The 453,206-nt window shown below is 68.4% G+C and carries 447 protein-coding genes, 2 pseudogenes and 1 riboswitch (2 of these 450 only partly in view); of the genes and pseudogenes, 199 read left to right on the top strand and 250 right to left on the bottom strand.

Going from position 1 to position 453,206, the window contains the following annotated elements; translation table 11 throughout:
- From EV649_RS09100 to EV649_RS09120, 5 genes are all read right to left on the bottom strand, one after another.
- Positions 1–472 carry the start of a glycosyltransferase 87 family protein gene (locus EV649_RS09100; protein ID WP_241997898.1) on the bottom strand. 773 nt of this gene lie to the left of the window's left edge, so 472 of the gene's 1,245 nt are visible here — the first part of the coding sequence; its start codon is at positions 470–472; its stop codon lies off the left edge, out of view.
- Complete coding sequence (locus EV649_RS09105; protein ID WP_130382377.1) at positions 469–1,125, bottom strand: HAD family phosphatase; 657 nt, start codon at positions 1,123–1,125, stop codon at positions 469–471. Before EV649_RS09105 ends, EV649_RS09100 begins: the two co-directional genes overlap by 4 nt.
- A 76-nt stretch (positions 1,126–1,201) precedes the next feature.
- Complete coding sequence (locus tag EV649_RS09110) at positions 1,202–1,996, bottom strand: DUF4097 family beta strand repeat-containing protein (protein WP_130382379.1); 795 nt, start codon at positions 1,994–1,996, stop codon at positions 1,202–1,204.
- A gap of 111 nt (positions 1,997–2,107) precedes the next feature.
- Positions 2,108–3,385 carry a hypothetical protein gene (locus tag EV649_RS09115; protein ID WP_130382381.1) on the bottom strand — a complete coding sequence of 426 codons (1,278 nt, stop codon included), beginning with the start codon at positions 3,383–3,385 and terminating at the stop codon, positions 2,108–2,110.
- Positions 3,385–4,044, bottom strand: coding sequence for an SAF domain-containing protein (locus EV649_RS09120; protein WP_130382383.1), 660 nt, complete (start codon positions 4,042–4,044; stop codon positions 3,385–3,387). The genes EV649_RS09115 and EV649_RS09120 overlap by 1 nt, the downstream gene beginning before the upstream one ends.
- A 166-nt stretch (positions 4,045–4,210) precedes the next feature.
- Between EV649_RS09120 and EV649_RS09125 the strand changes: the two genes are divergently transcribed.
- The gene (locus EV649_RS09125; protein WP_130382385.1) at positions 4,211–4,459 is read left to right on the top strand and encodes a helix-turn-helix domain-containing protein; all 249 of its coding nucleotides are present in this window, start codon (positions 4,211–4,213) and stop codon (positions 4,457–4,459) included.
- 121 nt (positions 4,460–4,580) lie between these two features.
- Here the strand turns inward: EV649_RS09125 and EV649_RS09130 are convergent, their stop codons facing one another.
- On the bottom strand, positions 4,581–5,129 hold the full coding sequence (locus EV649_RS09130) for a hypothetical protein (RefSeq protein ID WP_130382387.1): 549 nt from the start codon (positions 5,127–5,129) through the stop codon (positions 4,581–4,583).
- Between the two features lie 169 nt (positions 5,130–5,298).
- Between EV649_RS09130 and EV649_RS41085 the strand changes: the two genes are divergently transcribed.
- From EV649_RS41085 to EV649_RS09145, 3 genes are all read left to right on the top strand, one after another.
- The gene (locus EV649_RS41085; protein ID WP_198682367.1) at positions 5,299–6,336 is read left to right on the top strand and encodes a LysM peptidoglycan-binding domain-containing protein; all 1,038 of its coding nucleotides are present in this window, start codon (positions 5,299–5,301) and stop codon (positions 6,334–6,336) included.
- Between the two features lie 361 nt (positions 6,337–6,697).
- Complete coding sequence (locus EV649_RS09140) at positions 6,698–7,429, top strand: Rv3235 family protein (protein WP_130382389.1); 732 nt, start codon at positions 6,698–6,700, stop codon at positions 7,427–7,429.
- A 234-nt stretch (positions 7,430–7,663) separates the two neighbouring features.
- Positions 7,664–8,467 carry a VanW family protein gene (locus EV649_RS09145; RefSeq protein WP_241997900.1) on the top strand — a complete coding sequence of 268 codons (804 nt, stop codon included), beginning with the start codon at positions 7,664–7,666 and terminating at the stop codon, positions 8,465–8,467.
- On the opposite strand, the gene EV649_RS40780 is transcribed toward EV649_RS09145, so the two are convergent.
- Positions 8,468–8,875, bottom strand: a complete 408-nt coding sequence (locus tag EV649_RS40780; protein WP_157996211.1) for a cupin domain-containing protein — start codon at positions 8,873–8,875, stop codon at positions 8,468–8,470.
- A gap of 127 nt (positions 8,876–9,002) precedes the next feature.
- Between EV649_RS40780 and EV649_RS09155 the strand changes: the two genes are divergently transcribed.
- Positions 9,003–9,713: a helix-turn-helix domain-containing protein gene (locus EV649_RS09155; RefSeq protein WP_241997902.1), complete on the top strand. Its 711-nt coding sequence runs from the start codon at positions 9,003–9,005 to the stop codon at positions 9,711–9,713.
- 13 nt (positions 9,714–9,726) lie between these two features.
- Entirely contained in the window at positions 9,727–10,752 is a 1,026-nt protein-coding gene (locus EV649_RS09160) for an aminoglycoside phosphotransferase (RefSeq protein WP_130382397.1), read from the top strand.
- Here EV649_RS09160 and EV649_RS09165 read toward each other — a convergent pair.
- Genes EV649_RS09165 through EV649_RS09190 form a run of 6 tightly spaced genes read right to left on the bottom strand, consistent with a single transcriptional unit; the run spans position 10,733 to position 17,712 of the window.
- Positions 10,733–12,625, bottom strand: coding sequence for a hypothetical protein (locus tag EV649_RS09165; RefSeq protein ID WP_130382399.1), 1,893 nt, complete (start codon positions 12,623–12,625; stop codon positions 10,733–10,735). The two genes, EV649_RS09160 and EV649_RS09165, sit on opposite strands and share 20 nt — an antisense overlap.
- Positions 12,622–13,680: a glycosidase gene (locus EV649_RS09170; protein ID WP_241997904.1), complete on the bottom strand. Its 1,059-nt coding sequence runs from the start codon at positions 13,678–13,680 to the stop codon at positions 12,622–12,624. Before EV649_RS09170 ends, EV649_RS09165 begins: the two co-directional genes overlap by 4 nt.
- Before the next feature lie 18 nt (positions 13,681–13,698).
- On the bottom strand, positions 13,699–14,517 hold the full coding sequence (locus tag EV649_RS09175) for a carbohydrate ABC transporter permease (RefSeq protein ID WP_130382401.1): 819 nt from the start codon (positions 14,515–14,517) through the stop codon (positions 13,699–13,701).
- Positions 14,514–15,413, bottom strand: coding sequence for a sugar ABC transporter permease (locus tag EV649_RS09180; protein ID WP_130382403.1), 900 nt, complete (start codon positions 15,411–15,413; stop codon positions 14,514–14,516). Before EV649_RS09180 ends, EV649_RS09175 begins: the two co-directional genes overlap by 4 nt.
- Entirely contained in the window at positions 15,410–16,678 is a 1,269-nt protein-coding gene (locus EV649_RS09185) for an extracellular solute-binding protein (RefSeq protein ID WP_130382405.1), read from the bottom strand. The genes EV649_RS09180 and EV649_RS09185 overlap by 4 nt, the downstream gene beginning before the upstream one ends.
- An 11-nt stretch (positions 16,679–16,689) precedes the next feature.
- Positions 16,690–17,712, bottom strand: coding sequence for a LacI family DNA-binding transcriptional regulator (locus tag EV649_RS09190; protein ID WP_130382407.1), 1,023 nt, complete (start codon positions 17,710–17,712; stop codon positions 16,690–16,692).
- 274 nt (positions 17,713–17,986) lie between these two features.
- Here EV649_RS09190 and EV649_RS09195 point away from each other — a divergent pair, with 274 nt between their 5' ends.
- From EV649_RS09195 to EV649_RS09220, 6 genes are read left to right on the top strand one after another with little or no spacing between them, the layout of a single operon-like run.
- Entirely contained in the window at positions 17,987–18,790 is an 804-nt protein-coding gene (locus EV649_RS09195) for an endo alpha-1,4 polygalactosaminidase (RefSeq protein WP_241997906.1), read from the top strand.
- 33 nt (positions 18,791–18,823) lie between these two features.
- Positions 18,824–20,125, top strand: coding sequence for an ABC transporter substrate-binding protein (locus EV649_RS09200; protein WP_130382409.1), 1,302 nt, complete (start codon positions 18,824–18,826; stop codon positions 20,123–20,125).
- Positions 20,125–21,048: a sugar ABC transporter permease gene (locus EV649_RS09205; RefSeq protein ID WP_130382411.1), complete on the top strand. Its 924-nt coding sequence runs from the start codon at positions 20,125–20,127 to the stop codon at positions 21,046–21,048. The genes EV649_RS09200 and EV649_RS09205 overlap by 1 nt, the downstream gene beginning before the upstream one ends.
- On the top strand, positions 21,045–21,863 hold the full coding sequence (locus tag EV649_RS09210; RefSeq protein WP_130382413.1) for a carbohydrate ABC transporter permease: 819 nt from the start codon (positions 21,045–21,047) through the stop codon (positions 21,861–21,863). The genes EV649_RS09205 and EV649_RS09210 overlap by 4 nt, the downstream gene beginning before the upstream one ends.
- Before the next feature lie 2 nt (positions 21,864–21,865).
- Positions 21,866–22,786: a carbohydrate kinase family protein gene (locus EV649_RS09215; RefSeq protein ID WP_130382415.1), complete on the top strand. Its 921-nt coding sequence runs from the start codon at positions 21,866–21,868 to the stop codon at positions 22,784–22,786.
- Positions 22,783–24,078, top strand: coding sequence for an alpha-glucosidase/alpha-galactosidase (locus EV649_RS09220; RefSeq protein WP_130382417.1), 1,296 nt, complete (start codon positions 22,783–22,785; stop codon positions 24,076–24,078). Before EV649_RS09215 ends, EV649_RS09220 begins: the two co-directional genes overlap by 4 nt.
- Here the strand turns inward: EV649_RS09220 and EV649_RS09225 are convergent.
- The 3 genes from EV649_RS09225 to EV649_RS09235 all read right to left on the bottom strand — a co-directional run bounded on the left by EV649_RS09225 (position 24,042) and on the right by EV649_RS09235 (position 29,652).
- Positions 24,042–24,947: a nitronate monooxygenase gene (locus tag EV649_RS09225; protein WP_241997908.1), complete on the bottom strand. Its 906-nt coding sequence runs from the start codon at positions 24,945–24,947 to the stop codon at positions 24,042–24,044. The genes EV649_RS09220 and EV649_RS09225 overlap by 37 nt on opposite strands.
- Positions 24,948–25,362: 415 nt before the next feature.
- Positions 25,363–28,335, bottom strand: coding sequence for a preprotein translocase subunit SecA (gene secA / locus EV649_RS09230; protein ID WP_130382419.1), 2,973 nt, complete (start codon positions 28,333–28,335; stop codon positions 25,363–25,365).
- Between the two features lie 198 nt (positions 28,336–28,533).
- Positions 28,534–29,652, bottom strand: coding sequence for a crosslink repair DNA glycosylase YcaQ family protein (locus tag EV649_RS09235; protein WP_130382421.1), 1,119 nt, complete (start codon positions 29,650–29,652; stop codon positions 28,534–28,536).
- A 313-nt stretch (positions 29,653–29,965) separates the two neighbouring features.
- On the opposite strand from EV649_RS09235, the gene EV649_RS09240 reads away from it, so the two are divergent.
- A complete protein-coding gene (locus EV649_RS09240; protein WP_130382423.1) occupies positions 29,966–30,781 on the top strand; it encodes a serine protease in 816 nt (271 codons plus the stop codon).
- Between the two features lie 67 nt (positions 30,782–30,848).
- Here the strand turns inward: EV649_RS09240 and raiA are convergent, their stop codons facing one another.
- The 5 genes from raiA to mtrA form a co-directional block, all read right to left on the bottom strand.
- Entirely contained in the window at positions 30,849–31,475 is a 627-nt protein-coding gene (gene raiA, locus EV649_RS09245; protein WP_198682368.1) for a ribosome-associated translation inhibitor RaiA, read from the bottom strand.
- Between the two features lie 215 nt (positions 31,476–31,690).
- Positions 31,691–32,380, bottom strand: coding sequence for a phosphoribosyltransferase family protein (locus tag EV649_RS09250; protein ID WP_130382427.1), 690 nt, complete (start codon positions 32,378–32,380; stop codon positions 31,691–31,693).
- Positions 32,381–32,447: 67 nt separating this feature from the next.
- Positions 32,448–34,202, bottom strand: a complete 1,755-nt coding sequence (locus tag EV649_RS09255; protein WP_130382429.1) for an LpqB family beta-propeller domain-containing protein — start codon at positions 34,200–34,202, stop codon at positions 32,448–32,450.
- Positions 34,199–35,956 carry an MtrAB system histidine kinase MtrB gene (mtrB, locus tag EV649_RS09260; RefSeq protein WP_241997918.1) on the bottom strand — a complete coding sequence of 586 codons (1,758 nt, stop codon included), beginning with the start codon at positions 35,954–35,956 and terminating at the stop codon, positions 34,199–34,201. Before mtrB ends, EV649_RS09255 begins: the two co-directional genes overlap by 4 nt.
- A gap of 50 nt (positions 35,957–36,006) precedes the next feature.
- Positions 36,007–36,684 carry an MtrAB system response regulator MtrA gene (gene mtrA, locus EV649_RS09265; RefSeq protein WP_130383624.1) on the bottom strand — a complete coding sequence of 226 codons (678 nt, stop codon included), beginning with the start codon at positions 36,682–36,684 and terminating at the stop codon, positions 36,007–36,009.
- A gap of 256 nt (positions 36,685–36,940) precedes the next feature.
- Between mtrA and EV649_RS09270 the strand changes: the two genes are divergently transcribed.
- From EV649_RS09270 to EV649_RS09290, 5 genes are read left to right on the top strand one after another with little or no spacing between them, the layout of a single operon-like run.
- Positions 36,941–37,960, top strand: coding sequence for a hypothetical protein (locus EV649_RS09270; protein ID WP_241997919.1), 1,020 nt, complete (start codon positions 36,941–36,943; stop codon positions 37,958–37,960).
- Positions 37,957–38,586 (top strand): DUF4129 domain-containing protein, encoded by a 630-nt coding sequence (locus EV649_RS09275; RefSeq protein ID WP_130382431.1) that lies wholly within the window; start codon positions 37,957–37,959, stop codon positions 38,584–38,586. The genes EV649_RS09270 and EV649_RS09275 overlap by 4 nt, the downstream gene beginning before the upstream one ends.
- The gene (locus EV649_RS09280; RefSeq protein ID WP_130382433.1) at positions 38,583–39,725 is read left to right on the top strand and encodes a DUF4350 domain-containing protein; all 1,143 of its coding nucleotides are present in this window, start codon (positions 38,583–38,585) and stop codon (positions 39,723–39,725) included. The genes EV649_RS09275 and EV649_RS09280 overlap by 4 nt, the downstream gene beginning before the upstream one ends.
- A complete protein-coding gene (locus EV649_RS09285) occupies positions 39,722–40,693 on the top strand; it encodes a MoxR family ATPase (protein ID WP_130382435.1) in 972 nt (323 codons plus the stop codon). Before EV649_RS09280 ends, EV649_RS09285 begins: the two co-directional genes overlap by 4 nt.
- A complete protein-coding gene (locus EV649_RS09290; protein WP_130382437.1) occupies positions 40,693–41,985 on the top strand; it encodes a DUF58 domain-containing protein in 1,293 nt (430 codons plus the stop codon). Before EV649_RS09285 ends, EV649_RS09290 begins: the two co-directional genes overlap by 1 nt.
- Here EV649_RS09290 and EV649_RS09295 read toward each other — a convergent pair.
- From EV649_RS09295 to EV649_RS09305, 3 genes are read right to left on the bottom strand one after another with little or no spacing between them, the layout of a single operon-like run.
- Positions 41,982–42,677, bottom strand: coding sequence for a phosphotransferase (locus EV649_RS09295; RefSeq protein WP_198682369.1), 696 nt, complete (start codon positions 42,675–42,677; stop codon positions 41,982–41,984). The two genes, EV649_RS09290 and EV649_RS09295, sit on opposite strands and share 4 nt — an antisense overlap.
- Positions 42,674–43,477, bottom strand: coding sequence for a VOC family protein (locus tag EV649_RS09300; protein WP_130382439.1), 804 nt, complete (start codon positions 43,475–43,477; stop codon positions 42,674–42,676). The genes EV649_RS09295 and EV649_RS09300 overlap by 4 nt, the downstream gene beginning before the upstream one ends.
- A complete protein-coding gene (locus EV649_RS09305; protein ID WP_130382441.1) occupies positions 43,470–43,811 on the bottom strand; it encodes a metalloregulator ArsR/SmtB family transcription factor in 342 nt (113 codons plus the stop codon). The genes EV649_RS09300 and EV649_RS09305 overlap by 8 nt, the downstream gene beginning before the upstream one ends.
- Before the next feature lie 73 nt (positions 43,812–43,884).
- Here EV649_RS09305 and EV649_RS09310 point away from each other — a divergent pair, with 73 nt between their 5' ends.
- Positions 43,885–44,136 carry an amphi-Trp domain-containing protein gene (locus EV649_RS09310; protein WP_130382443.1) on the top strand — a complete coding sequence of 84 codons (252 nt, stop codon included), beginning with the start codon at positions 43,885–43,887 and terminating at the stop codon, positions 44,134–44,136.
- Between the two features lie 6 nt (positions 44,137–44,142).
- On the opposite strand, the gene EV649_RS09315 is transcribed toward EV649_RS09310, so the two are convergent.
- Genes EV649_RS09315 through EV649_RS09335 form a run of 5 tightly spaced genes read right to left on the bottom strand, consistent with a single transcriptional unit; the run spans position 44,143 to position 49,718 of the window.
- Entirely contained in the window at positions 44,143–45,078 is a 936-nt protein-coding gene (locus EV649_RS09315; protein ID WP_130382445.1) for an ABC transporter ATP-binding protein, read from the bottom strand.
- A gap of 3 nt (positions 45,079–45,081) precedes the next feature.
- On the bottom strand, positions 45,082–46,026 hold the full coding sequence (locus EV649_RS09320) for an ABC transporter ATP-binding protein (RefSeq protein WP_241997920.1): 945 nt from the start codon (positions 46,024–46,026) through the stop codon (positions 45,082–45,084).
- Positions 46,019–46,906, bottom strand: coding sequence for an ABC transporter permease (locus EV649_RS09325; RefSeq protein WP_130382449.1), 888 nt, complete (start codon positions 46,904–46,906; stop codon positions 46,019–46,021). The genes EV649_RS09320 and EV649_RS09325 overlap by 8 nt, the downstream gene beginning before the upstream one ends.
- The gene (locus EV649_RS09330) at positions 46,903–47,925 is read right to left on the bottom strand and encodes an ABC transporter permease (RefSeq protein WP_130382451.1); all 1,023 of its coding nucleotides are present in this window, start codon (positions 47,923–47,925) and stop codon (positions 46,903–46,905) included. Before EV649_RS09330 ends, EV649_RS09325 begins: the two co-directional genes overlap by 4 nt.
- On the bottom strand, positions 47,922–49,718 hold the full coding sequence (locus tag EV649_RS09335; RefSeq protein ID WP_130382453.1) for an ABC transporter substrate-binding protein: 1,797 nt from the start codon (positions 49,716–49,718) through the stop codon (positions 47,922–47,924). The genes EV649_RS09330 and EV649_RS09335 overlap by 4 nt, the downstream gene beginning before the upstream one ends.
- Before the next feature lie 170 nt (positions 49,719–49,888).
- On the opposite strand from EV649_RS09335, the gene EV649_RS09340 reads away from it, so the two are divergent.
- The 4 genes from EV649_RS09340 (at position 49,889) to EV649_RS09355 (ending at position 53,942) form a co-directional block, all read left to right on the top strand.
- Positions 49,889–50,755 carry an aminoglycoside phosphotransferase family protein gene (locus EV649_RS09340; RefSeq protein WP_130382455.1) on the top strand — a complete coding sequence of 289 codons (867 nt, stop codon included), beginning with the start codon at positions 49,889–49,891 and terminating at the stop codon, positions 50,753–50,755.
- Positions 50,756–50,857: 102 nt separating this feature from the next.
- Positions 50,858–51,460, top strand: coding sequence for a helix-turn-helix domain-containing protein (locus EV649_RS09345; RefSeq protein WP_130382457.1), 603 nt, complete (start codon positions 50,858–50,860; stop codon positions 51,458–51,460).
- A 2-nt stretch (positions 51,461–51,462) separates the two neighbouring features.
- Positions 51,463–52,359: an ABC transporter ATP-binding protein gene (locus tag EV649_RS09350; protein ID WP_130382459.1), complete on the top strand. Its 897-nt coding sequence runs from the start codon at positions 51,463–51,465 to the stop codon at positions 52,357–52,359.
- On the top strand, positions 52,356–53,942 hold the full coding sequence (locus EV649_RS09355; RefSeq protein ID WP_130382461.1) for an ABC transporter permease: 1,587 nt from the start codon (positions 52,356–52,358) through the stop codon (positions 53,940–53,942). The genes EV649_RS09350 and EV649_RS09355 overlap by 4 nt, the downstream gene beginning before the upstream one ends.
- A gap of 3 nt (positions 53,943–53,945) precedes the next feature.
- Here EV649_RS09355 and EV649_RS09360 read toward each other — a convergent pair whose 3' ends face one another.
- Positions 53,946–54,713: a DUF1206 domain-containing protein gene (locus EV649_RS09360; RefSeq protein ID WP_130382463.1), complete on the bottom strand. Its 768-nt coding sequence runs from the start codon at positions 54,711–54,713 to the stop codon at positions 53,946–53,948.
- A 29-nt stretch (positions 54,714–54,742) separates the two neighbouring features.
- Complete coding sequence (locus EV649_RS09365) at positions 54,743–55,738, bottom strand: stage II sporulation protein M (protein ID WP_130382465.1); 996 nt, start codon at positions 55,736–55,738, stop codon at positions 54,743–54,745.
- Between the two features lie 70 nt (positions 55,739–55,808).
- On the opposite strand from EV649_RS09365, the gene EV649_RS09370 reads away from it, so the two are divergent.
- Positions 55,809–56,804: an RDD family protein gene (locus tag EV649_RS09370; protein WP_241997921.1), complete on the top strand. Its 996-nt coding sequence runs from the start codon at positions 55,809–55,811 to the stop codon at positions 56,802–56,804.
- Between the two features lie 72 nt (positions 56,805–56,876).
- Here the strand turns inward: EV649_RS09370 and ahcY are convergent, their stop codons facing one another.
- Positions 56,877–58,313: an adenosylhomocysteinase gene (gene ahcY, locus EV649_RS09375; protein ID WP_130382467.1), complete on the bottom strand. Its 1,437-nt coding sequence runs from the start codon at positions 58,311–58,313 to the stop codon at positions 56,877–56,879.
- A 109-nt stretch (positions 58,314–58,422) separates the two neighbouring features.
- On the opposite strand from ahcY, the gene EV649_RS09380 reads away from it, so the two are divergent.
- Positions 58,423–58,782: a MerR family transcriptional regulator gene (locus EV649_RS09380; RefSeq protein WP_130382469.1), complete on the top strand. Its 360-nt coding sequence runs from the start codon at positions 58,423–58,425 to the stop codon at positions 58,780–58,782.
- Here the strand turns inward: EV649_RS09380 and EV649_RS09385 are convergent.
- The gene (locus tag EV649_RS09385) at positions 58,779–60,161 is read right to left on the bottom strand and encodes an MFS transporter (protein WP_130382471.1); all 1,383 of its coding nucleotides are present in this window, start codon (positions 60,159–60,161) and stop codon (positions 58,779–58,781) included. The two genes, EV649_RS09380 and EV649_RS09385, sit on opposite strands and share 4 nt — an antisense overlap.
- Positions 60,162–60,248: 87 nt before the next feature.
- Here EV649_RS09385 and EV649_RS09390 point away from each other — a divergent pair, with 87 nt between their 5' ends.
- Complete coding sequence (locus EV649_RS09390; protein ID WP_130382473.1) at positions 60,249–60,887, top strand: TetR/AcrR family transcriptional regulator; 639 nt, start codon at positions 60,249–60,251, stop codon at positions 60,885–60,887.
- On the opposite strand, the gene EV649_RS09395 is transcribed toward EV649_RS09390, so the two are convergent.
- Genes EV649_RS09395 through EV649_RS09415 form a run of 5 tightly spaced genes read right to left on the bottom strand, consistent with a single transcriptional unit; the run spans position 60,884 to position 65,731 of the window.
- Positions 60,884–61,843 (bottom strand): cation diffusion facilitator family transporter, encoded by a 960-nt coding sequence (locus EV649_RS09395; protein ID WP_130382475.1) that lies wholly within the window; start codon positions 61,841–61,843, stop codon positions 60,884–60,886. The genes EV649_RS09390 and EV649_RS09395 overlap by 4 nt on opposite strands.
- A 27-nt stretch (positions 61,844–61,870) precedes the next feature.
- The gene (gene manA, locus EV649_RS09400) at positions 61,871–63,061 is read right to left on the bottom strand and encodes a mannose-6-phosphate isomerase, class I (protein ID WP_130382477.1); all 1,191 of its coding nucleotides are present in this window, start codon (positions 63,059–63,061) and stop codon (positions 61,871–61,873) included.
- Positions 63,055–64,131, bottom strand: coding sequence for an SIS domain-containing protein (locus EV649_RS09405; protein ID WP_130382479.1), 1,077 nt, complete (start codon positions 64,129–64,131; stop codon positions 63,055–63,057). The genes manA and EV649_RS09405 overlap by 7 nt, the downstream gene beginning before the upstream one ends.
- A gap of 10 nt (positions 64,132–64,141) precedes the next feature.
- Positions 64,142–64,345 carry a Trm112 family protein gene (locus EV649_RS09410; protein ID WP_130382481.1) on the bottom strand — a complete coding sequence of 68 codons (204 nt, stop codon included), beginning with the start codon at positions 64,343–64,345 and terminating at the stop codon, positions 64,142–64,144.
- Positions 64,346–65,731, bottom strand: coding sequence for a phosphomannomutase/phosphoglucomutase (locus EV649_RS09415; protein WP_130382483.1), 1,386 nt, complete (start codon positions 65,729–65,731; stop codon positions 64,346–64,348).
- 170 nt (positions 65,732–65,901) lie between these two features.
- Here EV649_RS09415 and EV649_RS09420 point away from each other — a divergent pair, with 170 nt between their 5' ends.
- The 3 genes from EV649_RS09420 to EV649_RS09430 are packed head-to-tail and all read left to right on the top strand — an operon-like array spanning position 65,902 to position 70,486.
- Complete coding sequence (locus tag EV649_RS09420; RefSeq protein ID WP_130382485.1) at positions 65,902–69,006, top strand: FtsX-like permease family protein; 3,105 nt, start codon at positions 65,902–65,904, stop codon at positions 69,004–69,006.
- On the top strand, positions 69,003–69,842 hold the full coding sequence (locus EV649_RS09425) for an ATP-binding cassette domain-containing protein (protein WP_130382487.1): 840 nt from the start codon (positions 69,003–69,005) through the stop codon (positions 69,840–69,842). The genes EV649_RS09420 and EV649_RS09425 overlap by 4 nt, the downstream gene beginning before the upstream one ends.
- Entirely contained in the window at positions 69,839–70,486 is a 648-nt protein-coding gene (locus EV649_RS09430; RefSeq protein WP_130382489.1) for an ATP-binding cassette domain-containing protein, read from the top strand. Before EV649_RS09425 ends, EV649_RS09430 begins: the two co-directional genes overlap by 4 nt.
- A 4-nt stretch (positions 70,487–70,490) precedes the next feature.
- On the opposite strand, the gene EV649_RS09435 is transcribed toward EV649_RS09430, so the two are convergent.
- The 3 genes from EV649_RS09435 to EV649_RS09445 all read right to left on the bottom strand — a co-directional run bounded on the left by EV649_RS09435 (position 70,491) and on the right by EV649_RS09445 (position 72,855).
- Positions 70,491–71,246: a ThuA domain-containing protein gene (locus tag EV649_RS09435; RefSeq protein ID WP_130382491.1), complete on the bottom strand. Its 756-nt coding sequence runs from the start codon at positions 71,244–71,246 to the stop codon at positions 70,491–70,493.
- A complete protein-coding gene (locus EV649_RS09440) occupies positions 71,239–72,315 on the bottom strand; it encodes a Gfo/Idh/MocA family oxidoreductase (RefSeq protein ID WP_130382493.1) in 1,077 nt (358 codons plus the stop codon). Before EV649_RS09440 ends, EV649_RS09435 begins: the two co-directional genes overlap by 8 nt.
- Before the next feature lie 93 nt (positions 72,316–72,408).
- Entirely contained in the window at positions 72,409–72,855 is a 447-nt protein-coding gene (locus EV649_RS09445) for a metallopeptidase family protein (protein ID WP_241997922.1), read from the bottom strand.
- Between the two features lie 31 nt (positions 72,856–72,886).
- Here EV649_RS09445 and EV649_RS09450 point away from each other — a divergent pair, with 31 nt between their 5' ends.
- The gene (locus tag EV649_RS09450; protein ID WP_130382495.1) at positions 72,887–73,270 is read left to right on the top strand and encodes a DUF3499 domain-containing protein; all 384 of its coding nucleotides are present in this window, start codon (positions 72,887–72,889) and stop codon (positions 73,268–73,270) included.
- Here the strand turns inward: EV649_RS09450 and EV649_RS09455 are convergent, their stop codons facing one another.
- The 4 genes from EV649_RS09455 to EV649_RS09470 all read right to left on the bottom strand — a co-directional run bounded on the left by EV649_RS09455 (position 73,271) and on the right by EV649_RS09470 (position 79,662).
- Positions 73,271–74,752: a DUF5719 family protein gene (locus tag EV649_RS09455; protein WP_130382497.1), complete on the bottom strand. Its 1,482-nt coding sequence runs from the start codon at positions 74,750–74,752 to the stop codon at positions 73,271–73,273.
- Positions 74,749–77,661 (bottom strand): glycosyltransferase family 2 protein, encoded by a 2,913-nt coding sequence (locus EV649_RS09460; RefSeq protein ID WP_130382500.1) that lies wholly within the window; start codon positions 77,659–77,661, stop codon positions 74,749–74,751. Before EV649_RS09460 ends, EV649_RS09455 begins: the two co-directional genes overlap by 4 nt.
- A gap of 169 nt (positions 77,662–77,830) precedes the next feature.
- Positions 77,831–78,094 carry a WhiB family transcriptional regulator gene (locus tag EV649_RS09465; protein WP_130382502.1) on the bottom strand — a complete coding sequence of 88 codons (264 nt, stop codon included), beginning with the start codon at positions 78,092–78,094 and terminating at the stop codon, positions 77,831–77,833.
- Positions 78,095–78,420: 326 nt separating this feature from the next.
- Entirely contained in the window at positions 78,421–79,662 is a 1,242-nt protein-coding gene (locus tag EV649_RS09470; RefSeq protein ID WP_130382504.1) for a hypothetical protein, read from the bottom strand.
- A gap of 114 nt (positions 79,663–79,776) precedes the next feature.
- Between EV649_RS09470 and cofD the strand changes: the two genes are divergently transcribed.
- The 3 genes from cofD (at position 79,777) to EV649_RS09485 (ending at position 82,528) form a co-directional block, all read left to right on the top strand.
- On the top strand, positions 79,777–80,754 hold the full coding sequence (cofD, locus tag EV649_RS09475; protein WP_130382506.1) for a 2-phospho-L-lactate transferase: 978 nt from the start codon (positions 79,777–79,779) through the stop codon (positions 80,752–80,754).
- Entirely contained in the window at positions 80,751–81,725 is a 975-nt protein-coding gene (locus tag EV649_RS09480; protein WP_130382508.1) for a coenzyme F420-0:L-glutamate ligase, read from the top strand. The genes cofD and EV649_RS09480 overlap by 4 nt, the downstream gene beginning before the upstream one ends.
- A gap of 86 nt (positions 81,726–81,811) precedes the next feature.
- Positions 81,812–82,528, top strand: a complete 717-nt coding sequence (locus EV649_RS09485; protein WP_130382510.1) for a DUF3105 domain-containing protein — start codon at positions 81,812–81,814, stop codon at positions 82,526–82,528.
- 56 nt (positions 82,529–82,584) lie between these two features.
- Here the strand turns inward: EV649_RS09485 and EV649_RS09490 are convergent, their stop codons facing one another.
- From EV649_RS09490 to EV649_RS41985, 5 genes are all read right to left on the bottom strand, one after another.
- Positions 82,585–83,679, bottom strand: a complete 1,095-nt coding sequence (locus tag EV649_RS09490) for a sugar phosphate nucleotidyltransferase (protein WP_130382512.1) — start codon at positions 83,677–83,679, stop codon at positions 82,585–82,587.
- Positions 83,680–83,690: 11 nt separating this feature from the next.
- On the bottom strand, positions 83,691–84,713 hold the full coding sequence (locus tag EV649_RS09495; RefSeq protein WP_241997924.1) for an NAD(+)/NADH kinase: 1,023 nt from the start codon (positions 84,711–84,713) through the stop codon (positions 83,691–83,693).
- A 193-nt stretch (positions 84,714–84,906) separates the two neighbouring features.
- Positions 84,907–85,986 (bottom strand): hemolysin family protein, encoded by a 1,080-nt coding sequence (locus EV649_RS09500; RefSeq protein ID WP_130382516.1) that lies wholly within the window; start codon positions 85,984–85,986, stop codon positions 84,907–84,909.
- The gene (locus tag EV649_RS09505) at positions 85,983–87,320 is read right to left on the bottom strand and encodes a hemolysin family protein (protein ID WP_130382518.1); all 1,338 of its coding nucleotides are present in this window, start codon (positions 87,318–87,320) and stop codon (positions 85,983–85,985) included. Before EV649_RS09505 ends, EV649_RS09500 begins: the two co-directional genes overlap by 4 nt.
- A gap of 64 nt (positions 87,321–87,384) precedes the next feature.
- Positions 87,385–88,218, bottom strand: coding sequence for an SDR family NAD(P)-dependent oxidoreductase (locus tag EV649_RS41985; protein WP_130382520.1), 834 nt, complete (start codon positions 88,216–88,218; stop codon positions 87,385–87,387).
- Positions 88,219–88,288: 70 nt separating this feature from the next.
- Between EV649_RS41985 and EV649_RS09515 the strand changes: the two genes are divergently transcribed.
- Entirely contained in the window at positions 88,289–89,212 is a 924-nt protein-coding gene (locus tag EV649_RS09515) for a LysR family transcriptional regulator (protein ID WP_130382522.1), read from the top strand.
- Here EV649_RS09515 and EV649_RS09520 read toward each other — a convergent pair.
- Entirely contained in the window at positions 89,159–89,416 is a 258-nt protein-coding gene (locus tag EV649_RS09520) for a twin-arginine translocase TatA/TatE family subunit (RefSeq protein WP_130382524.1), read from the bottom strand. The two genes, EV649_RS09515 and EV649_RS09520, sit on opposite strands and share 54 nt — an antisense overlap.
- A 67-nt stretch (positions 89,417–89,483) precedes the next feature.
- Between EV649_RS09520 and EV649_RS09525 the strand changes: the two genes are divergently transcribed.
- Together EV649_RS09525 and EV649_RS09530 are read left to right on the top strand one after the other, a co-directional pair.
- The gene (locus EV649_RS09525; protein ID WP_130382526.1) at positions 89,484–90,164 is read left to right on the top strand and encodes a TIGR03089 family protein; all 681 of its coding nucleotides are present in this window, start codon (positions 89,484–89,486) and stop codon (positions 90,162–90,164) included.
- A gap of 1 nt (position 90,165) precedes the next feature.
- Positions 90,166–90,954 (top strand): SDR family NAD(P)-dependent oxidoreductase, encoded by a 789-nt coding sequence (locus EV649_RS09530; RefSeq protein ID WP_130382528.1) that lies wholly within the window; start codon positions 90,166–90,168, stop codon positions 90,952–90,954.
- Here the strand turns inward: EV649_RS09530 and EV649_RS09535 are convergent.
- The 7 genes from EV649_RS09535 to EV649_RS09565 all read right to left on the bottom strand — a co-directional run bounded on the left by EV649_RS09535 (position 90,929) and on the right by EV649_RS09565 (position 99,687).
- On the bottom strand, positions 90,929–94,141 hold the full coding sequence (locus EV649_RS09535) for an adenylate/guanylate cyclase domain-containing protein (protein ID WP_130382530.1): 3,213 nt from the start codon (positions 94,139–94,141) through the stop codon (positions 90,929–90,931). The two genes, EV649_RS09530 and EV649_RS09535, sit on opposite strands and share 26 nt — an antisense overlap.
- A 25-nt stretch (positions 94,142–94,166) precedes the next feature.
- The gene (locus EV649_RS09540; RefSeq protein WP_130382532.1) at positions 94,167–94,586 is read right to left on the bottom strand and encodes a cyclic nucleotide-binding domain-containing protein; all 420 of its coding nucleotides are present in this window, start codon (positions 94,584–94,586) and stop codon (positions 94,167–94,169) included.
- A gap of 102 nt (positions 94,587–94,688) precedes the next feature.
- On the bottom strand, positions 94,689–95,012 hold the full coding sequence (locus EV649_RS09545) for a hypothetical protein (RefSeq protein WP_130382534.1): 324 nt from the start codon (positions 95,010–95,012) through the stop codon (positions 94,689–94,691).
- A gap of 25 nt (positions 95,013–95,037) precedes the next feature.
- Positions 95,038–95,991, bottom strand: coding sequence for a UDP-glucose 4-epimerase GalE (galE, locus tag EV649_RS09550; protein WP_130382536.1), 954 nt, complete (start codon positions 95,989–95,991; stop codon positions 95,038–95,040).
- A 61-nt stretch (positions 95,992–96,052) separates the two neighbouring features.
- Complete coding sequence (locus tag EV649_RS09555) at positions 96,053–96,685, bottom strand: class I SAM-dependent methyltransferase (RefSeq protein WP_157996212.1); 633 nt, start codon at positions 96,683–96,685, stop codon at positions 96,053–96,055.
- Positions 96,682–98,778 (bottom strand): spermidine synthase, encoded by a 2,097-nt coding sequence (locus EV649_RS09560; protein ID WP_130382540.1) that lies wholly within the window; start codon positions 98,776–98,778, stop codon positions 96,682–96,684. Before EV649_RS09560 ends, EV649_RS09555 begins: the two co-directional genes overlap by 4 nt.
- Before the next feature lie 75 nt (positions 98,779–98,853).
- Entirely contained in the window at positions 98,854–99,687 is an 834-nt protein-coding gene (locus EV649_RS09565) for a serine protease (RefSeq protein ID WP_130382542.1), read from the bottom strand.
- A 262-nt stretch (positions 99,688–99,949) separates the two neighbouring features.
- Between EV649_RS09565 and EV649_RS09570 the strand changes: the two genes are divergently transcribed.
- Complete coding sequence (locus EV649_RS09570; RefSeq protein WP_130382544.1) at positions 99,950–101,443, top strand: LCP family protein; 1,494 nt, start codon at positions 99,950–99,952, stop codon at positions 101,441–101,443.
- Between the two features lie 12 nt (positions 101,444–101,455).
- Entirely contained in the window at positions 101,456–102,454 is a 999-nt protein-coding gene (locus tag EV649_RS09575; RefSeq protein ID WP_198682468.1) for a glycosyltransferase family 2 protein, read from the top strand.
- Here EV649_RS09575 and EV649_RS09580 read toward each other — a convergent pair.
- Genes EV649_RS09580 through EV649_RS09605 form a run of 6 tightly spaced genes read right to left on the bottom strand, consistent with a single transcriptional unit; the run spans position 102,451 to position 106,545 of the window.
- Complete coding sequence (locus tag EV649_RS09580; RefSeq protein ID WP_198682370.1) at positions 102,451–103,212, bottom strand: ABC transporter ATP-binding protein; 762 nt, start codon at positions 103,210–103,212, stop codon at positions 102,451–102,453. The two genes, EV649_RS09575 and EV649_RS09580, sit on opposite strands and share 4 nt — an antisense overlap.
- Entirely contained in the window at positions 103,205–104,080 is an 876-nt protein-coding gene (locus EV649_RS09585) for an ABC transporter permease (protein WP_130382550.1), read from the bottom strand. The genes EV649_RS09580 and EV649_RS09585 overlap by 8 nt, the downstream gene beginning before the upstream one ends.
- A gap of 42 nt (positions 104,081–104,122) precedes the next feature.
- Entirely contained in the window at positions 104,123–104,824 is a 702-nt protein-coding gene (locus EV649_RS09590; protein WP_130382552.1) for a tyrosine-protein phosphatase, read from the bottom strand.
- Between the two features lie 3 nt (positions 104,825–104,827).
- Positions 104,828–105,505, bottom strand: coding sequence for a hypothetical protein (locus EV649_RS09595; protein ID WP_130382554.1), 678 nt, complete (start codon positions 105,503–105,505; stop codon positions 104,828–104,830).
- Between the two features lie 31 nt (positions 105,506–105,536).
- Positions 105,537–105,860 carry an AzlD domain-containing protein gene (locus EV649_RS09600; protein ID WP_130382556.1) on the bottom strand — a complete coding sequence of 108 codons (324 nt, stop codon included), beginning with the start codon at positions 105,858–105,860 and terminating at the stop codon, positions 105,537–105,539.
- Positions 105,853–106,545: an AzlC family ABC transporter permease gene (locus tag EV649_RS09605; RefSeq protein WP_130382558.1), complete on the bottom strand. Its 693-nt coding sequence runs from the start codon at positions 106,543–106,545 to the stop codon at positions 105,853–105,855. The genes EV649_RS09600 and EV649_RS09605 overlap by 8 nt, the downstream gene beginning before the upstream one ends.
- A gap of 54 nt (positions 106,546–106,599) precedes the next feature.
- On the opposite strand from EV649_RS09605, the gene EV649_RS09610 reads away from it, so the two are divergent.
- Positions 106,600–107,169: an XRE family transcriptional regulator gene (locus EV649_RS09610; protein WP_241997925.1), complete on the top strand. Its 570-nt coding sequence runs from the start codon at positions 106,600–106,602 to the stop codon at positions 107,167–107,169.
- Here the strand turns inward: EV649_RS09610 and EV649_RS09615 are convergent.
- Positions 107,166–108,350, bottom strand: coding sequence for an MFS transporter (locus EV649_RS09615; protein ID WP_130382560.1), 1,185 nt, complete (start codon positions 108,348–108,350; stop codon positions 107,166–107,168). The genes EV649_RS09610 and EV649_RS09615 overlap by 4 nt on opposite strands.
- A 165-nt stretch (positions 108,351–108,515) precedes the next feature.
- On the opposite strand from EV649_RS09615, the gene EV649_RS09620 reads away from it, so the two are divergent.
- Complete coding sequence (locus EV649_RS09620; protein WP_130382562.1) at positions 108,516–109,592, top strand: ricin-type beta-trefoil lectin domain protein; 1,077 nt, start codon at positions 108,516–108,518, stop codon at positions 109,590–109,592.
- Positions 109,593–109,655: 63 nt separating this feature from the next.
- Here the strand turns inward: EV649_RS09620 and EV649_RS09625 are convergent, their stop codons facing one another.
- Complete coding sequence (locus EV649_RS09625; RefSeq protein WP_130382564.1) at positions 109,656–110,486, bottom strand: SAM-dependent methyltransferase; 831 nt, start codon at positions 110,484–110,486, stop codon at positions 109,656–109,658.
- 162 nt (positions 110,487–110,648) lie between these two features.
- On the opposite strand from EV649_RS09625, the gene EV649_RS09630 reads away from it, so the two are divergent.
- Positions 110,649–111,527 carry a helix-turn-helix transcriptional regulator gene (locus tag EV649_RS09630; protein WP_241997926.1) on the top strand — a complete coding sequence of 293 codons (879 nt, stop codon included), beginning with the start codon at positions 110,649–110,651 and terminating at the stop codon, positions 111,525–111,527.
- On the opposite strand, the gene EV649_RS09635 is transcribed toward EV649_RS09630, so the two are convergent.
- The gene (locus tag EV649_RS09635) at positions 111,524–112,015 is read right to left on the bottom strand and encodes a helix-turn-helix domain-containing protein (RefSeq protein ID WP_130382566.1); all 492 of its coding nucleotides are present in this window, start codon (positions 112,013–112,015) and stop codon (positions 111,524–111,526) included. The genes EV649_RS09630 and EV649_RS09635 overlap by 4 nt on opposite strands.
- Positions 112,016–112,230: 215 nt before the next feature.
- Between EV649_RS09635 and EV649_RS41990 the strand changes: the two are divergent.
- Positions 112,231–112,467, top strand: a pseudogene (locus EV649_RS41990) (GNAT family N-acetyltransferase); the annotation flags it as partial.
- Between the two features lie 78 nt (positions 112,468–112,545).
- Here the strand turns inward: EV649_RS41990 and EV649_RS09645 are convergent.
- Positions 112,546–113,670, bottom strand: coding sequence for an epoxide hydrolase family protein (locus tag EV649_RS09645; RefSeq protein WP_130382568.1), 1,125 nt, complete (start codon positions 113,668–113,670; stop codon positions 112,546–112,548).
- The gene (locus EV649_RS09650; RefSeq protein WP_130382570.1) at positions 113,660–114,007 is read right to left on the bottom strand and encodes a VOC family protein; all 348 of its coding nucleotides are present in this window, start codon (positions 114,005–114,007) and stop codon (positions 113,660–113,662) included. Before EV649_RS09650 ends, EV649_RS09645 begins: the two co-directional genes overlap by 11 nt.
- A gap of 53 nt (positions 114,008–114,060) precedes the next feature.
- Between EV649_RS09650 and EV649_RS09655 the strand changes: the two genes are divergently transcribed.
- Complete coding sequence (locus tag EV649_RS09655) at positions 114,061–114,837, top strand: nucleoside-diphosphate sugar epimerase (RefSeq protein ID WP_241997927.1); 777 nt, start codon at positions 114,061–114,063, stop codon at positions 114,835–114,837.
- On the opposite strand, the gene EV649_RS09660 is transcribed toward EV649_RS09655, so the two are convergent.
- The 4 genes from EV649_RS09660 to EV649_RS09675 are packed head-to-tail and all read right to left on the bottom strand — an operon-like array spanning position 114,838 to position 118,035.
- Positions 114,838–115,032, bottom strand: a complete 195-nt coding sequence (locus EV649_RS09660; protein WP_130382574.1) for a ferredoxin — start codon at positions 115,030–115,032, stop codon at positions 114,838–114,840.
- A gap of 11 nt (positions 115,033–115,043) precedes the next feature.
- Positions 115,044–116,240: a cytochrome P450 gene (locus EV649_RS09665; protein WP_130382576.1), complete on the bottom strand. Its 1,197-nt coding sequence runs from the start codon at positions 116,238–116,240 to the stop codon at positions 115,044–115,046.
- A 23-nt stretch (positions 116,241–116,263) separates the two neighbouring features.
- Entirely contained in the window at positions 116,264–117,382 is a 1,119-nt protein-coding gene (locus tag EV649_RS09670) for an FAD-dependent oxidoreductase (RefSeq protein WP_198682371.1), read from the bottom strand.
- An 11-nt stretch (positions 117,383–117,393) separates the two neighbouring features.
- Complete coding sequence (locus tag EV649_RS09675) at positions 117,394–118,035, bottom strand: TetR/AcrR family transcriptional regulator (protein WP_241997928.1); 642 nt, start codon at positions 118,033–118,035, stop codon at positions 117,394–117,396.
- Between the two features lie 165 nt (positions 118,036–118,200).
- Here EV649_RS09675 and EV649_RS09680 point away from each other — a divergent pair, with 165 nt between their 5' ends.
- Positions 118,201–119,664 carry an MFS transporter gene (locus tag EV649_RS09680; protein ID WP_130382578.1) on the top strand — a complete coding sequence of 488 codons (1,464 nt, stop codon included), beginning with the start codon at positions 118,201–118,203 and terminating at the stop codon, positions 119,662–119,664.
- Here the strand turns inward: EV649_RS09680 and EV649_RS09685 are convergent.
- Positions 119,593–120,162, bottom strand: a complete 570-nt coding sequence (locus EV649_RS09685) for a dienelactone hydrolase family protein (protein ID WP_130382580.1) — start codon at positions 120,160–120,162, stop codon at positions 119,593–119,595. The two genes, EV649_RS09680 and EV649_RS09685, sit on opposite strands and share 72 nt — an antisense overlap.
- A 188-nt stretch (positions 120,163–120,350) precedes the next feature.
- Between EV649_RS09685 and EV649_RS09690 the strand changes: the two genes are divergently transcribed.
- Both EV649_RS09690 and EV649_RS09695 read left to right on the top strand, forming a co-directional pair.
- Positions 120,351–120,920 (top strand): winged helix-turn-helix domain-containing protein, encoded by a 570-nt coding sequence (locus EV649_RS09690; protein WP_130382582.1) that lies wholly within the window; start codon positions 120,351–120,353, stop codon positions 120,918–120,920.
- Between the two features lie 74 nt (positions 120,921–120,994).
- Positions 120,995–121,774, top strand: coding sequence for a GAF and ANTAR domain-containing protein (locus EV649_RS09695; protein ID WP_241997929.1), 780 nt, complete (start codon positions 120,995–120,997; stop codon positions 121,772–121,774).
- Between the two features lie 11 nt (positions 121,775–121,785).
- Here EV649_RS09695 and EV649_RS09700 read toward each other — a convergent pair whose 3' ends face one another.
- Together EV649_RS09700 and EV649_RS09705 are read right to left on the bottom strand one after the other, a co-directional pair.
- Complete coding sequence (locus tag EV649_RS09700) at positions 121,786–122,103, bottom strand: hypothetical protein (RefSeq protein WP_130382584.1); 318 nt, start codon at positions 122,101–122,103, stop codon at positions 121,786–121,788.
- Between the two features lie 228 nt (positions 122,104–122,331).
- Complete coding sequence (locus EV649_RS09705; protein ID WP_130382586.1) at positions 122,332–122,817, bottom strand: MarR family winged helix-turn-helix transcriptional regulator; 486 nt, start codon at positions 122,815–122,817, stop codon at positions 122,332–122,334.
- A gap of 58 nt (positions 122,818–122,875) precedes the next feature.
- Between EV649_RS09705 and EV649_RS09710 the strand changes: the two genes are divergently transcribed.
- Complete coding sequence (locus tag EV649_RS09710) at positions 122,876–123,763, top strand: glutamate-cysteine ligase family protein (protein ID WP_130382588.1); 888 nt, start codon at positions 122,876–122,878, stop codon at positions 123,761–123,763.
- Positions 123,760–124,719 (top strand): glutathione synthase, encoded by a 960-nt coding sequence (locus EV649_RS09715; protein ID WP_130382590.1) that lies wholly within the window; start codon positions 123,760–123,762, stop codon positions 124,717–124,719. Before EV649_RS09710 ends, EV649_RS09715 begins: the two co-directional genes overlap by 4 nt.
- Positions 124,720–124,757: 38 nt before the next feature.
- On the opposite strand, the pseudogene EV649_RS41510 reads toward EV649_RS09715, so the two are convergent.
- Both EV649_RS41510 and EV649_RS41515 read right to left on the bottom strand, forming a co-directional pair.
- Positions 124,758–124,949, bottom strand: a pseudogene (locus EV649_RS41510) (zinc ribbon domain-containing protein); the annotation flags it as partial.
- A 12-nt stretch (positions 124,950–124,961) separates the two neighbouring features.
- Positions 124,962–125,282: a helix-turn-helix domain-containing protein gene (locus tag EV649_RS41515; protein ID WP_241997930.1), complete on the bottom strand. Its 321-nt coding sequence runs from the start codon at positions 125,280–125,282 to the stop codon at positions 124,962–124,964.
- Between the two features lie 101 nt (positions 125,283–125,383).
- Between EV649_RS41515 and EV649_RS09725 the strand changes: the two genes are divergently transcribed.
- Positions 125,384–125,776 (top strand): MAPEG family protein, encoded by a 393-nt coding sequence (locus EV649_RS09725; RefSeq protein ID WP_157996213.1) that lies wholly within the window; start codon positions 125,384–125,386, stop codon positions 125,774–125,776.
- Here the strand turns inward: EV649_RS09725 and EV649_RS09730 are convergent.
- On the bottom strand, positions 125,754–126,584 hold the full coding sequence (locus EV649_RS09730; protein WP_198682373.1) for an AraC family transcriptional regulator: 831 nt from the start codon (positions 126,582–126,584) through the stop codon (positions 125,754–125,756). The two genes, EV649_RS09725 and EV649_RS09730, sit on opposite strands and share 23 nt — an antisense overlap.
- A gap of 70 nt (positions 126,585–126,654) precedes the next feature.
- On the opposite strand from EV649_RS09730, the gene EV649_RS09735 reads away from it, so the two are divergent.
- Genes EV649_RS09735 through EV649_RS09745 form a run of 3 tightly spaced genes read left to right on the top strand, consistent with a single transcriptional unit; the run spans position 126,655 to position 128,634 of the window.
- Complete coding sequence (locus EV649_RS09735) at positions 126,655–127,446, top strand: phytanoyl-CoA dioxygenase family protein (protein ID WP_241997931.1); 792 nt, start codon at positions 126,655–126,657, stop codon at positions 127,444–127,446.
- A gap of 31 nt (positions 127,447–127,477) precedes the next feature.
- Complete coding sequence (locus EV649_RS09740) at positions 127,478–127,957, top strand: pyridoxamine 5'-phosphate oxidase (protein WP_130382598.1); 480 nt, start codon at positions 127,478–127,480, stop codon at positions 127,955–127,957.
- A complete protein-coding gene (locus EV649_RS09745) occupies positions 127,954–128,634 on the top strand; it encodes a DsbA family protein (protein ID WP_130382600.1) in 681 nt (226 codons plus the stop codon). Before EV649_RS09740 ends, EV649_RS09745 begins: the two co-directional genes overlap by 4 nt.
- 134 nt (positions 128,635–128,768) lie before the next feature.
- Here the strand turns inward: EV649_RS09745 and EV649_RS09750 are convergent, their stop codons facing one another.
- Both EV649_RS09750 and EV649_RS09755 read right to left on the bottom strand, forming a co-directional pair.
- On the bottom strand, positions 128,769–129,308 hold the full coding sequence (locus EV649_RS09750) for a GNAT family protein (RefSeq protein WP_157996214.1): 540 nt from the start codon (positions 129,306–129,308) through the stop codon (positions 128,769–128,771).
- A complete protein-coding gene (locus tag EV649_RS09755; RefSeq protein WP_198682374.1) occupies positions 129,305–130,015 on the bottom strand; it encodes a hypothetical protein in 711 nt (236 codons plus the stop codon). The genes EV649_RS09750 and EV649_RS09755 overlap by 4 nt, the downstream gene beginning before the upstream one ends.
- 41 nt (positions 130,016–130,056) lie before the next feature.
- On the opposite strand from EV649_RS09755, the gene EV649_RS09760 reads away from it, so the two are divergent.
- Positions 130,057–130,686 (top strand): TetR/AcrR family transcriptional regulator, encoded by a 630-nt coding sequence (locus tag EV649_RS09760; RefSeq protein WP_130382604.1) that lies wholly within the window; start codon positions 130,057–130,059, stop codon positions 130,684–130,686.
- A gap of 19 nt (positions 130,687–130,705) precedes the next feature.
- On the opposite strand, the gene EV649_RS09765 is transcribed toward EV649_RS09760, so the two are convergent.
- Entirely contained in the window at positions 130,706–131,221 is a 516-nt protein-coding gene (locus tag EV649_RS09765) for a hypothetical protein (protein WP_206751580.1), read from the bottom strand.
- Between the two features lie 141 nt (positions 131,222–131,362).
- Here EV649_RS09765 and EV649_RS09770 point away from each other — a divergent pair, with 141 nt between their 5' ends.
- Complete coding sequence (locus EV649_RS09770; RefSeq protein ID WP_130382608.1) at positions 131,363–132,835, top strand: PQQ-binding-like beta-propeller repeat protein; 1,473 nt, start codon at positions 131,363–131,365, stop codon at positions 132,833–132,835.
- A gap of 135 nt (positions 132,836–132,970) precedes the next feature.
- Entirely contained in the window at positions 132,971–135,706 is a 2,736-nt protein-coding gene (locus EV649_RS09775) for a heparinase II/III family protein (protein WP_130382609.1), read from the top strand.
- Positions 135,707–135,712: 6 nt separating this feature from the next.
- Here the strand turns inward: EV649_RS09775 and EV649_RS09780 are convergent, their stop codons facing one another.
- Positions 135,713–136,876 carry an acyl-CoA dehydrogenase family protein gene (locus tag EV649_RS09780; protein WP_130382611.1) on the bottom strand — a complete coding sequence of 388 codons (1,164 nt, stop codon included), beginning with the start codon at positions 136,874–136,876 and terminating at the stop codon, positions 135,713–135,715.
- A 124-nt stretch (positions 136,877–137,000) separates the two neighbouring features.
- On the opposite strand from EV649_RS09780, the gene EV649_RS09785 reads away from it, so the two are divergent.
- Positions 137,001–138,338, top strand: a complete 1,338-nt coding sequence (locus tag EV649_RS09785) for a UDP-glucose/GDP-mannose dehydrogenase family protein (protein WP_198682375.1) — start codon at positions 137,001–137,003, stop codon at positions 138,336–138,338.
- Here the strand turns inward: EV649_RS09785 and EV649_RS09790 are convergent.
- From EV649_RS09790 to EV649_RS09800, 3 genes are all read right to left on the bottom strand, one after another.
- Positions 138,335–139,555 carry an MFS transporter gene (locus tag EV649_RS09790; RefSeq protein ID WP_130382612.1) on the bottom strand — a complete coding sequence of 407 codons (1,221 nt, stop codon included), beginning with the start codon at positions 139,553–139,555 and terminating at the stop codon, positions 138,335–138,337. The two genes, EV649_RS09785 and EV649_RS09790, sit on opposite strands and share 4 nt — an antisense overlap.
- A gap of 75 nt (positions 139,556–139,630) precedes the next feature.
- Positions 139,631–140,116, bottom strand: coding sequence for a 5-(carboxyamino)imidazole ribonucleotide mutase (gene purE / locus EV649_RS09795; protein ID WP_130383637.1), 486 nt, complete (start codon positions 140,114–140,116; stop codon positions 139,631–139,633).
- Between the two features lie 24 nt (positions 140,117–140,140).
- Positions 140,141–141,313, bottom strand: a complete 1,173-nt coding sequence (locus tag EV649_RS09800) for a 5-(carboxyamino)imidazole ribonucleotide synthase (protein WP_241997932.1) — start codon at positions 141,311–141,313, stop codon at positions 140,141–140,143.
- A 144-nt stretch (positions 141,314–141,457) separates the two neighbouring features.
- On the opposite strand from EV649_RS09800, the gene EV649_RS09805 reads away from it, so the two are divergent.
- Positions 141,458–142,018 carry a GtrA family protein gene (locus EV649_RS09805; protein WP_130382616.1) on the top strand — a complete coding sequence of 187 codons (561 nt, stop codon included), beginning with the start codon at positions 141,458–141,460 and terminating at the stop codon, positions 142,016–142,018.
- Positions 142,019–142,059: 41 nt separating this feature from the next.
- Positions 142,060–142,557, top strand: coding sequence for a hypothetical protein (locus EV649_RS09810; RefSeq protein ID WP_130382618.1), 498 nt, complete (start codon positions 142,060–142,062; stop codon positions 142,555–142,557).
- A 5-nt stretch (positions 142,558–142,562) separates the two neighbouring features.
- Here EV649_RS09810 and EV649_RS09815 read toward each other — a convergent pair whose 3' ends face one another.
- Together EV649_RS09815 and EV649_RS09820 are read right to left on the bottom strand one after the other, a co-directional pair.
- Positions 142,563–143,360 (bottom strand): hypothetical protein, encoded by a 798-nt coding sequence (locus EV649_RS09815; RefSeq protein ID WP_241997940.1) that lies wholly within the window; start codon positions 143,358–143,360, stop codon positions 142,563–142,565.
- A gap of 140 nt (positions 143,361–143,500) precedes the next feature.
- A complete protein-coding gene (locus tag EV649_RS09820; protein WP_130382620.1) occupies positions 143,501–144,424 on the bottom strand; it encodes a hypothetical protein in 924 nt (307 codons plus the stop codon).
- A gap of 77 nt (positions 144,425–144,501) precedes the next feature.
- On the opposite strand from EV649_RS09820, the gene EV649_RS09825 reads away from it, so the two are divergent.
- Positions 144,502–145,713, top strand: coding sequence for a GNAT family N-acetyltransferase (locus EV649_RS09825; protein ID WP_130382622.1), 1,212 nt, complete (start codon positions 144,502–144,504; stop codon positions 145,711–145,713).
- A 90-nt stretch (positions 145,714–145,803) separates the two neighbouring features.
- Complete coding sequence (locus tag EV649_RS09830) at positions 145,804–146,172, top strand: hypothetical protein (protein ID WP_130382624.1); 369 nt, start codon at positions 145,804–145,806, stop codon at positions 146,170–146,172.
- Here EV649_RS09830 and EV649_RS09835 read toward each other — a convergent pair.
- Positions 146,169–146,789 (bottom strand): PH domain-containing protein, encoded by a 621-nt coding sequence (locus EV649_RS09835; protein WP_130382626.1) that lies wholly within the window; start codon positions 146,787–146,789, stop codon positions 146,169–146,171. The two genes, EV649_RS09830 and EV649_RS09835, sit on opposite strands and share 4 nt — an antisense overlap.
- 163 nt (positions 146,790–146,952) lie before the next feature.
- Between EV649_RS09835 and EV649_RS09840 the strand changes: the two genes are divergently transcribed.
- Positions 146,953–148,347, top strand: a complete 1,395-nt coding sequence (locus EV649_RS09840) for an OFA family MFS transporter (RefSeq protein WP_130382628.1) — start codon at positions 146,953–146,955, stop codon at positions 148,345–148,347.
- 93 nt (positions 148,348–148,440) lie between these two features.
- Here EV649_RS09840 and EV649_RS09845 read toward each other — a convergent pair whose 3' ends face one another.
- From EV649_RS09845 to EV649_RS09855, 3 genes are all read right to left on the bottom strand, one after another.
- Positions 148,441–149,253 (bottom strand): biotin--[acetyl-CoA-carboxylase] ligase, encoded by an 813-nt coding sequence (locus tag EV649_RS09845; RefSeq protein ID WP_130382630.1) that lies wholly within the window; start codon positions 149,251–149,253, stop codon positions 148,441–148,443.
- Entirely contained in the window at positions 149,250–151,877 is a 2,628-nt protein-coding gene (locus EV649_RS09850) for a phosphoenolpyruvate carboxylase (RefSeq protein WP_130382632.1), read from the bottom strand. Before EV649_RS09850 ends, EV649_RS09845 begins: the two co-directional genes overlap by 4 nt.
- Before the next feature lie 119 nt (positions 151,878–151,996).
- Positions 151,997–152,623, bottom strand: coding sequence for a TetR/AcrR family transcriptional regulator (locus tag EV649_RS09855; protein WP_130382634.1), 627 nt, complete (start codon positions 152,621–152,623; stop codon positions 151,997–151,999).
- 65 nt (positions 152,624–152,688) lie between these two features.
- Here EV649_RS09855 and EV649_RS09860 point away from each other — a divergent pair, with 65 nt between their 5' ends.
- Positions 152,689–153,171, top strand: a complete 483-nt coding sequence (locus EV649_RS09860) for an SCP2 sterol-binding domain-containing protein (RefSeq protein WP_130382635.1) — start codon at positions 152,689–152,691, stop codon at positions 153,169–153,171.
- Positions 153,172–153,174: 3 nt separating this feature from the next.
- On the opposite strand, the gene EV649_RS09865 is transcribed toward EV649_RS09860, so the two are convergent.
- Positions 153,175–153,705, bottom strand: coding sequence for a hypothetical protein (locus EV649_RS09865; RefSeq protein ID WP_130382637.1), 531 nt, complete (start codon positions 153,703–153,705; stop codon positions 153,175–153,177).
- A gap of 90 nt (positions 153,706–153,795) precedes the next feature.
- Here EV649_RS09865 and EV649_RS09870 point away from each other — a divergent pair, with 90 nt between their 5' ends.
- From EV649_RS09870 to EV649_RS09880, 3 genes are read left to right on the top strand one after another with little or no spacing between them, the layout of a single operon-like run.
- Positions 153,796–155,373, top strand: coding sequence for an acyl-CoA carboxylase subunit beta (locus tag EV649_RS09870; RefSeq protein ID WP_130382639.1), 1,578 nt, complete (start codon positions 153,796–153,798; stop codon positions 155,371–155,373).
- Positions 155,370–155,570 carry an acyl-CoA carboxylase subunit epsilon gene (locus EV649_RS09875; protein WP_131344254.1) on the top strand — a complete coding sequence of 67 codons (201 nt, stop codon included), beginning with the start codon at positions 155,370–155,372 and terminating at the stop codon, positions 155,568–155,570. Before EV649_RS09870 ends, EV649_RS09875 begins: the two co-directional genes overlap by 4 nt.
- A gap of 11 nt (positions 155,571–155,581) precedes the next feature.
- A complete protein-coding gene (locus EV649_RS09880; RefSeq protein WP_130382641.1) occupies positions 155,582–155,941 on the top strand; it encodes a hypothetical protein in 360 nt (119 codons plus the stop codon).
- A 13-nt stretch (positions 155,942–155,954) separates the two neighbouring features.
- Here EV649_RS09880 and EV649_RS42125 read toward each other — a convergent pair whose 3' ends face one another.
- Positions 155,955–157,145: a Maf family nucleotide pyrophosphatase gene (locus tag EV649_RS42125; protein WP_347233124.1), complete on the bottom strand. Its 1,191-nt coding sequence runs from the start codon at positions 157,143–157,145 to the stop codon at positions 155,955–155,957.
- The gene (locus tag EV649_RS41530; protein WP_130382645.1) at positions 157,142–158,833 is read right to left on the bottom strand and encodes a DUF885 domain-containing protein; all 1,692 of its coding nucleotides are present in this window, start codon (positions 158,831–158,833) and stop codon (positions 157,142–157,144) included. The genes EV649_RS42125 and EV649_RS41530 overlap by 4 nt, the downstream gene beginning before the upstream one ends.
- Positions 158,834–158,933: 100 nt before the next feature.
- Here EV649_RS41530 and EV649_RS09900 point away from each other — a divergent pair, with 100 nt between their 5' ends.
- A complete protein-coding gene (locus tag EV649_RS09900) occupies positions 158,934–160,256 on the top strand; it encodes a neutral zinc metallopeptidase (protein WP_157996215.1) in 1,323 nt (440 codons plus the stop codon).
- On the opposite strand, the gene EV649_RS09905 is transcribed toward EV649_RS09900, so the two are convergent.
- Both EV649_RS09905 and EV649_RS09910 read right to left on the bottom strand, forming a co-directional pair.
- Positions 160,236–160,574, bottom strand: coding sequence for an MmcQ/YjbR family DNA-binding protein (locus tag EV649_RS09905; protein WP_130382651.1), 339 nt, complete (start codon positions 160,572–160,574; stop codon positions 160,236–160,238). The two genes, EV649_RS09900 and EV649_RS09905, sit on opposite strands and share 21 nt — an antisense overlap.
- A 2-nt stretch (positions 160,575–160,576) precedes the next feature.
- Positions 160,577–161,989, bottom strand: a complete 1,413-nt coding sequence (locus EV649_RS09910; RefSeq protein WP_130382653.1) for an MFS transporter — start codon at positions 161,987–161,989, stop codon at positions 160,577–160,579.
- A 92-nt stretch (positions 161,990–162,081) separates the two neighbouring features.
- Here EV649_RS09910 and EV649_RS09915 point away from each other — a divergent pair, with 92 nt between their 5' ends.
- The 3 genes from EV649_RS09915 (at position 162,082) to EV649_RS09925 (ending at position 163,335) form a co-directional block, all read left to right on the top strand.
- Positions 162,082–162,627 (top strand): TetR/AcrR family transcriptional regulator, encoded by a 546-nt coding sequence (locus EV649_RS09915; protein WP_130382655.1) that lies wholly within the window; start codon positions 162,082–162,084, stop codon positions 162,625–162,627.
- Between the two features lie 109 nt (positions 162,628–162,736).
- Positions 162,737–162,922 (top strand): hypothetical protein, encoded by a 186-nt coding sequence (locus tag EV649_RS09920; protein ID WP_130382657.1) that lies wholly within the window; start codon positions 162,737–162,739, stop codon positions 162,920–162,922.
- Positions 162,923–162,924: 2 nt separating this feature from the next.
- Positions 162,925–163,335, top strand: a complete 411-nt coding sequence (locus EV649_RS09925; protein ID WP_130382659.1) for a type II toxin-antitoxin system VapC family toxin — start codon at positions 162,925–162,927, stop codon at positions 163,333–163,335.
- Positions 163,336–163,376: 41 nt separating this feature from the next.
- Here EV649_RS09925 and EV649_RS09930 read toward each other — a convergent pair whose 3' ends face one another.
- The 8 genes from EV649_RS09930 to EV649_RS09965 form a co-directional block, all read right to left on the bottom strand.
- The gene (locus EV649_RS09930; protein ID WP_130382661.1) at positions 163,377–163,925 is read right to left on the bottom strand and encodes a hypothetical protein; all 549 of its coding nucleotides are present in this window, start codon (positions 163,923–163,925) and stop codon (positions 163,377–163,379) included.
- Positions 163,922–165,223: a DUF58 domain-containing protein gene (locus EV649_RS09935; protein ID WP_130382663.1), complete on the bottom strand. Its 1,302-nt coding sequence runs from the start codon at positions 165,221–165,223 to the stop codon at positions 163,922–163,924. Before EV649_RS09935 ends, EV649_RS09930 begins: the two co-directional genes overlap by 4 nt.
- Positions 165,220–166,224 carry a MoxR family ATPase gene (locus tag EV649_RS09940; protein WP_198682376.1) on the bottom strand — a complete coding sequence of 335 codons (1,005 nt, stop codon included), beginning with the start codon at positions 166,222–166,224 and terminating at the stop codon, positions 165,220–165,222. Before EV649_RS09940 ends, EV649_RS09935 begins: the two co-directional genes overlap by 4 nt.
- A 9-nt stretch (positions 166,225–166,233) precedes the next feature.
- Entirely contained in the window at positions 166,234–166,818 is a 585-nt protein-coding gene (locus EV649_RS09945) for a hypothetical protein (protein ID WP_130382665.1), read from the bottom strand.
- Complete coding sequence (locus EV649_RS09950) at positions 166,815–167,528, bottom strand: DUF4129 domain-containing protein (protein ID WP_130382667.1); 714 nt, start codon at positions 167,526–167,528, stop codon at positions 166,815–166,817. Before EV649_RS09950 ends, EV649_RS09945 begins: the two co-directional genes overlap by 4 nt.
- A gap of 17 nt (positions 167,529–167,545) precedes the next feature.
- The gene (locus EV649_RS09955) at positions 167,546–168,757 is read right to left on the bottom strand and encodes a GNAT family N-acetyltransferase (RefSeq protein ID WP_130382669.1); all 1,212 of its coding nucleotides are present in this window, start codon (positions 168,755–168,757) and stop codon (positions 167,546–167,548) included.
- A 97-nt stretch (positions 168,758–168,854) separates the two neighbouring features.
- Positions 168,855–170,273: a proprotein convertase P-domain-containing protein gene (locus EV649_RS09960; RefSeq protein ID WP_130382671.1), complete on the bottom strand. Its 1,419-nt coding sequence runs from the start codon at positions 170,271–170,273 to the stop codon at positions 168,855–168,857.
- Positions 170,274–170,393: 120 nt separating this feature from the next.
- Entirely contained in the window at positions 170,394–171,281 is an 888-nt protein-coding gene (locus EV649_RS09965; protein ID WP_241997942.1) for an XRE family transcriptional regulator, read from the bottom strand.
- Positions 171,282–171,384: 103 nt separating this feature from the next.
- Here EV649_RS09965 and EV649_RS09970 point away from each other — a divergent pair, with 103 nt between their 5' ends.
- Complete coding sequence (locus tag EV649_RS09970) at positions 171,385–172,458, top strand: GTP-binding protein (RefSeq protein WP_130382673.1); 1,074 nt, start codon at positions 171,385–171,387, stop codon at positions 172,456–172,458.
- A 140-nt stretch (positions 172,459–172,598) separates the two neighbouring features.
- Here the strand turns inward: EV649_RS09970 and EV649_RS09975 are convergent, their stop codons facing one another.
- A complete protein-coding gene (locus tag EV649_RS09975) occupies positions 172,599–173,294 on the bottom strand; it encodes a maleylpyruvate isomerase N-terminal domain-containing protein (RefSeq protein WP_130382675.1) in 696 nt (231 codons plus the stop codon).
- 63 nt (positions 173,295–173,357) lie between these two features.
- The gene (locus EV649_RS09980) at positions 173,358–174,134 is read right to left on the bottom strand and encodes an aldolase/citrate lyase family protein (RefSeq protein WP_130382677.1); all 777 of its coding nucleotides are present in this window, start codon (positions 174,132–174,134) and stop codon (positions 173,358–173,360) included.
- On the opposite strand from EV649_RS09980, the gene EV649_RS09985 reads away from it, so the two are divergent.
- Positions 174,125–174,943, top strand: a complete 819-nt coding sequence (locus tag EV649_RS09985; RefSeq protein WP_130382679.1) for a phosphotransferase — start codon at positions 174,125–174,127, stop codon at positions 174,941–174,943. The genes EV649_RS09980 and EV649_RS09985 overlap by 10 nt on opposite strands.
- On the opposite strand, the gene EV649_RS09990 is transcribed toward EV649_RS09985, so the two are convergent.
- Both EV649_RS09990 and EV649_RS09995 read right to left on the bottom strand, forming a co-directional pair.
- Positions 174,940–176,469 carry an acyl-CoA carboxylase subunit beta gene (locus EV649_RS09990; RefSeq protein ID WP_130382680.1) on the bottom strand — a complete coding sequence of 510 codons (1,530 nt, stop codon included), beginning with the start codon at positions 176,467–176,469 and terminating at the stop codon, positions 174,940–174,942. The two genes, EV649_RS09985 and EV649_RS09990, sit on opposite strands and share 4 nt — an antisense overlap.
- 7 nt (positions 176,470–176,476) lie before the next feature.
- Complete coding sequence (locus tag EV649_RS09995) at positions 176,477–177,640, bottom strand: acyl-CoA dehydrogenase family protein (protein WP_130382682.1); 1,164 nt, start codon at positions 177,638–177,640, stop codon at positions 176,477–176,479.
- 68 nt (positions 177,641–177,708) lie between these two features.
- On the opposite strand from EV649_RS09995, the gene EV649_RS10000 reads away from it, so the two are divergent.
- Positions 177,709–178,107 (top strand): MerR family DNA-binding transcriptional regulator, encoded by a 399-nt coding sequence (locus tag EV649_RS10000; RefSeq protein ID WP_241997943.1) that lies wholly within the window; start codon positions 177,709–177,711, stop codon positions 178,105–178,107.
- Between the two features lie 94 nt (positions 178,108–178,201).
- Here EV649_RS10000 and EV649_RS10005 read toward each other — a convergent pair whose 3' ends face one another.
- Genes EV649_RS10005 through EV649_RS10035 form a run of 7 tightly spaced genes read right to left on the bottom strand, consistent with a single transcriptional unit; the run spans position 178,202 to position 188,199 of the window.
- Positions 178,202–178,687 carry a hypothetical protein gene (locus tag EV649_RS10005; RefSeq protein WP_130382686.1) on the bottom strand — a complete coding sequence of 162 codons (486 nt, stop codon included), beginning with the start codon at positions 178,685–178,687 and terminating at the stop codon, positions 178,202–178,204.
- Positions 178,684–179,376 (bottom strand): sirohydrochlorin chelatase, encoded by a 693-nt coding sequence (locus EV649_RS10010; RefSeq protein WP_130382688.1) that lies wholly within the window; start codon positions 179,374–179,376, stop codon positions 178,684–178,686. Before EV649_RS10010 ends, EV649_RS10005 begins: the two co-directional genes overlap by 4 nt.
- Positions 179,373–180,500 (bottom strand): uroporphyrinogen-III synthase, encoded by a 1,128-nt coding sequence (locus EV649_RS10015; RefSeq protein WP_130382690.1) that lies wholly within the window; start codon positions 180,498–180,500, stop codon positions 179,373–179,375. Before EV649_RS10015 ends, EV649_RS10010 begins: the two co-directional genes overlap by 4 nt.
- Complete coding sequence (gene nirD, locus EV649_RS10020) at positions 180,490–180,834, bottom strand: nitrite reductase small subunit NirD (protein WP_130382692.1); 345 nt, start codon at positions 180,832–180,834, stop codon at positions 180,490–180,492. Before nirD ends, EV649_RS10015 begins: the two co-directional genes overlap by 11 nt.
- Positions 180,831–184,718, bottom strand: coding sequence for a nitrite reductase large subunit NirB (gene nirB / locus EV649_RS10025; protein WP_130382694.1), 3,888 nt, complete (start codon positions 184,716–184,718; stop codon positions 180,831–180,833). The genes nirD and nirB overlap by 4 nt, the downstream gene beginning before the upstream one ends.
- Positions 184,715–186,835, bottom strand: coding sequence for a molybdopterin oxidoreductase family protein (locus EV649_RS10030; RefSeq protein WP_130382696.1), 2,121 nt, complete (start codon positions 186,833–186,835; stop codon positions 184,715–184,717). The genes nirB and EV649_RS10030 overlap by 4 nt, the downstream gene beginning before the upstream one ends.
- Positions 186,832–188,199: an MFS transporter gene (locus EV649_RS10035; protein ID WP_130382698.1), complete on the bottom strand. Its 1,368-nt coding sequence runs from the start codon at positions 188,197–188,199 to the stop codon at positions 186,832–186,834. Before EV649_RS10035 ends, EV649_RS10030 begins: the two co-directional genes overlap by 4 nt.
- Positions 188,200–188,346: 147 nt before the next feature.
- On the opposite strand from EV649_RS10035, the gene EV649_RS10040 reads away from it, so the two are divergent.
- Positions 188,347–190,464, top strand: coding sequence for an MMPL family transporter (locus EV649_RS10040; RefSeq protein ID WP_241997945.1), 2,118 nt, complete (start codon positions 188,347–188,349; stop codon positions 190,462–190,464).
- A gap of 10 nt (positions 190,465–190,474) precedes the next feature.
- On the top strand, positions 190,475–190,915 hold the full coding sequence (locus EV649_RS10045; protein ID WP_130382701.1) for a YdeI/OmpD-associated family protein: 441 nt from the start codon (positions 190,475–190,477) through the stop codon (positions 190,913–190,915).
- Here EV649_RS10045 and EV649_RS10050 read toward each other — a convergent pair.
- Positions 190,902–193,907, bottom strand: coding sequence for a LuxR C-terminal-related transcriptional regulator (locus EV649_RS10050; RefSeq protein ID WP_198682377.1), 3,006 nt, complete (start codon positions 193,905–193,907; stop codon positions 190,902–190,904). The genes EV649_RS10045 and EV649_RS10050 overlap by 14 nt on opposite strands.
- A gap of 92 nt (positions 193,908–193,999) precedes the next feature.
- Between EV649_RS10050 and EV649_RS10055 the strand changes: the two genes are divergently transcribed.
- Positions 194,000–195,436 carry an Nramp family divalent metal transporter gene (locus EV649_RS10055; protein ID WP_130382705.1) on the top strand — a complete coding sequence of 479 codons (1,437 nt, stop codon included), beginning with the start codon at positions 194,000–194,002 and terminating at the stop codon, positions 195,434–195,436.
- A 7-nt stretch (positions 195,437–195,443) separates the two neighbouring features.
- On the opposite strand, the gene EV649_RS10060 is transcribed toward EV649_RS10055, so the two are convergent.
- The 3 genes from EV649_RS10060 to EV649_RS10070 all read right to left on the bottom strand — a co-directional run bounded on the left by EV649_RS10060 (position 195,444) and on the right by EV649_RS10070 (position 198,205).
- A complete protein-coding gene (locus EV649_RS10060; protein WP_157996216.1) occupies positions 195,444–196,232 on the bottom strand; it encodes an aminoglycoside 6-adenylyltransferase in 789 nt (262 codons plus the stop codon).
- 86 nt (positions 196,233–196,318) lie between these two features.
- The gene (locus EV649_RS10065) at positions 196,319–197,248 is read right to left on the bottom strand and encodes an SMP-30/gluconolactonase/LRE family protein (protein WP_130382709.1); all 930 of its coding nucleotides are present in this window, start codon (positions 197,246–197,248) and stop codon (positions 196,319–196,321) included.
- A 54-nt stretch (positions 197,249–197,302) separates the two neighbouring features.
- Positions 197,303–198,205 (bottom strand): SMP-30/gluconolactonase/LRE family protein, encoded by a 903-nt coding sequence (locus tag EV649_RS10070; RefSeq protein ID WP_130382711.1) that lies wholly within the window; start codon positions 198,203–198,205, stop codon positions 197,303–197,305.
- 61 nt (positions 198,206–198,266) lie between these two features.
- Between EV649_RS10070 and EV649_RS10075 the strand changes: the two genes are divergently transcribed.
- The 5 genes from EV649_RS10075 to EV649_RS10095 all read left to right on the top strand — a co-directional run bounded on the left by EV649_RS10075 (position 198,267) and on the right by EV649_RS10095 (position 202,663).
- Positions 198,267–198,716, top strand: a complete 450-nt coding sequence (locus EV649_RS10075) for an Lrp/AsnC family transcriptional regulator (RefSeq protein WP_130382713.1) — start codon at positions 198,267–198,269, stop codon at positions 198,714–198,716.
- Between the two features lie 74 nt (positions 198,717–198,790).
- Positions 198,791–200,566 (top strand): biotin carboxylase N-terminal domain-containing protein, encoded by a 1,776-nt coding sequence (locus EV649_RS10080; RefSeq protein WP_130382715.1) that lies wholly within the window; start codon positions 198,791–198,793, stop codon positions 200,564–200,566.
- The gene (locus EV649_RS10085) at positions 200,566–200,952 is read left to right on the top strand and encodes a VOC family protein (protein WP_130382717.1); all 387 of its coding nucleotides are present in this window, start codon (positions 200,566–200,568) and stop codon (positions 200,950–200,952) included. The genes EV649_RS10080 and EV649_RS10085 overlap by 1 nt, the downstream gene beginning before the upstream one ends.
- A gap of 148 nt (positions 200,953–201,100) precedes the next feature.
- A complete protein-coding gene (locus tag EV649_RS10090) occupies positions 201,101–201,751 on the top strand; it encodes an SMI1/KNR4 family protein (RefSeq protein ID WP_157996217.1) in 651 nt (216 codons plus the stop codon).
- A 63-nt stretch (positions 201,752–201,814) separates the two neighbouring features.
- Positions 201,815–202,663, top strand: coding sequence for a peptidylprolyl isomerase (locus tag EV649_RS10095; protein ID WP_130382721.1), 849 nt, complete (start codon positions 201,815–201,817; stop codon positions 202,661–202,663).
- 62 nt (positions 202,664–202,725) lie between these two features.
- On the opposite strand, the gene EV649_RS10100 is transcribed toward EV649_RS10095, so the two are convergent.
- The 3 genes from EV649_RS10100 to EV649_RS10110 form a co-directional block, all read right to left on the bottom strand.
- Positions 202,726–203,892, bottom strand: coding sequence for a glycoside hydrolase family 76 protein (locus EV649_RS10100; protein ID WP_130382723.1), 1,167 nt, complete (start codon positions 203,890–203,892; stop codon positions 202,726–202,728).
- A gap of 74 nt (positions 203,893–203,966) precedes the next feature.
- The gene (locus tag EV649_RS10105) at positions 203,967–205,202 is read right to left on the bottom strand and encodes a SpoIID/LytB domain-containing protein (protein ID WP_130382725.1); all 1,236 of its coding nucleotides are present in this window, start codon (positions 205,200–205,202) and stop codon (positions 203,967–203,969) included.
- On the bottom strand, positions 205,199–206,572 hold the full coding sequence (locus EV649_RS10110) for a peptidoglycan recognition protein (RefSeq protein WP_130382727.1): 1,374 nt from the start codon (positions 206,570–206,572) through the stop codon (positions 205,199–205,201). Before EV649_RS10110 ends, EV649_RS10105 begins: the two co-directional genes overlap by 4 nt.
- 159 nt (positions 206,573–206,731) lie before the next feature.
- Between EV649_RS10110 and EV649_RS41090 the strand changes: the two genes are divergently transcribed.
- A complete protein-coding gene (locus EV649_RS41090; RefSeq protein ID WP_198682378.1) occupies positions 206,732–207,571 on the top strand; it encodes a hypothetical protein in 840 nt (279 codons plus the stop codon).
- A 51-nt stretch (positions 207,572–207,622) separates the two neighbouring features.
- On the opposite strand, the gene EV649_RS10120 is transcribed toward EV649_RS41090, so the two are convergent.
- The 3 genes from EV649_RS10120 to EV649_RS10130 all read right to left on the bottom strand — a co-directional run bounded on the left by EV649_RS10120 (position 207,623) and on the right by EV649_RS10130 (position 211,059).
- Positions 207,623–208,519: a hypothetical protein gene (locus EV649_RS10120; RefSeq protein WP_241997947.1), complete on the bottom strand. Its 897-nt coding sequence runs from the start codon at positions 208,517–208,519 to the stop codon at positions 207,623–207,625.
- A gap of 21 nt (positions 208,520–208,540) precedes the next feature.
- The gene (locus EV649_RS10125; RefSeq protein ID WP_241997949.1) at positions 208,541–209,419 is read right to left on the bottom strand and encodes a hypothetical protein; all 879 of its coding nucleotides are present in this window, start codon (positions 209,417–209,419) and stop codon (positions 208,541–208,543) included.
- A gap of 260 nt (positions 209,420–209,679) precedes the next feature.
- Positions 209,680–211,059, bottom strand: a complete 1,380-nt coding sequence (locus EV649_RS10130) for an NAD(P)H-quinone dehydrogenase (protein ID WP_130382729.1) — start codon at positions 211,057–211,059, stop codon at positions 209,680–209,682.
- Between the two features lie 31 nt (positions 211,060–211,090).
- On the opposite strand from EV649_RS10130, the gene EV649_RS10135 reads away from it, so the two are divergent.
- Positions 211,091–211,552, top strand: a complete 462-nt coding sequence (locus EV649_RS10135; protein ID WP_130382731.1) for a gamma-glutamylcyclotransferase — start codon at positions 211,091–211,093, stop codon at positions 211,550–211,552.
- A 9-nt stretch (positions 211,553–211,561) separates the two neighbouring features.
- Positions 211,562–213,196, top strand: coding sequence for a phospho-sugar mutase (locus EV649_RS10140; protein WP_130382733.1), 1,635 nt, complete (start codon positions 211,562–211,564; stop codon positions 213,194–213,196).
- A 30-nt stretch (positions 213,197–213,226) separates the two neighbouring features.
- On the opposite strand, the gene EV649_RS10145 is transcribed toward EV649_RS10140, so the two are convergent.
- From EV649_RS10145 to EV649_RS10160, 4 genes are all read right to left on the bottom strand, one after another.
- Positions 213,227–213,676, bottom strand: coding sequence for a hypothetical protein (locus EV649_RS10145; protein WP_130382735.1), 450 nt, complete (start codon positions 213,674–213,676; stop codon positions 213,227–213,229).
- Between the two features lie 154 nt (positions 213,677–213,830).
- Positions 213,831–214,793 carry a neutral zinc metallopeptidase gene (locus EV649_RS10150; protein WP_130382737.1) on the bottom strand — a complete coding sequence of 321 codons (963 nt, stop codon included), beginning with the start codon at positions 214,791–214,793 and terminating at the stop codon, positions 213,831–213,833.
- 114 nt (positions 214,794–214,907) lie between these two features.
- Positions 214,908–215,804, bottom strand: a complete 897-nt coding sequence (locus EV649_RS10155) for an alpha/beta hydrolase-fold protein (RefSeq protein WP_241997951.1) — start codon at positions 215,802–215,804, stop codon at positions 214,908–214,910.
- A 7-nt stretch (positions 215,805–215,811) separates the two neighbouring features.
- The gene (locus EV649_RS10160) at positions 215,812–216,372 is read right to left on the bottom strand and encodes a PH domain-containing protein (RefSeq protein ID WP_130382739.1); all 561 of its coding nucleotides are present in this window, start codon (positions 216,370–216,372) and stop codon (positions 215,812–215,814) included.
- A 46-nt stretch (positions 216,373–216,418) separates the two neighbouring features.
- Here EV649_RS10160 and deoC point away from each other — a divergent pair, with 46 nt between their 5' ends.
- The 4 genes from deoC to EV649_RS10180 are packed head-to-tail and all read left to right on the top strand — an operon-like array spanning position 216,419 to position 220,696.
- Entirely contained in the window at positions 216,419–217,375 is a 957-nt protein-coding gene (gene deoC, locus EV649_RS10165; protein ID WP_130382741.1) for a deoxyribose-phosphate aldolase, read from the top strand.
- Between the two features lie 5 nt (positions 217,376–217,380).
- Positions 217,381–218,817, top strand: coding sequence for an aldehyde dehydrogenase family protein (locus tag EV649_RS10170; protein ID WP_130382743.1), 1,437 nt, complete (start codon positions 217,381–217,383; stop codon positions 218,815–218,817).
- Entirely contained in the window at positions 218,807–219,679 is an 873-nt protein-coding gene (locus EV649_RS10175) for an aldehyde dehydrogenase family protein (RefSeq protein WP_130382745.1), read from the top strand. The genes EV649_RS10170 and EV649_RS10175 overlap by 11 nt, the downstream gene beginning before the upstream one ends.
- A gap of 3 nt (positions 219,680–219,682) precedes the next feature.
- A complete protein-coding gene (locus tag EV649_RS10180) occupies positions 219,683–220,696 on the top strand; it encodes a S66 peptidase family protein (RefSeq protein WP_130382747.1) in 1,014 nt (337 codons plus the stop codon).
- Here EV649_RS10180 and EV649_RS10185 read toward each other — a convergent pair.
- Positions 220,686–221,294: a hypothetical protein gene (locus tag EV649_RS10185; RefSeq protein ID WP_130382749.1), complete on the bottom strand. Its 609-nt coding sequence runs from the start codon at positions 221,292–221,294 to the stop codon at positions 220,686–220,688. The two genes, EV649_RS10180 and EV649_RS10185, sit on opposite strands and share 11 nt — an antisense overlap.
- 17 nt (positions 221,295–221,311) lie before the next feature.
- Positions 221,312–222,337 (bottom strand): serine/threonine-protein kinase, encoded by a 1,026-nt coding sequence (locus EV649_RS10190; protein ID WP_130382751.1) that lies wholly within the window; start codon positions 222,335–222,337, stop codon positions 221,312–221,314.
- A 41-nt stretch (positions 222,338–222,378) separates the two neighbouring features.
- Here EV649_RS10190 and EV649_RS10195 point away from each other — a divergent pair, with 41 nt between their 5' ends.
- Complete coding sequence (locus EV649_RS10195) at positions 222,379–222,918, top strand: RNA polymerase sigma factor (protein ID WP_130382753.1); 540 nt, start codon at positions 222,379–222,381, stop codon at positions 222,916–222,918.
- Between the two features lies 1 nt (position 222,919).
- Here EV649_RS10195 and pepN read toward each other — a convergent pair whose 3' ends face one another.
- The 3 genes from pepN to EV649_RS10210 are packed head-to-tail and all read right to left on the bottom strand — an operon-like array spanning position 222,920 to position 226,872.
- Entirely contained in the window at positions 222,920–225,361 is a 2,442-nt protein-coding gene (gene pepN, locus EV649_RS10200) for an aminopeptidase N (protein ID WP_130382755.1), read from the bottom strand.
- A 10-nt stretch (positions 225,362–225,371) separates the two neighbouring features.
- Entirely contained in the window at positions 225,372–225,761 is a 390-nt protein-coding gene (locus EV649_RS10205) for a hypothetical protein (protein ID WP_130382757.1), read from the bottom strand.
- 10 nt (positions 225,762–225,771) lie between these two features.
- Positions 225,772–226,872: an NAD(P)/FAD-dependent oxidoreductase gene (locus EV649_RS10210; protein WP_130382759.1), complete on the bottom strand. Its 1,101-nt coding sequence runs from the start codon at positions 226,870–226,872 to the stop codon at positions 225,772–225,774.
- A gap of 71 nt (positions 226,873–226,943) precedes the next feature.
- Here EV649_RS10210 and EV649_RS10215 point away from each other — a divergent pair, with 71 nt between their 5' ends.
- Positions 226,944–227,648: a TetR/AcrR family transcriptional regulator gene (locus EV649_RS10215; RefSeq protein WP_198682379.1), complete on the top strand. Its 705-nt coding sequence runs from the start codon at positions 226,944–226,946 to the stop codon at positions 227,646–227,648.
- On the opposite strand, the gene EV649_RS10220 is transcribed toward EV649_RS10215, so the two are convergent.
- Positions 227,645–228,520 (bottom strand): LysR family transcriptional regulator, encoded by an 876-nt coding sequence (locus tag EV649_RS10220; RefSeq protein WP_130382761.1) that lies wholly within the window; start codon positions 228,518–228,520, stop codon positions 227,645–227,647. The genes EV649_RS10215 and EV649_RS10220 overlap by 4 nt on opposite strands.
- 82 nt (positions 228,521–228,602) lie before the next feature.
- Between EV649_RS10220 and EV649_RS10225 the strand changes: the two genes are divergently transcribed.
- Entirely contained in the window at positions 228,603–229,346 is a 744-nt protein-coding gene (locus EV649_RS10225) for a sulfite exporter TauE/SafE family protein (RefSeq protein WP_130382763.1), read from the top strand.
- Positions 229,343–229,636, top strand: coding sequence for a hypothetical protein (locus EV649_RS10230; protein WP_130382765.1), 294 nt, complete (start codon positions 229,343–229,345; stop codon positions 229,634–229,636). Before EV649_RS10225 ends, EV649_RS10230 begins: the two co-directional genes overlap by 4 nt.
- Before the next feature lie 132 nt (positions 229,637–229,768).
- On the opposite strand, the gene EV649_RS10235 is transcribed toward EV649_RS10230, so the two are convergent.
- The 6 genes from EV649_RS10235 to EV649_RS10260 all read right to left on the bottom strand — a co-directional run bounded on the left by EV649_RS10235 (position 229,769) and on the right by EV649_RS10260 (position 236,492).
- Entirely contained in the window at positions 229,769–230,263 is a 495-nt protein-coding gene (locus EV649_RS10235) for a DUF1232 domain-containing protein (RefSeq protein WP_130382767.1), read from the bottom strand.
- A 67-nt stretch (positions 230,264–230,330) separates the two neighbouring features.
- A complete protein-coding gene (gene xylB, locus EV649_RS10240; protein WP_198682380.1) occupies positions 230,331–231,749 on the bottom strand; it encodes a xylulokinase in 1,419 nt (472 codons plus the stop codon).
- Between the two features lie 10 nt (positions 231,750–231,759).
- Positions 231,760–233,226, bottom strand: coding sequence for a mannitol dehydrogenase family protein (locus EV649_RS10245; RefSeq protein ID WP_130382769.1), 1,467 nt, complete (start codon positions 233,224–233,226; stop codon positions 231,760–231,762).
- Positions 233,223–234,068, bottom strand: a complete 846-nt coding sequence (locus EV649_RS10250; RefSeq protein ID WP_130382771.1) for a carbohydrate ABC transporter permease — start codon at positions 234,066–234,068, stop codon at positions 233,223–233,225. The genes EV649_RS10245 and EV649_RS10250 overlap by 4 nt, the downstream gene beginning before the upstream one ends.
- Positions 234,065–235,030 (bottom strand): sugar ABC transporter permease, encoded by a 966-nt coding sequence (locus tag EV649_RS10255; RefSeq protein ID WP_130382773.1) that lies wholly within the window; start codon positions 235,028–235,030, stop codon positions 234,065–234,067. Before EV649_RS10255 ends, EV649_RS10250 begins: the two co-directional genes overlap by 4 nt.
- 91 nt (positions 235,031–235,121) lie before the next feature.
- Positions 235,122–236,492, bottom strand: coding sequence for a sugar ABC transporter substrate-binding protein (locus EV649_RS10260; RefSeq protein WP_241997952.1), 1,371 nt, complete (start codon positions 236,490–236,492; stop codon positions 235,122–235,124).
- Positions 236,493–236,661: 169 nt separating this feature from the next.
- Between EV649_RS10260 and EV649_RS10265 the strand changes: the two genes are divergently transcribed.
- Together EV649_RS10265 and EV649_RS10270 are read left to right on the top strand one after the other, a co-directional pair.
- Positions 236,662–237,621 (top strand): sugar-binding domain-containing protein, encoded by a 960-nt coding sequence (locus tag EV649_RS10265; RefSeq protein WP_130382777.1) that lies wholly within the window; start codon positions 236,662–236,664, stop codon positions 237,619–237,621.
- Positions 237,622–237,627: 6 nt separating this feature from the next.
- Positions 237,628–238,416 carry a phosphotransferase gene (locus EV649_RS10270; RefSeq protein WP_130382779.1) on the top strand — a complete coding sequence of 263 codons (789 nt, stop codon included), beginning with the start codon at positions 237,628–237,630 and terminating at the stop codon, positions 238,414–238,416.
- Here EV649_RS10270 and EV649_RS10275 read toward each other — a convergent pair.
- The gene (locus EV649_RS10275; RefSeq protein WP_130382781.1) at positions 238,373–238,804 is read right to left on the bottom strand and encodes a hypothetical protein; all 432 of its coding nucleotides are present in this window, start codon (positions 238,802–238,804) and stop codon (positions 238,373–238,375) included. The two genes, EV649_RS10270 and EV649_RS10275, sit on opposite strands and share 44 nt — an antisense overlap.
- Before the next feature lie 59 nt (positions 238,805–238,863).
- On the opposite strand from EV649_RS10275, the gene EV649_RS10280 reads away from it, so the two are divergent.
- Both EV649_RS10280 and EV649_RS10285 read left to right on the top strand, forming a co-directional pair.
- Positions 238,864–239,463 carry an ATP-binding protein gene (locus EV649_RS10280; protein ID WP_130382783.1) on the top strand — a complete coding sequence of 200 codons (600 nt, stop codon included), beginning with the start codon at positions 238,864–238,866 and terminating at the stop codon, positions 239,461–239,463.
- A gap of 96 nt (positions 239,464–239,559) precedes the next feature.
- Positions 239,560–240,168: a hypothetical protein gene (locus tag EV649_RS10285; RefSeq protein WP_130382785.1), complete on the top strand. Its 609-nt coding sequence runs from the start codon at positions 239,560–239,562 to the stop codon at positions 240,166–240,168.
- Between the two features lie 488 nt (positions 240,169–240,656).
- Here the strand turns inward: EV649_RS10285 and EV649_RS10290 are convergent, their stop codons facing one another.
- From EV649_RS10290 to EV649_RS10315, 6 genes are all read right to left on the bottom strand, one after another.
- The gene (locus EV649_RS10290) at positions 240,657–241,937 is read right to left on the bottom strand and encodes a thymidine phosphorylase (protein WP_198682381.1); all 1,281 of its coding nucleotides are present in this window, start codon (positions 241,935–241,937) and stop codon (positions 240,657–240,659) included.
- Complete coding sequence (locus EV649_RS10295; RefSeq protein WP_130382789.1) at positions 241,934–242,344, bottom strand: cytidine deaminase; 411 nt, start codon at positions 242,342–242,344, stop codon at positions 241,934–241,936. Before EV649_RS10295 ends, EV649_RS10290 begins: the two co-directional genes overlap by 4 nt.
- Positions 242,319–243,608 (bottom strand): ABC transporter permease, encoded by a 1,290-nt coding sequence (locus EV649_RS10300; RefSeq protein ID WP_130382791.1) that lies wholly within the window; start codon positions 243,606–243,608, stop codon positions 242,319–242,321. Before EV649_RS10300 ends, EV649_RS10295 begins: the two co-directional genes overlap by 26 nt.
- Entirely contained in the window at positions 243,605–244,807 is a 1,203-nt protein-coding gene (locus tag EV649_RS10305; protein WP_130382793.1) for an ABC transporter permease, read from the bottom strand. The genes EV649_RS10300 and EV649_RS10305 overlap by 4 nt, the downstream gene beginning before the upstream one ends.
- On the bottom strand, positions 244,807–246,357 hold the full coding sequence (locus EV649_RS10310) for an ABC transporter ATP-binding protein (RefSeq protein ID WP_130382795.1): 1,551 nt from the start codon (positions 246,355–246,357) through the stop codon (positions 244,807–244,809). Before EV649_RS10310 ends, EV649_RS10305 begins: the two co-directional genes overlap by 1 nt.
- 97 nt (positions 246,358–246,454) lie before the next feature.
- Positions 246,455–247,543, bottom strand: a complete 1,089-nt coding sequence (locus EV649_RS10315; protein ID WP_130382797.1) for a BMP family ABC transporter substrate-binding protein — start codon at positions 247,541–247,543, stop codon at positions 246,455–246,457.
- Between the two features lie 300 nt (positions 247,544–247,843).
- Here EV649_RS10315 and EV649_RS10320 point away from each other — a divergent pair, with 300 nt between their 5' ends.
- Positions 247,844–249,025, top strand: a complete 1,182-nt coding sequence (locus EV649_RS10320; protein ID WP_130382799.1) for an amidohydrolase — start codon at positions 247,844–247,846, stop codon at positions 249,023–249,025.
- A 132-nt stretch (positions 249,026–249,157) separates the two neighbouring features.
- Here EV649_RS10320 and EV649_RS10325 read toward each other — a convergent pair whose 3' ends face one another.
- Entirely contained in the window at positions 249,158–250,732 is a 1,575-nt protein-coding gene (locus EV649_RS10325; protein ID WP_130382801.1) for a methylmalonyl-CoA mutase family protein, read from the bottom strand.
- A gap of 154 nt (positions 250,733–250,886) precedes the next feature.
- On the opposite strand from EV649_RS10325, the gene EV649_RS10330 reads away from it, so the two are divergent.
- The 3 genes from EV649_RS10330 (at position 250,887) to EV649_RS10340 (ending at position 256,426) form a co-directional block, all read left to right on the top strand.
- On the top strand, positions 250,887–253,982 hold the full coding sequence (locus tag EV649_RS10330; RefSeq protein WP_130382803.1) for a M14 family metallopeptidase: 3,096 nt from the start codon (positions 250,887–250,889) through the stop codon (positions 253,980–253,982).
- 105 nt (positions 253,983–254,087) lie between these two features.
- Entirely contained in the window at positions 254,088–255,230 is a 1,143-nt protein-coding gene (locus tag EV649_RS10335; protein WP_241997954.1) for a glycosyltransferase family 1 protein, read from the top strand.
- Positions 255,227–256,426 carry a glycosyltransferase gene (locus EV649_RS10340; RefSeq protein ID WP_130382805.1) on the top strand — a complete coding sequence of 400 codons (1,200 nt, stop codon included), beginning with the start codon at positions 255,227–255,229 and terminating at the stop codon, positions 256,424–256,426. Before EV649_RS10335 ends, EV649_RS10340 begins: the two co-directional genes overlap by 4 nt.
- Before the next feature lie 88 nt (positions 256,427–256,514).
- On the opposite strand, the gene EV649_RS10345 is transcribed toward EV649_RS10340, so the two are convergent.
- Positions 256,515–257,330 (bottom strand): MBL fold metallo-hydrolase, encoded by an 816-nt coding sequence (locus EV649_RS10345; RefSeq protein WP_130382807.1) that lies wholly within the window; start codon positions 257,328–257,330, stop codon positions 256,515–256,517.
- A gap of 226 nt (positions 257,331–257,556) precedes the next feature.
- Here EV649_RS10345 and sdhC point away from each other — a divergent pair, with 226 nt between their 5' ends.
- The 5 genes from sdhC (at position 257,557) to EV649_RS10370 (ending at position 262,096) form a co-directional block, all read left to right on the top strand.
- Positions 257,557–257,934 (top strand): succinate dehydrogenase, cytochrome b556 subunit, encoded by a 378-nt coding sequence (gene sdhC, locus EV649_RS10350; protein WP_130382809.1) that lies wholly within the window; start codon positions 257,557–257,559, stop codon positions 257,932–257,934.
- Between the two features lies 1 nt (position 257,935).
- Positions 257,936–258,403, top strand: coding sequence for a succinate dehydrogenase hydrophobic membrane anchor subunit (locus EV649_RS10355; RefSeq protein WP_130382811.1), 468 nt, complete (start codon positions 257,936–257,938; stop codon positions 258,401–258,403).
- Positions 258,404–258,410: 7 nt separating this feature from the next.
- A complete protein-coding gene (sdhA, locus tag EV649_RS10360; RefSeq protein ID WP_130382813.1) occupies positions 258,411–260,153 on the top strand; it encodes a succinate dehydrogenase flavoprotein subunit in 1,743 nt (580 codons plus the stop codon).
- A complete protein-coding gene (locus EV649_RS10365) occupies positions 260,153–260,857 on the top strand; it encodes a succinate dehydrogenase iron-sulfur subunit (protein ID WP_130382815.1) in 705 nt (234 codons plus the stop codon). Before sdhA ends, EV649_RS10365 begins: the two co-directional genes overlap by 1 nt.
- A gap of 78 nt (positions 260,858–260,935) precedes the next feature.
- Positions 260,936–262,096, top strand: a complete 1,161-nt coding sequence (locus EV649_RS10370) for a sialidase family protein (protein WP_130382817.1) — start codon at positions 260,936–260,938, stop codon at positions 262,094–262,096.
- On the opposite strand, the gene EV649_RS10375 is transcribed toward EV649_RS10370, so the two are convergent.
- Together EV649_RS10375 and EV649_RS10380 are read right to left on the bottom strand one after the other, a co-directional pair.
- Complete coding sequence (locus EV649_RS10375; protein ID WP_130382819.1) at positions 262,093–262,506, bottom strand: DUF2000 domain-containing protein; 414 nt, start codon at positions 262,504–262,506, stop codon at positions 262,093–262,095. The two genes, EV649_RS10370 and EV649_RS10375, sit on opposite strands and share 4 nt — an antisense overlap.
- Positions 262,507–262,560: 54 nt before the next feature.
- A complete protein-coding gene (locus tag EV649_RS10380) occupies positions 262,561–263,388 on the bottom strand; it encodes a M55 family metallopeptidase (protein ID WP_130382821.1) in 828 nt (275 codons plus the stop codon).
- 23 nt (positions 263,389–263,411) lie between these two features.
- Here EV649_RS10380 and EV649_RS10385 point away from each other — a divergent pair, with 23 nt between their 5' ends.
- Positions 263,412–264,206: an AraC family transcriptional regulator gene (locus tag EV649_RS10385; protein ID WP_130382823.1), complete on the top strand. Its 795-nt coding sequence runs from the start codon at positions 263,412–263,414 to the stop codon at positions 264,204–264,206.
- Here EV649_RS10385 and EV649_RS10390 read toward each other — a convergent pair.
- The 3 genes from EV649_RS10390 to EV649_RS10400 form a co-directional block, all read right to left on the bottom strand.
- Positions 264,178–264,408 (bottom strand): hypothetical protein, encoded by a 231-nt coding sequence (locus EV649_RS10390; RefSeq protein ID WP_130382825.1) that lies wholly within the window; start codon positions 264,406–264,408, stop codon positions 264,178–264,180. The genes EV649_RS10385 and EV649_RS10390 overlap by 29 nt on opposite strands.
- 20 nt (positions 264,409–264,428) lie before the next feature.
- A complete protein-coding gene (locus tag EV649_RS10395; RefSeq protein ID WP_130382827.1) occupies positions 264,429–267,185 on the bottom strand; it encodes a LuxR family transcriptional regulator in 2,757 nt (918 codons plus the stop codon).
- A gap of 232 nt (positions 267,186–267,417) precedes the next feature.
- Entirely contained in the window at positions 267,418–268,947 is a 1,530-nt protein-coding gene (locus EV649_RS10400) for an amino acid permease (RefSeq protein ID WP_198682383.1), read from the bottom strand.
- A 175-nt stretch (positions 268,948–269,122) separates the two neighbouring features.
- Between EV649_RS10400 and EV649_RS10405 the strand changes: the two genes are divergently transcribed.
- The 7 genes from EV649_RS10405 to EV649_RS10435 all read left to right on the top strand — a co-directional run bounded on the left by EV649_RS10405 (position 269,123) and on the right by EV649_RS10435 (position 276,289).
- Positions 269,123–270,469 (top strand): glutamine synthetase family protein, encoded by a 1,347-nt coding sequence (locus tag EV649_RS10405; protein WP_130382829.1) that lies wholly within the window; start codon positions 269,123–269,125, stop codon positions 270,467–270,469.
- Positions 270,450–271,169, top strand: coding sequence for a gamma-glutamyl-gamma-aminobutyrate hydrolase family protein (locus EV649_RS10410; RefSeq protein WP_241997957.1), 720 nt, complete (start codon positions 270,450–270,452; stop codon positions 271,167–271,169). The genes EV649_RS10405 and EV649_RS10410 overlap by 20 nt, the downstream gene beginning before the upstream one ends.
- On the top strand, positions 271,166–272,512 hold the full coding sequence (locus EV649_RS10415; protein WP_130382833.1) for an aldehyde dehydrogenase family protein: 1,347 nt from the start codon (positions 271,166–271,168) through the stop codon (positions 272,510–272,512). Before EV649_RS10410 ends, EV649_RS10415 begins: the two co-directional genes overlap by 4 nt.
- Entirely contained in the window at positions 272,513–273,301 is a 789-nt protein-coding gene (locus EV649_RS10420) for a 3-oxoacyl-ACP reductase (protein WP_130382835.1), read from the top strand.
- Between the two features lie 9 nt (positions 273,302–273,310).
- On the top strand, positions 273,311–274,030 hold the full coding sequence (locus EV649_RS10425; RefSeq protein WP_130382837.1) for an FCD domain-containing protein: 720 nt from the start codon (positions 273,311–273,313) through the stop codon (positions 274,028–274,030).
- A gap of 125 nt (positions 274,031–274,155) precedes the next feature.
- Positions 274,156–275,100, top strand: a complete 945-nt coding sequence (locus EV649_RS10430; protein ID WP_130382839.1) for a zinc metalloprotease — start codon at positions 274,156–274,158, stop codon at positions 275,098–275,100.
- Positions 275,101–275,158: 58 nt separating this feature from the next.
- Positions 275,159–276,289, top strand: a complete 1,131-nt coding sequence (locus tag EV649_RS10435; RefSeq protein WP_130382841.1) for a D-alanyl-D-alanine carboxypeptidase family protein — start codon at positions 275,159–275,161, stop codon at positions 276,287–276,289.
- Here the strand turns inward: EV649_RS10435 and EV649_RS10440 are convergent.
- From EV649_RS10440 to EV649_RS10485, 10 genes are all read right to left on the bottom strand, one after another.
- Positions 276,283–277,356: a YihY/virulence factor BrkB family protein gene (locus EV649_RS10440; protein WP_130382843.1), complete on the bottom strand. Its 1,074-nt coding sequence runs from the start codon at positions 277,354–277,356 to the stop codon at positions 276,283–276,285. The genes EV649_RS10435 and EV649_RS10440 overlap by 7 nt on opposite strands.
- 28 nt (positions 277,357–277,384) lie before the next feature.
- Entirely contained in the window at positions 277,385–277,900 is a 516-nt protein-coding gene (locus tag EV649_RS10445; RefSeq protein ID WP_130382845.1) for a 2'-5' RNA ligase family protein, read from the bottom strand.
- A gap of 5 nt (positions 277,901–277,905) precedes the next feature.
- Positions 277,906–278,961 (bottom strand): tryptophan--tRNA ligase, encoded by a 1,056-nt coding sequence (trpS, locus tag EV649_RS10450; RefSeq protein ID WP_130382847.1) that lies wholly within the window; start codon positions 278,959–278,961, stop codon positions 277,906–277,908.
- Positions 278,962–279,036: 75 nt separating this feature from the next.
- Positions 279,037–279,441 (bottom strand): hypothetical protein, encoded by a 405-nt coding sequence (locus EV649_RS10455; protein ID WP_198682385.1) that lies wholly within the window; start codon positions 279,439–279,441, stop codon positions 279,037–279,039.
- A gap of 58 nt (positions 279,442–279,499) precedes the next feature.
- The gene (locus EV649_RS10460; RefSeq protein ID WP_130382849.1) at positions 279,500–280,507 is read right to left on the bottom strand and encodes an iron-siderophore ABC transporter substrate-binding protein; all 1,008 of its coding nucleotides are present in this window, start codon (positions 280,505–280,507) and stop codon (positions 279,500–279,502) included.
- A gap of 48 nt (positions 280,508–280,555) precedes the next feature.
- Entirely contained in the window at positions 280,556–281,899 is a 1,344-nt protein-coding gene (ngcE, locus tag EV649_RS10465) for an N-acetylglucosamine/diacetylchitobiose ABC transporter substrate-binding protein (RefSeq protein ID WP_130382851.1), read from the bottom strand.
- Positions 281,900–281,911: 12 nt separating this feature from the next.
- Positions 281,912–282,805 carry a carbohydrate ABC transporter permease gene (locus tag EV649_RS10470; protein ID WP_130382853.1) on the bottom strand — a complete coding sequence of 298 codons (894 nt, stop codon included), beginning with the start codon at positions 282,803–282,805 and terminating at the stop codon, positions 281,912–281,914.
- Positions 282,802–283,803: a sugar ABC transporter permease gene (locus EV649_RS10475; RefSeq protein ID WP_241997958.1), complete on the bottom strand. Its 1,002-nt coding sequence runs from the start codon at positions 283,801–283,803 to the stop codon at positions 282,802–282,804. The genes EV649_RS10470 and EV649_RS10475 overlap by 4 nt, the downstream gene beginning before the upstream one ends.
- The gene (ngcE, locus tag EV649_RS10480; RefSeq protein ID WP_130382855.1) at positions 283,800–285,218 is read right to left on the bottom strand and encodes an N-acetylglucosamine/diacetylchitobiose ABC transporter substrate-binding protein; all 1,419 of its coding nucleotides are present in this window, start codon (positions 285,216–285,218) and stop codon (positions 283,800–283,802) included. The genes EV649_RS10475 and ngcE (EV649_RS10480) overlap by 4 nt, the downstream gene beginning before the upstream one ends.
- A 24-nt stretch (positions 285,219–285,242) precedes the next feature.
- A complete protein-coding gene (locus EV649_RS10485) occupies positions 285,243–286,025 on the bottom strand; it encodes an SIS domain-containing protein (RefSeq protein ID WP_130382857.1) in 783 nt (260 codons plus the stop codon).
- Positions 286,026–286,234: 209 nt separating this feature from the next.
- Here EV649_RS10485 and EV649_RS10490 point away from each other — a divergent pair, with 209 nt between their 5' ends.
- Positions 286,235–287,275, top strand: a complete 1,041-nt coding sequence (locus tag EV649_RS10490; RefSeq protein WP_130382859.1) for a BadF/BadG/BcrA/BcrD ATPase family protein — start codon at positions 286,235–286,237, stop codon at positions 287,273–287,275.
- Here the strand turns inward: EV649_RS10490 and EV649_RS10495 are convergent.
- Positions 287,261–287,644, bottom strand: coding sequence for a YciI family protein (locus EV649_RS10495; RefSeq protein WP_130382861.1), 384 nt, complete (start codon positions 287,642–287,644; stop codon positions 287,261–287,263). The two genes, EV649_RS10490 and EV649_RS10495, sit on opposite strands and share 15 nt — an antisense overlap.
- Positions 287,645–287,793: 149 nt before the next feature.
- On the opposite strand from EV649_RS10495, the gene EV649_RS10500 reads away from it, so the two are divergent.
- Both EV649_RS10500 and EV649_RS10505 read left to right on the top strand, forming a co-directional pair.
- Positions 287,794–288,384: a helix-turn-helix domain-containing protein gene (locus EV649_RS10500; RefSeq protein WP_130382863.1), complete on the top strand. Its 591-nt coding sequence runs from the start codon at positions 287,794–287,796 to the stop codon at positions 288,382–288,384.
- 4 nt (positions 288,385–288,388) lie between these two features.
- Complete coding sequence (locus tag EV649_RS10505; protein WP_130382865.1) at positions 288,389–289,645, top strand: MFS transporter; 1,257 nt, start codon at positions 288,389–288,391, stop codon at positions 289,643–289,645.
- On the opposite strand, the gene EV649_RS10510 is transcribed toward EV649_RS10505, so the two are convergent.
- Positions 289,593–290,915: a hemolysin family protein gene (locus EV649_RS10510; protein ID WP_130382867.1), complete on the bottom strand. Its 1,323-nt coding sequence runs from the start codon at positions 290,913–290,915 to the stop codon at positions 289,593–289,595. The genes EV649_RS10505 and EV649_RS10510 overlap by 53 nt on opposite strands.
- 169 nt (positions 290,916–291,084) lie before the next feature.
- On the opposite strand from EV649_RS10510, the gene galT reads away from it, so the two are divergent.
- Entirely contained in the window at positions 291,085–292,131 is a 1,047-nt protein-coding gene (gene galT / locus EV649_RS10515; protein WP_130382869.1) for a galactose-1-phosphate uridylyltransferase, read from the top strand.
- Positions 292,128–293,255, top strand: a complete 1,128-nt coding sequence (gene galK, locus EV649_RS10520; protein WP_130382871.1) for a galactokinase — start codon at positions 292,128–292,130, stop codon at positions 293,253–293,255. The genes galT and galK overlap by 4 nt, the downstream gene beginning before the upstream one ends.
- Here galK and EV649_RS10525 read toward each other — a convergent pair.
- On the bottom strand, positions 293,252–294,064 hold the full coding sequence (locus EV649_RS10525; protein WP_130382873.1) for a DeoR/GlpR family DNA-binding transcription regulator: 813 nt from the start codon (positions 294,062–294,064) through the stop codon (positions 293,252–293,254). The two genes, galK and EV649_RS10525, sit on opposite strands and share 4 nt — an antisense overlap.
- A gap of 68 nt (positions 294,065–294,132) precedes the next feature.
- On the opposite strand from EV649_RS10525, the gene EV649_RS41535 reads away from it, so the two are divergent.
- The 3 genes from EV649_RS41535 (at position 294,133) to EV649_RS10535 (ending at position 296,036) form a co-directional block, all read left to right on the top strand.
- On the top strand, positions 294,133–294,780 hold the full coding sequence (locus EV649_RS41535; RefSeq protein WP_241997959.1) for a GNAT family N-acetyltransferase: 648 nt from the start codon (positions 294,133–294,135) through the stop codon (positions 294,778–294,780).
- Positions 294,764–295,264 (top strand): GNAT family protein, encoded by a 501-nt coding sequence (locus tag EV649_RS41540; RefSeq protein ID WP_241997961.1) that lies wholly within the window; start codon positions 294,764–294,766, stop codon positions 295,262–295,264. The genes EV649_RS41535 and EV649_RS41540 overlap by 17 nt, the downstream gene beginning before the upstream one ends.
- Positions 295,265–295,373: 109 nt before the next feature.
- On the top strand, positions 295,374–296,036 hold the full coding sequence (locus EV649_RS10535) for a GNAT family N-acetyltransferase (protein ID WP_130382875.1): 663 nt from the start codon (positions 295,374–295,376) through the stop codon (positions 296,034–296,036).
- A gap of 191 nt (positions 296,037–296,227) precedes the next feature.
- Here the strand turns inward: EV649_RS10535 and EV649_RS41545 are convergent, their stop codons facing one another.
- Positions 296,228–296,497, bottom strand: coding sequence for a hypothetical protein (locus tag EV649_RS41545; RefSeq protein WP_241997963.1), 270 nt, complete (start codon positions 296,495–296,497; stop codon positions 296,228–296,230).
- Positions 296,498–296,549: 52 nt separating this feature from the next.
- Between EV649_RS41545 and EV649_RS41550 the strand changes: the two genes are divergently transcribed.
- The 4 genes from EV649_RS41550 (at position 296,550) to EV649_RS10555 (ending at position 300,401) form a co-directional block, all read left to right on the top strand.
- Entirely contained in the window at positions 296,550–296,915 is a 366-nt protein-coding gene (locus EV649_RS41550; protein ID WP_277875653.1) for a CAP domain-containing protein, read from the top strand.
- 175 nt (positions 296,916–297,090) lie between these two features.
- On the top strand, positions 297,091–298,074 hold the full coding sequence (locus EV649_RS10545) for a CAP domain-containing protein (RefSeq protein ID WP_130382879.1): 984 nt from the start codon (positions 297,091–297,093) through the stop codon (positions 298,072–298,074).
- Positions 298,075–298,301: 227 nt separating this feature from the next.
- Positions 298,302–300,017, top strand: a complete 1,716-nt coding sequence (locus tag EV649_RS41555; RefSeq protein WP_241997967.1) for a hypothetical protein — start codon at positions 298,302–298,304, stop codon at positions 300,015–300,017.
- Between the two features lie 129 nt (positions 300,018–300,146).
- Positions 300,147–300,401 (top strand): hypothetical protein, encoded by a 255-nt coding sequence (locus tag EV649_RS10555; protein ID WP_130382881.1) that lies wholly within the window; start codon positions 300,147–300,149, stop codon positions 300,399–300,401.
- Here EV649_RS10555 and EV649_RS10560 read toward each other — a convergent pair.
- A complete protein-coding gene (locus tag EV649_RS10560) occupies positions 300,380–301,330 on the bottom strand; it encodes a helix-turn-helix domain-containing protein (RefSeq protein ID WP_130382883.1) in 951 nt (316 codons plus the stop codon). The genes EV649_RS10555 and EV649_RS10560 overlap by 22 nt on opposite strands.
- Positions 301,331–301,412: 82 nt before the next feature.
- Here EV649_RS10560 and EV649_RS10565 point away from each other — a divergent pair, with 82 nt between their 5' ends.
- Positions 301,413–302,174, top strand: a complete 762-nt coding sequence (locus EV649_RS10565; protein ID WP_130382885.1) for an MBL fold metallo-hydrolase — start codon at positions 301,413–301,415, stop codon at positions 302,172–302,174.
- Between the two features lie 112 nt (positions 302,175–302,286).
- Positions 302,287–302,757 (top strand): lamin tail domain-containing protein, encoded by a 471-nt coding sequence (locus EV649_RS10570; protein WP_130382887.1) that lies wholly within the window; start codon positions 302,287–302,289, stop codon positions 302,755–302,757.
- Here the strand turns inward: EV649_RS10570 and EV649_RS10575 are convergent.
- On the bottom strand, positions 302,754–303,611 hold the full coding sequence (locus tag EV649_RS10575) for an MOSC N-terminal beta barrel domain-containing protein (RefSeq protein WP_130382889.1): 858 nt from the start codon (positions 303,609–303,611) through the stop codon (positions 302,754–302,756). The genes EV649_RS10570 and EV649_RS10575 overlap by 4 nt on opposite strands.
- A 57-nt stretch (positions 303,612–303,668) precedes the next feature.
- On the opposite strand from EV649_RS10575, the gene EV649_RS10580 reads away from it, so the two are divergent.
- Positions 303,669–304,187 carry a helix-turn-helix transcriptional regulator gene (locus EV649_RS10580; RefSeq protein ID WP_157996218.1) on the top strand — a complete coding sequence of 173 codons (519 nt, stop codon included), beginning with the start codon at positions 303,669–303,671 and terminating at the stop codon, positions 304,185–304,187.
- On the opposite strand, the gene EV649_RS10585 is transcribed toward EV649_RS10580, so the two are convergent.
- Complete coding sequence (locus tag EV649_RS10585; protein WP_130382893.1) at positions 304,150–304,956, bottom strand: fused MFS/spermidine synthase; 807 nt, start codon at positions 304,954–304,956, stop codon at positions 304,150–304,152. The two genes, EV649_RS10580 and EV649_RS10585, sit on opposite strands and share 38 nt — an antisense overlap.
- A 174-nt stretch (positions 304,957–305,130) precedes the next feature.
- Between EV649_RS10585 and EV649_RS10590 the strand changes: the two genes are divergently transcribed.
- The gene (locus EV649_RS10590) at positions 305,131–306,123 is read left to right on the top strand and encodes a malate dehydrogenase (protein ID WP_130382895.1); all 993 of its coding nucleotides are present in this window, start codon (positions 305,131–305,133) and stop codon (positions 306,121–306,123) included.
- A 52-nt stretch (positions 306,124–306,175) separates the two neighbouring features.
- On the opposite strand, the gene EV649_RS10595 is transcribed toward EV649_RS10590, so the two are convergent.
- The 3 genes from EV649_RS10595 to EV649_RS10600 form a co-directional block, all read right to left on the bottom strand.
- A complete protein-coding gene (locus EV649_RS10595; RefSeq protein ID WP_130383652.1) occupies positions 306,176–309,385 on the bottom strand; it encodes a S8 family serine peptidase in 3,210 nt (1,069 codons plus the stop codon).
- Positions 309,386–309,482: 97 nt separating this feature from the next.
- Positions 309,483–309,608 (bottom strand): hypothetical protein, encoded by a 126-nt coding sequence (locus EV649_RS41995; protein WP_277875641.1) that lies wholly within the window; start codon positions 309,606–309,608, stop codon positions 309,483–309,485.
- Between the two features lie 33 nt (positions 309,609–309,641).
- Positions 309,642–310,352, bottom strand: coding sequence for a transporter substrate-binding domain-containing protein (locus EV649_RS10600; protein ID WP_130382897.1), 711 nt, complete (start codon positions 310,350–310,352; stop codon positions 309,642–309,644).
- A gap of 95 nt (positions 310,353–310,447) precedes the next feature.
- On the opposite strand from EV649_RS10600, the gene EV649_RS10605 reads away from it, so the two are divergent.
- Together EV649_RS10605 and EV649_RS10610 are read left to right on the top strand one after the other, a co-directional pair.
- Positions 310,448–311,710, top strand: a complete 1,263-nt coding sequence (locus EV649_RS10605; RefSeq protein WP_130382899.1) for a glycoside hydrolase family 18 protein — start codon at positions 310,448–310,450, stop codon at positions 311,708–311,710.
- A complete protein-coding gene (locus EV649_RS10610; protein WP_130382901.1) occupies positions 311,711–312,352 on the top strand; it encodes a phosphotransferase in 642 nt (213 codons plus the stop codon).
- On the opposite strand, the gene EV649_RS10615 is transcribed toward EV649_RS10610, so the two are convergent.
- Positions 312,340–313,260, bottom strand: coding sequence for a helix-turn-helix domain-containing protein (locus EV649_RS10615; RefSeq protein ID WP_130382903.1), 921 nt, complete (start codon positions 313,258–313,260; stop codon positions 312,340–312,342). The genes EV649_RS10610 and EV649_RS10615 overlap by 13 nt on opposite strands.
- A gap of 72 nt (positions 313,261–313,332) precedes the next feature.
- Between EV649_RS10615 and EV649_RS10620 the strand changes: the two genes are divergently transcribed.
- Positions 313,333–313,644 carry a cupin domain-containing protein gene (locus EV649_RS10620; protein WP_130382905.1) on the top strand — a complete coding sequence of 104 codons (312 nt, stop codon included), beginning with the start codon at positions 313,333–313,335 and terminating at the stop codon, positions 313,642–313,644.
- Here EV649_RS10620 and EV649_RS10625 read toward each other — a convergent pair whose 3' ends face one another.
- Positions 313,645–314,586: a PQQ-binding-like beta-propeller repeat protein gene (locus EV649_RS10625; protein ID WP_130382907.1), complete on the bottom strand. Its 942-nt coding sequence runs from the start codon at positions 314,584–314,586 to the stop codon at positions 313,645–313,647.
- Positions 314,587–314,649: 63 nt separating this feature from the next.
- Complete coding sequence (locus EV649_RS10630) at positions 314,650–315,630, bottom strand: pirin family protein (protein WP_130382909.1); 981 nt, start codon at positions 315,628–315,630, stop codon at positions 314,650–314,652.
- A gap of 140 nt (positions 315,631–315,770) precedes the next feature.
- On the opposite strand from EV649_RS10630, the gene EV649_RS10635 reads away from it, so the two are divergent.
- Together EV649_RS10635 and EV649_RS10640 are read left to right on the top strand one after the other, a co-directional pair.
- On the top strand, positions 315,771–316,628 hold the full coding sequence (locus EV649_RS10635; RefSeq protein ID WP_130382911.1) for a bifunctional methylenetetrahydrofolate dehydrogenase/methenyltetrahydrofolate cyclohydrolase: 858 nt from the start codon (positions 315,771–315,773) through the stop codon (positions 316,626–316,628).
- Between the two features lie 46 nt (positions 316,629–316,674).
- Positions 316,675–316,944 carry a DUF3017 domain-containing protein gene (locus EV649_RS10640; RefSeq protein WP_130382913.1) on the top strand — a complete coding sequence of 90 codons (270 nt, stop codon included), beginning with the start codon at positions 316,675–316,677 and terminating at the stop codon, positions 316,942–316,944.
- Positions 316,945–317,287: 343 nt separating this feature from the next.
- On the opposite strand, the gene EV649_RS10645 is transcribed toward EV649_RS10640, so the two are convergent.
- From EV649_RS10645 to EV649_RS10660, 4 genes are read right to left on the bottom strand one after another with little or no spacing between them, the layout of a single operon-like run.
- Entirely contained in the window at positions 317,288–317,965 is a 678-nt protein-coding gene (locus tag EV649_RS10645) for a hypothetical protein (protein WP_130382915.1), read from the bottom strand.
- A 31-nt stretch (positions 317,966–317,996) separates the two neighbouring features.
- Positions 317,997–319,556: a bifunctional phosphoribosylaminoimidazolecarboxamide formyltransferase/IMP cyclohydrolase gene (purH, locus tag EV649_RS10650; RefSeq protein ID WP_130382917.1), complete on the bottom strand. Its 1,560-nt coding sequence runs from the start codon at positions 319,554–319,556 to the stop codon at positions 317,997–317,999.
- Complete coding sequence (gene purN / locus EV649_RS10655) at positions 319,553–320,176, bottom strand: phosphoribosylglycinamide formyltransferase (RefSeq protein ID WP_130382919.1); 624 nt, start codon at positions 320,174–320,176, stop codon at positions 319,553–319,555. The genes purH and purN overlap by 4 nt, the downstream gene beginning before the upstream one ends.
- 10 nt (positions 320,177–320,186) lie before the next feature.
- Positions 320,187–321,437 carry a DUF6350 family protein gene (locus EV649_RS10660; protein WP_130382921.1) on the bottom strand — a complete coding sequence of 417 codons (1,251 nt, stop codon included), beginning with the start codon at positions 321,435–321,437 and terminating at the stop codon, positions 320,187–320,189.
- Positions 321,438–321,612: 175 nt separating this feature from the next.
- On the opposite strand from EV649_RS10660, the gene EV649_RS10665 reads away from it, so the two are divergent.
- A complete protein-coding gene (locus EV649_RS10665) occupies positions 321,613–322,947 on the top strand; it encodes a hypothetical protein (protein WP_130382923.1) in 1,335 nt (444 codons plus the stop codon).
- Between the two features lie 51 nt (positions 322,948–322,998).
- Here the strand turns inward: EV649_RS10665 and sucD are convergent, their stop codons facing one another.
- The gene (sucD, locus tag EV649_RS10670; protein ID WP_130382925.1) at positions 322,999–323,889 is read right to left on the bottom strand and encodes a succinate--CoA ligase subunit alpha; all 891 of its coding nucleotides are present in this window, start codon (positions 323,887–323,889) and stop codon (positions 322,999–323,001) included.
- Positions 323,890–323,903: 14 nt separating this feature from the next.
- Positions 323,904–325,076: an ADP-forming succinate--CoA ligase subunit beta gene (sucC, locus tag EV649_RS10675; RefSeq protein WP_130382927.1), complete on the bottom strand. Its 1,173-nt coding sequence runs from the start codon at positions 325,074–325,076 to the stop codon at positions 323,904–323,906.
- A 129-nt stretch (positions 325,077–325,205) separates the two neighbouring features.
- Here sucC and EV649_RS10680 point away from each other — a divergent pair, with 129 nt between their 5' ends.
- Complete coding sequence (locus EV649_RS10680) at positions 325,206–326,843, top strand: glycoside hydrolase family 13 protein (RefSeq protein WP_130382929.1); 1,638 nt, start codon at positions 325,206–325,208, stop codon at positions 326,841–326,843.
- A gap of 193 nt (positions 326,844–327,036) precedes the next feature.
- Here EV649_RS10680 and EV649_RS10685 read toward each other — a convergent pair whose 3' ends face one another.
- From EV649_RS10685 to EV649_RS10700, 4 genes are all read right to left on the bottom strand, one after another.
- Positions 327,037–327,783 carry a carbohydrate ABC transporter permease gene (locus EV649_RS10685; protein ID WP_241998109.1) on the bottom strand — a complete coding sequence of 249 codons (747 nt, stop codon included), beginning with the start codon at positions 327,781–327,783 and terminating at the stop codon, positions 327,037–327,039.
- 128 nt (positions 327,784–327,911) lie between these two features.
- Positions 327,912–328,967, bottom strand: a complete 1,056-nt coding sequence (locus EV649_RS10690) for a sugar ABC transporter permease (RefSeq protein WP_130382933.1) — start codon at positions 328,965–328,967, stop codon at positions 327,912–327,914.
- 96 nt (positions 328,968–329,063) lie between these two features.
- Positions 329,064–330,386 (bottom strand): ABC transporter substrate-binding protein, encoded by a 1,323-nt coding sequence (locus EV649_RS10695; RefSeq protein ID WP_130382935.1) that lies wholly within the window; start codon positions 330,384–330,386, stop codon positions 329,064–329,066.
- 347 nt (positions 330,387–330,733) lie between these two features.
- Positions 330,734–331,153, bottom strand: a complete 420-nt coding sequence (locus EV649_RS10700; RefSeq protein WP_130382937.1) for a cobalamin B12-binding domain-containing protein — start codon at positions 331,151–331,153, stop codon at positions 330,734–330,736.
- Between the two features lie 132 nt (positions 331,154–331,285).
- On the opposite strand from EV649_RS10700, the gene EV649_RS10705 reads away from it, so the two are divergent.
- From EV649_RS10705 to EV649_RS10720, 4 genes are all read left to right on the top strand, one after another.
- Positions 331,286–332,137, top strand: coding sequence for an alpha/beta fold hydrolase (locus EV649_RS10705; RefSeq protein ID WP_130382938.1), 852 nt, complete (start codon positions 331,286–331,288; stop codon positions 332,135–332,137).
- A 350-nt stretch (positions 332,138–332,487) separates the two neighbouring features.
- Positions 332,488–333,249, top strand: a complete 762-nt coding sequence (locus tag EV649_RS10710) for a M23 family metallopeptidase (RefSeq protein WP_130382941.1) — start codon at positions 332,488–332,490, stop codon at positions 333,247–333,249.
- Between the two features lie 42 nt (positions 333,250–333,291).
- Positions 333,292–333,810 (top strand): DUF6886 family protein, encoded by a 519-nt coding sequence (locus tag EV649_RS10715; RefSeq protein WP_130382943.1) that lies wholly within the window; start codon positions 333,292–333,294, stop codon positions 333,808–333,810.
- Positions 333,774–335,090, top strand: coding sequence for a lanthionine synthetase LanC family protein (locus tag EV649_RS10720; protein WP_198682386.1), 1,317 nt, complete (start codon positions 333,774–333,776; stop codon positions 335,088–335,090). Before EV649_RS10715 ends, EV649_RS10720 begins: the two co-directional genes overlap by 37 nt.
- On the opposite strand, the gene EV649_RS10725 is transcribed toward EV649_RS10720, so the two are convergent.
- The 3 genes from EV649_RS10725 to pcrA all read right to left on the bottom strand — a co-directional run bounded on the left by EV649_RS10725 (position 335,087) and on the right by pcrA (position 339,074).
- Positions 335,087–335,647 carry a hypothetical protein gene (locus EV649_RS10725; RefSeq protein ID WP_130382945.1) on the bottom strand — a complete coding sequence of 187 codons (561 nt, stop codon included), beginning with the start codon at positions 335,645–335,647 and terminating at the stop codon, positions 335,087–335,089. The two genes, EV649_RS10720 and EV649_RS10725, sit on opposite strands and share 4 nt — an antisense overlap.
- Positions 335,648–335,745: 98 nt before the next feature.
- A complete protein-coding gene (locus tag EV649_RS10730) occupies positions 335,746–336,648 on the bottom strand; it encodes a glycosyltransferase (protein ID WP_130382947.1) in 903 nt (300 codons plus the stop codon).
- A 107-nt stretch (positions 336,649–336,755) separates the two neighbouring features.
- Positions 336,756–339,074, bottom strand: coding sequence for a DNA helicase PcrA (gene pcrA, locus EV649_RS10735; protein ID WP_130382949.1), 2,319 nt, complete (start codon positions 339,072–339,074; stop codon positions 336,756–336,758).
- Between the two features lie 82 nt (positions 339,075–339,156).
- Here pcrA and EV649_RS10740 point away from each other — a divergent pair, with 82 nt between their 5' ends.
- Entirely contained in the window at positions 339,157–340,026 is an 870-nt protein-coding gene (locus tag EV649_RS10740) for a phospholipase (RefSeq protein ID WP_130382951.1), read from the top strand.
- On the opposite strand, the gene EV649_RS10745 is transcribed toward EV649_RS10740, so the two are convergent.
- The gene (locus EV649_RS10745; protein ID WP_130382953.1) at positions 340,023–340,379 is read right to left on the bottom strand and encodes a hypothetical protein; all 357 of its coding nucleotides are present in this window, start codon (positions 340,377–340,379) and stop codon (positions 340,023–340,025) included. The two genes, EV649_RS10740 and EV649_RS10745, sit on opposite strands and share 4 nt — an antisense overlap.
- A 97-nt stretch (positions 340,380–340,476) precedes the next feature.
- On the opposite strand from EV649_RS10745, the gene EV649_RS10750 reads away from it, so the two are divergent.
- Both EV649_RS10750 and EV649_RS10755 read left to right on the top strand, forming a co-directional pair.
- On the top strand, positions 340,477–341,073 hold the full coding sequence (locus tag EV649_RS10750; protein ID WP_130382955.1) for an ATP-dependent Clp protease proteolytic subunit: 597 nt from the start codon (positions 340,477–340,479) through the stop codon (positions 341,071–341,073).
- Positions 341,070–341,678: an ATP-dependent Clp protease proteolytic subunit gene (locus EV649_RS10755; RefSeq protein WP_130382957.1), complete on the top strand. Its 609-nt coding sequence runs from the start codon at positions 341,070–341,072 to the stop codon at positions 341,676–341,678. Before EV649_RS10750 ends, EV649_RS10755 begins: the two co-directional genes overlap by 4 nt.
- On the opposite strand, the gene EV649_RS10760 is transcribed toward EV649_RS10755, so the two are convergent.
- Positions 341,675–342,745: a serine hydrolase domain-containing protein gene (locus tag EV649_RS10760; RefSeq protein ID WP_130382959.1), complete on the bottom strand. Its 1,071-nt coding sequence runs from the start codon at positions 342,743–342,745 to the stop codon at positions 341,675–341,677. The genes EV649_RS10755 and EV649_RS10760 overlap by 4 nt on opposite strands.
- A gap of 43 nt (positions 342,746–342,788) precedes the next feature.
- Here EV649_RS10760 and EV649_RS10765 point away from each other — a divergent pair, with 43 nt between their 5' ends.
- Positions 342,789–343,514: a PIG-L deacetylase family protein gene (locus tag EV649_RS10765; RefSeq protein ID WP_241997968.1), complete on the top strand. Its 726-nt coding sequence runs from the start codon at positions 342,789–342,791 to the stop codon at positions 343,512–343,514.
- Positions 343,515–343,554: 40 nt separating this feature from the next.
- The gene (locus EV649_RS10770) at positions 343,555–344,289 is read left to right on the top strand and encodes an alpha/beta hydrolase (protein ID WP_130382963.1); all 735 of its coding nucleotides are present in this window, start codon (positions 343,555–343,557) and stop codon (positions 344,287–344,289) included.
- Here the strand turns inward: EV649_RS10770 and EV649_RS10775 are convergent.
- Positions 344,272–345,600 carry a C1 family peptidase gene (locus EV649_RS10775; protein ID WP_130382965.1) on the bottom strand — a complete coding sequence of 443 codons (1,329 nt, stop codon included), beginning with the start codon at positions 345,598–345,600 and terminating at the stop codon, positions 344,272–344,274. The two genes, EV649_RS10770 and EV649_RS10775, sit on opposite strands and share 18 nt — an antisense overlap.
- A gap of 136 nt (positions 345,601–345,736) precedes the next feature.
- On the opposite strand from EV649_RS10775, the gene rpsR reads away from it, so the two are divergent.
- Positions 345,737–345,979 carry a 30S ribosomal protein S18 gene (gene rpsR / locus EV649_RS10780; protein WP_130382967.1) on the top strand — a complete coding sequence of 81 codons (243 nt, stop codon included), beginning with the start codon at positions 345,737–345,739 and terminating at the stop codon, positions 345,977–345,979.
- A gap of 305 nt (positions 345,980–346,284) precedes the next feature.
- On the opposite strand, the gene EV649_RS10785 is transcribed toward rpsR, so the two are convergent.
- The 3 genes from EV649_RS10785 to EV649_RS10795 are packed head-to-tail and all read right to left on the bottom strand — an operon-like array spanning position 346,285 to position 348,923.
- Positions 346,285–346,773, bottom strand: a complete 489-nt coding sequence (locus EV649_RS10785; protein ID WP_130382969.1) for a GNAT family N-acetyltransferase — start codon at positions 346,771–346,773, stop codon at positions 346,285–346,287.
- A gap of 21 nt (positions 346,774–346,794) precedes the next feature.
- Positions 346,795–347,436, bottom strand: coding sequence for a response regulator transcription factor (locus EV649_RS10790; protein ID WP_130382971.1), 642 nt, complete (start codon positions 347,434–347,436; stop codon positions 346,795–346,797).
- Positions 347,433–348,923: an ATP-binding protein gene (locus EV649_RS10795; RefSeq protein ID WP_130382973.1), complete on the bottom strand. Its 1,491-nt coding sequence runs from the start codon at positions 348,921–348,923 to the stop codon at positions 347,433–347,435. Before EV649_RS10795 ends, EV649_RS10790 begins: the two co-directional genes overlap by 4 nt.
- A 182-nt stretch (positions 348,924–349,105) precedes the next feature.
- On the opposite strand from EV649_RS10795, the gene EV649_RS10800 reads away from it, so the two are divergent.
- From EV649_RS10800 to EV649_RS10810, 3 genes are all read left to right on the top strand, one after another.
- A complete protein-coding gene (locus EV649_RS10800; protein WP_130382975.1) occupies positions 349,106–350,398 on the top strand; it encodes a PspC domain-containing protein in 1,293 nt (430 codons plus the stop codon).
- Positions 350,395–350,583: a hypothetical protein gene (locus EV649_RS10805; RefSeq protein WP_130382977.1), complete on the top strand. Its 189-nt coding sequence runs from the start codon at positions 350,395–350,397 to the stop codon at positions 350,581–350,583. The genes EV649_RS10800 and EV649_RS10805 overlap by 4 nt, the downstream gene beginning before the upstream one ends.
- A 152-nt stretch (positions 350,584–350,735) precedes the next feature.
- Positions 350,736–351,881: a Cmx/CmrA family chloramphenicol efflux MFS transporter gene (locus EV649_RS10810; protein ID WP_130382979.1), complete on the top strand. Its 1,146-nt coding sequence runs from the start codon at positions 350,736–350,738 to the stop codon at positions 351,879–351,881.
- Here EV649_RS10810 and EV649_RS10815 read toward each other — a convergent pair.
- Positions 351,842–352,447: a CGNR zinc finger domain-containing protein gene (locus tag EV649_RS10815; protein WP_198682387.1), complete on the bottom strand. Its 606-nt coding sequence runs from the start codon at positions 352,445–352,447 to the stop codon at positions 351,842–351,844. The genes EV649_RS10810 and EV649_RS10815 overlap by 40 nt on opposite strands.
- Positions 352,448–352,499: 52 nt before the next feature.
- Between EV649_RS10815 and EV649_RS10820 the strand changes: the two genes are divergently transcribed.
- The 8 genes from EV649_RS10820 to EV649_RS10855 all read left to right on the top strand — a co-directional run bounded on the left by EV649_RS10820 (position 352,500) and on the right by EV649_RS10855 (position 361,214).
- A complete protein-coding gene (locus EV649_RS10820; RefSeq protein ID WP_198682388.1) occupies positions 352,500–353,882 on the top strand; it encodes an MFS transporter in 1,383 nt (460 codons plus the stop codon).
- A 64-nt stretch (positions 353,883–353,946) separates the two neighbouring features.
- Positions 353,947–354,147 carry a cold shock domain-containing protein gene (locus EV649_RS10825; RefSeq protein ID WP_130382983.1) on the top strand — a complete coding sequence of 67 codons (201 nt, stop codon included), beginning with the start codon at positions 353,947–353,949 and terminating at the stop codon, positions 354,145–354,147.
- A 57-nt stretch (positions 354,148–354,204) separates the two neighbouring features.
- Complete coding sequence (locus EV649_RS10830) at positions 354,205–355,356, top strand: L-histidine N(alpha)-methyltransferase (RefSeq protein WP_130382985.1); 1,152 nt, start codon at positions 354,205–354,207, stop codon at positions 355,354–355,356.
- Positions 355,353–355,910 carry a hypothetical protein gene (locus EV649_RS10835; protein WP_130382986.1) on the top strand — a complete coding sequence of 186 codons (558 nt, stop codon included), beginning with the start codon at positions 355,353–355,355 and terminating at the stop codon, positions 355,908–355,910. Before EV649_RS10830 ends, EV649_RS10835 begins: the two co-directional genes overlap by 4 nt.
- Positions 355,911–356,039: 129 nt before the next feature.
- Positions 356,040–358,055 (top strand): hypothetical protein, encoded by a 2,016-nt coding sequence (locus tag EV649_RS10840; RefSeq protein WP_130382988.1) that lies wholly within the window; start codon positions 356,040–356,042, stop codon positions 358,053–358,055.
- Positions 358,056–358,155: 100 nt separating this feature from the next.
- The gene (locus tag EV649_RS10845) at positions 358,156–359,421 is read left to right on the top strand and encodes an extracellular solute-binding protein (protein WP_130382990.1); all 1,266 of its coding nucleotides are present in this window, start codon (positions 358,156–358,158) and stop codon (positions 359,419–359,421) included.
- Positions 359,422–359,501: 80 nt separating this feature from the next.
- Positions 359,502–360,341: a sugar ABC transporter permease gene (locus EV649_RS10850; protein ID WP_241997970.1), complete on the top strand. Its 840-nt coding sequence runs from the start codon at positions 359,502–359,504 to the stop codon at positions 360,339–360,341.
- Positions 360,342–361,214, top strand: a complete 873-nt coding sequence (locus EV649_RS10855; protein WP_130382994.1) for a carbohydrate ABC transporter permease — start codon at positions 360,342–360,344, stop codon at positions 361,212–361,214.
- Positions 361,215–361,285: 71 nt separating this feature from the next.
- Here EV649_RS10855 and EV649_RS10860 read toward each other — a convergent pair whose 3' ends face one another.
- On the bottom strand, positions 361,286–362,248 hold the full coding sequence (locus tag EV649_RS10860; protein ID WP_130382996.1) for an LLM class flavin-dependent oxidoreductase: 963 nt from the start codon (positions 362,246–362,248) through the stop codon (positions 361,286–361,288).
- Between the two features lie 95 nt (positions 362,249–362,343).
- On the opposite strand from EV649_RS10860, the gene EV649_RS10865 reads away from it, so the two are divergent.
- The 3 genes from EV649_RS10865 (at position 362,344) to EV649_RS10875 (ending at position 365,892) form a co-directional block, all read left to right on the top strand.
- Positions 362,344–363,474: an enolase C-terminal domain-like protein gene (locus EV649_RS10865; protein WP_130382997.1), complete on the top strand. Its 1,131-nt coding sequence runs from the start codon at positions 362,344–362,346 to the stop codon at positions 363,472–363,474.
- A gap of 19 nt (positions 363,475–363,493) precedes the next feature.
- A complete protein-coding gene (locus tag EV649_RS10870; protein WP_130382999.1) occupies positions 363,494–364,444 on the top strand; it encodes a dihydrodipicolinate synthase family protein in 951 nt (316 codons plus the stop codon).
- A gap of 224 nt (positions 364,445–364,668) precedes the next feature.
- On the top strand, positions 364,669–365,892 hold the full coding sequence (locus EV649_RS10875) for a hypothetical protein (protein WP_130383001.1): 1,224 nt from the start codon (positions 364,669–364,671) through the stop codon (positions 365,890–365,892).
- A 30-nt stretch (positions 365,893–365,922) separates the two neighbouring features.
- Here EV649_RS10875 and EV649_RS10880 read toward each other — a convergent pair whose 3' ends face one another.
- From EV649_RS10880 to EV649_RS10910, 7 genes are all read right to left on the bottom strand, one after another.
- On the bottom strand, positions 365,923–366,714 hold the full coding sequence (locus EV649_RS10880) for a prolyl oligopeptidase family serine peptidase (protein ID WP_130383003.1): 792 nt from the start codon (positions 366,712–366,714) through the stop codon (positions 365,923–365,925).
- 70 nt (positions 366,715–366,784) lie between these two features.
- On the bottom strand, positions 366,785–367,801 hold the full coding sequence (locus tag EV649_RS10885) for a zinc-dependent alcohol dehydrogenase family protein (protein ID WP_130383005.1): 1,017 nt from the start codon (positions 367,799–367,801) through the stop codon (positions 366,785–366,787).
- Between the two features lie 13 nt (positions 367,802–367,814).
- Positions 367,815–368,090, bottom strand: coding sequence for a ubiquitin-like small modifier protein 1 (locus EV649_RS10890; RefSeq protein WP_130383007.1), 276 nt, complete (start codon positions 368,088–368,090; stop codon positions 367,815–367,817).
- Positions 368,087–369,349, bottom strand: coding sequence for a threonine synthase (gene thrC / locus EV649_RS10895; RefSeq protein WP_130383009.1), 1,263 nt, complete (start codon positions 369,347–369,349; stop codon positions 368,087–368,089). The genes EV649_RS10890 and thrC overlap by 4 nt, the downstream gene beginning before the upstream one ends.
- 13 nt (positions 369,350–369,362) lie before the next feature.
- A riboswitch (SAM riboswitch) is annotated at positions 369,363–369,506 on the bottom strand.
- Between the two features lie 65 nt (positions 369,507–369,571).
- Positions 369,572–370,537, bottom strand: a complete 966-nt coding sequence (locus EV649_RS10900; RefSeq protein ID WP_130383011.1) for a helix-turn-helix domain-containing protein — start codon at positions 370,535–370,537, stop codon at positions 369,572–369,574.
- Between the two features lie 155 nt (positions 370,538–370,692).
- The gene (locus EV649_RS10905) at positions 370,693–371,931 is read right to left on the bottom strand and encodes a cation:proton antiporter (protein ID WP_130383013.1); all 1,239 of its coding nucleotides are present in this window, start codon (positions 371,929–371,931) and stop codon (positions 370,693–370,695) included.
- A gap of 22 nt (positions 371,932–371,953) precedes the next feature.
- Complete coding sequence (locus tag EV649_RS10910; protein ID WP_241997972.1) at positions 371,954–372,901, bottom strand: DNA-3-methyladenine glycosylase 2 family protein; 948 nt, start codon at positions 372,899–372,901, stop codon at positions 371,954–371,956.
- A gap of 59 nt (positions 372,902–372,960) precedes the next feature.
- On the opposite strand from EV649_RS10910, the gene EV649_RS10915 reads away from it, so the two are divergent.
- Positions 372,961–373,428: a hypothetical protein gene (locus tag EV649_RS10915; RefSeq protein ID WP_130383016.1), complete on the top strand. Its 468-nt coding sequence runs from the start codon at positions 372,961–372,963 to the stop codon at positions 373,426–373,428.
- On the opposite strand, the gene otsB is transcribed toward EV649_RS10915, so the two are convergent.
- From otsB to EV649_RS10930, 3 genes are all read right to left on the bottom strand, one after another.
- Positions 373,394–374,227, bottom strand: coding sequence for a trehalose-phosphatase (gene otsB, locus EV649_RS10920; RefSeq protein ID WP_130383018.1), 834 nt, complete (start codon positions 374,225–374,227; stop codon positions 373,394–373,396). The genes EV649_RS10915 and otsB overlap by 35 nt on opposite strands.
- Positions 374,224–374,814 carry a LytR C-terminal domain-containing protein gene (locus EV649_RS10925; RefSeq protein ID WP_241997974.1) on the bottom strand — a complete coding sequence of 197 codons (591 nt, stop codon included), beginning with the start codon at positions 374,812–374,814 and terminating at the stop codon, positions 374,224–374,226. Before EV649_RS10925 ends, otsB begins: the two co-directional genes overlap by 4 nt.
- Positions 374,815–374,876: 62 nt before the next feature.
- Positions 374,877–375,185 carry a DUF3263 domain-containing protein gene (locus tag EV649_RS10930; protein WP_130383022.1) on the bottom strand — a complete coding sequence of 103 codons (309 nt, stop codon included), beginning with the start codon at positions 375,183–375,185 and terminating at the stop codon, positions 374,877–374,879.
- A 149-nt stretch (positions 375,186–375,334) separates the two neighbouring features.
- Between EV649_RS10930 and EV649_RS10935 the strand changes: the two genes are divergently transcribed.
- The 10 genes from EV649_RS10935 (at position 375,335) to EV649_RS10980 (ending at position 387,029) form a co-directional block, all read left to right on the top strand.
- Positions 375,335–376,738, top strand: coding sequence for an amidase (locus tag EV649_RS10935; RefSeq protein ID WP_241997976.1), 1,404 nt, complete (start codon positions 375,335–375,337; stop codon positions 376,736–376,738).
- On the top strand, positions 376,729–377,730 hold the full coding sequence (locus EV649_RS10940) for a Gfo/Idh/MocA family oxidoreductase (protein ID WP_130383026.1): 1,002 nt from the start codon (positions 376,729–376,731) through the stop codon (positions 377,728–377,730). The genes EV649_RS10935 and EV649_RS10940 overlap by 10 nt, the downstream gene beginning before the upstream one ends.
- A gap of 8 nt (positions 377,731–377,738) precedes the next feature.
- Positions 377,739–379,136 (top strand): trehalose-6-phosphate synthase, encoded by a 1,398-nt coding sequence (locus tag EV649_RS10945; protein ID WP_130383028.1) that lies wholly within the window; start codon positions 377,739–377,741, stop codon positions 379,134–379,136.
- Positions 379,123–380,550, top strand: coding sequence for an FGGY family carbohydrate kinase (locus EV649_RS10950; RefSeq protein ID WP_130383030.1), 1,428 nt, complete (start codon positions 379,123–379,125; stop codon positions 380,548–380,550). The genes EV649_RS10945 and EV649_RS10950 overlap by 14 nt, the downstream gene beginning before the upstream one ends.
- Positions 380,550–380,882 (top strand): hypothetical protein, encoded by a 333-nt coding sequence (locus EV649_RS10955; RefSeq protein WP_130383032.1) that lies wholly within the window; start codon positions 380,550–380,552, stop codon positions 380,880–380,882. Before EV649_RS10950 ends, EV649_RS10955 begins: the two co-directional genes overlap by 1 nt.
- An 89-nt stretch (positions 380,883–380,971) precedes the next feature.
- A complete protein-coding gene (locus tag EV649_RS41560) occupies positions 380,972–382,234 on the top strand; it encodes a histidine kinase (protein ID WP_130383034.1) in 1,263 nt (420 codons plus the stop codon).
- Positions 382,137–382,817: a response regulator transcription factor gene (locus EV649_RS10965; protein WP_130383036.1), complete on the top strand. Its 681-nt coding sequence runs from the start codon at positions 382,137–382,139 to the stop codon at positions 382,815–382,817. Before EV649_RS41560 ends, EV649_RS10965 begins: the two co-directional genes overlap by 98 nt.
- Before the next feature lie 81 nt (positions 382,818–382,898).
- Positions 382,899–385,073 (top strand): MMPL family transporter, encoded by a 2,175-nt coding sequence (locus EV649_RS10970; protein ID WP_130383038.1) that lies wholly within the window; start codon positions 382,899–382,901, stop codon positions 385,071–385,073.
- Between the two features lie 45 nt (positions 385,074–385,118).
- The gene (gene panD, locus EV649_RS10975; protein WP_130383040.1) at positions 385,119–385,535 is read left to right on the top strand and encodes an aspartate 1-decarboxylase; all 417 of its coding nucleotides are present in this window, start codon (positions 385,119–385,121) and stop codon (positions 385,533–385,535) included.
- A 48-nt stretch (positions 385,536–385,583) separates the two neighbouring features.
- Entirely contained in the window at positions 385,584–387,029 is a 1,446-nt protein-coding gene (locus tag EV649_RS10980) for an aminopeptidase P family protein (RefSeq protein WP_130383042.1), read from the top strand.
- Here the strand turns inward: EV649_RS10980 and EV649_RS10985 are convergent.
- The 4 genes from EV649_RS10985 to EV649_RS11000 form a co-directional block, all read right to left on the bottom strand.
- Positions 387,026–387,733: an aspartate/glutamate racemase family protein gene (locus EV649_RS10985; protein ID WP_130383044.1), complete on the bottom strand. Its 708-nt coding sequence runs from the start codon at positions 387,731–387,733 to the stop codon at positions 387,026–387,028. The genes EV649_RS10980 and EV649_RS10985 overlap by 4 nt on opposite strands.
- A 5-nt stretch (positions 387,734–387,738) precedes the next feature.
- Positions 387,739–389,250: an NCS1 family nucleobase:cation symporter-1 gene (locus EV649_RS10990; RefSeq protein ID WP_130383046.1), complete on the bottom strand. Its 1,512-nt coding sequence runs from the start codon at positions 389,248–389,250 to the stop codon at positions 387,739–387,741.
- A 148-nt stretch (positions 389,251–389,398) separates the two neighbouring features.
- Positions 389,399–390,103, bottom strand: coding sequence for a GntR family transcriptional regulator (locus tag EV649_RS10995; protein ID WP_130383048.1), 705 nt, complete (start codon positions 390,101–390,103; stop codon positions 389,399–389,401).
- Between the two features lie 109 nt (positions 390,104–390,212).
- On the bottom strand, positions 390,213–392,147 hold the full coding sequence (locus EV649_RS11000) for a M13-type metalloendopeptidase (protein WP_130383050.1): 1,935 nt from the start codon (positions 392,145–392,147) through the stop codon (positions 390,213–390,215).
- Between the two features lie 130 nt (positions 392,148–392,277).
- On the opposite strand from EV649_RS11000, the gene EV649_RS11005 reads away from it, so the two are divergent.
- A complete protein-coding gene (locus EV649_RS11005; protein ID WP_130383051.1) occupies positions 392,278–393,186 on the top strand; it encodes an SMP-30/gluconolactonase/LRE family protein in 909 nt (302 codons plus the stop codon).
- Positions 393,187–393,238: 52 nt separating this feature from the next.
- Positions 393,239–394,258 carry a superoxide dismutase gene (locus EV649_RS11010; RefSeq protein WP_130383053.1) on the top strand — a complete coding sequence of 340 codons (1,020 nt, stop codon included), beginning with the start codon at positions 393,239–393,241 and terminating at the stop codon, positions 394,256–394,258.
- Positions 394,259–394,261: 3 nt separating this feature from the next.
- Here the strand turns inward: EV649_RS11010 and EV649_RS11015 are convergent, their stop codons facing one another.
- Complete coding sequence (locus EV649_RS11015) at positions 394,262–394,555, bottom strand: HU family DNA-binding protein (protein ID WP_130383055.1); 294 nt, start codon at positions 394,553–394,555, stop codon at positions 394,262–394,264.
- A gap of 83 nt (positions 394,556–394,638) precedes the next feature.
- A complete protein-coding gene (locus EV649_RS11020; RefSeq protein ID WP_241997977.1) occupies positions 394,639–395,385 on the bottom strand; it encodes a phytanoyl-CoA dioxygenase family protein in 747 nt (248 codons plus the stop codon).
- A gap of 109 nt (positions 395,386–395,494) precedes the next feature.
- Between EV649_RS11020 and EV649_RS11025 the strand changes: the two genes are divergently transcribed.
- The 8 genes from EV649_RS11025 to EV649_RS11060 all read left to right on the top strand — a co-directional run bounded on the left by EV649_RS11025 (position 395,495) and on the right by EV649_RS11060 (position 402,357).
- Positions 395,495–396,298 (top strand): AraC family transcriptional regulator, encoded by an 804-nt coding sequence (locus tag EV649_RS11025; protein WP_130383059.1) that lies wholly within the window; start codon positions 395,495–395,497, stop codon positions 396,296–396,298.
- 84 nt (positions 396,299–396,382) lie between these two features.
- On the top strand, positions 396,383–397,399 hold the full coding sequence (locus tag EV649_RS11030) for an LCP family protein (protein WP_130383061.1): 1,017 nt from the start codon (positions 396,383–396,385) through the stop codon (positions 397,397–397,399).
- Entirely contained in the window at positions 397,396–398,175 is a 780-nt protein-coding gene (locus EV649_RS11035; RefSeq protein ID WP_130383063.1) for a YndJ family protein, read from the top strand. Before EV649_RS11030 ends, EV649_RS11035 begins: the two co-directional genes overlap by 4 nt.
- A complete protein-coding gene (locus tag EV649_RS11040; RefSeq protein WP_130383065.1) occupies positions 398,172–398,723 on the top strand; it encodes a DUF1990 domain-containing protein in 552 nt (183 codons plus the stop codon). Before EV649_RS11035 ends, EV649_RS11040 begins: the two co-directional genes overlap by 4 nt.
- A gap of 147 nt (positions 398,724–398,870) precedes the next feature.
- Entirely contained in the window at positions 398,871–399,548 is a 678-nt protein-coding gene (locus tag EV649_RS11045) for a uracil-DNA glycosylase (protein WP_130383067.1), read from the top strand.
- Positions 399,549–399,713: 165 nt separating this feature from the next.
- On the top strand, positions 399,714–400,415 hold the full coding sequence (locus tag EV649_RS11050) for a DUF969 domain-containing protein (RefSeq protein WP_130383069.1): 702 nt from the start codon (positions 399,714–399,716) through the stop codon (positions 400,413–400,415).
- Positions 400,412–401,383, top strand: coding sequence for a DUF979 domain-containing protein (locus EV649_RS11055; RefSeq protein ID WP_130383071.1), 972 nt, complete (start codon positions 400,412–400,414; stop codon positions 401,381–401,383). Before EV649_RS11050 ends, EV649_RS11055 begins: the two co-directional genes overlap by 4 nt.
- An 8-nt stretch (positions 401,384–401,391) precedes the next feature.
- The gene (locus tag EV649_RS11060; protein ID WP_130383073.1) at positions 401,392–402,357 is read left to right on the top strand and encodes a DUF2891 domain-containing protein; all 966 of its coding nucleotides are present in this window, start codon (positions 401,392–401,394) and stop codon (positions 402,355–402,357) included.
- Here EV649_RS11060 and EV649_RS11065 read toward each other — a convergent pair.
- Together EV649_RS11065 and EV649_RS11070 are read right to left on the bottom strand one after the other, a co-directional pair.
- On the bottom strand, positions 402,305–404,083 hold the full coding sequence (locus EV649_RS11065) for an ABC transporter ATP-binding protein (RefSeq protein WP_130383075.1): 1,779 nt from the start codon (positions 404,081–404,083) through the stop codon (positions 402,305–402,307). The genes EV649_RS11060 and EV649_RS11065 overlap by 53 nt on opposite strands.
- Entirely contained in the window at positions 404,080–405,732 is a 1,653-nt protein-coding gene (locus tag EV649_RS11070; RefSeq protein ID WP_130383077.1) for an ABC transporter ATP-binding protein, read from the bottom strand. Before EV649_RS11070 ends, EV649_RS11065 begins: the two co-directional genes overlap by 4 nt.
- A 145-nt stretch (positions 405,733–405,877) precedes the next feature.
- Here EV649_RS11070 and EV649_RS11075 point away from each other — a divergent pair, with 145 nt between their 5' ends.
- From EV649_RS11075 to EV649_RS11095, 5 genes are all read left to right on the top strand, one after another.
- Complete coding sequence (locus EV649_RS11075; protein WP_130383079.1) at positions 405,878–407,065, top strand: ROK family transcriptional regulator; 1,188 nt, start codon at positions 405,878–405,880, stop codon at positions 407,063–407,065.
- A 10-nt stretch (positions 407,066–407,075) separates the two neighbouring features.
- Entirely contained in the window at positions 407,076–408,332 is a 1,257-nt protein-coding gene (locus EV649_RS11080) for a 6-phospho-beta-glucosidase (RefSeq protein WP_130383081.1), read from the top strand.
- Positions 408,320–409,324: a BadF/BadG/BcrA/BcrD ATPase family protein gene (locus tag EV649_RS11085; protein WP_130383083.1), complete on the top strand. Its 1,005-nt coding sequence runs from the start codon at positions 408,320–408,322 to the stop codon at positions 409,322–409,324. The genes EV649_RS11080 and EV649_RS11085 overlap by 13 nt, the downstream gene beginning before the upstream one ends.
- 90 nt (positions 409,325–409,414) lie before the next feature.
- Complete coding sequence (locus EV649_RS11090) at positions 409,415–410,128, top strand: hypothetical protein (RefSeq protein WP_130383085.1); 714 nt, start codon at positions 409,415–409,417, stop codon at positions 410,126–410,128.
- Positions 410,129–410,167: 39 nt separating this feature from the next.
- Positions 410,168–410,692 carry a hypothetical protein gene (locus tag EV649_RS11095; RefSeq protein WP_130383087.1) on the top strand — a complete coding sequence of 175 codons (525 nt, stop codon included), beginning with the start codon at positions 410,168–410,170 and terminating at the stop codon, positions 410,690–410,692.
- A gap of 241 nt (positions 410,693–410,933) precedes the next feature.
- Here the strand turns inward: EV649_RS11095 and EV649_RS11100 are convergent, their stop codons facing one another.
- Positions 410,934–411,803 carry a hypothetical protein gene (locus tag EV649_RS11100; protein WP_130383089.1) on the bottom strand — a complete coding sequence of 290 codons (870 nt, stop codon included), beginning with the start codon at positions 411,801–411,803 and terminating at the stop codon, positions 410,934–410,936.
- A gap of 234 nt (positions 411,804–412,037) precedes the next feature.
- On the opposite strand from EV649_RS11100, the gene EV649_RS11105 reads away from it, so the two are divergent.
- Positions 412,038–412,493 carry a GNAT family N-acetyltransferase gene (locus EV649_RS11105; RefSeq protein ID WP_130383090.1) on the top strand — a complete coding sequence of 152 codons (456 nt, stop codon included), beginning with the start codon at positions 412,038–412,040 and terminating at the stop codon, positions 412,491–412,493.
- Positions 412,494–412,567: 74 nt separating this feature from the next.
- On the opposite strand, the gene EV649_RS11110 is transcribed toward EV649_RS11105, so the two are convergent.
- The 4 genes from EV649_RS11110 to EV649_RS11125 form a co-directional block, all read right to left on the bottom strand.
- On the bottom strand, positions 412,568–413,323 hold the full coding sequence (locus EV649_RS11110; protein WP_157996221.1) for a neutral zinc metallopeptidase: 756 nt from the start codon (positions 413,321–413,323) through the stop codon (positions 412,568–412,570).
- Between the two features lie 185 nt (positions 413,324–413,508).
- Positions 413,509–414,783 (bottom strand): neutral zinc metallopeptidase, encoded by a 1,275-nt coding sequence (locus EV649_RS11115; RefSeq protein WP_130383094.1) that lies wholly within the window; start codon positions 414,781–414,783, stop codon positions 413,509–413,511.
- A 16-nt stretch (positions 414,784–414,799) separates the two neighbouring features.
- Entirely contained in the window at positions 414,800–416,014 is a 1,215-nt protein-coding gene (locus EV649_RS11120) for a neutral zinc metallopeptidase (RefSeq protein ID WP_130383096.1), read from the bottom strand.
- Between the two features lie 181 nt (positions 416,015–416,195).
- Positions 416,196–416,987 (bottom strand): class I SAM-dependent methyltransferase, encoded by a 792-nt coding sequence (locus EV649_RS11125; RefSeq protein ID WP_130383098.1) that lies wholly within the window; start codon positions 416,985–416,987, stop codon positions 416,196–416,198.
- 72 nt (positions 416,988–417,059) lie between these two features.
- On the opposite strand from EV649_RS11125, the gene EV649_RS11130 reads away from it, so the two are divergent.
- Both EV649_RS11130 and EV649_RS11135 read left to right on the top strand, forming a co-directional pair.
- Positions 417,060–417,779, top strand: coding sequence for a methyltransferase domain-containing protein (locus tag EV649_RS11130; protein ID WP_130383654.1), 720 nt, complete (start codon positions 417,060–417,062; stop codon positions 417,777–417,779).
- Positions 417,780–417,800: 21 nt separating this feature from the next.
- Positions 417,801–418,223: a hypothetical protein gene (locus EV649_RS11135; RefSeq protein ID WP_130383100.1), complete on the top strand. Its 423-nt coding sequence runs from the start codon at positions 417,801–417,803 to the stop codon at positions 418,221–418,223.
- A 121-nt stretch (positions 418,224–418,344) separates the two neighbouring features.
- Here the strand turns inward: EV649_RS11135 and EV649_RS11140 are convergent, their stop codons facing one another.
- The 14 genes from EV649_RS11140 to EV649_RS11205 form a co-directional block, all read right to left on the bottom strand.
- A complete protein-coding gene (locus EV649_RS11140; RefSeq protein ID WP_241997979.1) occupies positions 418,345–419,046 on the bottom strand; it encodes a class E sortase in 702 nt (233 codons plus the stop codon).
- Positions 419,047–419,088: 42 nt separating this feature from the next.
- Positions 419,089–419,613 carry an MOSC domain-containing protein gene (locus EV649_RS11145; RefSeq protein ID WP_130383102.1) on the bottom strand — a complete coding sequence of 175 codons (525 nt, stop codon included), beginning with the start codon at positions 419,611–419,613 and terminating at the stop codon, positions 419,089–419,091.
- Positions 419,614–419,616: 3 nt separating this feature from the next.
- Positions 419,617–420,369 (bottom strand): aminoglycoside 3'-phosphotransferase, encoded by a 753-nt coding sequence (locus tag EV649_RS11150; RefSeq protein ID WP_130383104.1) that lies wholly within the window; start codon positions 420,367–420,369, stop codon positions 419,617–419,619.
- Entirely contained in the window at positions 420,350–421,822 is a 1,473-nt protein-coding gene (locus EV649_RS11155) for an arylsulfatase (RefSeq protein ID WP_130383106.1), read from the bottom strand. Before EV649_RS11155 ends, EV649_RS11150 begins: the two co-directional genes overlap by 20 nt.
- Entirely contained in the window at positions 421,819–422,811 is a 993-nt protein-coding gene (locus EV649_RS11160) for a LacI family DNA-binding transcriptional regulator (protein ID WP_198682391.1), read from the bottom strand. Before EV649_RS11160 ends, EV649_RS11155 begins: the two co-directional genes overlap by 4 nt.
- Before the next feature lie 17 nt (positions 422,812–422,828).
- Complete coding sequence (locus EV649_RS11165) at positions 422,829–423,704, bottom strand: carbohydrate ABC transporter permease (RefSeq protein ID WP_130383108.1); 876 nt, start codon at positions 423,702–423,704, stop codon at positions 422,829–422,831.
- Positions 423,701–424,654, bottom strand: coding sequence for an ABC transporter permease subunit (locus EV649_RS11170; RefSeq protein WP_130383110.1), 954 nt, complete (start codon positions 424,652–424,654; stop codon positions 423,701–423,703). Before EV649_RS11170 ends, EV649_RS11165 begins: the two co-directional genes overlap by 4 nt.
- Positions 424,655–424,657: 3 nt before the next feature.
- Positions 424,658–426,280 (bottom strand): extracellular solute-binding protein, encoded by a 1,623-nt coding sequence (locus EV649_RS11175; protein ID WP_130383112.1) that lies wholly within the window; start codon positions 426,278–426,280, stop codon positions 424,658–424,660.
- 176 nt (positions 426,281–426,456) lie between these two features.
- A complete protein-coding gene (locus tag EV649_RS11180; RefSeq protein WP_130383114.1) occupies positions 426,457–428,985 on the bottom strand; it encodes a tetratricopeptide repeat protein in 2,529 nt (842 codons plus the stop codon).
- A gap of 38 nt (positions 428,986–429,023) precedes the next feature.
- On the bottom strand, positions 429,024–430,022 hold the full coding sequence (locus EV649_RS11185; RefSeq protein WP_130383116.1) for a LacI family DNA-binding transcriptional regulator: 999 nt from the start codon (positions 430,020–430,022) through the stop codon (positions 429,024–429,026).
- Between the two features lie 13 nt (positions 430,023–430,035).
- Positions 430,036–430,854, bottom strand: coding sequence for a carbohydrate ABC transporter permease (locus tag EV649_RS11190; protein WP_130383118.1), 819 nt, complete (start codon positions 430,852–430,854; stop codon positions 430,036–430,038).
- Positions 430,851–431,747: a sugar ABC transporter permease gene (locus EV649_RS11195; RefSeq protein ID WP_130383120.1), complete on the bottom strand. Its 897-nt coding sequence runs from the start codon at positions 431,745–431,747 to the stop codon at positions 430,851–430,853. The genes EV649_RS11190 and EV649_RS11195 overlap by 4 nt, the downstream gene beginning before the upstream one ends.
- Positions 431,744–433,003, bottom strand: coding sequence for an extracellular solute-binding protein (locus EV649_RS11200; protein ID WP_130383122.1), 1,260 nt, complete (start codon positions 433,001–433,003; stop codon positions 431,744–431,746). Before EV649_RS11200 ends, EV649_RS11195 begins: the two co-directional genes overlap by 4 nt.
- Positions 433,000–434,466, bottom strand: coding sequence for a sulfatase-like hydrolase/transferase (locus EV649_RS11205; protein ID WP_130383124.1), 1,467 nt, complete (start codon positions 434,464–434,466; stop codon positions 433,000–433,002). The genes EV649_RS11200 and EV649_RS11205 overlap by 4 nt, the downstream gene beginning before the upstream one ends.
- A 112-nt stretch (positions 434,467–434,578) precedes the next feature.
- Between EV649_RS11205 and EV649_RS11210 the strand changes: the two genes are divergently transcribed.
- A complete protein-coding gene (locus tag EV649_RS11210) occupies positions 434,579–434,782 on the top strand; it encodes a hypothetical protein (protein WP_130383126.1) in 204 nt (67 codons plus the stop codon).
- A gap of 7 nt (positions 434,783–434,789) precedes the next feature.
- Here EV649_RS11210 and EV649_RS11215 read toward each other — a convergent pair whose 3' ends face one another.
- The 9 genes from EV649_RS11215 to EV649_RS11255 all read right to left on the bottom strand — a co-directional run bounded on the left by EV649_RS11215 (position 434,790) and on the right by EV649_RS11255 (position 440,138).
- Positions 434,790–435,428 (bottom strand): aspartate/glutamate racemase family protein, encoded by a 639-nt coding sequence (locus tag EV649_RS11215; RefSeq protein WP_130383128.1) that lies wholly within the window; start codon positions 435,426–435,428, stop codon positions 434,790–434,792.
- A 175-nt stretch (positions 435,429–435,603) separates the two neighbouring features.
- Complete coding sequence (locus tag EV649_RS11220; RefSeq protein WP_130383130.1) at positions 435,604–435,933, bottom strand: cupin domain-containing protein; 330 nt, start codon at positions 435,931–435,933, stop codon at positions 435,604–435,606.
- A gap of 90 nt (positions 435,934–436,023) precedes the next feature.
- Positions 436,024–436,266, bottom strand: a complete 243-nt coding sequence (locus tag EV649_RS11225) for a hypothetical protein (RefSeq protein ID WP_130383132.1) — start codon at positions 436,264–436,266, stop codon at positions 436,024–436,026.
- A gap of 18 nt (positions 436,267–436,284) precedes the next feature.
- Positions 436,285–436,761, bottom strand: coding sequence for a nuclear transport factor 2 family protein (locus EV649_RS11230; RefSeq protein ID WP_130383133.1), 477 nt, complete (start codon positions 436,759–436,761; stop codon positions 436,285–436,287).
- Positions 436,758–437,144, bottom strand: a complete 387-nt coding sequence (locus EV649_RS11235) for a hypothetical protein (RefSeq protein ID WP_130383134.1) — start codon at positions 437,142–437,144, stop codon at positions 436,758–436,760. The genes EV649_RS11230 and EV649_RS11235 overlap by 4 nt, the downstream gene beginning before the upstream one ends.
- Positions 437,141–437,872, bottom strand: coding sequence for an HD domain-containing protein (locus tag EV649_RS11240; RefSeq protein ID WP_130383135.1), 732 nt, complete (start codon positions 437,870–437,872; stop codon positions 437,141–437,143). Before EV649_RS11240 ends, EV649_RS11235 begins: the two co-directional genes overlap by 4 nt.
- On the bottom strand, positions 437,860–438,729 hold the full coding sequence (locus EV649_RS11245) for an alpha/beta hydrolase (protein ID WP_130383136.1): 870 nt from the start codon (positions 438,727–438,729) through the stop codon (positions 437,860–437,862). The genes EV649_RS11240 and EV649_RS11245 overlap by 13 nt, the downstream gene beginning before the upstream one ends.
- 76 nt (positions 438,730–438,805) lie before the next feature.
- Positions 438,806–439,423 (bottom strand): TetR/AcrR family transcriptional regulator, encoded by a 618-nt coding sequence (locus tag EV649_RS11250; RefSeq protein ID WP_198682392.1) that lies wholly within the window; start codon positions 439,421–439,423, stop codon positions 438,806–438,808.
- A gap of 34 nt (positions 439,424–439,457) precedes the next feature.
- On the bottom strand, positions 439,458–440,138 hold the full coding sequence (locus tag EV649_RS11255; RefSeq protein ID WP_198682393.1) for a GntR family transcriptional regulator: 681 nt from the start codon (positions 440,136–440,138) through the stop codon (positions 439,458–439,460).
- Positions 440,139–440,305: 167 nt separating this feature from the next.
- On the opposite strand from EV649_RS11255, the gene EV649_RS11260 reads away from it, so the two are divergent.
- From EV649_RS11260 to EV649_RS11285, 6 genes are read left to right on the top strand one after another with little or no spacing between them, the layout of a single operon-like run.
- A complete protein-coding gene (locus EV649_RS11260; protein ID WP_130383137.1) occupies positions 440,306–442,024 on the top strand; it encodes a glycoside hydrolase in 1,719 nt (572 codons plus the stop codon).
- Positions 442,025–442,029: 5 nt separating this feature from the next.
- Positions 442,030–442,854: an aldo/keto reductase gene (locus EV649_RS11265; RefSeq protein ID WP_130383138.1), complete on the top strand. Its 825-nt coding sequence runs from the start codon at positions 442,030–442,032 to the stop codon at positions 442,852–442,854.
- 22 nt (positions 442,855–442,876) lie between these two features.
- Complete coding sequence (locus tag EV649_RS11270) at positions 442,877–443,767, top strand: sugar ABC transporter permease (protein ID WP_198682394.1); 891 nt, start codon at positions 442,877–442,879, stop codon at positions 443,765–443,767.
- Positions 443,764–444,633 carry a carbohydrate ABC transporter permease gene (locus EV649_RS11275; RefSeq protein WP_130383140.1) on the top strand — a complete coding sequence of 290 codons (870 nt, stop codon included), beginning with the start codon at positions 443,764–443,766 and terminating at the stop codon, positions 444,631–444,633. Before EV649_RS11270 ends, EV649_RS11275 begins: the two co-directional genes overlap by 4 nt.
- A gap of 18 nt (positions 444,634–444,651) precedes the next feature.
- On the top strand, positions 444,652–446,085 hold the full coding sequence (locus EV649_RS11280; RefSeq protein ID WP_157996222.1) for an ABC transporter substrate-binding protein: 1,434 nt from the start codon (positions 444,652–444,654) through the stop codon (positions 446,083–446,085).
- On the top strand, positions 446,082–446,840 hold the full coding sequence (locus tag EV649_RS11285; RefSeq protein ID WP_130383142.1) for an SDR family NAD(P)-dependent oxidoreductase: 759 nt from the start codon (positions 446,082–446,084) through the stop codon (positions 446,838–446,840). Before EV649_RS11280 ends, EV649_RS11285 begins: the two co-directional genes overlap by 4 nt.
- 23 nt (positions 446,841–446,863) lie before the next feature.
- On the opposite strand, the gene EV649_RS11290 is transcribed toward EV649_RS11285, so the two are convergent.
- Positions 446,864–447,166, bottom strand: a complete 303-nt coding sequence (locus EV649_RS11290) for a BON domain-containing protein (protein WP_198682395.1) — start codon at positions 447,164–447,166, stop codon at positions 446,864–446,866.
- Between the two features lie 420 nt (positions 447,167–447,586).
- On the opposite strand from EV649_RS11290, the gene EV649_RS11295 reads away from it, so the two are divergent.
- Positions 447,587–448,162, top strand: coding sequence for a hemerythrin domain-containing protein (locus EV649_RS11295; RefSeq protein WP_130383143.1), 576 nt, complete (start codon positions 447,587–447,589; stop codon positions 448,160–448,162).
- Between the two features lie 89 nt (positions 448,163–448,251).
- Positions 448,252–449,109 carry a hypothetical protein gene (locus tag EV649_RS11300; RefSeq protein WP_130383144.1) on the top strand — a complete coding sequence of 286 codons (858 nt, stop codon included), beginning with the start codon at positions 448,252–448,254 and terminating at the stop codon, positions 449,107–449,109.
- Positions 449,110–449,173: 64 nt separating this feature from the next.
- Here the strand turns inward: EV649_RS11300 and EV649_RS11305 are convergent, their stop codons facing one another.
- Genes EV649_RS11305 through EV649_RS11315 form a run of 3 tightly spaced genes read right to left on the bottom strand, consistent with a single transcriptional unit; the run spans position 449,174 to position 451,694 of the window.
- Complete coding sequence (locus tag EV649_RS11305) at positions 449,174–449,461, bottom strand: YiaA/YiaB family inner membrane protein (protein ID WP_130383146.1); 288 nt, start codon at positions 449,459–449,461, stop codon at positions 449,174–449,176.
- 56 nt (positions 449,462–449,517) lie between these two features.
- Positions 449,518–450,516: a glutathione synthase gene (locus tag EV649_RS11310; RefSeq protein ID WP_130383148.1), complete on the bottom strand. Its 999-nt coding sequence runs from the start codon at positions 450,514–450,516 to the stop codon at positions 449,518–449,520.
- The gene (locus EV649_RS11315; RefSeq protein ID WP_198682396.1) at positions 450,513–451,694 is read right to left on the bottom strand and encodes a tyrosine/phenylalanine carboxypeptidase domain-containing protein; all 1,182 of its coding nucleotides are present in this window, start codon (positions 451,692–451,694) and stop codon (positions 450,513–450,515) included. The genes EV649_RS11310 and EV649_RS11315 overlap by 4 nt, the downstream gene beginning before the upstream one ends.
- Positions 451,695–451,909: 215 nt before the next feature.
- On the opposite strand from EV649_RS11315, the gene EV649_RS11320 reads away from it, so the two are divergent.
- Both EV649_RS11320 and EV649_RS11325 read left to right on the top strand, forming a co-directional pair.
- Positions 451,910–452,377, top strand: a complete 468-nt coding sequence (locus tag EV649_RS11320; protein WP_130383150.1) for a hypothetical protein — start codon at positions 451,910–451,912, stop codon at positions 452,375–452,377.
- A 71-nt stretch (positions 452,378–452,448) separates the two neighbouring features.
- A protein-coding gene (locus EV649_RS11325; protein ID WP_130383152.1) for a LacI family DNA-binding transcriptional regulator crosses the window boundary here: on the top strand, positions 452,449–453,206 show its 5' portion. The gene runs 232 nt beyond the window's last position; only the first 758 of its 990 coding nucleotides appear in the window; it begins with the start codon at positions 452,449–452,451; the stop codon falls past the right edge of the window.

A 453,206-nucleotide genomic window follows, 5' to 3' on the forward strand; every position in this document is an offset into this window, starting at 1 on the left:
ACAGGTTGATCTGGCCGAACTGGATCGTCTGCCAGACCGGCTCGAGCAGCAGCGACAGTACGGTCAGCGCGATCAGCACCGCCGTACGCTTCCGCTGGGTGACGAACGACCAGAACGTCTTTGTCAGGCTGGCCCGCCACAGCGCGGTGATGGACAGCACCGAGATCGTCGTCCAGACCACCAGCGCGACAGCCCACGGTACGGCGCCCAGCGGGACCATCGCGATCGCGGCGAACGGCGGGTAGGTGAACGGAAGGTTCGAGCCGCCGGGCAGTTTCGCGTCGTACAGCGAGTCGCCGTGCAGCAGGACCGAGCCGCCCATCCGGTAGACGCGCAGGTCGATCATGCCGCCGTACAGGTGGCCGATCCAGGCGCCGAGCGCCACGAGGACCGCGCATCCGGCGATCGCGATGACGACGCGACGACGACCGGCCGCACGAGTTGGGGAGGAGGGAGGGGTGGTCACGGTCACGTCAGGTCGGCTCCGAACAGGGTTTCCAGCGCTCGCCGGGTGTCGTCGTACTCGGTGTGAAGAATCGCGGTCATCCCGACCGCGCGGGCGCCGTCGACGTTGAGTTGCAGGTCGTCGACGAACACACATTCGGCCGGCTCGAGGCCGAGCCGCTCGGCGGCGAGCTTGAAGATCTCCGGCTCGGGTTTGCGCAGGCCCACCTCGCCGGAGATGACGATGTCGTCGAACATCCCGTCCCAGGTGTCCCGCGGGTAGGTGTTGCCCCAGGAGTTCGACAGCAGCGCGGTCCGGATCCCGCGCTCGTTGACGCGGCGGACCAGCGCGGACATCGCGGGCTGGTGCTCGAAGTGCGCGAACATCCGCTCGATCAGTCCCTCCGCGGGGACCGGCGTACCGTCGCGACGGACCAGGATCGAGGCGAGCTTGCGCTCGAAGTCAGGGACGGCGATCTGGCCGCGTTCGAGGGCGTGCACCGGGTTGAGCTCGGCGGTCACGCTCTCGGACGGGAGCCATTTCATGACTGCTTCGAGGTAGGAATCGAAGTCGAAATCGTCCAGTTCGGCCCAGCGCCGCAGCGCCGGTTCGAGGCCCGAGGTGAGCACGCCGCCCCAGTCCACCAGCAGACCACGCGGCACCGACCGCTCCTCAACCATGCGCGCAAGCCTACTCAGACGGCAGTCGCCCTAACCCTCCCGACCCTCACCCTCACACGCTGTGCGCACTCCACGATCAGTGGTTGTATTCGATGCTGACGTCACCCGAAGACGTCTTCGCGGTGATCGTCCGGCTGGCGTTCGGATCGATCTTCACGTTCGCCGACTCGTCGCCCGACGACGTGTCCGTGTCCACCTTGTACGCCTGGTCGCCGGACGGGATCCGGATCGAGACGTCGCCGGAGCTCGTCTTCGCCTCGATCGTCTGCGGGGCGACGCTGAAGTCCAGCGACGTACTCCCGGAGCTGCTGTGCGTCGTCACCGAGGTCGAGGCGAGCCCGTCCGCCTCGAGATCACCCGAGCTCGACTTGAGGTCCAGCGGTCCGCGGACGTCGTGCACCTCGATGTCGCCCGAGCTGCTCTTCAGCTCCGTCACACCCTCGACCCCGTTGACCGTCATATTGCCGCTGCTGGTCTCGACCGTGAGCTTCACGTCCCGCGGCACCGTCAGGACGTACGTCGTCTTGCACCCGAACGACAGGAATCCACAACCACCGCTTTCCAGCTCGAGCTTGCCTTCACCCTCGTCGTACTTCTCGTTCGGGTCCGAACCGAACACGTTCCGCTCGGACTGCCGGTCGACCTTGACCTCGGTCCCGTCGCCGGGCCGCACCTCGACCGTCGCGGAACCACCCTTCACGAGCAGCGAACTGCCCTGCACCGGGTAGCTGGTCTGGCTGTTCTTGGTGCCCTCGGTCAGTCCGGTGAGCGCCCAGTACGCCCCGCCGAGGATGAGGGCGACGGAGATCGCGATCCCGTACCGCCGCTCGACGCTCATCGAGCTCCGCGGCCGGCCTTGGACATCGGACATGACGCTCCCTCAAGTGCGGGTCGAAGTGCTTCCAACACTGGCACATCGCGGCCCTGCTGTCGGCGGGGATGTCCCCCAGATCCCCACCGACTCGACCCTGAGTGTCCGGGTTCAGGCAGGGACGGAATGGAGGTCGTTCGCGACCGCCGTGGCGAGCTGCTGGAACGCCTTGCGGAGCTTGCTCGACTTCGCGGCCTCGGCCAGACTGCGCCCGTGCGCGACCGCGGTGTCCGTCGCGCTCAGGTCGTACGGCAGCAGGGCGGCGTTGTCGATCCCGGCGTACTGACGCAGCGCATCCAGCGCCGCGTCACCCGGCGAACCGCCGAGCGACCCGGACCGCAGCCGGTTCACCACCACACGGGTGTTGACCGACGGTACGACGGCGCGCAGGTCGTGGACCGCACGGATCAGGCGGGTCAGACCGACCGGGTCCGCCGTACCGACGACAACCACTTCGTCGGCCTCCTCGAGCGTCACCACGGTCGCCCCGTTGCGCCGCGGCGCCAGCGAGTCGAACGAGATCTCCTCGTCGGTCTCGATACAGAACCCGGCGTCCACCACCGTGATCGGGGCCAGCGTCCGCGCGGTCGACCAGATCGCCTCGACCGCCGCGGGTCGCAGCTCCGTCCACCGATCGGCCCGGCTGAGTCCGGTCAGCACCAGCAGATGCGGGTTCATCTCGCGCGCATGCCGGGCGAGCATCACCATGTCGAGCGAGCCGTTCGAGGCCGATCGCGCCGCGGCGGCCAGCCCGGACGTCTCGTCGAGCATCCCGAGCATCTGCGCAACGGTCCCGCCGTACACGTCGACGTCCGCGAGTAGCGTCGGGACCCGTTTCGCCGCGAGTTCACAGGCGAGGTTGACCGCGACCGTCGTACGCCCGGGCGCGCCGGTGGGTCCCCAGACCGCGACCAGTCGGCCGGTGCCCTGCGGGAAGGCGGCCGGCTGCGGGTTGGCGGCATTCTCCGGCGAGAGCGGGACGAATCCGCCCGCGAAGTGCGAGCTCGTGACCGGCGGACCGGCGTCGACCGCATCGGAGATCGCCCGGCCGAGGTCCGCCGGGCTCACATCGGCGGGCAGGATCCGCTCGATCCCCATCCGGCTCAGCCGGTCCTCGGCGCCGAACGGGGCACCGGTCTCCAGAGGGTCGACCAGGGCGAGTACGGCGATACCGCGGGCATACAGCGCGGCGACCGCATCGGACGACAGCCGCGGCAACGCGTCGGCCAGCAACACCGCACGCGCTTGACCGCTCGCAGCCGCCGCCATCACGTCAGCGACGTCGACACAGCGCCGTACGATCCGGATCCCGGGAGCGCCCTCGGTCCGCCGTACGACGTCTGCTTCCCAGGGCGCTCCGGTAACGGCCAGCAGTACTGGGACCGTCATCAGCCGTCCTTCCGAACCAGGGTCGGCTCGCCGGTGCTGATCGCGGTGAGGGCGGCCGGGATACGAGGCAGATCGGCCGAGGCGAGAGCGATCGTCACCTGTCTGCGCGCCGAACCGCCGGCGACACCCTTCACCGAGTCGATCTGCAACACGCGGACACTGCTCCACAGCGACCGGGCGGACTGGCCCTCCTCCTTCGGCACCACCCACACGTCCACCACATCGCCGGGCGCGGTGTCGGACGGCAAGCGACCGGCCGCCACCGACAGCGGGAACTCGGTGCGGTCCTGGTCGGACTTGGGTACGGCGGCGTCCTTCGGCACGAACTCGCCCTGGCCGACCGTCCGCCCGACGACCAGGCCCTTCAGATCGGCGTCGGCCGACAGGTACCGCCCCGAGTCGTCACCACTGGTGAAACGGACGCGAACCGTGGTCAGGTCGTCGTCGGTCAGCGGGGTCCCGGCCTTGAGCTCGTGCTTGGCCGCCCAGATCGTGGTGGTGTCGTCGGCGGACGACAGCAGCTTGGCTCCAGCCAGCGCGGTGACGGCGACCAGCAGCACGCCGAGCACCAGACGACCGTCCTTCCAGCGCGCCTTCCGGTTGCGCTGGGCCGGTGCAGCCGGCGCCCCGAAGCCACTTCGCACTGCTGTCTCGACCACTTCGTCTCCCCAGTCGGTCCTTTTGATCCCGGGACATTCTGCCTGGTGACCGCTCGCAGGGTGAACGGTCATCCACAGGCTGTCATGGCCTGGGGACAAACTCGGTCATCCACTCGCCAACCGTGGCAAACTGAAGGAACCAGCCAATATCCGAAGGAGCACGACGATGCCGGGTCCCCGTTTCCTCCAGTTGGCCGACGTCGCCGAGGTCCTCAACATCTCCGCCAACCAGGTGTACGCACTGGTCCGCCGCGGCGACATCCCCGCCGTCAAGATCGGCGGCCGCGGCCAATGGCGAGTCGAGTCGACCGAGCTGGAGAAGTACATCGAACGCCTCTACACCGAAACCAAACAGTTCATCGACACCCACCCCTTCGGCGAAGAAGTCGACGCCACCGAAGACGCCAACCTCTAGCCCCACCTCCCTCGGCGGGCTGGCGCCAGAGGGCTGGACACAGGAAATGGGGACTGGGGACAGGTAATTGCCTGTTCCCACACACCGGGAGGGGTGCACTGCCGCGGTGGCTGGCCGGAAGCTAGCGGCGGCGGAGGGCGCGGAGGGCCTGGGTGGGGACCAGGCGGACGTTGTAGACCTCGCTGCGGCGGCGGGGTGCGTCCAGTGGGTGCTCGGCGAGTTCCAGGAAGTCGGCGCCGACCCGGTCGATCGTGCCGGTGACCGGACCGCCTCCACTGCAGAACAGGGTGACCGGTGAGCGATCCCGGGCGATCCCCCGCAGCAAATGCGCGAGGCCGAGTTTCCCCTCGACGGCTCCGACCGCCGGCTCCGCCCACGGTCCCAGCCGGTGTACGGCGACCAGCGCGTCGACCGGGATCAGCCACTCCTCGTAGCGCTCGGTCTCGAGCAGCAGGCAGTCCTTCCCGACCCGGCTGAGCAGCCCGCGGACCGGCTCCGCGTCGATCAGTTCGACGCGTACGACGGTGTTCACCGCCCCGCGCAGGCGATCCAGCACCGTGATCTTCCCGACCTCGGCGCGGATCCGATCGGCCACTTCGCCGTACAGATCACTCTCCTGGAGCGCCTCGAACTGCGACTCCAGGTCCGCGAACAACGCATCCCACCGCATGACCGTGAACCTACCGGTCCCGGGCATCACCGCGCCCTGCGACGGTCACCGTCCGCAGCGGAAACCGACGCAGCGTGCGTTAAGGACTTGCAAAGCTGCCGTAGAACCGGTCTATAGTGGTCAAGCCAAAGCAAACTAAAGCAAACTCATAGGTCGGGGGCGAAGCGGGATGAACGCGACGATCCGGGTGATCAAAGGCACGCTCGCGCTGGCCGGACTGGCCGGGCTCTACCTGCTGCTGCGGTGGATCACCGCGGGCTCGATCAGCGGCCTGCGGACGTACGACCTGGACTCGCTGACCGTTCTCGCCGTCGGCACGGTCGCGTGGATCGCGTACGGGTGGCTGGTGCTGGCCGTCGTACTCACGGCGCTCGAGCAGATCCCCGGTGCGGTCGGCGCACTCGCCGGAGCCGTCGCAGGCCGGATCACAACCAAGACCGCTCGCGCCCTTCTCCGCTCCGGCCTCGGAGTAGCCGCCGTCACTCCCCTGACCGTCGGCGCCGCCCACGCCACCCCCGGCGACACCGCCCACGTGAGCCAGTGGACCCAGCCGTCCTCGACCACCCAGTCCACCAACCACCGCGCCACCGAGCCCCACTCCACGGTCCAACTCCGCGGCACGGACACGTCGTACCGCCACACCGAGCCCCACTCCACGGTCGAGCTCGGCGGCACCGACACGTCGTACCGCTCCACCGAGCCCGCCTCGACCGTCGAGATCGGCAACACCGACTCCACGCCACAAACTCCTCAGGCTCACACCAACTACCGCGCCACCGAGCCGCCCTCCCAAGTCCGCCTGACCAACCCCACCACCCCGAGTCGGCCCAGCACGCCAGGCGCGCGCACGGCTGGGCAGGCGGATGGCGGGCGGGACGGCGGGAAGGACCTGCCCGAGGGTGGGCGCCCCCGGGTGGGTGTGCCGGATCGGCCCACCGCCGGTGCACCGACCCGGTACACGAACCTGCGACCATCCGTGCCGGTGAGGGTCGTCGTACGGAAAGGCGACTCGCTCTGGAGCATCGCCGCCCGCGAACTCGGCCCCAGCGCGACTGCCGATGCAATCGCCGCTCGCTGGCCGGACTGGTACGCCACGAACCGCCACGTGATCGGGAACGACCCTGACCTCATCCTCCCCGGGCAGGTACTCCGCATCCCGCCCGCGCCCACCGGCGACCACCTCCCGCCCCACCCCCAGGAGCAGTGACATGAGCCAGCCCCACAACCTCCAGCCGGAAGATCTCCCGCTGGAAGACGTCCAGCCCGCTGCTCCTCTCACCGCCGTCCCCACCCGTACGACGGACCGCACCGGAGCCTGCGCCGCTCAAGAAGACCCCGCCCCCACCCACCCGGACGCAACGGAGGCTCCCATGGCCATCCCAACCCCGACCTCACCGTCAACCAAGCCAGCCCTCCAGCCCGAGCCGAGCACTACGGCCGCAGAGACTGCGGTCGCTAGCACCGCGGTTGCTGACACTCCGGTTGCTGGAGCGGCGATTGCTGGGGCGGATGTGATGGGGATGCTGGCTGAGGTGGCTCGGCCTCGGTTGGCGTCGGTTGGTGGTGGGTTGGGCGAGCACACTGTGCCGGCCACCGCGCGGTACGCCGAGGAGCTGACGGATGGGGCGTTGGCCCTGCGGCTGCAGGCGATCACCCGGCTCGGCGTCGCGTCCGCGCCGCGGCACCTGTCGAGCATCAACGCATCCGCCGAAGACGTGCTTGGTGGCGCAGCTCGCTCGGAGGCTGCGGGCGGTGGGGCGGCGAAGGAGGGCCGGAAGCTCAGTGTGGTGCCGCCAGTTGCAGGCGCCACGGATGTGGTCGCGGCGCCTGGGCAACCTGACGGGGCCCGGGCGTCGCTCGAGACAGCCGACACAAACCCGGCCGACACCGCCGCCAGCACCGCGCCGGAGGTTGTCAAGCGGGTGGCTGGTGGGCGGGAGGGTCGGCCAGGCGCGGCTCCGGCGTTGCCGGAGGTTCGGGTTTGGGGGGCTCGGTTGGCGCAGGCGGTATCGGAGGTGCTGGCGGGGGATCGGCCGATCTCGCAGCTGGTGCGGTTCACCGATGACGTGGTGTTCATGGAACTGAACCGGCGGGTGCGGATGCTCGGGATGAACTCCACCGCAGGTATACGCGGGGCGAAGGAGAAGAGCATGGTGCGTTCGGTGCGGGTGTTCATGCCGGACCCGTGCATCGCCGAGGTCGCCGCGCACGTGCGGCACGGGCAGCGTTCGCGCGCGGTCGCGTTTCGCCTCGAGGTCCGCCGCAACCGCTGGGTCTGCACCGCGCTCGAACTCGGTTAGAGCGCGAACTCTCGGGTGGGATTCGGCGTCTCAAGAGGCGCAATTTGATTGTGCTGCTTCTGTCATGTGGTTGGGGACAACGCGGCGTACGGTGACCGAGATCGCCTGGTTCGGGGGAATGGGATGTTGGAGAGTGCAGCTGCCGCAGCGTGGCAGGTTGATGTTCGGGAGTTGACTGCGGCCGAGCGTGCGCGTGTCCTTCCTGCCGTACGTCGGCGACGGTGGAGTGAGCGCGTGCGCCTGCTGTATCCGTTGGCAGTGCGCTACCACCGGGCCGCCAAGCGGCTGGAGTGGATGAGGTCCAGCACGCCGTACGCCGGGACACGCGACGTGGACGACCTACCGGTGCGCATCAAGCGCCACAAGTCGTTACTACTAAGGCAGCTCGGTGAGACCGAGATGTGGATGCAGCACAACAAGGTGACGAACCTGAAGCTCGCCTGCGCGCAGGTCGACGGGCTGGTGATCCGGCCGGGTGAGACGTTCTCCTTCAACAAAGTCGTCGGCAATGCGACCCGTCGCAAGGGGTATGTGAAGGGCATGCGGCTGTCGAACGGGCAGGCCAAACCGGGCATCGGCGGCGGCATCTGCCAGCTGGCGAACCTGCTGCACTGGATGGTCCTGCACTCGCCGTTGACCGTGACGGAGCGATCCACGCACAGCTTCGACCCCTTCCCGGACAACGGGCGGGTGCTGCCGTGGGGCGTGGGCTGCAGCATCGTCTACAACTACGAGGATCTGCAGTTCCGCAACGACACCGATCAGACGTTCCAGCTGCATGCCGGCGTCGGCGATCGCTATCTCGAGGGCGAGATCCTGGCCGACGTCCCGGCCGAGTCGTCGTACCGGGTGTTCGCGAAGGAGGAGCGGTTCCTCCGGGTCGGCGCGGACTACTTCCGGCGTAACGAGATCTGGCGGACCGTGATCGATCGCCGCACGGGTACGGCGGTCCGCGACGAGTTGATCCGCGAGAACGTTGCCCTGGTCAAGTACCTGCCGGTCGACGTACCGGTGCTGGACGTCGTACTCCCGGGCTGATCACCCGAGCAGCGAGCACCCGTATCTCTCGAACAGCGCCGCCACGTCACCCGAGAACCCGCCGTGCAACTCGCGCAGCATCGCGTGGGTGGTGGACGACATCACCAGCACGTACCGCGCCGGTTCCTCGCCCGGGTTGCCGAACGTGTGCGGCACGCCGCGCGGACCGACGATCCCGGACCCGGCCGGTACGTCGTAGTCCTCGCCGTCGATCCGCATCCGCATCGTGCCGGACAGGACGTACCACGCCTCGTCGTCGGTGTGATGCACATGCAGCGGCGCCTGCCACGCCACGTCGTCCGATGTACGTCCCGCAGCCTCCCACTCGGCTAGGACGAGGCCGGATCCCTCCGGCGCAACTGTCCGCCCGAGCAGCGGAACCCCTGACAGGTCGTCGCGACGTGACACCAGATTCTCCTTCTCACCGGCGAAAATCCCCATCCTGGCCGCGCGAATCCAACGATGCAACAGGAAGCGATGCACCACGAGAAGCGATGCGACTGGAACTGTCGGCGGGGCGTAGCAGACTGGAGGGGTGACTGTGGTCCTCGTCGAGCCGTACCGGGAGCGCCCCGCGCGCATCGCCGGCGCCGACCTGTGGACACGTACGGCGGAGGGCGGTGAGTACCGGATCCTCCCCGACGGCTGCATGGATCTGCTGCTGATGGACGACGACCTGATCGTCGCCGGTCCGGACAGCCGCGCCTGGACGGGCAGCGCCCCGCGGGGCACGCGGTACGCCGGGATCCGGTTCGCGCCGGGCGCCGCGCCGGGCTTCCTCGGCGTACCGGCCCGCGAATTGCTGAACGAACGGGTCCGCCTCGCCGACCTGTGGTCGCCGAACCGGAGCAGACGCCTGCTGGATCGGATCCGGGCAGCGCCCGACCGCGCGACAGCGCTCGATCTCGAGGTCGCCAAACTCCTCGAAGAACCCACCGACCGCTTGACCGCGCACGTACTGCGCAGCGTCCGCGGCGGCCTGCTCCGCGGCACGGCCGGCGTCTCGCGCCTCGCGGCGACGATCGGCCTCAGCGAGCGGCAACTGCACCGGCGCTGCCTGGACGCGTTCGGCTACGGCCCGAAGACGCTCGACCGGGTCCTGTGGATGAACGTTGCCCTCGACCACGCGCGCACCGGCGTCCCGCTCGCCGACGTCGCCGTACTCACCGGGTACGCCGACCAGGCCCACTTCACCCGCGATGTGAAAGCTCTCACTGGTCTGCCACCGAAGATCCTCCTGGGCTGACAAACTGCTCCCCATGACCGAAGTCGGTACGACGACGTTGCGGCACAACCCGCTCAACGCGGTGACGGCGAGCGTCGAGCGGGTGACGTACGCCGACGGCCGGACCGCCGTACGCAAGGAACTGCGGCGACCGAGCGACACGTCCGGGCCGTGGGCCGCGTCGACCGACCCGCGGCACTGGAACTACTGGCGCCGCGAAGTCGAGGTCTATCGCGACGACGAGCTCCGCGAACAACTCGCCGATGCCGGACTGATCCTGCCCGCCGCGGAGGTCGACGAGCGACCCGACGGCGCCGTACTGCTGATGGACGACATCGCCGGTACGCCGGGAACACATTTCAGCCTCGCGGAACATGCAGCGCTCGCCCGCGCCTGCGGCCGCTGGCAGGCCCGCCCCGCATCCGAACGGCCGTGGACGTCGACGGGCTTCCTGCGCGACTACTCGACAACCCGCGACGTGCCCTGGCACCTGATGACCGACGACTCGGCCTGGCAGCAACCACTGATCCGCGCGACCTGGCCGGCCGAGCTGCGCGAGGCCTGGACCGGCCTGCTGGTCCATCGTGACGCACTGCTCGACCTCGTCGCGACTCTCCCCCGCGCCCGCTGTCACCTCGACTTCTGGGTGTCGAACGTGATCCAGCGGCCGACCGGCGAGCTCGCGCTGTTCGACTGGTCGTTCCTCGGTGACGGCGCGCTCGGCGAGGACATCGGCAACTACATCCCGGACGCGGTGTTCGACCTGTTCTGGCCGGCCGAGCGTATGCCCGAGCTGGCCGAGACCTGCATCGCCAACTACCTCGACGGCCTGCACGAGGCCAGCTGGCGCGGTGACCCGGACCAGGTACGCCTGGCGGTAATGGCGTCCGGTGTGAAGTACGCCTGGCTGCTGCCCGGCCTGCTGGGCAGGGCCTCGGACACGACGCACAACGCCTACCACCGCCAGGTCGACAGCAGATACCTGTTCCACCAGCGCGGCCAGGCTCTGCTGTTCGTTGCTGACTGGTGTGCCGAGGCGCTCAGCCGAGCACGACGGTGAAACCTCCCGGTACGACGAGTGGCTTGCCGCGGGCAACCAACTGGCCGCTGGAGTCGTACGTGTACGCGTGTCCGCTAGCGCTGACCACGCGCGGACGGGTGTCGACACTGACCAGCAACGTCGCCGCTCCGATCCGGAAGCTGCTGATGGTTGGGAGGAGCAGTAGGGCGTCCAGCTGAGCCGTGCCCGTCGACTGCGCGCCGAGCGTGGTCGCGTTGGCAGGAAGCGGATTGGCGAGTGTCAGCGGCTGAAGTGCGCCGGGTGCAGCCGAGATGCCCTGCGGGCCGCAGACGTGGACCAGCGTGCCAAGCGTGCGGCCGCCGCTCGTCCAAGTGGTCCGGGCCGGCGTGGGTGTGTCGACGAGGTTGACGACCGGGAGCACCAGCCGCGGCTGTGCTGACGGTGGCACGGTCCACGTCGCCGTACCGTCGACCGAGAGGTAGGAGCCGTTGCTCCATTGGGATTCGCCTGTCCACGCCGATGGCGGTGTGACGACCGCACCGCCGGCCGCCGTCTCCGCCTCGATGATCTGGAGCCCGTCGTACGCCGATGTGCCTGACAGGCGGGCGATGTCCGGGTGGGCGTCGAGGGCGAGCATCGAGAGTTGCCCGTGGATCGTCGACTCGGCGCCGGAGTTGCGGTTGATCACGCCGTCGCCGGAGATGCCGTCGTACGTGCGGCCGGTGGTGGCGTCGTACATGGGTTGACCGGCGCGGTTGGCGCCGAAGTACCAGGCGGCGACGAAGGCGGCGAGGTGTTTCTGGCCGGGGCGGTCGATGGCGAGGAGTGCCTGCAGGCGGGCGTCGACGCCGTACGCGATCTGGGAGCGGTCGATCGGCGTCGGGAGCCAGCCGTTGTCGGGGCCGCCTGCGGTGAGCAGGAGCGGGGTGAAGCCAGCGGTGTCACCGATCGCTGCGGTCAGGAATACGTTTTCGCTGAGCGTGGCCGTGGCGGCTGCGAGGGCCGAGGGCATCTGGGCACCCCAGGCGTGCCAGTCGGAGATCGACTCGCCCCAGGGCAAAAGCGCGCGGAACGGCCATTCCCGGGTCGAGCCGGCGTGCATCTGGGCAATGCCTTCGGCGAAACGCGTGAGGGCCCGACGGGCTCGGGGCGATGCGCCGGCGTTGACGTACGCCGAGAGGCCGAGGACCGCTTCGGAGGTGGCGTCGGCGCCATTAACGATCAGCCAGGCGGGGAGACGGCGGCCGTCGACGACGTTGTACTGGCCGTAGCGGATCAGGACCTGGCGTTCGAGGGCAGCGATCGCCAACTCGAGGCGATCGCGGAGGAACGCGGCGAAGGCGCCGTCGGTACGGCGGAAAACGCTGTACCCCTCCCCTAGCGCCCAGACAGTCCGGGCCAGCCAGTACGACGGCCCGGAGTCGGAGGGGTCCGGGAGCTCGACCGGCTCGGCGCTCGGGTTGAGCGTTCCGTCGGGCTGCATCCAGAGCACGACGTTTCCGTTGGGCGACTGCAGGAACGTGAGGGCTCGCAGCAGGTCGCGGGCCGTCTGCAGCGAGGTCGCCTGGTGGAAGAGTTTCCAGTGCCGCAGGTAGACGACGGCCGCCCGCGCGATGTCGTCCGCGTTGTAGGCGCCCTGCCCGTAGGTGTTCGTCGCCGGGTCGTAGGCCCCGCCACCGATTCGCCGGTACGAGCCGTCCGCCTGATGGTCGGCGTACGTCCACAGAACGCCCAACGGGCCGGAGTCGTAGGTGGTGTGGCCCGCGGCGGCCGGAGGTGAGACCGAAGCCCGGAGGAAATCGAGGTGGGCGAGATTGGTCAGGCGGGTGGAGGCAGCAGCGGGAAGGGTGACTGTGGAGGCGGCAGCCACCGCCAGTGCTCCGCCGAGGACGGTGCGGCGGGTCGGTTTCATGGCAGGCGGTCCAATCTGGCCACGCCGATAGCGGCGTCGGCCATGCCGTAGAAGACGTAGTGCACGCCTTCGACCTCTTCGATGGCGGTCGGGAAAACGACGTTTCCTACCGTTCCGACCTTTTCCTCCTCGGTTTCCGGGACCATCAGGGGTTCGGTGGTCCGGGCGATGACCCGGGTCACGTCGTCGGGGTCGAGGATCAGCGCGCCGGCCGCGTAGCAGACCTTCTGCGTGGTGGGGTCGAAGCCTTCCGGCTGCTCGCCGGTGACGCCGTGGTGGATGACGAGCCAGCCTTCGGGGACCCGCAGCGGCGCCGGACCAGCGCCGATCTTCAACTCCTCGAAGGGGTACTCCGACATCGCGACCAGCCGGTGCTGACGCAGGTGAACGAGGTTCCGCAGATCGTCCTCGACGGCCGCCACCGGGACGAACGACACCCAGATCCCCGGCCGGTCGTCGGTGACCCCGGCCGGCAGGTGAACGCCCTCTCCCTCACGGAACCATCCGAGATCCCACATCGGCCGGTGCAGCATCGCGTACGACGGTTCGCCGTCCGGACCCGGCACCGGCTCGGGGAAGAAAGCGGTGTCCTTGTTCGGGAACAGGTTGAGATCGGTGTCCAGGTCCGGCTGGTACTCGAAGTGCAACGGACCCAGTCGCCGCCACTCCCGAAGGTCCGACGACACCGCGAGCGCCGGCTTCGGACCGAGCGGACCGTACGCGACGTACGTCATCACGTGCAGCCCCAGCGAGGGAACGAACGTGACCCGTGGATCCTCCACACCTGCGTTGTTCTTGCCGCGCTCCCAGCCTTCGTCCGGTGCGAGCACGACACCTTCCCGCCGGACGCCGACCGGTACGCCGTCCGCCAGCTCGACGGCGGCCAAGCCGACCCGTGACACGTTGCCGTCAGCAACCAGCCGCGGCAGCAGGTACAGCTGCCCGTCGGGCGTGTGTCCGGTCGCCGGGTTCAGCACCCCCTCCGCCTCGAGTTCGTTGCCCGGCTCGGCAGTCATCAGGACGCCGACACGAGTAAGGGTGTAGGGAACAGTCACGGAAAAGCCTTTCAGAAATTAGCCTTTGACGCCGGACGACAGGTTCGTCGAGATGAAGCGGCGCTGGAAGACGATGAACAAGGTCACCGCGGGCGCAGCCAGCACACATGCGCCGGCGAGCACGGCACCGAACGGATTCGCGGCCCGCGCCGAGACAGTGGTGAGGTAGTTGGACAGCGAGACCGCGAGCGGCTGCAGATCCTGCTGCTTGGTGATCAGGAAAGGCCACAGAAACTCGTTCCACGGCCCGATGAACGTGAGCAGTACGCCGGTCAGCAGAGCCGGCCGCACCAGCGGTACGGCGACGCGCCAGAGGATGCTCAGCTCCGACGCCCCGTCGATCCGGGCCGCGTCGAACAACTCGGCCGGCAACTGCAGGAAATACTGCCGGAAAACGAAGACCGCGGTCGAGTTGATCAGGAACGGCAGGATCATCCCGAGGTAGCTGTCGGCGAGACCGTAACTGCGCACGATCAGCACGTACAGCGGGATCGTCAGCAACTGGAACGGCACGACCTGGATCAGCAGCATCAGGTTGAACACCAGCCCGCGCCCGCGGAACTGCAAGCGCGCCAGCGCGTACCCAGCGAGCACCCCGAACACGAGCGTCCCGAGGATCACGCCGCCGGTGAAGATCCCGGAGTTGAGCAACGACCGGCCGAGATGGATCGCCTGGTTGATCTCGGCGTAGTTGTGCCCGGTGAGATTCCCCGGCGACGGAAAGGCGCCGCCGACCGACGGATCCGGCTCCGCCTGTAGCGAACCGATCAGCATGTAGTAGAAGGGAAACAGGAAAACGAAGGCCCCGATCAGCAGGCCGACGAACTTGAGCTTCACGACTCCTCCTTCCCCACGAAACGCCGTTCGATCAAGGCGAGCAAGAGCACTCCGATGACGAGCAGCACGCCGATCGCCGAACCCACATCAGGGTTCCCCTGCTCGATCCCGCGCTGGTACATGATCAGAACCGGCGACGCGGACGCTCCGTCCGGCCCGCCGCCTCCGGTCAACAGATAGGGCTCGGTGAACAGATTCGCGCCGGTCACTGTGGCGAGCAGGACGACGAGCGTCGTCGCCGGCCGCACTCCAGGAACCGTCACGTTGAGAAACGATTTCCACCGCCCGGCACCGTCCATCGACGCAGCCTCGTAGAGATCCTTGGATACGTTCTGCAGCGCGGCCAGGTAGAGCAGGATGAAGAAGCCGAGCTGCTTCCAAGTGACGTAGATGGCAACCGTCGGCATGGCCAACGACGAGTTCACCAACCAGGACGGATCAGGCGCGAGCGGGCCCAGCACGGAGTTGACGAGCCCGTTGGAGTTGAACAGGAACAGCCAGACCCCGACGACCGCCACCGATGCGGTGACATACGGGACGTAGTACGAGACCCGGAAGAACGTCCGCCACCTGATCGCCGCGTTCAGCGCGTTCGCGAGCAGCAGCGACAGGACGACCGTCAACGGAACATTGATCACCAGAAACACCAGAACGTTTCCGAACGCCCGCCGTACTGCCGGATCCGACAGCACCGTCACGTAGTTGTCGAACCCGACGAACGGCCGCTCCACGATCGCCCCAGGCGCCGCGAAGAAGTAGTCGTGGAACGACATGTACACCGCGAACCCGAGCGGATACGCAAACACGGCGGCCAGGAAAACGACGTACGGCGTGACGAACGCGGTCCCGACCGGATGCTCACCGAGAATCCGGCCGAGCGGACCACGCGACCTCATGACTGCTTGGCGAGTTGGTCGACCTTCTGGGCGGCGCCGTCGAGGGCTGATCCGATGTCTTCCTGACCGAAGATCACGGACTTGGAGTAGGCGTCGCGGAACGTCTGCCAGATCGTGATCGAGTTCGGCACGTTCGGAACCTCGACGGTGCGGGACGCCTGGTCCGCGAACGTCTTGTAGTCAGGGTTCTTCGCGAAGTAGTCGGCGTACGTCGACGCGACGTCCTTGCGCAGCGGCATCTGTCCCGTCGCGGCCAGGAACTTTCCGTCCTGTTCCTTGCTGGTCGCGAACTTCAGCACGTCCCACGCGGTCCCGCGGTTCTTGCACGCGGAGTACATCGCGACGTTCTTCGCGTCCGAGAATGTGTGGATCTCGTCAGCCGATTTACCGGACGACGTCGGCACCGGTACGACGCCCCAGTCGACCTTGCCCTTGTACGTCGCGATCGCCCACGGACCGACCACGGCCATCGCCGCCGTGCCGTCCACGAACGCGTCCCCGGTGTACTTCTCTGGCGATGCGAGCTTGTCGGCGTACATCGTCCGCCAGAACTGCGCGACCTTCTTGCCCTCGTCGGACGCAAACGTTGCTTTGCCATCGGCAACCAACTGCTTGCCGCCGCTCTCGGCCGCGTACAACGGGTAGAAGTCGAACCAGGACTGGTAGAACTCGTTGCTCGGCGCCGGGTAGATCGCGAACTTCGCCGCCTTCGACGCCACCACCTTGCGCGACGCGGCCAGGAACTCGTCGTACGTCTTCAGCGAGGGATCGGTGATTCCGGCCTTCGCGAAGATCTTCTTGTTGTAGAAGATCATCACCGGGTTCGACTTCCACGGCAGCTGGTAGTACTTGCCGTCCGCCGACTTGTACTGCTGCGCGATGTCGCCGGACCGCTCCTCGATGTAGGACGCGTCCAGCGGCACCAGACCGCCCTGCTTCTGGAACTGCGAGACCGACGCCGGCGAGGTGTTGAAGATCAGGCAGGGCGCGTTCCCCGCGGTGATCGCCGCACCGATGACCTCCTCCGACGACTTCCCGGTCGGGATCTCCTGGGCGGTGACCTTCTGGTCGGCGTGCTCGGCGTTCCAGGCCGCGACCATCTGTTTGCCCCAGGCCACTTCCTCGGCGTTGTTCGAGTACCAGATCGTGATCGGTCCGCGGGCCTGCGCGGCGGCGTCGGCGTCACCAGCGCCGCCACCGCCGCTCCCACACGCGGCGAGCGAGCCGGCCAGAACCACGGCCAGCAAACCAGCTTGCAACTTCATCAGGGTTCCTCCTACAAAGGGGGTGCGGCGGTGGAGCGCCGTACGACGAGTTCTGCGGGCGGCAGCTCGACGTCGGGTACGTCGGTGTCGCCGTCGACGACCCGATTGAGGGTCTGGGCCGCCGCCTCGCCGAAGCGGAACGGGTCGGCGCGGACCGTGGTCAGACCGGGATGCACGTACTCGGCGAGCTCGCTGTCGTCGAAGCCGGCGATGCTCAGGTCGTCCGGCACGGTCAGGCCGGCGGCCTGGGCGGCGCCGAGACCCGCGATCGCCATCCGGTCGTTCGCATAGAAGATCGCGGTCGGCGGCTCCGGCAGCGCGAGCAGCCGCCGGGTGGTCTCGATCCCGCCGGCTGCAGTGAAGTCACCGGTCTCGACCGCGACCGGTTCCAGACCCGCGGCGGCCAGCGCCTCGGCGAAGGCCGTGGACCGCGCCGTGGCGTGCACGAACGCGGGCGGACCGGCGACCTGCGCGATCCGGGTGTGCCCGAGCCCGACCAGATGCTCGACGACCGCCCCCGTGCCCGGCCGGTCGTCGAGGATCACCGCCGGGAACGGCGACTCGCCGTCCGGACGGTTCAGGGTGACCGCGGGCAGGCCCAGCTCGACCAGCAGGCCGATCCGCGGATCGTCGTGCCGGAGGTCGGACAGGAACACCCCGTCGACCCGCGCGTCCTGCGCGAGCCGCCGGTACCCATCCTCCTCGGACTCGCCGGCTGTGACCACCTGCAGGACCAGCGCCTGCCCCCGCGTCGACAGCACGCTCTCGACCCCCGCGATGAACGCCGGGAAGAACGGGTCCGACGACAGGACGGCCGGATCCCGGGTGATCACCAGGCCGAGCGCGAACGCCTTCGAGACCGACAGCGACCGCGCGCGGTTGCTCGGCCGCCAGCCGAGCTCGTCGGCGGCCGCGAGGATCTTGTCCACGGTCGACTGCGCCAGCCCGGGGCGCCCGTTGAGCGCGAACGACACCGAGCCCTTGGACACGCCGGCCCGGCGCGCCACATCCGCGATCGTCGGCCGCTTCGTCACTCAAGCCTCCAGTTAAACCGGTTTAAAGAGCATCTAAACCGGTTAAAACCACCGCTGTCAAGATCCGACGCTTTGCGCAATACCGCAATCTGCGCGCGGTTCCGCGCACTCGTTTGCAGCCGATCGCTTGACGGAGCGGTTGTCCCGGCGCTTGACTGGTCGGCAGTGACGCACCCAGCCGGTACCAGGCCGACGGCCTGAAGTCCGGTTTCCCGGCGCCAGGGTCGTGAGAAGCCCGAGGCGGGGTAGCGTCCCCGGGACCGATGGAGCAATCGTGTCCAGACTCACCCGCCGCCTGCTGGTAGCAGCCGCGGCCACCGCCCTCGCAGTCACCGTCTCCACCCTCACCCGAAACCCCGCCGACGCGGCCGTCACGCTCCCGCCGGCACACGCGAAGTTCGACTACCAGATCGGCGGCGCGTATACCCCGCCCGCCGGCGTCCAAGTGGTCACCCGCGACCGGACCGCCGCTCCTGCTGCCGGTCTCTACAACATCTGCTACGTCAACGCCTTCCAGGTCCAGCCCGGCGAACAGGGCCAGTGGGACTCCGACCTGCTGCTCCGCGATGCCAAGGGCAAGCTTGTGATCGACGAGGACTGGGGCGAAGCGCTGCTCGACTTCCGGACGGCGGACAAGCGGACCAGGATCGCCGCGAAGGTCAACGGCTGGATCGACGGCTGCGCGACCAAGGGCTACAAGGCGATCGAGCCCGACAACTACGACAGCTACACCCGTTCGAAGAACCTCCTCACCGCCGGCCAGGCCAAGGCGTACCTGACCCTGCTGGCCACCCACGCACACAGCAAGAGCCTCGCCATCGGCCAGAAGAACACGGTCGAGCTGGCCGGCGACCGAGCCTCGATCGGCCTGGACTTCGCGGTCGCCGAGGAATGCGGCCAGTACGACGAGTGCGGTGACTACGTGGATGCCTTCGGCAACAACGTGATCGTGATCGAGTACACCGACAGTGGTCGGCGTACGGCGTGTTCGCAGTACGGCGGCACGCTCTCGATCGTGCAGCGCGATGTGGACGTCTCCGTCCCGGGCGACTCCGGGTACGTCCGCAAGACCTGCTGAAACTCCTTTCCTCCAACCTTTCCGGAGACCGCCATGTCTCAGCATGCTCGAAACCTGTCCCGTCGTGACATCCTCCGCGCGGCCGCCGCCGTCGCGGCCGCAGGCACCCTCGGCGCCTGCGGGAAGAACGACGACGCCGAAGGGGCCGACGCCAACGGTGTCGTGACGCTTGATCTCTGGCACGGCCAGGTGGATCTCGGCAAGGCCGCGATCGACTCCCTGATCACCGCCTTCAACCAGTCGCACCCGAAGATCAAGGTGGTCGGCGGCGGTGGCGGCGTGACCGCGGACAGCATGCTGCAGAAGGTCACCGCGGGTCTGGCGGCGGGGTCCTACCCGGATATCGCGTACATCTTCGGGTCGGACCTCGCCAGCCTGACCAAGAGTCCCAAGGTCGCCGATCTCACCGGCCAACTGAAGATCGACGACTACTGGCCTGCGGCGAAAGACGCGGTCAGCGTGAAGGGCAAGGTCCGCGCGGCTCCGGCGCTGCTCGACTCGCTCTGCGTGGTCTACAACAAGAAGCTGTTTGCGGCCGCCGGTATGGCCCCGCCGAAGGCCGGCTGGACCTGGGACGATTTCGTTGCCGCTTCCAAGCAACTGACCAACCCGGCCAAGGGCATCTTCGGCACCGGGTGGCCGGGCGTCGGCGACGAGGACACGGTCTGGCGGATCTGGCCGATGATCTGGGACCTCGGCGGCGACGTGATCAGCGGCGACGGCAAGAAGGTCGGGTTCGACTCGGTCGGCACGAAAGCCCTGGAAACGCTGGACCGGCTACGCACCGACAAGTCGCTGTACGTCGACCCGAAGCCGGGCAGCGAGCAGCTGTACCAGGTGTTCCTCGGCGGCCGGATGGGAATGGTTGCCACCGGCCCCTGGCAGCTCCCCGAGCTGAAGGACAACGGCATCGAGTACGGCGTGGTGCCGCTGCCGTCGTACTCCGGGAAGCCGATGACGATCTCGGGTCCCGACACCTGGACGATCTTCGACAACGGCAAGGCCAAGGTGAAGGCGGCCACCGAGTTCGTCACCTGGCTGGCCGACCCGGCGCAGGACATCCAGTGGGACATCAAGGGCGGCAGCCTGCCGATCACCAAGGCGACGGCCGAGTTGCCGCAGTGGAAGAAGCACTCGGCCGAGACGAACGGGCTCGAGGTCTTCGTCACGGCCCTCGACACCGCGAAGGTGCGGCCGACGATCTCGACGTACCCGCAGATCTCGGAGCACATGGGTCAGGCGATCGCCGCCGTACTGCTCGGGAAGCAGAGTCCCGCGGATGCGGTGAAGCAGGCCGTCGACCAGTGCAACCAGGTGCTGGCGGTGCCGAACTGATGGCCAGCGTGGTCGGTACGTTCACCGTCGATCCGCGGTCCCGGGGGGCCAAGCGGCGAGCGCGTGGTGAAGGTGCGACCGGGTGGGCCTTCGTCAGTCCGTCGGTGGTGATCATTCTCGGGCTGAGCGTCGTACCGGTGCTGTGGTCGCTGCTGTTGTCGTTCCAGGTGAACGATCTGGTGTCGCCCAGCGAGTGGGTCGGGCTGGCGAACTACAAGGCGCTGGTGAAGGACCCGGCGTTCGGGTCCGCGGTGTCGCATACTCTGATCTACACGGCGTTGTATGTGCCGTTGAGCGTGGTCGCCGGGTTGGGGATCGCGATCGCGCTGGACCGGAAGATCGCGCTGATCGGGCTGTACCGGACGTTGGTGTTCGTGCCGTTCGTGGTGTCGGCGGCGGCGCAGGGCGTGCTGTTCTCGTTCGTGCTGGACCCGGAGTTCGGTGTCGCGAACTCGTTGCTGCACAAGCTCGGGCTGCCGGCGCAGGGGTTCTTCAGCGATCCGGGTCAGGCGCTGTACCTGTTGGTCGCGATCTCCTTGTGGAGCGGCACCGGGTTCTGCGTGATCGTCTATCTCGCCGGTCTGCAAGGGGTTTCGAGCGAGCTGGTCGAGGCGGCGCGGATCGACGGCGCCGGTCGTTGGGGCGTGCTGCGGCACGTGACGCTGCCCGCGCTGGCACCGGTGACGATCTTCCTGTTGCTGTTCCAGACCATCAACGCGTTGCAGGTCTTCGACCTGGTGTTCGTCACCACGAAGGGCGGACCGCTCGGATCGACGACGGTGATCGTGTACTTCATCTGGGAGAAGGCGTTCAAGGCGTTCACGGCCGGCTACAGCGCAGCAGCGGCGTACACGTTGGCCGTCGCGTTGCTGGTGGTCGGTGGGGCCTTGCAGATCTACCGGCGGAGGGTGGCTGCTCGATGAAGAGGTTGCCTTTCAGCGGTTGGCATCTGGTGCTCGCTCCGCTGGCGTTGCTGTTCGCGTTGCCGTTGGTGTGGCTGCTGGTCAGTTCGGTGATGAGCAACGCAGAAATCAACCGTTTTCCGCCGGCGTTGTGGCCGCAGGGGATCAATCTCGGCGGCTACCGGTACGTGCTCGGGAACGCGTTGTTTCCGCGCTGGTTCCTGAATTCCTTCATCGTTTCCGCGGTGGCGGTGACGGCGAACCTGGTGCTCGGGTCGCTCGGCGGGTACGCGTTCGCGCGGATCCGGTTCGCCGGGTCGAAGCTCGTCCTCGGGCTGATGCTGGCGACGATGGTGATCCCGTTCCAGCTGACGATGATCCCGACGTTCCTGGTGATGAAGCAGCTCGGCCTGATCGACACCCTCGGTGCGCTGATCGTGCCGTCGCTGGTGACACCGCTTTCCGTGTTTCTGTTCCGGCAGTTCTTCGTCTCGCTGCCCCGCGAGCTCGAGGAGGCAGCCTGGATCGACGGCTGCGGGCGGCTCCGGATCCTGGTGTCGATCGTGCTGCCACTCGCGCGGCCGGCGTTGAGCACTGTCGCCGTACTGACGTTCCTCGCGACCTGGAACGACCTGACCTGGCCGTTGATCGCGATCAACAGCGACGCCACCTACACCCTCCAGCTGGGCCTCACCACGTTCCAGGGACAGCATCACACACAGTGGTCGGCCGTGATGGCCGGCAACGTCATCACCGTGCTGCCCGTTCTGTTGGGATTTCTCCTGGCCCAGAAGGCGTTCATCCGCTCCCTGGCCTCCACCGGACTCAAAGGCTGACTATGGACCTGCTTGTCATTGGCGACGCCAACCCTGATGTGGTGATCGGGCCGGTTGACCAACCGATCCTGTTCGGCCAGCGGGAGCGTCTGGTTCCGACCGGGTCGCTGGTGCTCGGCGGCTCCGCGTCGATCATGGCGTGCGGCGCGGCCCGGCTCGGGCTCAGCGTCGCGTTCGCCGGTCGCGTCGGCGACGACCCCGCGGGCGACTTCGTCCGTACGTCGCTTGCCGACCGGGGCGTGAACGTCGACGCGCTGGTGGTCGACTCCTCGCTGCCGACCCCGCTCACCACGATCCTCACCTCGGGCAACGATCGCGCGATCCTCACGTCTCCTGGGTGTCTGCCCAGTACGACCGCAGACGACGTACCGCTGGACCTGGTGCGGTCGGTGCGGCACGTGCATGCGGCGTCGTTCTACCTGTTGCCGGCGTTGGCGGCCGGGCTGGCCGGGATCTTCAAGGAGGCGAAGGCGGCGAAGGCAACCACGTCGCTGGATCCGAACGACGATCCCACCGGGCGCTGGGACCGGTCGATCCTCGACCCGGTCCTGCGGGTCACCGACTACTTCCTCCCCAACGCCGCCGAGGTCCTGGCCCTGACCGGCCACCACCAGGTCGAGGACGCCGCCGGTATCCTCGCCCGCCGCGGCCCGCTCGTCGTGGTCAAGAACGGCGTTGACGGCGCGATCGCCCACACCGGGTCGAAGGTCGTCACCGCACCGGCGCTCAAGGTGGACACGATCGACGCCGTCGGAGCCGGCGACAGCTTCGATGCCGGCTGGGTGGCCGCCGTACTCAACGGATCCCGCCCCGGCCGCGCCCTGGCCATCGCCGCCGCGTGCGGTTCGCTCTCAACCCGCGCTGCGGGCGGCACCGCCGCGCAACCCAACTGGAACGAGGCAATAGAAGGCATGACGCCATGACGAAGATCGCTTTTATCGGCGCCGGTAGCGTGGTTTTCACGCAGGGTCTGCTCGCCGACCTGTTCGCGCTCGAGCTCGGGCCGGTGCAGATCGCTCTGCACGACATCGACCCTGAGCGGCTCGAGACGGCTGCGGCCGCCGCGTCGTACATCGCTAGGGAGCGTGGCGCCGTACCGCAGATCAGCAAGCATCTCGAGCGGCGGGCAGCGTTGGACGGCGCCGACTTCGTCATCAACATCGTGCAGGTCGGGATGAACGCGGCGACCCACGTCGACTTCGAGATCCCGGCCCGGTACGGGATCCGGCAGACGATCGGCGACACCCTCGGCGTCGGCGGTGTGTTCCGGGCGCTGCGGACGTTCCCGGTACTGCGGGGGCTCGCGAAGGACATCGCCGACGTCTGCCCGGACGCGTGGCTGCTCAACTACACCAACCCGATGGTGATGAACGTCTGGTACCTCAAGGCGCTCGGGGTCCGGAACGTCGTCGGGCTCTGCCACTCGGTGTACTGGACGATGCAGGGCCTGTCCGAGCTGGTCGGCGTACCGTACGACGACGTCACGTACGTGGCCGCCGGGGTGAACCATCAGTCGTGGGTACTGCGGTTCGAGCGCGGAGCCGAGAACCTGTACGACCGGTTGGACGAGGCGATCGCGGCGGACCCGGAGCTGCTGCGCCGAGTCCGGGTGGACATGTACCGGCGACTCGGGTTCTACCCGACCGAGACGAGCGAGCACTCCTCGGAGTACGTGCCGTGGTACCTCGGGCACACGCGCGAGATCGAGCGGCTCCGGCTGCCGGTCGGGGCGTACCTCGACATCGTCGCCGAGAATCTCGCGTCCTACGAGCAGACCCGCAATGCGCTGAAGGCGAGCGAGCCGGTCGAGATCGACCCCACGATGGAGTACGCGCCACAGATCATCCACAGCATCGTCACCGGCACGCCCCGGACGGTCTACGGGAACGTACCGAACACCGGCCTGATCCCCAACCTGCAGGCCGGGGCTGTCGTCGAGGTCCCGTGTCTGGTGGACGCGTCCGGCGTCCAGCCGACCGCGGTCGGCCCACTCCCGGCGCAGTGCGCGGCGCTCAACCGCTCGTACCTGAACGTGGCCGAACTCGCCGTACAGGCAGCGATCGAGGAGGATCCGCGCGCGATCCGCCAGGCCGTCATGGTCGACCCGGCGACCGCGGCCGCGCTACCCGTCGAGCAGATCTGGGAACTGTGCAACGAGCTGGTGCTTGCTCACCGCAACTACTTGGACCCGTCGTTGAGAGCGGCGCTCAGATAGTCGCGGTACGTCGCGAAACCGGCGAGGACCTCGGCCGCGGTTGGCTGACCGGTCAGTGCGCCGACGCCCTGGCCCGCGTAGATCGACGCGCGGGCCGGGTCGACGGCCTTGGACCCTTCGACCCACAGGTCGTGGGCCGAGTCCTCGGTCTTCAGTTCCTCCTCGTGTCCTTCCCACGTGTCGAAGAAGGCGTTGCGGAGTGCTCGCCCGCCGAACTCGTCCGGCCAGCCTGCGCGCGACGCGGCGTCGAACACGGTGCCGTAGACGGTCTCGGTCTCGTCTGCCTCGATGATGCGCTGCCGGGCCGGTTCCTTCGTCTGTGCCTCGACGCAGGTGAGGAACGCCGTACCGATCCAACCGCCAACTGCGCCGGCGGCCATCACAGCAGCTAGGCCACGAGGGCCGGAGATCCCACCGCCCGCGAGTACAGGCAGGTCAGTCGCGTCGAGGATCGCCTGCAGTAGCGGGAGGGTGGCGACGGCATTCCGCCCGTGCCCGCCTGCCTCGGCGCCTCGGGCAACGATCACGTCGACGCCGGCGTCCACGGCCTCGCGGGCGTCCGCGACCGTGCCGGCCTGCGTCGCGACCACGATCCCGGCATCCTGCAGCGGGGCGACGTACGGCGTGTAATCCCCGAAGCTGAGCGACACCAGCGCGGGCCGCAGCTCCAGCACCGCTTTCAGGTGCTCAGGATGATCCTTCACCGACCACGCCATCAACCCGATCCCGTACGGCGTCCCACTCGCCGCCGCGATCGCTCCCTCGGTGCGAATCCAGTCAGCCGTGACGGCCGATCCCGCCCCCAGCATCCCCAACCCACCCGCGGCGGAGATCGCCGCAGTCAGCTCCCCACCACTGACGTTCGCCATCGGCGCCCCAACCACCGGCACCCCAACCCCAAACCTCTCCCGCAGCCACATACCCCAAGCGCACCACACCGCGCCCCGGCCCGCCATGGCCGACACCACACCCCCCTCGGCTGGGCAACGCAGAGCGGCCACGCCTCCGGCGCGGGTGCTTGGCGGGCGGATGTGCCGCTCGGCTCCGCGGTCCAGCGGGCTGTTTGCGGAACGAATGTTGCACCTGGTGGCAAAAATGTTCCGCAGTACCGGACCGGATCGCACTGGGCACAGGCGATGGTGTCTAGCGACAGGCTATTGCGTGTTCCCGGACCCCGCCGGGTGTCCCCGGCGGGCGGGCGGTGGTGTTGATGTAGATCGGTCACCCACCCCCACGCGAAACGGCCGGCTCCCCAGTGGGGAACCGGCCGTTGGTGGGTGTTGGTCAGAACTTGTAGACGTCCGACTGCGGGTCGCCGTGGCACCGCTTGTACTTTTTGCCGGAGCCGCAGGGGCAGGCGGCGTTGCGCGGGGTGCCGGCGTACTCCAGGGTGCCTTCCTCGACGGCGTCCTGGTGCATCGCGACCTCGTCGTCACCGTCGATCGTCGGCGCCGAGTACGTCAGCCGCTGCGGACGCGGCTCGTTGGTGAGGCCCTTGGCGCGCAGACGCGGCGTGTCCCGCGGCCGCGGAGCGTCCTGCGGTCGCTCCTCGTCGTCCGCCCCGGCGAGCTGCGCGGCAGCCGGGCCGGAGCTGAGGATGTCCTGGATCGAGCGACCCGCGAGGCTGTCCTCATCCGCGAGCGCGGCCTCATTGGCGAGCTCCATCTCGGCGCGCATCGCCTCCACGTCCACCTCGACGTTGAAGATGAAGCCGACCGACTCCTCCTTGATCGACTCCATCATCGAGGCGAACATGTCGTAGCCCTCGCGCTGGTACTCGACCAGCGGGTCGCGCTGCGCCATCGCCCGCAGGCCGATGCCCTCACGCAGGTAGTCCATCTCGTACAGGTGCTCGCGCCACTTGCGGTCCAGCACGCTCAGTACGACGCGACGCTCCAGCTCGCGCATCGCTTCCTCGCCGAGCAGTTCCTCACGCCGGTCGTACGCCGCGGTCGCGTCCTCGAGGAAGCGCTCGAGCAGGAAGTCCTGGGTCAGGCCGGCCTTCTCGCCGCCGGCCTCCTCGATCAGCTCTTCCTCGGTGAGCTCCGACTGGTACAGCGTCTTCATCGCGGTGAACAGCGCGTCCAGGTCCCAGTCCTCGGCGAACCCGTCCGCGGTCGCGCCCTGCACGTACCCGGTGACGGTCTCCTCGAGCATGTCCTGCACCTGATCGCGCAGGTCGGCGCCCTCGAGCACCCGGCGGCGCTCGTCGTACACGACGTGCCGCTGACGGTTCATCACGTCGTCGTACTTGAGGATGTTCTTCCGGGTCTCGAAGTTCTGCGCCTCGACCTGACCCTGCGCCGACGCGATCGCCTTCGTGACGACCTTGTTCTCCAGTGGCTGGCTGTCGTCGTTGTTCCGCGACATCGCCCAGTCGACCATCTCGCGCTTGAACAGCCGCATCAGGTCGTCCTCGAGCGACAGGTAGAACCGGGACTTGCCCGGGTCACCCTGCCGGCCGGCGCGACCGCGCAGCTGGTTGTCGATGCGGCGGGACTCGTGCCGCTCGGTGCCGAGGACGTAGAGGCCGCCGAGCTCGCGGACCTCTTCCTGCTCCTCCTTCACCTGCTTCTCGAACTGCTCCAGCATCGACGGGTACTCCGCCTCGTACTCCTCGATGGCCTCCGCCGGGTCGAGGCCGCGGGCGCGCAGCTCCTTGTCGGCGAGGAACTCCGGGTTCCCGCCGAGGATGATGTCCGTACCACGACCGGCCATGTTGGTGGCCACCGTGACCGCGCCCTTACGGCCGGCCTCGGCGACGATCGCCGCCTCACGCGCGTGCTGCTTCGCGTTCAGCACCTCGTGCTTGATGTTCTCCTTGAGCAGCTGCCGGGACAGCCGCTCCGACTTCTCCACCGACGTGGTGCCGACCAGGATCGGCTGCCCGGTCCCGTGGGCCTCGACGATGTCCTTGACCACCGCGTCGAACTTGGCGTCCTCGGTGCGGAAGATCAGGTCCCGCTCCTCGACCCGGATCATCGGCTTGTTGGTCGGGATCGGGACCACGCCAAGCTTGTAGACCTTGGAGAACTCGTTCGCCTCGGTCATCGCCGTACCGGTCATGCCGGCCAGCTTGGTATAGAGGCGGAAGTAGTTCTGCAGCGTGATCGTCGCGAGGGTCTGGTACTCCTCCTTGATCTCGACGCCTTCCTTGGCCTCGATCGCCTGGTGCAGACCCTCGTTGTAGCGGCGGCCGTGCAGCGTGCGGCCGGTGTGCTCGTCGACGATCAGGACCTCGCCGTCGTCGACCACCACGTAGTCCTTGTCCCGGTGGAACAGGTCCTTGGCCTTCAGCGCGTTGTTCAGGTAGCTGATCAGCGGGGTGTTGGCCGACTCGTACAGGTTGTCGATGCCGAGCCGGTCCTCGACCTTCTCGATCCCGCGCTCGAGGATCGCGACCGTGCGCTTCTTCTCGTCCACGTCGTAGTCGGCGACCCGGCGCTTGGTCTCGTCGATCTCGAGGTCGGTGATCCGCGGGTTCTTCCGCTTCAGCTCCGCCTCGTCGGCCAGCGTCCAGGCCTTCAGGTTGTTCGCGATCCGGGCCATCTCGACGTACCAGCGCTGGCTGTCCTCGGCCGGGCCGGAGATGATCAGCGGGGTCCGGGCCTCGTCGACCAGGATCGAGTCCACCTCGTCCACGATCGCGTAGTTGTGCTGACGCTGGACGCAGTCCTCGATGCTGCCCGCCATGTTGTCGCGCAGGTAGTCGAAGCCGAACTCGTTGTTGGTGCCGTAGGTGATGTCCTTGGCGTAGGCGATCCGGCGCTCGGCCGGGGTCATCTCCGGCAGGATCACGCCGTAGTCGAGGCCGAGGAAGTGGTACACCCGGCCCATCCACTCGGCCTGGTACTTGGCCAGGTAGTCGTTCACCGTCACCACGTGCACGCCCTTGCCGGACAGCGCGTTCAGGTACGTCGGGAGCGTGCCGACCAGGGTCTTGCCCTCACCGGTCTTCATCTCCGCGATGTTGCCCAGGTGCAGCGCGGCCCCACCCATGATCTGGACGTCGTAGTGCCGCTGGTGCAGCGTCCGCTTGGCGGCCTCCCGGACCACCGCGAAGGCCTCCGGGAGCAGCGCGTCCAGGGATTCCCCGTTCTCGTGACGCTCCTTGAACTCCGCGGTCTGCGCGCGCAGCTCCTCGTCGGTCATGTTGACGAAGTCGTCCTCGATGGAGTTGACCATCTTCGCGATGCCCTGCAACTGGCGGAGGATCTTGCCCTCGCCGATCCGCAGAACCTTGTCGACAACCTTCATGGTGGGGAGTTCACTCCTTGCTGCTGAAGCCTGGGTTGCGGCCGAACGCCGACAGGGCACGGCCGACCCACCGGGAAGGCGTGCGACCCCCATCGTACGGGGCCGGGTGTGCCAAGCCACGCGCGCAGCGTGCCCAAGACACCCTCTGGGCCCTACCTCACCCACGTCCGGGCGGGCTTGAAAGTTCCCAGCCGCTCCTCAGGAACCGCGCAGAGCGTCACTGAGCGCTGGCGACAGGTCACCGCCGCCGGCCACCCGGACCTGGTCCAGCCCGAGCCATCCGGCCAGCTGGACGAGCTCCGCGGCCAGCTCCTCGGCGGTCTCCACGGGCGCCTTCGGCTCCGCGTGCGCCGCCTGGACGAGCAGCACACCGCCGGGGCGGTCGGCCTTGAGGTCGACCCGGGCGACCAATCGGTCCCCGAGCAGGAAGGGCAGCACGTAGTACCCGTGGACGCGTTTCTCCGCCGGGACGTAGATCTCGATCCGGTACCGGAAGTCGAAGAGGACTTCGGTCCGGGTGCGCTCGTAGACCAGCGAGTCGAACGGGCTGACCAGGGCGCGCGCGTTCACCCGGCGCGGCAGCCGCGCGTCACGATGCAGGTACGCCGGGCGCTTCCAGCCGTCGATCTGGACCGGGAGCAGTTCGCCCTCCTCGACCAGCTCGGAGATCGCCAGCTGCGTCGGCGCGGGCGCGGTCCGGAAATAGTCGCGCAGGCACTGCGCGGTGGCGACCCCGTGGGCCCGGGCCGCGATGGACACCAGCCCGCGGTGCGCCTCGTCGAGCGTCGGGGTCGGCGTCTCGACGACCGCGCGGGGCAGCACCCGTTCGGGTACGTCGTACAGCCGCTCGAACTGCTGGTTGCGGCGGGCGACCGTGATCTCGCCGGCGAAGAACAGGAACTCGAGGGCACGTTTGACGTCGGACCAGTTCCAGCCCCAGTTGTCCCTGGCACGCTCGACGTCGTCGTCGATCTCGCGGGCGGTCAGCGGACCGTGGTTCCGGACGTCGGAGAGCACCTGCTTGATCAGGTCCGGCCGCTCCTTCGCGATCGACCGCGGCCCGCCCCACGCCTCGGTCGTCGCCCGGGCCATCCGCCAGCGCATCAGCGGGTGCGTCTCGACCGGGATCAAGGACGCCTCGTGCGCCCAGTACTCCACCAGGCGGCGCGGGGCCTTCCCGGACGCCCGGTCCAGCAGGTCGCGCGGGTACGGACCGAGGCGGGAGTAGAGCGGCAGGTACTGCGTCCTGCTCAGCACGTTGACCGAGTCGATCTGGATCAGCCCGATGCGCCCCAGCACCCGGGTCAGGGCCCGCATGTCGGGGACGCCCTTCGGCCGCGGGTCCGTAAACCCCTGAGCCGCGAGCGCCACCGGCGCGCCTGAGCCGTCGAGAGCTGAAGCTGCGTCGTCATACCCGAATTCTGCCCGCCCCCACCGACAATCCGCCCGTACGCCGTCTTTGAGCACCCATCAACCATTTCCACGGCCCGAAGTTGGTTGGTGGGTGCTCAAAGAAGGACGGGCATAACTCTGGTGTTACCCAAAGTGGGAGGTGCGCTACGGATGGTGTTCGGGGGAACCTGCGAGGAGGCCGTCCGCCCGTGCGGCCCCTATCACCCTGGAGTGAGGCATGACAGGAAAGAAGCATGCGGTCCGCGCTGCCCTCGCGGCCGGCGTACTGATCGCGGCGTCCCTCGGTGCGGTGGCCGTAGCAGGCTCCGCGTCGGCCGCGCAGTCGCCCGACGGACCCAAGACCCGGATCGTCGGCGGCACCATCGCCCACACCGCCGACACCCCCTGGGCCATCCAGCTCTCGAACAGCGGCTCCCCCGACCCGACCGGTGAGTGGTGCGGCTCGACGCTGGTGAAGGCGAACAAGATCGTCACCGCGGCGCACTGCGCGCAGGAGGCCGCGTCGACCTACACCGCGATCCAGGGTCGCGACGACCTGGCCGACAAGTCCACCGGCAAGGAATCCAAGATCAGCAGCATCTGGGTGGACCCGGAGTACGGCAAGTCGCCCGCTCACGACGTCGCGGTGATGACGCTGGCGACCCCGTTCGAGGGTGTCGACACGCTGGCGCTGGAGACCGACAAGGCGACCGACGCGGCCGGCGCGGCGTCGATCGTCTACGGCTGGGGCGAGACCGAGGGCACCGGCCCGGCGAACACCTTCCAGAAGGTCGACGTACCGGTGCTGGGTGACGCGTACTGCGAGAAGGCGTACGCGAGCGAGGGCTACACCGCGGACGGCGAGATCTGCGCCGGCTACGAGGAAGGCGGCAAGGACTCCTGCCAGGGTGACTCCGGTGGCCCGCTGGTCCTCAACGGCCGCCTGTTCGGCGTCGTCTCGTGGGGCATCGGCTGCGCGGACGCCGGCAACCCGGGCGTGTACGCCGAGGTCGCGACGTACGCCGCCGAACTGCAGCAGCAGATCGACAGCTGACGTACTGCGGGACAGCGAAGGGGCCGGGCAGTTCGCCCGGCCCCTTCGTCGTGTACCTCCTGAGGTCTTAGACGGCCAGCCGGATCACGCCGTAGTCGTAGCCGCGACGGCGGTAGACGACGCTGGGCTGGTTCTCGTCGGCATCGACGAACAGGTAGAAGTCGTGCCCGACCAGTTCGAGCTCGTAGAGCGCCTGGTCCAGGGTCATCGGCTTGGCGGTGTGGGTCTTCTCGCGCATCACCAGCGGTCCGTCGCCGGTGACCAGGAGAGATCCGTACTTGTGCGTCGCCACCTCGTCCTCGGCGACTGGTTCCTCCACTACAGGTGCGTTGCCGTTGAGCGGCTGCTTCGCGTTCACGTGCCGCAGGCCTTCCGGCGCACGCTCACCACGGTGCACACGACGCCGGTCGGCCGCCTTGCGGACCTGGGACCGGAGCCGGTCCAGGCAGACGTCGAACGCTGCCTGCTTGGTCTCCCCGCACGCCTCTGCGCGGACCACCGGACCCTTGGTGTACATGGTGAGCTCGACACGCATCGCCCGATCGTGCTGTCGCGGGTTCTTTTCCTGGCTGACTTCCACCTCGCACCGCAGTACCCGGTGATCGACCTTCTCGATCCGCTCGAGTTTTTCCTCGACGTACTGCCGGAAGCGGTCACTGACCTCGCAGTGATGACCCTTGACAACGACGTCCACGGAAACCTCCATCGATCGGCGACTCTTTTACGTGTTCGGACCCCCGTGCTCGTGGTGACGGTGCCCGAAACGAGAACACCCGCTGTCGAACCCGTCGGACCTCGTGGCGAGGAATCCGGCTGATCCGGTCCTCCACCACTCCACTGCCCGACAAGCCCTAGCGGGTGTCATAAGCCAACGCTAGTCGGCTTCGGCGAAAACCGGTAGAGAAGTTCTCATGAACCAGACGTCCGGTGTCGCGCGGTCGCCGCGAGCAGCGCACAGCCGAGGACCTGGATTCCCCGGGATTCCAAGGCGCGGCAGGCCTCGGTGAGCGTGGATCCGGTGGTGATCACGTCGTCCACCAGCAGGACCGGTTGATCGATCAGCGTTTCAGCCCAGCGCGAACGCAGCCCGAACACCCCGTCCAGGTTCGCGGTACGGCGTTCCGCGGACAGCCCGGCCTGGTCGTCGGGACGTCCGACGACCCGCAGTGCGGCGGCCGTCCGGGCGTCGATTCCCTGTCTGCGCAGGGATCTGACGGCAGCCTTCGTAATCCGCCCGAGCGGATCGTGCCCGCGCTTGCGGACCGTTGCCCGAGGCGACGGCACCGGGCAGATCCACGCCGCGCGCCGCTGGTCGAGGGCCGCCCGTACGACGTTCGCCAGCAGCTCACCGAGCGGCCTGGCAAGGGCGTACCGGGCGTGCTCCTTGTGCGCGAGGATCAGGTTCCGGAGCTCCCCGGCGTACGGCGCGGCGGCGGTCGGGGGCGCGAGACCGGGTGGACTCGGGTCGGGCCATGCACGGAACGGAGTCAGTTCGGTCAGTAGCCGACGGCAACCACCACAGAGAGTGACGCCAGGCCGCGTGCAGCCCGCGCACCGCCCGCCGAGCACCAGGTCCACGAACCCGTCCCACCCGCGCACCACCTCACGGTCCACGATCGGCCGCGGCCCCCGCAACCGCGGGAGCCCCAGCCTGTGGACAAACGGGTCAGCCGGGGTAGGTGGGGATGATGGTGGCCTGGCTGTTGTCGGCGTCCATGGAGACCCACGCGAGGTCCTTGCTGAGCCAGTGGATACGGCCGGCGTCGTCCTGGATCACCGGCAGGGTGTCCTTGTGCGTGTTCGAGGCGACGTGTTCGGGGACGAAGCCCGGTGCCGAGCCGGGCAGCAGCTGAAGGCTGGACCCGTCGGTGCTGACCAGCCAGGGCTGTGGCGCCGCGTTGGCGGACCCGATCACGATGATGCCCTGCTTGTCCCAGGCGGCGTCGGTGATGTTCGTCAGCTCCAGCATCAGCTGACGGAACGCCCCCAGCATCAGCTGCTTGCCGCCGTTCGTGGTCTGGACCGTCGCGGTCTGGACATAGTTCTGCTTGGTGGCCGCGCTCTTCATCACCAGCAGCGCCCTGACACCGTCCGGTGCCATCCGCAGGGCGACCGGGGTGTCTCCCTTGAAGTCGGTCTCGACCGAACGGAGGCGCCCGTCGCTGTCGCGGACACGCAGTCGCGGGTGGGCGCCGTTGGCCCTGTCCAGGAACCACAGGTTGTCCTGGCCGTCGAAGCTCGGCGGCAAGGTGTGCCCGTCGACCGGGATCTCGGTCGCTTTGGCGGCGTTGTCGGACGGGTCCAGCTTCCCGTAGACGACATCGCGCCCGTCGGCGGTGACGATCGCCCCGGCGTCACCCGCCAGTGTGACCGCGAAGGCCTGCGCCTTGTGGAGCGCCAACGGGCCCGAGTTCAGCGGCTGGGCGGAGATCTCCGACGCTCCGTCCAGTCCGACGATCCGCTGCGGTTTCTGGCCGAGCAGACCGTACAGCTTGGTCATCGCACCGGCAGACGCCTGCGGGTCGTACGCGCTGAAGTTGGAGAACGGCAGCACCTCCGGCTCGTCCGGAAGCAGCGGTGCACCGCCCACGGTGATCTTGGCCCGGAGGTTGAGCTGGTTCAGCGTCCAGACGATCTGCGCCGCCAGCAGCCGCCGGTCCTGGTCCCGGAGTGATGCGGCGGTGTCGTTCAGCGCCACGGTGGCGACGCCGAGGTCCACCGGGACCGACACCTGTACCTCGGTGCCGGGCGGCGCGATGGAGACGACACCGTTGCCGAGCCGGCTGGTCGGGCCCTTCAGCAGCTCCTGGATGAGCTGCGTCGCGGCCTGGCCGGACGGGAGGTTCTGCGACAGCCAGACCTGGTCCGGCACCAGCAGGTCCCGGGACTGGTTGAAGAAGTACAGGTCGCGGGGAGCGAGTTTCAGGTCGACCTGGTTGCTGCCCAGGTACGCACCCGGTGGCACCGTCGCGACGCGGAGCTGCCCGTCGACCTTCTTCAGCTTGAAGAAGAAGTCGGCCTTTTCGTTCGCGGCTGCCGGGGTCCACTCGCCGCGCGCGCCGATGGTGGCGATCTTCTGGGCGGTCAGCTGGATCCCGTCGTTCTTCCGGGTCAGTGATTCGGGACGCTGGTCGTACACCACGGTCTGCGACTCCGGCTTCCATTCCCCCGCGGCCTCCGGGGTCATGTACTGCCGGGCGACGTCGTACGCCTGCGAGTCCGACATGGCCTCGAGGAAGCCGCTGACGATGGCCATGTCGGGGATGTTCGCGCGCGGCGGCTTCGCCTCGACGCCGACGCCGCCCAGGTCCGGGGCGAGCCCCTGCCGCTCGCCGTTGCGGATGGTGCCCTTGGTCGGCACGGTCGCGCAGCCGCCGAGCAGCGCCACGGCCAGCAGGACCCCGAGCAGTCGGCGCCTCACCGCTCCTCACCGCCGCTCAGCTTCTGGTACGGCGCGCCGACGTCGACGAGCTCGGTGACGACCCGGGTCGCGTCGGGCGGGCGTGGCGGCAGCGGCGAGCCGGTGAGCGCCACGTCCGGTCGGCGCGGCAGCGTCAGCCGGAAGTACGCGCCGTCGCCGGGTGAGCCCCAGGCGTCCAGGCGGCCGCCGTGCAGCCTGGCGTCCTCGAGCGCGATCGACAGGCCGAGGCCGGTGCCACCCGTGGTCCGTGCCCGGGCCGGGTCGGCCCGCCAGAACCGGCTGAACACCATCTCCGCCTCCTCGGCCCGGAACCCGACCCCGTGGTCGCGGACGGCCACCGCGGCGGCATCGTCGTCGTACGCCGTGCTGATCCGGATCGGCAGGCCCTCGCTGTGCTCGATCGCGTTGCCGATCAGGTTGCGCAGGATCCGCTCGATCCGGCGGGAGTCGACCTTGGCCCTGCACGGCCTCGGCATGTCCAGCTCGACCGGGCAGCCCTTGCGGTTCAGCAGGGTCTCGTGGTTCTCCAGGACCCGGTTGACGATGTCGCGCAGGTCGACGTCCTCCAGGTCCAGGGCGGCCGCTCCGGCGTCGAACCGGCTGATCTCCAGCAGGTCGGCGAGCAGCTCCTCGAACCGGTTGAGCTCGTTCTGCAGCAGCTCCACCGAGCGGCGGCTGATCGGGTCGAACTGGTCACGGCTCTCGTGCAGCAGGTCGGCGGCCATCCGGACCGTGGTCAGAGGGGTCCGCAGCTCATGGGACACGTCGGACACGAACCGGCGCTGCAGCCGTGACAGCTCCTCCAGCCGGCGGATCTGCCGCTGCAGGTTGGAGGCCATCTTGTTGAACGACACCGCCAGCCGCGCCAGGTCGTCGGTGCCGCGGACCTGCATCCGCTCCTCGAGCTTGCCGGCCGCGAGCCGCTCAGCGATCCGCCGTGCCATTCGCACCGGGGTCACGACCTGCCGGGTGACCAGCCAGGCCACAGCACCGAGCAGGACGATCAGCAACAGACCTGCGGTGAAGAGCGCCCGCTGTACGACGTCCAGCGTCTCCTGCTGCGCGGTGAGCGGGAACAGGAAGTAGATCGCGTACTTGTCGCCCGTGGAGTCGATCCGGATCTGCGAACCGATCACCAGCCCTGGGACGCTCGGGCTCTCCCGGTAGTTGATCAGCGTGTACGTGTCCCACAGCTTGGAGCCGTCACTCACCACGGAGGAGGCCAGCGGCTGCGGGATCGAGTTGCTGTCGACCAGTCCGGTGTAGCGGATCGCGTTGGACGCCGCCTGGTCGGTCGGCACCAGCAGGACGTCGTACAGGCCTGGGCGGTTGGAGCCGAGGACCAGCTTGGACAGCTCCTGGTTGACGGTGTTGCGGTTGGCGGCGTCGATCGTCACGGACAGCTGCTGGAGCTGCGCGCGGACCTCGGCCTGTGCGCTCATCCGGCGGGACTCCAGGACACCGTCGGTGACCTGGCTCATCATCACCCAGCCGACCAGGATCAGGACCATCGTCGACATCAGCAGCGTGCCGGTGACGATCCGGGCCTGGATGGAGCGGCGCCAGATGTCCGGCCAGTGCTTGGGGTGCGTCCGCCACAGCGGCTGCGGCTGGGCAGACCAGTCCACCGCGGCGACGGTCAGTTCCAGTTCCGTCCCGCGGGACTCGGCCGCCTTCTGCTCGGGCGGTGCGGTCGGCTGCGCGCCCTGGTGGTCGGCGATCTGTCCGGTGTGTACCTCGGTGCCGGGGTCCACCACCACGTCGTCGGCGGCAGCCTGCGACTCTTGGCCGCGTCCGTACTCGATCAGTCCGCACCCGCCTTGTATCCGACACCGCGGACCGTGACCACGATCTCCGGGTGCTCAGGGTCCTTCTCGATCTTGGAGCGCAGTCGCTGGACGTGCACGTTCACCAGCCGGGTGTCGGCGGCGTGCCGGTAGCCCCAGACCTGCTCCAGCAGCACCTCGCGGGTGAACACCTGCCAGGGCTTCGACGCCAGGCAGACCAGCAGGTCGAACTCCAGCGGCGTCAGCTGGATCGTCTCGCCGGCCCGCTTCACCGAGTGGCCGGCGACGTCGATGGTGAGGTCGCCGATGGTCAGCGACTCCGGACCGGGCTCGTCCATCCGGCGCAGCCGGGCCCGGATCCGGGCCACCAGCTCCTTCGGCTTGAACGGCTTGACCACGTAGTAGTCGGCGCCGGACTCCAGCCCGAGCACCACGTCGACGGTGTCGCTCTTGGCGGTCAGCATCACGATCGGCACGCCTGACTCGGCCCGGATCGCCCGGCAGACGTCGATCCCGTCCATCCCGGGCAGCATCAGGTCGAGCAGCAGCAGATCGGGCTTGAACTCCCGGAACGCCGGTACCGCCTTGTCACCGGTTGCGACCAGATAGGTGTCGTAGCCCTCGTTGCGCAGCACGATGCTGAGCATCTCCGACAACGCCGTGTCGTCGTCGACGATGAGGATGCGGCCCCGCATCGTCCGGTTACCGTCTGCCACGCCCTTAGCTCCTTGCCGTCCGCTGCCGACCGATTCGACTGCTCGGGGTGCGCCCGGCGGGTGCCCAGGCCGTACGCACTACGGATAGTGTCCCATTCCCCCGGTACTGCACACGCCGGATCGCCGTGTGACCCCGAGTTGGGCTGTGATCATCCGGGATCATGGTGCACTTCGGGGGTTCACCACAACTCACGTGCCGGCTGGTACGACGGTTCACCGGGAGAGGAGGTACGCAGTGGCCGACCAGAGTATGCGCCTGCACGACGACGTGGCGACCGAGCCGCTGCGGCCGTGGCTGCCGGCGGATCTGCTCGACAACGCCGCCCGGACCATCTCCGACAACAAGACGATCATGCTGGGTCTGCCGGTGCTGGCCGGGGTCGCCCTGGTCGCGGTGCAGGCCGTTCTGACCGAAGTCGCCGTACCTGGTGGGCTCGGTGGGTTCTTCGGGACGGAGGATCCGTTCGGGCAGGCCGGTGCGGCTCTTTTGCTCACGTACGGCGTACAGGTCGTGCTGTTCTCGGTGGTGTCGAGCATGCTGGCCGGCATCATCGCTCTGGCCGCGGTGCGGAGTCAGTTGGCGCACCGGGCCGGTCCACGCGAGCTGATGCGGCTGGTGCGACCTGCGCTCCCCGCACTCGCTGCTGTCGGTCTAGTGCAGTCACTGTCGTTCATGCTGCTGATCGGCGGCTGGGGGCTCGCAGTGCTCGGTATCGGCGCCGGAGCGGACGCCGCGGTCTCCTCCGCGGCGGCCGGGGCTGCGGCGCTGGCGATGATGTTCGTCGGCGGCGTCCTGGTGCTGATCTTCGGCATCCGCCTGGTGCTCGCGGGGACCGTCGTACTGATGGAGGGCCGGCACGCACCGGACATCGGCCTCTACATCCCGGTCCGGGTGGGCGTCTGGGGTGCGCTGCGGCGGTCCTGGCAGCTCGTGAAGGGCAAGTTCTGGCGGGTGTTCGGGATCCTGCTGTTCGGCGGCCTGGTGGTGAACATCATCGGCTACGCGCTGCAGTTCGGGGTCAGCGCGCTGATCGTCACCGTCGGCTCGTGGGCCGATCTGAGTGACAGCACCGGGGCCGTGGTGGTGACGATCGTGCTGGCCGTGGCGGCGGGGATCGCGACGCTGATGACGCTGATCGCGAGCCTGGCGTTCATGTCCGCCGTACAGGCCCTGATCTACCTCGACCTCCGGGTCCGCCGGGAAGGGCTCGACCTGTGGATGCGTCCGGCCCTGCGGTTCGAGGAGACCGTGTGACCTTCTTCCCGCTGGAGCCGCCGGTCGACATCGACCGGGACCAGGCTGCCCAGGAGGCGGCCAAGGAGCTGTCCAAGTCCGCGTACCGGGACTCCGGCTCGCTGATCGAGAGAGCCATCGGCAAGGTGGTGGAGTGGATCGGGGACCTGCTGAACAGCCTCACCGGCTCGTCGCCCAACGGCCACGCCGGTCTGACCATGCTGATCGGCCTGCTGGTCCTTGTGGTGGTCGTGGTGCTCTGGCGGTCCGGCGTACTGCGGACCAGCCGTAGGGCGAAGGCTCAGGCGGTTTTCGACACCACCAGGCCGCAGAGCGCCGCGGAGTACCGCGCGCTGGCGGAGCGGGAGGCCGCGTCCGGGGACCTCGCGTTGGCGATCCGCAGCCGCTTCCGGGCGTGCGTAGCGGAGCTGACCGAGCGGACCGTGCTGGACGAGCGAGCCGGGCGTACGGCGTACGAAGTGGTAGCTGATGCATCGCGAGCGGCGCCCGTACTGCGGGAGCCGCTGCAGCCGGCTGCACTGGTGTTCACGGAGGTTGTCTACGGCAACCGCCCGGGAACGCCGGAGCGGTACGCCGTTGTCGTGGCTGCTGACGACGCTGCGCGGACTGCACGGGTGGCTGCATGAGCACGCCGGTCGGGCGAAGTGTCGGCGAGAGTTGGCGGGCGTTGCGGACGCCGCTGCTCGTCACTGGCTTCATTGTGCTGGCTGCGATCGTCGTCCTGATCGCTACTTCGGCACGGACGTCAGGGCAGTTCAGCCCGGACTCCACCGAGTCGACCGGGGCACGGGCGCTGGCAGCGTTGCTCGAGGACCACAACGTCGACGTACACGGCACCGAGTCGCTGAACGACGCCGTACGGACAGGAAGCGGCAGTGCGCTCCTCATCGGCCCAGGTGGCTCGCTGGACGACGGAGACTGGCGGCGGATCGCGCAGGCGCAGTGGAGCCACGTCATCCTGATCCGGCCCGGCAGCCGCGCTCTGGCGGCCCTGGCGCCCGGTGTGCGGCCGACCGGCAACTCGCTGGCCACCCGCAGCCGTCAGCCTGGGTGTGAGCTTCCTGCTGCGGTTAAGGCCGGCACAGTCACCGTCAACGGACCGACGTACTCCGCTCCCGAGGGAGCGACCACCTGTTACGGCGACGGCATCAACAACACCGTGGTCCGGCTGGAGGTCGGCGACCGACTCGTCGACGTGATCGGTACGCCGGGGTCGTTCATGAACGCCCGGCTCGCTGAGGACGGCAACGCGGCGCTGGCGCTCAACCTGCTCGGCACGCACCGGGATCTGACCTGGTACCTGCCGCAGTGGGAGTCGGACTACCCCGACTCCAACGGCGAGAGCAGCGCACAGCTGATCCCACCTGATGTCCGCTACATCGCCTGGGCGCTGGCGTTCGCCGTGCTGGTCGTAGCGATCTGGCGCGGGCGGCGGCTCGGCCCGGTGGTGGCAGAGCGGCTGCCGGTCATCGTGCACGCGGCTGAGACCACCGAGGGCAGGGCGCGGCTGTACCGACGCTCACGGGCCCGCGACCGCGCCGCGTCGGCCTTGCGCGAGTCGGCGCTCGGCCAGCTGCACGAAGCGCACGGCATCCCGCGGCGGGCCGATCCGTCGGCTGTCGTCGCGACTGTCGCAGCCCGGACCGGCCGGGATCCCGCCATGCTGTACGAGCTGCTCTACGGCCTGCCGCCGCTCACTGACGCCGCTCTGATGTCCTTGTCCCAGGAACTCGACGTACTGACGCAGGAGGTACGACACCCGTGACGACTACCGAGGTCACCGCGGACCAGGCCCGGCAGGCGCTGGTCGCGCTACGGACCGAGATCGGCAAGGCGGTGGTCGGCCAGGACACTGCTGTGACCGCACTGGTACTCGCCCTGCTCTGCCGCGGCCACGTGCTGCTGGAGGGCGTCCCGGGTACGGCGAAGACACTCATGGTGCGGGCGCTGTCGACGGCGATGCGGCTGGACACCAAGCGCGTGCAGTTCACCCCGGACCTGATGCCGGGTGACGTGACCGGGTCGCTGGTGTACGACGCGAAGACGAGCGAGTTCGAGTTCCGGCCGGGACCTGTGTTCACGAACATCCTGCTGGCGGACGAGATCAACCGGACGCCACCGAAGACGCAGGCGGCGTTGCTGGAGGCAATGGAGGAGCGGCAGGTCACTGTGGACGGCGAGCCGCGCAAGCTCCCGAATCCATTTGTCGTTGCCGCAACCCAGAACCCGATCGAGTACGAGGGCACGTACCCGCTGCCAGAGGCGCAGTTGGACCGGTTCCTGCTGAAGGTGACGCTGGACATCCCGCCACGCGACGCGGAGATCGCCGTACTCGCCCGGCACGCGCAGGGCTTCGATCCGCGGGATCTGGAGGCCGCTGGGTTGCGCCCGGTGGCCGGCCCGGAGGATCTGCTGGCCGGACAGAACGCCGTACGCCGGGTTGCGGTCCGGGAGGACGTGCTGGCCTACGTCGTGGACCTGTGCCGCGCCACGCGCCAGTCGCCGTCGCTGCAACTGGGTGTGTCCCCACGTGGCGCCACAGCGCTGCTGGCGGTCTCCCGGGCGTGGGCGTGGCTGTCGGGCCGCGACTACGTCATCCCGGACGATGTGAAGGCAATGGCGCGTCCTTGCCTTCGGCATCGAGTACAGGTGCGGCCGGAGGCTGAGCTGGAGGGTGTCAGCGCGGACGCGGTGCTGGAGAGCGTGCTCGCGACGGTGCCGGTGCCTCGCTGATGGTCCTGACTGGCCGAGCCGGCATCCTGGCTGCAGCTGGAGTGGTGTTCGTCGCTCTGGTGATGCCGTCGTGGGCCGGTGTCGGTGTGGTCGTCGCTGCGGTGCTGGTGGTGTGTCTGGTCGACATTCTGCTGGCTGGGTCGCCGCGTCGGCTGCAGTTCAGTCGGGAAGGCGACAACGCCGTACGGCTCGGTGAGCAGGCCGTGGTGAACCTGCTGATCACCAACCCGGGACGGCGAGTGCGCGGGTTGCTGCGGGACGCGTGGCCGCCGTCTGCCGGCGTACTGGATCCACCGCACAAGCTGGACCTGCCGTCGGGCGAGCGGCGTCGGCTGACCACACACCTGGTCCCGACGCGCAGGGGCGACCGGCACGCGTTCCGGGTGACTGTGCGGTCCATTGGCCCGTTGGGGTTCGCCGGGCGCCAGGGGTCGCATCAGGTCGCCTGGACGGTGCGGGCGCTGCCGCCGTTCAAGAGCCGGAAGCACCTCCCATCGCGGCTCGCGCGGTTGAGGGAGCTGGACGGACGTACGGCGTTGCTGGTGCGCGGGCAGGGCACGGAGTTCGACTCGCTGCGGGACTACGTGCCCGGTGACGACGTACGGAGCATCGACTGGCGGGCCACGGCGCGGCGCGGGAACGTCGTACTGCGGACCTGGCGGCCGGAGCGGGACCGGCAGGTCGTGATCGTGATCGACTCCGGACGGCTGTCCGCGGGCCGCGTCGGCGACGCACCACGGCTGGACCACGCGATGGACGCGGCGCTGCTGCTGGCCGCACTGGCCACTCGCGCCGGGGACCGGGTCTCCTTGCTGGCTTGCGATTCCGCAGTACGGGCTGACGTACGGCGTCCGGCGCCGCAAGACGTGCTGCCGTCCTTCGTGAATGCTCTGGCGAACGTCGAGGCCGAACTCGTGCAGACCGACTTCCGCATCGTCGTGTCACAGGTGCTGGAGCGGTTGGGTCAACGCTCCCTCGTCGTGCTCCTCACGGGCCTCGACCCGGCGGTGATCGAGGAATCCCTGCTCCCCGTCATCGGCCCGCTGCTGCGACGTCACGTCGTACTGCTGGCGTCCGTGGCCGACCCGCGACTCACCGAGCTCGAAGCCACCCGGGGCGACCTACTGGACGTGTACGGCGCTGCCTCGGCCGCTCGCACCCGCCTGGACCGGGACCGCCTGACCGCCACTCTCACCCGAGCCGGCGCCACCGTCGTCGACGAAACCCCGGACCACATCGCCCCCGCGCTCGCGGACACCTACCTCGCGTTGAAGAAGGCCGGCCGTCTCTAGGCCAGTGCCGCCTCGAAGATGTGGCGGTTGGCGGTTGTGAAGGCGTGCTCGCGGTGGGACCAGGCGATGCGCTCGGCGGCTTCCGGACAGGGTCTCTGGGTCCAGAAGTCGACGTTCTGGAGCAGGCGGGACAGGACGGCCGGGATCAGGCCGGGGCGATCTGTCGCGGGCAGGTCGTAGCCGTCGGCCAGGACGCGGACCTGGTCGGCCTGGCGGGCGGGGTCGTTGTGTTTGGACGCGATGCACCAGGTCCAGGCGGCGTACCCGAGGTCTTCCAGGGGATCGCCCGGGGCGGCCAGGTCGAAGTCGATCATGGCGGCCGGGAGGCCGTCGGTGAAGACGAAGTTGGTGGGTGCGGGGTCGTGGTGGCAGACGACCTGTTGGCCGACGGCCAGGTGACTGTCGCGGGTGGCGTCGTGGAAGGTGCGGAGCAGTGCACCGGCGGCGGCGATTTGTTGGTCGGACCAGCGTTCGTATCTGGGTGGAACCCAACCCTGCAGGTACGTGAGGATGTCACGGCCGGTCTCGTCCTGGCCCAGGTACTTCGGGGCGGCGGTGAAGCCCCGCTCGTCCAGGAGTCGCAGGAGGTTCGCGGTGAACGCGGAACTGTCCGACCCGGGGCGGCGTACCGTGTCGGCGACACGGACCACCCCGGGCGTCATACGGCCCCCGATGAGCGGCTGCTCGATCACGCCATCGTGGGACGGGCCTGGGCGAACGTCCACTGATGGCCCTCCAGGTCCTCGACTTCGTAGCAACGGTACCCGTGCTGGTGGATGTCCGAGAGGATCTTCGCGCCGTTCTCCTGACTGTGCGCGAAATGGGCGTCGAGATCGTCGACGTACACCCAGACGCTGTGGTCCAGCTGCGCGGTGCGCTTCTCCGTGAGCTTGAAGAGCAGGATCGCGCGGGTGCCGACCTGCAGTTCGATCCAGGACGGGTCTGTGCCCTCGGCCGGGATCTTGTCCCACGAGTCCAGGCCGAAGATCGTGTGCAACCAGCGGGCCGCGGCGGCGGGATCCTCGTAGTACAAGGCGATCGCGAGCCGGTCCAGCTCGCGCGGTGTCCGTGACGCGTGATCGCGCCGTTCGACCCAGGCCGGGAGCCAGTGGATGACGTTCGGCCAGAAGTAGAAGGCCTTCTCGCCACCGGGGACGAGCGACTGTACGACGGTCACCCGAGTGCCGCCGTCGTACGCCTCGAAGTCGATGCGGGTCTCGGTGTCGTCGACCGAACTGCGATAGGCGAACAGCGCGCCCGGCGTCCAGTCGGTGATCGTGCCGAGCTCGAGGACGTCGTCGGGCGGTGAGTACACCTCGAGGATGCGGCCGCCGACGCCGGGCTCGATCTGCATCGCGGTGGCGCGGGCGGCGTCGAAGAAGTTGATCGGGCCGCGCACCCACCACAGGTCGATCTCCTCGGTGAAGATCTCGAACGCAGTCGCCGGATCAACGCCAACCTCGACCGATGCGGTCGCGGACGGTTCAGTCATCGGACTTCCCTTTCTGCTCGACGTGGCGTTTGAAGGAGCCCAGTTGGTCACGCCAGTGCGCCTGGACCTGGTCGAGCCAGGCCTGGACTGCGACGACGGGCTCGGGGTTGAGGCGGAAGACGCGGACCCGGGCGTCGTCCGGGACGCGCTCGTCGGCGACCAGTCCGGCCTCGAGCAGGATCCGCAGGTGCCGGCTCATCGCGGGCGACGACGCCCCGGTCGCCGCGGCCAGCTGACCGGCCCGCTGCGGTCCTTCGCCCAGCAGTTGCACAACCTGCCGCCGCGTCGGATCAGCCAGCACCTCGAAGAACCGATCCACCTGATGTTCCGCCATGCCGCAATAGTTCTACCATTTGTTAACTATTGTCAAGCGGTGGAAGAATCCGTCGGCTGCTTGGATTGGAGGCATGAGTGAGAGAGATGTCGAGAAGGACTACTCGGTCGCCGACTTCGCAGCCAAGCTGCGGCGGCTCGCGGACGCGCTGGAGTCGGGCAAGCCGTTCCGGATCCAGGTCGCGGGCGAGCGGTTCACGGTGCCGAAGAACGCGCGGATCAGCGTCGAGCACGAGCGCGGTGCGGACGAGGAGGAGGTCGAGTTCCAGTTGAAGTGGGCGCTCGCCGACGCGGACCAGGAGCCCGAGAACGACGACGAGGTCTGAGCCGGATCAGGTCGTGGCCAGATAGCACGCGACCTGAGCAGCCGTGCCTGCGGGCAGGATCTGCAAGGGTTGCGTGCTGCACTCCGGTTTTCCCTCGCCGGCGGCGACGAGTTGGCAGCGGGGGTGGAAGCGGCAGCCGGCGGGGATACGGGTCGGGTCCGGGGGTTCGCCGGTGAGGACAATGCGGTTCGGGGACTCGGGGAGAACGCTCAGCAGCGCTTGCGTATAAGGGTGTTGAGGGTTCTTCAGCACGTCCCCGGTGGGCCCGGACTCGACGATGCGGCCGAGGTACATGACGGCGACCCGGTCGGCGATGTTCCAGGCCAGGCCGAGGTCGTGGGTGACGACGAGCGCGGACAGCCCGAGGTCGTCGCGCAGCCGGAGCAGGAGCGAGAGGATCTCGCCACGGACCGAGGCGTCGAGGGACGCGACGGGTTCGTCGGCGATCAGCACCTTGGGGTCGAGCGCCAGCGCGCCGGCGATCACGACGCGCTGGCGCTGGCCGCCGCTCAGCTCGTGCGGAAAACGCTGGAAGAAGCGTTCCGGCGGTCGCAGGCCGGCCCGCGCGAGGGCGTCGGCCACCACGGCCTCCTCGTCGGGCAGGCCGTGGATCCGAGGGCCCTCGGCAACCGCCTCATAGACGGTATGGCGAGGGTTCAGTGATCCCATCGGGTCCTGCAGCACCAGTTGGACCTCGCGGCGGAAGGCCCGCAGCGCGCGGCCGGAGTAGCTCAGCGGCGTTCCGTCGTACGAGATCCTGCCTGACGTGGGACGCTCCAGCCCGAGGAGCGTGCGCGCGAGCGTGGTCTTGCCGCAGCCGGACTCACCGACCAGCGCGACGATCTCGCCGGCGCCGACGGACAGGTTGACGCCGTCGACGGCCCGCGCCCGGCGGCCGCCGCGGCCGGAGAACTCGACGTGCAGCTCAGTTGCCTCTAGCAAGAGTCACTCCCCTACCAGGACGCAGGCGGCGGTCCGGTCGGCGCCGGACGCCCGCAGTTGTACGTCGGACGTCGCACAGGACTCGAGTGCGACCGGACAGCGAGGGTGGAATGCACAACCACCCGGCAACTGCTGTGGATCCGGCGGATCGCCGGCCAGCCCGCGCGGGGCGAGGCGCGACGCGGGATCGCCGACGGTCGGGAACGCGGCCGCCAACGCTTGGCTGTACGGGTGCCGGAACTCCCCGGACGAAGGGCCGACCTCGACCAGCCGCCCGGCGTACATCACCGCCAGCCGATCGCACACGTCCGCGAGCACCGAGAGGTCGTGCGAGATCATCAGCAGCGAGATGCCGTGGTCCGCGATCAACTTGCGGATCAGGGTCAGGACCTGCGCCTGCACCATCAGGTCGAGCGCGGTCGTCGGCTCGTCGGCGATGATCAACTGCGGCTCGCACGCCAGCGCCATGGCGATCATCACTCGTTGCCGTTGGCCACCACTCAGCTCATGCGGGTAGCTCCGTGCGCGCCAGGCCGGTAGCCCGACCTGTGCCAGTAATTCTCGTACCCGCTTGGACGCGTCCGCGCCCGACGCCTGCCGATGGACGAGCAGCGGTTCCGCGATCTGGTCGCCGATCCGCTGCACCGGGTTCAGCCCGTGTTGCGCGCCCTGGAACACGATCGACGCCGACGACCACCGGACAGCCCGCAGCCGACCCCATTTCATCGCCAGCACGTCCTCGCCGTCGAGCATCACCCGCCCACCGACCACGGCGGAGCGCGGCAGCAGCCGGAGCAGCGCGAGCGCGACCGAGGACTTCCCCGATCCCGACTCCCCCGCCAGCCCGAGCGCCTCGCCGGCCGCCAGCTCCAGCGAAACTCCCCGTACGGCGGGCACGTCGGACGACTCGAGCCGGTACGTCACGGACAACTCATCGAGCTCAAGCATGGGCACGCGTCCGCAGCCGGGGATTGAGCACAGTCTCCAAAGCCCTTCCACACAAGGTGAACGCCATCACCACAGTCACGATGCACAGACCGGGCACGAGGATGTACCACCACGCACCGGCCGTCGCCGCACCCCAGTCGTACGAGCCACGCAGCATCGTTCCCCACGAGGTCTTGTTCGCACTCACGCCGAGGAACGCCAGCGTCGACTCGGTGACAATCGCACTCGCCACCTCCAGCGTCGTACTTGCCAACAGCAACGGTGCGACGTTCGGCAGCACGTGCCGCGTCGTGATGTGCCAGTGGCCGGCGCCGAGCGCCAAAGAGCGTTCGATGTACGGGCGGGCCTCGACGGCCAACGTTTGCGCACGGATCAGCCGCGCAGTCGAAGGCCAGGATGTCACGCCGATCGCGACGATGATCGTCGCGGTGGAACCGCCGAGGATCGCCGCGAGTACGAGCGCGGTGACCAGAGACGGGAGGACCAGGAACCAGTCGGTCACGCGCAGGATGACCGCACCGATCCGGCCGCGGAAATGCCCGGCCGCGATCCCGAGCACTGTCCCGATCACCATGCTGAGCAGTGCCGCGAGGAAACCGATCAGCAGCGAGGTCCGGGATCCCCACCAGATCATCAGCAACACCGACCGCCCGGACTCGTCCGTGCCCAACGGATCGTCGAGACTCGGCGGCGCCATCTTCGCCCCGGTACCGCTCACCACGTTCGTCACGCTGGCGTCGATGAAGAGCGGCGCTAGCAGTGCTAGCACTACGGCAACGGCGAGAATCACCAATCCCACGACACCGGCTCGATGCGTGCGGAAATCCGCCCAGAACCTTCCGATGGCACGCCGTCGTCGTACCCAGGTCACGTTGCTCATGCGGACCTCACTCGCGGATCCAGCAGGTGGTAAACCACGTCCGCCAGCGTGTTCATCAGGATCACCGACACCGTGATCAGCAGGAACGTCCCCTGCATCAACGTGAAGTCCGGCACCCGGATCGCCTCGTAGAACAGCTGCCCGAGCCCCGGCCAGCTGAAGATCGCCTCGACCGTCACGGCGCCCCCGACCACGAACCCGATCCGCATGAACACCAACGTCACGGTCGGCAGCAGCGCGTTCGGTACGGCGTGTTTCCGCCGTATGTCGTCGTCGCGCAAGCCCTTCGCCCGCGCGGTCGTGATGTAGTCCTGCCCGACCTCGTCGATCACCGACGACCGCATCACCAGCAGGTACTGCGCGTAGACGACCGCGACCAGCGTCAAGCACGGCAGCACCATGTGCTGCCCGACGTCCAGTACGCCGGCGAACCCGTCCGGCTTGTCGACGCTCGAGCTCCCGCGGGTCGGGAAGATCCCCGGAATCGGGCCGATTCCGGCCGCGAACACCATCAACAGCAACAGCCCGAGCCAGAACGTCGGCACCGACCACAGCACCAGCGAGATGGCGGTCGACACCTTGTCGAACTTGCTGCCGGGCTTCCAGCCGGCCCGCGCTCCCTGCCAGAGACCGAGGCTCACCGCGAGCACCAACGCCGTACCGGTGAGCAGCAACGTCGACCCGATCCGCTCGCCGATCAGGTCGAGGACCGGCCGCTTGTACTCGTACGACGTCCCGAGGTCGAACCGCAGCGTCCGACCCACGAAATGCAGGAACTGCTCGGGAATCGACTTGTCCAGCCCGAGCCGCGCACGCTCCAGGTCCAACTGCTCCGGCGTCATGTTCCGGCCCTGCGCGAGCGCCCGGACCGGATCTCCCGGCAGCAACCGGAACAGGAAGAACGTCGCGACGATCACCATCGCGATGCTGAGCAACGCCCCGCCCGCCTTGGTCGCCCCGTACCGCAGCAACCCATGACGGACCGGCGTCTGCTCAAGCTCTTCTACAGCGGTCGTCATTCGCGCTCGTCGGCCGCACCGCTGCGGCGTCGCAGTACGAAGAAGCCGGCGAGTGCGAGTACGACGACACCGCCCGCGACGCCCGCGATCACGCCGGCGTTCGACCCACCTCCGTCGGCCGACGCGCCGTCCTTCGACACCGCCTCGAGCGTGTAGAACGGCCAGTACCCGGAACCGCCGTACAGCAGGCCCTTGTCCTCCGGGATCGGCGTGATGCTGGCGATCCGGTCCTTGCGGTAGCCCTCGAGGTCGTTCGGGTAGTAGAGCGCGATCACCGGAGCGTCGGTGTAGAGCCTTTCCTCCATTTTCTTGATCGTTTCCGCGCGCTTTCCGCGGTCGAGCTCTTTCTGCTGCTCGAGGTACAGGCTCTCGTATGTCGGGTCGCAGTAGAACGACTCGGTGCCGCCGCCGTCGCCGGACGCGGTCGGACGCCGGCTGCACAGGTGCGTGCCGAGCACCTCCTCCGGGTCCGGGTTCACCGACCAGCCGCTGATCGCGATGTCGAAGAGTGCCGTCGTACCGGTCTCCTCGCTGAACTTGCTGGAGTCCAGCCGCTTGGTGGTCAGCGTGACGCCGAGTTCCTTGAACCAGCCGGTCAGGTACTCGGCGAGCTTCTCCTCGACCGGGGTGTCGGTGTGGATGCTGAACCGGAACTGCAGTTTCCGCGACCCGTCCGGCATCGTCCGAACGCCGTCAGCGCCCTTCTTGTACCCCGCGTCGTCGAGGATCTTGTTCGCCTTCGCGAGGTCGAACGAGATCTTCTCGGCGCCGCTCGCCTCCCAGAAGAAGTCCTTGTACAGCGGCGGAATGATCGAGCCGTCAGCCGGTTTCGCCAGCCCGCCCTGGACCTCGTCGACCAGCTTCTGCTTGTCGATCGCGTAGTGCAGCGCGGTCCGCACCTTCGGATCCTTGAGCGCCGGATGCCCGTCACCGATCGGCTTGTTGTCGCTGGTCGTCGCGCCGTGGTTGATCTGCAGGTACGTCGCGCGCCGGCCCTGCGTGTTCCACTGGACGATGTTCTGGTCGCTCTTCAGGGACTCGAAGTCCGACGGGTTCAACCGGCCGATCAGGTCGATGTCACCCTTCTTCAGGCCGACGATCGAGGCCGCGGGGTTGTCGTAGAAGATGATCTGCAGCTCGTCGATCTTCGGGCGGCCGCGCCAGTAGTCCGGGTTCGCCTCCAGCCGGACGAACTGGTCCTTCTTGTGCTCCACCGCGACGTACGGCCCGCTGCCGACGGTCGGGTACACCTCGGCCTCGTAGTCGCCGATCTTCGGGATCTTCTCCCAGACGTGCTTGGGCATGATCGGCACCGGGTTGTCCAGCATCGACGCCTGCGGGGCCTTGAGCTTGATGGTCAGCTCCTGACCGTTCGCGGTGACGCTCGCGAAGTTCTCCACCGCCGGCCCGTTGCCGGTCTTGGCGTCGTCGTCGGTCATCATCTTGTTGAACGTCCAGGCCGCGTCGGCGGCGGTGATCGGCTGCCCGTCCGACCACTTCGCCTGGCGGATCTTGAACGTCCAGGTCAGCCCGTCCGGCGATGTCGTCCACGACTCGGCCAGGTCCGGGCTGGGCTGCAGTGTTTTCGAGTCCGGCACCGTGAGGAAGCCGTAGATCATCCGCTGGATCGAGCCCGTCACCAGCCGTACGGCGAGGAACGGGTTCATCGAGTCGACCGACTGGGTCACCCCGATCTTGATGACCTTCTTCGGCGCCGGCTCGGCCGCCATCGCCGTACCCGGCACCGCCGCCAGCACGCACAACGCCGCCAGCACCGCCAACAACTTCCTCATTGGGCCGCCCCACCTTCAGCTGGTGTTGGTGTTTGGGGACGAACCCACACCAGCAACCACCACCCTGTCAACAAGATACGAAACTTTGTCACCTCGAAGTAACCTTCTTACCGGCCGGGCCCGGCAAATGCGGCGACAGAACAAGCTGACGAAGGTAACCTCACCAAGTCATGGAGACATCCGAGGTCACACGTGCGATCGCGGCTGCGACTTCGATCGCGGCATCGCTCGACCTGCCGGCGAACGACGCGATCGTTCTCCACAACTCGAACAAGCTGGCGCTGCGGCTGACGCCGTACGACGTCTTTGCCCGCGTCGCCCCGGTGGGGCAAGAGGTTGCGCAGTTCGAGGTCGAGCTCGCTCAACGGCTCGCCGAGGTCGGATCTCCGGTGGCCGCCTTGGACCCTCGGGTTGAGCCGCTCGTGTACACGCGCGACGGCTTCGCAGTGACGCTGTGGACCTACTACGAGCCCGTGACACCTCACGTCTCACCTGTCGACTACGCCAAGGCGCTGGAGCAGTTGCACGCCGGCATGCGCAAGGTCGATGTGGCGAGCCCGCACTTCTCGGATCGAATCGCCGAGGCGGAAGAGATCGTCGCCAACCCGAGCCTCTCGCCGGAGCTCCCCGACGCAGACCGCGTGTTCCTCGGCAGCAGACTACGAAGCCTGCGACAGGCGATCGACGACCGCGGCGCCGAGGAGCAGTTGCTCCACGGCGAGCCGCATCCAGGCAATGTGCTCAGCACGACGTACGGCCCGTTGTTCATCGACTTCGAGACGTGCTGCCGTGGACCCGTCGAATTCGATCTCGCCCATGTCCCCGTGGCGGTCTGCGAGCAGTACCCGGGCGTCGACCAAGGACTGCTGGACGAGTGCCGGCAACTCGTTCTCGCGATGGTCGCAGCGTGGCGCTGGGACGCCGGCGACCAATTCCCGAACGGCCGGCAATGGGGAGAGGATTTCCTCCGCGTACTGCGCGCAGGCCCACCCTGGCCAACCCTCGACACCATGGCCACCCGACTGAACGGCCAGTAGAACTCTCTGACCACAGTCCAACGCCTGCGCACTACACCCATGGGCTTGACTACACGATCGTGTAGTAGTTTGCTTTTGTGTGTAGGGAGAGGAGGAGTTGGGATGGAGCGTCCGGCGGATGACTTGACGGCTCGGGCCCGGATTCGGGATGCGGCGATCCGGTTGTTCGGGGAGCGGGGGATCGAGGGAGCCTCGATCCGGGACATCGCGGCCGAGGCGGGGGTGTCGTCGGGGTTGGTGCGGCATCACTTCGGGTCGAAGGAGGCGTTGCGCGAGGCGTGTGACCGGTATGCGAAGGAGCGGATGCTTCAGATCGGCGCCGAGCTCACGCAGGATCACGACCTCACCGGGCTCGATCCGCTGGCGCTGCACCCGGTGGCGTTCCCGCTGCAGCTCTACATCGTGCGTTCGATGATGGACGGTTCGGAGACCGCGACCGCGCTCTTTCTCGAGGGCGTCGACGCGGTCGAGGAGTGGACGACCAGTTTCGGCATCAACCCCAAGGACCGGCGCGGGTACGCCGCTGCGCTGGCCGCGATCAAGCTGAGCGTGTTCGTGTTCCGCGACCAGGTCTCGAAGGCGCTCGGCGAGGACATCACCACCCCGGCGGGCTACAACCGGATCGGGCAGGCCTTGATGGAGGTCTTCACGATCCCGCTGCTCACTCAGGAACAAGTCGACAACATGCGGAAACAGGAGAAGTGATCATGCCGGCTGCGATCAGCACGGAAGGTCTGGTCAAGTCGTTCGGGCGGACCTACGCACTGGACGGTCTCGACCTCGCGGTGCGAACCGGTGAGGTGCACGGGTTCCTCGGCCCGAACGGCGCGGGGAAGACCACCACCATTCGCATTCTGCTCGGAATGACCCGCGCGGACGAAGGTACAGCGCGGGTCCTGGACGGCGACCCGTGGTCGGACGCGACCGAGCTGCACCGGCGGCTCGCGTACGTGCCGGGCGACGTGACGCTGTGGCCGAACCTGTCCGGCGGCGAGGCGATCGATCTGCTCGGCCGGATGCGCGGCGGCGTGGACAAGAAGCGAAAGGCCGAGCTGCTGGAGCGTTTCGATCTCGATCCGCGGAAGAAGGCCCGTGCGTACTCGAAGGGCAACCGGCAGAAGGTCGCCCTGGTCGCCGCGTTCGCGTCCGACGTCGAGCTGCTGCTCCTCGACGAGCCGACCTCCGGGCTGGATCCGTTGATGGAGGAGGTCTTCCGCGAGATCGTGCAGGAGATCAGCGACCGCGACGGCCGGACCGTACTGCTGTCCAGCCACATCCTGTCCGAGGTCGAGGCGCTGTGCGATCGCGTCACGATCATCCGGGCCGGCCGCGCCGTCGAGAGCGGCACGCTGAACGAGCTGCGCCACCTCACCCGTACGTCGATCCAGGCCGAGCTGGTCGGTCCGATGGACGGTCTGGCCCAGCTCAACGGCGTCCACGATCTGCAGGTGGACGACGACCGCGTCCGCTTCGACGTCGACACGGACGAGATCAACCCGGTACTGCGGCGTTTGACGGAGATCGGCGTACGGAGTCTCGTGAGCCAGCCGCCGTCGCTGGAGGAACTGTTCCTGCGCCTGTACGAACCCGAGGCCGTGAAATGAAGAGCCTGGCAGGAACCGGCGGCCTGATCCGGCTGATCCTGCGCCGCGACCGCGTCGTACTGCCGCTCTGGATCGTACTGCTCGTGGCGATCTCGGTGAGCTACGTACAGGAGTACGGCGACCTGTTCCCGACGCCAGAGGCGCGGGTCAAGTACGCGAGCAACGCCGGCTTCATCACCTTGTACGGCGAACTTTCCGGGCCGAGCCTGGGCGAGTTCGTCACCTGGCGACTCGGCTTCGTACCGGTGATGGTCGGTCTGATCAGCCTGCTCACGGTGATCCGGCACACCCGCGTCGACGAGGAGTCCGGCCGCCGTGAGTTGCTCGGGGCAACTGTCGTCGGCCGGCACGCGCAGCTCGCGGCAGCCCTCGCCACGGTCCTCGGTGCGAACCTCGTACTCGCCGTACTGCTTGCCCTCGGCATGCACAGCCAGGACCTGCCGCTGTCCGGATCGATTGCCATCGGCATCGTCTACGCCGGCACCGGCTGGCTCTTCGCGGCCGTCGGCGCCGTCGCGGCCCAGCTGACCGCGAGCGCCGGGACAGCGCGCGGCATCGCGATCGGCGTACTCGGTGGAGCCTATGTACTGCGGGCCGCCGGTGACACCAGTGCGCACACGGACGGCCCACTCGCGTGGTTGTCGTACCTGTCCCCGATCGCCTGGGCACAACGGATCCACCCGTACGCCGACAACCGTTGGTGGTTGGGCGTCGTGGTCCTCGCAGCAACCGTTGCACTCATCACGACCGCCTTCCAACTCGCCGTACGGCGGGACGTCGGCTCCGGCCTGCTCCCCGATCGGCTCGGCCCCGCGGACGGCACCATGGGCTCGCCGCTCGCGCTGGCGTGGCGCCTGCACCGCGGCCTGCTCGCCGCGTGGACGGTCGGATTCGCCTTGCTGGGCTTGCTTTTCGGCGGTGTCGCCGAGGGCGTCGGCGACATGATGCGCGACGACCCGAGCGTGCAGGAGATGTTCCGGCGGATGGGCGGCGCGGCCGGGTTGATCGACTCGTTCCTGGCCGGGGTGATGACGCTCGTCGGCCTGATCGCCTCGGCGTACGCCGTCCAGGCGACGTTGCGGATGCGGGTCGAGGAGAGCAGCGGACGGGCCGAGCCGGTGCTGGCGACCGCGACGAGTCGCTGGCAGTGGGCCGCGAGTCACCTCGTGTTCAGCCTGCTGGGGCCGGCCGTCGCGCTGCTCGCAGCGGGTGTCGCCGAAGGGCTGGCGTACGGCGTGGCGATCGGCGATGTGGGCGGACAACTGCCGCGACTGATCGGTGCGGCGCTCGCGCAGTTGCCGGCCGTCTGGGTACTGGCCGCGATCGCGATCGCGATCTTCGGGTTCTTCCCGCAGGCTTCGATGGCGTCCTGGGCCGGACCGACGGTGTGCATCTTGATCGGCCTGGTGAGCGCCGGTGTCAGCACCGCCGGCTGGATCCGCGACATCTCGCCGTTCACGCATCTGCCCTCGCTCCCCGGCGGGTCAGCACAAGCCGGTCCGTTCCTCGTCCTCCTCGGGATCGCGATCGTCGTAGGCCTCGCCGGTCTGGTCGGGCTACGCCGCAGGGACCTGCCGGCGTAGATCTCAGCGGCGGGCGTTCCGGGACCAGCCGAAGCAGTAGACGCCGAAGGCCGCGATCCCGACCGCCAGCACGGTCAGCAGCACCGAACCGAACGGCTGCTCCTTGATCGTGTGCAGCGCGGTATCGAGACCGCCGGCCTTCTGCGGGTCGTAGTCGATCGCCGCCCACCCGAACAGCACACCGACCACGACGAACGCGATCCCCTTCGCGAAGTACCCGATCCGGCCCAGCAGGATGGTCACCTCCGAGACACCGCCGACCAGGTCCTCGGTGAACTTCTTCGTGATCGCCTTGTACCCGTGGTAGCAGCCGATCCCGATGATCGCGACCCCGACGGCGACGATCAGGACCCGGCCCGCGCCGTGCGCCATCAGCCGGGCGGAAACCGTACGCTGCCCGCCGCTGCTCGAGGCGCCGGAGCCGACGGCGACCTTGACCGCGCTGACACCCAGCACGAGGTACACGATCGCGCGGCCGGCCGAGGACACCTTCTTGTGCAGGTCCAGGTTCCCCCAGCCGAGCTCGAGGACCCGCCAGATGACCAGCGTGAACAGGCCGATCGCGACGACCCACAACAGCACTCCACCGAGCGGCTTGCTGCCCAGCTCCTGCAGAGCGCCTTGCTGCGAGGCCTCCTGCGACGACTTGCCGAAGGCGAGTTGCAGCGCGATCCAGGCGACCAACAGATGTACGACGCCGTACGCGATGAGACCGACCGTGATCGCAAGGTCGTACGGTCGGCTGTGGCGGACTTCTTGGGCGGTACTCACATCAGCACCAGTGCCCAGAGCCGAAACGGTCAGGCCGAGACAGGTGCCGTGGCCTCGCGGTCCGATTCGTCGATATCGCCGTACTCGCCCTGGCGGTGGGCTCGACGGCCGAGGGTCCAGACGTAGGTGAAGAACGCCAGCTCGGCGAGGATGCCGATCGTGATGCGGACCGGGCCGGGCAGGAACGGTGTGACGAAGGCTTCGATCAGGCCGGTGACGAGGAGGACCGCGGCGAGGCCGATCGCCATCCCGACGGTGGCGCGGCCGGTTTGGGCGACCGACTGCATGCGGGTCCGCGGCCCCGGTACGACCCAGGACCAACCGAGCCGCAGGCCGGCCGCGGTCGCGACGAACACCGCGGTCAGCTCGAGCAGACCGTGCGGGGTGATCAGGCTGAAGAACAGACCGCCCTTGTCGTGGCTGATCATCAGCCCGGCGCTGAGGCCGAGGTTGAGCGCGTTGTCCCAGAGGATGAAGACGGACGGGATCAGCAGGATGCCGAGCGCGAGTACGGCGGCACTGATCGTGGCGTTGTTGATCCAGACACGGAGTGCGAAGTCCTGTGCGGGGTTCTCCGAGTAGTAGGACTCGAAGTCGTGCTCGACGAGCTGCTTGATCTGGTCCGGCGTACCGATCGAGTCCACCACCTCCGGGTGCGCCAGCACCCGCCACGCGGTCCAGGCCGCGACCAGGTAGAAGAGCAGACCGATGGTGACCCACCAGCGTCTGGAGGCGTAGAGCGCGGCCGGGAAGCTGACCAGGAAGTACTTCGAGATGTCACGCCAGACGGGTGCCTGCGCACCTGTCACGGCACCACGCGCGTCGGCGATCAGCCCGGACAGGCGACCGATCGAGACCGGATCCGCTCCGGCTGCTCGCAGCGCGGCCAGGTGCGTGCCGACGCGCTGGTAGAGCACTACGAGCTCTTCGGCCTCCGCACCGGACAGGCGGCGCTGGCGGCGGGTCAGGTAGGCCAGGCGGTCCCACTGCGGCTGGTGCACCGAGACAAACGCTTCTACGTCCACCGCCACCTCCTCCACCCGTGTGGTGGCAGACTAACCGGACCGAGTGTCTACCGAGGAGCGGGGCGGCGGAGTGTCTCAGCTGGTCACCGGCGAAGCGGTCGTCCTCCAGGTGCGGATCGCCCGGATGCCGACGCGGGCGCTGGCGTGTGCGATCGACATGGTGTTGCAGGGCATCGTGCTGACCGTGCTGATCGCGTTGCTGGCCGGTTTCCTGTTCGGGAGCGAGTCCAGTGAGGCGCTGGCGATCGCGCTGATCTTCATCGTCGTACTGCTCGTGGTGGTCGGCTACCGGGTCGTGATGGAGACGCTCACCCGGGGGCGGACGCTGGGCAAGATGGTGCTCGGGCTGAAGGTGGTGCGCGACGACGGCAGCTCGATCCGGTTCCGGCACGCGCTGGTGCGGACGCTGATGTGGTTCTTCGTCGACTTCGCGCCGTGGTTCGCGGCCAGCCCCGGGATCGTGGCGAGCCTGATGAACAAGCAGGGCAAGCGGATCGGGGACATGGTCGCCGGTACGGTCGTCATTCGCGAGCGGCACCAGTCGATGGCGTCGCCGCCGCTGTTCGTCCCCGGCCATCTGGTCCAGTGGGCGCAGTCGCTCGAACTGTCCCGGCTGTCCGACGAACTGGCCAACGCGGCCCGTGACTACCTGTCCCGGTACGCCGAGCTCCTCCCCGGCGCGCAACACGCCCTCGGCGAGGCACTGGCGGCTCGCGTAGCCGCTGTGATCGCACCCACACCGCCGACCCAGATCATCGCGCCCGCCTACCTCTCCGCCGTCCTCGCCGAACGCCGCCGCCGCGAACTCCAGCGCCTCTCCACCCAACGCCCCACCCAAACCGGCCCCTTCGCCCCCAACCCGTACGCCGCCCCGGCCGCCCCAGCCCCGTCGTACGCGATCCCCACCGGCCCGTTCACCCCACCAAGCCCGTACGGCGTCCTCCCACCGCCACCCGCCCCAGGCCCATTCGCCCCGCCCGCCCCACCGTCAGCAACCCGCCCCGCGACGGTGAACGCCCAAGGGTGGGCCGCTCCGGGCAGCAACGAGTCAGGTCGGTGGTCCTGAACGCAAGCAAAACCCCCTCCAAACGGCCATTTTCGACCGTTTGGAGGGGGTTGTGCCTGCGTGGCGGTTCGCTCAGTAGCGGTAAGCCTCAGCCTTGTACGGCCCCTCGACCGGAACGCCCAAGTACGCGGACTGCTCCTTGGTGAGTTCGGTGAGCTTGACGCCGAGGGCGTCGAGGTGGAGGCGGGCGACCATCTCGTCGAGGTGCTTCGGCAGCACGTACACCTCGGTCGGGTAGTCGGCGGTCTTCACGAACAGCTCGATCTGCGCCAGCACCTGGTTGGTGAACGAGTTCGACATCACGAACGACGGGTGCCCGGTGGCGTTGCCCAGGTTCAGCAGCCGGCCCTCGGACAGGACGATGATCGTGTGGCCGTCCGGGAACCGGAACTCGTCGACCTGTGGCTTGATGTTGACCCGCTCGACACCGGCAGTCTTGTACAGCCCGGCCATGTCGATCTCGTTGTCGAAGTGGCCGATGTTGCCGACGATCGCCTGGTGCTTCATCGCCGCCATGTGGTCGGCGGTGATGACGTCCTTGTTGCCGGTGGTGGTGACGAAGATGTCGGCGATCCCGACCACGTCGTCCACGGTCGTCACCTGGTACCCGTCCATCGCTGCCTGCAGCGCGCAGATCGGGTCGATCTCGGTGACGATCACCCGGGCGCCCTGGCCGCGCAGCGACTCGGCGCAGCCCTTGCCGACGTCGCCGTACCCGCAGACGACCGCGACCTTGCCGCCGATCAGTACGTCGGTGGCGCGGTTGATGCCGTCGATCAGCGAGTGCCGGCAGCCGTACTTGTTGTCGAACTTCGACTTGGTCACCGAGTCGTTGACGTTGATCGCCGGGAACAGCAGCGCGCCGGCCTTGTGCATCTCGTACAGCCGGTGCACGCCGGTCGTGGTCTCCTCGGTGACCCCCTTGATGCCCTGGCCGATGCCGGTCCACCGCTGCGGGTCCTCCTGCAGCGTGCGGGTCAGCAGCGTGAGGACGACGGCGTACTCCTCGGAGTCCGCGGTCGACGGGTCCGGTACGGCGCCCGCCTTCTCGAACTCGGTGCCCTTGTGCACGAGCATCGTGGCGTCGCCGCCGTCATCGAGAATCATGTTCGGACCCTCAGCGCCGGGCCAGTTCAGCGCCTGCTCGGTGCACCACCAGTACTCCTCCAGCGTCTCGCCCTTCCAAGCGAAGACGGGGACACCGGCGGGGGCTTCGGGCGTACCGTCGCGGCCGACGACGACCGCGGCTGCGGCGTGGTCCTGCGTGGAGAAGATGTTGCACGAGACCCAGCGCACCTCGGCACCGAGCGCCGTCAGCGTCTCGATCAGCACCGCGGTCTGGATCGTCATGTGCAGCGAGCCCATGATTCGCGCGCCGGCCAGCGGCTTGCTCTCGCCGTACTGCGCGCGCATCGCCATCAGGCCGGGCATCTCGTGCTCGGCCAGCCGGATCTCCTTGCGCCCGAACTCGGCCAGGCCGAGGTCCGCCACCTTGTAGTCGAAGGTCATGCCGCTCCCCTGAAGACAGTGATTGGTTCGTGCTGAGCCTAGAGCGCCGAGCCACGCGGTTTGATCGCTCCAGGCGCATTTTTGACACCGAAATGTCAAGATTGATGCTATGCGCATCACCGAGGCCGCTCGCCAGCTGGGTACCACTCCGCGCATGCTGCGCTACCGGGAGGCACTCGGGCTGCTCCCCCGCTCCCGTTCCGAACACACGGCGCAGCGCCAGTACGACGAACGCGACCTGGCCGCCGTCCAGCTGGCGCTCGATCTCGAACGCCGGTACGACGTGACGCCGGCCGCGCTCGCCTTCGCGCTGAGAGCCCTCGCCGAACCGTCCGTGGCCGCCGACATCCGCAACCTCGGCTACCGCACCGGCCGCCTCACCGCCCCACCCACCCAGGCGCAGATCGACCGCGACCGCGCACTCAGGTGGCTGGGACGTTCCGGCGTACTGCCCCCGAAACCGCGTTAACTGCAGACCGCTGCGGGTTTGCGAAGCCGCAGGGCGAACAGCAACGTCAAGAGGATCCCCGCACCGATCACGAACACGGTGGTACGGATCCCGTCCGCAGCCGCCAGCCGCAGCTCTTCACCAACAAGCCCCGACGTGTGCGCGTTGGCCACCAGCACCAGTACGGCGAGCCCCACCGACGCACCGATCCCTGAGCTGGTCGACACCAGGCCCGACGCGACCCCCTGCTTCCGGTCGGACACCCCGGTCGCCGCGGCGATGAACATCATCGTGAACACTGCGCCGTCCCCGATACTCACCAGCACCAGGCCCGGTACGAGCACGACGTACGACCCATCGGCCGACAGGCCGAGTCCCAGCACCACCGCTCCGGCAGCTCCGACCGCCAGCGCGGCGAGCAACGTACGACGCAACCCGAAACGCGTTACCGCCTGCCCAGCGATCGTCGACCCGGCCACGACCACCGCAGTGGGGAGCAGAAAGCCCAAACCGGTCTGCAACGGGTCGTACCCACGCACGTCCTGGAAGTAGACGGACAGGAAGTACAGCAGCGACCCGAACGTCGCCATGAACAGGAACGCGATCACCAGCGCCACCACGAGGACCCGGTTCCTCAGCAGGTTCGGTGGAACCAGTGGATCCGAACTGCGCCGTTCGATCCTGACGAAGGCCACCAGCAGGACAACCGCGACCGCGGTGGTCCCGACGAGGACGGTCCAGTCGAGCGCCGGACCTTGCACCAGCGTGAACACCAGCAAGGTGACCGCGCCGGTCGCTGTCAGCGCCCCTGGCAGGTCGAACAACCGACGTACCTCCGGACGCCCCCGATCGAGCAGCGGCACGGCCAGGAGCAGCGCCGCACCGACCAGAGGCAGGTTGACGAAGAACACCGCCTCCCAACCGAACAACCGAGTCAGTGCGCCACCGAGCAGTACGCCGATCACCAGACCGGCCGCCCCGGACCCACCCCAGATGCCCAGTGCGCGGTTCCGATCGCGGCCCTCCACGAACATGGTGTTGATGATCGCCAGCGTGCTCGGGAACACCAGTGCGCCCCCAAGTCCCTGGACCGCCCGCGCGCTCAACTGCCAGGCCGGTCCGGTCGCCAGACCACCGGCCAGCGACGCAACGCCGTACAGCGCGAGGCCGGTCATCAGCATCCGCCTCCGCCCGAGCACATCCGCAGCACGACCGCCGAACAGCAGGAAGCCGCTCGAGGCGATCGCGTAGGCGCTGATCACCGACTGCAGGGTGTGCGCGGAGTATCCGAGCTCGCGCCCGATCTCCGGGAGTGCGACCACGACGATGTACTGATCCAGCGACACGATCAGCATCGCGAACGACAGCAGCGCAAGCGCCGCGGACTTCTTCCGGTCCATGACTCCTCCTCTGGAATAATCCGAACTGTACGGGACAGTTCAGATGAACTCAACCGTTCAGTTCAGATATTTGCTAGACTCCTGGACATGGCGAAGTCAGCTCCGCGTGAGCTCACCGGTGACCGGGCGGCGCGCAAACGGGAGGCGATCATCCCGGCCGCGCGGGCCGCGTTCGTGCGGGACGGGTTCGATGCCGCGGTGGACTCGATCGCGGCCGAGGCAGGCGTGTCGAAGGTGACCGTCTACAACCACTACGGCACCAAGGAAACGCTGTTCATGGCCGTCATCGGCGACGCGCTCGAGGGTGCGCTGGCCGAGGTCATCGCCGGTACGGCGCAGCGCCTGGCGGAGTCCGACGACCTGCGCGCGGCGCTCAAGTGGACTGCGAGCGCCTGGGTCACCAGCATGACCCAGCCCGACATGCTGGCGCTCCGTCAGCTCGTCACCAGCGAGGTGCGGCGCTTCCCCGAACTCGGCACCGCGTGGCGCGAGCACGGGCCCGACAGAGCTCGCCCCACCCTCGCGGCTGCCTTCGAGCGCCTGATCGCGGCCGGCCGTCTGACCATGCCCGACGTGGACACCGCGATCCTCCAGTTGTACGCCCTGGTCCTCTACCCGCACCTGGTCCACAGCACGTACGGCGCCACCCTCGACGAGCGCACCACCGGCAAACTCATCGACACCGGTGTCGAGATGTTCCTGCAGTACTACGCGTACCGGGATTAGTGCGAGGGGGCCTCGGGTACGGCGGGGCGTTCGTCGGGGACGTGGTTCTCCACGTAGACGTCGGGCTCGAGGTAGATGTGCCGGCTCATCGGCTCGGCCTCGCGGATGGCGCGTTCGGCCGCGTCGATGATCTCCGCGACGACGGCCGCGTCGGTGGTCGGCTCGACGCCGAGCTTCGCGGCGACCAGGACCTCCTCGGGACCGAGGTGCAGGGTCTTGATGTGGATCAGGCGCTGCACACCCGCGGTGTTCTCGATCGCGGCGACGATCTTCTGCTGCGCCTCGCGGGTCGCGGACTCACCCAGCAGCAGCGACTTCATCTCGATCGCCAGGAAGATCGCCACGACGACCAGCAGCACGCCGATCGCCATCGAACCCAGGCCGTCGAACACACCGTTGCCGGTGACAAGCGTCAGCACGACGCCGATCAGCGCCAGCACCAGACCGGTGAGCGCCGCGAAGTCCTCCAGCAGGATGACCGGCAGCTCCGGAGCGCGCGCGTTCCGGACGAAACGCACCCACGGAACCGGCCCGCGGACCTTGTTCGCCTCGACGATCGCGGTCCGGAACGACAGGGTCTCCATCACGATCGCGGCCACCAGCACCGCGACCGGAACCCACTTCCAGTGGTCGATGCCGTGCGGGTCGTGCACCTTGTGGTAGCCCTCGTACAGCGCGAAGAGACCACCCACGCTGAACAGCACGATCGACACGATGAACGAGTAGACGTACCGCTCCCGGCCGAACCCGAACTGGTGCAACTCGTCGGCCGCCCGCTTGGCCCGCTGGCCGCCGACCAGCAGCAGCACCTGGTTGCCCGCGTCGGCGAGCGAGTGGATCGCCTCGGCCAGCATCGACGCCGACTGGGTCAGCGCCCAGGCGGCGAACTTGGTGACCGCGATCCCGGTGTTCGCCAGCAAAGCCGCGACAACGGCCTTGTTCCCGCCACCAGCCATGGTTGTTCGAGTCCTCCGGAAAAGAGTTCAGCGTGCGGACACGACGAACGCCGTGCCGGAACCACGCAGGGTACAGGGTCCTTCGGTTCCCGAGGCGAACGCCGACTGCCCTGCGGACAACGTCACAGCAGATTCTTTGCCGCCGGCATCGATCGCAGCATCGACTGTCCCGTCGACGCAGCAGACGATCCGCGGCCCGGCGCCGTCCAGCGTGCGCTCGCCTGGGTGCTCGTCCGGCGCCAGATCGACACGGTGCACAGCGAAGTACTCACAGCCCGTCTCGTACGTCGCGACGCCGTCGCCGGCCGTGGTCGCGGTGAGCACAGGATCGGCGAGCGGCTCGAAGTCCACCACCGAAACCAGCTCCGGTACGTCGACGTGCTTGCTCGTCAGCCCACCGCGCAGCACGTTGTCCGAGTTCGCCATCACCTCGAACCCGAGCCCCCGCAGGTACGCGTGCACGTTCCCGGCCGGCAGGTACACCGCGTCGAACCGCTGCAACCGCACCCGGTTCAGCAGCAGAGCCGCGAGTACGCCGGGGTCGTCCGGGAAATCCGCGCACAGCCGGGACATGGTCTCGCGCTCCAACGCGAACGCGTCACCGGTGTAGGTGTCGATCGCGAACCCCAGCGCGGCGACCAGCGGACGGATCGCGTCCCGGTCACGGCTCATGAAATCGGTGAACGCCTCGCGCAGCTTGCCGTTCCGCAGCAGGTCCGTCAGCTCGCCGAATCCAGCGGGTCCGAGGGCGTCGAGCAGCGCGACCGAGCTCTCCAGCGGCCGGAAACCGACCAGTGCGTCGAACGGCTCGAGCGCGATCAGGATCTCCGGTTTCGGCCAGGCGTCCTTGTAGTTCCGGTCCGCGGCATCCCGGGGGATCCCGTCCGCCTCGTCCCGCGCGTACCCGTCGATCGCCTGGTCCCGGGACGGGTGCGCCTGGATCGACAACGGCTGCGCGGCCGCGAGCAGCTTCGCGAGGAACGGGAACCTGCCCTCGAACCGCTCGGCCGTGTCCGCGCCCAGTACCGCGGCCGGGTCGGCGGACACCACGTCGTACAAGGTGTCGCCGTTCGGCAGCACCGACGGAGCGGACTCGTGTGCGCCCATCCACATCTCGGCCTGCGGCTCGCCGTCCGGCTGCACCCCGAGAAGCTCGGGGAGGGCGGTCAGCGAACCCCACGCGTAGTCGCGGATCGTGTTCTGGAGTGGGACTACCACGCTGGGTCCTCCGAAGGAATCCCTGGCTCGGTCGGGTCGTCGCCGGTCGCCGTACCGTAGCGGCCGAGGCCGATCCCGAGGTACGCCGCGGCGTACCGGCCGTGCTGGGTCAGGGCGGCGTACCGGGCGATGTCCGTGCCGTTGGCCTGCGTCACCGTATGGACGCGGACGTCGTGCGCCTGCGCCTTCTCCTCCAGCTTGCGGCGGTTCTCGGCGACACCCGGGTCGTCCACACCGTCGTCCAGGATGATCAGAGCCGGCCGCAGCTCCTCCGCCTTGTCGAACGGGTCCGCGAACAGGTCCCGCGGCGGCTGGTTGAGCACCGGCAGCAGGTGACCGGCGTCAGCGGCCAGAGCGGGACGACCGCTCGCCAGCCGCAGTGCCTCGACCACACGCCGTGCTGCCCGTGCTGCGAGCACCGAACCGCCCCACACCAGTGGCAACGCGTCCGCGAGCACCAGCGCGAGGTCCTTGGCCTGGTTCGCCGTGGCGTCCTTGTTGGGCGAGCACTCGATCGCTACCTCGTCCAGCATCGACGCGACCGACTTGTGGTCCACCTCCGGCCCCAGCTCCATCTGGTGCAGCGCCTGCAGTACGGCGACCGCGGACGCCAGCTGGTCGTCCGACTGGGACGGCAGCCGGATAGCGTGCCGCAGACCGGCCGAGGCGATCGCTACGGGTGAGTCCTCCGGCGCGGCCACCATCAACCCGCAACCACGTCGTACCGCTTCGCCTGCGGCCGAGACCGCGTCGAGGTCCTCGGAAGCACCGGCGAGTACGACGACCAGGTCGAGCGGACCTGCCCAGCCGGGCAGCCCCGGACCGGGCCAGGCGAGGAACGGAACCGGGCAGACCGGCTCCAGCACGGCCCGGACCAGCCGGGCGTCCAGTCCGGCCGCCACCACAGCGCGGGGGCGGAAGCCGTCGGACTCGACCTTGGCCAGCACGTCCTCGGACGCTTCCAGCTCGGCGCGGACCCGGGCCCCGGCCATCGCGAGCCGTCGCAGCAGGTGGTCCGCCGCCCGGAGTGCGGCCGGATCGTCCAGCCGGGTGTCGTCGAAGACGCTCATCGGCTCTCCGTCAGCTCTCGGTCGCAGCGGTTTCCCGGGTGTCCCGGGCCTCGTCGATCAGCAGCACCGGGATGTCGTCACGCACCGGGTACGCCAGCCCGCAGGCGGCGTTGGTGCAGATCAGCTCGTTCGCCTCGTCGTCCACGCGGAACTCCGAGCGGCACTTCGGGCAGACCAGGATGCTCAGCAGGTCCGGGTCCAGATTGACTGCCATTCAGTTCTCCTCCACCGATGCGCCGGTGATCAGGGCCAGTACTTCGTCGCGGACGCGTTCCATCTCCGGCCGGTCCGCCGCCTCGACGTTCAGCCGCAGCAACGGCTCCGTGTTCGACGCACGGACGTTGAACCACCACTGTCCCGCCGACACGGTCAACCCGTCCAGATGGTCGACGGTCACGCCCTCGACGCCAGAATACGTATCTTCGATCGCCGCGACGGTCGCCGCCGCGTCCTCGACCTTGTTGTTGATCTCGCCGGACGCGACGTACCGCTCGAACTCGGCGAACAGTTCGCTGGCCGGCCTGTCCTGCTCGCCCAGCGCGGCGAGGACGTGCAGCGCGGCCAGCATGCCGGTGTCGGCGCGCCAGAAGTCGCGGAAGTAGTAGTGCGCGGAGTGCTCGCCGCCGAACACCGCGTCGGTCTCGGCCATCTTCTGCTTGATGTACGAGTGGCCGACGCGTGCGCGGACCGGCGTACCGCCGTGCTCGGTGATCAGCTCCGGGACGGCCTTCGACGTGATCAGGTTGTGGATGACGGCCGAACCAGGATGCTTCGCGAGCTCCCGTACGGCGACCGCGCCGGTGATCGCGCTCGGTGAGATCGGGTCGCCCTTCTCGTCCACCACGAAGCAGCGGTCCGCGTCGCCGTCGAAGGCGAGGCCGAGGTCGGCGCCGGTCTCGCGGACCTTGGCCTGCAGGTCGACCAGGTTCTTCGGGTCGAGCGGGTTGGCCTCGTGGTTCGGGAAGCTGCCGTCGAGCTCGAAGTACATCGGGACGATCGTCACCGGGCCCTCGGAGAACACGGCCGGGACGGTGTGGCCGCCCATGCCGTTGCCGGCGTCGACGACCACGGTCAGCGGCCGGATACCGCTCAGGTCGACCAGGTGATGCAGGTGGTCGGCGTACGCGGTCAGAAGGTCCTTGTGGGTGACGTGGCCCGGGGCGGAGGCGGTCGCCGGGCCCTCGGTCAGGGCCTTGGCGACCAGGTCGGCGATGTCGCGCAGCCCCGAGTCGGAGCCGACCGGGGCAGCGCCCGCGCGGCACATCTTGATGCCGTTGTACTGCGCCGGGTTGTGGCTGGCGGTGAACATCGCGCCGGGCAGGTCGAGCCGCCCGGAAGCGAAGTACAGCTGGTCGGTGGACGCGAGGCCGATGTCGATCACGTCCGCGCCGGTGCTGGCCACGCCCTCGGCGAACGCGGCCGCCAGCGCCGGGCTGGACGGCCGCATGTCGTACCCGATGACGACCGCGCCAGGCCCGCCGAGCACGTCCAGGACCTCGACGAACGCAGCCCCGGTCGCCCGGGCCACCGACTCGTCCAACTGGTCCGGCACAACCCCCCGGACGTCATAAGCCTTGAAGATCCCCGCAACATCAACCATGCACGGACCCTATCCGGCCCACCGACCAACCCGTATCTCAGCCTCGATCCCCGCACCGCAGGCAACAACTGGGCATCGTTGTCAGCCGGCGTCCTGACGCTGCACCTCTGGTTTCGTATGTTCGGTCCTTGGTCACCGAGCGGCGTGGCCTGGCGGCTGGGGGGTGGCCAATGACGTTCTTGCGGCAGGCGCTGCGGTACCGGAGGGCCCAAGGCCTGGTCCTGGCCGGGATCAGCCTGTTGATCGGCACGTGCGCGGCGTTCGCGCCCTGGTTCGCCCGGGCGGTCGAACAGACCGTCACGACCGAGGCCTTGACGCACCAGTGGAACTCCGCGGCCTGGCAGCTCAAGACGACCCCGTCGACGGCCGTCGGCGGACCGGCCGAAGAGACACCACCGGAGGACCTCGCCCAGCTCGTCCCGGCCGACCTGAAGCCGCTGTTCACCCCACCGGTGTACGGACGGACCGCCGTAGTGATCTGGGGTCTCGGCAACGCCAGACCTACCGTCGAGGGCCGGGTGGTGTGGCGGGACGGCTACTGCGCCCAACTCGAACTGACCGCCGGCCGGTGCCCCCGCGCCCCCGGTGAGGTCGCCGCATCGTCAGCGGACGCGAAGAACTTCGGCCTGGCGGTCGGGGCGACGGTCAGGGCCCAGACCGCCAGCAACCCCGAGCGCAGCCCGCTCCGCGTGGTCGGGATCTACCAGGCGGACGCCGAAGCCACCTACTGGTTCGGCCGCAGACCGACCGGGAACTCGCGGCAGGCCAGCGACTCCCAGCCTCCGCTGGGCGACTTCCTGCTCGCCGAGCGTGGCACCCTGTCCGCAGGGCACTGGGACGCCTACTCGACGCTGGACACCCGCCCGCAGCCGGGAATCGCGCGAGCCGACGACCTGGATCGGATCCGGCAGGTGACCGATCAACTCGAAGCCCAGATCGCCGAACGCGGCATCGACGCGCGGAACGGCTCAGGACTGATCGGGGTCATCGACGGCATCCAGACGGAGCGACGGCAGGCCACGACGATCATCCCCCTGGTGATGGTGCAGGTAGCCCTGTTCGGAGTGGTCGTGCTGGCGCTGGCGCTGGCCACGGTGGTCGACCAGCGCCGACCGGAACTGGGGGTGTCGCGACTACGCGGGTCGGGCGCCAGCTCGACCGGCCGGGCGCTGGCCGCCGAGCTGAGTGTGCCCGTGCTGCTCGGTACGTTGGCCGGCGCGGCGGCCGGTTTCGCAATGCTCCTCGCCGTACGAGCGGCCTGGCTGGGCGGAGCAGCGCCGCTGGAGGTGCCGTGGACGGTTCCGGCAGCGGTCGCCGTGGCGGCTCTGGCCGGGCTGACGGTCGTCGCGCTGTCGGTCCGCACCGTCGTCCGCCGGCCGATCTCCAGCCTGCTCCGGCGGATTCCGCTCCGCGGACGCCACCGCACGATCGGCCTGATCGATCTCACCGTCATCGTCGTCGCATCGGCCGGACTGGTGACCGGACTGACCAGTGGTGGACGAGGCCCGCTCCCCATCCTGACCCCCACCTTGCTCGCTCTGGCAGCGGGACTCGCCTTCGCACACCTGCTCCTGCCGGCCGCGGGGCTAGTCAGCCGGTATGCGCTGCGCAGGGGGCGGCTCGGTCTCGCGCTCGGCGCTCTGCAGGTAGCCCGGCGCCCGGCCGTGACGCGGCTCGTCGCCGTGGTCGCCGTCGCGACCGGCCTGGCCTCGTTCGCCGGTCAGGCGGCGTCGGTCGCCGATCGCAACCGGGACACCCGGGCCGGCTACGAGACCGGCGCCGAGGCGGTACTGGCGATCGACCCCGCCAACCTCGGCGTCTTCACCGCGGCAGCCGACAAGGTCGATCCGGAGCGGCGGTGGCTGACCCCCGTCGTACTCACCAGTCCGCCGTCCGCGGAGAGCCTGCGCGCCGTGCTGATCGAGCCGGACAGCTATCGGCGGATCGCCTTCCGCGGCGATCGGCTCACCGATGCCGAGGGCTTCCGCAAGCTCCAAGCGCCCACGGAGCCGAAACCGATCGAGCTGACCGGTCAGCGGCTGACCGTGACCGCCGACGCCGGCGCGATGACGTCGTACGAGCCACCCGCCGGTGACAACGTGGTTCCTCCCCCCGAGGAGCCGGCCAAGTCGGTGGTCCTGCAGGCGACGGTGGTCAACCAGCGCAGCGGGGGGCGCTATCTGGTGGCTTTCCCGCCGATACCGCTGGGTCGCGGCGGCCCGGTCACGCTGAGTACGGCGCTCGGCTGCCTGCCGTCCTGTCAGCTGCTCCGGCTCGGGGTGTCCCGCGAAGTGGGTGACACTGCCGGTGTCAAAGGCGAGATCGCGATCAGCCGCCTGGCAACCGACACCCAGCAGTCGATCCCACTGGGCCGGATGCAGGACTGGACGAACGGCTCGCAGGCGGGAGCCGACCAGGGCAGCATCGCGGCCAGGAACGCGCCGAACGGGCTGGCGCTCGACGTGACCAGCCTCGGCGGCGAACTGAACGTCCAGTACGCCGCGATCCCCACGCCGGTGCCGGCGCTGGCGAGCCCGGACGCCGTCGGCGACGCTCTGACGGTGCCCGGCCTCGACGGGATCTCGATCCCGATCGCCAAGCTCGGCAACCCGCACATCCCGGTGCCGCGCCACACCGACCGGGTCGCCGTCCTCGACCTGGAGACCGCCCGCCGGGTCGGCGGGGGCGTCGACCGCGCTTCGACGGAGTTCGAGCTCTGGCTCAACGCCGACGGGCTCGCGAACGTCGGCAAGATCATGGACGGCCTGACCGCGGCCGGGGTCACCCCCACACTCGTCGACCGGCGGTCGGACCGGATCGACGGATACGGGCGCTCCGCCAGCGCACTCGCGCTCCGGCTCACTCCGGTCGTCGGACTCGCCAGCTGGGCCCTCGCGGTCGTCGTGCTGCTGCTGATGGGCGTCAGCTCCTGGCGATCCCGGGCCCAGGACTACGCGAGTCTGCGGATCAACGGCGTACCGGCGAGCACGACCGGAGGGGCCGCGCGCTGGGAACAAACCGGACCGGTCGCGCTGGCAGCGCTGCTCGGGTCGGCGTGCGGCATCGTCGGCGCCCACATCGCGCTACCGATGTTCCCCCTCTTCGCGGAAACCTCCGAACCGTCGCCGATTCCGCTCGACCTGGCGATCAACTGGCCCGGAGCGGTGATCCTCTGGCTGGCCGGCACCGTCGTGCTGACCGCGACAACGCTGGTGCTGGGCACCGGCGTGAACCGGCGGGCGGGCTACGGCCGGATCCGGGAGGAACTGTCATGACCGGACTGGCGATCAGCACCAGCGGCCTGGTCCACATCTACCGGAGCCAAGGCCATGATGTCGCCGCCCTGTCGGGTATCGGGATCACTGTTCGGCCCGGTGAGTTCGTCGGTCTGCTCGGCCCGTCCGGCGCCGGCAAATCCACACTGCTTCAGCTGTGTGGTGGTCTGCTGACGCCGAGCGCCGGGCGCCTGCAGATCGGCGAGCACAACCTGACCACGATGACCGAGCCCGAGCTCGACCGGATGCGCGCCCGTGACGTCGGCATCGTGTTGCAGGGAGCCGGGCGCAACCTCATCCCGTACCTGTCGCCCTTGGACAACGTCCGTTACGCACAGCGCGCCGCGTCTCACGACCGGTCCTTGCCGACGCCGGAGGACGTACTCGAACTGGTCGGTCTGACCGACCACGCCCGTACTCCGCTGCCCTCGCTGACCCCCGGGCAGATCCAGCTCTGCGCAGTGGCAGTGGGGATCGCGACGTTCCCCGGCCTGCTGCTGGCCGACGAACCCACGAGCCAACTGGATCACCGGGCCCGGGACGAGGTTCTTGCCGCGATCTCGACCGTCAACAGCAGCACCGGCATGACGGTCCTGCTGGTCACCCACGACCCCGAGGTCGCTGCGTCACTCCCCCGCACCGTCACCATCCGCGACGGGCGGATCGCGTCCGAAGGGCGCAGCGGCGAGGAGTTCGCGGTCGTCGCCACCGATGGATCGCTGCCGCTGCCGCCGCACGTCGCCGGGTTGCTGCCACCTGGAACCCTGCTCCGCGTCACCACCACCGAGGACGGCGACGTTCGCCTGAGCCCTGTACAGCAAGAAGGTCAGTCGTGATCACGGTCACCAACCTCACCGTCGCCTACGACGACCTGGTCGCGGTGGCGGACGTTTCCCTGCGGGTGCCGCCCGGGTTCGTCCTCGCGGTCAGCGGGCCGTCCGGGGCCGGCAAGAGCTCGCTGCTGTGGGCCATCGCCGGCGCGATCCGGGCGAGCTCCGGCCAGGTCGAGGTGGACGGTCTCACGATCAGCGACCGGCCCGCCGCCGCGGCGCACGGCGTCGTACTGATCCCGCAGGGCAACGGCCTGGCCCGGGTACTGACTGCCCGGGAGAATCTCGCCCTGCCGCTGCTCGCCCAGCGCACCGACCCGGAAGCGGTCGACCGGCATGTCGAGCAGGCACTGGCCGATGTCGGGCTCCAGGACAGCGGCGACCATCTGGTCGAGGAACTGTCCGGCGGCGAGCAGCAACGCGTCGCCGTCGCCCGTGGACTCGCCCAGCAGGGCCGCGTCATCCTCGCCGACGAGTCCACCAGCGAACTCGACGGCACGAACCGTGAACGAGTCCTCGACCTCCTCCGCCGGGAAGCCGGCCGCGGCGCCGCGGTGATCATGGCGACCCATGACCTCAACGTCGCAGCCGGCGCAGACGGCCACGCCACCATGGACGAAGGCCACCTGACCTGGCAGCGGAACCTCTGACAGGTCAGGCCTTCTCGAACCAGCCCGGGTTCTTGCGGTGGTGGACTGTCGGCAGCTGGCGGGGGCTGGTCGGTGCGGCCCACTTGGCGGCGTTGGCGAGGATCTGCTGGACCTCGGGCTGGTGGTACGTCGGGTACTCCTGGTCGCCGGGGCGGAAGTAGAAGACCCGGCCCTGGCCGCGGCGGTAGCAGCAGCCGGAGCGGAACACCTCGCCGCCGGAGAACGAGCTGACGAACACCAGCTCGTCGGGCTGCGGGATGTCGAACAGCTCGCCGTACATCTCCTCGCGCTCGATCACCAGCGGGTGCGGGACGCCCTGCGCGATCGGGTGCCCGGCGGCGACCGTCCAGATCAGCTCGCGGTCGTTCTCGGCCCGCCAGTCCAGCGAGCAGGTGGTGCCCATCAGCTTGATGAAGATCTTGCTGAAGTGCGCCGAGTGCAGCGCGATCAGGCCCATCCCGGACAGCACGTGCTGCTGCACCCGGTCGACGATCGCGTCGTCGACGTCACCGTGCGCGGCGTGCCCCCACCAGGTGAGTACGTCGGTGTCCGCGAGCACCTCCTCGGTCAGACCGTGCTCGTCCTGCTGCAGCCACGCCGTACGGACGACGACGTCCTGGCCGAGCTTGTCCCGCAGCGCCGCCGCGATCGTCTCGTGCATCGTGTCCGGGTAGACCTTGCGGACCGACTCGTCGCGGCCCTCGTGGACGTTCTCGCCCCAGACGGTGACGCGAATGGGTCCGTCATTTTGCTCAGTCATTGAGCACAACCTCTCGTCCCGCCTTCGCCGAGGCGTAGCAGGCGTCGATGATCTCGGTCCGCAGCAGTGCCTCGGACCCGTTCTGGCCTTCCCAATCACCGCTCTTGACGATCCGGACGAACTCCCGCACCACGGCGCGGTGGCCGAGCCCGGCGCCGGTCGCCGGCTTCACCTCGGCCGGTACGCCACCGACGTCGGTGAAGATCCGCAGGGTGTCCTCGTTGGTGTAGTTCTGGACCTCGATCTTGGCGCCGCCGTCGGTGCCGAACAGCTCGATCCCGAAGTTGTCGCCCGGCGCCCGGAACGTCGCCCAGCTGGTCTCCAGCTGCAGCGCGCCGCCACCCTTCAGGCGCAGGTACGCCGTGGCCAGGTCCTCCACCTCGAACGCCGATCCGAGCGTGTTCGCGTTCGGGTCGCGGCTGCCCTTGCCGCGCGGGCCGAGCTCGGCGAACGTGTCCGCCGACACCGTCGCGACCTGCGGCTCACCCATCAGGTGCAGCGCCATGTCGAGGATGTGGACGCCGAGGTCGATCAGCGGCCCGCCGCCGGACAGCTCCCGGTTGGTGAACCAGCCGCCCATCCCGGGGATGCCGTTGCGGCGCATCCAGTGCGCCTTCGCGTAGTAGATCCGGCCGAGCTGACCCTCGTCGATCTGGTGCTTGAGCGCCGCGACGTCACCGCGCTCGCGGTGGTTGAACACGACCTTCAGCACCCGGCCGGCCTGCTTCGAGGCCTCGACCATCGCGGTGCCCTCGGCCACGGTCCTGGCCAGCGGCTTCTCGGACAGGACGTGCAGACCCTTCTGCAGGGCCGCCAGCGCGATCGGGGCGTGCAGCTGCGTCGGCGTACCGATGCTGACCGCCTCCAGCCCCGGGGTCTCGAGCAGGTCCTCCCACTTCTCGTACAGATGCGGTACGCCGTGCTTCTCGCCCAGACTGGTCAGGGTGTCCTTCTCCAGGCCCGCCAGGCCGATCACCTCGACGTCCGGCAGCTCGGAGAACGCCTCCAGCGCCGTCCGCCCGGCAAAGCCCAGTCCTATGACACCGACCCGCAGTTTTTGATCGTTCACAGACACGATCCTCTCCCGATGACAACGAAGGTCACAAACCTCGATCCACAGTACGGAACAGGTTCGAACACCGCATCAGGGAGGGTGTGTGTGTCAGTCGTCGTCTGTGTCGAAGTCCGGGTCGATCTGTTCGGGGGACAGTGCCAGGACGTCGGCGAGCTCCAGGACCAGGGCGGAGCGGACCAGCCAGGCCAGGCCGGCGCCGGAGCGTTCGGCGCGGAGCTCGATCGGGCGCCGGAAGACCACGATCCGGTACGGCTCGTGCGACGTACCGCCGGTGGCATGCGTGAGCGGGATCTCGGTGGCGTCCAGGTCCAGGTTCGGCACGTCCTCGATCGCGAACTCGACCCTGGCGACCACCTGCGGCAACCGTTTCTCCAGCCGCGTCACCTCGATCGCGACCACCTCGTCGAACTGCGCGGCGGCGGACCGCTGCAGCGGCAGACCACGCGGCGCGAACTTGCTCGGCCGGCTGATCGGGCCGAGCATTCCGCGCCCATGGCGGTCGATGTGCCGTTGATGACGGCGAGCCTCGGTCACGCGCTCAGCCTAGTGGGCGTAATGTCTGGTCGTGAGCATCGCCAGGATCTGTTCGCGCGCCGGATGTCAGAAGCCTGCCGTATCGACGCTCACCTACGTGTACGCCGACTCGACCTGCGTCCTCGGTCCGCTCGCGACGTACGCCGAGCCGCACTGCTACGACCTGTGCGCCGACCACGCCGACCGCCTCACCGCTCCGAACGGCTGGGAGGTCATCCGGCTCGCTCCGGATCCCGCAGCAGCCGGTCCGTCCTCCGACGACCTCGAAGCCCTGGCGAACGCGGTCCGCGAGGCAGCACGTCCCCTCCCCCGCCGCGAACCTGGTGCCGGTACGCCGGGCGCCCCGGTCGAGGTAGCCCGCCGCGGCCACCTGCGGATGCTGCAGGACCCCGGCGCCAACACCAACGAGGGCTGACTACCTCAGTGCGGCGCTGACGTCCGGCTGGGCGCCCAGCTGGGCGCGGAACACCAGGGACGTCGTCAACGGCCATGCGGCCACCTGCGGCACGTCGTTCTCGGCCGGCTTGGCAGCCGGCATCAGCGTGACGCCCGCGACCACAGTCCCCCGCGTCTGCTGAACCATCAGGTACGTCGGCCGCGGCTGCGCCGGGAACGAGATCTGTGCCGTGGCGCCACCGACCACGTCCAGCGCCCGCGTGGTCAGCACCCGATCGACCGCGTCCCGCAACTCGAACTTCACGCTGCCGGTCTTCCCCGGCGCGGTCACCTGCAGCACAGCCGGCTGCTTGTGCGCCGGAATGACCAGGTACGCCGGTCCGGTCAGCGCCTCCGCCGACCCGATCGACGAGAACTCGGTCCGGCTCGCGTCCGTGGACCGCACCGACGCGGTCACCGGCTGGTCCGACGTCACGGTGATCGCGCTGGCGTCACCGTGCAGCACCGAGTCGAGCATGAACGTCTTCACCGATCCTGCCTCGATCTGCACGGTCTCCAGACCGGCCGGCTTGAACGGCCCGTTCGGCCCGTTCACCGTCAGGCTCGCGGTGGCCTGCAGGTCGGTGGGGTTCGCGACCGACAGGATCCGCAGACCGGCACCGGGCGCCACCGCGGGCACGAACACCTTGGTCGCGGGCGCCGCCGAGGTGTTCAGCCAGTCCACACCGGCCGGCTGACTGCCGTTCGACGCGTTGGACCGGACGGCGGCCGCTACCCGACCACCTGTCGATTCCACGTGCAGGGCGATGTCACGCAGGTTCGGAGCGATCTGCTTGAGGAACAGCTCGGTCGTGCCGAGTGCCGGGACTACGATGCCCCGGGCCGCGGGCAGGTCCTGCGCACCGGTCCGCGCGTACACACTGACGTTCACTTCCGCGTTGATGCTGTCCAGGTTGGTCAGCACCAGCACGTCACGCCGGTCGCTCGCACCGGAGGCTCCGACGAACCAGAAGTCCGAACCGGGCACCTGGCACGGCACGCTGGCCATGCCTCGGTTCACGCCGTCCTGCGCGGTCGTCGTACTCGTACCGACCGTCCCCGCGGCCAGCGGCCCGGTGCCCTTGATGGACAGCGGCTCCGGCTTGACGACCACCGCACTCGAACCGATCGTTCCGCGCTTCAACAGCGACCCGACCGGGTTCGACGTGGTCGGCAGCGGGGCGATCGTCAACGGGTCGGCAGTCCCCGGCGCAGTCGGCGTACCTTCGGGCAGCGTCGGTGCCACTCCGTTCACCACGCTGGTCATCTTGCCGCCGGGAGACAGCACCGGGCAGGACAGCGCCGTACGGTTCACCACTGTGCGGGCCGGCTCGGTGACGGCGGCCTGCGCTCGGGTGTCGGCCTTCTCGGGGTGGATGACCACTCCGATTCCGGCCAGTGCGGCCATGGCGACGACAACGGCTCCGATCCGGAGACGCGGGTCGGACAGCAACCGGGTCACCGGTCCCTCCTCGCGTGGGTGCCCTGCGGTACGGCGACGGTGCGGCGCACCGTCGGCAGACAGAAGATCAGTGCGAGGATCCAGCCGATCAGACCGAGGATGCGCCAGACCGTGTGGGTCTGGTCGACCAGTGGCGTCTCGCCCTTGATCTTCGACCGGTCGACCAGCCACGAGGCGTCGCCGTCGCTCGCACTCGCCCTGGTCAGGCCCGGCAGCGAGTCCAGCGTCGACTGCAGCGTCGGGTCCACCGGACCGGGCAGGTACACGTAGTCGATCGCGAGACCGGCCAGTTGCCGACCTTCCTCACCGCTACCGCCGCCACCGAGTGTTGCCAGGACGTCCGTGAGCGGTTTGGTCTGTGCCGCGGTCGGCGCCGCCTCGAGCGCCCCCATCCGCGGTCCGCCGTTCTTGACCAGCGAGAACCGCATCTGACCTTCCGGCGCCTTCCGCACCACCAGGATCGACTGGTTGTCCGGCGGGTCCTGCGAAGCGACCAGGTACGCCGGGAGGTCCTGAGCGGGACCACGCCACAACGGACCGTCGACCCCACGCACCAGCCAGAAGCCGGCCGTCACCACGGTCGTCAGCAACACAATCCCGAGCACGCCCTGGGCGATGATCTCGGTGGACTTGCCGACCGAGTCCCAGGCAACCGCGACGGTGATGATCCAGCCGGCAGTCATCAGGAACATCAACGGTCCGCTGCCACCACCGAGCCGGCTGGCAACCAGCGTCGCGGCCATACCGGCCAGTGCGGCGAACCAACCGAGCAGCTCGTACCGCTGCCGCGACTGACGCAGCAGACTGACCAGAGCCACCAGAATCAGCGGTACGGCGAACCACCACGGCGCCGGCGCACCGATCGGCGTACCGGTCAGCAGATGCGGCAGGCTGTCACCCGGACCGATCGCAGCGGTCGGCGGACCGCCCGCCTCCTGCCCCAGCTTCGAGGGGTGCTGCACCAAGTCAAGCGTCCACGGCAGCACGAGCAGCAGGCCCAGAACGACCGAGAACACCAACTGGCGTCCCTGCCGCCGCCATCCCAGCCCCAGCACCGCGCCGAGGACCAGGATGACGCTGACCAGCAGAGCCAATGCCGGCGTGAACGCGAACAGCACCGCCAGACAAATCCCCGCGAACCACGCTGCCCGCCAACTGCCCTGAACAACCACACGCCGCCGTCGAGCAACGGTGTGGACGGCCGCACCGAGCAGCGGCAGCACGATGGCCGCCACACACGTCCCGAGCCGCCCCTGCGTGATCGCACCGTTCGTGAAAACAGCCAGCCCGTACGCCGATGCGCCCCAGGCCCGCGCCACGCGGTCGACGACAAACGCCCGCAGCAACGCCCACGCGGCCAGACCGGCCAGTGGAACCGCGCCGAGCAGCAGAACGTTCGCCGCACCGGTCGGGCCGAACATGACCGTCGAGAACGCCCAGAACTGCGCTAACCAAGCAGGTGGTGTCACGCCCGGCGGAGCGGACGCTGCTGCATGCCACAACGCCGCAAGGTTCTCCTGCGCCGGCAGCAACAGGTTGGACCGGAGTACGCCGCCGCCGATCAGATCGCGGGCCGCAATTAGCGCACCAATCGCCAGTACGACCCACGCGATCAGGAACGGCCGCCGGATCAGCTGACGCCGCCACCTCGGCTGGTCGACCGCAACGCGCGCAGTGGACTTGGCTCGCCGGGCGGTCGTGACGACCTGTTCTTCCGGCTCGTCCGCCCAGGCTTCGCGGATCCGCTCGGAGATCGTGCTGGTCGTCTCCTCCAGGTTGTGCCGCAGTGCGTGCACGGACCGAGAGAACAGTCCCTTGATGTCGTCGTACGGGACCTGGTCGAGGCTTCGGCGGTTCTTGCGTGCCTGCGTCCAGCCACCGGCGAGGAGGGTGCCGAGCAACGCGGTCCACTCGTCGACGGCACCGGACGGTGTCTTACCGAGCAGGAACCAGATCGACCGCATCACGGTGCCGAGCAGGAACCGCAGGATCAGCAGCGGAAGCAGTTTGCCGGGAGCGTTCGCGAGAACGGTGTAGTACGCATGGGCGCGGTCGAGTTGGTACGCGTGCCGTCGGGTGCCGGCCAGCGCTCGCTCGCCGGTCGCCGCGGCCTGCGCGTGGTAGACGACCGCGTCGGGCGCGACCCCGACCTGGTAGCCGGCGCGGCTGGCGCGCCAGCCGAAGTCGATGTCGTCGCGGAACATCGGCAGGCGTGGGTCGAAACCGTGCAACGCCTCCCAGACGTCACGGCGTACGAGCATGCCGGCCGAGCTGACCGCGAGGACGTTCCGCGGCTGGTCGTGCTGGCCCTGGTCGAGCTCGCCGTTCTCGATGCCGGTGTCGCGGCGTCCGCCGAGCGAGGTGGTGACGCCGACCTCGAGCAGCTCCCGGTCGCGCGGCCAGAGCCGCAGCTTCGGGCCCCAGACGCCGGTGTTCGGCGCCATAGTGGCCTGGAGCAACAATTTCTCCAGGGCCTTCGGCGCCGGCGCGCAGTCGTCGTGCAGCAGCCAGAGCCACTCCACCACGGGCATGTGGCCGTCATCGCCGTACGGACCGACGGCACTCGGGATCGGCGCGAATCCGTGCGTCTCGAGACCGCGGGCGACCGCCATCCCGAACCCGGTGCGCGCGGAGACGCTGACGACCGGCTCCACGCCGGGCATGGCGGCGAGCAGTTCGGCGGTCTCGTCGGTGGATCCGGTGTCGACCGCGATCAGCCGGTCCGGGCGTGGGTTGAGCGCCCACAACGCCTCGGACAGCCGCGGCAGCCAGGCCGCGCCTTCATGCCCGACCACCACCGCGGTGACGACATGCCGGACCCGCTGACGACCCATCGGGTCGTCGATGTGATCGGTCGGGAAGTCGACGGAGTCGAAGAATTCCCAGCCGGCCGGGGCTTCTTGTTCCATGCGGAGCTGTGACACCTCGATGCTTGCGGACGGTCACCGTGACCGCAGGTCCCGGCGAGGACTCACCATACAGCCGCGCTCGCAGAGTCAGGAAAGCCGCGGGCCCCGGGGTGATCACCCCGGGGCCTCGCGGAAGTCCTACGTGAAGTTGTTCGCTGCGTTCGGGCCGTCAGACGGCCTTCTTCTTCAGCTTGCGGCGTTCCCGTTCCGACAGACCGCCCCAGATCCCGAAGCGCTCGTCGTTCTGCAGCGCGTACTCGAGGCACTCGCCCCGGACGTCGCAACCGAGGCACACTTTCTTGGCCTCGCGGGTGGAACCGCCCTTCTCCGGGAAGAAAGCCTCTGGATCGGTCTGGGCGCACAACGCCCTTTCCTGCCAGTTCGGCTCCTCCTCGATCGCCTCACCGTCGACAATCGCCATCAGCTCTGTCACGGTACGACCTCCTCGACCCTGTTCGTTCCCCTGTACATGTGGGTTTGCGGTCCACATGCCTGACCTCGTCCGTCCTGCGCTCTGCAACGGTCCCCGATACCGAGTGTCCTAACGAACGACACGGTTGAAATTACATTCCTGCAATCCACGAAAGTCAAGCCGTGCTCTGCTATTGGGATCATCCGCAACACGGCCGCAAAAGAACGAGAGGCCTGTAGATACAGGCCTCTCGCGCTGTGTACCCGGGCTCAAACCTCGTGCTACCGGGATTTTCCTGCAGGTTCGGTAAGGGCTTGCTGTCGCAGAGCGCCCTTGCTGTTGCCTGATCAGGAAGGTTGCGACCACCAACCCTGCTGGCCCTGGCCCTGCTGGTTCGGGTCGTTCTTCTCCGCCTCGGTCCGCGGGTCGATCCGGGTTTCGTCGGCGGCCTCGGCCTGCGGTGCCGGGTCGGCAGCACTCGGCTGCTGCTCGGCGGCCGGGGTCTCCTCGGCCTGCCAGGCCTGCTCCTGCTGCCATGCCTGCTGAGCCTGCTGGGCCTCCGCCGGCTCCTGGGTACCCTCGGCAGCGCCGTGCTCCTGCTGGCCCCACTCCTGGCCGGCCGGAGTCTGCTGGCCGTACTCCTGGCCGCCCCACTGCTGCTGGCCGGCTTCAGCACCGCCCCACTGCTGCTCCTGCGGCCACTGCTGCGCCGGCTGGGCCTGGTCCTGGCCGCCCCACTGCTGCTGGCCTTCGGAGTTCCACGGCTGCGTCGGCTCGGCGCTCTGGCCCTCGGCGGGCCACGCCTGCTCGGCGGGCTGACCGGCGGCGTGCTGCGCGGAGTGCTGACCGGCCTGCTGGGCCTCGGCGTCGCCGGCCGACCAGTTCTGCTGCTCGCCCTGGTTCCAGCCCTGCTCCTGCGGCCACTGCTGGCCCTGGTCCTGGCCCGCGGCGTAGCCACCAGCGGCGCCGGCAGCACCAGCCGCGTAACCGCCGTACTGCTGACCCTGGTCGTACTGGCCGCCGAACTGAGCCTGCTGGCCCTGGTCGTAACCCTGCTGACCGTAGCCCGGCTGCTGGCCGTACGGCGCCGTCTGGCCGTACTGCTGGCCCGGCTGCCCCTGCTGGAACTGGCCCGGCTTCGGCGCACGCACCGGCGCCGGCAGCGCCTGGAAGGTCTTCAGGGCGTACAGACCGATGCCGCCGTACAGCGCGAGACCACCGAGGGAAGCGATGAAACCGACGATCTTCTCGCCGGCCGTGCCGCTGCCGTTGAACTGCGCGAACGTGGCGACCAGGCCGAGCAGCAGGAAGAGACCGGTGACGATGAGCGCGCCCAACACGACAATGCGTGCGTTCGGCGTCCGCTCACCTTCGTTGACCAGCCAGACCGCACCGACCAGCGCAGGAAGCAGCGCCAGCGTGGTGATGGACGGCGGGACAATGACGGAGTGCACGCCGCCGGAAGCGGCGACGAAGCCGATCCCGCCGACGAACAACTGGAACAGCGAGGCCAGTGCGAGCAGGCCGGCGAATGCGAGCAAGGTGTACGCGACCGGCTCTCTGAGCTTCTTGGTTGCGTCGGTGACCACGAGGGCTCCTCGGATGTTGGGGGGCCGTACAACTGAGCTGTGCGGACGTGATGACCCTCCGCAGCATAGTCGTGCGGTGGTCCGACGCATTGACGACTCGGGCAGACTCTTCCCATGCGATTGACAGTGCTGGCCGGCGGCATCGGCGGCTCCACCTTCCTGCTCGGGCTCCTGAAGGCCCGTCCGGACGCCGAGATCACCGTCGTGGGGAACACCGCGGACGACATCACCCTGTTCGGGCTGCGGGTCTGTCCCGACCTCGACACCGTGATGTACACGCTCGGCGGTGGCATCTCGGAGGAGCGTAAGTGGGGCCGCGAGGACGAGACCTGGGTGATCAAGGAGGAGCTCGCGGCGTACGGCGTCGAGCCCACCTGGTTCGGGCTCGGCGACAAGGACGTGGCGACGCACCTGGTGCGCACCCAGATGCTGGACGCCGGTTACACGCTCAGTGCGGTCACCGAGGCGCTGTCCACGCGCTGGAAGCTGCCTGTCCGGCTCCTGCCGATGAGTGACGACCGGATCGAGACGCACGTGGTGGTGGACGACCCGGAACAGCCTGGGAAGCGCAAGGCCATTCATTTCCAGGAGTACTGGGTCCGCTACCAGGCCGGGATCCCCGCGCACCAGATCGTTGCTGTCGGCCAGGACAAGGCCAAACCCGCGCCCGGCGTCCTCGAGGCGATCGCGGACTGCGACGTACTGATCGTGCCGCCGTCGAACCCGGTGGTCTCGGTCGGCACGATCCTCGGCGTCCCCGGGATCCGGGACGCGGTCCGGGAGACGAAGGCCCCGGTCATCGGGCTGTCGCCGATCATCGGCACCGGTCCGGTCCGTGGAATGGCGGACAAGGTGCTCGCCACCGTCGGTGTTGCGTCCACGGCGTCGGCCGTGGCCCGGTACTACGGGTCCCGCACGTCCGGCGGCGTACTGGACGGCTGGCTGATCGACTCCTCCGACGCGATCCAGGCGGATTCGATCGCCGGGGCCGGAATTCACGTGCAGGCGGTGCCGTTGTGGATGACGGACGAGACCAAAACCGCCGCGATGGCTGACGCGGCACTGACCCTCGCGGAGGCCGTACGGCGATGAGGAAGCACCTGGAGATCTTCCCGGTGACCGGACTGCCCGAGGTGGCGGCCGGCCACGACCTGGCCGCGCTGATCGCCGAAGGCACCGACCTGCGCGACGGCGACGTCGTCTCGGTGACGTCGAAGATCGTCAGCAAGGCAGAAGGCCGGCTGACGTACGGCACCCGCCAGGAAGCGATCGACGCCGAGCTCGTGCGAGTCGTCGCGCAGCGCGGTGAGACGCGGATCGTGCAGACCCGGCACGGCCTGGTGATGGCCGCGGCCGGGACGGACACGTCCAACACGGCGCCCGGCACGGTTTTGCTGCTCCCGGTCGACCCGGACGCGTCGGCCCGCGACCTGCGGACCGCCTTGAAGGAGCGGTACGACGTCAACGTCGGCATCGTCGTGACGGACACGCTCGGCCGCCCGTGGCGCAACGGTCAGACCGACCTGGCGATCGGCGCCGCCGGCGTCCGCGTGGTGGAGGACCTGCGCGGTACGACGGACAGTCACGGCAACGTCCTCGCGGTGACCGAGCCAGCGCTGGCCGACGAGATCGCGGGTGCCAGCGAACTGGTCAAGGGCAAGGCGGACGGCGTGCCGGTCGCCGTACTGCGTGGACTGGACGACGCCGTACTGCCGGTCGATGAGCACGGGCCGGGTGCGCGGGCGCTGGTGCGGGACGCCGAGCTCGACATGTTCAGCCTGGGAACGCGGGAGGCCGCGCGGGCCGCCGTACTCGACCGGCAGCCGCCGACCGGACCGCGTTCAGTCGATCCGATGCTGTGGTCCGGTCTGCTCGCGGACGTCGACGGGGTCCGGCTCGAGGCGGCTGACAACGCTGTCACGGTGTTCGGCGACGAGCCGGTGACCGTGGGAATGGTCGCGGAGCGGCTGGCCGTCCTGCTGCACGCCGAGGGGTACGGCGTCGCGGTGCGTCCCGGACCGGGCAGCGAGGCGACGGTCACGTTCGGCTCACGGTCCCGATAGTTTTCTAGGCAACTTCTCAGGGGCACCTCGTACACTGCCTTCGCACGGCGGCGCGGTGGCCGCCCCGATCCGGGAAGACCAACACTGTGGGTAAAGCGTCGTCGCAGAAACAGTCGCGCCGCGAGATGATCGAGAAGATGCAGCGCGAGCAGGTCCGCTCGGACCGCCGCCGCACGATCCTCATCGTGGTGTGCTCCATCGTGGTCGGCCTGGCCATCATCGCCTACCCGGCGATCAAGCTGATCCAGGACTCCCGGACCAAGAACCAGGCGCTGACCGACTTCGGTGTCGCCGCGAGCGCGGCCTCCTGCGACGCGGCCACCAACGACGTGGCCGGCGGTACCCAGGATCACCGGCCCGACGGCGAGAAGATCCTGTACGCGGTCTCCCCGCCCTCCTCGGGCCCGCACTACGCGGTCTGGGCGCCGTTCGACAAGAAGTTCTACTCCGAGGGCGACCGTCCGCCGGTGGAGAACCTGGTGCACAACCTCGAGCACGGCTACACGATCCTCTGGTACCGCGACACGCTGCCGAAGGACCAGATCGACCAGATCGAGAAGATCGCCAAGTCGAAGCTGCCCGACAGCTCGCTCAGCAAGTTCATCGCCGCGCCGTTCAAGCACACCGACGGCAAGGAGTGGCCGGACGGCAAGAACCTCGCCTTCGCCCACTGGAGCGGCCCCGACGCCGCCCAGAAGTCCTTCGGCCACCGCCAGTTCTGCGGCTCGGTCAGCGGCGAGGCGCTCAAGCAGTTCATGGAGAAGTACCCAGCCACCGACGCCCAGGAGCCCAACGGCGGCTGACCCACAGCAAGCAGCAGAACGCCCCCGAGAAACAACTCCTCGGGGGCGTTCTGCTGTCAGATGTAGTTCGCGTGGTCGGACTGGACGCGGGCTACCAGGTCTTTTACGCGTTCGCCGTCCGAGAGGGGGCAGACCATGGTGACGTCCTGGGTGTGGACGATGATGTGGCTGCGGAGGCCTACGGTGGCGACCAGGTGGTTCGGGTCGTCGGTGACGATGATGTTGTCGTGGGAGTCGAGCAGGCAGCTCAGGGTGACGCTGTCGGTGCGGTTGCCGTTCGGGTCGGCGTCGTACGTGTCGGCCAGCGCGGCCCACGAACCCACGTCCAGCCAGTGCACGGGCATCGGTACGACGACCACGTCCGCGTCGACCTTGCCCTGGGACGCCGGCTCCATGACCGCGTAGTCGACGCTGATCTTGCGCAGGTTCGGGTAGATCTCGGCCAGCGTCGCCTCCCGCTCCGGGGTGTCCCAGACCGCGGCGACCTCGCGCAGCCGCGCGGCCGACTCCGGCAGCAGTGTGTCGAGAACGTTCAGCACTGTGGAGGCCCGCCAGACGAACATCCCGGAGTTCCACCAGAACCGCCCGGTGGCCAGGTACTCCTCGGCGGTCGCCCGGTCGGGCTTCTCCCGGAAGCGGTCCACGACGTACGCCGACGTACCCTCGATCGGCGCCCCGCGCTCGATGTACCCGAGCCCGGTGTGCGGATGGGTCGGCTCGATCCCGAATGTCACCAGCGACCGGCCACGTGCCTCGACCACCTCGAACCCGTGCTCGATCGCCGCCCGGAACTCGTCCTCGGGGCTGATCAGATGGTCCGACCCGACGAACGCGACCACCGCGTCCGGATCGTTCCGCGAAACCACAGCGGACGCGAGACCGACGGCGTTCGCGGTGTCCCGTCGCGCGGGCTCACCGATGATGTTGTGCTCGCCCAGCTCCGGCAGTTCCTTGCGTACAACGTCCGTGTACGCGCCGACCGTGCACACGTAGATGTTCTCCGGCTCGACCAGTCCGCGAAGCCGGTTGTACGCCACCCGCAGCAGCGAATGCCCGGCCGCCAGCGGCAGCACCTGCTTCGGCCTGTCGTCTCTGGACATCGGCCACAACCGCGTCCCTGAACCACCCGCCAGGATCACCACGTTTCGCATGAGGAGAGACCCTACCGGTCACCACTGGGCGGTTGCGGTATACGAAGGTGCTTGAGGTCTGGCGGTACGGGCGTGTCCGAGGGCTGCCAGAAGAGCTCGGACTGCCCGTCGAGGGCTGTCGCGGGTGCGTCCGTGAGGTGGAAGCGGTCGCGCAGCCGGCCGTAGAAGTCCGTCGGACGCAGTCGTACCAACCGCAACCGCTGCGGCGACCCGTACACCCCGATCCAGTCCCCCGGATCGAGTACGCCGCGCAACTGCCCGTCGATGCTGACCGCGGCCTGCCCCGAGTGCGGCAGCACCCGCAGCGCGATCGGCTCGTCCGGCGCCGCGATGACCGTGCGGTTGAAGGTCATGTGCGGTGCGACCGGAGTGAACACGATCGCCTCGGTGTTCGGCGACAGGATCGGCCCACCGGCGGCGAAGCTGTACGCCGTCGACCCGGTCGGCGTCGCGACGATCACCGCGTCGGCGGAGTACGACGCCAGCAGCCGGCCGGACAGATACACGCCGAGCGCCACCTGATGATCCCGCGCGAGCTTCTCCACCACGACGTCGTTCAACGCGGTCACGTCGAGCGCCATCCCCCACCCGTCGCCCTCGGCCATCTCGTGCCGTACCGGCGGCGGAGGCAACGACGGCCCGTGCCCGTACCGCAGCAGCGACTCGATCCCGCTCGGGATCTCCAACGGCCGCGACGCCCGCATCGTCAGCGTCATCCGTTCCTCGTACGTCGCCCCGCCGTGATGCACCGCCTCGAGCGCCTCCTCGACGTCCTTGCACGCGACCTCGGTGAGAAAACCGACCTTCCCGAGATCCACCCCGAGGACGGCGGCGTTGTTCTTCGCCGCGATCCGCGCACCGCGCAGGAACGTCCCGTCACCCCCGAGCGTGACCACGAGATCGGGATCCCCGGCGTGATGCAGCTCGTCGGTCCCGGTACGCCGTTCCTGGTCCGTCCACACGTCGATATCCGTGCACCCGATGCCATGAGCCGTCGCCCACCGACGTACCGTCTCCGCGGTCTGAACCGCCACCGGCCGCCCCTGATGCACCACAAGCCCAAGCCGCCTAACCGCCACAACCCCTCCTCCGCACTCGCCACCCCCACCGTAACCCGGCAACTTTGAGCACCCACCAACCATTCTGAGCCCACCAAAACGGTTGGTGGGTGCCCAAAGACGCCGGGACGGGGGTGGGTACGGCGGGGTGCGCGGGGTGGGGTGGGGGTTAGGTCGGTGGGGTGGGGCGGGTGGCGGTGATGATGGGGTCGGTTTCGTCGTCGAACTCGCCGATGACCTCTTCGAGGAGGTCCTCCAGGGCGACCACGCCGATCGCGGTGTTGCCGCCGCAGACGACTGCCAGTTGGGCGCGTTCGTCGCGCATGGTGCGGATCGCCTTGGCCACCGGGGTGTTGTCGCCTAGTTCGAGGGCCTCCGTCATCAGGTCCGACGCGCGGCTCGTGGTGTCGCCGGCGGTGGTCACGCGGGCCGCGTCGCGGACGTGCACGATGCCGCAGATCCCGGTGGACCCGTCGGAACGCGGCCCGACCACCGCGAGGCGGGAGTGCCCCTCGCGGCGGCTGGTCAGCTCAACCTCGCGCGCGGGCGCGGTTGCCAGGACCGTGGACAGCTGGGCGATCGGCGTCATCACCTGGCCGACCGTGGTGTTCTGCAGCGCGAGCATCGCGGTCAGCAGTTCGTGCTCGGGTTGGTCGAGAGTCCCGTGTTCTCGCGAGGACTCGATCAGCAGCCGCAGCTCGTCCGGGCCGTGCGCGTTGGCGATCTCGTTCTGCGGCGTGACGCCGACGAGCCGGACGCACAGGTTCGCGATCCAGTTGAGGACGCTCAACAGCGGGCGGAAGACGTACGTGAAAGCGCGGAACGGCATCGCCAGCACGAGCGCCGCCCGCTCGGGGTTGCTGATCGCCCACGACTTCGGCGCCATCTCGCCGAGCAGGACGTGCAGCAGGCCGATCCCGGCGACCGCGATGATCAGCGCGATCACGTGCCCTACGCCTTCCGGGATGTGCGCCAGTTCGAAGAGCGGATGCAGCAGGTGCGCGACGGCCGGTTCGCTCAGCGAGCCGAGGCCCAGCGTGCACAACGTGATCCCGAGCTGTGCGCCCGCGAGCATCAGCGAGAGCTCGCTGACGCCGGCGATGGCGGCCCGGGCCGAGCGGCTTCCGGACGCCGCCGCCTCCTCGAGCCGGTGCCGTTTGGATGCGACCAACGCGAACTCGGCGGCGACGAAGAACCCGTTCAACGCCAGGAGTACGGCGGAGATGATCAGCGCAAGCGTCGTACTCATGCCGTCCGCTCCATCACGACGATGCCCGGCACCCGGCGCTCGATGGTCTGCACCGTGAGCCGCACGTACTCAGGCGGAACCGGCCGCCCGTCATGGTCGATCCGGTGCGGAAGCTCGATGATGAGCGAATCACCGACGTCCGGGATCCGGCCGAGCCGTGCCATCACCAGCCCGGACACCGTCTCGTAGTCGTCGCTCTCCGGCAGTTGTACGCCGGTCACCTCAGCGACCTCGTCGACCCGCCGGCGAGCAGGCACCACCCACGACCCGTCACCGCCCTGCACCAGCCCGGTCTCCGGCAGATCGTCCTCGTCGCGGATCTCGCCGACCAGTTCCTCGGCGATGTCCTCCAGCGACACGATGCCCGCGAACCCGCCGTACTCGTCGACGACGATCGCGAGCTGCCGGCGCGCGACCCGGAGCCGGTCGAGGACCGCGGGCAGCGGGAGGGTTGTCGGTACGGCGACCGGCTGCGACGCCAACGAGCCGACGGCGATCGTCGCGCGATCGGCCGGTTCGAGCTCGACGACCTCGCCGATCGCGACCACACCGATCACCTCGTCGACCGAGGCCCCGATCACCGGGAATCTGCTGTGCCCGGTGTCCTGCAACTCGACGACCCGGGTCAGCGGCTCCTCGCGGTGCACGGTGATCACGTCGACCCGCGGGACCATCGCCTCGCCAGCGGTCCGGCCGCGGAAGTCGAGCCCGCGGTCCAGCAGCCGCATCGTGTCCTGGTCCAGCAGGCCCTGCTCGTACGACGTCTCGATGATCCGGTCGAGCTCCTTCGCGGTCGCGCCCTGCGGCAGTTCCTCGACCGGCTCGATGCCGACGCGGCGGAGGATCCGGTTCGACGCCGAGTCGAACAGGTGGATCAGCGGCCCCGCGATGGTCAGGTACAGCAGGGTCGAGCGGGCCAGCCGGAGCGCGATCGCCTCGGCCTTCGCGATCGCCAGGTTCTTCGGCGCCAGCTCGCCGAGCACCATCTGGATGATCGTTGCCAGCAGCAACGCGAGGATCACCGAGACCGACCTGCTCACCGCGTCCGGTACGTCGGCCGCGCCGAGCAGGTTCTCCAGCCCCTGACCGAGGTACGGCTCGGCGAAGTATCCGGCGAGCAGCGCGGTGATGGTGATGCCGACCTGTGCGCCGGACAGGACGAACGACAGTCGAGCGGTGACTCTCAGCGCTCGCGCCGCGGCCGCGTCACCGTCCGCGGCCAGCGTCCGCAGGCGGCTCCGGTCGACAGCGACGTACGAGAACTCCTGGGCGACGAAGTAGCCAGTCGCAACGGTCAGCGCCAGGATCAGGCCCAGGCCGGCCAGGATCAGCATGGGACGACCTTATGAGAACTCCAGCGACCGCAGCACCGCGGGGTCGGACCGCGCGGAGTAGGGCCTACCGAGAGGTTGACGGCTTCCAGGCGACCACTGCGCCGTCGCGGATCAGCTCGCCGTAGAGGCCCGGATCGACGTCGGCCAGGATCAGGTCGGCGATAGGTACGACGGCATCGGCCGGCGACTTCGCCTGGCTGAAGTCCTCGAACCACGGGCGGGACGCGCGGGTGTCGACGAGCCCCGGGCAGACGGACGCGACCAGGGTGTTCTCGGCGAGGTCGCGCTCCCGTCGCTCAGCCGCGACCGCGCGCACGGCGGCGACCTGCGCCACCTTCGACGGCAGGTTGATCCACTCCGGCCAGCCCTGCGCCTGCGCCGTACCGTCGTGGACCGCCGTACGCCACTCCTCCACGACCTTCTCGACGTCCTCCAGCGAGACCTGATCGAGCCGGCCCCACAGGTGCTCCGGCAGTTGCTCCAGCGTCCCCAGCGAGCTGGCCACCACGATCAGCCGTCCCCCGGGCCGCAGGATCGGCCCGAACGCCCGCAGCATGTACTGCGCCCCGAGGTTCGCCACATCGACGAACTCGTCAACCTGCTCCACGGGTGCCACCCCGGGCTCCAGCGGCCCGACCGCGTTGGACACCACGATGTCCACGGCCCCGAGTTCGGCTGCCAACCGCCGAACGGCGTCCCCGTCGGTCACATCCAGCACGCGCCCTTCGACCCGCGCCTTTCCTTCCACTCGGGCTGCCGCGGCGGCGACTCGTTCCGGGTTCCTGCCGGTGAGCAGGACCAGGTCCTCGGGGTTCATCCGCTGTGCCAACTCTTCTACCAATGCATATCCGATGCCTTGATTGGCGCCGGTGACCAAGGCGATGCGTTGTTCTGTCATGTCTTCAACGTAGGTCCGCAACTGGTATGACTCCAACGAAAGTTCCGCACACGTGGTATGCGTAGATGTCATGGACTTCACCGACGTCTCGCTGGTCGCCCTGCGCGTGTTCCGGGAGGTCGCCGAACGCGGCACGTTCACGGCAGCCGCCGCGGCGCTCGGCTACACGCAGTCGGCCGTCTCCCGCCAGATCGCCACTCTCGAACGCGCCGCCGGCAACCAGCTCCTCGAGCGCCGCCGCGAAGGTGTGGCTCTCACCGACGCAGGACAGGTCGTACTGCGGAACGCCGCCGCCGTCCTCGACCGGATCGACGCGACCGCCCGCGAGCTGGCCGGCCTCCCGGTCGCGGGTGGAACCGTGCGGCTGGGCTGGTTCCCGAGTGCCGGCGCGGTCTTGTTGCCACGGGCAATCAGCGCGGTACGTCGTACGCACCCGGCGATCACCGTGACGACGCGGGAAGGATCCACGCCCGCGCTGGTCCGGGCGCTCCGGGCCGGGACGATCGATCTCGCGGTGATCGCGTCGGCTCCACCGTTCCGGCCGCCGGACGCCGAGTCGCCGGCGTTGAAGCTGGAGACGCTCGCGGAGCGGAGCCTGCGGCTGGCGGTGCCGACCGGGCATCCGCTCGCGGCGTCCGACTCGGTCGAGGTCGCGGACCTGCGCGGTCAGCGGTGGATCGCCGGGCCGGCGTCGAGCAGCGAGCTGTGGATGGGGGTCTGGCCAGGGCTGGACGAACGCCCGGTGCTCGCGCACACGGTCCGCGACTGGCTCGCGAAACTTCAGCTGGTCGCGGCCGGGGCGGGGCTCACCACGATCTCCGCGTCGATGGCATCCGCGGTGCCACCAGGTGTCCGGGTGGTCACGGTCCGGGGCGGACCTCAGGAGTTGCGCCGTACGATCCTCGCCCGGCTGCCCGGCCGGATGACGGAGCCGACAGCGCTACTGGCCGCTGCGCTGCGTGCCGCCGCCCTCGAGGTCAACCCGCCGCTCTGAGCCGTCCGCCGGCGGCTGAGCAGCCTGGGTGACCTGGGCGGGGGTTTCGTCGTCGTCGCCGTGCCGGGCCTTGTCGAACTCCTTCATCGCGCGGGCCGCGTTCCGGGTCAGCTCGGGGAGTTTCTTGGCGCCGAACAGCAGCACGACGATGACCAGGATGACGATCCATTCGCCGCCTTCGGGCAGCGCGAGCTCTGGCACCATGACAAGCCTTCTTTCCGGTCAATCCCCGTCCAACGTACGTCGGTCCGCGGACCGTAGGCTGGGCCATATGTCACGAGTCCTGCCCGAGTTGTTCGCGGCCGCGGTCCGCCGGGACGGCGGCGCCCCGTTCCTCACCTACTACGACGACACGACCGGCGAGCGGATCGAGCTCAGCGCGGTCACGACCGCGAACTGGGTGGCGAAGACCGCCAACCTGCTCGTCGACGAGTACGACCTGGAGGCCGGCGAAACCGTCGCGATCGGCCTGCCGCCGCACTGGCTCGGCGTGGTCTGGGCGCTGTCCACCTGGTCGGTCGGCGCATCCCTGACCAGCGGCACCGGCACCCTCGCGATCACCGGGCCGGACTTCGCGATCCGCGGCGAGCGCGAGACCGTCGCCTCCGCGCTGCTCCCGCTCGGCGGCCGCTTCCGCGAGCCGCTCCCGGACGGCATCCAGGACTACGGCGCCGAGGTCTACAACCATCCGGACGTGTTCGTCCCGTTCGACCCGCCGACGCCGGCCTCCTCGGCGTACGACGACCTCACCCACGAGGACCTGATCGGTACGGCGGAACCTGTGAGCGACCGGATCCTCGTGACGCGCACGCTGACGGACCGCGACGGGCTGGCCCTGCTGACCGGCGTGATCTCCGGAGGTGGTTCGATCGTGCTCTGCCGCAACCTGGACGCCGCCAAGCTGGAGCGCCGGGTGACGGACGAGAAGGTCGACCGAGTTCTGGAGGGATAGCGTGCGGCGGTTCGAGGGCAAGGTTGCGCTGGTCACGGCGGCGGCGCAGGGCATCGGTTCGGCGGTCGCGCGGCGGCTGGCCGACGAAGGCGCGTCGGTGGTGGTGACCGATCTCCAGGAGGAGAAGGTCGCCGAAGTCGCGAAGGAGATCGGCTCGAACGCGCTCGGGATGCGGGTCGACGTGACGAGCCGGGACGACGTCGACGCGGCGGTCGCGGCCGCGATCGAGCGGTTCGGTCGCCTGGACGTCGTGGTGAACAACGCCGGTGGCTGCATCGTGCGCTCCGTGCCCGAGGACGCCACCGCCGAGGAGTTCCACGCGCAACTCGACCTCACGCTGGTCGGCGCCTCGCGCTGCATCCAGGCCGCGCTGCCGGAGCTGGTGAAGAACCGCGGCAACGTGGTCACGATCAGCTCGGTGAACGGAGTCGCCGCCTTCGGCAACATCGAGTACGCCGCCGCCAAGGCCGGACAGATCGCGATGACGGTCAACTACGCCGCCCGCTACGGCAATCTCGGCGTCCGGTTCAATGTGGTTGCCCCCGGCACCATTCGGACACCGAACTGGGACAACCAGCCGGACACCCTGGAGAAGTTCGGCAAGATGTACCCACTCGGCCGCATCGGCGAGCCCGAGGACATTGCCGCCGCGGTCGCCTTCCTCGCCTCCGACGACGCCTCCTGGATCACCGGCCACACCCTCCCCGTAGAAGGCGGCGTACTCACCGGCCCCGGCGTCCTCGACCTGTCGACCTCCGGCCCTTTCAAGAAGGAGTACCCAGGACTCTGAACAGCTGCTCGGCCTGTGCCAGGGCGCCGGGATCGCCCGAAGTGCGGTGCAGGCCCCGGAGCGCGTGAGCCTGTTCGAGTTTGTTGCCGAAGGCCCCCCAGTCCGCGGCGGCGTGCGCGAAGCCGGCGGCCGCGGTCTCCGTGTCGCCGCGGTATTCGGCGAGCAGCGCCTGAGCCGTCGCCGCCGAGTACTCGCGCATCGGCAGCACCGGCTCCACGAAGTCCACGAGGACGGCCGCGGCGTCGGCGTGGCCGGCGGCGAGTGCCGCGCGCACCAAGGACGGCAGGCGGACATCGAATTCGATGCTGCCGTGCAGATCGGCCAGTGAGGTGAGCAACTGCAGGATCTCCAGGACGCCGTCCCGGTCGCCGTCGCGCGCACGCGTCGTCGCCGCGGGCGAGGCCGCGACGGCGATCATGTCCGGCCAGCCCGCCTCCACCGCCACCCGGTACGCCTCCTCGGCGTGATCGCGAGCGCCCGACAGGCCGGACTCGACCTCCGCCACCGCCAGCGCGCCGAGGACCTCGATGCGCCGCAACAGGGTGAACGCCGGGGACGGGTGCTCGAGCTGGGCCCGGCACGCAGCGATCACCTCGGCCGCCCGGCCGGTCTCGATCATCAACTGCAGGACGGTACAGCCGATCTGCTCCATCATCTCGGCCAACCGGCGCCGGGCGGAGAACTCGCGAGCCGCTTCCAGTTCGCCCAGAGCAACCACCGGTCCCTCGATCTGCCACAGCACCCAGCCGTAGTTCAGCCACGTCACCGCCGCATCGCGCCCCTGACCGCCCTCGAGCAGCGCGGTCAGCGCCTCCTTGACGTCGACCAGCCCACCGGTGTCCCCCAGACCGACCCGGGCGAGTCCCCGCGACTCCAGGGCCCGGAGCGGTACGGCGTACCCCTGCTCGGTCGCGATCCGCAGGGCAGAGTTCGCCGAGTCGATCGCATCCTGATAGCGGCTCGCGACCACCCGGATGCTCGCCTGGCCGGACAGCAACAGCGCCAGATCCTCGCTCGGCCCGAGCTCCTCGAGCATCCCGACCGCCCGGTCGACCGTCGCCAGGCTCTCCTCCATGCTGCTCAGCGAGTACGTCGAGGCTCGTAGGGCGAGCGCGACTCCGCGGATGTCCCCGATCGCCTCGAATCCGGCGATCGCCTCGAGGTACGCGGCCTGGGCGTCGTCGAGGCGGCCCGCCTGGAAAGCCGCCCAGCCCCAGCGCAGCAGGACCGTGGGACGTTCGGGATCGCCGGCCGGGCTCAGGGCCAGCGCGCGGTCGAGCAGGGCGAGCGCCTCGTTGGTGTCGAGGTTCATCGCCAGTTCCGCGGCCATCAGCTGGTACTTACGCGCCCGGGGAGCGATCGCCGCGGCCGCCTCCGGGTCGCCCAGTGCTGCGGCAAGGTCCAGTGCCGTGCTGAGGTGATAGGCGATCAGGTTCGGCGTCTCGGCCTGACAGGCGGCGCAACGCAGCTCGAGCCAGTCGGCGGCGGCGAGGTGCCGTGCCGATCGAGCCGCGCGCGGCACCTGGCTGTAGGCGACGTCGCGGGTCAGGGCATGCCAGAAGGTGTATTCGTGCTGGCCCAGCATCGACGACCGCCGGACCGGACGCACCAGCTCCTTGCGGGCCAGCTCCTGCAGCTCCTGGACCACCTGGCCCGGATCACGGTCGGACAGCGCCGCGACGGCTTCGGCCCAGAACACCGGACCGATCACGGCGGCGTCCGCGAGCAAGGCCTTGCGATCCGGCTCCAGGGTGTCCAAGCGGGCCGCGATCAGAGCCGCGATGCCGATCGGCAGGTCGGCCGAGCCGGCCTGGTCCGTCCCGCAATCGGTCACGACCCGGGCGAGTTCTTCGGCATACAAGGGGTTGCCGTCGGCACGGCGTACCAGGCGCAGGCGGATCTCTGCCGGCACGTCCTGACCGGCGAACATCCCGGTCAGGAGTTGATCGGTCTCGTTCGCCGTCAGCGGCGAGAGGCCGACGGTGAGGGCGTTCTGGACCCCGCGGGTCCACTGCGGTCCGCGTTCGAGCAGCTCGGGGCGGGCGGTGACGACGACCAGCAAGGGCAGGTCCGTCAACCACTCGGCCAGGTGATCGACGAAGGCGAGCATCGCGTCCGTCGCCCAGTGCAGATCCTCGAACACCAGGACCACGGGCGACTGCTCGGCGAACGACTCCAGCAGTTGCCGCCAGGCCGCGAACGATTCCTCCTGCGTCGCCGACCCCGGCTGAGCGGACTGATCGGCGCCGATCAGAGGCCCGACCCGGGCTCGCAGCCAGGCCCGGTCCGCGCCGTCCGGCACGATCGCGTCGAGCTTGGCCACGGCCTGCGCCGGTGGGTCGGTGTCCAGGATCCCGGCCTGGACCTTGAAGATCTCCGCGATCGGGCCGAACGGCGACTCGCCGTACGGCAGGGATCGGCCCTCGCGCCAGGTGACGAGCTCGTCGTGCTGATCCAGCCAGGCGCCGAACTCCGCGACGAGGCGCGACTTGCCGATGCCCGGCTCGCCGAGCAGCGTGACGAACTGCGGCACCCGCTCCGCGAGGGCCTTCTCGAACGCCGTGCACAGCAAGGTCAGATCGCGCTGCCGGCCGACCATCGGCGTACTGAGGTCGCGGATGACGTCCGTACCGAAGCGTGCTCGCGGCGAGCCGGCCTGCCAGCGTTCGACCGGACGGCTGATTCCCTTGGCCGCAACGGGTTCCAGCGCCTCGTAGCCGAAGACGCGACTTGTCGCCTCGTGGGTGCCGCGCCCGACGACGACCGCGCCGATCGGCGCGGAGGACTGCAGGCGGGCCGCGAGGTTGACCACCATGCCGGTGACGAACGGCTCGCCGAGCTCCGGTCGCGCAGTCAGCTGGACCAGCGCCTCACCGGTCTCGATGCCGATCCGGACCTCCAGCGGACCGTCCGGGAGCATCCGCACCGCATCGAGGATCGCCAAGCCGGCCCGGACTGCCCGTTCCGCGTCGTCCTCCCGGGACCGCGGTGCGCCGAAGACGGCCAGGATGGCGTCCCCGGCGAATTTCTCGACCGTCCCGCCGTACCGCTCGACCGTCTGCCGCAGGGTCGAGTGGTACGGCGCCAGCCACCGGCGAACGTCCTCGGGGTCGGCGGACTCGGACGCGGTGGTGAAGCCGACGAGGTCGCAGAACAGCACCGTGACGACCTTGCGTTCCTCACTCATCGCGCGCCCGTTCTCCCAGATCGGCTCAGCTCTGGGACTCGAGCGAGCGGATCCGGGCGGTCAGGGCCTTGAGCAGGGCCTGGGCGACCTCCGGGTTCTCCTTCACGACCGGCTCGAACGCGAGCGCGGACAGCGCGAATGTGGTCAGCCCGTCCGGCCCGGCCACCACCGTCGCGGACCGCGGCAGGCCGTCGATCAGCGAGACCTCGCCGAAGTAGCCCCCGACTTCCAGCGGCTCACGGACGACGCCGTTGACCTCCACGGCGGCCGAGCCTTCGAGCACGACCTGCAGGCCGGCGTCGTGGGCGCCCTGCTCGACCACATGGCTGCCGGCCGGAACCTTCAACGTGGTGCCACGCTCGATCAGGTCGGACAGCGTGTCCTTGGACAGTCCTTCGAAGAGGTCGATCTTCGCCAGGAACTGCGGCAGGCTCTCGTGACTCATGGATCGCACCCCTCGATCGGTGCCCGGCACACGGGCAACTAGTGAACTGCGCCACAGGCTACAGCCGGTCCGGGATCCTCGACCACGATTTAGCCCTGAGGCTCAGAAGCCAAACGCGCCGACAACCCGCAAGGGCAACCCGGCCACCGCGATACCGAACCACAGGCCGCGGGCGAGCCAGCACCTTCCACGATGCCCACGCACGCCCTGTAGCACCAGGCTGCCGAGGATCAACGCGCCCAGCACCGCGAGCAGCACAACACCGAACATCGTCCAGCCGCAGAGCACCGAGCCGACCCCGAGTAGGACCCAGAGCGGCCAGCCCACCACCGAAGCGGGGCTCCACAACGTGTCCCGACTCCGCCAGGGCTGCTTCCCGGGCCGCCCGCATCCGCACGCGACGGGCGGCTCCGGCGTCACGCTCATGGATGGAGTGTGACGGTCGGCCGGGTCAGTTCTTCGGCCAGGCCTCCCAGGCCGTTGCGAACATTTCGTCGACGGAAAACGTGTTCTGCCAGGCGAGGTCGCGGGTGGCCAGGTCGCCGTTGGCTACGACGCGGGACGGGTCGCCGGGGCGGCGGGGGCCTTCGGCGGGGGTGAAGTCGATTCCGGTGACCCGGCGGGCGGCGTCCATGATCTCGCGGACCGACGTACCGGTGCCGCTGCCCAGGTTGTAGACGGGTTCGAGGGTCTTGCCGGACTCGAGGGCGCGGGCGGCCGCGACATGGGCACGGGCCAGGTCGGCGACGTGGACGTAGTCCTTGACCGACGTACCGTCCGGGGTCGGGTGGTCGGTGCCGTAGATCTGCGGCACCTTCCCCTGCGTGAGCAGGTCGCAGACGATCGGGAACAGGTTGTACGGCGACGCGTCGTACACCGTCGGATCACCGGACCCCACGACGTTGAAGTAGCGCAGCGAGGTGTGGTGCAGTTCCGCCGCGGCCGCCTGGTCGCGGAGCAGCCACTCGCCGATCAGCTTCGACTCGCCGTACGGCGACTGCGGGTCGGGCGCGGTGTCCTCGGTGACGACCTCGTCCTTCGGCGTCCCGTAGACGCCGGCGCTGGACGAGAACACGAGGTTGCGGATCTCCTTGTCCGCCATCGCTTCGAGCAGCGACACCATCGCCGTCACGTTCTGCGTGTACGTGTGCAGCGGCCGCTGCACCGAAACCCCGGCGTACTTGAATCCCGCGAGATGTACGACGCCCACGACGCCCTCCAGCGCCTTGCGGACCGCCGTACCGTCGAGCAGGTTCGCCTGCACGAACGGCACCCCGTCCGGGACGAACTCCGCCTTCCCGCTCGACAGGTCGTCGATCACGACCACGTCGATCCCGTCGTTGCGGAAGGCGCGCACCACATGCGCCCCGATGTATCCGGCACCACCAGTCACGAGCCACGTCATGTCTCAGATCCTGCCACCAGAATCTGGCCGGGACCCCGTAAACGGGCCGAACCTGTACCAACTAGCAGACAGTTGCCAGCCAGAAATAAGTCAAGTCGGTCCACTCCACCTCGGCCGGGGCGACCTGCGTTGCGAGCTCCTCCCGCGACGGGAAGTTCTTCAGCACCTCGAACGTGCGCCCGTCCGACAACTGCCGGGTCTGGTAGGTATCGCCGTCGTCCGTCGTCCGGGTGATCGGATAGTTGCTGCCCTCCACGTACCGGTTGTCCGCGAGGATCACCACACCACCCGGCTCCACCCGCTCCAGCAGGCCCTCGGCGAACCGGCGTACGTCGGCGCGCAGGACATGGGACCAGAAGAACCCCGCGAAGATCGCGTCGAAGCGCCCCGGGACCGCGCCCAGGTCGTACGCATCCGCGGTCTCGAAACGTACGTCGGCCGGACCGTAGGACCGTGTCCGCGCAACGGCGAGCGTCTCGTCGTTCAGATCCGTCGCGACGATCGACTCCGCGGTGGTCGCCAGCGCGGTCGTCCAGTAACCGGTGCCAGCGGCAACTTCCAGGACCGAGCGACCTGCGACGAGCGGCGGCAGGAGGGCCCGCAGGCGAGCCAGGTCCTCCTGCCGTTCCGGCTTCTCGTACACCGCGTCGTACTCACCGGCACGCTTGCGGTAGTAGCTACCCAGGTCACTCACTTCGCGAGCGCTTTGACCTTCGGCGTGAGCAGGAACGCTCCGACGTACAGCAGGGCGGCGATGATCAGCAGGCCGTGGAAGCCGATGATCAGGGCCGCGTACTCGAGGCAGCCGCCGAGCATCGCGCCGAGCAGGTTCGCGCCGAACGACGCCGTACCGTCGGCGGTGTCGGTGAACCGCTTCGCGAAGATCACGTTCGCCGCGAAGATCGGCAGGAACGCGATCAGCACCGCGACCAGCGCCCGCAACCCGACCGGCATCCCCAGCAGCCAACTGTCCGGGAACACCCACGACAACGCGAGCCCACCGAACAGCACGGCGAACATCACCTTGATCGGTGGTGTCTTGAACCGCCTCGTCACTTCGACCGCCGCGAGCACCGCCACCAGCACGCCGGCGAAGACGATCGCGTTCACGACCCACGTCGTACCGAACAGCAACGCGAACCCGGTGATGCTCTTCGTCTCCAGCAGCATGAACCCGGCCCCGAGCAGGAACAGGTCCGCGTACGGGCGCATCCGCCTGTACGACGCACCGCCGCCGGCGATCCCGACGCCGACGAGACCGGCGACGAGGACCAGTCCGAGCGTGATCAGGTAGAGCGAAGGGATCCGGTCCGTGAACAGGTAGAGGAACGGCCGGTTGTCCGTGGCCGGCGGCGGCGTCTCCGCGGTCGCACCGGGCCACTCGGCGGAACACGCCTGGTCCTGCTCGGTCAGACCGACCGTCACGACCGCCTGCTGCAGACCGTCGCCGATCTTGTCCACGCAGGGCTTGTGCCCGAACGCGGCCTGCGCCGTCGACGCGAGCCGATCGATCAGCCACGTCTCGCGGTAGTAGTTGTACATCGCGAACGCGCCACCCGGGTTCAGGTGGTCACGCGCCGACTCGAACGCCTGCTGCGTGAACAGGTAGCTCTCCAGCCGCAGCGAGCTCGCGCCGTTGACCAGCGTCAGGGAGTCCGGCAGCGCCAGCAGGATCAGGTCGTACTTCTTGTCCGTCCGGGACAGGAACGCCCGCCCGTCGTCGATGTGCGAGCTCACCCGCGGGTCCTGGTACGGCCGGTCCGGGTGCAGCGCCTTGCCGAGGTCCCGGATCCGCGGGTCGATCTCGACCGCGTCGACGTGCTGCGCGCCCTTCTTCAGCGCGATCGCCACGTCCGAGCCCGAGCCGGCACCGATGATCAGCACGTTCTTCGGCGCCTTACCGGCGTTCGCCCGCTCGTACGGCAGCCCGTACTGCGGCTCCCACTGCAGGCGCGCGTCGGCCGGGATCGCCTGCTGGTGCGGTACGCCGTTGACCGTGATGGTCAGCAGCGGCACACCCTCCCAGGTGGTCTTCTTCGTCTGCACCTTGTAGTACGGCGACCAACTGTTGTCGGACTTGGTCGACTCCTTGAACAGCACGCCGAGCATCACCAGCAGCGGCGCCAGCACCATCGCGGCACTCAGCCCGGTAGCGACCGCCCGCCGGCCGGACAGCCCGGAGATTCCGGCAGACCGTGGGATCATCAGCACCGCGAACACGACCGTGACGATGAGCCCCCACCAGATCGGCGGCGCGCCCAGGAAGGACAGCCCGGTGAACGTGACGATCCCGATCAGCGATCCGACCAGGTCGAAGCGGTACGCCGTCAGTCGCGGAAGCTCCGCGAAACAACGGCCGACCAGCTCGGCGGGACCGGCCAGCACCACGGCGGCCGCGACGAAGATGATCGGCAGGATCACCCAGACCGGCGGGCCGGTGGTGTTCAGGCTCGTGAAGTAGATGACGCTCGACGAGCTGCCGCGGTTGACCGTGACCGGCTTCCACGCGATCACCAGGACCAGCAGGCCCAGCATGATCGGTGAGTAGTACGGCAGCCGTTTCGCCCGGCCGGAGCGCAGTACGCCGATCCCGATCCCGAGGAACGAGCCGAGCAGCACGAAGTTCGAGAAGTAACTGAGATGGACGACGTTGGACCCGGTCCAGCGGATCAGCGCGAGCTCGACGAACAGCATCAGCGCGCTGGACGCGACCAACCGTGTCCGAACACCGAACGGGCTCGGCCAACCGGTCGTGACGACGGGATCAGTAGCGGAGTCGACTGCCATGCGGGGCGACGTTACCGGATATCGAAGTGCACTGCGTCACCCCGCAGGCATCGTTACTTTCTGTTCAAATTGCGGTCAGTGACGGCGGGCCGGCTTCGGGAGCTCGCAGCCGGACTTGTTCAGGTCGATGGTCCGGTTCGCGGTCAGGCAGGTGTACAGCCACCAGGTCTGCTGGCCGTACGCCGCGCCTTGCTCGACGGTGACGTTGCCGTCGGCGTCCACCTCGCACGGGTTGTTGACCGTGCACTGCTCGCCGTCCTCGTTCCCGGTGTTGTTGATGCCGATCACCTCACCGGTCGAGGTGCTGACCACCGGCGATCCCGACGTACCGCCGATCGTCTCGCAGCCGGGCTGCTGGTACTTGATCGAGTTCTGCCAGGTCCAGTCGCCCTCGCGGAGCTGCGGGATCGTCGCCTGCACCGAGCAGGTGTAGATCCGCTTCCAGTACCCGGACACCACGGCCATGCCGGCGCCGTCCGCGGGACCCTGCTTGGCCAGCGTCAACGGGGACACGTTCAGGCGGCTCTTGATCGACGCGTAGGACTCGTTGACCTCGTACACGATCATGTCGGTCTTGGTCATCGTGCCGAACAGGATCTTCGCGGCGCGGACCGTCCCGGCCCGGCTGGAGTCCGGGTTGAGCAGCGTGATCGAGCGCGTCGACGTCTTGTTCACCAGGACCTGGCCGGGCTGCAGGAACCCGCCCTCGTAGCAGTGCCCGTTGGTGAGGACGAGCGCCTTGTCGGTGGCAACCGATTCGGCGTACCGGACGAGCGACGCGGAGCAGTTGCTGAGCGCGGCGATGCCGGTGAAGTCGGCGCCGGGTGCCGCCGCTTGGGCGGAGCTGGTGCCGAGCAGGGATGTCGTCGCGACCGCTGTGGCGGCCAGGAGCGTACGGAACAGTTTCATGGGGGCGGTTTCCTCACTGTTTGTGCTTGCAGCACTTCGTAACCCATCCCCCGGCCGGTCACCATCACAGTTGCGTGAAACCGGCTGTCCACAGGGTCATCGCAGGGGTTTTCCTGCGCTCCGTGTCAGGACTGCTACTCTTCGTTTCCGGATCCGCCCGGTCTCGAACCATCGCCGACCCCGGCACGTCGTACCTGGTGACGAGGAACGACAAGGTACGGTCGGCAGCAGCCCGCCGCCCGGATGAGAACGGAAGGACGTCATGCCGCAGGAGACACCAGACCTGCGCAACCTCCGCGAGCCGGTCCGGTTCAAGCGGGCGCTGACGCTGTTGCTGATGACGCTGGTCCTGCCCGGATCGGCGCAGATCGTCGCGGGCTCCCGGAAGGCCGGCCGCTGGGTCTGGCGGGTGGTCGCCGGCCTGGTCGCGATCGTGATCTTCTTCGTGATTCTGGGCCTGATCTGGCGGTCCGGCACGATCAACATCCTGGCCCGCCCGGGCACGCTGCGGATCGTCCAGGTGCTGCTGATCCTGCTCGCGATCGGCTGGGCGGCGCTGTTCGTGGACGCGTACCGGCTCGGTCAGCCGCTGACGCTGGAGCGGAACCACCGCCTGATGACCAGCATCATGGACGGCGTCCTGATCGTCGTCGTCGTCGGCGCCCTGATCTACGCCAGCGTGATCGTGAACACCCAGCGCGACTTCGTCGCCAGCGTGTTCGGCAACGGGCAGAAGTCGAAGGCCGACAAGGGCCGCTACAACGTGCTGCTGATGGGCGGCGACTCCGGTTCGGACCGGATCGGCACCCGGCCGGACAGCATGACGGTGGCGAGTATCGACGCGGACACCGGCCGGACGGTCCTGATCGGCCTCCCGCGGAACCTGGCCAAGGTTCCGTTCCCGGCCGGTACGGCGATGGCGAAACAGTTCCCCGAGGGCTTCAAGTGGAACAAATGCGCCGCCGAGTGCCTGCTGAACGCGGTCTACACGTACGCCGCCAACCACAAGAACCTGTTCCCCGGCGACGCGAACCCCGGTGAGACCGCGACCATGCAGGCCATCGAGGCCGTCACCGGGCTGAAGCTCAACTACTACGTGCTGATCGACCTGGCCGGCTTCCGCGACCTGCTGAACGCGGTCGGCGGTATCACCCTGGACATCGGCAAGCGGGTCCCGATCGGCGGCGGCAGCTCGCCGATCAAGGGCTACATCGAGGCCGGCAAGAACCAGCACCTGGACGGGTACCACGCGCTCTGGTTCGCCCGCTCCCGAGCCGAGTCGTCGGACTACGAGCGGATGGCGCGGCAGAAGTGCGTGATGTCCGCGATGCTGAACCAGCTGTCACCGCAGACGGTGCTGACCAAGTTCCAGGGCATCGCCTCGGCCAGCAAACAGGTGGTCAAGACCAACATTCCGGCGGGTGAACTGGGCACTTTCACGGATCTCGCGCTGGACGCGAAGAAGCTGCCGGTGTCAAGCTTCTCCGCGGTCCCGCCGTTGATCCACACCGGCGACCCGGACTTCGCACTGATCCGGACCAAGGTCGCGGAGACGATCGCGAAGTCCGAATCGCTGGACAAGGACGGCTCGGGAGGAGACGGTAAGACTTCGAGCACTCCGCGTAGCAGCACCAGCAAGTCCAGTCCGGCCCCGACCACCAGCACCACGAAGAAGCCGAGTACGAAGAAGCCGAGCACCTCACCGACCACACCCGCCGCTGGCGTCGACGACGTCGCATCGATCTGTAAGGCCTGACCTGATATGCCGCTGTCCCACTGGCCACCCGTGTCCGTCGTGATGCCCGTGCTGAACGAGGAACGCCATCTCGAGGAGGCGGTCGGCCGCGTCCTCGAGCAGGACTACCCCGGCAACCTGGAGGTCGTCCTCGCGATCGGTCCGAGCAAGGACCGGACCCAGGAGATCGCGGACAAGCTGGCCGAGAAGGACCACCGGATCAGCATCGTGCCGAACCCGACCGGCAAGACGCCGGCCGCGCTGAACGTCGGCATCGCGCACGCCAAGCACGACATCCTGGTCCGGGTCGACGGGCACGGCGCGCTCACCGACGGGTACATCACCCGCGCGGTCGAGGTGCTGGAGGAGAGCGGCGCGGACAACGTGGGCGGCGTGATGGCCGCCGAGGGCCGGACCCCGACCGAGATGGCGGTCGCCTGCGCGTACCGCTCCCGGCTGGGGCTGGGCGCGTCGACGTTCCACCAGGGCGGCAAGGCCGGCCCGGCCGACACCGTCTACCTCGGGGTGTTCAAGCGGGCCGCGCTGGAGCGGGTCGGCGGGTTCGACGAGACCATGCACCGGGCCCAGGACTGGGAGCTGAACTACCGGATCCGCAAGACCGGCGGCCTGATCTGGTTCAGCCCGGACCTGTCCGTCACGTACCGGCCGCGGTCCTCGCTGTCCGCGGTGGCGAAGCAGTTCTTCCACACAGGCCAGTGGCGCCGCGAGGTGGTCCGCCGGCACCCGGAGACCGCCAGCAAGCGGTACCTGGCACCACCGGTCGCGGTCATCGCGCTGGCCGTCGGCACCATCCTCGGCATCATCGGCCTGGCCACCGGCATCAGCTGGCTGGACCTCGGCTTCCTGGCACCGCTCGGGTACGCCGTACTGCTGCTGGTCGGATCCGCCGTCGAAGGCCGCTACCTGCCGTGGAAGGCCCTCGCCTGGCTCCCGCTGGTCTGCGCCACCATGCACGTCTCCTGGGGCCTCGGCTTCCTCATCGGCCTCCGAGAGAACCCGAAGGCCGTCTAACCGCGGGTGGACTTGACGTAGGCGGCCACGACTTCGTCGACGGGGCCGTCGAGCTTCAGTACGCCGGCGTCCAGCCAGAGGGCGCGGTTGCAGGTCTCCTGCACCACGTCCAGGCTGTGGCTGACCAGGAACACCGTGCCGGCCTGGTCGCGGAGCTCCTTGATCTTCCGTTCCGACCGGACCCGGAACTCGGCGTCACCGGTCGCCAGCGCCTCGTCGACCAGCAGGATGTCGTGCGTCTTCGCGGACGCGATCGCGAACTTCAACCGGGCCGCCATCCCGGAGGAGTACGTCGACATCGGCAGGTCGATGAAGTCGCCGATGCCGGAGAAGTCGACGATCTCGTCGTACCGGCGCTGGATCTCGGCCGCGGACATGCCCATCGCCAGGCAGCCGAGGACGACGTTGCGGTCGCCCGTGAGGTCGTTCATCATCGCCGCGTTGACGCCGAGCAGCGACGGCCGGCCGCCGGTGTAGACGGCCCCGGAAGCGGGCGGCAGCAGGCCAGCGATCGCGCGCAGCATCGTCGACTTCCCGGAGCCGTTGCGCCCGATCACGCCGATCGCGTCGCCCTTGTAGGCCGTGAAGCTGACGTTCTTGACCGCGTGCACCTCGCGGATCGTCGGCCGGTCCTGGCGCTTCACGATCCGGCGCAGCGCGGTCGCCGCCGTACCCTTGCCGCCCTGGCCGGCGATCACCTTGTAGATGATGTCCAACCGGTCGGCGATGACCGTCGGTTCAGCCCCAGAATCAGCCACGGCCATAGCGGTCCTCCGCCTGCCAGAAGTACCAGAATCCGGCGGCCAGCATCACGAACGACCAGACGATCGCGATCGACCAGGCGTGCGGCAGCTGGTTCGGTTCGTGCTCCTCGAGCAGCGACCGCCGGATGATGTCGATGTACGCCGAGATCGGGTTGAACGCGAGCACCTGGATCACCCAGCCCGGCGCGTCGACCTGGTTCAGCTTGGCCGGCAGCGAGAAGAAGATCCCGGACGCGTACAACCAGGTGCGGGTGACGAACGGCAGCAGCTGCGTGATGTCCGAGACGAACGTCCCGATCCGCGCGAAGACCAGCGTGATCCCGATGTTGAACATGACCTGCAGCAGCATCGCCGGTACCACGAGCAGCCAACTCCACGCGGGTCCGTCGGTGAATCCGACGACCACGAACAGGATGCCGAGCGACACCAGCATCTGGTTCAGCTCGTTCAGCACGTAGGCGAGCGGGAGGGTCGCGCGCGGGAAGTGCAGGGTGCGGATCAGCGACAGGTTCAGCGCGAGTGATCGCGAGCCTTCGGTCATGCAGCGCTGCGTGAACGTGAACACGAAGATCCCGCTGAGCAGGAACGCGACGTAGTTGTCGATCCCGTTCTTCGTGCCAAGCAGGACACCGAAGGCCAGGTAGTAGACCGCCGCGTTCAGCAGCGGTGTCAGCACCTGCCAGATCGACCCGAGGCGGGCCCCGGCGTACATCGCGTACGTGCGGGCGGCGGCGTAGCTGACGACGAACTGGCGACGGCTCCACAACTCGCGCAGATACGAGCCAAGCGGTGGGCGGACGGAACTCTTGGAGAGCCCGTACCGTCGCGCCAACGCCGCGGGATCGGTCTCTGCGGTTGGCATTGCGCCAATGTACTGCGCTGCGTGACCTGCCGGTGACGCAGGTCAGGCCACTAAGCGGGCTCTCAGCTTGTTCAGGTCCTCCTCGGTCAGACCACCGTGCCGCAGGTATGCCTCGGGTCCGCCGTAGTTCTCGTCCAGATGCCGCAGGATCGCGATGATCGACTCGGCCCGGGTGTCCCGGAACTCGAGCATCTCCGGGTGCTTCGCGACGTCTGGTTCCTCGGCGAGCTGCTCCTCCAGCCACCGCGCGAGCCGCGACTGCGTGAGGTAGTAGTCGGCAACGATCTCGTCCTCGGGTACGCCGGCCACGCTCAGCGCCAGCGCGACGATCATGCCGGTGCGATCCTTGCCGCCGTGGCAGTGCACGACGACGGCGCCGTCCGGCTCGTCCGCGATCGCCTTCACCGCGGCCGCGAACAGCTCCGGCCTCTTGTCCAGCATCCACGTGCACGCAGCGATGATCGTCGGCTGCCCATGGTCGGGGTCCGCCGGATCCACCAGCGACTGCCGAACCGCCAACGGCGTACCCGTGAACGGCGTCGGCGCGATCGCGACCTCGCCGTCACCGCGCAGGTCCAGGATCCGGCTCACCCCGGACCGACGTACCGCCTCGACGCCGTCCGCGTTCAGGTACTGCAGGCTGTCCGCCCGGATCAGCACGCCCTCGCGCACGGCGCGGCCGTCAGCGGTCGGCAGGCCGCCCACGTCGCGAACGTTGCGGCATCCGGGCCAGTCGAGATCCATCGTTCACCTGTCCTGTGGGCGGTTCTGCGGGCGGTCCGGGTTCGGGCCCGGGTTGTACGGCGGGGGCGCCGGGAAGGTGTGGTTCTGCTGCGGGGGCACCGGCGGGTACGGGTAGTTGCCGGGGGCACCTGGCTGGCCGGGGAAGGTGTTTGGAGGCCGGTTGCGCCGGCGCTTCTTGACTGCCCCGACGGTCAGGAACGTGATGCCGAGGCCGAGGAAGATCAGGAACGAGAACACAGTGCCGAGGATCGACAGGACGAACGCGAAGACGGACGACTTCGGTCCGGCCGAGTAGGTCGCGCTGGTCTCGTCGTCGGTGCACGAGATGCTGTAGTCCCCGGCCGGCACGGTCTGCGTCGACCGCGCGACGACGTACCAGCTCTCGCCGTTGATCGTGATCGTCTCCGACCCGCTCGGCGGCTTGATCGGTACGTCGTTGCCGTTCGGGTCCTGCACCTCGCACGGCGGGTTCAGCACCGGGATCGACGCGTAGATCGTCAGCCCTTCCTTCTTCAGGTGGACGACCCCGCCCTCGATCGGCTGCGGCGTCCGCGGCGCGGTCACGACGATCCGCCACACGAAGAACCCGACCACGATCGCGCCGACGACGAAACAGGCGATGCCGATCTTCGGCAGGATCGACTTCTTGGGCGCCGCGGGCGGAGGGGGATACATCGTCATACCCGCACGGTATCCGCTAGCAGGACCGGGACTAAGGAACGCCGAGGAGTCTCAAGCCTGCTGCGGTTGCGGCGGCGGCAACGACCACCAGTACGAACGGGGCCTTGCGCCAGGCGAGGATGCCGCCGAAGAGGACGCCTGCCGGACGTGCGATACCCGCCGGGCCGTGGCCCTCGGTCAGTGCGGACGTGGCGACCAGCGCGGTCAGCAGGACGATCGCGGCCGCGGCGAGAAACTGCTGCGCGCGCTCCGGCATCTCGAACCGGCTCCGCAACGCCGGTCCCGCGATCCGCATCGAAAAGGTGCCGACAGCAAGCACCCCGATCGCGACCAGCACCAGTGGAGTGTTATTCATTCTGCGCGTCCTCCAATGCGGGCTTCCCGGCGCGGTAGAACAGCATGCCGGCGAGTGCGAGCAGCACCGGCAGACCGGCCGGCAGGAACGGCGTTGCGATCAAGGCAATCACCACGCCGGCGAGCGCCGCCGTACGTGTCGATCGATCCCGGAGAGCGGGCAGGACCAGCGCCAGCAGCACCGCGGGGAACGCCGCGTCCAGTCCGAAGACGTCGGTGTCGGTGATCACCGAGCCGGCCAGTCCACCGATCACGACCCCGATGTTCCAGCAGACGAAGATGCCGATCCCGCCGGCCCAGTACGCCGCCCGCCGCTGCTTCAGCTCGTCCTGTCCCATCGCGAACGCGACGTTCTCGTCGGTCATCAGGTGACTGCCCGGCCAGCGCCGCCAGCCGCTGCCGATCACGTCGCTGACCGCCAGCCCGAACGCGATGTGCCGGGTGTTCACCAGCAGCCCCGCGGCCATCGCCGCGATCGGGCTCCCGCCGGCCGCGACGATCCCGACGAACAGGAACTGCGACGCACCGGCGAAGACCACGATCGACAACAGGATCGGCACCCACAACGGCAGCCCGCCACCGACGCTGATCGCGCCGTACGACAGCCCGACGACGCTGTCGGCCAGGCAGACCAGGCCGATGTCGCGGGCGAGTCCCCGATCGAGTGTTCGCCAGATCGAACGCATGGGCATTATGATGAACACCGCACCGCTCGTTCGTCAAGCCGAACGATCAGACCGATGGAGCGAACAACAATGGACACCAAGGCACCACTCGACGTGATCGCGACCTCCCTGCGCCGGCACCGGGCCCGCGCCGGACTGTCCTTGACCGAAGTCGCGAAACGCGCCGGCGTCGCCAAGTCCACGCTGTCCCAGCTCGAGTCAGGCACCGGCAACCCGAGCGTCGAAACCCTGTGGGCGCTGGCCGTAGCACTCGACACCCCGTTCGCCGCGCTGCTCGACCCGCCCCGCCCGAAGGTCCAGGTCATCCGCGCCGGCGAGGGCCCGGCGATCTACTCCGACCAGGCCGACTACAGCGCCACGCTGGTCGCCTCGAGCCCGCCGAACGCGCGCCGCGACATCTACCGCATCGTCGTCGCCCCCGGCCCCGGCCGGAAGTCCGAGCCGCACATGCCCGGCGTCGTCGAACACGTCATCCTCGGCTCCGGCCGAGCCCTGGTCGGCCCGCTCGACGACCCGGTCGAACTCAACCCCGGCGACTACATCGCCTATCCGGGCGACCTCCCCCACATCTTCCAGGCCCTCGAGGAAGGCACGACGGCCACGCTCGTTTCCGAGCACGTCTAGCGCCGCTTCAACTGCCACCCGAGGGCAAGCAGCGCGGTCGTCCCGGCCACGGCCGACGCCACGGCGATCGCGGTCGGCAGCGAGTAGGCGTCACTCAGCAAGCCCGTCGAGATGGCGGTCGCGGCCACGCCGAGGTACACGCACGTCAGGAAGGCCGCGGTCAGCTCACCACGCCGCCCACTCGGAGCGAGGTGATTGACCTCGGCCTGCGCACCGAAGTACGTCAGCCCCAGTCCGGCGCCTGCGAACACCGCGGCGACGACAACCAGCGCGAGCGACTTCGCCGGGAATGCGGCGACAAGCGCGGACAGGCCGACGACGAGCGACAGCAGACCGGCAGGCTGAGCTCGGCGCGGTGACAGTTGCACCCGGACGGAGACCGCCTGCACGGCGCAGGCCGCGGCCAGCATCATCGCCGAGACTGTTCCCAGCAACGCCAGGTTGTGGGTGTGCAGCAGTTGCGCGGTGTACGACGGAACGACGGACAGGAAGAGTCCACCGGTCGCCCAGACGGTCGCAGCGCTCAGGCTCGCCCGGGCGAAGTCGGCCCGGATCTCGGACGGGACCGACGGACGCTGCGGGCGCCAGCGGCCACCGACCGGCTCGCTCGGCAGCCGCGAAACAGCGATCGCGGTCACCACGGTGAGCACGAGTCCCACGCCGTACGGCAGTTGGCGTGGCGCCGGCGCCCATCCCGCAAGGACACCGGCCACCAGCGGTCCGGCCGCGCTACCGCCACTTTGTGCGAGCACGGTGGCCAGCGCCGCCTTGCCACGATCGTCGTCCGGTTCGAGCTCCACGAGGGCCGCGGCCGCGGTTCCTGCGGTGGCACCCAGAGCGATACCTGCGGCGATCCGGCCGGCAAAGAGCCACACGGTGTTCTGGGCCGCCGCGAGCACGATCAGTCCGACGGCGCCGAGACCCAGCCCGCCGAGCAGCACCCGTTTCCGCCCGATCTGGTCCGACAACTGGCCGAAGACGATCAGCGACGGGACCAGGACCGCCATGTACACGGCGAAGATCAGCGTCAGCTCGGTCCCGGAGAAGCCGAATCGCTCCCGATACACGCCGTACAGCGGCGTCGGCAGGTTCCCGTCCAGCAGCAGCACGAACAACGCTGCGGCCACTACCAGGAACGGCCCACGACGGCTCGTTCGGATCCGTTCGGCTGTTCCGGTCATCCCGTTCGCGGTACCCGCCCGCTACCACCGCAAACGACGATCGTTTCCGAGCATCTGTAACGTTAACTGATCAGCTCTGGACATCCGCGCGCAGTTCTGCGCATCATCGCTTCTGAGAGCTCTCTGACGAAGTCCCGCCCACTTCGCTTGGAGGTAGCAGTCCCGATGAGACTCAAGTCCTTACTGCTGTGCGCCCTACTCGGCCTCGCCGCCGCCCTCGTTCCCGGTAGTGCGTCCGCCGTCGGCGTCACCCCCGGCACTTACGTCAACTACACGTTCGACACCGCCTCGCTCACCCAGGCTGAGTTCAAGATGACGATCAACGCCTCCCCCGGCCGCGCGAACGTCTACTGGGCCAACCAGTTCGGGTTCACCGGCGGCGACGTCGGCGGGTACACCGGCATGCAGACGCACCGCGACGGCGGCGGCATGTTCTTGTACTCACTCTGGAACTCCACCGCCTGGAAGGCCGGAGACGCAGGCACCTACTGCATCCAGTTCCAGGAGGACGGCACCGGCGGCAGTTGCCGCCTCGACCAGGCCCCGGCGGCCGGCCACACCTACACGTTCGCCGTCGCGAGCGAGGGCAGCGGCTGGTACGGCGTCACGGTCCGCGACCTCACCGCCGGTACGTCGTTCAAGCTCGGCAGCCTCCAAACCGGCTCCGGGAACACGATCAGTACGTCGGAAATGGTCAGCTGGACCGAGTACTTCGACTGGAACAACGACAAGGCCACCTGCGACGACGAGCCCTACTCGAAGCTGACGATGAGCGCACCGACCAGCGGCAGCCTCACAGCGCACTTCACTGGCACCTCGGAGAGCAGCGGCTGCGCCGCGGACAGCCAGGTCACGCTGAACGGATCGACCGCCGTCCAGGAGAACGGCATCGGCAACTCGGACTCAGGTGACATCCGCGGCAGCGGCGGCTGCCTGGACGTCTCCGGCTCGGACGGTACGACGATCCTGCTGTACACCTGCACCGGCGGCAACAACCAGAACTGGGTGCACGCGGAGAACTCCACGTTCCACGCCCTGTTCAGCTGCCTCGACGCGAGCGCCACGCAAGCCGGCACGGTGATCCTCTACAGCTGCCACGGCGGCACGAACCAGCAATGGACGCTGCCCGGCGACGGCACGATCCGGTCCAGCGGCCGCTGCCTCACCGCACCAGGTGCCCTGGGCAACGCCCTGACTGTTGCTACCTGCAACAACTCGGCGGCGCAACGCTGGACGGTCTGAGAACAGCACGACGCCCGGGACCGCAGTGGTCCCGGGCGTCGCGACGTACGGTCAGATGCCTTTCTAGAGCTTGCGGCCGACCGCGCCGACGATGCACTCCTCGACCTGGTTCAGCGGCTTGAGCCGCGGACCGTCCGGCCACCAGTCGTCGCAGAGCACCAGGCCCGGGGCGACCAGCTCCTGGTCCGGGAAGAACTCCATCAGCTCCTTCCGGGTGCGGAACCTACCGCTGCCCATCGGGCTGTGGATGAACTTCTCCTCCATCTTCCGGGCGACCTCGGAGTGTTCCGGAGTCTCCGGGTCGAAGAAGTGCGAAACCACCGTGTACGACCCGGGCACCACCGCGTCGACGTACTTCTGCATGATCTGCGCACCTTCGGTGCCGATGTAGTGGTGCAGCGTGCCGTTCTGGATCACGGCCATCGGCTCGCTGAAGTCGAGGAACTCGCGCACCTCGGGGAGGCTCAGCACCTCGTCCGGGTCGAAGATGTCGGCGCTGACGAACAGCGTGTTCTCGTTCTCCTCCAGCAGCGCGCGGCCGTGCGCGAGCACCACCGGGTCGTTGTCGATGTAGAGCACCTTGGCCTCGGGCTGGATCCGCTGCACGACCTGGTGGGTGTTCTCGGCGGTCGGCAGACCGGACCCGCAGTCGAGGTACTGCGTGATACCCGCCTGGCCGGCCAGGAAGCGGCAGGCGCGGATCAGGAAGTTCCGGTTCGACCAGGCCAGGTCCTGGGCCTGCGGCGCGGCGGCCTGGACCCCGCGCAGTACCTCGCGGTCGACCTCGAAGTTGTCCTTGCCGCCCAAGAAGGCGTCGTACACCCGGGCGATACTGGCCCGGGAGGTGTCCACGCCGACCGGGATCGAACTGGGCGCCTTGCTGGCATCGACCATCAGTGGACCTCGCAGAGAGTGATCGGAATCTGTGCAACCGACTCTACTGACCGTAGGGTGTCGTGAACACATCGCGTAGGCGCGTCGGCGTGCACGAGATTACGATCCGTTGTGAAATGATCAGCTGTTGGTACCGGGGACGCATCTGCTGGGAGGCAAGAGGTGACCGAGCCGGGCGCGTACGGCGGCCCGACCGCCCTGCGCATCATGCTGGGGGTACACCTGCGCCGACTCCGTGAGGGCGCGGGCGTCACCCGCACCGATGCGGGCTGGGCGATCCGCGGCTCGGAGTCCAAGATCAGCCGTCTCGAGCTCGGCCGGGTCGGGTTCAAGGTGCGTGACGTCGACGACCTGCTGACGCTGTACAAACTCGAGGACGGCGAGGAACGCGACCGGCTGCTGACCCTGGCCCGCGACGCGAACAACCCGGGCTGGTGGCAACGGTACGACGACCTGACGCCGCAGTGGTTTCACTCCTACCTCGGTCTGGAGATGGCGGCCGATCTGATTCGTACGTTCGAGCTGCAGTTCGTTCCGGGATTGCTGCAGACGCCGGACTACGCGCGGTCCGTCGTACAACTCGGCCGGCAGGACCAGCCGTTGTCGCGGGCCGAGCAGGATCGCCTTGTTTCGTTGCGAATGAGCCGCCAGGAAGTGTTGACGCGGCAACGACCCGCGCGCCTGTGGGCGGTGATCGACGAGGCGGTACTGCGCCGTCCGATCGGCAGCCGCGACATCCTCAGGGCCCAGCTGGAGTTCCTGATCGAGTCGGCGCGCCGGCACAACGTGACGCTGCAGATCATCCCGTTCGACAAGGGCGGATACACCGCGACCGGCGGCGCGTTCACGCTGCTCCGGTTCAACGACGCCGACCTTCCGGACATCGTCTACATCGAGCATCTGACCAGCGCGGTCTATCTCGACAAGCGCGAGGAGCTGGACACGTACGTCGTCACCATGGACGCCGTGTCGATCACCGCGTCCCAGCCCCGCGAGACCGAGTCGATTCTCCGCAAGGCGATCGAGGACCTCGACCGCTAACGCGGTTGCGCGCCCGGCCCGGGGCGGAGGACAACTTCGCGTGGGGTCGGCTCGTGGCCGGCCTCGCACTGCATGACGACCGTGACGCGCTCGCCGCAGTCGCCACGGTGGCGCGGCTCGATCGGCGGGCCGGAGTCGAGTGGCAGGTACTGGTCGGCCCACTGGATCATTGCCACCAGCACCGGGTAGAGGTCGAGCCCCGCCTGGGTCAACCGGTACTCCGAGCGTTCGCGCTGGCCGGGCAGGCGATACGGGTGCCGGCGGATCAGACCGCGCTCGATCAAGGCGGCGAGCCGCTCGGTGAGGACCTGCCGCGGGACGCCGGCCCGCGCCCGGATGTCCTCGAACCGGCGGACGCCGACGAAGACCTCGCGCAGGACGTGAAAAGTCCACTTGTCGCCGAGGATGTCCATCGTCCGGGAGATCGTGCAGTTCTCCGTGGACCAGTTCATCGCCTCCGGCCGCTGTTCGCTCACTGCCGTACTCATGTGAACCATGATAAGTCCGCTTGACAGACTCAGCCAAGTGGAGCCAGGCTGAATCCGTGAACCAGACTCAGACGAGACCGCCACTCGTCCGCCGCGCCGGCGAACCCGACGCGGACGAGCTGGCGAGGATGTTGTCCGGGCTGACGGACCTCAGCCGCTACTTCCGGTTCCAGACCGCGATCGGTACGCCGCCACGCGAGGCGTTGCTGCTGCGGATGCTGTGCCCGACCGGCGCCGCCTTCGTCGCAACCCGCGACGAGACGATCGTCGGCCACGCGATGTGGGCCTGGGCCCCCGGCGAGTCGACCGCCGAACTCGCGGCCGTGATCGCCGAGGACGACCAGCGCCGCGGCCTCGGGATCCGGATGCTGTCCATCGCCGCCGCCGACGCGATCGCGGCCGGCGCGACGCACTTCCTGTTCGTGGTCAGCGCCGCCAACGACCGCTCGCTCCGAATGGTCCGCCGCCGCTGGCCGGACGCAACAGTGGAACGCGACGGCGCCCTACTGGCCTTCGTCGCCCCAGCCCGCCTAGCGGACCAGGCGGTAGAACGTTCGGATGTCGTCTACGAGGAGGTCGGGAGCTTCGAGGGCGGCGAAGTGGCCTCCTCGGGTGAACTCCGACCAGTGGACGATCTGATGTCGGCGTTCTAGTACGCGCCGGATCGCTGGATCGGTTGGGAAGACTGCGACGCCTGTCGGCACACCCGGCATGAGCTCGTCGGCGGTCTGCCGATTCTCGTAGTACAGGTTGGCGGACGTCGCGCTGGTGTTGGTGAACCAGTAGATCGAGACGTCCGTCAGCAGGTGGTCGAGATCGATCGCGTCCTCGGGCAGTTCGCGGTCCGGGTCGGTCCACTCCCAGAACTTCTCCAGAATCCACGCCAGCTGCCCGACCGGCGAGTCACTCAGCCCGAACGACACCGTCTGCGGCCGAGTCCCCTGCAACTCGGCGTACCCGGTCCCGACCGCACGCAACCGATCGGCCGCCGCGAGCCGCTCACGCTCGACGTCGTTCAATTGCTCGCGATCTCCCGGTTCGAGCGCCGGATACGCCAGTCCCCCATTGATGTGTACGCCGACCACGTGCGCCGGATCCACCTGCCCCACAAGGGGCGAGACGACCGATCCCGTGTCACCGCCTTGTGCGCCGTACCGCTCGTACCCCAGGCGACGCATCAGCTCCGCCCACGCGCCAGCGATCCGTGCGTGATTCCAGCCGGATGTCAACGGCACCGAGAACCCGTGCCCCGGCACGGACGGCGCGACAACGTGGAACGCATCGCGCGGATCCCCGCCGTACGCCGCCGGATCGGTCAACGGCCCGAGCACCTCCAGGAACTCGGCCACGGACCCCGGCCACCCGTGCGTGAGCACCAACGGCAACGCATCCGGCTCGGCCGATCGCACGTGCAGGAAGTGAATCGTCTGCCCGTCGATGTCGGTCGTGTACTGCGGATACTCGTTGAGCCGCGCCTCCCAGGCTCGCCAGTCGTACGTCGCCCACCGCTCGACCACCCGCCGCAAATAACCGACCGGCACCCCGCGCTCCCACCCGTCCCCAGGTAGTTGCCGAGCCCAACGAACCCGCTCCAACCGATCCCGCAGATCAGCAAGCTCCGCGTCCGGCACCGCGATCCGGAACTCAGAGATCATGCGCCCGCTCGTGCAGCGGCTCGTACAACCCGACCTCGCCTCCGCCCGGCAACCGGAACGCCGTCAGCACACCCCACTGCTGCCGCTCGACCGGTCGCACGAACTCCACGCCGCGCGCCGACAGGTCTGCCATCGTCTGCTCGAGGTTGTCGCACATCAGCAACAGCTCGTGCGCGCCGGCCGCCGCCGGATGCATCGCGACCTCGGCGGGCGGGAGCTTGAAGATCAGCCATCCGTGGCCCGCGTCAACGGACGGGTACTCCAGCACGTCCCGGAAGAAGGCGCGGTCCGCTTCTGCGTCGGTGGTGTAGATGATCACATGCGCTCCGTTGATCATCTTCAGCACTGTAGCCGGGAATACCGACAATGCCGGGGCAGGTTGCCGAGAGAGTGATCCTCTTGACTGGCGCGACAGGCAACGTCGGGCGTGAACTTGCGGCATTGCTGCCGGACGCCCGCACTCTTGACCGCTCCTCGGGCGCCGATCTCGCCCGGCCCGAGACGCTCGATCTGGAGGGCGTCGACTCCGTCTTCCTGGTGTGGCCGTTTCTCACGTCCGACGGTGCGAGTGCGGTGCTCGGCAAGATCGCGGAGTCTGCGCGGCGGGTCGTCTATCTCTCGTCGTCGGCAGTCCGGTTCGGGGCTGACACGGATCCGATCACGCGATTGCATGCCGATCTGGAGACGGCCGTGCAGGCGTCCGGGCTGGAGTGGACGATCTTGCGCGCGGACACATTCGCGTCCAACGCACTCGGCTGGGCGGCGCAACTCCGTGCCGGCGACGTCGTACGCGGGCCGGACAGCGCCGCCACCGCGGCGATCGACCCCGCGGACATCGCCGCGGTCGCTGCCGCCGTACTGCGTGATTCGCAGCCCGGCACCACCCACACGCTGACCGGTCCCGACGTACTCAGCCGGGCCGATCAGGTGCGAATCCTCGGCGAAGCGCTCGGCCGCGAGCTGACGTTCGACGCGACACCGTTCGACGACGCGCGAGCACAACTGCTCGCGGACGGCCGCCCGCCGGCGCTCGTCGAGGCGCTCATCGGCAGTGCCCAGAACCGCCCCGCCTCCGACCTTGTCACCACAACCGTCCAAGACCTCACCGGCCAACCCGCACGCACCTTCCGCACCTGGACCGACCGAAACCGCGCGGCCTTCGGCTGATCAGTCCTCGACGAGGATCGCTAGCGCGGGGCAGACGGCTGCTGCCTGGTGGACGTCGGCGGCGAGGTCGTCTGGCGGGTTGTCGGTGAGGAGGACGACGATGCCGTCCTCGTCACGTTGGTCGAAGACGTCGGCGGCCGCGGTGACGCACTGGCCGGACGCGACGCACTTGTCCTGGTCGACGATGATCTTCATGGATCGGCCTTTCACCAAGTGACGGGGAGCGAGTAGACGCCGTACACGGCGCCGTCGTGCTTGAACGGGATCTCGTCGAGCGGAGCGGCCCGGCGCAGCGTCGGTATCCGGCGGTAGAGCGTGCTGTAGACGACCTGCAGCTCCAACCGCGCCAACGGTTGCCCGAGGCATTGATGTACGCCGAACCCGAACGCCACGTGCCGCCGCGCGTCCCGGTGCAGATCCAGCGTGTCCGGGTCCTCGAACACCGACGGGTCCCGGTTGCCGATGTCGTTCGGGAAGATGATCCCGTCACCGGCCTTGATCACCTGCCCGTGCAGCTCGAGGTTCTCGAGCACCGCGCGCCGCCGGCCGCTGTGGGTGATGTTCAGGTACCGCAGCAGCTCCTCGACGGCGCCGGCGACCACCTTCGGGTCGTCCGTTTCCTGCAGTACGGCGAGCTGCTCCGGGTGCTCCAGCAACGCGAGGGTGCCGAGGGCAATCATGTTCGCGGTGGTCTCATGCCCCGCAAGGAGCAGCAGAACGCCCATCCCGGCCGCGTCCTGCCGGGTCAGCTCGCCGGTCTTGACTCGCTCGGTCAACCCGGACAGCAAGTCGTCGCCGGGATTCTCGAGCTTCTCGCCCACCAGGTTGTCCAGGTACGACGCGAGGTTGCCGTGCGCCGCCGCACGTTCCTCGGGCGTCGCCGACATCTTGATCAGCATCTTGCTGTTCTGCTGGAAGAAGTCGTGCTCGGCGTACGGCACCCCAAGCAACTGGCAGTTCACCAGCGACGGCACCGGCAGCGCGAACGCCTCGACCAGATCGACCGGGTTCGGTCCGGCCAGCAGGTCGTCGATCAACGAGTCCACGAGCTTCTGGATGCCGGGACGCATCGCCTCGATGCGCTTGATCATGAACGGCGCGGTCACCATCCGCCGCAGCCGCGCGTGCTCCGGGTCGTCCATCAGGATGAACCCGATGCCGACGCCGTCCTTGCGCGGCGGCTCGCCGGTCGGGCTCGGGTACCCGGGTTTGGTGACGTCGGAGCTCAGTCGCGGATCCGCGAGCAGCGTGCGCTGGTCGTCGTACCGCGTCACCAGCCAGGCTGCCTTGCCGAAGACGTCGACCTTGACCAGCGGCGCCTCCTCCTGCAGTTCGCGGAGCTTCGGCGGCGGATCGAACGGGCAACCTGTTGCCCGGGTCATCGGATAGACAGGAGTAGTCATACAAGTCCTTCCCCAGAGAGGTCTTACGCCTGCACCAGGTGCTCCCGGTGCTGGCGGGTCTGTTTCGGTGCGTTCCAGCCGAGGACGCCGACGATCCGGCCGTCCCGGCGGTAGTGGGCCACGAACCGGTCCGCAACGTTGCCTTCAGCAATCGTCACGTCGGCGTCGGCGGACGGCCGGCCGTGGACCTGGATCTTGGTGCTGAACTGGTCGGTCCAGAAGTACGGGATCGGGCGGTACGGCTGCGTCTCGCCCAGGATGTTGGCCGCGACGCACAGCGCCTGCTCGGTGGCGTTGGTCCGATTCTCCAACCGGAGCAGGGAATCCTCGTGCGGCCAGCGCGCCACGTCCCCCGCTGCGTAGACCCCGTCCGCCGCACGACAGTAGGCGTCACACACCACGCCGTTGTCGATCCGAAGGCCGCTTCCTTCCAGCCAATCGGTCGTCGGCACTGCACCTAGCGCCACGACTACGACGTCCGCAGGCAGTACGTCGCCATCAGCCAGTTGTACGCCGCTCACCCGGCCGTCGACGTCCGTCAGCCCGGTCACCGCCGTACCGAGACGAAGCTCAACACCTTCGGACCTGTGCAGCTCAGCGAGCAGTCCACCAACCATTGGACCGAGCTGGCCCTCCAGCGGTACTGCCTGTGGGCCGGCCATCGTGACAGGCAGGCCCAGCTTCCGGGCGGTCGCGGCGATCTCGCAGCCGAGTACGCCGTCGCCGACGACCACCACACGCTGAGCCTCGACGAGATCCTTACGCAGGGCGGCCGCGTCGTCGAGTGTCCGCAGTACATGCAGGCCCTCAAGCTCCGGGCCAGGCAGACGGCGCGGAGTGAGACCAGTAGCGATGACCACTGTGTCGGCCGACAGCACACGTCCCGACGCGGTCCGGACGGTGCGACCGTCGAGGGCGACCGCGGGATCGCCGAGCACGAAGTCGGCCTCCAGCGCCGACAACATCGCCTCCGGAGGCAGCCGCGTTCGCGCCTCATCCCAGTCGCCGCACAAGAACTGCTTGGACAACGGCGGCCGGTCGTACGGCGGATGCCACTCGGCCCCGAGCACCGTGATCGGTTCACGGAAACCCTTACGCCGAAGGGCCTCCACGGTCGTCAACCCGGCCGCTGAGGCACCCACCACAAGCACACTCACGAGGTGACCGGTGCGGTCAGCAGCCCCACGATGCCGTCGATCAGGCCGTCGGCCATCTCCTCCCACGTCGCCCGCGCGGTCGGTCTGCCCTCGGCGAGCGCGAGCTCGAACTCGGCCGTCATCTGGATGATCAGATGCCGAGCCATGTCGCCGCGCTCGATCCGCACCGGCGGCGGCAGCTCCGCGAGACGCTCGGCGAGACCATCGACGACCCGCTGCAGCGACGGCGAGGTCCGCGACTCCTGGAGCTGGATCTCACGCAGCGCCGGGTCGTTCATCAGCTGCGCACTGAACCGCGCGAGCCAACACGGCGTACCCAGGCTGCCCATGTGATCAGTCGCCGATCGGACCAGGACCGTGACCCAGTCGCGCACGTCCGGTTCGGCGCCGAGCTCCGCGAGCAGCTCCCGGCGCCGCGCCTCGACCGGCTCCGCGTGCTTGCGGACGATCGCGCGCACCAGATCGGTCTTGGTCCCGAAGTGGTACCCGACCGCGGTGTTGTTGCCCTGACCGGCCGCCTCGCTGATCTGCCGGTTCGACACCTCGTGCACACCGCGCTCGGCGAACATCCGCTCCGCCGTGGTCAGGATCAGCTCGCGAGTCGCATTGACCCGGACCGCTCGCACGTCTTTCGCCATCATCATCACCAGATCACCCTTACGAGCTGATCACTATCGGTCACAGGCCATCACCTCCGCGTGGTTTCTCCTCCAGCTTCCCTCGCCGGCTTGTTTAAGTCAACTGCCTGACTTAGGCTATTGGTTGCAGAAACCAACTATCTTTTCTCAGCCGGGAGGCTGCTGATGTCCGCTGCTCCATCCGTGCGTACCGGGACCGTCGTCCCGGTGCTCGCCTCGGCCGGTATCACGGTCGCGCTGATGCAGACCCTGGTGATCCCGCTGGTCCCCGAGCTGCCGCGACTGCTGAACGCCTCGGCTGCCGGCACCGCCTGGGCGATCACCGCCACGCTGCTCGCAGCCGCGGTCGCGACCCCGATCATGGGCCGCCTCGGCGACATGTACGGCAAGCGCCGGATGCTGCTGATCAGCATCGGCATGCTGATCGCGGGCTCCATTGTCGCCGCACTCAGCAGCTCGCTCGTGCCCATGATCGCCGGTCGCGCCCTGCAAGGCCTGGCCGCAGGCGTGATCCCGCTCGGCATCAGCATCATGCGCGACGAACTGCCGGCCGAGAAGCTCGGTACGGCGACCGCACAGATGAGCGCCTCGCTCGGTGTCGGCGGCGCGCTCGGCCTGCCCACGGCCGCGCTTCTCGCCGAGAACTTCAACTGGCACACGCTGTTCTGGCTGTCGGCAGCCCTCGGCGCGATCGTCTTCGTGCTCGTACTGCGCTTCGTACCGGAGTCGGCGGTGCGCTCCGGCGGCCGGTTCGACGTACCCGGCGGGCTCGGGCTGTCGATCGGCCTGATTTCGTTGCTGCTGGCAATCTCTCAGGGCGCCGACTGGGGCTGGACCGGCGGGCGGACGCTCGGCCTGTTCGCGCTCGCGGTCGTGGCGTTGCTCACCTGGGGCTGGTGGGAGCGTCGTACCAGCGAACCGCTCGTCGACCTGCGCACGACCGTTCGTCCGCAGGTGCTGCTGACCAACCTGGCGTCGATGGTGTTCGGCTTCGCGATGTTCGCGATGTCGCTGGTGCTGCCGCAGTTGCTGCAGATGCCCAAGGCAACTGGTTTCGGACTCGGCCAGTCGATGCTCGCGTCCGGTCTGGTGATGGGGCCGTCGGGTCTGATCATGCTGGTCGCCGCACCGTTCTCGGCGAAGATCTCGAAGACCCGCGGCCCGAAGGTGACACTGATGCTCGGCGCGCTCGTGGTCGCGGCCGGGTACGGCGTGGGCAGTGTGCTGATGAGCTCGGTCTGGCAACTCGTACTGGTGTCGCTGCTGATCGGCGCGGGCATCGGCCTGGCGTACGGCGCGATGCCCGCGTTGATCATGAGCGCGGTACCGGTGTCGGAGACCGCGGCCGCGAACAGCTTCAACACCCTGATGCGGTCGATCGGCACCTCGGTGTCCAGCGCGGTCGCCGGCGTGATCCTCGCGAACCTCACGATCAGCCTCGGCGGCTACACCCTGCCCTCGCAGAGTGGCTTCCGCGTCGTCCTCCTGATCGGCGCCGGCGCCGCGCTGACCGCCCTCGCCATCGCCTCCTTCATCCCCCGTTCCCCTTCACAGGTTTCAGCCGAGGAAGGCGAGGGTGCGCTCGAGGAGGAGCTTGGCGGCGGGCTCGTCGTAACCCGGGAGGGATGAGTCGGCGAACAGGTGCTCCTTGCCTGGGTAGAGGAACAGTTCGGCACCGTCGACGGCGGCGACCAGGGCCTTGGCAGCGTCCAGGTCGCCGCCTTCCTCGGTGAAGAACGGGTCTTCATCCATGCCGTGCACCTGCACCGGTACGTCGTCCGGCCAGGCGCCGAACTCCTCCACCGGGAGGCACGAGTAGTAGAAGAGCGCGCCGACCGCACCAGCGCGAGTCTGTGCCAACTGCTGAGCAGGCACGACACCGAGCGAGAACCCGGCGTAAACGACGCTCGACGGCAGGCCCTGCGCAGCCTGGACGCCGCGCTCCGCGATGACACCGAAGCCGGTGGCCCTCGCGTAGTCCATCCCCTCGTCAAGCGTCGCGTAGGTGTTGCCCTCGTAGAGGTCCGGCGTGTGGACGGTGTGGCCCGCCTGCCGGAGCTCGTCGGCGAACGCCTTCACCCCGTCGGTCAGCCCTTGTGAGTGGTGGTACAGCACGACCTCGGCCATCATCAGCTCCAATGATCCAAATATCCCGAACAATCGGCGATGCTAGTCTATTCGAACCATGTCGATCAACAGTCAGTACTGATGCCACGCCTCCGGCGCGGCGGGTCATGGGGCTGGAACTCCCGTCCTTCCCTCGTCGCTCCAGTCGCTTCGCTCCCTGCGCTCCTCAGTCCAGGACGGGAGGCCCCATGACCGTCCCTGATTACGAGCTCGCCGACACCGTCGAGCTGACCACGGCGGAGCAGGTGCGGGCGATCAGCGATCCGCTCCGGACGACGATTCTCGGGCTGCTGCACGAGCGCGCGGCGACGGTGACAGAGCTGGCCACGGCGGTCGGGCGGCCGAAGAGTACGGTCGCGCACCACGTGAAGGTGCTCGCCGACGCGGGCATCCTGCAGGTGGTCCGGACCCGGCGGGTGCGGGCGATCGAGGAACGGTTCTACGGGCGTGCCGCGCGGATGTTCTTCGTCGGACTCGGCCGGCAGGGCGACCACGGGCAACTGCCCCACGACTTCAACGACTTCGAGGTCGCGGCCGAGGAGTCGAAACCGGCGTACGACGCGGGTCAGATGCGCTCGTTCATCCGGCACGCCCGCATTCCCGAGGAGCGTGCCGCGGAGTTCTGGCAGCAGGTCGACGCGCTGATCCACACCTTCGACCAACTCCCCCGCGCCGGCGACACGACGTACGGCTTCACGGTCGGCCTCTACCCGATCGGCGACTACCCGACGCTGCCACCGGCCGAAGACGAAGACTGATCTCTGGCGCCCAACTGCGGCCGGCGGCGTAGCGTGGAGATGGCGAGATTCTCCGGTCGCCCGGAGGTGGCACGGTGGATGACGATGGTGATGCGCCGCTGGTCGACGCGCTGAGCTCACTGCACGCGCTGCTGCTCGGCGCGCCAGGGCTCGAGGAGCTGCTCGCGAAGCTCGCCGATGTCGCGGCCAAGATCGTCGAGCCGCCGGCGTCCTGCGGGATCACGACGCGGTACGACGGACAGCCGCGGACGATCGTGAGCAGCGACGCCCGGGCAGCGTGGATCGACGAGCAGCAGTACAGCCTCCGCGAAGGGCCCTGTCTGGACGCATTGGCGAGCGGCGCCGCCGTGGACGTCGTCGACTATGCGGACGAGAACCGGTGGCCGGGATACGTCGACGCGGCCCGGACAGCCGGAGTCAAGGCCTCGCTCGCCCTTCCACTGATCGTCGACGGGCAGTCGATCGGCGCGATGAACCTGTACGGCTACGAGCGGGCGGACACCTTCAGCGACGCGGATCGCGAGCGTGCGACGGCGTATGCCGAACAAGCCGCCACTACGCTGGCCTTCGCGGCGCGTGCGGTGCGGCAGTCGGAGCTGGCCGAGCAGTTGGAGCAGGCGCTGGCGTCGAGGTCGGTGATCGACCAGGCACTCGGGCTGCTGATGGGCCAGCAGCGGTGCGATGCCCGAACCGCGTTCGAGTTGCTGCGCCGCCATTCCCAGAACCACAACCGCAAACTCCGCGACGTGGCCGGCGCCCTGATCGCCCGGCACACCGGCCGGCCGGCGGTCGACAGTCGCGAATTCGAGTCCGGCCCGAACGGGCCCGCCAGCGGTGGTGACACCAGGACGTGACCCGACCCGCGTTACTCGCCGTACACACCCAGGTGCTGCCCGGTAGTGAGTTCGTCGACGACATGACGATGACCCGCCTGCGCCTGCAGGAGGCTCGGCCACATCCACCGGCACGGGCGGTTGCCTCCGACCGCGTGCAGCAAGGTCTCGAAGACCCGTGGCCTGCCACTCGGCAGATGCAGTCCGAGCCACATCGTCATGACTTGTACCCGGCGCCCCTCGACGGCGACGGCGTCGCTGGCGATCACGACGTACTCCGGCCGCGCCGTCAACGCGAGCCAGGTGGCGCGATTGATCAAGTGACCTTGCCGGTCGACGTAGAGGGTCATTGGTGTCCCCTGTGCATCAATGCAGTACTGCGGACTACCTGCCGGATGCGACGACCTGGAACGAGATCCCGTGGTCCGTCGATGCTGGACGGGAATTGCCGGGAGTCGCACACGATCGGCACCGGAATGGTCCGCGGGCTGTTCTCCCAACCTTGGCGCAACCATAGACAAGCCACCCCCTCCTGACAACTGTTCTCGATCCGCGAGACAACGAGCGCAGCCCTGCACCTAGGCCGTGTTCGCGGCCTGGGTCTCCTCGGCCGCAAAGCGGTCGAGGACGTCGACCAGCCGGCCGAGTACGTCGCGGACGACGGCGTACTCCTCCTCGCCGAACTCTTCGGCGAAGCGGCGCTCGAGCTCGCCCAGGTGCGCGAAGCCGTCGCCGGCCACGGCCAGTCCGTGCTCGGAGAACGTCACCACCTTGGCCCGGCCGTCGTTCGGGTCGGACTGCATCTCGAGCAGGTCGAGCGCGACCATGTCGCGGATCACCTCGCCCATCGACTGCCGGGTGATCCCGGCTCGGGCAGCCATGTCGGCGGCCCGCCCACCCTCGGCGTGCAGCGTGCCGAAGACCGAGTTGTGGGCCATCTTCACCTCGGTGTGCCCGTCGGCGTGGGCACGGCGGACCATATCGGACTGCAGCGCGCGACTGGCGCGCTCGACCAGCGAGATCAGCGGCTTCCGATCAAGTCGCTGCACCTGAGGCCTTGACATGTCGTAAGGATACCTTCCAATATTTGACAGGAATCCTTACGGTATCAGGGGAGGGTCGATGGAGGCCAGGGAACTGCACCCGGTAGTGGCCGTTCTGTTCGCGCGGGGGCGGCGGCGGACGGTCCGGGTCGCGATCGAGCAGGAGTACGTCGTCGCCGCGGCCGATGGGGACGTGGTGCCGATCGAGGAAGTGCGGCGGGCGGCGGAGGGGTCGCTCGCGGCGCCGTACGTCAGCTTCGAGCCCGGCGGCCAACTCGAGCTGAGCCTGCCGCCATCGCTCGATCCGATCGGCGACCTGCGTTCGCTGACCGCGGACCTCCGGGGCCGGCTGGACGGCATCACGCTGCGGGCGATCCCGGTCGACCCACGACAGGATGTGCCGTTGCAGTTGACCTCGGCGCGGTACGTCGCGATGCAACGGCACTTCGACCACATCGGGCCGGCCGGTCGGCGGATGATGCGCCGTACCGCGTCCACGCAGATCTGTCTGGACTGGTGGCCGGGACAGGCCGGCATCGAGCAGTGGCGGGTACTCAACCTCGCCGGTCCGTTCCTCGCGGCACGTTTCAATCGCAGTGACCGGCTGGCGACCTGGTTGGAGGTCGACCCGGCACGTACCGCCTTCGACGACAGCCTGCTGCGTGACGAGGACCCGGTCGCGTCGTACGCCGCCTTCGCCGCAGCCGCCACGGTTTTCGTCGACGGTCCGGCCGGGCACGTGAGCACGCTGTTCCCACCGGTCCGCCCGCGCGGGACGTACCTCGAGGTGCGCTTCCTCGACGCTCTTGAGCCAGACGCAGTCGAGCGTGCGCTCGCCGTACTCAAGCAGCTCATGTACGACGACGTACGCCGGCGCGACGTACTGCGGGCGCTCGAAGGGTCTTGTTCCGCAGAACTGTGGCGGGCGGCGGCTGCCGGCGTACTCGATCAGGAGGTGGCGGCATGAGCGGCGTGCTGTTCGTGACCGACCCGTTGGCCGGTCTGCAAAGCGATATCGACGCCAGCGTCGGGCTGATGAGTGCGACGCAGGACCTGGGACTCGACATCTGGTGCTGCGGCCCGGAGGACCTCGCGGTCGTCGACGGGCGGGTGTGCGCGCGGGCTCGGCGGATCTGGCTGCGGCCGCGTGTCGCCGGTGGCGATCATCGGTGGATCGTGGACTCGACGTGGTGGGACGAGCTCGGTACTGCGGTCGTCGACGTCGCGTCGTTCGAGGTGGTTCAGCTGCGGATCGATCCGCCTGTCGACGCGCGGTACCTGCACACGACGTACCTGCTCGATCTCGTCGAAGCGGCGGGCACTCGGGTGATCAACCGGCCGGAGGGGATCCGGGCGATGCACGAGAAGCTCGTCGCGCTGCAGTTCCCCGAGTTGTGCCCGCCGACGTACGTCGGGGCCGATCCGCAGGCGCTGCGGTCGTTCGTGCGGGGCGTCGGCACGGCGGTCGTGAAGCCGGTCGACGGGTTCGCGGGGATCGGTGTCTGGCTGGTGCGGGACGACCGAAGTGCGATCGCGTTGCTGGAGTCGGCCACGCACGGCGGGCGACAGCACGTGATCGCGCAGCAGTTCCTGCCGACTGTTGCGGAGGGCAACAAGCGGTTGTTCCTGCTGGACGGCGAGATCGTCGGCGCGGTGCTTCGGTGCCCGGCCGTCGACGACTTCCGGATCGGGCCGCCGGTCGCACCGGCCGAGATCGACGACCACGACCGCGCGATCGTCGGCGTACTCGGACCGGTACTGCGCAAGCACGGCCTGGTCATCGCCGGTCTCGACGTGATCGACGGCCGGCTGATCGAGGTCAACGTCACCTGTCCCGGCGGCATGCACAAAACCGACGCCCTGCTCGGGACCAACCTCAGCCACACCATCGTCAGCAGTCTGTTCAAGGGAGCACTGGTTTGACGTCCTCCCCGCCGCGAACGGCGGGGATTCCAACACCACTACGCGGAGGTAGCAAGTTGAGGTTCACGGTTCTCAGGGACCAGTACCGCAGTCGCTCCCCGCGCGTTCACGGCCCGTCCGGCCGCGATGTTGATAGCTGCATTCACATCAGCGTTCGCGGTGTAGTCGCAGGACCGGCAACGGAAGACGGCTTGGCTCTCGCGCGCCTCCCTGTCCCTGGTCCCGCACTGCGAACACGTCTGCTATGTGTACGCCGGGTCGATCCTCTTGCGCCACGTCGGCCGCTGGTTGGTGCCACCGAAGAAGCTCCTCACCGCCCGATCGAAATCTCGCAACGCCTGCTGCTGGACGGTCTGCGATCCAGCGCGCAACCAGGCGTTGTCGGCTCGGGCTTCGGTCAGTTGCCGGGCCTGCTCCACGAACCGAGGCGGGTTCCTACGGCGGCCCGCCGACCACATCGACCACTGTTCCAAGGCCAGGTTCCACACGTACCGGGCGTGTGCGCAATGGTCCAGCAAGACCGCTTCCTGCTCCGGGGTCGGGGCACAGCGGAAGCGAGTCACGAAATGAATCCAACCACCATGCACCGACAGTTCCGCCGCTGCGCTGCGGTCCAATTCATCCTCGCCTGAAACGGCGGATTCCTTCGGAGGTTTCGATGAACATGAGCAGCATTACCGTTGTCTGTATTGCCCTGCTGGGCATCCTGTTGTTCCTGCTCGGTGCCAACGTCACCCGGAATCGCGCGCTCCGCGGTGGCGGCAACCAACTGCCGAGCGATCCCACCGACCGGTTGTTGATCGCGGTCCGCGCGCACGGCAACGCGGCCGAGTACATCCCGACGATGATCGTGCTGCTGCTGGTCTGCTCGGCTTTGTCCGACAGCTGGGTGATCGACGTGCTGGCCGTCGCGGCTGTCTTCGTCCGGTATGTGCACGCCTTCGGCATGCTGCGGTCCGCCTCGCTCGCGACGCACGGCCCACTCCGCGATGTCGGTGCCATGGGCACCTATCTCGTCGGGGTCGCGCTCGGTGTCACCGCGATCGTGACGATCTGAAAGCGGTCGGGGTGGCGCCGGTGAACTGGCGGAACATACGGGCGAAGTGCTGGCTGGAGCTGAAGCCGAGGCTCAGTGCGAGCGCGGTGATGGTCACGTCGCTGGATTCGAGGAGTTGGCGGGCGCGGTCGATCCGGCGCTCGTTGAGGTAGCGGTGCGGAGGCTGGCCGAGCTCACCGGCGAACAGTTCGGCCAGGTACGCCGGGGCAAGCCCGACGCGATCCGCCAACTCCTTCAGCGTCCAGTGCTCGTGGAACTCCTGGTCGAGCAGGCGTTTCACCGTCCGTACGGCGGGATGCATCGCGAGCTGCGGTACGGCGGCCGGCGCCAGCGACCGGGAGACCGCGAGCACCAGATGATCCACCGCGAGCGCCAATCCCGTCTCGGCGTACTCGTACCGCGTGGTCAGCTCCCGGACCAACTGCGCGAACGCGTAGGCGAGCTCACCGGCCTCCTGATGTACGACAGTCCGCGGCATCCTGAGTCCCGGGTGACGCCTGCCGACTACCTCCAGGTCGATCGCGGCGAAGTAGAAGTGGTGATTGCCGGACCGGCCCGCGAGGTGATGGATCATCCCGGGCGGTACGGCGAACAGGTGTCCTGGGTGCAGTGCGTAGCTCTCGCCGCCTGCGACCCAGTGCGTGGTGCCGTGCTGCTGCAGGTAGATCTCCCAGACCGGGTGGTCGTGCGGCTCGATCAGGAACTGCTCGGGCACCCACTGCTCGCCTGCGTGCAGCAGTCCGCTGCCTGGCGCGAATCCGTCGGCGTGGAAGCCGGCGCGTAGCCCGCTGGGCCGATGGAGAGACACCTGAAGATTGTGTCCAGTTGCCTGAACATCGGCAACGCAGATGAGGTCAATCGTTCCTAAGTTGATCGCCATGGACGCTGACGACATTGCCTTCTACCGCGAGCACGGCTACTGGATCTCGCCGGTGATCGTGCCCGATGACGTGCTGGACGCGGCCGAGCGCGGCCTGCAGCGGTTCTACGCGGACGATCACGATCGGGCGTTGCCCGACATACCGGCGACTCGTGGGTGGCGGCCGGCGGACGGCGACGTACTGCGGAAGAACGACTACTCGTCGCTTCGGGTGGACGAACTGGACGCGCTGGTTCGGCATCCGGCGATCGCGGCGACGGCGGCTGCGTTATCCGGGGCGGACGGGATTCGGTTGTGGCACGACCAACTCCTGTTCAAACCGCCGGGCGGATCGGCGCGAGTGGGATGGCATACGGACCGGCAGTACTGGCAGTCGTGTACATCGGACGAGATGCTGACCGCCTGGGTCGGGTTCCACGACGTCGACGAGGTGAACGGTGCGGTGGCGTTCATGCCCGGAAGTCATCGGTGGTCCGTGACCGGACTGGACTTCTTCTCGCAGGACGCGGCGGGGCTGGAGGCGTCGATCGTCGCGCAGGGGTTCGACGCGACTCCCGTCGTACCGCGGATGCGGCGTGGGCAGGTCAGCTTCCACCATTGCCGGACGGTGCACGGCAGCTCGGCCAACCTGAGTACGGCGCCTCGGCGTTCGCTCGCGATCCATCTGCAGCCGCTCGACAACCGGTGGCGGCCCGGCGCGAACCACCCGAACGACACCCTCGTCCGCCACAACCCCGACCCCGACTACACGGATCCGGCGATCCTGCCCCAACTCTGGCCCCAGCCTTGAGAACCGGACCACGGTCCGTTAAGGTCGCCGCATGGAGACGCGTGCCGGACTCGACCGGATCAACGAACTCGGGCAGCGGGATCATTTCCTGGCGGTGGCCATCACGCAGCGACGGTCCGGTGAGCCGGCCGCGTCGGTGGTGAACGCCGGAGTGCTCGACCATCCGGTGACCGGCGAGCCGGTTGTCGCGTTCGTCGCGCGTGGACGGACGGCGAAGCTCACGCATCTGCGACGTACGCCGGCCGCGACGCTGGTGTTCCGCGCGGACTGGGAGTGGATCGGCGTGAGCGGATCGGTCGAACTGGCGGGACCGGACGATCCACTGGAAGGGATCGACGCGGAGCGGTTGCGCGTGCTGCTGCGGGACATTTACCACGCGGCGGGCGGCGTACATCCGGACCTGGAGGCGTACGACCGGGAGATGGTGGCGGATCGGCGTACGGCGGTGCTGATCACGCCGGAGCGCTTCACCAGCAATCCGTCCGGCGGCGACCACCAGGAGGACGAGTGAACGTCGTACCCGGGACGATTCAGGTCTGGTCGGATCTGTTGTGCCCGTTCGCGCAGGTTGCGATTCACCGGCTCCGGACGACTCGGACCGAGCTCGAGCTGGACGGGGTGGTGCGGCTGGATCACCACACGTTCGCGCTGGAACTGTTCAACGGTCCGCACTCCCGGCCGGGGACCGACAGCGAGGCGGTCGGGCTCGGTCAGCTCGCGCCGGAGATCGGGTTCCGTCTGTGGACGCAGCCCGACTGGACCTACCCGTCGACGGTGCTGCTCGCCGCCGAGGCCGTCCACGCCGCCAAGGCCCAGGGACTGCAGGCCTCGGAGGATCTCGACGCGGCGCTTCGCCGAGGCTTCTGGTTCGAATCCCGGCCGATCGGCCACCGGCAGACCATCCTCGAGATCGCGGCCGACGTCGCGTCGGTCGACGCCACCGAACTGGCCGCGGCCCTCGACGACGGCCGGGCACGATCCGCGGTGATGGGCGACCACGCCGTCGCTGTCACCGACGCCGTACAGGGCAGCCCGCATCTCTTCCTCGCGGACGGCACGAACATCCACAACCCGGGCATCGACGTGCACTGGGAAGGGCCGTGGGCCTCCGGCTACCCGATTGCTCAGAGCAACGATCCGGACTGGCCGAAACGCCTCCTGCACGCCGCCGCGGCACCCGGACCCTAGATTTCTGCCGGACTCGCGGACGAAGATCTGGTCCGAACGCCTGCCGACCCTTTCCGACTGGTCGGACAGCTTCGTCAACGACCTCGCGATGACCTGATCGGTTCAAGCTGGGCCGGCGCGGAACCCCGCCAGGGCTAGGTGCTGGGCTCCCAGGCGGTCCTACCGATCGAGAAGCGCCGGTAGTAGCTGACGGTGCCGAGGAACGGCTCGTCATCGCCGCGGCCGATCTCGGTCATCCCGAGTGCGGCCAGGATGCGCACCGAAGCCCGGTTCGCATCCACCGCCTCGGCCCAGATCTCCTGGAGCCCCAGTACGTCGAACCCGTACGCGAGCCCGAGCCGCGCAACCATCCCGCCCAACCCGCGTCCCCACCGCTCAGAAGGCCCAACGACGTACCCCAGTTCCCGCCGATCCGGTTCCGCTCCGGCCAGGTCGACGTACCCAACCACCTCGTCGCCGGCGACCGCCGCGAGGCGGAGGTGATCTGATTTCGGCTGCTCGATCAGCACGCGCCAGTGAGCCTCGAGCTCAGCCGCCGACCGGTCCACCGTCCAGCCGGCATGCTCACAGAAGCGCCGATCGCGCCCCCACGACACATAGGCCGCCACATCCGCCAGACCGAGCGACCGCAGGAACACCCGCTCCTGCCGCCTGCGAGGTTCTGGAAGGTTCACGGCGTCATACTCGTCCGGGCAGGGGTCTCGAGGTTGAGCCGGATCAGGACGATGCCGTAGGCGACGAGCCAGACGACCCACATCAGCCATCCGAGGAGACCGAGTAGGCCGAGGACGCCACCGGTGTCGATCACCCAATAAGCGAGGGTGGCCGAGCTGAACTGCAGCGCGGCGGCGACCAGCCCCAGGACGCCGTGCCATGGCGGGATCAGGCCAGTACGTCGGCCTCCGATGGACAGACCGACGAGAGCGAGCGCCAGAAACGTTCCGTTGAGGGTGAACAGCGCATCGTGCAACGCCCAGAGGGCCGTGGTCGCGGAGCGGTCGTGCGGAGCGGTCGAGGTCAGGGCGAGGCGCGTCGCGACGATCCCCGCGAAGGTGCCGTTCTGAAGAATCAGACCGGCGAGCCCGACCAATGACCACGCATCGCGGCGCTCACGCTCGGAGCGCCACAGCGCGGCGACCGCACCGGCGCCGAACAAGGTGGCCAGGACCCAGGCGGCGGGTGTGAGTGCGGAGCCGATGCCGACAGCGAGGCGCTCGGTGGCGAAGAATGCGCTGACCTCGCCGATCTCGGCGCCGGTGAGTGGCAGACCGGCGGGGATCATGATCACGTTGGCGAGGACGATCAGGGCGGCGAAGGCGATGGCGGCGATGCCGCCGACCCGGGTGAAGGCCGGAGCCTCAAATTTCGTTTTACTTGTCATATATTGATTATAGATAGCGTAACTTGGAGAGCGAAGACGGTATGGACGCAGAGCAGAGCAGACGTCGCTACGACTCGCTGCGCCGGACGACGCAGGCGATGGAGACGCGAGCCGAGATCGCCCGCGCGGCCCGCCGGCTCTTCGACTCCCGGGGCTGGGCGGACACGACCGTGCGCGAGGTGGCGCGTGAGGCTGGTGTCTCCGTGCCCACGGTCTATGCGGCGTACGGAAACAAGGTCGGGCTGACCCGTGCGGTGGCCGATTCGGCCGATCTGTCGGCCGACGCACCCCAGATGGTCGCGGAACTCGAGGCCGCGGCGAACCCCGAGCGACAGCTCGCGGCGATGGCAGCCTACGACCGGCGGCTGTTCGAGCGCGCGGGCGACGTCATCCTGATAATTCGCGAAGGGGGCCGCAGCGAACCCGACCTCGCCACGACCTACAGCGACGGTCGCAAGCGGGGCGACGAAACCCGGATCCAGGTCTTCTCGTCCTGGCCGTCCGGCACCCTTCGGCCCGGCCTGGACCTACAGACTGCCGTCGACGTCTACGCGGCCATCTGCAACATCGACGTCTACACCACCCTCACCACCGAACGCGGCTGGCCCCCCGACCGCATCGAGGACTGGTGGGGCCAGGCCCTGGCCCGCGAACTCCTGAGCCGAACGTGACCACCATGCGCCGGGGAGCTCAGGCCCGGCGGGGTGCCGACCAGCCGGCCAAGGCGACGACTGCAGCAACCAGCCAGATGCCGACGGCAACGATTGGTGCCCCGGTCCACTCCACCTGGTAGGTCTCGTCCCTCCAGTTGGTCAAGGTGTAGCCCGGGTCCGGCTCGAGCATCATGATGACAATGGTGAGGATCGACCCGGCGAAACTGGACGCTACTGCGACGATCGTTGCGGGAGACAACAGATATGCCAACATCAGCAAGAGACAGACGACGAGCAGAACTGCTCCCAGATGGCCGAGCGGCGTGGGTCCGCCAAGAAGCTCTATCCCGATCAGACTGATCCCGCTGTAGAGCTCGGTAGGGGTTCGACCGTCCTCCCGCCATGCAGTCAGCCACGGCGGCGCGAGCACAACCAGCAACGCCAGCGACACAGCGAAACCCATCAGCCGGACGTGCTGACGTTTGGACTCGTCACTGCCGGAAAGTGGCGCTTGGACGCCTCCGAGGGAGTCGCGGTTATCTGCCTCGCCCATGCATGCCCCTTGCCCCAGAAACGGATGCTCAAGGCATCTTCCCAGGCCTTCAGGTCAGCCTGTTCGCGATGAGGAGGGTATTTCCGTCGACCGCGAACGAGGGTTGGCGGTCATGAACCGTTGCTGTGATAGTCACTGAATGTGACCATCAGATCACTTCGCGGGCGGAATCTCGTCGTCGCCATCGTCGTCGGACTCGTCGCGGTGGTAGGCGCGGGGTTCCTGGTCGGGCGACCGGCGTGGAACGGGCGGTGCGCCGCCGGCTTCGACGAGATGCCGTCGAAGGAACTCGGACAGCTGCACTCGGTCCCCGTCGATCAGGTGAACGTCGACGACTTCCCGGAGGCCTACCGGCCGAACGCGCGAAGAGTTCTCGAGGTCGCGAAGAAGCCGGTCGCTCCGCTGGGTGCGGCCCGCGACGCCGTCGTCGTACCGCATGAGTACGGCGTGGGCAGTGCGAGGCTGGCCGACTCCGACGACGGCAACGTCAGGTTCGTGATCGGCGCAGGCGATCTGAAGGGGATGGCAACATCCGGCGGCATCGTGCAGGTCGACGGCGAGACCGGCCGCCCTGCCTGGGGACGCGGCCAGGCCGGGTACGCCCTCGGTGGTGGCGGCCTGAGTGACCAGTTCCTGCTGACGCACATTCCGAACGACAAGGCGCCGCGCGTCGCAGCGGTGAACACGAGCAACGGAGACCTCGCCTGGTGCACGAAACTCGGCAAGGACGTCGAGACCGGCTGGCGGCCAACGTTCGACTCCGCCGCCAAGGGCGATGCACTCTTCACCGTCCGAGGCAGTGATTCGGAGGAGAAATCGGATCGGGACGTGCGGTTGTCGCGGCTCGACACCGGATCAGGCGAGGTGAGCTGGGACGTGCCGGTCAAAGGCGTCATCCAGGCCGACTCGGTGCACCTGCTGGGTGATCAAGTGTTGCTGAATCCGCTGCACACCGACATGGATGACCAGACCAGGGCAAGAATCCTCACCCAAGAGCACGACCAGCCCGTCAGGGACCGGGGCGCCCTGGTCGCCCGGTCGGTCGCGGACGGTGCGGCCAGTTGGACCTATCGCGGCCCGGATGAGCGGCCCTGGATCAACAATGTCGTCGGCACCGGCAAGGACGTCGCGGTGGTGATCTCCCGCCGGCCGGTCAAGGACGGCAACAAGCCCTGGTCGACCGAGACCTGGATGGTCGGCCTCGACCGGACCGGCAAGCAGCTGTGGAAGTACGACTTCAAGAACCAGTACGACTACGACCTGTCCCGCTCGTTCCTGGTGACCGATGATCTCGTGGTGTCGCAGGAGAAAGACGGCGAGCAGAACACGTCGCTGCTGGTGGCGCGCGAGCTGGCCACTGGTGAGGTGCGCTGGCGGACCCGGTTCGAGGACGGCGGCCCGCGGCTGGGATCGAACGCGTCGAGCGTCCTAGGAGACAGCCTGCTCGCCGCCTCCTTTACCGGCGGACTGATCGCCGTCGACCTCAAGACCGGTGCCCTCAGCAACCCACTGCCCGGCAAGAACATCGGACCGGTCGACGGCCTCGTCAGCGACGGCCGGACCGTCACGATCGACGTCAACGGCCTCTTCATCACCTTCGACCGAGCATTCTGAGCTCGGCCGGCAAGTGAGTGGAAAGCGAGTAGAAAGCCTCGCTGGGTAGCTTCGCGGTGTCTTGCACGCATCCTGGGGCGCCGCGACGAGGGGAGTGGCGCCCCAGTCCGCGTCGTTGAACTACTGGGGAGATGTATGCGTACCAGTTTGCGGGCGACCGTCGTCGCTGCCGCCACCGCGTTGATGGTGCTCGCCGGGACTTTGGGTGCCCGAGACGCATCGACTGCTGAGGACCTGTCCGACGCGGAGTTCTTCGGGCTCCTCGACTACGGCGTCGCCGGATTGCGCCAGGTCCAGGCCGCCGTACAGAAAGGTGACTACGCCGCGGCCAAGAGTGAGCTGCTCGCCTACTACCGGGCCCGTCCGGCCAACGATGCCGGCAAGTTCACGCACAAGGATTGGCCCGGCGTTCTCGCGTTGACGCCCGACCACATCTGGACGCTGGGCTCCGGCGAGACCTACCTGACCACGGCGCGATTCGGCACCCAGGAGGCGGCGGTCAGCGCTGATGTCACCTCCGCCATTACGAGTGGAACCACCGGTTTCCTGCTGATGGCGCGGATCAAGGATCCCGTCACGGTCGTCGTCAACAGCCGCGAGAAGGCGTCGGGCAAGCCGGCGTTGCGGCTGACGCTCGACGACGGGTCGGTGCGGACGCTCAATCCCACGGCCGACACGTACATCAAGGCAGGTGCCGACGCTGGTACGACGTACGGCGCCAAGGACCACCTCCAGGTCCGGGACCAAGGGGCTGGTCCCTTCACGGCCGAGACCCGGAAGGCCTTCCTGCAGTTCGATCTGACCGGCGTCTCCGGTGTCCGCAGCGCGGCACTGACGCTGACCGGGCGTGCTGACGCTGCCAAGGACGTCATGGTGTTCAGCAATTCCGAGGCGTTCGTGGAGAGCACCCGCACCTGGAACAACACCGTGCAGAACACGTACTCCTGGCAAGGCGACCCCGGCGGCTTCGACTGGCGGCTGCCGACCGGCGCCGACAAGGAGTACTGGTACCAGTTGGCGCGCTTCTTCTTCGCCGGTCCGCTGGCCACGGCGTACCAGAAGACCACCGACGAGAAGTACGCCGATGCGCTGATCGGCACGATGACCGACTTCATCTCCGACGCAGACGGGTACGGCGACGCGGGTTCCTACCCACGCAGCCTCGACACCGCGAGACGGCTGGACAACTGGACGGCGGCGTACGAGATCCTGCGCAGCAGCCCCTCGCTGGACGCGGAGGAGAATGTCGAGATCCTGAAGACGATGTACCGATCGGGCCTCCATCTGCAGGGCAACGTCCACGACAGCCCGAACTGGATGCAGACCCAGAAGATCTCGCTGTTGCACGCCGCCGTCTACCTGCCGGAGTTCACCGCGGCCGCGGGCTGGCGGACCAGCGCGGCCGACTTCCTGGCGGGTCAGCTGAACGACTCGACCTACGCCGACGGCGGCTACCGCGAGGCGACGAGCGGCTACGCCCGGGGATACGTCTCGCAGTACGTCGACCTCGTGGAGTTCATGAAGAAGCACGGGATCGCCTTCACCGCGACCGAGAAGCTCCGCAAGCTCGGTCATTTCCTGATGGACCAGACGCTGCCGAACGGCTACACGGCGAACTACGGCGACAGCGGCAGCGACGATCAGCGCTCGGTCCTGCGCCGGCTCGGCGAGTTGCTCGGCGACCAGGAGCTGATCTACGTCGGTACGTCGGGGAAGGCCGGCACGAAACCCCAGCATGTCGCGGCGCGGTATCCGGACACCCGGGTGGCGGTGTCCCGCTCGGGCTGGTCGGCGGCTGACTCCTACCTGCGGTACAACATCGATCGCGGCCCGCACAGCCACCCCGATGAACTGTCGCTCGTCACCTACGCACACGGCCGCGAGTTGCTGGTCGACCCGGGCGCGTACTCCTACAGCTCGGACCCGAGATCGGACTGGTTGCGGAAGACCACCGAGGCGCACAACACCGTCGAGGTTGACAACCTGCCGCAGAACAACACAGCCGCCGGGGAGATCACCCATTTCGTCAGCAACCCGGCGTTCGACCTGATCAGCGGGAACACCGACGCGTCCGCCGGGGCCTGGCACGCGAGGTCTGTGCTGACGCTGCGATCGGGGATGTCGCTGGTGTCCGATCAGCTCAAGCCGCGCGACACCGCAACGCATCGCTACGAGCAGAACTGGCACTTCCTGCCGGACGCGAATCCCGTGCAGACCGCCACCTCCAAGGCAGCGGTCACCAAGTTCGCCTCCGGCGCGAATCTGGCTGTCGTCCCGGCGGATCCCGAGAAGCTCACAGCCTCGGTGCGCAACGGGTACTACTCGCCCGCGTTCTATCACGTGAGTGACGCGAAGTACGCCTCGTATGTCAAGCAGGGCAAGGGAAAGACCACGTTCGACACGCTGCTGCTGCCATCGCCGGCGGCCGCCGATGGCGCCGTACGGATCAACCGGTTGGCGGTCGGGACACTGACGCCCGATCTGGCGACGGCACTGGACATCCGGTACGGCGACGGCGGCCGTGGCACCTACTACAAGTCATGGGCGTCGAAGGCCACCCGCTCGTTCGGGTCGTACAGCTTCGACGGGAAGATGCTGTACGCCGAAGACCGCTCCCTGGTGCTGTACGACGGATCGAAGGTCACGCGGGCCGGCAAGGTCCTGCTCAGCTCGCCGGTCGCGGTGAACGATGTCGCCGTCTCGTACGCCGGTTCCACGCTCCGCATCGACGGTCGGGGGCTGACGGCCTCGACCGATCCGGCGAAGGCGATCGGTATCGCCGCTCCGAACACGACCGAGGTCCTGCTCAACGGCGCACGCGTCGACTTCTCCCGCACCGGCGACCTGGTCTACGCGGCGGCAACACCCTGACCGGGCTCAGCTGATGCCCTTGAGGAGTTGGCGGGCCATGACGATGCGCTGGACCTGGTTGGTGCCTTCATAGATCTGCGTAATTTTGGCGTCGCGCATCATGCGTTCGACCGGGTAGTCGTGGGTGTAGCCGTAGCCGCCGAGGAGTTGGACGGCGTCGGTGGTGACGGCCATCGCGACGTCGGAGGCGAAGCACTTGGCGGCGGCGCCGAAGTACGTCAGGTCGGAGTCACCGCGCTCCGAGCGGGCGGCTGCGGCGTACGTGAGCTGTCGGGCCGCCTCGATCTTCATGCCCATGTCGGCGAGCATGAACTGCAGGCCCTGGAACTCGGCGATCGCCTTGCCGAACTGCTTGCGCTCCTTGACGTACCCGAGCGCGTAGTCGAGCGCGCCCTGCGCGATCCCGAGCGCCTGCGCCGCGATCGTCACCCGGGTGTGGTCGAGGGTCGCCATCGCGGTGCCGAAGCCCGTGCCCGGGTCGCCGATCATCCGCGAGGCCGGGATCCGGACGTTGTCGAAGTACACCTCGCGGGTCGGCGAGCCCTTGATCCCGAGCTTCTTCTCCGGTGCGCCGAATGAGACGCCGTCGTCGGACTTCTCCACCACGAAGGCGGAAATCCCCTTCGACCGGGCGTCCGGGTCCGTCACCGCGAAGACCGTGTAGAAATCGCTCACTCCGGCGTTGGTGATCCAGCGCTTCACGCCGTTCAGCACATAATCCGAGCCGTCGGCCACCGCGCGGGTCTTCATCGAGACGGCGTCCGAACCGGCCTCCGGCTCGGACAGGCAGTACGAGAACATCGAGTCGCCGGCCGCGACCGGCGGCAGGTAGCGCTGCTTCACCTCGTCCGAGGCGGACAGCAGCAGCGGCAGTGAGCCGAGCTTGTTGACGGCCGGGATCAGCGAGGTCGAGGCGCACGCGCGGGCGACCTCCTCGATCACGATCACCGTGGCGAGAGCGTCCGCCCCGGCGCCGCCGTACTGCTCCGGGATGTGCGGCGCGTGGAAGTCCGAGGCCTTCAGCGCGTCGTACGACGCCTTCGGGAACTCGGCCAGCTCGTCCACGTCCCCGGCGTGCGGGGCGACCTTGGCGTCGCAGACGTCGCGAACGGCCTCGCGGATCGCCTGGTGCTCCTCGGACAGCGCGTACAGCTCGAATGAGTTACTCACGAGTCACACAGTACGACGAACATCTCGCCTGTGGAGGACGTCGTACGCCGAAAGTGAGCAAGAGCGCACTCTCCAGACATGAGCCGATAACCGTCTGATAACCACGATGGGTAGAGTCCCCGACATGAGTGAAGCGACCTCCCGCCCCCTGCGGATCGCCGTGATCGGCACCGGATACCTCGGCTGCAACACCTCCGCGGGGATGGCCGAATTCGGTTTCGACGTGATCGGGGTCGAGATCGACGAGCACCGGCTGAAGCTGCTGAACGACGGCAAGGCGCCGCTGTACGAACCCGGGCTGGACCCGCTGCTGAAGAAGCACGTGGACTCCGGCCGGCTGCGGTTCACCAGCGACTACACCGAGATCGCCGACTGGGCCGACGTGCACTTCATCTGTGCCGGCACCCCGCAGCTCGAGGGCAGCGAGGCGGCCGATCTGTCCCAGGTCTACTCCGTCGTCGACATGCTCGCCCCGCTGCTCACCAAGCCGACCCTGGTGGTCGGCCGCTCCACGGTCCCGGTCGGTACGTCGAAGGCGGTCGAGGAACGCATGCACCGCCAGGCCCCGGCCGGGTCGGCGGTCGAGATCGCCTGGCAGCCCGAGTTCCTCCGCGAGGCGCACGGCGTGGAGGACACACTGCACCCGGACCGCCTGGTGTTCGGCGTCCAGTCCGCCTCCGCGGAGGCCCGGCTGCGCGAGGTGTTCGCGACCCCGATCGGCGAGGGTTCGCCGGTGGTCATCTGCAACCTGCCGACCGCGGAGCTGGTGAAGGGCGGCGCGAACGCGTTCCTGGCCACGAAGATCTCGTTCATCAACGCGCTCGCAGAGATGGCCGACGCGACCGGCGCGGACGTCACCCAGCTGGCCGAGGCGCTCGGGTACGACAAGCGCATCGGCCGCGGCGCGCTGAACGCCGGGCCCGGGTACGGCGGCGGCTGCCTGCCGAAGGACCTGCGCGCGTTCATGCACAGGGCCGGTGAGCTCGGCGTCGAAGAGGTCATCACGCTGCTGCGTGAGGTCGACGACATCAACCAGCACCGCCGCGCCCGGATCGTCGACCTGACCCACGAGATGCTCGGCGGCCAGTGGATCGGCAAGAACGTCACCGTGCTCGGGGCCGCGTTCAAGGCCGGCACGGACGACGTCCGCGACTCGCCCGCGCTGGACGTGGCCGGGCGGATCCAGCTGCACGGCGCGAACGTCACGGTGTTCGACCCGGAGGCGATGGAGAACGCCCGCAAGGTGCGCCCGACCCTGCGCTACGCCCCCACCGCGGTCGAGGCGTGCCGCGAGGCGCACGCCGTACTGCACCTGACCGAATGGCCCGAGTTCCGCGAGCTCGACCCGGCTGCGCTCAGGGGGATCGTCACCGGCCCGGTCGTCATCGACGCGCGCCTGAACCTCGATGCCGACGCGTGGCGCGCCGCAGGCTGGACCTACCGGGCGCCGGGCAGGCCTTAAGCGACTGTCGCCGATCGCAGAACCGGGCGCGTCAGCACGACGCACCCGGTGATGGCCGCTGCCACCGAGATGCCCAGGCAGACGCCCGTGATGCCGATGCCGCTCACATCGGCCAGGCCGCCGAGTAGCGGGTTCGCCACCATGATCGCGAAGCTCTGGCAGAGCACGACGATCGACTGCAGGCGGGACTGGAACTCACGCTCCACCGAGTTCATCAGCAGCGGCAGCACGTGACCGGTGAACGTGCCGACGCCGATCCCGCTCAGCACACCGGCGGCGAACGTCAGCGGCACCGGGTCGAGCACCGAAAGGCCGAGCAGTCCGGCAGCCGCTACCAGAAGGCCGACAGCGGCGAAGATGCCCGGCCGGGGAAACGCGCCCCACATCAGGATGCGTAGGGCGATCACCCCCACTCCCAGGCTCCGGCTGGCGACCAGCAGACCGGCGGTCTGGGCGTTCCAGCCGTGGTCGCGGGCGAGCAGCGGGAACAGCAGTGCGTCCATCGGCATCAGCAGACCTGCCGCAACCGTCATCGTGATCAGCAGCGCCCGGGTGAGCGGGCGGCCGAAGGCAACCTGGATGCCGGCGCCGATCGACCGGAACATGCCGGCCGGCATTCGGCCGGGGGGCGCGATCGTCTTCCGCAGCAGGATCAGGACGACGATCATCACGCCGAACGTCAGGGCGTCGAATCCGGCGGCCGCGGTGAGTCCGGCCCAGCTCACCAGGACGCCGCCGACCGCAGTGCCCGTGACGGCGAAGACCACGCCGGTCACCTGGAAGCTCGCGAGCGCTCGGGGCACCTGGGCCGGCGGCACCAGCAGGCGCGGCATCGACCGGGAGGACGGCAGGAAGAACGCGTCGATCGTTCCGACCACGATGGCCAGGATCACCAGCAACCACACGGGTTCGCCGACGGCCAGGGTGGCCGGGACGAGGGCCGCGGTGACCAGGAACATCGCCGTACAGCTCGCGAGCAGCACCCGTGGGGCGCCGTACTTGTCGCCGATCGCGCCGCCGACCAGCAGCAGAACGGCTCGCGGGGCGGCGGCGAGCAACAGGATGAGGCCGGCGATGCTGCCGCCGTGGCGGGTGGCGGTCCAGCCGATGGCGAACGTCATCGTCAGATCGCCGAGGAGGGACACGACGGCGCCGAACAGCCAGATCCAATAGCGGACCGGAATGCGCTGCGTGTCCGAGTCAGTGGGCGGAGTCACGATCGACGACCTTAGACGACAACCAATGGGAACTCATGACTACCCGCCCCGTCCTGTGGAAAACCAGTGACTGCCTCAGCCTTTACGCAGCTCTGCCGCCCCGTCACGCACCGTAGCGCCCTTGGCCCGCGCCGCCCCCGCGAGAGTTTCCTGGAACGCGATCATCCGGTCCCGCAGTTTCTCGTCGGACGCAGCCAGGATCCGGACCGCGAGCAACCCCGCATTACGAGCGTTCCCAATCGAGACGGTCGCAACCGGTACTCCGGCCGGCATCTGCACGATCGACAGCAGCGAGTCCATTCCGTCGAGGTATTTCAGCGGCACCGGGACGCCGATCACCGGCAGCGGGGTCACCGACGCGAGCATCCCGGGCAGGTGCGCGGCACCGCCGGCGCCCGCGATGAGTACCTTGAGGCCCCGCCCGTGGGCTGACCGTCCGTAGTCGATCATCTCGGTCGGCATCCGGTGCGCCGACACCACATCTGCCTCAAAGGGCACGTCGAACTCGGCACACACCTCGGCCGCGGCCTTCATCGTCGGCCAGTCGCTGTCGGACCCCATCACGATGCCAATCACTGCTGTTTCCTATTCGTCGATCGTGCCGGTCAGGTACGCCGCGGCATGCCGCGCGCGTTCACGGGTCTCCTCGAGGTCGTCGCCGTACGCCGTGACGTGGCCCACCTTGCGCCCCGGCTTCACCGACTTCCCGTAGAAGTGGACCTTCAGGCCCGGGTCGCGCGCCATGCAGTGCAGCAGGCCGCGGTGCATGTCCTCGACGTCCCCGCCGAGCACGTTGACCATGACGGTGTACGGCGCCCGCGCGGCCGGCGAACCGAGCGGGAGGTCGAGCACCGCGCGCAGGTGGTTCTCGAACTGGGACGTGACCGCGCCGTCGATCGTCCAGTGCCCGGTGTTGTGCGGGCGCATCGCCAGCTCGTTGACCAGCAGCCGCCCGTCCCGCGCCTCGAACATCTCGACCGCGAGGATGCCGACCACGCCGAGCTCGCCGGCGATCCGCAACGCGGTCTGCTGCGCCTGGGCGGCCCGCTCCGGCGCCAGACCCGGCGCGGGCGCGGTCACCTCGACGCAGATGCCGTTCCGCTGCACCGACTCGACGATCGGGTACGCGACCGCCTGCCCGTGCGGCGAGCGCGCCACGATCGCGGACAGTTCGCGGACGAAGTCCACCTTCTCCTCGGCCAGGATCGGTACGCCGCTGCCGAACGCGGTCGCGATCTGCGGGTCCTCCGGACCGTCGACGAACCACACGCCCTTGCCGTCGTACCCGCCGCGGGTGGTCTTCAGGATGATCGGGAAACCGCCGACCCGCTTGGCGAAGTCCGCGACGTCGGCGGGCGTCGCGACCACCTGATGCGCGGGCGCCGGCGCGTCGAACGTGTCCAGCCGGGCGCGCATCACAGCCTTGTCCTGGGCGTGCACCAGCGCGTCCGGGCCGGGATGGACCTTCAGACCGTCTGCCTCGAGCGAGTGCAGCAGGTCGGTCGGGACGTGCTCGTGGTCGAACGTCACCACATCGCACTCCGCGGCGAACCGCCGTACCGTCTCCGGGTCCTTGTAGTCGCCGACGGGAGCGTCCGCGACGGCCTGCGCCGCCGACACCGTCTCGCCCTCGGCGAGCACGCGGAGCTGGATTCCGAGGGCGACGGCCGTCTCCTGGGTCATCCGGGCCAGCTGCCCGCCGCCGACCATGCCGACGACCGGGGTACCGACGGGGAGATCCTTACGATCGAACTTCACAGCGGTGAGCCTAATGTCCATACATCATTCGCCGTACGGCGGCCGTGGCGGCACGCGGGCGATTTCGGGGTCGGACCGGTCGCCGGGTACCGTGGGAAGCTGCCCTCCCCGTTGCGGTGTGATCACAGAAGGTTCCGAGGACCGTTGAAGCTCGTCACCACGCTGTACCGCCAGTTCCAGCACTTGGTGCACGAAGTTGCCAAGTTCGGGCTGGTCGGTCTGCTCGGTCTGGTCGTCGACCTGCCGATCTACAACTGGCTGGTCTTCAGCAACCCGCTGGTGCTCGCCGACTCGGGTATCGGCATGCTGCACCACAAGCCGCTGACCGCGAAGCTGATCTCGACCACGGTCGCCACGCTCGTGACGTACTTCGGCAACCGGTACTGGACGTGGCGGCACCGGGAGCGCTCCGGACTGCACCGTGAGTACGTGCTGTTCTTCGTGCTGAACGGCATCGGCCTGCTGATCGCGGCCGGCTGCCTGGCCTTCTCGCGGTACGTCCTGGACCTGCACAGCTGGCTGTCCGACAACATCGCCGCGAACTTCATCGGCCTCGGTCTCGGCACCCTGTTCCGCTTCTGGTCGTACCGCAAGTTCGTCTTCAGGGAAGAACTCGCCCTCGACGAGGCCGAGCACACCCCGACCCCGGACTCCCCCGCCGAACTCGACGGGGAGTCGACGGGAGATCTGCCCGCGGTCCGTTGACGCGGCCCCGTCCTGCAGTTGTCGTCAGCATCGTTCTGGCTGTGCTGCTGGTGGGCTCCGTTGTCGCCGGGACCGTGGCCGTCGGCATCGTGCGGGCCGACGCGAAGACGCAGCTGGAGCGCGCCGACGACCTGCAGCGCAAGGTCGACGCCGCCGGGCCGGGCGAGCAGGTACGCACGGAGGTCCTGGCGGCTGCGCGGGCGAATGTCGGCGTCCTCTTCAGCTATGACTACCGAAAGCTCGACGACTACGCGTCGGCGGCCCAGAAGGTCACGACGGAGACGTTCGGCGCCGAGTTCGCGAAGACCGTGGCGGCGATCCGTCCGCAACAGCTGAGCCAGCAGGCCGTCGCCAAGGCCGAGGTCAAGGACGCCGCAGTCAAGGACGCGACCGCCGCCACGGCCCACGTCCTCCTGTTCGTCGACACCACCACGACCACAAAGGGCGCGTCGGCACCGAGCATCCAGCGCACCCGAGTGCAGCTCACTCTCCAGTCAGTGGGCGGCCACTGGCTCATAGACGGCGTCGAAGCCGTCTGAGTTCGTCACTCTCCGAACGGCGGCTTCCAAGTGGCGTTGCCGTCGGTCCAGTGGAAGTAGACCGGGTCGGTGAAGGTGCCCGGGACCTTGCCGAACGACTGGATGACGGTGGTCGGGCCGGTAGCGTGGCCGAGGGCGTACATGTAGGCGGTGTGGGTGTCCCGGTCGATGCCGAGCAGGACCGATCCGTACTGGCCGCACTGCTGCGCGATCAACGTCTCGAAGCCCTGCCAGGTCTTACTGCGAACCTGCTTGACGATGGGCTTCATCGGCGCGGTGGTCGGGATGTGGATCGTGTACAGCGCACCGCCGCGGGTGTTCGCGAGGAACGTGTCGTAGGTCTTGGTCGAGCTGATCAGCGTCATCGCTTTCACCGCGGCGAACCCGGGCGCGGACACCCTGCTGCGCCAGACACCCTTGCTGTCGATGGTCCAGCGGAACAGCGTGCCGTCGTTGCGCAGCCCGTACATGTTGGACCGCATCACCTTGTCGTAGTAGTTCCCCTCGTCAAGCGCGACGAAAGTCCCCCAGCCGCCGCCGATCCGCTTGATCCCGCCGTCGATGACGCCGCCGCTGGCTGAGTAGTTGGCGTGGTACAGCGCATCCCCCAGGACGCTGTAACCCGACACGAAGGCGATGCTCTCCCCGTCATCGCCCCACGAGATCGAAGAACTGAACCGAACCGCCCCGTCGGGGTACACCCCGGTCCCCAGGATGTGGCTGGCCGGAGCCGTAGGCGGCGTCGCTGCGAAGACGCCCTGATCCCGGTGGTCACCGCCGGCCGTCACGGACCCCACGGCCACGGGGCAGCCCCCTGCCGACACCCCGCTCGGCGTCGCCGCCGCGGTTCCAGGGATCACCACCCCTGCTGCCACGAGTAGGGCCGCTGCTGTCGTTCCGAGTGGTTTGAGCATTCGTACCACCCCCCTTTCACTTGTCTTGCTCATTCGGCGTGTTTCGGACTGCCGGGGTCCTTCAGGCCCGCGTAGACGTTGTCGGGCAGCGTCGCGGGCACCTTGCCCATCGACTGGATCACCGTGCTCAAACCGGTGTAGCGGCCGACCGCGTACAGGTAGGCGGAGTCGGTGTCCTTGTCGATGCCGAGCAGCAGGGAACCGTACACGCCGCACTGCTGGGTGATCAGAGTCTCGAAGCCCTGCCAGGTGCGGGTGCGGACCTGCTTCACGACGGGCTTCATCGGTGAGCTGGTCGGGATGTGGATCGTGTAGAGCGCGCCGCCGCGGGTGTTGGCGACGAACGTGTCGTACGTCGCGGTCTTGCTGATCAGCGACATCGACTTGACCGCCGAGAACCCGGGCGTAGAGCCGGCGCTTCGCCAGACGCCCTTCGAGCTCACGGTCCAGCGGAACAGGACACCGTCGTTGCGCAGACCGTAGACGGTCCACCGGGAGATGCCAGCCTCGGTCGGGCCCTGGTACTCGGCTTCCTCCACCATGGTGAAGTTCCCCCAGCCACCGCCGATTCGTCGCAGGCCGGCCGGCGGCTGGTCGATGATCCCGTCGCCGTCGGCGCCGTACGCCGCCTGGTAGAGCGCGTCGCCGATGATGACGTAGCCGTACACGCCGTGTTCAGAGCCGTCAGGGCCCTGGTCGATCAGTACCGACATCGTGGCCATCACCTTCACCTGACCGGGTGCGAAGGCACCGCGGCCGAGCGTGCCGCTGGTCGCCTTCGGCGGCGTGGTCGACACAACCGCCACGTTGTTGTGGTCCCCCATGGCGGTGATCGACGACGCGTGCACGTAGCAGTTGACCGCCGACGTGGCCGACGTGGCCGAAGCCGGGGTCGGTGCGAGGGTTGCGGCGACGAGCAGGGCCACCGCGGTTGTTCCGAGAGGTTTGATCATTGGTCCCACCCCCTTTCACTTGGCTTGATGCTCTCCCGTGGGCGGTAGTTGCGGGTAGGGCATGTGAAAATTCGGAGATGACCGAGATCGAGGTGCGGACGGCGGAGGTCGGAGAGTTCGACGCGGTACGGGCGGTGTTCAGTACGGCGATGATGTTCGAGGTGACGCCGGACGATCTCGCGCTGCAGCTGTTCGAGCCGGAGCGGACGTTGGTGGCGGTCGACGGCGGGGAGTTCGTCGGGACCACGCTGGCGTTGACACGCACCCTGTCCGTGCCGGGTGCCGTGGTGCCCGCGGCGCACGTGACCGGGGTCGGCGTACGGGCGACGCACCGGCGGCGCGGAGTGCTGTCCCAGCTGATGGCGAAGCAGTTGCGCGAAGTGCCGGAGGCGATCGCGGTGCTGTGGGCCAGCGAGCCGGCGATCTACGGCCGGTTCGGGTACGGCGCAGCTGCCTGGGGTACGGCGTACGAGGTCGACCTGCACCGCGTCGGCCCGCCGACCGGACCGATCCGCCCAGGCGAGCTCGGCGAGCTGACCGCGGACGAGGCGCTCAAGGAGCTGCCGCGCATCCTCGGCGAGATGCAGCAGGTTCGAGCCGGCGTGTCCGATCGCTCGGAGCTGCGCTGGCAGAAGCACCTGGAGGACAAACCGGACAACCGCGGCGGCCGGACCGCGCTTCGGATCGTGGTCCATCGTGACGAGACCGGCACCGTGGACGGGTACGCCCTGTGGCGCGGCAAGATGGTCTGGAATCCGACCGGCCCGGCGTACGAGGTGCACGTCGAGGAGCTGGTCGCCCCGGAGCCCACGGCGTACCGGGTGCTCTGGCAGCATCTGCTGACGATGGACCTGAGCGCGAAGCTCGGCTACGGGTACGCCGCCGTCGACGAGCCGCTCATGCAACTGGTCAGCACCCCCACAGCCCTGGACCGCCGAGTCAGCGAGTCTCTCTGGCTCCGCATCACCGACGTCCAGCGGGCACTCCAGCAACGTCGGTACGCCGTCCCACTCGACGTCGTCCTGGAAGTAACCGACGACCTGATCGAGAGGAACGCCGGCCGCTTCCACCTGAGCGCGTCCGACGCGTCCGCGTCCTGCGAACGCACCGAAGCCCCGGCCGACCTGACCCTCTCCACCACCGAGCTGTCCGCCGCCTACCTGGGCGGCCGACCCCTGGCCGAGTTCGCCGCCACCGCCCGGGTCACCGAACACACCCCGGGCGCCCTCAACCGAACAACCGCGGCCTTCGGCTGGCCGCTGGCCCCCGTCAGCCTCGAGGTCTTCTGAGTCGATGTCATCGAGGCGCTCGAGCAGGCCGACTCGGTCTGGCGGCACAACGCCGAGGTCGTCGACCAGCTCCGGACCATCGGTGCACCGATGCGCTACGGAAGTCTCCGTCACGAGCTGCGCGCTATCGCCGACGCTCTGGTGCTCGGGCCGCCGAAGCACCCGAGCGTCTTCGCTGACGGTCGGCGGGCCGGCATGAGGTCGGCGCGCAACGAAGTACTCGACTATGCCCGTGACGAAGGCCGCACGGCCCGCAGTCTGATCGATCCCATCCACCCACGCGTCGACCAAACCGGACAGCTGTCGAGGCCACTCACCATCCGCGTGGTCAGCCTGCGCACGCCGAAGCAGAGGGTCGCGCACCTGAACCGGTTGTTCCGGGAGTTCTTCGGTGAGTGCCCGGAGCAGGCTGCGGTCGTCCGGGCCGAGCAGCTGTGCCCGTCCGCGCTGCTGAGCTAGCGGTCGTCGTCTGAGCTGAAGATTGTGTCGCCGTCGTCGGTTCGCGGCTGTTGCTGGGGTTGTTGCGGGCGGCGGCGCATGTGTTCCGGGGGCTGCTCTTCCTCGAGGATGCCGTCGCCGGGCCTGCCCTCCGGGCCGCCGAACAGCAGGTCGGACATCTGCAGGTGGACGTGCTCGACATGCGGTACGTCGGGGAGCACGACCTGACCGCGTTCGCCGGCGGACTCGATGTGCAGCGTGCCGCAGCCGAGGATGCGGTCCACCAGACCGTGCTCGTAGGACACGTCGTTGATCCGCATCAGCGGGATGTCCCGGCCGGTCCGGGTGAGGATGCCGTGCCGGGTGATCAGCCGCCGGTTGGTGATCGTGTACGTCGAGAACAACCAGTTCAGGAACGGCTTCAGCGCGAAGGTCGCGACGACGACCACGCCGACCGCGAGGATCGCGATCCGGGCCGGGGTCTGCAGTGACCCGGACGGCACGATCGCGGCCAGGAAGCCGCCCAGGCCCGCCACCACCAGCAGCAGGAAGACCGGCCCGATCAGCGCCTTCCAGTGCGTCCGGGTGCTGACGACGACGTACTCGTCCTCACCCAACAACTTCGCCGAGATCGCCATGGCCCCAGTCTCACAGGTACCGGGTTCGGTTGTCCCCTCCCGACACGATCGAGGGCAACCCTCGGGTGCTGATCGGGTGGCAAAGAGGTTTAACACTTCACAAAATGCATACAGTCAGCCAAGATGCGCGGGGGGTAACGACTGGGGACCAGAAGGAGCCGTGATGGCAGTCTTGTCGATTCTCGACCGGGAGCACACCGTCGCACCGCCGGGCTACAGCCGCTGGCTGATCCCGCCGGCCGCACTCGCCGTCCACCTGTGCATCGGCCAGGCGTACGCGACCAGCGTCTACAAGACGTCGATGGTGAAGCACTTCGGCACCAGCCAGACCGCGGTCGGCGTGGTGTTCAGCATCGCGATCGTGATGCTCGGCCTGTCCGCCGCCGTCGGCGGCACCTGGGTCGAACGCAACGGACCGCGGAAGGCGATGTTCGTCGCCGCCTGTTTCTGGGCGACGGGGTTCCTGGTCGGGGCCCTCGGCATCGGCACCGGCCAGCTCTGGCTGGTCTATCTCGGGTACGGCGTGATCGGCGGCATCGGCCTCGGGATCGGGTACATCTCGCCGGTCTCCACGCTGATCAAGTGGTTCCCGGACCGCCCGGGGCTCGCGACCGGCTTGGCGATCATGGGCTTCGGCGGCGGCGCACTGGTCGCCAGCCCGCTGTCCCGCCAGCTGCTCGGCCTCTACGACTCCGGCTACGACCCGAACGTGAGCACGTCGGTGGCCGGCGGCAGCGCGCTGGTCGGCCTGTTCCTGACGCTGGGCATCGGCTACTTCGTGATCATGATGTTCGGCGTCTTCAACATCCGCGTCCCCGCCGACGGTTGGGCGCCGGCCGGCTTCGATTCGTCGGCGGTGCAGCAGAAGGCCCTCGTCACGACCGGCAACGTCTCGGCGGCGAACGCGATCAAGACGCCGCAGTTCTGGTTCCTGTGGGTCGTGCTGTTCTGCAACGTCACCGCGGGGATCGGCATCCTCGAGCAGGCCAGCCCGATGATCCAGGACTTCTTCCGCGGCGACGGCGGCAAGTCGAGCGTCGCGGTCGCGGCCGCCGCCGGGTTCGTCGGCCTGCTGTCGATCTTCAACATGGCCGGCCGGTTCGGCTGGTCCTCGACGTCCGACGTGATCGGGCGGAAGCCGATCTACGCGATGTACCTGGGCGTCGGGATCGTCGCGTACGCGCTGCTGGCGACCGTCGGGCACACGAGCACGGTGGTCTTCGTGCTGCTGGCCGCGGTCATCATCTCGTTCTACGGCGGCGGGTTCGCGACGGTTCCGGCGTACCTGCGGGACCTGTTCGGCACCTATCAGGTCGGCGCGATCCACGGCCGGCTGCTGACCGCGTGGTCGGCGGCCGGGATCGCCGGGCCGCTGATCATCAACGGGTTCCTGGACCGCGAGGGCAAACCGGGCACGCTGACCGCGGCGGCGTACCGGCCGGCGCTGTTCACGATGGTCGGCGTACTGGCCGTCGGGTTCGTCGCGAACCTGCTGATCCGCTCGGTCTCCGAGCGATTCCACGAGAAGTCCGAGTCCACGGTGGAGGCCGCACAATGAATCAGACTCCGCGCCTGGTGATCTCCTGGCTACTGGTCGCCGTACTCCTCGGCTACGGCATCATCCAGACCCTGATCACCGCAGCCAAGCTCTTCACGCACTAGTTCGCAGGTGGGTGACGTCCCCGGCGGCCAGCGGTCGGACGCCGTCGGGGGTGTCGACGATCAGGCGGCCGTCGTCGGCCAGGTCGCGGGCGGTTCCTTCGAGAAAGGTGCCGTCGGGGAGTTCTACGCGCACCGCCTGTCCCAGGGTGGCGGACAGTTCGCGGTACTCCGGGAGGACGACGGCGGGATCGCCGTTGGCGTTGACCCAGGACTGGTAGCGGGAGGCGAGCTCACGGAGTACCGCTGACATCACGGTGGCCCGGTCGGTTGTCGCGGCCTTCTCCAGCGCGAGCGACGTGGCGGCTTCGTGAGGCTTCTCCGACTCGCGGAGGGTCACGTTCAGACCGATGCCGATCACGGCAGCCGGTCCTTCGACGCGCTCCAGCAGGATGCCGGCGAGCTTGCGGTTCTCGACCAGTACGTCGTTCGGCCACTTCACCTGCGCCGGAATCTCACCCACCTGCCGCACCGCCGCGGCCACCGCCAGCGGGACCAGCAGCCCCAGCCAGGGCCACCGTGACGCCTCAACGGCCGTCGGACGCAGCAGAACCGACATCAGCAACGCAGAGCGGGGCGGTGTGGTCCAGGTACGTCCCAACCGCCCGCGACCAGACGACTGGTACTCCGCAGCAACGACCAGTCCCTCTGGCTGACCACCTGCAGCCGCAGCTGCCACAACAGCATTCGTCGACGGCGTCTCCGCGAGTACGTCGACCTGCGTCCACAGCGCACCGGGACGCACCAACCGCCCCCGCAGGAACTGCTCGTCCAGCGGGGGCCGCTCCAGGTCGCTGAAGCTCATCCGGTGTTCTGCAGACCGGCAGCGACGCCAGAAACGGTCAGCAACAGCAGCCGCCGAGTACGGACGATTTGCGCCTCGTCCAGTGAGTCATCGGTGCGCAGCGTCCGCAGTGCCCGCAGCTGCAGGTAGCTGAGCGCGTCGACGTACGGGTTGCGCAGCTCGACCGCACGGCCCAGCACGCGGCGTCCCTGCAGCAGGCGCTCCTGGTCGAGCACCTTGAGCACCCACTCGGTGGTGAGCGCGTGCTCGTCGAGCATCCGCTGCGTCAGCTCCGGCCGGTCGCCCAGCTCCAGGTAGCGGCCGAGGATGCGCCGGTCCGTCTTGGCCAGCGACATCTCCGCGTTCTCCAGCATCACCTGGAACAGCGGCCAGTTCTGGTTCGCGTCCCGCAGCAGGTCGACGTCCCCGACCGCAGCAAGCGCCGTACCGAGGCCGTACCAACCTGGTGCGTTCACACGGGCCTGCGACCACGCGAACACCCACGGGATCGCCCGCAGGTCCTCCAGCGACGACACCGCGACGCCACGCCTGGCAGGCCGCGACCCAAGCGGCAGCTGGCCCAGCTCCTCCAGCGGGGTCACGGTGCTGAACCACTCCGCGAAGCCGTCCGCCTTCACCAGCCCGTGGTACGCCGTACGCGCGGCCTCATCGAGCGTCTTCTCGACCACAGCGAACCGCTCGGCCGCGACCAGGGCCCGCTCCTCCACTGCCGGCGTCGACGCCAGCAACGTTGCTGCAGTCACCTGCTCGATGTGCCGCTGCGCGATCGCCGAGTTCCCGTACCGGGCCGGAATCGCCTCGCCCTGCTCAGTCAGCTTGAACCGCCCGGCCACCGAGCCAGGAGCCTGCGCCAGTACGGCGCGGTTCGCCGGACCACCGCCACGTCCGAGCGCACCACCGCGGCCGTGGAACAGGGTCAGCCGGATCGCGTTGCGCTGCGCCCACGCGGTGATCCGCGCCTGCGCGTCGTACAGCGCCAGCGTCGCCGACACCGGTCCGACGTCCTTGGCGGAGTCGGAGTACCCGAGCATGACCTCGAAGCGCCGGTCGTTCGCGGTGAGCCGGTGCCGGACCCGGGTGAGCTGGATCGCGTTGTCCAGCACCTCCACCGAGTTCTGCAGGTCCTCACCGGTCTCGAACAGCGGTACGACGTCCAGCTCGATCGGACGCCCGTCCAGCGCCGCGTCGGCCAGCTCGTACACCGCCGCCAGGTCGCCGGCGTTGCGGGTGAACGACACGACGTACCGGCGACAGGCCTCGGGGCCGAAGCGCTGCTGGATCTGGCCGATCACCCGGAGTGTGGCGAGCACCTCCTCCGTCTGGTCGGACAGCTCGCCACCGCCGAGGACCTCCTCCAGCGCCTTGGCGTGCACGGAGGAGTGCTGTCGGACCTCTAGCTCGGCCAGGTGGAACCCGAACGAGTTCACCTGCCAGATGAGGTGCTGCAGCTCGCCGTACGCCTGGCGTGGTGCACCGGCGGATACCAGCGAGTCCTGCAGGACCTTGAGCTCGTGCAGGAAGTCAGCGGCCCGCGGGTACCCGAAGTCGGCGTCGCGGGCGCGAGTCGCGGCCAGCCGGCGGGCAGCGAGCAGCAGGAGCTGTCGGTGCGGCTCGGCCGGCGAGCGGGTCTCGATGTCGGTGATCAGCTCCGGGTTGACCGCGCGGGCGTCCTCCAGGATGCGGCGTACCGGCGCGGACGGCGGCGTGGTCGCGGCGTCCAGGGTGAGGGCCCGGCCGAGCGCCTCGGTGGCCTGCTCGAGTGCCCGGAGGACGTGGTCGGCCTGGATCTGCATGGCCTCCCGGGTGATCGCCGCGGTCACGTTCGGGTTTCCGTCGCGGTCGCCACCGATCCACGAGCCCAGGTGGACGAACGGCGCCACCACGGGCGTCCGCGTCCCGGCCTCGTCACCGGCCAGCGCGTCGTCGAGCCGCCGGTAGACGTTGCCGACGACGTTGAACAGGGTCTCCTCGAACACCGCCATCGCCGAGCGCACCTCGTCCAGCGGCGAGGGGCGGCTGGTGCGGAGTTGCGACGTACGCCAGAGGATGTCGACCTGCTCGACCAGGCGGCGACGGTTCTCCGCCAGGTCGCTGTCACCGGCCCGCGGGTCGTGGCGCTCGTCCAGCAACGAGCTGATCCGGCGGATGGTCGCCAGTACGGCGCGGCGCCGGGCCTCCGTCGGGTGTGCGGTCAGCACGGGCCGGAACTCCAGGCCGTTCAGCAGTGCACGGGCCTGCTGCTCGCCGCTGTCACGGGTGATCTGCTCCACGGCTTGCGCCAGCTCGGACACCACGGCTTCGCTGCCGGCGCGGTCGCGCTCACGCAGTACGCGGGCGCGGTGCAGCTCTTCGCTCAGGTTCGTCAGGTGGAAGTAGCAGGTGAACGCGCGGGCGACGTCCTCGGCCCGCTCGTGCGGCCAGGACGCGACCAACTGCTCGGCCGCGGCGCCGTCACCGGCAATGGTCAGCTCACGCAACTTCTCGACGTCGTCGAGCAGGGGCTGACCGGCGTACTCGACCAGAACCTTGCCAAGGATCTCGCCGAGCAGGCGGACGTCGGCCCTGAGTTCCTCAGGCACCTCGAACCGCGCGCGGGTACGGGTCTCACTACCGGTCTCGGTCACGTTCGCCCACCCTATCGGCGGACGCCCGCCAACGCCGCAGACAGTCCGCCCACTGGAAGCGGATCGTGACCGCACACCCAGCAATCTCACCGTACGTCGCGATCCGGAAGGATCCCGTTTCAGACGTTGGTGAAGCCGCCGCCGACCACCTGGGAGACGGTGCGGGCCAGGTCGGCCGGGGAGCGGTCGGTGGCGCCGGTGACGAGCATCCGGGCGCAGGCCTCGATCATCGAGGCCAGCAGCTCGGCCAGGACCGGGAGGTTCGCGTCCGGGTCGGTGACGCCGGGCAGGGACTTGACCAGGGTCAGGCGCAGGCTCTCGACCAGGAACGCGCGGGCCGCGAGGACCCGCTCGGCGACGACGGGCGCGGCGCCGTACTGCGCGCCGAAGACGATCCGCCACGACTGGGGCTGCTTGGACACGGCGGTGAGGAACGAGGTCACGCCCTCGAGGACGTGCTCCTCCGGGGTACCGACGTTCGGGTCCGCGGGAAGCGCGGCCATGATCGAGACCACCAGGTGCTGCTCCTCGCGGGCGAGCAGGGCCAGCAGCAGCTCGTCACGGTTCGCGAAGCAGTCGTAGACGACCGGTTTGGTGACCCCGGCCGCGTCCGCGACCGACTGCATCGTGGTCCCGGCGTACCCGTTCGCGGAGAAGACCTCGAGGGCCGCGTCCAGGATGAGCGGGCGGCGACGCTCCGGACCGAGGTGCGGCGCGCGCCGGCGTCTCCCACCGTCCCCAACCACTTGACAAACCTAGCGCATCGTAGGAAATTCCTACGGTCTGGTAGGAACTGCCGCGGGGGTGGTCGATGACCGATCGAGGCAGTGCCGGCTGGCTCGAGTCCGACGGCCTCACGGCCCTGGACGCGAGTGAGCTCGCCCGGCTGGTCGACCGGACGTCGGAGCGGGAGCTTCGGCATCGACTCATCGGGGGTGTGCGAGAGATCGCGTTGCGCGAGATCTTTCGCCGGATGCCGGAGTATCTCCGACCCGCCCGGGCCGCCGGGTTCGACGCTGTGATCAGCTGGCAGATCACCGGCGCGGGCGGGGCCGGTCGTCGCGAATCGATCGACGAGTACTGGCTCCGCGTCCACGACGGCCGCTGCACGCTCGTGTCCCCGCGCCCCACTCCCGCGGACATCTCGATCCGCACCGACCCCACCACCCTGCTCCGCATCGTCACCGGCAACGAGGACCCCGTTCTGGCCGTCCTCAAACAACGCCTCTCGGTCCACGGCGACCTGGCCCAAGCCGCCCGCCTCCCCAAACTCTTCAGCGCCGGCCCCCTGTAGACCTCACCGGATAAGGCCGTCAGATCCCTTGTTCCGGGAGTGTGCAGCAGCGTCGTCGGCCTGGCGCGTCTGCCCGGTCGGGGCCTGGACCCGGCGGAGGGGCGGGACCGCTGGATCGGTCCCGAAGACGCGGTTCGGTTCCGCGCCCTGAGGATTCGGCGGGTGCACCTCGAATCCCCGGACTGCTGCCAGCGTGCGGTCCCCGAGCGTGCCGCCGTACACCTCGGCCTCCCTCTGCACGTCCGAGCCGTCCGCTCTCCAGCCGGCCACCAGGGCGGGCAGTTCGTCGAAGCCCTCGGTGAGCATGGTCGCGGTCGCGGCGGTGGCCGCCGGCCGGCTCTCGACGGGAATGGTTGACGTCAGCACCATCGTCTCGGCTGCGGCGGCCGTCGCGGCAGGCGGCGACTCCACCTGGCCGTCCGTGAGATCTGTCTGGATCCCGGCGTGATGTTCAACTCTGGACACGAGCCCCCGCGCCACGATCGCCCGGACCTCGTCCAGCGACGGTGCACGCTCGGTCGGCTGCGGTTCCATGGATCGAACCTATCGCCGGACCGGTTCAGTCTGCGGCTTGCGAGCGACGTCACAGGCGGTACGGCGTACTGGCGCGTAGGCTGCGCGTTCATGGGAGAGACCGTGAACATCCACACCACCGCCGGGAAGATCGCGGACCTCGAGCAGCGGCTCGACGACGCCGTCCACGCCGGATCGGAGCGTGCGGTGGAGAAGCAGCATGCACGCGGTAAGAAGACCGCGCGTGAGCGGATCACGCTGCTGCTGGACGAGGGCTCCTTCTCCGAGCTGGACGAGTTCGCGCGGCACCGCTCGACGAGCTTCGGGCTGGACGCGAACCGCCCGTACGGCGACGGCGTGGTGACCGGGTTCGGCACCATCGACGGCCGTCAGGTGTGCGTGTTCGCGCAGGACTTCACGGTCTTCGGCGGCAGCCTCGGCGAGGTGTTCGGCGAGAAGATCGTCAAGGTGATGGACCTGGCGATGAAGATCGGCTGCCCGCTGATCGGCATCAACGACTCCGGCGGCGCCCGGATCCAGGAAGGCGTGGTGAGCCTCGGCCTGTACGGCGAGATCTTCCGCCGCAACGTCCGCGCGTCCGGGGTGATCCCGCAGATCTCGCTGATCATGGGCCCGTGCGCCGGCGGCGCGGTCTACTCGCCCGCGGTCACCGACTTCACCGTGATGGTCGACGAGTCGTCGTACATGTTCATCACCGGCCCGGACGTGATCAAGACCGTCACCGGCGAGGACGTCACCCAGGAGGAGCTCGGCGGCGCCCGGACGCACAACACCAAGTCCGGCAACGCGCACTACCTCGGTTCCGACGAGGAGGACGCGATCGAGTGGGTGAAGGCCCTGGTCGGTCATCTCCCGCAGAACAACCTCGAGGACCCGCCGGTGTACGACGCCCCGGCGGACCTGGAGCCGACCGAGACCGACCTGGCGCTCGACACCCTGGTCCCGGACTCGCCGAACCAGCCGTACGACATGCACACCGCGATCGAGGCGGTCGTCGACGACGGTGAGTTCCTCGAGGTGCAGACGCTGTTCGCGCCGAACCTGATCGTCGGCTTCGGCCGGGTCGAGGGCCGCCCGGTCGGCGTGGTCGCGAACCAGCCGATGCAGTTCGCCGGCACCCTGGACATCGACGCGTCCGAGAAGGCGGCCCGGTTCGTCCGGACCTGCGACGCGTTCAACCTGCCGATCCTGACCTTCGTCGACGTCCCCGGCTTCCTGCCCGGCACCGACCAGGAGTGGAACGGCATCATCCGCCGCGGCGCCAAGCTGATCTACGCGTACGCCGAGGCGACCGTCCCGATGATCACCGTGATCACCCGGAAGGCGTACGGCGGCGCGTACGACGTGATGGGCTCGAAGCACCTCGGCGCCGACATGAACATCGCCTGGCCGACCGCGCAGATCGCGGTGATGGGCGCCCAGGGCGCGGTCAACATCCTGCACCGCCGCGAGCTCGCCGCGGCCGAGGACGTCGAGACCCGCCGCCAGGAGCTGATCACCGAGTACGAGGACCACCTGGCGAACCCGTACATCGCGGCCGAGCGCGGTTACATCGACGCCGTCATCAAGCCGAGCGAGACCCGCGCCGAGATCGTCCGCGCCCTCCGCCTGCTCCGCACCAAACGCGACACCCTGCCCCCGAAGAAGCATGGGAACATCCCACTGTGACCACCATCAAGATTGCCAAAGGCAACCCAACACCCGAAGAGCTCGCCGCTCTGATCGCGGTGGTCGCCGCACGCGCCGCCGTACCGGCTCCGGCCGCCGACCCGGACCGAGCCAGCAACTGGGCCACCTACTGGCGCAACGCCCGCACCCCGTTCCACCCTGGCCCCGGACAGTGGCGCGCCAGCGCTCATCCGTAAACACTGGTGGTATGGCTAAGTACGCGGTCAACCCTGAGGCTCTCGACCACGCACGGAAGCTGATCGACGCGCGCCAGTACGTGCTGGACAGCGACTGGGGTGAGGTGCAGCCGCGGGCCGACGACCAGAACTCGTACCTGGACAAGCACGGCTGGCAGGAGTACGGCGCCTGGCACCTTGGGCTCACCGACGGCGCCGCCGAGGAGACCAAGGCGCGCTACGGGTTCGTACTCGGCGATTTCCGCCGCATCCACCGCACCGCGCTGATCGCCTCGGTCTACCGGGCCTCCGAATGGCGGCACAAGGCCGTCGAACTGGCAGCGCACGACCTCTTGCAGTACCTCGACGACAAGACCGGACTCACCGCCTGACCCGACTTGAGGGTCAGCTCCGTCGGAAACGCACCACCGGGTACGTCGGGGCATCCCCCGTGTTGCGGGTCGGGCCAACGAAGCTTGTGGCGCCGTCGAGGACCAGGCCGTGCCGGGCCGCGACCGCGACCAGGTGGGCGAGGGCGTCCTGGGAGCGGGTGTCGTTGGGGCCGCGGCCGTCGGCGTAGCGGCCGGCGTCGGACTTCTCGGTGGTGGTGACGAAGACGCCGTCGGTGCGCAGGACCCGTGCGACCTCGGCGATGACCGGCTCGCTGTCGTCGAGCAGGTGCAAGAGCCAGACGGCCACGACCGCGTCGCACCGGCGATCGGCCACCGGCAACCGCGTCGCATCCGCCGCCGCGACGTGCCCCGGTAGCCGGACCCGTGCACGCTCCAGCATCGCCACGGACAGGTCGACACCGTGCACCAGGTTGCCCAGAGCAACCAGCTCGGCGCCGACGATCCCGGTCCCGACCGCGAGCTCGAGAACTCGTCCGCCCTTGGGGAGCAGCGAGTCGACAGCGCGTGCGGCCGCTTCGGCGCGGGCCGGACCGCCGCGTGTCTCGTCGTACGTCTCCGCGACGGATTCGTCGTACGTGAAGGGTTTCTGGGACCGCCACAGCTCGGGCCAGGTGATGTCGACCTCGATCAGCATCCGGCGCAGCAACGGCAGCGAGAGTCCGACGACGTTGTGATAGTCGCCCTCGATCGCCGTGACGAACGGGCCGCCGAGTCCGTCGACCGTGAACGAGCCGGCCACCACGAGCGGCTCGCCCGTCTCGACGTACGCGTCGATCTCCTCGTCGGTCAGGTCCGCGAACTGGACCTCCGTCGACGCCAACTCCCGGATCTCCTGCTTGGAGGATGTGTCGAACAGGCAATGGCCGGTGTGCAGTACGCCGCGACGCCCGCGCATCATCCGCCAGCGCTCGCGGGCGACCTCGGGAGTACCGGGCTTGCCGTACGCGACGCCGTCGAACTCCAGGACCGAGTCGCAGCCGAGGACGGTCGCGTGGTCGTCCAGGTTCGCGACCACGGCACGGGCCTTCAAGACGGCGAGCAGGCGCGCGAGCTCGCCGGGGTTCTCCGCGGTGACGTTGTCCTCGTCGACGCCGGAGACGATCACCTCCGGCTCGATCCCCGCGGCGCGCAGCGTCTTCAGTCGCGCCGGCGACGCCGACGCCAGGACGAAACGGGTGCTCACAGCTTCGCCAGCGCCCGGCGCAGCGGGTCGAGGCCGATCGACCCGAGGTTCAGCGCGTCGGAGTGGAAGGCCCGCAGGTCGAACGCGGATCCCTTGCGCTGCTTGGCCTCTTCCCGCGCCTGCAGCCAGATCCGTTCGCCGACCTTGTACGCCGGCGCTTGGCCGGGCCATCCGAGATAGCGGTTCAGCTCGGCCTGCAGGAACTCGGTCTCCATCCGGCAGTGCGCCCGCAGGAACTCGAACCCGAGGTCGGCGTTCCACCGCTCCCCCGGCCGCCAGCCGAACGGGTTGTCCTTCGGCACCTCCAGCTCCAGGTGCATGCCGATGTCGACGATCACCCGCGCGGCGCGGAACCCTTGGGCGTCGAGCATGCCGAACCGCGCGCCCGCGTCCTCGAGGTAGCCGAGCTCCTCCATCAGGCGTTCGGCGTACAGCGCCCAGCCTTCGCCGTGGCCGGAGACCCAGCAGGCGATCCGCTGCCAGCGGTTCAGCAGGTCGGTGCGCAGCATCGTCTGGGCGACCTGGAGGTGATGTCCGGGCACGCCCTCGTGGTAGACCGTGGTGACCTCGCGCCAGGTGGCGAAGCCCTCCACGCCGCTCGGGACCGCCCACCACATCCGGCCGGCGCGCGTGGTCAGGTCCTCGCTCGGCGGGGTGTAGTAGATCGAGCCGTCCGAGGTCGGCGCGATCATGCACTCGAGCCTGCGGATCTCGGCCGGGATGTCGAAGTGCGTGCTGCCCAGCTCGGCCACGGCCGCGTCGGACATCTGCTGCATCCAGTCCCGGAACGCTTCCTTGCCGTGGATCTTGCGGGCCGGGTCGTTGTCCAGCAGCGCCGCGGTCGCCTCGATCCCGCGGTCGCCGCCGTTCAGCCCGGCCGCGATGTCCTGCATGGCCAACTCGATCCGGGCGAGCTCCGCCCAGCCCCAGGCGTACGTCTCCTCGAGGTCGATCGCGGCGCCGAGGAAGTTGCGGGAGGCCAGCTCGTACACCTCCCGCCCGCACGCGTCCCGCTCCGGCGCCCGCGGCGCGAGGTCGGCGGTCAGCCACGAGCCGAACTGGTCGAACGCCTTCCGCGCCGAGGCGGCCGCGGCTTCGACGGTCGACTTGACCGCACTCTCGGGAGCTTGCGCGGCCAGTCCGGCGAAGAAGTCGTCGCCCTCGGCACCGGTCCAGCTGGCGATCCGCCCGGCCAGCCCGGTCACCTGGCGCACCGCCGAGATCCGGCCCTGATCGGCCTGCTCGAGCAGCGTCTCGCGGTACCCGTCGAGCGCCGTACCGATCTGGTTCAGCCGGATGGCGACGATCTCCCAGTCCTGCTCGGTGTCGGTCGGCATCAGGTCGAACACCTGCCGCAACGCCGCGGGCACCGAGGCGATCGCGTTCAGCTGGTGCTGCGGTACGCCGGCCTCGTGGCGCTCGACCTCCAGACCGAGCCGCTCCACGAAGGCGTCCTTGGCGACTTCCTCCCGCGGACTCGCCGGCTCGATCGCCCCGGCCTCGGCGAGCGACCTCTTGGTCTGCTCGATCCGCGCCTCGAAACCGGCCGGCGTGAAGTCCGGCAGCTCGTGGTCGTGGCCGGGGACGCCCAGCTCGGTCGCCAGGATCGGGTCGAGCACGATCTCCTGCTCGAGGTGCCGCTCGGCGAGCTGGTCGATCGGGCTGTTCGGGGTAGTGGCAGCAGTCACCTGATCGACCCTACCTGTCGAGGGTCGCCGGAGCTGACCTGTTTGTTGCCGATACTGTGGCGGTCGCTGAATGCCAGCACGAGGGACGAGAGGAACGGCGTTGAGCCAGCCACCCTACGGGCCGCCCGGCCAGAACCCGCCGTACCAGCAGGGCCCGCCGCAGGGTCCAACACCGGGTCAGTACGGCGGTCCGCCGCAGGGTCCTCCGCCCGGTCAGTACGGCGGCCCACCGCAGCAGGGCCCGTACGGCGGTCCTCCCCAAGGCCCGCCTCCGGGTCAGTACGGTGGCCACGGTTCCGCGCAGTACGGCCAGTCGCCGCAGGGTCCCGGCTTCGGCTGGGGTCCGAGCTTCGGCCCGGGTGGTCCCGGCGGTCCTGGCGGTCCCGGCGGTCCCGGTATGGGCTGGCAGCCGCAGCAGCCGCGGAAGAAGTCGAAGGCGCCGCTGATCGCGATCCTGTCGATCGTCGTGGTGGCCGTCGTCGGCGGCGCGATCATCGGTCTGGTCCGGAAGGCCGCCACCGACGTGACCACCCCACCGGTGACGCCGAGCCGGTACACCCCCGAGCCGACCACCTCCCCGACCGAGGAGCCGACGGAAGAGCCGACCGAGGAGCCCTCCGAGTCGCCGTCCGAAGAGCCGACCACCACGGAGCCCACCACCACCGAGACGTCGAGTACGCCGAACAAGCCGGCGGACACCACGGTCGTGGCCAAGAACGCGCTCTACAAGGTCGGCCAGATGGCCACGGTCAACTGCAGGGAGCCCAAGGACCGGCCGACCAACGCCCGGGGCGCGGCCGCCTACTGGGCCGCGATCAAGCCCTGCCTGGACAAGTCGTGGGCGCCGCTGGTGGCGAAGGCCGGGTACAAGTTCACCGCGCCGCGGATGACGTACTGGTCCGGGAGCTCGATGTCGACGCCGTGCGGCGACGGTCCGGTCGCCGTACCGTTCTACTGCCCGAGCAACCACATGATGTACATGAAGGTGGACGTCTTCGTGAAGGCGTACACCCAGTACCCGGGTGATCCGATCGGCCAGGCGTACGCGCGGATGTGGTACAGCCGCTCGATCGCCCACGAGTACGGCCACAGCGTGCAGTTCATGACCGGCATCCTGCAGTCCGCCAGCAACCTGCGGTACGAGCAGTCGGACTACGAGGGCCGGACGCGGATGACGCGTCGGATGGAGCTGCAGGCGAACTGCTTCGCAGGCGTCTTCCTGGCCGCGAACAAGCGCAGCTACCCGATCAACGGGAACCTGCTGTACGTCTGGAAGAAGTACGTCGTCACCGCGGGCGACAAGCCCGAAGAGGGCGACCACGGCAGTGTGGCCAGTCAGGGGCGCTTCATGGGGAAGTCGTTCAACACGGCCAACCCGGCCAGTTGCAACACCTTCGCGGCGTCACCGGCCAACGTCAGCTGACAGCTCTGGCGGCGCCACCTGCCGCCAGGAGTCGACGAGGATGTCCTGCAGTTCGTCGGCATCCTCCAGCGCCTCGAGGCGGGCTCGAACCCAGTTCGAGCCCGCCTCGTGTTTCGGCACCCAGAACTTCTCCGGCTCCGCGGCGATCAGCTCCTCGCGCTCCAGCCGCGGGCACCGCACCGCGAACGACGTCTGGTCGTCCGGCACGGTGACGAACATCCGCCCGGCCACATCGAACGTCGGGTGCCCCCACCGCTGCTTCTCCACCGTCTCCGGCAAGGACAGCGCAATCCGTCGTACGTCGTCAGCGTCCAGCACGCTCACACTTTAGAGCGTCCCCGACCCGGCAGCAGGAGGGCTACCAGGGTGCCGGCGGTGACGATGGCGGCTCCGGTCCAGACGGCGGGGACGAGGCCGGCGGCGTACTGCGCTGGCGACTCGTAGGAGCCGGCCGACGCGAAGACCGAGGCCAGTACGGCGACGCCCATCGCGACCCCGACCTCGCGGATCGTGTTGTTCGTGCCGGACGCCACGCCCCGGTCTGCGTCGGACGCGTTCTCCATCACCACGCTCGCGGACGGCGCGAAGGTCAGCCCCATCCCGATTCCGGCGAGGACGAACGGTGCGACCAGTTCGCCGTACTGCGTGGTCGCCGTGGTGACCAGTGCGATCCAGGCGAGGGCGGCGGCGAGGAGCGCCTGGCCGGTCACGATCAGGACCCGAGGGCCGACGCGGTCGACGATCAGGCCGGCGATCGGTGCGACCACGAGCGGCGCCGCGGTCCACGGCAGCGTGCGGACACCGGACTGGAACGGCGTGTACCCCTGCACGACCTGGAAGAACTGGGCCAGCAGGAACACCGCTCCGAAGACGCCGACCGCGAAGGTGAACGCGACCACGTTCACCACGCTGAACGAGCGAACCGAGAACAACCGCAGCGGCAGCATCGGCGCCACGGTCCGGCGCTCCCACCCGAGGAATGCGGCCAGCAGCACGCCGCCCGCGATCAACGAGCCCAGCACACCGGCGGACGTCCAGCCGTCATCGGCTCCGTGCACAACACCCCAGACGACGGAAAGTACGCCGGACGTCGCCAGCACCAGTCCGAGCAGGTCCAGCTGCTTCGCCGTACCCCGGGACTCGGTCAGGACCCGCGTGGCGAGCACTACGGCGACGACTCCGACCGGAACGTTCAGCCAGAAGATCCACTGCCAGTTCAGGCCGTCTACGACGGCTCCGCCGACCACCGGACCGACCGCGATTCCGAGGCCGGAGATGCCGCCCCAGATACCGATCGCGGCGCTCCGCATCTTCTCCGGTACGGCGCCCGCGAGCAACGTCAGCGACAGCGGCATCACGGCCGCCGCGCCGATGCCCTGGATCGCGCGGGACCCGATCAGCATCCACGGCTCCGTCGCCAGCGCGCACGCCGCCGAGGCCAGTGTGAACAGCGTGATCCCGGCCAGGAACACCCGCCGCCGGCCGAGCCGGTCGCCGATCGCGGCCGCGGTCAGCAGCAGCGCGGCGAAGGCGAGCGTGTAGGCGTTCACGAACCACTGCAGGTCCGACAGGGACGCTCCCAGCTCGGACTTGATCACCGGCAGCGCGTTCGTCACGACCAGGTTGTCCAGCGTGACCATGAACACCGGAATCCCCACGGCGGCCAGCACCAGCCCGAGTCCACGGCTCCGGGGAGCGGTCTGTTCCCTCTCATCGAGAGCGGTCGATGTCATCTCGTACCCCTAGTTGTAATTGACTGATAACAAGCTTGATGACGAGAGTATGCATCGACTGATAACATGTCAAGGGAGTGGAAGGAGCACGGATGACGCCCAAGGTTCGGCTGACCGCCAAGGAGCGCGGCGCAGAGGTGTTGGTGGCCGCGGTCCGGGCCTTCGCGATGTCCGGATACGAGGGCACCAAGACCGACGAGATCGCCCGGTTGGCCGGCGTCTCACAGCCCTATGTGATCCGGCTGTTCGGCACCAAGCAGGAACTCTTCCTGGCCGCCGTGCGGAGTGCCTGCGAGCGGATCGAGCAGACCTTCCGCGAGGCCGCGGCCGAGACCCCGGAGCTGAGTTCGCTGGGCCGCAACTACGAGCGGCTGTTCGACGAGCCCGAGGTGCTCCTGGTCCTGCTGCAGGGCTTCTCCGCCAGCCGCGACCCTGTGATCGGCGACTGCGTCCGGGAACGCTTCGGCCGCATCTACACCCTGGTTCGCGAGCTGACCGGTGCGTCACCCCAGCAGACCCGGGAGTTCCTCTCCTCCGGGATGTTGCTGACCGTCATGTCCGCCATGCAGGTCCTGGGCCCGGACGCGATCCCGATGCCGTGGGCCGAGGAGATCCAGAAGACGTTCGGCGAGCACTAGTCGCGGCTGAGTTTCTGGTCGGACGCGGGCCGAACTCGGCCGTTGCTCCGCCCACCTGTCCGGCTGGCGTGGGATACTCGATGCGGTAGTCGACATTGGAGGTGACGCCGTGACTGCTGACAACGCTGGACACTCTGGCCGGTCGCGCGCGACCGCGTCGGTCGACGAACTCTTCCGAGGGGCTGCTCCGGTAGGCTCCGCCGAGGATCTTGCCGAGGACGGTGTGTTCGATGACGGAGAACTGGGCGAGTTCCTCGCCGATCTGAGCACGATGCGGCGGGCCGACGTCGCGTGAGCATGCGCAGGATCGTTCTGGACACCGACGTAGCGTCGCTAAGCATCAAGAATGCGCTGCCACCTGCGTTGCTTCGCGAACTGCTCGGCGCCCAGGTCGGCATCACCTTTGTCACCTTGGGAGAGCTGAGCCGCTGGGCACAGCTTCGCAACTGGGGGCCTTCCAAGATCGCCGGCCTCGAGGCGTGGCTCAGCACCCGTCCGACGCTGCCGTACAACGAAGCTGTGGCTCGGAAGTGGGGCGAGATATCCGCCTATGCCACCAAGCGTGGCCGTCCACGGCCCCAGAACGACAGCTGGATCGCTGCCTGCTGTCTCGTCTACGACCTCCCGCTGGCAACGCTCAACGTCAAGGACTTCATCGACTTCGCCGAGTACGAGGGCCTGCGGATCGTGGGGCACGAAGATCAGTAACCGGACGCTGGAGTCGCAGCAAGAGGGCTTACTGATGCCGGTCAGTCGCGGCTGAGTTTCTGGTCGGCGGCGAACCAGATGGTCGCGGCGGCCAGTGCGATGGCGGCGACGGTCACGACGAGCGAGCCGGCGACGTCAGCACCGCGGACCAGCGCGGCCGCTCCGGCGACGGCCGGCGCCAACAGTACGGCGATTGCTCCAGGCAACCACCAGCGCCGCAGGGCCGCTCGGTGCACCCGCGCGTACGACGGCAACTGGCCGGCGAATGCGGCGGCGAGGTGGACGACGACGAGCGCCACCGAGGTGAGGGCCAGGCTCCAACTCGGCACGCCGGGTGCGCGCATCAGCCACCCGAGAGTCACCACCAGCACGAACATCATCGCGGCCAGCGAATCAGGCAGTACGACGGTGCACAGCAACGACGCGGCGCCGACGATCGGGACCAGATCCGCCTGATCCCACGACTGCACCGAAGGCACAACCAGCGCAACCGCCCCGGCCACCGCAATCACCAGCCGAGCAACCACCACAGCCTGCCCAGACGCCCGCAACTGCGCCAACCACAACGTGATCTTTTCATCAGCAGTCATGAGCGAATCCTTGGAGCGGCGGAGACTCTTGCGGCGTCTCGCAGTACCTCGTCCAAAGTCCCGGCGCCTCGCCAACGGACGGTTGGTACGCCGAGGTCGCTGAGGCGGTCGAGGTCGCGGCGGCGTTCGAGCAACCGCAGACGCCAAGCGAGCGGCCATGACCGCGCGTCGTGCGCGTCGAGGTCCATGATCGACACGACGTCCGGCGGCAACGTGTCGATCGCGATCACCGTGCAGCCGGAGTGGACGAGCGTCACGATGTAGCCGAGGATCGTCGGCCGCAGCAACGGACTGAGGACGAGCACCAGGCTGTCCGACCGCACCCGGTTCCGCCGTGCCAACTGCTCCTCGTCCTGCTGCCGGCCGCGCCGGTCCGCGTGCACGAGCGTGTCCAGGATCCGCCGCAGATGCGCGCGTCCGCTCCCCGACCGCACGCCGCGGAACAGGCTCCCGGTGTCGATCAGCCGCACCCGGTCGCCGTTGCGCAGGTAGTGCTCGGCGATCGCGGCGGCCGCGCGGACGGCGGTGTCGAGACTCGAGGACCGGCCGTCGATCCCTTCGCTGATCCCGATCTCGCCGCCGGTGTCGACCATGATCACCACTTCGGTGTCCCGGTCCGACCACGTCGACGTGACGTGCAGTTCCTGCGTCCGCGCGGACACCGACCAGTTGATCCGCCGCAACCGGTCCCCCGTCCGGAACGGCCGTACCCCGGCCAGCTCCGTCCCTTCGCCCGGCCGCCGCGACCTGTGCAGTCCGACCAGTCCGGCCGGCCGCGGTACGGCGTCCACTGCCTCGAATCCCTCGCGCAACGGCAGCGTCGTGACCGACTGCGGCTCCGCCGACGTCACCTGGATCCGGTACGCCCCGACCGTCGACGTCGCCGTGACTGTTGGCCGCTCCAACGACCGCAGTCCCCAGCGCTTCGACCGTACGCCGACCTCCAGCCGCACCTCACCGTGCGAGACCGGCTCCGCGATCGCAGCCTGCGGCGGGTCGTACTGGAACCACAACGTCCGCGGCAACGCCGCCACGATCAGATCGGTGTCCGGGTCGACGGACTCCGGTACGCGCATCCGGTACGTCGTACCTTGCCCTTCGAACAGCACGTCCGCGTCCAGCTCGGTGTGCACCTCCGGGCGCTCTCGCGGCCGGAAGAACCGCCCCCAGACGGCGAGGAACGCCAGCGGCAGACCGAACACGGCCGCATCCGGGCGTCGCAGCAGTACGGCGGCGCCGAGCAGCACCGCAGCGACACAGATCGCCCGGACCTGCGCGTGCGTCGGCCTCCAACTCATGCGCGGGCGCCTACCACGGTGGGCGGTGCTGCGACCGAGCCGAGCACAGTCCGCACCACTGTCGCTCCGCTGACCTCGTGCAGCCACAGCTCTGGCCGCACGGTGATCCGGTGCGCCAGCGCAGCCACCGCGACCGCCTTCACATCCTCCGGTACGACGTAGTCCCGGCCCTTGATGACGGCGTACGCGCGTGCCGTCAGCAGCAGCGCCAGCGACCCACGTGGCGATGCCCCGACAAGCACCTGCGAGTCCCGACGGGTCGCGGTGGCGAGATCGACGCAGTACTGACCAACTGTGTCGTCCACGGTCACCGTCTCGACGGCACGTTGCGCGGCGCGCAGCCCAGCGGCATCTGTTGCCGCCTCGACCGATTGGTCCTCAGTACGACGGCTCATCCGGCGCCGCAGTACCTCCCACTCCTCCGCAGGGCTCGGGTAGCCGAAGCCGATCCGCAGCATGAACCGGTCGAGCTGCGCCTCCGGGAGCGGGTAGGTGCCCTCGTACTCCACCGGGTTCGCGGTGGCGAGCACATGGAACGGTACGGGCAGCGGGAACGTCTGCCCCTCGACCGTCACCTGGTGCTCCTGCATGGACTCCAGCAGCGCGGCCTGCGTCTTCGGCGGCGTCCGGTTGATCTCGTCGGCCAGCAGCAGACCGGTGAAGATCGGGCCCGGCCGGAAGACGAACTCGGAGTCCTTCTGGTCGTACACGAACGCGCCGGTCACGTCCGACGGCAGCAGGTCCGGCGTGAACTGCACCCGCCGGAACTCCAGCCCGAGCGCCTGCGCGAACGACCGCGCGGCCAGCGTTTTCGCCAGCCCCGGGTAGTCCTCGAGCAGTACGTGCCCGCCGGCCAGGATGCCCGCGAGCACCAGTTCCAGCGCCTCGGCCTTCCCGACCACGGCCTGGCTGACCCGCTCCAGCACCTGCCGGCTCAGCTCGGTCACCTCACCGAGCTTCAGCTCGCCCTCAGTCGCTGCGTCGGTCGCTGCGTCGGTCACTGGTCTCCCTCACAGGTTCTCGATGGTGTGGATCGCGTACTCGATCTCGTCGAGGGACGCGGTGCGTTTGTCGTCGCCGGCGATCAGCTGCCAGAGCCGGTCGCCGGTGATCGCGCGGGCCCGGTCCGGCTCCCGCTCGGGGTCGACGCCGTGCCGGTGCACCAGGCGGTCGGTGGCCAGCTCGAACAGCAGTGGGCGGACCCTGCGGGCGAAGGTCTGCGACCCCTCGCCGGCACGCCGTTCGCGGCTCGACTCCTGCAACCAGGTGGCGATGAACTGCGTGCGGTTGTCGTTGGTCCGGGCTCGCAGCGCTGCCAGTTTGTCGTCGTGCCGCCCGGGCCAGCTCGTCTCCACGGTCTGCGGCACCACCAGCCGGATCGCCAGCGACACCACACCGACAGCCAGCGCCGCAGCCACGAACCACAGCGGCCGTGGCGCCATACCAGCAGCGGCGAACACGGTCACGAGCAGCAAGCTCACCAACACAGCCACCCCGAGGTGCTGCAGGAGCAGCTTGCTCGGCAGCATGGACCTCCGCTTGACCTCGGGCGGCGGCCCCTTCTCCTCCAAGGCAGTCCATCGGTACGAAGTCATGAGACCTCCGCCTCCGCGGGGTGAGCTGCGGCGAGCTCGTCGCGCAGTCGCAGGAGGGCCGCACGGGCCTCCGTCCGCGCCTGCTCGCTCGAACCGTGCGTCGAGTACCGCGCCTCGCGGTACAACTCACCGAGCCGGATCAGCTGCGGCTCGGAGATCTCGCCGATCCCGAGCACTCGCACGGTGAACTCGGCCGGAGTCTCGGACGGATCCCGCGGTACGCCGGCTGAAGCAGCTGCCTCCTCCAACGCGACCCAGCACGCGACGACCGCGTCGGTCGCCGTACCGGTGTCGATGCGAGCCAGGCCCGTGTCGACCGCCTCGGCCAGTCGCTCCGCCTTCATCCGCTCCCAGTCGGGCTCGTCGGGCTCCACCTGCGGAAGCCGGACCCGGCGCAGGACGCGGACGATGATCAGCACGATGAACCCCACCACCGCGGCGATGATCAGGTAGACCACGGCCTGCCACAACGACAGCACCCAGCCCGGCGTCTCAGTCTGCGGGAGCGCGCGCGGCGACGGCTGTGACTGCTCCGGTGCCGTTTCGCTCACCGAGAAGGTCGGCAGCGGTCGCGGGCTCGCACTCAGCGTGCTGTCGCTGATCGGGCGCACCGGCCCGCTCGCGGAGGCAAGCACGACAAAGCCGGCCACCACCACACCGACGAACAGCACGGCAACCACCGCGAGCGCACCCCGACGCTGCGTCTGCATCTGGGCAGGCTACCCCCTCAAAAGGCTGTATCGAGGAACGGCAGCCGAGATGTGGAAAACGCTTCCGCAGTCGCGGCGAGCGCTGCGGGCGTGTGCTCGGCGACCAGACCGGCCCGGCCGAGTCTCGTCAGCGACGGGCGGCCTAGATAGACGGCGCCCAGGTCGCGGACGTCGAGCGTGAGGTCGGCGTCTCGCGACACCGATTCGCAGGACGCGCCGTCCGGTCCGCCTGCGAGATGCCAGCGGCCCGCGTTCCACGGGAGAAAGTCGTCGACCACCTCCAGGACGACGTCGAGGTCCCGCGCGTACGTCCGCTCCGCGAGCGCACGACGTACGTCGACCGGCCGGATCCACAGACCGTCCCGCGTGATCGGGCCCGGCGCCCGCGGGTCGAGCAGCAGGTCCAGCAGCGGGTCGTCCGACGCGAGCATCGCGCACCGCGTCTCGCTGAGCAGATCCGGTTCGAGCAGGTACCGCCACAGCGCCGCATGCGACGCGATATCCACCGCATGCACCCGCTGTACGTCGACGTACCCCTTCTCCGCGCGCTTCGTCCGGTACTGCGCGAACCCGGTCAACTCACCGTCCCGCTCGGCGACGACGCATCGCAGCTTGGACGCGCTCGCGATGTTGCTCGTGACGGTGGCGCTGATCGAGTACTCCTGCCAGCGCTCGTCGTGCTGGCACACACCAGGTCGCTCCAGCGCCAGCCTGTTCCGCAGCTCGGCGCAGCGGGCGAGATTCTCACGTACGTCGACGTACCGGATCCGCACGTCGTCGATGCCGGCCACCGGGCGCAGTGTGCGAGACGCCTTGGGTACGACGATCTCCTGGTGGTCGGACGCGAGTCCGTAGCCGAACCGCGGGTAGATCACCGGCTCGCTCGCGGTCAACGCCGCCAGCGGCTCGCGACCGGCCTCGTGGATGTCGGTCAACTGCCTGCGCATCAGGTCCCGCAGGATGCCGCGACGCCGATGCGTCGCCCGGACACCGACCATCGTCACGCCCGCGACCGGCAACTGCCCGCCGGGCACCGTCATCAGGTGCGAGAACGTGCCGGTGTGCCCGACGAGCTGTCCGTCCTCACTCGCGACGACGCTGCGCTCACGCTCCCAGACCCGCCGCTCGGACTCGTACTGCTCATCGGTCCACGGCGCCGAGAACGCCATGTCCAGGAGCTCCAGGAGCTCGTCCCACTCACCCGCGAACTGCCCGATCTCGATGGTCATGTCCCTTACCTACCAGACGACAGGGACCGGCGACCCGGGATTTACGGTGGCACCGGCCGGCATTGCCCCGAGCCGGCCGGTGCCTGTCCGGTGCCGTTTAGAGCGTGATGGACCAGTTGGTGAGCGTTCCGGTGTCGCCGTACCCGTTGTCACCGATGCGCAGCGTCCACGTACCGGCCGCGGTCTCGTCGGCGGCAACGGAGTACGTCTTGGACGCCGGCAGCGGGTGACACGTCAGGCCGCCGGACCGTTGGAGGTAGTACCAGCGGCCGCTCGGTGCGACCAGACTGATGTTCAGGTCCTCGAGGCAGGTGTGATTGCCCTCGACGGTCACCTTCACCGGGCTGTTCGTCCGGCCAGTTGCCGTCGCCTTGACACTGCTGACCGCGACCTGGAAGTCGCGGATCGGGTAGTCCGCGCCGTTCGAGTACATCCGCTCGCCCGGGTCCGGATCCGGGTCGCCCGGATCGCTCGAGCCGGTGAGCAGCGTCAGGCTCCACTTGGCCAGCGCCTCGGTGACGGGCTGGAAGATCGAGTTGTCCTCGTTCTGCGAGCAGGTGGAGTTGCCACCGGAGTGCAGGCCGACCGCCTGGTTGCCACGCAGCCAGGCGCCTCCCGAATCACCACCTTCGGAGCACGCGGTGGTCGTGGTCAGACCGTCGATCACCACGGAGCCGTAGTCGATGCTCTGGTTGACCGCGGTGACGGTGCCGCACTCCCAGTTCGGCGCGGTGTTGCCGGAGTGGCAGACCGTGTCGCCGACGATCGCCTCTGCCGCCCCGGTCACGGTGACGGCCGGTTGTCCCCAGGTGTTGACGTTCGGCGAGATGGTCCAGCCGGCCTCGGTCACCGCGACGACGCCCATGTCGCCTTCGCGAGCGTTGACGCTGTGCGTGCCGCCGACGTTCGACGTACCGAGGCGGTTGGTCTGGCCGCTGGCGCCGTACGCCGCCTGGCCTGCGTCGTTGGTGCAATGACCCGCGGTCAGGAAGTGCTTGTTTCCTTGGGCATCCGTGGCAGGGAAGCCGACCGAACAGTTGCTCTCCGAACCCGGCCACCACGGGTCGCCCGGGTTGATCTCACCGGACTGCTGACGGAAATCGGAGTGCACGCGCACCACCCGGACGCCTTCGCCGAGGGTCGCGAAGGCGTTGGTGACAGTGCGGGTCTTGACGACGACGCTGTTGGTGACCGGGTCGATGCCCCAGCTCTGCAGGCCTTGCTGACTCCGCGCGATCCGATCGACCTGGCCGAGCAGGTGGTCGAGCTGCTGCTGGTCGCGTTCGACGTACTGCGGAAGCGCGCCGGCAGCTCGCACCTGGGCCGCGGCGGCCTCGTCGACGACCGCAACCATCAGCCGGCCGTGATCGATCCAGCGGCCGGCCTGGCCGGGTGCTGTCGCGAGCCGGGCAGCGATCTGCTGCGGGGTGTCCGGTGGGGCTGCCTCGGAGTAGGCGGCGGCGCTGACCGGTGTCACGACCAGTCCGGCGGTCAGAAGTATCACTGCGAGTTTCATCGGTGCACTCCTCGGAGTTGGGACGGTGCACCGACCGTAGGAGTGCCGTCAGCGACGGGAGAATCGCTCAGATCCCTTTCACAGTTGACTTTCTGGCCTTAACAGTTCACACGGCACAGTTCACTTGGGCCACGTCCAGCGGAGGCCGTAGCGACCGGGTCCGAAGTTCAGTACGACGCCGTGCACCTCGGCCGCGACCTCCACCGCACGAACGAGCTCCTCCGCGTCGTCGAGCTGCGAGACGATCGCACAGGTGGCGGGCAGCTCGGCCGGGTCGAAGCAGATCTCCAGCACGAACTCACGCACCGGGAGCCGGAACTTCCGCTCGTAGTTCGTCGCCGGCGGGTACGGCGCGACGTTGACCAACTCGTGCTCGGTGATCACCGTCTCGCCCTTGCGGAGCGGTCGGTCGAAGAGCAGCTCGGCGACCAGCAGTCCGTCAGCTGGCCGCCGTACCGTCCGGCCCAGCCGGCAGTGCCTGAGCGGGCGGATCTCCGGCAGCGGCCGGTCGTGCTCGTCGAGGTGCATGATGACGACCCAGCGGTCCGGGCCGTCCGCCTCGGCGCGAAGGACCTGGCGGGAGTGGTACGACCGTTCGCCGCGGTCGGGGCCGACCATCACCCGGTCGTGCTGGCTGATCCGCGTGAGCCGTTTGTCCCAGCGGATGTCGACCTCGGCGACCGCCTCCTCGACCGCGCCGGGCCGCGGCCAGTACGTCGCCAGCCCGGGACGGTCCGGCACCGTGCTCAGCCAGCGTCCGCGGCGCCGCGGCGGCCCGATCGACGCCGACAATGTCCCGGCCGGGACCTCGAGCAGTTCCTCGAGCAGCTCGACCGCGGCGAGCGAGTCCCGCCGCTCGGGGCGCGAACGGCCCGACTGCCAGTAGCTCAACGTGGCGAGGCTCACCGAGACGCCACGCGCGCGGAGCCGCTCCTGGATCCGCCCGAGCCCGAGCCCGCGCGCCTGGATGGCTTCCCGCAGCACGTCCGCGAACTCCCGTTCGCCCATGCGCCGAACCCTAGGCACAGCAGGCGATTCAAGCCAGCCCTGGCGCGATCAACAGTTAACACCCGCTCTGGACTGATGAAAACCGTTTTCATATACTGTCCGAATGACCGCCCAAGCGAAAACTCCGTTGTCCGTGTTGGTGGGGCTGTCCACGACGTTGCGGGAGCCCGTACTGGAAGCGATGACCGACGCCACCACCGTGGCCGTCGTCATCGACCAGGACGACCTGCCCGGTCGGGGCGTGCTGTCCTGGCGGGTGCGGGACGCGTCCGGGCCGATCGACGCGGGCGAGTTCACGGTCGGGGACGACTGCGGCGCGTGCCAGCTGATCGAGTCGCTCCTACCGTTACTGGAGACGGTCGTCGCGCGTGGGCACTGGGACCACATCGTGCTCGCGGCACCGCCCGCGATGGAGGCGCGGCCGCTGGTCACCACTTTGACGTCCATCCTGCCGGAGATCGTCGTCGACACGGTCACCTGCGTCGTCGATGCCGTACTGCTGGTTCAGCAACTGTCCGGCGACGAGTTGCTCGCTGAGCGCGGCCTGGCGCTCGGTATGCCGGATCGGCGCAACGTCGCGGAGCTGACTGCACGCCAGATCGAGTACGCCGACGTGTGCGTGCTGGCCAATGCGCATCGCAGTACGGCGGTTGAGCGGCTCGAACACCTGTTGGTGCACCTGAACCCGCGGACGTCGGTGGTGACGGCGGATGTTGCCGGCGTACCGAATGGGCCGGTCGCGCGGACCGGGCGGTTCGACTTCGACGCAGCCGAGGCGTGGGCCGGCGAGCTCGCGTCGTCGGATCGGGTGCAGCCGAGCGGCGACGGCGTGACGACGGTGCTGTGGCGGTCGACGCGGCCGTTGCATCCTGCGCGGCTGAACGACGCGCTCGAGGACATCGTGGACGGGGTGGTTCGCAGTCGCGGCGTGGTTTGGCTGGCGAACCGCCCGACGCAGCGCGTGCGGTGGGAGTCCGCCGGGTACAGCGCATCGCTCGGGACGCTCGGCGAATGGTCCGAGACCGAGCACCTCGCCGAGTGCACCGTCGTCGCGACCGGCATGGGTCTCGACCCGGCCCGCCTCCAAGCAGTCCTCGACGCCTGCCTCCTCACCGAGTCCGAACTCGCCCAACTCGACTGGACCAACCTCGAAGACCCCTTCGCCGGCGTCTTCTAGCCACGGCGCCCCGCCCTCTCCGCATTTGCATGGTTGACCCACCAAATGAGGGGTTCCACACCGTGGTTCACGGTGTGGAACCCCCTATTTCGCTGGCTGACCAGGCAAATTCGTGGGTCAGCCAGGCAAATGGGGCGGGGCTAGCCGAGGAGGGGGAGGCGGTGGGCGTGGGAGCCGAGCATTGTCAGGTCGTCCTCGTCGAGGGGTAGGCGGCCTGTTGCCTTCAGGATGTACGTCGTGGTGTCCCACGCGATCACGTCCCAGGCCTCCGGGCCGAACAGCCCGTCCAGCGTGCGCGCCGTGACCTGCAGTCCTTCGGGATCGGGCTCCGGCGCGTCCGGCAGCCCGACGATCAGGTCGAGGTGATGGACCGTTGCCTCAAGCACCAAGGTGGCCACGAAGTCGCCCGCCCGCAGGACGTGACCCTGCGTCTCGACCCGGCTCCCCTTGGTCGCCAGCCCGGTCGCGGCCGCGCGGACCGCCGCCTCGGACACCTCACGCCAGTGCTGCACGAGCAGACCAGGTTTGCGGTACGCCGCGGCGACGCTCCGCTCGAAGCTCGTGTCGCCGTCGGGCTGCGGCGGGGAGTCGCGCCAGTACGTGACGAAATCCCGGTCCGGTTCGACCACGGCCGGACTGGCGAATGCGATCAGCGCCCGCTGGGCGTCGTACAGCAGATGCACGAGCAGCGGACCGACGGGCATGCCGGCGCACCGGGTCTCACGGTGGAAGTCCGCGTCGCTGAGCCCCTGCACCGTCTCGGTCAGCCGCCCGTAGGTCCGCCCCAGCGTTCCCGCCAGCCCCAACGGCAACGCGCCGCGCTCGGGTGCCTTCATCCCCGGCCTCCTCGGTGTCCTCTGAAGAACTTAACCCGAGAAAGCGCCGAGGTGTTCCGGCTCCTACGAGCGGGCCGTGACCAGGTGGGCCGCCGCGATCGCCTCGAGGTGGGCGAGATCCGAGGCGACGGTGGCGAAGGTGTAGCCCTGGTCCAGGCGCTTCTTCGCCGACTCGCCGTCGAAGGTGTGGATGCCCGCGGCGATCCCGGCCTCCCGCGCGGTGCGCGCGATCAGCTCGACCGCTTCCTCGAACGGACCCTCGACCTCCGGATCACCCGGGAAGCGGGCCCCGAGCGCGAGGCTGAGGTCCGAAGGGCCGACGTACACACCGTCGAGGCCGGGCGTCGCGCAGATCTCGGCGACGTTCTTGAGGCCGAGCGGGGTTTCGATCATCGCGAGTACGACGGTCGCGTCGTTGCTGTCCGCCGGCACGGGACCGATCCGCAGCGCGGCCCGCATCGGCCCGAACGAGCGCGCCCCCACCGGCGGATACTTCGCCGCACGAACCGCCCGAGCCACGTCGTCCGCGCTGTCGACCAGCGGCACGATCACGCCGGTCGCCCCGGCGTCCAGGGCCCGCCCGATCGGCGTCGGATCGTTCGCCTCGACCCGCACGAGCCCAACCGTCGGCTGCGGGCCGATCGCGGACCCGGCGTCGATCGCGAGCAGCCCGGTCATCAACCCCTGGTACCCGATCAGCCCGTGCTGCGCGTCGAGCACCACGTAGTCGTACCCCAGCCGCGCGATCCGCTCGGCCGCCGGCGGCGAATCCAGCGTGATCCAGTACCCAACCAGCTTCTCCCGCGACCGGACCCTCTGCGAGAAATCGTTTGCATTCACCCCCGCAGACTATCCAGACCATCGTCCGAAAATCGCTCGACCAACCATCAGTTGGACGCGACGATGCTGCAGATGCCATCCACGGAGCTCCTCCTGCACGAGTTGGTCGCCGAAGCCGGGCTGCCGCCAGTCGCCGACGCCGTACCGATCACCGGACACGGCTTCGACCACCAGGTCGTCCGCGCGACGCTCGTCGACTCGCAGCAGGTCGTGCTGCGGCGTTTCGCCGCCTGCACGCCGTACGGTTCCCGAGTGGGTTGTCCGGACGGTTCGGCGCCGACAGCCTGAACCTCGAGGCGATCGATCCTGTCGAGGACCTGCACGCGCGGATCGCCGCGGCCGAACCGCGGCTCGAGGCCAGCCTTCCGTTCGTGCTCCCGCAGCTGCCGCGCCTGAACGCGATCATCGACGCCCACGCCGACTCGTTGCGCCAGGCTCCGACCGCGCTTCTGCACGGCGACGTGTTCCCGGCGAACATCATCGTCGGACCGGATCGGACCACTCTCATCGACTGGGACTTCCCGCGCGTCGCCGATCCGGCTCAGGAGGTCTCGGCCCTCGACGAGTGGATGTACCTGGCCGGCGGCGGATACCTCGCGGACGCGTTCTTCGACACCTACGGACCGAGACCTCCGAACACCAGCCTGTACCGCATCACCGGCGCGATCGGCTGGTTCGGCCGGGGCGTCTTCAACGGCTGGGAGATCGACTCCACCCTGGACGAGGCGCGCACGGAACAGGTGACGGGCTGGCGGGACTCTTTGGTCGGGTATCTCACTGACCTCGGCGACCGCCTGGACGAGCTCTAGACCGGCGGTACGCCGTGCCGCCGGTGGGAGAACGTCCGGTCCTTGGACTGGGCTGCGGCGAGGCGGGCGATCAGGTCGGTGCGGAGGTTCTCCGGCTCGATGATCGCGTCGATGACCAGGTCGGCGGCCAGCCGGAGGATGTCGATGTCGGTCTCGTACTCCTCGCGCAGCTTGGACACGTACTCGACCCGCTCGCCCTCGTCGGCGATCTCCTGGATCTTGTTGTAGTACACGGCGTTGATTGCCGCCTCCGGCCCCATCACCGCGATCTTCGCGGTCGGCAACGCGACACACGCGTCCGGCGAGAACCCGGGTCCGCACATCGCGTACAGCCCAGCGCCGTACGCCTTCCGGACGATCACGGACACCGTCGGCACCGTCGCCTCGGACACCGCGGTGATCATCTTCGCGCCGTGCCGGATGATCCCGGCCCGCTCGACCTCGCTGCCGATCATGAAACCCGGTACGTCGCACAGATACACGAGCGGCACGTTGAACGCGTCGCACAGCCAGATGAACCGCGCAGCCTTGTCCGCCGAGTCGACGAACAGTACGCCGCCCTTCACCGCCGGCTGGTTCGCGACGATTCCGACCACCTGCCCGGCGAGCAGCCCGAACCCGACCACCAGCTCAGGCGCGTACGCCGGTTTGATCTCGAAGAACGTGTCCGCGTCGACGAGCGCGTCGATCACGTCGTGGATGTCGAACCCGACGCTCTCCTCGGCCGGCACCAGGTCCCGCGTGAAATCCCGGCCGGCATCGGAGGCGTCGTACGACGGCGGTCGCGAGCGCCACGAGCCGGGCAGGTAGGAGAAGTACTGCTTCGCGAGCTCGATCGCCTCGGTGTCGTCGGACGCGAGCAGGTCACCGCAGCCGGAGACACTGGTGTGCATCCGGGCGCCGCCCATCTCCTCGAGCGTGACCTTCTCGCCGACGACCATCTCGGCCATCCGGGGCGAACCCAGGTACATCGAGGCGTTGCCGTCGACCATGATCACGATGTCGCAGAACGCCGGGATGTACGCGCCGCCCGCCGCGGACGGGCCGAACAGGCAGCAGATCTGCGGGACCTTGCCGGACAGCGCGACCTGGTTGTGGAAGATCCGCCCCGCGCCGCGACGGCCCGGGAACAGCTGCACCTGGTCGGTGATCCGGGCGCCGGCGGAGTCGATCAGCCAGAAGATCGGCAGCTCGTCGCGGATCGCGACCTCGGTCACCCGGACGATCTTCTCGACCGTCCGCGCGCCCCACGAACCGGCCTTCACGGTCGGGTCGTTCGCGACGATCAGCGCCGGCCGGCCGTCGACGAGCGCGCGACCGGTGACGACGCCGTCCGCGGGCAGGCCCGCGTTCAGGGCGTTCGCCAGCTGCGCGTCCTCGACGAAGCTGCCCTCGTCGACGAGCAGTGCGATCCGGTCGCGGACATACAGCTTGTTCTGGCTCTCGAGTTTCGCGGCCGCCTTCTCCGGCGGCGCGAGGGTCGCCTCGCGGGCGACCTTGACCTCGGTCCAGTGGTCGTGGGTCATACAGTCATCATTCCACTGGGAGGCCGAGCGACCTCGCGATCAGCATCCGCTGCACTTCCGACGTACCTTCGCCGATCTCCAGGATCTTGGCGTCGCGGTAGAACCGGGTGACCGGGTACTCCTCCATGAAGCCATAGCCGCCGAAGACCTGGGTCGCGATCCGGGTCGCGGTCACCGCGGACTCCGTCGCGTACAGCTTGGCGACCGACGCGGCCTGCTTGAAATCGGCCATCGACGCACCCGCATCCTTCAGCGCGGCGGCTCGGTAGACCAGCAACGAAGCCGCGTCCGCCATCACCTTCAGGTCGGCGATCTGGAACGCGACGCCCTGCTTGCGGCCGATCGGTACGCCGAACGTCTGCCGCTCACCGGCGTACTGCACGGACAGCTCCAGGCACGCGCGGATGCAGCCCAGCGCGACCGCCGCGATCGCGACCCGCCCGTCGTCGAGCGTTGCGAGGAACTGCGCGAACCCTTTGCCGCGCTCGCCGAGCAGATTGGCCTCGGGAACCCGGCAGTTCACGAACGACAGCGGGTGCGTGTCGCTGGCATGCCAGCCGAGCTTGTCGTACGCCGCTTCCGCGGTGAATCCCGGCGTACCGCTCGGGACGATGATCGTCGAGATCTCCGGCTTGCCGTCGGCCCGCTCACCGGTGCGCGCCGTGACCGTCACGCAGCTCGTGATGCTCGAACCCGAGTTGGTGATGAACTGCTTCGAGCCGTCGATCACCCACTCGCCGTTGTCGACGACCGCGCGGGTCTTGGTGGCGCCGGCGTCCGACCCGGACTCCGGCTCGGTCAGCCCGAACCCGGCCAGCGACCGGCCCGCGACCAGATCAGGCAGCCAGGCGGCCTTCTGCTCGTCGGTGCCGTACGTCAGGATCGGGTTGATCCCGAGCCCGACCGCCGCCTCGAGCGTGATCCCCATCGACTGGTCGACCCGGGAGATCTCCTCGATCGCCACGCACAGGCTGGTGAAGTCGCCGCCCGCGCCGCCGTACTCCTCCGGCGCGGTCAGCCCGAACAGCCCGAGCCGCCCCATCTTCTGCACGACCTCCACCGGGAAGTAGTGCTTGCGGTCCCACTCGGCCGCGTGCGGGCCGATCTCGGCCTCCGCGAAGTCGCGAACGCTACGACGGAACTCCTGATGCTCCGCGGACAACTCGAACATGCGGCACCCCTTCGTGCTTGACGCTTACGTAAACGTAAAGCACGCTGAGCAGCATGCACAATAGCCAGGTGTCCGCAGAGACCTGGTCGATCGCCGAACTGGCCGCCGAGTACGACGTGACGCTCCGGACGATCCGGTTCTACGAGGACCGCGGCCTGCTCACCCCCGAACGCCGCGGCACCGCCCGCGTCTACCACCCGCGCGACCGTGTCCGCCTCGCCCTCATCCTGCGCGGCAAACGCCTCGGCTTCTCCCTCGACGAGATCGCCAGGATCGTCGACATGTACGACGCCGAACCCGGCGAGGAAGGCCAGCTCGTCTACCTCCTCGACCAGATCACCCACCGCCGCACCGAACTCGAACAACGCCGCCGCGACATCGAAGAAACCCTCCAAGACCTCGCCGAAGTAGAAACCCGCTGCCACGCCGACCTCAAGGCCCTCCGCGATCAGAGCGCGTCTTCGTGATCCTGGGCAGCAAGACCGGACTTGGGGAGGATTTCCTGCCAAATCGGGCAGGAAATCCTCCCCAGGTCGGCCGCCACACGCAATCAGCTCGGCGTCACACCGTCAGGTAGTGGCCGGGTGTCAGTGGGACGTCGGTGGTGACGAGGAGAGTTACCTGATCCCCCGAGGGCTCGACCGCGAGCACACAGACGGCAGCCTCCTGGTACGTGCGCAGGATCGCCTCGCGGGTGACGACACCTGCAAGGACGCGCCCCACCAGCAGGAGGTCGTTGTGGCCGACGACGTCGTTCACGTCGTCGATCACGAACACCAGCCGGTCGTCGGCGGTCGCCGGCGTGCCTTTGACCGGATACCCCGGTTCGGACGGCGGTTCGTGCTCCAGGCCCGTCATCGCGTAGTTGCCGCAGCGGGCGCACATGAACCCGTCGCCGATCGACATGTCGTCCTCGGCGCCGTACATGTCCTGGAGGCATTCATGTGCCTGTTCGTCCGTGCAGCACGGTTCGGTGCCGCCGTGGCGATAGCAGGTGCATGCCTCGCGTTCGGGGCAGTAGTAGGCCAGCGGGCAGCAGTACTTCACGCGCAAGACGATAGAGCAGACAGACGGCTGACGGCTTCCTCGTAGCGGTGCAGGGCGAGGGTAGCGAGGCGGGGGTCGGGGCCCAAGGGTGGGGAGACGGGGTGCGGGGCTGCGAGGTGGCGGGCGTGGTTGGCGAAGAAGCCGGGGGCTAGGAGGTACGTCGCTACGGCGACGCGGCCCGGGGTTCGGGCGAGGACGGTTGGGAGGCGTTCGCCGGCTCCGGAGAGGTAGCCGATCGTCACCGGCCGGTCGATGCGGTCTGCCAACAGCGCGGCTGTCTCCGCGCAGTCGAGGAGCGCTCGGGGGTCGGAGGACCCGGCCGCGGCCAGGACTACCCGGTCGATGCGGGACAGGTTGCCGAGGCGGTCGGCGAGGATCTCGACCAGCACGGGATCAGGACCAAGGGCACTGGCCGCATGAACTCGCCCGGGGTAGCGCTGAGCTTCGGCCGCAACGTCGACGTACACGTGATAGCCAGAACTCAGCAGAAGCGGTACGACGACAGCGTCCGAGGCATCCGTGGTGATGCGACGAACAAGAGACGGAAGCGCCGGCGTCAGCAGATCAACAAACCCCAATGAAATAGGAAGATCCGGCCGTTGACGAGCCATCTCCCGAACCAGTTCGTGCACCACCCGGATCCCGCGCGGATCCGCCGTACCGTGGGCTACTGCCACAAGATCAGTCATGTCGGAACTCCCGCAGGCTCAACGGCCAACCGATAACCGCGACGGACAACCGTGCGCACCAACTCAGGACGCCCGACAGCAGTCCGCAAGCGGTTGACCGTCACCTCGACAGCATGAACGTCCTCCGCACCAGGCAGGACTGCCAGCAACTCAGGACGCGACACCACATCTCCCCCGGCCGCGACCAGCGCCGCCAGGACAGCACGCGGCCCAGGACCGAGCGGCAGTACGACGCCGTCCAGCACCGCCGCGCCGCCTCGGATCACCAACTGGCCGAACGCCGTCTCGATGGACCGCGCGTTGTCGTCGGTGAGTCGATCGGTCACGATCCGGATCAGCGCACCCAACCGGTACCGGTCCGGCACCAACGGGTCCAGTCCCAACGCCCCGAACGGTCCCGCGGTCACCGGACCGACGCAGGCGTTCAGCACCCGCCCGGTCCGCAGCGCCGACGTGAGGTCGTCGTACTGCCCGTTCAACGCCGCCGCGTCGAGCATCGCCTGCGCACCCGGCGCCGACGTGTGTACGACGGCGTCGACGGTCCCCGCGCACACCTGCGAGATCATCCGCTCCACGACAGCCGCATCGGGAGCCGGACCCCACCGGTACACCTCCAGCCCACGCACCGACCCGCCGGCCGACCGCAACGCCTCCTGCAACGCAGGATCCGACAGCCCATGCAGCTGTACGACGATCTTCCGCCCCACAACGCCTTGCGTGCGCAGCCATTCGACCACTTCGGCCGTCGTCTCCGACCGCGCCGACCAGTGCTCGACCAGCCCGGCCGCGCGGATCGCTCCACGCGCCTTAGGACCGCGCGCGAGGATCCGCGACTGCTCCAACGTGCCCAGCAGGTCCGCGGCGAGACCGGCGGTGTCGGCCGCCTCGATCCAGCCGCGGAACCCGACCGCGGTGGTGACCACGACGTCGTCCGGCGGGTTCGCGATCACCCGCCGGGTCGCCTCGATCAGCGCGTGGTCGTCGGCGACCGGCACGATCTGCAGCGTCGGCGCGTGCAGCACCTTCGCACCGCGCCGCTCGAACGACGCGATCAGGTCCTCCGCACGCCGATGCGCCGTGATGGCGATCGTGCAGCCGCTCAGCGGCCCCGGCCTAGTAGTCACCTGGACCCACCACGACCTGTCCGTCGACGATCTCGACCGGGTACACCGGCAGCGACACCTCCGGGTCGTCCAGGCACGCCCCGGTACGCAGATCGAAGACCTGCTTGAACATCGGCGACGCCACCGTCGGTACGTCGCCGCGGCTGCCGACGATGCCTCGCGACATCACGTTCGCCCCGCTGAAGGGATCCTGGTTGCCGATGGCAAACACCTCGTTGTCGTGGGTGCGGAACAACGCGATCTGCACGTCCCCGAGCAGGGCAGCGACCCCACGCTCCGGCAGCAGTGCCTCGAACGCGCAGACCACCGTGTGCCCGACACTGGTCATGGTCATCGACGTACCTCCAATCGGGGGCCGGCCAGCAGCACCGGCTCCAGCTGCCCGCGTTCGGCCGAGGTGGCCGGGCGCGGCTGGTTGCGCTCGACCACGTACCGCAGGTCGGCGTCGGGCTGGTCCGGCGCGTTCACGAACGACACGAACCGGGCCAGCTTGCCGGGATCGTTCAGCGTCGCCTGCCACTCGTCGACGTACGAGTCGACGTGCTTGGCCATCGCCGCGTCCAGGTCGGCGGCGATCCCGAGGCTGTCCTCGAGTACGACGGCGCGCACGTGATCGAGGCCGCCCTCGAGCTCGCGCATCCACACCGCCGTCCGCTGCAGGCGATCGCCGGTGCGGATGTAGTACATGAGGAAACGGTCGATCGCCTGGAACAGCTCCTCGTCGGTCAGATCCGAGGCGAGCAGCTCGGCGTGCCGCGGCGTCATACCGCCGTTGCCGCCGACGTACAGGTTCCAGCCCTTCTCGGTCGCGATCACGCCGACGTCCTTGCCGCGCGCCTCCGCACACTCCCGCGCACAGCCGGAGACACCGAGCTTGAGCTTGTGCGGCGACCGCAGCCCGCGGTACCGCAGCTCCAGCGCGATCGCCATCCCGACCGAGTCCTGTACGCCGTACCGGCACCAGGTCGACCCGACGCACGACTTCACGGTCCGCAGCGCCTTGCCGTACGCATGTCCCGACTCGAAGCCCGCGTCCACCAAGCGCGTCCAGATCGCCGGCAGCTGCTCGATCCGGGCCCCGAACAGGTCGACCCGCTGGCCGCCGGTGATCTTCGTGTAGAGCCCGAAGTCGCGCGCCACCTCGCCGATCGTGATCAGTCCCTCCGGCGTGATCTCACCGCCGGGGATCCGCGGTACGACGGAGTACGTGCCGTCCTTCTGCATGTTGGCCATGACGTGGTCGTTGGTGTCCTGCAGCGTCGCGCGCTCGCCCTCGAGCACGTGACCGGCCGGGTCCAGACTCGCCAGGATGGAGCCGACCACCGGCTTGCAGATGTCGCACCCGCGACCGGTGCCGTGCCGCTCGACGATCTCGCTGAATGTTCGCAGCTCGGTGATCCGGACGACGTCGAACAGCTCGGCCCTCGACAGCGCGAAGTGCTCACACAGCGCCTTGCTGACCTCGACTCCGGCCTTGGTGAGCTCGGTGTTGAGGAGATTCTTGACGATCGGCAGACACGATCCGCACGACGTACCGGCCTTGGTCTGCCCGCACACTGACTTGATGTCGCTGCAGCCCTCGTCGCGGACCGCGCAGCGGATCGTGCCCGCGGACACGTTGTTGCACGAGCACACCGGCGCGTCGTCGGGCAGCTCGAGCTGCACCGGACCGGCACCCTCGGGCAGCAGGAAGGCCGCCGGGTCCGCGCCGAGCTCCCGGCCGACCATCGGCCGCAGTCCGGAGTACGCCGACGCGTCGCCGACCAGGATGCCGCCGAGCAGGGTACGGGCGTCGTCGGACAGCACGAGCTTCTTGTAGACACCGGCCACCGGGTCGGCGTACACGATGTCCAGCGCTCCCTCGGTGGCGCCGAACGCGTCACCGAAGCTCGCGACGTCGACGCCGAGCAGCTTCAGCTTCGTCGACGTGTCCGCGCCCGGGAACGTCGCCTCGCCGCCGAGCAACCGGTCGGCAACGATCTCGGCCATCGTGTAGCCGGGGGCGATCAGGCCCCACACGCGCCCTTCGATACAAGCGACTTCGCCGATCGCCCAGACACCAGGAACGGACGTACGGCAGGCTTCGTCGACCACGACACCGCCGCGCTCGCCGATCTGCAGACCGGCTTCACGGCCGAGCTCGTCACGCGGCCGGACACCGGCCGCGAAGACCACCACGTCGGCCGGCAGATCGGGGCCGTCGGCAACGCCCATCGCGCGGGCCGCACCTTGCGAGGTGAGCTTCACGCGCTGACACGCCGTCCCGGTCAGTACGTCGACGTCGAGGCCCTCGATCAGCCGGGCCAGCGCGGAACCGCCGCCCTCGTCGACCTGCAGCGGCATCAGCCGCGGCGCGAACTCGACGACCTTGGTGCCGGCGCCGAGCGCCCGCAGCGCGCCGGCCGCTTCCAGACCGAGCAGACCACCGCCGACGACGACGCCGTTGACGTCCTTGCCTTCGCTCTTCAGCCGCTCGACGTACACGCGCAGCGCGGCGACGTCGTCGATGGTTCGGTAGACGAAACAGCCCTGTGCATCGTTGTTCTTCACCGGCGGGACGAACGCCGCAGAGCCGGTCGCCAGGACGAGTTCGTCGTACCCGACCTGTTCGCCACGCGCTGTGGTGACGGTCTTCGCCGTGGTGTCGATCGACGTGATCTGCACGCCCTTGCGGAGGTTGACCGCCGGGTCGTCCCAGAGGTCCGGGTCGCCGAGCGACAGGTCCTGCGGGTCGCGGCCGGAGAAGTAACTGGTCAGCGCGACCCGGTCGTACGGGAGCCGCGGCTCCTCGCCGAAGACCGTGATCCGGTAGCCGACCTCCGTGTCGCGCTGCCGCAGCGCCTCGACCAGGCGGTGCGCGACCATACCCCCACCGACCACCACCACGTGCTTGGCCTTGTTCAGCTCTGCCATCGTCGCCCTCCTGCTCGGGACTGGTTCGGTCTCGCCGCGCCGGAAGCGGTCGAGCAGTTCGCCGACGGCGCCGGTGCAGCTTCCGCACCCGGTCGTCGCCCGCGTCGTGGCGGCGATGCCGGCGACACTGTCGGCACCCCCACGCCAGGCCGCTTCGATCGCGACCCTGGTGACGCCGTTGCACCTGCACACGGTCGCCACTTTCTTCTTGGGTACAACGTTTTCCGCGAGCAGCCCGTCCGCGACCACCGGCGTACCCCGGTCCGCCAGGAGCACCAGCTCCGCGGCGACCTCCGGCGCACCGACCGCCACCGCCGACCGGACCACGCCGTCCCGCAGAACGGCCCGCACATACCGCGTCTCGTCCTCGAGCCGAACCACTGCCCCGTCTTCGTCCTTGTCGCCAAGAACAAGCAGGTCAAGGCCGCCGGCCGTCACGCGCACAACCTCGTAGTCAGGTAGCTGCGCCGTCTCGTTGATCAGGTGCTTCGCCAGCGCCTCGGCCTGGTTCCACGCGGAGTCGACGGTGCCGGTGATGCGCCCGTCGATCTCGGCACAGTCGCCGATCGCGTGCACCCGAGGGTCGTCCGGGCTGGTCAGCGTGTTGTCCACGACGATCCCGTCGCGCACCGTCAGGCCGGTTGCCAGGTCGGTGCGAGCCCGGACACCGCACGCGACGACCAGCAGGTCGCCGAACACCTGGCGGCCGTTCCGCAGCCTGAGGGCGCGGAAACGGCCGTTCTTTGTTTCCGTTCCGTCGAGTTCCGTGTTGAGGAGGACCTCGACGCCGAGCCGCCGGACCGCGCGTGTGACGCGACGTCCGGCCGATGCGCGGATCGTCTTGTCCAGCAGGGTTTCACCGTCGTGCACCAACGTGACCGCGACTCCACGTTCACGCAGCGCACAAGCCGTCTCGACTCCGAGCACCCCGCCGCCGAGGACGACGGCCCGCCGGGCCGCGCCTGTTGCCGCGACCAGCGCCCGTGCGTCGTCCGCGGACCTCAGCAGCTGCCCGCCCTCGATGCCCTTCGGAACCACCGGCACCGCACCGGTCGCGAACACCAACCGGTCGTACGGGTGCTCCCGGCCACCGTCGTCGGTAACCACCTGTCGTACCCGATCGACCGCCACCACGCGCGTTACCGGCTCGTTGCCGATAGCAACGTCCGCACGACCCGCGACGTACTCGGTCAGCCGGCCCCGGTTGTACGACGGCTCGTCGCCCAGGACCGTGACGTCGTACGACGGCAACAGATCTGCCAGCCGCCGGCCGGCCATTCCACCGCCGATGATCACTACTCTCATGCCGAAACTCCCGTCGCTGGCAGAGCAGCGGCGGTGACCTCGACGGCACACGCCTTGAACTCGGGCATCCGCGACACGGGGTCGAGCGCGTCGTTGGTCAACTCGTTGACCGCCTCGGCCCCACCGAAGTGGAACGGCACGAAAACGGTGTCCGGCCGCACATCGGCCGTCACCCGAGCCGGCAGCACCATCGACCCGCGCGCGGTCCGCAACCGCAGCGGACGCCCGTCAGCGATCCCCAACTGCGCCGCGACCCGCGGATGAATCTCGGCGTACACCTCCGGCTCGGCCTCGGCCAGCTCCGGAACCCGCCGCGTCTGCGCGCCACTCTGGTAGTGCTGCAGCAACCGCCCCGTCACCAGATAGAACGGTGCCTCCGTGCTGAGATCGTCCGCGACCGGCCGGTGGTCGACCGGTACGACGTGCGCCCGCCCGTCCGCCGTCGGAAATCCGTCGGAAAACAGCCGCGGCGTCCCCGGATGCCCTTCGTGCGGCACCGGCCAGAACAACTCCTCTTCGGCGTCCAAGCGCTCCCAGGTGATCCCGGAGTAGTCGGCCTTCCCGCCGGCGCTCGCCCGCCGAAGCTCCTCGAACACCTCGGCCGGATCCGTCGAAAACCCTGGTACGTCGAGCCTTTCGGCGATCCCCGCGAACACCGCGAGATCGCTCCGCACCTCACCCGGCACGGCCACCGCGGCGCGCCGCCGCAGTACCCGGCCTTCGAGGGACGTCATCGTCCCCTCCTCCTCGGCCCACTGCGTGACCGGAAAGACGACATCCGCGAGCAGTGCCGTTTCCGACGGCACAACGTCCGCGACGACCAGGAGATCGAGAGACGCCAGGCGTTCCCGGACAGACGACAGGTGCGGCGCCGACACGAGCAGGTTGCTCCCGTGCACCAGCAGCGCCTTCGGACCACCCGTCGTACCAAGGGAGTTGATGAGCTCGACCGCGCTCTTGCCCGGCCCCGGCAGCTCGTCCGGATCCACACCCCAGACACCAGCGACATACGCACGCGCCGCCGGGTCCGCGATGCTCCGGTAGCCAGGCAGCTGATCCGCCTTCTGCCCGTGCTCCCGGCCGCCTTGCCCGTTTCCCTGCCCGGTGATGCAGCCATACCCGCTGCCCAGCCGGCCCGGGAGGCCAAGCGCCAACGCGAGGTTGATGCAGGCGGTCACCGTGTCGGTGCCCTTGCTGTGCTGCTCGGCTCCGCGGCCCGTCAGGATGAACGCTCCGGCGCCACCATGCACCGGAGCAGCCGCCGCCAGGACCCGCGCGGCCCGCCGAATCGTCGCGGCCGGCACGCCGGTCACCCGCTCGGCCCGCTCCGGCCACCAGGACGCCGTCGTACGGACGAGCGCATCCGGATCATCGGTCCGCTCCTGCAGGTACGCAGTATCCGCCAGCCCTTCCTGCAGCACCACGTGGGTCAGCGAGAGCACCAACGCGAGATCGGTGCCAGGCGTCGCCTGCAGGTGAATTCCAGCGTTTTCCTCAGTCAGTCCGGCAGTTGCGGAGCGACGCGGGTCGACGACCAGAAGTCCACCCGTGTCGCGTGCGCCCTGCAGATGCGCCACCGCCGGCGGCATCGTTTCCGCGATGTTGCTGCCGACCAGAAGTACGGCTCCGGCACCACCCAGATCGGCCAGCGGAAACGGCAGTCCGCGATCGATTCCGAACGCCCGGTTCGTCGCCGCGGCCGCGGACGACATACAGAACCGGCCGTTGTAGTCCACGTTCGCCGTCTTCAGCGCCACGCGGGCGAACTTGCCCAGCGCGTACGCCTTCTCGTTCGTGAGCCCGCCGCCGCCGAACACGGCGATCGCGTCCCGCCCGTGAGCGGACTGCAACGCCTTGATCCGGTCGGAAACGAAATCCAGCGCTGCATCCCAACTCGTCTCCACCAGCTCGCCCGCGGCATTGCGGACCAGCGGCATGGTGAGCCGGTCCGGCACCGTGAGTACTTCGGGAGCCGTCCAGCCCTTACGACACAGCCCACCGCGATTAGTGGGAAAGTCGCGCGGCCGCACCTCCACTGCACCCGGTCCCGCGACCGGGTGCAGCGTGGTGGCGCACTGCAGAGCGCAGTACGGACAATGAGTCGAGACTCCCGTCACACGCGCTCCCGGGTGAGCGGGCCACCCTTGCGCAGGTAGCAGAAGTACGTCACCGCGAGGCAGACCACGTAGAACCCGCAGAACACGTACAGCGCCGGGATCAGCGAGCCGAAGTTGCTCGTCGACATCGCGAATCCACGCGGGACCAGGAAGCCGCCGTACGCGCCGACCGCGGACGCGATCCCGATACAGGCCGCCGCCTCACGCCGGGCCCGGCCCGGGTCGCCCGGCGTGGTGAGCCGGAAGACCGCCGGAATCATCCGGTACGTCGATCCGTTGCCCGCGCCGCTGGCGACGAACAGGCACAGGAAGCTGATCAGGAACGCGGTGAAGCTGCCCGCCTTCAGCGACACGATCGCGGCCAGGATGCCGAGGCCCATCACCACGAACGCGCACACCGTCACCCACGCGCCGCCGAGCTTGTCGGCCAGCTTGCCACCGAACGGCCGCGCGACAGACCCGACCAGCGCACCGAGGAAGGCGATGTGCGCCACCGTGATCTCGGGGAAAGTGGACTTGATCAGCAACGGGAAGGCTGCACCGAAGCCGATGAACGAGCCGAAGGTGCCGATGTACAGGAAGGAGATGATCCAGGTGTGCGGCCGCTTCGCCGCGAGCACCGAGGCACGGAACGACGAGGTTGCCGCGGAGAGGTTGGCCATTGACCTCCAGGCCCAGACCGCGGCCACGAGGATCAGCGGGATCCACATCAGACCGGCCCGGTTCAGGCTCAGCCCGGCCCCGGCGACGATCACGATCGGAACCGTGAGCTGAACCACCGCGACGCCCAGGTTGCCACCGGCCGCGTTCAGGCCGAGCGCGGCGCCCTTCTCCTTCTCGGGGTAGAAGAACGAGATGTTCGTCATACTGCTGGCGAAGTTTCCGCCGCCGACACCCGCAGTGGCCGCGATCAAGGCCATCACCCAGAACGGTGTGTCCGGCTGGGTCATGAAGTACGAGAGCCCGGTTGCCGGGATCAGCAGCAACAACGCCGACACGATGGTCCAGTTGCGGCCGCCGAACTTCGGAACCGCGAAGGTATAGGGCAAGCGCAGCGTCGCACCGACCAGGCTCGGCAGCGCGACCAGCCAGAACAGCTGGTCGGTGCTGTAGGTGAAGCCCGCCCTCGGCATCGACACCACGACGATGCTCCACAGCTGCCACACCGAGAAGCCGAGGAACTCGGCGAAGATCGAGGGCCACAGGTTCCGCCGCGCCAGCGCCCGGCCCTTCCCGGCCCAGAACGTGGCGTCCTCGGGATCCCAGACATCGATCCAGCGCCCGCGTCGCGGGGCCTCGACCGTGCCGACCGCGCCACTTCCTTCGCGGGTGGCGACAGCCGCTTGTCCTGCCTCGAGCGTCATCGCAAGTCTCCGATCATCCGACCTCACTGATTAGGCCAGGACGCTATGACCGGGGTGTTTCCACGTAGTCATCTTGTTGTTACGTCGCCGAAACGGCTCCCGCACACCCGTCGCGGGGTGGTGAGAGGTTCCGGGTACTGTTCCCGCGTGAACCGGTGGAGGTGGAGGGCGGGGATCGCCGCCGTACTCATCATTTGGCTCGTGCTGGGCGCCCTTGGCGGACCGGCGGTCGGAAAGCTGAGCGAGGTCCAGCAGAACGACAACGCCAACTTCCTTCCGAAACAGGCCGAGTCGACGGTGGTCGCCAACGAGACCGCCAAGTTCGTCGACTCCAGGGCGCTGCCGTACTTCGTCCTGGTCGAGCGTGACTCCGGGATCACCGCCGACGACCTCGCCAAGGTCAAGGCGTTCCAGGCGAAGCTCCCCACACTCGATCTCGGCGCCGGCAAGAAGCTCGGCGACTACCTGGCCGGTCCGGCCACGCCGGCGGTCCCGTCGGAGGACCGCAAGGCGCTGCTGCTCACGGTGCAGATCGACCAGAACCGCGCCGACGAGGTGGTCGACGAGGGCGTAACGGTCCTGTACGCCGTCGCGGACGGCCTGCGGACCGACATCAAGCAAGACCTCACACCAACTGGTCTCACCGTCTACGTCACCGGTCCGGGCGGGGTGTTCGCGGACTTCGTGGTCGCGTTCAGCGGGATCGACGGGATCCTGCTCGGCGTCGCGCTCGCGGTCGTGTTCGTGATCCTGCTGATCGTGTACCGCAGCCCGATCCTCCCGGTCGCCGTACTGCTCACCGCGGTCTTCGGTCTCGCGCTCGCCGCACTCGTGGTCTATCCGCTGGCGAAGAACGGCGTACTGCAGCTGAACGGTCAGAGCCAGGGCATCCTCTTCATTCTGGTCGTCGGCGCTGCGACCGACTACTCGCTGCTGCTCGTCTCCCGTTACAAAGAGGAACTGCACGACTACGACAGCAAGTTTCAGGCGATGCGGGTCGCGTGGCGGGCCTCGATCGAGCCGATCGCGGCCAGCGCGGCGACGGTCATCCTCGGTCTGCTCTGTCTGCTGCTGTCGCAGCTCGGCAGTACAAAGGGCCTCGGGCCGGTCGGAGCGCTCGGGATCGCCGGTGCGCTGATCGCGTCGATGACGTTCCTGCCCGCGATCCTGCTCGCGTTCGGCCGGCGGATCTTCTGGCCGTCGATCCCGCGCGTCGACCATGTGCACTCCAGCGACCAGGTCGGCGGGCGCCGGCTCTGGGGACGCGTGTCGGGCCTGGTCGGCCGGCGCTCCCGGCGGGTCTGGGCGATCTCGGCGCTCGCCTTGGTCGCCTGCGCCGCGTTCCTGCCGACGTTCAGGGCCAGCGGCACCTCGCAGGAGGACCTGTTCCTGAACAAGGTCGAGTCGGTCACCGGCCAGGAGCAGCTGGCCAAACACTTCGACGCCGGAGCGGGTACGCCGGTGCAGATCCTGACCCCGGTCGCTCTGGCCGATCAGGTGGTCCAGACCGCGACGCAGGTCGACGGTGTCGGCGGGGCCTCCGCCTCGGTCGCTCCCGGCGTACCGCCGAAGGTTGTCGACGGCAAGGTACTGGTCCAGGCCACCCTGAAGGTGCAGGCCGACTCACCGGATGCGACCAAGGTGGTCAAGCACCTGCGGACCGAGCTCGATAAGGTCAGCCCCGACATCCTGGTCGGCGGCAACACCGCGATCAACCTCGACGTACTCGACGCCGCGCAACGCGACCTGCGAGTGATCATCCCGACCATCCTCGCGGTCATCTTCGTCGTCCTGATGCTGCTGCTGCGTTCGCTGGTCGCCGCGATCCTGCTGGTGATCGCGAACGTCCTGTCGTTCGGCGCGACCGTCGGCGTCAGCGCGCTGATGTTCAACCACGTCTTCAAGTTCCCCGGCGCCGACCCCGGCATCCCGCTCTACGCGTTCGTCTTCCTGGTTGCCCTGGGCATCGACTACTCGATCTTCCTGATGACCCGCGTCCGCGAGGAGTCCCAGGAACACGGCACCAGACCCGGCATCCTGGTCGGCCTGGCCGTCACCGGCGGCGTCATCACCTCCGCCGGCGTAGTCCTCGCCGCCACCTTCTCCGCCCTGGCCGTCCTCCCCATCCTCTTCCTCGCCCAAATAGCCTTCATGGTCGCCTTCGGCGTCCTCCTCGACACCACCGTCGTCCGCTCCCTCCTAGTTCCCTCCCTGGCCCACGACCTAGGCAAAAAAGTCTGGTGGCCCAGCAAACCCGCGTCCTAGGGTGCGAGCTATGGAGACGTTCGAAGCAGCGATCGTGGTGAACGACGGTGGTGGGTCCTGGGTTGAGGTGCCGGGGGACGTGGTTGCTGCGCTGGGTGGGGGTGGGCGGATTCCGGTGGTGGCTACGTTCGATGGGGTCGGGTATCGGGGGTCGATTGCGTCGATGGGTGGGTGTATGGCGTTGGGGGTGTTGAAGGGCATTCGCAGCGAGTTGGGGAAAGGGGACGGGGACGCTGTGACGGTGACCGTTGAGCGGGATACCGGTGAACGGGTTGTGGAGGTACCGGAGGATCTTGCGGCGGCGTTGGCGGAGGCTGGGTTGCGGGAGGTGTTCGACGGGATGAGTTACAGCCATCGGCGTGAGCATGTGAATGCGATCAACGACGCGAAGAAGCCGGAGACTCGGGCTCGGCGGATTGCGAAGGCCGTGGAGATGCTCAGGGCTTCTTGAGGGAGGCGAGTTCGGTGCGGTTGGAGACGCCGAGTTTGGCGTAGACGTGGGCGAGGTGCGTCTTGACCGTGCCGCGGCTGATGAACAGGCGCTCGCCGATCTCGGGGTTGCTGAGGCCCTCGACCGCGAGCGCGACCACCTGTTCCTCGGTCGGCGTGAGGCTGGCCCAACCGGACGACGGCCGTCCGCGGGCGCCGCGGGTACGCCGGGCATACGCGACGGCCTCGTCCAACGGGAGCGCCGGCTCGTCCTGACCACCGGCAAGCACCGGGAGATCGGGAGGCGTTGCCAGGCCGAGCGCCGTACGGGCGGCGGATGCGGCCCCGCCGAGACGAGCCGCGTCCGCCGGACGATTCGTGTGGATTGCCAGGAGGGCAAGGGATTCCAGGCTGTCGACGATGTACGTGCGTAGGCCGTGGTCGACGCGGATCGTCAACGCCTGGTGCAGGAGGTCGGCCGCCTTGTCCGGGTGTTCGGTGATCGCAATCCGGCCTAGTTGGTCGAGCGCATCCGCCAGGATCCGCGGGAGGTTGTAGCGCCGCGCCAGCTCCGCCGCGCGTTCGAGCAACTCGGTCGCGTCTTGTCCGCCTGCACGCCTAGCGGCGGCGACAGTGGGGAGCAACATCGCGGGTGCGAACGTCCCGGCGAGCGGACTGTCCGGCGCGGTGTCGCGGGCCAGCCATTCGACCGCTGCGTCGTACTCGCCGCTCCAGTACGAGATCAGCCCCATCACCTGACCGAGATTCGGTACGACGGCTCCCGCCGTGTCGGCCAGCTCGAGCAGCGGCCGCATCAACTCGCGTGCTTCGTCGAGTCGGCCCGTTCTGGCCAGCACCGACGCCAATTGTCCGCGGGCGGTGCCGACGCGGTGGAAGTCGGCGAGCGGTTCGGCGGCGGCCAGGGCGCGTTCGGCGATCTCGACCGCCTTCAACGGTTCGCCGGTGGAGACCAGGCTCTCGGACCAGACGGTCAGCACGGTCGAGGCGATACCGCGTTCACCGCTGGTGATCAGACCGTCGGCGGCGCGATCGAGCAGCGGGCGGAGGTCGTCGTGGCGATCCCACAGCGAGAGCAGCACACACTGCAGGGCGACGTTCGCGTTCCGGGCCGATTCGTCGCCGATCCCGTCGGCCAGCTGTACACCCTCCGCCGTCAGATCCCACGCTTTCTGGAAGTCGGTGAAGAACTCACCGACCGCGACCAGCGCGAGGAACAGCGAACGCAGCCGGTCGTCATCCAGTTCGGTCGCGAGCTCGAGCCCGCGCCCCGCCGCGTCGTACCCGAAAGGGTCGACCGTGTCGGCAACAGTCGCGTACCCGTAGAGCAAACGGGCCTGCAGCAACGTTCTGTCGTCCGGCGCGCGCTCGATCGCGCGGCGCAGGTAGCCGATACCCTCGTTGCCGGTCGCCTGCAGGTTCCACAGCCACCGCAGCGCCGCGGCGAGACGTCGGCCGCGTTCCGGATCGTCCGCGGAAAGTCCGTTTTCCAGGGCGGCGCGGTAGTTCTCGCGGTCCGGTTCGATGAGAGCACGCCAGGCGTCGCGATCCTTGTCCAGCAAGGGTTCTGCCGCCTCGGCGACCTCGAGGAAATGGTCGAGATGCCGGTCCCGTACGTCGTCGTTCGCCGTCAAACGTGTTCCGGCGTACTCGCGGATCGTCTCCAGCAACCGGTACCGCCCGCCCTCGGCGACGACGAGCGATTTGTCGACAAGCCGCGCGAGAACTTCCAGTACGGCGCCGCAGACGGCCGATGCGGCGTCGAGGGTGAATCCTCCGGCGAAGACCGCCAGCCGGCGGAAGACACGGCGCTCGTCCTCGTCGAGCAGGTCGTAGCTCCAGTCGATCGACGCGGCGAGAGTGCGCTGGCGAGCCGCCACACCACGAACGTTCTTCGTCAGCAGACCAAATCGATCGCTCAGGCCTGCCAAGATCTGTTCCGGCGTCAGCGTGCGGACCCAGGCGGCTGCCAGCTCCAGCGCCAGAGGAATACCGTCCAAACGCACGCAGATCGAGCGGATCGCCTGGTCCGACTCGGGCTGCGCAAAACCGCCGGCACGCTCCAGGAACAACGCTCGCGCCTCGTCCGGAGCAAGTGCGGGCACGCGCCAGATCGCCTCGCCGGGAACGTCCAACGGCTCCCGGCTCGTCGCGAGAATGGAGACCTCCGGGCAGCCGGTCTGGAGGGCCACGACGAACTCGGCAACACCCTCGATGATCTGCTCGCAGTTGTCGAGGCAGATCAACGCGCGTTTGGTACGGAGCTGCCCGATGAGCAGCCGGTCACCGGACTCGACCAGGAGACCGATCGCGGCAGCGACCGTCTCGGGGATTTGCGCACTGTCGGTGACAGCGGACAGGTCGACCCACCAGACGCCGTCCGGCCAGCGTTCGGCCAGTTGCGCCGCGGTCTGCGCGGCCAGGCGGGTCTTTCCGCTACCACCCGGTCCCGTCAGGGTGACGAGACGGCTGCCGGAGAGTTGGGTGCGGAGCGCTGCGACCTGGGTCTCCCGGCCAACGAAGCTGGTGAACATGACCGGAAGGTTGTTCGGTACCCCGTCCAGGGACCGCAACGGCTCACCGGTGGAGGTGAGCTCGAAGACCCGCTCCGGTGAGCCGAGATCCCGCAACCGGTGCATGCCGAGATCGATCACCTCCGTGAGTCCGGCGGCAGTTGTTGCTGTCAGCAATGTCTGGCCAGGGTTGGCGATCGCCAGCAGATGCTCGGCATGCCGGACTGCCTGCGTCGTCGAAGGTGCCGTGTGCAAGGCGATCCGGAGCAGCTCACCAGCAGGTACCTGGGAGGCTGCGTCCCGGAGCGATTGCGCTGCGGAGGTCGCGTCGAGCGGGTCGGCGTACACCAGGACGGGCCATCCGGCGTCCCGCCGTACCAGCTGCTCCCCCGGTAGCTCGGCGGCCAGGCCGGCCAGGCGTGCGTAGGCGGGTGCGCTGGCGGCACCGGCGTACGACGCGATCAGGACTGTCACCCCACCCATGGGCGACAGTCTGCCATTCGGCCGTATGGGGTCGCCGTTGTCGACAGTATTCGCTACCCTCCCGAAAGGGGGTCCAGGAAGTGAGGAGCCTGATGGCAGACACCGCATCGACTGACCACGGACGATTCGCGCTACCGACCAAGAACCTGCCCGCACCGCAGGTTCGCGACCTTCCCGATCCGCCCACCAAGACCTGGAAGATCATCGGCCCCGGCATGGTCGGCGCCGGGGTGGGGCTGGCCTCGGGAGAATTCATCCTCTGGCCCTACATCTCCAGCCAGATCGGCCTGGTGTTCCTCTGGGGCGCCGTCGTCGGTGTGGTGGTCCAGTGGTTCCTGAACATGGAGATCGAGCGGTACACGCTGGCAACTGGTGAGACAGCGTTGACCGGCTTCAACCGGTACGGGAAGCACTGGGGCCTGTTCTTCGCGATCATGACGTACTTCGCGAACCTCTGGCCGGGCTGGGCAACGAGCTCGGCGAGCATGCTCACGTACCTGTTCGGCGCCGGCAACCCGCGCTGGATCGCGATCGTCATGCTGGTGGTGATCGGCGCGATCCTGACCCTCGCGCCGGTCGTCTACGTGATGCTCGAGCGGTTGATCGCGGTGAAGATCGCGGCCGTCGCGCTGCTCGTCGTCCTCGCGCTCGTGTTCGCGATCCGCGGGAAGACGTACGGCGCGCTCGGGGACGCGGTCACGCACCCGCAGTTCCCGGCCGAGCAGCTCGGGTTCGCGCTGGTGATGGGCGCGATCGCGTACGCCGGAGCAGGCGGCGGCCAGAACCTCGTCCAGAGCAACTGGATCCGCGACAAGGGCTTCGGGATGGGCCTGCACGTGCCGCGGCTGACGTCCCCGGTGACCGGTGAGACCGAGGCCGACCCGACCGCCAACGGGTACACGTTCCCGCCGAACGACGAGAACCTGGCCCGCTGGAAGCGCTGGTGGAAGTTCGCGAACATCGAGCAGGCCGCGACCTTCGTGGCGATCACCGTGGTGACGATCATCTTCACTTCGATGCTCGCGCACGCCACGTTGTTCGGCGACAGCGCCGTGAAGAACAACATCAGCTTCCTGAAGATCGAGGGTACGACGCTGCAGACCCTGGTGGGTGGCTGGTTCGGCTACCTGTTCTGGGCGATCGGCGCCTTCTCGCTGTTCGCCGCGGCGGCCGGCATCGTCGACTACACGTCCCGGCTCGCGGCCGACATGGTCAAGGCCCGGTACCTCCGTGAGTCGAAGGTGTCCGAGTCCAAGCTGTACTTCTGGCTGGTCTGGGGACTCGTTGCCTTCGGCATCATCGTCCTGCTGGCCGGTGTCACCCAGCCGCTGGTGCTCCTGGTGATCTCCGCCTGCACCGCCGGCACCATGATGTTCTTCTACTCCGGCCTGCTGTGGTGGATGAACTCGAGGGCCCTCCCGCGCGCCATCCGGATCACCACCTGGCGCTCGGCCGTCCTCTGGTTCTCGTTCCTGGCCTTCGGATTCCTGGCCGTCTTCACCATCATCGACCAGGCCAAGAAGCTGTAGCGATCCGTCAGCCGAGGAAGTCGACGACGGCTTCCTCGGCTGCGGTACGTCGTACCACCTGGACGCCGCTGCCCTCGCGGACCGTGCGGTAGACGTCGACGGACGCCTTCAGGGCTCGCAGGCAGTCGGCGGGGTCGGCGGTCGCGACGGTCTCGCGCAGGGCCGGGACGAGCTCCGGCGCGAGCGTTTCGAGCCGTCGTACGCCGGCCGGTCTCGTGGTGCGGCCGATTCCGGCGAGCGGTGCGATCGCGGCCGCACGGAGCATGACGAGTCCGTCGATCGCCTCGAACAACTCACCACGGGCGATCTTGACCGCGATGTAGTGCACCCAGACCCAGAACCGGTCCTCGATCCATTGCGGATCGGGCTGCGGCCAGTGCGCGACAGCTTCGGTGTACGCCGCCTCGACGACATCCTCGCGCTGCCACAGCACGACACCGTCCTCGACGCGCTCGCGCAGGTCTTCCGGAGTGACGAACTTGAGGTCGACATGCGCCAACGGCGGCCCGTACAGCGCGATCAGCAACCGCGGCTCGCCAACGTGTTCGCCGGTGAAGCTGGCCAGCAACGGTCCGGCCCGCCGCGCGAACTCCGGCGCCTCGGCGAGACACTCTGCGTGCGTCTCCGGCGTACACACGAGCACCAGATCCAGGTCCGAGTACTCGTCGCTCGTCCCGGTGGCGATCGACCCGCCGGCGATCACCGCCAGCAGCCGCTCGTCGGCCTCGGCCGCCGCGATCACCTGCTCCGCAAGGCCTCGAAGATGTCCTGGCACTCGCTCGCCGACCACAGTCACAGTTCCTCCTCGCATCAGGTCAGCAGGCCATCGTCTCGCGCCGTGCGCCGGTTCGCGAGTGGATTTCTCAGGACTGAACGAGGGAATCAGGCGTGTGGGCCGTACGCCTCCGGGGCTCCGTTGACGGTGGTCAGGAGGGAGTAGACGGAGGTGGTGGCGGTGAGGAAGAGGCGGTTGCGTTTGGGGCCGCCCCAGGTGAGGTTGCTGACGGTTTCGGGGACCAGGAGTTTGCCGAGCAGGGTGCCGTCGGGGTGGTAGACGTGCACGCCGTCCGCGGCCGACGCCCAGACGCGGCCCTCGGAGTCGAGACGGATGCCGTCGAAGATGCCGTTGCCGCACTCGGCGAACAGCTCGCCGCCGCTCAGCTTGTCGCCGTCGACGGTGAAGACGCGGATCGTCCCCTCCTCCGAATCGGTGATGTAGAGCAACGACTCGTCGAGCGAGAACGCGAGCCCGTTCGGCCGGTTGAAGTCGTCGGCGACGCGGGTCAGCCCGCCGTCCGGCGCCACCCGGTACACATGGCAGCCGCCGGTCTCGATCTCGCCCTTGTACCCCTCGTAGTCGCTGTCGATCCCGTACGCCGGATCCGTGAACCAGACCGAGCCGTCCCGCTTCACCACCACGTCGTTCGGGGAGTTCAGCCGCTTCCCGTCGTACTCGTGGGCGAGCACGGTGATGCCGCCGTGGTGCTCGGTCCGCGTCACGCGCCGGTTGCCGTGCTCGCAGCTCACCAGCCGGCCCTCGGTGTCGCGGGTGTGGCCGTTGGTGTTGCCGGCCGGGTGCCGGAAGACGGAGACCTGGTACGACGTCTCGTCCCAGCGCAGGATGCGGTCGTTCGGGATGTCGCTCCAGAGCAGGTACCGGCCCGCGGCGGAGTACACCGGGCCCTCGACCCAGCGGCCGCCGGTCCACAACCGTTCGAGGCGGCTGTCACCGCGGATCCCGGCGAACCGGTCGTCCAGCTTCTCCCAGACGGCCGGCGCGGTCCCTGCCAACGGCTCGAGAATTCCCGTCATCACGACTCCTCCTGATTTGGACGTCTCGAACCGAAGGATATGCGGGGCCAAGTTTTACCGCTGAGCGGTCGACAGCCACGACCACACCGAGGTGGTCGCGGTGATGAACAGGCGGTTGCCCTTCGGGCCGCCGAAGGTCAGGTTCGACACCACGTCCGGCAGCAGCAGCTTGCCGATCAGCGTGCCGTCCGGGTCGAAGCAGTGCACCCCTTCGTGCGTCGCCGCCCAGACCCGGCCGGTGCTGTCCAGCCGGATGCCGTCGAACATCCCGCCCTCGCACGGCGCGAACACCTCGCCCCCGGTCAGCTTCTCGCCGTCCACGTCGAACCGGCGGATGTGCTTGCCCGGGGTGTCGACGACGTACAACTGGCTCTCGTCGCGGGAGAACGCGAGCCCGTTCGGGCGGATGAAGTCGTCCGCGACGACGGTCAGCGCACCGTCCGGGGCGATCCGGTAGACGTGGCAACCGTCGATCTCCTGCTCGGCGGCGTGGCCCTCGTAGCTCGAGGTGATCCCGTACGGCGGGTCGGTGAACCAGATCGAGCCGTCGCTGCGTTCGACCACGTCGTTCGGGCTGTTCAGGCGGCGGCCGTCGAGGTGTGAGGCGAGGACCGTGCGGCTGCCGTCGTACTCCGTTCGCACGACCTGGCGATCGCCCTGCGAGCAGCTGATCAGACGGCCGGCGCGGTCGATGGTGTTGCCGTTGACGTAGCCGGAGGGCTGACGGAACACGCTGACCTGGCCGGAGAGCTCGTCCCAGCGGAGCATCCGGTCGTTCGGGATGTCGCTGAAGACGAGGCAGCGCCAGGCCGGCGAGTACGCCGGTCCTTCGAGCCAACGGCCCCCGTCGTACAGGCATTCGAGGTACTCGTCGCCCGCGATCTTGGTGAAGCGCTCGTCGAGCACCACGAGCTCAGCCCGGAGCCGCGGCGGGGCGGCGTTGAGTGTGATCGTCATATGCGGAACGCTATCCTGTCGCTGACAGCTCAGACAGAATGAGATTTGGTTTGTGATCGATATGACAGTAGATGATGTGGACCGTGGGTTGCTGGCCGCGTTGCAGGAGGACGCCGGGCAGTCGTACGCCGCGCTCGGGCAGGCCGTCGGGCTGTCGGCCGGATCCGCCCACGAACGGGTCCGGAAACTGAAGGCGGCCGGCGTGATCCGGCGTACGACGGTCGACGTCGACCCGGCCGCGGTCGGGCTCGGCGTACTGGCGTTCGTCATGCTCGAGTCCGGCGCCTGGATGGGCGACGAGGCGACGATGAAGGCGTTGCGGAAGATCCCTGCGGTCGAGGAGGCGCACATCATCGCCGGGCCGGCCTCGGTCCTGGTGAAGGTCCGCACCGCGACCACCGAGGATCTGCAGGCGACGCTGCGTGCGCTCCATCAGGTGGACGGGGTGACCAGCACTCAGACAGTCGTCGTCCTCGAGACCTTCTTCGAGGGACAACCCACCGTGCTGTGATCGTGGTGTGAGCAACACCCTCCCCGCAGGACGGCTGCTTGACCCTAGACTCGGGCCAGCCGAAGGGAGTCGCTGTGTCCGACAGCTTGCAGATCACCAAGGTGCTCGTCGCCAACCGGGGCGAGATCGCCGTCCGGGTCGTCCGCGCCGCCGCCGACGCGGGGCTGGGCAGCGTCGCCGTGTACGCCGACCAGGACCGGGACGCGCTGTTCGTCCGGCTCGCCGACGAGGCCTACGCGCTGGACGGGTCCACACCGGCCGACTCCTACCTGAACATCGCCAAGATCCTGGACGTGGCGGCCCGCTCGGGCGCGAACGCCGTACATCCGGGGTATGGGTTCCTGGCCGAGAACGCCGACTTCGCGCAGGCCGTGCTGGTCGCTGGACTGATCTGGATCGGGCCGCCGCCGTCGGCGATCGACTCGCTGGGCGACAAGGTCAAGGCGCGGCACATCGCGGAGAAGGTCGGCGCGCCGCAGGTGCCTGGTACGCCGGACCCGGTTGCCAACGCTGATGAGGTGGTGGCGTTCGCCCAGGAGTACGGGTTGCCGATCGCGATCAAGGCGGCGTACGGCGGGGGTGGGCGCGGGATGAAGGTCGCGCGGACGCTGGAGGAAGTACCGGAGCTGTTCGAGTCGGCTACGCGCGAGGCTGTCAGCGCATTCGGGCGCGGTGAGTGCTTCGTCGAGCGGTACCTGGACAAGCCGCGGCACGTCGAGACCCAGTGCCTGGCCGATGCCCACGGCAACGTTGTCGTCGTGTCGACGCGGGACTGCTCGCTGCAGCGCCGGTACCAGAAGCTTGTCGAGGAGGCGCCGGCTCCGTTCCTGTCGCCCGAGCAGCTGGAACTGCTCTACTCGTCGTCGAAGAAGATCCTCCGCGAGGCCGGGTACGTCGGTGCCGGGACGTGCGAGTTCCTGGTCGGGCAGGACGGACTGATCTCGTTCCTCGAGGTGAACACGCGGCTGCAGGTCGAGCACCCGGTCTCCGAGGAGGTCACCGGGATCGACCTGGTCCGGGAGATGTTCCGGATCGCCAACGGCGAAGAGCTCGGGTACGACGACCCGGAGATCTCCGGGCACTCGATCGAGTTCCGGATCAACGCCGAGGACGGCGGGCGCGGGTTCCTGCCCGCTCCGGGAACGTTGACGCGCTGGCACGCGCCGTCGGGTCCGGGTATCCGTCTCGACGGCGGGTACGACCAGGGCGAGACCGTGCCGGGCGCGTTCGACTCGCTGGTCGCGAAGCTGATCGTCACCGGGCGGGACCGGACGCAGGCGCTGGAGCGGTCGCGCCGGGCGCTGCGTGAGTTCGTCGTCGAGGGCATGCCGACGGTCATCCCGTTCCACGCCGCGGTCGTCTCCGACCCGGCCTTCGTCGGGACGGACGGGTTCAAGGTCCACACCCGCTGGATCGAGACCGAGTACGACAACCAGCTCACGCCGTACGACGGCCCGACCGCCGAGGCGCCGTCCGACACCGAGCGCGAGAAGGTCACCGTCGAGGTCGGGGGCAAGCGACTCGAGGTCGTCCTGCCCGCCGGGCTCGGTGCGATCGGTGCCGCTCCTGCTGCCGGCGGGTCGAAGAAGAAGCCGGCGCGGCGGGCGGGCGGCACGAAGAACTCGGCCGCGTCCGGCGACTCGCTGACGTCGCCGATGCAGGGCACCATCGTCAAGATCGCCGTCGAGGAAGGCGCGACGGTCGCCGAGGGCGACCTGATCGTGGTCCTCGAGGCGATGAAGATGGAGCAGCCCTTGAACGCCCACAAGTCCGGCACCGTCACCGGCCTCAGCGCAGAGGTCGGCGCCACGGTCTCGGCCGGTGCCGCCATCTGCGAGATCAAGGACTGATGACCGCGGACGCCGGGGCGGCGGACCTGCCCTTGCCGGTGGTCGACGCGGCCGTGTTCGACTGCGCGGATCCGGACGCGCTGGGCCGGTTCTGGCAGGCGCTGATCGGCGGCGAGCTCCGCCCCGATCAGCACGGCGTCACCGAACTCCACGGCGGCAGCGTCCGCCTGGACTTCGCCCAGGTCCCCGAAGGCAAACAGGTCCGCAAGAACCGGGTCCACCTGGACCTCTACGTCCCCCCGGACACCAAGGAACGCTCCATCGCCCGCGCCCTGTCCCTCGGCGCCACCCGAGCCGACGACATCTACGACGGCGACCTCTGGCAATGCCTCAGAGACCCCGAAGGCAACGAATTCTGCCTCATCTGGGGCGCCGACCACCCGTAGCCGGGCATGTGGGAACACCTCCTGGCCACTGGGAACAGGCTATTGCTAGTTCCCAGTCACCGGCGGCTGTTCCAACTCAACCGAGCGCGCAGATGCTGGACCCGACGACCTCAGTGTCTGGCATAGTCCGCATGTTATGGACCGGTCGGTGGCGGAATCGTGGGGTTCGATCATCAGGTGGCTGGAGGAGCACCTGCCGCATGCGCTGGAGCACCTTCAGCCGCCGGCGTCCTGGGGTGAGATCTCGACCCTCCGCACGACCATGGACCGTCGCCTGCCGAGCGATCTGATCGCCTGGCTGACGCTGAACAACGGCTTCGGCTGGCAGGCGGACTTCGGGAGACTGATCCCGTTCATCTACATCCCGATGGGGATCGACCGGATGCTGCGCGACCGCGAGATGCTGCGGAGCGTCTCTGCCACGGTCTTTCCGGAGCGACCGATCGCCAGTGAGCAAGCCCCGGCCGGCACCAGCTCCTTCGAGTGGCTGGACGCCTTCCTCCCGATCGGCGATGCCGGCACCGATATCCATCTCTTCGTCGACCTCCGCGACGGCGACGAGTTCGGCTGTGTCAGGACCTTCGACGCTGAGTCCGGCGGGTCGTCAATCCCGGAGTGGTTCAGCATCACCGAGATGCTCGCTGACGTGGCCGACGCCCTCACGCTCGACCAGCCTGCGCTGCAGGACCACGGGCGGCGCTATCACGCCAGCACGCACTTTCCCACCAGGCCTCCGCACGGTTGGCGGCCCTACATCGAGGAAAACCGCCTTCGATGGGAACTGGTGTCTCTGGATTGACAGACAGTTCTCAGGTTTTCGCTGTAGGTTCCCTGCAGGTGTCTCGGTGAGGAGGGTTTCTGCATGACCAAGAAGACCCATCAGCAGCAGCTGGCGGCGCGGAAGGCGAAGCGGCAGGCTGAGCGGGAGATCGAGCGGCGGCGACAGCGGCGGAATCTGGGGATCACCGTGACTGCGGTCGCGGCGGTGGTCGTGGTTCTCGTGGGGGTCTTCGTGGTGTTCGGGGTGGGTGGCGACGACAAGCCGGCCGCCTCCGCGTCGGCGCCGGCGGAGAACAAGCCGGCCAGCATCCCGACCGCGATGGGACCGGCCCCGAAGCGCGCGACGCCGCTCGCGTCCGAGGTGAACTGCACGTACAAGAAGTCCGCCGAGCCGGCCGCGAAGAAGGTCAACGCGCCGGCCGACGGGAAGACCAAGACGTCGGGTACGTCGAAGGTCAGCCTGAACACGTCCATCGGCGACCTGCAGCTCACCCTGGACAGCGCGCTCGCGCCCTGCACGGTGAAGAGCTTCCTGAGCCTGGTCGGCCAGAAGTACTTCGACAACACCAAGTGCCACCGGCTGACGGTCGGCGAGGGCCTGCAGGTGCTGCAGTGCGGCGACCCGAGCGGGACCGGCTCCGGCGGGCCGGGCTACAGCTTCGCGGACGAGGTGTACCCGACGCTGAAGTACGGACGCGGCATCCTCGCGATGGCGAACTCCGGCGCGAACACGAACGGCAGCCAGTTCTTCATCGTGTACGGCGACGCCTCCGGGCTCACCCCGCAGTACACGGCGTTCGGGACGATCGACGAGCCGAGCGTGAAGCTCATCGACAAGGTCGCGGAGGCCGGCGTCACGCCGCAGAACGGCCCCCAGGACGGTACGCCGATCACGCCCGTCGACATCAAGTCGGCAACCGCCGCCGCCTGACGTACAGCACAGAACAGCAGGCCCTCCCGGACGCCGGGAGGGCCTGCTGTTGTTTCAGACCGTCAGGCCAGCAAGTGGTACTGCGAGCGCGGCCACGCCAGTAGCGCGTGGACCTGAGTGATGCCCGACTGCTGCAGGAGCTCGACCGATCCCTCGCGGAACTTGTAGAGGTTCGTCGCGGGGTCGCGGGTGGTGTTCCAGTTGTAGTCGGCGTACGACTGCATCGCCTTGCGGTAGCGGGGATCCGGCGCGACCGAGTCCAGGATCAACAGGTTCTTGAACCAGATCGAGTTGAACGCCGCACCGTTCTTCGCCAGGATCTCCGGCGTGTTGTAGAACGCCAGCGAGGCATTGGCGACCGACTTCGCGTCGCGCAGGTACTGGACGTTACCCGTTGCCTTGAACAACAACACGCCGGCGCCGAGCATCACGCCCTGGTTGTAGCTCCACTGCGTCTTCTCGATGTTGCCGGCCAGATCGATGTGGTCCCAGTACAGGCCGTTCGGCGCGAGCATGCAGTCCTGCGCCCACTGGTACATCCGCTGGGCCCACGTCAGGTACGACTTGTCCCGCGTCAGCAGGTACAGGTGCGCCCCGAGCTCGGCGCCCGGTCCGTTCGACACCGTGTTGCGGTCCTGGCTCCACGGCGCCTGGGTCCAGTACACGCCGCCGGCGCACGGGTGCGACGGATCCGTGTCCCAGCCGTGGACGACGAGCGCGAAGATCTCCTTGGCGCGAGCGAGTGCAGCACGGTCACCAGTCCGCTTGAACCGCTGGATCAGGTTCAGCCCGATCCACTCGTTGTCGTCGTAGAACTTGTCGCCGCCCTGACCGTTCGGCGGCCGGACGTACGAGTCGTACCCGGTGGGCGTCGTCCCGGCGTTCCAGTAGAACTCGTACGCCGCAAGCCGTCGATCGGCCTCCGCCGAGCCCTGCCGGCCCGCACCGGGTACGCCGGCCAGGTCCTCCGCCGCGATCGCCGCCTGCGAGTACGGCCAGACGTACGAGTACGGGTTGCTCTGGGTGTTCGGGTACTCCTCCAGCAGCAGCGCCTTGCCGGCGTCGAAGTACTTGTTGATCGCGTCGTACGACGCACGCGCCCGAGCGGCTGCGGTCGGGTCGGTCCCGGCCTCACCGGCACTGGCCGTGGTCATGTTCAGCGAGCCGAGGACCGCGACCGCGAGCACTCCGGCGGCCAACCGAGTTGATATACCAATCTTTCTGCGCATCGACCTGCTCCTCCTGGGCGGTGGTTGACAGCGATGTCACGTTCTAACCGGCGCAGGGACACCGCGTCAATGGCTCAGCGGGCAGGCCGTTCGGAAGCAATAGTTGGTATATCAAGGGTTCGGGCCGCGAAACTGATCCACGCGGACCGCAGGTGCAGCCGGATCCGTACCTGGTCGGCCGTCAGAACACGTTTTCCGCGCGACCCGACCGCCTCGACGGTGAGCGCCCGCCCGCCACCCGGGCCGACGCCGGTCCGCTTCAGGACCCGGACGTAGCGGATCGAGCCGACGTCGAAGACCGCCTGCATCTGGGCGGCCGTCCGGGTCACCGTCCACGTCACGTTCGGGTTCCCGTTCTTCGGGTACGCGTCCCAGCCGTCCGCCTTCGTGAGCTGGTACGGCGCGTCACCCGCCGCCGTCGCCCCGCCGTTCGACGAGGAGAACTCCGCGATGATCGGATTCCCCTTGTACAGCCGGACCTGTCCCGCGGTCGCCGCGATCGCGTTGTTCGTCGACGTTTCCTCCGAGTCGTGCCCGCCGTACACCTGGCAGGACGTGGTGTCGCACAAGTCGTACGCTTTCCGCGCCGCGCGAGCCCGGTGGAACACCGAATAGGTGCGGGCGGCAACGGCCTGCGCCTGCAACGCGGCCGGGCGCCAACTCGACACCGACTCCCGAGGTACGACGCCACGCAGGTAGTACTCGAGCGGCAGCACGTTCACCGTGTCCAGATGCGCCCCGGACACGTCGATCGCCCGCAGCGCACCGCGATACCGGCGTACGGCGCCACTCGGCAGCACCAGGCCGATCACGGCCGCGCCCTCGAACTGCGTCATGCCCGTGAACGTCTTGTAGAGCGTCCATTTCCGGGCCTTCGCGTCGTACGAGCTGATCTTCGTGCCGTGCTCGCCGTTCGGGTCGATCGACCACTGACTCCGGGTCGAGGCCCTGGGCAACGGGTAGACCTTTCCGGTGGCCATCGAGCGGACCGCGAGCCCGCTCACCGCACCGACCCGGACGCCGTCGGTGGTGTCGGCGCTGACCCGGACCCGGATGCTGCCGGTCGCCTTCCCGGTCGTCGTCCCCGGGTAGTAGAAGTCAAGGATCTGCTTCGCCGGCTTCCCCGCCAGCGCGGCACCTTGCGCGCCGTACTGCGACAGTCCGCGACCGTGGCCGAATCCGCGCCCGTTGATCGTCGTGTCCGGCGCCGCTGCCGGCACGACCTCGCGGGCCTGGGCGGTCGCGCTGATCACCGTGGACGACAGCACAACGACGGCGATGGCACCCCGGGGATTCAGCACAGTTCTCATGATCGTCTCCCGTAGACAAGATGGACCTGCCGGTCACGCCGGTCCCAGACCAGCCAGCCACGCTGGAACTTCTGCCGCGATCCGCCCGCTACCCGATAGGCGTCGGTGATCGGCAGCCCGAGCCGCGCGCTGCCGGCCCCGAGCTGGCGGTACCGGGTCCGGAAAGCGCCGGACGTGGAATGGGGGCCGGTGGCAACGGAGTAGAAGACGTCACGGGTGCCGAAGTACGTCGCCCAGCCGGTCCGGGTCCGATGCTCGCCCCAGAACGGCTGGCCGAGGTTCCGGAAACCGAGTTTCCGGGCGTACTCGTAGATCGGGGTGGAGAAACTCCCGCTCATCAAGGTGTTCACGCGCTGCTTCAGCCAGCCGAGCATGTTGTACAGCTGGGTTCCGGGGCACGCCGTCGCCTTGGTGTCGCGGTGTCCGGAAACCGTGTGCAGGCGGCTTCCGTCGAGCACGATCGTGGCCAGCGGCGACCGGTAGTTGGCGTCCAGTTTCCACGCGATCACGCGCGCCGTGGACTCCAGCATCGCCGGAGGTGGTGCGGTCTGCTCGAAGTTTCCGATCACCGCGACGCCGAACGAGTTCGCGTTGAACGACGACGTGTGCGCGCCGAGCACCGGCAGTTGCGCACCGCCGTACCGGCCTTCGAAGACGCGGCCGAAGCGGTCGACGAGAAAGTTGTACCCGAGGTCGCACCAGCCGCGGCTCTTCACGTGATACGCGTACATCGCGCGCACCATCGCCGGGACCTGCGTGCGGGTGTAGTCGTTCCGGTCGGCGGTGTGGTGGACGAACGCCGCCAGCACAGTCTTCGTGTACTTCGGCCGCACGCACGAGCCACCGTTGTACGCACGGAGCCTTTCATCCGCGCCCCAGCGTTTCCGGCTCACCATCAACGGCATCGGGTACGGCGCCCTGCTCGACGCCGCCTCGACTGTGCCGCCCGGCTCCTCGGAGTCGGAGCTGAGCACGCCAGGCTGGATCAGAACAACCTTGGCGTCAGGCACCGTGCCGGAAGCGGTCACCGCGCTCGCCTGCACGCCCGTGGCATTACCGACCCACAACGGCTCGGTGCCGGAGCGCTCAATTCCTTCGGGATCCGATGGATCGGGCCCGTGATCGTCCTCGATATGCATCGGTTGCCAATCGGTCCATTGACCGTCGCGTTCGACGCGAACCTTCGCCGTCACTCCCTGGACGCCTTCGGGCCAGGTGATGCCGACCATTCCGAACGGTGCGGTTTCGGCCCGGACGGACGGCCCGTCGAGTGGAATCTCCTGGTACGAGGGATCCGGGTTGTCGTGCGGTAGCGGGACCAGGGCAGCCGCCGCCAGCACGAGCGGCAGTAGTCGCGCAGTCTTGCCCATAGACAGCCTTCCGGCGCGGGGACGGACAGTCGCTGGGCGGCGCGCTCCTCGATTATGCGCCGACGGTGCCGCTTTCCGGGCATTACGTCACCCTGCGTGGCGTCGCCTGTCTTGAGGGATTGGATAGGCTCTCCCTAAAGCCCCCGAGAGAGGCCCGACATGGAATTCATCCTGATCATCGCCGTGGTGGTGATCGCGGTTCTGGCGTACCGCTCGTACCGTCGGACCCAGCTGCAGACCAAGCAGCAGCACCAGATCACCGCCGCCGAGCTCGAGGCGGTGAAGCGGACCGCCGACGAGGACATCACCCGGTTCGGCGAGGAGCTGCAGGACCTCGACCTGGACATGGTCGGCAAGGACCTCGGCGACGGCGCGCGGCAGGACTACCAGCGCGCGCTGGACTCCTACGAGTCCGCGAAGCAGGCGGTCGGTCAGGTCACCGAGGCCGACCAGATCAAGCACGTGATCGAGATCCTCGAGGACGGCCGGTACGCGGCTACCTGTGTGCGCGCCCGGGTGAACGGCGAGCCGCTGCCGCAGCGCCGTCCGTCCTGTTTCTTCAACCCGCAGCACGGCCCGTCCGTCGAGGACGTGAGCTGGGCGCCGCCGGGTGGCGCGCCGCGTGAGGTGCCGGCCTGCGCGGCCGACGCCGAGCGGGTCCGCGCCGGCGCGGAGCCGGATGTCCGCAAGGTCATGGTCGGCCCGCAGCGGGTTCCGTACTGGGAGGCCGGCCCGGCCTACTCGCCGTACGCGCAGGGCATGTTCGGTGCGCTCGGCGGTGTGATGACCGGCATGTTCCTCGGCACGATGCTGGGCGGCATGTTCGCCGGCGGCGGGTACGGCGACTACGCGGGCGGCTACGACGGCGGCGGCGATGGCGGCGGCGACGGAGGCGGTGACGGCGGGGGCGACTTCAACCCGTTCGACGGCGGAGGCGACGGCGGCGGCGATGGCGGCGGCTTCGACTTCGGCGGCGGAGACTTCGGCGGCGACTTCTAGAACGCGACAGGGCCCCGGTGACCAGTTGGTCACCGGGGCCCTGTGCTGTGCTCACTCGCCGAACAGCGGGGCGTTCCCCTCGGCGGTGTTCAAGAAGTAGATCGGGTCCTTGAAGTCACCGGGCACCTTGCCCAGGCCCTTGATCACGGTCGAGGCTCCGTTGGCGTGACCAACGGCGTACAGGTAGGCCGAGCCGGTGTCCTTGTCGATCCCGGCGAGCAGCGTGCTCTGCGTGCCGCACTTCTCCGCGACCAGGTACTCGAACCCCTGCCAGGTCGACGTGCGAACCTTCTTGACAACCGGAGCGCCGGTGACCGGGATGTGGATCGTGTAGAGCGCGCCACCGTTCGTCGTGGCCAGGAAGGTGTCGTACGTCGCGGTCTCGCTGATCAGCGCCATCGTCTTCACCGACGAGTAGCCCGACCAACGCGTCACCACCCGGCCTCCCGAGGTGTACCGGTAGAGCACCCCGTCGCCGCGCAGCCGGTACTCCGCAGTCCGGCTGGTCTTGCCCCAGTACCACGAGGACTCGATCGTCTTGTAGCCGATGTATCCGACGCCGCGAGACTTCAGCGAGGTGAACGGCTTGCCGGTGGAGTCCACGCCGTACGAGCCGCCGTACAGCGTCCCGCTGACGATCACGTTGCCGGACCACGTGTAGTCCGCCCCGACGCCCAGCGAGATGGTCCAGGTCGACGCGAGCTTCGCGAGTCCCGGGGAGAACATGTGCGGGCCGGTCGACCGCTTGACGGTGGCCGGCGACGTCGCGGTGACCGCGGCGTTGGCCATGTCACCGCCGGCCGTGATCGAGCCGAGGTTGATCGAGCAGGCGGCGGTCGCGGCCGCGGTCGCAGTGCCGACAGCGGTCGCGGTGCCGGCCGACGTCGCGGCCAGCCCGCCGACCAGCAGTGCGGAGGCCGCCACAGCGGAAGCCCGGTTCAGTTTCATCGAAATGCCTTTCAGGAGTGGTTATTCGCCGTTTCGGGGCAGTGCGTCGTCGAGGCGCCACAGCGAGGTGACGGGGTCCTTGAAGGTGCCGGGGACCTTGCCCAGGCCCTGGATCACGGTCGAGGTGCCGTTGGCGTGCCCGACGGCGTACAGGTAGGCGCTGCCGGTGTCCTTGTCGATTGCCGTGAGCAACGTGCTCTGCGTGCCGCAACGCTCGGCCACGAGGGTCTCGAAGCCCTGCCAGGTCGAGGTGCGGACCTTCTTCACGGTCGGCTGCAACCGGGTGTCCGCAGGGATGTGGATCGTGTACAGCGCACCCCCGCGGGTGGTCGCGAGGAATGTGTCGTACGTCTTGGTCTCACTGATCAGCGTCATCGCCTTCACCGAGGCGAACCCGGGGTACTGGCGGACGTTCTTCCAGCTCGTCCATCGGAACAGGACGCCGTCGTTGCGCAGGCCGTAGCGCGCGATCCGGGTCGCCGGCGAGCCGTAGGTGGCCTGTTCGAACATCGTGAACTTGTCCCAGCCGCCACCGACCAGGTTCGGGTACATGTACAGCTCGCCGGTCATCTCGTCGTAGCCCCAGGACACCTGGTACAGGCGTGATCCGAGGACGACGTACCCGTCGTTCGAGCCGGCGTCCCAGCGCCAGGTCGAGCTGACCCGCGCTGCTCCGGGCGAGAACAGATGAGGTCCGGCGACGGTCTTCGCGGTCGGGGGTGTCCCGGCGGTAATGGTCGTGTTGGGCGCGTCACCGCCGCTCGTCACCGGCTGGAGCTGCATCTTGCAGGCAGCAGCCGGAGCGGCAGCGGCCGTCGTACTCGGGGCGATGGTGGCCAGTGCGCCCAGCAGTACGGCGGCCGTTGCAGCAGTGGAGGCCCGTCTCAGGTAGCTCTTCACACCTCAGACGATGCAGCCTGGTCCGCCGAAGTTGCGTTATCCACTGATCTTGATCGGGACGGACTCCGAGCCGCAACTTTTCCGCCGGCGGCCATATCGAGTTGAGCGAGAAACCTTCTCCGAAAGGACCTGCCCCGACGGGGTGCTGTACCGGTTCGACCACCACTGGAACGCCGACTTCCCGTACGACACCAGCTACCGGTACAACGGCAACGCGTACCTGTACGGCGCGTAGCAGCCGACCGCCGCCTTCACCGAGCTCAGCTGCGCAGGTGGAGGCGGCGGGCGGCTTCGGCCACCGAGCCGGAGACCGAGGGGTAGACGGTGAAGGCCTGGGCCACCTGGTCGACCGTCAAACGGGCGCCGACGGCCAGCGAGATGGGATGGATGAGTTCGCTGGCGCGGGGGGCCACCACGACACCGCCGACGACGATGCCGGTATTGGGGAGGCAGAAGAGTTTGACGAAACCGTCGCGGACGCCCTGCATCTTGGCGCGGGCGTTGTCGGACAGCGGCACCTTGACGACCATCGCCGTACTGCCGCCGGCGTCGACCACGGCTTGGGTCAGGCCGACCGTCGCGATCTCGGGGGCCGTGAAGACGTTCGCGGAGACCGTTGACTGGTCCAACGGGGTGACCGCATCGCCGAGCGCATGCGCCATCGCGATCCGGCCCTGCATGGCGGCCACCGAGGCCAGCATCAGTACGCCGGTGCAGTCGCCGGCCGCGTAGACGCCGCGGGCCGTGGTCCGGGAGACCCGGTCGACCTGGACGAACCCGCCGTCGGTCAGCGACACGCCCGACTCGACCAGATTCATGTCGTCGGTGTTCGGCAGCGACCCGACCGCGAGCAGCGCGTGCGACCCCTCGACCTTCCGGCCGTCGGTCAGCGTCACCACGACTCCGTCGCCCTGCCGCTTGACCGACTCGGCCCGGGACTTGCCCAGGACCGTGAGTCCGCGTCGCTTGAACACGTCCTCCAGGACTGCTGCCGCGTCAGCGTCTTCACCGGGTAGCACCCGGTCCCGCGACGACACCAGAACGACGTCGCTGCCGAGAGCGTCGTACGCGCTGGCGAACTCCGCACCGGTGACACCGGACCCGACCACGATCAGCCGCTCGGGCAGTTCTTCGAGCTCGTAGACCTGCTCCCAGGTCAAAATCCGCTCCCCGTCCGGCTCGGAGCCCTGGAGGATGCGGGGCCTTGCGCCAGTGGCGATCAGGATCACGTCCGCGTCCAGGCGCTCGTCGCCGACGACCACGGTTTCCGGCCCGTCCAGGCGGCCGCGGCCCTTGACGATCCGGACCTTGTCCCTGTCCAGCCGGCGCTCGATGCCCTCGGACTGGGCGGTGGCGAGCGCTTTCACCCGTTTGTTGACGACGGAGAGATCGACACGCACGGAGTTCGCCGGGTCGTCGTCGCCGTCGTCCAGCCGGACACCCAGCTCCCCGGCCTCCTCCACCTCGGTCATCACCTCCGCGGTGGCGATCAGGGTTTTGCTCGGTACGCAGTCGGTGAGCACGGCAGAACCGCCGATCCCGTCGGAATCGACGACCGTTACCTCCCCGCCCAGCTGGGCGGCCGCACTGGCCGCTTCGTACCCGCCTGGACCGCCTCCGATGATCACAACTCGCGCCACGGGAGGTCATTCTTCCGTATCCTCTGATTCCGTGACCCTGTACGCCGCGTTTGCGTCGAATCTGGACCCGAACCTGATGTCCGAGCGGTGCCCGTACTCGCCACTGCGCGGGACCGGCTGGATCACCGGCTGGCGCCTCACCTTCGGCGGCGAGGAGCTCGGTTGGGAGGGCGCGATGGCCACCGTGGTCGAGGACCCGGCCGACCCCGCCAACCAGGTCTTCGTGGCGCTCTACGACATCCACCCCAAGGACGTCGAGAGGCTCGACGAGTGGGAGTGGATCGACCAGGGCGTCTACCGCAAGATCCAGGTCCGGGTGCAGACCCTGGACGGCGAGCAACTGGCCTGGATGTACGTGCTGAACGCCTACGAGGGCGGTCTGCCCTCGGCCCGCTACCTGGGCATCCTGGCCGAGGCCGCCGAAGCGGCCGGAGCTCCCGACGACTACGTGGCGGACATCCGCTCACGGCCCTGTCAGTCGTCGGGTCATTAGAGTGCCCATGTGACCGATGATCTGAAGGCCGCCGCCGAAGCGTGGCTGAGCGAAGACCCCGACCCCGACACGCGCGCCGAACTCCAGGCGCTGCTGGATGCCGGGGAGACCGCAGAGCTGGCGGACCGTTTCTCCGGCACCCTGGAGTTCGGTACGGCGGGTCTGCGCGGAGCCGTCGGCGCCGGACCGAACCGGATGAACCGGGTTGTCGTGATCCGCGCCGCCGCCGGACTCGCGGCGTACCTGAAGGCGAAGGGGCTCACCGACGGCCCGGTCCTGATCGGGTACGACGCCCGCCACAAGTCGGACGTGTTCGCGCAGGACACCGCGGCCGTGATGCGCGGCGCCGGCCTGGACGCCGTACTGCTCGACCGGCCGGCCCCGACGCCGGTCGTCGCCTTCGGGATCGGGCACCTGCACGCGGTCGCCGGTGTGGTCGTGACCGCGTCGCACAACCCGCCGCAGGACAACGGCTACAAGGTCTACCTGGGTGACGGTTCGCAGATCGTGCCGCCGGCCGACGCCGAGATCGCGGCCGCGATCGCCGCTGTCGGCCCGCTGGCCGATGTACCGCGAGGCGACGACTGGCAGACGACCGGGGACGACCTGCTGAACGCGTACCTGGACCGGATCGCCCAGCTGGTGCCGGCCGACGCGCCACGGGACCTGAACGTCGCGTACACCCCGCTGCACGGTGTCGGACGGACCCTGGTCGAGGCCGCGGTCGCCCGGGCCGGGTTCGCCGTACCGCAGGTGGTCGCGTCGCAGGCCGACCCGGATCCGGACTTCCCGACCGTCTCGTTCCCGAACCCGGAGGAGCCGGGCGCGATCGACGCCGCGCTGGAGCTGGCCCGTTCGATGGACGCCGACATCGCGGTGGCGAACGATCCGGACGCGGACAGGTGCGCGGTCGCCGTCCCGGACGCTGCGGCCGCGGGCGGCTGGCGGATGCTGCGCGGCGACGAGCTCGGCGCGCTGCTCGGTGAGTTCCTGCTGTCGTCACGCCCCGACGGCGTGGCGGCGTGCTCGATCGTGTCGTCGTCGCTGCTCGGCAAGATCGCGGCGTCGTACGGCGTCCGGTACGTCGAGACGCTGACCGGGTTCAAGTGGATCGGGCGGGTGCCGGAGCTGGTCTTCGGCTACGAGGAGGCGCTCGGGTACTGCGTGGATCCGGCGGCTGTGAAGGACAAGGACGGCGTGTCGACGCTGGTCCGGGTGCTGCAGCTGGCCGCGCAGGCGAAGGCGGCGGGACGCACGCTGCTCGACCTGCTGGACGATCTCGCGGTCAAGCACGGGCTGCACGCGACCGACCAGTTGTCGGCGCGGGTCGACGACCTGTCGCTGATCGCTCAGGCGATGGACCGGCTGCGCGCGGCGCCGCCCACGGCACTCGGGGCGTACGCCGTCGAGCGGATCGACGACCTGAGCAAGGGGTCGGAGTCGTTGCCCCCGACGGACGGGCTGCGGTACACGCTGTCCGACGGCGCACGCGTGGTCGTGCGCCCGTCGGGTACGGAGCCCAAGCTGAAGTGCTACCTCGAGGTGGTCGTCCCGGTCACGACGGACGTCCCCGCGGCACGCGCTCAGGCAGCCACCGCGTTGGCAGCCGTCAAGTCGGATCTGGCTGCCGCGGCAGGTATTTGACCTCAGAACACCTGGCGGGTGGCTCTGAGCTCAGCGGGCGGCTGCGGCCGCTTCGGCTTCCTCGGCGTGCAGGGAGCTCTGCAGCGACGAGTGCAGGATGCGGAGCGTGCTGGTGGACTGCATCAGCGCGTCCCGCTCGTCCGGGTTCCGGTTGGCCAGGGCGGCGATGTCGCTGATGGCCGCGTCGATCCGGGCGATCCGGTCGGCGACCGAACCCTCCTGGCTGCTGGCGCGGCGGATCGCCTCGGACGTGACCGTCCAGACGTCCTCCTTGTCGTTGGTACGCCGGGACATGTCCACCATCTGGCTCAGCGCGGCGAGGTCGTGGTCGACCTGCGTGCGCTCCACCGGCACGGTGATCCCCGCGGTCGCCTGCCGCAGCCGGGTGACGTGCCCGGACAGCTCCGACCAGGTGCTCCGGCCGCTCTTGATCTTGTCCAGCACCTTCGCGTACTCGGTGTTGAACTCGTCGTAGTTCACAGTGACTCCTGCCGTTCGATGCTCGACTCAAGAACTCTAGGGCGTCCGCACCCGAAACAAGTAACCACACGATCGCAGATCGTGCAGGTGTCGCCAAAAAGAAACAGCCGCCCGGTACGCCAACGCGTACCGGGCGGCCGAGTTACGTACTACGTCAGGCGACGTAGGTGGAATTCGCGTTGAAGGTGTTGCAGTTACCGGCGACGGCGTAGCTGCGCGCCGCGTTGAAGCCGGCGAACGACCAGAACCGGTGGTTCTTCAGCGAGCCGTGGTCACGGACGCCGCCCGGCTGGTCGCCGGAGTTCGTCACGACGTAGACCCACTGCTGGTACAGGCCACCCGCCATCGGGTAGTAACGCTTGTTCGCGCCGAGGCTGGCCGAACCGAGGCAGGACGCCTGCAGCTCACGACGGCGGCTCTCCTCGAGCTGCGCGGCGTAGGTGCTGAAGGCGCGCTGACGCTGCCAGGACGCGTTCAGGATGCCGGTCAGCCACTGGACGTGGTGACCGTACTCGTGAGCCAGCGTGTTGGTCGCGTACGCCCGGGCAAGCGTCGGGCTCGACTTCCAGAAGCTCATGATCTGACCGGTCGGCATGTAGATCCAGGAACGACCGTTGTACGCACAGAAGAACGCGGTGTCGGTGACAACGCCACAGTACGAGTTGATGGTCCGCGCGGTGGTGACGACCAGCGTCGGGGCCACCTTGTACGCCGCACCGGCCTGCTTCAGCGGCAGCGCCCACTCGGCGTAGGTGCAGCGGAACAGCTGCGAGAGGTACTGGTTGACGCCCGTGTAGTAGCGCAGCGAGACGTTGACCTCCTTGCACTTCGACGGGGTGATCGGCCCCGTGTTGTACAGGCGGTTGTAGCGCACGATGTTCGTCAGCGACGCCTTCGTGGTCACGCCTTCACCAGCCGGCGGGTTACCGATGACGATCGGCTGGTGGCCGTTCGGGATCGCCGGGTCGGCGGTGGTCGCCGTTGCGGCCGTCGCAGCCGTCTTGGTCGTGCTGGAGGTCTGCGCGGCCTGGGCGTTCGGCAGCGCCAGCGCGGCGAAGCCGGCCAGGGCACCGACGGTGGCCATGCCACGCAGGGTGTAGCGGGAGAGGTTGACCATGAGCTCCACTCTCGATGTGTCTAGGGACCTGTCTGGACCAATCCTGGAGTGCACAGGGGTTCACTCAGGGGTCGAACACGGGCTCTGACGCGGCGATTCACACCACAGTTCCCGTCAGCGGCCGACTTTCTCGCCCAGAAATCGCAGTTGGTCAGGGAGCATGCGCCGCCAGTAGCCGGGAGTGTGTACGCCGGCCTGCTGCCCGCCGGACGCCTGCAACTGCTCGCGGAGCTCGCGGGCGGCGTCGGCGAACGGGTCGTCGCGGCCGCAGTCGATGCGGACGGCAACGTCTCGGAATCCGCTGGGCCGGTCGAACACCTGGCTGCGCTCGAAATCCGCGGCGTCGTCGAACGCCCCCGGCTGTACGTCGGCGTACCTGAGCCACAGGGCCGGGCTGAGCGCACCGACCGCGACCGCTCGCGCGGACGGCCCGACCCGCCGTTGCCAGTAGTGCAGGGCGACCCACAGCAAGGCGCCGTACCCGCCCATCGACCAGCCGAGGACGCCGAACCGGCTGGTCTGCAGGCCGCGTCGGGCCAGTAGCGGAAGGAATTCCTGGTCGAGCATGAACCCTGGGTCGTTGCCGTCGGCCCGGCGATGCCAGTAGCTGTCCTGGCCGCCGTCCACGGTTGCCAGCGCGAACGGCGGCGTACCTGCGCGGACCGCGGCGGTCAGGTACCGGTCGATGCCGAGATCGTTGACGGCCGACGTGTGGTCGCCGCCACGACCGTGCAGGACGAGGACGACGGGCAGCTCGGCCGATGCGTCGTACCCGTCCGGATAGATGATGCTGTAGCCGACCTTCGTACGGCGGCCGAACGAGTCGAAGCTCCCGGACACCACCGGACCCGCGGGTACGTCGGGTACGACGCCGTCCGGGCCGGTGAGACCGAGAAGGTCGTGCACCCGGGCGCGGCCGGGGATGACGCCCGTTTCCAGGGCAGCCACTGCCGCGACACCCGTCACCGCCGCCGCGGCGCCGGTGCGGACGAACGCGCGCCGAGTCAGCACGCGCCGGTCAGCGGACCATGGCGGCGACGACCGCGATCACGGCCAGCACGCCGAGGACGGTCAGCTCGGGCCTCGCCCACCCGCTGACCACGTCGCCCTGGGACTTCCCGGCGTACTGCTCCTGGTGGTACTCGATCCGGTTCACGACGAAGTCGGCCTTGGAGATCGAGCTGTCCGCGGCGAGCTTGCGGCCGCCGACCCGCTGCTTGCGAAGGTCCCGCATGACCAGCTGGACACCGGGCGCACGGAACCGGTCGCCGTCGATGTGCACCCGGAGGATGTCGGTCACGTCGACGCCGGTCACCTTCGACCACGGGATCTGGTGGTCGCGCAGGTGGTTACGCAGCAGCAGGTGCTCGGGGCTCAGCGTCACGGACGGACGGATCAGTCCGACGTACGCCAGCACGATGAACATCCCGATGACGCTGCCGACCAGCAGCCCGGTCGCAGTCCGCCACTCCAGCAGTATGTCGACCAGGCCGAGCGCCCCGATCACGATCACGATGGACCCGGTGATCCGGTTCGAGGCGGACAGGTACTGCTCGCTCTCCGGCGATTTCGACTTCACCCGCACAAAGTAACCGGCCCTCAGAATCGGCACTAGACTGCCGTGGGTGACCACACTCGACAGCGGCGTCGACAGCTTGGCCGACGTGACCTCGTCCGAGGATCGGCTGCGCCGGTTCCTGCTCGGGCTGCCGGGCGTCGACCAGGTCGGCGCGGAGGCCCGCGCCGCCACCCTGAGCACCCGGTCGATCAAGACCACCGCGAAGCAGTACGCGCTGGACCTGGCGATCCAGATGATCGACCTGACCACGCTGGAGGGCCAGGACACCCCTGGCAAGGTGCGGGCCCTGTGCGCGAAGGCGAAACGGCCCGACCCGGCCGACCCGACGGCTCCGCAGGTCGCCGCGGTCTGTGTGTACCCGGACCTGGTGGCCACCGCGAAGCGCGAGCTGCAGGGCACCGGCATCAACGTGGCGAGTGTCGCAACCGCCTTCCCCAGTGGGCGTTCCAGCCTCGCGATCAAGATCCAGGACACCAAGGACGCGGTCGCGTCCGGCGCCGACGAGGTCGACATGGTGATCGACCGCGGCGCCTTCCTGTCCGGGCGGTACGCGATGGTCTTCGACGAGATCGCCGCGATCCGCGAGGCGGCCGGCGACGCGCACCTGAAGGTGATCCTGGAGACCGGTGAACTGGTCACCTACGACAACGTCCGGCGGGCCTCCTGGCTGGCGATGCTGGCCGGCGCGGACTTCATCAAGACCTCCACCGGCAAGGTGTCCCCCGCGGCCACGCTGCCCGTCACGCTGGTGATGCTGGAAGCCGTCCGCGACTACCACGAGGCCACCGGATTGCACATCGGCGTCAAGCCGGCCGGCGGGATCCGGACCGCGAAGGACGCGATCAAGTACCTGGTCACCGTCAACGAGACGGCCGGACCGGACTGGCTGGACCCGGAGCTGTTCCGCTTCGGGGCGTCCAGCCTGCTGAACGACCTGCTGATGCAACGCACCAAGCTGGCCACCGGGCACTACCCGGGCCCCGACTACTTCACCTTGGACTGACAGGCATGAGCAGATTCGAGTACGCACCCGCGCCCGAGTCCCGGGCGATCGTGGACATCAAGTCGTCGTACGGGCTCTTCGTCAACGGCCAGTTCGTCGAGGCGACGGACGGGAAGCCGTTCAAGACCGTCTCCCCCGCCTCCGAGGAGGTGCTCGCGGAGGTCAGCGAGGCCGGACCGGCGGATGTCGACAAGGCCGTTCGCGCGGCCCGCAAGGCGTTCGACAAGGTCTGGGGCCCGATGAGCGGCAAGGACCGGGCGAAGTACCTGTTCCGGATCGCGCGCCTGATCCAGGAGCGCGCCCGTGAGCTCGCGGTGCTGGAGTCGCTGGACAACGGCAAGCCGATCCGCGAGTCCCGCGATGTCGACATCCCCTTGGTGGCCGCGCACTTCTTCTACTACGCGGGCTGGGCCGACAAGCTCGAGTACGCCGGGGTCGGTGACGACCCGCAGCCGTGGGGCGTCGCGGGCCAGGTGATCCCGTGGAACTTCCCGATGCTGATGCTGGCGTGGAAGATCGCGCCGGCACTGGCGGCAGGCAATACCGTCGTACTGAAGCCGGCCGAGACCACTCCGCTGACCGCGCTGGCGTTCGCGGAGATCTGCCAGCAGGCCGATCTGCCGCCGGGTGTGGTGAACATCGTCACCGGCGCCGGCCGCACCGGACAGGCGCTGGTCGAGCACCCCGACGTCGACAAGGTCGCGTTCACCGGCTCGACCGCCGTCGGCCGCGCGATCGCGAAGTCGGTCGCGGGCACGCACAAGGCGGTCACGCTGGAGCTCGGCGGCAAGGCGGCGAACATCGTCTTTGAGGACGCGCCGATCGACCAGACCATCGAGGGCATCGTCAACGGCATCTTCTTCAACCAGGGCCATGTGTGCTGCGCGGGTTCGCGGTTGCTGGTGCAGGAGAGCGTGTACGACGAGGTGCTCGCGCGACTGAAGCGCCGGATGGGCACGCTGCGCGTCGGCGACCCGCTGGACAAGAACACCGACATCGGCGCGATCAACTCGGCGGCCCAGCTGGCGAAGATCCGCGAGCTGTCGCAGGTCGGCGAGGACGAGGGTGCCGAGCGCTGGTCGCCGGAGTGCGAGCTGCCGGCCAACGGCTACTGGTTCCCGCCGACCGTGTTCACCGGCGTCTCACAGGCACACCGGATCGCCCGCGAGGAGATCTTCGGCCCGGTGCTGTCCGTGCTGACCTTCCGGACCCCGGCCGAGGCGGTCGAGAAGGCGAACAACACGCCGTTCGGGCTGTCCGCCGGGATCTGGACCGAGAAGGGTTCCCGGATCCTCTGGATGGCGAACCAGCTGCGCGCCGGCGTGGTCTGGGCGAACACGTTCAACCGCTTCGACCCGACGTCGCCGTTCGGCGGCTACAAGGAGTCGGGCTACGGCCGCGAAGGCGGTCGCCACGGTCTGGAGGCCTACCTTGCCCACTGACACGCAAAGGCTCGAGGTGCGCAAGACCTACAAGCTCTACATCGGCGGCGCCTTCCCCCGCAGCGAATCCGGACGCTCGTACGTCGTGAACAATGCCAAGGGCAAGTTCCTCGCGAACGCGTCGCAGGCCTCCCGCAAGGATGCCCGGGACGCGGTCGTCGCGGCCCGCAAGGCGTTCGGCGGCTGGCACGAACGGACGGCGTACAACCGCGGTCAGGTGCTGTACCGGATCGCCGAGGTGATGGAGGGCCGGCACCAGCAGTTCAGCTTGGAGGTCTCACAGTCCGAAGGGCTGTCGATCTCCAAGGCCCGCGCGGTCGTGGACGCGTCGATCGACCGCTGGGTCTGGTACGCCGGATGGGCCGACAAGCTCGCCCAGGTGGTCGGCTCGTCGAACCCGGTGGCCGGGCCGTACTTCGACTTCTCGTTGCCCGAGGCAACCGGCGTGGTCGCCGTACTGGCGCCGCAGGACTCCAGCCTGCTCGGGTTGACGAGTGTGATCGCGCCCGCGATCGTCTCCGGCAACACGGTCGTCGCGGTCTCGTCGTTCGAGCGCCCGCTGCCGGCTGTGACGCTGGGCGAGGTGATGGCGACTTCCGACGTACCGGGTGGTGTGGTCAACCTCCTCACCGGGTCGGCGTCCGAGATCGGGCCGTGGCTGGCGTCGCACGACGACGTCAACGCGATCGACCTGTGCGGCATCACGTCCGACGACGAGGCCCGCGACCTGGAGATCGCCGCAGCCGGCAACCTCAAGCGGGTACGCCGTCCCGCCGAGGAGGACTGGTCCGCGGATCAGGGCCTTTCGCGACTCACGCAGTACCTCGAACTGAAGACCGTTTGGCACCCGATCGGAGTCTAGGCAGTGCTGAAACCAGGTGACCGGGTCGCGATCGTCTCGCCGTCTCGTGGACTGCCGGAGATCTTTCCCGGTCCGTTCGAGCTCGGGCTGCGCCGGTTGCGCGACGACTTCGGGCTCGAACCGGTCGAGTACCCGACCACCCGGAAGCTCGCGAGCACTCCGCAGGAGCGGGCCGCGGATCTGCACGCGGCCTGGTCGGATCCGTCGATCCGCGCGGTGTTCGCGAGCATCGGCGGCGATGACCAGATCACCGTACTGAAGCATCTCGACCCAGCGGTGTTCCAGGCGAACCCGAAGCCGTTCTTCGGCTACAGCGACAACACGAACCTGCTCAATTTCCTGTATTCGTTGGGTTTGCCGGGCTTCTACGGCGGCAGCGTGATGGTCCAGTTCGGCCGCGGCGGCGCGATGCACCCGGACACCGAGCGCGCGCTGCGCGCGGCGATGTTCACCGGCGGCGAGTTCGAACTGACGCCCGCGAAGGCCTGGACCGACCACGACCACGACTGGAACGTCCCGGAGAACCTGGAGACCGAGCCGCCGACGTTCCCCGGCACCGGCTGGACCTGGAGCGGGTCGCAGGCGGTGAGCGGGAAGCTGTGGGGCGGGTGCATCGAGATTCTCGACTGGCAACTGTCCGCCAACCGCTGGATGCTCCCGACCGAGTCGTACGGCGGCGTGCTGTTCGGCGAGACGAGCGAGGAGATGCCGTCGTCCGAGGACGTCTACCGGATCCTCCGCAACCTCGGCGAACGCGGCCTGCTCGAACGCTTCGACGCAGTCCTCTGGGGCCGTCCGAAGTCCACGTCCCTCGATCGGATCCTCACGCCAGAGGAGTCCGTCGCCTACGTCACCGGCCAGTACCTGGCGGTCGACCGCGCGCTCGCGGAGTACAACCCGGACGCCGTCGTCGTGAAGGGCCTCGACATCGGCCACACCGACCCGATGCTGGTCCTCCCGTACGGCGGCCAGATCTACCTCGACCCAGCCGCACAACGAATCACCGTCACGTACTGACGCTGGTCCTGGTGAGGGGCGGGTTCGGGTTCGGGTAACAGGCGACTGGGGCTGTGGTGGTGATGAACTTCCACTTGATCTTGGCCTGGAAGGTGAGGCCGGGGTCGTCGTAGCTGGTGCCTTTGAGTTTGGTCTCGATGGTGGTTCCATGGCGGCCGGACTTCAGCCGGACGCTGAGGGTCGGCAGTTGGAAGTTCGCGCCGCCGGGAATCGGGCCGGCGACCTTGATGACTGCGATGTTTCCCTCGATTTGCACGGTCGGGGTGGAGTTCAAGCCCGAGCCGCCAGTGAGGTGGGCACTCACGTACGACGAGTTCGCCGGGATCGGGACGCGGAGCGTGAGGTCGCGGACTTCTTTGAGCTTGAAGCCCTTGACCTCGCCCGGGAGAGTTCCGGGTTGCAGGTGGACGGCGATCGTGAAGCGGGTGTTGGCGGGGACGACGGCCGGCGCCTGCGCCTCGACGCCCTGCCGCAGCGACAGCGTGTGCCGACCGAACTTGGTGTCCGCGCGGCACGCATAGCCCGCGATCGGTTGAGCTTGTGCTGGAGTCGGAAAGAGTAAGGCGAGAGTCACCACAAGACTGCGGTAAGTAGCCATATGACTACTCTATGCAGTCACCGGCCGAAGAGGAACCATCCGCCGGCGCCTGCGGCGACGAACACCACGGGCAGGGCCAGCAGGAACCACGCGCGCCGTCGGCGTCGTCGCCGTGCCGGGGGATCGGTCGAGACGGGCTCGGTCGCGACGGTGGTGTCCAGGTCGTCGTCGGTGATCTCGGTGCGCTCGGCCGCCCGCAGCGGGGCCTCCTGCTCCAGCCGGTACGCCTCTGCCTCCAGGCGTTCGGCCAACGTGTCCGCGCGCTCCCAGCGATCCGTGACGCGGTACGCCAGCGCCCGCGCGAACACATCGTCGAGCTGCCCGACCGAGTCGTGCAGCACCGAGCGCAGGCTCGGCGGCGCCAGGTCCGGGTCCCGGTTCAGTACGTCGCCGATCGAGCCGGCGGAGTACGGCGGATGCCCGGTGACGAGTGCGTACGTGACCGCGCCGACCGCGTAGATGTCCGCCCGCTCGTCGAACCCTCCGTCGCCGCGACCCTGCTCGGGCGCCATGTACGACGGCGTACCGACGGCCTGTGTGAGCCCGGACGCCTCCGCGGCACGTTTCGCCAGACCGAGGTCGGCGAGCACGATCCGGTGCGTTCCGCCGCCGATCTCGTCACCTGGCCGCAGCAGCAGGTTCGCCGGGGTGACGTCGCGATGCACCACGCCCTCGCTGTGCAGGGCGGCCACCGCTCGCGCCAGGTCCGCGCCCCACCAGAGCGCGTCCACCGCGTCGAGCGGCCCTTGCCGCAGTACGTCGCCCAAGGTGCCGCCGCCGACGTAGTCCATCACGAAGTACGGCCGCCCGTCCGGGAGCTTGCCCAGGTCGAACACCCGCACCACGCGGTCGCTGGAGATCCGCCGCATCAACCGCGCCTCGGACAAGAAGCGCTCGCGTACGTCGGCGCGCGACGCCCAGTTGTCCGCGAGAACCTTGACGGCCACGTCGACGTCCAGGTCGTCGTCGTACCCCCGCCAGACAGTCGCGAACGCGCCCGCGCCGATCTTGTCCCGTAACCGGTACCTCCCGATGACATCCATCCCGGCTATTGTCGGTCACAAACAAGCTCAAAAGGGGGAGCATGACCGAGGAGTTGGAAGAACTGGGGGCCCGGGCGGCTTCTGGGGACAAAACAGTGCTTCCACAACTTCTTCAGGCGATCCGGCCGCAGGTGCAGCGGCGGGTGGCCAAGTTCCTGCCGTACCGGGAGGACGCCGAGGAGGCGGTCCAGGACACCCTGCTGCAGGTGGTGAACAAGGTGCACACCTTCAAGGGCACCGGCAGCTTCGCGGGCTGGGTGACGATCGTGGCCACCAACCAGGCCCGGCAGACCTACCGATCGCTGAAGCGCCGCGCGGTCGAGCAGTCCGCCGAGGTCATGCCGGAGTCCGTCGATCCGCGCACCACCTCGGTCATCGCCGGCTCGCGCCTCGACCTGCTCGAGGCCCTCGAAGCACTCGAGTCCAGCCACCCGCAGCTCGTCCAGCCGCTCGTCCTGCGCGATCTCGGCGCGATGTCGTACGCCGAGATCGCCGACGAACTGGACGTCCCGCTCGGCACCGTCAAGGCCCGCATCCATCAGGCCCGCAAGGCCGTCGCGGAACGCCTCACCGTCCGCTGAATCAGCCGAAGGTACTGCGGACCGCGAGCGCGCGGCGCAGGTCGTCGAGGAAGTTGGCCGTCTTCCGCCGGATCCCCGAGTTCACAGACCCGTCCGCGACCAACGCCTCGGCCGGGCCGACGAGGTCCGCGTCGATCACGTACCGCGGTGCGATCCGCGCCGTGGTCAGACCGACCACCATGCCGGCCCGGATGTCAGCGGTCGGCGGGATGTCGGTGAAGAACCGCTGGACGTACGGCGCGGTGATCGCGGCCTGCCCCGGGTGCCAGAAGCCGTCGGCCGCGGCGAGCAGTTCCTGTACGCCGACTGACGGATCCGTCATGATCCGCGTCCACGCCGCCTCCTTGCCGTCCGGCAGCGCGGCCCGGCACCGCGAGGCCTGAACCACGCCCTCGGTCGACTTGTCCCGGTCCAGCTCGGCGTCGATCTCGGTCGCGCCGAACTCCCCGAGCCTCACGAGCCGCAGCACCAGCGCCCACCGCAGATCCGCGTCGATCTCGAGACCATCGGGCGCCGCCGAAGAGTCGAGCCACGACCGCAGCAACGCGATGTCGTTCGTCGTCGAGATCAGGCCGCGAGCGGTCACCAGTTGAAGGCTGCTGCCCGGCGCGGTCGTGGCCAGCTTGCTGCCCAGAGCATCAGCGAGCGGTCCGCGCGCCTCGTCGTACTCCAGGTAGCCGCCGAGGACCCGCTCCTCGAGCCAGCGGACCAATGAGCCGACGGCGACGTCGCTGTCCTCGTGCGGCAGCGCAGCCGTGAAGAGTTCCAGCGCCTGCCGCGGGTCCAACTCGGCGTCCGCGACCGCGTCCCGGATCGAGTTCCAGATCACCGCCCGTGTGGTGCCGTCCGTGATCGCGGGCAGCACCGTCGGCAGGTTGGCGAGGCTCGTCGGGTCCAGCCGGATCTTCGCCCAGGTGTCGTCGCCCGCATCCGGCACCACCACACCGGCATCGTTGCCCAGCACAACTTCTGCCGCGTCGCCGGCAATCACCACGTCAACCGAGGCGGCTGATCCGTCGGCGTCGTACGCGCCGAGGCTCAGCTTGTGCAGACGGCGGGACTCGTCCGGGCTGCTCCGGTGCAGCACGATCCCGGCACCGGTCCGCTCGGCGGTGATCGTGTCCACCCCGGACGTCCGCAGCCATTGGTCCGACCAAGTGTCGAGGTCCCGCGCGCCGGCCTCGGTGAGCTTGGCGATGAACTCGTGCAGGTCCGCGTTCCCGTACTCGTGCGCCTCCAGATGCGCGTTGACGCCCTTGAGGAAAATGTCGTCGCCGAGGTACTTCGCCAGCTGCTTGAGGACCGCCGCGCCCTTCGCGTACGAGATCCCGTCGAAGTCGTCGAGCGACTGCCGCGCGTCCTTCAGGCTGTCGGGCGCGACCGGGTGCGTCGAGCTGCTCTGATCGGTCTGCAGCCCCCACCACTTGCGGACGAACGCGAAGTCGACCCAGTTGCCCTGGTAGCTGGTCGCGTCCTCAGCCACGCGGTGCGCCATGTACTCGGCGAACGACTCGTTCAGCCACATGTCGTTCCACCACTTCATCGTGACCAGGTCGCCGAACCACATGTGCGCCATCTCGTGCACCAGGATCCGCGAGCGGGTACTGCGTTCGGCGTCGGTCACCGGTCCGCGGAACACGAGATCGTCGGAGACCGTGACGCAGCCCGGGTTCTCCATCGCGCCGAGGTTGAAGTCCGGGGCGAAGACCTGCCAATACTCGCCGAACGGGTACCGCGCGCGGAACATCCGGTGGTACGCGTCGAACGCGTCCCGGGTGGTCCGGAACAGGTCCTCGGCGTCGCGCTCCAGGTGCTCCTTCAGCGACTGCCGGCAGGCGAGTCCGAGCGGAATCCCGTCGTACTCGCTGCGGAGCTGGTGGTACGGGCCGGCGACCAGCGTGACGAAGTACGTCGACAGTGGCTTGGTCTCGGCGAGCGTCCACTCCCCCGGCGCGGTCCGGGTGGCCGCGCCGTTGCCGAGGACGATCCAGTCCCCGGGGCACTTCACCGTGATCGTGTACGGCGCCTTGAGGTCGGGCTGGTCGAAGCAGGGGAAGTACCGCGGCGCGGACTCCAGGGACGACATGCCGTACGTGTAGACGCGGCCGTCCGCGGCGTCGACGGACCGCTGCAGGCCTTCGCCGTCGGCGGCGTACTTCAGCTCCGCGGTGACGACGAGATCGTTCTCGGCCTGCAGACCGGTCAGCGGGAAACGGCCGCCGTCGAGCGCGCCGGTATCCAGAGTCTGGCCGTTGAGCTCGACACTGATCAATCGCTCGGGTTTCACGTCCACCCAGCTCGTGCTGCTGGTGGCCCCGAACCGGATCCGGCTGGTCGTGACGAATGTGTCGCCATCCCCGGTCAGGTCGAACGCGACCTCGTACGACCGAAGGGCCAGGTCTGTCGCCCGCTGGCGGGCCTCTTCAACTGTCAACGCGCGCATGGGTGCAACGCTATCTCGACGCTCCGGTCGCCTTCCGGCGCGCGGTGTCTGCTGCCAGCGAAGCGACGGCCCGAATCTGGTCGTTCGGCGCGCTCTCCAACACGTTGGCGATCAGCTCGGCGTCTTCCGGTTCAGCCAGCGTCGTCAGCACGTTCAACGCGCTCAGGTGATCGAAGCCGACCGGAACATCCTCGCTCTCCTCGACAGGCGGCCGCGACACGATCCCCAGAGCAACCTGTCGCACCTCATCGGCCATCGGCTCGAGCGGGTTCCCGCCACTCACCTGCGTGTACGCCGCGGCCACCTGGTACATGTTCAACGCTCGGCACACCATGCCGAGGTTCTGGCTGTGCAGCAACGCACCGAACGCCTGCAGGGGAATCGCCTCGTCCGGGTTCATACCCGAAACGCTAGTCGACGGGGTCTGGCTGGAAGAACTGCACTACCTTCTCCCCGGCGTCCGGTCCGGAGATCATCTCCAACGCCCTCGCGGAGAGCCTCGCAGCCTCGGCGCTGCGAGCCAGCATCACCGGCTCGTAGGCCGCCACTGCGGCGTCCAGGTCGTCCGGATGCCCCGCGATGGCGAGGGCGAGCTCGGCCGCGTCCAGCATGGCCGCGTTCGCTCCTTCTCCGACCGGCGGCATCAGATGCGCGGCATCGCCGAGCAGTGTGATCCCGGACCGGCGCGGCCAGGTGAGGCCGATCGGCAGTACGGCGATCTTGCGCACTACGAACGGCTCGTCGCAGGCGCGCACCAGCCGCCCGAACCGCGAATCCCAGCCGTCGACCAGTCGGGCAGCGTCCGTGCGCTCGTCGACGAGGTCCTCCGGACCCTGCTGCGAGAGGCTGACTCCGATGCTGCCGTCGCCGTGGCGCTGGGCGGACAGCCGCAGGTCCGGGCCGAAGACCCAGAAGTTGCCGCGGCCAACCATCTCGGCGAGTTCGGGCTGGGTGCGATCCGCGTCGTGGATGGAGCTGTGCAGCGCGATGGTCCCGGCGTACTCGGGCTCAGCATCGGTCAGCAGCCGGCGTACGCGGGAGTTCGCGCCGTCGGCCCCGACGAGCAGGTCGGCCTCCACCAGGCTGCCGTCGGCGAAATGTACGACGTACCCACCGGCGGACCGCGGCTCGGCGTGACTGAAGGCGCGGCCCCAACTGATCGTCCCCGCCGGGAGCGAGTCGACGAGCAAGTCCCGCAGGTCCGCGCGGTCGATCTCTGGACGAGCCATCGGCGCATCGTCCGGGGTGTCCTGTTGGAAGAGCAGCTTGCCGGTGTGATCCAGCATCCGATGGTCCTGCCCCTCGCGCCGGGCCGCGGCGAGGAACTCGCTCTCGAGCCCGGCCGCACGCAGGGCGAGCTGACCGGTGTCGGCGTGCAGGTCGAGCATGCCGCCCTGAGTGCGGGCCTGGCGGGAGGCGTCCCGCTCGAAGACGACGGCGTCGATGCCGTGGACGTGCAGAACCCGCGCGAGCGTCAGCCCGCCGGGACCGCCGCCGATGATCGCGATCATGGTCAACTCCTCTCGATACACTGTATTGGCAATATACACTGTATCGAACGAGGCAATGTATCGTGCGACAGGTGGCAGACACTCCGTCGATCTGGGAGCGACCCGAGCCGCCCCAGCGGCGGGCGCCCAGCCCGCTGAGCCGGGAGCGGATCGTCCGCGCCGCCGTGACGCTGGCCGACGCCGAGGGCCTCGACGCCGTCTCGCTGCGCAAGGTCGCCGCGGAGCTCGACGCCGGCCCGATGCGGCTGTACCGCTACATCGGCACCAAGGACGAATTGCTCGACCTGATGGTCGACGCGGTGTACGCCGAGATTCCGCCACCGGCCGGATCCGGCTGGCGCGAAGTGGCCCGGTCGTACGCGCACGGGATCCGGACAGCCGGATTGCAGCACGAGTGGCTTGCCGACCTGCTCGACGGACGGCCGCGCTTCGGCCCGGCGGCCGTCACCCACGCCGAGGCCACCCTGACCGCGCTCCGGGCAGCCGGCCTGCGGGAGATCGACACGATCATGAGCACGGTCGAGGTCCTCTCCACCTACCTGCGCGGCGCGGTTCGGACCGAGGTCGGCGAGCGGCGGGCCGAACGTGCCTCCGGTCTCGACGAGCGCGAATGGCAGCACGCGATGGCGCCGCACCTGCTCGCGATGTTCGCCACCGGCGACTATCCGATGATGTCCGAGGCGATGCACGACGCCGAGCATCGCGATGCCACCGAGCGGTTCGAGCTGGGCCTGGGCTATCTCCTGGACGGGATCGAGCAGAGCCTCTCGGGCTAGCCCGTGGCGGCCGCGTGCAGGTGGGTCGCGAGAAGGTGGGCGGGCTCAGGTGCGTTCGCGGCGTAGCAGAGCAAATGCTGGCGGGTGGACCAGGAGTCCTGGAGCGGGCAGATCTCGACGGCGGTGCTGGCGTCGACCGCTCGACGGGGAACGATCGCGAGCCCTGCACCGGCGGTGGCCAAGGTGATCAGGGCATGCAAGGTGGGTACGACGGTGCGGTAGCGCGGCGCCGGCGCGTGCGGTCCGAGGCGATCATCCATCCACTGGCTGAGCGGCGAGTTCGGGACGAGGCCGACGAGGGGATGCTCGGCAACCTCGGCGTACGCGATCGAGGCCCGGCCGGAGAGGGTGCCGCCGGCCTGGCCGATCACGACCAGCGAGTCGTCGGCCAGCGGTTCGGTCCGCAGCTGGGTCGGCTCGTCGTCGAGGATGACGCCGAGGTCCGCCTCACCGGCCGCGAGCAGGCGGACGCTGCGGATCGTACGGCGCTCGCTCACGTTCACGTCGTACTCCGGATGGTCGCGGAGGAACGTGGCGAGGGCGGCCGGGACGAGTTGGTGCATCGCGGACCCACCGGCAACGAGACGGATCGGCTCCGATCGCGACACGACGTACGACGCGACCGCGCTGTCCAACCGGGTGGTCTCGGCGAGCACCTCGCGGGCATGCCGGGCCAACGTCGCGCCGGCCGGGGTCAGCCGGACTCCACGGCGCTCGCGCACGAGCAGAGGTACGCCGGCCTGCGCTTCGAGCGCCCTGACCCGCGCACTGGCCGAAGGCAGACTGAGGTGCATCAGGCGCGCGCCGCCGGTGATCGAGCCTTCCGCAGCGACGTGGGTGAAGAGCCGGAGATCGTCGAGGTCGTACCGCATAGGACCAGCCTACGGCTCAGGCTAAGGCTGGCTATGGGGATCGCGCATTGTGGAGTGCGCGCCGAACCCGGATCCTCGAAGGGTGCTGCTGATCCTCCTGGCCGGTGTCGCGGCCGGCGCGCTGAACGCCGTCGGCGGTGGCGGGAGCTTCGTGGCCCTCGCCGCACTGGTCGCCGCCGGGATGCCGCCGGTCACCGCGAACGCAACCACGACCGTCGCCCTGCTGCCTGGAAACGCGACCAGCGCGTGGGTCTACCGCCGCGAACTCGAGGGCCTTACGGAGCCGTCGATCGGCTCGGTGACGCTGGCCAGCGTGCTCGGCGGGGCGATCGGCGCGGGGCTGCTGCTGATGTTGCCGTCAGCATCCTTCGACGCCGCGGTGCCGTGGTTGCTGGCGTTCGCGACGGTCGTCCTGATGTTCGGTCGGCGACTGACCGCGGCGCTGCGGCTCGGTCGGCCGGGGCCGGCGGTGATCCTGGCCGGGCAGTTCGTACTGGCGATCTACGGCGGGTACTTCGGCGGCGCGGTCGGGCTGATGATGCTCGCGTTCTGGACCGCGACGACCACCCTCGACCCGGCGCGCGGGAACCCGCTGCGGGTCATCCAGGTCGCGGCCGTGTACCTGACCGCGGCGGTGATCTTCGTGTTCGCGGCCGACGTACTCTCGCAGCCGTTGCACCTGGTCGCTCTGCTCGCGGGTGCGGTGATCGGCGGGTACGCCGGGGCGCATCTCGTCCGGCGATTGCCGCCGACGATGCTCCGCGGGCTGGTTCTCACCACGGCTGTCCTGATGACCGGGCTGTTCTTCGTGCGGGCGTTCGCATGAAGCCCGCACAACTGGCAATGGCCTACCAGGCCTGCGAGGTCGCGGACCTGGCCGCCACGATGGTCGACGTGGACGATCCGGTCGACGCCGCGGCACAGGCGGCCAGGGTCCTCGCGGCAGCTCGGCAACTGGTTGCCGCCGCCGGCCGACTCGCGTCCAACGACGTACCGGTGGATCCGCTGCAACGCTTCGCCTACGACCATCCCGAAGAGGCCACCGAGGACATCGCCGACTGGTCCCGCCACCGAGCCGCACCGACTTGCCGATCCTGCTCACCGCGGCGCATTTGATGGGTTGGCGTCCCAGATGCAGGGTTGACGACCGGTATCCCGGGCGCTAACCCTGCATCTCGGACGTCTACCCACCAAAGGTTGCCTCCCCGCCGAAGGCACGACATGACCGGCGGACGCGGCGGGCGATGGCTAGGGGTTGGTACGACGGCCGCGGGGTGGCTCGTGGTGCGGCAGTTGCTCGCGCTCGCGGCGCAGGTACAGGCCGGCCGCGGTCGACACGCTCGTGAGCAGCCAGACCCCGACGCCCGCATCGTCGGTGACACCAATGACCGGCAGCAGATCCGGGAGGATGTCGATCGGCGAGATCAGGTAGACGACCGCCAGCAGCCAGAGGAACGTCCGGCTCTTCGGAAGGTCGGCGTACGTGCCCCGACGTACGTCGCGGAGCAGCCGCGGCAGCGCCTGTGCGCGCTCGATCACGTTCCCGACCGGCACCGGCTCGCCGTTGGCGATCTTCCGCCGCCGGACCGCCCGTCGGCGCACCACACCCAGTGCCCCGACCCCGGCACCGATCACGAGCAGCCCGATCGCGACCGCAACTGCAGGCAAACCGACAACGTCATCGTCCCGGACCAGCAACGTCAGCAGCCCGATCAGCCCGAGCAACCCACCGAAGTACACCATCTATCCACTGTAGAGCGCGGTTCAGCCGACCGAACTCAACGCAGCGATGCGGCCGGGGCTTGCTCGTCTACTGGTTGTAGGGGGCGGCGAGGAGGGGGCGGGTGTTGGTGAGGACCTGTTTGTAGTTGGCGCGGATGGTGGTGGCGTCGACGGTGATGGCCGGCTGGGGTTTGCCGACCGGGATCTGCCAGGTCGGCGGGGTCGCCGCGCCGGACAGGGCCCAGGCGGCTTGGCGGGCGGCGCCCAGAGCGACGTACTCGGCCGGCTCGGGGAGGACGACCTCGGCACCGAGGAGGGCTGGAGCGAGAGCCTGTACGGCGCGGGAGCGGGCGCCACCGCCGAGGAGCAGGACGCGGTGGACCGGCAGGCCCTGGTCGCGGAGCGCGTCGACGGCGTCGGCGAGACCGCAGAGCAGGCCCTCGACTGCGGCGCGGGCCATCGTCGCGGGCTGCATGGTCGCGCGGGTCAGGCCATAGATCAGGCCGGTCGAGTGCGGGAGGTCCGGCGTACGTTCGCCGTCCAGGAACGGGAGCAGGACCAGGCCGTCGCTGCCCGGCGAGGTGAGCGCGGCCTCGTCGAACGCGGACAGTTCCACGCCGAGCATCTGCGCGGTCGCGGACATCACGCGGGCCGCGTTCAGCGTGCACACGAGCGGCAGGTACTCGCCGGTGGCGTCTGCGAAGGCGGCGACCAAGCCGGTTGCGTCCTTGGTCGGGTGCGTGGATCGTGCGAACGCCGTACCGCTCGTGCCGAGGGAGACGGCGACGTCGCCGGGCTGCAGGTCGAGACCGAGCGCGGCGGCCGCGTTGTCACCGGTGCCCGCCGCGATCGCCGCGCCGAAGGCCGTCTGCCCGACGATCTCCGCGGGTCCCGCAACACGCGGCAGCGCAAGCTGACGACCGAAGGCTAGTTCGACCAGATCGGTCCGGTAGCTGTTCGTCGTCGGCGACCACCAGCCGGTCCCGGAGGCATCTCCCCGGTCGGTCGTGATCTGCGAGATCCCCTGCCGATCGGCGGCCAGCCGGTGCGTCATCCAGTCGTGCGGCAGTACGACGGCAGCCGCCCGCTGCGCCGCCTCTTTGTCGCGTACCCAGCGGAGCTTCGTGACGGTGAAGGACGGTACGGGGACAGAGCCCACTGCCTCGGCCCAGGCTTCCGGTCCGCCCAGCTCCGCGATCAGGTCGGTGGTGGCGTCGGCGGAGCTGGTGTCGTTCCACAGAACCGCCGGGTGGACGACCTCACCAGAGTCGTCCAGCAAGACCATCCCGTGCTGCTGGCCGCCGATCGCGACCGCCTCGACGCCGTCGAGCAGCCCGTCGGAGGCGATCTGCCACGCCTGCCACCACGCCTCCGGGTCGACCTGCGTCCCGTCCGGGTGCGGTGCCCGGCCTTCCCGCAGTACCGCTCCGGTCTCCGCGTCGCACACGACCACCTTGGTCGCCTGGGTGGAGCAGTCCACCCCGGCAACCAGCCTCAGCTCAGTCATGACCCCAACACTAGAGGGCTTCGAGCGTGGCGCGCGCGCCGATCTCGTGGAGCGACTGCAGGGCGGCCTTGTACGGCGTGACGAAGCGCTCGTCCGACGCCAGGTCCCCGAACAGATCCGGATCCGAGATGAACACCAGCGGGTCCTCGCGGTTGTGCTGGGCCCGCTCGACGAGCTTGTCGCGCAACCTGTCGACGACCTCGATCGGCTGCCCCTGCTCGTCGACGCCCTCGGCGTACCGCGCCCAGGACGCGACCACGAGCACCGAGCGCTTGATCTCCCGCCCGGCCGCGAGTTGCTCGCGCACCACGGGCAGCAACCACTTCGGGATCCGGTCCGAGCTCTCCGCGCACAGCCGCGCCAGCGTGTCCCGTACTTCGGGATTCGCGAACCGTTCGATCAGTTGGTGCTTGTAGCGGTCCAGATCGACCCCGGGCACCGGCGGCAACGTCGGCGTACCTTCGTGGTCCATGTAGCCGAGCAGGAAGTCGACGTACAGCTTGTCCTGGCAGACCTCGTGCGCGTACCGGTACCCGTCCAGGTACCCGAGGTAGCACAACGCCTGATGCGAAGCGTTCAGCAGCCGCAGCTTCATGAACTCGTACGGCTCGACGTCCTCGACGATCTGGACCCCGACCTCCTCGTACGGCGGGCGCTCGCCACCGAAGTCGTCCTCGAGCACCCACTGCGTGAACGGCTCGCACACCACCGGCCAGCCGTCCTCGACCCCGAACCGCTCGGCCAGCGCCTCCCGGTCCGCATCCGCGGTCACCGGCGTGATCCGGTCGACCATGCAGTTCGGGAACCGCACCTCGTTCTCCAGGAACTCCGCCGTCGATGGGTCCTTGAGCCGCGCGAACGACGCCAGCATCTTGCGCGCGACGTGCCCGTTGCCCGGGATGTTGTCGCACGACATCACCGTGAACGGCGGTACGCCGGCCTCGCGCCGCCGGCGCAGCGCCTCGACGATGAACCCGAACGCGCTCCCGGGCGTCGCGCCCGGTTCGAGGTCCGCGGCCAGCGCCGGATCCGAGGCGTCGAGCTCCCCCGTCACCTGGTTCACGTGGTAGCCGCCCTCGGTGATCGTCAGCGAGACGATCCGCGTCGCCGGGTCGACCATCCGGTCCAGGACCGCGGACGGGTCGTCCGGCGCGAACAGGTAGTCGACGATCGACCCGATCACCCGCGGCTCGAGCGTCCCGTCCGGGTACTTGATCACCAGCGTGTACAACGTGTCCTGGGCGGCCATGACCTCGGCCATCCGCCAGTCCTGCGGGAGCACGCCGACGCCGACGATCCCCCAGTCGAGCGCCTTCCCGTCGTTCATCAACCGGTCCAGATACATCGCCTGGTGCGCCCGGTGGAACCCGCCGACGCCGAAGTGCACGATCCCCGGCGTCACCGCCGTACGGTCGTACGACGGGACGGCGACCTCGTTGCCGAGCGCACCCAACGACGCGGTGTTCAGTGCCGTCACTTGACCGCCCCCAGCGACAGGCCCTGGACGAGCTTGTCCTGGGCCGCGAACCCGGCGATCAGCACCGGCAACGACACCACGATGGACGCGGCACAGACTTTGGCGAGGAACAATCCTTGACTGGTCACGAACCCAGTCAAGAACACCGGAGCCGTCTGCGCCACCGTGCCGGTCAGCACCCGGGCGAACAGCAGCTCGTTCCAGCTGAAGATGAAGCAGATCAGCGCGGCCGACGCGATCCCGGGGGTGACGATGGGCGCCACCACCGAGCGGAGCGTGCGGACCAGGTTCGCCCCGTCGACCGAGGCCGCCTCGAGGATCTCCACCGGCACCTCGGACAGGAAGCTGCGCAGCATCCAGACCGCGATCGGCAGGTTCATCGACGTGTACAGGATGATCAGCAGCCAGATGTTGTCCAGCATCCCGACCGACTGCGCGAACAGGTAGATCGGCAGCAGGCCGGCCACGACCGGCAGCATCTTGGTGGACAGGAAGAAGAACAGCACGTCCGTCCACTTCTTCACCGGCCGGATCGACAGCGCGTACGCCGCCGGGAACGCGAGCAGGATGACCAGCACCGTGGACAGGATGCTCGCGGTCAGCGAGTTCGCGATCGAGGGCCACGGGCCCGTGTCGAAGAAGGACTTGTACCCGTCCAGCGTCAGCGGCGCGCCCAGGTCGGGCGGGTTCTTCGCCGCGTCCTCCTCGGTGTGGAACGAGGTCAGCAGCATCCACAGCACCGGCAGCACGAACAGGATCCCGACGATCCACGCCAGCCCGCCCAGGACGAACCCGCCGCCACGGCTCTTCTTCCCCGTCACAATCGTGACCTGGCCGCTCATCGTCCGGTCTCCTCTCGGAACAGCGTGGACACCGAGCGCAGCGCGAAGGTGGCGATGGCGATCGTGCCGATCACCACGATCACACCGGCCGCGGACGCCCGGCCGTAGTCGTGCGCGGTGTAGAAGGTCTGGTAGATCGTGTACGGGAGGTTCGCCGTACCGAGGCCGCCGGACGTGATCGTGAAGACCGCGTCGAAGTTCTGTACGACGTAGATCGACCCGAGCAGCGCGGACAGTTCCAGGTACTGGCGCAGGTGCGGGAGCGTCATGTACCGGAAGATCTCCCACTGGTTCGCGCCGTCGATCCCGGCCGCCTCGATGACGTCCAGCGGACGGCTCTGCAGGCCGGCCAGCAGGATCAGCATCATGAACGGCGTCCACTGCCAGACGAGCGCGAAGATGATCGACCAGAGCGGCTGGTTGCTGATCCAGTCCGGCTGCGGCGCGTTGTCGCCGAACAACCACTTCAGCACGCCGTTGAACAGACCGTACGTCGGGTTGTAGAGCGCGTGCTTCCACAGCAGGGCTGCGGCCACCGGTACGACGAGGAACGGCGTGATCATCATCGTCCGGACCACGCCCCGGCCGCGGAACTTGCGGTCCAGCAGCAGGGCGATCAGCAGCCCGAACACCAGGCTGATGAGGACGACGCCCGCGGTCAGCAGGATCGTCACCCAGATCGCGTGCCGGGTGTTCGCGTCGGTGATCACGCGGCGGAAGTTGTCGATCCCGGCGAAGCCGCGCTCGTCGGGGTAGTACGCGTTCCAGTCCATGAACGACACGACGATCGTGACCACGAACGGCAGCTGGGTCACGATGATCATGAACACCAGCGCGGGCAGCAACGGACCCCGCCGGGCCCAGTCACCGGTCCTGCGCATCAGCGTGCCTTCGGAGCCCGGCGGCGGCGTTGCGTGCCGGCGCCGCGGCGCCTTCGTGTCAGGTTTCGCTTCGATGCTCATCGACGTCCTCGCTTCGCTCCGGGCGCCGATGAGACACGAGGCAGACTGTGTTTGATGATGAACTCGCTTCGCTCGCTCATGACCCGGCCCCTTACTTCGCTTGCCGCGAGCGGTACCGCTCAGCGACGTCGTCGGCGAGCACCTGCCCGCGTTTCAGTGCCTCGTCGACGCTCATCCGTCCCGCGATCGCCGAACTCACGTCCTGACTGACCTGGGTCCCGAGGTCCGGGAACTCCGGGATGTCGATGAACTGGATGCCCGGCGCCGGCCGCGGCTGGGTGCCCGGGTCCTTCGGGTCCGCGTTCTCGATCGCGGTCTTGGTCGGCTCCGCGAACGCCGACGCCTCCTTGACGTACTCCGGGAGCTCGTACGTCGACGCGCGCTTACCGGCCGGAACGTTGGACCAGCCAACCTTCTCGCCGACGAGCTTCTCGTAGTCCTTGCCGGACGCCCAGGAGATGAACTTCCAGGCGTTGTCCTTCTTCTTCGAGGCTTCCTGGATGCCCCACGCCCACGCGTACAGCCAGCCGGAGCTGTCGGTCTTCACGACCGGTGCGGGCGCGTAGCCCATCTTGCCCTTGACCGGCGAGTTGGGCGCCTCGAGCGATCCGGCCGCCGACGTGGCGTCGTACCACATCGCGACGTTGCTCTGGATGGTGTTGTTCAGGCACTCGGTGAAGCCCGCCTGCGGCGCGCCCGCCTCACCGTGCGCGCGGACCAGGTCGACGTAGAACTTGGTCGCCTCGGTGAACTCCGGCGAGTTGACCTTCGCCTGCCAGTCCTGGGTGAACCAGGTGCCGCCGAAGGTGTTCACCACCGTCGTGAGCGGCGCGAAGAGCTGACCCCAGCCAGGCTGGCCGCGCAGACAGATACCGCGCATCCCCGGCTGTGCGTTGTCGACCTTGGCCGCGATGTCCGCGACCTCCTGCCAGGTCGGCTTCGCCGGCATCGTCACGCCCTTGGCCGCCAGGATGTCCTTGCGGTACATCAGGAACGACGACTCGCCGTAGAACGGTTCGCCGTAGATCTTGCCGTCGTCCGCGCTCATCGACTGCGTCATCGGCTTCAGGATGTCGTCCTGGTCGAACGACGGATCCTTGTCGATGTAGTCCGACAACGGCGCGATCCACTTGCTCTTGGCATAGATCGGGATCTCGAAGTTGCTCACCGACGCCACGTCGTACTGACCGGCCTGGCTGGAGAACTCCTGGCTGATCTTGTCCCGGACGTCGTTCTCCGGCAGCACGGTGAAGTTCACCTTGATGCCGGTCTGCTTGGTGAAGTTGTCGGCGGTGAGTTTCTGCAGATCGACCATCTGCGGGTTGTTCACCATCAGCACGTTGATGCTGTCCTCACCACCGCCGCCGCCACCTCCGCCGCCTCCCCAGCCCGCACAGCCGGTGGTCACGCTCACCAGGAACGCGATGCCGACTGCTCCGATGCGTTTGCGCCTACTCAGCACGGTTTCTCCCTTGCGCTGTGTCATGACGGCCTTCGGCCGAGGCTGCTCATTTGAGCACGCCTCTGCTCACAGATTGAGTAGACCGGGAACCCCCTTGACCTGTCAAGAGTCTGTGCAACACTTGGGTACGCATCCGCTCATATGAGCGGTCCGGAACTTGGGAGCGTGTATGGAGCCGAGCGCGGGCGCCTTCGGGCCGGCACAACTGGTGCTTACCGCGTCGATCGCGCGGCGGTACTACGTCGACGGCCGGTCGAAGGTGGAGATCGCGGACGAGTTCCGGCTCAGCCGGTTCAAAGTCGCGCGATTGCTCGACCAGGCGCGCAGCAGTGGGCTGGTGCGGATCGAGATCAGCCATCCCGGCGCCATCGACCTCGACCTGTCTGCCCGCCTGCAGGAGACCCTCGGTCTGCGCCGGGCGATCGTGGTGGACACCCCCGAGATCGACGAGCCCGCCTTGCGGACCCAACTCGGGAAGGCCGCCGCCGATCTGCTGTCGGAGATCGTGACGCCCGAGGACGTGCTCGGACTGGCGTGGGCGCGGGCGGTGACCGCGATGACCGAGCAGCTGACCTCACTCGCCCCGGTCCCCGTCGTGCAGTTGACGGGTGCGCTGACCCGTCCGGACGTCGAGGCGAACTCGGTCGAGCTCGTCCGTCACACCGCGCGCCTGTCGGGCGGACCGGCGTACCTGTTCTATGCGCCGCTCGTCGTCCCGGATGCCGCGACGGCGCGCGCATTGCGGCAGCAGCCGGAGGTCGCGGAGGCGATCAGCCATTTCGACTCGGTGACGAAGGCGGTCGTCGGGCTCGGGTCGTGGGCGGCCGGCCAGTCGACCCTGTACGACGCGATGGACGAGAAGGCCTGTGAACAGTTGCTGCGCCGCGGGGTCGTGGCGGACATCTCGGGCGTTTTCGTGGACGCGGACGGCGTACCCGTGCAGAGCCGGGTCACCGATCGGGTGATCGCGATCAACGCCGAGCAGATGGACAAGATCGACGAGGTGATCGCGATCCCGTACGGGCTCGCGAAGGTCGCGGCGGTGCGGGCCGCCGTACGCAGTGGGCTGGTGAACGCGATCGTTACCCACGCACCCCTGGCGAAGGCCCTGCTGCAACAGTCAGACTGACCGGCGATGCCTGCTGCTGAGGTCGAGTTGGTCGGAGGTACGGCGAACCGCGGGTTGGTGGTGCGGGTCGGAGATACCGTCCGCCGGCCGCTGCGCGCCAGTAGTACGGCGACGCATGCGCTGCTGCAGCACCTGGAAAGCGTCGGATTCAGGGGCGCGCCGACGTTCCTCGGGGTGGACTCGCAGAGGCGGGAGGTGCTCTCGTACCTGCCCGGGGAGACCGTTACAGCGCCGTACCCGTCCTGGTCGATGACGGACGAGGCGCTCGACAGCGTGGCGGTGCTGCTGCGGTCGTACCACCAAGCGGTTGCGGACTTCCGGCCTAACGGGCTCGAGTGGGCTGAACCGGTGCCGGCCGGCTACGTGACGGGGCTGATCAGCCACAACGACCCGAACCTCGACAACGTGGTGTTCCGGGACGGCGTTGCGGTCGCACTCATCGACTTCGATCTCGCCGGGCCTGGGTCGGCCTTGTGGGACGTCGCAACCGCCGTACGGCTGTGGGCTCCATTGCGCCCGGACGCGGACATCCACGACGTACGGCGCGGGCAGTCGCTCGCTCGTCTCCGCCGCTTCGCGAACGCCTACGGCTTGACCGACGCCGATCGAGTCCGCCTGGTCGACGCCGCCGCCGACAACCACATCTGGTGCATGGACTACGTACGCCGAGGCTCCGAAGCCGGTCACCCCTGGTTCCACCAACGCTGGACCACGGGCGAAGCAGAGCTCACGGACCGCACCAACCAATGGTTCAAGCAGTCGGAGGCCGCACTCCGTCATGCGCTTCTGGGTTGAGCTCCCGCTCAGCCTCTTCCCTGCCCTCGTAGTACTTCTCCTGCAGCCGCTTGACGAACGGCGGGATGAAGATCGACACGATGCTCGGGAAGTTACCCCAGTCGTCGCCCAGCGCGTACACCACAAACTCAGCACAGACCAGGGCGATCACCACGATCCAGCCGCTCCGGCAGATTCGTGGCCCGTCGTCGGACAGCAGCCCGCGCCGCGTGACTGCTCCGATGCCGAACATGACCCCGATCAGCAGGAACACGGTTCCCCGCGCGATCAGGTACCACTGGTCGGCATCGGCGTACGTGCCGTACCCGCGAAAGACGAGCACCGCGGACACAACCGCCAATACCGCCATCACCGCGTAGAACGCGGCCCCCAGCTTCATCTTCGGCATATCTGATTATCGCCGGACGGGATTGGCTGTTACTGCAGGAAGTGGAAGAGAATGTCCCGGTGCGTTCACGGGTGGTGTTGCTGGCGGGGCCTTCGGGGGCGGGGAAGTCGCGCCTGGCGGAGCAGGTCGGGCTGCCCGTCGTACGGCTGGACGACTTCTACCGCGACGGCGGCGACGAGGCGATGCCGCGGTCGCCGCTCGGGATCGTCGATTGGGACGACCCACGCTCGTGGGACGGCGACCGTGCGGTCGCGGCTCTGGAGCAGTTGTGTACGACGGGAACCGCCGACCTCCCGATCTACGACATCGCAGCCGACGGCACTGTCGGTCACCGACCCGTCACTACGAGCGGTTCGCCGCTGATCGTTGCTGAAGGCATCTTCGCCGACCAGATCACCGGCGCGCTCCGCGACCGCGACCTGCTGGCGTCCGCGATCTGCGTGTACCACCACCGCGTCGTCACGTTCGTCCGGCGGTTCCAGCGGGACCTCCGCGAGCACCGCAAACCCCCGCTGACGCTGCTCCGCCGCGGTCTCCTACTGCTCCGCGACGACCCGCAGGTGGTCCGCCGCTGCGTCGCCGCGGGCTGCGAACCAATGCATCCCAAAGCCGCCCGCGCCCGGATCGAGACGCTTCTCACGCAGCCGCCGTCTCAGTAATACAAAGCTGTTTGCCTGAAGTTCACCAAGCTCTGATGACATCGGTCCGTGAGACGGAATGCGTCAGGCGTTCTAGCAGTCGCCTTGTTGCTAGGTATGACTGCCTGTGGAAGTGAGGACGGCGCTTCGGCGAGTGCTGCCCAGACGCCGGCCGCAAAGCACTCAGCGCTGTCAGGTACGGCGGACAAGTCGGCGAAGAGTCTCCTCGCCGGACTCGCTGCGCTCCCCCGCGGGTACGTCGCGGATCCGCGCAACGTCACCGGTCCGTTCACCGCGACGTCGTACCTCAACACCTGGTCCGCCGACCCGGCGCTGGACCGCGCCCTGCTGCTGAACGCGAGCTTCGTCGAGGGGTACCGGGCGACCCGGCTCAGCCCCGACAAGAAGAAGCGCTACACCGTGCAGCTCTTCAAGACCGGCTCGCCCGCGAAGGCGAAGGCCCTGCAGAAGGGCCTGTGGAACCAGGACGTCCACGACCACCCGTTCACGATCCCGAACGCGCTCTCCGACGCCAGCGTCGAGTACGACGGCAGCACCGACCAGTCAGTCGCCCTAGCCGAAGCCAGCCTCGCCGTAGGCCCGATCGTCGTAGAACTCACGATCCGCGAAACCAGCGCCCTAGGCACCGAACTAACCCCCGACACCACCCTCATCACCGCCCTCGCCAAAGAACAACACACCCGCCTGACCACAACCTCCAGCTGACCCCTCAGGACGGGGGCACGGGACGAGATACCCGGCTCTCCGGTCCACGCACCGCCGCACCGCACGCGCACCGCCGCACCGCACGCACCGCCGCACCGCCGCACGCACTGCGCCCAGCATGCACAGCACGGTCCGTCCCAGCGGGCCGACCGCGACCGAGCACAAGGAGAGCCCCCGCACACAAGGGGATATCCGGCTCTCTGCCGGATGTGTTGGTGTTGCGTTGCCCGCTGGGCGGGTTATGTGTGCGATGGCAGGAAGTAGGAGGCCAGCGGTGAGATAACCCGCTAGTGGTAACTAGCCGGCGGGCTGGTGTGGGGCTGTCGCACCGGGTGGCCGGCTGGATGGCCGGGTCGGTGGCGACACGGCTCGTCGAATCGTGCGTTCTGGCGGTTAAATGCAGCTGGCTGGAGACAGGAAATGCCACGGCCCCGGCCCCAACAACCTGTCCACCAAAGGATCCAGGTCGGGGCCGAAGGGCCGTGGGGTCAGGCGGTGATGCGGTCGATGACCAGCGGGCCTGGCTGGTAGGAGTCCGCGACGGCGACTGCGTCTTTGATGGACTCGAGGGCGCGGTCGATGCGGGTGGGGTCGTCGGTGTGGAGGGTCAACAACGGCTGGCCTTCCTGGATGTGGTCGCCTGGCTTGGCGTGCATTTCCACGCCGGCTACCGCCGACACCGGGTCCTCCTTGCGGGCGCGGCCTGCGCCGAGGCGCCAGGCTGCGACGCCTATCGCGAGGGCGTCGAGCTTGGAGAGTACGCCGGACGACGGGGCCGGTACGACGTGTTGCTCGGGAGCGACCGGGAGCTCGGCGGACGGGTCGCCGCCCTGGGCCGAGATCATCGCCCGCCAGGCGTCCATCGCCGTACCGTCGCGAAGCTTCTCGGCCGGGTCGACGCCGGTGACCCCGGCCGCGGCGAGCATCTCGTTGGCCAGAGCAACGGTCAGCTCGACCACATCAGCGGGTCCACCACCGGCCAGTACCTCGACCGATTCGCGAACCTCCAAAGCGTTTCCGGCGGTCAGCCCGAGCGGGACGGACATGTCGGTGAGCAGGGCAACGGTCTTCACGCCCGCATCCGTGCCCAAGGCAACCATGGTCTCCGCGAGCTCGCGGGCGTCCGTCAGGTCCTTCATGAACGCGCCGGACCCGACCTTCACGTCCAGCACCAGCGCGCCGGTACCTTCGGCGATCTTCTTGCTCATGATCGAGCTGGCGATCAACGGGATCGCCTCGACCGTGCCGGTCACGTCGCGCAGCGCGTACAGCTTCTTGTCCGCCGGCGCCAGACCGTCACCGGCCGCACAGATCACCGCGCCGACGTCCTCGAGCTGCTGCATCAGTTCGTCGTTCGACAGCGACGCCCGCCAGCCCGGGATCGACTCCAGCTTGTCCAGCGTGCCGCCGGTGTGCCCGAGTCCGCGGCCGGACAGCTGCGGTACGGCGACCCCGCAGGCCGCCACCAAAGGGGCCAACGGCAACGTGATCTTGTCGCCGACGCCTCCGGTCGAGTGCTTGTCCGCGGTCGGCCGGGACAGCTTGCCGAAGTCCATCCGCTCGCCGGACGCGATCATCGCCGCGGTCCAGCGGGCGATCTCGCGCCGGTTCATCCCGTTCAGCAGGATCGCCATCGCGAGCGCCGACATCTGCTCGTCGGCGACGTCGCCCTTGGTGTAGGCGTCGATCACCCAGTCGATCTGCCCGTCGCTCAGCTCGCCCTTGTCGCGCTTGGCCCGGATGACATCCACCGCGTCGAAACTCATCATTCCTCCAGAAACTCGGGCCCGAACGCGTCCGGCAGCAGTTCGCGCAGCGGCCGGATCCCGGTCGCGGTCTCGATCAGCAGCCCCGGGCCGCCGTTCTCGTGCAGCAGTTGCCGGCAGCGTCCGCACGGCGTCAACAGATGCTCGTGCTGATCCACGCAGGTGAACGCGATCAGCCGTCCGCCTCCGGTCCGGTGCAGGTCCGACACCAGCCCGCACTCGGCGCACAACGTCAATCCGTACGACGCGTTCTCCACGTTGCACCCGGCAACGATCCGCCCGTCGTCGGCGTACGCCGCGGCGCCCACCGGGAAGTGCGAGTACGGCGCGTACGCGCGGTGCATCATGTCGACGGCAACCGCGCGCAACGCCGGCCAGTCGACCTCACTCGGTGACGTAGGGCTCACCATCCGCCTTCGGTGCTCTGACCCGGCCGACCAGACCGGCGACCGCGATGATGGTGGCCAGGTACGGCGCCATCAGCAGCAGCTCGCCCGGGATCGGCGTCTGGATGATCTGGAGCTGGGACTGCAGCTGGGTCGCGAAACCGAAGAACAGCGCCGCGACCATCGCGCCGATCGGGTGCCAGCGGCCCATGATCAGCGCGGCCAGCGCGATGAACCCGTTGCCCGCGGTCATCTCCTTGGCGAACGAACCGGCGTACCCGACGGTGAAGAACGCGCCGCCGAGTCCGGCCAGGACGCCGGCCGCGAGGACGGCGGAGTACCGGATCCGCTTGACCTTGATGCCGACCGTGTCGGCCGCCTTCGGGTGCTCGCCGACCGCGCGGATCCGCAGGCCCCAGCGGGTCTGGAACAGCACGAACGTGACGACGGCGACCGCGAGGTAGGTCAGGTAGACCAGGATCGTCTGGTTGAACAGGATCGGCCCGATGAACGGGATGTCGGCCAGGCCCGGGATCTTCACGGCCGACAGCACGTTCGGCGTGTTCAGCTTCTCCGCTTCCGGCTGCATGAACTGGTCGAAGAGGAAGCCGGTGATGCCGGTCGCGAACACCACCAGGACGACACCGAGGACGACCTGGTTGACCAGGTACTTGATCGAGAACACCGCCAGCAGCGCGGCCATCACCACGCCGCTCGCAGCCGCCGCGATCAGGGCGGCGGTCGCACTGTTCGTCGTACTCGACACCAGGGCCGCGGTGAACGCGCCGACCAGGAACTGGCCCTCGATCGCGATGTTGATGACACCGGCCCGCTCGCACAGCACACCGGCGAGAGCGCCGAGGATCAGCGGCGTCGCGAAGTTCAGCGTGCCCTGGAACTGGTTGGCCAGCGGGAACGTCTTGCCCGCGGACGCCCAGCACAGGAACGCGCCGATGAAGGCGACCCCCAGTACGGCGGCCAGCCAGCCGGCGTACCGCTGCGGGACCTGGCGCAGGACGTACGCGACCGCGGCGCCGACGCCGAGGACCGCGAGCACCAGGGCGACCGGTTGCGCGGGCAGTCCGAGCAGGTTGTGCTGCAGGTCGCCGGACACCAGTTGGAACGTCGCCTTGCCGCCCTTGGTGAAGATCGCCAGGCCGAGGCCGATCAGGGCGAACACCAACATCACTCCGCCGACCCGCAGCCGGCGCGTGCGGTCGGCCGGGGCCTCGATGACCTGCGGTTTCGCGGGAGCTGCCGGTACGGCGTCCGGCGTTGTCTCGGTCATCCGTTCCAGCCTTTCGCGAGAACCGCGCCCGCTCCGCGTTCCTTCGGCAGGAAGCGGAAGACCGAGCGAACCAGGGCCGGGGCCGCGACGAACAGCACGATCACGGCCTGCAGGACAGTGGTCAGGGTCAGCGGCGTCTGCGTGATCAGCTGCATCTGCAGACCGCCGGCGTTCAGTGCGCCGAACAGCAGACCGGCCAGCACGGTGCCGAGCGGCGTACCGCGGCCGAGCAGCGCGACCGTGATCGCGTCGAACCCGACCGAGGCCGCGACCCCGTCGGTCAGCGGCAGATCGGTGCCGAGCACCTGCTGGGTCCCGGCCAGACCGGCGAGGGCGCCGGCCACGACCATCGCGATCACGTACGCGCGGCCGACCGACATACCGGCCGTCCGGGAGGCGTCCGCGTTGGCGCCGACCGCGCGGAGCTCGAAGCCGATCGTCGAGCGGTTCAGCAGCCACCAGACGAAGACCGCGGCCACCAGCGCCACGAAGAAGCCGACGTGCAACCGGGTGTCGCCGAACTTCGGGTACTGCGCGTCGCCGTCGACGATCGGGGAGATCGGGTCGGTCCGCCCCGGCCGCTGGAACGTCTTGGTGGTCAGCAGCCAGGCGAGCAGGTAGATCGCAACGTAGTTCAGCATGATCGTCACGATCACTTCATGCGCGCCGGTACGGGCCTTCAGCAGGCCGACCACGCCTCCCCAGAGCGCGCCGCCGATCAGACCGGCGACGATCGCCACGATCAGGTGCAGCACGGGCGGCAGGTTCCACGCGAAGCCGACGTACGACGCGAGGATCGCGCCGGCGATCAGCTGCCCCTGGGCGCCGATGTTGAACAGGCCGGTGCGGAAGGCCAGCGAGACCGCCAGACCGCCGCAGATCAGCGGTGTTGCCTGGGTCAACGACTCGCTGATCGGCGTCCAGCCGCCCAGCGCGCCGACGGCGAGCGACTTGTACGCCTCGCCGACCGCGCTCAGGGCTGCGGAGAAGGTGTCCATCGGCGCGGCGCCGAAGTACCCGACCGCCTTCTGCACCTGGTCGTCGCCGACGATGATCAGGAGCGCCCCGACCAGCAGCGCCAGCACGATCGCGCTCAGCGAGACCAGGCCCTGGACCGCCCACGACGGCAGGCCGGCCCACCGCTGCGGCTCCTTGGCCGGCGGCGGGGGCACCGGAGCTACCTCTGTCTCAGTGCTCATCAGATGGTTCCCAAGGTCGTCGGGTTCTCGATCGCCACTTCGTGCGCCTCCGACTTCGAGGCGCCGGCCATCATCAGGCCCAGTTCGTCGCGCGGGGTGTCGGACGGTACGACGCCGACGACCTTCCCGCGGTACATCACCGCGACCCGGTCCGCCAGCGCGGCGATCTCGTCGAGTTCGGTGGACACGATCAGGACCGCCGTACCGTTGTCGCGCTCCTTCACGATCCGGGTGTGCAGGAACTCGATCGAGCCGACGTCCACACCGCGGGTCGGCTGCGAGGCGACCAGCAGCTTCAGCGGACGGGACAGCTCACGGGCCAGCACGACCTTCTGCTGGTTGCCGCCGGACAGCGACGACACCTGCTGGTCGATGCCCTGGGTACGGATGTCGAACTCCTCGACCCGGGCGGTCGCGTTCTTGTCGATCTCGTCGGTGCGCAGCGCCACGCCGCTGCCGAACGGCGCCTTCCGGAACAGGTCCAGGACCAGGTTCTCGGCGACCGAGAACGAGCCGACGAAGCCGTCGTGCGCGCGGTCCTCCGGGACGTACCCGATGCCGGCGTCGAGGCGGTGCCGGGTCGATTTCCCGGTCAGGTCCTGGCCGCCCAGCGAGATGGTCCCGGCCGCGATCGGCGTCAGCCCGAGCAGCGCCTCGGCGAGCTCGGTCTGACCGTTGCCCTGGACACCGGCCACGGCGAGGATCTCGCCCGCGCGCACCTCGAGGTCGACGTCGTCGACGGCGGTGAAACCGCGCTCGTCGATCACGGTCAGCCCCTGAACCCGCAGTACGGCGTCCTGCGGCTCGGCCGGCTCCTTGTCCACGACCAGGTCGACCGCGCGGCCGACCATCAGCTCGGCGAGCTCCTCCTCGGACGCGGACGGCTCGGCCTGCCCGACCACCTTGCCGCGGCGGATCACGGTGATCTTGTCCGCGATCGCCTTGACCTCTTTGAGCTTGTGGGTGATGAAGACGATCGAGGTGCCGTTCTCCTTGAGCTGGCGCATGACGCCGATCAGCTCGTCGATCTCGGCCGGCGTGAGCACCGCGGTCGGCTCGTCCAGGATCAGCACCCGGGCGTCGTTGGTGAGCGCCTTGATGATCTCCACCCGCTGCTGGACCCCGACCGGGATGTCCTCTACCAGCGCCTCGGGGTCGACCTCGAACCCGTACCGGTCGGACAGCTCGGTGACCAGCGCGTGCGCCTTCTTCCGGTCCAGTACGCCGCCGGCCCGGACGTTCTCCCGGCCGAGCATGATGTTCTCGGCGACCGTGAACACCGGGACCAGCATGAAGTGCTGGTGGACCATGCCGATCCCGTGCTTGATCGCGTCGCTCGGCGAGGTGATCTGCACCTTCTCGCCGTCGATCACGATCTCGCCCGAGTCGGGCTGCAGCAGCCCGTAGAGCATGTTCATCAAGGTGCTCTTGCCGGCCCCGTTCTCACCGAGCAGGCAGTGGATCTCCCCCGGCTCGATGACCAGGTCGATGTGGTCGTTGGCGACCAGCGAGCCGAAACTCTTGGTCAGGCCTGACAGCTCGAGGTGCATGCGGGCAGCCTCCCCTTCAGACGGCGAGCCAGGAAGGCAACGACCTGTAGGTCTGCGCCTTCCTGGCTCGCACCGTACTACGCAAGTGAGCGGTGGTTCAGGATGCCTTGGGCTGCACCTTCGACTGCACGGTGATCTTGCCGCTGATGATGTCGGCCTTGATCTGGTCCAGCTCGGACTTCACGTCCGCCGGGACCTTGCTGTCGAACTCGTGGAACGGCGCCAGCGCCGTACCGCCGTTCTCCAGGGTGCCGGTGAACTGGGAGTTGTCGAACTTGTTGTCGACGGCAGAGACGATCGCGTCCTTGACGGCCACGTCCATACCCTTCTCCACGCTACTGAGCAGCACCGAGCAGTACTCCGCCGCGCTCACGCAGCCGTCGGTGTCGACCCAGATCGCGTTCACCTTGCCGTTGCTGGCCTTGGCCGCCTGCAGACCGCCCAGACCCGACGGGCCGGCCACCGGGAAGATCACGTCGGCGCCCTGGGTGATCAGGTTCTGCGCGTTGTTCTGGCCCTTGGCCTTGTCCTCGAAGTCACCGGTGAACAGACCCGCCTGCTTGGCGTCGTCCCAGCCGAGCACCTGGACGTTCTTGCTCTTCTGCGTGTTGTAGTACCGCACGCCCTCGGCGAAGCCGTCCATGAAGATCGTCACGGTCGGGATCTTGAGACCGCCGAAGGTGCCGACCTTGCCGGACTTCGACATCGCCGCGGCCAGGTAACCGGCCTGGAAGCTGGACTGCGCGGTGTTGAACAGCAGCGGCTTCAGGTTCGGGATCTCGCCGACCTTGGCGGTGTCCGGAGCCGAGTCGACGATCGCGAACTTGATGCCGGTGTTCGCCTTGGCCGCCTTCTCGGTGGCGTCCTCGAGCTTGAAGCCGACGGCAACGATCACGTTGCACTTGGCGTTCACCATCGCGGTCATGTTGGTCGGGTAGTCGTTGTCCGACTTCGACTCCGCCTTGACCTCGGTCAGGCCCTTTTCCTTCACGGCGTCCTGCAGACCCTTGTACGAGGTCTGGTTGAACGACTTGTCGTCGAAGCCCCCGGAGTCGGAGACCATGCAGGCCTTGAAGTCCTTGTTGGCGCCGCCGCCTGCGTCGCTATCGGTCGGCTTGCTGCCACACGCGGCGACGGCGAGCGTCAGCACGCCCACGATCGCCGTTCCCCGCACGTACTTCTTCACCGGAAGTCTCCTTCGTCGACCAGAAACGGTTGCACGCCGCACGCCTTCCCCCACGTGCCGCATCCGCAGACTATAGGGCGCGGTCAGTGCTTCTTTGAACGTCAAGCAGGCCTCGATACCGGAAAGTGACCGGCATCCGCGTCACATTTCGACAACTTCTCCGGTGTGGTCACCGCCCGCGCTTCCCACGTCACAGTGTGCACGCTCCGTGGCCGGGATCACCGTCCGTGGCGGTCACGACCGGTGAACGGCGCCGGACGTCGGTGCGACCCGGCGTACGGCTGATGTCACAATCTCCGGATGAGTCATCAGCTACTGGTCGCGGACGTGCTGGCGCGGGTCGAGGCGGTCCGTGAGGACATGGTCGACGTACGGCGCGATCTGCACGCGCACCCGGAGCTCGGGTGGCACGAGGTGCGGACGACCGAGCTGCTCGAGAAGCGGCTCGTCGAGGCCGGACTGTCGCCGCGGGTGCTGCCGACCGGGACCGGGCTGATCTGCGACATCGGATCCGGCGACACGTGTGTGGCGCTGCGGGCCGACATCGACGCACTGCCGGTGCCGGACGGCGTGGAGGCGCCGTGGCGGTCGACCCTCGATGGAGTGGCTCATGCGTGCGGTCACGACGTACACACGTCCGCGCTGCTCGGTGCGGCGCTGGTGCTGGCCGGGATGGCGCGCGACGGACAGCTGGACCGGCGGGTCCGGGTGATCTTCCAGCCGGCCGAGGAGGTCATGCCCGGCGGTGCGCTCGGGGTGATCGCGGCCGGCGGGCTGGACGGCGTACGGCGTATTTATGGTGTGCATTGTGATCCGCGACTGCAGGTGGGCGAGGTCGGCCTGCGCGTCGGCGCGCTGACCGCCGCCGCCGACCGGTTGCTCGTCCGGCTCACCGGACCGGGCGGCCACACCTCCCGGCCGCATCTGACCGCCGATCTGGTCTACGCGCTGGCGACCCTGGTCTCGGCGCTTCCCGCTGCTCTCTCCCGCCGCGTCGACCCCCGCGCGGGCATGTCCCTCGTCTGGGGCCGCATCACCTCCGGCTCCGCCGCGAACGCGATCCCGTCCCGCGGCGAGGCCGAGGGGACCCTGCGCTGCCTCGACGCCAATGCGTGGCGACTGGCCGAGGAACTCATCCCGTCACTCGCCGCCCAGATCGTCACGCCGTACGGCGTCGACGTCGACGTCGAGGTCACCCACGGCGTACCGCCCGTGATGAACGACCCCCTCGCGATCAACGTCCTGCAGAACGCCGTCCACCAAACCCTCGGCTCCAGCGCCGTCGCGCCGACCGACCAGAGCCTCGGCGGCGAAGACTTCGCGTGGTACCTCGAACACATCCCCGGCGCCATGGCCCGCCTGGGCGTCCGCCCACCCACCCAAGAAACCGCCGCCGACCTCCACACCCCCGGCTTCGACCCCTCCGAAGAAGCCATCACCGTAGGCACCACCCTCCTAACCACCACCGCCCTCCTCGACTAAACGGCGGCCGTCGAGCACGGGACTGGATAACCCCTCGCGTGCAGGGTTCTCCCCTCGCCTATCAGTAGAGAACCCACCATTCGAGGGGACAACCGTTCTTGCCGGGGGCTGTCGACGCGGAGCGGTCGTCGATCAGAAGGTGTCGGCGGGGACGTAGACGCCCCAGACGTCCCTGAGGGTGTTGCAGACTTCGCCGACCGTCGCTCGGGCTTTGAGGGCGTCCTTCATCGGGTAGAGGCAGTTGTCGTTGCCTTCGGCAGCTTTCTTGAGGTCGGCCAGGGCCTCGTCCACCGCGGTCTGGTCGCGCGTGGTGCGGAGGGTGGCGAGGCGGGCTACCTGCTGGGCCTCGATGGTGGGGTCCACGCGGAGGGGCTCGTACGGCTCCTCTTCGGCGATCTTGAACTTGTTCATGCCGACGACGACCCGCTCGACGGAGTCGATCTCCTGGGCGAACTGGTACGCCGAGCGCTCGATTTCCTGTTTCTGGTAGCCCTTCTCGATAGCCGCGACGGCACCGCCGTACTCCTCGACCTGGTCCATGAGCTCGACCGCGGCGGCCTCGACCTCGTCGGTGAGCGACTCGACGACGTACGAGCCGGCGAACGGGTCGACCGTCGCGGTGATGTCGGTCTCGTAGGCGAGGACCTGCTGCGTGCGCAGCGCGAGGCGGGCGGCCTTCTCGGTCGGGAGCGCGATCGCTTCGTCGTACGAGTTCGTGTGCAGGGACTGGGTTCCACCGAGTACGGCGGCCAGGCCCTGGATCGCCACCCGCACCAGGTTCACCTCGGGCTGCTGCGCGGTCAGCTGCACGCCCGCGGTCTGGGTGTGGAAGCGCAACATCAACGACTTCGGATTCTTGGCGCCGAAGGAATCCCGCATCACCCGCGCCCAGATCCGCCGGGCCGCGCGGAATTTCGCGACCTCCTCGAGCAACGTCGTACGGGCGACGAAGAAGAAGGACAGCCGCGGCGCGAACTCGTCCACGTCCAGGCCGGACGCGACCGCGGCCCGGACGTACTCGATGCCGTTCGCCAGGGTGAACGCGATCTCCTGCGCGGGCGTCGCCCCGGCCTCGGCCATGTGGTAGCCGGAGATCGAGATCGTGTTCCACCGCGGCAACTCGGTCTGGCAGTACGCGAAGATGTCGCTGATCAGCCGCAGCGACTCCTTCGGCGGGTAGATGTAGGTGCCGCGGGCGATGTATTCCTTCAGTACGTCGTTCTGGATCGTGCCGGTGAGCTTGTCGGCGGAGACCCCTTGCTCCTCGGCCACCAACTGGTAGAGCAGGAGCAGCACTGACCCGGGCGCGTTGATCGTCATCGAGGTGGACACCTGGTCCAGCGGGATCTTGTCGAACAGCACCCGCATGTCGTCGATCGAGTCGATCGCCACGCCGACCTTGCCGACCTCGCCGTGCGCGATCGGCGCGTCGGAGTCGTATCCCATCTGGGTCGGCAGGTCGAACGCGACCGACAGGCCCATGGTCCCGTGGTCGATCAGCTGGTGGTACCGCTGGTTCGACTCGGCCGCCGTGCCGAATCCGGCGTACTGCCGCATCGTCCACGGCCGCTGGGTGTACATCGTCGGGTACACGCCCCGGGTGTACGGGAACTGCCCCGGCTCCCCCAGCTTCGCCCCGGCGTCGAACCCTTCCAGCGGCCCGTACACCGGTGCGAACTCGAACCCCGACTCGCTCCGATGACTCATCCTCCAACGGTAGGCCGAACCACACTCCCACTGGTATGCACAGCCCGGGTGAGATCGAGCACGCCAGGTGATCGCGGACCATGGGCTGTTGACTTGTGACCTGGGTCACAGGAGGCTGCGACACAGTATGCACCGTCGACCGGGGAGGGGCGACATGCGTAGATCTCCTGTTCTCATCGCAGTACTAGCCGTCGTAGCGGGGGCACTGGCCGCAGGGCCGGCAGCGACCGCAGCACCAGGGCCAGGGGGTGACGGCCTGGAGGTCTACGTCGGCGAGCTGAATCCGCAACAGCTGCAGAAGCTGGCGGACATCGGCGTGGATCGCGAGGGCCTGACCACCGGCCGGACCGCCGACGGCAAAGCCAAGGTCGAGGTCGTCATCACCGACCGGCAGGCCGACAAGCTCCGCTCCGACGGCGTCGACCTGAAGGTCAAGAAGGTGAAGGGCCGGGACGCCTCCGACGAGGCCGCCCGGCTCGCCGCGGCCGGCACGGTGTTCCGCCCGTACAGCGGCGCCGGCGGACTCGCCGAGGAGCTGAGCCAGACGGCGGCCGCGCATCCGGGGCTGGCCAAGCTGGTCACCGTCGGTACGACGGTCCAGGGCAAACCCATCCGAGCCGTCAAGGTGACCAAGGACGCCCGCTCGTTGACGGACGGCGCGCGCCGATCGGTGCTGTACATGGGCGCCCAGCACGCACGCGAGTGGATCACCCCCGAGATGGTTCGCCGACTGCTGCACCACGTCCTCGACAACTACGGCAGCAACGCCGAGATCACCAACCTGCTCAACACGACCGAGCTGTGGTTCCTGCCGGTGGCCAACCCTGACGGCTACGACTACACGTTCACCGGGGACCGGCTGTGGCGGAAGAACCTGCGCGACAACAACGGCGACGGGACCATCGCCCCCGGCGACGGCATCGACCTGAACCGCAACCTCGCGACCAAGTGGGGTTACGACAACGAGGGCTCGTCGCCCGATCCGATCAGCGACACCTACCGCGGCACCGGCCCGAACTCAGAGCCGGAGACCAAGGCCCTCGACGGACTGTTCAACAGGATCCGCTTCACCGAGCTGATCAACTACCACTCGGCCGCGCAGCTCATTCTGTACGGCGTCGGCTGGCAGGTCAGCACGCCCTCGCCGGACGACATCATCTCCGCGGCGATGGCCGGCGACGACGCGAACCCGGCCATCCCCGGCTACGACCCGGACATCTCCGCCGAGCTCTACACCACCAACGGCGAGACCGACGGGCACGCGACGAACAAGTACGGCACCCTGGCGTTCACGCCGGAGATGTCGACCTGCCAGACCGCGTCGGCCGTCGATCCCAACGACGAATGGCTGCCCACGGACTGCGTCAGCGTCTTCACGTTCCCCGACGACGAGGGCCTGATCCAGGCCGAGTTCGCCAAGAACATCCCGTTCGCGCTGTCGGTCGCGAAGTCCGCCCAGGACCCCGACGACCCGGTCTCCGTGGTCGGCCAGAAGGCCGCCGATCTGGTCGCCGACCCGTTCACGGTCTCGTACGGCACCACCCAGCCGGTCGCGGTCACGGCCAAGCGGGCGTTGAAGAACCTGCGGATCAACTACCGCATCAACGGCGGCGACACCATCGACGACAAGGTGTCGGAGTGGCAGGGCGGCGAGCGGTACGGCAACTCCGACGACCACTACTACGCCGAGTTCCGCGGGACCGTCCGCCGTACCAAGCCTGGTGACTCGGTCGAGGTGTGGTTCACCGGCAGCAAGGTGGGGACCGGAGCGGTCAGCAGCGATCACTTCACCTACAAGGTCGCCACCGACATCGGCGGGCAGGTCCTCATCCTGGCTGCTGAGGATGTCACCGGCCTCAGCCCGGTCCAGGGCGTCACCAGCGCGAAGTACACCGATAAGTACGCCGCTGCGCTCACCGCGGCCGGGTACACCTCGGACGTGTACGACGTGGACGCGAACAGCCGGACCGCGCCGCACCACCTCGGCGTTCTCTCGCACTACAAGGCCGTCGTGTGGGAGACCGGCGACGACATCATCCCGCGGGAAGTCGGCCAGGTCGGCGGTACGGCGGCCGAACTGGCTCTCGACCTCGAGTTGTCCGTCCGCGACTACCTCAACGAGGGCGGAAAGCTCCTCCACACAGGAAAGTACGCCAGCTACGCGAGCGGTCAGGACGGCGTCTACGACTACAACCCGTTCGAGGAGCAACAGGGCGAGTGCACCACGCCTGACACGTACCCGTGTCTCCCACTGTTCAACGACTTCGAGCAGTACTGGCTCGGTGCCTACAGCTACGTCGACAACAGCGGTAGCGACGCCAACGGGGACCCGTTCCCGATCCGAGGAGTGTCCGGCGCCTTCGACGGGTACGCCGGAACTCTCAACGGCGGCGACTCGGCGAACAACCAGGACCACACTGCGGCGTTCGTGCTGACGTCGAGTGTGTTGCCGACGGCACAGTTCCCGCAGTTCGCCAGCTCGGCGCCACTGAAGTGGGATCGGCCTGGCTCTGCACCGTTCGAACCGGTCACGGGCTCGCAATACGTGTACAGCCAGCGTGGCGACATCAGCTACAAACGGCTGGCCCGCACGGTGGACCTGAACGGTGTGACGGCCGGTTCCCTGCCGTCTCTGTCGTTCAAGATCTCCTACGACACCGAGGCGGACTGGGACTACGTCTTCGTCGAGGCCCACACCGTCGGCCAGGACGACTGGACGACCCTGCCGGACCTGAACGGCCACACGTCGCAGGACACCGGCGCGAGCTGCCCGGCCGGTTGGGTGGATCTGCATCCGCAGCTCGGGCACTACCAGGGCATCGACTGTTCACCGGGCGGCACCACCGGAGGCTGGTATGCGGCAACCGGTTCCAGCGCGGGCTGGCAGGACTGGAAGGTCGATCTCGCGCCGTACGCCGGGAAGCAGGTGGAACTCTCGATCAGCTACGTCAGTGACTGGGGCACCCAAGGCCTCGGTGTCTTCGTCGACGACACCACAGTCACGGCCGGCACGACCGTACAGACGTCGTTCGAGACCGACTTCGGCGGTTGGACCGTGGCCGGTCCGCCACCTGGTTCGGCGGCGAACCCGAACGACTGGATCCGCACCACCACCGCCTTCCTCGAAGGAGCCGGCGTCACGACCAGCGACACCGTGTACGTCGGATTCGGCGCCGAAGGCCTGACCACGCAGGCGATGCGCAACGACCTGATCCGCCGGTCGATGATTCACCTGCTCAGCACGCCGTAGCCGACCGCCGGCCACCCCGGTCCAGCGACCGGGGTGGCCGGCGCCAACCTGTTCGACAGGGCATCGACGCCGTGTCACGAGAGTGTCGCCCAGGGTTCATGGTCGGTGAGGAACCTTCGAGATGTGCGAATCGTGATGGTTGCCGAGACCTTCCTGCCGCAGATCAATGGCGTGGCGAACACGGCTCGCCACGTCGCCGACCGGCTGCGTGCCCGCGGGCACGAGCTGCTGATCATCGCCCCCGGACCGGGTCCCGACAACTACGGTGACGTCCCGGTGCTCCGGGCGCGGAGCTTCCGTACGCCGGGCTACAAGGAGTACCCGGTCGGCCTGCCGGATCCGTCGATCGAGCGGGCGATGGCCGAGTTCCGGCCCGACCTGGTGCATCTCGCCTCACCGTTCATCATCGGCGCGTACGGGCTGCGTGCCGCCCGCAAGCTCGGCGTACCGACGGTCGCGATCTTCCAGACCGACATCGCCGGCTTCGCTCGCCAATACCCCTGGTACGCCGCCGCGGACCGCGGGATCTGGCGCTGGGTACGGCGTACGCACTCGCGCGCCGACCGGACGCTCGCGCCCTCATCCGCCTCCGTCGACGCGCTCGTGCAAGGCGGCGTACCGCGGGTGCACCTGTGGGGCCGCGGCGTGAACCTGGACCTGTTCGATCCCAAGCACCGCGACGATGACTGGCGCCGGCAGATCTCCCCAGACGGACGGCCGATCGTCGGGTACGTCGGCCGGCTGGCGGCCGAGAAGAAGGTACGTCGGCTCGCGGAGCTGACCGACCTGGGCTGCCGGATCGTGATCGTCGGCGACGGTCCGGACCGGGCCGCCCTGGAGCACGCGTTGCCGACGGCAACCTTCCTCGGGATGCGCCGGGGCGCCGACCTGGCGTCGATCTTCGCCGGGCTGGACGTGTTCGTACACACCGGTGAGCACGAGACGTTCTGCCAGACGATCCAGGAGGCGCAGGCCTCCGGCGTCGCGACCGTCGGCCCGGCCGCGGGCGGCCCGCTCGATCTGATCCACCCGGGCGAGAACGGGCTGCTGTTCGAGCCCGGCCAACCCAGGTCGCTGCGGGACGCGGTGAAAACCCTGCTGGACCACCCGACGGCCCGCGGACGGATGGCCGCGAGCGGCCTGCAGCGCGTGCAGTCCCGCACCTGGCAGGCCGTCGTCGACGACCTCGTCGACCGCCACTACGCCGAAGTACTCCGCGACGCTGCCGCGGTACGGCGGGTCGCATGAGCTCATTGCGGATCGCTCAGCTGGCCAACTTCGTCGGGCCGACGTCCGGTGGGATGCGGACCGCGATCGAGCACATCGGCCAGGGGTACGTCGAGGCCGGCGCCGAGCGGATCGTGATCACGCCGGGCGAGAAGGACTCCGTGGTCGAGACCGAGCTCGGCACGATCGTGCGGGTCAAGGCGCCGAAGGTGAGCGGCGGCTACCGACTCATCACGACGCCGTGGACCGTGATCGACGTACTCAAGCGGTTCCGTCCGACCACGGTCGAGATCTCCGACAAGTCGACGCTGCTCCCGGTGGCCCGCTGGGCCCGCAAGAACGACATCGGCACGGTGCTGTTCAGCCACGAGCGCCTGGACGCGATGCTGGCGCTCGGCGCGGCCCGCCCCGGTCAGCTCGGCGGCAACGACGTACTGCGTCCCGGCCGGATGCTCGGCGAGCGTCCGGTGAAGTGGGGCGCCGACGGGGTGAAGTACAGCCAGCTCGGCATGGTCGCCACCGTCGCCGCGCTGTACATGATCCTCGGCCGCACGTACGACGCTGTTGTCGTGACCTCGCGCTACGCGGCAGCCGAGTTCGACGAGGTGACGACCCCACTCGTTCGGATCCCGCTCGGGGTCGACCTCGACACGTTCCACCCGTCGCTGGGTGAACCGGCCGATGACGGCGTACTCAAGCTGGTGCACGCCGGCCGGCTCTCCCGCGAGAAGAGCCCGCATCTCGCGGTCGCGACCGCCGCCGAACTGCACCGCCGCGGCGTGAACGTGCGGATGGATGTCTACGGCACCGGCCCGCACCTCGACGAGCTGATCGAGATCGCCGGGGACGCGCCCGTCACCTTCCACGGGTACGTCGACGGCCGCCGTACCCTCGCCAAACACCTCGCCGAGGCCGACATCGCCCTGTCCGTCTGCCCCGGCGAAACCTTCGGCCTGGCCGTCCTCGAAGCCCTCGCCGCCGGCACCCCGGTAGTCACCGCGAACACCGGCGGCGCCCGCGAACTCGTCAACGAAACCTGCGGCCGCTGGGCCCCCGCCAACCCCGCAGCCCTAGCCGACGCCACCCTCGCCCTGGCCAACCTCCCCCACCGCCGCCCCGCCGCCCGCCACCGCGCCGAGCTCTACAACTGGCAAACCTGCGTCGACCACATGCTCGCCCTCCACACCCGCCTCACCCAGACGCGGATCGCCGCCTGACGCAGACCGCCCCAAACCAGTTCGGGGCGGTCTGCAGCCCGAATTGGGTAGGAGATGCTCCCCGAACTGGTTTGGGGAGAGTGATGGTCTAGGTCAGGTGGTCGTAGTCGCCTCGGGTCCAGGCGGCGTGGCGGTCGGCGGAGCGGCGTACTACGGCTTTGGCGTCTACCGGGATGACTGAACCGAAGTTGTTGTAGAGGCGGTCGTAGTCGAAGGGGTCGAGGGAGCGGGCTACCCGGTCGACGACGGCGCCGGAGAGTGGGATGCGGTTCGGGTAGCTGCGCATGAAGCTGACCGAGGTGCGGTCGGGGTTGGCGAAGATGGTGTCGCCGGACAGGACGACTCCCTTGCCGTCGGCACCGTTCGCCCAGTGCACGACCGCGCTGCCGGGGAAGTGGCCGCCGGGCTGGATGACGGTCACTCCGGGTAGCGGCGTGAGTTGCCCGGACCAGGTCTCGATCACCGCGTCCGGGCGCGCGACCCACTCCTTGTCGGCCTCCGAGACGTACACCGGTACGTCGCCCAGGCGGTGGCTCCATTCGACCTGGACGCCGTACATGTGCGGGTGGCTGGCGATGATCGCGACCACGTCGCCGAGCTCCCGGATCCGGCGTACGGCGTCGTCGTCCAGGTACCCGATCGGGTCCCAGAGCAGGTTGCCCTCGGAGGTTGTCAGCAGCATCGACTGCTGCCCGATCCCCACCGGCGGCTTCGAGCGGACGCCGTACAGGCCCGGCTCCACCTCGTCGATGGTGACCTCGGTGCCGGCCGCGGCCAGCTCCTCGAGCGTGGTCCAGTGCTGTCCGTCGGCGGGCACCCACTGCCGCTCGTCGGCGCAGATCACGCACACCTCGACCTGCTCCGCGTGCTCCACCGCACAGGTCGCACAGATCCAGAAACTCACTGTAGTTCTCCCCTTCGATTCTGATGTGCCGTCAGCCAAAGCGTTCAAGCGCAGTTGAAGTCAAGTGCATCGGAGGCTCATCGTCGAGGGCCACTGCGGGGCCTGCTCGATGGGCCACTACGCGACCGATCTCACACCTGTCAGGACATTTCGGGGCTGATCGCGGGACTAGCATCGAACCGGCTTGGTTTTCTCCGGGCCGAGAGACGTTCGATCGGAGGACGGTTTGCCCAGCAAACCAGCCGGCACGCTCTACCGCGGCCGGGAGGGCATGTGGTCATGGGTCGCGCACCGGATCACCGGTGTCGGGATCTTCTTCTTCCTGCTGGTGCACGTGCTGGACACCGCGCTGGTCCGGGTGTCGCCGGAGGCCTACAACGAGGTCATCGGCACCTACAAGAACCCGATCGTCGGTCTGCTCGAGGTCGGTCTGGTGGCGGCGATCCTGTTCCACGCGTTCAACGGCGTTCGGCTGATCCTGGTGGACTTCTGGGCCAAGGGCCCGCGCTACCAGCGGCAGCTGATGATCGGCGTCGGCGTGCTCTGGGTGGTGCTGTTCGTGCCGTTCGTGATCCGGCACCTCACACACGTCTTCGGAGGCTGAGATGCCAGAAACCACTCCTGGGATCGCGGCGCCCCGGTCCAGCTCCAGCGCCCGCAAGCTGAAGGGCGGCGGCCGGAACCGTTCCGGGCAGACCAACTTCGAGCTGTACAGCTGGCTATTCATGCGGCTGTCCGGGCTCGCTCTCGTCATCCTGGTGCTCGGGCACCTGTTCGTGAACCTGATGCTCGGCGGCGGGATCACCGCGCTGGACTTCGGCTTCGTGGCCGGCAAGTGGGCCAACCCGCTGTGGCAGGTCTGGGACCTGCTGATGCTGTGGCTGGCGATGCTGCACGGCACCAACGGGCTGCGCACGATCATCAACGACTACGCCGAGAAGGACCAGACCCGGTTCTGGCTCAAGGCCTTGCTGATCACGGCCTCGATCGTGATCGTCGTACTGGGCACCCTGGTGATCTTCACGTTCGACCCCTGCCTCGACCCCAACAGCACGTTGTCGGTCTGCAAGTAAGGAAGTTATGCAGCAGCATCAGTACGACGTCATCATCGTCGGCGCGGGCGGGGCCGGAATGCGGGCCGCCCTCGAGTCGAGCAAGCGGACCCGTACCGCCGTACTCACCAAGCTCTACCCGACCCGTTCGCACACCGGCGCCGCCCAGGGCGGTATGTGCGCCGCGCTGGCGAACGTCGAGGAGGACAACTGGGAGTGGCACACCTTCGACACGGTCAAGGGCGGCGACTTCCTGGTCGACCAGGACGCGGCCGAGGTGATGTGCCGCGAGGCCGTCGACGCGGTCCTCGACCTGGAGAAGATGGGCCTGCCGTTCAACCGGACCGCCGAGGGCAAGATCGACCAGCGGTTCTTCGGCGGCCACACCCGCAACCACGGTGAGGCCGTCGTACGCCGGTCCTGCTTCGCGGCCGACCGTACCGGCCACATGATCCTGCAGACCCTGTACCAGCAGTGCATCAAGCAGAACGTCGAGTTCTTCAACGAGTACTACGTCCTCGACCTGCTGATGACCGACGGCAAGGCGAGCGGCGTGGTCGCGTACGAGCTGGTCACCGGCGAGCTGCACGTGTTCTCCGCGAAGTCGGTGATCTTCGCGTCCGGCGGTTTCGGCAAGGTCTTCCGTACGACGTCCAACGCGCACACCCTGACCGGCGACGGGATGGGCATCGTGTGGCGCAAGGGCCTGCCGCTGGAGGACATGGAGTTCTTCCAGTTCCACCCGACCGGCCTGGCGGGTCTCGGCGTACTGCTGTCGGAGGCGGCCCGTGGTGAGGGCGGCATCCTGCGGAACAAGGACAACGAGCGCTTCATGGAGCGCTACGCGCCGACCGTGAAGGACCTGGCGCCGCGAGACATGGTCGCCCGCGCGATGGCGAACGAGGTCCGTGAGGGCCGCGGCTGCGGTCCGGACGGCGCGTACGTGATGCTCGACCTGACCCACCTGGAGCCCGCGCACATCGACGCGAAGCTGCCGGACATCACCGAGTTCGCCCGGACCTACCTGGGCGTGGAGCCGTACACCGAGCAGATCCCGGTGTTCCCGACCGCGCACTACGCGATGGGCGGCATCCCGACCAACATCAAGGGCGAGGCGCTGGCCAACAACGAGGACGTGATCCCGGGCCTGTACGCCGCCGGCGAGGTCGCGTGCGTCTCGGTGCACGGTGCGAACCGGCTGGGCACCAACTCGCTGCTCGACATCAACGTGTTCGGCCGCCGGGCCGGGATCGCCGCCGCGGAGTACGCCGCCACGGCCCAGTTCGAGGAGCTGCCGGCCGATCCGGAGGCGTACGTCGTCGAGCTCGTCGAGGGCCTGCGCACCTCGACCGGCGAGGAGCGGATCGCCGCGATCCGGGCCGACCTGCAGGCGACGATGGACCTGAACGCGCAGGTGTACCGCACCGAGGGCTCGCTGAAGCAGGCGCTCGTCGACATCGAGGCGCTGAAGCTCCGGTTCGCCAATGTCGGCGTCCAGGACAAGGGCAAGCGGTTCAACACCGACCTGCTGGAGGCCGTCGAGCTCGGGTTCCTGCTCGACCTGGCCGAGGTGCTGGTGGTGTCCGCGCTGGAGCGCAAGGAGTCCCGCGGCGGGCACTTCCGCGAGGACTACGACAAGCGTGACGACGTCAACTTCATGCGGCACACGATGGCGTACCGCGAGGTCGATGCCGACGGCAACGAGACGATCCGGCTCGACTACAAGCCGGTCGTGCAGACCCGCTACAAGCCGATGGAGCGCAAGTACTGATGGACGTCAAGGTCAAGATCCTCCGGTACAACCCCGAGGTCGTCGACGAGGCCGAGTGGAAGACGTACTCCGTCACGCTGCAGCCGACCGACCGGGTGCTGGACGCGCTGCACAAGGTCAAGTGGGAGCAGGACGGCACGCTGACGTTCCGGCGGTCCTGCGCGCACGGTGTCTGCGGCTCGGACGCGATGCGGATCAACGGCCGCAACCGGCTGGCCTGCAAGACCCTGATCAAGGACCTGAACCCGGAGAAGGAGATCACCGTCGAGCCCATCAAGGGCCTGCCGGTGCTCAAGGACCTGGTCGTCGACATGGAGCCGTTCTTCGACGCGTACCGCGCGGTGATGCCGTTCCTGGTCACCAGCGGCCACGAGCCCACCCGGGAGCGGATCCAGTCGCAGGCCGACCGGGACCGGTTCGACGACACCACGAAGTGCATCCTGTGCGCCGCCTGTACGACGTCCTGCCCGGTGTTCTGGTCCGACGGGCAGTACTTCGGCCCGCAGGCGATCGTCGGCGCGCACCGGTTCATCTTCGACAGCCGCGACGAGGGCACCGAGCAGCGGCTGGAGATCCTGAACGACAAGGAAGGCGTCTGGCGCTGCCGGACCACCTTCAACTGCACCGACGCCTGCCCACGCGGCATCGAGGTCACCAAGGCGATCCAGGAAGTGAAGCGCGCACTCATCTTCCGTCGAGTGTGAGCGTGCGCCTTCTTTCGCATAAGATTCCACCGCCGACCTGACCCCCTTGCGGGGACACCTGCGCCTTGGGGGGTGATTGTGGAGCCGCGCCTGCGCGAGTTGTCCGACCGCTACTACCGCCGCCTGGTGGAGCTGTTGGAGCGCTGTGGCCTACCCCGCAGCATGCCGCCGTTCCTCGTCCTCGGGGTGCTCGCGGCCACGACCTCCGTCGTACTCGCGGTGGTGCACCTGGCCTCCCACCGCCCGCAGACCGATCCGCCGATCGCCATCGAGCCGGCCGCCGCGGGGCGGTCCGGCAGCGCGGTGGTGAACTCCGAGCGCGCCCAGGTGCTGTCGATCACGATGGTCACCCGGAACCGCTGGGCGGCCGGCTGGTCCGACTGCACCAGCGGCCCGAACTGCAAGTTCGCCGCGGTGATCGACCGCGACGGCGCCCGCGCCACCGCCCCCGAGTGGCCGGTCCCGTACGCGACCCTGCAGGCCGGCAAGGAGGCGATCGCGGTCGCCCCGCCGCTCGAGGGCACGCTGACCGGTGACGCGACGATGATGTTCCGGCTGACGTACGACGGCCCGGTGCTCACCAAGCTCCAGTACCGGCTGCCGACCTCGACGTTCCAGAAGAACGAGATCCTCACCGACCGGATCGTGCCGGGCTCGATCGTCGTGGTGAACCCGGAGGAGTCGACGGTCCGGATGCTCAGGACCCGCGGCACCCGGTCCCCGGTCTGCGACGAGTCCGGCCGCTGCTGGATGCTGACCGGGATCGGCCGCACCGACATCGTCTGGACCGACGACGGCGGCCGCACCTGGGGCTCGCGCTCACTCGACAGCCACAACCAGCTCGGCCGGCTCGCGATCAGCCCCGACGGCCGCACGCTGCTGTCTACCGCGGTCACCATCGGCGCCGCCGGCCAGACCGTCTCGAAGATGCAGATCTCGACCGACCGCGGCGCGAACTGGACGATTGTCGCGAACCCACCGAAGAGCCTGGCCGTCGCGCCGCTCGCCTTCGACGACGGCACCGCGCTCATCCTCGGCGGCCGCCCCGGCGACCGCCCGCGCCTGTACCGCGTCCGCGACGGCGCCGCCAAACTGGACCGCGGCTACCCCGGCGACCTGGCCGACCTCTCCGGCAACGCACAACTCATGTACGGCTCCGAGGTCCCGAAACGCCGCACCACCGAGGTAGTCCTCAGCACCGACCAAGGCGCCACCTGGACCAAATTCGCCCCTCGCTAGTGGTGCTTGGTGGCGCCCTTGAGGGTTTTGTCGACGGCGTTCTTCGGGCCGTAGAAGGCGATGCCGACCAGGTCGAGTTCGGCGGTGCGGACGGCCTTCACGGCGGCGCGGTTGTCGTGGTCGTTGCCAGTGGCGAACAGGTCCTGGGTGAAGACCGAGTGCTCGATCTCCCGGCTCAGCGCGCGTTCATGGGCGGTCGTCATGAACTCCTTCGAGCCCTCGAACACCATCACCGGCTGCCTGAACATCGGCAGGTAGCGCACGTCGTCCGCGTCCTCGTACGGCTCGCCGACCACCTCAGGATGCGTCCCAGCGATCCCACTGACCAGAAACGCGGTCACATTCAACCGCTGCCAAACAGCCAGGTCGTCCCGCAACAACACAGCAATCTTCGTATCGAACTTTTCCACAACCCCAATGCTCACGCCCAGGATCGCCAGCGGTCTTGTACGTTCTTAACCGGCTCAGCAGTACGGCGGGTTTGAGGTGACTGCTGTGCAGACTCGGAGGAACAGGTTGAACATTCGGTAGAGCTGGAGCATGTCGGCGTCGAGGGTCACGGTGCGGTCGTCGCGGCGGGTTACGCCGGGGATCGCGGTGAGGTGGGACGCGACGGAGGCGGACTGCCAGCGGACGGCGAGGGTTCGCGGGCCGGCTGGGGCGTCCGGTTTGGAGAGGGTGCGCAGCGCCTCAGAGGTTGTCGCTTCGATCGCCTCGCGGGCCTCCGCGACCGGGACGAGTTGCGCGGCGAAGCGGTCCTTGGCGAACTTGACCGGTACGGTCGCGACCGCGGGATCCCAGGCCTTCATCTCGTCGCAGGCGGTGTCGTCCCCGGTCAGGAGCGCGAGCGGTACGCCGTACGCCGCGGAGGCCGCGTGGAACAGGCCGATCTCGCCGGTGAGCTGCTCGTCCAGCCAGATGTCTTCGATCTCGTGGCCCATGAAGCTGTGGCTCAGGACGCCGAGCACGCCGGCGCGGGCGTGGTACCCGACGCAGAGTACGGCGTCGTACTCCGGGGTCAGGCCCTCCATCATGCCCATCGGCTTCGGGCGGCCCTTGATCAGGCCGGCGCGCGGGTCGAGGAGGTCGGGCAGCAGGTTGCGCATCGGGCCGTGGGCGTCGTTCACCAGGACCTCGGTCGCGCCGGCGGCGTACGCACCGCGGACGGCGGCGTTCACGTCCTCGGTCATCAGCACCCGGCCGCGCTCGTAGTCCCGTCCCGGCGGCTGCACGTCCTCCGCGTCGACGAGCCCGGTGACGCCTTCCATATCCGCACTCACGTAGACCTTCACACGCAGCAGCGTATGTTCTAACCATGAGCAGCGGCGCCACGGTACGGGCGTGGCGGCCTCGGCTGACCGGGGTCGTCGAGGTGCTGCATGCGCACTTCCCGTCGCACGCGTACCCGAGCCACACGCACGACGCGTGGACGGTGCTGATCGTCGACGAGGGCGCGGTCCGCTACGACCTGGACCGCCACGAGCACGGGCTCGCGCAGGCGCAGGTCTCGCTCCTCCCGCCGCATGTCCCCCACGACGGCCGCTCGGTGCTGCCGCAGGGCTTCCGCAAGCGGGTCCTCTACCTCGAACCCGACCGGCTCGGCGGCACGAACCTGATCGGCGCGGCGGTCGACCAGCCCGAGTACGTCGACCCGCTGCTGCGGCACCGGATCCACCAGCTGCACGGCGTACTGGAAGACGGTGTGGAGGACCTGGAGGCCCAGAGCCGGCTGACGCTGATCGAGGAGCGTCTCGGGCAGCACCTGCGGCGGCAGGTGATCGATCCACCGGACCGGTCGGACGCGGGCGTGGCCGCGCAGTTGCGCGATCTGCTCGACGCGCATGTGCCTGACGGGATCACGCTGGAGGATGCGTCGAAGCTGGTCCATGCGCATCCGGCACATCTGGTACGGGCGTTCAGCCGGGAGTACGGGATGCCGCCACACCGGTACCTGACCGGTCGGCGCGTCGATCTGGCCCGCCGGTACCTGCTCGACGGGCATCCGGCCGCGCAGGTGGCGACGCTGGCCGGGTTCTACGACCAGTCGCACCTCAACCGGCACTTCCGGAAACTGCTCGGGGTCACACCGGCGAGTTTTGTGTGGCCTTAGACGCCTTGTACGCGCGGACTCCCCAGGTGCCGAGCAGCGCCGCGATCAGCAGGTTCACGATGATCAGGACGGTGTGCGCGACGTAGTACCCGGTCGGGCGGTCCTCGGTGTCCACGAGCGCCTTGATGAAGCGCAGGTAGGTGATGACGTTCCACGCGGCGATGGCCAGCAGGACGAGTGCGTGCTTCCGTTCGAGCTTCACTCAGCCATTCTGACCCAGGCTCAAGAATTGGGCCGGTCGACCATGCGGAGCAGCTGGGTCCGGTTGGCCACTCCGAAGCGCCGGTACAGGCGGGTCAGCTGCGACTCCACGGCCTTCACCGACAGGTACAACGCCGCGGCGATCTCGCGGTTGGTAGAGCCGTCGCGGACCATCGAGACGATCTGCTGCTCGTTGTCGGTCAGCTCCGACGGCTGCCGGCTCCGGCTCGGTACGTCGAGGCGCGCGAGCTCCATCTCCGCGACCTCGCGCCAGGCGGGCGCGCCGTACGCCTCGAACTGCTCGATCGCGTCCAGGAACGCGGTCCGCGCGACCGACCGGCGACGGGCCTGCCGGGCGATCCGGCCGCGGGTCAGCTCGCAGCGCGCGAGATCGAGCGGGTAGACCCGGTCCCCCGCCGTACTGACCGTCTTCTCCAGCAGCTCCAGGGCGGCGGCCGGGTCGCCCTGCTTGGCGACCAGCAGCGCCTCGGCGCGATCCAGGCCGAGCTTCACCACGCGCCGGTCCAGGTTCTCGGCGCGGGCGCGGATCTCGGCGATCAAGGCCGCTGCGTCGTCCAGCCGGCCGGCCGCGACCAAGGCCTCGGCGTAGTCCGCGTGCCACGGAATCACGGCCGGGTCGTACGGCATCGCGGCCTCGCCCGACCCCGCGATCGCGTCGAACGCCTCGACAGCCCGCTGCGGATCACCGGTCAGTACGCCGATCAGCCCTAGGCTGACCAGCGCCGGGCCGGTCCATTCGTCGTTCCCGACCAGGTGGACCGCGTCGAGCGCGGCCTCGGCGAGCTGCCGGCCCATGGCCGCCGAACCGCCGACCCACTCCGCGCGACTGGCGATGACCATGCCGACCTCGGCCTCGTCACCGATGTCCTGCATCAACTGGTAGCACTCGTGCCCGGCGGCCAGCGCGTCGGCGCCGCGGCCGCTGCGCTCGTAGATCGCCGTCGCGGAGATCAGTACGGACGCCAGCCAGCGCATCGCGCCGTGGTCGCGGACCTCGTCGGCCAACGCGGTGATCGCGGTGATCGCCTCGTTGGTCCGGCCGCGGAACAGCTCGCGCATCGCAGCCATCTGGCGGGCGTTCACCACGGTCCTGGTGAGCGGCAGGCCCTTGGCCAGCTCGGCCGCCTGCTCCAGCACGGCGTCCGAGGTCTCCTCGGCGTCGCGGGCCATCAGCACCGAACTCGACGCGCTCAGGGCGTCGACGATCGCCTCGGTGTCGCCGGCCTCACGCGCCAGCGCCTCGGCGATCCGCGCATCCTCCTGCGCGTCGTCCAAGCTGCGATCGAAGTAGTGGCTGTGGCTGCGCTCGATCCGCACCCGCGCCTCGAACCGCTTGTTGCCTTCGGCCGCGGCGAACGCCTCCGCGAGCAACTCGACCCGGCGATCCCGCTCCGGCCAGACCGCGTCGGCACACAGCAGCAGCGCGGGCACCCTGGTCTCAGGCGTCGTCGCTGCCTGTACGGCGAGTCGCGCCATGTCGGCCGACTCCGCCAGGTGTCCAGCGGCCGCGGCGTCGTCGGCGGCCCTGGTGAGGCGGCGGGCGCGTTCGTCCGGCTGGGTGCTCGGTGTCCGGTCCGCGCTCAGCCGCCACAGGTTCGCCGCAGCGCCAGGAGCTCCACGGCCGGCGGCCACCGTGGCGGCCTCCTCGATCGTCGCGGCCAGCTCCGGATCAGCCTCCTGGGTGGCGAGGGCCCGGTGGGTCGCGTTCTCGACCGGTTCGTCGACCACGGCGGCGAGTTTGGCGTGGGCCTGACGACGGGCGGCCGACGTGGCTTCGGCGTACACAAACTCCCTCAGCAGGGGGTGCGTGAAGCGGAGCCGTTCGGCGGAGACGTCGATCAGGCCGAGGGTCTCCGCCTCGGCGAGGTCGACGTCGATCGGGCGGTCGAGGGAGCGGGCGAGCTGCGTGGTGGTCGGGCGCGGCGAGGACGCGGCGTGCAGGAGCAGCTCGTGGGTCTCGGTGGACAGGTCGCCGAGACGCTCGCCGAGCAGGGTCTTGAGGCGGCTCGAGACCGGGAGCGGGTCATTGGGCGAGACGCTCTTCGGATGCCGCAGTACGGCGCGACCGAGCTCGAGGGCCATGAACGGGTTGCCGGCACTCGCGGTGAAGATGCGGCGCGCCGTACGGACCGGGAGCGGGCTGGACAGGCGCTGCCGGAGCAGGCCGAGTACGTCGGGCTCCGTGAGCGGCGGGACCTCGAGCTGCAGGACGGGCTCGGGGCAGGCGTCGGCCATCACCGGCAGATCGCCGTCGGCTACCTGCTCGGTGGCGAGCAGGTGCACGCCCTCGGAGAGCCGACGGGCGCAGAACGTGAGCACCTCGAGGCTGGACGGATCCACCCATTGGATGTCGTCGACAACGATCAGCACCGGCCCGGTCGTGGCGAGGCGGCGGAGGACGTGCAGTACGGCGAGGCGCACAGCCAGCTCGTCACGCACCGTATCCGGGGCGCTCGCCTTCAGCAGCGCGACCTCGAGCGGCTGCCGGAGGTGGTCCGGCAGCACCTGCCAGGCGAATTCGAGCTGGTTGGAGAGCAGATCGAGGAGCGTGACGTACGGCAGGCCGGCCTCGGAGTTGGACGGGGCCGCGCTGAGGATCCGGCAGCCCTTCCGGCCACGCTCCGCGACGAGCGCCCGGCCGAGAGCCGACTTGCCGATGCCGGTCGGGCCGTAGAGCAGCACGCTGCCGCTGGTCTCGAGCTGCTTGGTTGCACGCTCGACCAGTCCGGCACGCCCGACCAGCTCGTCGTCAGTCATCCAACTCCTCGAAGGATTACCCTCGCCGATTATCACAGTCATTGACCGTTCGACACGACGAGTGTCACATGAGGAAATTTGCTGGCCACCATCCTGACACCCATTACTGCACAGTTCCGAGCAGTCGCGGCGGCACGATCGTGCCGGGGCACCGGATGGTCTTTCGACGACTTTGAGCCCCCCTCAACCGTTTCGCGGTGACGAAAACGGTTGAGGGGGGCTCAAAGAGGGGTCAGATGGATTCGAGGTCGCGTTCGATGGCGGCTAGTTCTTCCTCTGTGCCTTGGACCTTGGGGCCGGTGAACCAGCGGCGGGCGGAGAGGAACCAGTACGCCGCTGCGAAGCCGAGCACCACGAGTACGGCGATCGGCGTGTAGTTGAAGGTGCTACCAGTGACGGGGCTGACCTGCGGCAGCATGAAGAGGATCGTGATGAAGCCGACCCAGACGATCGCGATGATGCCGATCGGGCGGCTCCAGCGGCCGAGGTGCCACGGGCCGGGCTGGAAGTCCTTGCCCTGCAGCAGTCGCAGCAGGGTGGGCAGCACGTACGCGATGTACAGGCCGATCACCGCGATCGACGTGACAGCGGCGTACGCCGTCGCGTTCCAGAGGTACGGCAGACCGAGGAGGAACGCCCCGCCGGCCGCCAGCCAGATCGCGTTCGTCGGCGTCCTCGTCTTGCCGTTGATCTTGTGCCAGAACTTCGACCCCGGCAGCGCTCCGTCACGGGAGAACGCGTAGATCATCCGCGAGTTCGCGGTCACCGACGACATCCCGCAGAACAGCTGCGCGCCGATCACCACCAGCAGCAGGACCTTGGCCAGCCCCGCACCGACCGCGTCGATGAAGATCTGGGCCGGCGGTACGCCGATCTCGCCCTCGAGGGCGCCGTCGTAGCTCTGGATCGCGAAGGTCAGACCGATCAGCAGCACCCATCCGGCCGCCAGCGAGACCAGGATCGACATAACGATCCCGCGCGGACCCGAGCGGGCCGCGTCGTGCGTCTCCTCGGTCATGTGCGCGGAAGCGTCGTACCCGGTGAAGGTGTACTGCGCGAGCAGCAGCCCGAGCAGGGCGACGTAGAAGGTGGAGCCCCAGCCGGTGTTGTTGACGAAGTGCCCGAACACGAAGCCCGCCGACTGGTGCTTGTCCGGCACGAACACGAGCGCGCCGACGATGAAGACGACGCCGACGATGTGCCACCACACGCTGATGTCGTTGAGCCTGGCGACCAGCTTCACGCCGAACGAGTTCAGCAGCCCGTGCACCAGCAGGATGATGCCGAAGAGCAGGATCGTGTGGCCGGGCGTCGTACTGAAGCCGAACTGCAGGTCGAGGAAGGCGTTCAGGAAGAACGCCGCACCGAAGTCGATCCCGGCGGTCACCGCGACCTGGCCGAGGAAGTTGAACCAGCCGGTGAACCAGGACCAGGCCGCGCCGTTGGACCGGGCGAGTTTGGCGGACCAGTAGTACAGCCCGCCGGCGGTCGGGAAGCTCGAGCAGACCTCCGCCATCGCGAGGCCGACGAACAACGTCATCAGGCCGACGATCGGCCAGCCCCAGACGATCATCACCGGGCCGCCGGTGTTCATCCCGAACCCGTACAGGGTCAGGCAGCCGGACAGGATCGAGATGATGGTGAAGGACACCGCGAAGTTCGAGAACCCGGACATCGTCCGGGACAGCTCCTGGGCATAACCCAACTGATGCAGGCGTTTCTCGTCGTCGGTCATCGGGGCGGCGGACTCGTCATTGCTCATTGCGGGGCCTCCAAGACAGGACCTGAACACAGCGCCTCAATGGTCTCCCCCCAGACCTTTAGGTAATTGAGGCACCCCGGTCAGGCACTGTCAAGGGAAACTGCACGCGTTGACATCCCGACCCAGACTTGAGTCAATGGACTGGAAACAGACCAATAGAGCTCCGGGAGTGGCCGTGTTGGGTGTTGAGGAGTTGCGCAGGCTGGTCGAGGCCGGCGAGGTCGACACGGTGCTGGTGGCGATCACCGACATGCAGGGACGGCTTCAAGGAAAACGTTGCGGTGCACGGTATTTCCTGGAGGAGGTGCTGAAGCACGGGACCGAGGGCTGCAACTACCTGCTGGCGGTCGACGTCGACATGAACACCGTCGACGGCTACACGATGTCCTCCTGGGAACGCGGGTACGGCGACATGGTGATGGCGCCCGACCTGGACACACTGCGTCTGGTGCCGTGGCTCGAGGGCACTGCGCTCGTGCTGTGCGACGTACAGTGGCTGGACGGTACGCCGGTGGTCGCGTCGCCGCGGCAGGTGCTGCGGGCCCAGCTGGACCGCCTCGCGGAGCGGGGACTCAAGGCGTACGTCGGGACCGAGCTCGAGTTCATCGTGTTCGACGACACCTACGAGACCGCGTGGAACAAGCGGTACCTCGGCCTCACCCCGTCGAACCAGTACAACGTCGACTACTCCCTCGTCGGCACCTCCCGGATCGAGCCGCTGCTGCGCGACATCCGCAACGGCATGACCGGCGCCGGCCTGTACGTCGAGTCCGCGAAGGGCGAGTGCAACCTCGGCCAGCACGAGATCGCGTTCCGGTACGACGAGGCGCTCGCCACCTGCGACAACCACTCGATCTACAAGACCGGTGCGAAGGAGATCGCCTCCAAACACGGCAAGAGCCTGACGTTCATGGCGAAGTACGACGAACGTGAGGGCAACTCGTGCCACATCCACCTGAGCTTCCGCGCCGACGACGGCGATCCGGTGCTCGCGGGTGACGGCGACCACGGCTTCTCCCGGCTGATGGAACAGTTCATCGCCGGCCAGCTCGCCTGCCTGTCCGAGTTCACGTACCTGCTGGCCCCGAACATCAACTCCTACAAGCGTTTCGTCCGCGGCAGCTTCGCGCCGACCGCGATCGCCTGGGGTCTCGACAACCGCACCTGCTCGCTGCGCGTGGTCGGCCACGGCGACTCGCTCCGCGTCGAGAACCGTCTCCCCGGCGGCGACGTGAACCCGTACCTCGCGGTCTCCGCGATCATCGCCTCCGGCCTGCACGGCATCGAGAACGAGCTGGAGCTCGAGCCGCTGCTGGAGGGCAACGCGTACGAGTCCGACAAGGAACACGTCCCGTCCACGCTCCGCGAAGCCGCCGCCCTCTTCACCGGTTCGAAGATCGCCCGTACGTCGTTCGGCGACGAGATGGTCGACCACTACAGCAACGCCGCACGCGTCGAGCTCGATGCGTACGACGCCGCCGTCACTGACTGGGAGCGGGTCCGTGGGTTCGAACGGCTCTAGAGGGATCCTCAGCCGCCCGCGCATCGGCATCACGACGTACCTGGAGCCGGCGGCCTGGGGGATCTGGAACCGGGACGCCGCGCTGGTTCCGCGGGTGTACCTGGATGCGGTGGTGGCGGCCGGAGGGGTGCCGCTGCTACTGCCGCCGGTCGGCACGGATCCGTCCGTCCTGGAGATCCTCGACGGACTCGTGATCGCCGGTGGCTGCGACGTCGATCCGGGCTCCTACCGGGCGACCCCGCATCCGGAGACCGTCGACACCCGGCCGGGACGCGACGACCACGAGGCGATCCTCATCCGAGCCGCTTTGGACCGTGATGTCCCGTTGCTCGCGATCTGCCGCGGCCTGCAGATGCTGAACGTGACGCTCGGCGGCACCCTGCACCAGCACCTACCGGATGTCGTCGCCCACGACGCGCACCGCCCGGAGCCGGCGACCTTCGGCACCGTCGAGGTGAAGATCGAGCCCGGCACCCTCACCGCACGGATCCTCGGCGAACGCGCTGACGGCAGCTGCTACCACCACCAGGCCCTCGACATCGTCGCACCGGGATTGAAGGTCACCGCCCGCGCGGGTGACGGAACGGTCGAGGCGGCCGAAGTGGAAGGCCACGACTTCGCACTCGGTGTGCAGTGGCATCCGGAGGAGAACCCCGAGGACCTGCGGCTGTTCACCGCACTGATCAGGAGCACGCAATGACGTACGACGTACTCAATCCGGCCACCGAGAAGGTGATCCGGACCATCGAGCTCGCTTCGCAGGACGATGCGGACGCGGCGATCGCTCGGGCCGCGAAGGCGTTCGAGACCTGGCGGGACGTGACGCCCGCCGATCGCGGGCGGCTGCTGCGGCGGTTCGCCGACGCGGTCGACGCGGACCTGGAGAACCTGGCCGCGCTTGAGGTCGAGAACGCCGGCCACACGATCGGCAACGCGCGCTGGGAAGCGGGCAACGTCCGGGACGTGCTCACCTACTACTCGGCCGCCCCGGAACGCCTTTTCGGAAAGCAGATTCCGGTTGCCGGCGGCATCGATGTCACGTTCCAGGAACCGCTCGGCGTGGTCGGCGTGATCGTTCCGTGGAACTTTCCGATGCCGATCGCCGGCTGGGGTTTCGCGCCTGCCCTGGCGGCCGGAAACACCGTTGTCCTGAAGCCCGCCGAGCTGACCCCGCTGACAGCGATCCGGCTCGGTGAGCTGGCGCTGGAGGCCGGCCTGCCGCCCGGCGTCTTCGAGGTCGTGCCCGGTAAGGGAACCGTTGTCGGAAACCGTTTCGTCACGCATTCCGCGGTCCGGAAAGTCGTCTTCACCGGCTCGACCACGGTCGGCAAGCAGATCATGGCCGGCTGCGCGGACCAGGTGAAGCGGGTGACGCTCGAGCTGGGCGGCAAGTCGGCGAACATCGTCTTCGCCGACGCGGATCTGGAGAAGGCTGCCGCGCAAGCGCCGTACGGCGTGTTCGACAACGCCGGCCAGGACTGCTGCGCGCGTTCCAGGATCCTCGTCGAGCGTTCGGCGTACGACCGGTTCCTGGAGCTGCTGGAGCCGGCGGTGAAGAACTTCAAGGTCGGCGACCCGTCCGATCCGGCGACCGAGATGGGGCCGTTGATCTCCGCGGGGCAGCGCGAGCAGGTCGCGTCGTACGTCGAGAACCCCGCGTTCCAAGGCACTGCGCCGAGCGGGCCCGGGTTCTGGTTCCCGCCGACGGTACTGGCGCCCGCGAGCGAGCGGGCTGTGCGCGAGGAGATCTTCGGGCCGGTGGTCGCGGTGATCCCGTTCGCGGACGAGGCCGATGCGCTGCGGATCGCGAACGACAGCGAGTACGGGCTGTCCGGCTCGATCTGGACCCGGGACGTCGGCCGCGCGCTGAGGGTCAGTCGCGGCGTCGAGGCCGGGAACCTCTCGGTGAACTCGAACTCGTCGGTGCGGTACTCGACGCCGTTCGGCGGCTACAAGCAGTCCGGCCTCGGTCGGGAGCTCGGCCCGGACGCGCTGGCCGCGTTCACCGAGACCAAGAACATCTTCATCAGCACGGAGGACTGAATGACTGTCGACATCGGTGGCAAGGCTCATCGGCTCGAGGGCCGGGTCGCGGTGGTGACCGGCGGTGCGAGCGGGATCGGTCTGGCCACGGTACGGCGGCTCGCTGCAGAGGGAGCGCACGTCGTGATCGGCGACCTCGACCCGGCCGCGGGCAAGGACGCCGCAGACGAGGTCGGCGGGCTGTACGTGCCGACCGACGTCACCGACCCGGCCGCGGTCGAGAACCTGTTCAAGCTGGCCTTCGACACGTACGGCGCCGTGGACATCGCGTTCAACAACGCCGGCATCTCCCCGCCCGACGATGGGTCGATCCTCGACACCGGGCTGGAGGCGTGGCGCAAGGTGCAGGAGGTCAACCTGACGTCGGTCTACCTGTGCTGCAAGGCCGTGATCCCTTACATGCAACGCCAAGGCCGCGGGTCGATCATCAACACCGCGTCCTTCGTCGCCGTGATGGGCGCGGCGACCTCGCAGATCTCGTACTCCGCGTCGAAGGGCGGCGTACTCGCGATGAGCCGCGAGCTCGGCGTCGAGTTCGCACGGCAGGGGATCCGGGTGAACGCGCTCTGCCCCGGCCCGGTGAACACCCCGCTGCTCACCGAGCTGTTCGCGAAGGACCCCGAGCGGGCCGAGCGCCGGCTGGTCCACGTCCCGATGGGCCGCTTCGGCGAGCCGGAGGAGATCGCCGCCGCGGTCGCGTTCCTGGCCAGCGACGACTCCTCCTTCATCACCGCCAACACGTTCCTCGTCGACGGGGGAATCTCGGGCGCCTATGTGACACCGATCTAGTCTGAGGACATGGTCGTTCAGGCAGATGACGCGGTGTTCCGGCCGGTACGGGCCGGGAACCCGTTCGAGGAGACGGTCGAGCGGTTGCTGCAGGCAATCAAGCTCGGCGTCGTCGTGCCCGGCGACCGGCTGCCCCCGGAGCGCGAGCTCGCGACCCGGCTGAACGTCAGCCGGGTCACCCTCCGCGAGGCGATCCACGCCCTCACCGAGGCCGGCTACGTCGAGTCCCGCCGCGGCCGGTACGGCGGTACGTTCGTCAACGAGCAACTCCCGAAACCCCGCCGTACGCCGGCCAAACGCCTGGCCCGCGACCTCGCCGGCGGCCTCGACGACGCCCTCACCCTCCGCTTCGTCCTGGAAACCGGCGCCGCGGAAGCCGCCGCGTCCCGCACCCTGACCGCCGCCGAACGCGACCACCTCGAACGCTGCCTCGCCGAAACGTCCACGGCCCGCCTGGCCGACTACCGCCGCCTGGACTCCCGCCTCCACCTGGCCATCGCCGAAGTCACCGGCTCCCCCTCCCTCACGTCCGCCATGGCCGACGTCCGCATGCGCCTCAACGAACTCCTGGACGCCATCCCCCTCCTCGAACGCAACATCGACCACTCCAACCACCAGCACCAGGCCATCATCGAAGCGATCCTGGCCGGCGCCCCCACCCCCGCCCGCCAAACCATGCAAGAACACCTAGCCGGCACCGAAGCCCTCCTCCGAGCCTTCCTCGAATAGCGGCTCGGCGTGGTGGTGCCGTGGCACTGGGGGGCCAGGGAATTGGTTGGCAGGTGCCGGGATGGTGGGGAAAATCGCCGGATTCGGCCGCACCGCCCAAAGCGGCCCGATTCTGGAGGACCGCTATGCGATCTTTCGTTACCCGTCCCCGCGCTCTGGCCGTTCTGCTGGCCGGTACGGCGCTTGCGTTCAGTCCGCTCGGTGGACAGGCGACTGCCCAGTTGCCTCTCGACCAGACCGGCAACCCGGCCTGCTTCACGCCGGAGGAAGGTGCCGCCGCGCGTGGCGGCTTCGGTGCCGACCACCGGGAGTTGTCGGCGGCCGAGCAGAAGGCCATCGACGCCAAGACAGCACAGATCCTGAAGGCCAAGGCAGCCCGTGGCCTCGCTCCACAGGCCGGCACGCTGGCGTCGGCGAGCGTTCCGGTGTACGTCCACGTGATGCTGAGCAAGACCGGTGCCGGTGACGTCACCGCGGCCCAGATCGACCAGCAGATCGCCGAGCTGAACCAGGACTTCGCAGGTCAGGAGTCGTCGCAGGCCGCGAACACCGGCTTCACGTTCTACCTGGCCGGCACCGACCGGTACAAGAACGACCAGTGGCACAAGGACCGCCAGAGCTCGTCGTACCGCTCACAGACGCGCCTGGGCGGCAAGAACGCCCTGAACATCTGGCTGGTCGACTTCTCGTACCTCGGGATCGCGACGTTCCCGTGGGACTACGCGAGCAACCCGAAGATCGACGGCATCCGGGTGCAGTACACGTCGCTGCCCGGCGGCTCGGCGACCAACTACAACGACGGCAAGACCGCGACCCACGAGGCCGGCCACTGGTTCGGTCTGTACCACACGTTCCAGGGAGGCTGCACGACCACGAACGACTCGGTGGCCGACACGCCCGCCCAGAGCAGCTCGTCCAGCGGCTGCCCCGAAGGCCGGGACTCCTGCTCGCTGTCGGGCCTGGACCCCATCCACAACTACATGGACTACTCGTACGACTCCTGCTACAACCAGTTCACGCCCGGGCAGTCCACCCGGATCAGCGACATGTGGACCGCCTACCGGGCCTGACTCAGGGCATGAGACCCACCTGTGACATCTGCACCGCTCGGCAACTAGAGTGCCGCCGATGCGTTTGCTTCTGACGGCCTGCGCAACCACCGCACTGGTGGTCGCCGGACCTCTGACAGCGACCGCCGCCGGCCAGGCCCCACAGGGCCCGGTCGGCGGCGAGCTGCTGACCGCGAAGCCGACGGTGGTCGCCAACGGGGCGGCACCGCCGGCAGTCCAGGCATCGGCGTACGTCGTGGCCGACGTGGACACCGGTCAGGTACTGGCGGCCAAGGCGCCGCACGCGCAGCTCCGCCCGGCCAGCACCCTCAAGACGCTGACCGCGCTGGTCCTGCTGCCGCGGCTGAAGAAGGCCGATCCGGTGATCGGTTCGGACGCCGACGCCGGCATCATCGGCAGCAAGGTCGGCGTGTATCCGGGCCTGCACTACACCGTCGACCAGCTGTTCCAGGGCATGTTCCTGGCGTCCGGGAACGACGCCGTCCACGCACTGTGCGCCCACGACCAGGGCGGCGTACCCGCGACCATCCAGCGGATGAACGCGAAGGCCAAGGATCTCGGCGCGCTCGACACCCACGTCACCGACCCGACCGGCCTGGACGCCGACGGGCAGTACTCCAGCGCCTACGACCTGGCCCTGTTCGCGCAGGCCGGGCTGACCCGGCAGGACTTCGCCAAGTACGCGTCGACGAAGTACACGAACTTCCCGAACGCCGGCAACAAGGGCACCTACCAGGTCGCGAACCAGAACAAGCTGCTCTTCAACTACGACGGCGCGCTCGGCGTGAAGACCGGCTACACCACGCTGGCACGGAACACGTTCATCGGCGCCGCCCGCCGCAACGGGCACACGCTGGTGGTGACGATGATGAACGCACCGCACGGCATCACCGAGGACGCGAGCAACCTGCTGACCTGGACGTTCACCAACTACGGCAAGCTCAAGCCGGTCGGCAACCTGGTCAAACCCGCCGCCGCGCCGCCGAAGACCCAGGCGGAAGGCAAACCCGCCACCAAGCCCGGTTCGGGTACGGCGAGCCGCCCGCAGGCACGCACCGCACTCAACCCCGGCCAGGCGGTCCAGTCACTCGCCCTGCGCGTCCCCGACTGGGCGTACGCCGCCCCGCCCGTACTCCTCCTCGGCCTCTTCCTCCGCCGCCCCCGAGCCCTCCGCCGCCGCCGTCACTGACGACGGATGGAGCGCACTGCTCGGATGCCTTGGACAGCCAGGGTGGTGAGGGTTGCGCCCAGGACCGCGCCGGCGGCGACTGCGACGGTGTCTGCTTTGCGCTCCGGGATCGGGACGACCTTGTAGCGCTTGCCGGGCGGTCCGAGCAGCAGCGGCTCGATCTCGGCGGGCCCGGACGGGAGCTCAGAGCGCTCAGCGGGCTCAGCGGGCTCGGCGGCCTTGGCGTCGACCGTCGCTTCCTTCGTCCAGGCCGCGACCAGCATGATCACCCGGGTCATCAGGTAGATCCACACCAGCAGCGCGAGCGGCAAGGCGACAGCGCCGTACGCCGCGTTGGCGCCGAGCACGTGGTTCACGTAGAGGTTGCCGAGCCGCTGAGCGAGGTAGAACAAGATCCCGCCGGCGAGCGCGGCGATCAGCGACACCTTGCGGGGCAGGAGGATCCGCGGCAGGGCCGTCTGCATGTAGAGGAACAGCACCGCGCCGGCGGCGACCCCGATCACCAGGCTGATCAGGCCGAGTCCCCAGTGCGCCAGCCAGGTACCGTCCAGATTGGTCCAGTCGGCGATCCGCTTGGACAGACCGGTCAGGATCGACGATGCGCCGGTCGCGATCAGGCCGATCAGACCGAGACCGATCAGCGCGCCGAGGTCGACGCCCTTCAGCTTGATCGCGTTGCCCGGCTCGTCGTCCAGCTCGTGCATCGAGCGGATCGAGGCGCGCAGCGAGTCGATCCAGCCGAGGCCGGTGAGCAGCAGCGAGGCCCCGGAGACCAGGCCGATGGCTCCGGCATGCCCGATCAGCGAGTCGATGTCGATCTTGTCGCCGATCCCGGGCAGGTTCTGCTGCAGGGCGTCCTTCAACGCCTCGATCGCGTCGTGGCCGAGCAGCGGCCCGGTGATTGCTGCGGCCAGCACGATCAGCGGAAACAGCGACAGGAACCCGAAGAAGCTCGTTGCTCCGGCCAACCGGTTGCCACGCCGGTCGCCGTACCGCTTCCACGCCCGCCACAGCTGTGTCCGCTGAAACCGCGCCCACACGGCCTTGCCCCGTTGGATGACGCTCATCAATCTCCTGTACCCCGAGGAACGAGGCTCAGCCTGCCAGCGGGAAGGACCGCTGCGGGCGCCACACGCCGTCAGAGCCGTGTTCGTAACGGCTGAAGTGCTCCACGTCGAACGCGCAGTCGTACTCCGACAGGGCGTCGTACGCGCGGTCGAGGGCGTCCTTGTCCAGGTCGTGCGCGACCGTGACGTGCGGGTGGTACGGGAACTTCAGGTCGATCTTGAGCGGGCCGGAGCGGACCTGTGACTGCAGCACCTCGCACGACGAGATGCCCTCGGCCAGCGGCACGAACACCACGGGCGAGATCGGCCGGAAGGTCGCCGTACCGCGCAGCCGGATCCGGAACCGCGGGAACCGGGCCGCGACCGCGAGCAGGTGCTCGTCGATCGCCGCCAGGTCGCCGGCCTCGATCTCGGTCGGCGGCAGCAGCGTGACGTGGGTCGGGATCGACGCGGCCATCGGATCACCGAAGTCGGCACGGTACTTCTGCAACTCCGTGCCGTACGGCTCCGCGATCGGAATCGCGACACCAATCGTCGTCGTCATCCGGTCTACCGGCCCTGCGGGGGGCCGGGGACGAAGCCGAGGCGGTCGTAGACACGGGCCAGCGTGGGCTCGGTGACCGCGCGGGCCCGCTCGGCGCCGGCCGCGAGGATCGCGTCCAGCTGCGCCTTGTCGTCGAGGTAGCCGAGTGTCTTCTCCCGGAACGGGGTGACGAACTCGACCACGACGTCGGCCAGATCCTTCTTGAAGTCGCCATACCCACGGCCGGCGTACTCGTCCTCGAGCTCGCTGATCTTGCGGCCGGTGAGCGCCGAGTAGATCGTCAGCAGGTTGGCGACGCCGGGCTTGTTCTCCTGGTCGAAGATCACGTCGCGGCCGGAGTCGGTGACCGCGGACCGGATCTTCTTCGCGCTCGCCTTGGGGTCGTCCAGCAGATCGATGATGCCGGCCGGCGACGAGCCGGACTTGCTCATCTTCGCGGTCGGGTCCTGCAGGTCGAAGATCTTCGCGGTCTCCTTGACGATGTGCGCCTCGGGGACCCGGAAGGTCTTGCCGAACCGGTGGTTGAACCGCTGTGCCAGGTCGCGGGTCAGCTCCACGTGCTGGCGCTGGTCCTCGCCGACCGGGACGCGGTCCGCCTGGTAGACCAGGATGTCCGCGGCCTGCAGGATCGGGTAGGTGAACAGGCCGACGGTGGCGCGGTCGGCGCCGCCCTTGGCCGTCTTGTCCTTGAACTGCGTCATCCGGCTGGCCTCGCCGAACCCGGTGATGCAGCCCATCACCCACCCCAGCTGCGCATGCTCGGGCACGTGTGACTGGACGAACAGGGTGGACCGCTCCGGGTCGATCCCGGCTGCGAGCAACTGCGCAGCGGACCGGCGGGTGCGATCGCGCAGCGCCTTCGGGTCGTACTCCACGGTGATCGCGTGCAGGTCGACGACGCAGTAGAACGCGTCGTGGTCGTCCTGCAGGGCCACCCACTGCCGCAACGCGCCGAGGTAGTTGCCGAAGTGGAAGGAGTCCGCCGTCGGCTGGATCCCGGAGAGCACGCGAGGGCGTCGCTGGGAACCGGCTGCGGAGGGGTCAGACGCAGCTTGGGACATGGACCCGATTCTGCCAGCGGCGTCAGTCCAACCCACACCCGGGCGGCTTATCAGTCATATCTCAAAAACTATGTGTCACCAGGACCAACCTCGGGCGGCCAGTTCTTGCTCTTCCTGCCAGCGTTTCTCCTCGGAGCGTTTCTGCTCGGCCTCCCCCGGGCAGCCGGCCAGCCGGCAGGCCTCGTCGAGGAGGTCGTCGTACGCCGCCTCGAGGGCCATCAGGCGATGCGCGCGGGCGTAGACGTGGGGCGTGGACTCGATCCGCCGGATCTTGGTGGACAGGTGCCCCAGGCGGGTCTGCAGCCAGAGCGTGGCGAACGGATCCGGGTCCGGGACCGGATGCCGGTGCAGCCGGGCCGCCAGCCCCGCCGTACGCCGCTGGAGGCCACGCCGCCATCGCGACGGCGGCGGACTCGGCAGCAGCAGGCTCAGCAGGACGCACAGCATCAAGAACAGGACCACAGATGCCAGCCATGCCATCGCTCTCACTCCCCACTCAGAGCGTACGGCGAACCAGCCACATCGGGCGACGGTGTTTTTACCCGTTCGTCGCCGGATTCCCGTCCACCGCGGCCGCAAGCCTCGGGACCAGCTCGTCGAGCACGATCGGCAGGCTGAGCACGGACACGAAGCTGGTCGCGCCGTACAGCTGGTCGTCGTAGTCCTCCTCGACGAACACGTCCCGCCCTTGGGTCCGCACCTTCAGATTCTTGTAGAGCGGATCCGCCTTCAGCTTCGCCGTACCGCCCTTGGTCGGGAACCAGACCAGCGCCTGCTGGTCGAGCAGCGAAATCCGCTCCTTGCTGATGTTCGCGCCGAACTTGTCGCCGATCGCCTTGTCCAGCCCGCCCGGCAGCACGAACCCGAAGTCGGTCAGCAGCCGCGACCGCGGATCCTGCGTGCCGTAGATGAAGTAGCCCTCGTACGGCGAGGCCATCAACGCCGTCTTGCCCTTGAACTCGGGATGCTGCGCGCGCACCTCGGAGAACCGCGCCTCGATCCCCTTCACGAGCTCGTCGGCCTGCGCCGGCTTCCCCACCGCCTGCCCGACAGTCCGCGCGACGACCTGCCAGGACACGCCGTAGTCCGGTACGCCGGCAGGCTGCGCGACCGTCGGCGCGATCGCGGTCAGCTTCTTGTAGTCGTCCGCCGTGATCCCGGCGTACAGCCCGATGATCAGGTCCGGCTGCAGCGCCGCGATCTTCTCGAACTGCAGGCCGTCCTTGTCGCTCAGCACCTGCGGTACGGCGCCGTCGCCGAGTTTCGCCTTCGCCCACGGGAACAACGCGCCCGGCTTCTCCCCGAACCACTCGGTCGTCGCCACCGGTACGACGCCGAGCGCAAGCAGCGCGTCCTGTTCGACCAGGCCGACCGTCACGACCCGTTGCGGGGCCTGCTTGACGACGGTGTCGCCGTACTTGTTCTTGATCGTCACCGGGAAGGCGCCGCCCTGTTCACTCGCTGCCTGGGGCGCGTTGTCGTTCCCGCTTCCGCACCCGGTCACGGCGAGCAGGAGTACGGCCAGGGACACCAGCAGGCGGCGCATGGAGACCTCACAGGGGCTGGGTTAGGTTGCCCTAACCTAACCCAGATCTCAGTCCCGGTGGTACTTCGTGACCGCGTTGTCCTGTTTGAGCTTGTCGGCCGCGGCCTGGATCCGCGCGGTCCACTCCGCCTGCGCCAGACCGCCGGCCATGAACTGCCCGGTGGCTGCGGCGGCCGCGGTCGCGAACTCCGGGTACCAGTCGTCGAAGTACCACGTGATCAGCTGATCGCCGGCCGACGCGAGCAGGTCCCGCGCCGAGCTGAGCGCCGTACTCATCTCCAGCCCGTCGGCCGCCCCGCGGACGATGGTGAGCTGACTCGACTCCGAGGTGACCTGCGCCGCGACGTCCGCAGACAGCATCGCCCGCAGGTACTCGAGCCCGCCGGCCTTGTTCTTCGCCTTGTCCGGCACCAGGACCGGCGCGGTCGCCGCGACGTGCAGCCCGCTGGCGAGCGCGGGCGACGTGTCCAGCGCCGGTACGGCGAACATGGTCAGCGCGAAGTCCTGCGGGACCAGGCCCTTCATCTCGTTCTCGAGCCAGTTGCCGCACGGCAGCATCCCGACCTTGGACGCGAGGAGGCGTTTCTGCGACCCGATGTGGTCGTAGTCCGCGGTGCCCGGGGCGAGCAGCCCGCGCTTGGTCAGCTCACCGACCGCGTTGATCGCCTTGGTGACGCTCTCGTCCTTCCAGGCGCCGTCGTCGAGGTTGTCGATCCGCTTCACCACGTCCGGGCCGCCGGTCTTGGTGGCCAGCGTGAGCACCAGTTCCAGCAGGTAGTACGGATGCGTGCCGGCGTACATGAACGGGCCGAGACCGGCCGCCTTCATATCGGTGCCGAGGGCAAGCAGATCGGGCCAGGAGCGCGGCACTTCCCAGCCGTTGCGCTGGAACAGGCTGGCCGAGTACCAGATCCCGTACACGCTCGCGATGTAGTTGACGGTCCGCTGCGACCCGTCGTACCGGCCGAAGTTCAGCATGTCGGGCAGGAGCTGATCCTTGACCGTCGCGGACTGGTTGTCCCAGGACGGTGCGTCCAGCAACTGCTGCAGGTCGGTCAGCTGACCTTCCTTGACCAGCCGGCCGAGCTTCAGCGCGTCGTCGCCGGTGCTGAGCACCACGTCGGGCGGGTTACCAGCGGCGAACCGGGGCAGCAACTGGGTGGACAGTTGCGGTGTCACCTTCGGCGTGACGGCGGCGGCCGCGTACTTCTTCCGGTACGCCGCCGCCGCGAATCCGCCGTACTCCTCAGTGCTGACCAGGTCGACCGGGGCGTTCCCGTCCACAGTGAACGGGTTCTCCTTCGACACCGGCGGGGCGACCGGCTCGCTGGTGCAGCCGGTCAGGACCGCACCGGCCAACGCCCCCTGCAACAAAGTCCGCCGTCTCAGCATCACCGCAGGCTATTACTTCACGCCTCCGGCGGTCACGGAGACCTGCAGCTGACGCTGGAAGATGATGTAGACGACCAGAACCGGCGCCACAGTGATCACCACGGCCGCGAACAGGGCGCCGAAGTCCACCGCATAACCGGCCTGCGACGCGAACGAGGCCATGCCCTGCGACAGCACGTAGTTCTTCGAGTCGGTGTTCAGGGCGACGGGAAGCAGGAACTGGTTCCACAAGCCCAGGAAGTTGAAGATGGCGACCGACGCCATCCCCGGCCGCGCCATCGGCAACATCACCGAGAAGAACGTGCGCCACTCGCCTGCCCCGTCGATCTGCGCAGCCTCGTAGATCTCTCCCGGTAGCGCCTTGAAGAAGCTGTGCAGGAAGAACACGGTGAACGGCAGCGCGAACGCGACGTACGTGACGATCAACCCTGGCAGGGTGTTGAGCAGCGAAAGGTTCTTCAGCACGAAGAACAGCGGCACGATCGCCAGGAAGACCGGGAACGTCAGCCCGGCCAGCATCGAGTAGTAGATCAGCCGGTTGCCGGGGAACGTGAACCTGGCCAGCACGTACGCACACATCGCGCCCAGGATCATCACCAGCACCAGCGCGGAGCCGACGACGATCACCGTGTTCGCGAAGTAGCGACCGATGCCGGCCGTCGTCCAGGCGTTGGAGTAGTTCTCGAATCGCAGCTTGCCCGGCAGCGACAGCGGGTTGCCCAGGACCTCCTGCGTCGACTTGAACGAGGACAGCAGCGTCCACACCAGCGGCAGGATCACCAGCAGCGACCACAGGATCAGCGCGACGTGTGCGGTCGTCGCCACACCCCTGCCCTCCGGGGCCCGCTGGCCCGGCGCGCGGGACGCGACGACGACGTCGGCCCGGTCGGCGGCGGTGGTTGTCATCGGCGTACCTTCACTTTCCGCTCACGTCCGCCGGTCAGGGCGTTCACCGTGAAGACCACGAGCGCGAACAGCATCGTCACCGCGGCCAGGACCACGCCCATCGCCGTCGAGTAACCGAACTGGCCCTTGGTGAAGGCCGTGGTGAACAGTTGCTGGGGCATGACCAGGGTCGAGTTCTGCGGCCCGCCGCCGGGGTTCAGCGCCTGCATGTAGACGAAGGCGTCGAGGGCGGCGATGCCGAGATAGATGTACGCCGTCTGCACGTTGTCGCGGATCAGCGGCACCGTGATGGACACCGCGCTCCGGAACCGGCCGGCACCGTCGATCCGGGCGGCCTCGAACACCTCGGGCTCGATGCCCCGGATGGCGGCGATGAACAGCACCATGTAGAAGCCGACGAATCCCCAGATCATCACGAACATCGACGCCGGCATGGCGGTCCGCGCATCCCCGAGCCACGCGTAGTTCTCGAACCCGTGCAGCCCGATCTTCGACAGCACCGCGTCCAGCACGCCCGAGCTCGGCGTGAACACCTGGGCCCAGATCAGGCCGATCACGATCGCCGGGATCACGTACGGGAAGAACGAGACGATCCGGTAGAAGCCGGCGTACTTCAGTCCGCGGACGGTCCCGGTGCCCGAGCCGCCGATCGTCACCAGCGTGGCAAGGGTCAGCGCCAGCACGATCGTCACGATCGGTACGACGATCGCGAGCAGGACGTTGTTGCGCACGGCCTTCAGGAAGATGTCGTCGTGGAACAGCTTGACGTAGTTGTCCAAGCCGACGAAGTTCTGCCCCGCGCTGAACCCGGACCAGTCGGTCAGCGAGTAGTACAGCGCCTGCACGAACGGCGAGACCACGAAGATCACGAAGACCGCCAGCGGCAGGCCGAGGAACACGACCATGAAGCTGGCCCGGTCGAAGGTCAGCGGCCGGCGGCGCCGGGTGACGGACCGCTTGGGTCCGCCTCCCGGCACGGCGTCTTGCGTCACGGTCACTTCGTGACCGGGATCTTCTTGACCGAGCTGTCGTTACGCACCTTGTCGGTGATCTGCTGCAGGCCCTTCGTCAGGCCCGCCGCGTCGAGCTGGCCGGACAGGAACGAGTTCCAGACCACCAGGTTGTCGGTGTTCATGCCGTACAGGCCGACGAACTGGTAGTCGAAGATGTTCGTGCCGGCGGCGTCCAGCATCGCGGTCTGCGACTGCAGCGCGGTCGAACCGAAACCGTCCGCGGGCACCAGGCCCTTGACGATCGTCGGCGCCAGCCGCGTCTTGGCGAAGTTGGTGGCCGCCTCCTTGGACAGCATGGCCCGCAGCAGCTCCTTGCCGCCGGCAACGTTCTTGCCCTTCGACGGGACGATGTACGGCTCACCGGCCGCGCTGCGCAGCGACTCGTACGGCAGCTTCGGGCTGTCGCTGACCGTGGGCTCGGGAATGCCCTTCATCTGGAACCCGCTCTTGGTGGCCTTCTTCATCTCGTTCTCGATCCACGAGCCCGAGGGGTAGAGGATGGCCTGCTGGTCGTTGCTCCACTTCGCCTGGGCGGCGGTGAACTGGGTGCCGGCGCCGCCGGGCACGAAGTAGCCGTTCTTGACCATGGTCTCCATGGCCTTGAAGACGCTCTGGAGCTGCGGCAGCGACCAGCAGTTCTCCTTGAGGTTCTCCAGCGCCAGCCGGACCTCGTCGCCACCCTCCTTGATCGCGGAGTCGACGGCCAGGGTGTGGTAGTACGTCGCGGCTTCCTTGCCCCAGACGAACAGGTACTTGCCCTTCGCCTTGGCCTTGGCGCCGAGGTCGAGCAGCGCGTCGTAGGTCTTCGGCGGCTCCCAGCCGTTCTCCTTGAACAGGCTCTCGGAGTACCACAGGCCGTAGAGGGTGAGCACGTAGTTCATGGCGACGAACTTGCCGTCGTAGGTACCGGGGTTCTTGGCGCCCGGGTACAGGGTGTCGGCGATCTTCGTACCCTCGTAGTTGTTGGCCTCGAAGACGTCGTCCAGCGTCTCGAGCTGGTCCAGGATCGTGCCGAAGCCGATCTGGGCCTTGCCGGAGTTGTCGATCAGGTCCGGCGGGTTGCCACCGACGAAGCGCGGCTGCAGCTGCTGGGCGATCTCGGTGGACGGGGCGACCTTGACCGTCGAGCCCGCGAACTTCTTCTGAACGAGGTTGGCCGCGAACGTCACGTAGTCGTAGCCGTACCCGCCGTTGAAGATCACGGCGTCAACGGTCGCCTTCTCAGCCATGCCGAACGGGTTGTCCGCGGTCTTGTCGGCACCGCCACCGGTGGAACCGCTGTCGTCGCTGCCACTGCCGGCACAGGCGGCCAGCAGCGTGCTGCCGCCGGTCGCCAGCAAGGTGCCGACCGCTGCGCGCTGCAGGAACAGGCGCCGCGACAGATTGTTGGGAGTGGTCATTGGTCCCGCCTTCCAAGGAGTTTTTCACGCAGTACGCCGGATGCGACCGGCGTACCTTGCTTCAAGGGCATGGTTGTGCTCGTCGCCGCCCGGGATGTTCGCGGACAGGTAGACCGGCGGGGTCTCGCCGGCCTCGGTCATCCGGCGCAGTACCTCGGCAACGAGCAGCTGCGCGATCAGCGCAGCTGTAATGGACGACACCGCGCAGACCTTGCCCGCACCGTCGGGCAGGTCCAGGACGGAGTCGCCGTACGGCGCCTGGTTGTCGAGCACCACGTCCGCGAAGTCGATCAGCTTCTTGCCGGACGGGTGCCGCGAATCCATACCGCCGGTGTGCTGCAGCGAGGTGATCGCGATCAGCGGGTGACCGTGCTCCTTGACCACCCTCGCGAGCTCGACGATCGAGCCGTTCACACCCGAGTTGGAGGCGATGACGAAGAGATCGCCCTCACGGGCCGCGGACAGCTCGTAGAGCTTCCGGGAGTACGCCGGGTCGCGCTCGAGCTCCGCACTGCGCAGCAGCTCGCGCGGCTCGCCACCGAGAAGCACGAGGTCGCGCAACGCGATCCGGTTGGAGGCGATCAGTCCGCCGGCCCGGCCCGCGATCTCCATCGCGAGGGCCTCGGAGTGCCCGGAGCCGAAGGCCTGGATGACGCCGTTCGCGCGCAGCGACGTGACCATCAGGTCGGCGGCCTGCTGGATCGGCCCGTCGATCTGGGTGGTGACCGCGGCCAGGATCGGCATCAACGTTTGAACATACGCCTGTGCGCCCACGCCAGTGGATTCCCCCGTGTTACTGCTGGCCATCAACGGCCCACCCCTCGACTAATCTGCTCGCCAGCGACACTCCAAGTGCCGACAAATGCGCAAGTTTGCTGTTTGCTGGACAGAACTTTTCTCAACTCGTAGCTAAAGTCAAGGCTCATCCGTGTGATCTCCCCAGATCGGGACCGTTGCGTAACCTTGTTTGCTTGTGCTTACTAATAAGCTCTTTCGAGCAGTTTGGAGCATCGCGTATGTCGGTCGAACGCCCGCTTCCGGACGCTGACGCCGCACCTGTCGACCAGGTGGTCCTGATACCTGCCGGACCGCTGGTCCTCGGCGGCGACCTCGGCGGAACGTCCACCCGGATCGTGATCGCGGACTCTGAGGGCAACGTAATCGGTCGCGGCGCCGCAGCGGGAGGGAATCCGACCAGTCATCCGGCAAGTGCGGCGGCCAACTTCGGGCAGGCCCTTCACGCCGCACTGTCCGGTCTGGACCCGACAGCCGTCAAGGCCGGGGTCGTCGGCATGGCCGGCGGGGTGGCACTCGCGCGACCGGACGTGGCCGCTCAGTTCGAGGCCGCCTGGACGGGCGCCGGCCTGATCGTTGCCCCTGACTACATCGGCGATCTCGAGGTCGCTTTCGCCTCAGGTACGCCGGAACCGGACGGGACCGTGCTGATCGCCGGCACCGGCAGCAACGCCGGCCTGGTGCGCAACCATCAACTCCTGCGCACCGCGGGCGGGCACGGCTGGCTGCTGGGCGACGACGGCTCCGGCTTCTGGCTGGGCCGGGAGGCCGTGCGCAGCGTGCTGCAGGCGCTGGACCTCCGCGAGCCGCTCGGGCTGCTCGGGCAGGCCGTCGTACAAACGATCCTGCCCGATCGGGACGAGCATGCGACTGCACATCGGGAAGGATACGACGCACTTCGTGACGATCTGGTGAGAACTGTGAACAGCCGGCCACCGGTTCTGCTCGCGGAACTGGCGCCGGCGGTGATGACGGCGTACGCACAGGACGACGAGACCGCGCGGTCCCTGGTGAAACGCGCAGCCGAGTTGCTCACAGAAACCGCCGCACGGCTGAAGACAACGTCGGACAAGGGCCCTATGGTGCTCGCGGGCAGTGTCGCCGGTGAATCTTCGCCTGTGGGACAACTCATCCGGCAGCACTTCGCGGGCGACGTACTGACCGCCCGGGACGGGGTCGGAGGTGCCACCTGGCTTGCCCTGGGCGCCCTCGACCCCGCCCTCGCAACTACCGAGAACCACCAACGACTAGTCGAACACTGAGACCGGACGGACTTCGACGGCGTAGAACCCCGCCTCCGGGATGGTGGCGGCAACCTCTTCGGCGCGTTCCTGGCTCGCGACGTCGATGAGGAAGACGCCGGCGAGTTGCTCCTTGGCCTCGGAGTACGGACCGTCGGTTGTCGCCCGGACGCCTTCGCGGACCCGGACCACCCGGGTCTTCGTCGGCGGATCGAGCGGGACGGCGTTGATCAGCTCACCGCTGGCGTCGAGTTCGTTCAGCAGGTTGTCGAGCTGCGCGGCGAGCGCGTCCCGCGCCTTCTTCGGCAGGGCCTTGCCCTCCTCGGTGTGCAGGAACGACGGGTGACCCCAGGTGATCGGGTTGCTGTGAATCATCAGCAAGTACTTCATCTTCGGTGTCCTTTCGGGCAGTAACTGGATCTTCGCAGCAGAGGTCGGACACAACCGGCAACACTCGACATTTCGCAGTTTCCGCTGGATCCGCGGCACATTCCAAGCAATGGCTTGACATTGGATTTGGGGTGCTGCATATTCCAAGCATGTCTTTGGAGAAGGATCCGCGGCGGGCTCGGTTGCTGGACGATCCGCTGGCTATTCGGGCGATGGCGCACCCGGTGCGGCTGGACCTGCAGTCGCTGCTGGGTCGGGAGGGGCCGTTGACCGCGGCCGATGCCGCGCGGCGGCTGGGGATCAGCCAGGCGTTGGCGTCGCACCACCTGCGGCAGTTGGCGAAGTACGACTTCGTCGAGCCGGCACCGGGCAAGGACAACCGGGAGCGGCCGTGGCGACTGGTGTCCACGTCGCAGTCATGGCAGGACGCGATCAAGACGCCCGAAGGCGCGGCCGCTGCCGACGTACTCGAGCAACTGATGGCCGAGCGGGCGCTGGACGCGCTGGCGAAATGGCAGCAGCAGCGCCTGCAGGCGGACCCGGTCTGGCGGGACAACTCCGGCATCGGGCAGACCGGCCTCTACCTGACCGGCGAGGAGCTGGCCGAGATCGTCGGCCAGATCAACGAGCTCCTGCAGCGCTGGGTGGACGAGCGGCCGATCGACGACAAGTCCACCCGGCCGGCGGGAAGCCGGCATGTCTCGTTCACCCAGATCGTCGCGGTCTCACCCGAGGAGTAAGCACATGAAGGACTTGTGGGGCGTCCTCGCGCGGCAGCGTGACTATCGGTTGATGCTCAGCGCCGGCCTGATCTCCCTGACCGGGGACTGGCTGCTGCGCACCGGGCTCGCGTTCCAGGTGTACGTACTGACCGGCTCGACGCTCGCCTCCGGCGGACTGCTCCTCGCGTCGTTCCTCCCCGCTGTGCTCCTCGGCTCGCTGGCCGGCGTCTTCGTCGACCGGTGGAACCAGCGCACCACGATGATCGTGACGAACGTGCTGAACGCCGTCGTACTGATCCCGCTGATCGCCGTCCACGACGCGAGCACGATCTGGATCGTGTACGCCGTAGTACTGGCGCAGAGCTGTCTGCAGCAGTTCTTCACACCGGCCGAGCAGTCACTGGTCCCGCTCCTGGTGAACTCCGAGCAACTGGTGACCGCGAACGCACTGAACAGCCAGATCCGCGACCTCGCCCGGCTGGTCGGCGCCGCGCTCGGCGGTGTACTCGCGGCCGCCGGCGGACTCACCCTGCTCGCCGTCGGCGATGCCGTGACGTTCCTGGTCGCGGTCGTGCTGGTCGCCGCGATGCGACACCGTCAGGAACGTCCCGAGTCCAAGGAAGAGACGGCCGGCGGTGCGATCAAGCGGCTGAAGGAGGAGTGGACCGAGGGACTGCGGCTGTGCGTCGCGGGCCCGGCGATCCGGCTGTTCTTCGTGTTCTGCCTGGTCACCGGCGTCGGCGAAGGGATCATGAGCACGCTGTTCGCACCGTTCGTCAGCGCCGAGGTCGGCGGCGACGGGAAGGTGTACGGCCTGATCGTGTCGTCGCAGGCAATCGGCGGGATCGTCGGCGGCTTGGTCGCGGCCGCGATCGGCTCCCGCTGGCCGGCCGCGACCCTGTGGGGAGTCGGCGCCCTCGCGTTCGGCCTGATCGACGTCGCGCTGTTCCTCTACCCGTTGGCGTCGGACAGCGTGATCCCGGCATTCGTCTGCATGATCGTCGTCGGCCTGCCAGGCGGGCTCACCATCGCGGGGATGATGACGGTGTTCCAGAACCTCACCGTCGACGGCACCCGCGGCCGCATCTACGGCGCGGTCGGCGCCGCCGAGAGCGTCGCGGTGCTGATCGGCATCGGCGCGGCCGGTCTGCTCGGCGACGCCGTCGGCATCATCCCGATCCTCGTCTTCCAGGGCCTCGGGTACGTCGTGGGCGGGCTCGTCGTCCTCAGTCGGCGGCGGGTTCTGGTTGCTCGGCCGGAACCTCTTCTGACGGTTTGACCAGGTGTAGGCGGACCCGGGCGACCCGGCGGCCGTCCATCTCGGTGACGGTCAGGGTGTGGGCGTCGATCGGGACCTCGTCGCCGGTCGACGGGACCTTCCCGAGCCGGGCGGCGAGGAACCCGCCGACGGTCTCGTAGGGCCCGTCGGGGAGCTCGATCGTGGTCGCGTCGGCGAAGTCGTCCAGGTTCAGCAGCCCGTCGACCTCGATGTCGCCGCTGCCTAGCCGGGTCGTCTCGGCCGGCTCCTCGTCGTACTCGTCCTTGATGTCGCCGATCAGTTCCTCGACGAGGTCCTCGAGTGTGACGATGCCGGCGGTGCCGCCGTACTCGTCGAGGACGATCGCGAGGTGCGTGCTGCGACGGCGCATCTCGGTCAGCGTCGGCAGCAGTTTCGCGGTGTCCGGCAGCATCAGGACCTCGCGGGCCAGGTCGCCGACCCGCACCGAGCGGGTCGCAACCGCCGGGTCGAACAGGTCCCGGACGTGCACGAAGCCGACGATGTCGTCGGCCGAGCCGTTCATCACCGGGTACCGCGAGTGCGGCCGCTCGGCGGCGAACTTGACCGCCTTGTACGCCGGCATCTCGGCGTCGACGAAATCCACCTCGGTGCGCGGCAGCATCAGCTCGCGCAACTGCCGGCTGCCGGCCTCGAAGACGTCGTCGACGATCTTGCGCTCCTCCACGCCGAGCGACTCGTGCGCGGAGATGACGTCGCGCAGCTCCTCGTCGCTCATCACCTCGCGGTTCGCGTTCGGGTCGCCGCCGAGCGCGCGCACCACCAGGTCGGTGGACCTCGACAGCAGCCAGATCACCGGCCGGGCGCCGGACGCGATCCGGTCCACGAGCGGCCCGAGAGCGAGCGCGAAGCCCTCGGCCCGCTGCAGGGCCAGGCGCTTCGCGGCCAGCTCGCCGAGCACGATCGAGACGTACGAGATCAGGATCGTGATCAGCACCAGTGCGGCCGTGCCTGCCACCGACTCGGGCAGACCGAGCTTCTCCAGCTGCGGTGCGAGGCCGTCGGCGAGCGTCGCGCCACCGAAGGCGGCGGACAGGAAGCCCATCAGGGTCACGCCGATCTGCACGGCGGACAGGAACCGGTTCGGGTTGGCGGCCACCTTGGCGACGATCTCGCCGCGCCGACCGCGGTGCGAGAGCGCCTTGAGCTGACTCTCCCGGAGCGAGACGAGGGCCATCTCGGCCGCGGCGAAGACTCCGCCGATCAGCACGAAGACCAGAATCAGGACGATGTTGAGCAGGGTGTCGTTCATGGGTCGGAGTTCCTAGCGCCCTCTCGTCAGGTGCCGAGAGGGCGTGCGTTGGGCGTAGTCGTCCATTTATCTACTCTACCGGTGGCACGTCTCACGATGCATGTTCGAGTTTGTTGGTTTACGATGATTCCTGGCTGGCCAAGCGTCGGACGGCCGGGAGGGTCAATCGATGAACACACCGCGCGGCGCGCGCCGGACGGACACCAAGCTGTCCGACGGCCGTGAGCTGATCTACTACGACCCAGCTGATGCCCCGGTGCGGGTTCCGCTGGCGGACACCCGCGGGCTGCCCGCCCCGCAGCCGCAGGTCGAACTGCGCACCGATCCGCTCACCGGCGACGTGATCACCTACGCCACCCACCGCAACACCCGGACGTACCTGCCGCCGGCGGACCAGTGCCCGCTGTGCGCGAGCAAGCCGGGCAACCCGACCGAGATCCCGGACCTCGACTACAACGTCGCCGTCTTCGAGAACCGGTTCCCGTCCTTCGCCGGCCCGGGCCGGACCGAGGTGGTGTGCTTCACCAGCGACCACAACCGCTCGTTCACCGATCTGTCCCAGGGCCAGGCCCGGCTGGTCGTCGACACCTGGGCCGACCGGACCGCCGAGCTCGGCGCCCGCGACGACGTCGAGCTGGTGTTTCCGTTCGAGAACCGCGGCCGCGAGATCGGCGTCACGCTCAGCCACCCGCACGGCCAGATCTACGCCTACCCGTTCATCCCGCCGCGGATGCAGAACCTGCTGAGGCAGGCGCGCAAGCACCAAGAAGTTGCCGGTAGCAACCTGTTCGCCGACGTCCTGGCCGCGGAACGCAAGGAAGGCACGCGGGTGATCGCCGAGAACGGCAACTGGACCGCGTTCGTCCCGGAGGCCGCCCGCTGGCCGGTCGAGGTGCACCTGTACCCGCACCGCCAGGTCGGCGGCATCGACGAGCTGTCGGTCGGCGAGCGCGACGACTTCGCCGAGCTGTACCTCGACGTCCTCAGCCGTTTCGACGGCCTGTACGGCGAACCGCTGCCGTACATCGCCGCCTGGCACCAGGCCCCGGTCCGGATCGATCGCGAGCTCGGCTACCTGCACCTGGAACTGTTGTCGATCCGGCGGGCCAAGGACAAGATCAAGTACCTGGCCGGCTCCGAGTCCGGCATGGGCGCGTTCATCAGCGACACCCGGCCCGAGGATGTGGCCGACACCCTGCGAAAGGCCGGCCAGTGAGCTTCCAGAAGGTTTTCGGTACGTCGCCCGACGGCAGCTGGCGTGCCCCGGGCCGGGTCAACCTGATCGGCGAGCACACCGACTACAACGACGGCCTGGTGCTCCCGATCGCGTTGCCGAACCGCATCCTGGTCACCGCCTCGAAGCGGGACGACGGCCGGATCGCCGTCGCGTCGAGCGGGCAGCGGGGCGTCGTCGAGTTCGCGATCGACGACCTGGCCCCGGGTTCGGTCGGCGACTGGGCGGCGTACCCGGCCGGGGCGGCCTGGATCCTGCGGGAGTCCGGCTACCCGATCGGCGGCGCGAACCTGCTGGTCGACTCGGACCTCCCGTCCGGCGCCGGCCTGTCGTCGTCGGCCGCCCTCCTGTGCGCGACGTTCGTGGCGCTGCTGGGCCTGCGCGACCTCGAGGTCGACCCGGCCGAGATCGCGCGGCTGGCACAGAAGGCCGAGAACCAGTACGTCGGCGCACCGGTCGGACTCATGGACCAGATGGCCTCGATGTGCTGCACCGAGGGCCATGCGCTGTTCTTCGACATCCGCGCGATGTCCACCGACCAGATCCCGTTCGACCCGCCGGCCGACGATCTCGCGCTGCTGGTCGTCGACGTGAAGGCACCGCACCGGCATGTCGACGGCGAGTACGCCGCACGCCGGAAGAGCTGCGAGCAGGCGGCGGCCGAGCTCGGCGTACCGGCTCTGCGGTCGATCGCGTTCGAGGATCTCGACGAAGCACTCGGACGGTTGTCGGACGACGTCGTACGGCGGCGTGTGCGGCACGTGGTGACCGAGATCCGCCGGGTCGAGGACGCGGTCGCGTTGATGCGGGCCGGCAAGCTGCGCGAGGTGGGTCCGCTGTTCACCGCGTCGCATGCCTCGCTGCGCGACGACTTCGAGATCACCGTGCCGGAGCTCGATGTTGCCGTCGACACCGCACTGGAGGCGGGTGCGCTCGGTGCGCGGATGACCGGTGGCGGTTTCGGCGGTTGCATCATCGCGCTGGTCGAGGCCTCGGCCGCCGACGCCGTACTGTCCGCGATCGAGAAAGCCTTTGCGGAACACGGTTTCTCGGCCCCGAGCTCGCTCGCGGCGACCCCGTCGGCAGGTGCTTCGAGGGTCAGCTAGGAGGCGATGACGAGGTCGCATCCCGTGTCGCGCATGGCCTTGCGGGCGGCGGGTGTCAGGCCGTTGTCGGTGACGATCACGTCCAGGTCGGACCAGGTCGCGAACGTACTCAGGCCGACGGTCCCCCACTTGGTGTGGTCCGCGACCACGACCACCTCACGACTCGCGGCGATGAACGACCGGTTGGTCTCGGCCTCCATCAGGTTCGGCGTGCTCAACCCGTGCTCGGCGTCGACACCGTGCGCGCCGAGGAACAGCAGGTCCAGGTGCAGCGACGCCAGCGCAGCGGTCGCGATCGGGCCGACCAGCGCGTCCGACGGCGTCCGGATGCCGCCGATCAGTACGACGGTGCGGTCCGAACGCCCGTTGCCGTGGAACACGTCGGCGATCCGCGCCGAGTTCGTGACAACCGTCAAGTTTTCTACCCGCAACAGCTGACGAGCCAGCGCGTACGTCGTCGTACCGGCGCCGATGCCGATCGCGCTGTCCGGCTGGACCCGGGTGGCGGCCTCGGCGGCGATCGCCTGCTTGGCCGCGGACTCCTGGGTCAGCTTGGCGTCGAAGCCCGGCTCGTGCGCGCTGCGCAGGCCGACGGACGTCGCGCCGCCGTGCACCTTGTGCAGCAGGCCGCTGGAGTCCAGGGCGTCCAGGTCGCGACGGATCGTCATGTCCGAGACCCCGAACCGGTCGACCAGTTCGGCGACCGTGATCGCGCCCCGGCTGTTGACCTCGGCAACGATCGTGGCCTGCCGCTGGGCGGCGAGCTGGCCGCCGCGGCCGCGTGGCGGTTCTGCTCCGGCTGCGTTCACGCCCACAGAATAGTCTCCCTGGCATGGAAATGTGTTGCCCGGCCGGTTGCAGCGCGTCACCCTGAAGCATGCGATTTCCCGACGACGTCCCGGTGCTGGCCGACGGTGTGGTGACCTTGCGTGCGCACACGGCCGCCGACGTAGAGCCGGCGTACCGGATGTGCCAGGACCCGGTCATGCAGGAATGGACCACGATCCCGGTCCCGTACCTGCACGAGCACGCGGTGAACTTCCTCACCGAGGTGGTCCCGGCCGGCTGGCGCGCGAACACCGCCTGGGCCTGGGCGATCGAGTACGACGGGAACTACGTCGGCACCATCGACCTGCGCGACGGCGAGGGCGGTGTCGGCGAGGTCGGGTTCGCGGTATCGGCCGAGGTCCGCGGCAACGGGGTGATGACGCGAGCGCTCAAGCTGGTGGTGCGGTACGCGTTCGACGGCCTCGACTGGAAGCGCGTGATCTGGCGTGCGTACGTCGGCAACTACGCGAGCCGCCGGGTCGCGTGGAAGACCGGATTCCGTGGCCTGGTGACGATTCCGGGCGGCGGCCGGTCGCGCGGCGTACGGAAGGACGAGTGGGTCGCGACGATCGGGTGCGACGACGAGCTCGAGCCGAAGGGCAACTGGTGGGCTGTGCCCCGTGCTCGAGGGTGGCGCGATCCGGCTGCGGGAGCTGCGCGAATCGGATGCGCAACGAGTGATGGAGGCCTGCGGTGACGAGCGGACGCAGCAGTGGCTGACGGGGATGCCATCGCCGTACGGACTCGACGATGCCAAGGGATTCATCGCGAGCCGGCCGGATGCGGCGGCGAGTGGTGAAGCGGTCGCCTGGGCGGTCACGGACGCGGTCACCGACGAGTTGCTCGGCAACGTCAGCATCTTCGGTCTGAACAACCGGATAGACAACTCGATCGGCGAGATCGGGTATTGGATGCACCCCGACGCGCGTGGCCGCAAGGTGATGTCGAGCGCGGTCGAGCTGGTGATCGGGCACGCGTTCCGGCCGGTCAAGGACGGCGGTCTGGGCCGGCGCCGCCTGGTCCTGAGGTGTGCCGACGTGAACACCGCGTCCGCGCACGTTGCCGAGGCCAACGGCTTCACGCAGGTCGCCGACGAGCGCCTCGCCGATCCCCGCCGCGACGGCACGTACAACAACCTCCTCACCTACGACCTGCTCGCCACCGAACACGCCGCCAGCTGACATCTCAGGGGCCGTGGTGACCGGCTGCAGGCAGTGGTTTACGGCGAGTTGGTGTCAAACGACACCGGTTCCCCTCGCCGTCGCGCTGCCGGGCTGCTTGAATCGACGGGTGAGAGATCGTGAGGAACTCGTCCGCCGTTGGCAGGCCGGGTGGTCCGTCTCGCGGGGCTGGACCACGGTTGAGGAGGACAACGACGGCATTCTGGTCGTCCGGGCAGGTGAGGAGAGCCGGCCGACGGAGTACGTCGTACTGGATGCCGACGACAAACCGGAACGGGTGGAACGCGCCGCCCAGCTGGCCCTCGCCGACGGCGGCGGGCGCGGCTCGGGCTGGATCACGCTGGCCACCGACGACAAGGAAGCCAGGATCGAGCAACTGGAAGAGCTCGGTCTCGAGGTCCAGCAGGACCAGGACTGGCTGATGACGATCCAGCTCTCGGAGCAGCCGGCGCTGAAGCTGCACGAGCGATATTCGTTGCACACCGAACTCGAGGACGACCTGATCATCACCCGCGCCACGATGCACGGCGGAGTGGTGTCGAGCGGCCGGATGGCGGTCGTCGGCGAGGACGCGGTCGCGGACCGGATCGAGACCGACCCGGCACACCGCCGGCGCGGACTCGGCAGCGCCGTGATGGCGTCGCTGGTCGAGGCAGCCGCGGCGAAGGGTGCGAAACGCGGCATCCTGATCGCGTCGATCGACGGCCTGCGGCTGTACCGGAGCCTGGGCTGGAAGGTGATCGCCGACATCGTCATCGCCCGTTCCCGCTGACATTCAAACGATTGCCATAGTCAAACCGTTGTTAAGCGCGGGCCGTTCGGGAGTTGACAGGCGTCGACCTGGGCAAGGCTGCACACCATGACGAACCACAGACGGCCACCGAGTAACAACGTGGCCGGTCCGCTCCTCGCGTCCTTGTCGGCTTTGGTACTGCTGGCCGGTGTCGGGTGGTTCGTACTGCGTCAGTCGGACAGCAGCAGGGTGACGAGCCAGGAAACTCCGGTCACGATGGCGACCGCGAGCGACGACGCGTCGGCCACGCCGGTCCGTCCGACGAGCCCGTCGTACACACCTCGCCGTACTCCGTCCACGACCCCGTCGACGACGAAGAAGGTCACGCCACGGCCGACCCGTACGACGTCGGCGCCCAGCCGGAGCAGCTCGCGAACGCCGCAGCCCACCACGTCGACGCCGACTCGTTCGGCGACGCCGACACCGACCAGGAAGACCAAGACCTCAGAGCCTGTCGGCGGATCGGGTCCGGCCGAGTCGCAGGTTCTGGACCTGACCAATCAAGAGCGGGCGAAGGCCGGCTGCGGACCGTTGCGAACCAACAAGTCGCTGACGCAGGCCGCCGAGGCGCACGCCGCCGACATGGTTGCCCAGCACTACTTCGCGCACAACAGCCTGGACGGCCGCAGCCCGTTCGACCGGATGAAGGCGGCCGGTTTCCGCGGCGGCGCGATGGCTGAGAACATTGCCGTCGGCTACACGACAGCGGCCGCGGTCGTGAAGGGCTGGATGGACAGCGAGGGGCACCGCGCGAACATCCTCAACTGCACCTACACGATGATCGGGATCGGCTACGACAGCGGCCAGGTGAAGCCGGAGTGGGGCAACGGCAGCTGGGTGCAGGACTTCGGCGGCTGACCCGTTCAGTCAATCGTTTTCTTCAGGATTCGTTAAGAGGCCATTCGGCTCCGTAACGATGACCTTGCACGTCGGTTAAGGTCGCTGTTCGGTGAGACCAGGGGGGACCTGGCTGGACCACGGGGAACGACGCGCAACTCGGTACGACGAAAAACGAAGAGGATTCGCCCATCCCATGACGGATTCGCCTACCCCCCGGCGGCACCGCGGCAGCAGAAGAGCGCCTCGGCGGAGCCGTGGCCTCGTCGCCCCGGTCGTCAGCGCGCTCTCGGTCCTGGTCGCGATCGGACCGGTGGTCTGGTTGATGTCTCGCGACACCACCCGGGTCGACGACGCCACCAACGTGCAGTACGTCAACGAGGACACCCGCGTCGACGGCGGCTCGGCGGTCGAGGGTACGACGGCCGGTACGCCGCTGATCACCATTACGAAGACCTTGCCGAACGGCCGTACGACGACAGCAGTCCTCGGTACGCCGGCTTTCGGAGCGGCAGCGTCCTCTTCCGCGACCCCGGCCAGCCCCGGCGCGTCGAGCGACACACCCAGCAACGCGCTCACCACACCGACCGCACCGACGGTAGGCGTGACCACGGTGACCGTGCCGCCGACCGCGCCACGCCGTACGCCGACCAACACCAGCAAGCCGACGAAGACCGCGAGTACGACACCGACGCGGACGCCGACTAGTACGCCGACCAAGACGCGGTCCACCGACCCGACGCCGAGCGACACCACGCAGCCGCCGGCCGGTGGTGGCGGGACGAACACGCAGGAGCGGCAGGTCCTCGAGTACACCAACCAGATCCGTGAACAGCAGGGCTGCGGCCCGCTCCGGCTGGACAGTGCACTCGTCGAGGCCGCCGGCAAGCACGCCTCGGACATGGTCCGCCGGCACTACATGGACCACACGAATCCCGATGGACAGGACCCGGGCGATCGGATGGCGGCCGCCGGGTACCGCGGGTCGAGCTGGGGCGAAAACATCGCGGCCGGCTACGACAGCGCACAGAAGGTGGTCGCGGCCTGGATGCAGAGCGACGGGCACCGCAAGAACATCCTGAACTGCCGGTTCACCACGATCGGCGTCGGGTACGACCCGGGCCGGGTGCGGTCGGACTGGGGACCGGGCAGCTGGGTCCAGGACTTCGGCAGAAGCTGAGACCGGGTAGCCATGGTGGTTGTCATCGTGTCCAGAACACCGAGAGTGGCCAGAACGTTGTTCCAGGGTCACAATGTCCGGCCGATTCACGGCCGGTCGCGGCGGGTAGATCCGTCCTTGTCATGTTGCCGGACGTTCCTGGGGGGCTCCGGTGAGACGGCGTGTGAGGCGTCTCGATCTGGCGAGGCACGTCTTGGGGGCGCGACTTTGAAGGGAACAACGAAATAATGTCCGAGTCCGGCAACGGCCGGTACAAACCACGCAGGAAAGCGACGCGAGCGGCCTCCCGTTCGTCGCGGTCCGGCAACCGGCCCACTCCGCCCGCGGAATCCACCCCGCCCGCACCACCCGAACCGCCGCGCTACGCGCCGCGGACCAGCGACGAGTCCCCGTTCTGGGCCAGCGCGCCGAAGGGCGCCACGTCCAGCGAGTCCCCGTTCTGGGCCGGCGGCAACCAGTCACGCCCGGCCACGCCGCAGTACGCCCCGCGCGGTGCGCTGCCGAGCTACACCGCTCCCGACACCGAGTCTGGTCTGCCTACGCGACCTGCCGAGGAGCCGGGTCTCGGGAACCGGCGGCCTGCTGGTGGTACGCCGTCGTGGGTCGACCAGTCGATCGCAGGCACCGACCCCGAACCGCCGACCCGAGCGCGTCGCGCAGCCGCCCGTACGGAGACCCCTGCCCCGGCACCGGCCCCGCTCGGCGAAACCGCCGGCACCTGGTCCTCCCGCCGAGCCGCCGACGACTGGGCCTCCCTAGGCGCCGCCCCATCCACCCCGGACACCGACAGCCCAGCAGCTGGCGCAGGTACAACCCGCTCAGCCGCAGACGACCTGTCCGCAGCCGCCACCCGCCGCCCAACCCCACGCCCCGAAGCAGCCGCCGAAGCAGCCGAGAGCGTGATCGGCGCGGATCGCGTGGATGCCGGCGTGGCTGGTGCGGGTGTTGGTGCGGCGGCGTACGCGGGTGCTGGGTCTGAGCTCGGTGGGACCGACGCTGGGGCCGAGCATGTTGCTGCCGCAGGCGCCGGCGGGCGTGGGGCCTCTGGGCCGGGTAGGCCTGGCGGTTCTGGACCTGGTGGTAGTGGGCCGGGACGACGGACCGCGGCACGGTCGGCGGCGGCTGGGCGGTCGGCTCGCGGTCGTCGTACGGTGATTGCGATTGCTTCTGTTCTGCTGGTGATCACGCCGATCTCGTGGATCCTGCTGCACCAGCCGCAGAACGACGAGGCGGACGCATCCATCCCGATCGTCACCCGTACCGACGACACCTACATCACCCCCACCACCAAGGCAGCCGTCGCAACCCCCTCGGCTCGAGTCACCGTCCCGCCAACGGCGACCCCCACAGCCACTCCGACCAATACCCCGTCGGAAACCCCTTCGGAAACTCCGTCGAGCAGTCCGACAGACACACCGACGGACAGCCCCACCACCAAGTCCTCCAAGTCCCCCACAACCGCACCGACCTCGGCTCCCACGACGCAGCCGACCACGGCACCAACCTCACCGGGCCGCACAGTAACCACCCCCAAGCCGACCGAGACCACCACAACCCCGCCACCACCGGTCGACGGCGGCATGGACGCCAACGAGCAGCAACTGTTCGACCTGATCGACAACGCTCGGGTGGACAACGGTTGTGCACGCCTGAAGGAAGACCCGAGCCTCACCAAGGGTGCCGAGGCGACCGCCCAGGGCCGGGCGACGTCCGGTGACAACCTGAACAGCAGCTCCGGCTCGCAGTTCGGTGCCGGTGGTGACGGCATGACCGCGCAGCAGGCCTACAACCAGCTGATGAAGAAGTACAAGAGCCAGGTCCTCGACTGTGGTCGCACAACGCTGGGGGTAGGCATGAAGTCGGCCGACCACGACACCGGCATTCTGTGCCCGCTGATCTGCGGCTCGGCCGCCCGCAACGCGTGGGTGGCGAACTTCTCGTAGGTGCACGCAGGCATAACCCCCTCGGGTGGGCTCCTGGGCCGCTCGAAATGGGGTTTATGCCTGCGTGGCGGGGCGGCGGGTGCGACCATGGAGGTGAGGACCCTGGTCCACCGGCCTGCGGGAGGTTGGATGTTCGAGCGGGATGATGTGGATCGGGCGGAGCCGGCGCATTTCGGGATTCATCCGGAGGCGTTCGCCGAGGAGCGGCCGGACCCGCGGCCCGAGGAGGCCAAGCGGATGGGGCTGAGCCGCCATACCGAGGAAGGCGCCGTGCTCTACTTCGCGTCGTCGCTCGACCGCGGTAAGCCCGCGCACCGGATGATGGCGTGGATCCTGCTGATCACCTTCGCCGCGCCGGTGATCTACATCCTGCTCGTGCTGTAGAACTCCTGCCGATGCCGCTGCGGCGTCGTACCCAGCAACCCGTGGAAGTGGTGCCGGAGCGCGTCGCTGCTCCCGAACCCGCTCTCCGTCGCCACCCGCTCGACCGACAGGTCCGTTGTCTCCAGCAACAACCGCGCCCGGTCCAGTCGCTGCTGCAACAACCACGCCTGTCCCGAGCTCCCGGTCCGCGCCCGGAACTGCCGGGTGAACGTACGTCGTGACATCGCCACCGCCCCCGCCCACTCGTCGAGCGACACCGGCTGGTCGAGCCGCGCCCGCGCCCACACCATCGCCTTCTCGATCACGTCGTCGACGGGGTCCGGCGGCACCGGCACCGGGATGTACTGCGCCTGCGATCCACTCCGATGCGGTGCCACCACGATGTCCCGGGCAACCTTCTCCGCCACCTCGACGCCGTGATGCGTGCGCACCAGGTGCAGGCAGCAGTCCAGCGAGGCCGCCGTACCGGCAGACGTGACGAGGTCCCCCTGATCCGACCACAACACGTCGGCGCGCACCTTCAGGTCCGGATACCGCGACCGCAGCTCATCCGCGAACCGCCAATGCGTCACCACCTCACGCCCCTCCGCGAGCCCGCTCTCCGCCACCAGGAACGCCCCGAGGCACAGCCCGACCACCATCGCTCCCCGCGCGTGTGCCCGCCGGATCGCGTCGAGCAGTACGTCGGACGCGACCAGACCGGGCTCCCAACTCGGCAGCACCACGACATCGGCCCGCTCCATCACCTCGAGCCCGTGATCCACCGTGATCCCGAATCCGGCGCTGGTGGGGAACGATCCCGGCTCCTCCGCACAGACGAGTACGTCGTACCGGGACGGCAGCCCGCGGCGTTCGCCGAGCACCAGGCACGGCACGGACAGGTGGAACGGGCTCATCCCGGGATACGCGAGGACCGCGACAGTACGCATGAAGACAGTATGGCCCGATCTTCGGGAACTGTGACTCGCGGGCCAATGGTGAGACGGATCGCCAGGCCGGAGGATCGTGGTCATGAAGATCACGCACATCGGCGGCCCGACCGCCGTCCTGAATCTCGGCGGCCTGACGTTCCTGATCGACCCGGCGTTCGACGAGCCCCGCGAGTACCAGCTCCCGGGCAGGGTGATGACCAAGCTGACCGGCCCGGCGATCCCGGCCGCGGAGCTCGGCCCGATCGACGTCGCCCTGGTCTCGCACGACGAGCACAAGGACAACCTCGACGACGCCGGCCGCGCGCTGCTCCCGTCCATCCCGACCGTCCTCTCGACCCCCGGCGCGGCTGTTCGCATCCCTGGCGTCCGCGGGCTGGAGAACTGGGAGTCGATCGACCTGCCCCGGCCGGACGGCGGCGTGATCACGGTGACCGGCGTACCGGCGCTGCACGGCCCGGAAGGCGCCGAGGCGGTGCTCGGTTTCGTCACGGGATTCGTCCTGCAGGGAGAGGGCCTCCCGACCGTCTACGTCTCCGGCGACAACGCGTCGCTCGGCCTGGTGAAGGAGATCGCCGACCGGTTCGCACCGATCGATGTCGCGGTCCTCTTCGCCGGAGCGGCGCGGACAAAGCTGCTCGACAACGCCAACCTGACCCTCACGTCGACGGACGCGGTCGAGGCTGCGCGAATCCTCGACCGGGCGACGATCGTCCCCGTCCACACCGAGGGCTGGGCGCACTTCAGCGAGGGCCCGGAGCAGTTCGTCGCTGCGTTCCGTGACGCCGGACTGGAGGACCGCGTCACGCTACTCGAGCACGGCGTCGCGACGAGCCTTGATTGAGGGCTTGACGAGTACGGAGCGTGACGGATAGCGTGCGTCCGCCGGGGGGAACCGGCAGCTTGCTTTCATCGGGCCGGGGGGAATTCGGCCCACTGCCAAGGGGGACATTCCTTTGTTCGCACAACGCTTCCGCACGCTCTCTTCCGCTGCCACGGCCGCCGTGGTGCTGGCCGGTACGGCGGCGCTCGCGCCACTGCCGGCCGATGCGGCGATCACCGTCGTCCTGAGCGGCATCCAGTACGACCCGCCGGGCGCGGATGTCCGCACCAACGCTCAGCTGAACAACGAGTTCTTCACCGTGCGCAACATCAGCTCGCGGCCGATCAACCTGTCCGGGTTCCGCGTCCTGGACGCCGCCAACCACCTGTTCGTGTTCCCGCGCGGCTACGTGCTGCCGGGCCAGTCGACCGTCATCGTCCGCACCGGCAAGAACCGGAACCGCGCGCTCACGCTGTACTGGAACCAGAGCTGGTACATCTGGAACAACACCGGCGACACCGCCCGCTTCCAGACCCCGGCCGGCAAGACCTTCGACACCTGCACCTACAAAGCAGTCACCGGCCGCTACCGCGTCGGCTGCTAGCGGCGGTCCGGCGCAGGGTCGGTTCCGTCCGGGATCCATTCCTGGACAGTGATCTCGTCCCCCACCCGGATGTTGCCCGGGGCAAGTACTGCGCCTTTGACGCCGAAGCTCACCCCGCCGCCGTAGGCGGGTTCACGCCGGTACGTCGCCAGCGTCCGGGTCGGTTCCGGCCCGGACTTGGCGCCGGTCGCCTGGTTCACCGTCGGCACCGCGCACCGGATCCCGCGCGCGGAGTACCCGATCTCCACCGCGCCGGCGGTCATCCGGAGCACCTTGTCCTCGGTGTGCGGCTCGGCCCACCCGGAGACGACCAGGTTCGGCCGAAAGCGGTTCATCGGGATCGCGTCGCCGCCGCGTTCGAGGATGCGTGCGTTCAGCCCGTCGAGTGACGCCTGCGACGTGATCATCAGCGCGTGCGCATCACCGAATCCGGTCAGCCCGCGATTTACGCCCCACCCGGGCCGCTCGTGCTCGGGCGTCACGCGAACCAGAGCCGCCGGCACGCCGAGGCGCGCGGTGAACCACTCGTCCGCGGCCGGGTCCTGCACGATGCCCTGCCCGAACCATTTCTCGAACAGGCTGACGTCACGCCGCTTCCCGTCGTACCGGATCTCGATCTCGAGGTCCGGGGCGCCGGGCGCCGACAGCCGGAGCGCGTCGCCGGCGAGTTCGGCACGCAGCGTGGCCATCGCGGGCAGCTTGCGCTGACTGAGGAACGACCCGTCCGGCTGGACCAGCATGAACAGCCGGTCGTTCAGCAGACCGGTCGGTCCGACGTCGGCGGACTCGACGGAGATCCCGGCGAGGCCCTTCACCGGGTAGTAGGCCAGGGCGGCAACCTTCGCGACAGACACAGGGACCAGCCTAACCGGCCTTGCTCTGTTGAAACATGTTGAATTATGTTTGAACACGTGGAGGATGTCGCTGCTTTCGCTGCCGCCTTGGATCGGGTACGTCGTCAGGCGGGTCTGAGCTACCGCCAATTGGCGGACCGCGCGCACTACTCGCACCCGCACCTGATCCGCGCGACCAGCGGCAAACACCTCCCGACCTGGGACGTGGCCGCCGCCTATCTCACCGGCTGCGGAGTTCCGGCGGATCTGCTGCCGGTCTGGCACCGGCGATGGCAGCAGGCGAGCCGCGACCCGCGCGACATCGTCGGCCTGCTGGAGAACGCGGAGAGCCTCGAAGACCTGGGAGTCGCACTAGCGGCGCTAGCCCGGCCGCGATCCTTGCGAACACTCGAGCAGCAGACGGGCATCCCGCGAGCCACAATCCAGGCCTGGCTCCAAGGCACCAGACTCCCCGGCCGAGACCGCCTCGACCACCTAGTCAGAACGATCGACGCAACACCACCTGAGCGCACCGCGGTCGCCGAAGCCGTGGAACGCCTCAGCTCCGGAAGGCTGAGGCCGGCGCGCGTGGCGTGACGTAGCCTTCTGCATCCGTAAGCGGCGTCGCTTTCCCGGCGAGCTCCTGCAACGGCATCACGCCGTACGGCGGTTGCGCCCGCCGACCCGCATCCGTCAGGTCAGGCACGGACTGCGGCGACGCCACCATGATGACGTTCCCGAACCCCTTGCCCCGCAGGATCTTCCGCTCAGCGAGTACGACGCCCGCCCCAACCACGTCCCGTACCGTCGCCGCCGTACGCCGGATGAACGGCAGGCCGGCCTTCCCATCGATCAGGTTCGCGATCAGTACGCCGGTCGGCCGCAGTACGCGAGCGCACTCCGCGAAGAACTCCGCCGTCACCAGATTCGCCGGAACCGCCTCGTGCTCGAAGGCATCCAGGATCACCAGATCCATCGAGTCGTCGTACAACTCGCTGATCCCCGCCCGCCCCGTAACCGGACGCACCTTGATCCCGGACCGCTTCGGCAACGGCAGTGCCTCGCGCACGAACTCGGTCAGGTCCTCGTCCGGCTCGAGCACGATCTGCCGCGACCGCGGCCGCGTCACAGCGACGTACCGCGGCAAGCTCAGCGCAGCCCCGCCAACATGCGTCACCGCAACCGGCTGCCGCCGCGGCGCGACCGCATCCACGACGTCACCGATCCGCCGCATGTACTCGAACGACAGGTTCCCCGGATCCGCCAGATCCACCTGCGACTGCGGCGACCCGTCCACCCGCAGCACAAATGTCCCGTCGGCCTGCGCCTCGACGCTAGCCATCCCCGACCCAGTCCGCCGCTCCACGCGGACATCCTCTCAGCTCCATCTTTGAGAACCCACCAACCGTTTGGCCGCGAGCAAAACGGTTGGTGGGTTCTCAAAGATGGTGTGAGCAAGTCGGTACCGCCCCAGCGTTGGGCTGAGACATCTGGCTTGCTAGCGTCCCAAGCACACAATCGGATGAGCTAGGAGCATGTCGTGAGCACTACACCGGTGAAGGTGGCCGTTACCGGGGCCGCAGGGAATATCGGTTACAGCCTGCTGTTCCGGATCGCGAGCGGCGCACTGCTCGGGCCGGACACGCCGGTGGAGCTGCGGCTGCTGGAGATCACCCCGGCGCTGAAGGCGCTCGAGGGTGTCGTGATGGAGCTCGACGACAGCGCGTTCCCGACGCTCGCCGGGATCGAGATCGGCGACGACCCGAACGTCGTCTTCGACGGGGTCAACGTCGCGCTGCTGGTGGGCGCGCGGCCGCGGACCAAGGGGATGGAGCGCGGCGACCTGCTGGAGGCGAACGGCGCGATCTTCACCGTCCAGGGCAAGGCGCTGAACGACCACGCCGCCGACGACATCCGGATCACCGTCACCGGCAACCCGGCGAACACCAACGCGCTGATCGCGAAGAGCAACGCGCCGGACATCCCGGCCGAGCGGTTCTCGGCGCTGACCCGGCTGGACCACAACCGGGCGCTGGCGCAGCTGGCGAAGAAGACCGGCAGCCACGTCACCGACATCAAGAAGCTGACGATCTGGGGCAACCACTCCTCGACGCAGTACCCGGACATCTTCCACGCGGAGGTCGCCGGGAAGAACGCAGCCGAGCTCGTGAACGACCAGGCCTGGCTGGAGAACGACTTCCTCCCGACCACGCAGAAGCGCGGCGCCGCGATCATCGAGGCCCGCGGCACGTCGTCGGCGGCCTCCGCTGCGGCCGCCACCATCGACCATACCCGCGACTGGCTGAAGGGCACGGCCGAGGGCGACTGGGCCTCGATGGCGGTCGTCTCCGACGGTTCGTACGACGTACCGGAAGGCCTGATCTCGTCGTTCCCGGTGACCACCAAGGACGGCAACTGGGAGATCGTCCAGGGCCTGGAGATCAACGAGTTCTCCCGCGGCAAGATCGACGCCTCGACCGCCGAGCTCGGCGAGGAGCGCGACGCCGTGAAGGACCTCGGCCTGATCGGCTGACAGCACGCACCAGAACGCCCCGGGACATCGATCCCGGGGCGTTCTGCTGTTCTCACCGCAGGCTGTAGGCGGCGATCACGGTTTGCGTCGTGCTGTTCCCGGCCGCGTCCGTCGCGGTGGAGCGCAGCGAGACGGTCTTGCCGGCCGGCGTCGGGAAGACCGCCTTGCCACCGACAACCGATGCCTGGCGCCAGGTCGCTCCGGCGTTATCGGAGTACTCGATCTTCACCTTCGCCACCGCACCGGCCTTGACCTCGTACGGCAGGACGGTGACCGGCTTGCGTTCCATCGTGTTGTGCCCGTCCAGCTCCGGCCCGAACGCGACGGTGTGGACCGGAACGCTGGTCTGGTCCGCCGACGACGTGAACGTCGCCTCCAGATCGACCCGCGTCGAGAACGGCCACAGCGTCTGTGTTCCGGTCGTGACCAGCTTGTACGACGCCTTACCGGCCGGCAGGTCCGCGACGCCGATGCTGCCGAAGCGCGTCGAGGACCCGATCTCGGTCCCGTCGCGGTACAGCTTCGTACTCGCCGGCGTCATGGAGATGAACCCGACGTGCCCGTCCGCGTCGGTGAGGCTGTACAGCGAGAGGTTCAGCTCGCTCCCCGACCGAGTCGCGGCGTACACCGACGGCACGAACGTGGCCGCGTTCCACCGTTCGGTGTAGTACCGGCCGGCCTTGTACAGCACCGGCTTCCCTTCCAGGTGCCACTTCGGGAGCGGGAAGTCCCCGCCGTCCGTGTCCTCCTCGGTCACGCCGGACCAGCCGTACTGCGTGTCGTCCAGGTAGTACCGGATCGTCCGCGGCGGGTCGAGGCGGATGACGCGAGCCCAGCCACCACCACCGTCGGGCATCACCGGGAACAGCATCTTGAAGACCCGGGGATCCCCGGTCGCGTTGACCGTACTGTCCACGGTCGCGAGGTCGGACTGCTTCACCTGCCGGTCGAACCCGGTGGGGAACTCGCCCGGGAAGTAGTTCGCGATCCCGTACAGGTACGGCGTGTTCGTGAACAGCCCGTCCGCGCCCGGCACACCCCACTGGGACGTGACGTGCCCGGTCAGTTCGGCCGCGGACAGCCGTGGCCCGGTGCTGTACGTGTACATCGTCCCAGACCGGAAACCGCCCGCAGAGTAGATGTACGTGCCGTCCTTGATCTTCCGGTCGAAGCCGATGTCCGAGTTCGCCTGCTTCGCGTCGGCCTTCGGCACCGACGTGGTGACCGGCTTCGCCTTCCGCGCGTCGAGGACGACCGTCTGGTCCGAGGTGAGCTTCACGCTGGGCGCGGTCAGGATGAAGAAGATCCAGTCCTCCGGTCCGCGCTCGAACTCCTGGAACTGGTCGAGCATGTACTCGCCCTGCGGCAGCCTGAGCGTCACCGTCCCGGTCTCGTCCGGCGAGTACAGGTCGTGCTTGTCGTTGTCGATGCCGGTAATCGACATCGGGTAGTCCGGGTCCGGTGCACCGTCGGGCCGGATCAGCTTGACGGTCAGGTTGTACGTCGGACCTTCCTTGTCCACACCTACCGGTACGACGACCGTCTGGCCGCCCCCAGTCGCCGTGATCCGACCGCTGAACAGCCCGTCCGCGCCGCCGAGTGCAGTGTCCGACGTCGCCTGCACAGACGCCGTACCACCGGCTGGGACGGTCACCGAGTCGGCGCTCAACTTCAGCGCACCGGCCGGAGCCGCCGCGCCATCGGGCCCGTTCAGCACCGACGTCAGCGACAGCGTGACAGCCGCCTCACCCAGGTTGCGGAACGTCACGTCACGCGTGACCGGCTGGTCGTCGGAGTGCGGGTACGTCGCCTTCCCGAACGACACGTTGCCGGATTCGGCCACCACGGTCTGCTTGATCGCCGTGGTCAGGTCGATCCGCCCGGCGCCCTGCTGGAACGACGTCTGGTCGGCCGCGACCTTTGCCGAACCCATCAACGCCGACTTCAGCTCGGCCGGCGTCCAGGACGGGTGCTCCTGCAGCAGAATCGCGGCAGCGCCGGCGGTGTGCGGCGTCGCCATCGACGTACCGGAAAGCCGCAGGTACTTGTCGCCGACCGGTTCGCCGATCGAGGAGTCCTTCGACTTCGCCGCCACGATGTCCGTGCCCGGCGCGGTCACGTCCGGCTTCAGCGCGCTGTCACCGACCCGCGGCCCGCGGCTCGACGTCGGGTTGAGCTGATCCTGCTTGGTCACGTTGCCGACCGTCAGCGCCGCGTCCGCGCTACCCGGCGAGCTGATCGTCCCGTCACCGGGACCATCGTTGCCAGCGGCAATCACAAACAAGGTGCCGGACTGCGCGGTCAGCCGGTTCACGGCCTCCTCGATCGGGTCGAGCTCCGGAGTGTCGCGGCCGCCGATGCTGAGGTTGACGATCTTCGCTTTGACGTCGTTCGCGGCCCATTCCATCCCGGCCAGGATCGCGGACTCGTCGCAGCCCCAGACCTCGCAGATCTTGCCGTCGTAGATGCGCGCGTCCGGCGCCACGCCTTTGTAGCGCCCGTCCGACGCCGCACCGGTGCCGGCGATCGTCGACGCGACGTGCGTACCGTGGCCGACCAGGTCGTCCGCCGACTCACCGGTGAAGTTCTTCTCCCCCGCGATCTGCGTCGCGAGGTCCGGATGGGTCGCGTCGACGCCGGAGTCGAGGACCGCGACCGACACGCCCTTGCCGGTGTATCCGGCCTGCCACGCGACCGGTCCACCGATCTGCGGAACCGACTGGTCCAGCAGCAACTTCCGTTTGCCGTCCAGCCACAGCTTGCTGAACCCTGCCGAGCTCATGAACGCCTTGGCATTGCTCTTGCTGACCTTCATTGCCGCGCCGCTGATCGACGGCAACTGCCGCGTGACCCGCGTTCCAGCCGGTACGGCGCGCTTCGCAGTGCCGGCGTACGTCGTCAGCACCGGGATGGTGTTCGTCGACGCGTCGTCGTACCCGTCCTTGACCAGCTCGGCGACATCGAAGAGTCGACGGTCGATCCGCCCGTCCCCGACCGCCTTGTAGACATCGGCCGGAATCACGTACGCGTGGTCCCGGACCCGGTAGGTGTTGAAGCCGACATGCTCCCGGCCGGCGGCGGGCTCGATCGTCGCCTTGGTCACGTCTCCTCCGGCCAGCAGCACGCGGTCGCCGGTGATGAGCGTGACGCTGACGTCCTTGCCACCGGTTACCTGGGCGGATGGCTTGGTGGACGCCGCGGCGGCGGGTGTCATCACCCCGACGGCAAGGCCCGCGACCGCCAGGACGGCGATCGCGGGCATTCCTCTGCGCGTAGATCTCGAACTCACTGCCTCACCCCAAAAGTCGGTTGTCTGCGCAACACCTAGAACGCGGCAACCGGTCTCCGGGGTTGCGCCGTCAGCGCATTGCGTACGACCCGATGACGGTCAGGTCCGTGACGTTGCCGGCGCCGTCGACCAGGTGCGACCGCAGCGAGACGCTCTTTCCGGCCGGCGTCCGGCTTCGCCTACTGCGACGTGACATGGCCGGTGAACTGCCCGTAGGGGGCCTCCAGGCTCAGGCAGGCGGGGCAACCGTGGCGTCGGCCTGCCCGGAGGTGGCGAGGGACGCGGCGATGAAGCCCGAGGATTTCAGGTCCTCGATCAGGTCGTGGAGATAGGCAACCGTGTCGGGGTGCTTGGACTTCGCGGTGCCGACGGCCTGCTGGATCTGCATGAACCGCTCGTCGATCAGGCGGAGGTCCGGGTTCTCCGCGACGTACCGGGTGATCGGCTGCCGGATGCCGGCCGCCACCTCGAGTCCCTCGTCGCGGAACACGTCGACACCCTCAGACCCGCGGACAACCGTTGCCTGCTGCAACGTCCTGGTCAGGTAGAGGTCGTACGCCGACCCCTGCTTCACCCCGATCCGCACACCCGGCGCATCCACCTCGGCGACCGTGGTCAGCCCGGAGTCCCGCGGTACGGCGAAGACACCCTCGATCACGACGTACGGCGCCGTGAACGCCACCTCGGCCGCCCGCGCCGGGTCGATCGCGAGAAAACAGAGATCCGCCTGGCCTGTCGTCATCGCCTCGAACGACTTCCGCGCCGCATCGAAACACACCAACTCCAACGACACCCCCAGCCGCCGCGCCAACTCCCGCGCGATATCAACAGTCACCCCACCCGGCGCCTCCGCGGACCCCTGCGCCAACACCGGATTCCCAAGATTGATCGAGGCCCGCAGAACCCCGTCCGGCGCAAGATCCCCAGCAACAGTCGTCATACGGCGACCCTAGTCGGATCCAGTTTTTGCAGAGACATTGCGTAAGTCGGTCGGCGGCCCTACTGTGTGCGCAGGAACCGTCCGATGGGGGTGTCATGAGGCGTCGGAGTGTGGGGCTGCTGATGGCGGCTGCGCTGGTCGTACCAACGACTGCCGCCGTACCTGCCGAAGCGCAGGGCAGCACCAAGCGAGTGGTGGGGTACTACACCAACTGGAGTGGGTACGGCCGGAACTTTCTGGTCAGCGATCTGGTGAAGAACGGGTCCGCGGCCCGGCTGACCCAGATCAACTACGCGTTCGGATTCGTCGACGCCCAGGGGAACTGCCTCAGCAGCGACCCGTGGGCCGACTACCAGCGACCGTTCACCGCCGAGCAGAGCGTCAACGGCACGGCCGACGAGCCCGGACAGGTGCTCAACGGCAATCTCAATCAGCTCAAGCAACTGAAGCAGAAGTACCCGGGGCTGCGGATCAGCATCTCGCTCGGCGGCTGGACAGGCTCGGCGCACTTCTCCGACGCGGCGCTCACGCCGGCCTCACGGGCCGCGCACGTGAAGTCGTGCCTGGACCTGTGGCTGAAGGGCAACCTGCCGGGCCTTCCCGCCGGCGCCGCGAAGGGAATCTTCACCGGCGTCGACCTGGACTGGGAATGGCCTGCCAGCGAAGGCAATCCGGGCAACGTGATCCGGCCGGAGGACAAGCAGAACTTCACCGCGCTGGTGCACGAGTACCGCAAGCAACTCGACCGGTTGCCGGGCAGGCACGACCTGACTGCGTTCCTGCCTGCGAACCCGGCGATGATCGACCGCGGCTTCGAGGTCCGGCAACTGTTCAAGGACCTGACGTTCGGCACGACGCAGGGGTACGACTACCACGGTCCGTGGGAGACGCTCACCAACCAGCAGTCCGCGATCGACGGACCCGCGGGCGATCCGACGACACCGGAGTTCAGCTCACAGGTGACGATCGACGCCTACCTGGCTCGTGGCGCACCGCGGAGCAAGCTGGTGATGGGTGTGCCGTTCTACTCGCACGGCTGGACCGGCGTGACCGATGTGAACCACGGCCTCTTCCAGCCGTCGACCGGTCCCGCGCCGTCGACCTTCGACGCCGGCACCGAGGACTACCGCTACCTGAAGGCCCAGTTGGCGAACTACACCGTCTATCGCGACAACAGCGCCGGTTTCGCGTGGCTGTTCGACGGTACGACGTTCTGGACCTGGGACGACCCGGTCGAGATGAAACGCAAAGCGCAGTACATCTCGCACCGCGATCTGGGCGGCGCGATGATCTGGTCGCTCGACGGTGACACCGGAAATGGGGAGCTGATTTCGGCCCTGCACCGTAATCTTCGGTGAGTGGATCTGAATCTTCTCCAGGATCGGTTCGGCGCTGACGGCGCCGAACCGATCTCGGTCGGCTGCTCCGACGCGACCGTGGTCCGGCTCGACCGCGGCGCGGAACGTCTGTACTACAAGGCTGGTCCAGGGGTCGGCGTCGAAGCCGAGCGGCTGGCGTGGCTCTCCGGCACCGGTTTCCCTTGCCCGCGCATCGTTGACCAGGGCAACAACTGGCTGCTGACCACGGAGCTGTCCGGCCGCGACGCGTCCCAACCGTGGCCGGCCCGCGACCGTCCCGCCGTACTCGCGGCGATAGCGTCAGGTCTGCGGGCACTCGACGAGCTCGCGGACTGCCCGTTCGCCTCGCCGTTCCCGGGTGCCGGGACCGCCGTGACCCACGGGGACTACGCGGCCCCGAACGTCTTCATCGACCCGACGACACTGCGCTTCACCGGCGTCCTGGATCTCAGCCGACTCGGCGCCGGCGACCGGTACGTCGATCTCTCGTTGATGTTCAAGAGCCTGCGCGGCACCCTCAACCCGCAGTACGGCGGACTGCTCGCGGCGCGACGCTTCGTCGAGCTGTACGGCGGGGATCCGGACGACCCGCGCATCGAGCACTACATCACGCTCGACGACACCGGCGACTACTTACCCTGATACGCGCGACGGTAGGCGCTCGGGGTGGTGTGGAGTGCGGTGCGGAATCTTCTGCGCAGATTCGTCGCGGACGAGAGGCCGACCCGGGTGGCGATCGCGTCCACGGAAAGTTCCGTTTCCTCCAGCAGAACACGTGTTCTGGCGATCCGCTGGGCCAGCAACCACTGCCCCGGAGCCACGCCGAGCTGCTGCTCGAAGCGCCGGGCCAGCGTCCGCGGCGACACGTTCACCCGCTGAGCGAGGTCGTCGACCGTGATCGGCTTGTTCAGGCGCTCAACAGCCCAGTCCAGCAAGCCTCCCAGCGACTCTTTTGGCACCGGCTCCGTCGAGCGGTACTGCGCCTGACCACCTTCGCGGTGCGGCGGCATCACCATCCGCCCGGCAACCCATGCGGCGTACGACGCCCCGTGATCGCGGCGCACCAGGTGCAGACACAGATCGATCCCGGTTCCGGACCCGCCACTCGTCGCCACATCCCCGTGGTCGACGTACAGCACGTCCGGATCCACCTGTACCGCGGGGAATCGGCGCTGCAGTTCGTCGGCGTACCGCCAATGCGTCGCGACCCGGCGCCCGTCGAGCAGCCCGGTCGCGGCGAGCAGGTACGCACCCGAGCAGATGCTGACGAGCCGCGCGCCGCGTCGATGGGCTCGCGTGAGCGCACGGAGGACCGCGGGCGTCGGCTCGCGGTTGATCGGCAGCCACCCCGGTACGACGATCGTGTCGGCGCGGTCGAGCGCGCGCAGACCGGACCTGACCACCATGTCGAAACCCTCGGTAGTACTGAGGTTTCCGGGTTGCTCGGTGCAGACGCTGAAGCAGTACGGCGGATCGCGGAAGACCGCCGCCGCACACCCGAGCTCGAAGCTCGCCTGCGGCGCGGTCACCAGTGCGACGACGCGATGCATGGCAGAAAAGTACCTGATCAGGACTTTCCTGACACTTGGGGCGGGCAGGTGGGCCGCGTGAGGATTGGACACATGGAGAACTACGAGTGGGCGTCGGTCGACGACGCACCGGTCCGCGAACTGTTTCCAGGCATCAGATTGCGGCCCCTGTGGTCCGGGGCGGTCGCCAAGGCGTTCGTGCTGCAGATGGATCCGGGATCGAGCTGGAAAGGCATCGACGTCCACGATCCAGGGCCGGAGGAGGTGTTCGTCGTGGACGGTGTGTTCAACGACGGCGACCGCGACTACCCGGCCGGATCGTTCATCCACGCCCCGGCCGGGTCGTCCCACGTTCCACAGTCCACGCAGGGCTGCACGCTGTTCCTGTTCTACCCCGAGGGGTGATCAGGGTTTGTCGAGCTGGACCACGTCGAAGTCGGTGCCTGGCGGCGCGCCGGGTCCGAGCGGCGGCGGGAAGCCCAGGTCGAAGCGGGCGTTGACCAGTGCGAGCCGATGGCCGTCCTCGCCGACGGCCGTCGGCACCCGGAACAGGGCATTGGTGATCCTGGCCTCGATGCGACCCTGGCTCAGATCTGGGCTGAGCTCGATCTTGACCAGTTGATTGGCGAAGTTCTCGACCACCCAGAGCGTCCTGCCGTCCAGGAGGATGCCGTCCACCGTACCTGGCGTGAGTGCGCCGCCGGTCAGCGTGAGCTCGCGGCTGGAGCCGGTGCCCGGGTCGACCAGGTACAAGGCCGCACGCGACGAGTGCCCGATGATCAGCACGTGCCCGTCGCTGGGCGCCGCGATGCCGTTCAGGTTCGGGAAGTCGCCGATCGCGGCCGCCGGTCCGCTCAGCGGGATGGTCACCGGGCTGCCGATACGCTCGCCCGGCCCGATCGGCACCTTGTAGATCACCGGGCGGAAGGAGTCGGTGAAGTACGCGGCATCGTTGGTGACCACGACGTCGTTGATCAGCGTGCCTTCACCGGTGCTGAGCACGAGGTTCGCCAGCGTGGAACCGTCGCGGGTGCTGTAGACGAACGCATGACCGTCGAAGCCGCCGGCGACCCAGAGCCGGTGCGCGGATCGCTCGACCTTCATGCCCGCGGCCGAGCGACCCGGCGGCGCGTCGACGAAGACGTCCCCGGCCCCGGTGCGTAGGTCTCCTCGATAGATGTCACCCGTGGTGAGCGAGCCGACGTAGAACGTGTGCTCCGGGCCGGTGGCGATTCCCTCCGGCTGGAAGTCGTCGGGCAAGGCAATCGATGCTGGGAACGGTGCGGCCGCGGCGACCGTCAGTGCCACCGCGGACACGATCAGCGCAAGTTTCCGGATGTATGACATGGTGCCCCCTGAATCCCCTTGTTTTGAAGGTAGATCCGGGGATTCAGGGTGTCCAGGGCAAGCTTATTCAGTACTGCGGAGTTCCGTCGGGGCGCCGTGGACCGCGGGGATGCTGCCGAGCTTGCCGGCCTGGAAGTCCTCGAAGGCCTGGATGACCTCGGCGCGGGTGTTCATCACGAACGGTCCGGCCATCGCAACCGGTTCACGGATCGGGCGGCCGCCGATCACGAGTACGTCGAGGTTCGGCTCAGCCTGCGGCTGCGTCGTACTCGCCGCCGTACGGATCGTGTCGCCAGGACCGAAGACGGCCAACTGACCCTTGCGGATCGGGCGCCGCTCGGAGCCGACGGTGCCCTGACCGGCCAGCACGTAGACGAGGGCGTTGTACTCCGGCTGCCACGGGAGCACCATTTCCGCGCCGGGGCTGACTGTCGCGTGGACCAGCGTGATCGGAGTGTGCGTCGAACCAGGCCCGTTGTGACCGTCGACCGAGCCGGCGATCACGCGGATCAGCGATCCGCCGTCCTGCGTGGAGAGCAGCGCGGAGTCGCCGCCGCGGATGTCCTGATAGCGCGGCGGGGCCCACTTGAGCGCCTTCGGCAGGTTCACCCAGAGCTGGATGCCGTGGAACAGGCCGCCACTCGTCACCAGGTGCTCCGGCGGGGTCTCGATGTGCAGCAGACCGCTGCCGGCGGTCATCCACTGGGTGTCGCCGTTGGAGATCACGCCGCCACCACCGTTGGAGTCCTGGTGCTCCATGATCCCGTCGAGCATGTACGTGACGGTCTCGAAGCCGCGGTGCGGGTGCCACGGCGTGCCCTTCGGCTCGCCCGGCGCGTACTCGACCTCGCCCATCTGGTCCATGTGGATGAACGGGTCCAGGTCGCGGAGATCGACGCCCGCGAAGGCCCGCCGTACCGGGAAGCCCTCGCCCTCGTACCCGCTCGGCGCGGACGTCACCGACTTCACCGAACGCTCGTTCACCGGCTCCTGCGCGCTGACGCGGGGCAGAACGGTGATGTCACTGACGGTCACGGCGGGCATGATGTGCTCCTCGCTGATTGGTAGTTCAAGACTAAACTACCTCCCGGAACCACGGCAAGAGCGCACGCATTCCCGGCTCAGCCGACGCCCAGGCGGTCCGGGTACGGGCCGGGGGTGGGCGCGTGGCAGACTCTGGGGTCGTGACGGCGCAGATTCTGGATGGCAAGGCGACGGCGGCGGCGATCAAGGACGAGCTGAAGGTCCGGGTCGCGAAGCTCGCCGAGCAGGGCGTGGTGCCCGGACTCGGCACGATCCTGGTGGGTGACGACCCGGGCAGCCGGGCGTACGTGGCGGGTAAGCACCGCGACTGCGCGGCGGTCGGGATCTCCTCGATCCAGGTCGAACTGCCGGACACCGCGACCCAGGACGAGATCGCCGCGCAGGTGCAGGCGCTCAACGACAACCCGGAATGCACCGGCTTCATCGTCCAGCTCCCGCTCCCCAAGCACGTCGACACGAACACGATCCTCGGCCTGATCGACCCCGCCAAGGATGCCGACGGCCTGCACCCGGTCAGCCTCGGCAAGCTCGTCCTCGGCCAGGACGGCCCGCTGCCGTGCACCCCGAAGGGCTGCGTGGAGATCCTCCGGCGGTACGACGTACCGATCGCCGGCGCGCACGTGGTCGTCGTCGGCCGCGGCGTGACCGCGGGACGGCCGATGGGGCTGCTGTTCACCCGGCGCAGCGAGAACGCGACCGTGACGCAGTGCCACACCGGCACGAAGGACCTCGCCGCCGTCGTACGTACCGGCGACATCGTGATCGCCGCCGCTGGTTCGGCCGGCCTGATCACCGCGGACATGGTGAAGCCCGGCGCCGTCCTTCTCGACGTCGGCACGAGCCGCAACGCCGAGGGCAAGATCGTCGGCGACATCGAGACCGCGGCCCGCGAGCAGGCCGCCTGGATCGCGCCGATGCCCGGCGGTATCGGCCCGATGACCCGCGCGATGCTCCTCACCAACGTGGTGGAAGCCGCCGAATCGAGCCTCCCCCAGTGATCTCCGGCGGTACGGCGTACGCGGTCGAGCTGGGTGTGGCGTGCTGATGGCGGGTGAGGCCCAGCGCCGGAGCCAATGGCCCCTGGGGTTGACGCTCCTGGTCGCGCTCGCCGGCATGGTCGTGCTCTGGTTCTACAACTGGCGCAACGGCGTCTTCGTCTTCGCCGGCGCATTGTGCCTAGCCGGCCTCCTCCGAGCCACCCTCACCGACACAGCCGCCGGGCTCCTCCATGTCCGCAGCCGCATGTTCGACACCACCTTCCTCCTCCTCACAGCCGCCGCCATCGCAGTACTCGCCATCATCGTCCCCAACTGATCCCGCCGTCGCCCACCGCAACTCATGGGTGGACGTCCGAGATGCTGGGTTTGCGTCCCGGATCCAGGACGCAAACCCTGCATCTTGGACGCATACCCACCAACGCCGACCTGGGGTCTGTAATCATCGGGTGGATGGTGAGGATTCGTTCTGCTGTGCGCGCTGACGGGCGGAGCCATCGCCGGGTTCGTCGCCCTAACAGAACTAGCGGCCCAGTACGACGAAGCAATCCTCTGGACCCTGGCCAACTACCCCCAGGGCCAAACCTTCTACGCCAACACCGGCTGGGCCCAGGCACCCGAATCCCGCGACAACGGCCGCCAGCTCGCCTACCGCCGCAGCTTCAGATCGTCCACTTCCACGGCGCGTACACGCTGACCTTCACGGCGTCGAGAAGGGGCGCGGTGTACTTGACCGAGCAACCCTTGGCGTACGCGTTCCGCGCGGCCAGAACCTTCGCACGGGTGAGGTTGACGCGCTTGACCTCGTACGCCGTAACCAGCTCCCGCTCGGGCCACGAGTCCTCGGTGTACGACCTCGCCATCCAGTCGTCGGACAGCGGATCCGCCGACGAACCGAGCGCCCGCCCGACCTCACTACCCGCGACCGGGCTGAGCTGGTCGCCACGCTTGTCCCCCGCCCAATGGCGTCCCGGCGGGTTGTAGTTCGTCAGCACGTCGTACTCGTACTGCCAGCTCCACTCCTCGTAGGCACACGCGAAGATCACCTGCGCATACCCGGCCCGCGGCGCCCGCAGCGCCACGTCCGGCGACTGCAGTCGCGTGACAGTGATCTTCTCGTACGCCGACTTCGGCAACTCCGGCCGCGACGGCAACCGCGTCGTCGGATACGGCACCGGTGTCGTCGCCCCCGGCGTCTCCACAACTCCTGGTCTCGGGCTCGACTCGATGGCACGCAGCCCCAACGACACGGACGGCGTACTCCCGCTCCGCGGCGCTACCTCGCTCCCGCAACCCCCGAGCACCAGAACCCCGACAACCAAAGCCCCCAGCTTCCGCATGCGCCCAACCTAGTGGAAGCCGGGGCGGAGGTCAGTGGAAGAAGTGGCGGGTTCCGGTGAAATACATGGTGATGCCGGCTTTGGTGGCGGCTTCGATGGCTGCTTCGTCTCGGATGGAGCCGCCGGGCTGGACCACTGCTTTGACGCCGCCTTCGATGAGGACCTCTAGGCCGTCGGGGAAGGGGAAGAAGGCGTCGGAGGCGGCGACGGAGCCGGTGGCGCGGTCGCCGGCGCGGGAGACTGCCAGGCGGCAGGAGTCGACGCGGTTGACCTGGCCCATGCCGACGCCGACCGAGGCGCCGTCGGCGGCGAGCAGGATCGCGTTGGACTTGACCGCGCGGCACGCCTTCCAGGCGAAGGCGAGGTCGGCGAGCACCTCGTCCGAGGCGGCCTCGCCCGCGGCCAGGGTCCACGCGGCCGGGTCGTCACCGGAAGCCTGGAAGCGGTCGCGGTGCTGCAGCAGCAACCCACCGCTGATCGCCCGCTGCTCGACCGTCTCGTCCGCAGAGACGGCCGGCGCCACGAGCAGCCGGATGTTCTTCTTCGCCTGCAGGATCTCGACGGCGCCGTCCTCGAACGCAGGCGCCACCAGCACCTCGGTGAAGATCTCCGCGACCTGCTTCGCCAGGTCCACCGAGACCGGGCGGTTCGTCGCGATCACACCGCCGTACGCCGACACCGGGTCGCACTCGTGCGCGCGCCGGTGGGCCTCCGCGATGTCCTTGCCGACGGCGATCCCGCACGGGTTCGCGTGCTTGATGATCGCGACCGCCGGCTCGCTGAAGTCATAGGCGGTACGCCGGGCCGCGTCGGCGTCGACGTAGTTGTTGTACGACATCTCCTTGCCGTGCAGCTGCTCCGCCGCGGCCAGCCCGCCCCGCCCGTTCAGGTACAGCGCGGCCGGCTGATGCGGGTTCTCGCCGTACCGCAGGACGGCGGACTTCTCCCACGAAGCGCCCACCCAGGCAGGGAATCCGGACCCCTCACTCGAGTCGGTGAGCACGCTGCCCATCCAGGACGCGACGGCGATGTCGTACTCCGCCGTGTGCACGAAGGCAGCCGCAGCCAACCGAGCCCGCTCCTCCAGCGAGAAGCCGCCCTCCTCGAGCGCGGCGAAAAGCGAGGCATACTGCGCGGCCGACGTCACCACCGCGACGTTCGCGTGGTTCTTCGCCGCGCCGCGCACCATCGACGGCCCGCCGATGTCGATCTGCTCGATGCACTCGTCGACCGACGCGCCGGAGGCGACCGTCTCGGTGAACGGGTACAGGTTGCTCACCAGCAGGTCGAACGGCTCGACTCGCATCTCCTGCAACTGCTCGACGTGATCGGGCTTCCGCAGGTCGGCGAGGAGCCCGGCGTGCACGAGAGGGTGCAGGGTCTTGACCCGCCCGTCGAGGCATTCCGGGAACCCGGTCAGCTCCTCGACCTTGGTCACCGGAACCCCGGCCGCCGCGATCCGCGCCGCGGTGGAACCGGTCGACACCAGCTGGACACCGGCGGCGTGCAGCGCGGAAGCAAGTTCCTCCAGACCGGTCTTGTCGTACACGCTGATCAGCGCGCGGCGGATCGGCCTGCGGTCGGTGCTCACTTCAGTCGAACCTTTCGTCCGGTGATGGTCCAGCCCTCCCGGACCAGGCGGCCGACCCACTCCACCAACTGGCGGCGTTCGACGTCCTTGATCCGTTCGGTCAGGGCTTCTTCGGTGTCGTCGTCCTCGACGGGTACGACGACCTGCGCGATGATCGGCCCGGTGTCGACGCCGCCGTCCACGAAGAACAGCGTCGCCCCGGCGACCTTCACGCCGTACTCCAGCGCGTCCCGGGGCCCGTGGATCCCGGGGAACGCCGGCAGCAGCGCGTTGTGGGTGTTGATGTAGCGGTCGCCGAAGGACTCCAGGAAGTCCTCGCCGACCAGCTTCAGGAAGCCCGCGGACACGACCAGGTCAGGCTTGTACTGCGTGACGGACGCAGTCAGCGCACGATCCCAGTCGGGGCGTGACGGGTACTCCTTCACCTTGTGCACGAAGGTCGGCACTCCGGCGGCCGCGGCCCGGTCCAGGCCGGCGATCCCGTCGCGGTCGGCGCCGACGGCCACCACCTGAGCGCCGTACGCCGGGTCGGCGCAGGCGTCCAGCAGGGCCTGCAGGTTCGACCCCGAGCCCGACACGAGCACGACGAGGCGCGCAGAACCCGGGTCAGAAGCAGTCACGGCGGGAAGCCTATCGCCCGCTGTCGGCCTCTCCGTCAGCCGGTCGCCGCGCTGAGACCACCGCGGCCGTGATCGCGGCCCCGATCGCCATGCCTGCCGCCAGTACGCCGGCCGCCGGCAACGCCCCCGGAACTCCGACCACGGACATCCGCCCGGGCCCCGCCGATCCGCCCGACAGCGCCAGCAGCGCGAACACGATGACGCCCGCGACGAGCGCCGCCATCGCACCGCGCAGCGCGAACGCGTCCCAGCCCAGCGCGTCAGCGTCCTGCTCCGCGAGCCCTCGCCGTACGACGACCAGACCTGCGACCGCGCCGGCGACCAGCGGCACCACAGCCGTCAGCACCAGCAGGTACGACGGGGTAGCGCCGTCGGCAGGTACCGCTGCCAGCAGCGGGAGCGCCGGCAGGTTCCCCACGTCCACGCCGGTCGGCGCGATCGTCGTGCCGACCCCCAACTGGAACCCAGGCCCGGCGAGGAACGCCACGACGTACAGGATCATGTTCGGCACCAGCATCAGGCAGATCGCGAACAGCACGACCGACCCGATCACGCCGGCGTCCAGAAGCTCGAGCATCCCGGTGATCCGGGAGAAGTGGATCGCGAGCAGTACGCCGTACAGCAGCGAGGCGATCGCGATCACGGTCAGTACGGCGGCCATTGCCGCGGATACGGCGTCCCGCAGACCTGCCGGTGTGGCGTCCGCGAGGTCTTCGGCGGCTCCCGACTCGACCGCGATGCCCGCGAGCCCGGCCACCAGCGCCAGCGAGAACGCGCCCAGGAACGCGGACAGCGGCGACACCTTGAGCGAGCCCTCCGCCGTGAGCAACGCCACGACGAGGCCGCCGAGGCCGTAGACGAGCGCGAACGCTCCGGCCAGCGCGATCAGGTCCCTGGTCCGGTCGGCCGCGCTGGACCGGGCCGCCGACTTGCCGCCGCGGTACAGGCACCAGGCGAAGAACAGCGTCAGGCCGAGCGGCGCGATGCTGATCCGTCCGGTGCCGATCGTCACACCCGCTTTGTGCGCGATCAGCCAGGCCGACGCTCCGGCCCGGACCGCGCCGGAGGCACCGCCGAACGTCGCGCCCAGCCAACCGATGACGGCGACCGCGGCGCAGGTGAGGAGACCGGTCAGCAGACACGCTCCGGCTGAGATCACGGCCGACACGACCAAGGGCTTGGTCTGGGCCGCGATCTCCGACGTGGGCGGAACGCTCGTCTCGCCGTCCCGGGCGCCGGGGCGGCTCAGCATGTCGGTCATCTGACTCCCATCGTCTCCCCGGTCACGGACGCCACTCGTCCTGACACGCCGGATGTGGGAGACTTCAGCCCGCCTGTTCACGCTCAGTACTGATGAGTTCGCCTGTTGGTAGCTGAGTGGGAGCAGCGTGGGTTCACCCGGTACTGTCGGGTGGAATCAGTCAGGAGGACGAGCTTTGGCCGGTTCCCACCGTGCATCACGCGGCGGCGGTCGCGCCGCTGCCCGGGAGGCGCGTCGCCAGAAGGCGCGCAAGCGGAACCAGACGATCGCAGCAGGCGTCGCGGTCGTGGTGCTGGTCGGCGGCGGCGGTGTCGCCGCGCTCAACGCGTTCGGCGGCGACAAAGAGCCCGGCGCGAAGACCGGCAACGGCCCGTCGGACGACAAGCCGACCAATTCCGACGTACTCGCCGACGACAAGGCGCTGCTGGACGCCGCGGGCGCGAAGACGCTCGGCGCGACCGGCACCTGGGCGGTCACCAAGACCGCGGACGGCGACTCGGCCCCGGACAGCGCGTTCGCCTGCCAGTCACAGCGGTTCGCCGACCCGTCCGGCCTGCGGACCTGGGTCCGCACCCTGCAGAACTCGGCCACCAAGGACACCGCCGTCCAGTACGTCGACGTGTCGAACGACAAGGCCACCGCCGCGAAGACCTACGCCACGGTCGTCCACTGGCTCAGCCAGTGCACGACACCGCAGACCCGGTTGTCGGCCGGTTACGTGACCACCGGCGTCGGCGAGCGCGGTGTGATCGCCGTCTTCGGGCAGGTCCCCGGCGCGAAGACGAAGTACAAGACCGTCGCGGTCACGCTCGTCGGGCAGGCGACCATGGTCGTCGAGCACGACACGATGGCCGCCACGCCGCCCCGGCCGGACACGGTGCTGGCCACCGCGAGCGCGGCGGCGAAGAAGATCTGTACCCAGACCGGCGGCTGCGCGACCGGGGCTCCGATCGCGAAACCGGCCCTGTTGCCGAACGTCGACACTCCGGGCTTCATGGCCTCGGTCGACCTGCCGCTGCTGGACGAGATCGACAAGCCGTGGGTGAGCGCCGCCGCCGCGACGAGCAATGACGGCACCGGCTGCGAGAAGCTCGGTCTGAAGAAGGCGAGGGCGACGAAGTACGGCACGGTCACGTACGTGACGCCGGAGGCGAAGGTGCCGACCGAGTTCGGGCTCGACGACACGGTCATCAAGTTCGCCACCCCGACCGTGGCCGCGAGTTACGTCAGCCAGATCAAGAAGAACGTCGACGCCTGCGAGAAGAACGTCTCGAACGCGAAGGTCGAGTCGACCGGCACGGTCAAGACCAACACGATGACGGGCAAGAGCTGGAAGGCGACGTACGACACCGGCGACGGGAAGAAGTTCGTCTACCGGATCGGGATCGCCGGATCCGGGAACCGGGCGGTCTACGTGCTGTTCCCGGTGCTGAAGGAGCTGGACCTCACCGACGCGGCGTTCAACGAGACGCTCGCCCGCGCGGCCGACCGGTCCGCCGCCTACAAGTAGAAACGGGACCCACCCCCGTCAGGGGCAGGTCCCGCTTCACATGCCTGGCAGTTACTTGCTCAGGCCCTGCATGATCTCGCGCATCAGGTTGGCGGTCTCGGACGGCGTCTTGCCGACCTTCACGCCGACGGCCTCGAGGGCCTCCTGCTTCGCGGCCGCTGTCCCGGACGAGCCGGAGACGATCGCGCCGGCGTGGCCCATCGTCTTGCCCTCCGGGGCGGTGAAGCCCGCGACGTACCCGACGACCGGCTTGGTCACGTTCTCCTTGATGAACGCGGCCGCCCGCTCCTCGGCGTCACCGCCGATCTCACCGATCATCACGATCGCGTCGGTGTCCGGGTCGTCCTGGAACGCCCGCAGCGCGTCGATATGCGTGGTCCCGATGATCGGGTCGCCGCCGATCCCGATCGCGGTCGAGAACCCGAAGTCCCGCAGCTCGTACATCATCTGGTAGGTCAGCGTCCCGGACTTCGACACCAGACCGATCCGGCCCTGGCCGGCGATGTCGGCCGGGATGATGCCGGCGTTCGACTCGCCCGGGGTGATGATGCCGGGGCAGTTCGGGCCGATGATCCGGGTCTTGCCGGACGCCTGCGCGGCAGCGAAGAACGCGGCCGTGTCGTGCACCGGCACGCCCTCGGTGATCACCACGACCAGCGGCACCTCGGCCTCGACGGCCTCCAGTACGGCGTCCTTGGTGAACTTCGGCGGGACGAAGATGACCGACACGTTCGCGCCGGTCTCCTTGACCGCGTCGGCGACGGTGCCGAACACGGCGACCGCCTTACCGTCGAAGTCCTGGCTCTGGCCCGCCTTACGCGGGTTCACGCCGCCGACGATGTTGGTGCCCGAGGCGAGCATCCGGGTGGTGTGCTTGGTGCCCTCGGAGCCGGTCATGCCCTGGACGATGACCTTGCTGTCCTTGGTCAGGAAGATAGACATTGTTCGGCGATCCCTTACTTCGCAGCCAGCTCGGCGGCGCGCTTGGCGGCGCCGTCCATCGTGTCGACCCGCTCCAGACCGGCCAGGCCGGCCTCGTCGAGGATCCGGCGGCCCTCCTCGGCGTTGTTGCCGTCCAGCCGGACGACCAGCGGCTTGGTGACGGCCTCGCCCCGGCTCGACAGCAGCTCGAACGCCTGCACGATGCCGTTCGCGACCGCGTCACAGGCGGTGATGCCGCCGAAGACGTTCACGAACACGCTCTCCACCTGCGAGTCGGAGATGATGATCTCCAGGCCGTTCGCCATGACCTCGGCCGAAGCGCCACCGCCGATGTCGAGGAAGTTCGCGGGCTTCTGGCCGCCGAACTCCTCACCCGCGTACGCGACGACGTCCAGGGTGCTCATGACGAGACCCGCGCCGTTGCCGATGATGCCGACCGAACCGTCCAGCTTCACGTAGTTCAGGCCCTTGGCCTTGGCCGCCGCCTCCAGCGGGTCGGCCGCCGAGACGTCCTCGAACTCGGCGTGGTCCGGGTGCCGGAAGTCCGCGTTCTCGTCCAGCGTGACCTTGCCGTCCAGCGCCTCGACGTTGCCGTCCTCGAGCTTGACCAGCGGGTTCACCTCGACCAGCGAGGCGTCCTCGGCGATGAACACGTCGTACAGCTTGACGATCTCCGGTACGACGGCGTCGATCACGTCGGCCGGGTACTTCGCGGCGACCGCGATCTCGCGCGCCTTCGCCTCGTCGACACCGGTCGCCGGGTCGATCGAGATCTGCGCGACCGCGTCCGGGTCGGTGTGCGCGACCTCTTCGATCTCCATGCCGCCGGCGGCGGAGGCGATGCAGAGGTAGTTACGGTTGGCGCGGTCGATCAGGAACGAGAAGTAGTACTCCTCGCCGATCGCCGCGGCCGGGACGATGTTCAGGATCTTGACGACGTGACCCTTGATGTCGAGCCCGAGGATCTCGCGGGCCTTCTCCTCGGCCTCGTCCGGGTTCGAGGCCAGCTTGACGCCGCCGGCCTTGCCGCGGCCGCCGGTCTTGACCTGGGCCTTCACGACCACCCGGCCGCCGATCTTCTCGGCCGCCGCGCGGGCTTCCTCCGGAGTCGTGACAACCGCACCCACGGTCGTCCGCACTCCGTGCTTGGCGAAGACCGTCTTCGCCTGGAATTCCATCAGATCCACGAGTGTGGTCCCTCTCTCGCCTGTACGGGGCTTCTGACAGTAGCCACCCTCGTGCCGGGAGCAACAGGCGGGGTCCCGGCTGAGACGACCGTCACAGCCTCCTCCGGGTCCCATGTCAGGCTAGATCACATGACCGATCCTGAGATCAGACCAGCTGACGACTGGTGGCGTAGCGCCGTCGTCTACCAGGTGTATCCGCGCTCGTTCGCCGACGCCGACGGCGACGGGACCGGCGACGTGAACGGGATCCGCGCCCGGCTGCCGTACCTCGCCGAGCTCGGCGTCGACGCGATCTGGATCAGCCCCTGGTACCCGTCCCCGCTGCTCGACGGCGGGTACGACGTCGCCGACTACCGCGACATCAACCCGGAGTTCGGCACCCTCGCCGACGCGGACGCGCTGATCGCCGAGGCGCACGCGCTGGGTCTGCGGATCCTCATCGACCTGGTGCCGAACCACTGCTCCTGGGACCACCCGTGGTTCAAGGCCGCCCTGGCTGCGGGGAAGGGTTCTCCGGAGCGGGACCTGTTCTGGTTCCGGGACTCCGCGGACGGCCTGCCGCCGACCAACTGGCCGGCCGCGTTCGGTGGCGGCGCGTGGCAGCAGATCGACGACGGGCAGTGGTACCTGCACCTGTTCGACATCTCCCAGCCGGACTGGAACTGGGACAACCCGAAGGTGATCGAGGAGTTCGACGCGATCCTTCGGTTCTGGTTCGACCGCGGCGTCGATGGGTTCCGGATCGATGTCGCCGACTCGATGGCCAAGGACCCGGCGTTGCCCGACGTACCGCTGCACAACGGGGAGCCGACGCGGGAGAAGTACGTCGGGAACCCGTTCTACGACCAGCCCGGTGTGCACACCATCCACCAGCGCTGGCGCGCGATCGCCGACGAGTACGCCGATACGCCGCAGGGGCCCCGGGTCTTCGTGGCGGAGGCGTGGCTGTCACCGGCCGAGCGACTGGCGCAGTACGTGCGGCCGAACGAACTGCACTCGGCCTTCAACTTCGACGCCCTGCGCGCAGCGTGGGACGCGAAGGAACTGCGTGAGGTCATCGACCACACCACCGACAACCTGTGGGCGGTCGGGGCGCCGGCGACGTGGGTGCTGAGCAACCACGACACGATCCGGCACCGCACGCGGTACGGCCGTGACCATCGGGACGCGTTGGAGGGTGCGGGCGTCGTACCGACCGATCTGGAGCTCGGGCTGCGCCGGGCGCGGGCCGCCGCGTTGCTGGAACTCGCGCTGCCCGGCGGCGCGTACATCTACCAGGGTGACGAGCTCGGGCTGCCCGAGGTCGAGGACCTGCCCGAGGACGTGCTCGACGACCCCACCTGGGAGCGCTCCGGGCACACCGTCCGCGGCCGGGACGGCTGCCGGGTCCCGATCCCGTGGTCCGGCTCCGAGCCGCCGTACGGCTTCGGCCCGGGCACCGCCCAGCCGTGGCTTCCGCAGCCGTCAGACTGGGCCGGTCTGACCGCCGAGTCGCAGGCCGGAGACCCCGGCAGCCACCTCAATCTGTACAAGGCGGCCCTCAAGATCCGTCGCGAACACCCGGCCCTCGGCGAAGGTCGCCTCGTCTGGGACCCGGACGCCGCGGACGGCATCCTTTCCTTCACCCGCGACCCCGGCTTCCGCTGCGTCGTGAACGTCAGCGACACCCCGATCGCCCTGCCCGCCCACCAGCAGATCCTGCTGAGCAGCGAGCCCCTGCCGAACGGCGAACTCCCGGTCGACACCACCGTCTGGCTCCAGGTCTGACACAACAGAAACGGCCGGAGCGTTGGCTCCGGCCGTTTCTCGTTTCAGCGGTTCCGTAGACGGTCGCGGTCTTCGCGATCCCGCCGGTCCCGATCTTCCCGGTCCCGCCGGTCGCGGTCTTCCCGGTCCCGGCGATCGCGGTCTTCCCGATCTCGCCGATCCCGATCTTCCCGGTCCCGCCGGTCCCGCCAGCTCACTTCACGCCACCTGCCGTGAGGCCGGCGACGATACGGCGCTGGAACAGCAGTACGGCGATCACGAGCGGGATCGTGACCACCACACCGGCGGCCATCTGGCTGCCGAACGGTTGGTCGCGGCCCGTCGTACCGGTGAACTGCGAGACGATCACGTTCGCCGTCTGGATCGACTTCTTGTTGGTCATGCTCAGCGCGATCAGGAACTCGTTCCAGGCCGCGATGAACGTGATGATGGCGGTGGTGAACACACCGGGTGCCGCCAGCGGGATGATGACCTTGCGGAAGGCCTGGGCCGGCGTACAGCCGTCCACCATCGCCGCCTGCTCGAGTTCCTGCGGCATCTGCCGGAAGAACGACGTCAGGTTCCACACCGCCAACGGCAGCGCGAACGACAGGCTCGGCACGATCATCGCCTGGTAGGTGTTGATCCACTTGATGTCGACGAACAGCTTCAGCAGCGGCACCACGAGCGAGATGCCCGGGAACATCGACGTGGTGATGATGATCGCCAGGACGACGTTCTTGAACTTGAAGTCCAGCCGCGCCAGCGTGTACGCCGCTACCATGCCGATGATCAGCGTCAGGATCGTCACCGTCCCGGCCACGATCAGGCTGTTCAGCAGACCCCGGGCGAAACCGTTGGAACCGGCGAACACGTCCTTGAAGTTCTGGAACGAGAACGGCGCCGGGATGATGTCGTTCGAGAACTGGTCGGAGGGCCGGCGGAACGCCGAAACCATCATCCAGTAGAACGGCGCCAGGCAGTACAGGACGATGACCACGACGCCGATCAGCGGCGCGTACCGTCGCAGCGCGCTGGTCTCGGCCGTCTTGAGCTTGCCGCCACCGGCAGGTGCAGTTGCCGTTGCCATCAGAATCCACCTCCACCGGATGCCACAGCACCGACCGAGGCGTTGGTCGTGTCCTGGACCGCGTTCTTCTTCCGCCACCGCTTGCCGTTGCCGCCGCCCGGCTTCTTGACTCGGGCCTCACCGATCACGTCGGCGCCGAGGATCTTCACGAACAGGTACGCGACCACCGCGACGTAGATGAACAGCACCGTCGCATAGGCCGCGGCCGGGCCGAAGCGGACATTGGACGCTTCGTCGTACGCGAGCATCGAGAGCGTCTCGACCGAGTTCTTGTGCTGGCCGACCAGGACGAACGGCAGGTCGAAGATCCGCAGCGTGTCGAGGATCCGGAACAGCACTGCCACCAGCAGCGCCGGCTTCACCAACGGCAGCGTGATCCGGGTGAAGGTCTTCCAGGCGTTCGCACCGTCGACCTTCGCGGCCTCGTAGACCTCGGCCGGGATGGTCTGCAGCCCGGCCAGGACCAGGAGGCCGATGAAGGGCGCGGTCTTCCAGGTGTCCGCGACCACCACCGAGAGCTTCGACTGCCAGCCCTCCGTCGACCACAGCACCTGGGTACCGATCAGGGTGTTGGCGATGCCGTCGGCCTGGAAGATCCACTTCCAGAGCAGCGCCGAGATGACGGTCGGGATCGCCCATGGGACCAGGATGCTGGCCCGGACGATGCCCCGGCCCTTGAACGCCTTGGCCATGATCAGCGCCATCGCCACACCGAGGACGGTCTCCAGAACGACGCACACCACGGTGAAGAACGTCGTGTTGTAGAACGCGTTCCAGAACCGGTCGCCGGTCTCGCCGCGGAAGATATCGAGATAGTTGTCGAGTCCGACGAATGTCGAGCCCTTGACGATGAAGCCGTTCTCGTCGAGCCGCTGACCGCTCTGGAACAGCGATTCGCGCAGCGCCGAGATGATCGGGAACAGCACCACGACGCCGAGCACGAGCAGCGTCGGGGAGAGCAGGACCGCGGCCAGCCGGCCGGTGCCCTCGTCGAACCGCTGCTGCTTCTTCGGCTTACTGGCCGGTCGTTCCGTGACCGGCGCGCTTGCAGTCACCTGTGCCTCCTTAGTTTCCCGGACGAACCCGGGCAGGGACTGGCCAGGGCCGGTGCGTGGTCACAACCTCCCCACACACCGGCCCCGGCACGACGGTCAGTTGGTGATGAGTGTCTGCAGCTTCGTCTGCAGGTCGGCCAGCGCCTTGTCCGGCGCCACAGTTCCGTTCAGCGCGTCGTACGCCGCCGACTGGATCGCGGACGTCACGTCGCCGTACTTGACCACCCGCGGCCGGGGCTGCGCGTTCCCGATCGAGGCCTTCAGCGGCGCCAGGTACGGGAACTGCTTGTTCAGGGTCGCGTCGTCGTACAGCGACGCCCAGCTCGGCGCCTGCGACGTCTTCTCGATGTTCGCCTTCTGGCGCTCTTCGCTCGCCATGAAGTTGATGAAGTCGAGCGCGGTCGCCTTGTTCTTGGCGAACGAGCTGATCGCGTAGTCGTGACCACCGAGCGACGAGACACCCGGGCCGGTCTTGCCCGGCAGCGCCGCGACCGCGAACTTGCCGGCCACCTTCGAGGACCCGTCGGTTGCCTGCGCCTTCGCGTACACGTACGGCCAGTTGCGGTGGAACAGCAGCTTGCCTTCCTGGAAGGCGCGGCGGCCCTCCTCTTCCTTGTAAGTGTGCGCGGCCTTCGGAATGGCGCCGACCTTGAAGCCGTTCACCAGTTCCTCGAGACCAGCCTTGGCCTCCGGCGTGTTGACGTTCGGCTTGCCGTCCTTGTCGACGATCACGCCGCCGGCCGAGTTGACCGCCTCGGCGAAGTTGACGGTCAGGCCCTCGTACTTCTCGTACTGGCCCGCGTAGCAGCTCATACCCTTGGCCTCAGGCAGCGCGGCCACCTTCTGGCAGTCGGCGAGCATCTCGTCCCAGGTCTTCGGCGGCTCCGCGATACCGGCCTTGGTCAGCAGGTCCTTGCGGTAGTAGAGCAGGCCACCGTCGGAGGTCACCGGCACGCCGTACAGCTTGTCGCGATACTTCGCCGTCTCCACCGTCGCCGGGATCAGCTTGCCCAGGTCGGGGACCTTGTCCTCGGGGATCGGGGTGACCCACTGGTTCGCCGCGAACTCCGACGTCCAGACAACGTCCATCGACAGCACGCTGAACGCGTCGGACTGGGCCTGCGCGTTCTGGATCATCTGCTGCCGCTGCGCGTTCGCGTCCTCGGGGAGCTCCTTGAGCTCCACCTTCTCGTTCGGGTGCGACGCATTCCAGGCATTGAGCTGGTTCTGCAGGTTTCCGGACGTGTCCTTGCCGCTGGCAAGGGTGATCGGCCCCCGGCCTTCGAGCGCTGCGGCCGAGCTGCCCCCGCCGCCGCTGCTTCCGTCGTCGCCACTACCACACGCGGTGGCGAGCAGCGCGAAGCTGCTTGCGACGGCAACGAATGCCGTCCTGCGTGCGTGTGATCGTTCAAACCTCATCGTTTACCTGCCCTCTCCCGATGACATCGCTTGGTCCTGCGGTGGCCGATCGCAATCCCCCACCACACTGCGATCCGCCATGTCCGGACAGTAACCGAGATCGGGGGCGATGTGTTCTGAGCCACACGTGTTCCGTCTCGGCGGTCTCTGAACCGGACAGCCGCATGGCTGTATGCGACCGCGTTTGGGAAGCCCGCACAACCGGGCATTTCCTAACGATTCGGTATTACCGATTAGTAACCTTGCTGAACCGGGCAGGACCGTTCAGAACGACTCCGGGCAGTCGTCATCACGCTCCGGAGCGGATTCGCGACTCCGGCAGCTCACTGGGGGCGTCCGGGCGGACCTCAGGCCGGGGACGCCGACGCGTCGCCGACGTGGCCCCGGACCCACTCGACGATCTCGGTGGTCGTCGCGCCCGGGGTGAAGATCTTGTGTACGCCGAGCTCGGCCAGCGGCTGCAGGTCGGCGTCCGGGATGATGCCGCCGCCGAACACCACGATGTCCTCGGCTTCCCGTTCGGTCAGCAGCTCGCGGACCCGCTTGAACAGCGTCATGTGCGCGCCGGACAGCACCGACAACCCGATCGCGTCGGCATCCTCGGCGATCGCGGTCTCGACGATCTGCTCCGGGGTCTGGTGCAGCCCGGTGTAGATGACCTCCATGCCGGCGTCCCGCAGGGCACGGGCGACGACCTTGGCGCCACGGTCGTGACCGTCCAGACCGGGCTTGGCGACGACAACGCGCAACGGGCTCGTAGCAGACATGTGGGCAGGCTAACCGCTGCGTTCCTCACGGATAAGACACGGCGCCGTGTGTTCCCCCACACGCCGAACGGGAACCGGTTACCGTTGAAAGTGATCGGACCACCGGGGGGTCTGGTTTGTGAGGAGGCGCGCATGGGCTCCTGGCAGGACGATGTCCGCGGCGCACTGGACGGACTGGCGTACGGCGCCCGCTCGGCACTCTCGCCCAGCGTGCTGCACGGCGCGGCGGTCGAGCTCGGCTGGCTGACCACACACCTGGCGATGTACCCGCTCGGTCTCGTCAGCAATTCTCCCGCGCTCCCCGCGCGACTGAACCTGACCGGCCTCGGTCCGGCCCAGCGCGGCCTGCTGGTCAGCGACATCCGGGCCGCCGGTACGCCGATCCTGCTCGCACACGGGATCATCGACAACCACACGGTCTTCGCGATGATGCGCCGGCACCTGGTGCGCCGCGGATTCAGCAGCATCCACACGTTCTCGTACTCACCGCTGACGCTGGACGTACGGCGTACCGCGGAACGGATGGGCCGTGAGATCGAAGCGATCTGCGAGGCGTCCGGATCCGACCAGATCCATGTGATCGGGCACAGCCTCGGCGGGCTGATCGCGCGGTACTACATCCAGCGACTCGGTGGCGACGCCCTCGTGCACACCTGCGTCACGCTGGGGACGCCGCACCAGGGCACGGCCGCGGCCAAGCTGCTGCCGTGGCCGCTGGTGAAGCAGGTCCGGCCGGACAGCGACCTGATGGCGGAGCTGGACGAGCCGGCGCCGGACTGCCGGACCCGGTTCGTCGCGTTCTACAGCGACGTCGACCAGTTGATCGTGCCGCAGCGCAGGGCCCGGATCCGGCACCCCGATCTGGTGGCGAGTAACGTCCGGGTGCACGGCGTGGGCCACCTGTCCCTGCCGTTCCACGGCGAGGTCGTGCACCGCATCACCGGCGTACTGGCCCACCTGGACGAAGAACCCAAAACTGCCTGACCAGGAAGCCTTCTCAGCGATTCCGGCCGATGCACGTGCAGCAGCTCATGCAAAGGTTTCGTGAAGGACGTGCGGAAAAGTGGGTGGCGGGGTTTGTCACCCCGTGACCCTTCCGTTATGGTCTGTGAGTCCTCCCGGGGAATAAACCCCTCGAGAGGAGGAGAGAGCTTCCCCCTCGCTTTCCCCTAGCCCCTCCCCTGTGACCGAAAGGCCACGTTGTGTCCCAGCACCGTGCCGCGGGAGACCGCGTCACGCCCGGCAACGCTGCGCGCAAACCCGGCGCAGGACGTCATAGTGCCAAGCATCGCGTCGCCAGGCGTAATACCCCCACCAGCTCCCAGATCGTCGGTTTGACCGCTGCGCTCGCCGCAGCAGCCGGTGCTGTCGGCTTCAGCCACAGCTCGCTGGCGTCACCGACCCAGGCCAACTCCGCGGTGAACCTCGCCGCGCTCAGCCTGGACAGTGGGCAGCAGTTGTCCGGTATCACCACGGCACGCATCCAGGCGCGCCAGCTCGCCACCCGTGACTCCTCCCGGGTCCAGCTGGCCGACACGACGACCACCAAGAAGCAGTCCGCCGCCGCCAAGCTGGCCCAGGCCCGAGCCGCGAAGCTGACCGCCACCCAGGCCCTGACCGCGAAGCGCGCGAGCGCCCTGGCCACCGCGAAGGCGAAGGCCGAAGCCGCCGAGCAGAAGGCCCGTGAGTCCGCCACCCGCTGCGAGCTGATGGTCTCCGGCTACCACATCACCGCGACGTTCGGGCAGGGCGGCAGCCGCTGGGCCCGCAACCACACCGGCACCGACTTCGCCGCCCCGATGGGCACCCGGATCGGAGCCGTGATGAAGGGCGTCGTGATCTTCGCCGACTGGGCCGGCCCGTACGGCCGTCAGGTCCAGGTCCGGCACGAGGACGGCACCGTCACCTGGTACAACCACATGTCGAAGTTCAGCGTCGAGGTCGGCGAGACCGTGTACGCCGGTGACCAGGTCGGCGCGATCGGCATGACGGGTAACACCACCGGCCCGCACCTGCACTTCGAGGTCCACCCGGACGGCGGCGAGGCGATCAACCCGATGCCGTGGCTGCGCGACCACTGCGGCCTCAACCCGTAATTCCCGCGCACCGCAACACCGCCTCTGGCTAAGCTGCCGCGCATGCGTCCGGCTGCTGGTGAGGTTCTGCACTTCTCCGAGGATCCGACCATCGAGATCTTCCGGCCGCACGTCGCAAAGACGGCGCAGCAGGCCACGGCGTACGTCTGGGCCGTCGGCCACGACCGCGCGCCGGACTACTGGTTCCCCCGCCAATGCCCGCGAGCGATGGCCTGGGTCGGACCGAACACCACTCCTGAGGACCGCGACCGGATCATCGGCGTCGGCTCCGGCTCCCGCGTCCACGCCGTCGAGTACGGCTGGCTGGAGGCGATGCGCTCCGTCGAGCTGTACGCGTACCGCCTCCCCGCCGACGCCTTCGTCGAGCACGACGCCGCCGTCGTCGCGACCACCGAAGTACGGCCTCTCGGTACGCCGGAACGGGTCGGTGACCTGTTCGCGCTGCACGAGGAGGCCGGGATCCAGTTGCGTGTCCTGCGGCGGTTGCACGACTTCTGGGCCGCGGCCACCGCCAGCACCCTCGAGTGGAGCGGCATCCGGCTCCGGAACGCCCAGCCATGACGTACGGCGAGATCGGCGAGACGGCCTGGGGTTGGGTCATGGACCAGGTCCGGTGGGACGACGACGGCCCGTGGATCCCCGAGTTCGCCGGCGACGAGCAGCCGACCGCGGAGGACCGCGACGGCATCCACAACGGCATCGGCGGGCTCGCCCACACGCTCGCCGAGATCCGTCTGACCCGGCAGTGGACCGCTACCGAACAGGACCTTGCCGTTGCGATCGCGGACCGCATCCGTACGACGATCCCGACGACCACGAGCACCACCTTCTTCGGGGGACTGGTCAGCTCGATCGGAGTGCTCACCGCGCTCGACCAGGCGGGCACGAGCGCCGCGCTGGAACGCCTTCAGGCGTTGGCGACCGAGGACGGCTGGCCGGAGAGCTTTCTCGACCAACCGAGGTACACCCCTGGTGCGGTCGCCAACGACGTCACCCTCGGAACGGGCGCGATCCTGCTCGGTGCCTTATGGGCGAACCGCTGCGGTGACGACGCCTCGGCGCTGGCCAACCGGGCCGCGGACCTGCTGCTCGGTGAACAGGAGAAGCCGCCCACCGGGGTCAACTGGCAGTTCGTGTCCCGCCGGTTCCGCACCGACGAGCCGACCGAGATGCCGAACTTCTCGCATGGTCTCGCGGGGATCGCGGCGGTGCTCGCCGTGGCCGGCGTGGAACTCGGGCGGCCTGAGCTCGTCGATGTGGCGCGGCGCGGGGCCGAGCACCTGGTGACGCTCGGGATCAACGACGACAAAGGCTTTCGGGTGCCGCGGGTGATTCCGTGGGCGGAGCGGCACGGCGACGAGTACACGTTCAACTGGTGCCACGGCGGTGCCGGGACCGCGTCGACGTTCAGTGCGCTCGAGTACGCCGACGTACCGCAGATCGCCGGTGCGACGCCGCAGACGTGGCGTCACCGGTGTTTGGACAGCGTCCGGTACTCCGGCATCCCCGAGCGGCTCCATCCGGGTTTCTGGGACAACGACGGCCGCTGCTGCGGTACGGCGGGTGTCGGTGACGCGTTCCTGGACGCGTGGCATCGCGACGGCGACGAGCAGGACCTGGAGTTCGCCGTACGGATGGGTGACACGTTGCTCGACTATGCCTACCCGGAGGGGTACTGGCGGTTCGTCGAGCACCACAACGAGGATCCGCTGCTGCGGCCGGGCGTCGGCTGGATGCAGGGCGCGGCCGGAATCGCGGCGTACCTGTTCAGGCTGCAGCGGGTGCTCGGCGGCGATCAGCGCGTCGTCGAGCGGATGGAGAACTGGTTCAGCCTGGGTTAACGCTGCCAGACCTCGGCGGTTGTAAGGAACGCTGACGAGCCCGGCTTGTCCGGTGAGCCGTCGACCTGAACGAAACCGGGCACCGAGGCGCCGCCGATCGAGACGGTCGCGGAGCGGACCGGGGCGATCACCAGGCTGAGGCTGTGGTTGCCGTCGGCAAGCTGGAAGTTGTCGGTCGCGAACAACCGCCGGTCCAGTACGCCGCTCATCTCGATCTGGATGTCCGCGGCCTTGGCGCTCAGCCCGTCGGCCAGGTTCATCGAGACCTGGACCAGGTCCCGTTCGACGGCCGGCTCGTGCCACGGCAGGCCCTGGACCTCAAGGAACGAGCGGACGAAGTACTGCTCCAGCCAGGAGGCGAGATCGACGTCCTCGGACACCACGCGGACGATCCCGTCGAACCACAGCACCACCGCCGTACCCGAGCCGCGGATCGACCAGTCGACCATCCAGATCGACGCGTACGCCGTCACCTTGCCGTTCTCGTCGAACAGCCGCAGGCCAGGATTCGCTCCCGCCAGGATGATCCGGCGGTTACTGGCCGACGACTTGGACATGGGCTGGAGCGCTTCCGGGAGGGGGCCGAAGACCCTTGATTGTCTCAATCTCCGGGTCAGATGCAACGCAAACGTCCGAAAGCTTCACCTCGATCTGCTCACGGTCGCCATGGATGGGCCCGCTCGGCGGCGGCGACCGGGTCATCCGGCCAGACGATCGGGTGGGTGGCGACACCGGCGCGGCCCGGTAACGCCCGCGCCGACTCGACCGCGGCCAGCAGGGCCTCGGCGGTCACCGCCGGGGAGTAACGCTCCGTGATCCAGTCCCGCGCCGCACCACGGACGGGATCCTCCGCCGGTACGTCGACCAGCTCCAGCGCCCGGTCCGCGAGCAGATGCGGCCGCGCGTCGTCGATCCGCCAGGTTCCCGGCGCCTCGAACAGTTCCTCGCCGCCCCCGGCGGGGTACCCGACGACCAGGCAACCGGCGGCGAGCGCCTCCGCGACGGGCAAGCCGAATCCTTCGGAGATCCCCAGTGCGACGAACACGGAAGTCCGGCCGAGCGCCTCGACCACCTGGCTCTCGCTGAGCTCCGCGAGCACAGCCAGGTGGACTCCGTCGGCTCGCGGGTCGTTCCGCAGCAGCCGTTCCAGCACCGACGCCTCGAGCGGGCGACGCCGGGGCATCCAGGCGATCTGGCGGGTGCGCGCCAGTCCGGGCCGGAACAGGTCGGCGTCGATCGGATTGGGCACCAGGCGGACCGGGAGTTCGGGGTGCAGCCGGCCGAGCACGTCACGGCTCTCCTGCGACACGGCCCAGACCTCCGGCGCCGGGTCCCAGCCCGGATACCCAGCGGTGTCGCGCCAGGACCAGAAGGTCAGGAAGTGGTTCTGGTTGAAGATCACCTTCCGCACACCAGGCGCGGGATCCACCCCCGGCAGCAGGTACAGCTCCGGTACGACGAGCAGGTCGCCGGCGCCCAGCTCGAGCTGGTCGTCCCCGAGGATCGGCGCGCTCGTCTCGAACCACGGCAGCCGATAGCCCGGCGTACGGAACCACAATGCGGCGTCGATCCCCGCGGCGCGCAGAAGCTCGACGTGGCGTGCCTGAACCCGGATCCCACCGCCAGGAGAGTCGGGCTCCTTGACGGCGTAGATGACCCGCGGGCTCAGATCTTTTCCACTGGGGCGTACCGGAGCAGGAGTCGTTTCACGCCCTCGGAGCCGAAATCTATGTCGGCCTGGGCCTGCTGGCCCTCTCCGCGGACCACCACGACGGTGCCCATCCCGAAGCTGTCGTGCACGACCCGGTCGCCCGGGTTCAGGCTGATCACTGGTTTGTCGGACGCTGTCCTGCGGGCCGGCTCGTAGCGGCTCGGGATCCCACTACCGCGGGTCGTCCCGGTGCCGGACCACCTGGTGATCGCGGACTCGTCGCGACGCCAGTCGAGCAGCTCGGCGGGGAGCTCCTCCAGGAACCGGGACGGCGGGTTGTGCTGGGGAGCGCCGTACGCCGAACGCACGGCGGCCCGGGAGAGCGCCAGCCGCTGCCGGGCCCGCGTGATCCCGACGTACGCGAGCCGGCGCTCTTCCTCGAGCTCCTTCAGATCCGTGAGCGACCGGGAGTGCGGGAAGACGCCGTCCTCCATGCCGGTCAGGAACACCACCGGGAACTCCAGGCCCTTCGCGGTATGCAAGGTCATCAGCGTGACCACGCCGCCGTCGTCGGCCGCGTCCGGGATCTGGTCGGCGTCGGCGACCAGCGCGACCCGCTCCAGGAAGGCCTGCAGGTCGGCGGCCTCGCCGGCGGCGGTCCGCTCCTCGACGAACTCGCGTGCCACCGAGATGAACTCGTCCAGGTTCTCCAGGCGGGTCTCGTCCTGCGGGTCCGGGGACTTCTGCAGCGTCTCGTAGTACCCGGAGCGGTGCAGGGCGACGTCGAGGATGTCGTCCGGCGGGGCTCCCGAGTCGACCATCGCGGTCAGCTCGTCGAGGATGTCGACGAACGCCTGGACGGCGTTCACCGAGCGCGACGCCATCGCCGGCGCATCCTCGGCCCGGCGCATCGCCTGCGCGAACGAGATCCGGTCCCGCTGGGCGAGCGCCTCGATCGCGGCCTCGGCCCGGTCGCCGATCCCGCGCTTCGGCTCGTTCATGATCCGGCGCAGCGAGACGGTGTCCTCCGGGTTCACCAGAACGCGCAGGTACGCGAGCGCGTCGCGGACCTCCTTGCGCTCGTAGAACCGGACGCCGCCGACCACCTTGTACGGATGGCCGGTCCGGATGAAGACTTCCTCGAACACCCGGGACTGTGCGTTGGTCCGGTAGAACACCGCGACGTCGGACGGTTTCACGCTGTCGGCGTCGGCCAGCCGGTCGATCTCGTCGGCGACGAACTGCGCCTCGTCGTGCTCGTTGTCCGCGACGTACACCGCGATCTGCTCGCCCTGGCCCTGGTCGGACCAGAGGTTCTTCGCCTTGCGGCCCTCGTTCCGGCTGATCACCGCGTTGGCCGCGGTCAGGATGGTCTGGGTGGAGCGGTAGTTCTGCTCCAGCAGGATCGTCTCGGCGCCGGCGAAGTCCTCCTCGAAGGCGAGGATGTTACGGATGGTCGCCCCGCGGAACGCGTAGATCGACTGGTCGGAGTCGCCCACCACCATCAGCTCGGCGGGCGGTGCCGTCGGATCGTTGCCGGCGGGGGCGTCCTCACCGCAGAGCTCGCGGATCAGCGTGTACTGCGCGTGGTTCGTGTCCTGGTACTCGTCGACGAGCACGTGGCGGAAACGGCGCCGGTAGTACTCACGGACCTCGGGGAAGGCCTGCAGCAGGTTGACCGTGGTCATCAGCAGGTCGTCGAAGTCGAGGGCGTTCGCCTGGGCGAGCCGCTCCTGGTAGATCCGGTAGCACTCGGCGTACGTCTCCTCGAGATGGTTCTCCGCCTTCGCGGCCGAGGTCTCGTGGTCGATCAGCTCGTTCTTCTGGGTGCTGATCCAGTTCAGCACGGCGCGCGGGTTGTACCGCTTGACGTCCAGGTCGAGCTCGCGGCAGACCAGCGTCATCAGCCGGCGCGAGTCGGTGTCGTCGTAGATCGAGAACGTCGAGTTGATCCCGAACCGCTTGATGTCGCGGCGGAGGATCCGAACGCAAGAGGAGTGGAACGTCGAGACCCACATCAGCTTCGCCCGCGGGCCGACCAGGTCCACCACCCGCTCGCGCATCTCCGCGGCGGCTTTGTTGGTGAACGTGATGGCCAGGATCGAGCCGGGGTGCGCGTCGCGGGCCGCCAGCAGGTAGGCGATCCGGCGGGTCAGCACCCGCGTCTTCCCCGACCCCGCACCGGCCACCACCAGCAGCGGTTTGCCGGCGTGCACCACGGCGGCGCGCTGCTGCGGGTTCAGTCCCTCGAGCAGCGCATCCGGGTCGGCCCGAGACGTCTTCGACTCCTCCAGCGGCACCGGGAGCTCATCAGGCGAAAACAGCGTAGTCATCACTGAACACCTTAGGCGCTCCCCCAGACACTTTCCGAAAACGGGTTCGAACCGCGCGTCCGGGACTGCGAGGATCAGCCTCATGGATGCCTCCGAGCTGCGGTACGACGACCTGGTGGACCGGGTCGAAGTCCTCTACTACGACCACCGCTACCGGGCCGCCGCGGACCTGGTGGACGCGGAGAGCGACGGGCTTGAGCCGTGGGCCGCCGAACTCGCCCACCTGAAGGCCTGCCTGCTGGGCGCGGACGGTGACGCCGACGGGGCGATGCGGGTGTTGCAGGACGCGAGTACGGCGGGTGCGTGGTGGCGGTCGGCGATCCTGGTGGATGACGACTTGGAGGCTTTGCAGGACCGCGCGGAGTTCGCTGAGCTGATCAAGGTGTCGGAGGCGCGGGTTGCTGACGAACCAGTCCCTCCGTTGGTCGTCCTACCCGACGGGGAGCCGGTTGGGGTGGTGGTGGCGCTTCACGGGGCGGGGCAGCGCGTGGGGCATGCCCGGCGGGATTGGGGTGGGGTGGTGGAGCTCGGGTATGCCTTGGCCTGTGTGCAGTCGTCGTACCGGATGTCGCCGATGTATCGCACCTGGCCCGACCCCGAGCAAGCACGCGCAGACATCGCCCGTGCGCTCGCCGAGGTCGCAGGCCTGCCGCTGATCGCGGCGGGGTTCTCGGCGGGTGGGCGAGTGGCGCTTGACTGGGCGCTCACCGGGCGGCCGACGGCTGTTGCCGGTGTGGTCGCGTTGGCGCCTGCGTTGCGGGAGCTTCCGGCGTACGCCGACGGGAAGTTGTCGCCGGCAACGATCTGGATCGGGACCGACGACGATCTGCTCGAGGTCGTGGACGGTGCGGCCTCGAAGCTCACCGGGTTCGGATGCAATATCGAGCGACTGCCGGGACTCGGTCACACGTTTCCGGCCGGCTTCGACGAGTTGTTGGCCGGCGTTCTCTAGGACTGCTGGCGGGTCAGGTGGAGGACCACCGGAGTGCTGGCGCCGAGCCAGTGCATCTTGGCGTTGTGGTCGTCGTACGACGTGATGCGTAGGCCGGGGACGCCTTCGATCGTGCCCTCGTAGTCCTTTGCGGCCAGGTGGGCGACGACGTCGGCGAGTTCCGGGCCGTCCATCCACTCGATACGGGCGAGGTCGGGGCGCGCCTGCCACATGTCGACCCAGGCGGCGGGATCCTCGCTGAACAGCGTCGTACGCAGGATCATCGACACCGCGCCGAGCAGCGTCGCGGCCGGGGTGGCGGTCAGTTCCAGGAGGGTGCGCTCCTGCTCGGACAGGTCGTCGGTCAAAATCACCCGGAGGAGACTGCCACAGGAACGGCTTTGCTGTGGGCAGACTTGCCGTCAGCAGAAAAGCTGGGATCGTGCCGTTCGCCCGGTCAGTGTGGATGACATGGCAGAAGACATGAAACCGCCGCTGTTCAACGAGTCCGCCCGGCAGCGGCTGCTCGGGCAGCGGATCGTCGTACTGGACGGAACCCTCGACGACGACAACGGGACCTTGCTGGCCACCCAGATCCTCACGCTGGCGGCCGAGGACCCGGACACCGACATCGCGTTCTGGATCCACTCGCTCGGCGGTTCGGTGCCGTCGATGCTGGCGATCCGGGACGTGATGCGGCTGGTGCCGTGCGACGTGTCGACGCTGGCGATCGGGCTGGCCTGCAGCGCGGGGCAGTTCCTGCTGTCGGCCGGTACGCCGGGGAAGCGCTACGCGTTGCGGCACGCCCGCGTCCTGATGCACCAGGGCTCGGCCGGCATCGGCGGATCCGCCGTCGAGATCGAGATCCAGGCCAACGACCTGCGGCACATCCGCGACACCGTACTCGGGCTGATCGCCGAGGACACCGGGCAGCCGTTCGACATCGTGCACGAGGACTCGCTGCACGACCACTGGTACACCGCCGACCAGGCCCGCGAGTACGGCTTCATCGACCACATCGTCGAGTCCTTCGACCAGGTCATGCCCAGGAAGGCGGCAGCAGCATGAGCAGCTACACGATCCCGAACGTGATCGCCCAGCATCCCCGCGGCGAGCGGATCATGGACGTCTACTCGCACCTGCTGACCGAGCGCGTGATCTACCTCGGCACGGGGATCGACTCCGGCGTCGCGAACGCGATCATCGCGCAGCTGCTGCACCTGGAGACGGACAATCCCGAGGCGGAGATCAACCTCTACATCAACTGCGAGGGCGGCGACATGTCCGCGATGCTCGCGATCTACGACACGATGCAGTACATCCAGTCGCCGGTCGCGACGTACGGCGTCGGGCAGGCGATCTCCGCCGGCGCGGTGCTGCTCGCGGCCGGTACGGCGGGGCGTCGTGCGCTCCTGCCGCACGCGCGCGTCGTACTGCACCAGCCGGCCGGCCGTGGGCAGGGCACGATCCCGGACCTGATCCTGCAGGCCGACGAAGTGGTGCGAGTCCGCGCACAGGTCGAGGAGATCCTGGCTCGGCACACCGGCCAGTCCATCGAGCGGTTGCGGCACGACACCGATCGCGACCACGTGCTGACCGCGGCCGGCGCCAAGGAGTACGGCATCGTCGACCACGTGATCAGCGAGCGGACGGCGGTTCCGGTCCTCACCTAGTCGGCGGCTGCGAGCACCTTGTCGGCGACGGCAGCGTGGTGCAGGAGGTCGGGCTGCGGACGGCCGACCCGGTTGGTCAGGTACGCGTACGCGATCTGACGATCCGGGTCGGCCCACCCGATACAGCAGTTGCTTCCGTTGTGGCCGAACGCCCGCGGGCTGCTCAGTGACCCCAAGGACGACACGGCACCCTCCATCCACCGCGGGCCGCCGAGCTGGAAGCCCTGAGACCACCGGACCGGTGCCCGCGCCACCGGGTCGTACTCGCCCTCGCTGGTCGGCTCGAGCGCGGTCGCGAGCGACTCCGGCCGCAGCAGCCGCCCCTCGAGCAACGCCTGATAGAGCTCGGCCAGGTCGCGTGCGGTCGTCGAGATCCCGGCAGCGGGTACGACGGCCTCGCGCGTACTGCGGCGGTTCACGACGGACTGGATGAACGGCCCGATCGGACCGGACGCCCGGATCGGCACGTGCCGGTCCCAGAGCTCGTCGGGCAGGCCGAGGTACGTGTCCGCGACGCCGAGCGGTTCGAGGACGGTACGTCGTACCAGCTCGTCGATCGGCGTCCCGCTGCAGCGCCGTACGACCTCCCCGAGGATGAACCCGAACGCCAGCGGGCTGTACGCGACGGTCCCGATCGGCCACCGCGGCTTGGCCTCCTCGATCCGGCGCAGCGCACGGTCCCAGTCGGTCATCGCACGGACCTCGCCGACGTACGAGCCCGCGTTCGAGACGCCGGACCGGTGCCGCAGGACCTCGCGGACGGTGATCTCACGTTTGCCGTTGCGCGCGAACTCCGGCCAGTACGCCGCGATCGCGTCGTCGAGATGCAGCCGCCTGGATTCGACCAGTTGATGGACCACGATCGCGAGGTACGGCTTGCTTGCGGAGAAGAGCCAGAACAACGCGTTCGGTGAGCACCCGAAGGAGCGGTCGACCACCGTCCGGCCGCCCCGGACGACGCACAACTGCGCGACCCCTCCCCGTGCCTCGATCAGACCGATCGCCTCCGCGAGACGGTCGTGGTCGAAGCCGGCGTCCTGGGGGTCGCAGACCCCACCGAACTCCATAGGTTCAACTGTGCCTGCCTGGGCAAACGGCTAGGGTCTGGCTGTGAGCGTGCCCGAGGCGAATCCGCGACCAGATGACGAGATCGAGCGGATTCTGGTGGTCGTCGCGCACCCGGACGACATCGACTTCGGCGGCGCCGGCACGGTCGCGCTGTGGACCAAGGCCGGTATCGAGGTCCAGTACTGCATCGTCACCGACGGGCAGGCCGGTGGTTTCGAACCGGATCGGGACCGCGCCGAGATTCCCGCCGTACGTCGGGCCGAGCAGACAGCTGCCGCGCAACACGTCGGGGTCCGCGACCTGCACTTCCTCGGGTACGAGGACGGATCTGTCGAGCCGACCGCAGAGCTCGTCCGCGACATCAGCCAGGTGATCCGCAAGGTGCGCCCGCAGCGGCTGCTCACGCAGTCGCCCGAGCGCTCGTGGCACCGCCTGCAGGTCTCCCACCCCGACCACCTGGCCGCCGCGGAGGCAACGGTCCGGGCGTTCTACCCGGCCGCCGGGAACCCGTACGCGTACCCGGACCTGACCGAGGAGGCGTGGGAGGTCGGCGAGCTGTGGATGATGGACCACCCGGTCGCGAACCACTACGTCGATATCACCGACACCTTCGACCAGAAGCTGGCGGCACTGATGTCACACACCAGCCAGCACCGCGACCCGGACGGCCTCCGCACCGGCATCCGCCGCAACTTCGCCGCCGTCGCCACGGCCGCGGGCTACCCTGCCAACCACTACGCGGAAGCCTTCACCGTCGTCCGCGTCTAATCGGTTTGCCTGCGGGCGGTACGACGTACAGGGTGCAGCCATGACGATTTCTTACGACGTGACCGGGGACGGCCCGGATCTGCTGCTCGTGCACGCGGGCGTGGCCGACGCCCGGATGTGGGCCCGGCAGGTGGAAGAGCTGAAGTCGAGCCATCGGGTGATCACGCTGGACCTACGCGGGTACGGCGAGACGCCGGTGGAGGCGGGTGCCAAGTACTCCGACGCGGGCGACGTCCTCGCGGTGCTCGACGCGGTCGGGTCCAGTGCGGTGATCGCGGTCGGGGCCTCGTACGGCGGGTACGTCGTACAGCAGGCCGCGAGCCGGTCGCCCGAGCGGTTCGCCCGTCTCGTACTGCTCTGTGCGCCGACCGACAACGTGGAGCCGGACGACGAGCTCCGGGCGCTGTGGGGCGAGGAGAACAAGCTGCTGGAGGCCGGCGACGTCGACGGCGCGACCGACCTCACCGTGCGGCGCTGGATCGGTCCGGACGCCGACGACGACGCCCGCGAGCTCCTGCGGGCGATGCAGAAACGCGCCTTCGACCTGCAGCTCGCCGCAGGCGACGACCTGGAGAACGAGGAGTACGCCGTCGAGCCCGAGAAGATCGGCGCGCCGGTGCGATTGATCACCGGCGCGCACGACTTCAAGTTCTTCACCGACAGCGCGGACTACCTGGCGGAACGGCTGCCGAACCCGGAGCGCATCCACCTCCCGTGGGCCGGCCACCTGCCAACCCTCGAGCGCCCCGCTGAGGCGTTAGGCCTGATCGGCTAGCGCACCCATCGGGTCCCAGGCGGGGAGGACGATCGGGGCTTCGTCCAGGCGGGCCTGCAGGTCGGCCGGCAGCGCAGACCGGCGTACGGCGACCTCGAAGACGTGCTCGCCGAACCACGAGTCATTCATGGTCCAGAAACCGCTGTCGGCCTTCTCGTCGCCCCAGCTGTTCTCGACCCGCCAGCGGCGCGGCTTGCCGTCCACCACGTCGACGCCGGTGAACAGCATCGCGTGCGTCATCAGCGTTTCGTGGTGCACGAGCCGCTCGGCCTTGTCCAGCGTGAACTCGGTGTCGTACACCGCGCCGTAGTCGTACAGCTTGGCGTCCCAGAAGCCGAGGTCGGAGTTCATCTGCTTGCCGACGTCGCAGCCGAACCAGACCGGCTCGCCGCCGACGATCGCGTCCTGGGTGAGCTGCTTGATCAGGTCGATCTCGACGTTCAGGTACACCACCGGCGGGGCGTCGATGACGTTGCCGAGGTAGTCCACGGTGAAGGTCCGGCCGACCGGGCTGGTCTCCCGCGGGTCGTGCACGAGACAGACGTACTCGTCGACCGGCAGCTGCACGTACGCCGCCGCGAACTCGGTCGGCGTGGTCCAGCCGTCGCGGTGGAAGCCCTTGTCGCTGTCCTTCCACTGCCACAGGAACTTCTGCGGCGGCGTACCGAGGTGGATGCTCAGCACCCGGTGCACGGTGGTCAGGATCTCCCGCTTACGGTCGCGGCGCGCGTCGTCGGTGTCGAGCGCCCGCAGGTCGCGCGCGCCTTGGCGAAGCAGCTTGCGGAGAGCGTCGTTCAGCTGCGCGGTCGCGGACGAACTCTCGGTCTCCGGCATCGCCGTCTTCGGCACCAGGCCGTGCTTGCGGACCACCGCGATGAACATGTTCCACTGGCCGCCGTCACCGATCGGGTCGGACAGCAGGTGCGCCACCGTCCGGTCGTCGGCGTCGCGGTCCGCGGTGTCGATGATCGCCTCGAGGAAGAAGTTCGAACGCTCGAACTTGTCCCAGAACAGCACGTAGTTCTGCGAGAACTCGAAGTCCTTGACCCCGAGCTTGTCGGCCGCGCCGGCGCGGAGCAGGTTCAGCCCCGCGAACAGCCAGCACCGACCGCTCTTCTTCTGATTGGTGACCTTCCAGTCGTCCAGCAGATTGGACACCGAGTGATCCATGGACGTGACGACCTGGCGATCCAGGGCGATGCTGTTGACCGGCGTCTGCGTGACGGCGTTCTGCATCACCCGGTACTGCGGGTTCGATGCGAACTCCTTCTCGAAGAGCGCGAGCTGATCGGCTGTGAGATTCCGCTCCATAAGAGTCGACGGTATAACAGCCGCCAAGCCCGGACCGAAGGATCGGAGTGGCGAATCGATGCCCTGGCCGAAACACGCCACCGCTGAGACCTTGCGCTACGCTAGTTGAAAACGACATTCAACAAAGGAGGCCGTCATGGCCCGACGCCCGGTACCCACCGGCAAGCGCAAGCCGAAGCAGAACCCACTGGACCGCGACGGCATCACCTTCATCGACTACAAGGACACCGCGCTCCTGCGAAAGTTCATCTCCGACCGCGGCAAAATCCGCTCCCGCCGAGTCACCGGCCTGTCCGTCCAGCAACAGAAACAAGTAGCCCGAGCCATCAAAAACGCCCGCGAAATGGCCCTCCTCCCCTACACCTCCTCCGGCAGGTAAGCCCCCACGCGATCAAGCTCTACAGGACTCAAACGACCCGCCTGCCCGCTGTCGACGGAGCCCATGACAGCCTGATCTACGGACCGGGGAGGATTACCCGCCGGATCCGGTACGCGAGCCTCCCCACTTGAGCCGGTTCGGCAACTCCGACGACCGTCGGCTCCCGAGGCGGAGTGCGTGACGGACGGTTGGGAAACAAATTTGCACATGCCGACGATTTCTTTCCCACCACCGGGGTTGAGAGCCGGCCCCCGCCCTTAACCGAACGGTGTTGGGGTTAACCCGACCTCTGGAACTATCAGGCTCTAGGTCAGTTGCTTGCGCATCAGAGTGATCCGCGTTTCGTAGCGGGCCGTGGATCCGTCCGCAGCCTCTTGGTCCCACGAGCCGATCTCGTTGCCGCTCACCACGTAGCCCAACCGCTCGTACAAGCCGCGCGGTCGCGACCTGTTGTCGTCCACGCCCAACTCGACCCAACCGAGTCCGCGGGCTCGAGCTCGCTGTTCCAACGCCCCGATCAGGACTGATCCGATCCCACATGAGCGCAGCTCCGCCTGGACCGACAGTTGCCAAATAGTCGCCGCGCCGGGCGGTTTGGTGTAGTCGACCCCACCAACCGCAACAGGCAGACCGGAAGGCGGACAGACCGCCAAGTAGTCGACCTCGCCGCGACGGGCACGTCGGATCGCTTCGGCTACGTACGCAAGATCCGTCGCTGTCCCGTACCAGCCGCAGGCGGGCAGGTCGGCGTCGGTCAGGTCGCGAACGGTAAGCGGTACGACAACCTCGGCCATATCCGGTGCCCTGGCGCGTGATTACACCAGGCGGCGGTCGGTGGCCCAGCGGGTTAGTTCGTGGCGGTTGGAGAGTTGGAGTTTGCGGAGTACCGAGGAGACGTGGGTCTCGACCGTCTTCACCGAGATGAAGAGTTCGCGGGCGACCTCCTTGTACGCGTAGCCCCGCGCGATCAAGCGCAGTACCTCACGCTCCCGCTGTGACAGCCGGTCCAGGTCCTCGTCCACCGAGGCGATGTCGATCGCGCCGGAGAAGGCGTCCAGGACGAAGCCGGCCAGCCGCGGCGAGAACACTGCGTCGCCGTCGGCGACCCGGTTGATCGCGTCGACCAGCTCGGTGCCGGAGATGTTCTTGGTGACGTACCCGCGGGCGCCGGCCCGGATCACGCCGATCACGTCCTCGGCGGCGTCGGAGACCGACAGCGCGAGGAACTTGATGTCCGGGTGCCGCTGGTGCACCTGCTTCATCACCTCGGTGCCACCGCCGCCCGGCAGGTGGACGTCGAGGAGTACGACGTCCGGCTCGGTGCCGACGATCGCCTTGACCGCGCTGTCGACGTCGGCTCCCTCCCCGACGATGTCGACAGCGGTGCCGATCTCGCTGCGTACCCCGGCCCGGAACATGTCGTGATCGTCGATGACTACGACGCGCCTGCTGCTCATCTGTCCATCTCCAGTCGCACTTCGGTGCCTGTCTCGGAATCGGACCGCACCGTCGCGCGTCCGCCGTGCCGTTCCATTCTGCCCATCACACTGTGCCGCAAGCCGAGCCGGTCGTCCGGGACCTCGTCCACCTCGAAGCCCTTGCCGCGGTCGCGGACGAACATCTCCACCCGGTCGCCGTCCACCTCGACGAACACGTCGATCTTCGCGGCACCGGAGTGCTTGGCGGCGTTCACCATCGACTCCCGGGCGGCCCGGACCATCGACGCCAGTGGTTCGGTCAGGTCGCAGTCGCCGACCGTGACCACCTCGATCGGTACGCCGTGCGAGTCCTCGACCTCGGCGGCCGCCTGCTTCGCGGCGCCGACGATCGTCTGGTCGGCGTCGTGTTCCTCGTCGTACAGCCAGGATCGCAGCTCGCGCTCCTGCGAGCGCGCCAGCCTGGCGACCGCCTTCGGGTCCTCGGCCTGCTTCTGGATCAGTGCCAGCGTCTGCAGCACCGAGTCGTGCAGGTGCGCGGCCATGTCGGCGCGCTCCTGCGAACGCACCCGCTCCGCGCGCTCGGCGTTCAGGTCCCGGCTCAGCCGGTGCACCCACGGCCCGGCGATGACCCCGATCCCGACCACGGCGAGCAGCAGCGCGATCAGTACGTCGCCGACCATCGAGAGCCGGCCGTTCTGTACCAGGAACAAGGTGACCGCGGTGCCGAGCAGGATCAGCCCGACAGCGATCCGGATCAGCGACTTCCAGCCGCCCTTGCCGAGCACCAGGCCGAGGATCGGGACCCGGACGTCGCGCGTCCACTTGTCCTTCTGGCTCTCGTCAGCCTGCCGCCAGATCAGCGCCAGACCGGTCGCGGCGAACACCAGCGGCCAGAACAGCTTCCCGGCGATGCCGAGCCCGGCGACCTGCAGGAGCAGGACCAGGCCGATGCCGATGGCCACCAGCGCGGGCAGCTGGCCGCGGCTCTTCTCCCGCTTCCGCTGCTTCGCTTCGGCGACCGGCGGCGCCGGTTCATCGGTGCGTAGCCCTTTACGTGTGTGCGCGGCCAGCCCAGGCGCATCCGGCACGGTCTCCGGCGCGAGCGGCATCAGGAACCACAGCGCCGCATAGATCAGTACGCCGAAGCCGCCGGACACCGTGGTCGCGATCAGCACCAGCCGTACGACGGTGTCCGACACGCCGAGGTGGTCCGCGATCCCGCCGGCCACACCGGCGACGACGCGTCCCTCGGTACGGCGATACGCCCGACGAGTCGGCTCCGCGGCCGGTCGTGGCGGCGTGGACGAGTACGCCGGACCACCCGAGCCGGCGTGCTGGTTGCCCATCCGCGCGGCGTAGGCGGCGTACGGGCCTTGGTACTGCCCCGGGCCCTGCGGTCCCCAGCCCTTGAAGCGCCACTGATCCTGGTTCTGCCCAGGCGGCGGCTCGGGTGGGGCTCCGTTCGCGGAGGACCCGCCCGGGGGCGCGGCTGCTGGCTGGCTCATCACAACGATCGTCACATGTGGACCGGCCCGACACCAGCAGGCTTGTCCCGGGCCGCCTCCTCAGCGCCCGCCCGCTGGGCTCAGGGTCGGCTAGGGGAGAACCCCGATTTCCAGCGACTCCGGGGGTCCTCAGGGGGTATCCCGGATGTGATGCGGGGCGAATTCGCGCGAGTATCGATGACATGGAGCAGAACCAGAGTGGACCCGCCGGGTTCGACCGCAACCGCCTGCAGAACCCCCAGAGCTGGCGGCGCAGTAGGTCGGACCGCTGGGTCGCGGGTGTCTGCGGCGGCATCGGCCGCGCGCTGAACATCGACCCGGTGCTGGTCCGCGTGGTGATGGCCGTCCTGATCATCAGCGGTCCGGGCGTGATCTTCTACATCGCCGCCTGGGTCCTGATGCCCGACGAGGGCAGTGACCGCTCCGCAGCGCAGGGCGTGCTCGGCGACCGGGTCCGGACCGACCACCCGTGGTTCTGGCCGGTGGTGATCGGCGCCTGCGTGTTCTTCGCGATCGCGATGATGTCGTCGTTCAACTTCGGCCGCTTCGTGCCCGGCCCGCTGATCGTGGTGGGCGTCATCTGGCTGATCGCGAAGCAGCGCAAGGGCAACAACAAGCAGGGACAGCGCCCGCAGGACACGGTGCCGCCGGCTACTTCGGCGTACTTCGGTCCGCAGCAGACCACGGCGTACACGCCTCCTCAGAGCGACCCGTCAGCTCCCCCGGCGGGTCCGTCGTCCTCGGCCACACAGCGACCCCAGGACCGCACCGTCGAACCGGTCCAGCCTGTGTGGACCGAGGACGACCCCCTCGGCCTGTACGTCGACGAGCCGGCCGGCACCACCTCGCCGGTCGCGAGCACCCCCGCCGGGCCGCCTGCCAAGGGCGTGCGCGGGATCAAGTCGATCATCGTCGTGCTGACCGGCCTCGCGATCGGCATCGCCGCGCTGGCGGGTGCGCCCACGGCGACCATGCTGATCATCGGCCTGGCCACGCTCGGCGGCGGCATGCTGCTCGGCGGGTTCGTCGGCCGCACGCTGGCCCTGCTGCCGCTCGGCATCCTGCTGGCCATCGGCGCCATCGCGAGCACGGTGTTCGCCGGTGTGCCGCGCAACTTCGCCGACACCAACTACGTCGCGCCGTCCACCCAGACCATCACCGCGACCGGGACGAGCTACGAGTTCGACGCCGGGTCGGTGCATCTGGACCTGACCCAGGCGAAGTTCGGGCCGGGTGCGAAGGTCGTGGTCCACGGCGGCCTCGGCGATGTGGTCGTCAAGCTCCCGCAGGACGTGGACGTGCAGGGCACGGTGTCGACCGAGATGGGAGACGTTGCCTTCCTCAACCAGCACGAGGAGGGTCATAATGCCGAACTGAAGCTGAACGACCTCGGCATGGACGGCAAGGCCGGCCCGCAGCAGGTCACCCTGGACCTGGACCTCAGGCTGGGCAGTATCAAGGTGGAGCGCGGATGAGCCAGCAGCGAAAGACCAAGCCGGACGTGCCCGGCGTGGTGGCCGGCACGGTCCTGACCGGTGCTGCCACGATCTGGATGCTGACCGACAACGGCGTACTGCAGACCGACGACCTCGGCGTGACGAGCGCCCTCCTCCTGGTCGCCGGAGGCCTCCTCGGCCTCGCCGCATCCCGCCGCGCCTAACTCGGTGGACGGTGGGTGTGCCGGTTCTCTAAGCTCCAGGCCGTGACCAGCCCGGAGGCGGACAGATCGTAACCACCGGCCGTTCCGTGTAACTCGCCCGGAACCGCCGGAGACGACTCATACCCGTCTTCTGATGGTTGCGGAGCATTTCCATGCCTTTCGTGCTGTATCTCCTTGGCCTGGCCGTTTTCGCCCAGGCGACCTCTGAATTCATGCTCTCCGGGCTCGGCCCGGACATCGCCCAGGACCTGGGCGTCTCGATTCCCACCGCCGGCTGGCTGACGTCCGGGTTCGCGCTCGGGATGATCGTCGGCGCCCCGGCAGTCGCCGTACTCGGCGCCCGCTGGCCACGCCGCCGGACGTTGCTCGTGACGCTGACCGTGTTCCTCGCGGTCCACGTGGTCGGCGCGCTGACCAGCGACTTCACCGTTCTGCTGATCACCCGGGTCCTCGCGGCCCTCGCGAACGCGGGCTTCCTGGCCATCGCCCTCGCCACTGCCGCCGCCCTGGTCCACCCGGACGCGAAGGGTCGCGCGACCTCCGTCCTTCTCGGCGGTACGACGCTCGCGTGCATCGTCGGCGTACCGGCGGGTGCCGTGCTCGGCCAGTACCTCGGCTGGCGGTCCGCCTTCTGGGCGGTCGCGCTCATCTCGCTCCCGGCACTGCTTGGGATCCTGCGCACCGTCCCGGACCGTACAACCGGCCCGGCGACCGTCGGGCGGTTCACCGTGTCGCCAAGGCTCGCCGTACTGCTGATCCTCGGCGCCCTCGTGAACGGCGCGACGTTTTGCTCGTTCACCTACCTCTCGCCCGTGCTCACCGAGGTAACCGGACTTGGGGCGGGATGGGTTCCGGTGATGCTCGCGCTCTTCGGTCTCGGCTCGTTCGCGGGCGTCACCGTCGCCGGCCGGTACGCCGACCGTCGCGACGACCGACTCGTACTCGTTGCCGGCGGCATCTTGCTGCTCGGATGGTGCGCGTTCGCCCTCACCACGGCGTACGTCGTACCGGCTGTCGCCCTGGTCCTCGTACAAGGCGCGCTGTCCTTCGCGGTCGGCTCGACGCTGATCTCGTACGCCCTGTACGCCGGCACCGAGTCGCCCGTCCTGACCGGCGGACTGGCCACCGCCGCCCTCAACGTCGGCGCTGCCGCCGGACCGCTGCTGGGCGGCCTCGCGATCGGATCCGGAACCTTCCGCGGCCCGCTCTGGGTCAGCGCGGGACTGGTGGGTGCGGCACTCTGCCTCGGATGGGCGGCTCAGGGCTGGACGCGACGAGCAGCACGCCGCGTGACATAGCGGCGCATCTTCTGGTTGACGCCGCAGATCTCCATCGAGCACCAGCGGCGACTGTTGTTCTTGGACTGGTCCAGGAACAGCCAGGGACAGCCCGCGCAGCGTTTGATGCGAGTCGCGCGAGGGCCGGTGAGCAGCTCGTAGGCGGCGAGCGCCACCGGCCACAGCGGCGACTCCAGCTCCTCCATCGGCCAGACCGGGCGGCGGTCCACCAGGTCGGCGTGGTCGACCGCCGTACGGACGAAGGGGCGCAGCTCGGTCCATCCCTCCAGCTCGCGGCCGTCGGCGATCGAACCCGCCGCCAGGTTGATTGCCTCCCGCAACTGATGGGCCCGGCGGACTACGGCCACCGCCCGGCGTGGCGCCGTACGGAGCAGCAGGCGATCCGCGTCGGGCCCGGTCAGCAGGCCCACTCGCAGCGACCAGTGCAGCAGCGAGCGGTAGTCCGCGATGTGGTCGTGCCGCAACGGACCGACGGGATCGTCGACCGTGTTGGCGAAGTCCAGCGCGAGGTCGCCCGCGACCACGGGCAGCTCGCGGATGCCTGGAGGGAGCTCAACTGTTTCCATCAAAACGCATTTTATCAGTTTGCCATCCGTGGACGCGGGCACTGTTTCCTGCATGAGCGGTTTGACCGGAAACACCTCGATCCGTTCCTCCGGCTGGGCAGTCGTCTGCGTGGCCCAGTTCGTCGTCGTGCTGGATGCAACCATCGTCACCACCGCACTGCCCGCGATCGGTGCGGACCTCGGTTTCGCGGCGGCCACGCTCCCCTGGGTGTTCATGGCGTACACGATCGTGCTGGCCGGACTGCTTGTGCTCGGTGGCCGGACCGCCGACCTCGGCGGCGCACGGCGAATCTTCCGGATCGGGCTCGCTGTGTTCTCTGCCGCCTCGCTCGTCTGCGCTCTCGCCTGGTCCCCGGCCGTTCTGATCGGCGCCCGCCTCGCCCAGGGCGCCGGCGCGGCGCTCCTGTCTCCCGCGGCGTTGGCCGCGTTGTCGGACGCGCTGCCTCCGGAAGCGGCGCGGCGAGCGCTGGGATGGTGGACGGCAGCGGGCGCCGGGGGCGGGGCGAGCGGCTGGTTCCTCGGCGGCCTGATCACCCAGGTCGCAGGCTGGCGCTGGGTGTTCGCCGTCAACGTGCCGATCGGCTTCGTCGCCTTGCTCTGGAGCGTCCGCAGCCTTCCCGGCCGCGGGAGCCGGACTCGCGTCGTCACCCTCGATCTCCCGGGCGCCTGCTGCGTCACGGCCGGCATCGCCCTGGCGGCCGTCGGCCTGTCGGAGATCGCGCGGGATGCCGCCGCGTGGCCCGGTTGGGCGGCGCTGACAACAGCTGCCCTGCTGATGATCGGCTTCACGCGCATCGAGCGAACGTCGCGGCAGCCTCTGCTCCCGCCCTCGCTGCTGCGAACCCACGGCGTTCTCGGCGGCAACCTCACCGCCGCCGCGTTGACCGCCTCGACGAGCCCGGCGATGCTGACCGCCGCGCTGTACGTGCAGGACACACTGCGCCTGCCACCGGCATTGGCCGGGCTCATCTTCCCGGTCTTCAACGTCGCGGTGATCGGTGGCTCCCTGCTCGGTCCGGCGGCAGTCCACGCGCTCGGCGTACGGCGCGCGCTGTTGACCGGATTCACGGGTGTTGCTGTGGGTGTCGCCGTACTGCTGCCGCTGCCCGCGGAGGGACTGCCGCTGACTCTGCTGATCAGCGGCTTCGGGGTCATGGGTGTGAGCCTCGGCGTCGCGTCCGTCGCGTCCACCACCGCGGGTACGGCGTACGTGCGGGAAACCGACCGTGGTGTCGCCGCCGGCGTCCTCAACTCAGCTGCTCAACTCGGGGCCTCGCTCGGGCTCGCGCTGTCCGGGCCGGTGATCGCGTCGGCCGCGCCGATGACCGGGTACCGGATGGCCTTCGGGCTCGGTATCTCGCTCGCTCTGACCGGGCTCGCCGCCGCGTTCACGGTGCCGCGGACAGTGCGCCGACCGACGGAGGGCCTGGGCTAGGCTTGTGGACCGCGAAGTACCGGAGGGGTCCGGGTGCAGCGGATCCCGTAGTCAAGGAGTATCGATGGTGCGCGGCACCGTGAAGTGGTTCAACGCCGACAAGGGCTACGGGTTTCTGGCCGTCGACGGGCAGGACGACGTGTTCGTGCACTGGAGCAAGATCGTCTCCGACGGGTACAAGACGCTCGAGGACGGCCAGCACGTCGAGTTCCAGATCGTCGACGGGCCCAAGGGTCGCGAGGCCGACGCGGTCACTCCGGTCTGACCGGCAGTAGCCGGCGGTAACCGATAACCTGACCTCTCATCATGTGAGGGGTGAGACGTGACAGAGCCGGTACCCGTGATCCGGAAGCTCGAGCATGCGCTGGCCGACGACGACTTCGCGTGGTCGCTGGTGCTGGTCGGCGAGGACCAGACGGACAAGCTCGCGACGCTGACCGGCGACCTGCGCGGACCGTTCTCGACGTCCGGTGACGGCAAGCAGATCACCTCGGGCTTCTCCTATTGGGGAATCGGCCCGACGATCGCCTGGGCGAACGCCACCAACGACCCGTTCTACCTGGTCATGAAGGCCGGCGCGGAGTCGTTCCTGCGGCACTGGCGCAAGCTCCGCCCGCACGTCGAGAACGGCGGCTTCCACCTGGTCAGCCTCGGGGTCGGCACCGGCGTCAAGGACCGCACGATCCTCAGCGACATGCGCCGGCACAACCCGGACATGTACTACATCCCGGTCGACATGAGCTCGGAGATGCTCCGGATGGGCACCCTGGAGCCGGTCCGCGGCGCCCGCTTCCCGGTCTCCCAGGTACTGCCGGTGCAGCTCGACTTCTCGATCGCCGACAACATGGAGGAGCTCGGGCAGATGCTGGCCCGGCTGGTCGACGACGAGCCGATCCTGTTCACCCTGACCGGCAACACGCTGGCCAACTTCGAGAGCGACGAGGAACTGCTCGGCACGCTCACCCGGGTGCTGCGGCCGCAGGACCGGCTGCTGCTCGAGGTGGCCAGTACGACGCGACTCGACCAGGAGTCCGCCGACGCGGCCGCGGACGAGTACCACCAGACTCGCGCGTTCGCGGAGTTCGTCACCAGCACCCTGCGGTACAACACCGACCTCAAGATCAACAACGACCTGGTCAAGTTCGTCGGCGAGGTCGAGGATGAGGACGCGCTGCTGGTGAAGATCTTCTGGCAGAACGACACCGGCGAAGAGATCCGGATGGAGCTGCCGGACCACACCGAGGCGGTGCTGCCGATCGGCGACACGATCCGGCTTTACACCACCCGCAAGTACTCCACGACCCGGCTGAAGCGGCTCACCGAAGCCTGTCAGCTGACGCCGGTCGAGGCGATCCAGTCCCAGTTCCGGTACGCCCGCCGCCCGAACCCGTTCGGCCTGGAGCTGCTGCTGCTCGCACCGGAAGGGGCCGGCGAGACCGCACGCAGCCTCGCCGACGACATCTGGTCCACATGAGGCGGACCGTCAGTGCGCTGACGTACGGTCTGCTCGCACTGGCCTTCGTTCTGGGAGTCCTGTGGTTCTACTGGCCGGATGGCTCGCGCTGGGAGCCGGCGGTCAACTCACTCACTCTGGTCGCCGGACTGACCGGCATCTTCGTCGAGCGGCTGACGGCCGAGGCGGAACGCCGTACCGAGGTCCTGCGGGCCGTCACGAACGAGCTGCACGAGAACACCAGGCTGCTGAACGACGAGCGGTTCTCGCCCGACGCGCCGACCACCCGGCAGGTGTACCCGCGGCTGGTGGTGTCGGCGGTCGATCTCGCGCTGGTGTCCGGCGCACTCGGCCTGCACCGGGACGCCGACCTCGTCGGCCTGCTGCACCGCTGGCGGGACACCGCGCACCTGTTCAACCGACGGCTCGACCTGACCGAGATCAGCACGTTCTCGAACACCATCTCCGCGGCCGAGCTGGCTGCGTTCCACCGTGCGCTGCACCGCGAGAACAGCTACTTCGCAGCCACCCGCGAGAAGCTCCAGGACCTGCTCGACGCGCTGCCGCAGCTTTAACGGCCGAGGCCGTAACCGGACCCGTTGCTGTCAGTAGCTGCAAATTGTGCCGAGCCGTTGACTTGGCCACGCCGTGAGAGCTTCACTTTCGGACAGGACCGTAAATACGGCACCCCGGAGGCAATTCGTATGCGATCAGTCCGCTCCCTTCTCGCACTGGCCCTCGTCGCTCTGCTCGGCACAACCCTGACCTCACCGGCGCGGGCCGGCAATCAACCACCGGTCGGCACGGTCACCTCACTCGGTACGCCGCTGTCCGACGTACTGCTCATCGGCGGCACGGTCGCGCCCGGCCCGAACGGCAAGACCGCGATCTGGAACGTGTCCACCGGAAGTCCGGCGTACCTGAACGCCATCGACCCGGCCACCGGCGACAGCCTGCTCTCCGCGGCGCTGCCCGGTGCGGACGGCAGCTACGCGGTCGCCGCGACGCCCGATGGCACGATCTACGTCGGCACCTACAACAACGGCCACCTGTACCGGCTGCGGCCGGGCGGCAGCGTCGAGGACCTCGGCCGGCCGATCGCGACCGAGTCGTTCATCTGGCGGATCACCACCGACGACCAGGGCAACGTGTACGGCGGGACGTTCCCGAACGGCAAGGTGTTCCGGTACGACGACCAGACCGGCGCGATCCACGACTACGGCACCGTCCTCGCGGGTCAGACGTACGTCAAGAGCATCGACTACGCGGGCGGCAAAGTGTACGCCGGCACGATGCCCGACGCGCACATCATGGAGATCGACGCCACCAGCGGAACGATCACCGAACTTCCGTCCCCGCCCGGTCTCGGCGACCCGTCCGACAAGGTCGTGTACGACCTGAACGCCCGCGGCGGGCGCGTGTACGCCCGGATCAGCACGGCCTTCCCCGGCCCGCTCTACGTCTGGGACATCGCCAGCCGCACCTGGGTCGACGAGATCCCGAACGCGCACGGCCTGGACATCTCCCCGGTCGGCGCGGACGGCTCGCTGTACCTGATCCAGAGCAGCGAACTGAAGAAGTACGACCCGGCGACCAAGACCCTGACCGGCACCGGCCTGACGTTCACCGGCCGGATCCAGAACGCCCGCTCGATCGGGTACGCCGACCTGAACCTCCCGGACTACCCGGGCACCAGCGTCGTCGGCACCCTGTGGCGCGGCGAGGAGTTCCGGTACAACCCGCAGACCGGCAAGTCCGAGATCTTCACCACCAAGGTCCGGCGGGAGCCGATCGAGATCCTGTCCGTCGCGGGCGGCAAGAACAACATCTACGCCGGCGGCTTCCTGAACGGCGGCGTGTCCGTGGTCAACCCGACCACGGGCGAGGCGAAGTTCAACCGGTTCTCCCAGGTCGAGGCCCTGATGGAGGGCTCGGACGGCACCGTCTGGGTCGGCGCCTATCCGGAGGCCCGCCTCTACTCCTACGACCCCACGAAACCCTGGAGCAGCCCGGAGTACTCCCCCGGACCGCCCGGTACGCCGGACAACCCGAAGCAGCTGCTCAACCTGAAGCCCGATCTCCTGCAGACCCGCGCCCGCGCGCTGACCGAGGTGAACGGCAAGATCGCGGTCGGCACCGTCCCCGACGGCGACCGGCTCGGCGGCGCGCTGGTGATCTACGACCCGACGACGAACACCGCGGAGAAGTACCGCAACGTCGTCCAGGACGAGTCCGTCTTCGGCCTCACCTCCCACTGCGGCATCGTGTACGGCGGTACGTCGATCGTCGGCGGCCTGTCCACCACGCCACCGACCCGCGACGCGGGCACAGTATTCGGGTGGGACGTGGCCAACAAGAAGAAACTCTGGGAGACCGTGCCGGTGCCGAAGGCCGCGACGGTGTCCTCGGTCACGATCGGACCGGACGGGCTGCTGTGGGGCGTGGCCGGGAAGACCGTGTTCGCCGTGGCGCCGGACAGCGGCAAGCTGAAGAAGTCCTTCACGCTCGGGACGACGAACTCCAGCGGCGACATCGTCGCCACCTCGGAGGCCGTTTACGTGAGCATCGACCTGAACAAGATCTACCGGATCGCGCCGGGGGCGAACGCCGTCCCGACGCTGTTCGTCGCGCACGCCCACCGGCGGCTCGGCGTCCGCGGGGATCACCAACTGCTGATGACGAGCGGCTCCGAGCTGTTCCGGATTGATATCAGCCGTTGACAGCCGAAATTCACCCCAGCTACTTTCGGTCCTGACCGTTATTCGGTTCGACCACTTTGAACAACTTCCGGCCCTGACTTCCGGACACCCTGGGGGTGCGATGAAATCCACCGTCCGCCGCATCGCGGCACCACTCACGGCGCTCGTTCTCGCTGCCGCGCTCAGTTCGTGCGGCGGAGGTGACTCTGGCTCCGCGGACTCGAAGAAGAGCGTCACGCTCTGGATGTACCCCGTGATCGCCGACCAGGCGGCCAGCGACGCCTACTGGAAGAAGGTCGAGACCGACTTCGAGGCGGCCAACTCCGGCATCGACCTGAAGCTGGAGAACCAGCCGTGGAAGGGCCGCGAGGAGAAGGTCGCGGCCGCGTTCTCCGGCGGGAAGGGTCCGGACGTCCTGCTGATGATCCCGGACCAGATCCCGCAGTACGTGAAGAGCGGCTCGCTGGAGCCGGTCGACGACGTGGTCACCCCGGAGAAGGACAAGTTCCTGCCGGCCGCGATCCCCGGCCTGACGGTCGAGGGCAAGGTGTACGGCGCCCCGATCTACCACACGGTCACGACCACGATGTACAACAAGACCGTGCTGGCCAAGGCCGGGATCAGCAAGCCGCCGGAGACCTGGGACGAGATCAAGGCGGCCGCGCCGAAGCTCAAGGCCGCCGGGTTCTCCACGCTGGACTACTCGGCCTCGCCGGAGGCGACGCTGAACCTGAACTTCTACCCGCTGCTGTGGCAGGCCGGCGGGAAGGTGTTCGCCGACGACGGCAAGAGCGTCACCTTCAACCAGGCGCCCGGCCTGGAGGCGCTGACCTTCCTGAAGAGCCTGTGGGACGAGGGCGCGATCCCGAAGACCGCGCTCACCGCGGGCAACGTGGTCGCCGACTCGCCGTTCGGCAAGGGGCAGGTCGCGATGGCGATGACCAGCGTGCCGGCCGACGCCGCCACGGTGACGAAGACCTGGGGCGCCGCCAACATCGAGATCGGGACGCCGCTGACCGGCAAGAAGCAGGTCGGGTTCGGCCTGCCGGGCGGTCTGGTGGTGAACGCGGCCTCGGAGAACACCGACGGGGCGAAGAAGTTCCTGTCGTTCATGATGCAGCCGGCCCAACTGGACGCGCTCAGCAAGGCGTCCGGGTTCTACTCGCCGCGCAACGACGCCAAGTCCGAATCGGCGGATCCGACCGCGACGAAGTTCCACGACGCGCTGCAGTACGCGATCCCGGGTGAGCCGAACCCGGCGGCGCGGCAGATCATGTCGTTCCTGAGCACCGAGATCCAGGCCGTGCTGACCGGTAAGAAGCAGCCGCAGCAGGCTCTGGACGACGCTGCCAAGCAGGCCAACGACCTGCTCTCGAGGCAGCGTTGACCAACACGCAGGACACGGTCGCGGGTCGGGCGGGACCCGCGGCCGGCCGTCCGCGAGGTGGGCCTCGGCGCAGACCCTGGGTGGGTCTGCTGTTCGTCGCCCCCATGCTGGTGCTGTTCCTGCTGTTCCGGTTCCTGCCCGCGATCGGGGCCTTCTTCCTCTCGCTGACCGACTACCGGATCAGCGGCAAGTGGGACTTCATTGCGCTCGACAACTACACGCGACTGTTGTCGGACAAGGTGTTCCACGAGGCGCTGCTGGTGACGATCACCTACACGGTGATCTTCGTCCCGCTGACGGTCCTGCTGTCGCTCGGTACCGCCGTACTGCTCCACCAGGTGGTGTGGAAGCGGGGCTTCTTCCGCGGCGTGTTCTTCCTGCCGTACGTGACCAGCATCGTGCTGGCCGCGGTGATCTGGAAGTGGATCTACGACGCGCAGGACGGGCTGCTGAACTCGGTCCTCGGGCTGGTGAGCATCGGTCCGATCGACTTCCTCAGCCAGTCGAGCACCGTGCTGCCGTCGATCGCGGTCACGTCGGCGTGGAAGGGCTTCGGGTACTCGATGCTGATCCTGCTGGCTGGCCTGCAGGCGGTGCCGAAGTCGTATCTCGAGGCCGCGATGATCGACGGCGCGGGGACCTGGCAACGGTTCCGGTACGTGACGCTGCCGCAGCTGCGGCCGGTGCTGTTCTTCGTGCTCGTGATCGAGACCATCGGCGCCTTCCAGGTCTTCGACGCGATGTACGTGATGACCGGCGGCGGACCGGTGCGGTCCAGCTACTCGCTCGTGTACTTCCTGTACGACAGCGGTTTCAAGTACTTCGACTTCGGTTATGCCAGCGCGATCGGTCTGGTGCTGTTCCTGATCGTGCTGATCGTCTCGCTCGTACAGCGCCGGCTCGTCGGGAGGGACGACTAGATGGCTCAGGTACTCGACCGCCCGCCGGTCCGGCCGGTAGTGGAGACACCGACGGCAGGACGGCGTACGGCGGGCCGGCTGACGTTGCCGACCTTGCTGGCGCTGACCGCGATCGTGACGATCGTGCCGTTCGCGGCGATGGTGCTGGTCGCGTTCGCGCCGCCGAGCGGACGGACGTTCCCGGACGCGCTGAACCCGGCGAACTTCACGCTGGAGAACTTCTCGAAGGTGCTGTCCAGTTCGGACATCCCGCGGTGGACGGTGAATTCGCTGCTCTACTCGCTGGTGTCCGTGGCGTGCGTGCTGCTGTTCGCGTCGATGGCCGGGTACGCGTTCGCGAAGAAGAAGTTCCCCGGCCGCGAGATCATGTTCTGGGCGTTCCTCGCCACGTTGATGGTCCCGTTCCAGGCAACGCTGATCCCGTCGTACATCCTGGTCGCGAAGCTGGACTGGGTGGACAGCTACTGGGGCCTGATCGTGCCGACGCTGGCGAACTCGCAGGCGGTGTTCCTGATGCGCCAGTTCATCATGCAACTCCCCGACGAACTGTTCGAGGCCGCCGAGATCGACGGCGCCCCCGAGTGGCGGATCTTCACCATGATCGTCCTGCCACTGGTCCGCCCGGTCCTGGCGACACTAGGCATCTTCGTCTTCCTCTGGCACTGGAACGACTTCCTGTGGCCCTTGGTCATCGGCCAGTCCGGCCAGATGCAAACCCTCACCGTCGGCCTGGCCACCCTCCAAACCCAAGCAGTCCCCATCAACCAGGTCATGGCCGGCGCCACCATCACGGTGGTCCCCAGCCTCCTCGTCTTCGGCCTACTCCAACGCTACCTAACCGACTCCATCGCCATGTCCGGCCTGAAGGCCTGAACCCGCACTTTGAGCACCCACCAACCAAAATCCCGGACTGAGAATGGTTGGTGGGTTCCCAAAGTTGCCTTTTACAGGTTGCCGAAGGACTCGATGGCCTTGAGGGCTTCGGATTGGGGCATGCCGGGGGGTTGGATGCGGAGGATGATGCCGTCGGCGCCCATGGACTCGTAGTGGGCCAGGCGGTCGGCGCATTGGGCTGGGGAGCCTATGACGCTGCGGTCGGCGATTTCGTCCCAGCCTTGGGTGTAGCGGGCTGCGTCTGTCGACGTACGCTTCCAGCCGGTGTAGGCGTCGTACAGGTCGCGCAGCGGCTCCTCGAGGGCCTGGCGTGCGTCCTGGGACGTGGGGGCGCAGTAGCCCTCGCGGCAAAGGATGACCTCCTGGCCCAGCGATCCGGCGCCTTGGGGGTAGGACAGGTACTCCGAGATCTTCGCGGGAAGGTCAGCGTCCAGCTCGTTGAAGGACGTGGTCCAGCCGTCACACATGCGCGCCGTACGCTCCAGCACGGCCGATACCCGGCCGCCGTTCCACAACCGCGGCCGCGGCGTCTGCACCGGGCGGGGCGACAGGTACGCCTCCTGGATGGACGTGAACTTGCCGTCGTACGTCACCTCGTCGGACGTCCACAACCGGGTGAGGATCTCCAGCCCTTCCTCGAACCGCGCGACCCGCTCCGCCTGCGTCACGCCGTACAGCGCGAACTCCTCCGGCCGGTACCCGAGCACGAACCCCGCCGTCAGCCGCCCACCCGACAGTACGTCGATGTGCGCCAGCGTCTCGGCGAGTACGACGGGGTCGTACAACGGCGCCACGATCCCGGCCGTCGCGATCCCGATCCGCGAGGTGTGCGCGGCCAGCCAGGTCATCGACGTCAGGATCTCGTGGTACCCGGGCCGGTGCAGGTGCCGCTCGCCCAGCACGACCCACTCGAATCCGGCCTGCTCGGCCAGCCGCGCCTGCTCGACGGCGTCGGCCAGCTGGGGCCGCTCGTCCGGGGTGCCGTAGAGGTTCAGATAGAGACCCAGCCGCATCGGGGTGCCACCTTCCGTTGACAGAGAGCGCTCAGGGTATTTACGGTCTTGACCGTAAATGCTTTCCGCCCAGATTGCGACCCTAGGAGCCGGTTATGAGTCTTGCAGCAGAACCGGCCGGGTTGCCGGGTGGGGGATCGGAGGCCTTCGGGGCCGCGCCGATCAGTGCGATCAAGACCCGCGTGGTGAGCGCGCCGTACCGCCGGCCGTTCCGGATCAGCAGCGGCGTGAGCAACGAGTTGATCAGCCTGGTCGTCGAGGTGCACACCGCCGACGGCGACGTCGGGATCGGCGAGACGTCCCCGATGACGGCGTACACAGGCGAGACGCTGGCCGGAGTCCAAGCGGCGATCGAGGAGCACCTCGCGCCCGCGCTGATCGGCCGCGACCCGCTCGACCGCGCGGGCGCTCACGTCACCATGGACGCCGTACTGCGCGGCCAGCAGGTCGCCAAGGCCGGCCTCGACATCGCCCTGTTCGACCTCGCCGGACGGATCAGTGGCTGGCCGGTCCACGCCCTGCTCGGCGGCAGCATCCGCGACCGCGTGCAGACCACGTGGGTGGTCGGCCTCGGCACCCTCGACGAGATGGCCGCCGAGGCCGCGGAGTACGCCGACCGCGGGTTCATGCACCTGAAGGTCAAGGGCGGCCACGACCCGGCCAAGGACCTCGAGCTGATCCGCGCCGTCCGCGCCGCGATCCCCGCCGACGCGGAGCTGTGCCTGGACGCCAACGAGGGGTACGACGCAACCACAGCCCTCCCGTACCTCACCAAGATGAGCGCGGCGGGCCTCACCCTCCTCGAGCAGCCCCTACCGCGCTGGGACCTGACCGGGCTCGTACGGCTGCGGGACCGCCTCGACGTCCGCGTGATGGTCGACGAGAGCATGCACTCGCTGCACGACGCTCTGGAGATCGCGCGGCGCGGTGCGGCCGACGTACTGAACATCAAGATCCTCAAGGTCGGAGGGCTCCACCGCGCGCTGCAGATCGCCGCGGTGGCCGAGGCCGCGGGCCTCGCGGTGAAGGTAGGGTCGATGCCAGAGCTGGGTGTCGCGACGCTGGCCGCCGTACACCTGGCCGCCGCCGTACCCGGAGCGACCGTCGCGGCGGACCTGGTGGGGCCGTTGATGGTCGACGAGGACCCGCTGGCCCCGACCGTATTCGCCGATTGCGACGGCTGGATCGACGTACCGAAGCGCCCCGGTCTCGGGCACGATGTCTGACAGGGTCTGAGAGGTCATCATGCATCCACTCGTCGAACGGCTCCGCGGCACGCTGCTCCCCGCGGTCGTCACCCCGATGGACTCCGACGGCGTCGTCGCGTACGACGCTTTGTCCGCGTACGCCGTCTCACTCACGAAGCACACCGTCGGCGGCGTCGCGGTGTGGGCACACACCGGGCGCGGGCTCTACCTGTCCCCGGGCGATCGCGCGAAGGTGCTCGAGACGTGGCGGTCCGCTACCGACGTACCGATCGTCGCCGGTGTCGGCGTACCGAAGTCTTCCGCGGCGCACACGCTGGAAGAGGCTGCGGACGCGACCGTGGAGATGGCGCGGGCTGCTGCGGCCGGCGGGGCCGATGCGGTGATGGTCTATCCGCTAGCAGTGCTAGGTGAGCTGCCGGATGGGCACGCGCAGGCGGTCGCGCTGCACGAGCGGGTCGCGGCCGAGAGCGGGCTGCCGCTGGTCGGCTTCTACCTGCACGGCGAGGCCGGCGGGTACCCGTACTCGCCCTCGTTGATCCGCGATTTGCTCTCGCTGGACGCGATGCTCGGCGTGAAAACGGCCACGCTGGACCGCGCGATCGGGTGCCAGGACGCGATCTGGGCCGGACGGGACAGCGGGAAGCTGCTGATCACCGGCGAGGACCGGATGTACGGGCCGTCGTTCATGTGGGGCGCGGACACGGCGCTCGTCGGGATCGCGTCGGCGCAGGTCGAGTTGTCGGCCGCCGTACTGCGGGCCTGGACGGCCGGCGACCACTCGGAGTTCCTGACCGCGTCGGACCGGCTGGACCGGTTCGCGGCGGCCACGTTCTATGCGCCGATCGAGGGCTATGTGCAGCGGATGCTCTGGGCGGCCGAGTGGGAGGGACTGGTGTCGGCCGCGGCCGCGTACGACCCGTTCGGACCGGAACTGCAGGCGGGCGAGCGCGATCTGGTGATCCGCTGCCTGGAGGAACTGCACCAGTAGGGGGCAAGTGGGGTGGCGCGCTCCCTCCTTCGCTCCACCACACCGACGCTCCCCGACCCGCCTGAGGGGGTGGCGGCAATTGTGGTCTTGACCGAAACTAGGAGAGTAAGGCCTGAAGGTCAAGATCTCGGAGCCCGCTGCGCTATTCTGCGACTTGAGGGCCAGACCAGAAGTCGTCGGAGGACTGCCGTGAGGATCTGCTCAGCTGTCGTCGAGGTTGACTGATGGCGCTCGCGGTCGGCGTGGTCGGTCCCGAGGACCTGGTCCAGCGGGTGATGGTCGTCGGCGCTCCGAGCGGGACCGTGCTCGTGCCGCTGGCGTACCGGCACGAGACCGAGGCGGTCGAGCTCGTCGAGCAGGCGCACAGAGAAGTCGACGCGTTCCTGTTCACCGGCGTCGTCCCGTACACGATCGCCACCGAGGCCGGGGTGATCGACCGGCCGGCCATGTACGTCTCGTACGACGGCGCGACCTTGCTGCGCGCCCTCGTCGAGCTCCTGCGGCTCGGCCACAACGTCACCCAGTTCTCGATCGACACGCTGCGGCGGTCCGAGGTGCTGGAGACCCTGATCGAAGCGAAGCTGCCGACGGACCAGATCCAGGTGCTGCCGTACCGGCCGGTCCTGACCTCGGACGACATCGTCGAATTCCACCGCACCGCCCGCGAGAAGCACGACACCAAGGTCGCGATCAGCTGCCTGGGGTCGGCGTTCCACCTGATCGAGAACGAGATGCCGTCGGTCCGGCTCGCCCCGTCGCGGTACTCGATCCGCTCCACCCTGCAGGCCCTGATCCTCACCACGACCGGCCAGCACGTCGGCGACGCCCAGGTCGCACTCGGCGTCATCGACCTCCCCGAACCGGACGACGCCCTCGCCGCGGACCTCATCACCCTCGGCGGCAGCCTCGCCGCCCTCCCCGACGGCCGGCATCTCGTCGTCACCACCCGCGGGCTCCTGGAGCAGGCGACCGAACAGTTCTCCCGGATGCCCCTGCTCGACCACCTAGCAGCCCGGCACAGCACGGCGTACGTCGGTTTCGGCGTCGGCCGTACGGCGGCTGAAGCCGAGGCGCTCGCCCGTCGCGCCGTGGGCCGCGCCGCCTCGATCGGCTCCGTCGCCGGTGTCGTCTCGATGTCCGACGACGTCGAGATCGTCATCGAACCCTCCGGCGACCAGCCGTCCGGCGCCCGCGGCACCGAAAGCCTCCCGCTGCTCGCCCGCCGGGTCGGCCTCAACACCCAGACCCTCGCCCGGATGCGCGAACTCACCGCCACCCTCCCCGACGGCCTCACCACCCAAGACGTCGCCGACCACCTCGCCGTCCAGCTCCGCACCGCCCGCCGAGTCCTGAAACGCCTCGAACGAGCCGGCCTAGCCGCCCCCACCGGCACCCAACAACACGGCCGCACCGGCCGCCCACCCACGGTCTACCTCATCCGCCTCTAGCGGCCGGGATGTGCGGAAAGAAGTTTGCACCTACCGCCAAAAATGTTCCGCAAAGAAGCGTGCGGCTTCGTTCGCCACGGCGTACCAGTCGTCGCGAAGGTCGTGCCGCCCTCCGTCGATCGCCAAGAGACGCGACGGCGCGCCGACTGCGAGCAGGGCACGATGGAGTCGTTCGGCCTGCTCGTACGGGACGGTCTCGTCGGCGGTGCCGTGGATGATCAGGAAGGGCGGTGCGCCGGCGCTGACCTGCGCAATCGGACTTGCCGCGCGCAGCTGTTCGCGATGCGTGGACACCTCGCCTCCAACCAACGCGGTGACTGGCGAAGGGCGGTCGATCCGCATGGCCCCGCCGGGACGGAGGAGGTCGGTCGGACCGCTGATCGTCACCACTGCATGGACGTTCGCCACCGCCGTACGGCGAGATGAGGCGAGGCCGGCGAGGGCTGCGAGGTGTCCTCCGGCGGACTGTCCCCAGATGCCGATGCGATCAGGATCGATCGGAAGGCCGAGCGGGTTGCGGTACATCCAGTCCAGGGCGGCCTGTACGTCGTGCAGTTGCGCGGGAAAGATCACCTGCCCGCTGTGACGGACGGAGATGGCAACCGTCAGGAAGCCTGCTCGAACCAGCGCGGGATTCGCGAACGGCAGCAGTGCGGACGAGCGATCGCCCGGTCCCCAGCCTGGACATCCATCGATCCGTACGACGGTCGGGACCGGGTTGGTGGGCAGGGGTGCCGGACCTAGTACGTCGAGGCAGAGGTCGATGCCGTCGGGGCTGGCGTAGCGAATGTCAGGGAGCAGGGTGAACTCGGACGCAGACATCTGGTCGATCGCCTCCTCGGGACGAACTCGACCGTGGCATTGGGACGATGCCGAGGTCCAGAGCGATCCTCTAGGGGGCGATGACGGTTACTCCGGCGGGGGTGCCGTTGGTGAGATCTGCCAGGGCGGCTGGGGTTTCTTCGAGGGTGATGGTGCGGGTGATGAGTTGCTGAGGGTTGAGGTTGCCGGTGGCAACTAGGTCGAGCATCTCGGGGTAGGCGTGGGCGGGCATGCCGTGACTGCCGAGCCAGGTGAGTTCCTGGCCGATGAGGCGGCCTACGTCGAGGTTGACGCCGGACGGGAGCAGTCCGATCTGGACGTGACGACCTCGCGGGCGGAGGGCTTGCAGGGCTTGCTGGACAACGTCGTTGGAGCCGAGCGCATCGATGGTGACGTGAGCGCCACCTAGATCATGGATCTGCGCAACGGTGTCTGCAGACGCGTGGATCGCGTGTACGGCGCCGTACTCCCGGGCCAGCTGTAGTGCTTCGGAGTTGGTGTCGATGGCGATGACCTCGGCGCCGAGGGCCGCCGCGATCATGACGGCTGACAGGCCGACGCCACCGCAGCCGAAGACGGCTACGCGTTCGCCCGCGACGACCTGCCCTACCTGGTGGACGGCGCGGAACGACGTCGCGAAGCGGCAACCCAGACCCGCGGCAGTCGCGAAATCCATGTCGTCGGGCAGCCGCACCAGGTTCACCTCGGCGTACGGCACAGCGACGTACTCGGCGAACGAACCCCAGTAGTTGAACCCAGGCTGCAACTGATTGGGGCACACCTGCTGATTGCCCTCCAGGCACTGTTCGCACGCACCGCACGCGCAGATGAACGGCGTCGTGACCCGATCCCCGACCGCCCACCCGGAGACGCCGGCCCCGACCGCGGCGATCGTCCCAGCAAGCTCATGCCCCGGGACATGCGGCAGCACGATGTCGGAGTCATGCCCCATCCACCCATGCCAGTCGCTACGACACAGCCCGGTCGCCTCAACCTTCAAAACCACCGAACCGTCCGCAACCGCAGGCTCCGCAACCTCACGAACCTCAGGCAGTACGCCGTACGCCGAGATGACAACCGCTCGCATCAGAGCAGCTTAATCAGCCGCCTGCGACCGCGGGGATGATGGAGACCTGGCCGCCGTCTTTGATCGTGGTCTGGAGGCCGTCGGCGAAGCGTACGTCGTCGTCGTCGACGTACACATTCACGAACCGGCGCAGCTCGCCCGAGTCGTCCAGGACGCGGCCCTTGATCCCCGGGTACGACGCGTCGAGCGAGTCGAGCACCTCGGTCAGGGTCGCGCCCTCGGCGGACACCTCGGACACGCCCTGGGTGTAGGGCCGCAGGATGGTCGGGACGCGAACGCTCACACTCACTGCAGGCCTGCCTTCACGAAGGCGTCGTACGACGCGGGGATGGTCACCTTGGGGCCGACCCGGTCGGCCACGGCGTCGAGCGTCTTCAGCCCGTCGCCGGAGTTGATGATGACGGTCTCGGCCTCGGGGTCGAGCTGCCCGGTCGCGATCAGCTTCTTCAGCGTCGCGACGGTCACCCCGCCCGCGGTCTCGGCGAAGATGCCCTCGGTCCGGGCCAGCAACTGGATGCCCTCAACGACCTCTTCGTCGCTGACGTCCTCGATCGCGCCACCGGTACGGCGGGCGACGTCCAGGACATAGGGTCCGTCGGCCGGGTTGCCGATCGCCAGCGACTTCGCGATCGTGTCCGGCTTCACCGGCTTGACCACGTCGTGGCCGTCGCGGAACGCCTGCGCGACGGGCGAGCAGCCGGTCGCCTGCGCGCCGTAGATCTTGTAGTCGGTGGCGTCGACGAGACCGAGTTTGCCGAGCTCGGTGAAGCCCTTGTCGATCTTGGTCAGCTGCGAACCGGACGCGACCGGGATCACGACCTGCTGCGGGATCCGCCAGCCGAGCTGCTCGGCGATCTCGAAGGCGAGCGTTTTGGAGCCTTCGGAGTAGTACGGGCGGACGTTCACGTTCACGAACGCCCAGCCCTCCTCCTCACCGGCGATCTCGGAGGCCAGCTTGTTCACGTCGTCGTAGTTGCCGTCGACGGCGACCAGCGTGCCGCCGTACACCGCGGTGGTGATGATCTTGGCGCGCTCGAGGTCCTTCGGGATGAAGACGACCGAGCGGATGCCGGCCCGGGCCGCGGCCGCGGCGACCGCGTTGGCCAGGTTGCCGGTGGAGGGGCAGGCGAAGACCTTCATGCCCAGCTCGCGGGTGGCGCTCAACGCTGACGCAACCACCCGGTCCTTGAAGGAGTGGGTCGGGTTGCCGGAGTCGTCCTTCACCCAGAGCTTCTTGAGCCCGAGTTCGCGGGCCAGGTTCTGCGCGTCGACGAGCCGGGTGTAGCCGGGCTCGGTGTTCGGGAAGCTGGCCACGTCCACGGGGACGGGCAGCAGCGGCTGGTACCGCCAGATGTTCTTGGGTCCGGCCTCGATCTGCTCACGGGTGATGGTCGGGTACTCGTACCCGACCTCGAGCGGACCGAAGCACTCCATACAGGCGTAGAACGGGCCGAGCGGCGACTTCGCCCCACAGGCCCGACAGCTCAGGTGCGTACCGTTGCCGAAGGCACCTTCACGGATCGTGTGGGTGGCGGCGGTCAGGCTCATGAGTGAGGTTCCCCTCTCATCTTCCCCGCGAACACCGGATCTCGGCGGCGGGACGGATTTGGCACCGTTCCACCGCGAGACGCCCCGGGCGGGGGCTCGACGGGGAGGGTTGCCGGGACTTCAACGGGCCGTTTCCCTCAGTCCCTCTGGATGAGCTCCCCCGAGATTACCCAATCGGGTCCATATTGTGTCCTGTGATCCCACCATCCGAGACCGCCGATCTCAGCTGTGGCGACGCTCACGGAAAGTACGACGGTACGCCGACGGCGATGTCTGGAGCTGCTTGGCGAAGTGGTGCCGCAACGTCACCGGGGTGGCGAACCCGGCCGCCGCCGCGATCTCCTCCACCGGCGCGTCCCCGGTCTCCAGCATCGTCAGCGCCGCCTGCACGCGCTGCGCGATCAGCCACTTGCCCGGCGTCGTCCCGGTCGCCTTGACGAAGTGCCGCAGATAGGTCCGCGGCGACAACCCGGCCTGCCGGGCCAGATCGGGTACGCCGATGGGCTCGGCGAGACGCTCGAGCGCCCAGCCGAGACTCCGCGCGACCGAGGCGTCGTCGGGGTCCGGCGGAACCGGGGACTCGATGTACTGCGCCTGCCCGCCGGCCCGGTACGGCTGGATCACCAACCTGCGCGCGACCGCGTTCGCCACGGCGGCACCGTGATCCTTGCGGACCAGGTGCATCGCCAGATCCAGTCCGGCCGCACAGCCCGCGCTCGTCAGCACATCTCCCTCGTCGGTGTACAGCGGCTCCGGATCCACGAGGATCTCCGGATAGCGCTCACGCAGGAGGTCGGCGTACCGCCAATGGGTGGTCGCGCGCCGGCCGTCGAGGAGACCGGCGGCCGCGAGCGCGAACGCACCGGAGCAGATCGACACGATCCGGGCGCCGCGCGCGTGCGCGTGCCGGAGCGCCTCGATCAGACCGGGAGAGGTTGCGCCCCTCGGATCCGCGACGCTCGGTACGACGACCGTATCGGCGGCGGCGAACTCCTCGAGACCGTGCGGGCTGCTGAGCGTGGCACCGCCGATCACGCGGATCGGGTCGGGCGTCTCGGTGCAGACCTTCAGCTCGTACCAGGGCTGGTCGATGTCCGGCCACACCAGGCCGAACACCTCGATGACGATGCCGGCCTCGAACGCGGTCATACCGTCGTACGCGAGGACCGACACGGTGGGCTGAGACATGTCAAAATCTTAGCGATAGTCGTCGTCAGCGCCACTTCTGCGGCGGCGCGCAGGCTCGGACGATGGAGGCATGTTCGAGAAGCTGAAGGAGTTCACCGCCGGAGTCCACGCCGCCTCCGCGATCAGCCACGGTCTCGAGCCGCCGGCTGCCGCGCTCAGGAACGCCGGTCGTCGAGCATCCGCATCAGCGGGGTCGCGGCAACGCCGTGCACAAGCACGCTCAGGACGACGGTGAAACCGACAGTCGCCCACAGCCAGGGCAGATCGGTGCGGAAGTCGGCGCCGGCGTACGCGAGATAGAACACCGACCCGACCCCACGGACCCCGAACGCGGCCGTCACCCACCGCTCGGAGCGGCGCATCGGGGTCCGGGCCAACGAGATCCACGCGGTCACCGGACGAACCACCAGCACCAGCAGCGACCCGAGCGCGGCGCCGGCGAAGGTCAGCGGCGCGAGCAGGCCGTCCGTGATCGCCACTCCGAGCAGCAGCAGGATCCCCCAGGTGAGGATGTGCTCGAGCTGCTCGACGAACCCGTGCAGCTCCTCGTGGAAGTCGTGACTTCGCTCGGCCGCACGCAGTGTCAGCGCCGCGACGAAGACCGCGATGAATCCGTAGCCGTGCAGCACCTGCGCCAGACCGTAGACGCCGAGCGTCATCGCGAGCGCCAGTACGGGCTCCCGTGAGTCGGCCAGCCGGAAGGTCCGCGACGGTGCGTCGAACGTCATCTTGCCGAGCAACCAGCCCACGCCGACGCCGACGGCAACGCCGATCACCGTCCGGCCGATCAGGTCCCAGGCGAACCACTCGAGCGCCCAGTTGCCCACCGCGCCCTTGGTGGCCGCGAACACCGCGGCGTACACGAACGGGAAGGCAAGGCCGTCGTTCAGACCTGCCTCTGAGGTGAGTGCAAAACGAACCTCGTCGTCCTCCTCCGGCTCGGCGCCCGCGCCGGTCGTCGGCCCCTGCACCTGAACGTCCGAGGCCAGCACCGGATCGGTCGGGGCGAGGACGGCGCCGAGCAGCAGGGCGGTTGCGGGTGCCAACCCGAGCAGCCATCCGGCGCCGGCGATCGCGGCGATGCAGGCCGGCATCGCGACCAGCAGGAGGCGCCACGTCACCGTCCATCGGCGCCATCCGATCGGCCGGTCGATCGCCAGCCCGACGCCCATCAACGCGACCAGGATCGTCAGCTCGGCAACGTGCTTAGTGAGGCCTGGCTCGGCGATCGGACTCAATCGGTTGCGGTCGACCGCCAGGCCCAGCAGCAGGCCGGCACCGAGGAAGGCGATCGGCGCGGAGACGGCGTACCGGCGGAGCAGGCGCGGCAGGACGGCACCGAGCAGCAGGGCCAGGCCCGCCACGAGGTACAGGCCATCCCCGTTGATTGTCATGGTGCTGGACCAGTGCCCCGGGCTACCTCAAGCGATGCGTTGCGCCCGGCGTGTGGGTGGGGAGCGACTTGCGGGGGCCGTAGCGAGGGTGGCCGATGCCGGTGAGCTCCAGGAGGCGCTGGACGCGGAAGCGGTGGCCGCGATACGGCTCGATCAGTTCGGCGCAGCCGTCGTCGTCCAGTTCCTCGCCGATCAGCGCGTACGACACGTTCCGCGACACGTGGTAGTCCGCGAACGAGAACGCGTCCGCGTCCCCGTGAGCCCGCTGCCGTACCTCGGCCGCCGTCCACACCCCGACCCCGGGCAGCGACCGCAGCCGCCGCTCGATCTCGTCGGAGTCGCTCAGCTCGAGCGTCCGCTCCAGCGCCTTCGCCCGCGTCGCCGCCGTGATGACCACCCGCGACCGCCGCCCCTCGACACCCGCCCGCAGCCACTGCCACGACGGGATCTGCCGCCACTCCTCGGGCGCCGGCGGCACCATCATCTGCCGCCCGTCCGGAGGCGTCGGCCCCGGCGCAGGTTCGCCGTACTCACGCAGCAGCAGCCGCCACGCCCGGAACGCCTCCTTGCCGGTCACCACCTGCTCGATCCCGGCCGCCGCCATCGCCTCGAACACCGCCCGCGTCCGCGGCACGCGTACATCCGGGAACCGCCGCGCCGCGTCCACCAGCACCCGATGCTCCGGCAGCGGCTCGAACCCGTCCCAGCTGTCCCGCTCCCCCAGCAGCTCCGGCACACCGTCGAGCGCCCACTCCGACCCCGGCCCCCACGCCTCCGCCTCGACAAACCCGGCGTACGGCGTCAACCGCAACAACACCGCCCCGTCCGGCGTCCGCGTGGCCCGCCAGACAGTCCGCCGTCCCGGATCAAACACGTACGCCGGATCCCCGGGCCCCTTGCGCAACCCCCCGATCACCGAATGCGGATCCACCACCCGCCCAGGACGCCAGACCCGCACCACCGAACTCACCGCCCCAGTCTGACCCACACCGCCGACAAACCGCTCCGACCTGTTCGATACTGGGTGGTATGACCGCCTGGCAGTGGGTGAAGTTGGTTGGGAACTTTGTCAATCTGTCCACGGTTGCCGGGGCGGTTGTGGGGGTTCTGGGGCGGGCGACGTTCAGTCGCGGGCCTCGGGGGTTGTTCTTTGCGACTGGGTACAAGCTCGGGTTTCCGATCGCGGGGGCGTTCACGATCGGGAATGTCGTGCTGAGCAAGCACGAGCGGGCGTACTTCGAGGACCCGGCGCTCGTCCGGCACGAGGAGCGGCATTCGTGGCAGTACTTCTGCCTGATCGGGCTGCCGCTGCTCCCGCTGTACGTCGTGGGCGTGGTCGTCTCGTTCCTGCTCACCGGCGACCCGGCGTCACGCAACCCGTTCGAACGTCTCGCCGACCTGAAGGAGGGCGGGTACGTCGAGCGCCCGATCCAGCCGATCGGCAAGACCGTGACGCAGGCGTTCAGCGGGCTGAGATCGCGTCCGAAAGGGCCGTGAGGACGGTCACCACGCCGCTCGGGTCGTCGACGACGATGTCCGCGGCCTCGATCAGCTCGGTCGCGTTCGAGGATCGGGTGGCGAGCAGTACGCCGCGCAGTCCGGTCTCCCGCTGCTCCTGGATCGCCCGGTACGCCGTCAGGTCGCCCAGGTCGTCCCCGGCGTACAGGATCGACCGCGCGCCGGTCGACTCGATCAGGCGGCGGAGCGCGACGCCCTTGTCGATGCCGGGCGGCCGCAGCTCGAGTACGAGGTTGCCCGGCTCCAGCCGCAGCCCGGTCTCCTGAGCCAGCGCGGTCAACGGCGCCCGCAGCAGTTCGAGGGCTCCGACCGGATCCTCCAGCCGACGGGTGTGCACAGCCAGCGAGCTGTCCTTGTCCTCCACGAACGCGTCCGGTACGCCGACCTCGCGCAGCAGCCCCGGCAACCGGTCCCGCGCCGTCGCGACACCCTCCGGCACCGGCTCGCTCGTCACCTTGCCTGTCGCCGCGTCCCAGCGCTCCAGCCCGTAGTGCCCGAGTACGACGAGACCCCCGAGCCCCGGGTGACCGCTCACCCCGGACAGCTCGGTGGCGACCAGTGCGGGCCGGCCGGTGACGATCGCGACCTGGTTCACGGTCCGGGCGAGCCGGGCCAGCGCGTCCAGGGCGCCTTCGACCGGACGGGACCGCGCCGGGTCCTCGACGAGCGGCGAGAGTACGCCGTCGAAGTCGGACGAGATCACCGCGGTCGACGGGTCGGAGACGATGGCTTCCCAGCCTTCTCGTCCCGCATCGGTCTGGATGACCGGAGTGCTCATCCGGTGTAGTCCGACGTCAGGATCACGGTCAGGCGATCCTTCTTCATGTTGTCCAGCGCGCCCTTGGACCGGCCGATGCCGAGGTCGCGAGCGAGCTGGTTGGCGGCCTCGAGCATGCCCGGCGGGTAGTACACCGTGCTCTCGGCGACCTTGCCGTGCCAGTTGTCCGGTGAGCCGGACACGGTCCAGCCGGCCTGCCGGGCGCGGCTCGCGACGGTGTCGGCGAGGCCCTTGCGCGCGGTGTTGTTGTAGACCTCGATCGCCGGGCGTTCTTCGGCCGGGATCGTCACCGGCTGGGTCGGCTGGGTCGTTGTCGGCGGATGCGTGGTCTCCGTCGGCGCGGTCGAAGGCGGCGTGCTGCTCGGTGCGGGCGGCGGCGCGGTGGTCGCCTCGGCTGTCGGCTTCGTCGAAGGTCTCGGCACGCTCGCCCCGACGGTCGACGGGCCCGAGGAAGGCTTGACAGACGGTTTCGTCGGAGCGCCGGTCGGCTCGTTGGCCTTGCTGTCGCTCCCCCGGGTGCCGAACAGCACCAGCAGTCCGGCCACGATCGCCACCACGGCGGCCACGGCGACAAGGGATGACAGCACCTGCCCCTGCTCGCCTCGCGGGCGTGGGGCAGCGAGGCACGCCCTGAGGCGGCGGGACATGGTCAGACCTCGATGCCCAGTCGGCGTGCGGAGCGGGCGCGCTGGCGGGCCGCACGGAGGCGGCGCAGGCGCTTGACCAGCAGCGGGTCGTGCGCGAGGGCCTCGGGCCGGTCGATGAGCGCGTTCAGGACCTGGTAGTACCGGGTCGCCGACATCTGGAACTGGTCCCGGATCGCCTGCTCCTTGGCACCGGCGTACTTCCACCAATGCCGCTCGAAGGCGAGAATGGCGCCGTCACGCTCCGAGAGTCCGGCAACCACCGGCGGCGCAGCTTCGGCGGGGCCGGAAGAGCTGGCGTTGGCGCTGTCCATGTGCAGCTGACTCCTGTGCGGTCGGTGATCGTCCGTCCGCCTGCCACTCTACGTGCTGAACAACAGCGATGTCATTCACCGCTCGGGCGACACGAAGCGTGTCGCTGACAAGACAACCGGACCTCCGTAACTCTGGCAGGATCTTTGGGGTGAGCTCAACTCTTTCCAGCGTGGCGCTGGTGGAGGAGCTGCAGGGGCGGATTCGTGAGGTCGACCCGTCGGTCAACGCCATCTGCACGCCGAACCCCGCCGCGCTCACCGAAGCCGCCCGCCTCGACACCGAACGTGACGAGGGACGGGTCCGTGGGCCCCTGCACGGCGTACCGGTGCTGGTCAAGGACAACATCGACACCGCCGATCTGCCGACCACGGCCGGGTCGCTGGCGCTGGCCGACCAGCCACCGCCGCCGGCCGACGCCCCGTTGGTACGGCGGCTGCGCGCGGCGGGCTGCGTGATCCTGGGAAAGACCAACCTGAGCGAGTGGGCGAACTTCCGCGGCTCGGCGTCCTCGTCCGGCTGGAGCGCGTACGGCGGCCTCACCCGCAACCCGTACGCGCTGAACCGCTCGGCCGGCGGCTCCTCGTCCGGCTCCGGCGCAGCGGTCGCAGCGGGGCTGGCGGACTACGCGATCGGCACCGAGACCAACGGCTCAATCGTTTGCCCGGCCGCGCTGAACGGCGTCGTCGGCCTGAAGCCCACCGTCGGGCTGGTCCCGCAGCAGGGCATCGTCCCGATCTCGCACTCGCAGGACACCGCCGGACCGATGACGAAGACGGTCAGCCAGGCGGCCACGCTGCTCTCGGTCCTCACGGGCGGCCAGACGGACTACACCGACGCCTGCCGCGGCACGGACCTCAGCAACGTGCGCATCGGCGTACCGCGTGGGCCCCTGTGGGGCTACTCGACCGGCCTGGACCAGGTCACCGAGCGGGCGCTGGAGCTCCTCAGCCAGTGCGGAGCCACGCTGGTCGACCACCTGTCGTTGCCGACACCAGGTGGTGACGAGGACCAGTTGCAGGTGCTCTCGCACGAGCTGAAGGTCGACATGGCGGCGTACCTCGCTACCCGTGCTCCTGGCGGCCCGCGGACGCTGGACGACCTCATAGCGTTCAACAAGAAGAATGCGGACCAGGAGCTGCAGTGGTTCGGCCAGGAGCTGTTCGAACGTGCCGCTGCCACTGACGGCCTCAGCTCTCCCGTGTACGTCGCCGCGCGCCTGACCGCATTGCGCGCCGGCCGCGACGGCATCGACAACCTGCTCCGCGACAACCAGCTCGACGCACTGGTGTCCCCCGCGTACTCACCGGCCTGGGCGATCGACCTGGTGAACGGCGATCACGTGCTCGGCAGCTCCTCGTCGCACGCGGCCCTGGCCGGCTATCCACTGCTCTCGGTCCCGTCCGGAGTGGTGTCCGGACTGCCCGTCGGACTCACGATCAGCGGTACGGCGCGAAGTGAGGTCACGCTCATTCGCTTGGCGCACGCCTTCGAAACCGCGAGAATCGCTGCAGACGGACCGTTCCCGACCCCGGAGTTCAGACAGTGGGTATAGATCGCGTCAGGTGGGGAATTGTTGCGACCGGCAACATTTCGACCCAGTTCACGCACGATCTCGGGCTGCTCCCGGACGACGCCGTCGCGACCGCGGTCGCGTCCCGTTCCCAGGACAGCGCGAACAGGTTCGCCGCCGAGTTCGGCATCCCGCACGCGTACGACGACTACCGCCGGCTGATCGACTCCGGCGAGGTCGACGTGATCTACATCGGTACGCCGCATCCGCAGCACTACGCCATCGCCCGTACGGCGTTGCAGGCCGGCGTCGCCGTACTGTGCGAGAAGCCCGTCACGCTGACCGCCGCGCAGGCCCGGGACCTGATCGCGGTCGCCGCCGAGCACAACACGCTGTTCGCCGAGGCTATGTGGATGCGCACGAACCCGGTGATCCAGGCGCTCTTCAAGGACCTCGAAAGCGGCGTGATCGGCGAGCCGCAGCAGGTGGTCGCGGACTTCGCGTTCCACAAAGCTTCATTGCCGGTTCGCCTGCTCGATCCCGCGCTCGGGGGAGGCTCGCTGATGGACGGCGGCATCTACCCGATGACGTTCGCCTATCTGGCGCTCGGCCGTCCGGCGGAGGTGAAGGCAGTCGGTTCGCTCAACGACGACGGCATCGACCTGAACGTCGCGATGGCCTGGCGGTACGAGTCCGGCGCGGTCGCCGCGCTGACCTGTGGCCTGCGGTCGCAGAACCCGTGGGTCGCGTCGATCAGCGGCCCGGACGGGAACCTGCAGGTTCCGCACCGTTTCCACCATCCCGAGTACTACGTGCGCACGACCGCTTCCGGAGCGGAGCGGATCGACGTACCGACGCATGGCCGTGGGTACCACTATGAAGCGGCAGAAGTGATGCGTGCATTGCGCCAGGGACTGATCGAGGTACCGGCTCTTCCCCACGCCGGCACGCTCGAGATTCTCGAACTGCTCGACGAGACCCGGAGCCAGATCGGGGTGCGCTACCCCGGTGACGACGACGACCTGAGTGGATGACGCTGAACATGCCGAACGGTAGGAGTTCCTTCGTAGTGGTGGCCAACCGGCTGCCGGTCGACCGGACCGAGATGCCCGACGGCAGTACGGCGTGGCGCCGAAGTCCGGGCGGACTCGTCACGGCGCTGGCGCCGGTGATGCAGGGTCACCACGGTGCCTGGATCGGCTGGACCGGGAGCCCGGACGAAAAGGTGGATCCCTTCGACAACGACGGCATGCACCTGGTGCCGGTGATGCTGTCGGCCGAGGACGTGCAGCTGTACTACGAGGGCTTCTCCAACGCGACCCTATGGCCGCTGTACCACGACGTGATCGTGGCGCCCGAGTTCCACCGCGAGTGGTGGGAGTCCTACGTCGCGGTGAACCGGCGGTTCGCGGAGGCCGCCGCAGAGGCCGCCGACGACAACGCGGACGTGTGGGTGCACGACTACCAGCTGCAGCTCGTCCCGGCGATGCTGCGCCGGCTGCGTCCCGACGTACGGATCGGGTTCTTCCTGCACATCCCGTTCCCGCCGACCGAGCTGTTCGCGCAGATGCCGTGGCGGCGGCAGATCCTGGACGGGCTGATGGGCGCGGACCTGGTCGGGTTCCAGCGGCCCGGCGCGGCGTCGAACTTCGCGCGGCTGGCCCGCAACCGGATGGGCCTGCGGACCCGCGGCGACCGAATCCATCTGCCGGACGACCGGATCGTGCGAGCGAAGGCGTTCCCGATCTCGATCGACGTCAACGAGCTGGAGAAGCTCGCCCGCCAGCCGGAGACGACGGCCCGCGCGGCCGAGATGCGCGAGGAGGTCGGCAACCCGACGCACATCCTGCTCGGCGTCGACCGGCTCGACTACACCAAGGGCATCCGGCAGCGGCTGCGGGCGTTCGGCGAGCTGCTGGACGAGAAGCGGATCTCGGTCGACGACGCGGTGTTCATCCAGGTCGCGACGCCGTCCCGGGAACGCGTCGAGCAGTACCGCGTGCTGCGCGACGAGATCGAGCTGCTGGTCGGGCGCATCAACGGCGAGCACGGCCGGATCGGTACGCCGGCGATCAACTACCTGCACACGACGTACTCGCGGACCGAGATGGCCGCGCTGCTGCGGGCCGCGGACGTCGCGGTCGTGACGCCGTTGCGGGACGGTATGAACCTGGTCGCCAAGGAGTACGTGTCGACGCGGTACGACGACACCGGCGCGCTGGTGCTGAGCGAGTTCGCCGGGGCCGCGGACGAGTTCCGGCAGGCGTTCCTGGTGAACCCGCACGACATCAACGGGATGAAGGACACGATCGTCGACGCGATGAACACCGACGACCGGCAGCTCGGCCGGCGGATGAAGGCGATGCGCAAACACCTCGCGGCGCACGACGTGAACCTCTGGGCCCAGACCTTCCTGAAGGCCCTGCATGACGAAGACTGACGAGCACGTCCTCGCCCTCGACCTGGGTACGTCGTCGGCGCGGGCGCTCGTCCTTTCCTCGGAGGACGCCGCACCGATCCCCGGCGCACTCGCGAGGCACAAGATCTCCCCGACGTACGGCAACGACGGCTCCGCGACGCTCGACCTGCACGAGTACGTCGAGGGCCTGCTCGGGTGTCTGGACGAGCTCGAGCAGAACGGTCACCTCGAGGGAATCGGGGCGATCGTGCTGTCCTCACAGTGGCACTCGATCGTTGCCCTCGACAACAAGGGCGCTGCACGGACGCCGGTGATCACGTGGGCCGACACGCGCTCGGTCGACCTCGGCCTCGGTACGTCGTTCGACGGGCGGGCGTTCCACGCGCGCACCGGTGCGTGGCTGCACCGGCTGTACTGGACCCGCCGGATCCCGTGGCTCCTCTCGGACGACTCCCCGGCTGCCTTCGCCGGCCTGCCGGACCTCGTGCTCGAGCGGCTGACCGGCGAACGCGTCACGTCCGTCTCGGTCGCGTCCGGGACGGGCACGCTGGATCTCGCGACCGGTGCGTACGACGACGAGGCGCTGGAGATCGCGGGCGTGACGGCCGACCGGTTGCCGCCGATCGTGCCGACCGGTTGGACGGGCAGGTTGTCCAAGGAGTACGAACGCCGCTGGCCCGGGCTGGTCGACGTACCCGTGCATCCACCGACCGGTGACGGCGCCGCGTCGAACGTCGGGACGGGCGGGTACGACGCCGGCGTCGCAGCGGTGACCGTTGGCACGTCGGCCGCCGTACGCGTCGTGCACCCGATCGAGAACGCGCCCGAGCTGCCGTGGGAGCTGTGGCGGTACCGGGTCGACGACAAGCGCGCCGTGACCGGTATGGCGTTCTCGGCCGCGGGGAACCTGCACGCCTGGCTGACCGGCGTACTGCGGCTGGAGTCCGACGAACCGACCGACGTCGAGATCGGGGCGACGCGCGCGATAGCGATCCCGTTCATGGCCGGCACCAGGCCGCCCGCCGTCGTGCCCGGCGGATCCGGCGTTTACTTCGGTCTGTCGTTCGACGACAGCCCGGCCGACCTGCTCGCGGCAGCACTCCAAGGCGCGTCACTGGAGATCGACCGCGGGCTACGGATCCTCGACTCGTTGTTCGGGCAGGAACTGGAGGTCGTCCTCGGCGGCGGCGGGATCGACGCCTCCAAGTGGTGGCGCCGCTGCCTGACCGCCACCTTCGCCCGTCCGGCAACGGTGTGCGCCGAGGCCGAAGTCGGCGCCCGCGGCGCGGCAGCAGTCGCCCTCGGCCTGTCCCCCGCCCCGGGTGGTGAGCACCTCACGCCCGACCCCGCCGCGGCAAACCGTGTCGCAGCCCTGCGACCACGCTACGAGCGGCTTCGCGAGCTTGCTGTCCAAGCGTCACAGGAGGATCGCTGATGCCTTACACCGCCGACATGGAGCTGATGCTCGACACCGACCCGGTGCAGATCGGCGGGAGCCTCTTCAACGCGGTCTTCGCAGGTATCAAGCTCGGTGGCGAGGTCGCATCCGGGAAGGTCCGCAAAGAGCTCCGTGCCCGCTTCGGCAACCCGCGATGGTCAGACCCGGATGGCGAGGTCTGGGACGCTGTAACTCTCCAGACCATCCTGTTGTGGGAACGCGCACTGGTGGCCGGGCGCACCTACGGCGGCCCCCTGCGCCTGCTTCCGCGTGGCACGCGCCTCCTCACAGCTCCTGATCCGGTCGCCGCGCTCCGCGAGTTCCTCTGACCTGTACTGACCTGTACTGCGCTTGCGGTACGGCGGGGATACTGCCGCTGGACGAGGTGGTCCGACGGGCGGCCACGTACTGTGAAGGGATGGAGCGGCTCACCCGGTTCTGCCGTGCCCTCGCGCGGCACCCGTTGGCGCTGGATCTTGCTCTCGCCGCCGGGATCCTGCTGATCAACCTGCTGGTTCCGGGTGGACGGCACGTCGGTGAGCAGATCGAGCTGAACCAGACGGTGGTGCTGCTCGCCATCGCCGGTGCCGTCGCGATCACGTTCCGGCGGCGGGCACCTCTGCTGGTGCTGGCGATCACCACCGTGATCACCACGACGTTCGTGATCGCCGAGCAGGGCAAGAGCCCGATCGTCGCCTACATGGGTGTCGCGGCCTACACCGTCGTCCTGTCGAAGGACCGGCCGATCCGCTCGATCGCGGTGACGGGCACGGCGCTGGTCAGCTTGATCGCCGAGGTGATGTTCGTCGGCGGGGATGCCCTCGACAACCTCGGCCTGACCTTCTTCGTGCTGTTCTCGGGCGCGATCGGGGAAGCGGTGCGGTACCGGCGCGCGTACCTGCTGGAGCTGGAGGAACGCGCCGTGCGGGCCGAGCAGTCGCGGGACGAAGAGGCGCAGCGACGGGTGATCGAAGAACGGTTGCGGATCGCGCACGAGCTGCACGACGTGATCGCACACCACATCGCCTTGATGAACGTGCAGTCCGGTGTCGCGGCGCATGTCCTTCGCACTCAACCGGACGAGGCGGAGCGTGCGCTGGCCCTGGTCCGGTCCGGCGGGCGCACCGTGCTGCAGGAGCTGACCGTCCTGCTCGGCGTACTGCGCCGCTCCGGCTCACCGCTTCCCACCGCGCCCACTCCGTGCCTGCACGAGCTGGACGCCCTCATCCGCTCCTTCACCGCAGCCGGCGTAGAGGTCGACTGGACGCCACCTGCCTCGTTGGGCGCACTCCCGGACGTCATAGAGCTCACGGCGTACCGCATCGTCCAGGAGTCCCTCACCAACGTCCTCAAACACGCTCCCGGCGCGGCGGCGGAGGTTCAGCTGATCCACCGATCCGGCGCGCTGGAGATCACCGTCACCAACAGCCCGGCCGCAGTTGGGCCGACCGCGCGCGGTGGGCATGGGTTGGTGGGAATGCGGGAGCGCGTGAGTGCGGTCGGTGGGGAGCTACAAGCGGGACCTGCGGCTGGTGGCGGGTTCGCCGTACATGCTGTGCTTCCTCTGGAGACGGGAGTTGTGGGTGACGATCAGGGTGTTGCTGGCGGACGATCAGACGTTGATCCGGAGCGGGTTCCGGGTGCTGGTGAGTTCAGTACCCGACTTGGAGGTCGTTGCTGAGGCGTCGAACGGGCGGGAAGCGGTCGAGCTGGCGCGGTCCGAGCGGGCCGACGTGGTGCTGATGGACATCCGGATGCCCGAGGTCGACGGCCTCGCGGCGACCCGGATGATCACCGCGGACGAGGCGCTCGCGGGCGTGAAGGTACTGATCCTGACCACGTTCGAGGTGGACGAGTACGTGTTCGACGCGATCCGCGCCGGCGCCAGCGGCTTCCTCGGCAAGAGCGTCGAGCCGGCCGAGCTGATCGACGCCATCCGTGTGGTCGCCCGCGGCGACGCCCTGCTGTCCCCGAAGGCCGTCCGCGGCCTGATCAACCGCTTCCTCGCCGAACCCACCCCCGGCCACCCGATCGGCCCCACGGTCCTCGACGTCCTCACCGACCGCGAACGCGAGATCGTCGGCCTGGTCGCCCTCGGCCTGTCCAACGACGAGATCGCCGAGCGCCTCGTGCTCTCCCCGTCCACGGCGAAGACCCACGTGAACCGGGCGATGGTGAAACTCGACTGCCGCGACCGCGCGCAGCTCGTCGTACTGGCGTACCAGACCGGCCTCGTGCGTCCTGGCGTACCGCAGACGCAGTAGCGGGTACGGCGAACGCGGTACAGCGAGAAGCCCACCGGGAGCAGACGCGAACGACGGCCGCGCGCCGGAAGCATCGGTCGCATGGCTACGTACCTCTATCGGCTCGGCCGATTCGCGTTCCGCCGCCGCCGGTTCGTGCTCCTGGTATGGCTGGGACTGCTGGCTGCCGGAGCAGTCGGCGCCGGCACCCTCTCCGGCCCGACCGCTAACGGCTTCTCGATCCCCGGCACCGAGTCGCAGCGCGCCGCGGACCTGCTCAACGAACGCTTCCCGCAGGCCGGCGCCGACGCCGCGACCGCCCGGATCGTGTTCCAGGCGCCCGCCGGCCAGAAGCTCACCGACACGCCACAGGTGCAGCAGACCCTGGACCGGCTCGCGACCGCACCGCAGGTCGCCCGCGTCGTCGACCCGTTCAGCGCCAAGGCGATCTCCGCCGACGGCCGCACCGGCTACGCGCAGGTCACCTACAAGGTCCCCGCGCAGGAGATCACGCCGGAAGCGCAGCAGGCCATCGCCTCCGCGGTCGAACCGGCCCGCTCCTCCGGACTCACGGTCGAGTACGGCGGGGACGCGATGCAACCGCAGAACGAGCAGCAGCTCACCGAAGTGATCGGCATCGGCGTGGCCGCCGTCGTACTGCTGATCACCTTCGGCTCGTTGATCGCGGCCGGCCTGCCGTTGCTGTCAGCAATCATCGGGGTAGGCCTCGGCGTGACCGCGATCTCGACCATCAGCGGTTTCGTCGACATCGGATCCGGTACGCCGATCCTCGCGCTGATGATCGGCCTCGCGGTCTCGATCGACTACGCACTCTTCATCATGTCCCGCTACCGGCATGAGCTGAGCTCTGGGCTGGAGCCGGAGGAAGCGGTCGGGCGCGCAGTCGGTACCGCCGGCTCTGCCGTGGTCTTCGCCGGTCTGACCGTGGTGATCGCGCTGGCCGGACTGTTCGTGGTCGACATCCCGTTCCTCACTCAGATGGGCCTGGCCGCCGCGTTCACCGTGGTCATCGCGGTCGCGATCGCACTCACCCTGCTGCCGGCGCTGCTCGGGTTCGCGGGGCGCCGGGTCGCCGGCGGCCGGATCCCCGGCCTGCGCGGCGGCGATCCGGAAGCGGCCGGACGGACGACGATGGGCCGCCGGTGGGCGGGTTTCGTCACCCGGCGCCCGTTGGCGGTGCTGGTGGTGACCGTGATCGGTCTCGGCACGCTCGCGATCCCCGCGACCGATCTCGAGCTCGGGCTGCCCGACGACAGCACGGCGGCGCCCGACTCGACCCAGCGCAAGGCGTACGAAATGCTCTCCGAGGGCTTCGGGCCCGGGTTCAACGGGCCGCTGATGGTCGTCGTGGACGCCGGCGCCTCCACAAATCCGCGGACAGCGGCCACGGCGACCGCAGCCGCCGTCCGCGGGTTGCCCGACGTGACGATGGTGACGCCACCGGTCTTCAACCCGGCCGGGAACACGGCGTTGCTGACCGTGATCCCGTCGAGCGGCCCGAGCACGCAGCAGACCAAGGACCTGGTCGAGGAGATCCGGTCGATGCCCGACCAGGATCGCGCCGAGGTGGCGGTCACCGGGGCGACCGCGGTCAGCATCGACTTCTCGGACAAGCTCGGCGGCGCGCTGCTGCCGTACCTGTCACTGATCATCGGGCTCGCGTTCCTGCTGCTACTGCTGGTGTTCCGCTCGATCCTGGTGCCGTTGAAGGCGACGCTCGGGTTCCTCCTCACCGTCGTGGCGACGTTCGGGGCCTTGGTCGCGGTCTTCCAGTGGGGCTGGCTGGCCGGGCTGTTCGGCATCTCGGGACAGACCGGGCCGGTGATCAGCATGCTGCCGATCTTCCTGATCGGGGTGGTGTTCGGGCTCGCGATGGACTACCAGATCTTCCTGGTGACCCGGATGCGCGAGGAACACGTCCACGGCGCCGCACCACAGGCAGCGGTGGTCGACGGGTTCGCGCACGGGGCGCGGGTGGTGACCGCGGCGGCGGTGATCATGACCGCTGTCTTCTCCGGGTTCATCCTGTCCGGCGAGACGCTGATCCGCGAGATGGGCTTCGGACTGGCCCTCGCGGTCGCTCTCGACGCGTTCGTCGTACGGATGACCGTCGTACCGGCCGTGATGGCCCTCCTCGGCCGCCGCGCCTGGTACCTCCCCGCCTGGCTGGACCGCCTGCTCCCGAACGTCGACGTCGAAGGCGACTCCCTCCGCCGTCTGCCGGCGATCGAACGGGAAACTGAACCGGTTGGGTGACGACGGCCACTGACAGGAACCTGATCGGCCCGGATCATGGCCGCCATGTGGCGGGAAATGATGAAGTCGAAGGTGCACCGGGCGAAGGTGACGCAGGCCGATCTGGACTATGTCGGATCGTGCACGCTGGACGCCGCGTTGATGGAGGCGGCCGGTCTGCTGCCCGGCGAGAAGGTGGACATCGTCGACATCACCAACGGTCAGCGGCTGTCGACGTACCTGATCGAAGGGCCGCGCGGGTCCGGGATCGTCGGGATCAACGGGGCCGCGGCGCACCTGATCCACCCGGGTGACCTGGTGATCCTGATCGCGTACGGGATGTTCGACACCGCCGAGGCGAAGGACTTCGAGCCGAGCGTAGTCTTCGTGGACGAGGACAATGCGATCACCCGCATCGGTTCCGACCCCGCCGCGGCGCTGCCCGACAGCGGCACGCTTCGCGGGGACCAAGTGCACCCGTAGCCACGACCGGCGCCACCACCGCCGCGCCGAGAAGAGGACTGGTCGAAGATGACCGACACCACCGCGCCCGCCCCGCAGGACGCTCCGAAGACGGCTTCGCACGACAACGAGCCGAGCGCGAAACTGCGCGCGTTCATGAACTCCGGCTGGGCGGACTCCGAGCGGCACGACCTGTCACTGGGCGACGTCGGCGTGTGGGCGGCGAAGCGCCGTGACGCGCTGTCGCAGGCGTTCCCGGGCGAGCGGCTCGTGATTCCGGCCGGCACCTACAAGGTCCGCTCCAACGACACCGACTACGTCTTCCGCCCGCACACCGACTACGTGTGGCTGACCGGCAACCAGACCTCCGACGCGGTGCTCGTCCTGGAGCCGAACGGCACCACCGGCCACGACTCGGTGCTGTACTTCCGCCCGCGCTCCGACCGCTCGCAGGGCGAGGAGTTCTGGCGCGACCGGATGTACGGCGAGCTGTGGGCCGGCCGGCGCCCGTCGCTGACCGAGACCGCCAAGGAGTTCGGGATCGAGACGCGGCACGTCGACCAGTTGGCCGACGCGCTGAAGAGCGACGTACCGACGCGGGTACGGCGGGGCGAGGACGAGTCGATCGCTTCGCTGCTGAGCGGTGCCCGGACGGAGCAGCTCAAGGACGGGGAGTTCGCGGCGACGCTGTCCGAGCTGCGGCTGGTCAAGGACGCGTACGAGCTCGAGCAGCTGCGGGACGCCGTCGCGATCACGCACCGCGGTTTCTCCGACGTACTCGCCGAGATGGACAAGGTCCGGCAGTACGGCGAACGCTGGATCGAGGGCACGTTCTGGCGCCGGGCCCGTGCCGAGGGCAACGATGTCGGGTACACCTCGATCGCCGCGGCCGGTCCGCACGCGACCACGCTGCACTGGATCGAGAACGACGGCCCGGTGAACGACGGCACGCTGATGCTGCTCGACATGGGCGTCGAGAACCGGCAGCTGTACACCGCGGACATCACGCGGACCCTGCCCGTGAGCGGTGAGTTCACGCCCCGCCAGCGGGACCTGTACGAGCTGGTGCTGGACGCGCAGAACGCCGGGATCGCGGCCCTCACGCCGGGTGCGACGTTCCGCGCCGGGCACGAGGCGGCGATGGACGTCATCGTGCACGGCCTGGACGCGATGGAGCTGCTGCCGGTGTCGGCCGAGGAGGCGCTCGACCCCGAGAGCCGCCTGTACCAGCGCTACACCCTGCACGGCGTCAGTCACATGCTCGGCCTCGACGTCCACGACTGCTCTGCGGCCCGCGACGAGAACTACCGCAAGGGCCCCGTCCAGCCCGGCTACGTCCTCACCGTCGAGCCCGGCCTGTACTTCCAGTCCGACGACCTCACCGTCCCGGAGGACCTCCGCGGCATCGGCATCCGGATCGAGGACGACATCCTCATCACCGACGGCGCCCCGGAAAACCTCTCCGAAGCCATGCCCCGCACCATCGAGGGCATCCAGGACTGGATGGCTTCCTAGCCGACGCACTCGTGGCGTGAGTGTGGGGCGAACTCGCCCAGCTTGCCGGTCGTGAGCCGCATCCGGACCAGCATCTCGACCGTGGCGGTCGCCGCCGCCACGCCGTCGATCACACTCACCCCGAGTGCGGCCGACAGGTCGTGGCAGAGGTCGGCCATGCCGGCGCAGCCCAGCACGATGGCGTCCGAACCGTCGAGCGCGAGCGCCTCCTCGCAGGCACGGAGGATGGTGGCCCGGGCGTGCGGATCCGTCTCCAGGGCGAGGACAGGGATCTCGCACGCGTGGATCCCCCGGCACTGCCGCGCGACGCCGTACTCCTCGGTCAAGTCGTGCGCATGGCCGACGGTCCGGGCCAGGGTGGTGACGACGCTGAACCCGCGGCCCAGGTACGACGCCGTACGCATGGCCGCCTCGGCGATGCCGACGACCGGCCCGCGGGCGAGCTCCCGCGCCGCTTTCAGTCCCGGATCACCGAAGCACGCGATGACGTACCCGTCGTACCCAGCTGACTCACCATCGGCGATCTCCTGGAGCAGGCCTGGTACGGCGAGTGCGTCGTCGACATGACTCTCGATGGCGGCAGGCCCTTGGCGGGGGCTCACCGCGTCGACGGTGACACCCGGACCGGCGACGGCCCGGGCGCACTCGCCGATCATGGCGGTCATCGACGCGGTGGTGTTGGGGTTGATGACCTTGATGCGCATGGGTGTCAGACCATCTCCTCGGAAGCCACGCCGGCCCGCCTTGCGAGGATCGTGTAGAGGGCGAAGCCGACGCCGCAGCCGATGAACCAGCTGTAGTCACTGATCCAGAGGCCCTCGCCCACCCAGCGGGGCACGAGGACCGACGCGACCGAGACCAGGCCGGCCGCGATGACCGACTGGACGGCTACGGGGTTGTAGCCCTTGCGGTAGTAGTACCTGCCGTTCTTGTCGAGCGTGAAAAGGTCGTCCACGACCACTTTCTGCTTGCGGATCAGGTAGAAGTCCGCGATCAGGATGCCGAACAGCGGGCCGATCAGCGCGCCGAGGATGCCCAGCGTGTAGTGGATCGCCGTGTCGTTGTTGTACCAGTTCCACGGCGTCAGGAGCACCGAGCCGACCGCCGCGATCATGCCGCCCATCCGCCAACTGATCTTCTGCGGGCTGACGTGCGAGAAGTCGAACGCCGGCGAGATGAAGTTCGCGACGATGTTGATGCCCACGGTCGCGGTGACGAAGGTCGCCGCGCCCAGCAGGATCGCGAAAGTGTTGTCGATCCGCTCCACGGTCTTGATCGGGTCCGTCAGAAGTTCGCCGTACACGGGAACCGTGGCGCCCGCGGTAAGCACGGTCAGCAGCGAGAAGAAGACGAAGTTGATCGGCAGGCCCCAGAAGTTGCCCTTCCGCACGCTCTCGAAGCTGCGGCCGTAGCGGGCGAAGTCGCCGAAGTTCAGCATCGGGCCGGAGAAGTACGAGACGACCAGGGCGATCGCACTCAGCATCGTGCCGATCGTGGCCCACCCGGACAGGCTGTGGTTCGACAGGTTGAGATCGATGGTGAAGTCGGACTTGACCAGCAGGTAGGCGCAGAGCAGCAGCATCGTCACGTAGACGGCCGGACCGGCCAGGTCGATGAACTTCCGGATGCTCTCCATGCCGCGCCAGAACAGCGCCGCCTGGGCGACCCACAGGATCGCGAAACTGACGTAGCCGAGCACCGAAAGACCCACGAAACCGTGCACATCCGCGTCCGCCCACGGGCCGAGGCCGGGCCAGAGCTTGAGGAAGACGATGTTCAGCGACTCCGCGGCCAGGAAGGTCTGTACGCCGTACCAGGCGACGGCGATCAGACCGCGAATGATGGCGGGGATATTCGCGCCCAATACGCCGAAGGAGACCCGGCTGATCACCGGGTACGGAACGCCGGCGAGCTGGCTCGGTTTCGCGACCAGGTTGCAGAAGAATTGCACGATGCAGATACCGGCGATCAGGCAGACGAATACCTGCCAACTGGTCAGGCCGAGCGCGAACAAACTGCCCGCGGTGAGATAACCGCCGACACTGTGCACGTCGGACATCCAGAATGCGAAGATGTTGTAGCTGCGCCAGGTCTGCTGCTTCAGCGGCGCGAGGTCCTCGTTCGTCAGCCGCGGATGGTAGTCACGCTGCGCGACGCGAGGCTCCGACGGATAGCCGGCCGCTTCGACGATGTCACCGGGCGCGCGGGGTTCGATCACCATGCTGTACTCCTCCGGCCTGGGCCGCGGGCGGATCGCGCGACCAGTGAACCGAAGCTAGGAATAACGTGTTTCGCGGAATGACGTCCACGGTGAACGCCCGGTTTCCCTTCAAATATAGGAAAAGCGGCGCAAATATAGGAAACCGACCTCAGGCCGGGTCGGCGAAGCATTCCGGGTCGTCGGCGAACTCCGAGATCGCGCTCTTGAGATGCGCGTAGTGCCGCTCCGACTCGGCGACCAGCGTCTCGGTGTCACGGGCGACGTACGCCGCGATCAGCCGCTCGTGGTCAGCGTGGAAACCGGCCCGCTCGTGCGCCGGCACCCGCGACATCGGCCGGGCCGGCTCGGTGATGTTCCACGCGGTTTCGTACATCCGGATCAGCCGGTGCATCCCTGAGGGCTCGATCAGCGCGAAGTGGAACCGGCGGGTCGCGGCGGCGTACTCACGGTCGCCAGCAGCACTCGCATCGGCCAGCGATCCGTGGGCATCCCGGATCCGGTCGTGGTCGACGGAGGTCGCATTGACGGCCGCCGCACGAAGCGCCGCGGACTCCAGCGCCTGGCGTACGTCGTACAGCTCGCGGAACTCCAGGAACGTCAGCTTGGCCACCCGGTACCCGACGTGCGGGCGATGCTCGACCAGCCCTTCCCCGAACAAGGTCTTCAGCGCCTCACGGACCGGAATGGCACTGACCCCGAAGAACGCCGCCACCTCGTCGATCGGAACCGACGTCCCCGGCGGCTGATCGCCGGTCAGGATGGCATGCCGCAGATCACTCTCGACCGGCGGCATCTCCCCCGCGGCAGCCGCAGTCCGCACCAGCCGCGACGTGAAGTCCGACGATCTACGCATCCCCGGACGATAAGCCGCCCCCGAACCACCTGCAACGATTGTCCCCAGTTCCGGGGACAATCGTTGTGGCCAAACCTTGGTGCGGCCCGGTCGACAGCTGAGCGCTGAGCTACCAGATGCGTACGCGGTCCTCCGGGGCGAGCCACATACCGTCGGTAGCGGTTGTTTTGTAGGTGTTGTGGAATTCGTCGATGTTCTTCACCACCGCGTTGCAGCGGAACTCCGGGGGTGAGTGGGGGTCGATGGTGAGGCGGCGGGCGGCTTCCTCGGGGCGGGTCTTGGTGGCCCAGGCGTGCGCCCAGGCCGCGAAGAAGCGTTCGCTGCCGGCCTGATCGTCGCCGGCGCCGTCCAGGGACAACTGGTAGGCGACGTACGCGATGGACAGGCCGCCGAGGTCGCCGATGTTCTCGCCGAGGGTGAGTTTGCCGTTGACGTTCTGGCCGGGGGTTTCGGCAGGCTCGAGTGCGTCGTACTGCGCGACGAGTTTGTCGGTGCGCTGCTCGAAGGCGGCGCGGTCCGCGTCGGTCCACCAGTCGTTCAGGTTGCCGTCGGCGTCGTACCGCGAGCCCTGGTCGTCGAAGCCGTGGCCGATCTCGTGGCCGATCACCGCGCCGATCGCGCCGTAGTTGGTGGCGTCGTCGGCGACCAGGTGGAAGAACGGCGGCTGCAGGATGCCGGCCGGGAAGACGATCTCGTTCATCCGCGGGTTGTAGTACGCGTTGACGGTCTGCGGCGTCATCCGCCACTCGTTCCGGTCGACCGGCTTGCCGAGTTTGGCGAGGTCCCGCGCGGTCTCCACCGCGACCGAGCGGCGGACGTTGCCGAACAGGTCGGCCGGGTCGATCTCGAGCGCCGAATAGTCCTTCCACTCGTCCGGGTAGCCGATCTTCGGGACGAAGGTGCCGAGCTTCTCGAGCGCCCGCTGCCGGGTGTCCGGGCCCATCCAGTCCAGCGCCTCGATCCGCTGCCGGTAGGCCTCGACCAGGTTCTGCACGAGCTCGACCATGCGGGCCTTGGCGTCCGGCGGGAAGTGCTCGGCGACGTACAGCTTGCCGAGGGCCTCACCGAGCGCCTGCTCGACCGCGCCGACGCCGCGCTTCCAGCGCTCGCGCAGCTCGGGCGCACCGGTCAGGGTCTTGCCGTAGAACGCGAAGTTCTCGTTGACGAACGCCTGGCTCAGCAGCGGCGCGGCGCTGTGCACGACCCGCCAGGCGAGCCACTCCTTCCACCGATCGACGTCGACCTGCTGCAGCGCAGCCGCGGCCGCGGTCAGGAAGTCCGGCTCGCGGACCACGACCTCCGCGAACGCGCTCTCGGGTACGCCGGCACCGGTCAGCCACGTCGCCCAGTCGAACCCGGGCGTCAGCTCCTCGAGCCCGGCCCGGTCGAGCTTGTTGTACGTGAGCTGGACGTCGCGCTCCTTCACCCGGTCCCAGTGCCCGCCGGCGATCCGGGTCTCCAACTCCATGATCCGCTCGGCGGCGGCGGTCGCGTCCGACAGCCCGGCGAGCTCCAGCATCGTCGCCACGTGGGCGACGTACGCCGTGCGGATCTCGGCGAAGCTGTCCTCGCGGTAGTAGGACTCGTCGGGCAGGCTGAGGCCGCCCTGGGTCAGGTGGACGATGTTCTCGTCGGACTTCTTCGCGTCGGCGTCGACCCAGTAGTGGAAGACCCCCGGCACACCCTGCAGCTCGAGCTGCCCGAGGACGGACACGAGCCCGGCCAGGTCGGTCACGCCCGCGACGAGGGCGAGCTGCTCGGCGATCGGCTCCGCGCCCAGCCGATCGATCCTCTCGGTGTCCATGAAGCTGCTGTAGAGGTCGGCGATCTTCCGCGGCTCGCTGCCTTCCGGGTGCCCGGCCGCGACGGTCTTCTCGACGATCGCGCGGACGTCCTGCTCGGCGGTGTCCCAGAGCGCGTGGAACGCACCGTGGATCGCCTTGTCCGCGGGAATCTCGTGCTCCGCCAGCCACGCCCCGTTCACGAACCGGTACAGATCGTCCTGCGGGCGAACCGCTGCCGAGTCGTCGAGTTCTGCTGTCATCCCTGACCCCTTGTCCCAAGTCGAGTTGCTGCCAGCGAACATACCCGGTTCGGGAATCCGCCGGTTTGAACTATCCACAGGACCGCGACGTTCTCCCTGATAAAGACCACGGATCAGGGAGGACCCGCCCATGTCACACCCCATCCGCAGGCGCACTGCCCTTGCCGGTGTGCCCGCCGTACTGCTGGGTCTGGCGAGCGCACCGGCAGCGAACGCCGCACCAGCCCCCTACCCCACGAGATTCGAGTTGCCGGACGGATTCCAGCCGGAAGGCATCGCGATCGCCCGCGGTACGGCGTACTTCGGTTCTCGCGCCGACGGGGACATCTACGCCGCCGACCTGCGGACCGGCCGGGGCAAGGTGATCAGCCAGGGCCCGAGCACCGGCTCTCTCGGGATGAAGGTCGACCCGTTCGGCCGCCTGTTCGTGGCCGGGGCCGCCGGCGGGAACGGGCGGGTGATCGACACCCGCACCGGAAAGATCCTGGCCAGCTACACGTTCACCAGCGCGACGCCGACGTTTGTGAACGACGTCGTACTCGCCAAAGACGGCGCGTACTTCACCGACTCGCAACAGCCCGTCTTCTACCGAGTCGCCGGCGCGACACCCGAGACGATCCCGCTCAGCGGCGACTACCAGCACCTGCCCGGCAACAACGCGAACGGCATCTCGCTGACCCCGGACGGCCGCGCTCTGATCATGGTGCAGTCGTCGACCGGCTTCCTGCTCCGGGTCGACCCGCGGACCGGCGTGGCCCGGCGGATCGACCTCGGCGAGGCGCTGATGACCAATGGCGACGGCCTGCTCCTGCTCGGCCGCACCCTGTACGTCGTCCAGAACCGGCTGAACAAGATCGCGGTGCTCGAGCTGAACCACACCGGCACGAAGGGCGAGGTGGTTGACGAGCTGACCAGCCCGGACTTCGACGTACCGACGACCGTCGCCGCGTTCGGCAACCGGCTCTACCTACCGAACGCCCGCTTCACCACGCCACCGACTCCCACCACGGAGTACTGGGTCACAGCAGTCGATCGCTGAACCGTTCCCGGCTGCCACCGGCCGTTCTACGGTGTGCCGAAGGGGAGGAAATATGAACATCCGCAACATCACAGCCCTGATCGGGCTGCCAGCGCTCATGCTGGGCCTCGTCACCACGTCGGCAGCCGCCGCCACCGCCCCGCCCGCACAAGGTCCGGCTGTCGTCAAGCACTCCGTCGACGACGGCATGTGCGATCGCATCCGGTTCGGATCAGCCACAGACAAACAGTCCGAGGCGTTCCCGGCGCGGGTCGCGCTACCGGACGGATTCCAGCCGGAGGGCATCGCGATCAGCGGCAGTACGGCGTACTTCGGATCGCTGGCCGACGGCGACATCTACGCCGCCACACTGCGCACCGGACGCGGCAAGGTGATCAGCCAGGGACCCGGTACGCCGTCGGTCGGTCTGAAGGCGGACGACCGCGGGCGGCTGTGGATCGCCGGCGGATCGAGCGGTACGGCGCGCGTCGTCGACATCCGCACCGGCAAGATCCTGAAGAGCTACCCGCTGACCACCGAGCCGGCGACGTTCGTGAACGACGTCGTACTGAGCAAGACCAGCGCGTGGTTCACGGACTCCAGTCGGCCGGTCGTCTACCAGGTGCCGATCGGCCGCCACGGCCAACTGCTGAACCAGGTGCGGACCGTGCCGCTGACCGGCGACTACGTGCACGATCCGACCGGGTTCAACGGCAACGGCCTCACGCTCACGCCGGACGGCCGCGCGGTGATCATCGTGCAGTCGTCGACCGGGTTCCTGTTCCGGGTCGATCCGCGGACCGGCGTCACGAAACGCGTCGACCTGGGCGGCACGCTGATGACGAACGGCGACGGCATGCTGCTGCTCGGCCGGACGCTGTATGTCGTGCAGAACTTCTCCAACCAGGTCGCGGTGGTGAGCCTGAACCGGGCCGGGACGACGGGCACGCAGACCCGGACCATCACCGATCCGGGCTTCGACATCCCGACGACCGCGGCCGCGTTCGGGCACCGGCTCTACCTGGCCAACGCCCGTTTCAGCACTCCACCGACGGCCACGACGCCCTATTGGGCAACGGCGGTCCGGCGCTGAGGGTCAGCGGACGGTGCGGAGGTCGCCTCGGGCTGCGGCCTTGAGGCGGCTTCCGCACGACAGGCGCACGGAGTAGCCGGCCGGGATGTTCAGCGGCTCGCCGGTCTGCGGGTTGCGGCCGGTGCGCGGGGCGCGCATGACCCGCTCGATGCTGAGCAGGCCGGTCAGCGACACCTTGTCGCCGCGCTGCACGGCCTCGGTGACGACGTCGCCCAGCGCGTCGATGACCTTCTCGGCCTGGCCCCGCGGGATACCCGCCTTCTGCGCCACGCCGGCGATCAGTTCGTTCCGGTTCACGGCTCTCCTCAGACTCGGTTCAACCTTCCGATCCGCACCTTAACCGAAATGATTGTCGTTAGCGAGAAGCATCCGAATACCGGTCAGAGCCAATCCCGGTCGTGCCAGTGGTTCTGCCAGCGATTGTCGATCGCTTCGTCGGCGCGCTGGTAGCGGATGTCGGTCGACAGGCGGAACTCCGTCGACACGTTGTCGAGGGCCGCGTGGATGGTGTGCGCGGTGTGTACGACGACGTCTCCGGCCGCGTAGTCCGCGACCAGCCAGTTGGCGTCGTACTGCGTGGCCAGAGCGGGCAGGTCCGCGGTGATGGACGCAGCCGGGCGCTTCAGTCGGCCGGCTGCCTCTTCCTCGAGCACCCTGTGGTGGCTGCCCTCCAGGTAGGTCAGTCCGCCGCGACTGACCGGGCAGTCACCCAGCGGGATCCACGCGGACAGCACCTGGTCGCTACCGCCGCGCAGGTACACGAGGTCGTAGTGCGCCTGCGTCGCCGTACCGATGCCGTTCTCACCCGGCGCTGTCTGCCGGATGATCTTCCGCCGGTGCAGGAACGGCTCACCACCGAGGAACCACTCGAACCAGCCCTTCAACGCCGGCTGCGCACAGAAGGCCGCGTACTCGGCCCCCGGCACGATCTCCTCGAACAGCACCTTCCGGTACGACGCTCTGTCCGCAACAGCCTCCGTCAACCCGAAGTAGTACTCCCGGAACGCCAGCACCACCGCAGGGTCCAGCAGACCGGTCATGAACAGGTACCCGTCCTGCTGCAACCGTGCGCGTAGCTGGCCCCGATCACCCCGCTCCTCCTCAGGCACCGCAACCAACTCACTCAACAGCTGCTCATCGAGCACATATCCGTTAGACGTCAGCACACCTCCATTCCACCGGCGTACGGCGCTCAGCGGAATAGACACCCGCCCCGGCTTCTTGGACTCTTGTACCGTGCAGAACTGGTCGACCTACCTGACACCAGGCGCTGTTGAGAGCCAACTTGGACTCTTCTGTCTCGGCGCCGGCGAACAGATGCACGACGCCAAGCCAGCACCGGACCGTGCGCTCGGCTGTCACGCCCTCGTCTGGCTGAGAGAAGGCCGCGGCCACCTGTTGCACGGCCCTGACCGTCAACTGCACGTGGTACGCGCACCTGCGATGCTCTGGCTCTTCCCCGGCGTCCTGCACGGCTACCGCCCCGCGACACGCTGGCGTCAGGCCTGGACCCTGTTCAGCGGACCTGCGACCGCAGCACTCACCTCACTCGGGCACCTCGATCCCAGCCAACCAGTCCGCCGGTACGGCGACCCGCGTCCGATCGACCGCGCGTTCACTCGACTCCTCCGCGTCAGCACTCAGCACAACGCCGTACAGCTCACGGGAGCGCTCTACGACCTGATCGGTCAGGCTGGAACGAGTTCTGGTGACGGAGTGGCCGCACGGCTCGCTGAGCTCGCGTGTACGCCGATGAGCATTCAGGACTACGCCAGTGAGCTAGGACTCACCGTGAACGAGTTGCGCGACGCAGTACGCCGTACGACAGGCTCAACCCCGCATGAGCTCGTTCTGAGTACCAGACTCAGCTCTGCAAAGGTTTTGCTCGCCGAGGAGGACCTGTCCGTTGCGGCCGTCGCGCGCCGGGTCGGGTACGACGATCCGGCGTACTTCAGCCGCCTGTTCGCCGCCAGGGTTGGGATGTCGCCGGTCGCGTTCCGGCGGTCTGGTTCGATCTCCGGGCCGATTTCCTCCCTTTGACGGAGGCGCCATCGACTTTCCGACGTGTAAAACCATTCACTGGGGTGACGTGCTTGGGGGCCGGTCACCGATACGGTCATGGCTATGAGTGAAACGCAGCCCATCGACCCGCGACAGGCGAACCCGGCGCGACGCCCGAAGAAGCGCCGCAACTGGTTCCTCCGGACCGTCGGACTGATCGTCCTGCTGTTCGTTCTGATGCTGATCGCGGTCCCGCTCTACGCCTGGAGCCGGATCGACAAGCTCGACGCGATGCCCACCGGCGAGCGGCCCGCCGAGACCCCCGGTACGACGTACCTGATGGTCGGATCGGACGCCCGCGAGGACCTCAGCCGGGCCGAGCGCGCCCGGCTGCACACCGGCGGCGACGCCGGCCCGCCGCGGACCGACTCGATCATGCTGATGCACGTCCCGAAGTCCGGCCCGACGGTGCTGATCAGCATCCCGCGCGACAGCGCGGTGAACATCCCGGGTGTCGAGGGCAAGCAGAAGATCAACGCCGCCTTCAACAAGGGTCCGGCGTCCCTGATCCAGACGATCGAGAACAACACCGGGCTGCGCATCGACCACTACGTCGAGGTCGGCTTCGGCGGCTTCGCCAGCGTCATCGACAGTGTCGGGGGCATCAACATGTGTTTGCCCAAGGCAATGAAGGACGAGGACGCGCACATCGACCTGCCGGCCGGCTGCCAGGAGCTCGACGGCGTCAACGCCCTCGGCTACGTACGGTCCCGGAAGGCCGACGGCAAGAACGACTTCGGCCGGACCGAGCGGCAGCGGCAGATGGTCGGCGCCGTCGCGAAGAAGGCCGCCTCGCCGTCGACGTTCCTGAACCCGTTCCGGTACTACAGCGTCGCGACCAAGGGCGTCGACGCGCTGACCGTCGACAAGGACATGAGCCTGTTCGACTTCGTCCGGTTCGCCCGCGGCATGCAGGCGATCTCCGGCAGCAGCGGCGTCGCGCTGAGCGTGCCGACCAGCGACGACAGTTTCCAGCTCTGCTGCAACCGGGGTGACGCCGTGAAGTGGGACAACGCCAAGGCGAAAGCGCTCTTCAACGCGCTCAAGGAAGACAACACCAGCGGCCTGAAGAGCAGTTGACCGTCCTCGTCCACGCGGTGGTGAGCCTGGGGATGCTCATCGTCGTACCCCTCGGACTCACTCTCCTGCCGACGCGAACCGCCAGCAACCGCTGGTGGTTCGCGTTCGCCGTTCCTGGGGCGGTAGCTCTGTGGCTGCCCCGTGGTGCGGTGTCGATCGTGCTGGCGTCGGCCTACTTCGCCGGCACGCTCGTCCTGATCGCACTGGCTGCACGGCACTTCTTCCAGCACAGGACCGTCAGCACGCGACAGGTGGCGCTCTACACCGCACTGGCCACGCCGTCGATCGCAGCGCTCGCACTGGTCGCCGAGCGTTCGTCGTACGAGCTGTTCGGCTTCAACCTGACCGTGCTGTCGCTGACGGTCGCCCACTTCCATTTCGCGGGCTTCGCGGCCGCACTGATGGCCTACCTGGCTGCGGACGGTCTAGCGGCGGTGAGCGTTCCGCTGGGTACTGCGATCGTTCTGCTCGGGTTCTTCCTCGGTGACCCGGTAGAGCTCGCAGGAGCCGTCGTACTGACCACAGGTATGTGGCTGGTCGGCTGGAACCTGTGGAAGCGGTCGCAGCGTGCGGACCGGACTACAGCGATCCTGTTGATCGTGTCCGGCTCCGTGCTCGTGCTGACGATGCTGCTCGCCGTCAGCTGGGCACTGGGACATGTGGTGGACACGCCGTACCTACCGTTGGAGTGGATGGTTGCCACGCACGGTGTGGCGAATGCGGTTGGCTTTGGGTTGTGCGGCGTACTGGCGATGCGACGGGAAGGAGCCCGATGAAGCTGGAAGACCTGGCGGGGTTGCGGTTCACGTACGACGAGGTCGGGTGCACGCAGTACGACGACACGCCCGAGGGCTACCACCGACTGGAGTACCGGGAGCGGATCGGCGACGGGGACGAGGTGTTCCAGCGGGCTGCTGACGCGTTGCTGACGTGGCGCATGCACCGGGCGGCCGGCATACCGGTGACTGCAACCGCCACACCACCGGAGGTCGGCACCGACTCACTGGGCCGCCTAGGACCGGGCATGCTGATCCCTCGGCTCCGAACACGGACCCAGCGAGGTCTGCCAGTCCCGTGCCGGGTCGTCTGGGTCGTCAACGAACCGGACCGCATCGGCTTCGCGTACGGCACCTTGAAAGGCCACCCCGAGGCCGGCGAGGAGTGCTTCCTGATCACCCGTGACCAGGACGGCGTGTACGCCACTATCCGCGCCTACAGCCGCCCTGCCACCTGGTACACCCACCTGGCCGGCCCCGTCACCCGCAAGGCCCAGCACTACGCCGCCACCCGCTACACCGCAGCCCTCCGCCGCCTAGCCACATAGGGCAAAGCAAAGGCCCCGCGAGCTCATACCTCCGCGGGGCCGCGACCTTTGTACCGTCTGCAGCCGCACCAGCGTTTGAGCGACACGCGAACAACGGGCGACAACCCGAGGTGCACTGCGAGCCGCAGTACTGCGAGACTGTGGCGGGTGAGTCCTAAGACGTTGTCGGATCTGGTGGCGCCGGACTGGGCTGAGGCGTTGGCTCCGGTCGAAGGCACTGTGACGCAGATGGGTGAGTTCCTCCGCGGGGAGATCGCCGCGGGGCGGGCGTACCTGCCGGCCGGGGAGAACGTGCTCCGAGCGTTCCACCGGCCTCTCCAGCAGGTGAAGGTGCTCGTCGTCGGACAGGACCCGTACCCGACCCCCGGACACCCGGTCGGACTCAGTTTCTCGGTGGCCCCCGACGTACGGCCGATCCCCCGGAGTCTCGCGAACATCTATCGCGAGCTGATGGCGGACGTCGGCGTACCGGCGCCGTCCAACGGCGACCTCACCCCCTGGGCCGATCAGGGCGTACTGATGCTCAACAGAGTGCTGACCGTGCAGCCCGGCAAGTCCGGGGCGCACCGCGGCAAGGGCTGGGAGAGCGTCACCGAGCAGGCGATCCACGCGCTGGTGAACCGCGGCGGCCCGCTGGTCGCGATCCTCTGGGGACGCGACGCCCAGACGCTCAAGCCGATGCTGGGCAGCACGCCGTACGTCGAGAGCGCGCACCCGAGCCCGATGTCCGCCGACCGCGGCTTCTTCGGCTCCCGCCCGTTCAGCCGGGTCAACGCGCTCCTCGCCGAGCAGGGCGCCGAGCCGGTCGACTGGCGCCTGCCCTAGCCCTCTTTCCCGCCGTACGACGACGCGCCGGACCCATGTGGTCACGGCGCGTTGTTGTGTTTCGGAAAGATTTGTTCGAATGATGCATTGCAGGATCGTTCAACAATCTCCTAAGGTGAGCGGAACATCCCCCTCAGCAACACCGTTCCGTCCCCGGGAGGAACCATGTGGGTTCTGCTCGCTATCGCGGTGGTGGTCGTCGGGTTCGCCCTCCGGATCAACTCGATGCTGGTCGTCACCGCGGCCGGCATCGTGGCCGGCCTGATCGGCGGCCTGTCGCCGGTCAAGATCCTGAACGCGTTCGGCGACGGCTTCGCCGGCAGCCGGTCCGTCACCGTCTTCATCGTCACTCTGCCCGTCATCGGGCTGATCGAGCGCTACGGCCTGCAACACCAGGCCCGCAAGCTCATCGGCAAGCTCAAAGTCGTCACCACAGGCCGCTTGCTGGCCATCTACCTGCTGATCCGGCAAGGCACCGCGGCCCTCGGCCTGACCAGCATCGGCGGTCCCGCGCAGGCGGTCCGGCCGCTCATCCACCCGATGGCCGCCGGTGCCGCGGAACGCCGGTACGGCAAGCTCCCGGAGAAACTCCAGGAGAAGATCAAGGGCTTCGCGGCCAGCGCCGACACCATCGGATTGTTCTTCGGTGAGGACATCTTCGTCGCGATCGGCTCGATCCTGCTGATCACCGGCTTCGTCGACACGACGTACGGCCTGCACCTGGAAGCGATCGACATCGCGCTCTGGGCGATCCCGACCGGGATCTGCGCGCTGCTCATCCACGGCACCCGGCTGCTGCTCCTCGATCGCCAGCTGGACAAGCTCGCGGCCGAGGACAAGGCCGCGACGAAGGAGGCCGCCCGATGATCAAGGTCGAGTGGTTCTACTGGCTGTGCGGCATCTTCTTCGTCCTGATCGCGCTGCAGGTGCTCAACGACCGCAGCAACCCGAAACGGGTCGGCAGCGCGGCGTTCTGGGGCATCCTCGGCCTCTCGTTCGGCTACGGCACCTTCGTGGTGAACAAGCAGGCGCCGTCCTGGCTGCTCGGTATCGCGGTGATCGGCCTCGCGGTCCTGGCCGGCTCGGGCTTCCCGGGCAAGGGCGAGGAGCGTACGACGACACCGGCCGAGCGCGTGCACTTCGCCGACCGGTTCGGCAACAAGTTGTTCCTGCCGGCGTTGGTGATCCCGGTGGTCGCGGCGATCTTCGGGGCCTGGCTCGCGAAGGTGAAGCTCGGCGACGGCAAGCTGCTGCTGCAGACCGGCTCCGCCACCATCATCGGTCTGGGGGTCGCGTCGATCCTGGCGCTGATCGTCGGCATGGTGCTGCTCCGGCCGAAGTCCCCGGCCGTGCCGGTGCACGAGGGACGTCGTCTACTCGAGCACATCGGCTGGGCAGCGATCCTGCCACAGATGCTGGCCACGCTCGGCCTGCTGTTCAACGCGTCCGGGGTCGGCAAGGCGGTCGGGCGGGTCACCGACCACCTGGTCCCGAAGGGCTCGTTGATCGCCGCGGTCGCGCTGTACTGCATCGGCATGGCGGTCTTCACGATCATCATGGGCAACGCGTTCGCCGCGTTCCCGGTGATGACGGCCGCGGTCGGCTGGCCGCTGCTGGTGCAGCAGTTCGACGGCACGCCGGCCGTGGTGTTCGCAGTCGGCATGCTGGCAGGTTTCTGCGGCACCTTGTGTACTCCGATGGCGGCCAACTTCAACCTGGTGCCCGCAGCGCTGTTGGAGATGAAGGACCAGTACGGGCCGATCAAGGCGCAGATCCCGACCGCGGTCCCGCTGCTCGGCTGCAACATCCTGATCATGTATTTCTTCGCGTTCTAAGGAGTTCCATGAAGTACGCCGCCGCCTGGGCAGACATCGCCTGCGAGGTGCTCGAGACGCCGTACCCGTACGGTACGGCCCACGCGTCGAAGGGCCCGGACGACGTCGACGTGACCCCGGATCGCCTGCACCCGGCGTTCCACGGGTCCTACGACTGGCACTCCAGCGCACACATGCAGTGGTCCCTGGTCCGGTTGCTGACGCTGGCACCGGACCAGGTCAGCCGCCGCCCGATCGAGGTGCTCGACCGGCGCCTGACGTCCGACGCGATCGCCACCGAGGCCGCGTACCTGCGGGAGCGTCCGTCGTACGAACGCCCGTACGGCTGGGCCTGGGCGGCGATGCTGGTTGCCGCCACCCGCAAGACCCAGTGGGCAGACGCGCTCACTCCACTCGGTGATGTCATCGCGGACCTCGTCCTCGCCTGGTTGCCGAAGCAGGCGTACCCGGTGCGGCACGGCGTACATCTCAACTCTGCGTTCGCTCTGGCGTTGCTGCACGAGGCGTACGGCGAACTGGGTCGCGCCGATGTGGTGGAGTCGATCCGAGCTCGCGCACTGCAGTGGTTCGGCAGCGACACGGCGTACGACACCCGGTTCGAGCCGTCGGGGACTGACTTCTTGTCACCTGCGCTGTCCGAGGCGGAGTTGATGCGGCGGGTGCTGCCGGACGCCGAGTTCGTCAGCTGGCTGTCCGCGTTCCTCCCGGGACTGGGTGGCGACGCGCATCAGCACCTGCTCGAGGTTCCGGTGACGGATGACTCCGGTGACGGGCAGCTGGCGCATCTGTCCGGGCTGGCCTTGTCACGGGCGTGGCAGCTGCGGACGATCGCGCCGGCGCTGCCGGAGGTTGCCGACGTACTGCGGGCTGGTGCGGACCGTCAGGTCGACGCGGTGCTGCCGACGGTCACCGACGGGGACTTCATGTCGACGCACTGGCTGGTGTCGTTCGCCCTCCTGGCAGACCAGGCGTAGACGTACCAGTCCAGCTACGCCACAGCTGCGCATAACGACCACCGCTTGCCAGCAACGCCTCATGTGTCCCTGACTCGGCCACGCGCCCATGGTCGAGTACGACGATCCGGTCCGCCTGCTCAGCTTGGGTCAACCGATGTGCGACGACCAGCGTGGTCCGTCCGGCCGTAGCCGCCGCACTGGCACGCTCCAGCGCACGCGCACCGGCGCTACCCGCCTCGGCCGTCGCCTCGTCCAGTACTGCGACCGGCGGGTCAGCAAGCACCAGCCTGGCAAAGGCGAGCTGCTGCGCCTGTGCACCTGTCAACGGATGGCCGCTCTCCCCCACGACCGTGTCCAAGCCGTCAGGTAGCGCACGCACCCACGCCGATGCGCCGACCCGATCCAGTGCTGCCTCTACTTCCTCAGCCGTTGAAGCGGGTCGTGCCAGCTGCACGTCTTCCATGAGCGTTCCAGAGAAGACGTGCACCTCCTGGCTGAGCAGGGCCACCTGGGTACGCGTCCGGTCCTCGCCCAGATCGCGTACGTCGACCCCACCGAGCTTCACAACACCCGTCGACGGCGCGAGCACACCAGCCGCGATCGCTGCCAACGTGGTCTTCCCGGCACCACTCGCCCCGACCAGTGCGACCCGTTCGCCTGGCTCCAGTCGCAGCGAGACTTTAGTGAGGACCTCAGGACCGTCGTAGTGGTGACTGATCACCTGCAGTTCCAGCGACGCGTCAGCGGGGTCAGGGCTCGCAGGTGGCTCCGGAGCCGGCTCGATCTCCAGTACGCCGGCCAGCCGCGCCATCCCGGCCGCCGCCGTCTGGATCTGGTCGAACTCCATCAGTACGACGTTCACCGGGTTGAACAACCGGTGAAAGTACAGGGCTGCCGCCGTCACGGCACCTACGCTCACCGAGTCCTCCCGCACCAGGAAGAACCCCGTGACCAGGATCGCCGTCAGACCGGTGAACTCGGCATGGTTGATCCGCGACGAGAAGAAGCTGAACAACCGGAAGACCGTGATCGAGATGTCCCGCGCCGTACCGGAGGTCTCCCCGATCGTCGCCAGCTGCCGATCCTCGAGCCGGTACGCCCGGACCGTCGCGCTGCCCCGCAGTGACGCGATGATCGCCTCGGACCGCTCGCCCATCGCGACCCGTTCCTGCTTGTAGTACGGCGCCGACCGCCGCAGGTACCACCGCAACGCCAGGTAGTACATGGGTACGGCGAGCAGACCGGCCAGACCGAGCCGCCAGTCGAGCGCGAACATCCCGCCGACAGTCAGCACGATCGTCAACGCCGCACCGAGCACCGACGGACCGACCTCGGTCAACGCGGCCGCCACCGACGCCACGTCGTCACCGACCCGCGAGAGCAGGTCACCCGTACGTACCTGCTCCAGCACCGGCGCGGGCAGCTGCAGCACCCGGTCAAGCACCTGCTCGCGGATCCGCGCCAGCACGGTCTCACCCACCCGCGCGACCAGCGTCACGCCGAGAGCCGTCAGTACGCCGGCCACCACCGCCGCCAGCGCGATCAACACCACGACCCGCACAACGGCCGACTTGTCGCCGATGTTGTCGATCAGCACACCAAGAGCCCACGGCGCGACCAGACCGGCCGCGCTGGCTCCCGTGATCACCACGGCCGCGACAATCGACAGCAGCGGCAGCCGCCGGAGCTCTCGCCACAGAACGCTCCACGTCGCCCGCGGGCCCGCGATCGGCAACAGGTTCATCGCAGCACCGCCTCCTGGTAGGCCGGGTCCGAGGCAGCCAGCTCGGAGTGGATGCCCTCAGCAACCACCGCCCCGTCGGCGACCACCACCACCCGGTCCATCTTTCCCAGCAGTGCCGGACTGCTCGTCAACACCAGCGTGGTCCGGCCGGTTCGCTCCTCGGCAAGACCCTCCGCCAGCAGCTCCTCGGTCACCGCGTCCACCGCAGTACTCGGATCGTGTAGCACCAGCAGCGGTGGCTCAGCGAGCAGCGCACGCGCCAGTCCGAGCCGCTGGCGCTGGCCGCCGGACAATGTCTGCCCCCGGTCGGCCAACGGCCGGTCGAGTTCTTCAATCAGGTCAGCAGCACCAGCAGCTGTCATGACGCGTTCCAGCCCGGCGTTCGCCAGGAGGTTGCTGCGCAGCGTTCCTTCGAACAGGTCCGTCTCGTGCCGCTCCAGCAACACGGTCCGCCGTACCGCATCAACGTCGAGCTCTTCGAGACGAGTACCGCCGACCAGCACGGAGCCGGTGTGCTCAGGTGCGCGTCCGGCGATGACCGTCAGCAGGGCGTCGGCGTCGCGGGGGTCGTAGCAGAGCACTCCGACGGATTCACCTGGCCGGAGTACGAGACTCAGCGACGACAGAGTCCCGTGTGAAACGCCTTCCACTGCAAGGAGAGGCTGGGTTGAGTCGATGGTTGTCGAGGTGCCCGTGGTTGTCACTGGGGGTGCCGAGAGGACCGAGGCGAGTCGCGAGGCCGAGGCGCGGGACATGGCGAGCACCTGGCTCGCGTAGCCGAGTGTCCCGACCGGCTCGGCGACGAACTGCGCCAGCCCGACGACCGTGATCAGTTCGCCGATCGTGATCCGTCCGTTCAACGCGAACCAGCCCGATACACCAGCAACCGCAGCCAGCAGCAGACCGCTCAGTGCGGTCGTCACACCGTCCTGCAGCCCGTTCGTCGACGCAGCACGCAGTGTTGCCCGCAGCGTCGCTTCACTTGATCGCCGGTACCGCGCGGCCGCGTTGTGCTGCGCTCCGATCCCCCGCAACGTCCGCAGCCCGCTGACCAGGTCCGTCGCCAGTGCGGTCGTCTGAGCGACCGCCTCCTGCTGGCTCGACGTACGACGTGTCAGCAACGGCGAGAGTGCCTGAATCCCCAGCACCAGCAGCGGTACGCCGATCAGCACCCCGAGCCCCAGCGGTACGTCGACCAACAGCAACGACACCGACGACACGATCAACGCCGTACACGCCGCCGCCCCCATCGAGACAGCTCGCATGACCAGCGCAGCCTTCTCCGCGTCCGACGTGGCGATCGACAACAGCTCTCCCGACCGCAGCCCGGTCCGGTGACCACGTGGGTCCAGCACGCGCTGCGCGATCTCCAGCCGGAGCAGGTGCGTCTCGTACTCGATCGCCCACACCACCTGGCGCGCACCGGTCTTCCAGGCGTTCGACAGTACGGCGAACAGCACCACCATCATCAGCACGCACCAGAGCAGCGGCTCGACGTGGCCGGTCGCCACCGCGCGGTCCACGAAGATCCCGATCGCGACCGGCACCGCTGCCTCGGTCGCCTGGTGCAACGACAGGACCAGCACCCCCGCGACCATGCGGCCCCGATGCCGCCGAATCGCCCGCCTCAACAGCTCCCCATTGGACATAGTTAGGCAACCCTAACCCACGGCAACGGATTGACACCTGCGGAAGTCCGCCGTACGGTCTCGCGTTAATAGGAAACTTTCCTAACAGTTCGTGAGATCAGCGCGGCGAGTACCCGCGGGCGGCGAAGGGAGGCAGGGTTGGCCCATGGCAACAACACCCGGAACGCCGCGCCTGCTGCGCGCGATGAACGACCGCGCCGCCCTGGACCTGCTGCTCAGCCAGGGCCCGCTCTCCCGCACCACGCTGGGCCACCTGACCGGGCTGTCCAAGCCGACCGCGTCCCAGCTGCTCGCGCGGCTGGAGGCTGCCCGGCTGGTCCGCCCGAGCGGTACCACCGCCGGCCGCCCCGGCCCGAACGCGCAGCTGTACGAGATCAACGGCGGCATCGCGTACGTCGGCGGGCTGGACGTCACGCCGACCCGGATCCGTGCCGCCGTCGCGGACCTGACCGGCAAGGTGGTCGGCCACTACGAGCTGGCCACCCCGGGCCGCAGCGCCAAGGGCACGGTCGACCGTGTGGTCAAGGCGATCGAGGGCGCGGCCGGCGAGGCGGGCCTGAGCCGTGAGCGCCTGCATCGGGTCTCGATCGGCACGCCTGGCGGGTTCGACCCGACGACCGGCCGGCTGCGGTACGCGACCCACCTGCCCGGGTGGCACGCCCCGCACCTGCTGGAGGAGTTGGCCGCGGCGATCGCCGTACCGCTTGAGGTCGAGAACGACGTCAACCTGGCCGCGATCGCCGAGCAGCAGATCGGCCACGCCCAGGAGTACGACAACTTCGTGCTGCTCTGGGGCGAGGAAGGCATCGGCGCCGCGATTGTCATCAACGGCCGCCTGCACCGCGGTGCGACCGGCGGCGCGGGCGAGGTCGCGTTCCTGCCGCTACCGGGTACGCCGTTGGTCCGCAACGTCGGCCGCAACAACGCCGGCGGTTTCCAGGAACTCGCCGGCGGCGAACCCGTCCTGGAGCTCGCCCGTGAGCACGGCCTGAAAGCCCGTACGCCGGAGGCCGCGATCGCGATCGCGCTGCAGACGGAAGGCGCGGGCGACGCCGTACTGAACGAGTTCGCGCACCGGCTCGCCGTCGGTCTGGCCGCGATCGTCGCGGTCGTCGACCCGGAGCTGATCGTGCTGGCTGGTGGCGTCATCACCGCGGGCGGCGAACGCCTGCGTGGTCTGGTCCAGGACGAGCTCGCCGATCTCGCCGTACCCCGGCCGCAGCTGTTGATGACCGCGATCAGCACCGACCCCGTGCTCTCCGGAGCACTGCAGTCCGCCCTGAGTACCACCCGCGACGAGGTCTTCGACACGGCGGGGCCACCCATCACTTAGGAGTCAACAGATGAAACTCGCAGTCGTTGGTGGCGGATCCACTTACACGCCTGAGCTCGTTGATGGCTTCGCCCGACTGCGGGACACGTTGCCGGTGTCGGAGCTGGTGCTGGTCGACCCGGTCGCCGATCGGCTCGAGCTGGTTGGCGGTCTGGCGCGGCGCATCTTTGCGAAACAAGGACATGCGGGCCGGGTGATCACCACGTCCGACCTGGGCGCAGGGATCGACGGTGCGGACGCCGTACTGCTGCAGCTGCGCGTCGGTGGGCAGGCTGCACGCAACGAGGACGAGACATGGCCGCTGGAGTGCGGTTGTGTCGGCCAGGAGACCACAGGCGCCGGCGGTCTCGCGAAGGCGCTGCGGACGGTACCTGTCGTGCTGGACATTGCCGAGCGAGTACGGCGTACCAACCCGGACGCGTGGATCATCGACTTCACCAACCCGGTCGGGATCGTGACGCGCGCCCTGCTGTCCCATGGGCACAAGGCAGTCGGGCTGTGCAACGTGGCGATCGGGTTCCAGCGCCGGTTCGCCGCGATGCTGGGAGTCACGCCGGAGGAGGTGTCACTCGATCACGTCGGGCTGAACCACCTCACCTGGGAGCGCGCGGTCCGCGTCAACGGTGACGACGTACTGCCTCAATTGCTCTCCAAGCACCTGGGCGAGCTGTCGGACGACCTGCACCTCCCACCGGACCTGGTGCGACAGCTGGGCGTTGTCCCGTCGTACTACCTGCGCTACTACTACGCACACGACGCCGTGGTGCAGGAGCTTCTGACAAAGCCGTCCCGAGCCGCTGAGGTCGCTGCACTCGAGAAAGAGTTGCTGGACATGTACGCCGATCCGCAGCTCGACGAGAAGCCCGCACTACTCGAAAAGCGCGGCGGCGCGTACTACTCGGAGGCAGCCGTCGCACTCGCATCGTCTTTGTTGAACGACACCGGCGACGTGCAGGTTGTCAACACGCTCAACAACGGCACCTTCCCGTTCCTGCCCGATGACGCTGTCATCGAAGTACCGGCCACGGTCAACGCACAGGGCACGAAACCGGAGCCGGTGTCCCCGCTGGAGCCCTTGTACGCCGGACTTGTCGCCCACGTGACGGCGTACGAGGACCTGGCGTTGGAGGCCGCCGTGAAGGGTGGATCCGAGCGCGTGTTCCAAGCTCTGCTGGCGCATCCACTGGTCGGGCAGATCTCCATCGCACAGGAGCTGACGGACAAGCTGCTGGCGCACAACAAGGACTACCTCCCGTGGGCGCGCTAGTCCCGGGCGGTGTTCTCGCCTTCGACGCCGGCAACAGCAAGACCGACGTCGCTCTCGTCGCCGCCGACGGGACAGTACTCGGTACGGCGCGTGGCGGCGGGTTCGAGCCGCAGCGGATCGGCGCCGCGGCCGCTGTGGACGGACTGGAGCCACTGGTCCGAGCTGCGGCGACCGCGGCGGGGATGCGCGTCGGCGACGTACCACTGGTGCAGCAGATCTCGGCGTGCCTGGCCAATGCCGACCTGCCCATCGAGGTCGAGCAACTCACTGCTGTCTTCGAGGACCGCGGCTGGGCCGAGTCGGTGTACGTCACCAACGACACCTTCGCGCTCCTGCGTTCCGGACTGGACGAGCCGCGTGGTGTCGCAGTCGTGTGCGGCGCGGGTATCAACTGCTCCGGAATGCTGCCGGACGGACGCACCGCGCGGTTCCCGGCACTGGGCAAGCTGACTGGCGACTGGGGTGGCGGTGCACAGCTGGCCGAGGAAGCGTTCTGGTCGGCATCGCGGGCCGACGACGGCCGCGGTCCGGCCACCGCACTGCTCAGCGCATTGCCGATGCACTACGGGCTGCCGTCGCTGACCGCGGTGATCGAGGCGTTCCACTTCGGTGAGCTGCCGGCCGAGCGGCAACTGGAGGCCGCGCCGGTCCTGTTCCAGGTCGCGGCCGCCGGCGACGTCGTTGCCCTAGGCATCATTCAGCAGCAGGCCGAGGAGATCGTCGCGATGGCCGTGAGTGCGTTGCGGCGGCTCGACCTGCTCGGCGAGCGGGTCACCGTGGTCCTCGGCGGCGGCGTGCTGACGGCCGGCCACTCGGTCCTTCTCGACCGGGTCACGAAGCTGCTCGCCGACGTTGCCCCGAAGGCGATCCCGCGCGTGGTCGACGTACCGCCGGTGGTCGGCGCGGCCTTGCTCGGACTTGATCACACGGCCGCCGGAGCGAGCGCTCAGGAACGGTTACGTACCGCATTCGCGCCGCCACCGGCTGCTTGATATTGCAGGCCTGTTTCATTCGAATCCGATGCAAACTCCTGAGTGCGGTGTGGCGTCCCACTAGTAGGACCACATCCACTCGGGAGGTCGATGATGATTCGCAGGATCATTGGTCTAGGTAGCACGACAGCACTCGCGGTCACCGCACCGCTTCTTCTCACCGGCGCCGCACCTGCCAACGCCGGCACCACCACCAGTTGCAGCCAACTGCAGTCCGCCAAGAGCATCTCGGCGGTGTCGTACGCCGACCGACTCGTCCGCGCCTGGGGTCGCGGCGACGCCGCGGCGACCAACTGCTATGCATCCACAGCGGCAGCACGCACCCTTTACGCACAGACGATGCGTGGCGGAATCCACTGGCGGCGCGTCTCCACCGAAGGCGCCGCGGGCACGATCTACGTGACGTACCACGACGACGCCCGCGGCGGGAATCTCACGATCGGCGTACAGAACGTCGGTCTGCGCGCAACGAACGGCTGGCACGCGGCGTACACCGCCAAGTTCGCCGGCGAGCCGAAGGCCTGGAGCGCGGTCCAGTGGTCGGACAACCTGGTCCGGTCCTGGGGGCGCGGCGACGCGAAGTGGACGGCCTACTACGCGACGCCGAAGGTCGTCCGGCAACTGCGCAACATCTCCGCGAAGGGCGGATCGCACTGGCGGCGGATCTCGGCTGAGGGTGCGGCGGGTACGACGTACACGACGTACCAGAACGACGCCACCGGGCGCATGCTGCGGATCGGCATCTCGCATGTCGCACTGTCGGACGGGGACGCGCACGCGGCGTACACAGTGACGTACTGGTGATTACTTGAGCTCGACCTGTTTGGGTGTAATCATGATTACATGAGTACGCAGACCGAGCAGGAGAAGGTGCGGGGCTGGCTGACCGGACGGTTGCCGGGCGACTGGTTCGAGGGTGAGACCGAGCTGGAGATCGACCGGGACGAGATCCTGATCGTCGGCCGGATCCCCGCACCCGAGCAGAACAAGGACGTGAGCGCGGCCGAGCGCTCCGCCGCCGAGGACGGCCGGATCAAGCAGTTCCGCGAGGACACCCGCGAGCGCCGGATCGAGATCGCCCGCGAACTGGAGCATGCCACCCGCCGGAAGGTCGCATGGGGTCTGCGCTGCGGCGAGACCCGCACCGTCTTCACCTCGCTGTCCGCGCCGGTGATGACCCGCCTCCGCCAGCCCGAACGTCAGGTCCTCGACACCCTCGTCGACGCCGGCGTAGCCCGCTCCCGCAGCGACGCCCTCGGCTGGTGCGTCAAACTCGTCGCCCAGCACAGCGAAACCTGGCTGGCCGACCTCCGCGAAGCCATGACCAAGGTCGAAGAGGTCCGCAAAGCAGGCCCCGACAACAGCTAACTGGTGCCCACCGACGACGCGCGATGTCGAGTGGTGTGGTGTGTTGCAGGTAGCCGAGAGGTAGCCAGGTCTGGGGAATGCTACCCACCTGAAGAGACCAGCTCATGTCCCCAGTCGCTCCGGTCACCCCGGCTGGACTGGGCCGCGAATTCTGTGCTCATCAGGTAGTACAGGCGACGGGCGGCAATCCGGTTGGATTGCCGCCCGCCTGAGGAGAACAGCCTTGATTTGAACTGCTTGGTTACTGACCCTGCTGCCAGTTGCCGTTCTGCGGGATGCCGTTGGACCAGTTGCCAGGCGCGGCGCTGTGGGCCGGGTGCTGCTCGGGCTGGGTGGGCTGGGTGGGCTGCTGGTAGCCGCCGCCCTCGTAGTTGCCCTGGTACTCACCCTGGTAGCCGCCCTGCTGCGGGTACGCCGTCGTACCGTTGTCCATGCCGTTCTGCGCGGCCGGCTTGACCATCTTGTCCTTGTCGAACAGGTTGTTCAGTGCGCGGCCGGCCATCTCGCGGCCCCCGAGGCCGAAAGCGAGACCGAGAGCAAGCGCGGCGCCCGCGAGGACGATCAGCAGCGTGTTGCCGGTGAGCTGGACCGCGACACCGAGCTGGGTCAGCGCGGCGAACGCGGCGTACACGAGCACGGCGTACCGGGCCACCTTGGCCAGGGTCTCGTTGCCGGTCGCGCCGCGGATGACGGCGGCCAGGAAGTTGGCGAACAGCGCCGCCAGGCAGACGATCACGATCGCGGCGAAGATCCGCGGGATGTAGCCGAGCATGTCGCTCATGAAGTTCGAGATCTCCGGTACGCCAAGTGCGGAGGCGAACATCGTGAAGCTGATCAGGAAGACGAACCAGAACACGACCTTGCCCAGCATGGCCGAAGCGGTCAGCCCCGTGCCCGACCGTTGCAGCACACCGGAGACGCCGGCGCGTTCCATCCAGCCGTCGAAGCCGACCTTGCCGAGCAGCCGGCCGACGAGATTGCCGAGAATCTTGGCCACGAAGTAGCCGACGACCAGGATGACCAGGCCGCCCAGCAGGTTCGGGATGAACGACAGCAGTTTGCTGAACGCATCCTCGAACGGCTGGGTGAAGTCGATAGCTAACGCTGACATCGGATGTTCCTTCCGGACTGGCCCGCATCCGCTGTCGGCACATGACTGCACCAACCCCGGCACGGGCGGATGCAGTGGTGTCCAGTATGACTCGTACCCTCAGATGCCTTGGGCAAACAACGTTCCAGGCGCGCCGGGGCAACGAAAAGTGTTTGCGTAAGGCAATCACCATGGCGGTACTTCGGTGCTTACCCTGCTGACTGAACCGCTTCAGGCATTTGCGATCCTGTACCGATGAACGATGTCGTGATCCGCCGCGCCACCGCTTCCGACGTTGCCGCGATCGTCGCGATGATCGCCGACGACCAACTCGGCGCCACCCGCGAGTCACTCGACGACCTGACGCCGTACCTGGCGGCGTTCGAGCAGATCGATGCCGACCCCAACCAACTGTTGGTAGTTGCTGATCGCAACGACGAGGTGATCGGCACGCTCCAGCTCACGATCATCCCCGGCCTGTCCCGCCGCGGCTCCACCCGCGGCCTGATCGAGGCCGTCCGCGTCGCCGCCCCCGCCCGCGGCTCCGGCCTCGGCAGCACCCTCGTCCGCTGGGCCGTCGAAGAATCCCGCACCCGCGGCTGCACCCTCGTCCAACTCACGTCGGACAAGTCCCGCACCGAAGCCCACCGCTTCTACACGAACCTGGGCTTCACCAACACCCACGAGGGCTTCAAACTCAAACTCCGGTAACACTGCCCGCCTGCCGAGTGCAACCCGCAACCACCATCACGGCAACAAAAACCGCCACCACACGTCGACGCATGTCAGGTGACTCGATTCGCTGGTACGACCCAGGTGTTGCAGGCGGCCGGCGCCTTGTCTGCGAAGCCGTCCACCGCCCACGCCGTGCTGCTCCGGCGCGATCCGTGGTCCGGCGTATGACGCGGCGGGTCGTCGTCACCGAAGTACGCATACCACTGGTAGTACCGGAGCCTCTCGTCGAAGATCTTGAGGGTCGCCTGATTGGCGCCGAGGAAGGCGGAGCCGAAGCAGGACGCCTGCAGTTCCAGGCGGCGCGACGGCTCGAGCCTGGCCGCGCCGGTGACCTCTCCCCATCGATCGTCGTAGTACGTCGAGATCCCGACGAGCTCCTGTACGTGGTGCCCGAATTCGTGCGCCATCGTGAACTGGAGGTACACCTGCGCCTCCACGTGGTCGTACTCCGCGTCCTCGACGAGCTCGTCCCAGTCGAGATAGATCCCTGAGTCCGCCGGGCAGTAGTACCCCTCGCTCTCCTTGCCGAAGGTGCCGCAGGCCGTCCTCGACCCCTGGTTGATGGCGTACACGACCGACGGGCGGAACTTGACGCCCGCACGCGCTACCACGGGCTTCCAGGCTCGCTGGAGACAGCCAAGGATCGCGCTCATGTACTGCTGCACGGCCTTCTGTGATCGCAACGCGACATCCAGCAGCTCGCACGCCACAGCCGGAACTGTTCCCGCCGAGTAGATCTTGTTGTGGACCAGGTGCTTCTGCCCCCGCAGGCTGTACGTCGGAGTAGCCGGCGCCTTGCTCGGCACAGCCCTCGGCTTCGGCCTCGCTGTCGGACTCGTCCTCGGTATCGCGCTCGGACTCGGTTTCGGACTCAGCGTCGTACTCGCGCTAGACGTCGCCGGGTCCGGGAGCGCTCCATCCGTCCGCTCGCACCCAGCGGCAATCATCACGACCAGCCCAGCGACCCCAACCAGAGCCGCCCGGCGCACGGTCAGCTGACCTTGGCGGCGGAGGCGGTGAAGGTGTTGCAGAGTTTGGGGTCGGCGGAGTTGAAGGCGGGTCCGGACCAGGCCCAGTTGCTCTTGCGGGAGCCGTGGTCGCGGATCTTGTCCTCGCTGTACTCGTCGCCGGAGTGCTGGGCCTCCCACTGCCAGATCCTGAGCTTGTTGCCGGACAGGCCGAGCGACACTTTGTTGGCGCCGAGGAAGGCCGCCGCGAAGCAGGTCGCCTGCAGTTCCCGGCGACGCGCCCATTCGAGCTTCATCGCCTTCGACTTCGTCCAGCCCTCCCGCGAGAACGACGCGGTGATCATCTCGGTCATCTGCTGGACGTGGTGCCCGTACTCGTGCGCCATCGTGTCGAGCATCCACACCCGGGCAGCGAGCGGATCGTCCTTGTAGAACTTGAGATCGTTCTTCCAGCTGATGTTGATGCTCTCGTCGCCGCTGCAGTAGTACGCGGTGTCCGACTCTCCGGTGCAGTCCTCCTCGGTGCCGGCCTGGCTGGTCTGCAGCTTCAGCTTCGGCGGCCGGAAGTCGTAACCGGCCTTCGTCACCAACGGCTCCCACGCCTTGTTCAGGCACGGCAGCAGCGCCTGGTAGTAGCGCAGGATCGCCGACTGTGAGTTCGGTTTGATCGCCGGCTCTTTGCAGCTGACCGCTACGACTTTGCCGGCCGCGTAGATCTTGTTCTGCTGCAACCGGACCATGTCCGGGACGCCCTGGGCGGTGACGGTGACCGTTGGGTCCGGGGGCACGGGGATCGGGGCCTGGGACTTCCTCACCGAGGGTTGGGCGAGGGGGTTTTCTACGTTGCCGTAGGAGTCGACGAGGCGGAAGCCGGCGATGGTGGCGCCGGTGAGCATCAGGATGACCAGGATCGACAGGCCGACGACGATCGGGCGGGAATACTGGCGCGGCGGGGCGGCCGGTGGTGGTTCGGTGGTGAACTGGGCGCCGGAGCGGGACGGGTTCGAGTGCCAGCCGGTCGGGCGGGGGCCGCCGACGCGGCGGGTGCCGGTCAGCGGCGTCAGCGGTACGCCGGTCTGCGGCGCGACGGGCGGGCCGCTGTACTCACTCGCCGTACCGGGTTCGGTCGGCAGCGGACGCGCCTTGCGACGTACCGGGGCGTCGTCGAGCGACACCGAGCGGGCTGGCCCGAGCCCTCCGGGCTGCGCGCTCTTCAGGGTCAGCGGGCGTGTGCCGGCCGCGGGCTCACCAGACGCGAGGTGCCCGGGCCCCGGCACACCTTCCTCGGAGTCAGGCATCGATCGTTCCCATCGCTCAGCTGACCTTGGCGGATGCTGCGACGAAAGTGTTGCAGGACCCGGGGTTGCTTGTCGCGAGGCCCTGGTTCATCCACAGCGCGAGGCTCTTGCTGGAACCGTGGTCGCGGACCTTGTCCTTGGTGAACTCGTCGCCGCGGCGACTGATCAGTCCGTTCCACTGCCGCAGCAGTTCGCCGCGCAACGGGAAGCTCGTCCTGGCCGCGCCGAAGAACACCGCGCCGAAGCAGTACGCCTGAAGTGCGGCGCGCCGGTTCATCTCCAGCTGCGCGGCCTTGCTCGCCGCGGTGTCGGCGAGGTTGTCGGAGGCCTCGGCCATCCCGGTCAGGTTCTGCAGGTGTACGCCGTACACAAAGCCGAAGGACTGTGCCATCTCGGCACGCACCTCGGCTTTGTTCTTCGGGTACTCCTCGACGAGCTCCTGCCATGGCATCGTCGCGCTGCCGCCGTGTTCGTCCTGGCAGTACAGGGCGAGGTCATGCTGTACGCCGCACGCGGTCTCGTCACCGTCGGAGAAGATGACCAGGTTCGGCGACCGGAATTCGAACCCGGCCTTGGTGACGATCGGTTCCCAGGCCTTGTCCATGCATGCGGTCAGCGCCTGGTAGTACGAGCGGACGTTCTCCATGGACGTCGGCCGGAACGCGGGTTCGGCGCACTTCGCCGCGGCCAGCGCGCCGGCGGTGTAGATCGCGTTCTTGCCGACGATGTCGGTGTCCGGGGTGCCCTTGCCGACGGGTGGCTTGGTCGTCGGTGCGCCGCCGCTCGGCTTCGTGGTCGGCGGAATCGGGTTCACCGAGAAGTCGGGAGACGAGATCACCTTGACCGCGAACGTCGCGCCGCCGCCGAGGAGCAGCAGCACCGCGACGACCATCAGCGCGATGAGGCCCTTGGACCGCTGCTTCGGGACGAACGGCACCGGCTCCGGGTGGTACACCTGCCGGTACGCCGCGGCGGCGCGATCCTCGGCCGGCGGCGGGCCGATCCGGCTGCCGGAAAGCGTCGTACGGCGGGAGTCGATCCGGGACCCGCTCAACTGCGGCGGCGTCGGCGGCGCTTCCCCGGCGAGCCGCGGCGTGGGCGCCGCCAACGGCGCCCCCGACGGTGCCTTCGATGGTGCGGAAACCCCCGGTTTCCGGTCGTCGCTCGCGATCTGGTCACCGTCGCCGCCCGGCAGGAAGTGCCCAGGCTTGGGTGCCGGCTTGTCCGCCATAACTTCCCGCTTCCCCCAGTACCGGTCCTCGCCGGTCCCACCCGATGCATCAGAAGGGCCGGAACACCCCCAGTGCCGGCCGCCGCACGATATTACGGCCTGGACCACCATCCGGTGAACCAGATTGCAGCTATTGACACCATTCCGCGACCGCCCGCCACTGGGCGGATACACACCGCATTCAGTCGACTACGCGGCCGTGGGCGAGGAAGTGGGGGCTGGCGGCTTGGAGGTTGGGGTCGGATTCGACGTGGCGGGCGAGGAGGACGGCGGCGGGGAGGAGGGTTTCGATGGCTTCGGGGGCGGCGTTCTCGAGGATGTTGCTGGCGGGGCCTTCTATGCCGAGGACCTCTACGTCGGTGACGCCGGCGGTGGTGAGTTCGGTGGCGAGTTCGTCGGCGTGGTGGAAGTAGGCGACGGTGAAACCCTTGGTGCCGTCGATGCTGCCGGACGCGAAGGCGTCGAGGAACAGGGACAGGTTCTCCTCGGTGAGGGTGCCGTTGCTGCCGGCCTCGAGCAGGCCGCCGTACCGATTGATGCCCGCGGCGACCACCAGCCCACCAGGCCGCGTCACCCGTACCGCCTCCGCCAACGCCCGCGCACGATCCGCCGCCTCGACCAGGTGGTAGAGCGGACCGAGCAGCAGCGTCACATCCACGCTCGCGTCCGCCTGCCGGAGCGCCCGCGCATCGCCCTCCTCCGCCGCGAAGGTCCCGATCGTCGCCGCCTGCTCCACATGCTCCGGAACCGGGTCGACCAGCGTGACCCGATGCCCGTCCGCCGCAAGCCATCGCGCGTGGACGCCGGTCGCACCACCGACATCCAGTACGTCGGACGCGGGCGGGAGCCACCGCCGTAGCAACTCCTGGGTACGCAGGAACTCGAGCCGGCCGTGCCCGCGGACGACCAGCCGATCGTCCTCGACGTACCGGTCCCGATAGAAGGAGCGAATCACCGGATCAAGTTGAGTCATCCGTCTACTCTGCCCGCCGAAAATGCCAGGCACATCCCGTTTTGATCTCGCTACCCTGTGCCAGTGGCAGACATGAAGCACGACGACTACCCGCGAGCCAGTACGTACGACGCGAACTGGCTGCTGGCCCGGGACATGGGCCCGAATCCCCTGTGGATGCTGGAAGATCTCGCCCGCGACCTCGACCTGCGACCGGGCATGCGCGTGCTCGACCTCGGCTCCGGCAAGGGCGCCACCTCCGTCTTTCTGGCGAAGGAGTACGGCGTCCAGGTGTGGGCCGCTGACCTGTGGATAGATCCAACGGACGCGGCCGCCAACATCGACAACCCGGATGTTGTGACCCTGAAGGCGGAGGCCCACACGCTGCCGTTCGCGAAGGGGTTCTTCGACGCGATCGTCTGCATCGACGCCTACGAGTACTTCGGCACCGCGGACAACTACCTGCCCTACATCACCTCCTTCCTCAAACCCGGCGGGCAGCTCGGCGTCGCGACACCGGCGATGACCCAGGAGGTCCGCGAGATCGGCCACATCCCGGAACACATCAAGAAGATGGTCGGCTGGGAGGCGCTCGCCTGGCACACCGCCGACTGGTGGCGGTTCCAGTGGGCGATCACCGAGCTCGTCGACGTCACCGCCGCGCGCCTCCAGGAGAACGGCTGGGCCGACTGGATCAGGTGGTCTCGCGCGGTCTCGGAGTACCGCGGCGAACGCGACGACGCCCTCGACATGCTCGAGGCCGACAACGGCCAATACCTGACCTTCGCCATCCTCGCCGCCCGCAAGCACTGACCCGCCTGGCATGCTGGGGGCATGAGCTGGGCTGTTTACGCGATGCGTGGGCCAGGAGGCGTACGGCGCCTCGACGACATGCCGGTCGACTACGAGCCACCGGCCGTCGGTCTGGCGACCGACGTGGTGGCCAAGGTCCGGGAAGTGGTGCCGGACGTCGACACGAGCAAACCGTCCTGGCTGGCGCTGCGAAGTCCGGAGTACGACGTCGAGATGACGATCGGCAAGGGTGTCGAGGTCCGCGACATCACCTTCTACCTGAACGACGGCCCGCGGTCGATCCCGATCGTGATGGAGATCAGCCGCCGCCTCGGCGTCACGCCGTACGACACCGAATCCGGCAACTTCCTCACCGAGGAGTCCCGGCCCCCGGTCCCGCCGCCGATGACCGCCGACGAGATCAAGATGAACAAGCCGAAATGGTGGAAGTTCGGCCGTAAGTAGGCCAGAGCACAGGGGACTGGGAACACGCGCTGGGGCCTGGGCACAGGCAATTGCCTATCTCACGTCCCCGGCGCCTATTCCCACATCCGCAAATCGTCACAGCCCCTCCCGGCCCGTGGAATCAGCGGGTGGTGACCAGGGTGCCGATCTTGTTGATGCGGTGTTCGGGGTTGCCCAGGTCGTCGTGCCAGTAGTTGCCGGCTGCGTGGTCCTCGGGGGTGGCGCAGGTGGAGATGGTGAGCATCGGCTGGGTCGGCTTCGCGCCGGGGTTCCCGGGTACGGCGGCGTTCTGTTGGGCCTTCTCGGCGGGCTTTCGGAAGGAGATCGTCATCGTCCGGGTGATCACGTAGTCGTACACCGTTCCGTCGACCCTGATCAGGACATGGTCGCCGTTGCGTAGCTCCGGCGCTCGCTCCAGTGGTCGTCCGTGGCTGACGCGGTGGCCGGTCACGATGAAGTTCCCGATCTCGCCGGGCCCGACGCCGCCGTCGCGTCCGCGTGGGCTGGCGGCGACACCGCGGTTCTGGATCCTGGTGCCCGGCCGATCGTCGGCGGTGCCGGTGTAGGCGACGACCCGCAGGTTCCGTACGCCGATCGCGGGAATCGACATGCTCACCGGCCCGGACACGGTCGGGCGGGGCGAAGGTACGGCGGTCTTGGTCGGCGGGCGCGCCGGAGAGGGAGTCGGGGCGGGTTCTGTGGTTGGAGTTGGGTCGGTGGTCGGTGTGGTTCGGTTGGACGGCAGGCCGGAGTCGCCGGTCGGAGCCGTGTCGCTGCATCCGGCCAGCGCCGTCAACACGACGAGAGCACCCACCAGCCTCACACTTCGACGGTAGGCCGCGAGACCAAAAGTCGCGCGAAAGTCTCAGTCCAGGATGGTGAGTTCGGTTGGGCCGAGGTGGAGTACGCCGGAGGTCAGTGGGGTTGCTCGGATGCCGCCGTGACCGCGCAGCGCCTGCATCGCGCCGGGGGCCAGGACCTCGTCCATCCATGCACAGGGATTAGCCGGGCGGTTCGCCTGGAAGGTGATCGGGCCCAGGGTGAAGCGTCGGCCGGGTACGCGGGTGCCGTCGGAGGCGCGGTGAGCGGCGAGTTCGTCGATCGGGAAGCCGCGGAGGGTGATGTTGCGGCGGGTGAGGTGCGGGTCGAGGGGTTCGTCCAGGTTGAGGACGCGTTCGACCTCGTCGAGGGAGGCAGCGTCGATGAGCGTGACGGCGGCGTTCTTGTGGATCGCTTGGGCGTAGTAGCGGTCTCCCACGATGCCGAGGTCGGCGCGAACCTCGATCTCGGTACGCGCGACCGGTTCGGGGTCGGGACGCGGGCCGTCCTGCGGGCGTCCTTCGAAGGCGTGTTCGCGGGAGACGACCAGGGCGACGAGTTCGACTCTCATGATTCAGCCCCAGGTGAGTGGGTCGAGGAGGCGGAAGAAGTAGAGGCGGCGCGGGTCCGGGTTGGGTACGCCGTACGCCTCGTGGAACGGCTCCGGGGCGGCGGACCACTCGTCGTGGAGCTGGATCGTGGTGAGGGCGAGGTCGGAGTATCGGTCGGCGACGCCGAGGCGTCCCAGGTCGATGAGGCCGGTGACTTCGAGAGTCTCGGGGTCGAAGAAGATGTTCGGCAGACAGGCGTCGCCGTGACAGACGACCGGTTCCAGGACGCTCTCGATATAGGGGCGCTCAGCAACCACTTGGGCGAGCAGCTCCGACGGCTTCAGGCGGCGCCATTCGTCCGTGAGGTACGCCGGGTTCACAGCACCACGCCGTACGACGTCAGCCGCCGTCGCGATGACCTCCGCCAGCGGCCGCTCGAACGGGCAGTCGGTGAGCGAGTGCAGATCACGAAGGGTCGCCCCGAGCCGCCGCATGGCACGATCGTGCGACGCAGGCGGGAGCGTGTCCCCGGGAACCCCCGGCACCGCAGAGGTCACCAAACACGCACCACTCGAGGTCTGCTCGAGCCAGTCGACGACTGTTGCTCCGGGGAAGCCCGTTGTGGCTAGCCAGGTGATGCGGTCGCGTTCGGCTGCCAGGTCGGCTGCGCCGGACGGGTCGCAGCACTTGGCGAACGTGTTGCCTCGGCGGTAGACGGACGTGTCGGACTCGCCGATGTCGATCGGCTCCCAGTCCTCAGACGGCGGCGCGTGCAAGGCGTTCCCTGGTGTGGTTGAGGATCGCGGTCACCGGACGCCCGGTCACCAGCTTGCCATCAGCAACGAACCCTTCCTCGCGCCCGGTGAGGTCCTGGATCAACCGCGACCGCCACAACTCCCGAAGCTCGGGCTCGGACTGCACCAGGTTCCGCAACTCCCCCGGATCCGCGGCGAGATCAAAGAGCTGCTCCACGCCAAGCGAAGAACCCCAGACGTACTTGGTCTTCCCGTCCGTCACCCACTGGATCGACTGCCCGAAATGTAGATGCTCGCCGTGCAACCACTCCCGCACCGGCACCGACTTCCCGCGCAGGAACGGCGCCAGCGACACCCCGTCCACCGACGAAGGAATCGGCACCCCGGCGAGATCCAGCAACGTAGGCATCACGTCCCGCAACTCGACCACCTCATCCACAACCCCACCACGCACAGCACCACCGGCGGCAGCACGATCCGCAACGATGACCGGCACCCGCGCGGACCCCTCGTACGGCACCGACTTCCGGAACATCCGGTGGTCGCCCATCATCTCGCCGTGGTCGGACGTGAACGCGATGATCGTGTCGTCGTACACCCCGAAGTCGACCAGCGCCTCGCGGATCCGGTTGATCTGCAGGTCGATCTGCGCCATCAACCCGTAGTACCCGGCCCGCGCGCGATGCACGACGCGATCCGGCAGGTCCCCGATCGCCGCCTGGTAGTCCCCGTCCCGCCGGAACTCGTCCCAGTCGTCCTCCCAGTCACCCAAACGACGCTCGTACGGCGGCAGCGCGTTGTACTGGTCGTAGGCCCATGCCGGCGGGTCGTACGGCGGATGCGGCCGATGGAACGACAAGTACAAGAAGAACGGCCGCGTCGGATCGCGCCGGTACAGCCAGTCGATCGTCTGCGTGCCGATCCAATGCGTCGGATGCAACTCCTCCGCCTTGTCCCACGGCCGCGCGACCACCGAGTTGCAGTTGACCCCGTGATCGAAGTACTCCGCATCCGGCGAGACCCCCGGCTGCCGCCGCAACCACGGCACGTAGTCGTCGAAGAACCCGAACTGCTGCCGGTAAGAACGCCGCGAGTGATGCAGGAACCCGTCGTGCAGGATCACGTCGTCGAACCCGAGCCGCGCCCGCTCCGGCCACACATGCATCTTCCCGATCGCCTGCGTGTGGTACCCGGCGCGCCGGAACTCGCCCTGCACCGTCACCGGATGCGCGGTGTCGAACGGTACGCCGTCCGTGTACCCGACGCGCCCGTGCCGCTCCTGCGACTGCCCGGTGAACAACGCCACGCGGGCCGGCACGCACGTCGGCGTCGCGGAGTACCCGCGGCTGAACCGCACCCCGTTCCGCGCCAGCTCGTCCAGATGCGGCGTCTCGACGTACGGATGACCGGCGCAGGACATCGCATCGCCCCGCCACTCGTCGACACAGATCAGGACGACGTTAGGTCGACTCAAGAAGACTCCCGGACGATTAGTTGCCAGGGGAAGTCGAACACCTCACCGGGTGCGCCCTCCCGGTCGGTCAGCCTGCTCACGATGATCCGGGCGAGTGCCTCGTTGAACCCGACCGGTCCGACAGTGGACAGCGACGGGTCCAGGTGCTCGCCTTCAGGCGTGTTGCCGACGCCCACGATCGCCAGATCCCCGGGTACGTCGATGCGCAGCCGGTGCGCCGCCCGTACGGCGGCGATCGCGGCAAAATCAGTAGTGCAGTAGAGCCCAGTCGGCCGATCGGGCTTGGACAGCAGCGCCATCGCGGCCCGGTAGGCGCCCTCCGGATGCTGCTCGAAGACCTCGATGTGGTCGCTGCTGATCGGCTTGCCGGCCGCGCGCAACGTGTTGACGTACGCGTCGAAGCGAGCGAACCCCGTGGTCCGGGAGGTGAGCGCGCCGACCCGGTCGTGGTGCTCCAGCAGGTGCTCCACGGCGAGGTGGCAGCGCGGCTCGGCGCCGGACCGGATCACGTCGAAGCCCTGCGGTTCCAGGGTTTCGCTGAACGCGACGATCTGCACGCCCTGCGCCGCGAACGCCTCCAGCTCGGCGATCTGTTCCGGGTCCGGCTTGATGCTGTCGATGAAGATCACGTCCGGCGTCCGGTTGGCCAGCACGGTCCGCCAGTCGCCGTCCGCGACGATCAGCGCGGTCTTTCCGAGCGGCGACACCGCCGTACTGACCGTGGCCGCGACGGCCTGCGACCACGGGTCCGCGAGCACGTTCAGCGACAGCAGGACGAGATCGGACTTGCCGGTTCGGATCGCGCGGGCCGCGTCGTTGCGCCGATACCCCAGGCGCGACGCGGCCTCGCGGACCCGGTCCGCGGTCGAGTCCTTGATCGTGTGGCTGCGGTGCCGTCCGGACAGCACGTAGGACACGGTCGCGACCGAGACACCGGCCTCCTTCGCCACCATCCGCAGCGTCGGCCGCTCAGCCAAAGGTGAGGACATATATCGATTCTTGCAGATCAGCCTTTGACCGCACCGGTAATAACGCCTTTGGTGAAGTGCCGTTGGAGGAACGGGTACACCATGGCGATCGGCACCAGCGCGACCACGACGACGGCCATCTGCAGGGATTGGGGTTGCGGCGGCGGGTGGACGCCGAGCTGATCGGCGGACAGCGACTTGCCCTGCAGGACGTAGGTTCGCAGGATCACCTGGACCGGCCACTTCGAGGTGTCGTTCAGGTACAGCAGGGCGTTGAAGAACGCGTTCCAGAACCCGACCGCGTAGAACAGGCCGACGACAGCGATCACCGCCTTCGACAGCGGCATGATGATCCGGCGCAGGATGGTGAAGTCGCTCGCGCCGTCGATCCGGGCGCTCTCCAGCAACTCGCCCGGTACGTTCATGAAGAACGTGCGCAGTACGACGAAGTTGAAGGCCCCCAACGCGCCCGGCAGGATCAGCGACCACAGGCTGTCGAGCAACCCGAGCTGCTTCACCACCAGGAACATCGGGATGATGCCCGGCGCGAACAGCAACGTGAACAGCACCATCAGCAGCACCGGCCGCCCGAACAGCACCGGTCGCGACGTCGCGTACGCGAGCGCGATGGTGACAGCCAACGCAATCGCCGTACCGACGATCGTCACGAACACGCTGACCAGGATCGCCCGGCCCATCAGGCCGCCGCTGAACAGCGTCTGGTACGCCTTCACCGTCGGATGCGACGGCCACAGCACATACCCGCCCGCGTCGATGATGTCCTTGTCACTGGCCAGCGACGTCGAGATCACGACCAGGATCGGTACGACGATCACCAGCGCGAACCCGCCCAGAATCAGGGCCTTGATCGCCTGGTAGCCCGGCGACGGATTCTCTTTCCACACAGGTCTCATGAGCGCCTCTGGAAGATTCCCGGCTCGCCGAGCCGATGAGCGAGTGAGTTGGCACCCCACAGCAGCAGCGCACCGACCACGACCTTGGCCAGCCCGGCCGCGGCCCCGCTGCTCCAGTCCCCGCCGACTACGCCCGCGTAGTACGTGAACGTGTCCAGTACTTCGGCAGCACCTGGACCGACCGAGTCGCGTTGCAGGATGAACTGCTCGAACCCGACGCTGAGGATGTCGCCGATCCGCAGGATCAGCAGCAGCACGATGACCGTCCGCAGCGCCGGCAGCGTGATGTGCCACAGCCGCCGCCAGCGCCCGGCGCCGTCCGCCGCGGCCGCCTCGTAGAGCGAGACGTCCACGGTGGTCAGCGCCGCGAGGAAGATGATCATCGCCCAGCCGGCGTCCTTCCAGATCAGCTGCGCGACGACGAGCAGCGGGAAGGTGTCCGGGTTGGTCATGAACGGGATCGGGTCCAGTCCGGCCTGCCGGAGCAGGTTGTTGATGAACCCCGCCCCGCCGAGCGACTGCTGGAACAGCGTCACGACCAGCACCCAGGACAGGAAGTGCGGCAGGTACGCGATCGTCTGGAACCAGCGCCGGAACCGGTTGCTGACCAGCGAGTCGACGATCAGCGCCAGCCCGATCGGCACCGGGAAGAACAGCAGCAACTGGACGGCCGCCAGCAGCAACGTGTTCCGCAACGCGTCCCAGAAGTCCGGGTTGGCGTACAGGTTGACGAAGTTCTGCAGGCCGTTCCACTCGCTGTGCATGATGCCGAGGTACGGCTGGAAGTCCTGGAACGCGACCACGTTGCCGATCACCGGCAGGTAGAAGAACACCAGCAGGAAGACGACGCCGGGAATCATCAGCAGGACCATCTGCCAGTCCCGGCGCCACTTCGCCTTCAGCGGCAGGCCGTTCTTGACCCGCGCAACGGAGGAGGTTCGTTTCAGCATGTATCAGGACCCGGTGACCGGAACGCTCGACGGGAGCACGGCCGCGAACTCGTCGCGCATCTTGTCACCGCCACCGGACTTCCAGCGCTTGAGCGCCTCGTCGTACGCGTCGAGCTTCTGCCGGCCGGTGACGATGTCGACGATCGTGTCCCGGAACGCCGCGGTCAGCTTCGGGCCGACCTTGCTCGAGGTGTCGGAGTACGTGCCGGCCGTGGGGTTCCGCATCGCGAACTTCAGCAGCTGCTGCTCGGTCGCGTAGATCTTCTTGGTGTCGTCCGGGTTCGCCGGGTTGAAGATCACGCTCTCCGGGGAGTTCATGATCTGCAGCGCGCTGACCAGACCGGGCGCCTGCTGCTGACCCGCCTTGGTGAGTACGGGGTTCTTCTGCGCATCCAATGCGTACTGCTGCCCCTCGACGCCGAAGTTCTTGACCAGGTACTCCTTGGTGCCGAACGGCGCCGACAGGTAGTCCATCAGCGCGAGCAGCTCGCGGATCCGGCCCTCGTCGGTCTTCTTGAACGGCGTGAACCCGACCGTGCCGTACCCCATGTCGTAGACCGGCTTCGCCTTGCCGTCGTGGCCGAACGGGATCATCGTGTCCACGAACAGCGACGGGTCGAGGTTCCGGAAGTCGGCGGTCGCGCGCGGGCCGACCACGACCTGTGCGGCGATCTGGCCGTTCACGGTCTTCGGCGTGGCGTCGGCCAGGTTGAGGTCCGGGTAGAACACCTTGGCCGCCCAGAGCTTGGCGGCGTACTCGACGGCGGCCTTGTAGTTGTCGGTCTCGTACAGGTGCGTCAGCGACCGGTCCTGGTTCACGCGCCAGGCGTTCGGGGCGCCGAACCACTCGCCGAACATGTGCAGCATGTTGATGATCGCCGGCTCGAGCGCGTAGTTCGTGCCGTTGGTGAGCTCCTTGCACTTGGCGAAGAACTCGTCCGCGGTGGTGCACTGCAGGCCGCCGACCTTCGCCCAGGTCTTCGGGTTGCCCATCATCACCTGGCCGAACGGCGTCGACGGGATCGGGGCGCCCCAGATCTTCCCGTTCACCACGGCGGTCCGCCAGGAGGCCGGCTTCAGCGCGGCCAGGTTCGGGTACTCCAGCACGGCGTCGCCGGACAGGTACTTGGTCAGGTCCTGGAACTTCGCCTCGAGCATCGGGCCGATGTTCGGGATGCCCTGGTTCGGCGGCAGCCACATCAGGTCCGGCAGCGAGTCGCTGGCCAGCAGCGTCGCGAACTTCTCCGGGTAGCCCGGGTCGGTGCCGATCGTCAGCCTGAGCTCACCGCCGAGCGCCTGGTTCAGCGCCTGCCACATCGGGTTGCTGCCCATCGGCGGCGGAGGCGTCGCGAACGTCTCGGTCAGCGCGGTGACCGCGCTCTTCAGCGGCGGCGCCTTCACACTCGAGACGGCGTCCGCCGGGAACTTCAGGAACCCGGGCTCGAGGCCGGACTCGGCCCCCGGGAAGTCCGGGTGCAGACCCTCGAACGGTTTGTACGTCGGTAGCTTGAGGTCGCCCGACGCCTTTGCGCCCCCGTTCGCCGCCCCGCCGTCGCCGCAGGCCGCCAGCGTGGAGGTGGCAATCGCCGCACCGGTCACCTGCAGGAACCGTCGCCGACTGATCATAGTTGCTCCAAGTTTCGAAGAAGTGCTCACTAACACTCACTTAAACGTTAACCCGGACCGTAAACCTGACCCGCCCCTCGATGCAAGCGCCCAGAACGAGCACTTTGAGAAGCCACCGACCATCTCGGCGGCACGAAAATGATCGGTGGCTTCTCAAAGTCGCCCGGGACGGGCGCTCAGAGTGTCAGGCGGGCGAGTAGGTCCTCGACGCGTTCGGTCCGGCCCGTGTGGCGGTGACGGTCCCAGTCCTCGCGGGAGATCGTGTCGCCGACGAGTTCGAGGGCTTCGGCGAGTTCCTCGTCCAGGTACGGATTGGGGATCTCGAGCCGTTCGCCCATCGCTTCCTCCGCGCCGAACAGGTGCGCGGCCCCAACCGGGTCGCCGCGCCGGATCAGCAGGTTCATGACGGTGTTCGAGAACGCCATCGTGAGACTTGGGCTGCCGAGCGCCAGTACGGTCGGCAGCACCCCTCGGGCAAGCTCGGCGGCCTCGTCGGGCCGGCCCGCGAGGATCAACAGATACGCGAGGTTCTGCCCCTGTACGGCGATCTCGTGCGCGTCCCCGATCGACTCGGTGATCGTGAGGGACTCGCGGAGCAGGTCCTCGGCGTGCTCCAGGTTTCCGAGGTCCTCCTCGATGCCGCCGAGGTGGCTGAGCACCCGCGCCAGGCGCCAGTCGTCGTCGAGGCTGCGGAGTCGTTCGACAGCCTCGGTCAGCGTCGCCCGCGCCGCGTCGAGATCGCCCTGCTGCCGTTGCGCCGACCCGAGCACGGTCATCCCGAACGCGATACCGGCCGGGTCGTCCAGCTCCCGAGCGATCTCCAGGCTGCGGGTCGTCAACTCATGGGCACGTTCCGTCTCGCCCTGCATGAGTAGGAGGTTGCTCAACCCGCGCAGGCAGGCGGCCAGCTCCGGCGATGACGTCGTACCGGCGGCCGCGATCACCTGCTCGTGCCAGGCGCGACTTTCGCCGATATAGCCGCCGAACAGCCAGACCCAGCCGAGCGCCGAGCACAGGCGCAGCCCTGTTCTGACGTCGTTCTCGGTCGCCCAGGTCAGCGCGGCGCGGAAGTTGTCGAGGTCCGCCTCGGCCCGCTCGACCGGCGGCTCGGACATGGTCTTCTTGATGGTCTCGAGGTGGTCGGCGAGGTCGGCGTAGTACGCCGCGTGTTCGCGATGGACGGCCTCGGCTTCGGCGGTGCGGTCCAGCTCGTCGGCGGCGTACCGGCGGATGGTTTCCAGCAACTGGACGCGGGTGCCGTCCGGCCCGTCGGACAACGTGATCAGGTTGGCGTCGTGCAGCTCGGCGAGGGCGTCGAGCGGGTCGATGCCGGTGGCAACTTTCTCGACCGCGGCCAGGTCGGCGCCGCCCGCGAAGACCGCGAGGCAGCGGAAGGTACGACGGTGTTCGGGGCCGAGCAGCTCGTACGACCAGGCGATCGTCTCCCGGAGCGTCCGCTGGCGTTCCGGGGTCGCCGCACTGGTGGACGCGATGTCGAGCGCCTGATCGATCCGGGCGAGCAGCTCCTTGACACTGAGCAGCCGCACCCGCGGCGCGCACAGCTCGATCGCGAGCGGAAGCCCGTCGAGCCGACGGCAGATCGCGACCACGTCGGCCGAGTTCTCGTGGGTCAGCGTGAACGTCGGCCGGACGGCCTGGGCGCGCTGCACGAAGAGTTGTACGGCGTCATCTGTGATCGACAGTGGCAGCACCGGGTGCTGGTACTCGCCGGTGAGGCCGAGCGCTCGCCTGGACGTGGCGACGAGCTTCACGTGCGGCGCGCCTTCGATGATCTCGGCGACGACCTTGCCGGCGTCCGGGAGTTGCTCGAGGTTGTCGAGCACGAGCAACAGGGTCCGTTGCGCCAGGTAGGCGACGATCCGGCCGCGCTCCCGCGGCGGGATGTCGAGGACTTCGGCGATCGTCGTCCACAGCACCCGCGCGGACGTGACCGCCGCGAGCGGAACGAAGTACACCCCGCCCGGGAACTTCGTGGTCAGCTCCGCGGCCACGCCGATCCCGAGGCGCGTCTTGCCCGACCCGCCCGGTCCGGTCAGGGTGACGAGCCGTACGTCGGACCTGTCGAGCAGACCGGTGACGCGGTCGAGATCCTGTTCGCGCCCGAGCAGCGGCGTCGCGGGCGAGGGCAGGCTCGTCGACGTACCGACAGTGCGTGGTGGCGGGAAGTCGCCCTGCAAGCCGTCGATGGTGACTTGGAGCAGGTGCTCGGGCTCCGGGATGTCCTTGAGGTGGTGCGTGCCGAGATCGCGCAGCGTGACACCGTCGGGCAATTGCGTCAGATCACCGGTGACGGCCGACACCACGATCTGCCCTCCGTGTGCGGCGGCCCCGATCCGTGCGGCGAGATGGACGTCCATGCCCCAGTAGTCTCCGTCGTACACGCCCGGCGTACCGGTATGGATCCCCATCCGCACCCGCAGCCGCTCGTCGTCCGGCCATCGGTGCTCTTCCAGCTGCCGCTGCCCGTCGACGGCCGCAAGGACCGCCTCGCCGGCCGTCCCGAACACGACGAAGAAGCTGTCGCCCTCGGTCCCCATCTCGGTCCCGCCGTACGCCGTCCAGACCGCCCGCAGGATCCGCCGATGATCTTCCAGCGCGTCCAGGTACCGGTCCCCCAACCGGCGCAGCAGCAGCGTCGACCCTTCGATGTCCGAGAACAGCATCGCCACCATTCCCCCACCCATGCCGCCAGTCTTAACCGCTGGTCCGGCATGCGCCAGTGTCAGCCGATGCCGGTCGTGCTCTCGCGGACGACGAGGCTGAAGGGGGCTTGCAGGCGTTTGGGATCGCTGCCGGGGCGCTGGTCGCGGAGGGCTTGCAGCGCCAGGCGGGCGATGGCGACCCGGTCGGGCGCGACCGTGGTGAGCGTCGGGAGGGTGGCGAGGTCGTACGGGATGTCGTCGAAACCGACAACGGCCACGTCCTGCGGCACTCGCAGACCGCGCAGGACCAGCGCGCGGATCGCGCCCATCGCCAGCCAGTCGGTGGCCGCGAAGACCGCGTCGGGCGCCGGGTGTCCCGAGTCCAGCCACTCGCCGAGGGTCCGCTCGGCGTCCTGACCGCGTAGTCCGCCGGTCGCGAGCACGATGTCCTCGTCTGTTTGTAGCCCGGCCGCGGCGAGTGCGTCGCGGTACCCGTTGATCCGCTCGTCGTCCATCCGCGGTCCGGGCGCCAGCGCCATCACGTGGCGCCGCCCGAGCTCGAGCAGATGCTCGGTCGCCACCTTGCCGGCCTCGCGGTTGTCGATCCCGACGTGATCGGCGTGGTGCTCCGTGCCGGCCTTCTCACCCAGCAGGACGAGAGGGAGCGACGGGTCGCGGTTCTGCACATCCTCCGCGGTCAGCCCCAGCGGGCTCATCACGATGCCGTCGAGGCGGGCCGGATGCCGTTCGGTGAGCAGTGCGAGCTCGGCCTCGCGGCGGCCGCCGGTCTGATGGAACTGCACGATCCAGCCGAACGACTCGGCTTCGTCGAGCATCCGGGCCGCGAGCGAGGCGAAGTACGGCCTGTCGAGCTGCGGTACGGCGAGCGCGATCACTCCGCTGCGCCCCTGGGCCAGGTTGCGGGCCGCGATGTTCGGCCGGTACCCGAGCTTGTCGATCGCGGCCAGCACCCGTTGCCGGGTCTCCTCGCGGACATGCTCGGCGCCGTTGACGACGTTCGACACCGTCTTCATCGACACCCCGGCCGCCTCGGCGACATCGGTCAGGCGCGGCCTCATAGCTGGCAGGATCTCATTTGAGGCCGGTGTGGGCCATTCCGGCCAGGATGCGGCGCTGGAAGATCACGAACACCACGACAACCGGGACCAGCGTGACGACGCTCATCGCGAACAGCGCGCCCCACTCCGAGCTGCCGGTGGCATCCAGGAAGCCGCGCAGAGCGACCGGCACCGTCAGCCGGGTTCGCGTGGACAGGTAGATCAGCTGGCTGAAGAAGTTGTTCCAGGTCCAGATGAACGAGAAGATCGCCGTCGTCACCAGCGCCGGCGACAGCAGCGGCAGGATGATCCGCCGGTAGATGCCCCACGCCCCGCAGCCGTCGATCCGGGCCGCGTCGTCCAGCTCGACCGGGATCGACCGGATGAACTGCACCATCAGGAACACGAAGAACGCGTCGGTGGCCAGGAAACTCGGCACGATCATCGGCCAGAACGTGTCGATCCAGTTCAGCTTCCGGAAAATCGAGTACTGCGCGATCAGGGTCACGTGAGCAGGCAGCATGATCGTCGCCAGCATCAGCGCGAACAACGTTTTCCGGCCCACGAACGTGAGCCGCGCGAACGCGTACGCCGTCAGCGAGCAGGTCAGCACGTTGCCGATCACCACCGCGGCGCAGATGATCAGCGAGTTCATGATGTAGATGCCGAAGCTGGTCCCGGTCGACGACCAGCCGAGCGCGTAGTTCCCGAGCGTCGGGTGCTCCGGGATCAGCCCGGGACGGTCGAAGATCTCGTTGTTCGGCCGCAGCGAGGCGCTGATCATCCAGAGCAGTGGGTAGAGCATGATCAGTGCGCCCGCGGTCAGGCCGGCGTGGGCCAGTACGCGTCTCATCGACGTACCCCTTCGTCTCCGTAGAACACCCAGGTGCGGCCGAGGACGAAGTTCAGTCCGGTGAAGACCGCGATGATCAGCAGCAGCACCCAGGCCATCGCGGCGGCGTACCCCATCCGGAAGTTTCCGAACGCCTGCTGGTACAGGTACAGGGTGTAGAACAGCGTCGAGTCCGACGGGCCGCCTTTGCCGCCGCTGATCACGAACGCCGGGGTGAACGCCTGGAACGCGCCGATGATCTGCAGCACCAGGTTGAAGAACACCACCGGCGAGAGCAGCGGCAGCGTCACCCGCCAGAATCGTTGCCATCGGCCCGCACCGTCGACCTCGGCGGCCTCGAGCACCTCGTCCGGGATCTGCCGCAGTCCGGCCAGGAAGATCACCATCGGGGCGCCGAACTGCCAGACCCGGAGCAGGATCAGGGTCCACAGCGCCGTACCCGGCTCGGAAATCCAGCCGCGGCCGTGGATGCCGAAGATGCCGAGGACGTCGTTGAGCAGGCCGTCACTGCCGAAGATCTGCTGCCACAGCAGGGCGATCGCGACACTCCCACCGAGCAGACTCGGGACGTAGTACAACGCTCGGTAGACAGCGAGACCTTTGAGCCCCCGGTTCAGGAGTACGGCGACGGCGAGCGCGAATGCCATCTCGAGCGGCACCGAGACGCCGACGTAGATGAACGTGACGCGCAGCGAGTGCAGGTACCGCGAGTCCTGGAAGAGGGCCGTGTAGTTGTGCAGCCCGGTCCACTCGGGGGTGTTGAGCAGCGCGTAGTCGGTGAACGAGTAGTAGAGCGACAGCAGCATCGGGCCGATCGTCAGCCCGAGTACGCCGATCAGCCAGGGCAGCAGGAACAGGTACGCCGGAACGCTCTGCCTTAATCGGGAAATCACTGACCGAGAGTCTTTCCGGCCAGGTCGACGAACTCCTGAGCGCCCGCCGCCGGTGTGCTCTTACCGAAACCGATGTTCTCCGCGATCCGGTCGAACCCGGTCAGCAGCTCGCCGTACCCCTTCGGCCACGGCTTCGGCGACGGACCGACCTTGCCGGCCAGATCCTCGACGTACTTGATCGCCCGCGCGCCGGCCGAACCCGCGTCCGCGGAAACCAAGTCACGCGCTTTCTTCGACGGCGGTACGCCGAGAAGGATGCCGATCGCCTTGATTGCCTTCTCGTCGTTCAGCAGGAACCCGATCAGTTTCGCAGCGTCCTCAGGGTGCTTGCTCGCGGCCGAGATGCACCACAGGTCGAGGCCCTTCACGAACTGACCGGTCAGATCGCCGGCCTTGCCCTGCGGGACAGGGAGAACTGTGAGCGGGCTCTTCACCAGCGGCTGGTAGAAGGTGACCTGCTGGACCCAGCCGAACTGCAGCGGAGCTTTGCCGGTGGCAATCAACGACTTCTCGATCCCCGTCGTCTCACCGCTCACGTTCTGCGGCGGCGCGGCCTTCGCGTTCCGCAGGTCTGCCCAGTACTGGAACCATTCCTGGACGGTTTCCTTGGTCGTCAGCAGTTTTCCGCCGTCGTCGGAAAACATCTCCGTGCCGTGCTGGCGCGCGTACACCTCGAACAGCTGGAAGTTTCCGGCCTGGTCGCTCGACCCGAACGCGCCCTGCACCGAACCCGAGTAGTCGCGGGCGAACTCGGCGAACTTGTCCCAGGTCCAGCCCTGCGCCGGCACGGTGCCGCCGGCGTTCTTGATCGCGCCCTCGTCGACGTACATCGAGTAGCTGATCGAGCTCTGCCCGACCCCGTAGTTCTTGCCGTCGGCGACACCACTGGCGGCAACGTCCTTGTCGAGACCCGACGTGTCGATCCCCAGCGAGCCAAGGTCCTTCAGCGCACTCCGTCCCGCGTAGTCGCTGAAGTAGCTCATCGACATCCGCAGTACGTCGGGCGCGTTGTTGCCGGAGGTCTGCGTGGCGAGCTTGTCCCAGTAGTCGTCGAAGGGAGCGCTCTCCGCGGAGTACTCCGCGCCGCCGCTCGACTTCCACGCGTCCAGCGCCTTGTTGAGCGCCTTGGTCACCGGATCCGGGCCGTACCAGGAAACGCGCATCGGACCGGACTTGCCGGAGCAGCCAGGGACGGTGATCGCCGCGGCGGTGGCGGCGCCGAGACCCAGCAGGGTCCGGCGGCTGAAGGTGTTCATCTTGATTCTCCTTGGGGTGCCCAGCGCCAGTTGTGGGGCAGGCGGAGCGGGGTGTAGTTGCCGTTCGGGAGGTCGTCGGTCAGCCGTGCCTGCCAGCGGGCGAGCTGGTGCAGGACGCGGGCCCGGACGGCCACATGCGCGTCGTCGTCGAAGAGGTTGTCGAGCTCGGCCGGGTCCTGGGCCAGGTCGTACAGCTCACCGGGCCGGTCGGCATGGACGATCAGCTTCCAGCGGCCGCTGCGGAGCATCCGCGCGGCGCCGGATTGGGTGACGGTGTTCAGCTCGTCGAACGTCGGACCGTCGTACCCGAAGTGCAGCGGCGGCCGGGCGGTCACGTCGTACGCGCGACCGCCGTACCCGTGCTCGGCGATAATGCTGCCGAACTCCTCCTCGGGTGCGTCCTCGCCGTGGGTGAGTGGCAGGAGGCTGCGGCCCTGGACGCCGTCGGGGATCGGTTGGCCGACGGTTTCGCAGATGGTGGGCAGGACGTCGACGATCGAGACCGGTTCGTCGCGCTGCTGGGGGTGTACGCCGTCGCCGGTGATGATCAGCGGGATCCGCATCAGGAACTCGGACAGGCCGGCGCCCTTGCGCTGCAGGCCGTACTCGCCGACGTAGTCGCCGTGGTCGGCGAGGACGATCGTGAGCCGCGGCCGGGTGCGTTGGGCGAGACCCTCGTGCAGGCGGGCGATCTGGTCGTCGAGGAGATTGAGCATGCCGAGGTAGTTGGCGGCGTACCGGCGCCACATGTCGTCGTACCCGGGTCGCTTCTCCTCCTGGAGCTTGCGCAGCCAGGCGTAGCTGCCGCCCTTGATTTCCGTTGCCTCGGGTCCCGTTGTGCGGTCGGGAACGTCTTCGGGGCTGACCAGGTCGAAGTAGGGCTGAGGGACCTGGTAGGGGTTGTGGGGCTCGGGATAGGAGACCCAGAACAGGCCGGGTCTGTCGGGGTCGGCTTCGTGGACCGCTTGCAGTGCGTCGGTGGTGATGCGGTAGGGCAGTTGGTTCTTCACGTCGTACGGCGTCGGCTCGTCGGAGACGCCGTGGTCGAGGTTCTCGAGCCATTTGTCGAAAGCGTTTTCTTCCGCGTTCCGCTCGGGTCCATGGGTGTGGAAGTACGGACCGGCGTACGTGTCGAAGTCCTGCGCGTCGCGGTGCATGTGCGGCTTTCCCGCGAAGTGCAGTTGGTAGTCGGCGGCCCGCAGTACGTCGACCAGATCCTGGGCGAACCGTGCGTGCTGGGCGTTGCTGTTCTGCCGGACCTGGTGGGCACTCGGGAACCGGCCGGTGAGCAGGCTGGTGCGCGCCGGAACGCAGGCCGGCGCGGCCGTGTACGCGTTCCGGAAATCCGTTCCGCGGTCCGCCAGGCTGTCGACGAACGGCATGGTGTCCACCGGATACCCGCTCCGCCGCGTCAGCCCCACCCGCTGCTGATCGGTCATCACGATGACGATGTCGGGACGCATCTACCTGCTCTCTGCTCAGGACTTACAGCGCTGTAATGCAGCGCTGTAAACCTTGCCGCAGGCATCCGCCCGACGTCAAGAGGTGAGCCGCGCGCCGGATAGCATCGGCGTCGTGATGTACGAGCCGATGAGCCGACGCCTGGTCATTTCGTTCGCCGTGATCGGCGTGGTCCTGGCCGTCGCCGGCCTGATCGCGCGGCCGGCGAACATCACGGTCGCGGTCGTGCTGTTCTTAGTGGCCGTCATGGCCCTGGGCCTGGCCGGCTACGGCGTCCTCGACCGCACAATCGGTGGCCGCAAGCGATCGGTCAACTGAGTTGTAGCTAATTGAGCTGTTCGGCCAGGCGGCGGATGCCGCGTTCGGGGCTGGTGAGGACCGGGACGGCGAGGTCGAGCCCCTCGGCCGCCGACGCCATCGACGCCTGCGCGAGAACGACCACGTCGCCGGACGCCGCCTTGATCGCGTCCGCCACCAGCGAGTCGTGACGAACGCGATCCCCCGCGACGGCTGCCTCGAACGCACCCGGTACGACGACCTCGTCGATCTGGACGTCGCGGCCCTGGATCTCGGCCCGTTCACGGAGGAGGGCAGCCGTCGGCTGCACCGTCGTGGGCAGCGTCGCGATGACGCTGACACGGTCACCGGCGCGAACTGCCTCGTCCGCCATCGCCTCGTCGACGCGATACACCGGAACACCAAGACGGTCGGCAAGCGGTCCGGCGTACTGCGAGATCGACGAGCACGTGAACATCACCGCCTCCGCGCCGGCCGCAACCGCGGCATCACCAAGATCAGCGAGCCGCTGCGCGACCTGCTCAACCGCAGCACCCCGGCCCAGATCGGCGACGATCTTGTCGTCGAGCAGGTTCTGCACCTCCACACCGGGCAGATGCTCGGCGGCGAGCGTCACGAACGTCGGAATAACCACGGCTCCGGTGTGCAGGAAGGCGATACGCGTCACCTGACGCTCCTCACGTTGCAATGCGCGACACAGCCAGCGACGTCGATGGCGCTCTTCGGCACCAAGAGTGACACGCTTCCAACAGATTATGCAATCGTTTGCGCCGCGGTGGAGCGTGCAACTGGGGATTCCTGCTGGACCCTCCAGGTGCAATGCATTCCCCACCCCGCGAACCTCAGTGCAAAGCAACTGACAACAACAGAACAGACGCAGTACGCGCGTGTACGTCGTGACGCTGCGGGGGTACCGCCACGAGATCTCCCGCCCGCAGTGCGACCGAGGTATCACCCGTCCGCAGCACGACGTCCCCCCGCAGGCACATCAGCGAGGCGTCTCCGGGGCTCTGATGTTCGCCAAGAGTCTGCCCGGCATCCAGCGCGATCAACGTCTGCCGCAGCCGGGCCCCGGGCCGGCTGTACAACGTCGTCGCACTACGTCCGCTGTCACTCTCCCCAGCCAGTTCCAGGTGAACAGCCGCCAACTCGTCGACCCGCAAAACCTCCATCAGCCGATCGTCGCACCGAGCCGACGAAGACTCCACCCCTCCCCCCGCTACGACTGCGCGACCGCCGTACGACTGTGGTCTGAGGCGCGGTCAGGGCGGGGTCCGGTTCGTCCCCGATGTGGTCCGGTGGCGGAGCATGACGGGCCGTGCGAGGTGCCGTGGGGTTTCACGCTGGCCGACGACCACGATCTCGTGCTCGGCATCTAGGCGACCCGGGACAAAGCCGACGAGGTGGCAGCCGAGGTACGGCGGGTTGCCGGCCGGAACGTGGTGCTGACAGAAGGTACTCAGGGGCGGTTCGACGAACTGGCCGAGCAGTACCGCATCGAGCATCCCTCGACCTAGACCAACTCAGAGATCACGCGCGACGGGTCGCAGGAATCGCCGCCGGCCGAGGAAAGGGCCGATGCCGGAACGCCACCATCGAAGCCAGGCACGCGGGCGACGAACGAGCGCGACGGCCGGTGGAACCGAGTCGAAGAACGACTCACGGAACAGCAACCGACCCTCCGGCGAGAGCCTGAGCAGATCGACCGCCTCCCAGCTCAGCGGCCGTCCACCCACGGTCGCCACGAACCGAATGTGGATGAACACGTTTTCCTCCACGCCGGCCCACCGCAGCACCTCGACCCGCAGATCAGGAAGCAGCGCCTGCGTCCGGGCGAACTCCTCCCACCACAGCGCCGGCCCCACGCCGTCGCGCAACATCGGCTGCACGAACCGGACGGAATCATCGAGGAAACCGTCCCACGCATGCGGATCGGGTTTCTCCCAGGCGATCCGGAATTGCCGGACAACGTTTTCGTGAGTTTCCGGCCAGTCCGTCATGCGTCCTCCCGACTCGCGAAGGTGAGAAATCCGAGTACGCCGGTCCCCACGACCAGCAGCACCGCCTCCCCGACCCCGACCGCGAGCGAGCGCGAGCGCGCCTCCGAGAGATCGACGAGATGCGACACCGCATGCAGCCCGTTCCAGGCGGTGGCGACGACCAGCACCGGCGTACGCCAGGAGGTACGTCGTACGGCGAGCAGTAGCCCGGCCCCGATCGCGATCGAGGCCGCTCCGAAGTCGTGCACCAAGTGATCGTTCTGCGGACCGAAGTCGGCCAGCGCACGCGTGAACGATCCGCTGCCGACGGCGGCCCAGATACCCAGCCCCGCAAAGAGTCCGCCGAACGCCGCGATCGCCACCGGCGCCAATCGGTGCCTCATGCAACTGTCCGCTCAGCCCTGCGGACCGAGCGCTCCATCCCGAGGCGCCACAACAGCCCGGCTCGGGAAGACTTCCGAAGCCGCCCCTCCTCCTGCATCACAGCGAGGAAGTGGTCGGCGAACCCAGCCCGAGGCTCCTGCGCATGTACCTCGGCAACGCTGCTCCGGGCGATCTCCAACCGCCGCAACCCAACCACGTCAAGATGCGTGCCCGCGTGCAGGAGATGCGCCTCGGCACCCCACGACAGCGGTACGGCGACGTTGAAGTGCGCCGCGATCGCATCGGCCACATCATCAGCGAGCGCAGCATCTCCAGCCGCATCGATCACGACGCCACGCGCAACCGCCGCCCCATGTACGGCGAAGCAGGCGGCGTCCGGACCGGGACGATGCGAGTCTGCAAGCGCGACATCATGCAGCAGCGCAGCGACGTACAAACGCTCGCCGTCGTACTCGAGCCGATCGAGTTCGGCCAACATGCACGCCCACAACCACGAGCGCATGCTGTGATGCAGCAAAGGCGCGGGCAAGACGGTCCGGGCGAAGTCGGTGACGCGCTGGGCGACATCTGTGCTCGGCGGAGTTCGATCGGCAGCGAGCACGGCTCCACCTCGGCGCCGCGGCGCAAGCTCTCGAACGATCGCCTGAGCGACGAACCGCACCTGATCCGGCAACCCCAGCGCGCCGTTGGTCTCAGCTACCCATTCCCGCGAACCTATCGCTGCCATCGCGCCAAACCTTCCTTCGCAACAAGCTCAGGCTGGTCCTCAGCGACGTACGTGAAGGAGTCCGGGATCAGTTGCACCCGAGTCCCCAGCCGCTCGGCGTACGCCGTCGCATGCGCGGTCGGGAACACCCGATCGTCCCCAGCCCAGAACAAATCGATCGGCTTGTCGAACTCCTCGACGAGCGTAGCGGCGGCACCCCGGCTGTACCGCTCGTCGACCGAACCGATCGCCTTCCGCCCGTCGTACCGGATCGCCGCATCCTTCAGCACCGGATCGATGTAGCTCCGCATAGTCACCTCGTCGATCGGATACTTGGCCAACCAGCCATAAGTGTTCCGCCATCGCCAACTCCCCGGCCATCGCAGCACCTGATAGAGCGCGCGATACGTCAACGGATGCACCGCCGTCCGCTTGAGCAGCGGAAAGCCGCCCGGCGCCGGCGGCCACGTGCAGTCCGGAGTTTCACACGAGGCCAGCACCAGCCGTCCGACCCGCTCTGGGTACGCCGCCGCAGCGAGCTGACTGTAGGCGCCGCCCGAGTCGTTGCCGAACAGGATCACCTCCCGCAGATCGAGCGCTGCCAAGAAGTCCGCGATCAGCTCCGCCATCCCGGGCGGTGAGAGATCGGCGTCTCGGTTCATCGGCACCAGATGAGACCCCAACGGCCAGTCCGGCATGATGCACCGGAACTGCCCCGCCAGCAGCGGCACGACCTTGCGCCACAGATTGGCGTTCACCAGATACCCATGCACAAAGACGATCGGCGGACCGTCCCCAACTGCGTGATACCGCAGCGTCCCGGCGGGCAGCTCGACGTCGTACGCCGTGCCTAACCGCGCATCGCGCGAGACCGTCATCACGCCACGACCTCCTTCTTGTAATCATTGCAAGAAGTGTCCGCACACTAGCACCGGCCGTTTGCCACCCGCAATGTCAGTCCTGCTCAACCAGGAGACCGTGGGCGAAGGCATCCGTCGCCGCCCGTAGCAAGCGTTTCAGCTGACGAGGGTTGCGCTGCAGGCGGTCCTGCCGCCAGCCCAGGCTGATGATCCCGTTCCACGAGGACCACAGCACCGTCGCCAGCTCTTGGGCGTTGACCTTGCGGATCGTGCCGGCCTTGATACCGCGCTTGATCGCGTCGACCATCCGCCGGTTCTGCTCGTCCACCGAATCCGCCAACCGCTCCGCGAGCTCCTGCCCCGCGGCATAACTCCCGGGCTCAGCGGGGAACGCCAGCATCCGGAAGTACTCCGGGTTCGCCAGATAGAACGCGAGATACTCATCCGCGGCGGCGTACAACTGCTCGACCGGCCCGCGGCCCTCGACGTACGCGAGATCCATGAACTGCCGATCCACGACAACGGCCCGCTCGACCAAGGCGGCGTACAGCCCGGCCTTCGACCCGAAATGGTTGTAGACCGACCCAACCGCAACGCCAGCGGTGGCCGCGATCTCTTCGACCGTGACGTCGGCGACGGACCGAGCCGCGAAGAGCTCCTCCGCTGCACTCAACAACGCATCGATCGTCCGCTGCGCCCGTGGATCCACCATCCTGCAACCATTGCACAAACGACAGTCAAGGAGGTCACCGGTCAGGCAGGTTGAGCCGCTTCAGTCGCTCGTACGCCCCGACGATGTGCTTGTCGATTCCGTCCTGCGCGGCTTGCGGATCACCCAGGGCCAGGGCGTCGCGCAGCTCCTTGTGTTCGCTGTAGCCGACCTCTAGGAAATCCGGGAAACTCGCGTTCCGGGCGCGCAGGAAAACGGTCACCTGCCCACGGATGGATTCCCAGACGCGCTGCACCCGGCCATGGTCGCAATACGCGTAGATGATGTCGTGGAACTGAAGGTCCAGCCGTACGGCGTCCTCCGGATCGATCTTGGTGTCGACGCTCTTCATCTGCTCCAGGACCTCGTCCATCTCGGCGAATCCTGCGCCCTGCATGCGGGTGCACGCACGGCCGGCGGCCAGTCGCTCGATCGCGCCGCGGAGGGTGTGCACCTCCTCGACGTCGGTCCTGGTCAAGGTGCTGACGAAGGCTCCGCGGTGCCGCCGGAGCTCGACGTGCCCCTCTTCCTCGAGCCGCGCCAGCGCCTGCCGGATCGGCCCGCGGCTGACCTTCAGTGCGTCGGCCAGCTCGGTCTCCTTGAGATGCTGGCCCGGCTGAAACCGGCCGCCCGTGATCATTTCCCGGAGCACGTCGGTCACCAGGTCACCCAGAGCGCGCTGCGACGGCAGCGGGGACACGACATCGTCGGGGATCAAGCCGACCACCTCCTCAAGCCAATTACCGCCAGTAATCCGGAGCAGGGGACGACTCTAACCCCTGCCCGGTCTCTCTGTAGATTGTAAACAGTTACTCATTGACAGTAAACGAAGTACCGGAGCAGACTCGGAACCTCCCGCTCAGGCAGAGAGAGGTCACGACGCCGATGACCACCGAGACAGCCGTTCACACCGGACGTAGAGCCCTCGGCCCGTTCCCGCCGGCCGCTCCCCGGAATCCCGATGCACCGCACGTCACCACGGCGACGATCGAGGTCGACGCCGCGGAGACCGAGGGTCCGCTGACGCGCGTCTGGGAGAGCTTCGGGTACGACGAGTTCAACTGGACGTACATGCCCACCGGAAAACGTCTGCTGCAGACCTTCGCCGACTTCTCCGGCGCCGGCTACTTCGTCCGGCCGCACTACATGTACTGCTCCGGCAGCGGATTCGGCATCCCGCACTGGAGCAACGGCAACGTCTACCACGAGGACGCCGACGGCAACCCGTACTACGACTTCACGCTGCTAGACCAGGCGTACGACGCGATCGTCGGCGCCGGACACCACCTACTGGTGGAGCTCGGCTTCACCCCGCGCGACCTGCTGCCACCCGAGGCCGCCGAGCTGACCGTCGTCCCGAGCCCGACCGCCTACACCAACTACGAGGCTGGCGCCTGGGGGTATCCGCCCAAGGACTACGCCAAGTGGGCGGGCCTGATCAGCGCCACGGTTCAGCACTGCATCGAGCGATACGGCGAGGCCGAGGTGAAGACCTGGCTCTGGGAGCTGTGGAACGAGCCGGACATCGACTACTGGCGCGGCACTCTCGAGCAGTACAACGAGCTCTACACCGCGACAGCCCAGGCGATACGCACCGTGCTGCCCGAGGCCAAGGTCGGCGGACCGGCCGTCACCAGCGGCGGATTGAGCTTTCTGCAGGGTTTCCTGGACTACACGTCGCGCCGCGGCGAGCCGCTGGACTTCATCTCGTACCACACCAAAGGCTGCCACTTCCCGACCCGCGACTACCGCCCGTTCGCCGAGCCGGCGGCCGAGCAGCTCAGCCCGTCGTCGACGAAGATGCTGTACGACCTGCGCGAGTTCAATCGCCTGATCGGTTCGTACGAGGCGTACGCCGAGCTGCCGGTGATCGTCGACGAGTGCGACGCGGCGGTGCCGGCGCACTTCGGACGCTACGACAACCGCAACTACAGCTTCCAGAACACCGAGTACTACCCGGTCTTCCAGGCCAAGCTGATGAAGAAGATCCTCGACCTGAACGCGACTGAGCCGGCGCAGGTCGCGTACGCCACCTCGTGGAGCTTCTACTTCGAGGCCGAACGCTACTTCGAAGGCACCCGGTCCTTCCTCACTGCAGGCGGCGTCGAGAAGCCGTTCCTCAACGCCTATCGGATGCTGTCGCTGCTCGGGCAGAACCGCCTTCGCACGACCTCGGACGCGGCCTGGCAGGTCGGCGAGCTCGAGGGCACCGACGGCAGCAGCATGCCTGAGGAAGTCGACGCCCTCGCTTCGCGTTCGGAGGACGGGAGCGTCGCCGTGCTGATCTGGCGGCACATTGATGACCAGTACCAGACCAGCCAGGACCTGACGCCGGCGACCGTGACCGTACGCAACCTGCCTGCGGGGTCGTACCGGTTGCGGCATCTGCGCATCGACGCCGACCACAGCAATGCGTTCACCGTCTGGCAACAGCTCGGCTCACCCCAGGATCCGACCGCCGAAGAGTTGGCCACGATCAAGAGCCGGCAGGGTCTGGAGGAGTTCGAAGCGGAACGCAGTCTCACGGTTGACGGCGACGTGTCTTTGGAGGTCTCGCTGCCGTTGCCGTCGGCATCGTTGCTGATCCTCGAACCGAGCAGCTGACCGCGATGATCACACTGAACAACGGCGTACAGGTTCCCCAGCGTGGCTTCGGCGTCTTCCAGGTCCCGCCGGACGACACCCAACCCGCGGTCGAGCAGGCACTCGAGATCGGTTATCGGCACATCGATACCGCGGCGGCGTACAACAACGAGGCCGGCGTGGGCGCCGCCGTACGGGCCAGCGGTCTGCCGCGCGACGAACTGTTCGTCACGACCAAGCTACGCAATGGGGAGCACGGTTACGAGTCGGCACTGCAGGCGTACGACGAAACGCTGGAACGCCTGGGGCTGGACTACGCCGACCTGTATCTGCTGCATTGGCCCAACCCGACTGCGGATCTGTATGTCGACAGTTGGCGTGCCCTGGAGCGGATCTACATCGATGGACGAGTGCGGGCAATCGGTGTGTCGAACTTCCTGCCCGAACACTTGGACCGATTGGCCAAGGAAGGCGAGATCGTTCCGGCGATCAACCAGGTCGAGCTGCACCCCACCTATCAGCAGCGCGAACTGACCGAGCTGTGCCGGGAGCGTTCGATCGCGGTCACGGCGTACTCACCGCTCGGTCAGGGCGGCGACCTCGATCATCGGGTTCTGGCGTCGATCGCAAGGCGTCACGAGGTGACGCCGGCCCAGGTTGTGCTGCGGTGGCATCTGCAACGCGAGCACATCGTCATCCCCAAGTCGGTGGATCCCGGGCGGATCCGAGCCAACTTCGAGCTTGACGGCTTCGAGTTGACCGATGACGAGATCGCGTCGATCACCATGCTGGAGAACGGCAACCGACTCGGCAACGATCCCCGCACCTTTGCGCTCAGCCAGATCAGGTAGCCCGACCATGACGAGCAGATCTGTGCGATTCAAAACCACCTGGATCTGGATCTTCCTGGTGCCGACCGTCGTGCTGTACGGCGTCTACACCATCTACCCGATCATCGCGAGCTACTGGTACTCGCTGGTCGAGTGGAACGGGTTCGACGCCGACCAGAAGTTCGTTGGCCTGAGCAACTACCGCGAGGTCTTCGCCGATCCGCTGTTCTGGAACTCGTTCAAGGTCACGTTGTTCTTCATGCTGCTGGTGGTACCGGCGCGGGTGCTGCTCACACTGCTGCTGGCGATGGTCCTCAACTCGCCGAAGCTGCCCCTGATCGGCTTACTGCGTTCGGCATTCTTCATCCCCGTGGTGACCACAACGGCGATCATCGGTGTGGTGATGCGCTTCATCCTGGATCCGGCCAGCGGACCGATCACTACCGTGTTGACGAAGCTCGGTTTCGGCGGCGTCGATTTCCTGGGTGACCAGCACCTGGCGTTGCCGACGGCAGCCGTCCTGTACGTCTGGAAGTTCTTCGGCGTCACGATGATCTACTGGCTCGCGGCGCTGCAGACCATCCCGTACGAGTTGTACGAGGCCGCCCGGATCGACGGCGCGGGCACCGGGCAACTCTTCCGGCACATCACGCTGCCGATGCTCAAGCCGTTCCTGATCATCATCACCGTGCTGACGGTCGAGGAGACGTTCCACAACTTCGACCTGATGTACACGCTGACCGGCGGCGGTCCGTACTTCCACACCGAGATCATCGAGATCTACATCTACCGCTGGGCCTTCGCCGCCTCGATCCCCCAACTCGGGCACGCATCCGCCGCCGCGGTGATCTTCGGGCTGTTGGTCGCGGTCGTCGGAGCCCTTCAGTTGTGGGGCGTGTACGCCGGTCGCCGGTTGAGAGGAGACCAGCGATGACAGCGCAAGTCGTCGTACGCACGGATCGGCAACGGCGAATGTTGCGCCGAATGCCGTGGTGGATCGCCGCGCTCTTCCTGGTGGGTATCGCGGTGCTCTGGATCTTCCCGTTCCTGTGGATGCTGTCGGCATCGCTCAAGGACAACATGGAGATGTTCGCAGGCGGCCTGAAGCTGTGGCCTTCCAAGTTCGTCTGGGACAACTATGCGCGGGCGTGGAACGACGCGCACTTCGGCCGGTACCTGATCAACACCGTGGTCACCACAGTCATCACCGTCGTGATCGTCACCATCCGCTGCGCGACCGCGGGCTATGTCCTGGCCCGTTACCGATTCCGCGGGTCCAAGCTGTTCCTCGGCGTACTGATCGCGACGCTTTTCGTCCCCACCGGCTACACGATCATCCCGGTGGTCAAGATCTCGATGCAGCTGCACCTGATCGACTCGCTGGGCGGAATGATCCTGGCGCTCAGCGGCGGTGCGTACGTGTCGGCGATCCTTTTGTACTACGGGTATTTCCGGCAGATCCCCCGCGAGCTGGAGGAGGCCGCGATCGTCGACGGCGCCGGGTTCGTTCGTACCTTCTTCTCGGTGATGCTGCCGCTGGCGATGCCGGTCACGGCGACCGTCGCGGTCCTCACCTTCATCACGACCTGGAACGCCTTCTTCCTGCCGCTGGTGTTCACCTTCAGCCGGCCTGATCTCCGGACGGTGAGCGTCGGCATGCAGGCGTTCGTCGGCGAGACCGCGACCGACTGGTCCGGCATGGCCGCGGCCGGGGTGATCTCGATCGTCCCCGTGGTCGTGCTCTTCATCTTCCTGCAGCGCTACTTCGTCGAGGGAATCTCCGGAGCAGTCAAGTCCTAAGGAGTGGAAATGACCGGGATGACACGTCGCACTCTGCTCGGCGCATCGGTATTTGCCGCCGTCAGCGCCGCGACCGGATGCAGCGACTCGAGTTCTCAGAGCGGAACCGCGAGCGGAGGTGCCACCGGAACGCTGGACTGGTGGGACCACTTCAGTTCGTTCAAGCGCCTCAACGACGACTGGGCCAAGACCCAATCGTCGCCTTTGAAGACCAACGTCGCCCATACGTACTACGACGCGTCCAAGGCGACCCAGGCGTTCCAGCTGGCGCATCAGGCCAACAAGATGCCGGACGTCTACTCGAACGTGATCGGGCTCCCGCTGCCTGCCCTGGTGAGTGGCAAATGGGTGCATGAGGTCACGATTCCGGCTGACATCAAGTCGAAGCTTCCGAAGGACGCGTTCACCGAGGGCATCACCCAACTGGACGGCAAGCTGTACGGGTTCCCGATGTTCAGCTTCCGGCAGAGCTCGACGCTGGTGTGGGTGAACAAGGACCACTGGTCCAAGGCTGGGCTCGATCCGAACAACGTGCCGACGGACTACGCCGCCTTCAAGGACGCGTTGGGGAAGCTGAAGTCGGCCGGGATTCAGCCGCTCACGCTGGCGATCGGTGCGGACGGCGGGCGCATCCGCGATCAGGTCGACGACATGGCGCAGGTGGCCGGCTTCCCCGGTTATCAAGGCCTGCAGTTCACGACCGGCGAGTACGCCTACCACCACGATGCCTACGTCACCGTGATCGAGTTCCTGAAGCAGCTGAACGACGACAAGTTGATCATGCCGGGCTCGAACAACTTCGGCGTCGTCGATGCTCGGACCCGGTACGCATCTGGTGCAGTCGGGACGTTCATCGACGGCATCTGGTGTGCTGGTGGATCGAAGGCGCTGGCGCCGACAATCGTCGACAAGCTTGCGTCCGGACAGATTCTGGTGCCGACGTCCGGCATGGATCCCTGGTGCTACCGCGGCCGGCCAGCTGCGACGTACTTCGTTTCCGCGGACAGCAAGAATCCCGACGCCGCCGGGAAGCTGATCGCGTCCTTCATGTCCGACGACTATCAGAAGGGGATGGTCGAGGCGATGGACCAGCCGCCGCTGAACCTTGATCTCGTCGCGTCGTCGAACGTGGTCGACGCGTACAAGAAGGGCGTCGAGTACTGCAAGAAGAACGTGTTCCTGATGCCCCAGGCGATCGTGAAGAACCCCGCAGTGGCCCGCATCGACGCGCTCCGCAAGCCAGTCACGCCGCACGTCGGCAACATCGTCCAGGGCTACCTGGGCGGATCGATCAAGGACCTCAAAGCCGAACTGAAGAAACTTAGCGACGCCACGTCGGCCGACCGTGCCCAGGCCCTGACCAAGGCCAAGGCCGCCGGCGCCAAAGTCTCCGAAGCCGACTACGTCTTCAGCGACTGGAAACCCGGCCAGGACTACGGAGCCGCCAAATGACCGCCGACCGCACCGCGGTTGTGACCGGCGCGGCATCCCCGCGCGGCATCGGCCGCGCAACCGCCTTGCTCCTTGCTGAGCAGGGCTGGAACATCGGCATCCTCGACATCGACTCTGTTGGCGGCAAGGCACTCGCCGCAGAGATCACCGCGACCCACAACGTCACGGCGTACGCCGTCACCGCCGACGTCTCGAACGAAGCCCAGGTCCGCACAGCGATCGACGAACTCGAAGCTGCCCTACCACCGCTAGCAGCGCTAGCAAACATCGCCGGCGTCAGCTCCCCCGTCCCCTACCTAGAACTAACCTCCGACGAGTGGCACCGAGTCATCAACACCAACCTGAACGGCGTCCACTACGTAACCCGCCGCGTCGCCGAGAGCATGGTGAGGCACAACTACGGCCGAATCGTCAGCATCTCCTCCACCTCAGCCCAACGAGGCGGCGGCACCTACAGCAAAACGCCGTACTCAGTAGCCAAAGCCGGCGTAATAGGCCTGACCCGAGCCCTAGCCCGAGAACTTGGCCCGCACGGCATCACCGTCAACGCGGTGGCCCCCGGCCCCATCGACACGGACATCATGGGCGGCCCACTGACGCCCGAGACACGGGCGGACCTGGTCGACAGCCTCCTGGTCAACCGCGTCGGCGAAACCCACGACGTCGCATCCGCAATCGCCTATCTACTCTCCGACCAATCCACCTACATAACCGGCCAAACCCTCAACGTAGACGGCGGCCTCTACATGCACTGAGCACGCAAGGCATCAGCTGCAACTCACGTCTCTGCCGCTTCGGCACGGGGCTTCAGTTGGTTGCTGACATCCACCACACCCGCGGTGTCCCAGGCGTCGTCGCCGGCAGCCCGCTTGACCAGCCAGGAGGCCACCTCACCACCGAGGACCACCACCGCTTGTTTGACATCCACGCGGATGTCGTCGTCCTTGGTGCGCGGATTCTCCTTGAGCCGCTGTACAACCATCGACTTGATCTCACGGTCGGTGGGATGCCCCGGCCGCACCGGGCCTTCCCACCAGTTGTAGTAGTAACGATCCTGCGGGTACGTCCAAGGGTCGATCACGGCTGCCTCCCTGAGCCGACCTCAGTACCCCGTTCGGGTGCCCGCGAGCGGCCGAATCATGCCACCTCCGCACAGGCATTCCGTCGTACGGCGGCCGCCAGGAGCAGAGTGCCCGAGTGCATGCAACCAGACTGCTCGGGCACCGGAGCGTCATGCCGACGACACCTGACCGCCCCAAAGAGGTCAGAGGATCTCCGACTGGCAACCGTGTGCGTGAACGCGACCGACGTGGATCGCGCCGCGGGCTTCTGGTCGGCGATCCTTGGCTACCAGCGGCCTGCACGGATCGGCTCCGACGATCGGTTCGCCAAGCTAGAAGATCCAGCCGGTACGGGGCGGGCAACGAGTTCTGCGTGATCGCGGTCCCGCCCGATACCAATCAGGCCTAACTTCGGGTCTCAGCCAGAGCAAGGAGGAGCCATGGCGACCGTCGACCCTGGCAACCAGCACGATCTCATCAGCGTCATTCTCGAGGATCACCGAGCGGTCGAACTGATCTTCGCCGAGCTCATGGCCGGGGCCGGAACCCCGCAAGACCGGCGGGACCTCGCCGATCACCTGACGACCGAACTGGTGCGGCATTCCGTGGCCGAGGAGATGTACATGTACCCGGCCGCCCGCAAGGCGCTACCCGACGGGGACAAGGTCGCCGACCACGAGATCGAAGAACACGCCGAGGTCGAACGGCTCCTCCAGGATCTGGAGGGTGTCGCCGCCACCGACCGCGCCTTCGACGACCTGATCGCCAAGCTGGCCACAGAGGTCCAGCACCACATCGGCGAGGAAGAGAGCACATTGCTCCCTCGGCTTCAGCAGGCGTGTGACGCCGACGACCTGCTGGAACTCGGCCGCAAGGTCACCCGGGCAAAGGCGTCCGCCCCCACGCGCCCACACCCCTCGGCGCCGGACAAGCCACCGCTCAACCTGATCCTCGCTCCCGGCACAGGCATGATCGACAAACTCCGAGACGCCCTAACCGGCCGCAACCGCGACTAACACCGTCCCACTCGCCTCCGCCCAGAATCTGATCGGCGGCCTCACCACCCCGGCTATTCGTCAATCCCACCTGGTGCAGACTTCATTGAGTGACAGACCTTCGCGCTGCCCCGCCTGAGCTCCTACTGGCCCACGAGCGCTGGACGGCTCGCGGCCGCCCAGCTCAGCCGGCGCCGCACTGGTTCCCACACCGCTGGACCGCCCGACTCCCCGAACACGCGGACTTCATCGAAACGCTCCCGAACCCCATCAACCGAGACGACGTCGCCGCGCAGTTCGTTGACGCCGACGACAGCGAACCAGCCGCGCTGCGTGCCTTCTTGGCCGCAATGATCTGGGGCCACGGCCGAAACGGGTACGGCGCTTACCGTACGGCGAGCGTTCTCGCGGCATCCGACCGCGCGGGCAAGTGGTTGTCCGAGGCGCTACAAGTCACGCGCACAGCTGGCGGACCGGCGGGCTTCGAGTACCTCGCCCGACATCGCCTCAAGGGCCTCGGCGTCGCGTTCGCAACGAAGTACCTCTACTTCTGCCTCGCCTCTGACGCCGACGTAGCACCGGCACCGATTCTCGATCGCATCGTCCGCGACTGGCTCGCAGCCAACCTCGACTGGCAACCACGACTCGATTGGCGCATCGACGACTACCAGCGCTACTGCGATCTGGTCGTCCATTGGTCGGACCAACTCACCGAACCCGCAGGCACAGTCGAGTACCTCATGTTCGCAAGCGGTATCGGCACCGCGAGCCAGTGGGCAGACCCTCGTGAACGCGTGACGGCGACCGCAACCTCGAACTCAGGGACCACCGCGGTGCTCGCAGCCCTCGACGACGCAGCTGACGCTTTCGAAGCACTCTCAGGCGACATCACCCCCGAAGACGCCGAAGACTTCGAACGCGGACTACGAGCCTTGAGACGCATCGTCATCGCACGAACCAAACGCTGAGTGCTTGTCTCTACAACGGGCGCCGACGTCACGTCGTGCGGGCCTCCCCCGAGCCGTGCCAGGGCTACATGTCGAGTTTGAAGGGGTCGTGTTCTGTTAGGAGTTTGTCGAGTCTGGCTTGGTCGACTCGGTTCGTGACTTCTGACATCTCTTGGCGGTCGCGGACCACTTTGCACAGGACGACTGTCGACGTTACGACGTACAGCAAGCCCAATGCCAGGAACGCCCGTACCCACCCTGCGGCCGGCATGTAGACCAGCGCCACCACCATCGCCGTCACCGAAATTCCGAACGACGCCACCGCCTGTGCGTAGAACGCGCCAGTCTGCGAAGGCTGAACCCGTTTCGTCATGCCAGCATCCTCGGCTCGACGCATGAGTTCCGCCTGAGCAAAACCACTCAAGTCGGTCAGGGGTTTGATTGGGTACGGCGCTCGAGGGCTTCAATGACGGTTGGGCAGACGTCGACGTCGTAGAGCCTTTCGACGCTCTGCATTCCGCCCGGGCTCTCCGCGTTGATCTCCACCACCTTGTCGCCGATCACATCGATGCCGACGAAGTACATGCCGTCGGCCACGAGTTTGTCGCTCATCGCTTCGACGATGCCGCGTTCGACGGCGCCGATCTCGAGCGGGATCGGGCGCCCGCCCTTGCTGATGTTGGCGCGCGGGTCGTTTCCCGTGGGCACTCGGCGGAAGGCGGCCGGCTTCCCGTCGCGCTCGAGGATCTTTCCCTCGAGCAGGAAGATCCGGGCGTCGCCGTCCTCGCCGCCGTCGACGAACTCCTGGACGACCGCGTAGCCGTCTTGTCGCACCGCCTCCGTCATCTGCGCGAGGTTCGGTTCATCCTCGTCCTCGATCATGAACACGTTCCGGCCCTTGGCGCCGTACAGCGGCTTGACGACGGAGTGGCCGACCTCGGCGACGAACCGCTCGATCGCTTCCGGGTCGTGCGTCACCAGCGATCGCGGCCGGATCTTCGCGGGAAACTCCTCCAGGTAGAGCTTGCTCGTTGCCCGGATCAGGGACATCGGGTCGTTGACCACCGTGACGCCGCGCGCCTTGAGCATCTGGCCGAAGACAACACCCAGTGGACTTGCCCACGGCCGCTTCTGCAGATCGTCGATCGATTCGTTCCGCAGGAACAAGGCGTCGAGGTCGTCCATGACGACCCGTTCGGGGTCGCGCTCCTTGATGCGCTCCATGAAGGTCTCGAGCGTGTCGTCTTTCTCGAACTCCGCGGCTTGGGCCCGCGCCACCAACTGCCCGTCGCTCTCGCCGAGCTCGACGTCGCACACACCGACGTACCAGACCTGATGCCCGGCCTGAGCCGCGGCCCTCGCCAGCCGAGTGGTCGTGTACTCGTCGATCTCGGTGGCAACGTCGTTGACGAAGAAAGCAAGCCTCATGCCGCCACAGCTCCTTCGTACAGATCCATGACCGACGCGCCCGCGCGCAGTCTGTCGAGACGCTCCTGCGCCCCGGGTACGTCGAGCCAGCGTGGACGGACCCATGGTGCTTCGAGTACGTCGCGGTCGAGCAGGTCCTGGATCAACGGGATGTGATCCAGCGCGAACTTGCCGACGAAGAGGACATCGAGGCTGTTGCCCTCCGCAAGGGCTTCGAGGAGACGCGTGATCCCACGCAGGTAGATCGCGTCCTTCACCGAACCGCCTCCGACGACGACCCGGATCGCGATGGTCCAGGCAGTCCTCGTCGGTATCCGATACTCCGCCCGCAACGACTCGAAGATGTCCAGGAATCCGGCGCCGTCGAGCATCTTGTCGACGGCTACAACCCGTGCCGCGAGCACGCGGAGACGCCGCGGGTCCAGACCGCCGCTCAGGTACTCGGCGAGCACGGCAAGGCCCTCTTGGGTCTCGTCGTACCCGGGCAGTCCGATCGCCAGCAGCGTCAGGGGTTGTCTGGCGCCGTTCTGGTACGTGACGACATGGGTGCCGACCTCGTGATGCAGCAACGGCTCGACGCGGTCCGCCCGGAACGTGGCGGCTTCGGGGATGAGCAGCCGGCCGAACGACACCATCAGTTCGGAGACGTCGTCGCGTACGGCGACGTGCGCGGGGAAGTCCTGATACACGTCACGGTAGCGATCGAACTCCGCACGAGCCGCCTCCGCGAACGCACCGGCCGTGACGGTTCGGGTGCTGGGAGCTTGGGTCGGGATGATCTCGAGCAGCTCCTCCGCGGTGGACACGAGAGGCTGGGCGATCCCGCCGTACAGCTGCAGCGATCCGTACACGAACCGTGACGTATCGCGATCCTCCAAGGCTGTGATCTGTCGCGCTATCTCGTCTCGCTTCGCCCGGAAGAGCGTGTGCAGCGCAGGGTCGGTGACGTTCTCGATCTCGAGGTTGTAGAGGTCACGTCGTACCAGGTCCGGCTCGAACTCAAGAGGTCTGAGCCTGAGCGTGGGGGCCGTGCCGAAGTCACACCGCTCGAAGTCGGCCCATGCCTCTGCGGCATTGACCGGCGTGGTGTTGATCAGCAGGTCCAAACCGCGCTCGATCTCGGCGAGGCGTGTGTCGATCTCGAGAGCGGGTTCAAGCTGCTCGTTGGGAGTGCCCATCTTTCACACGTACCCACCACCCATGCGAGACAAGCGTCTCAGATCCCTCTCTCGGGGGAATCAGATCCCTCGCTCGCGGGATGCGGTACGGCGGCGGTTCGCGCTTGACTGTCCGTATGGTTGCCGGAGTCAATGAATCCGCACGGCCTCGCGCCGTCGTGCTCTCGGGGTGGTTAGCCGCCGTCTGCTGCGTTGGGTTCGCGGTGGTGAACGTGGTGTTCGAGAGCACCGGGCGCTTCTCCGACGGACCGTTCGCCGACTACGCCGCCGGTCTCACGGTGATGAACTGGCTTGTCGTACTGCTCAAGCTTCTCGGCGCCGCAGTCGCCGTCTACTCACTCACGACGAACCCCAAGCATGCAGACGCACTCGGCGTCCTCCTCTGGGGCGCGTTCTCCTTGCTCTCCCTCTACGCCCTCGGCAGCGTCGCAGAAGCAGCCGCAATCCTCGCGGGTCTCACCGGCCACCGCGACGACATCACCCTCGCGAGCATCGCGTACGTCGCCTTCTTCACCCTCCTCGCCATCGCGTTCGGCGTCCTCGCCTTCGCCCACAGCCGCCGCTTCGACCTCACCCGACGCCCCAGAGTCCTGGGAGCCCTCGGCGCACCCCTCGTCCTCGCCGTACTCCTCCTGGGAGTCCCCGCCCTCCTGGTAGCCCTGGGCCTGATGCCCAGCCTCTAGGCGTCCTGGTTATACTGCAAGCGGTTGCTGCAACCGCAGCAGGGCTGTCCTTCGAGGGGTCAAGGAGCGGCATGGCTGTCACTCTCGCTGACGTCGCGGCTGCGGCGGGGCTGTCGGGTTCCACCGTTTCCCGGGCGCTCTCCGCCCCCGAAAAGGTCAACGCGACGACCCGCGAGCGGGTCGAGCGGATCGCGCGAGAGATGGGGTACGTCCCCAACCACAGCGCGCGGTCGCTGACGGCGGGCCGCACCGACCTGATCGGGCTGATGGTGCCGGACATCGCCAATCCGTTCTTCCCGCCGATCATCAAAGCGGTGCAGGCGCGCGGTATGCAGCATGGCAGGACAGTGCTGATCGCCGACGTCGACGAGCGCACCGCCGACGAGCTGCCGCGGGCCCGGACGATGCGCCGGCAGGTCGACGGCCTCATCATCGCCTCGCCCCGCACCCCCGACGACATGATGGACGAGCTGCTCGCGCTCGCTCCGGTGGTCTTCGTGAACCGCGCCGTCCCGGGCGCGGCGAGTGTCGTCATCGACGAAGCAGGCGGGATGGCGCAGGCGGTCGAGCACCTCGCCGCCCTCGGGCATCGCGCCATCGCCTACCTCAACGGACCCAAGCGTTCCTGGTCGAACACCCAGCGCCGTGGCGCAGTCCAGGCGGCGAGCGCCCGGCTCGGCCTCGATCTCGTGGAGTTTGGACCATTCGAGGCGCAGGTCCAGTCCGGCGTCCACGCCGCAGACCTGGTGATCGCGCGCGGAATCACCGGCGTGATCGCGTACGACGACCTCATCGCGCTCGGCGTCATGGCGCGGCTGACCGAGCGGGG

This window comes from Kribbella sp. VKM Ac-2569 (genome assembly GCF_004216905.1).
In the GTDB taxonomy this organism is placed as follows: domain Bacteria; phylum Actinomycetota; class Actinomycetes; order Propionibacteriales; family Kribbellaceae; genus Kribbella.

What these genes read in the sequence shown, in the direction of transcription:
- EV649_RS09220 (WP_130382417.1), top strand. Translation starts at nt 22,783, where the DNA reads ATGACGAAGATCGCTTTTATCGGCGCCGGTAGCGTGGTTTTCACGCAG.
- EV649_RS10615 (WP_130382903.1), bottom strand. Translation starts at nt 313,260, where the DNA reads ATGCATCGCGTCGTCGCACTGGTGACCGCGCCGCAGGCGAGCTTCGAG.
- EV649_RS09820 (WP_130382620.1), bottom strand. Translation starts at nt 144,424, where the DNA reads ATGATCAAACCTCTCGGAACAACCGCGGTGGCCCTGCTCGTCGCCGCA.
- EV649_RS09615 (WP_130382560.1), bottom strand. Translation starts at nt 108,350, where the DNA reads ATGACCGGAACAGCCGAACGGATCCGAACGAGCCGTCGTGGGCCGTTC.
- galT (WP_130382869.1), top strand. Translation starts at nt 291,085, where the DNA reads ATGAACACACCGCGCGGCGCGCGCCGGACGGACACCAAGCTGTCCGAC.
- EV649_RS10885 (WP_130383005.1), bottom strand. Translation starts at nt 367,801, where the DNA reads ATGCGAGCGGTTGTCATCTCGGCGTACGGCGTACTGCCTGAGGTTCGT.
- EV649_RS09345 (WP_130382457.1), top strand. Translation starts at nt 50,858, where the DNA reads ATGGAGCGTCCGGCGGATGACTTGACGGCTCGGGCCCGGATTCGGGAT.
- pcrA (WP_130382949.1), bottom strand. Translation starts at nt 339,074, where the DNA reads ATGACTACGCTGTTTTCGCCTGATGAGCTCCCGGTGCCGCTGGAGGAG.
- EV649_RS10185 (WP_130382749.1), bottom strand. Translation starts at nt 221,294, where the DNA reads ATGGCTACTTACCGCAGTCTTGTGGTGACTCTCGCCTTACTCTTTCCG.
- EV649_RS09350 (WP_130382459.1), top strand. Translation starts at nt 51,463, where the DNA reads ATGCCGGCTGCGATCAGCACGGAAGGTCTGGTCAAGTCGTTCGGGCGG.
- EV649_RS09335 (WP_130382453.1), bottom strand. Translation starts at nt 49,718, where the DNA reads ATGAGGAAGTTGTTGGCGGTGCTGGCGGCGTTGTGCGTGCTGGCGGCG.
- EV649_RS10755 (WP_130382957.1), top strand. Translation starts at nt 341,070, where the DNA reads ATGAGCAGCTACACGATCCCGAACGTGATCGCCCAGCATCCCCGCGGC.
- EV649_RS10700 (WP_130382937.1), bottom strand. Translation starts at nt 331,153, where the DNA reads ATGTCTGCTACGAGCCCGTTGCGCGTTGTCGTCGCCAAGCCCGGTCTG.
- EV649_RS09705 (WP_130382586.1), bottom strand. Translation starts at nt 122,817, where the DNA reads ATGTCAAGGCCTCAGGTGCAGCGACTTGATCGGAAGCCGCTGATCTCG.
- EV649_RS09595 (WP_130382554.1), bottom strand. Translation starts at nt 105,505, where the DNA reads ATGACGATGTATCCCCCTCCGCCCGCGGCGCCCAAGAAGTCGATCCTG.
- EV649_RS09740 (WP_130382598.1), top strand. Translation starts at nt 127,478, where the DNA reads ATGGAGACGCGTGCCGGACTCGACCGGATCAACGAACTCGGGCAGCGG.
- nirB (WP_130382694.1), bottom strand. Translation starts at nt 184,718, where the DNA reads ATGAGAGTAGTGATCATCGGCGGTGGAATGGCCGGCCGGCGGCTGGCA.
- EV649_RS10255 (WP_130382773.1), bottom strand. Translation starts at nt 235,030, where the DNA reads ATGAGCATCGAAGCGAAACCTGACACGAAGGCGCCGCGGCGCCGGCAC.
- EV649_RS10970 (WP_130383038.1), top strand. Translation starts at nt 382,899, where the DNA reads ATGGCTACGTACCTCTATCGGCTCGGCCGATTCGCGTTCCGCCGCCGC.
- EV649_RS10555 (WP_130382881.1), top strand. Translation starts at nt 300,147, where the DNA reads ATGTTCGAGCGGGATGATGTGGATCGGGCGGAGCCGGCGCATTTCGGG.
- EV649_RS11260 (WP_130383137.1), top strand. Translation starts at nt 440,306, where the DNA reads ATGACCACCGAGACAGCCGTTCACACCGGACGTAGAGCCCTCGGCCCG.
- mtrA (WP_130383624.1), bottom strand. Translation starts at nt 36,684, where the DNA reads ATGCGGGGCCGCATCCTCATCGTCGACGACGACACGGCGTTGTCGGAG.
- EV649_RS10660 (WP_130382921.1), bottom strand. Translation starts at nt 321,437, where the DNA reads ATGACCGACATGCTGAGCCGCCCCGGCGCCCGGGACGGCGAGACGAGC.
- EV649_RS09680 (WP_130382578.1), top strand. Translation starts at nt 118,201, where the DNA reads ATGTCCGCTGCTCCATCCGTGCGTACCGGGACCGTCGTCCCGGTGCTC.
- EV649_RS09565 (WP_130382542.1), bottom strand. Translation starts at nt 99,687, where the DNA reads ATGAAACTGTTCCGTACGCTCCTGGCCGCCACAGCGGTCGCGACGACA.
- EV649_RS09945 (WP_130382665.1), bottom strand. Translation starts at nt 166,818, where the DNA reads ATGACTTCGTACCGATGGACTGCCTTGGAGGAGAAGGGGCCGCCGCCC.
- EV649_RS10985 (WP_130383044.1), bottom strand. Translation starts at nt 387,733, where the DNA reads ATGCGCATCAAGGTCATCAACCCCAACACCACCGCGTCGATGACCGCC.
- EV649_RS09775 (WP_130382609.1), top strand. Translation starts at nt 132,971, where the DNA reads ATGCGTACCAGTTTGCGGGCGACCGTCGTCGCTGCCGCCACCGCGTTG.
- EV649_RS10990 (WP_130383046.1), bottom strand. Translation starts at nt 389,250, where the DNA reads ATGGTGATCGAACCCCGCGCGCCCGGTGACATCGTCGAAGCGGCCGGC.
- EV649_RS10630 (WP_130382909.1), bottom strand. Translation starts at nt 315,630, where the DNA reads ATGCCCGCCGTGACCGTCAGTGACATCACCGTTCTGCCCCGCGTCAGC.
- EV649_RS11095 (WP_130383087.1), top strand. Translation starts at nt 410,168, where the DNA reads ATGAGTACGCAGACCGAGCAGGAGAAGGTGCGGGGCTGGCTGACCGGA.
- EV649_RS10400 (WP_198682383.1), bottom strand. Translation starts at nt 268,947, where the DNA reads ATGAGCAATGACGAGTCCGCCGCCCCGATGACCGACGACGAGAAACGC.
- EV649_RS10010 (WP_130382688.1), bottom strand. Translation starts at nt 179,376, where the DNA reads ATGACTGATCTTGTGGCAGTAGCCCACGGTACGGCGGATCCGCGCGGG.
- EV649_RS10815 (WP_198682387.1), bottom strand. Translation starts at nt 352,447, where the DNA reads ATGGAAACAGTTGAGCTCCCTCCAGGCATCCGCGAGCTGCCCGTGGTC.
- EV649_RS09570 (WP_130382544.1), top strand. Translation starts at nt 99,950, where the DNA reads ATGCCGCAGGAGACACCAGACCTGCGCAACCTCCGCGAGCCGGTCCGG.
- EV649_RS11305 (WP_130383146.1), bottom strand. Translation starts at nt 449,461, where the DNA reads ATGACGAAACGGGTTCAGCCTTCGCAGACTGGCGCGTTCTACGCACAG.
- EV649_RS09415 (WP_130382483.1), bottom strand. Translation starts at nt 65,731, where the DNA reads ATGGTTGATGTTGCGGGGATCTTCAAGGCTTATGACGTCCGGGGGGTT.
- EV649_RS10220 (WP_130382761.1), bottom strand. Translation starts at nt 228,520, where the DNA reads ATGCGGTACGACCTCGACGATCTCCGGCTCTTCACCCACGTCGCTGCG.
- EV649_RS10905 (WP_130383013.1), bottom strand. Translation starts at nt 371,931, where the DNA reads ATGACAATCAACGGGGATGGCCTGTACCTCGTGGCGGGCCTGGCCCTG.
- EV649_RS09545 (WP_130382534.1), bottom strand. Translation starts at nt 95,012, where the DNA reads ATGAGCGTGACGCCGGAGCCGCCCGTCGCGTGCGGATGCGGGCGGCCC.
- EV649_RS09395 (WP_130382475.1), bottom strand. Translation starts at nt 61,843, where the DNA reads ATGGCTGGTGGCGGGAACAAGGCCGTTGTCGCGGCTTTGCTGGCGAAC.
- EV649_RS09830 (WP_130382624.1), top strand. Translation starts at nt 145,804, where the DNA reads ATGCGCTACGGAAGTCTCCGTCACGAGCTGCGCGCTATCGCCGACGCT.
- EV649_RS09110 (WP_130382379.1), bottom strand. Translation starts at nt 1,996, where the DNA reads ATGTCCGATGTCCAAGGCCGGCCGCGGAGCTCGATGAGCGTCGAGCGG.
- EV649_RS10150 (WP_130382737.1), bottom strand. Translation starts at nt 214,793, where the DNA reads ATGGTCAACCTCTCCCGCTACACCCTGCGTGGCATGGCCACCGTCGGT.
- EV649_RS10840 (WP_130382988.1), top strand. Translation starts at nt 356,040, where the DNA reads ATGCGATCAGTCCGCTCCCTTCTCGCACTGGCCCTCGTCGCTCTGCTC.
- EV649_RS11010 (WP_130383053.1), top strand. Translation starts at nt 393,239, where the DNA reads ATGAACATCCGCAACATCACAGCCCTGATCGGGCTGCCAGCGCTCATG.
- EV649_RS11120 (WP_130383096.1), bottom strand. Translation starts at nt 416,014, where the DNA reads ATGGCGGACAAGCCGGCACCCAAGCCTGGGCACTTCCTGCCGGGCGGC.
- EV649_RS10865 (WP_130382997.1), top strand. Translation starts at nt 362,344, where the DNA reads ATGAGTCTTGCAGCAGAACCGGCCGGGTTGCCGGGTGGGGGATCGGAG.
- EV649_RS10305 (WP_130382793.1), bottom strand. Translation starts at nt 244,807, where the DNA reads ATGAGCACTGAGACAGAGGTAGCTCCGGTGCCCCCGCCGCCGGCCAAG.
- EV649_RS10355 (WP_130382811.1), top strand. Translation starts at nt 257,936, where the DNA reads ATGCCAGAAACCACTCCTGGGATCGCGGCGCCCCGGTCCAGCTCCAGC.
- EV649_RS10460 (WP_130382849.1), bottom strand. Translation starts at nt 280,507, where the DNA reads ATGCGCCGCCTGCTGGTGTCCCTGGCCGTACTCCTGCTCGCCGTGACC.
- EV649_RS10325 (WP_130382801.1), bottom strand. Translation starts at nt 250,732, where the DNA reads ATGAGTCATCGGAGCGAGTCGGGGTTCGAGTTCGCACCGGTGTACGGG.
- EV649_RS11285 (WP_130383142.1), top strand. Translation starts at nt 446,082, where the DNA reads ATGACCGCCGACCGCACCGCGGTTGTGACCGGCGCGGCATCCCCGCGC.
- EV649_RS10695 (WP_130382935.1), bottom strand. Translation starts at nt 330,386, where the DNA reads ATGAGGTTTGAACGATCACACGCACGCAGGACGGCATTCGTTGCCGTC.
- EV649_RS09845 (WP_130382630.1), bottom strand. Translation starts at nt 149,253, where the DNA reads ATGAGCTTCAGCGACCTGGAGCGGCCCCCGCTGGACGAGCAGTTCCTG.
- EV649_RS09700 (WP_130382584.1), bottom strand. Translation starts at nt 122,103, where the DNA reads ATGACCCTCTACGTCGACCGGCAAGGTCACTTGATCAATCGCGCCACC.
- EV649_RS11145 (WP_130383102.1), bottom strand. Translation starts at nt 419,613, where the DNA reads ATGAGAGTCGAACTCGTCGCCCTGGTCGTCTCCCGCGAACACGCCTTC.
- EV649_RS09560 (WP_130382540.1), bottom strand. Translation starts at nt 98,778, where the DNA reads ATGGCAGTCGACTCCGCTACTGATCCCGTCGTCACGACCGGTTGGCCG.
- EV649_RS11060 (WP_130383073.1), top strand. Translation starts at nt 401,392, where the DNA reads ATGAAGTACGCCGCCGCCTGGGCAGACATCGCCTGCGAGGTGCTCGAG.
- EV649_RS09305 (WP_130382441.1), bottom strand. Translation starts at nt 43,811, where the DNA reads ATGGCGGAACATCAGGTGGATCGGTTCTTCGAGGTGCTGGCTGATCCG.
- EV649_RS09435 (WP_130382491.1), bottom strand. Translation starts at nt 71,246, where the DNA reads ATGACTGAGCAAAATGACGGACCCATTCGCGTCACCGTCTGGGGCGAG.
- EV649_RS11065 (WP_130383075.1), bottom strand. Translation starts at nt 404,083, where the DNA reads ATGAACCTGTTGCCGATCGCGGGCCCGCGGGCGACGTGGAGCGTTCTG.
- EV649_RS10485 (WP_130382857.1), bottom strand. Translation starts at nt 286,025, where the DNA reads ATGGCCAGCAGTAACACGGGGGAATCCACTGGCGTGGGCGCACAGGCG.
- EV649_RS09710 (WP_130382588.1), top strand. Translation starts at nt 122,876, where the DNA reads ATGGAGGCCAGGGAACTGCACCCGGTAGTGGCCGTTCTGTTCGCGCGG.
- EV649_RS41085 (WP_198682367.1), top strand. Translation starts at nt 5,299, where the DNA reads ATGAACGCGACGATCCGGGTGATCAAAGGCACGCTCGCGCTGGCCGGA.
- EV649_RS10085 (WP_130382717.1), top strand. Translation starts at nt 200,566, where the DNA reads ATGACCGCGGACGCCGGGGCGGCGGACCTGCCCTTGCCGGTGGTCGAC.
- EV649_RS10425 (WP_130382837.1), top strand. Translation starts at nt 273,311, where the DNA reads ATGGTCGTTCAGGCAGATGACGCGGTGTTCCGGCCGGTACGGGCCGGG.
- EV649_RS09540 (WP_130382532.1), bottom strand. Translation starts at nt 94,586, where the DNA reads ATGAGTCACGAGAGCCTGCCGCAGTTCCTGGCGAAGATCGACCTCTTC.
- EV649_RS09390 (WP_130382473.1), top strand. Translation starts at nt 60,249, where the DNA reads ATGGCGAAGTCAGCTCCGCGTGAGCTCACCGGTGACCGGGCGGCGCGC.
- ngcE (WP_130382855.1), bottom strand. Translation starts at nt 285,218, where the DNA reads ATGACCACTCCCAACAATCTGTCGCGGCGCCTGTTCCTGCAGCGCGCA.
- EV649_RS09835 (WP_130382626.1), bottom strand. Translation starts at nt 146,789, where the DNA reads ATGGCGATCTCGGCGAAGTTGTTGGGTGAGGACGAGTACGTCGTCGTC.
- EV649_RS10945 (WP_130383028.1), top strand. Translation starts at nt 377,739, where the DNA reads ATGCCGAACGGTAGGAGTTCCTTCGTAGTGGTGGCCAACCGGCTGCCG.
- EV649_RS10055 (WP_130382705.1), top strand. Translation starts at nt 194,000, where the DNA reads ATGGCAGACACCGCATCGACTGACCACGGACGATTCGCGCTACCGACC.
- EV649_RS10805 (WP_130382977.1), top strand. Translation starts at nt 350,395, where the DNA reads ATGAGCCAGCAGCGAAAGACCAAGCCGGACGTGCCCGGCGTGGTGGCC.
- panD (WP_130383040.1), top strand. Translation starts at nt 385,119, where the DNA reads ATGTGGCGGGAAATGATGAAGTCGAAGGTGCACCGGGCGAAGGTGACG.
- EV649_RS10680 (WP_130382929.1), top strand. Translation starts at nt 325,206, where the DNA reads ATGACCGATCCTGAGATCAGACCAGCTGACGACTGGTGGCGTAGCGCC.
- EV649_RS10645 (WP_130382915.1), bottom strand. Translation starts at nt 317,965, where the DNA reads ATGCGGAAGCTGGGGGCTTTGGTTGTCGGGGTTCTGGTGCTCGGGGGT.
- EV649_RS10285 (WP_130382785.1), top strand. Translation starts at nt 239,560, where the DNA reads ATGACTGCCTGTGGAAGTGAGGACGGCGCTTCGGCGAGTGCTGCCCAG.
- EV649_RS09340 (WP_130382455.1), top strand. Translation starts at nt 49,889, where the DNA reads ATGGAGACATCCGAGGTCACACGTGCGATCGCGGCTGCGACTTCGATC.
- EV649_RS10235 (WP_130382767.1), bottom strand. Translation starts at nt 230,263, where the DNA reads ATGGTGTACTTCGGTGGGTTGCTCGGGCTGATCGGGCTGCTGACGTTG.
- EV649_RS09935 (WP_130382663.1), bottom strand. Translation starts at nt 165,223, where the DNA reads ATGAGTTGGAGGCCGACGCACGCGCAGGTCCGGGCGATCTGTGTCGCT.
- EV649_RS11055 (WP_130383071.1), top strand. Translation starts at nt 400,412, where the DNA reads ATGATCAAGGTCGAGTGGTTCTACTGGCTGTGCGGCATCTTCTTCGTC.
- EV649_RS09645 (WP_130382568.1), bottom strand. Translation starts at nt 113,670, where the DNA reads ATGATCTCTGAGTTCCGGATCGCGGTGCCGGACGCGGAGCTTGCTGAT.
- EV649_RS09600 (WP_130382556.1), bottom strand. Translation starts at nt 105,860, where the DNA reads ATGAATAACACTCCACTGGTGCTGGTCGCGATCGGGGTGCTTGCTGTC.
- EV649_RS11115 (WP_130383094.1), bottom strand. Translation starts at nt 414,783, where the DNA reads ATGCCTGACTCCGAGGAAGGTGTGCCGGGGCCCGGGCACCTCGCGTCT.
- EV649_RS09325 (WP_130382449.1), bottom strand. Translation starts at nt 46,906, where the DNA reads ATGAGCAACGTGACCTGGGTACGACGACGGCGTGCCATCGGAAGGTTC.
- EV649_RS09910 (WP_130382653.1), bottom strand. Translation starts at nt 161,989, where the DNA reads ATGACATCGACCGCTCTCGATGAGAGGGAACAGACCGCTCCCCGGAGC.
- EV649_RS09125 (WP_130382385.1), top strand. Translation starts at nt 4,211, where the DNA reads ATGCCGGGTCCCCGTTTCCTCCAGTTGGCCGACGTCGCCGAGGTCCTC.
- EV649_RS09605 (WP_130382558.1), bottom strand. Translation starts at nt 106,545, where the DNA reads ATGCGTTCGATCTGGCGAACACTCGATCGGGGACTCGCCCGCGACATC.
- EV649_RS11070 (WP_130383077.1), bottom strand. Translation starts at nt 405,732, where the DNA reads ATGTCCAATGGGGAGCTGTTGAGGCGGGCGATTCGGCGGCATCGGGGC.
- EV649_RS09690 (WP_130382582.1), top strand. Translation starts at nt 120,351, where the DNA reads ATGACCGTCCCTGATTACGAGCTCGCCGACACCGTCGAGCTGACCACG.
- EV649_RS10290 (WP_198682381.1), bottom strand. Translation starts at nt 241,937, where the DNA reads ATGATGAGTTTCGACGCGGTGGATGTCATCCGGGCCAAGCGCGACAAG.
- thrC (WP_130383009.1), bottom strand. Translation starts at nt 369,349, where the DNA reads ATGAGCCTGACCGCCGCCACCCACACGATCCGTGAAGGTGCCTTCGGC.
- EV649_RS10120 (WP_241997947.1), bottom strand. Translation starts at nt 208,519, where the DNA reads ATGAAACTGAACCGGGCTTCCGCTGTGGCGGCCTCCGCACTGCTGGTC.
- EV649_RS10860 (WP_130382996.1), bottom strand. Translation starts at nt 362,248, where the DNA reads ATGCGGCTGGGTCTCTATCTGAACCTCTACGGCACCCCGGACGAGCGG.
- EV649_RS09925 (WP_130382659.1), top strand. Translation starts at nt 162,925, where the DNA reads ATGCGCAGGATCGTTCTGGACACCGACGTAGCGTCGCTAAGCATCAAG.
- EV649_RS09785 (WP_198682375.1), top strand. Translation starts at nt 137,001, where the DNA reads ATGAGTGAAGCGACCTCCCGCCCCCTGCGGATCGCCGTGATCGGCACC.
- EV649_RS10300 (WP_130382791.1), bottom strand. Translation starts at nt 243,608, where the DNA reads ATGACCGAGACAACGCCGGACGCCGTACCGGCAGCTCCCGCGAAACCG.
- EV649_RS10750 (WP_130382955.1), top strand. Translation starts at nt 340,477, where the DNA reads ATGGCAGAAGACATGAAACCGCCGCTGTTCAACGAGTCCGCCCGGCAG.
- EV649_RS11205 (WP_130383124.1), bottom strand. Translation starts at nt 434,466, where the DNA reads ATGCGTCCCGACATCGTCATCGTGATGACCGATCAGCAGCGGGTGGGG.
- EV649_RS09320 (WP_241997920.1), bottom strand. Translation starts at nt 46,026, where the DNA reads ATGCTTGAGCTCGATGAGTTGTCCGTGACGTACCGGCTCGAGTCGTCC.
- EV649_RS11090 (WP_130383085.1), top strand. Translation starts at nt 409,415, where the DNA reads ATGATGATTCGCAGGATCATTGGTCTAGGTAGCACGACAGCACTCGCG.
- EV649_RS10565 (WP_130382885.1), top strand. Translation starts at nt 301,413, where the DNA reads ATGAAGATCACGCACATCGGCGGCCCGACCGCCGTCCTGAATCTCGGC.
- EV649_RS10320 (WP_130382799.1), top strand. Translation starts at nt 247,844, where the DNA reads ATGAGTCATCAGCTACTGGTCGCGGACGTGCTGGCGCGGGTCGAGGCG.
- EV649_RS41995 (WP_277875641.1), bottom strand. Translation starts at nt 309,608, where the DNA reads ATGTCACGTCGCAGTAGGCGAAGCCGGACGCCGGCCGGAAAGAGCGTC.
- EV649_RS10795 (WP_130382973.1), bottom strand. Translation starts at nt 348,923, where the DNA reads ATGAGCCAGCCAGCAGCCGCGCCCCCGGGCGGGTCCTCCGCGAACGGA.
- EV649_RS10875 (WP_130383001.1), top strand. Translation starts at nt 364,669, where the DNA reads ATGGCGCTCGCGGTCGGCGTGGTCGGTCCCGAGGACCTGGTCCAGCGG.
- EV649_RS10825 (WP_130382983.1), top strand. Translation starts at nt 353,947, where the DNA reads ATGGTGCGCGGCACCGTGAAGTGGTTCAACGCCGACAAGGGCTACGGG.
- trpS (WP_130382847.1), bottom strand. Translation starts at nt 278,961, where the DNA reads ATGTCCCAAGCTGCGTCTGACCCCTCCGCAGCCGGTTCCCAGCGACGC.
- EV649_RS11160 (WP_198682391.1), bottom strand. Translation starts at nt 422,811, where the DNA reads ATGTCCTCACCTTTGGCTGAGCGGCCGACGCTGCGGATGGTGGCGAAG.
- EV649_RS11250 (WP_198682392.1), bottom strand. Translation starts at nt 439,423, where the DNA reads ATGGTGGATCCACGGGCGCAGCGGACGATCGATGCGTTGTTGAGTGCA.
- EV649_RS11295 (WP_130383143.1), top strand. Translation starts at nt 447,587, where the DNA reads ATGGCGACCGTCGACCCTGGCAACCAGCACGATCTCATCAGCGTCATT.
- EV649_RS09165 (WP_130382399.1), bottom strand. Translation starts at nt 12,625, where the DNA reads ATGAAACCGACCCGCCGCACCGTCCTCGGCGGAGCACTGGCGGTGGCT.
- EV649_RS10190 (WP_130382751.1), bottom strand. Translation starts at nt 222,337, where the DNA reads ATGGATGTCATCGGGAGGTACCGGTTACGGGACAAGATCGGCGCGGGC.
- EV649_RS10330 (WP_130382803.1), top strand. Translation starts at nt 250,887, where the DNA reads ATGCGTAGATCTCCTGTTCTCATCGCAGTACTAGCCGTCGTAGCGGGG.
- EV649_RS11240 (WP_130383135.1), bottom strand. Translation starts at nt 437,872, where the DNA reads ATGGCAGCGATAGGTTCGCGGGAATGGGTAGCTGAGACCAACGGCGCG.
- nirD (WP_130382692.1), bottom strand. Translation starts at nt 180,834, where the DNA reads ATGACCATGACCAGTGTCGGGCACACGGTGGTCTGCGCGTTCGAGGCA.
- EV649_RS10715 (WP_130382943.1), top strand. Translation starts at nt 333,292, where the DNA reads ATGCGTCCGGCTGCTGGTGAGGTTCTGCACTTCTCCGAGGATCCGACC.
- EV649_RS10505 (WP_130382865.1), top strand. Translation starts at nt 288,389, where the DNA reads ATGAAGGACTTGTGGGGCGTCCTCGCGCGGCAGCGTGACTATCGGTTG.
- EV649_RS09975 (WP_130382675.1), bottom strand. Translation starts at nt 173,294, where the DNA reads ATGAAGGCACCCGAGCGCGGCGCGTTGCCGTTGGGGCTGGCGGGAACG.
- EV649_RS09590 (WP_130382552.1), bottom strand. Translation starts at nt 104,824, where the DNA reads ATGGATCTCGACTGGCCCGGATGCCGCAACGTTCGCGACGTGGGCGGC.
- EV649_RS09990 (WP_130382680.1), bottom strand. Translation starts at nt 176,469, where the DNA reads ATGACCCACGACCACTGGACCGAGGTCAAGGTCGCCCGCGAGGCGACC.
- EV649_RS11075 (WP_130383079.1), top strand. Translation starts at nt 405,878, where the DNA reads ATGGCAACAACACCCGGAACGCCGCGCCTGCTGCGCGCGATGAACGAC.
- EV649_RS11080 (WP_130383081.1), top strand. Translation starts at nt 407,076, where the DNA reads ATGAAACTCGCAGTCGTTGGTGGCGGATCCACTTACACGCCTGAGCTC.
- EV649_RS09635 (WP_130382566.1), bottom strand. Translation starts at nt 112,015, where the DNA reads ATGAGTACGGCAGTGAGCGAACAGCGGCCGGAGGCGATGAACTGGTCC.
- EV649_RS11310 (WP_130383148.1), bottom strand. Translation starts at nt 450,516, where the DNA reads ATGAGGCTTGCTTTCTTCGTCAACGACGTTGCCACCGAGATCGACGAG.
- EV649_RS11225 (WP_130383132.1), bottom strand. Translation starts at nt 436,266, where the DNA reads ATGCTCGATGCGGTACTGCTCGGCCAGTTCGTCGAACCGCCCCTGAGT.
- galE (WP_130382536.1), bottom strand. Translation starts at nt 95,991, where the DNA reads ATGACGTGGCTCGTGACTGGTGGTGCCGGATACATCGGGGCGCATGTG.
- EV649_RS10490 (WP_130382859.1), top strand. Translation starts at nt 286,235, where the DNA reads ATGTCGGTCGAACGCCCGCTTCCGGACGCTGACGCCGCACCTGTCGAC.
- EV649_RS10265 (WP_130382777.1), top strand. Translation starts at nt 236,662, where the DNA reads ATGGAGCCGAGCGCGGGCGCCTTCGGGCCGGCACAACTGGTGCTTACC.
- EV649_RS09610 (WP_241997925.1), top strand. Translation starts at nt 106,600, where the DNA reads ATGGAGCGAACAACAATGGACACCAAGGCACCACTCGACGTGATCGCG.
- EV649_RS09520 (WP_130382524.1), bottom strand. Translation starts at nt 89,416, where the DNA reads ATGGTGCCAGAGCTCGCGCTGCCCGAAGGCGGCGAATGGATCGTCATC.
- EV649_RS10835 (WP_130382986.1), top strand. Translation starts at nt 355,353, where the DNA reads ATGAGGCGGACCGTCAGTGCGCTGACGTACGGTCTGCTCGCACTGGCC.
- EV649_RS09825 (WP_130382622.1), top strand. Translation starts at nt 144,502, where the DNA reads ATGACCGAGATCGAGGTGCGGACGGCGGAGGTCGGAGAGTTCGACGCG.
- EV649_RS10250 (WP_130382771.1), bottom strand. Translation starts at nt 234,068, where the DNA reads ATGAGCGGCCAGGTCACGATTGTGACGGGGAAGAAGAGCCGTGGCGGC.
- EV649_RS09840 (WP_130382628.1), top strand. Translation starts at nt 146,953, where the DNA reads ATGGCAGTCTTGTCGATTCTCGACCGGGAGCACACCGTCGCACCGCCG.
- EV649_RS11170 (WP_130383110.1), bottom strand. Translation starts at nt 424,654, where the DNA reads ATGCTGAAACGAACCTCCTCCGTTGCGCGGGTCAAGAACGGCCTGCCG.
- EV649_RS09880 (WP_130382641.1), top strand. Translation starts at nt 155,582, where the DNA reads ATGGCTAAGTACGCGGTCAACCCTGAGGCTCTCGACCACGCACGGAAG.
- EV649_RS09105 (WP_130382377.1), bottom strand. Translation starts at nt 1,125, where the DNA reads ATGGTTGAGGAGCGGTCGGTGCCGCGTGGTCTGCTGGTGGACTGGGGC.
- EV649_RS09235 (WP_130382421.1), bottom strand. Translation starts at nt 29,652, where the DNA reads ATGCGGGCCCTGACCCGGGTGCTGGGGCGCATCGGGCTGATCCAGATC.
- EV649_RS09180 (WP_130382403.1), bottom strand. Translation starts at nt 15,413, where the DNA reads ATGAGGTCGCGTGGTCCGCTCGGCCGGATTCTCGGTGAGCATCCGGTC.
- ahcY (WP_130382467.1), bottom strand. Translation starts at nt 58,313, where the DNA reads ATGACCTTCGACTACAAGGTGGCGGACCTCGGCCTGGCCGAGTTCGGG.
- EV649_RS09290 (WP_130382437.1), top strand. Translation starts at nt 40,693, where the DNA reads ATGGTCCTGACTGGCCGAGCCGGCATCCTGGCTGCAGCTGGAGTGGTG.
- rpsR (WP_130382967.1), top strand. Translation starts at nt 345,737, where the DNA reads ATGGCCCGACGCCCGGTACCCACCGGCAAGCGCAAGCCGAAGCAGAAC.
- EV649_RS10980 (WP_130383042.1), top strand. Translation starts at nt 385,584, where the DNA reads ATGACCGACACCACCGCGCCCGCCCCGCAGGACGCTCCGAAGACGGCT.
- EV649_RS10445 (WP_130382845.1), bottom strand. Translation starts at nt 277,900, where the DNA reads ATGACGACGACGATTGGTGTCGCGATTCCGATCGCGGAGCCGTACGGC.
- EV649_RS10685 (WP_241998109.1), bottom strand. Translation starts at nt 327,783, where the DNA reads ATGATGGTTTCGGCGTTCCGCCGGCCCTCCGACCAGTTCTCGAACGAC.
- EV649_RS10100 (WP_130382723.1), bottom strand. Translation starts at nt 203,892, where the DNA reads ATGCGCAGAAAGATTGGTATATCAACTCGGTTGGCCGCCGGAGTGCTC.
- EV649_RS11315 (WP_198682396.1), bottom strand. Translation starts at nt 451,694, where the DNA reads ATGGGCACTCCCAACGAGCAGCTTGAACCCGCTCTCGAGATCGACACA.
- EV649_RS41090 (WP_198682378.1), top strand. Translation starts at nt 206,732, where the DNA reads ATGGAATTCATCCTGATCATCGCCGTGGTGGTGATCGCGGTTCTGGCG.
- purE (WP_130383637.1), bottom strand. Translation starts at nt 140,116, where the DNA reads ATGGGGTCCGACAGCGACTGGCCGACGATGAAGGCCGCGGCCGAGGTG.
- EV649_RS09535 (WP_130382530.1), bottom strand. Translation starts at nt 94,141, where the DNA reads ATGAGTGAGGAACGCAAGGTCGTCACGGTGCTGTTCTGCGACCTCGTC.
- EV649_RS09160 (WP_130382397.1), top strand. Translation starts at nt 9,727, where the DNA reads ATGACCGAAGTCGGTACGACGACGTTGCGGCACAACCCGCTCAACGCG.
- EV649_RS10620 (WP_130382905.1), top strand. Translation starts at nt 313,333, where the DNA reads ATGGAGAACTACGAGTGGGCGTCGGTCGACGACGCACCGGTCCGCGAA.
- EV649_RS10600 (WP_130382897.1), bottom strand. Translation starts at nt 310,352, where the DNA reads ATGACGACTGTTGCTGGGGATCTTGCGCCGGACGGGGTTCTGCGGGCC.
- EV649_RS10395 (WP_130382827.1), bottom strand. Translation starts at nt 267,185, where the DNA reads ATGACTGACGACGAGCTGGTCGGGCGTGCCGGACTGGTCGAGCGTGCA.
- EV649_RS09200 (WP_130382409.1), top strand. Translation starts at nt 18,824, where the DNA reads ATGTCTCAGCATGCTCGAAACCTGTCCCGTCGTGACATCCTCCGCGCG.
- EV649_RS09995 (WP_130382682.1), bottom strand. Translation starts at nt 177,640, where the DNA reads ATGTTCGAGTTGTCCGCGGAGCATCAGGAGTTCCGTCGTAGCGTTCGC.
- EV649_RS41535 (WP_241997959.1), top strand. Translation starts at nt 294,133, where the DNA reads ATGCGATTTCCCGACGACGTCCCGGTGCTGGCCGACGGTGTGGTGACC.
- EV649_RS10340 (WP_130382805.1), top strand. Translation starts at nt 255,227, where the DNA reads ATGAGCTCATTGCGGATCGCTCAGCTGGCCAACTTCGTCGGGCCGACG.
- sucD (WP_130382925.1), bottom strand. Translation starts at nt 323,889, where the DNA reads ATGTCTATCTTCCTGACCAAGGACAGCAAGGTCATCGTCCAGGGCATG.
- EV649_RS10270 (WP_130382779.1), top strand. Translation starts at nt 237,628, where the DNA reads ATGCCTGCTGCTGAGGTCGAGTTGGTCGGAGGTACGGCGAACCGCGGG.
- EV649_RS10275 (WP_130382781.1), bottom strand. Translation starts at nt 238,804, where the DNA reads ATGCCGAAGATGAAGCTGGGGGCCGCGTTCTACGCGGTGATGGCGGTA.
- EV649_RS09185 (WP_130382405.1), bottom strand. Translation starts at nt 16,678, where the DNA reads ATGAAGTTGCAAGCTGGTTTGCTGGCCGTGGTTCTGGCCGGCTCGCTC.
- EV649_RS10470 (WP_130382853.1), bottom strand. Translation starts at nt 282,805, where the DNA reads ATGACAACCACCGCCGCCGACCGGGCCGACGTCGTCGTCGCGTCCCGC.
- EV649_RS09515 (WP_130382522.1), top strand. Translation starts at nt 88,289, where the DNA reads ATGGACTTCACCGACGTCTCGCTGGTCGCCCTGCGCGTGTTCCGGGAG.
- EV649_RS09665 (WP_130382576.1), bottom strand. Translation starts at nt 116,240, where the DNA reads ATGACTACTCCTGTCTATCCGATGACCCGGGCAACAGGTTGCCCGTTC.
- EV649_RS09205 (WP_130382411.1), top strand. Translation starts at nt 20,125, where the DNA reads ATGGCCAGCGTGGTCGGTACGTTCACCGTCGATCCGCGGTCCCGGGGG.
- otsB (WP_130383018.1), bottom strand. Translation starts at nt 374,227, where the DNA reads ATGAGCACTCCGGTCATCCAGACCGATGCGGGACGAGAAGGCTGGGAA.
- EV649_RS09310 (WP_130382443.1), top strand. Translation starts at nt 43,885, where the DNA reads ATGAGTGAGAGAGATGTCGAGAAGGACTACTCGGTCGCCGACTTCGCA.
- EV649_RS10705 (WP_130382938.1), top strand. Translation starts at nt 331,286, where the DNA reads ATGGGCTCCTGGCAGGACGATGTCCGCGGCGCACTGGACGGACTGGCG.
- EV649_RS09865 (WP_130382637.1), bottom strand. Translation starts at nt 153,705, where the DNA reads ATGGAACCGCAGCCGACCGAGCGTGCACCGTCGCTGGACGAGGTCCGG.
- EV649_RS10070 (WP_130382711.1), bottom strand. Translation starts at nt 198,205, where the DNA reads ATGACGATCACACTCAACGCCGCCCCGCCGCGGCTCCGGGCTGAGCTC.
- EV649_RS09385 (WP_130382471.1), bottom strand. Translation starts at nt 60,161, where the DNA reads ATGGACCGGAAGAAGTCCGCGGCGCTTGCGCTGCTGTCGTTCGCGATG.
- EV649_RS11235 (WP_130383134.1), bottom strand. Translation starts at nt 437,144, where the DNA reads ATGAGGCACCGATTGGCGCCGGTGGCGATCGCGGCGTTCGGCGGACTC.
- EV649_RS10510 (WP_130382867.1), bottom strand. Translation starts at nt 290,915, where the DNA reads ATGAACGACACCCTGCTCAACATCGTCCTGATTCTGGTCTTCGTGCTG.
- EV649_RS09490 (WP_130382512.1), bottom strand. Translation starts at nt 83,679, where the DNA reads ATGCGAAACGTGGTGATCCTGGCGGGTGGTTCAGGGACGCGGTTGTGG.
- EV649_RS09685 (WP_130382580.1), bottom strand. Translation starts at nt 120,162, where the DNA reads ATGGCCGAGGTCGTGCTGTACCACCACTCACAAGGGCTGACCGACGGG.
- EV649_RS11220 (WP_130383130.1), bottom strand. Translation starts at nt 435,933, where the DNA reads ATGGAGGTTTTGCGGGTCGACGAGTTGGCGGCTGTTCACCTGGAACTG.
- EV649_RS11105 (WP_130383090.1), top strand. Translation starts at nt 412,038, where the DNA reads ATGAACGATGTCGTGATCCGCCGCGCCACCGCTTCCGACGTTGCCGCG.
- EV649_RS10050 (WP_198682377.1), bottom strand. Translation starts at nt 193,907, where the DNA reads ATGGGTGGGGTGACAGTCCTGATCGCGTCGTACGCCGGTGCCGCCAGC.
- EV649_RS10230 (WP_130382765.1), top strand. Translation starts at nt 229,343, where the DNA reads ATGAAGCCCGCACAACTGGCAATGGCCTACCAGGCCTGCGAGGTCGCG.
- EV649_RS09715 (WP_130382590.1), top strand. Translation starts at nt 123,760, where the DNA reads ATGAGCGGCGTGCTGTTCGTGACCGACCCGTTGGCCGGTCTGCAAAGC.
- EV649_RS10210 (WP_130382759.1), bottom strand. Translation starts at nt 226,872, where the DNA reads ATGATCGCGATCATCGGCGGCGGTCCCGGCGGGCTGACGCTCGCGCGG.
- EV649_RS11000 (WP_130383050.1), bottom strand. Translation starts at nt 392,147, where the DNA reads ATGACAGCAGAACTCGACGACTCGGCAGCGGTTCGCCCGCAGGACGAT.
- EV649_RS09760 (WP_130382604.1), top strand. Translation starts at nt 130,057, where the DNA reads ATGGACGCAGAGCAGAGCAGACGTCGCTACGACTCGCTGCGCCGGACG.
- EV649_RS09480 (WP_130382508.1), top strand. Translation starts at nt 80,751, where the DNA reads ATGAGGAAGCACCTGGAGATCTTCCCGGTGACCGGACTGCCCGAGGTG.
- EV649_RS10725 (WP_130382945.1), bottom strand. Translation starts at nt 335,647, where the DNA reads ATGTCCAAGTCGTCGGCCAGTAACCGCCGGATCATCCTGGCGGGAGCG.
- EV649_RS09225 (WP_241997908.1), bottom strand. Translation starts at nt 24,947, where the DNA reads ATGGCGAACGTCAGTGGTGGGGAGCTGACTGCGGCGATCTCCGCCGCG.
- EV649_RS09675 (WP_241997928.1), bottom strand. Translation starts at nt 118,035, where the DNA reads ATGGCGAAAGACGTGCGAGCGGTCCGGGTCAATGCGACTCGCGAGCTG.
- EV649_RS10110 (WP_130382727.1), bottom strand. Translation starts at nt 206,572, where the DNA reads ATGGGCAAGACTGCGCGACTACTGCCGCTCGTGCTGGCGGCGGCTGCC.
- EV649_RS10880 (WP_130383003.1), bottom strand. Translation starts at nt 366,714, where the DNA reads ATGTCTGCGTCCGAGTTCACCCTGCTCCCTGACATTCGCTACGCCAGC.
- EV649_RS09950 (WP_130382667.1), bottom strand. Translation starts at nt 167,528, where the DNA reads ATGCAGACGCAGCGTCGGGGTGCGCTCGCGGTGGTTGCCGTGCTGTTC.
- EV649_RS11130 (WP_130383654.1), top strand. Translation starts at nt 417,060, where the DNA reads ATGAAGCACGACGACTACCCGCGAGCCAGTACGTACGACGCGAACTGG.
- EV649_RS11230 (WP_130383133.1), bottom strand. Translation starts at nt 436,761, where the DNA reads ATGACGGACTGGCCGGAAACTCACGAAAACGTTGTCCGGCAATTCCGG.
- EV649_RS10955 (WP_130383032.1), top strand. Translation starts at nt 380,550, where the DNA reads ATGCCTTACACCGCCGACATGGAGCTGATGCTCGACACCGACCCGGTG.
- secA (WP_130382419.1), bottom strand. Translation starts at nt 28,335, where the DNA reads ATGAAGGTTGTCGACAAGGTTCTGCGGATCGGCGAGGGCAAGATCCTC.
- EV649_RS10900 (WP_130383011.1), bottom strand. Translation starts at nt 370,537, where the DNA reads ATGTCTCAGCCCACCGTGTCGGTCCTCGCGTACGACGGTATGACCGCG.
- EV649_RS09735 (WP_241997931.1), top strand. Translation starts at nt 126,655, where the DNA reads ATGGACGCTGACGACATTGCCTTCTACCGCGAGCACGGCTACTGGATC.
- EV649_RS10075 (WP_130382713.1), top strand. Translation starts at nt 198,267, where the DNA reads ATGACAGTAGATGATGTGGACCGTGGGTTGCTGGCCGCGTTGCAGGAG.
- EV649_RS11165 (WP_130383108.1), bottom strand. Translation starts at nt 423,704, where the DNA reads ATGAGACCTGTGTGGAAAGAGAATCCGTCGCCGGGCTACCAGGCGATC.
- EV649_RS11135 (WP_130383100.1), top strand. Translation starts at nt 417,801, where the DNA reads ATGAGCTGGGCTGTTTACGCGATGCGTGGGCCAGGAGGCGTACGGCGC.
- EV649_RS10035 (WP_130382698.1), bottom strand. Translation starts at nt 188,199, where the DNA reads ATGACGCTCGAGGCAGGACAAGCGGCTGTCGCCACCCGCGAAGGAAGT.
- EV649_RS09620 (WP_130382562.1), top strand. Translation starts at nt 108,516, where the DNA reads ATGAGACTCAAGTCCTTACTGCTGTGCGCCCTACTCGGCCTCGCCGCC.
- EV649_RS11125 (WP_130383098.1), bottom strand. Translation starts at nt 416,987, where the DNA reads ATGACTCAACTTGATCCGGTGATTCGCTCCTTCTATCGGGACCGGTAC.
- EV649_RS10205 (WP_130382757.1), bottom strand. Translation starts at nt 225,761, where the DNA reads ATGAACCCGGACGAGGCGATTCCCCTGCAGGCGTTCGGTGCGTTGCTG.
- EV649_RS09915 (WP_130382655.1), top strand. Translation starts at nt 162,082, where the DNA reads ATGACGCCCAAGGTTCGGCTGACCGCCAAGGAGCGCGGCGCAGAGGTG.
- EV649_RS09970 (WP_130382673.1), top strand. Translation starts at nt 171,385, where the DNA reads ATGACCGCCCAAGCGAAAACTCCGTTGTCCGTGTTGGTGGGGCTGTCC.
- EV649_RS10820 (WP_198682388.1), top strand. Translation starts at nt 352,500, where the DNA reads ATGAGCGGTTTGACCGGAAACACCTCGATCCGTTCCTCCGGCTGGGCA.
- EV649_RS10385 (WP_130382823.1), top strand. Translation starts at nt 263,412, where the DNA reads ATGAGCAGCGGCGCCACGGTACGGGCGTGGCGGCCTCGGCTGACCGGG.
- EV649_RS10430 (WP_130382839.1), top strand. Translation starts at nt 274,156, where the DNA reads ATGCGATCTTTCGTTACCCGTCCCCGCGCTCTGGCCGTTCTGCTGGCC.
- pepN (WP_130382755.1), bottom strand. Translation starts at nt 225,361, where the DNA reads ATGCGCGCGTTGACAGTTGAAGAGGCCCGCCAGCGGGCGACAGACCTG.
- EV649_RS11005 (WP_130383051.1), top strand. Translation starts at nt 392,278, where the DNA reads ATGTCACACCCCATCCGCAGGCGCACTGCCCTTGCCGGTGTGCCCGCC.
- xylB (WP_198682380.1), bottom strand. Translation starts at nt 231,749, where the DNA reads ATGACTGAGCTGAGGCTGGTTGCCGGGGTGGACTGCTCCACCCAGGCG.
- EV649_RS10995 (WP_130383048.1), bottom strand. Translation starts at nt 390,103, where the DNA reads ATGCGTAGATCGTCGGACTTCACGTCGCGGCTGGTGCGGACTGCGGCT.
- EV649_RS10770 (WP_130382963.1), top strand. Translation starts at nt 343,555, where the DNA reads ATGACGATTTCTTACGACGTGACCGGGGACGGCCCGGATCTGCTGCTC.
- EV649_RS10790 (WP_130382971.1), bottom strand. Translation starts at nt 347,436, where the DNA reads ATGAGCAGCAGGCGCGTCGTAGTCATCGACGATCACGACATGTTCCGG.
- EV649_RS09425 (WP_130382487.1), top strand. Translation starts at nt 69,003, where the DNA reads ATGACCGGACTGGCGATCAGCACCAGCGGCCTGGTCCACATCTACCGG.
- cofD (WP_130382506.1), top strand. Translation starts at nt 79,777, where the DNA reads ATGCGATTGACAGTGCTGGCCGGCGGCATCGGCGGCTCCACCTTCCTG.
- EV649_RS10415 (WP_130382833.1), top strand. Translation starts at nt 271,166, where the DNA reads ATGACGTACGACGTACTCAATCCGGCCACCGAGAAGGTGATCCGGACC.
- EV649_RS09460 (WP_130382500.1), bottom strand. Translation starts at nt 77,661, where the DNA reads ATGGAACAAGAAGCCCCGGCCGGCTGGGAATTCTTCGACTCCGTCGAC.
- EV649_RS10740 (WP_130382951.1), top strand. Translation starts at nt 339,157, where the DNA reads ATGGATGCCTCCGAGCTGCGGTACGACGACCTGGTGGACCGGGTCGAA.
- EV649_RS10640 (WP_130382913.1), top strand. Translation starts at nt 316,675, where the DNA reads ATGGCGGGTGAGGCCCAGCGCCGGAGCCAATGGCCCCTGGGGTTGACG.
- EV649_RS10930 (WP_130383022.1), bottom strand. Translation starts at nt 375,185, where the DNA reads ATGGACAGCGCCAACGCCAGCTCTTCCGGCCCCGCCGAAGCTGCGCCG.
- EV649_RS09650 (WP_130382570.1), bottom strand. Translation starts at nt 114,007, where the DNA reads ATGATCAACGGAGCGCATGTGATCATCTACACCACCGACGCAGAAGCG.
- EV649_RS10195 (WP_130382753.1), top strand. Translation starts at nt 222,379, where the DNA reads ATGACCGAGGAGTTGGAAGAACTGGGGGCCCGGGCGGCTTCTGGGGAC.
- EV649_RS10775 (WP_130382965.1), bottom strand. Translation starts at nt 345,600, where the DNA reads ATGGAGCGGAATCTCACAGCCGATCAGCTCGCGCTCTTCGAGAAGGAG.
- EV649_RS11030 (WP_130383061.1), top strand. Translation starts at nt 396,383, where the DNA reads ATGAGTGAAACGCAGCCCATCGACCCGCGACAGGCGAACCCGGCGCGA.
- EV649_RS10625 (WP_130382907.1), bottom strand. Translation starts at nt 314,586, where the DNA reads ATGTCATACATCCGGAAACTTGCGCTGATCGTGTCCGCGGTGGCACTG.
- EV649_RS10500 (WP_130382863.1), top strand. Translation starts at nt 287,794, where the DNA reads ATGTCTTTGGAGAAGGATCCGCGGCGGGCTCGGTTGCTGGACGATCCG.
- EV649_RS10310 (WP_130382795.1), bottom strand. Translation starts at nt 246,357, where the DNA reads ATGCACCTCGAGCTGTCAGGCCTGACCAAGAGTTTCGGCTCGCTGGTC.
- EV649_RS09525 (WP_130382526.1), top strand. Translation starts at nt 89,484, where the DNA reads ATGTCACGAGTCCTGCCCGAGTTGTTCGCGGCCGCGGTCCGCCGGGAC.
- EV649_RS09765 (WP_206751580.1), bottom strand. Translation starts at nt 131,221, where the DNA reads ATGGGCGAGGCAGATAACCGCGACTCCCTCGGAGGCGTCCAAGCGCCA.
- EV649_RS10800 (WP_130382975.1), top strand. Translation starts at nt 349,106, where the DNA reads ATGGAGCAGAACCAGAGTGGACCCGCCGGGTTCGACCGCAACCGCCTG.
- EV649_RS09960 (WP_130382671.1), bottom strand. Translation starts at nt 170,273, where the DNA reads ATGAAACTCGCAGTGATACTTCTGACCGCCGGACTGGTCGTGACACCG.
- EV649_RS09210 (WP_130382413.1), top strand. Translation starts at nt 21,045, where the DNA reads ATGAAGAGGTTGCCTTTCAGCGGTTGGCATCTGGTGCTCGCTCCGCTG.
- EV649_RS10810 (WP_130382979.1), top strand. Translation starts at nt 350,736, where the DNA reads ATGCCTTTCGTGCTGTATCTCCTTGGCCTGGCCGTTTTCGCCCAGGCG.
- EV649_RS10605 (WP_130382899.1), top strand. Translation starts at nt 310,448, where the DNA reads ATGAGGCGTCGGAGTGTGGGGCTGCTGATGGCGGCTGCGCTGGTCGTA.
- EV649_RS11280 (WP_157996222.1), top strand. Translation starts at nt 444,652, where the DNA reads ATGACACGTCGCACTCTGCTCGGCGCATCGGTATTTGCCGCCGTCAGC.
- EV649_RS10595 (WP_130383652.1), bottom strand. Translation starts at nt 309,385, where the DNA reads ATGCCCGCGATCGCCGTCCTGGCGGTCGCGGGCCTTGCCGTCGGGGTG.
- EV649_RS09420 (WP_130382485.1), top strand. Translation starts at nt 65,902, where the DNA reads ATGACGTTCTTGCGGCAGGCGCTGCGGTACCGGAGGGCCCAAGGCCTG.
- EV649_RS09500 (WP_130382516.1), bottom strand. Translation starts at nt 85,986, where the DNA reads ATGAGTACGACGCTTGCGCTGATCATCTCCGCCGTACTCCTGGCGTTG.
- EV649_RS10295 (WP_130382789.1), bottom strand. Translation starts at nt 242,344, where the DNA reads ATGGTGAGCCCTACGTCACCGAGTGAGGTCGACTGGCCGGCGTTGCGC.
- EV649_RS10365 (WP_130382815.1), top strand. Translation starts at nt 260,153, where the DNA reads ATGGACGTCAAGGTCAAGATCCTCCGGTACAACCCCGAGGTCGTCGAC.
- EV649_RS10065 (WP_130382709.1), bottom strand. Translation starts at nt 197,248, where the DNA reads ATGACGGGAATTCTCGAGCCGTTGGCAGGGACCGCGCCGGCCGTCTGG.
- ngcE (WP_130382851.1), bottom strand. Translation starts at nt 281,899, where the DNA reads ATGCTGAGACGGCGGACTTTGTTGCAGGGGGCGTTGGCCGGTGCGGTC.
- EV649_RS41560 (WP_130383034.1), top strand. Translation starts at nt 380,972, where the DNA reads ATGGAGCGGCTCACCCGGTTCTGCCGTGCCCTCGCGCGGCACCCGTTG.
- EV649_RS09625 (WP_130382564.1), bottom strand. Translation starts at nt 110,486, where the DNA reads ATGGTCGATGCCAGCAAGGCGCCCAGTTCGATCCCGGTCGGCGTGGAC.
- EV649_RS41985 (WP_130382520.1), bottom strand. Translation starts at nt 88,218, where the DNA reads ATGACAGAACAACGCATCGCCTTGGTCACCGGCGCCAATCAAGGCATC.
- EV649_RS10560 (WP_130382883.1), bottom strand. Translation starts at nt 301,330, where the DNA reads ATGCGTACTGTCGCGGTCCTCGCGTATCCCGGGATGAGCCCGTTCCAC.
- EV649_RS09870 (WP_130382639.1), top strand. Translation starts at nt 153,796, where the DNA reads ATGGGAGAGACCGTGAACATCCACACCACCGCCGGGAAGATCGCGGAC.
- EV649_RS11200 (WP_130383122.1), bottom strand. Translation starts at nt 433,003, where the DNA reads ATGAACACCTTCAGCCGCCGGACCCTGCTGGGTCTCGGCGCCGCCACC.
- EV649_RS10420 (WP_130382835.1), top strand. Translation starts at nt 272,513, where the DNA reads ATGACTGTCGACATCGGTGGCAAGGCTCATCGGCTCGAGGGCCGGGTC.
- EV649_RS10950 (WP_130383030.1), top strand. Translation starts at nt 379,123, where the DNA reads ATGACGAAGACTGACGAGCACGTCCTCGCCCTCGACCTGGGTACGTCG.
- EV649_RS10785 (WP_130382969.1), bottom strand. Translation starts at nt 346,773, where the DNA reads ATGGCCGAGGTTGTCGTACCGCTTACCGTTCGCGACCTGACCGACGCC.
- EV649_RS41540 (WP_241997961.1), top strand. Translation starts at nt 294,764, where the DNA reads ATGGAGGCCTGCGGTGACGAGCGGACGCAGCAGTGGCTGACGGGGATG.
- EV649_RS10915 (WP_130383016.1), top strand. Translation starts at nt 372,961, where the DNA reads ATGACCGCCTGGCAGTGGGTGAAGTTGGTTGGGAACTTTGTCAATCTG.
- EV649_RS09725 (WP_157996213.1), top strand. Translation starts at nt 125,384, where the DNA reads ATGAGCAGCATTACCGTTGTCTGTATTGCCCTGCTGGGCATCCTGTTG.
- EV649_RS10760 (WP_130382959.1), bottom strand. Translation starts at nt 342,745, where the DNA reads ATGGAGTTCGGTGGGGTCTGCGACCCCCAGGACGCCGGCTTCGACCAC.
- EV649_RS09410 (WP_130382481.1), bottom strand. Translation starts at nt 64,345, where the DNA reads ATGGCAGTCAATCTGGACCCGGACCTGCTGAGCATCCTGGTCTGCCCG.
- EV649_RS10105 (WP_130382725.1), bottom strand. Translation starts at nt 205,202, where the DNA reads ATGAGAACTGTGCTGAATCCCCGGGGTGCCATCGCCGTCGTTGTGCTG.
- EV649_RS09330 (WP_130382451.1), bottom strand. Translation starts at nt 47,925, where the DNA reads ATGACGACCGCTGTAGAAGAGCTTGAGCAGACGCCGGTCCGTCATGGG.
- EV649_RS09405 (WP_130382479.1), bottom strand. Translation starts at nt 64,131, where the DNA reads ATGAGCGTCTTCGACGACACCCGGCTGGACGATCCGGCCGCACTCCGG.
- EV649_RS09755 (WP_198682374.1), bottom strand. Translation starts at nt 130,015, where the DNA reads ATGACAAGTAAAACGAAATTTGAGGCTCCGGCCTTCACCCGGGTCGGC.
- EV649_RS10855 (WP_130382994.1), top strand. Translation starts at nt 360,342, where the DNA reads ATGGCTCAGGTACTCGACCGCCCGCCGGTCCGGCCGGTAGTGGAGACA.
- EV649_RS10870 (WP_130382999.1), top strand. Translation starts at nt 363,494, where the DNA reads ATGCATCCACTCGTCGAACGGCTCCGCGGCACGCTGCTCCCCGCGGTC.
- EV649_RS10435 (WP_130382841.1), top strand. Translation starts at nt 275,159, where the DNA reads ATGCGTTTGCTTCTGACGGCCTGCGCAACCACCGCACTGGTGGTCGCC.
- EV649_RS09115 (WP_130382381.1), bottom strand. Translation starts at nt 3,385, where the DNA reads ATGACGGTCCCAGTACTGCTGGCCGTTACCGGAGCGCCCTGGGAAGCA.
- EV649_RS09280 (WP_130382433.1), top strand. Translation starts at nt 38,583, where the DNA reads ATGAGCACGCCGGTCGGGCGAAGTGTCGGCGAGAGTTGGCGGGCGTTG.
- EV649_RS41555 (WP_241997967.1), top strand. Translation starts at nt 298,302, where the DNA reads ATGTCCGAGTCCGGCAACGGCCGGTACAAACCACGCAGGAAAGCGACG.
- EV649_RS11190 (WP_130383118.1), bottom strand. Translation starts at nt 430,854, where the DNA reads ATGAGACGCGTACTGGCCCACGCCGGCCTGACCGCGGGCGCACTGATC.
- EV649_RS10845 (WP_130382990.1), top strand. Translation starts at nt 358,156, where the DNA reads ATGAAATCCACCGTCCGCCGCATCGCGGCACCACTCACGGCGCTCGTT.
- EV649_RS11265 (WP_130383138.1), top strand. Translation starts at nt 442,030, where the DNA reads ATGATCACACTGAACAACGGCGTACAGGTTCCCCAGCGTGGCTTCGGC.
- EV649_RS09300 (WP_130382439.1), bottom strand. Translation starts at nt 43,477, where the DNA reads ATGACTGAACCGTCCGCGACCGCATCGGTCGAGGTTGGCGTTGATCCG.
- EV649_RS09660 (WP_130382574.1), bottom strand. Translation starts at nt 115,032, where the DNA reads ATGAAGATCATCGTCGACCAGGACAAGTGCGTCGCGTCCGGCCAGTGC.
- EV649_RS11175 (WP_130383112.1), bottom strand. Translation starts at nt 426,280, where the DNA reads ATGATCAGTCGGCGACGGTTCCTGCAGGTGACCGGTGCGGCGATTGCC.
- EV649_RS09955 (WP_130382669.1), bottom strand. Translation starts at nt 168,757, where the DNA reads ATGACCATCGAGATCGGGCAGTTCGCGGGTGAGTGGGACGAGCTCCTG.
- EV649_RS09380 (WP_130382469.1), top strand. Translation starts at nt 58,423, where the DNA reads ATGCGCATCACCGAGGCCGCTCGCCAGCTGGGTACCACTCCGCGCATG.
- EV649_RS11180 (WP_130383114.1), bottom strand. Translation starts at nt 428,985, where the DNA reads ATGGGTGGGGGAATGGTGGCGATGCTGTTCTCGGACATCGAAGGGTCG.
- EV649_RS11185 (WP_130383116.1), bottom strand. Translation starts at nt 430,022, where the DNA reads ATGAGGCCGCGCCTGACCGATGTCGCCGAGGCGGCCGGGGTGTCGATG.
- EV649_RS11100 (WP_130383089.1), bottom strand. Translation starts at nt 411,803, where the DNA reads ATGTCAGCGTTAGCTATCGACTTCACCCAGCCGTTCGAGGATGCGTTC.
- EV649_RS09130 (WP_130382387.1), bottom strand. Translation starts at nt 5,129, where the DNA reads ATGCGGTGGGATGCGTTGTTCGCGGACCTGGAGTCGCAGTTCGAGGCG.
- EV649_RS10170 (WP_130382743.1), top strand. Translation starts at nt 217,381, where the DNA reads ATGAGCAGATTCGAGTACGCACCCGCGCCCGAGTCCCGGGCGATCGTG.
- EV649_RS09505 (WP_130382518.1), bottom strand. Translation starts at nt 87,320, where the DNA reads ATGCTGATCCTGGCCGGCCTGGGCCTGATCCTGGCGCTGACCGTTGCG.
- EV649_RS10495 (WP_130382861.1), bottom strand. Translation starts at nt 287,644, where the DNA reads ATGAAGTACTTGCTGATGATTCACAGCAACCCGATCACCTGGGGTCAC.
- EV649_RS11275 (WP_130383140.1), top strand. Translation starts at nt 443,764, where the DNA reads ATGACAGCGCAAGTCGTCGTACGCACGGATCGGCAACGGCGAATGTTG.
- EV649_RS11245 (WP_130383136.1), bottom strand. Translation starts at nt 438,729, where the DNA reads ATGACGGTCTCGCGCGATGCGCGGTTAGGCACGGCGTACGACGTCGAG.
- EV649_RS09355 (WP_130382461.1), top strand. Translation starts at nt 52,356, where the DNA reads ATGAAGAGCCTGGCAGGAACCGGCGGCCTGATCCGGCTGATCCTGCGC.
- EV649_RS09240 (WP_130382423.1), top strand. Translation starts at nt 29,966, where the DNA reads ATGACAGGAAAGAAGCATGCGGTCCGCGCTGCCCTCGCGGCCGGCGTA.
- EV649_RS10045 (WP_130382701.1), top strand. Translation starts at nt 190,475, where the DNA reads ATGGAGACGTTCGAAGCAGCGATCGTGGTGAACGACGGTGGTGGGTCC.
- EV649_RS10440 (WP_130382843.1), bottom strand. Translation starts at nt 277,356, where the DNA reads ATGAGCGTCATCCAACGGGGCAAGGCCGTGTGGGCGCGGTTTCAGCGG.
- EV649_RS10455 (WP_198682385.1), bottom strand. Translation starts at nt 279,441, where the DNA reads ATGGCATGGCTGGCATCTGTGGTCCTGTTCTTGATGCTGTGCGTCCTG.
- EV649_RS11040 (WP_130383065.1), top strand. Translation starts at nt 398,172, where the DNA reads ATGAAGCTGGAAGACCTGGCGGGGTTGCGGTTCACGTACGACGAGGTC.
- EV649_RS10095 (WP_130382721.1), top strand. Translation starts at nt 201,815, where the DNA reads ATGACCAAGAAGACCCATCAGCAGCAGCTGGCGGCGCGGAAGGCGAAG.
- EV649_RS10545 (WP_130382879.1), top strand. Translation starts at nt 297,091, where the DNA reads ATGACGGATTCGCCTACCCCCCGGCGGCACCGCGGCAGCAGAAGAGCG.
- EV649_RS09965 (WP_241997942.1), bottom strand. Translation starts at nt 171,281, where the DNA reads ATGGGCGAACGGGAGTTCGCGGACGTGCTGCGGGAAGCCATCCAGGCG.
- EV649_RS09860 (WP_130382635.1), top strand. Translation starts at nt 152,689, where the DNA reads ATGACCGATCGAGGCAGTGCCGGCTGGCTCGAGTCCGACGGCCTCACG.
- EV649_RS09585 (WP_130382550.1), bottom strand. Translation starts at nt 104,080, where the DNA reads ATGCCAACCGCAGAGACCGATCCCGCGGCGTTGGCGCGACGGTACGGG.
- EV649_RS09215 (WP_130382415.1), top strand. Translation starts at nt 21,866, where the DNA reads ATGGACCTGCTTGTCATTGGCGACGCCAACCCTGATGTGGTGATCGGG.
- EV649_RS09930 (WP_130382661.1), bottom strand. Translation starts at nt 163,925, where the DNA reads ATGACTGCTGATGAAAAGATCACGTTGTGGTTGGCGCAGTTGCGGGCG.
- sdhA (WP_130382813.1), top strand. Translation starts at nt 258,411, where the DNA reads ATGCAGCAGCATCAGTACGACGTCATCATCGTCGGCGCGGGCGGGGCC.
- EV649_RS11050 (WP_130383069.1), top strand. Translation starts at nt 399,714, where the DNA reads ATGTGGGTTCTGCTCGCTATCGCGGTGGTGGTCGTCGGGTTCGCCCTC.